Origin of the sequence: Streptomyces sp. NPDC006923 (genome assembly GCF_040635655.1) — a bacterium.
Classification (GTDB): domain Bacteria; phylum Actinomycetota; class Actinomycetes; order Streptomycetales; family Streptomycetaceae; genus Streptomyces.
The window spans coordinates 120,258-581,630 of the sequence record NZ_JBEYIF010000002.1; the positions used below are offsets into that span (position 1 = coordinate 120,258).

The 461,373-nt window shown below is 70.8% G+C and carries 372 protein-coding genes, 1 tRNA gene and 6 pseudogenes (1 of these 379 cut by a window edge); 175 read left to right on the forward strand and 204 right to left on the reverse strand.

The genetic code is table 11. From position 1 onward, the window contains the following. The 5 genes and pseudogenes from ABZ707_RS03960 to ABZ707_RS03980 form a co-directional block, all read right to left on the reverse strand. On the reverse strand, nt 1-1,527 hold a 1,527-nt coding region (locus ABZ707_RS03960), incomplete at its 3' end, for an Ig-like domain repeat protein (protein WP_360167295.1). Nucleotides 1,528-2,363: 836 nt separating this feature from the next. After that, nucleotides 2,364-3,689, reverse strand: a complete 1,326-nt coding sequence (locus ABZ707_RS03965; RefSeq protein WP_360167298.1) for a YncE family protein — start codon at nt 3,687-3,689, stop codon at nt 2,364-2,366. Nucleotides 3,690-4,033: 344 nt separating this feature from the next. Further along, nucleotides 4,034-5,176, reverse strand: a complete 1,143-nt coding sequence (locus ABZ707_RS03970; RefSeq protein ID WP_360167301.1) for a ThiF family adenylyltransferase — start codon at nt 5,174-5,176, stop codon at nt 4,034-4,036. Next, entirely contained in the window at nt 5,176-6,489 is a 1,314-nt protein-coding gene (locus ABZ707_RS03975; protein ID WP_360167304.1) for a M14 family zinc carboxypeptidase, read from the reverse strand. Before ABZ707_RS03975 ends, ABZ707_RS03970 begins: the two co-directional genes overlap by 1 nt. Before the next feature lie 366 nt (nt 6,490-6,855). Next, nucleotides 6,856-7,002 (reverse strand): annotated as a pseudogene (locus ABZ707_RS03980) (DUF3626 domain-containing protein); the annotation flags it as partial. 208 nt (nt 7,003-7,210) lie between these two features. On the opposite strand from ABZ707_RS03980, the gene ABZ707_RS03985 reads away from it, so the two are divergent. Further along, complete coding sequence (locus ABZ707_RS03985) at nt 7,211-7,453, forward strand: thiamine pyrophosphate-dependent enzyme (protein WP_360167307.1); 243 nt, start codon at nt 7,211-7,213, stop codon at nt 7,451-7,453. A 31-nt stretch (nt 7,454-7,484) separates the two neighbouring features. Next, nucleotides 7,485-8,297, forward strand: coding sequence for an acetolactate decarboxylase (gene budA / locus ABZ707_RS03990; RefSeq protein WP_360167310.1), 813 nt, complete (start codon nt 7,485-7,487; stop codon nt 8,295-8,297). 57 nt (nt 8,298-8,354) lie between these two features. On the opposite strand, the gene ABZ707_RS03995 is transcribed toward budA, so the two are convergent. Next, a complete protein-coding gene (locus tag ABZ707_RS03995) occupies nt 8,355-10,691 on the reverse strand; it encodes an FUSC family protein (protein ID WP_360167313.1) in 2,337 nt (778 codons plus the stop codon). A gap of 317 nt (nt 10,692-11,008) precedes the next feature. On the opposite strand from ABZ707_RS03995, the gene ABZ707_RS04000 reads away from it, so the two are divergent. Together ABZ707_RS04000 and ABZ707_RS04005 are read left to right on the forward strand one after the other, a co-directional pair. Then, nucleotides 11,009-11,587 (forward strand): dihydrofolate reductase family protein, encoded by a 579-nt coding sequence (locus tag ABZ707_RS04000; RefSeq protein WP_360167316.1) that lies wholly within the window; start codon nt 11,009-11,011, stop codon nt 11,585-11,587. 928 nt (nt 11,588-12,515) lie between these two features. Then, nucleotides 12,516-13,049 carry an ATP-binding protein gene (locus ABZ707_RS04005; protein WP_360167319.1) on the forward strand — a complete coding sequence of 178 codons (534 nt, stop codon included), beginning with the start codon at nt 12,516-12,518 and terminating at the stop codon, nt 13,047-13,049. 884 nt (nt 13,050-13,933) lie between these two features. On the opposite strand, the gene ABZ707_RS04010 is transcribed toward ABZ707_RS04005, so the two are convergent. Beyond that, a complete protein-coding gene (locus ABZ707_RS04010; RefSeq protein WP_360167322.1) occupies nt 13,934-15,031 on the reverse strand; it encodes an IPT/TIG domain-containing protein in 1,098 nt (365 codons plus the stop codon). A 1,552-nt stretch (nt 15,032-16,583) separates the two neighbouring features. On the opposite strand from ABZ707_RS04010, the gene ABZ707_RS04015 reads away from it, so the two are divergent. From ABZ707_RS04015 to ABZ707_RS04065, 11 genes are all read left to right on the forward strand, one after another. Further along, complete coding sequence (locus tag ABZ707_RS04015; protein WP_360167325.1) at nt 16,584-16,793, forward strand: DUF5988 family protein; 210 nt, start codon at nt 16,584-16,586, stop codon at nt 16,791-16,793. Between the two features lie 179 nt (nt 16,794-16,972). Then, complete coding sequence (locus ABZ707_RS04020) at nt 16,973-18,259, forward strand: beta-ketoacyl synthase N-terminal-like domain-containing protein (protein ID WP_360167328.1); 1,287 nt, start codon at nt 16,973-16,975, stop codon at nt 18,257-18,259. 131 nt (nt 18,260-18,390) lie between these two features. After that, the gene (locus tag ABZ707_RS04025) at nt 18,391-24,756 is read left to right on the forward strand and encodes a type I polyketide synthase (RefSeq protein ID WP_360167331.1); all 6,366 of its coding nucleotides are present in this window, start codon (nt 18,391-18,393) and stop codon (nt 24,754-24,756) included. 373 nt (nt 24,757-25,129) lie between these two features. Further along, a complete protein-coding gene (locus tag ABZ707_RS04030; RefSeq protein ID WP_360167334.1) occupies nt 25,130-28,570 on the forward strand; it encodes a CARDB domain-containing protein in 3,441 nt (1,146 codons plus the stop codon). Between the two features lie 814 nt (nt 28,571-29,384). Beyond that, nucleotides 29,385-30,959, forward strand: a complete 1,575-nt coding sequence (locus ABZ707_RS04035; protein WP_360167337.1) for an ABC transporter substrate-binding protein — start codon at nt 29,385-29,387, stop codon at nt 30,957-30,959. 33 nt (nt 30,960-30,992) lie between these two features. Further along, nucleotides 30,993-32,021, forward strand: coding sequence for an ABC transporter permease (locus tag ABZ707_RS04040; RefSeq protein ID WP_360167340.1), 1,029 nt, complete (start codon nt 30,993-30,995; stop codon nt 32,019-32,021). Nucleotides 32,022-32,023: 2 nt separating this feature from the next. Further along, nucleotides 32,024-32,911, forward strand: coding sequence for an ABC transporter permease (locus ABZ707_RS04045; protein ID WP_360167343.1), 888 nt, complete (start codon nt 32,024-32,026; stop codon nt 32,909-32,911). Further along, nucleotides 32,911-33,801, forward strand: a complete 891-nt coding sequence (locus tag ABZ707_RS04050) for an ABC transporter ATP-binding protein (protein ID WP_360167346.1) — start codon at nt 32,911-32,913, stop codon at nt 33,799-33,801. The genes ABZ707_RS04045 and ABZ707_RS04050 overlap by 1 nt, the downstream gene beginning before the upstream one ends. Beyond that, on the forward strand, nt 33,798-34,667 hold the full coding sequence (locus tag ABZ707_RS04055; protein WP_360167349.1) for an ATP-binding cassette domain-containing protein: 870 nt from the start codon (nt 33,798-33,800) through the stop codon (nt 34,665-34,667). The genes ABZ707_RS04050 and ABZ707_RS04055 overlap by 4 nt, the downstream gene beginning before the upstream one ends. Nucleotides 34,668-34,690: 23 nt before the next feature. Further along, nucleotides 34,691-36,031, forward strand: a complete 1,341-nt coding sequence (locus ABZ707_RS04060; RefSeq protein WP_360167352.1) for an LLM class flavin-dependent oxidoreductase — start codon at nt 34,691-34,693, stop codon at nt 36,029-36,031. A gap of 241 nt (nt 36,032-36,272) precedes the next feature. Then, on the forward strand, nt 36,273-37,301 hold the full coding sequence (locus tag ABZ707_RS04065; protein ID WP_360167355.1) for an LLM class flavin-dependent oxidoreductase: 1,029 nt from the start codon (nt 36,273-36,275) through the stop codon (nt 37,299-37,301). Nucleotides 37,302-37,345: 44 nt separating this feature from the next. Here the strand turns inward: ABZ707_RS04065 and ABZ707_RS04070 are convergent, their stop codons facing one another. Further along, nucleotides 37,346-37,957 (reverse strand): TetR/AcrR family transcriptional regulator, encoded by a 612-nt coding sequence (locus ABZ707_RS04070; protein WP_360167358.1) that lies wholly within the window; start codon nt 37,955-37,957, stop codon nt 37,346-37,348. Between the two features lie 362 nt (nt 37,958-38,319). Between ABZ707_RS04070 and ABZ707_RS04075 the strand changes: the two genes are divergently transcribed. The 3 genes and pseudogenes from ABZ707_RS04075 to ABZ707_RS04085 all read left to right on the forward strand — a co-directional run bounded on the left by ABZ707_RS04075 (nt 38,320) and on the right by ABZ707_RS04085 (nt 40,249). Next, nucleotides 38,320-39,759 carry an aldehyde dehydrogenase gene (locus ABZ707_RS04075; protein WP_360167361.1) on the forward strand — a complete coding sequence of 480 codons (1,440 nt, stop codon included), beginning with the start codon at nt 38,320-38,322 and terminating at the stop codon, nt 39,757-39,759. A gap of 78 nt (nt 39,760-39,837) precedes the next feature. After that, nucleotides 39,838-39,966: pseudogene (locus tag ABZ707_RS04080) on the forward strand (NAD(P)-binding protein); the annotation flags it as partial. Nucleotides 39,967-40,099: 133 nt separating this feature from the next. After that, complete coding sequence (locus ABZ707_RS04085) at nt 40,100-40,249, forward strand: GMC oxidoreductase (RefSeq protein ID WP_360167364.1); 150 nt, start codon at nt 40,100-40,102, stop codon at nt 40,247-40,249. Nucleotides 40,250-40,347: 98 nt separating this feature from the next. Here ABZ707_RS04085 and ABZ707_RS04090 read toward each other — a convergent pair whose 3' ends face one another. Beyond that, complete coding sequence (locus ABZ707_RS04090) at nt 40,348-42,639, reverse strand: glycoside hydrolase family 3 N-terminal domain-containing protein (protein ID WP_360167367.1); 2,292 nt, start codon at nt 42,637-42,639, stop codon at nt 40,348-40,350. 230 nt (nt 42,640-42,869) lie between these two features. Between ABZ707_RS04090 and ABZ707_RS04095 the strand changes: the two genes are divergently transcribed. Next, nucleotides 42,870-43,469, forward strand: coding sequence for a TetR/AcrR family transcriptional regulator (locus tag ABZ707_RS04095; protein ID WP_360167370.1), 600 nt, complete (start codon nt 42,870-42,872; stop codon nt 43,467-43,469). A gap of 171 nt (nt 43,470-43,640) precedes the next feature. On the opposite strand, the gene ABZ707_RS04100 is transcribed toward ABZ707_RS04095, so the two are convergent. From ABZ707_RS04100 to ABZ707_RS04140, 9 genes are all read right to left on the reverse strand, one after another. Continuing rightward, the gene (locus ABZ707_RS04100) at nt 43,641-45,269 is read right to left on the reverse strand and encodes an AMP-binding protein (RefSeq protein WP_360167373.1); all 1,629 of its coding nucleotides are present in this window, start codon (nt 45,267-45,269) and stop codon (nt 43,641-43,643) included. 7 nt (nt 45,270-45,276) lie between these two features. After that, nucleotides 45,277-46,191, reverse strand: a complete 915-nt coding sequence (locus ABZ707_RS04105) for an alpha/beta fold hydrolase (protein ID WP_360167376.1) — start codon at nt 46,189-46,191, stop codon at nt 45,277-45,279. Between the two features lie 28 nt (nt 46,192-46,219). After that, a complete protein-coding gene (locus tag ABZ707_RS04110) occupies nt 46,220-46,651 on the reverse strand; it encodes an acyl-CoA thioesterase (protein WP_360167379.1) in 432 nt (143 codons plus the stop codon). After that, complete coding sequence (locus ABZ707_RS04115) at nt 46,605-47,090, reverse strand: 4'-phosphopantetheinyl transferase superfamily protein (RefSeq protein WP_360167382.1); 486 nt, start codon at nt 47,088-47,090, stop codon at nt 46,605-46,607. The genes ABZ707_RS04110 and ABZ707_RS04115 overlap by 47 nt, the downstream gene beginning before the upstream one ends. Beyond that, on the reverse strand, nt 47,066-48,013 hold the full coding sequence (locus ABZ707_RS04120; protein ID WP_360167385.1) for a ferritin-like domain-containing protein: 948 nt from the start codon (nt 48,011-48,013) through the stop codon (nt 47,066-47,068). The genes ABZ707_RS04115 and ABZ707_RS04120 overlap by 25 nt, the downstream gene beginning before the upstream one ends. Continuing rightward, nucleotides 48,010-48,306: a hypothetical protein gene (locus ABZ707_RS04125; protein WP_360167388.1), complete on the reverse strand. Its 297-nt coding sequence runs from the start codon at nt 48,304-48,306 to the stop codon at nt 48,010-48,012. Before ABZ707_RS04125 ends, ABZ707_RS04120 begins: the two co-directional genes overlap by 4 nt. A 147-nt stretch (nt 48,307-48,453) precedes the next feature. After that, a complete protein-coding gene (locus ABZ707_RS04130) occupies nt 48,454-49,851 on the reverse strand; it encodes a DHA2 family efflux MFS transporter permease subunit (RefSeq protein ID WP_360167391.1) in 1,398 nt (465 codons plus the stop codon). A gap of 46 nt (nt 49,852-49,897) precedes the next feature. Continuing rightward, nucleotides 49,898-50,770 carry an alpha/beta hydrolase gene (locus ABZ707_RS04135; RefSeq protein ID WP_360167394.1) on the reverse strand — a complete coding sequence of 291 codons (873 nt, stop codon included), beginning with the start codon at nt 50,768-50,770 and terminating at the stop codon, nt 49,898-49,900. 174 nt (nt 50,771-50,944) lie between these two features. Then, nucleotides 50,945-51,181, reverse strand: coding sequence for a ferredoxin (locus tag ABZ707_RS04140; RefSeq protein WP_360167397.1), 237 nt, complete (start codon nt 51,179-51,181; stop codon nt 50,945-50,947). A 281-nt stretch (nt 51,182-51,462) separates the two neighbouring features. Here ABZ707_RS04140 and ABZ707_RS04145 point away from each other — a divergent pair, with 281 nt between their 5' ends. The 3 genes from ABZ707_RS04145 (at nt 51,463) to ABZ707_RS04155 (ending at nt 53,100) form a co-directional block, all read left to right on the forward strand. After that, on the forward strand, nt 51,463-51,633 hold the full coding sequence (locus ABZ707_RS04145; RefSeq protein ID WP_360167400.1) for a hypothetical protein: 171 nt from the start codon (nt 51,463-51,465) through the stop codon (nt 51,631-51,633). 71 nt (nt 51,634-51,704) lie between these two features. Then, a complete protein-coding gene (locus tag ABZ707_RS04150; protein ID WP_360167403.1) occupies nt 51,705-52,400 on the forward strand; it encodes a LysR family transcriptional regulator in 696 nt (231 codons plus the stop codon). Continuing rightward, nucleotides 52,393-53,100 (forward strand): 4'-phosphopantetheinyl transferase superfamily protein, encoded by a 708-nt coding sequence (locus tag ABZ707_RS04155; RefSeq protein ID WP_360167406.1) that lies wholly within the window; start codon nt 52,393-52,395, stop codon nt 53,098-53,100. The genes ABZ707_RS04150 and ABZ707_RS04155 overlap by 8 nt, the downstream gene beginning before the upstream one ends. Before the next feature lie 48 nt (nt 53,101-53,148). Here ABZ707_RS04155 and ABZ707_RS04160 read toward each other — a convergent pair whose 3' ends face one another. The 12 genes from ABZ707_RS04160 to ABZ707_RS04215 all read right to left on the reverse strand — a co-directional run bounded on the left by ABZ707_RS04160 (nt 53,149) and on the right by ABZ707_RS04215 (nt 74,141). Further along, nucleotides 53,149-53,388, reverse strand: a complete 240-nt coding sequence (locus ABZ707_RS04160) for an acyl carrier protein (RefSeq protein WP_360167409.1) — start codon at nt 53,386-53,388, stop codon at nt 53,149-53,151. Beyond that, entirely contained in the window at nt 53,385-54,401 is a 1,017-nt protein-coding gene (locus ABZ707_RS04165) for a beta-ketoacyl-ACP synthase III (RefSeq protein WP_360167412.1), read from the reverse strand. The genes ABZ707_RS04160 and ABZ707_RS04165 overlap by 4 nt, the downstream gene beginning before the upstream one ends. Continuing rightward, the gene (locus ABZ707_RS04170) at nt 54,398-58,555 is read right to left on the reverse strand and encodes an amino acid adenylation domain-containing protein (RefSeq protein WP_360167414.1); all 4,158 of its coding nucleotides are present in this window, start codon (nt 58,553-58,555) and stop codon (nt 54,398-54,400) included. Before ABZ707_RS04170 ends, ABZ707_RS04165 begins: the two co-directional genes overlap by 4 nt. Beyond that, complete coding sequence (locus ABZ707_RS04175; protein ID WP_360167417.1) at nt 58,552-59,346, reverse strand: alpha/beta fold hydrolase; 795 nt, start codon at nt 59,344-59,346, stop codon at nt 58,552-58,554. The genes ABZ707_RS04170 and ABZ707_RS04175 overlap by 4 nt, the downstream gene beginning before the upstream one ends. A 60-nt stretch (nt 59,347-59,406) precedes the next feature. Continuing rightward, nucleotides 59,407-60,966 carry a long-chain-fatty-acid--CoA ligase gene (locus ABZ707_RS04180; RefSeq protein WP_360167420.1) on the reverse strand — a complete coding sequence of 520 codons (1,560 nt, stop codon included), beginning with the start codon at nt 60,964-60,966 and terminating at the stop codon, nt 59,407-59,409. Between the two features lie 23 nt (nt 60,967-60,989). Further along, a complete protein-coding gene (locus tag ABZ707_RS04185; RefSeq protein ID WP_360167423.1) occupies nt 60,990-63,128 on the reverse strand; it encodes a beta-ketoacyl synthase N-terminal-like domain-containing protein in 2,139 nt (712 codons plus the stop codon). Between the two features lie 16 nt (nt 63,129-63,144). Further along, nucleotides 63,145-69,615 (reverse strand): SDR family NAD(P)-dependent oxidoreductase, encoded by a 6,471-nt coding sequence (locus ABZ707_RS04190; RefSeq protein ID WP_360167426.1) that lies wholly within the window; start codon nt 69,613-69,615, stop codon nt 63,145-63,147. A gap of 159 nt (nt 69,616-69,774) precedes the next feature. Continuing rightward, on the reverse strand, nt 69,775-70,185 hold the full coding sequence (locus ABZ707_RS04195; protein ID WP_360167429.1) for an acyl carrier protein: 411 nt from the start codon (nt 70,183-70,185) through the stop codon (nt 69,775-69,777). Further along, nucleotides 70,175-70,762, reverse strand: a complete 588-nt coding sequence (locus tag ABZ707_RS04200) for an FcoT family thioesterase (RefSeq protein ID WP_360167432.1) — start codon at nt 70,760-70,762, stop codon at nt 70,175-70,177. Before ABZ707_RS04200 ends, ABZ707_RS04195 begins: the two co-directional genes overlap by 11 nt. Before the next feature lie 15 nt (nt 70,763-70,777). Then, nucleotides 70,778-71,995 carry a cytochrome P450 gene (locus tag ABZ707_RS04205; RefSeq protein ID WP_360167435.1) on the reverse strand — a complete coding sequence of 406 codons (1,218 nt, stop codon included), beginning with the start codon at nt 71,993-71,995 and terminating at the stop codon, nt 70,778-70,780. Continuing rightward, entirely contained in the window at nt 71,988-73,226 is a 1,239-nt protein-coding gene (locus ABZ707_RS04210; protein WP_360167438.1) for a cytochrome P450, read from the reverse strand. Before ABZ707_RS04210 ends, ABZ707_RS04205 begins: the two co-directional genes overlap by 8 nt. A 27-nt stretch (nt 73,227-73,253) precedes the next feature. After that, nucleotides 73,254-74,141 carry a TauD/TfdA family dioxygenase gene (locus tag ABZ707_RS04215; protein WP_360167441.1) on the reverse strand — a complete coding sequence of 296 codons (888 nt, stop codon included), beginning with the start codon at nt 74,139-74,141 and terminating at the stop codon, nt 73,254-73,256. Between the two features lie 196 nt (nt 74,142-74,337). Here ABZ707_RS04215 and ABZ707_RS04220 point away from each other — a divergent pair, with 196 nt between their 5' ends. The 7 genes and pseudogenes from ABZ707_RS04220 to ABZ707_RS04250 all read left to right on the forward strand — a co-directional run bounded on the left by ABZ707_RS04220 (nt 74,338) and on the right by ABZ707_RS04250 (nt 79,917). After that, on the forward strand, nt 74,338-75,393 hold the full coding sequence (locus ABZ707_RS04220; RefSeq protein WP_360168420.1) for a helix-turn-helix domain-containing protein: 1,056 nt from the start codon (nt 74,338-74,340) through the stop codon (nt 75,391-75,393). 66 nt (nt 75,394-75,459) lie between these two features. Next, nucleotides 75,460-76,131, forward strand: coding sequence for a TetR/AcrR family transcriptional regulator (locus ABZ707_RS04225; protein WP_360167444.1), 672 nt, complete (start codon nt 75,460-75,462; stop codon nt 76,129-76,131). A gap of 437 nt (nt 76,132-76,568) precedes the next feature. Next, nucleotides 76,569-76,811, forward strand: coding sequence for a DUF6879 family protein (locus tag ABZ707_RS04230; RefSeq protein WP_360167447.1), 243 nt, complete (start codon nt 76,569-76,571; stop codon nt 76,809-76,811). Continuing rightward, a complete protein-coding gene (locus ABZ707_RS04235; protein ID WP_360167450.1) occupies nt 76,808-77,638 on the forward strand; it encodes a helix-turn-helix transcriptional regulator in 831 nt (276 codons plus the stop codon). The genes ABZ707_RS04230 and ABZ707_RS04235 overlap by 4 nt, the downstream gene beginning before the upstream one ends. A 255-nt stretch (nt 77,639-77,893) precedes the next feature. Then, nucleotides 77,894-78,160 (forward strand): annotated as a pseudogene (locus ABZ707_RS04240) (hypothetical protein); the annotation flags it as partial. A 76-nt stretch (nt 78,161-78,236) separates the two neighbouring features. Then, nucleotides 78,237-78,821, forward strand: a pseudogene (locus tag ABZ707_RS04245) (class I SAM-dependent methyltransferase); the annotation flags it as partial. A 241-nt stretch (nt 78,822-79,062) separates the two neighbouring features. Next, nucleotides 79,063-79,917 (forward strand): hypothetical protein, encoded by an 855-nt coding sequence (locus tag ABZ707_RS04250; RefSeq protein WP_360167453.1) that lies wholly within the window; start codon nt 79,063-79,065, stop codon nt 79,915-79,917. A 23-nt stretch (nt 79,918-79,940) separates the two neighbouring features. On the opposite strand, the gene ABZ707_RS04255 is transcribed toward ABZ707_RS04250, so the two are convergent. After that, nucleotides 79,941-80,777 carry a recombinase family protein gene (locus ABZ707_RS04255; RefSeq protein ID WP_360167456.1) on the reverse strand — a complete coding sequence of 279 codons (837 nt, stop codon included), beginning with the start codon at nt 80,775-80,777 and terminating at the stop codon, nt 79,941-79,943. Between the two features lie 153 nt (nt 80,778-80,930). On the opposite strand from ABZ707_RS04255, the gene ABZ707_RS04260 reads away from it, so the two are divergent. After that, nucleotides 80,931-81,701 carry a tyrosine-type recombinase/integrase gene (locus ABZ707_RS04260; protein ID WP_360167459.1) on the forward strand — a complete coding sequence of 257 codons (771 nt, stop codon included), beginning with the start codon at nt 80,931-80,933 and terminating at the stop codon, nt 81,699-81,701. 93 nt (nt 81,702-81,794) lie between these two features. Here the strand turns inward: ABZ707_RS04260 and ABZ707_RS04265 are convergent. From ABZ707_RS04265 to sucC, 4 genes are all read right to left on the reverse strand, one after another. Then, nucleotides 81,795-81,882, reverse strand: a tRNA-Leu gene (locus ABZ707_RS04265). A 283-nt stretch (nt 81,883-82,165) separates the two neighbouring features. Beyond that, nucleotides 82,166-83,719 carry an aldehyde dehydrogenase family protein gene (locus ABZ707_RS04270; RefSeq protein ID WP_360167462.1) on the reverse strand — a complete coding sequence of 518 codons (1,554 nt, stop codon included), beginning with the start codon at nt 83,717-83,719 and terminating at the stop codon, nt 82,166-82,168. Nucleotides 83,720-83,857: 138 nt separating this feature from the next. Beyond that, nucleotides 83,858-84,760, reverse strand: a complete 903-nt coding sequence (gene sucD, locus ABZ707_RS04275; protein ID WP_360167465.1) for a succinate--CoA ligase subunit alpha — start codon at nt 84,758-84,760, stop codon at nt 83,858-83,860. Between the two features lie 16 nt (nt 84,761-84,776). Next, nucleotides 84,777-85,907 (reverse strand): ADP-forming succinate--CoA ligase subunit beta, encoded by a 1,131-nt coding sequence (gene sucC, locus ABZ707_RS04280; protein ID WP_360167468.1) that lies wholly within the window; start codon nt 85,905-85,907, stop codon nt 84,777-84,779. 148 nt (nt 85,908-86,055) lie between these two features. On the opposite strand from sucC, the gene ABZ707_RS04285 reads away from it, so the two are divergent. The 5 genes from ABZ707_RS04285 to ABZ707_RS04305 all read left to right on the forward strand — a co-directional run bounded on the left by ABZ707_RS04285 (nt 86,056) and on the right by ABZ707_RS04305 (nt 94,083). Continuing rightward, nucleotides 86,056-87,738, forward strand: a complete 1,683-nt coding sequence (locus tag ABZ707_RS04285) for a thiamine pyrophosphate-binding protein (protein WP_360167471.1) — start codon at nt 86,056-86,058, stop codon at nt 87,736-87,738. A 12-nt stretch (nt 87,739-87,750) separates the two neighbouring features. Beyond that, nucleotides 87,751-89,007: a formyl-CoA transferase gene (gene frc, locus ABZ707_RS04290; RefSeq protein WP_360167474.1), complete on the forward strand. Its 1,257-nt coding sequence runs from the start codon at nt 87,751-87,753 to the stop codon at nt 89,005-89,007. 2 nt (nt 89,008-89,009) lie between these two features. Then, nucleotides 89,010-91,148 carry an acetate--CoA ligase family protein gene (locus ABZ707_RS04295; protein WP_360167477.1) on the forward strand — a complete coding sequence of 713 codons (2,139 nt, stop codon included), beginning with the start codon at nt 89,010-89,012 and terminating at the stop codon, nt 91,146-91,148. A 144-nt stretch (nt 91,149-91,292) separates the two neighbouring features. Further along, entirely contained in the window at nt 91,293-92,681 is a 1,389-nt protein-coding gene (locus ABZ707_RS04300) for an OFA family MFS transporter (RefSeq protein WP_360167480.1), read from the forward strand. A gap of 1 nt (nt 92,682) precedes the next feature. Beyond that, nucleotides 92,683-94,083 carry an OFA family MFS transporter gene (locus ABZ707_RS04305; RefSeq protein ID WP_360167483.1) on the forward strand — a complete coding sequence of 467 codons (1,401 nt, stop codon included), beginning with the start codon at nt 92,683-92,685 and terminating at the stop codon, nt 94,081-94,083. Between the two features lie 129 nt (nt 94,084-94,212). Here the strand turns inward: ABZ707_RS04305 and ABZ707_RS04310 are convergent, their stop codons facing one another. The 19 genes from ABZ707_RS04310 to ABZ707_RS04400 all read right to left on the reverse strand — a co-directional run bounded on the left by ABZ707_RS04310 (nt 94,213) and on the right by ABZ707_RS04400 (nt 117,675). Further along, the gene (locus tag ABZ707_RS04310) at nt 94,213-95,283 is read right to left on the reverse strand and encodes a sugar phosphate isomerase/epimerase (RefSeq protein WP_360167486.1); all 1,071 of its coding nucleotides are present in this window, start codon (nt 95,281-95,283) and stop codon (nt 94,213-94,215) included. A 17-nt stretch (nt 95,284-95,300) separates the two neighbouring features. Next, nucleotides 95,301-96,683: a nucleotide pyrophosphatase/phosphodiesterase family protein gene (locus ABZ707_RS04315; protein ID WP_360167489.1), complete on the reverse strand. Its 1,383-nt coding sequence runs from the start codon at nt 96,681-96,683 to the stop codon at nt 95,301-95,303. Beyond that, nucleotides 96,680-97,849 carry a metabolite traffic protein EboE gene (gene eboE, locus ABZ707_RS04320; RefSeq protein WP_360167492.1) on the reverse strand — a complete coding sequence of 390 codons (1,170 nt, stop codon included), beginning with the start codon at nt 97,847-97,849 and terminating at the stop codon, nt 96,680-96,682. Before eboE ends, ABZ707_RS04315 begins: the two co-directional genes overlap by 4 nt. Nucleotides 97,850-97,853: 4 nt before the next feature. Then, the gene (locus ABZ707_RS04325) at nt 97,854-98,702 is read right to left on the reverse strand and encodes a TatD family hydrolase (RefSeq protein ID WP_360167495.1); all 849 of its coding nucleotides are present in this window, start codon (nt 98,700-98,702) and stop codon (nt 97,854-97,856) included. Beyond that, complete coding sequence (locus ABZ707_RS04330; protein ID WP_360167498.1) at nt 98,702-99,307, reverse strand: EboA domain-containing protein; 606 nt, start codon at nt 99,305-99,307, stop codon at nt 98,702-98,704. The genes ABZ707_RS04325 and ABZ707_RS04330 overlap by 1 nt, the downstream gene beginning before the upstream one ends. Beyond that, on the reverse strand, nt 99,304-100,149 hold the full coding sequence (locus ABZ707_RS04335) for a sugar phosphate isomerase/epimerase family protein (protein WP_360167501.1): 846 nt from the start codon (nt 100,147-100,149) through the stop codon (nt 99,304-99,306). The genes ABZ707_RS04330 and ABZ707_RS04335 overlap by 4 nt, the downstream gene beginning before the upstream one ends. After that, nucleotides 100,146-101,108, reverse strand: coding sequence for an SCO3242 family prenyltransferase (locus tag ABZ707_RS04340; RefSeq protein ID WP_360167504.1), 963 nt, complete (start codon nt 101,106-101,108; stop codon nt 100,146-100,148). Before ABZ707_RS04340 ends, ABZ707_RS04335 begins: the two co-directional genes overlap by 4 nt. Continuing rightward, on the reverse strand, nt 101,105-102,238 hold the full coding sequence (locus ABZ707_RS04345) for an inositol-3-phosphate synthase (protein WP_360167507.1): 1,134 nt from the start codon (nt 102,236-102,238) through the stop codon (nt 101,105-101,107). Before ABZ707_RS04345 ends, ABZ707_RS04340 begins: the two co-directional genes overlap by 4 nt. A gap of 100 nt (nt 102,239-102,338) precedes the next feature. Then, complete coding sequence (locus tag ABZ707_RS04350) at nt 102,339-106,022, reverse strand: ThuA domain-containing protein (protein ID WP_360167510.1); 3,684 nt, start codon at nt 106,020-106,022, stop codon at nt 102,339-102,341. Between the two features lie 375 nt (nt 106,023-106,397). Then, a complete protein-coding gene (locus ABZ707_RS04355) occupies nt 106,398-107,402 on the reverse strand; it encodes a sugar phosphate isomerase/epimerase family protein (RefSeq protein WP_360167513.1) in 1,005 nt (334 codons plus the stop codon). Between the two features lie 15 nt (nt 107,403-107,417). Further along, a complete protein-coding gene (locus ABZ707_RS04360) occupies nt 107,418-108,653 on the reverse strand; it encodes a Gfo/Idh/MocA family oxidoreductase (RefSeq protein ID WP_360167516.1) in 1,236 nt (411 codons plus the stop codon). Nucleotides 108,654-108,704: 51 nt separating this feature from the next. Continuing rightward, on the reverse strand, nt 108,705-109,745 hold the full coding sequence (locus ABZ707_RS04365; RefSeq protein ID WP_360167519.1) for a substrate-binding domain-containing protein: 1,041 nt from the start codon (nt 109,743-109,745) through the stop codon (nt 108,705-108,707). A 58-nt stretch (nt 109,746-109,803) separates the two neighbouring features. Beyond that, nucleotides 109,804-110,880: an ABC transporter permease gene (locus ABZ707_RS04370; protein WP_360167522.1), complete on the reverse strand. Its 1,077-nt coding sequence runs from the start codon at nt 110,878-110,880 to the stop codon at nt 109,804-109,806. Continuing rightward, nucleotides 110,877-112,412, reverse strand: a complete 1,536-nt coding sequence (locus ABZ707_RS04375; protein WP_360167525.1) for a sugar ABC transporter ATP-binding protein — start codon at nt 112,410-112,412, stop codon at nt 110,877-110,879. Before ABZ707_RS04375 ends, ABZ707_RS04370 begins: the two co-directional genes overlap by 4 nt. A 400-nt stretch (nt 112,413-112,812) precedes the next feature. Then, on the reverse strand, nt 112,813-113,994 hold the full coding sequence (locus ABZ707_RS04380) for an ROK family transcriptional regulator (protein ID WP_360167528.1): 1,182 nt from the start codon (nt 113,992-113,994) through the stop codon (nt 112,813-112,815). A 371-nt stretch (nt 113,995-114,365) separates the two neighbouring features. Next, a complete protein-coding gene (locus ABZ707_RS04385; protein WP_360167531.1) occupies nt 114,366-115,043 on the reverse strand; it encodes a GntR family transcriptional regulator in 678 nt (225 codons plus the stop codon). Between the two features lie 93 nt (nt 115,044-115,136). Then, nucleotides 115,137-116,084: a beta-ketoacyl-ACP synthase III gene (locus tag ABZ707_RS04390; RefSeq protein ID WP_360167534.1), complete on the reverse strand. Its 948-nt coding sequence runs from the start codon at nt 116,082-116,084 to the stop codon at nt 115,137-115,139. A gap of 114 nt (nt 116,085-116,198) precedes the next feature. Continuing rightward, nucleotides 116,199-116,345, reverse strand: a complete 147-nt coding sequence (locus ABZ707_RS04395) for a hypothetical protein (RefSeq protein ID WP_360167537.1) — start codon at nt 116,343-116,345, stop codon at nt 116,199-116,201. Further along, nucleotides 116,308-117,675 (reverse strand): OFA family MFS transporter, encoded by a 1,368-nt coding sequence (locus ABZ707_RS04400; RefSeq protein ID WP_360167540.1) that lies wholly within the window; start codon nt 117,673-117,675, stop codon nt 116,308-116,310. Before ABZ707_RS04400 ends, ABZ707_RS04395 begins: the two co-directional genes overlap by 38 nt. A 191-nt stretch (nt 117,676-117,866) precedes the next feature. Here ABZ707_RS04400 and ABZ707_RS04405 point away from each other — a divergent pair, with 191 nt between their 5' ends. From ABZ707_RS04405 to ABZ707_RS04430, 6 genes are all read left to right on the forward strand, one after another. After that, on the forward strand, nt 117,867-118,838 hold the full coding sequence (locus ABZ707_RS04405; protein WP_360167543.1) for a 2-dehydropantoate 2-reductase: 972 nt from the start codon (nt 117,867-117,869) through the stop codon (nt 118,836-118,838). A 125-nt stretch (nt 118,839-118,963) separates the two neighbouring features. Continuing rightward, nucleotides 118,964-120,889, forward strand: a complete 1,926-nt coding sequence (locus ABZ707_RS04410; protein ID WP_360167546.1) for a molybdopterin-dependent oxidoreductase — start codon at nt 118,964-118,966, stop codon at nt 120,887-120,889. Nucleotides 120,890-120,895: 6 nt separating this feature from the next. Further along, nucleotides 120,896-122,806, forward strand: a complete 1,911-nt coding sequence (locus tag ABZ707_RS04415) for an NAD(P)H-dependent oxidoreductase subunit E (RefSeq protein ID WP_360167549.1) — start codon at nt 120,896-120,898, stop codon at nt 122,804-122,806. Then, nucleotides 122,803-123,660, forward strand: a complete 858-nt coding sequence (locus ABZ707_RS04420) for a 2Fe-2S iron-sulfur cluster-binding protein (protein ID WP_360167552.1) — start codon at nt 122,803-122,805, stop codon at nt 123,658-123,660. Before ABZ707_RS04415 ends, ABZ707_RS04420 begins: the two co-directional genes overlap by 4 nt. A gap of 43 nt (nt 123,661-123,703) precedes the next feature. Next, complete coding sequence (fdhD, locus tag ABZ707_RS04425) at nt 123,704-124,543, forward strand: formate dehydrogenase accessory sulfurtransferase FdhD (protein ID WP_360167555.1); 840 nt, start codon at nt 123,704-123,706, stop codon at nt 124,541-124,543. 228 nt (nt 124,544-124,771) lie between these two features. Next, nucleotides 124,772-125,473, forward strand: a complete 702-nt coding sequence (locus ABZ707_RS04430; RefSeq protein ID WP_360167558.1) for an alpha/beta hydrolase — start codon at nt 124,772-124,774, stop codon at nt 125,471-125,473. Between the two features lie 100 nt (nt 125,474-125,573). Here ABZ707_RS04430 and ABZ707_RS04435 read toward each other — a convergent pair whose 3' ends face one another. Continuing rightward, entirely contained in the window at nt 125,574-126,635 is a 1,062-nt protein-coding gene (locus ABZ707_RS04435) for a bile acid:sodium symporter family protein (protein ID WP_360167561.1), read from the reverse strand. Nucleotides 126,636-126,761: 126 nt separating this feature from the next. Here ABZ707_RS04435 and ABZ707_RS04440 point away from each other — a divergent pair, with 126 nt between their 5' ends. From ABZ707_RS04440 to ABZ707_RS04450, 3 genes are all read left to right on the forward strand, one after another. Beyond that, entirely contained in the window at nt 126,762-127,643 is an 882-nt protein-coding gene (locus ABZ707_RS04440; protein ID WP_360167564.1) for a LysR substrate-binding domain-containing protein, read from the forward strand. Nucleotides 127,644-127,904: 261 nt separating this feature from the next. Further along, complete coding sequence (locus ABZ707_RS04445; RefSeq protein ID WP_360168423.1) at nt 127,905-129,704, forward strand: AMP-binding protein; 1,800 nt, start codon at nt 127,905-127,907, stop codon at nt 129,702-129,704. Nucleotides 129,705-129,805: 101 nt separating this feature from the next. After that, nucleotides 129,806-130,636, forward strand: a complete 831-nt coding sequence (locus ABZ707_RS04450; RefSeq protein WP_360167567.1) for an aldo/keto reductase — start codon at nt 129,806-129,808, stop codon at nt 130,634-130,636. 92 nt (nt 130,637-130,728) lie between these two features. Here ABZ707_RS04450 and ABZ707_RS04455 read toward each other — a convergent pair whose 3' ends face one another. The 4 genes from ABZ707_RS04455 to ABZ707_RS04470 all read right to left on the reverse strand — a co-directional run bounded on the left by ABZ707_RS04455 (nt 130,729) and on the right by ABZ707_RS04470 (nt 137,312). Beyond that, nucleotides 130,729-131,709 (reverse strand): AraC family transcriptional regulator, encoded by a 981-nt coding sequence (locus ABZ707_RS04455; RefSeq protein ID WP_360167570.1) that lies wholly within the window; start codon nt 131,707-131,709, stop codon nt 130,729-130,731. A gap of 47 nt (nt 131,710-131,756) precedes the next feature. Then, nucleotides 131,757-132,062, reverse strand: a complete 306-nt coding sequence (locus tag ABZ707_RS04460) for a 4a-hydroxytetrahydrobiopterin dehydratase (RefSeq protein WP_360167573.1) — start codon at nt 132,060-132,062, stop codon at nt 131,757-131,759. Nucleotides 132,063-132,187: 125 nt separating this feature from the next. Then, nucleotides 132,188-135,286 (reverse strand): glycoside hydrolase family 38 C-terminal domain-containing protein, encoded by a 3,099-nt coding sequence (locus tag ABZ707_RS04465; protein WP_360167576.1) that lies wholly within the window; start codon nt 135,284-135,286, stop codon nt 132,188-132,190. Beyond that, complete coding sequence (locus ABZ707_RS04470) at nt 135,279-137,312, reverse strand: DUF2264 domain-containing protein (protein WP_360167579.1); 2,034 nt, start codon at nt 137,310-137,312, stop codon at nt 135,279-135,281. The genes ABZ707_RS04465 and ABZ707_RS04470 overlap by 8 nt, the downstream gene beginning before the upstream one ends. Before the next feature lie 316 nt (nt 137,313-137,628). Here ABZ707_RS04470 and ABZ707_RS04475 point away from each other — a divergent pair, with 316 nt between their 5' ends. Both ABZ707_RS04475 and ABZ707_RS04480 read left to right on the forward strand, forming a co-directional pair. Further along, nucleotides 137,629-138,522 (forward strand): RNA polymerase sigma factor SigF, encoded by an 894-nt coding sequence (locus tag ABZ707_RS04475; RefSeq protein WP_360167582.1) that lies wholly within the window; start codon nt 137,629-137,631, stop codon nt 138,520-138,522. A gap of 103 nt (nt 138,523-138,625) precedes the next feature. Further along, nucleotides 138,626-138,883: a hypothetical protein gene (locus tag ABZ707_RS04480; protein ID WP_360167585.1), complete on the forward strand. Its 258-nt coding sequence runs from the start codon at nt 138,626-138,628 to the stop codon at nt 138,881-138,883. 116 nt (nt 138,884-138,999) lie between these two features. Here the strand turns inward: ABZ707_RS04480 and ABZ707_RS04485 are convergent, their stop codons facing one another. The 6 genes from ABZ707_RS04485 to ABZ707_RS04510 form a co-directional block, all read right to left on the reverse strand. Beyond that, entirely contained in the window at nt 139,000-142,029 is a 3,030-nt protein-coding gene (locus ABZ707_RS04485; RefSeq protein ID WP_360167588.1) for a glycoside hydrolase family 38 C-terminal domain-containing protein, read from the reverse strand. 34 nt (nt 142,030-142,063) lie between these two features. Further along, nucleotides 142,064-144,178 carry an endo-beta-N-acetylglucosaminidase gene (locus ABZ707_RS04490; RefSeq protein WP_360167591.1) on the reverse strand — a complete coding sequence of 705 codons (2,115 nt, stop codon included), beginning with the start codon at nt 144,176-144,178 and terminating at the stop codon, nt 142,064-142,066. A gap of 83 nt (nt 144,179-144,261) precedes the next feature. Further along, on the reverse strand, nt 144,262-145,515 hold the full coding sequence (locus tag ABZ707_RS04495; protein ID WP_360167594.1) for a glycosyl hydrolase: 1,254 nt from the start codon (nt 145,513-145,515) through the stop codon (nt 144,262-144,264). Nucleotides 145,516-145,584: 69 nt separating this feature from the next. Then, complete coding sequence (locus ABZ707_RS04500) at nt 145,585-146,445, reverse strand: carbohydrate ABC transporter permease (protein WP_360167597.1); 861 nt, start codon at nt 146,443-146,445, stop codon at nt 145,585-145,587. Then, nucleotides 146,442-147,311, reverse strand: coding sequence for a sugar ABC transporter permease (locus ABZ707_RS04505; RefSeq protein WP_360167600.1), 870 nt, complete (start codon nt 147,309-147,311; stop codon nt 146,442-146,444). Before ABZ707_RS04505 ends, ABZ707_RS04500 begins: the two co-directional genes overlap by 4 nt. A gap of 114 nt (nt 147,312-147,425) precedes the next feature. After that, complete coding sequence (locus tag ABZ707_RS04510) at nt 147,426-148,712, reverse strand: sugar ABC transporter substrate-binding protein (protein ID WP_360167603.1); 1,287 nt, start codon at nt 148,710-148,712, stop codon at nt 147,426-147,428. 393 nt (nt 148,713-149,105) lie between these two features. Between ABZ707_RS04510 and ABZ707_RS04515 the strand changes: the two genes are divergently transcribed. The 5 genes from ABZ707_RS04515 to ABZ707_RS04535 all read left to right on the forward strand — a co-directional run bounded on the left by ABZ707_RS04515 (nt 149,106) and on the right by ABZ707_RS04535 (nt 154,803). Continuing rightward, entirely contained in the window at nt 149,106-150,161 is a 1,056-nt protein-coding gene (locus ABZ707_RS04515) for a LacI family DNA-binding transcriptional regulator (protein ID WP_360168426.1), read from the forward strand. A gap of 12 nt (nt 150,162-150,173) precedes the next feature. Continuing rightward, nucleotides 150,174-150,863 (forward strand): FCD domain-containing protein, encoded by a 690-nt coding sequence (locus ABZ707_RS04520; protein WP_360167606.1) that lies wholly within the window; start codon nt 150,174-150,176, stop codon nt 150,861-150,863. Beyond that, nucleotides 150,860-151,672 (forward strand): creatininase family protein, encoded by an 813-nt coding sequence (locus ABZ707_RS04525; protein WP_360167609.1) that lies wholly within the window; start codon nt 150,860-150,862, stop codon nt 151,670-151,672. The genes ABZ707_RS04520 and ABZ707_RS04525 overlap by 4 nt, the downstream gene beginning before the upstream one ends. Nucleotides 151,673-152,015: 343 nt before the next feature. After that, the gene (locus ABZ707_RS04530; protein WP_360167612.1) at nt 152,016-153,017 is read left to right on the forward strand and encodes a ferulic acid esterase; all 1,002 of its coding nucleotides are present in this window, start codon (nt 152,016-152,018) and stop codon (nt 153,015-153,017) included. A 199-nt stretch (nt 153,018-153,216) separates the two neighbouring features. Beyond that, nucleotides 153,217-154,803 (forward strand): AbgT family transporter, encoded by a 1,587-nt coding sequence (locus ABZ707_RS04535; RefSeq protein ID WP_360167615.1) that lies wholly within the window; start codon nt 153,217-153,219, stop codon nt 154,801-154,803. A 97-nt stretch (nt 154,804-154,900) separates the two neighbouring features. On the opposite strand, the gene ABZ707_RS04540 is transcribed toward ABZ707_RS04535, so the two are convergent. The 4 genes from ABZ707_RS04540 to ABZ707_RS04555 form a co-directional block, all read right to left on the reverse strand. Beyond that, a complete protein-coding gene (locus ABZ707_RS04540; RefSeq protein ID WP_360167618.1) occupies nt 154,901-155,122 on the reverse strand; it encodes a hypothetical protein in 222 nt (73 codons plus the stop codon). A 73-nt stretch (nt 155,123-155,195) separates the two neighbouring features. After that, nucleotides 155,196-155,579, reverse strand: a complete 384-nt coding sequence (locus tag ABZ707_RS04545; protein WP_360167621.1) for a hypothetical protein — start codon at nt 155,577-155,579, stop codon at nt 155,196-155,198. 91 nt (nt 155,580-155,670) lie between these two features. Further along, on the reverse strand, nt 155,671-157,803 hold the full coding sequence (locus ABZ707_RS04550) for a phage holin family protein (RefSeq protein WP_360167624.1): 2,133 nt from the start codon (nt 157,801-157,803) through the stop codon (nt 155,671-155,673). A gap of 222 nt (nt 157,804-158,025) precedes the next feature. After that, nucleotides 158,026-158,430: a hypothetical protein gene (locus ABZ707_RS04555; RefSeq protein WP_360167627.1), complete on the reverse strand. Its 405-nt coding sequence runs from the start codon at nt 158,428-158,430 to the stop codon at nt 158,026-158,028. Nucleotides 158,431-158,704: 274 nt separating this feature from the next. On the opposite strand from ABZ707_RS04555, the gene ABZ707_RS04560 reads away from it, so the two are divergent. Then, nucleotides 158,705-159,496, forward strand: coding sequence for an MBL fold metallo-hydrolase (locus ABZ707_RS04560; RefSeq protein ID WP_360167630.1), 792 nt, complete (start codon nt 158,705-158,707; stop codon nt 159,494-159,496). Further along, nucleotides 159,493-160,137 (forward strand): VTT domain-containing protein, encoded by a 645-nt coding sequence (locus tag ABZ707_RS04565; protein ID WP_360167633.1) that lies wholly within the window; start codon nt 159,493-159,495, stop codon nt 160,135-160,137. Before ABZ707_RS04560 ends, ABZ707_RS04565 begins: the two co-directional genes overlap by 4 nt. Here the strand turns inward: ABZ707_RS04565 and ABZ707_RS04570 are convergent. Both ABZ707_RS04570 and ABZ707_RS04575 read right to left on the reverse strand, forming a co-directional pair. Beyond that, nucleotides 160,117-161,235, reverse strand: coding sequence for an MBL fold metallo-hydrolase (locus tag ABZ707_RS04570; protein ID WP_360167636.1), 1,119 nt, complete (start codon nt 161,233-161,235; stop codon nt 160,117-160,119). The genes ABZ707_RS04565 and ABZ707_RS04570 overlap by 21 nt on opposite strands. Before the next feature lie 11 nt (nt 161,236-161,246). Continuing rightward, nucleotides 161,247-162,464 carry an aminotransferase class I/II-fold pyridoxal phosphate-dependent enzyme gene (locus ABZ707_RS04575; protein ID WP_360167639.1) on the reverse strand — a complete coding sequence of 406 codons (1,218 nt, stop codon included), beginning with the start codon at nt 162,462-162,464 and terminating at the stop codon, nt 161,247-161,249. A gap of 264 nt (nt 162,465-162,728) precedes the next feature. Between ABZ707_RS04575 and ABZ707_RS04580 the strand changes: the two genes are divergently transcribed. The 3 genes from ABZ707_RS04580 to ABZ707_RS04590 all read left to right on the forward strand — a co-directional run bounded on the left by ABZ707_RS04580 (nt 162,729) and on the right by ABZ707_RS04590 (nt 165,595). Beyond that, nucleotides 162,729-164,237 carry a phosphatase PAP2 family protein gene (locus ABZ707_RS04580; RefSeq protein ID WP_360167642.1) on the forward strand — a complete coding sequence of 503 codons (1,509 nt, stop codon included), beginning with the start codon at nt 162,729-162,731 and terminating at the stop codon, nt 164,235-164,237. A 128-nt stretch (nt 164,238-164,365) separates the two neighbouring features. Continuing rightward, entirely contained in the window at nt 164,366-165,175 is an 810-nt protein-coding gene (locus ABZ707_RS04585; protein ID WP_360167645.1) for a methyltransferase domain-containing protein, read from the forward strand. 60 nt (nt 165,176-165,235) lie between these two features. Beyond that, nucleotides 165,236-165,595, forward strand: coding sequence for a VOC family protein (locus ABZ707_RS04590; RefSeq protein WP_360167648.1), 360 nt, complete (start codon nt 165,236-165,238; stop codon nt 165,593-165,595). A gap of 69 nt (nt 165,596-165,664) precedes the next feature. Here the strand turns inward: ABZ707_RS04590 and ABZ707_RS04595 are convergent, their stop codons facing one another. Beyond that, nucleotides 165,665-166,582, reverse strand: coding sequence for an arginase family protein (locus ABZ707_RS04595; RefSeq protein WP_360167651.1), 918 nt, complete (start codon nt 166,580-166,582; stop codon nt 165,665-165,667). A 74-nt stretch (nt 166,583-166,656) separates the two neighbouring features. Between ABZ707_RS04595 and ABZ707_RS04600 the strand changes: the two genes are divergently transcribed. Beyond that, nucleotides 166,657-166,992 (forward strand): DUF6204 family protein, encoded by a 336-nt coding sequence (locus tag ABZ707_RS04600; protein WP_360167654.1) that lies wholly within the window; start codon nt 166,657-166,659, stop codon nt 166,990-166,992. Here the strand turns inward: ABZ707_RS04600 and ABZ707_RS04605 are convergent. From ABZ707_RS04605 to ABZ707_RS04675, 15 genes are all read right to left on the reverse strand, one after another. Continuing rightward, entirely contained in the window at nt 166,973-167,560 is a 588-nt protein-coding gene (locus ABZ707_RS04605; protein WP_360167657.1) for a GNAT family protein, read from the reverse strand. The two genes, ABZ707_RS04600 and ABZ707_RS04605, sit on opposite strands and share 20 nt — an antisense overlap. 23 nt (nt 167,561-167,583) lie before the next feature. Then, nucleotides 167,584-168,516 carry an LD-carboxypeptidase gene (locus ABZ707_RS04610; protein WP_360167660.1) on the reverse strand — a complete coding sequence of 311 codons (933 nt, stop codon included), beginning with the start codon at nt 168,514-168,516 and terminating at the stop codon, nt 167,584-167,586. Next, complete coding sequence (locus ABZ707_RS04615) at nt 168,513-170,513, reverse strand: prolyl oligopeptidase family serine peptidase (protein ID WP_360167663.1); 2,001 nt, start codon at nt 170,511-170,513, stop codon at nt 168,513-168,515. Before ABZ707_RS04615 ends, ABZ707_RS04610 begins: the two co-directional genes overlap by 4 nt. Nucleotides 170,514-170,524: 11 nt before the next feature. After that, nucleotides 170,525-171,874, reverse strand: coding sequence for a M20/M25/M40 family metallo-hydrolase (locus ABZ707_RS04620; RefSeq protein WP_360167666.1), 1,350 nt, complete (start codon nt 171,872-171,874; stop codon nt 170,525-170,527). Continuing rightward, nucleotides 171,867-172,700, reverse strand: coding sequence for a M55 family metallopeptidase (locus ABZ707_RS04625; RefSeq protein ID WP_360168429.1), 834 nt, complete (start codon nt 172,698-172,700; stop codon nt 171,867-171,869). The genes ABZ707_RS04620 and ABZ707_RS04625 overlap by 8 nt, the downstream gene beginning before the upstream one ends. 240 nt (nt 172,701-172,940) lie before the next feature. Next, entirely contained in the window at nt 172,941-174,176 is a 1,236-nt protein-coding gene (locus tag ABZ707_RS04630; RefSeq protein ID WP_360167669.1) for an ATP-grasp domain-containing protein, read from the reverse strand. Then, nucleotides 174,173-176,965 carry an amino acid adenylation domain-containing protein gene (locus ABZ707_RS04635; protein WP_360167672.1) on the reverse strand — a complete coding sequence of 931 codons (2,793 nt, stop codon included), beginning with the start codon at nt 176,963-176,965 and terminating at the stop codon, nt 174,173-174,175. Before ABZ707_RS04635 ends, ABZ707_RS04630 begins: the two co-directional genes overlap by 4 nt. Before the next feature lie 23 nt (nt 176,966-176,988). After that, nucleotides 176,989-177,858: an SDR family oxidoreductase gene (locus ABZ707_RS04640; protein ID WP_360167675.1), complete on the reverse strand. Its 870-nt coding sequence runs from the start codon at nt 177,856-177,858 to the stop codon at nt 176,989-176,991. Continuing rightward, the gene (locus tag ABZ707_RS04645) at nt 177,855-178,571 is read right to left on the reverse strand and encodes an alpha/beta fold hydrolase (RefSeq protein WP_360167678.1); all 717 of its coding nucleotides are present in this window, start codon (nt 178,569-178,571) and stop codon (nt 177,855-177,857) included. The genes ABZ707_RS04640 and ABZ707_RS04645 overlap by 4 nt, the downstream gene beginning before the upstream one ends. Before the next feature lies 1 nt (nt 178,572). Next, complete coding sequence (locus ABZ707_RS04650; protein WP_360167681.1) at nt 178,573-183,579, reverse strand: amino acid adenylation domain-containing protein; 5,007 nt, start codon at nt 183,577-183,579, stop codon at nt 178,573-178,575. A gap of 86 nt (nt 183,580-183,665) precedes the next feature. After that, nucleotides 183,666-187,415, reverse strand: coding sequence for an amino acid adenylation domain-containing protein (locus ABZ707_RS04655; protein WP_360167684.1), 3,750 nt, complete (start codon nt 187,413-187,415; stop codon nt 183,666-183,668). After that, the gene (locus ABZ707_RS04660) at nt 187,381-188,643 is read right to left on the reverse strand and encodes an MFS transporter (RefSeq protein WP_360167687.1); all 1,263 of its coding nucleotides are present in this window, start codon (nt 188,641-188,643) and stop codon (nt 187,381-187,383) included. The genes ABZ707_RS04655 and ABZ707_RS04660 overlap by 35 nt, the downstream gene beginning before the upstream one ends. Nucleotides 188,644-189,401: 758 nt before the next feature. Next, nucleotides 189,402-191,828 carry a SpoIIE family protein phosphatase gene (locus ABZ707_RS04665; protein WP_360167690.1) on the reverse strand — a complete coding sequence of 809 codons (2,427 nt, stop codon included), beginning with the start codon at nt 191,826-191,828 and terminating at the stop codon, nt 189,402-189,404. 135 nt (nt 191,829-191,963) lie between these two features. Next, nucleotides 191,964-194,396: an MFS transporter gene (locus ABZ707_RS04670; protein WP_360167693.1), complete on the reverse strand. Its 2,433-nt coding sequence runs from the start codon at nt 194,394-194,396 to the stop codon at nt 191,964-191,966. Between the two features lie 232 nt (nt 194,397-194,628). Further along, nucleotides 194,629-195,108 carry an SRPBCC family protein gene (locus tag ABZ707_RS04675; RefSeq protein WP_360167696.1) on the reverse strand — a complete coding sequence of 160 codons (480 nt, stop codon included), beginning with the start codon at nt 195,106-195,108 and terminating at the stop codon, nt 194,629-194,631. Nucleotides 195,109-195,245: 137 nt separating this feature from the next. On the opposite strand from ABZ707_RS04675, the gene ABZ707_RS04680 reads away from it, so the two are divergent. The 3 genes from ABZ707_RS04680 to ABZ707_RS04690 are packed head-to-tail and all read left to right on the forward strand — an operon-like array spanning nt 195,246 to nt 197,038. Continuing rightward, nucleotides 195,246-196,310 carry an Rv2578c family radical SAM protein gene (locus ABZ707_RS04680; RefSeq protein ID WP_360167699.1) on the forward strand — a complete coding sequence of 355 codons (1,065 nt, stop codon included), beginning with the start codon at nt 195,246-195,248 and terminating at the stop codon, nt 196,308-196,310. 54 nt (nt 196,311-196,364) lie between these two features. Continuing rightward, entirely contained in the window at nt 196,365-196,490 is a 126-nt protein-coding gene (locus tag ABZ707_RS04685) for a hypothetical protein (protein WP_360167702.1), read from the forward strand. Then, nucleotides 196,487-197,038 carry a GNAT family N-acetyltransferase gene (locus ABZ707_RS04690; protein ID WP_360167705.1) on the forward strand — a complete coding sequence of 184 codons (552 nt, stop codon included), beginning with the start codon at nt 196,487-196,489 and terminating at the stop codon, nt 197,036-197,038. The genes ABZ707_RS04685 and ABZ707_RS04690 overlap by 4 nt, the downstream gene beginning before the upstream one ends. Here the strand turns inward: ABZ707_RS04690 and ABZ707_RS04695 are convergent. Continuing rightward, nucleotides 196,987-197,553, reverse strand: a complete 567-nt coding sequence (locus ABZ707_RS04695; protein ID WP_360167708.1) for an adenylosuccinate lyase — start codon at nt 197,551-197,553, stop codon at nt 196,987-196,989. The two genes, ABZ707_RS04690 and ABZ707_RS04695, sit on opposite strands and share 52 nt — an antisense overlap. A gap of 357 nt (nt 197,554-197,910) precedes the next feature. Between ABZ707_RS04695 and ABZ707_RS04700 the strand changes: the two genes are divergently transcribed. The 9 genes from ABZ707_RS04700 to pssA all read left to right on the forward strand — a co-directional run bounded on the left by ABZ707_RS04700 (nt 197,911) and on the right by pssA (nt 208,936). Continuing rightward, the gene (locus ABZ707_RS04700; RefSeq protein WP_360167711.1) at nt 197,911-199,692 is read left to right on the forward strand and encodes a 3-hydroxybutyryl-CoA dehydrogenase; all 1,782 of its coding nucleotides are present in this window, start codon (nt 197,911-197,913) and stop codon (nt 199,690-199,692) included. A 92-nt stretch (nt 199,693-199,784) separates the two neighbouring features. Continuing rightward, nucleotides 199,785-200,594 (forward strand): TetR family transcriptional regulator, encoded by an 810-nt coding sequence (locus ABZ707_RS04705; RefSeq protein ID WP_360167714.1) that lies wholly within the window; start codon nt 199,785-199,787, stop codon nt 200,592-200,594. Nucleotides 200,595-201,016: 422 nt separating this feature from the next. Then, nucleotides 201,017-202,498, forward strand: a complete 1,482-nt coding sequence (ccrA, locus tag ABZ707_RS04710; protein ID WP_360167717.1) for a crotonyl-CoA carboxylase/reductase — start codon at nt 201,017-201,019, stop codon at nt 202,496-202,498. A gap of 8 nt (nt 202,499-202,506) precedes the next feature. After that, a complete protein-coding gene (locus tag ABZ707_RS04715) occupies nt 202,507-204,543 on the forward strand; it encodes a protein meaA (protein ID WP_360167720.1) in 2,037 nt (678 codons plus the stop codon). After that, on the forward strand, nt 204,540-205,523 hold the full coding sequence (locus ABZ707_RS04720) for a CoA ester lyase (RefSeq protein WP_360167723.1): 984 nt from the start codon (nt 204,540-204,542) through the stop codon (nt 205,521-205,523). The genes ABZ707_RS04715 and ABZ707_RS04720 overlap by 4 nt, the downstream gene beginning before the upstream one ends. Before the next feature lie 3 nt (nt 205,524-205,526). Beyond that, nucleotides 205,527-206,054, forward strand: a complete 528-nt coding sequence (locus tag ABZ707_RS04725) for a MaoC family dehydratase (RefSeq protein ID WP_360167726.1) — start codon at nt 205,527-205,529, stop codon at nt 206,052-206,054. 1 nt (nt 206,055) lies between these two features. Then, nucleotides 206,056-207,261: an acyl-CoA dehydrogenase family protein gene (locus tag ABZ707_RS04730; protein WP_360167729.1), complete on the forward strand. Its 1,206-nt coding sequence runs from the start codon at nt 206,056-206,058 to the stop codon at nt 207,259-207,261. Between the two features lie 180 nt (nt 207,262-207,441). Continuing rightward, nucleotides 207,442-208,089: a phosphatidylserine decarboxylase gene (locus ABZ707_RS04735; protein ID WP_360167732.1), complete on the forward strand. Its 648-nt coding sequence runs from the start codon at nt 207,442-207,444 to the stop codon at nt 208,087-208,089. Continuing rightward, complete coding sequence (pssA, locus tag ABZ707_RS04740; RefSeq protein WP_360167735.1) at nt 208,082-208,936, forward strand: CDP-diacylglycerol--serine O-phosphatidyltransferase; 855 nt, start codon at nt 208,082-208,084, stop codon at nt 208,934-208,936. The genes ABZ707_RS04735 and pssA overlap by 8 nt, the downstream gene beginning before the upstream one ends. A gap of 80 nt (nt 208,937-209,016) precedes the next feature. Here pssA and ABZ707_RS04745 read toward each other — a convergent pair whose 3' ends face one another. Together ABZ707_RS04745 and ABZ707_RS04750 are read right to left on the reverse strand one after the other, a co-directional pair. Further along, nucleotides 209,017-210,171, reverse strand: a complete 1,155-nt coding sequence (locus ABZ707_RS04745; protein WP_360167738.1) for a glycerate kinase — start codon at nt 210,169-210,171, stop codon at nt 209,017-209,019. 115 nt (nt 210,172-210,286) lie between these two features. Beyond that, entirely contained in the window at nt 210,287-210,517 is a 231-nt protein-coding gene (locus ABZ707_RS04750) for a hypothetical protein (protein ID WP_360167741.1), read from the reverse strand. 98 nt (nt 210,518-210,615) lie between these two features. Here ABZ707_RS04750 and ABZ707_RS04755 point away from each other — a divergent pair, with 98 nt between their 5' ends. The 3 genes from ABZ707_RS04755 (at nt 210,616) to ABZ707_RS04765 (ending at nt 213,347) form a co-directional block, all read left to right on the forward strand. Further along, nucleotides 210,616-211,107 carry an NUDIX hydrolase gene (locus ABZ707_RS04755; protein ID WP_360167744.1) on the forward strand — a complete coding sequence of 164 codons (492 nt, stop codon included), beginning with the start codon at nt 210,616-210,618 and terminating at the stop codon, nt 211,105-211,107. Nucleotides 211,108-211,408: 301 nt separating this feature from the next. Then, a complete protein-coding gene (locus tag ABZ707_RS04760; protein ID WP_360167747.1) occupies nt 211,409-212,584 on the forward strand; it encodes a hypothetical protein in 1,176 nt (391 codons plus the stop codon). Nucleotides 212,585-212,624: 40 nt separating this feature from the next. After that, nucleotides 212,625-213,347, forward strand: coding sequence for a Sir2 family NAD-dependent protein deacetylase (locus ABZ707_RS04765; RefSeq protein ID WP_360167750.1), 723 nt, complete (start codon nt 212,625-212,627; stop codon nt 213,345-213,347). 43 nt (nt 213,348-213,390) lie between these two features. On the opposite strand, the gene ABZ707_RS04770 is transcribed toward ABZ707_RS04765, so the two are convergent. The 8 genes from ABZ707_RS04770 to ABZ707_RS04805 all read right to left on the reverse strand — a co-directional run bounded on the left by ABZ707_RS04770 (nt 213,391) and on the right by ABZ707_RS04805 (nt 223,215). Then, nucleotides 213,391-213,897: a methylated-DNA--[protein]-cysteine S-methyltransferase gene (locus ABZ707_RS04770; protein WP_360167753.1), complete on the reverse strand. Its 507-nt coding sequence runs from the start codon at nt 213,895-213,897 to the stop codon at nt 213,391-213,393. Between the two features lie 11 nt (nt 213,898-213,908). After that, nucleotides 213,909-215,390, reverse strand: coding sequence for an AlkA N-terminal domain-containing protein (locus ABZ707_RS04775; RefSeq protein ID WP_360168432.1), 1,482 nt, complete (start codon nt 215,388-215,390; stop codon nt 213,909-213,911). 137 nt (nt 215,391-215,527) lie between these two features. Beyond that, nucleotides 215,528-216,943 (reverse strand): NAD(P)/FAD-dependent oxidoreductase, encoded by a 1,416-nt coding sequence (locus ABZ707_RS04780; RefSeq protein WP_360167756.1) that lies wholly within the window; start codon nt 216,941-216,943, stop codon nt 215,528-215,530. A gap of 126 nt (nt 216,944-217,069) precedes the next feature. Continuing rightward, complete coding sequence (locus tag ABZ707_RS04785) at nt 217,070-217,930, reverse strand: inositol monophosphatase family protein (protein ID WP_360167759.1); 861 nt, start codon at nt 217,928-217,930, stop codon at nt 217,070-217,072. 63 nt (nt 217,931-217,993) lie between these two features. Then, nucleotides 217,994-219,799, reverse strand: a complete 1,806-nt coding sequence (locus tag ABZ707_RS04790; protein ID WP_360167762.1) for a gamma-glutamyltransferase — start codon at nt 219,797-219,799, stop codon at nt 217,994-217,996. Nucleotides 219,800-220,195: 396 nt separating this feature from the next. Next, a complete protein-coding gene (locus ABZ707_RS04795) occupies nt 220,196-221,107 on the reverse strand; it encodes a TIGR03619 family F420-dependent LLM class oxidoreductase (protein ID WP_360167765.1) in 912 nt (303 codons plus the stop codon). 106 nt (nt 221,108-221,213) lie between these two features. Beyond that, nucleotides 221,214-222,062, reverse strand: coding sequence for a hemerythrin domain-containing protein (locus ABZ707_RS04800; protein WP_360167768.1), 849 nt, complete (start codon nt 222,060-222,062; stop codon nt 221,214-221,216). 10 nt (nt 222,063-222,072) lie between these two features. After that, a complete protein-coding gene (locus tag ABZ707_RS04805) occupies nt 222,073-223,215 on the reverse strand; it encodes an epoxide hydrolase (protein WP_360167771.1) in 1,143 nt (380 codons plus the stop codon). A 112-nt stretch (nt 223,216-223,327) separates the two neighbouring features. Between ABZ707_RS04805 and ABZ707_RS04810 the strand changes: the two genes are divergently transcribed. The 3 genes from ABZ707_RS04810 (at nt 223,328) to ABZ707_RS04820 (ending at nt 228,227) form a co-directional block, all read left to right on the forward strand. After that, on the forward strand, nt 223,328-223,864 hold the full coding sequence (locus ABZ707_RS04810) for a CGNR zinc finger domain-containing protein (RefSeq protein WP_360167774.1): 537 nt from the start codon (nt 223,328-223,330) through the stop codon (nt 223,862-223,864). Between the two features lie 357 nt (nt 223,865-224,221). Then, nucleotides 224,222-226,588, forward strand: coding sequence for a glycoside hydrolase N-terminal domain-containing protein (locus ABZ707_RS04815; protein ID WP_360167777.1), 2,367 nt, complete (start codon nt 224,222-224,224; stop codon nt 226,586-226,588). 907 nt (nt 226,589-227,495) lie between these two features. Continuing rightward, entirely contained in the window at nt 227,496-228,227 is a 732-nt protein-coding gene (locus tag ABZ707_RS04820) for an SDR family oxidoreductase (protein WP_360167780.1), read from the forward strand. 94 nt (nt 228,228-228,321) lie between these two features. Here the strand turns inward: ABZ707_RS04820 and ABZ707_RS04825 are convergent, their stop codons facing one another. Beyond that, nucleotides 228,322-229,299, reverse strand: coding sequence for a class I SAM-dependent methyltransferase (locus ABZ707_RS04825; protein WP_360167783.1), 978 nt, complete (start codon nt 229,297-229,299; stop codon nt 228,322-228,324). A 366-nt stretch (nt 229,300-229,665) separates the two neighbouring features. Between ABZ707_RS04825 and ABZ707_RS04830 the strand changes: the two genes are divergently transcribed. Beyond that, complete coding sequence (locus ABZ707_RS04830; RefSeq protein ID WP_360167786.1) at nt 229,666-230,562, forward strand: LysR family transcriptional regulator; 897 nt, start codon at nt 229,666-229,668, stop codon at nt 230,560-230,562. A gap of 83 nt (nt 230,563-230,645) precedes the next feature. Then, the gene (locus ABZ707_RS04835) at nt 230,646-231,347 is read left to right on the forward strand and encodes an alpha/beta hydrolase (protein ID WP_360167789.1); all 702 of its coding nucleotides are present in this window, start codon (nt 230,646-230,648) and stop codon (nt 231,345-231,347) included. Here the strand turns inward: ABZ707_RS04835 and ABZ707_RS04840 are convergent. The 11 genes from ABZ707_RS04840 to ABZ707_RS04890 all read right to left on the reverse strand — a co-directional run bounded on the left by ABZ707_RS04840 (nt 231,327) and on the right by ABZ707_RS04890 (nt 253,504). Continuing rightward, nucleotides 231,327-242,174, reverse strand: a complete 10,848-nt coding sequence (locus ABZ707_RS04840; RefSeq protein WP_360167792.1) for a hypothetical protein — start codon at nt 242,172-242,174, stop codon at nt 231,327-231,329. The genes ABZ707_RS04835 and ABZ707_RS04840 overlap by 21 nt on opposite strands. Next, nucleotides 242,175-242,561, reverse strand: coding sequence for a hypothetical protein (locus ABZ707_RS04845; RefSeq protein WP_360167795.1), 387 nt, complete (start codon nt 242,559-242,561; stop codon nt 242,175-242,177). It lies immediately after the preceding gene. A 257-nt stretch (nt 242,562-242,818) separates the two neighbouring features. Beyond that, nucleotides 242,819-244,108 carry a sulfite oxidase gene (locus ABZ707_RS04850; protein WP_360167798.1) on the reverse strand — a complete coding sequence of 430 codons (1,290 nt, stop codon included), beginning with the start codon at nt 244,106-244,108 and terminating at the stop codon, nt 242,819-242,821. A 362-nt stretch (nt 244,109-244,470) separates the two neighbouring features. Continuing rightward, the gene (locus ABZ707_RS04855; protein ID WP_360168435.1) at nt 244,471-245,460 is read right to left on the reverse strand and encodes an oligopeptide/dipeptide ABC transporter ATP-binding protein; all 990 of its coding nucleotides are present in this window, start codon (nt 245,458-245,460) and stop codon (nt 244,471-244,473) included. A gap of 47 nt (nt 245,461-245,507) precedes the next feature. Next, nucleotides 245,508-246,608 (reverse strand): ABC transporter ATP-binding protein, encoded by a 1,101-nt coding sequence (locus ABZ707_RS04860; protein WP_360167801.1) that lies wholly within the window; start codon nt 246,606-246,608, stop codon nt 245,508-245,510. Continuing rightward, nucleotides 246,605-247,465 (reverse strand): ABC transporter permease, encoded by an 861-nt coding sequence (locus ABZ707_RS04865; protein ID WP_360168438.1) that lies wholly within the window; start codon nt 247,463-247,465, stop codon nt 246,605-246,607. Before ABZ707_RS04865 ends, ABZ707_RS04860 begins: the two co-directional genes overlap by 4 nt. 20 nt (nt 247,466-247,485) lie before the next feature. Further along, nucleotides 247,486-248,439 (reverse strand): ABC transporter permease, encoded by a 954-nt coding sequence (locus ABZ707_RS04870; protein ID WP_360167804.1) that lies wholly within the window; start codon nt 248,437-248,439, stop codon nt 247,486-247,488. Further along, complete coding sequence (locus ABZ707_RS04875; protein WP_360167807.1) at nt 248,436-250,043, reverse strand: ABC transporter substrate-binding protein; 1,608 nt, start codon at nt 250,041-250,043, stop codon at nt 248,436-248,438. Before ABZ707_RS04875 ends, ABZ707_RS04870 begins: the two co-directional genes overlap by 4 nt. A gap of 280 nt (nt 250,044-250,323) precedes the next feature. Further along, a complete protein-coding gene (locus ABZ707_RS04880; RefSeq protein WP_360167810.1) occupies nt 250,324-251,226 on the reverse strand; it encodes an RNA polymerase sigma factor SigF in 903 nt (300 codons plus the stop codon). Between the two features lie 269 nt (nt 251,227-251,495). After that, a complete protein-coding gene (locus tag ABZ707_RS04885; protein ID WP_360167813.1) occupies nt 251,496-252,641 on the reverse strand; it encodes an alpha/beta hydrolase in 1,146 nt (381 codons plus the stop codon). 149 nt (nt 252,642-252,790) lie between these two features. Next, nucleotides 252,791-253,504, reverse strand: coding sequence for an SDR family oxidoreductase (locus tag ABZ707_RS04890; protein WP_360167816.1), 714 nt, complete (start codon nt 253,502-253,504; stop codon nt 252,791-252,793). An 80-nt stretch (nt 253,505-253,584) separates the two neighbouring features. On the opposite strand from ABZ707_RS04890, the gene ABZ707_RS04895 reads away from it, so the two are divergent. Further along, a complete protein-coding gene (locus ABZ707_RS04895; protein ID WP_360167819.1) occupies nt 253,585-254,055 on the forward strand; it encodes a helix-turn-helix domain-containing protein in 471 nt (156 codons plus the stop codon). Nucleotides 254,056-254,200: 145 nt separating this feature from the next. On the opposite strand, the gene ABZ707_RS04900 is transcribed toward ABZ707_RS04895, so the two are convergent. The 8 genes from ABZ707_RS04900 to ABZ707_RS04935 all read right to left on the reverse strand — a co-directional run bounded on the left by ABZ707_RS04900 (nt 254,201) and on the right by ABZ707_RS04935 (nt 263,085). After that, on the reverse strand, nt 254,201-255,748 hold the full coding sequence (locus tag ABZ707_RS04900; protein ID WP_360167822.1) for an NCS1 family nucleobase:cation symporter-1: 1,548 nt from the start codon (nt 255,746-255,748) through the stop codon (nt 254,201-254,203). A gap of 129 nt (nt 255,749-255,877) precedes the next feature. Continuing rightward, the gene (locus ABZ707_RS04905; protein ID WP_360167825.1) at nt 255,878-256,879 is read right to left on the reverse strand and encodes a TIGR03842 family LLM class F420-dependent oxidoreductase; all 1,002 of its coding nucleotides are present in this window, start codon (nt 256,877-256,879) and stop codon (nt 255,878-255,880) included. 21 nt (nt 256,880-256,900) lie between these two features. Next, nucleotides 256,901-258,304, reverse strand: a complete 1,404-nt coding sequence (gene hydA / locus ABZ707_RS04910; RefSeq protein ID WP_360167828.1) for a dihydropyrimidinase — start codon at nt 258,302-258,304, stop codon at nt 256,901-256,903. 83 nt (nt 258,305-258,387) lie between these two features. Beyond that, nucleotides 258,388-259,683 carry an aspartate aminotransferase family protein gene (locus ABZ707_RS04915; protein ID WP_360167831.1) on the reverse strand — a complete coding sequence of 432 codons (1,296 nt, stop codon included), beginning with the start codon at nt 259,681-259,683 and terminating at the stop codon, nt 258,388-258,390. Then, the gene (locus tag ABZ707_RS04920; protein ID WP_360167834.1) at nt 259,680-260,522 is read right to left on the reverse strand and encodes a nitrilase-related carbon-nitrogen hydrolase; all 843 of its coding nucleotides are present in this window, start codon (nt 260,520-260,522) and stop codon (nt 259,680-259,682) included. Before ABZ707_RS04920 ends, ABZ707_RS04915 begins: the two co-directional genes overlap by 4 nt. A 191-nt stretch (nt 260,523-260,713) precedes the next feature. Beyond that, the gene (locus tag ABZ707_RS04925; protein WP_360167837.1) at nt 260,714-262,255 is read right to left on the reverse strand and encodes a hypothetical protein; all 1,542 of its coding nucleotides are present in this window, start codon (nt 262,253-262,255) and stop codon (nt 260,714-260,716) included. Between the two features lie 128 nt (nt 262,256-262,383). Continuing rightward, the gene (locus ABZ707_RS04930) at nt 262,384-262,767 is read right to left on the reverse strand and encodes a PPOX class F420-dependent oxidoreductase (protein WP_360167840.1); all 384 of its coding nucleotides are present in this window, start codon (nt 262,765-262,767) and stop codon (nt 262,384-262,386) included. A gap of 66 nt (nt 262,768-262,833) precedes the next feature. Further along, complete coding sequence (locus ABZ707_RS04935) at nt 262,834-263,085, reverse strand: helix-turn-helix transcriptional regulator (RefSeq protein WP_360167843.1); 252 nt, start codon at nt 263,083-263,085, stop codon at nt 262,834-262,836. Between the two features lie 236 nt (nt 263,086-263,321). On the opposite strand from ABZ707_RS04935, the gene map reads away from it, so the two are divergent. Then, on the forward strand, nt 263,322-264,089 hold the full coding sequence (gene map, locus ABZ707_RS04940) for a type I methionyl aminopeptidase (protein ID WP_360167846.1): 768 nt from the start codon (nt 263,322-263,324) through the stop codon (nt 264,087-264,089). Nucleotides 264,090-264,150: 61 nt separating this feature from the next. Here map and ggt read toward each other — a convergent pair whose 3' ends face one another. Further along, nucleotides 264,151-265,971, reverse strand: coding sequence for a gamma-glutamyltransferase (gene ggt / locus ABZ707_RS04945; protein ID WP_360167849.1), 1,821 nt, complete (start codon nt 265,969-265,971; stop codon nt 264,151-264,153). 513 nt (nt 265,972-266,484) lie between these two features. Here ggt and ABZ707_RS04950 point away from each other — a divergent pair. Further along, a complete protein-coding gene (locus tag ABZ707_RS04950; RefSeq protein ID WP_360167851.1) occupies nt 266,485-267,732 on the forward strand; it encodes a ricin-type beta-trefoil lectin domain protein in 1,248 nt (415 codons plus the stop codon). Between the two features lie 660 nt (nt 267,733-268,392). Here the strand turns inward: ABZ707_RS04950 and ABZ707_RS04955 are convergent. The 4 genes from ABZ707_RS04955 to pcaC all read right to left on the reverse strand — a co-directional run bounded on the left by ABZ707_RS04955 (nt 268,393) and on the right by pcaC (nt 271,787). Continuing rightward, nucleotides 268,393-268,827 carry a DUF6278 family protein gene (locus tag ABZ707_RS04955; RefSeq protein ID WP_360167853.1) on the reverse strand — a complete coding sequence of 145 codons (435 nt, stop codon included), beginning with the start codon at nt 268,825-268,827 and terminating at the stop codon, nt 268,393-268,395. Between the two features lie 83 nt (nt 268,828-268,910). Beyond that, nucleotides 268,911-269,690: an exodeoxyribonuclease III gene (locus ABZ707_RS04960; RefSeq protein WP_360167856.1), complete on the reverse strand. Its 780-nt coding sequence runs from the start codon at nt 269,688-269,690 to the stop codon at nt 268,911-268,913. An 80-nt stretch (nt 269,691-269,770) separates the two neighbouring features. Further along, a complete protein-coding gene (locus ABZ707_RS04965) occupies nt 269,771-270,403 on the reverse strand; it encodes an MBL fold metallo-hydrolase (RefSeq protein ID WP_360168441.1) in 633 nt (210 codons plus the stop codon). Between the two features lie 91 nt (nt 270,404-270,494). Continuing rightward, complete coding sequence (pcaC, locus tag ABZ707_RS04970) at nt 270,495-271,787, reverse strand: 4-carboxymuconolactone decarboxylase (protein ID WP_360167859.1); 1,293 nt, start codon at nt 271,785-271,787, stop codon at nt 270,495-270,497. Nucleotides 271,788-271,927: 140 nt separating this feature from the next. Between pcaC and ABZ707_RS04975 the strand changes: the two genes are divergently transcribed. Together ABZ707_RS04975 and ABZ707_RS04980 are read left to right on the forward strand one after the other, a co-directional pair. Further along, nucleotides 271,928-272,071, forward strand: a complete 144-nt coding sequence (locus ABZ707_RS04975; RefSeq protein ID WP_360167862.1) for a hypothetical protein — start codon at nt 271,928-271,930, stop codon at nt 272,069-272,071. Nucleotides 272,072-272,201: 130 nt separating this feature from the next. Then, nucleotides 272,202-272,603, forward strand: coding sequence for a transposase family protein (locus tag ABZ707_RS04980; RefSeq protein WP_360167865.1), 402 nt, complete (start codon nt 272,202-272,204; stop codon nt 272,601-272,603). A 16-nt stretch (nt 272,604-272,619) separates the two neighbouring features. Here the strand turns inward: ABZ707_RS04980 and ABZ707_RS04985 are convergent, their stop codons facing one another. Next, on the reverse strand, nt 272,620-273,729 hold the full coding sequence (locus ABZ707_RS04985) for an FAD-dependent monooxygenase (protein WP_360167868.1): 1,110 nt from the start codon (nt 273,727-273,729) through the stop codon (nt 272,620-272,622). Nucleotides 273,730-273,925: 196 nt separating this feature from the next. Here ABZ707_RS04985 and ABZ707_RS04990 point away from each other — a divergent pair, with 196 nt between their 5' ends. Next, complete coding sequence (locus ABZ707_RS04990; RefSeq protein ID WP_360168444.1) at nt 273,926-274,513, forward strand: TetR/AcrR family transcriptional regulator; 588 nt, start codon at nt 273,926-273,928, stop codon at nt 274,511-274,513. Nucleotides 274,514-274,678: 165 nt separating this feature from the next. Here ABZ707_RS04990 and ABZ707_RS04995 read toward each other — a convergent pair whose 3' ends face one another. After that, entirely contained in the window at nt 274,679-275,227 is a 549-nt protein-coding gene (locus ABZ707_RS04995; RefSeq protein WP_360167871.1) for a GNAT family N-acetyltransferase, read from the reverse strand. A 217-nt stretch (nt 275,228-275,444) separates the two neighbouring features. Here ABZ707_RS04995 and ABZ707_RS05000 point away from each other — a divergent pair, with 217 nt between their 5' ends. After that, the gene (locus ABZ707_RS05000; protein ID WP_360167874.1) at nt 275,445-276,566 is read left to right on the forward strand and encodes a pentapeptide repeat-containing protein; all 1,122 of its coding nucleotides are present in this window, start codon (nt 275,445-275,447) and stop codon (nt 276,564-276,566) included. Nucleotides 276,567-277,035: 469 nt separating this feature from the next. On the opposite strand, the gene ABZ707_RS05005 is transcribed toward ABZ707_RS05000, so the two are convergent. After that, nucleotides 277,036-277,746, reverse strand: a complete 711-nt coding sequence (locus ABZ707_RS05005; RefSeq protein ID WP_360167877.1) for a helix-turn-helix domain-containing protein — start codon at nt 277,744-277,746, stop codon at nt 277,036-277,038. A gap of 369 nt (nt 277,747-278,115) precedes the next feature. Here ABZ707_RS05005 and ABZ707_RS05010 point away from each other — a divergent pair, with 369 nt between their 5' ends. From ABZ707_RS05010 to ABZ707_RS05030, 5 genes are all read left to right on the forward strand, one after another. Then, entirely contained in the window at nt 278,116-278,466 is a 351-nt protein-coding gene (locus ABZ707_RS05010) for a VOC family protein (protein ID WP_360167880.1), read from the forward strand. Between the two features lie 219 nt (nt 278,467-278,685). Next, nucleotides 278,686-279,585: an NmrA family NAD(P)-binding protein gene (locus ABZ707_RS05015; RefSeq protein ID WP_360167883.1), complete on the forward strand. Its 900-nt coding sequence runs from the start codon at nt 278,686-278,688 to the stop codon at nt 279,583-279,585. A gap of 163 nt (nt 279,586-279,748) precedes the next feature. Then, nucleotides 279,749-280,468, forward strand: a complete 720-nt coding sequence (locus ABZ707_RS05020) for a hypothetical protein (protein WP_360167886.1) — start codon at nt 279,749-279,751, stop codon at nt 280,466-280,468. An 81-nt stretch (nt 280,469-280,549) separates the two neighbouring features. Further along, nucleotides 280,550-281,065: a carbonic anhydrase gene (locus tag ABZ707_RS05025; RefSeq protein ID WP_360167889.1), complete on the forward strand. Its 516-nt coding sequence runs from the start codon at nt 280,550-280,552 to the stop codon at nt 281,063-281,065. A 136-nt stretch (nt 281,066-281,201) separates the two neighbouring features. After that, nucleotides 281,202-281,684 carry a nuclear transport factor 2 family protein gene (locus ABZ707_RS05030; protein ID WP_360167892.1) on the forward strand — a complete coding sequence of 161 codons (483 nt, stop codon included), beginning with the start codon at nt 281,202-281,204 and terminating at the stop codon, nt 281,682-281,684. Between the two features lie 96 nt (nt 281,685-281,780). Here the strand turns inward: ABZ707_RS05030 and ABZ707_RS05035 are convergent, their stop codons facing one another. Continuing rightward, a complete protein-coding gene (locus ABZ707_RS05035; protein ID WP_360167895.1) occupies nt 281,781-282,506 on the reverse strand; it encodes an alpha/beta fold hydrolase in 726 nt (241 codons plus the stop codon). 386 nt (nt 282,507-282,892) lie between these two features. Here ABZ707_RS05035 and ABZ707_RS05040 point away from each other — a divergent pair, with 386 nt between their 5' ends. The 4 genes from ABZ707_RS05040 (at nt 282,893) to ABZ707_RS05055 (ending at nt 286,566) form a co-directional block, all read left to right on the forward strand. Beyond that, the gene (locus ABZ707_RS05040) at nt 282,893-283,804 is read left to right on the forward strand and encodes a helix-turn-helix transcriptional regulator (protein WP_360167898.1); all 912 of its coding nucleotides are present in this window, start codon (nt 282,893-282,895) and stop codon (nt 283,802-283,804) included. A 125-nt stretch (nt 283,805-283,929) separates the two neighbouring features. Then, nucleotides 283,930-284,364 carry an Hsp20/alpha crystallin family protein gene (locus ABZ707_RS05045; protein WP_360167901.1) on the forward strand — a complete coding sequence of 145 codons (435 nt, stop codon included), beginning with the start codon at nt 283,930-283,932 and terminating at the stop codon, nt 284,362-284,364. A 326-nt stretch (nt 284,365-284,690) separates the two neighbouring features. Then, nucleotides 284,691-285,086, forward strand: coding sequence for a DUF2267 domain-containing protein (locus ABZ707_RS05050; protein WP_360167904.1), 396 nt, complete (start codon nt 284,691-284,693; stop codon nt 285,084-285,086). A 508-nt stretch (nt 285,087-285,594) separates the two neighbouring features. Next, nucleotides 285,595-286,566 (forward strand): SMI1/KNR4 family protein, encoded by a 972-nt coding sequence (locus tag ABZ707_RS05055; RefSeq protein ID WP_360167907.1) that lies wholly within the window; start codon nt 285,595-285,597, stop codon nt 286,564-286,566. Between the two features lie 61 nt (nt 286,567-286,627). On the opposite strand, the gene ABZ707_RS05060 is transcribed toward ABZ707_RS05055, so the two are convergent. Next, the gene (locus ABZ707_RS05060) at nt 286,628-287,641 is read right to left on the reverse strand and encodes an NAD(P)-dependent oxidoreductase (RefSeq protein WP_360167909.1); all 1,014 of its coding nucleotides are present in this window, start codon (nt 287,639-287,641) and stop codon (nt 286,628-286,630) included. Between the two features lie 151 nt (nt 287,642-287,792). Continuing rightward, entirely contained in the window at nt 287,793-288,806 is a 1,014-nt protein-coding gene (locus ABZ707_RS05065; RefSeq protein ID WP_360167912.1) for a YafY family protein, read from the reverse strand. Nucleotides 288,807-288,912: 106 nt separating this feature from the next. On the opposite strand from ABZ707_RS05065, the gene ABZ707_RS05070 reads away from it, so the two are divergent. Continuing rightward, nucleotides 288,913-289,311, forward strand: a complete 399-nt coding sequence (locus ABZ707_RS05070) for a VOC family protein (RefSeq protein ID WP_360167915.1) — start codon at nt 288,913-288,915, stop codon at nt 289,309-289,311. Between the two features lie 194 nt (nt 289,312-289,505). Here the strand turns inward: ABZ707_RS05070 and ABZ707_RS05075 are convergent, their stop codons facing one another. After that, nucleotides 289,506-289,640 (reverse strand): hypothetical protein, encoded by a 135-nt coding sequence (locus tag ABZ707_RS05075; RefSeq protein ID WP_360167918.1) that lies wholly within the window; start codon nt 289,638-289,640, stop codon nt 289,506-289,508. A 343-nt stretch (nt 289,641-289,983) separates the two neighbouring features. Between ABZ707_RS05075 and ABZ707_RS05080 the strand changes: the two genes are divergently transcribed. Further along, entirely contained in the window at nt 289,984-290,691 is a 708-nt protein-coding gene (locus ABZ707_RS05080) for a response regulator transcription factor (protein ID WP_360167921.1), read from the forward strand. Between the two features lie 54 nt (nt 290,692-290,745). On the opposite strand, the gene ABZ707_RS05085 is transcribed toward ABZ707_RS05080, so the two are convergent. Together ABZ707_RS05085 and ABZ707_RS05090 are read right to left on the reverse strand one after the other, a co-directional pair. Then, nucleotides 290,746-291,612, reverse strand: a complete 867-nt coding sequence (locus ABZ707_RS05085; RefSeq protein WP_360167924.1) for an alpha/beta hydrolase — start codon at nt 291,610-291,612, stop codon at nt 290,746-290,748. A gap of 366 nt (nt 291,613-291,978) precedes the next feature. Next, on the reverse strand, nt 291,979-292,860 hold the full coding sequence (locus tag ABZ707_RS05090) for an aldo/keto reductase (protein ID WP_360167927.1): 882 nt from the start codon (nt 292,858-292,860) through the stop codon (nt 291,979-291,981). A gap of 180 nt (nt 292,861-293,040) precedes the next feature. On the opposite strand from ABZ707_RS05090, the gene ABZ707_RS05095 reads away from it, so the two are divergent. Together ABZ707_RS05095 and ABZ707_RS05100 are read left to right on the forward strand one after the other, a co-directional pair. Beyond that, on the forward strand, nt 293,041-293,937 hold the full coding sequence (locus ABZ707_RS05095) for a helix-turn-helix transcriptional regulator (RefSeq protein ID WP_360167929.1): 897 nt from the start codon (nt 293,041-293,043) through the stop codon (nt 293,935-293,937). Nucleotides 293,938-294,051: 114 nt separating this feature from the next. Continuing rightward, nucleotides 294,052-294,291, forward strand: a complete 240-nt coding sequence (locus ABZ707_RS05100) for a hypothetical protein (protein WP_360167932.1) — start codon at nt 294,052-294,054, stop codon at nt 294,289-294,291. A 100-nt stretch (nt 294,292-294,391) separates the two neighbouring features. Here ABZ707_RS05100 and ABZ707_RS05105 read toward each other — a convergent pair whose 3' ends face one another. Next, on the reverse strand, nt 294,392-294,985 hold the full coding sequence (locus ABZ707_RS05105; RefSeq protein ID WP_360167934.1) for a TetR/AcrR family transcriptional regulator: 594 nt from the start codon (nt 294,983-294,985) through the stop codon (nt 294,392-294,394). Between the two features lie 291 nt (nt 294,986-295,276). On the opposite strand from ABZ707_RS05105, the gene ABZ707_RS05110 reads away from it, so the two are divergent. Together ABZ707_RS05110 and ABZ707_RS05115 are read left to right on the forward strand one after the other, a co-directional pair. Next, entirely contained in the window at nt 295,277-296,041 is a 765-nt protein-coding gene (locus ABZ707_RS05110; RefSeq protein ID WP_360167937.1) for an SDR family oxidoreductase, read from the forward strand. A 43-nt stretch (nt 296,042-296,084) separates the two neighbouring features. Continuing rightward, the gene (locus ABZ707_RS05115) at nt 296,085-297,047 is read left to right on the forward strand and encodes an NADP-dependent oxidoreductase (protein WP_360167940.1); all 963 of its coding nucleotides are present in this window, start codon (nt 296,085-296,087) and stop codon (nt 297,045-297,047) included. A 30-nt stretch (nt 297,048-297,077) separates the two neighbouring features. On the opposite strand, the gene ABZ707_RS05120 is transcribed toward ABZ707_RS05115, so the two are convergent. The 6 genes from ABZ707_RS05120 to ABZ707_RS05145 form a co-directional block, all read right to left on the reverse strand. Next, entirely contained in the window at nt 297,078-297,656 is a 579-nt protein-coding gene (locus ABZ707_RS05120; RefSeq protein ID WP_360167943.1) for a hypothetical protein, read from the reverse strand. After that, nucleotides 297,653-298,810, reverse strand: coding sequence for an ROK family glucokinase (locus ABZ707_RS05125; protein ID WP_319681890.1), 1,158 nt, complete (start codon nt 298,808-298,810; stop codon nt 297,653-297,655). Before ABZ707_RS05125 ends, ABZ707_RS05120 begins: the two co-directional genes overlap by 4 nt. Before the next feature lie 242 nt (nt 298,811-299,052). Then, nucleotides 299,053-299,868, reverse strand: coding sequence for an ATP-binding cassette domain-containing protein (locus ABZ707_RS05130; protein ID WP_360167946.1), 816 nt, complete (start codon nt 299,866-299,868; stop codon nt 299,053-299,055). After that, the gene (locus ABZ707_RS05135; protein ID WP_360167949.1) at nt 299,865-300,932 is read right to left on the reverse strand and encodes an ABC transporter permease; all 1,068 of its coding nucleotides are present in this window, start codon (nt 300,930-300,932) and stop codon (nt 299,865-299,867) included. Before ABZ707_RS05135 ends, ABZ707_RS05130 begins: the two co-directional genes overlap by 4 nt. Beyond that, entirely contained in the window at nt 300,929-301,945 is a 1,017-nt protein-coding gene (locus tag ABZ707_RS05140; protein ID WP_360167952.1) for a sugar ABC transporter substrate-binding protein, read from the reverse strand. Before ABZ707_RS05140 ends, ABZ707_RS05135 begins: the two co-directional genes overlap by 4 nt. A gap of 191 nt (nt 301,946-302,136) precedes the next feature. Then, on the reverse strand, nt 302,137-302,925 hold the full coding sequence (locus ABZ707_RS05145; protein ID WP_360167955.1) for a GntR family transcriptional regulator: 789 nt from the start codon (nt 302,923-302,925) through the stop codon (nt 302,137-302,139). A gap of 100 nt (nt 302,926-303,025) precedes the next feature. Here ABZ707_RS05145 and ABZ707_RS05150 point away from each other — a divergent pair, with 100 nt between their 5' ends. Both ABZ707_RS05150 and ABZ707_RS05155 read left to right on the forward strand, forming a co-directional pair. Further along, entirely contained in the window at nt 303,026-304,042 is a 1,017-nt protein-coding gene (locus tag ABZ707_RS05150; RefSeq protein ID WP_360167958.1) for a Gfo/Idh/MocA family oxidoreductase, read from the forward strand. A 149-nt stretch (nt 304,043-304,191) separates the two neighbouring features. Continuing rightward, nucleotides 304,192-305,556 (forward strand): GAF domain-containing SpoIIE family protein phosphatase, encoded by a 1,365-nt coding sequence (locus tag ABZ707_RS05155; protein WP_360167961.1) that lies wholly within the window; start codon nt 304,192-304,194, stop codon nt 305,554-305,556. 49 nt (nt 305,557-305,605) lie between these two features. On the opposite strand, the gene ABZ707_RS05160 is transcribed toward ABZ707_RS05155, so the two are convergent. From ABZ707_RS05160 to allB, 3 genes are all read right to left on the reverse strand, one after another. Then, entirely contained in the window at nt 305,606-306,799 is a 1,194-nt protein-coding gene (locus ABZ707_RS05160; protein WP_360167964.1) for a cytochrome P450, read from the reverse strand. 149 nt (nt 306,800-306,948) lie between these two features. After that, nucleotides 306,949-308,064: an allantoicase gene (gene alc / locus ABZ707_RS05165; protein ID WP_360168447.1), complete on the reverse strand. Its 1,116-nt coding sequence runs from the start codon at nt 308,062-308,064 to the stop codon at nt 306,949-306,951. Nucleotides 308,065-308,102: 38 nt separating this feature from the next. Continuing rightward, nucleotides 308,103-309,440 (reverse strand): allantoinase AllB, encoded by a 1,338-nt coding sequence (gene allB, locus ABZ707_RS05170; protein ID WP_360167967.1) that lies wholly within the window; start codon nt 309,438-309,440, stop codon nt 308,103-308,105. A gap of 413 nt (nt 309,441-309,853) precedes the next feature. Between allB and ABZ707_RS05175 the strand changes: the two genes are divergently transcribed. Then, a complete protein-coding gene (locus tag ABZ707_RS05175) occupies nt 309,854-310,657 on the forward strand; it encodes an IclR family transcriptional regulator (RefSeq protein WP_360167970.1) in 804 nt (267 codons plus the stop codon). Nucleotides 310,658-310,733: 76 nt separating this feature from the next. Here ABZ707_RS05175 and ABZ707_RS05180 read toward each other — a convergent pair whose 3' ends face one another. Then, nucleotides 310,734-311,054, reverse strand: coding sequence for a DUF5955 family protein (locus ABZ707_RS05180; RefSeq protein ID WP_360167973.1), 321 nt, complete (start codon nt 311,052-311,054; stop codon nt 310,734-310,736). 221 nt (nt 311,055-311,275) lie between these two features. Between ABZ707_RS05180 and ABZ707_RS05185 the strand changes: the two genes are divergently transcribed. From ABZ707_RS05185 to ABZ707_RS05220, 8 genes are all read left to right on the forward strand, one after another. Further along, the gene (locus ABZ707_RS05185) at nt 311,276-311,908 is read left to right on the forward strand and encodes a nucleotidyltransferase family protein (protein ID WP_360167976.1); all 633 of its coding nucleotides are present in this window, start codon (nt 311,276-311,278) and stop codon (nt 311,906-311,908) included. Between the two features lie 335 nt (nt 311,909-312,243). Further along, nucleotides 312,244-313,875: a malate synthase A gene (aceB, locus tag ABZ707_RS05190; RefSeq protein WP_360167979.1), complete on the forward strand. Its 1,632-nt coding sequence runs from the start codon at nt 312,244-312,246 to the stop codon at nt 313,873-313,875. Between the two features lie 539 nt (nt 313,876-314,414). Further along, nucleotides 314,415-314,828 (forward strand): hypothetical protein, encoded by a 414-nt coding sequence (locus ABZ707_RS05195; protein ID WP_360167982.1) that lies wholly within the window; start codon nt 314,415-314,417, stop codon nt 314,826-314,828. Next, a complete protein-coding gene (locus ABZ707_RS05200; RefSeq protein ID WP_360167985.1) occupies nt 314,825-316,615 on the forward strand; it encodes an alpha/beta hydrolase in 1,791 nt (596 codons plus the stop codon). The genes ABZ707_RS05195 and ABZ707_RS05200 overlap by 4 nt, the downstream gene beginning before the upstream one ends. A gap of 23 nt (nt 316,616-316,638) precedes the next feature. Then, on the forward strand, nt 316,639-317,178 hold the full coding sequence (locus ABZ707_RS05205) for a hypothetical protein (RefSeq protein ID WP_360167988.1): 540 nt from the start codon (nt 316,639-316,641) through the stop codon (nt 317,176-317,178). A 525-nt stretch (nt 317,179-317,703) separates the two neighbouring features. After that, the gene (locus tag ABZ707_RS05210) at nt 317,704-318,186 is read left to right on the forward strand and encodes a hypothetical protein (RefSeq protein WP_360167991.1); all 483 of its coding nucleotides are present in this window, start codon (nt 317,704-317,706) and stop codon (nt 318,184-318,186) included. 130 nt (nt 318,187-318,316) lie between these two features. After that, on the forward strand, nt 318,317-318,955 hold the full coding sequence (locus tag ABZ707_RS05215; RefSeq protein ID WP_360167994.1) for a TIGR03086 family metal-binding protein: 639 nt from the start codon (nt 318,317-318,319) through the stop codon (nt 318,953-318,955). 792 nt (nt 318,956-319,747) lie between these two features. Next, entirely contained in the window at nt 319,748-323,014 is a 3,267-nt protein-coding gene (locus ABZ707_RS05220; protein WP_360168450.1) for a GH92 family glycosyl hydrolase, read from the forward strand. An 86-nt stretch (nt 323,015-323,100) separates the two neighbouring features. Here ABZ707_RS05220 and ABZ707_RS05225 read toward each other — a convergent pair whose 3' ends face one another. From ABZ707_RS05225 to ABZ707_RS05255, 7 genes are all read right to left on the reverse strand, one after another. Continuing rightward, on the reverse strand, nt 323,101-324,504 hold the full coding sequence (locus ABZ707_RS05225; RefSeq protein ID WP_360168453.1) for a nucleobase:cation symporter-2 family protein: 1,404 nt from the start codon (nt 324,502-324,504) through the stop codon (nt 323,101-323,103). A gap of 159 nt (nt 324,505-324,663) precedes the next feature. After that, nucleotides 324,664-326,040, reverse strand: a complete 1,377-nt coding sequence (locus tag ABZ707_RS05230) for an 8-oxoguanine deaminase (protein ID WP_360167997.1) — start codon at nt 326,038-326,040, stop codon at nt 324,664-324,666. An 81-nt stretch (nt 326,041-326,121) separates the two neighbouring features. Beyond that, entirely contained in the window at nt 326,122-327,051 is a 930-nt protein-coding gene (gene pucL, locus ABZ707_RS05235; protein ID WP_360168000.1) for a factor-independent urate hydroxylase, read from the reverse strand. 80 nt (nt 327,052-327,131) lie between these two features. Continuing rightward, nucleotides 327,132-327,551 carry a hydroxyisourate hydrolase gene (gene uraH, locus ABZ707_RS05240; RefSeq protein ID WP_360168003.1) on the reverse strand — a complete coding sequence of 140 codons (420 nt, stop codon included), beginning with the start codon at nt 327,549-327,551 and terminating at the stop codon, nt 327,132-327,134. Further along, nucleotides 327,548-328,120 (reverse strand): 2-oxo-4-hydroxy-4-carboxy-5-ureidoimidazoline decarboxylase, encoded by a 573-nt coding sequence (uraD, locus tag ABZ707_RS05245; RefSeq protein ID WP_360168006.1) that lies wholly within the window; start codon nt 328,118-328,120, stop codon nt 327,548-327,550. The genes uraH and uraD overlap by 4 nt, the downstream gene beginning before the upstream one ends. 199 nt (nt 328,121-328,319) lie before the next feature. Beyond that, on the reverse strand, nt 328,320-328,697 hold the full coding sequence (locus tag ABZ707_RS05250; protein ID WP_360168009.1) for a helix-turn-helix domain-containing protein: 378 nt from the start codon (nt 328,695-328,697) through the stop codon (nt 328,320-328,322). After that, the gene (locus tag ABZ707_RS05255) at nt 328,694-328,951 is read right to left on the reverse strand and encodes a hypothetical protein (protein ID WP_360168012.1); all 258 of its coding nucleotides are present in this window, start codon (nt 328,949-328,951) and stop codon (nt 328,694-328,696) included. Before ABZ707_RS05255 ends, ABZ707_RS05250 begins: the two co-directional genes overlap by 4 nt. A gap of 257 nt (nt 328,952-329,208) precedes the next feature. Between ABZ707_RS05255 and ABZ707_RS05260 the strand changes: the two genes are divergently transcribed. Together ABZ707_RS05260 and ABZ707_RS05265 are read left to right on the forward strand one after the other, a co-directional pair. Beyond that, nucleotides 329,209-330,051, forward strand: coding sequence for a TIM barrel protein (locus ABZ707_RS05260; RefSeq protein WP_360168015.1), 843 nt, complete (start codon nt 329,209-329,211; stop codon nt 330,049-330,051). 34 nt (nt 330,052-330,085) lie between these two features. Continuing rightward, the gene (locus tag ABZ707_RS05265; RefSeq protein WP_360168018.1) at nt 330,086-330,976 is read left to right on the forward strand and encodes a 2-hydroxy-3-oxopropionate reductase; all 891 of its coding nucleotides are present in this window, start codon (nt 330,086-330,088) and stop codon (nt 330,974-330,976) included. A 309-nt stretch (nt 330,977-331,285) separates the two neighbouring features. Here the strand turns inward: ABZ707_RS05265 and gcl are convergent, their stop codons facing one another. Continuing rightward, complete coding sequence (gene gcl / locus ABZ707_RS05270; protein ID WP_360168021.1) at nt 331,286-333,064, reverse strand: glyoxylate carboligase; 1,779 nt, start codon at nt 333,062-333,064, stop codon at nt 331,286-331,288. A gap of 200 nt (nt 333,065-333,264) precedes the next feature. Between gcl and ABZ707_RS05275 the strand changes: the two genes are divergently transcribed. Next, nucleotides 333,265-333,993, forward strand: coding sequence for a hypothetical protein (locus tag ABZ707_RS05275; protein WP_360168024.1), 729 nt, complete (start codon nt 333,265-333,267; stop codon nt 333,991-333,993). A 41-nt stretch (nt 333,994-334,034) separates the two neighbouring features. On the opposite strand, the gene ABZ707_RS05280 is transcribed toward ABZ707_RS05275, so the two are convergent. Next, nucleotides 334,035-334,199, reverse strand: a complete 165-nt coding sequence (locus tag ABZ707_RS05280) for a hypothetical protein (RefSeq protein ID WP_360168474.1) — start codon at nt 334,197-334,199, stop codon at nt 334,035-334,037. A 22-nt stretch (nt 334,200-334,221) separates the two neighbouring features. After that, nucleotides 334,222-335,931, reverse strand: coding sequence for an AMP-binding protein (locus tag ABZ707_RS05285; protein ID WP_360168027.1), 1,710 nt, complete (start codon nt 335,929-335,931; stop codon nt 334,222-334,224). A gap of 159 nt (nt 335,932-336,090) precedes the next feature. Between ABZ707_RS05285 and ABZ707_RS05290 the strand changes: the two genes are divergently transcribed. The 4 genes from ABZ707_RS05290 (at nt 336,091) to lysA (ending at nt 339,620) form a co-directional block, all read left to right on the forward strand. Then, nucleotides 336,091-336,927, forward strand: coding sequence for a helix-turn-helix transcriptional regulator (locus ABZ707_RS05290; RefSeq protein WP_360168030.1), 837 nt, complete (start codon nt 336,091-336,093; stop codon nt 336,925-336,927). Between the two features lie 111 nt (nt 336,928-337,038). Continuing rightward, nucleotides 337,039-337,683, forward strand: coding sequence for a LysE family translocator (locus tag ABZ707_RS05295; RefSeq protein WP_360168033.1), 645 nt, complete (start codon nt 337,039-337,041; stop codon nt 337,681-337,683). A 165-nt stretch (nt 337,684-337,848) separates the two neighbouring features. Beyond that, the gene (locus ABZ707_RS05300) at nt 337,849-338,292 is read left to right on the forward strand and encodes an SAV_915 family protein (protein ID WP_360168036.1); all 444 of its coding nucleotides are present in this window, start codon (nt 337,849-337,851) and stop codon (nt 338,290-338,292) included. Beyond that, nucleotides 338,289-339,620: a diaminopimelate decarboxylase gene (gene lysA / locus ABZ707_RS05305; protein WP_360168039.1), complete on the forward strand. Its 1,332-nt coding sequence runs from the start codon at nt 338,289-338,291 to the stop codon at nt 339,618-339,620. The genes ABZ707_RS05300 and lysA overlap by 4 nt, the downstream gene beginning before the upstream one ends. Before the next feature lie 83 nt (nt 339,621-339,703). On the opposite strand, the gene ABZ707_RS05310 is transcribed toward lysA, so the two are convergent. The 3 genes from ABZ707_RS05310 to ABZ707_RS05320 all read right to left on the reverse strand — a co-directional run bounded on the left by ABZ707_RS05310 (nt 339,704) and on the right by ABZ707_RS05320 (nt 342,535). Continuing rightward, nucleotides 339,704-340,273: a TetR family transcriptional regulator gene (locus tag ABZ707_RS05310; protein WP_360168042.1), complete on the reverse strand. Its 570-nt coding sequence runs from the start codon at nt 340,271-340,273 to the stop codon at nt 339,704-339,706. A gap of 157 nt (nt 340,274-340,430) precedes the next feature. After that, nucleotides 340,431-341,264, reverse strand: a complete 834-nt coding sequence (locus ABZ707_RS05315) for a hypothetical protein (protein ID WP_360168045.1) — start codon at nt 341,262-341,264, stop codon at nt 340,431-340,433. Then, nucleotides 341,264-342,535, reverse strand: coding sequence for a VWA domain-containing protein (locus ABZ707_RS05320; protein ID WP_360168048.1), 1,272 nt, complete (start codon nt 342,533-342,535; stop codon nt 341,264-341,266). The genes ABZ707_RS05315 and ABZ707_RS05320 overlap by 1 nt, the downstream gene beginning before the upstream one ends. 202 nt (nt 342,536-342,737) lie before the next feature. On the opposite strand from ABZ707_RS05320, the gene ABZ707_RS05325 reads away from it, so the two are divergent. Further along, nucleotides 342,738-343,967, forward strand: coding sequence for a lactonase family protein (locus ABZ707_RS05325; RefSeq protein WP_360168051.1), 1,230 nt, complete (start codon nt 342,738-342,740; stop codon nt 343,965-343,967). A gap of 39 nt (nt 343,968-344,006) precedes the next feature. Here the strand turns inward: ABZ707_RS05325 and ABZ707_RS05330 are convergent, their stop codons facing one another. The 6 genes from ABZ707_RS05330 to ABZ707_RS05355 all read right to left on the reverse strand — a co-directional run bounded on the left by ABZ707_RS05330 (nt 344,007) and on the right by ABZ707_RS05355 (nt 350,927). Then, complete coding sequence (locus ABZ707_RS05330) at nt 344,007-344,744, reverse strand: SDR family oxidoreductase (RefSeq protein WP_360168054.1); 738 nt, start codon at nt 344,742-344,744, stop codon at nt 344,007-344,009. A gap of 310 nt (nt 344,745-345,054) precedes the next feature. Then, nucleotides 345,055-345,519, reverse strand: coding sequence for a lamin tail domain-containing protein (locus ABZ707_RS05335; RefSeq protein ID WP_360168057.1), 465 nt, complete (start codon nt 345,517-345,519; stop codon nt 345,055-345,057). 336 nt (nt 345,520-345,855) lie between these two features. Continuing rightward, complete coding sequence (locus ABZ707_RS05340) at nt 345,856-347,007, reverse strand: XdhC/CoxI family protein (protein ID WP_360168060.1); 1,152 nt, start codon at nt 347,005-347,007, stop codon at nt 345,856-345,858. Between the two features lie 55 nt (nt 347,008-347,062). After that, complete coding sequence (locus tag ABZ707_RS05345) at nt 347,063-349,447, reverse strand: molybdopterin cofactor-binding domain-containing protein (RefSeq protein WP_360168063.1); 2,385 nt, start codon at nt 349,445-349,447, stop codon at nt 347,063-347,065. Nucleotides 349,448-349,449: 2 nt separating this feature from the next. Continuing rightward, nucleotides 349,450-350,031 carry a (2Fe-2S)-binding protein gene (locus ABZ707_RS05350; RefSeq protein ID WP_360168066.1) on the reverse strand — a complete coding sequence of 194 codons (582 nt, stop codon included), beginning with the start codon at nt 350,029-350,031 and terminating at the stop codon, nt 349,450-349,452. Continuing rightward, the gene (locus ABZ707_RS05355) at nt 350,028-350,927 is read right to left on the reverse strand and encodes a xanthine dehydrogenase family protein subunit M (protein WP_360168069.1); all 900 of its coding nucleotides are present in this window, start codon (nt 350,925-350,927) and stop codon (nt 350,028-350,030) included. Before ABZ707_RS05355 ends, ABZ707_RS05350 begins: the two co-directional genes overlap by 4 nt. A 450-nt stretch (nt 350,928-351,377) precedes the next feature. Between ABZ707_RS05355 and ABZ707_RS05360 the strand changes: the two genes are divergently transcribed. Together ABZ707_RS05360 and ABZ707_RS05365 are read left to right on the forward strand one after the other, a co-directional pair. Continuing rightward, nucleotides 351,378-353,096 (forward strand): PucR family transcriptional regulator ligand-binding domain-containing protein, encoded by a 1,719-nt coding sequence (locus ABZ707_RS05360; RefSeq protein WP_360168072.1) that lies wholly within the window; start codon nt 351,378-351,380, stop codon nt 353,094-353,096. Nucleotides 353,097-353,490: 394 nt separating this feature from the next. Further along, entirely contained in the window at nt 353,491-354,255 is a 765-nt protein-coding gene (locus tag ABZ707_RS05365) for a hypothetical protein (protein WP_360168074.1), read from the forward strand. 62 nt (nt 354,256-354,317) lie between these two features. Here ABZ707_RS05365 and ABZ707_RS05370 read toward each other — a convergent pair whose 3' ends face one another. Then, a complete protein-coding gene (locus tag ABZ707_RS05370) occupies nt 354,318-355,070 on the reverse strand; it encodes a GntR family transcriptional regulator (protein WP_360168077.1) in 753 nt (250 codons plus the stop codon). A gap of 153 nt (nt 355,071-355,223) precedes the next feature. Between ABZ707_RS05370 and ABZ707_RS05375 the strand changes: the two genes are divergently transcribed. Together ABZ707_RS05375 and ABZ707_RS05380 are read left to right on the forward strand one after the other, a co-directional pair. Then, nucleotides 355,224-356,072, forward strand: coding sequence for a (2Fe-2S)-binding protein (locus ABZ707_RS05375; protein WP_360168080.1), 849 nt, complete (start codon nt 355,224-355,226; stop codon nt 356,070-356,072). Between the two features lie 210 nt (nt 356,073-356,282). Beyond that, the gene (locus ABZ707_RS05380; RefSeq protein ID WP_360168083.1) at nt 356,283-357,332 is read left to right on the forward strand and encodes a DUF2637 domain-containing protein; all 1,050 of its coding nucleotides are present in this window, start codon (nt 356,283-356,285) and stop codon (nt 357,330-357,332) included. Between the two features lie 167 nt (nt 357,333-357,499). Here ABZ707_RS05380 and ABZ707_RS05385 read toward each other — a convergent pair whose 3' ends face one another. From ABZ707_RS05385 to ABZ707_RS05395, 3 genes are all read right to left on the reverse strand, one after another. After that, the gene (locus ABZ707_RS05385) at nt 357,500-357,892 is read right to left on the reverse strand and encodes an ATP-binding protein (protein ID WP_360168086.1); all 393 of its coding nucleotides are present in this window, start codon (nt 357,890-357,892) and stop codon (nt 357,500-357,502) included. Nucleotides 357,893-358,034: 142 nt separating this feature from the next. Then, a complete protein-coding gene (locus ABZ707_RS05390; protein WP_360168089.1) occupies nt 358,035-359,777 on the reverse strand; it encodes a pyruvate dehydrogenase in 1,743 nt (580 codons plus the stop codon). A 108-nt stretch (nt 359,778-359,885) separates the two neighbouring features. Further along, the gene (locus ABZ707_RS05395; RefSeq protein ID WP_360168092.1) at nt 359,886-361,814 is read right to left on the reverse strand and encodes a protein phosphatase 2C domain-containing protein; all 1,929 of its coding nucleotides are present in this window, start codon (nt 361,812-361,814) and stop codon (nt 359,886-359,888) included. A gap of 362 nt (nt 361,815-362,176) precedes the next feature. Between ABZ707_RS05395 and ABZ707_RS05400 the strand changes: the two genes are divergently transcribed. Both ABZ707_RS05400 and ABZ707_RS05405 read left to right on the forward strand, forming a co-directional pair. Further along, nucleotides 362,177-363,169: a helix-turn-helix domain-containing protein gene (locus ABZ707_RS05400; protein WP_360168095.1), complete on the forward strand. Its 993-nt coding sequence runs from the start codon at nt 362,177-362,179 to the stop codon at nt 363,167-363,169. Between the two features lie 23 nt (nt 363,170-363,192). Next, nucleotides 363,193-363,678 carry a DUF456 domain-containing protein gene (locus ABZ707_RS05405; protein WP_360168098.1) on the forward strand — a complete coding sequence of 162 codons (486 nt, stop codon included), beginning with the start codon at nt 363,193-363,195 and terminating at the stop codon, nt 363,676-363,678. A 137-nt stretch (nt 363,679-363,815) separates the two neighbouring features. On the opposite strand, the gene rsgA is transcribed toward ABZ707_RS05405, so the two are convergent. Both rsgA and ABZ707_RS05415 read right to left on the reverse strand, forming a co-directional pair. Further along, the gene (gene rsgA / locus ABZ707_RS05410; protein WP_360168101.1) at nt 363,816-364,928 is read right to left on the reverse strand and encodes a ribosome small subunit-dependent GTPase A; all 1,113 of its coding nucleotides are present in this window, start codon (nt 364,926-364,928) and stop codon (nt 363,816-363,818) included. A gap of 384 nt (nt 364,929-365,312) precedes the next feature. Then, nucleotides 365,313-365,741: a PPOX class F420-dependent oxidoreductase gene (locus tag ABZ707_RS05415; RefSeq protein WP_360168104.1), complete on the reverse strand. Its 429-nt coding sequence runs from the start codon at nt 365,739-365,741 to the stop codon at nt 365,313-365,315. A 333-nt stretch (nt 365,742-366,074) separates the two neighbouring features. On the opposite strand from ABZ707_RS05415, the gene ABZ707_RS05420 reads away from it, so the two are divergent. The 3 genes from ABZ707_RS05420 to ABZ707_RS05430 are packed head-to-tail and all read left to right on the forward strand — an operon-like array spanning nt 366,075 to nt 368,615. Further along, nucleotides 366,075-366,368 (forward strand): polyprenyl synthetase, encoded by a 294-nt coding sequence (locus ABZ707_RS05420; RefSeq protein ID WP_360168107.1) that lies wholly within the window; start codon nt 366,075-366,077, stop codon nt 366,366-366,368. Continuing rightward, a complete protein-coding gene (locus ABZ707_RS05425; protein ID WP_360168110.1) occupies nt 366,361-367,416 on the forward strand; it encodes a polyprenyl synthetase family protein in 1,056 nt (351 codons plus the stop codon). The genes ABZ707_RS05420 and ABZ707_RS05425 overlap by 8 nt, the downstream gene beginning before the upstream one ends. 20 nt (nt 367,417-367,436) lie before the next feature. Further along, the gene (locus ABZ707_RS05430; RefSeq protein ID WP_360168113.1) at nt 367,437-368,615 is read left to right on the forward strand and encodes an oxygenase MpaB family protein; all 1,179 of its coding nucleotides are present in this window, start codon (nt 367,437-367,439) and stop codon (nt 368,613-368,615) included. An 87-nt stretch (nt 368,616-368,702) separates the two neighbouring features. On the opposite strand, the gene ABZ707_RS05435 is transcribed toward ABZ707_RS05430, so the two are convergent. Then, complete coding sequence (locus tag ABZ707_RS05435; protein WP_360168116.1) at nt 368,703-369,293, reverse strand: XRE family transcriptional regulator; 591 nt, start codon at nt 369,291-369,293, stop codon at nt 368,703-368,705. 165 nt (nt 369,294-369,458) lie between these two features. Here ABZ707_RS05435 and ABZ707_RS05440 point away from each other — a divergent pair, with 165 nt between their 5' ends. Continuing rightward, nucleotides 369,459-370,094, forward strand: a complete 636-nt coding sequence (locus ABZ707_RS05440) for a methyltransferase domain-containing protein (protein ID WP_360168119.1) — start codon at nt 369,459-369,461, stop codon at nt 370,092-370,094. A gap of 72 nt (nt 370,095-370,166) precedes the next feature. On the opposite strand, the gene ABZ707_RS05445 is transcribed toward ABZ707_RS05440, so the two are convergent. The 3 genes from ABZ707_RS05445 to ABZ707_RS05455 form a co-directional block, all read right to left on the reverse strand. Further along, complete coding sequence (locus ABZ707_RS05445; RefSeq protein ID WP_360168456.1) at nt 370,167-371,792, reverse strand: alpha-amylase family glycosyl hydrolase; 1,626 nt, start codon at nt 371,790-371,792, stop codon at nt 370,167-370,169. A gap of 370 nt (nt 371,793-372,162) precedes the next feature. Then, nucleotides 372,163-372,486 (reverse strand): YkvA family protein, encoded by a 324-nt coding sequence (locus ABZ707_RS05450; protein ID WP_360168122.1) that lies wholly within the window; start codon nt 372,484-372,486, stop codon nt 372,163-372,165. 402 nt (nt 372,487-372,888) lie between these two features. After that, on the reverse strand, nt 372,889-373,212 hold the full coding sequence (locus ABZ707_RS05455) for a plasmid stabilization protein (protein ID WP_360168125.1): 324 nt from the start codon (nt 373,210-373,212) through the stop codon (nt 372,889-372,891). A 269-nt stretch (nt 373,213-373,481) separates the two neighbouring features. Here ABZ707_RS05455 and ABZ707_RS05460 point away from each other — a divergent pair, with 269 nt between their 5' ends. Then, nucleotides 373,482-373,970, forward strand: a complete 489-nt coding sequence (locus tag ABZ707_RS05460) for a MarR family transcriptional regulator (protein ID WP_360168128.1) — start codon at nt 373,482-373,484, stop codon at nt 373,968-373,970. Between the two features lie 149 nt (nt 373,971-374,119). On the opposite strand, the gene wrbA is transcribed toward ABZ707_RS05460, so the two are convergent. Then, nucleotides 374,120-374,737 (reverse strand): NAD(P)H:quinone oxidoreductase, encoded by a 618-nt coding sequence (gene wrbA / locus ABZ707_RS05465; RefSeq protein WP_360168131.1) that lies wholly within the window; start codon nt 374,735-374,737, stop codon nt 374,120-374,122. Between the two features lie 769 nt (nt 374,738-375,506). On the opposite strand from wrbA, the gene ABZ707_RS05470 reads away from it, so the two are divergent. Together ABZ707_RS05470 and ABZ707_RS05475 are read left to right on the forward strand one after the other, a co-directional pair. After that, nucleotides 375,507-376,397 carry a S1 family peptidase gene (locus ABZ707_RS05470; RefSeq protein ID WP_360168134.1) on the forward strand — a complete coding sequence of 297 codons (891 nt, stop codon included), beginning with the start codon at nt 375,507-375,509 and terminating at the stop codon, nt 376,395-376,397. A gap of 204 nt (nt 376,398-376,601) precedes the next feature. Beyond that, entirely contained in the window at nt 376,602-376,994 is a 393-nt protein-coding gene (locus tag ABZ707_RS05475) for a VOC family protein (RefSeq protein WP_360168137.1), read from the forward strand. Here the strand turns inward: ABZ707_RS05475 and ABZ707_RS05480 are convergent. Then, complete coding sequence (locus ABZ707_RS05480) at nt 376,934-377,674, reverse strand: helix-turn-helix domain-containing protein (protein ID WP_360168140.1); 741 nt, start codon at nt 377,672-377,674, stop codon at nt 376,934-376,936. The genes ABZ707_RS05475 and ABZ707_RS05480 overlap by 61 nt on opposite strands. A 34-nt stretch (nt 377,675-377,708) precedes the next feature. Then, nucleotides 377,709-378,923 (reverse strand): YihY/virulence factor BrkB family protein, encoded by a 1,215-nt coding sequence (locus tag ABZ707_RS05485; RefSeq protein ID WP_360168143.1) that lies wholly within the window; start codon nt 378,921-378,923, stop codon nt 377,709-377,711. Nucleotides 378,924-378,940: 17 nt separating this feature from the next. Here ABZ707_RS05485 and ABZ707_RS05490 point away from each other — a divergent pair, with 17 nt between their 5' ends. The 14 genes from ABZ707_RS05490 to ABZ707_RS05555 all read left to right on the forward strand — a co-directional run bounded on the left by ABZ707_RS05490 (nt 378,941) and on the right by ABZ707_RS05555 (nt 392,475). Beyond that, nucleotides 378,941-380,590 (forward strand): acyl-CoA dehydrogenase family protein, encoded by a 1,650-nt coding sequence (locus ABZ707_RS05490; RefSeq protein WP_360168146.1) that lies wholly within the window; start codon nt 378,941-378,943, stop codon nt 380,588-380,590. A 313-nt stretch (nt 380,591-380,903) separates the two neighbouring features. After that, the gene (locus ABZ707_RS05495) at nt 380,904-382,193 is read left to right on the forward strand and encodes a GAF domain-containing protein (protein ID WP_360168459.1); all 1,290 of its coding nucleotides are present in this window, start codon (nt 380,904-380,906) and stop codon (nt 382,191-382,193) included. A gap of 76 nt (nt 382,194-382,269) precedes the next feature. Next, complete coding sequence (locus ABZ707_RS05500) at nt 382,270-382,836, forward strand: GNAT family N-acetyltransferase (protein ID WP_360168149.1); 567 nt, start codon at nt 382,270-382,272, stop codon at nt 382,834-382,836. Nucleotides 382,837-382,925: 89 nt separating this feature from the next. Further along, nucleotides 382,926-383,000: a putative leader peptide gene (locus ABZ707_RS05505; RefSeq protein ID WP_360168462.1), complete on the forward strand. Its 75-nt coding sequence runs from the start codon at nt 382,926-382,928 to the stop codon at nt 382,998-383,000. A 119-nt stretch (nt 383,001-383,119) separates the two neighbouring features. Next, on the forward strand, nt 383,120-384,817 hold the full coding sequence (locus tag ABZ707_RS05510) for a nitrite/sulfite reductase (RefSeq protein ID WP_360168152.1): 1,698 nt from the start codon (nt 383,120-383,122) through the stop codon (nt 384,815-384,817). Nucleotides 384,818-384,848: 31 nt separating this feature from the next. After that, nucleotides 384,849-385,025 carry a hypothetical protein gene (locus ABZ707_RS05515; protein ID WP_360168155.1) on the forward strand — a complete coding sequence of 59 codons (177 nt, stop codon included), beginning with the start codon at nt 384,849-384,851 and terminating at the stop codon, nt 385,023-385,025. Further along, nucleotides 385,022-385,723 carry a phosphoadenylyl-sulfate reductase gene (locus tag ABZ707_RS05520; protein ID WP_360168158.1) on the forward strand — a complete coding sequence of 234 codons (702 nt, stop codon included), beginning with the start codon at nt 385,022-385,024 and terminating at the stop codon, nt 385,721-385,723. Before ABZ707_RS05515 ends, ABZ707_RS05520 begins: the two co-directional genes overlap by 4 nt. Then, nucleotides 385,720-386,301: an adenylyl-sulfate kinase gene (gene cysC / locus ABZ707_RS05525; RefSeq protein ID WP_360168161.1), complete on the forward strand. Its 582-nt coding sequence runs from the start codon at nt 385,720-385,722 to the stop codon at nt 386,299-386,301. The genes ABZ707_RS05520 and cysC overlap by 4 nt, the downstream gene beginning before the upstream one ends. After that, complete coding sequence (gene cysD, locus ABZ707_RS05530; protein WP_360168164.1) at nt 386,298-387,236, forward strand: sulfate adenylyltransferase subunit CysD; 939 nt, start codon at nt 386,298-386,300, stop codon at nt 387,234-387,236. The genes cysC and cysD overlap by 4 nt, the downstream gene beginning before the upstream one ends. 2 nt (nt 387,237-387,238) lie before the next feature. After that, a complete protein-coding gene (locus ABZ707_RS05535) occupies nt 387,239-388,618 on the forward strand; it encodes a GTP-binding protein (protein ID WP_360168167.1) in 1,380 nt (459 codons plus the stop codon). 233 nt (nt 388,619-388,851) lie between these two features. Beyond that, nucleotides 388,852-389,973, forward strand: coding sequence for an aliphatic sulfonate ABC transporter substrate-binding protein (locus tag ABZ707_RS05540; protein ID WP_360168170.1), 1,122 nt, complete (start codon nt 388,852-388,854; stop codon nt 389,971-389,973). Nucleotides 389,974-390,008: 35 nt separating this feature from the next. After that, nucleotides 390,009-390,800: an ABC transporter ATP-binding protein gene (locus tag ABZ707_RS05545; protein WP_360168173.1), complete on the forward strand. Its 792-nt coding sequence runs from the start codon at nt 390,009-390,011 to the stop codon at nt 390,798-390,800. Continuing rightward, nucleotides 390,787-391,704, forward strand: a complete 918-nt coding sequence (locus ABZ707_RS05550) for an ABC transporter permease (RefSeq protein ID WP_360168176.1) — start codon at nt 390,787-390,789, stop codon at nt 391,702-391,704. Before ABZ707_RS05545 ends, ABZ707_RS05550 begins: the two co-directional genes overlap by 14 nt. A gap of 6 nt (nt 391,705-391,710) precedes the next feature. Next, nucleotides 391,711-392,475 carry a sirohydrochlorin chelatase gene (locus ABZ707_RS05555; RefSeq protein ID WP_360168179.1) on the forward strand — a complete coding sequence of 255 codons (765 nt, stop codon included), beginning with the start codon at nt 391,711-391,713 and terminating at the stop codon, nt 392,473-392,475. A 48-nt stretch (nt 392,476-392,523) separates the two neighbouring features. Here the strand turns inward: ABZ707_RS05555 and ABZ707_RS05560 are convergent, their stop codons facing one another. The 4 genes from ABZ707_RS05560 to mgt form a co-directional block, all read right to left on the reverse strand. Further along, entirely contained in the window at nt 392,524-393,519 is a 996-nt protein-coding gene (locus ABZ707_RS05560; protein ID WP_360168182.1) for a 2-dehydropantoate 2-reductase N-terminal domain-containing protein, read from the reverse strand. Between the two features lie 88 nt (nt 393,520-393,607). Beyond that, entirely contained in the window at nt 393,608-393,997 is a 390-nt protein-coding gene (locus tag ABZ707_RS05565; RefSeq protein WP_360168185.1) for a nuclear transport factor 2 family protein, read from the reverse strand. After that, nucleotides 393,990-394,538, reverse strand: a complete 549-nt coding sequence (locus ABZ707_RS05570; RefSeq protein ID WP_360168188.1) for a DUF1697 domain-containing protein — start codon at nt 394,536-394,538, stop codon at nt 393,990-393,992. Before ABZ707_RS05570 ends, ABZ707_RS05565 begins: the two co-directional genes overlap by 8 nt. 100 nt (nt 394,539-394,638) lie before the next feature. Next, nucleotides 394,639-395,838 carry a macrolide-inactivating glycosyltransferase gene (gene mgt, locus ABZ707_RS05575; RefSeq protein ID WP_360168191.1) on the reverse strand — a complete coding sequence of 400 codons (1,200 nt, stop codon included), beginning with the start codon at nt 395,836-395,838 and terminating at the stop codon, nt 394,639-394,641. 208 nt (nt 395,839-396,046) lie between these two features. Here mgt and ABZ707_RS05580 point away from each other — a divergent pair, with 208 nt between their 5' ends. Further along, complete coding sequence (locus ABZ707_RS05580; protein ID WP_360168194.1) at nt 396,047-396,232, forward strand: CsbD family protein; 186 nt, start codon at nt 396,047-396,049, stop codon at nt 396,230-396,232. Nucleotides 396,233-396,461: 229 nt separating this feature from the next. Beyond that, the gene (locus ABZ707_RS05585; RefSeq protein WP_360168197.1) at nt 396,462-397,325 is read left to right on the forward strand and encodes an aminoglycoside phosphotransferase family protein; all 864 of its coding nucleotides are present in this window, start codon (nt 396,462-396,464) and stop codon (nt 397,323-397,325) included. 28 nt (nt 397,326-397,353) lie between these two features. On the opposite strand, the pseudogene ABZ707_RS05590 reads toward ABZ707_RS05585, so the two are convergent. Further along, nucleotides 397,354-397,755 (reverse strand): annotated as a pseudogene (locus ABZ707_RS05590) (3'-5' exonuclease); the annotation flags it as partial. Between the two features lie 67 nt (nt 397,756-397,822). Between ABZ707_RS05590 and ABZ707_RS05595 the strand changes: the two are divergent. From ABZ707_RS05595 to ABZ707_RS05610, 4 genes are all read left to right on the forward strand, one after another. After that, a complete protein-coding gene (locus ABZ707_RS05595; protein WP_319679533.1) occupies nt 397,823-399,301 on the forward strand; it encodes a site-specific integrase in 1,479 nt (492 codons plus the stop codon). A gap of 446 nt (nt 399,302-399,747) precedes the next feature. After that, nucleotides 399,748-401,109, forward strand: coding sequence for a hypothetical protein (locus ABZ707_RS05600; protein ID WP_360168201.1), 1,362 nt, complete (start codon nt 399,748-399,750; stop codon nt 401,107-401,109). After that, the gene (locus tag ABZ707_RS05605; RefSeq protein WP_360168204.1) at nt 401,109-403,142 is read left to right on the forward strand and encodes a hypothetical protein; all 2,034 of its coding nucleotides are present in this window, start codon (nt 401,109-401,111) and stop codon (nt 403,140-403,142) included. The genes ABZ707_RS05600 and ABZ707_RS05605 overlap by 1 nt, the downstream gene beginning before the upstream one ends. Before the next feature lie 562 nt (nt 403,143-403,704). Continuing rightward, nucleotides 403,705-405,204, forward strand: coding sequence for a S1 RNA-binding domain-containing protein (locus ABZ707_RS05610; RefSeq protein ID WP_360168207.1), 1,500 nt, complete (start codon nt 403,705-403,707; stop codon nt 405,202-405,204). Nucleotides 405,205-405,213: 9 nt separating this feature from the next. Here ABZ707_RS05610 and ABZ707_RS05615 read toward each other — a convergent pair whose 3' ends face one another. The 3 genes and pseudogenes from ABZ707_RS05615 to ABZ707_RS05625 form a co-directional block, all read right to left on the reverse strand. After that, the gene (locus ABZ707_RS05615; protein ID WP_360168210.1) at nt 405,214-405,927 is read right to left on the reverse strand and encodes a 3'-5' exonuclease; all 714 of its coding nucleotides are present in this window, start codon (nt 405,925-405,927) and stop codon (nt 405,214-405,216) included. Nucleotides 405,928-406,019: 92 nt separating this feature from the next. Then, nucleotides 406,020-406,319: pseudogene (locus ABZ707_RS05620) on the reverse strand (exonuclease domain-containing protein); the annotation flags it as partial. 134 nt (nt 406,320-406,453) lie between these two features. Then, nucleotides 406,454-407,683, reverse strand: a complete 1,230-nt coding sequence (locus tag ABZ707_RS05625) for an SAV2148 family HEPN domain-containing protein (protein ID WP_360168213.1) — start codon at nt 407,681-407,683, stop codon at nt 406,454-406,456. Nucleotides 407,684-408,081: 398 nt separating this feature from the next. On the opposite strand from ABZ707_RS05625, the gene glgX reads away from it, so the two are divergent. The 3 genes from glgX (at nt 408,082) to treY (ending at nt 413,492) form a co-directional block, all read left to right on the forward strand. Next, nucleotides 408,082-410,202: a glycogen debranching protein GlgX gene (glgX, locus tag ABZ707_RS05630; RefSeq protein ID WP_360168216.1), complete on the forward strand. Its 2,121-nt coding sequence runs from the start codon at nt 408,082-408,084 to the stop codon at nt 410,200-410,202. A 74-nt stretch (nt 410,203-410,276) separates the two neighbouring features. Next, a complete protein-coding gene (locus ABZ707_RS05635) occupies nt 410,277-411,053 on the forward strand; it encodes a GNAT family N-acetyltransferase (RefSeq protein ID WP_360168219.1) in 777 nt (258 codons plus the stop codon). Nucleotides 411,054-411,137: 84 nt separating this feature from the next. Next, a complete protein-coding gene (gene treY, locus ABZ707_RS05640; RefSeq protein ID WP_360168222.1) occupies nt 411,138-413,492 on the forward strand; it encodes a malto-oligosyltrehalose synthase in 2,355 nt (784 codons plus the stop codon). Between the two features lie 82 nt (nt 413,493-413,574). Here treY and ABZ707_RS05645 read toward each other — a convergent pair whose 3' ends face one another. After that, nucleotides 413,575-414,123, reverse strand: coding sequence for an FHA domain-containing protein (locus tag ABZ707_RS05645; protein WP_360168225.1), 549 nt, complete (start codon nt 414,121-414,123; stop codon nt 413,575-413,577). A gap of 272 nt (nt 414,124-414,395) precedes the next feature. Between ABZ707_RS05645 and treZ the strand changes: the two genes are divergently transcribed. Further along, a complete protein-coding gene (gene treZ / locus ABZ707_RS05650) occupies nt 414,396-416,141 on the forward strand; it encodes a malto-oligosyltrehalose trehalohydrolase (protein ID WP_360168228.1) in 1,746 nt (581 codons plus the stop codon). A gap of 48 nt (nt 416,142-416,189) precedes the next feature. On the opposite strand, the gene ABZ707_RS05655 is transcribed toward treZ, so the two are convergent. Next, complete coding sequence (locus ABZ707_RS05655; RefSeq protein WP_360168231.1) at nt 416,190-417,314, reverse strand: aminopeptidase P family protein; 1,125 nt, start codon at nt 417,312-417,314, stop codon at nt 416,190-416,192. A 290-nt stretch (nt 417,315-417,604) separates the two neighbouring features. Between ABZ707_RS05655 and ABZ707_RS05660 the strand changes: the two genes are divergently transcribed. Next, nucleotides 417,605-417,946 (forward strand): hypothetical protein, encoded by a 342-nt coding sequence (locus tag ABZ707_RS05660; protein ID WP_360168234.1) that lies wholly within the window; start codon nt 417,605-417,607, stop codon nt 417,944-417,946. A gap of 202 nt (nt 417,947-418,148) precedes the next feature. On the opposite strand, the gene ABZ707_RS05665 is transcribed toward ABZ707_RS05660, so the two are convergent. Both ABZ707_RS05665 and ABZ707_RS05670 read right to left on the reverse strand, forming a co-directional pair. Next, nucleotides 418,149-419,105, reverse strand: a complete 957-nt coding sequence (locus ABZ707_RS05665; protein ID WP_360168237.1) for a hypothetical protein — start codon at nt 419,103-419,105, stop codon at nt 418,149-418,151. 93 nt (nt 419,106-419,198) lie between these two features. Continuing rightward, nucleotides 419,199-419,840: a nucleoside/nucleotide kinase family protein gene (locus ABZ707_RS05670; RefSeq protein ID WP_360168240.1), complete on the reverse strand. Its 642-nt coding sequence runs from the start codon at nt 419,838-419,840 to the stop codon at nt 419,199-419,201. 46 nt (nt 419,841-419,886) lie between these two features. On the opposite strand from ABZ707_RS05670, the gene ABZ707_RS05675 reads away from it, so the two are divergent. Both ABZ707_RS05675 and ABZ707_RS05680 read left to right on the forward strand, forming a co-directional pair. Then, nucleotides 419,887-420,282, forward strand: coding sequence for a VOC family protein (locus tag ABZ707_RS05675; RefSeq protein ID WP_360168243.1), 396 nt, complete (start codon nt 419,887-419,889; stop codon nt 420,280-420,282). 251 nt (nt 420,283-420,533) lie between these two features. After that, nucleotides 420,534-422,984, forward strand: coding sequence for a GTPase-associated protein 1-related protein (locus ABZ707_RS05680; RefSeq protein WP_360168246.1), 2,451 nt, complete (start codon nt 420,534-420,536; stop codon nt 422,982-422,984). 100 nt (nt 422,985-423,084) lie between these two features. On the opposite strand, the gene msrB is transcribed toward ABZ707_RS05680, so the two are convergent. From msrB to ABZ707_RS05700, 4 genes are all read right to left on the reverse strand, one after another. Next, a complete protein-coding gene (msrB, locus tag ABZ707_RS05685; protein WP_360168249.1) occupies nt 423,085-423,492 on the reverse strand; it encodes a peptide-methionine (R)-S-oxide reductase MsrB in 408 nt (135 codons plus the stop codon). Between the two features lie 10 nt (nt 423,493-423,502). Further along, the gene (murC, locus tag ABZ707_RS05690; RefSeq protein WP_360168252.1) at nt 423,503-424,900 is read right to left on the reverse strand and encodes a UDP-N-acetylmuramate--L-alanine ligase; all 1,398 of its coding nucleotides are present in this window, start codon (nt 424,898-424,900) and stop codon (nt 423,503-423,505) included. A 56-nt stretch (nt 424,901-424,956) separates the two neighbouring features. Further along, entirely contained in the window at nt 424,957-425,427 is a 471-nt protein-coding gene (locus tag ABZ707_RS05695) for an indole-3-glycerol phosphate synthase (protein ID WP_360168255.1), read from the reverse strand. A gap of 128 nt (nt 425,428-425,555) precedes the next feature. After that, nucleotides 425,556-426,326 carry a pyrimidine reductase family protein gene (locus ABZ707_RS05700; RefSeq protein WP_360168258.1) on the reverse strand — a complete coding sequence of 257 codons (771 nt, stop codon included), beginning with the start codon at nt 426,324-426,326 and terminating at the stop codon, nt 425,556-425,558. 37 nt (nt 426,327-426,363) lie between these two features. Between ABZ707_RS05700 and zapE the strand changes: the two genes are divergently transcribed. The 5 genes from zapE (at nt 426,364) to ABZ707_RS05725 (ending at nt 431,473) form a co-directional block, all read left to right on the forward strand. Continuing rightward, nucleotides 426,364-427,461, forward strand: coding sequence for a cell division protein ZapE (gene zapE / locus ABZ707_RS05705; protein ID WP_360168261.1), 1,098 nt, complete (start codon nt 426,364-426,366; stop codon nt 427,459-427,461). 149 nt (nt 427,462-427,610) lie between these two features. After that, a complete protein-coding gene (locus ABZ707_RS05710) occupies nt 427,611-428,036 on the forward strand; it encodes an OsmC family protein (protein WP_360168264.1) in 426 nt (141 codons plus the stop codon). A gap of 176 nt (nt 428,037-428,212) precedes the next feature. Then, a complete protein-coding gene (locus tag ABZ707_RS05715; protein ID WP_360168267.1) occupies nt 428,213-429,589 on the forward strand; it encodes an alkaline phosphatase PhoX in 1,377 nt (458 codons plus the stop codon). Between the two features lie 82 nt (nt 429,590-429,671). Continuing rightward, entirely contained in the window at nt 429,672-430,571 is a 900-nt protein-coding gene (locus ABZ707_RS05720; RefSeq protein WP_360168270.1) for a PPK2 family polyphosphate kinase, read from the forward strand. A 71-nt stretch (nt 430,572-430,642) separates the two neighbouring features. Then, nucleotides 430,643-431,473 carry a polysaccharide deacetylase family protein gene (locus ABZ707_RS05725; protein ID WP_360168273.1) on the forward strand — a complete coding sequence of 277 codons (831 nt, stop codon included), beginning with the start codon at nt 430,643-430,645 and terminating at the stop codon, nt 431,471-431,473. 36 nt (nt 431,474-431,509) lie between these two features. Here the strand turns inward: ABZ707_RS05725 and ABZ707_RS05730 are convergent, their stop codons facing one another. Both ABZ707_RS05730 and ABZ707_RS05735 read right to left on the reverse strand, forming a co-directional pair. Next, the gene (locus ABZ707_RS05730; RefSeq protein ID WP_360168276.1) at nt 431,510-431,689 is read right to left on the reverse strand and encodes a hypothetical protein; all 180 of its coding nucleotides are present in this window, start codon (nt 431,687-431,689) and stop codon (nt 431,510-431,512) included. A gap of 127 nt (nt 431,690-431,816) precedes the next feature. Next, nucleotides 431,817-432,494 (reverse strand): AIM24 family protein, encoded by a 678-nt coding sequence (locus ABZ707_RS05735; protein ID WP_360168279.1) that lies wholly within the window; start codon nt 432,492-432,494, stop codon nt 431,817-431,819. Between the two features lie 84 nt (nt 432,495-432,578). Between ABZ707_RS05735 and ABZ707_RS05740 the strand changes: the two genes are divergently transcribed. From ABZ707_RS05740 to ABZ707_RS05755, 4 genes are all read left to right on the forward strand, one after another. Continuing rightward, on the forward strand, nt 432,579-433,346 hold the full coding sequence (locus ABZ707_RS05740; RefSeq protein ID WP_360168282.1) for a peptidyl-tRNA hydrolase: 768 nt from the start codon (nt 432,579-432,581) through the stop codon (nt 433,344-433,346). A 112-nt stretch (nt 433,347-433,458) separates the two neighbouring features. After that, nucleotides 433,459-434,283: a DUF4142 domain-containing protein gene (locus tag ABZ707_RS05745; RefSeq protein WP_360168285.1), complete on the forward strand. Its 825-nt coding sequence runs from the start codon at nt 433,459-433,461 to the stop codon at nt 434,281-434,283. A gap of 151 nt (nt 434,284-434,434) precedes the next feature. Then, nucleotides 434,435-435,769 carry a DUF692 domain-containing protein gene (locus ABZ707_RS05750; protein WP_360168288.1) on the forward strand — a complete coding sequence of 445 codons (1,335 nt, stop codon included), beginning with the start codon at nt 434,435-434,437 and terminating at the stop codon, nt 435,767-435,769. A gap of 228 nt (nt 435,770-435,997) precedes the next feature. Continuing rightward, nucleotides 435,998-437,617 carry an alpha/beta hydrolase gene (locus ABZ707_RS05755; protein ID WP_360168291.1) on the forward strand — a complete coding sequence of 540 codons (1,620 nt, stop codon included), beginning with the start codon at nt 435,998-436,000 and terminating at the stop codon, nt 437,615-437,617. 94 nt (nt 437,618-437,711) lie between these two features. Here ABZ707_RS05755 and hemQ read toward each other — a convergent pair whose 3' ends face one another. Together hemQ and hemG are read right to left on the reverse strand one after the other, a co-directional pair. After that, complete coding sequence (gene hemQ / locus ABZ707_RS05760) at nt 437,712-438,428, reverse strand: hydrogen peroxide-dependent heme synthase (RefSeq protein WP_360168294.1); 717 nt, start codon at nt 438,426-438,428, stop codon at nt 437,712-437,714. A 4-nt stretch (nt 438,429-438,432) separates the two neighbouring features. After that, on the reverse strand, nt 438,433-439,890 hold the full coding sequence (hemG, locus tag ABZ707_RS05765; protein ID WP_360168297.1) for a protoporphyrinogen oxidase: 1,458 nt from the start codon (nt 439,888-439,890) through the stop codon (nt 438,433-438,435). A gap of 128 nt (nt 439,891-440,018) precedes the next feature. On the opposite strand from hemG, the gene ABZ707_RS05770 reads away from it, so the two are divergent. Together ABZ707_RS05770 and ABZ707_RS05775 are read left to right on the forward strand one after the other, a co-directional pair. Further along, nucleotides 440,019-441,005, forward strand: a complete 987-nt coding sequence (locus tag ABZ707_RS05770) for a DUF4349 domain-containing protein (protein ID WP_360168300.1) — start codon at nt 440,019-440,021, stop codon at nt 441,003-441,005. 53 nt (nt 441,006-441,058) lie between these two features. Continuing rightward, a complete protein-coding gene (locus tag ABZ707_RS05775) occupies nt 441,059-442,438 on the forward strand; it encodes an FAD-dependent oxidoreductase (RefSeq protein ID WP_360168303.1) in 1,380 nt (459 codons plus the stop codon). A gap of 10 nt (nt 442,439-442,448) precedes the next feature. Here ABZ707_RS05775 and hemE read toward each other — a convergent pair whose 3' ends face one another. Beyond that, nucleotides 442,449-443,513 (reverse strand): uroporphyrinogen decarboxylase, encoded by a 1,065-nt coding sequence (gene hemE / locus ABZ707_RS05780; RefSeq protein WP_360168306.1) that lies wholly within the window; start codon nt 443,511-443,513, stop codon nt 442,449-442,451. 91 nt (nt 443,514-443,604) lie between these two features. On the opposite strand from hemE, the gene ABZ707_RS05785 reads away from it, so the two are divergent. The 5 genes from ABZ707_RS05785 (at nt 443,605) to ABZ707_RS05805 (ending at nt 450,213) form a co-directional block, all read left to right on the forward strand. Next, nucleotides 443,605-444,294: a DUF3000 domain-containing protein gene (locus ABZ707_RS05785; protein WP_360168309.1), complete on the forward strand. Its 690-nt coding sequence runs from the start codon at nt 443,605-443,607 to the stop codon at nt 444,292-444,294. 378 nt (nt 444,295-444,672) lie between these two features. After that, complete coding sequence (locus ABZ707_RS05790) at nt 444,673-445,332, forward strand: response regulator transcription factor (protein WP_360168312.1); 660 nt, start codon at nt 444,673-444,675, stop codon at nt 445,330-445,332. 77 nt (nt 445,333-445,409) lie between these two features. Continuing rightward, entirely contained in the window at nt 445,410-446,684 is a 1,275-nt protein-coding gene (locus tag ABZ707_RS05795) for a ribonuclease D (protein ID WP_360168315.1), read from the forward strand. A gap of 185 nt (nt 446,685-446,869) precedes the next feature. After that, the gene (locus ABZ707_RS05800; protein ID WP_360168318.1) at nt 446,870-448,090 is read left to right on the forward strand and encodes an acetyl-CoA C-acyltransferase; all 1,221 of its coding nucleotides are present in this window, start codon (nt 446,870-446,872) and stop codon (nt 448,088-448,090) included. Then, complete coding sequence (locus ABZ707_RS05805) at nt 448,087-450,213, forward strand: 3-hydroxyacyl-CoA dehydrogenase NAD-binding domain-containing protein (protein ID WP_360168321.1); 2,127 nt, start codon at nt 448,087-448,089, stop codon at nt 450,211-450,213. Before ABZ707_RS05800 ends, ABZ707_RS05805 begins: the two co-directional genes overlap by 4 nt. A 90-nt stretch (nt 450,214-450,303) precedes the next feature. Here the strand turns inward: ABZ707_RS05805 and ABZ707_RS05810 are convergent, their stop codons facing one another. Further along, nucleotides 450,304-451,464, reverse strand: a complete 1,161-nt coding sequence (locus ABZ707_RS05810) for a hypothetical protein (protein WP_360168323.1) — start codon at nt 451,462-451,464, stop codon at nt 450,304-450,306. Nucleotides 451,465-451,575: 111 nt separating this feature from the next. Here ABZ707_RS05810 and ABZ707_RS05815 point away from each other — a divergent pair, with 111 nt between their 5' ends. Next, nucleotides 451,576-451,968 carry an NTP pyrophosphohydrolase gene (locus ABZ707_RS05815; RefSeq protein ID WP_360168325.1) on the forward strand — a complete coding sequence of 131 codons (393 nt, stop codon included), beginning with the start codon at nt 451,576-451,578 and terminating at the stop codon, nt 451,966-451,968. Here the strand turns inward: ABZ707_RS05815 and ABZ707_RS05820 are convergent. From ABZ707_RS05820 to ABZ707_RS05850, 7 genes are all read right to left on the reverse strand, one after another. Then, a complete protein-coding gene (locus ABZ707_RS05820) occupies nt 451,944-453,482 on the reverse strand; it encodes a glycosyltransferase family 39 protein (protein WP_360168327.1) in 1,539 nt (512 codons plus the stop codon). The genes ABZ707_RS05815 and ABZ707_RS05820 overlap by 25 nt on opposite strands. Nucleotides 453,483-453,587: 105 nt before the next feature. After that, nucleotides 453,588-455,087, reverse strand: coding sequence for an amino acid permease (locus ABZ707_RS05825; RefSeq protein WP_360168329.1), 1,500 nt, complete (start codon nt 455,085-455,087; stop codon nt 453,588-453,590). Between the two features lie 248 nt (nt 455,088-455,335). Next, nucleotides 455,336-457,249, reverse strand: a complete 1,914-nt coding sequence (gene dxs / locus ABZ707_RS05830) for a 1-deoxy-D-xylulose-5-phosphate synthase (RefSeq protein WP_360168332.1) — start codon at nt 457,247-457,249, stop codon at nt 455,336-455,338. A gap of 195 nt (nt 457,250-457,444) precedes the next feature. Further along, nucleotides 457,445-458,737 carry a sugar ABC transporter permease gene (locus ABZ707_RS05835; protein WP_360168465.1) on the reverse strand — a complete coding sequence of 431 codons (1,293 nt, stop codon included), beginning with the start codon at nt 458,735-458,737 and terminating at the stop codon, nt 457,445-457,447. Nucleotides 458,738-458,739: 2 nt separating this feature from the next. Beyond that, on the reverse strand, nt 458,740-459,528 hold the full coding sequence (locus ABZ707_RS05840) for an ATP-binding cassette domain-containing protein (RefSeq protein WP_360168335.1): 789 nt from the start codon (nt 459,526-459,528) through the stop codon (nt 458,740-458,742). A gap of 238 nt (nt 459,529-459,766) precedes the next feature. Continuing rightward, entirely contained in the window at nt 459,767-460,870 is a 1,104-nt protein-coding gene (locus tag ABZ707_RS05845) for a substrate-binding domain-containing protein (protein WP_360168468.1), read from the reverse strand. A gap of 133 nt (nt 460,871-461,003) precedes the next feature. Continuing rightward, a protein-coding gene (locus ABZ707_RS05850; RefSeq protein ID WP_360168338.1) for an ROK family transcriptional regulator crosses the window boundary here: on the reverse strand, nt 461,004-461,373 show its final stretch. Its footprint extends 830 nt past the window's final position; 370 of the gene's 1,200 nt are visible here — the last part of the coding sequence; the start codon falls outside the window, past its right edge; its stop codon occupies nt 461,004-461,006.

A 461,373-nucleotide genomic window follows, 5' to 3' on the forward strand; every position in this document is an offset into this window, starting at 1 on the left:
CGCCGGCGGCACCGGAGCCACCGTCGCCGTCAACGTCACCGCCTGACCAAAGAACGACGGATCAGGCGCCGACGTCAACGTCGTCGTCGTACCAGCACCCACAACCGTCTGGGTATCCACCGGTGACGTCGAACCACCAAAGTTGACGTCACCGCTGTACACCGCCGTCAGACTGTGCACGCCCACACTGAGGGTCGACACCGACAGCGTCGCCACACCGGCGACAAGCGGACTCGTACCCAATAGCGTCGCACCGTCGAAGAAGCTGACCGTCCCGGTCGGAGTCCCACTCCCCGGAGGCACCGGGGCCACCGTCGCCGTCAGAGTCACCGCCTGCCCAAACGATGAAGGATCAGGCGCCGACGTCAGAGTCGTCGTCGTACCAGCAGCCGTCACGGTCTGGATATCCACCGGTGACGTCGAACCGTCGAAGGTGGCGTCACCGCTGTAGACCGCGGTCAGACTGTGCACGCCCACACTGAGGGTCGACACCGACAGCGTCGCCACACCGGCGACGAGCGGACTCGTACCGAGGAGTGTCGCACCGTCGAAGAAGTCGACTGTCCCGGTCGGAGTGCCGGCGGCGGAGCTGACGGTGGCGGTCAGGATCTTCGTCTGACCGAACACCGACGGGTCCGGCGCCGAGGTCAGGGTCGTCGTGGTGGTGAGGGCAGCGATCGCGACAACGGTGACGGTGTTGTCCCCGTTGTTCACCACATAGGCGTTCAGGCCGTCCGGGGTGATCGCCAGTCCGATCGGCGTCGCACCGACCGGACTGGTGGAGATCACGGTGTTCGTCGTGGTGCTGATGAAACTGATCGTGTCGTCGTTCTCGTTGCTCACCACGACCCGGAGGCCGTCAGGGGAAATGCCCACGCCGAACGGTGTGGTACCGACCGGGATGGTGGTCGTGACCGTGTTGGTCGCGGTACTGATGACACTGACGGTGTCGTCACCGGAGTTGGCCACATAGGCGAAGAGCCCGTTCGGGGTGACCGCCACATCGAGCGGCGCGGTACCAACCGGGATGGTGGCGGTGACCGTGTTCGTCGCGGTGCTGATGACACTGACCGTGCTGTCACCGGAGTTCGTCACATAGGCGACGAGGCCGTCCGGACTGATCCCGGTGCCGAAGGGGGTCGCGCCGACGGGGATGGTTGCGGTGACCGTGTTCGTGGCGGTGCTGATGACACTGACCGTGTTGCCACCGGAGTTCGCCACATAGGCGACGAGGCCGTCCGGGGTGATCGTCACTTCGAGGGGGACCGATCCCACGGGGATGGTGGCGGTGACCGTGTTGGTGACGGTGCTGATGACACTGACCGTGTCGTCACCGCTGTTCGTCACATAGACCCGCAGCCCGTCCGGAGTGGCCGCGACGCCGAACGGCGCACTGCCCACGGGGATGGTGGCGGTGACCGTGTTCGTGGCGGTGTCGATGACGCTGACCGTGTTGTCGCCGGAGTTGGCCACATAGGCCCGAAGGCCGTCCGGCGTGATCGCGACATCGGTCGGGAAATTTCCCACCGGTACGGTCGTATCCAGCAAGGCGACCGCATTCGCGCGAGTTTTCCCGCGCCATGCAAGGCCGAGTAGCTGACGCCACTTCGGCTGAAAACTCTGGTCCATGAGGTACCCCTCGCGATCTAGATCCATCCGGTCTAGACGGGAGCTGCTGGGAAATCGGCCGTACCCGGTGCGGCCAACGCACACGAAACATGGGGAACTTGCCGGAATTCCAAGGAGAGCGCCCATCAGGTATTGCCGCTGACCACTACGGGTCAGCGGGCAATCGTCAGTCCCCAGCGGAGGATGGGCGCCTCGTCAGGTCCAGTACCACGATTAACCCACCCTCACCGAATCCAGCACAGCGGAAGGACGTGAATATCACCCGAATGGATTCATCGCACCGAAAGTTTGATTCATGGCCCCGCGTCGTTACGAGAGGCAGGGCCACCAGGGAATGCCGGCGCCGCCCCGGTGCCCCGGGCGTCGGCGCGTCGGCGGAGCCCTCCGCACCAAGGGCACCACGGGCAGGGGCACCGCATGAGGGGCCCTCAGGCGCCCCGCACGTCCGCACCCGGATCAGCCACTTCACAGCACTCCGCCCCGCCGATCCAGTGATCGGCGGGGCGGAGTCGGACCCGGATTGACCAACAGCGTCCTGGTGAACGGTGGCCGGGGCACTTGTGTGAAGGAGCCGCCTCAGCGGGCGGGCCGCTGTCGGCCCGGGATCCCCCCTGTCCGGCGGGCCTGTCCTGCGACCGCCGGCCTCAGCACGGGGCCGACGGAATGTCCTGGGCCCTGATGGCAACGGGCCCGGTCCTGCTGGTGGTTGCGAACCGGTCTACGGCTGTCGCCGGTCAGCGCTGAGCTGCTCCGGCCTGCGCCTCGCCGGCCGCGAGCGGCGCCGGGGCGGAAGCCGCGGCGGACGGCGCCTGCACCGGGGCGGCCGCTGCCGCGGACGGCGCCTGGACCGGAGCGGCCGCCGCGGACTGCCCTTGGGCCGGGGTGGCGGCGAGCTGCGACTCGGCGACGTCGTCACCACTGCTGCGGTTGACCGCGGAGCACGGCCCGCAGTCGATCGCCACTCCGGCCGGGCCGATGCCCACGCGAGGTGTGGCGACCACCCGGTTCCTGACCGTATTGATCACTGACACATTGTTGGAGAGAAGGTTGGACACATAGGCGCGCTCGCTCCTTTCGTCCACGGCGACTCCGACAGGGGCGGTGCCGACGCGCACGGTGCCCGTCACCCTGTTGGTGGACGTCCTGATCACCGAGACACTGGCCGAGCCCTGGTTGGCGACATAGGCGCGGTGGCGCCGGGTGTCGATCGCCACCCCGAACGGAGACCTGCCGACCGGGATGGTGGCGAACACGAGGTTCCTGGCCGTATTGATCACGGACACGTTGTTGGAGCCCTGGTTGGTCACGTACGCCCGGCCCCGGTCCACGGCCACTCCGACGGGAGTGCTGCCGACGGGGATGGTGCCCGTCACCGTATTGGTATTGGTCGCGATCACCGACACCGTGCCGGACTGGATGTTGGTGACATAGGCGCGGTTGCGTGCGTGGTCCACGGCGACCGCGAACGGGTTGCCGCCGACGGCGACGGTGGCGGTCACCCGGTTGGTGGCGGTATTGATCACCGACACGGTCCCGGAGACCTCGTTCGTCACATAGGCACGGTTACGGCGGGTGTCGACGGCGATTCCGAACGGACCGTTGCCGACCGGGATGGTGGCGGCGACGGCGTTCCTGTGCCTGCCGGTATTGATCACGGACACACTGTTGGCGCCGTGATTGACCACGTACGCACGTCGGTGACGACTGTCGATGGCGATTCCGAACGGGCTCCTTCCGACAGGGATGTTCCTGGTCACGACGTTTCTGCGGGCATTGAGCACCGACACGTTGTTCGATCCCTGATTGACCACGAAGATCGGGTGTCTGAATTTGCCGTCGTCCCCGAACTTGCTTCGACCGGCCTCTTGCAGCAGCTCCGTCGAATCACTCGTGGGTGCGGCCGATTCGGCCCAGGCGGGCGAAGCGGTGCCGAGCAGAGGACCGGCGAACAGCACCGCCGCGAGTCCCACCGCCCATGTTCCCCGTCGTCGGCCCCGTGCCTTGTGGAGCCTCCACTCCGGGGTTTTGGACTCCTGCGGCACGTTTTGGGCGAGAGGCATACCGTCTCCTGACAGGCTGTGATGTGGCTCCTGGTGGGAGCCGCGGGCAAGGATGCGAAACGGCGCAGCGAGCCGCCTTCGTCCTGGCGGCTCGATCCGTCGTCAGCAGCCATCCTGTGATCATCTTTCGGCGCTCGCCACGGATGTTCGGCCAGAAGGACGCACGTTCCGCCCCGGGTTGTGCCACGCTTCCCCGGGTCGTCGGAGGCGAGGGACGCTTTCTGCCGCTGGGGGCCCACCCCGGCCGGTGCCGGCCTAACGTGCGCAAGTGACCTGCGGTACCTCAGTGTTGGACGGTGGGTGCGCGGTGGCACCGGCGCCGGAATCATGCGCCCGGGGGCGCGCTATCCCGGCGGCGTACCGCACGCGGGACAGTCCGCCCGGCGGCCGTAGCGCTCCTCCACGGGCTCGGCGAGCGTCATCAGGTTGAGGCCGAAGCGGAAACCGGGCTCCATCCGGGGTACGCCCGTCAGCAGCGCGAGCGCCGCATGGGTGAGCAGATGGCCGGAGAGCCCGGCGGTCACCGCGTTGACGGGGTTCCAGTCCATCCGGGGTGAGGCGACCTCCTCGTCCTGGCCCGCGGCGAGGCGCAGATCGCGCCGGTCGACATCGCCGGCGCGGTGGCACTCCCAGCACGCCCCCCGCCCGGGGACGTGTACTCCGACCGTGACCAGCGGGCCGCGGTAGCCGGCGTCGAGCCAGGGCGTCCCGGTGGCCAGGCAGACCCGGTTCGCCCAGCGGCGTACCTCCGGCGGGCGGTCGGCGCAGAGCAGCAGCAGGTCGTACCCGGGTGCGAGCAGTGCCGCGAGGTCGTCGGCGCCGCGCACCTCGCGGCGTTCCGTGGTCAGCGCCGCCCGCGAGTCGAGCGCGCGCAGGGCCTCGGCCGCCGCCTCCGCCTTGGGCCGGCCGATGTCGCTCTCCCGGTAGAGCGGCTGCCGGTTGAGATTGGACAGCTCCACGACATCGCCGTCCACACAGTGCATGCGTCCCACGCCCGACGCCACCAGCCCCTGCGCGGCGAATCCGCCGGTGCCGCCGAGCCCGAGCAGCAGGACCCGGGCCGATCGCAGCCGCGCCTGGAGTTCCCATGTCGTCGGGCGCGGCGACAGGTCCATCCAGCGCAGCAGTGTCACACCGCGGCTGTACCGTACGTGGTCCTCTCCGGTGAGCCCCTCAGGCAGTTCGGCTCCCGCGTCCTCCAGGAATCCGGCCTCGTACAGATCGCGCATGGCCTGCGTGACCAGGCCCTGTTCCAGACCGGGGTGCCGGGTGAGCACCTCGGTGACCGCGTCGAGCGGGCCGCGCGTACCGTCGAGGGTCTCGGTCAGGGTCCAGATCCAGCCGTCGGGGTCGGCGACCTCGGCACCGATGCCGTACACCACGCTTCCGATCCGCACATTGCCGTCCACGGTGCGATAGGCCCGGTGTTCGGGCTTCACCCGTGGGAGCCGTAATCCGGACAGCGGCACCTCAGGTCCCTCGGGCATCACGCCCGTACCACCTTCGCCCCACTGAGCCGGCCGGTCAGTTCCGCGGCGGCCAGCACCACTCTGAACTGATGTTCTACCTGGTCATGGACCGGGATCCAGCGGACACGGCAGTCGGCCTCGAAGGCGTCGCACCGCTGTACGAGGAACCGGTCGAGGGTCTCCCTGACCGTGTCCACCGGCGCGAAATCCTGACGGACATACGGAGCGTCCGGTGCGAGCAGTTGGCTCAGCAACCCCGCCGTGCGCACGACAAGCCGCCGGGCGGCGATCCGGAGCGACATGACGCGCGCCCGGTTCAACGGCGGCAGGGTGCCGGCCGTGCCCGGAGCCCATTCCTCCGCCAGTCCCGGACACACGGCGAGATACTCGTCGACCGGGGCGAGCAGCGGCGCGGCGGCGGCGAGCAGCCCCGGACGAATCCGCTCGACCAGTCCGTCGAGCAGCAGCGCGTCCTGTCGGAGGCCCCGGCTGATGGCCTCCAGGGCGGCCCCCGGGTCGGGATGCGGGGCCGTGTCACCGACCTCGTCGGCGCCCCACATCGGGGCTTCGACGACGGCGGTGAACGTGCCGTAGCGATGCGGATGGAACCAGGTGGACGCGGCGGCGGACGCGGGCAGTGAGTCGAACTGATCGGTCTCCTCCGGCTGCGGCATGTCATAAACACCCGGGCCGGGACTCGGCCAGAAGAAGGCGTCGTACGGCCCCAGCTCGACCGGTATCCGGAGGTCACCGGCGGACCGCACCAGCTCGTCGGCCATACCCGGCAGACCACGGGTGAGCTGGACGAAGCTGCCGCCCACGTCGACTCCGTGCAGCGAGCACTGCAGAAACGGACGCAGCTCGTCCTGGAGGTCGAGGAGGGCGCGGGTCTCCGGCATCGGCACCGCCCCGGACTCCCCGGGCAGCCACTCGGGCTGCCCGGCGAAACCGGGACGGTAGAAGTGCCGGTAGTGGTGGACGAAGGTCATCGGTCCCTTGAGCCACCGCTCGTTGCGGCGGGCCCCATCAGGGTCGAGACAGAGAACGAAGTGCCAGGTCGTATCGGCCGTGTAGCTGAACCCGTCCGGTCGTCCGGCCCGCGCCAGATAGCGTGCCAGTCGCAGCGCCGTGACACCGCCGACCGGCTCGTTGGCGTGCGGACCCGCGACCACCAGCACGTGCCGGCTCCCCCGCCCGACGGAGAGCGACCGGATGGGCTCCCCGGCCCGTGACACCCCGATCCGGCGCAGCACCACCCGGTCCGGCTGCGTGGCCGCCAGGCGCTCGGCACGTGAGGTCAGTTCGTCGACGGTGAGATAACGGCCCGGCACAACGCCCGCTCAGGAACCGGTGGAGTTGCTGTCGCCTGTGGTCTCTCTCCGATCAAGACGCCGCATCTTGATCGCCGCAAGCTTGGGGTGTGATGCGCTGTCGTTCTTGGCCGCTCCGCTCATGAACCGCTCCTTCGACATCACGGGGCCCAACTCTCCTGCTGTGCACCCATTGTGATGGTCCGTCACACACTTGAAGTGCGTCAACACTGCGGACGGGCGACGGCACAGTTGGCGAGAACCGGCCCAGAGCTTCCGTCCGTGCGGCGACGCGAGATACGGTGCGGCCGGCCGCGACAGGTCGCCCCCTGACATGCCTCTCCGGCCGGGACCAGCCCTTCAATGAGGGCCATCGAGTACGGCCTCGTCCAGGATCGGCTTGCCGTGCAGCGGACGGTCGGGGTGGAAGTTGAGGGTCACTCGCAGCGCCGGGTCCATCGAGGGGCCCGACGCCAGTGTGGCGACATGACGAAGGGCCCGTTCCTGCGGTGTCTGGGAGGCTTCGGAGCTCATTCGCGCAGTCTTCCCCAAGCCGATCAACAGGTGCACACGCATTCCGGCGCAGATGAGGGACCGCCGCCGAGCACTGAGCCGGTGCCGAGTGCAGGGCCGATCTCCTCTCCACCAGGCGAGGTCGGCTCAGAGCTGGGAGACTTGATGGCGAAAACTTACCGAATGGTCAATATGTACATATTTCTCAGCCGCCTCCCGCTGCCACCTGGTGGGCTTCCAGGAGGTGCTCACGTACGGGCGGAAGTCGGGCGTGCAACTCGGCGACCACGACACCGTCGCATACGCCGAGACCTTCGGAGCCCACGGCTGTCGTGTCGGGGCGGAGGACGAGTTCGGCGCGGCGCTGCGCCAGGCGCTGTCCGAGGACGGCTCCTCCCTCATCAATGTGCCGGTCGACTACCGCCACACCACCGACCCCGCGGCCGACCTGCACCAGGACCCGTTCGAATGAACCGGCTCCGACAGGGAGGAGGCAGAAGGACATGACCGCATCCGAGACCGCCACCGACCGGTTCCGGCACTGGGCCGGAAACATGATCGCCCGTCGTCTCGGCGGCAGCGGGTCCGGCTACAGCGCGGAAAAGGCCCGGGAGGTCTATCAGTCCTCGACCATGGGGGCGCTGCTCGACGGTGTCTACGACGGAGATGTCACGATCGCCGAGATACTCACCCACGGCGACTTCGGCCTCGGCACGTTCAATCACCTCGACGGCGAGATGGTCGTCCTCGACGGCACCTGCTACCACCTGCGGGCCGACGGCAGCGCGACCGTCGCCGCCGCGTCCGACCGCACACCGTTCGCCGCCGTCACCCACTTCTGGCCCGACACCACCCTCCCGGTCACGCACGGCGGCAGCCGTGCCGACGCCCTCGCGCTCATCGACGAGTCGATCCTCAGCGAGAACCTCGTCTACGCCGTCCGGATCACCGGGACATTCAGCACGATGCGTACGCGTACCGTCATGGCGCAGACCCCGCCGTACGAGCCGCTGACCGAGGCGACCAAGGGGCAGGCGGAGACCGATTTCACCGATGTGACGGGGACCCTGGCCGGGTTCCGCATGCCCGACTACGAACAGGGCGTCTCGGTGGCCGGCTATCACCTGCACTTCCTCAACAGCGACCACACACGAGGCGGGCACTCCCTCGACTTCCGGATGGACCGGGGTGACATCACCATCAGCACCGCCTCCGAGCTCCATCTGAGCCTTCCCCGGTCCGGGAAGTTCCTCGACGCCAGCCTGTCGGTGGGCGATATCGCGGACCAGATCCGTCAGGCGGAAGGCGGCGGCTGAGGGATCTCCGAGCGCGGTCGGGGCGCAGTCGCTCGGGGCGCACCCACGCCGCTCGTCCTATTCGGACATGGCTGATGGTGACCGGGACAGGCCGCCCCGCCGTGTCCGCGCCCTGCGCAGGCTCTGCATGGCGGCAGCCGCTCGCGCGGGCGCGAGGATCCCCGCCTGCAGCCGCCGGGCCGCGTCGATGTGATCGGCGGTCCAGATCATCTTGACCGCCGTCGCGGTGCCCCGCCCGTCCTCGCCGCTGAGGTCGCGCCGGACGGCATCGACCAGACGGCGGTCCGCCGCCGTGTCGTGCGGGAGCCGGTCGGGCACGGAGCCGGAGCCCGCCAGTGCCCAGGCCGTCTCCTCGTACCAGGCGACGAGCAGTGTGCCGGCCGCGAGGATCTCGGCGCGTGCCGCGGTCCGGTCGCCCGTCGGCGCGCCGCTGTCGCGTCTCCAGAGATCGAGGATGGCGTCGGCGGTGAGCTGGAGCACCGCGACCGCGTTGACCAGGGAGGTCACATCCGCGAGGGGCACGTGCTTGGTGCCGCGCTCGGCGAGGAATCCGCGGAAGGCGTCGTCGAGCCTCCGGGACGCCGCCGCCGCGCGCCGGCCTTCCTCGCGCGGTGTGGGAGCGGCGGGTACGAGTGCGTCGCACCGGGTCACCCCGTACGCGATCGCGGCGCGCAGGCGGTGAGCGCTCTCGTAGAAGGCCTCGGCGAGCGCCTGGCCCAATGCCGATCCCGCTCCGCGCGGCCAGAACAGCGCGCCGGCCAGTAGGCTCACCGCGCAGCCGATCGCGACGTCCTCCAGCCGGACGAGCCCGATCCCCCAGCCCGCCGGCTCGATGATGTTGTAAAGGATCAGCAGGGTGGCGGTGAAACCGGCCTGCCCGGCGGCGAAGGAGATGACGGCCGGCGCGAGGCCCGCGAAGAGGACGGCCGGCGGGAGCAGCAGCCACAGCGCTGTGGTGTTCGCGCCGATGAGATAGACCAGGCCACCACCGATGACAAAGCCGGCCACGCTTCCGAACAGCCCGCGCACCGCGTTCTGGCCGGTCATCAGGGCGTTGGAGCGCAGTACGGCCAGCGTGCCGAACACCACCCAGAACGAATGCTGCACACCGGTCAGCCCGGCCACCAGCACCGCGAGCCCGAGCGCGGTCGCGCCGCGCACACTGTTGTGCAGCCAGACCGAATGACGCTCGACATGGGCGCCCGCGCTCTCCTGCGCGAACGACAGCCGGGACGAGACGCCCGCCGGTTCGCGGCCCAGGGCGCGCTGCCACCAGGTCCGGCGCCGTGCCGCGACGACGAGGTCGACGTGCGCGGCGATGGCGGAGGCCACGAAGCTCATCTCCTGAGCCCGAAAACTCGGCTCCAGCGAGCTGACGAACCCGGCGACCGCGGCCTCCGGGGTCTCTTCGCCGGGGACGGGAGCGTGACGGGCGGGGAGGGCGGTGGTCACCGTACGCTCCATGGTCTCGCGTGCGTCGCGCAGCCGGCGCGTCCCGGCGTCCAGCTCGGTGGGGTCTCCGGCGGCCGAGCGGAGTTGGTCGGCGCTCCGCTCAAGCAGGTCCGCGGCGGCCGTTTTCACATCGCACACCGCTGGCTCGGTCCGTCCCGGCCGCTGGTCGACCGGTGTCCGTTCGAGGATCGCGTCGAGCTGCAACACCTGGTCGATCAGACGTACGAGTGTGCGTGTGCCGGTTGTCAGCCCCGTGGGGCGGTAGGGCGTGCCGAAGAACGACTCGCGCAGCGCCGCGACCGAGGCGGCGGCCTCTTCGACCCCCACGCCGAGGGCCGCGCGACGGTCCGGACCGAAGCCACCGAGTGTGCACTCCGCCTCCGCGCGCAGCCGCCGCGCGAGCAGCTCACAGGTCCTGGCCGTGGCCACGCGCAGCGGCTCGCGGGTGGGCGCGGGCCACAGGACACCAATGGCCACCATGGACACCGCGCCGGCCAGCAGCCAGCCCAGGACACGCTCCGGGATCGAACCGACCGGTCCCGGCAGGGTCACCGGGAGTACAAAACTGACCAGCAGCGCGGTCGCTGAGCTCGCCAGCACCGAACTGACAACGCCGGAGAACAGCACCAGGAAGGAGACGAAGAGGGTGACCACCGCGGCCAGCCACACCGTCTGCGAGGCCAGGGTGCCGAGACAGACCAGCACCGCACCGGCGAGCACCAGCCAGGCCTGCGCCGCCAGCCTTTCCCGCATCGAGCCGCCGAAGTCGACGAAGAGCAGTGTGGCGAGCGCACCGAACGCCGAGAAGATGGCGAGCGTCGGATCGCCGATGAGCTCCCCGGCCAGGGCGAAGACGCCGGGCATGACGATCGCGGCGCGCCCGGCCCGGCGCAGCGCGGTGAGATCGGCGTCCCGCGTGCGCAGCCACCGCAGGAGGGTCATGAGGCGGCTCCTCGCGACCGGTACGGGCTCAGCCGGTCAGGCTGGTTCGTTCTGGCGGGGCGGGCCACGCCGGTGAGCCGGAACGGCCGGCTCGCGCGGCACGCGGCCAGTGGTGGACATCATCGGGATTTACGTATGGAAATACCTGCGGCACTGAAAATCCAGCACATTCATAGAATGGCATCACGTCGCGTGCTCCGCCCCAGGGCGTCGTCCCGATGGCCGAAGACCGGGCCGCCCTCATACTTTCGGGGATCAGGGCCACGCCCCCGCGATACGGTGAAATCCCGACGCCGCGACTTCGCTGAGGATCGCCCATGAGGAAGATCGTCCTGTCCCTGTCGGTGTCTCTTGACGGCTTTGTCGAGGGACCCCAGCGCCAGATCGACTGGCATATGGTCGACAACGAGTTGCACAGCCACTTCAACGAGCAGCTCAAACCGATGGGAGCCTTCCTGAGCGGGCGTGTCACTCATGAGCTGATGGCCCAGTTCTGGCCGACGGCCGACTCCGACCCGTCAAACGCGGGTCCGGTGGCCGAGTTCGCCGAGATCTGGCGGAACATGCCGAAGATCGTCTTCTCCAGGACCCTGGTGCGCGCCGACTGGAACACCACTCTCATGCGGGATGTCGTCGTCGAGGAGATCCTGGCGCTCAAGGCGCGGCCGGGTGGAGACCTGGCGCTGGGCGGCGCCGACCTCGCCGCGTCCTTCATGCGGCACGACCTGATCGACGAGTACCGTCTCTACGTCAATCCCATCCTCCTCGGCCGAGGCAAACGCCTGTTCAGGGACTCGGACTCTCCGGTCGGGCTCCGGCTCGCCGAGAGCCGGACCTTCGGCAACGGTGTCGTGCTCCTCCGTTACCAGCGCAGGACGGCCGACTCGCAGCCCTGACGACTGCGGCAACTGCCGTGCCACCGTTCGCCGTTGTGGTGTCCGCCGGGACGACCGGGACAGGCGCCGCCCACCGCGGGCCGGGGACCAGGGACGGTTCAGCGCGCCGGTAGAGGCCACGCCATGAGCCGACTCATCGACAGAACACCCCGCCGAGAACGCCGTTCGCGTGAATATCAGGCAATAGCGTTGGCAGCAATGATGGATAAATTGCGACAACTGCGCCATTCGGGTGGTGTACCCGTGATTTTGTTGCTGTCATATGCGCACCAGAGGATAACTGTCATTATCCAAACCGGTGGGCCGCCCACCCTCTCCGGGGGAGTGGCAGCGTACATATCCCGCACCTATCAGGCGAAATCCTGCAATAGGCGCGGGTTGGTCCCTGTCACGATGGGCACTCCCGTGGGAGGGGTTTGGATTGCCAGTCGGCGCCGGTAAAACGGTGCCGACTGGTACGGCGGCTCATGTGACCTCTTATTGGGGACACCATGCGAGCTTCCCGCACCTCCCGATCCGCCGTCGCCGCTGCCCCTGCTCCCGGGCCGGCGATCGCGAGCCCGCGAGGCGAGGACAGCCGAGGCACCGGATCCGGCGCCCCTCGCCGCACCGCTTCATCTTCCGGGGCCGGCGGTGGCCCCTCCCCGGCCCCTCTCCCGCAGGCGGCCTCCACCGCCACGGCCCCGCCTCACGCTCCGCGCACGCCGGACTGCCCTCTCCGTACCGCTGTCGACCGCGGCGGAGCCCGTCGCGGGCAGTGGCCGCACCACCTCGTACCTGTCGCAGCGCCTGCCCACCCGGAGCCTCACACGGTGATCCTCGGCGTGCGAGCGCGCCTGTGTGACACGCCGGGCTGTCCCGCGTCACGTCCGGGAGCCGACACCCGCTTCCCGTCATCCGCGTACGACCCACGACGAGAGGAAGAGCCATGCTGCCCACCACACGGGCGAGAGTGCAGATCACACTGTCCCCGAGAGAGGTCGAGCGGTGGCCCGACACGGCCGCTCGCGCCCTGGCCCACGACTGGCCCAAGGGACGTCCGGCGTCGTTCAGCGTGCCGACGCTGGAGCGGGTGGTGCCGATCTGCCGCCATCTCGCCGGCTCATGGATGGATTCCCAGGACATCACGGACGAAGGCGTCCGGTACGCGGTCTCGCTCGTACTCTCGGAGCTGATGACCAACGCCATCCTCCACACGAACAGCGTCTGGATCACCGGCCATTTACGGAAGACCGGTGACCGGCTCCTCGTGGAAGTACACGACGAAGGCGGCGCGTCGGTGGCCGCGCACCCGCATCGCGCCCGGCACGCGAACGAGCACGGCCGTGGCCTGGCGCTGGTCGCACAATCCGTGCAGGAGTTGGGAATGCGGCTGGAGGCCGACGGCGGCCGCACGGTCTGGGCCTGTGTACAAGTGACCGCTCAGGCCCCGCGACAGCGGACAGCGAGCACCTCGCGGTGAACTGCCCCCGGTCGGGGGGCGGTCAGGCCCGCCGCGCATAAGGGCGGGGCCACGTCCTCACCGTTCGGGCCCGCCGGGGCCCTGAGCCGAGACCGTCGAGTTGATCCCCCGCGCCTCCGGCGGCACATGTCGCCATCATCTTCGGCCCGGCACGCACCCCGGTACGGGGTCCGCGCCGCCGGATCCGTCCAGCGGGTCACCGAAGTAATGATTCTCCGGGCCCTTTCCTCAGGGCCCGTTTTTTTTCAAGCTCCCCTGCCGCAGCGCTCGCTGTCGCAACGGCCGGTGTCACGACGGCCGGTGTCACGACGACCGGTGTCACGACGACCGGTGTCACGACGGCCGGTGTCACGACGGCCGGTGTCACGACGGCCGGTGTCACGACGGCCGGTGTCGCAACGGCCTTACGGAGCCCTCGCACCCGGGTCCGATGCCTGAGGCAGGCCGCCCGGTGACCGGCCCTCTCCCCCGCCGGGCCCCCCCGTACCCGCTTCACTCCTGCCGTGCCTCCCGGCGAGGCCGCAGGTACGCACCGCCCATCCGTTCGCGACGGCACGGTACGGGTCAACAGACCGCAGCCACAACGGCGGCCGGTCACGCGCATACGGCCGGAGTCGCCGCGTTCCCCGTATGCGCCGCGTTCCCCGTAGGCGCCGTGCGGGACAAGCACTCCGCCGCGTTGCCGTCGGCCACCAGGGCTCCGTCAGGGCTCGGTCGGGTGGCCGGGGAGGCTGGCAACGCCCGCCGGTCGCCGCCGCGTTGTACACCGGACACGCACGCACGCCACCGGCCTGCGGAGGATTCCGCAGGCCGGCGGCGGTGATCACAGCTCTTGCTCACCGGCGTGGCGACGCGGGCGGCAGCGGAGCGGTGACGGGGATGGATCAGACGAAGGTGTACCCGCCCGCGACGGTCGCGGCACCTGCGGGTGTCGTCACGACGACCGCGGCGTTTCCGAGCACACCGGCCGGCGCGACACCGAACAGCTGGGTGCCGCTCGGGTCAATCGCCAGCACCGTGGCCGGAACGCCGCCCACGGTGACCGTGGCACCGGTCAGGTTGGTACCAGTGATCACGAACGCGCCACCGCCGGCGACCGGGCCGGTGGCCGGGACGATACTGACGGCGGTGGGCAGGAGCGCACCCGTGTAGGTGAACCCACCCGGGACAGTCGCGGCACCCGCGGGTGTCGTCACGACGACCGCGGCGTTTCCGGCCACACCGGCCGGAGTCACACCGAACAACTGGGTCCCGCCCGCGTTGACGCCCAGCACCGTGGCCGGAGCGCCACCCACGGTGACCGTGGCACCGGTCAGGTTGGTACCAGTGATCACGAACGCGGTACCACCGGCGACCGGGCCGGTGGCCGGCACGATGGTGGTGGCGGTGGGAGGCACAGCCGCGCCCGTGTAGGTGAACCCACCCGGGACAGTCGCGGTACCCGACGCCGTCGTCACGACGACCGGAGCGTTTCCGGCCACACCGGCCGGAGTCACACCGAACAGCTGGGTCCCGGTCGCGTCAACGCCCAGCACCGTGGCGGGAACACCGCCCACCGTGACCGTGGCACCGGTCAGGTTGGTACCAGTGATCACGAAGGTGGTACCGCCGGCCGTCGGGCCGGTGGCCGGCGCGATGGTGGCGGCGGTGGGGGGAGTGGGCGGCGGGGTCGGGCCCACATAGATGTAGGACACCGGGTTACTGGTGCCCCTGCTGCCGGTCGCGGTGACCGGCACCACGCCCGGGGCGTGCGGCGGGGCAAGGACCGTGACGGTCAGGCCCAGCGGGTCCGCCGCGATGATGGTGGCCGGTGTGGTGCCGAACAGGACGCTGGTCGTGCCGTTGAGGCCCACCCCGAAGAGCTGTACCGGGTTCCCGCCCGTCGTCGGTCCCGAGTTCGGCGTCAGCACGAGCAGCAACGGTCCGAAGGGGAACGGGAAGAGCGAGCGTGACTGGTCGAAGTTGAGCACGGGTGTTGCCATGATGGGTCCTCCTGCGAGAGTGACTCTGAACGCCGGACCGTGCGGTCCGTGCGTGGGCTGGCCGCGATCAGTGATGCGCCGCCCGGGCGAAGGCCATGTCTTCGACCCACGGGGGTCGGGCACGGCAGAGGGCAGGGCGGGCCCTCTTGGGCGGGGAATCCGGCCGGGTCAGAGCCGTGTGGTGATACGGCCTGCCGTACCGGGAGGGATTCGACTGAGGACAGTGGCCGACGGGCTCGGCCTCATTGTGCGCACCATCGTGCGGCTTTGAGCAGGCGGGCCGCTTCACCGGCCGGTGCCGCAAGCGAACACCGGCTGATGGGGCCTGATTCCCGGGGATCCCACCGCGGTGCAGTGGTCTGCTCGCCGAAGCCCTGCTTGCTGTGGGGAGGGCCGAAACGGGCGGGCCGACTGCTGAGCTCCCCGGAGAGGGACGGGCGGCCCACCGGTTCAACGCTCTCCAGTAACACCGAACAACGCGGCAACATCAACCCCCATGACGGTTAGTCACCCGATTGGCGCAACCAGGAGCCGGCTCCCCCGGGTTGTCCCCCCGCCAGGTGCCCGCCCCTGCTCACGGCGGCCCTCGGGTGGCCCGGCCGCGGCGCGGGCCGAGTGTCCGCCAGGAGCCCGGCCCGAGCCGATGCTCTGGGACACACCGGCGGCGGAAAAGGCGGCCCCGGCGAGCCGTCGCTCCGCCCCGGGCCGACCGCGCGAGTTTCTTCGTCCCGTCGGCTGCCCGGGACGGCGGAAATATCCGAGGCGTAAGCCGACCTTGATCAGATCGGATTTTCGAAATTTGCAGAATCCGGGGCACGAATTTGCCAATTCGGCGAATTGCGCCATCCGGGTGAATACGCTACGGATCCATTGCGGCCCGGACTACTCCGTGGGACAACGGTACTTAATCCAAACCGGTGGGCTGCCCTCCTCTCCGGGGGGCGACGGCAACCGACGATCCATCGTAGAGCTGCCCAGTCGAATTGCGAGCAGCAGCATTGAGATCGCCCTGTCGCCATCGGCGGCCCCTCGGTGAGGAAGCGGTAGCTCGCATCACCCGTCAAGGGGCATCATGCGAGCTTCCCCTATCACCCAATCCCTCATCGGGTTCTGGTTTCCGGCAGCAGAAGCGGCCGCAGGCCCCACAGCCGCCAGGACGTCACGCCGCCACCCCGTACAAAAGCGCTGGTCGACAGGCTCACCGCGACGGACACCGCCGCCGGAAGCGTCCCAGTACTCGCGCCGCTCCGGACTCGCTCACGCGTCGGAGTCCACGACAGCGGCGGGGCCGGCCCCCGAGACCCTTGCGCCGCGGAGCCTCGCCACCGGACTTCCGGGGTCCGCGACCGGCGTCGTCCGGAGCTCCCGCGCACCGGCTCCGGCCGGATCACGCAAGCGCCTCAGGCCCGGCCGGGGCAGCGAACCGTCCGCCGGGGAATTCTCCGAATTTTCGATTGATTCCCCGCCACCGCAAGTGGGAACAGGGGCGGCGATTCAGCTCCGCACCGCGACCCTTTCCGCTTCGAATACCGATTCAATGAGGGAGAGTGTCATGAATCAACGGATGCGAGTAATGCTCAGCGAAGGCCCGAAGGGCACTCCGTTGACCTGGGAAGCGGAATCGCTGAACAACGGCGAGAAGGTCAAGATTCTCAGCGGAAACGGATATGAGCATTTCGAGTTCGCACATCGCTACGCCGAATTCGACGGAGAAGTGCTCCCCGTCTACCGCTGGTGCTACCGCACGTACATCGCCGAATAGGCACGGCTCGCAAGCCGCCCGCCCCGGCTGATTTTCCGCCTCGGCACACACGGCGGGCTCACGAGCCGGCGCAACCGACTGATCCGGAAAGGATCAACAATGATGACTCCTCTGTCGCACGCAGGTGTGTCGTGACCACCGCCGGCGGCCCCCGAGCAGGCTCGCGGGGCAGGGATGCCGTGGTCACCGGTATCGGGTTCTGTCTTCCCGGCCAGGGCGGCCGCCCCGTCTTCACCGCGGACGACCTGTGGAACGTCGCCTCCCGGGGCGCGTCCTGCCTCATGAAGGACGATGTCTACTTCGGCTCCGTGGACCTCTCGGACGCGATGTTCGACGAACGCCTCCCCGGCATCCCGCCGTTCTTCTCCCGGCACTACACCGCGGCGCACCGGTTCGGACTGGTGTCCCTGGTGGAAGCGTGCGCGGACGCCGAGTTGGACCCCCGCTCGGGGGATCTGGGCGACGCGGCGATCCTGGTCGGGCGCGGCGGTGTCGACGCCAACATCGACAGCTATCTCTCCGTGCTGCGGGCCGATCCCGAGACCATCCGGGCGGCGGAGGCGATGGAACTCTTCATCGCCGCGGAACAGGCCATCACCCCGTCCGACGTCGCACTGGTGCAGGGAGCGCTGACCTGCTCGAAGGGCCCCAACTTCACGGTGTCGTGCGGTTGCGCGTCGTCCGCCGTGCAGATCGGTATCGCCCGGCGGATGATCGCCGCCGGCGAGGTCGACATCGCCGTTGTGACCGGCGTCGACGTCTTCAGCGTCAAGCTGATCCGCAACATCCAGAATCTGCTGCGCGGCGCGCAGAACACCTACGAGGCCATCAGGTCCGACGACATGCCCTCGCTGCTGCCGTCCTTCGACTCCCTGATGCGGCCGTACGACCGTCGTGCCGACTGCATCAACCACGGCGAGGGCTCGGTGACCATCGTCATGGAGAGCCGGGAGCACGCGGCCCGGCGCGGCGCCCACCTGTACGGCCAGGTGCTCAACCAGGCCACCACCCGGGACGGCCTGGCCAATCCGCTGGCCTGTGAGGAGACGGGCAGCGAGCTGGTGGCCGCCGTCCGCCGCTGTCTCGGCGACCGGGTGGGGATCGACCAGGTGCCCTACGTGCACGGCGGCAGCGACGGCAATGTGGTGGTCACCGCCTTCGAGGAGAACGCCGTGACGGAACTGTACGGATCCGGCGCACGCGACCTGCTGATGTCCTCCCAGGAAGGCTGCTTCGGCCACAACGGCGCACCGGCCGGCTGTCTCGGGGTGGCTCTGACGCTGCTCATGATGGAGCACGGCGAGGTGTGTCCCACCGCGAACTGCGAGGAGCCGGCGGACAACCTGACCTTCGACCCCGTTCCCGGGGTGCGCACCCGGCCTCTCGACTTCGACTACGCGCTGAGTTTCAACTATCAGGTCGGCGGGGTGAAGAGCGCCATTCTCCTGGGCAGCCCGGACGTCTGAGCCCCGGCTCCACGACTCTCAGCCCACCTCAGCGGCCGCCCTGCTGCCCGTACGGACCATCCCCGTCCGTACGGGCGCCCGTACCTGGGCCTCTCGCTCCTGTGTGTATTCAACCGACAAGGAGAACTCCCATGGGCAAACACAGGAATCCCACCGGCAAGACAACCGCGTCGCTCGCCGTGATCGGCATGGGCTGCAGGCTTCCCGGCGACGTCGATTCTCCGGCCGCTCTGTGGCGGCTGCTGGCGGAGGGACGAGAAGCGGTGGGCGCGCCCCCGCCGGCGCGCGAGGCGCTGTGGGCGCGGGACAGCGAGGCGCAGACCCCCGGCCGGCATACGCCGCTCCCCCGGGGCGGATACCTGAGTGATGTGTCGAGTTTCGACGCGGACTTCTTCGGAGTCTCCGGCCGCGAGGCCGATGTCCTCGATCCCCAGCACCGGTTGCTGCTGGAGGTGGCCTGGGAGGCGCTGGAACACGCCGGGCTGCCGCCGGACCGGCTGGCCGGCTCCGCGACGGGCGTCTTCACCGGCCTCAGCTACAACGACTACATGGACCGGCTCGCCGGGCAGCCGCAGGAGCTGGAGGGCTCGATTCTGACGAACGGGCACTGTGTCGCCGCGGGCCGTATCTCCTATCTGCTGGGGCTGAGCGGGCCCGCCGTGGCGCTCGACACAGCCTGCTCGTCCTCGCTCGTCGCGTTCCATCTGGCGTGCCAGGCCCTGCTCCAGAAGGAGTGCGACGTGGCTCTGGCCGCCGGCGTGACGCTCATGCTGCGGCCCAGGACGACCCGGTCCTTCGACAGGATGGGCATGCTGTCGCCCACAGGCCGGTGCCACACCTTCGACGCCGCGGCGGACGGCTTCGTCCGCGGTGAGGGCTGTGGCGCCGTCGTCCTCAAGCGCCTGGCCGACGCCGTGGAGGACGGCGACCGCGTCCTCGCCGTCGTCCGGGGCTCGGCGGTGAACCAGGACGGCAGGACCGACGGTCTGGCCGCTCCCTCCCCCACCGCCCAGCGGGCGCTGTTCCAACAGGCGCTCGCACGCGCCGGAGTCGACCCGCGGGACCTCGGGATGATCGAGGCCCACGGCACGGGAACACCGATTGGTGACCCGATCGAGTTCGCCAGCCTCGCGCAGGTGTACGGCACCGGCAACGGTCGGTGCGCCCTCGGGTCGGTCAAGACCAACCTGGGCCATCTCGAACCCGCCGCCGGGATCACCGGGCTGATCAAGACCGTCCTCTGTCTCCAGCACGGGCTCGTCCCGCCCAATCCGCACTTCACCCGCTGGAACCCGGCGATCGACGCGGAGAACACCCGCTTCTTCGTGCCCACCGAGCTGACCCCGTGGCCCGTGGAGACGGCCACACGACTGGCCGCCGTCTCCTCCTTCGGATTCTCCGGCACCAACGCCCATGTCCTCCTGGAACAGGCGCCGGTGAGCGGTGGCCGCACCGTCGTGCCACGGCCGCGGCGGGCCTCGCCCGCCACCTCCGAGGTGGTCCTGGTGCCGGCCGGATCCCCGGATGTGCTGCCCGCCTCGGCACTGCGCCTCGCGGACTGGCTGGAGGGCGAAGGAGCGGACGTGCCGCTGCGCGATGTCGCGCACACGCTGGCCCTGCGGCGCAGCGCCGGGCGGGGACGCCTCGGTGTGGTCGCCCGTACCCGGGGCGAGACGGTCGACGCGCTGCGGTCCTTCGCGGTGGGCCGGGCACACCCGGCCGTGGTGTCCGGAGCGTCCAGTGTCACCGTCTCCCGGCGGCCGGTGTGGGTGTTCTCGGGCCAGGGCTCACAGTGGCCCGGCATGGGGCGCGGCCTGCTGGAGCGCGAACCGGCGTTCGCGGCGGCGCTCGCGGAGGCCGACCCGCTCATCTCCGCCGAGGCCGGATTCTCGGTGCTGGAGGTCGTGCGGGCCGGTGAACCGGTCACCGGATGCGCCAGGGTGCAGCCGGTGCTGTTCGCCCTGCAGATCGCCCTGGCCGCCACCTGGCGCGCCCATGGCGTCGAACCGGCGGGCGTCATCGGCCACTCCATGGGAGAGGTCGCGGCCGCGGTCGTGGCCGGCGCGCTGTCCCTGGAGGACGGCGCCCGGGTCATCTGCCGGCGTTCCGCGCTGCTCACCCGGATCGCCGGTGCCGGTGTCATGGCGACCGTGGGACTGGACCGGAGCGCGGTGGAGGCCGAACTCGCGGCGAGCGGGGCCGACTCCGTCTCGGTGGCGGTACTGGCCGCGCCGGGCTCCACCGTGGTGGCCGGCGAACCGGCGCAGGTGGCCCGGCTCGTCGCCGCCTGGGAGGCGCGCGGTGTCCCGGCGCTGCCGGTCGCGGTGGACGTCGCGTCGCACAGTCCGCAGGTGGAGCCGCTGCTGCCGGAACTCCGCGTGGCGCTGGCGGATCTGACGCCAGGTCACCCTGAGGTGCCCTTCTACTCGACCGTGCTGGCGGACCCGCACGAGGCGCCGGCCTTCGACGCCGCCTACTGGTGCGCCAATCTGCGCAACCCGGTCCGTTTCTTCTCCGCGGTGGCCGCTGCCGCCGCCGACCGCAACGTCATATACGTCGAAGTGTCTCCACACCCGGTCGTCACGCACGCCATCGGCCAGAGTCTGCGCGATCTGGTGGACGAGCCGGTCGTGCTCCCGACACTGCGCCGCGAAGAGGACGAGTCCACCACCTTCCGTACCCAGCTCGCCGCGCTGCACTGCGCGGGAGCGAACGTCGACTGGTCTCCGCTGTACGCGGGGGCCGGTCTCGCGGACGTTCCGACCATCGCCTTCGACCGCAAGCGGCACTGGGTGGACCTTGTGCCGTCGGCCGCTCCCGACGCGGAGAGCAGCGATGGCTCGGCCACCGGACTGCCGGGCCGCCATACGGAGGTCCCCGGTGAGCGGGTGCGTCACCACTGGCGGGCCGACACCGGAACCGCCGTGCTGCCCTGGCTGAGCGACCATCGCGTGCACGGGGCACCGGTACTGCCCGGTGCCGCCTACTACACCGTCGCGCTGACGACCGCCTGCCAGGTGTTCGGGGCCGGTCCCACCGAAGTGGAGGTCACCGACGTCTCGTTCAAGGAGATGCTGCGGCTGGCCGAACACACCGACCTCACCACGACCGTGACCATGGTCGCCCCGGACCATGCCCTGTGCGAGATCTTCGGACGCGACGACGAGGGCCAGTGGGTGACACACGCCGGGGCCGTACTGCGCCGCCTCTCCACCTCGCCGCGCGCCCGCGCGGCGTCCGTCGCCGCTCTGGCCCACAGACACCCGGTCGCCGTTGATCCCGCCACCCTCTACACGAATCTGCGTGCCCGGGGGCTTGAGCACGGTCCGGCATTCGCCGGGATCACGGATCTGCACACCTCCCAGAACGGTGAGAGCTACTGGGGCCGCGTCAGGATTCCGCCGCCCGCGCCGGCCGGCGAGCACTCCCTGCTGGTCCACCCCGTCCTGGTCGACCTCTGTCTGCAACTCCTGGTCGCGGGAGCGGTCCAGGACGCCGGCCAGGGGCTGGTCCTGCCCGTCCGGATGCGCACGGTGCGCGTGCTGGGCGATCCCGCGACCGCCGTGTACTGCCACGCGCGGATCACCGAGACCACGGCCGACAGCGCCACGGGGCATGTCCGCCTCCTCGACGAAGCGGGCAAGGCGGTGATGGCCGTCGACGGTGTGGAGTTCGCGCGCCGGAGCCCGGAGAAGGACGACAGGGTCGATCAGTGGTTCCTGGAGGCCGGCTGGCACCAGGTCCCCCGGCCGCACAACGCGGAGCGGGTCCCTGCCGGGAAATGGCTCATCGTCGGAGAGGGAGACGGCGAGGCCCGCGCGCTGGCCGCCCTCCTGCACAAGGCGGGGGCCCGGGCCGAGGTCTGGGACCTGCCACTGGGCGACGAGCGGCTCGAAGAGCTCAGCGACTCCGTCGGCGCGTACCTGGCGCCCGGCCAGGATCCGTCCCACGCCGTGGTGATGCTGTGCGGCGGCTCCGCCGGGGCCCCGGACGACCCCACCGTGGGCGGCCGGCGGCGAGCCCGGCGCATGCTCAGCATCGCCCAGGCGATCGCCCAGAGTGCCGGTCCGCCGCGTCTGTACGCGGTCACCCGCGGCGCCCGCGCCGTGGTGGCCGGCGAGACCGTCGACCTGGAACAGGGCGCCCTGCGCGGAGTGGTGCGCGTCCTGGCGTTCGAGCAGCCGGGGATGCGCGCCACGCTGGTGGACACCGAGAGAGGACGCACCGGCCTGCGGCATCTGGCCGAGGAACTGCTCACCGGCGGAAGTGAGGACGAGGTCGCGCTGCGCGGTTCCACGCGTCACATCGCACGGCTCGATCACGCTCCGCTGGCCGCCTCCGAACAGGCCAGAGCCACCACCCGCACCGTGCGCTACGGGGTGGACGGATTCCGGCTCCGCGCGGGCCGCCTCGGCGACCTGGACAGTCTGGAACTCACCGCGACCGGACGGCGGACACCGGGCCCCGGCGAGGTGGAGCTGCGGGTCCGGGCCGCGGGCGTCAACTTCCGTGATGTCCTTACGACCATGGGCCTGCTCCCCGGTGAGCAGGACGTCCGGTACCGGATCGGCTTCGAGTGCGCGGGAGTGGTGACCGAGGTCGGGCCCGGGGTGGAGGGTCTTCGGGCCGGGGACCAGGTGCTCGCCGTCCATCTCGAAGGAGGCGCCTTCGCCTCGTTCGTCACCGTTCCCGCCACCGCGGTCGCCCCGATTCCGGCCGGCATCGATCCCGTCACGGCCGCGGGGCTGCCGACGGCCTTCCTCACCGCCTGGTACGCGCTGCGGCATGTCGCCCGGCTCAGCGCCGGGGAGCGGGTCCTGATCCACTCTGCCAGCGGAGGCACCGGACTGGCGGCGGTCGCCGTGGCCAGGCTGCTCGGCGCCGAGGTGCTGGCGACGGCCGGCAGTGAGAAGAAGCGGCAGTATCTGCGCGGCAGCGGAATCGGCCGGGTGATGGACTCCCGTTCGCTGGACTTCGCCGAGCAGACCCGCGCGGCCACCGGCGGCGAGGGCGTCGATGTCGTCCTCAACTCCCTGTCGGGGGCGGCGATCCGCGCGGGGCTGGAGACCCTGCGGCCCTTCGGCCGCTTTGTCGAGCTGGGCGTGCGCGACATCCTGTCCGACGCGCCCGTGGGGCTGGGCCCGTTCCGCCACAACATCACCATGAGCACCGTCGACCTGATCGAGCTTCAGCGGACCCGCCCCGAGGCGTTCGCGGCCATGCTGCGTGAGGTCCTCGCCGCATTCGAGGAAGGGCGTCTGAAGCCACTGCTCTGCACCACGTTCCCGCTCTCCGAGGCCACCGAGGCGTTCCGCCTGATGGCCCGCGCGGGACACACCGGCAAGCTGGTCCTGACCGTCCCCGACGACGGCGAGACCACCGCCGTGCTCCCCGACGGACCGCCCGTCGTGCACGCCGACGGCTCCTATGTCGTCACCGGCGGTCTGCGCGGCCTCGGTCTGGCGACCGCGCGCTGGCTGGCCGATCAGGGCGCCGGCCATATCGTCCTCAACGGCCGCACGCCGCCCTCCCTCAGCGCCGCGCGTGAGATCAGGGAGCTGTCCGCCCGCGGTACGCGGACCACGGTCGTCCTGGGCGACATCGCCAAGGACGGTACGGCCGAACGGCTCGTGGCCGCCGCGACCGAGGACGGGGCGCCGCTGCGCGGTGTCGTGCACTGCGCCATGGTGCTCGAAGACGCCGCGATCACCCATGTCCGCCACCACCAGCTCAATCGGGTGTGGGCGCCCAAGGTGACGGGCGCCTGGAGACTGCACAACGCCGCGGCCGGGCACACCCCGGACTGGTTCGTCGTCTTCTCCTCCATGGCGTCGTTGCTGGGCAACCCGGGACAGGCGGTGTACGCCGCCGCCAACTCCTGGCTCGACACGTTCGCCGCGTGGCGGACCGCCGAGGGTCTGCCCACTCTCGCGGTCAACTGGGGCCCGTGGGGCGAGACCGGTGTCGCCACCGATTTCAGCAGCAGGGGGTACCGGACGATCCCGACCGACAAGGGACTGCTGGCGCTGCACGCGCTCCTGGGTCACGGACGCGTCCAGACCGGCGTGATCCCCGGAGAGCCGGACACCTGGATCCTTCCCCCGGGGCGGCGGGCGTCCTTCTTCAGCCTCTTCGCGCCGGGCGACCAACCCGCCGGTGCGGAGCCGGACGACTCCCCGGACATCCAGGCCCGCCTCAGGGCCCTGGCTCCCGGCATCGCCCGGCGTACCGCCCTGGAGGGCTATCTGGGCGAGCACATCCGCGCGATTCTCCGGCTGGGCAGCACCACCCTCGATCCCGGGACACCGCTCAAGGCGCTGGGTTTCGATTCGCTGCTGTCGACGGAGCTGCGGGTCCGCCTCGAATCCGATCTCGGGGTCAAGCTGCCCGGCAACTTCGTCTGGCAGCACCCGACCCTGTCCGCGCTCGCCGCCGGCCTCGCCGACCGCATGGGCCTGGAACTGGAGGACACCGGCCAGTCCGCCGCGAGCAGGTGACGCTCCGGCCCTGTGAATGATCTTTCCGCGACGGAACGGACCGGCTGGGAGAACCCAGCCGGTCCGTTCCGCGTGTGGAAACTGTTGACAAACCGATGACATGATTGTTACCTGTGACTCGCAAAAAAATAGGCAACTGGCTCAATTTTTTTAGAGTCCGCCTGCAACTACATGGCAGGAGCCCGAGCCGCCTGCTGCAGTCCCACCGCTCTGCTTCACGACCCCAACGGCCGTCCGTCATCCCCGGTCCGGCGCACCGACAACGCACGTCCCGCCGTCGCGCACCCGCGAGACGGCGATTCCGGCGCGTCGAGCGGGGCCGGCCCGGTCCTGAGGGCCAGCACTCTCTCGTTCCGACCGAACAGAGGACACCATGAAACGGAAGCAGCTCAGCCGGCGGCTGATCACCGGCATAGTCATGGCCTGCTTAATGGCCGTCGGGCTTTTGCCCTTGTCCGCCGCCTCCGCCGCCGACCGCCCGAACCTCGCCCTGAGCCGGCCGGCCTCGGCGAGCGGATCCGAGGGCAGTCATCCCGCGGTCAATGTCAGCGACGGCAACCAGCAGACCTACTGGGAAGGGCCGTCCAACGGCTTCCCCGGCTGGGTCCAGATCGACCTCGGCAGAAGTGTCGGGGTCGACCAGGTGGTACTCAGACTGCCGACGACCTGGGAAGCCCGCACGCAGGCCATCAGCGTGCAGGGCAGCACCGACGGCACCAGCTTCAGCACCCTGTCCGCGTCGCAGGGGCGGACGTTCAACCCCAGCACGGCCAACACCGTCACCATCGACTTCACCTCCGCGAGCGTCCGGTACGTACGGCTGAACATCACCGGCAACACGGGCTGGCCCGCCGCGCAGATCTCCGAGTTCGGGATCTTCGGTACGGACGACGGCGACGGCGGTGGGGACGACGGCGGGAACGGCGGTGAGGACGAGGGCTCCGACCTGGCCCGGGGCAAGCCGATCGACGCGTCCTCCTCGGTCTTCTCGTTCGTCGCGCCCAACGCCAACGACGGCCAGATCAACACCTACTGGGAGTCCGCGGGACACCCGTCGACGCTGACCGCGAAGCTCGGCGCCGACGCCGACCTCAGCTCGGTCGTGGTCAAGCTCAACCCCGACGCGGCGTGGGGGACCCGGACGCAGAACATCCAGGTGCTCGGCCGCGCCCAGGGCGCCACCGGCTTCACCTCGCTGGCGGCCCGTGCCAACTACACCTTCAACCCCTCGACGAACCAGAACTCGGTGCGCATTCCGGTCACCGGGCGGGCCTCCGACGTACAGCTCCAGATCTTCAGCAACACCGGCGCGACCGGCGGCCAGGTGGCCGAACTCCAGGTCTTCGGAGTCCCGGCGCCCAACCCCGACCTCACCGTCACGGCCCTGTCCTGGACCCCGGCCGCTCCGGTCGAGACCGACTCGACCACGGTGAGCGCGACCGTACGCAATGTGGGTACGGCGCCCTCCGGACCGACCACGGTCAATGTCAGCGTGGGAGGCGCGGTCGCGGGCAGCGCTCCGGTCGGCGCGCTCACCGCGGGAGCCTCGACCACGGTCCAGGTCGCCATCGGCAAGCGCGCGGAGGGCAGCTACCGGGTCACCTCCGTGGTGGACCCGACCGACACCGTCGTCGAGCAGGACAACGACAACAACAGCTTCACCGCGACCGGGCAACTGGTCGTCGGCCAGAGCCCCGGTCCCGACCTCCAGGTGCTCGGCATCGAGTCCACCCCGCAGAACCCGGCCGCCGGGGCGGCCGTCCAGTTCACCGTGGCGGTGAAGAACCGCGGCACCACCGCGTCGGGCGCCACCACGGTCACCCGCCTGACGGTGGGCGGCACCACCCTCAACACCAACACCCCGTCGGTCGCCGCCGGCGCGACCACCCAAGTGAGTGTCAACGGCAGTTGGACCGCCACAAACGGCGGCGCCACCCTCGTCGCCACGGCCGACGCCACCAATGTCGTCACCGAGACCAACGAGACCAACAACGCGTTCTCCCGTGCGATCGTGGTCGGACGCGGTGCGGCGGTCCCGTACGTCGAGTACGAGGCCGAGGCCGGCCGGTACCAGGGCACCCTGCTGGAGACCGACGCCGAGCGCACCTTCGGCCACACCAACTTCGCCACCGAGTCCTCCGGCCGTAAGTCGGTACGGCTCAACAGCACCGGCCAGTTCGTCGAGTTCACCTCGACCAACCCGACCAACTCGATCGTGGTGCGCAACTCCATCCCCGACGCGCCGAACGGCGGCGGCATCGAGGCCACCATCAGCCTCTACGCCAATGACACCTTCGTCCGGAAGCTGAACCTCTCCTCGAAGCACAGTTGGCTGTACGGCGACACGGACGGTCCCGAGGCACTGACGAACACGCCTCAGGCCGACGCCCGCCGCCTCTTCGACGAATCGAACGCGCTGCTGTCGACCACGTATCCGGCCGGCACCACGTTCAAGCTCCAGCGCGACGCGAGTGACACCGCCTCCTTCTACATCATCGACCTGATCGACCTCGAACAGGTGGCACCGCCGGCCAGCAAGCCGGCCGAGTGCACATCGATCACCGCCTACGGCGCCGTGCCCGACGACGGCATCGACGACACGGCGGCCATCCAGCGGGCGGTGACGGACAACCAGACCGATGTCATCGACTGTGTCTGGATCCCGGCGGGGCAGTGGCGGCAGGAGAAGAAGATCCTGACCGACGACCCGCTGAACCGGGGTCAGTACAACCAGGTCGGCATCAGCAATGTCACGATCCGCGGCGCCGGGATGTGGCACTCACAGCTCTACACTCTGACCGAGCCGCACCTCGCCGTGGGCAGCATCAACCACCCGCACGAGGGCAACTTCGGCTTCGACATCGACAACAACACCCAGATCTCCGACATCGCGATCTTCGGATCCGGCCGGATCCGCGGCGGCCCCGGCGGCGCCGAGGGCGGAGTGGCCCTGAACGGCCGGTTCGGCAAAAACACCAAGATCGCCAACGTGTGGATCGAGCACGCCAACGTGGGCGTCTGGGTGGGTCGTGACTACGACAACATCCCGGAGCTGTGGGGCCCCGCCGACGGGCTGGAGTTCACCGGCATGCGCATCCGCGACACCTACGCCGACGGCATCAACTTCACCAACGGCACGCGGAACTCACGGGTCTTCAACTCCTCGTTCCGCACCACCGGCGACGACTCGCTGGCGGTCTGGGCCAACCGGTACGTCAAGGACACGTCCGTCGACGTCGCGCACGACAACCAGTTCACCAACAACACCATCCAGCTTCCCTGGCGTGCCACCGGCATCGCGGTGTACGGCGGCTACGGCAACAAAATCGAGAACAACCTGGTCTACGACACCGCGAACTACCCGGGCATCATGCTGGCGACCGACCACGACCCGCTGCCCTTCTCCGGGCAGACACTGATCGCCAACAACGCCCTCCACCGCACCGGTGGCGCCTTCTGGAACGAGGATCAGGAGTTCGGCGCCATCACACTCTTCGCACAGAGCAGAGACATCCCCGGAGTCACGATCCGCGACACCGAGATCCACGACTCCACCTTCGACGGCATCCAGTTCAAGACGGGTGGCGGCAACGTACCAGGGGTCGTGATCAACAATGTGAAGATCGACAAGTCCAACAACGGTGCCGGCATCCTCGCGATGAGCGGCGCTCGTGGCAGCGCCACGCTGACCAATGTGACGATCACCAACTCGGCGGACGGCAATATCGTCACCCAACCGGGGTCGAGCTTCGTGATCACGGGCGGCGCGGCGGCGGCCAGGGAACAGGACCGGCTCCCCGGCGTACGGCGGTGAGATCCACACCGGCGTCGGCCGGCTCCGCACGGACGTCGCGGAGCCGGAGCTGATCCGGGACGTTCAGGTCCTGGGCCGGCGTGGCCCTGACCGCTGAACCACAGTGAAACAACAGATCGGGCCGGGGAAGAGGCGCATCTCTTCCCCGGCCCGATCAAGGACCTTGCCTACTCCACGGACGCCGACGACTACATCGCCACCCGCGGCTGACACCCGGCTCGCGACCACTCCCCCTCGTTGACGGCACCGGCGGTGCGCGCCTCCGCGCGTACCACCGGTGCCGTCGGCGGTTCCTCGGCCCGGCAGGACTCCACGCGTCCGGCCGGGCCGCCTTCCCGTCCCGCGAGCCCCTGATCTGCGGCCGAGTCCGTCCCGCCCAATGAGACACCAATAGGTGTCCATTGACAGTCGCTGACCGCCGCCACCAAGATGTGCAGCATGTTTACGACGCACCCCGGTGTGGTGTGCCGCTACGTGGATCTGCGGCGCACCTGCAGCGCTCTCTGTCGCTGACCGCCGGCCGCCCACGGCCCGCAGGCGCCTGACGCCCGCCGTCCGGCTGAACCGCGCCCGACGTACCGCGCCCCCACTTCCGCGCTGCGTCGCCTTCTCTCCCTCGCCTCCTGGTCCGCCCCCGCGAACCCGTCGACGCCACCCACCCGAGCGTGGTGTGCCCGGCGTGTGCACCGAGGCCCCTTCGGCATACCCACCGACGTACGGGCCGACCGTCCCGCGCGGGCTACGAGTCAGCCCTCGTGTCCCGACCCGCTGCCCTGACACGGATCGGGACCAACAAGGAAAGAAGAAACAAGAGATGTCCGGACGACCCATGCCCCGCCGCCGCAGACTGGACCTCCGATCCGCCCGCCGGACCGGCCGCCCGCGCCCCGCCGTCCTCGGCACCGCGCTCTTCGCCCTGCTCGTCCCCGCGCTCAGCGCCTGCGGCGGCGACGCCGTCTCCTCGGGCGGCAGCGCCACACTCAAGTGGACCTCGTCCTACTTCCCGGCCCACTGGGACCCGGTGGTCGGGGGCAGCGGCGCCCAGTTCCGCGAACTCTCGCTGGTGTACGCCTCGTTGACCCGCACCGACGAGACCGGCAAGGCCGTTCCGGACCTGGCCAGGAGCTGGGAGTACAACGCCAAGGGGGACCGGATCACCTTCCATCTGCGCCCCAACCTGAAGTTCAGCGACGGTGAGCCGGTCGACGGAGCGGCCGTCAAGGCCGCCATCGAGCGGGCCAAGAAGCAGCGGAACTCGGCCCTCTTCGGTGACCTGACCTCGATCAAGTCGGTGGAGGCCAACGGCCTGGACGCGGTCCTGCGGCTCAGCCAGGTCGACTACCAGATCCCGCAGTTGCTCGGCGAACGCGTCCTGCAGATCGCCAGCCCCAAGGCGGCGGCCGCCCCGGAGAAGCTGGACCAGCATCCGGTCGGCGCCGGGCCGTTCACCGTGACACAGCTGATACCGGGCACCAAAGCGGTCCTCAAGAAGAACCCGGACTACTGGGACGCCGAGAACATCCACATCAGCGATGTCGAGCTGACCTCCGCTCCCGACGCCTCCACGGTGGTCTCCGGCCTGGAGACCGGCGTCTACAACTTCGCTGACATCGAACCCAGTCAGGCGGACGCCGCCAAGAAGGCCGGCCTGGACGTCTTCGTACAGCCGGGTTTCAACGCCTCGAACATCAGCCTGAACATCAACAAGGCGCCGTTCGACAATGACAAGGTCGTCGACGCCGTACGCCATGCGATCAACCGTCAGGAGTTCGTCGACAAACTGACCTTCGGCTACGGCGAGGTGACCGACCAGCCGTTCCCGAAGGGCTATGTCGCCTACGACCCGGAGTCGGAGAACGCCTACCCGTACGACCCGGCGACGTCGAAGAAGCTCCTCGCCGAGGCGGGCCACCGGGCCGGGGACATCAAGCTCGACCTGGTCATCCCCTCGGAGGACCCGCAGGCCGAGATCGTCCAGTCGCAGTTGGCCAAGGTCGGCATCACCGTCCGCATCAAAATCGACAAGAACTGGGCCACGCCGTTCTTCGCCAAGGACCTGACGCTCTCGCTCTACGGCACCACGGGCCGTGACTCCGCGGCGCAGACCCTCACCGCCCACTTCGGCCCCAACGGCCCGCTGAACCTCAGCACGCCCTACGAACCGGCCGGTTTCGAGGCGGCCATCGCCAAGGTGCGCCAGACCCCGCTGGACGATCCGGACTACGCGAAGGTCTTGCAGGCGGCGACCCGGGCCGGCCTCCAGAGCAAGGCGCTGGTCTTCACGTACTCCTCGCCGAACCTCATCGCCAAGAGCACGTCGATCTCGAAGCTGCCGGCGAACCCGGCCCACATCGACTGGACCGGCGTGACCATCTCCGGCGCCAACTGACCGTCCACCACGGAACAGAGAGGAGGCAATCTCATGACGACGACCGAGGTACCGGCTCCGCCCGCCCGCCGTCGCGGGGTCGCGGTGGCCAGGACACACCACATGCTGGGCCGCGTCCTCGCCACCCTCGCCAGGTCGGTCGCGATCTTCGTGCCTGTCTTTCTGGTCGCGACGTTCGTGACGTTCGCGCTGCGCTCGCTGAGCGGGCTCAGTCCGGCGCGGATCCAACTGGGCGAGGAGGCGACTCCCGAGGCGATCGCGCGTGTCGAATCCCAGTGGGGTCTCGACAGGCCCTTCCTGGTCCAGTACTGGGACTGGTTCAGCGGTGTCCTGCACGGACAGCTCGGCGCGAGCTGGACCAATGGCGCCGACATCTCCACACTCATCGGTCTCGGCCTGGGTGTGAGCCTCTCCGTCGCGACCTTCGCACTGGTCATCGGTGTGGTCGTCGGCTTCGCCCTCGGTACGGTGGCCGCGCTGCGGCGCACCACCTGGATCGACCGGGCGATCACGGGCTTTGTCACCCTGATCTCCGTGATGCCCGCGTTTGTCGTCGGCATTGTCCTGGCCGCCGTCTTCGCCGTCGGACTCCATCTCTTCCCCGCCGCCGGATACGTTCCGGCACGGCAGGGGATCGGTCCCTGGCTCGCGCACATCACCCTCCCGGCCGTCGCGCTGAGCTTCGACGTCATCGCCGACGTCGCCCGTCAACTGCGTACGAGTCTCATCGGCGCCTACCGCGAGAACTATGTGACGGGCGCGATCGTGCGAGGGCTGAGCCCCCGACGGATCTTCTTCGCCCATGTGCTGCGCAACGGCCTCGGACCGGCGCTTGCCACGCTCGGCCTGAAGTTCCCCTCGCTGGTGGGCGCTTCGGTCGTGACGGAATGGATCTTCGGCCTCCAGGGCTTCGGCAGATTCGCCAACGACTCGGCCCAGGCCGGTGACGTACCCGCTGTACAGGGCGTCCTCGTGGTGTCGATCGTCCTGGTCGTCGTCTTCAACCTGATCGTCAACCTGGTGCTGGCGCGTGTGACGCCGGCCTCCCAGAGGGGAGTATGACCATGGTCCGCCGCATCCTCGCCCTCACCTCCGGCCGGATCGCCGTCGCGATTCTCACCGTGATCGCCCTGCTCGCGGTCTTCGGCCCGCTGCTCGCTCCGTACAATCCGCTCGCCACCGGCGACAACACGCTCGCCGCCGCGTCTGGCGCCCACTGGCTGGGCACGGACCACCTCGGCCGCGACGTGCTGAGCCGGCTGCTGGACGGGTCCCGGGTCAGTGTGCTCGGCTCGCTCGAAGTGGCACTGATGGCACTGGTCGTGGGAGCGATTCCGGGCATCCTGTCCGTCTATCTGGGCCGCGCCTTCGAATGGCTCACCCTCCGGCTGGCCGACACACTGGTCGCGCTGCCCTTCCTGCTCTTCGCCGTCGCCGTGATCGCGCTGCTCGGCAATGGCCTCACCCAGGCGATGCTTGTCACCGGCGCGCTGGTCTCCCCGCTCTTCTACCGGGTGGCCCGCGCCGCCACACTCGGCGTGGCCCGCTCACCGTACGTGGAAGCCTCGCTCATCTCCGGCGCCTCCATCGGCTGGATCGTACGGCGCCATGTCTGGGTCAAGGTGCTCCCGCCGATCGCGGTCGCGCTCGCGCAGACCATCGGTGTCGGCTTCATCATCGTCTCCAGCCTGACGTTCCTCGGCATCGGCGTCGAACCTCCCGCGCCGACCTGGGGCGGACTGCTCGCCTCGGACCTGGGCTATCTGAGCCACCGGCCCTGGGCGCCGCTCGCCCCGGCACTGCTGATCACGGTCACCGTCTGGGCCGGCAACCTGCTCGCCGACGCGATCCGGGACGTCTCCGGTGAGGCGGGCCGCGCACTGGTCAACAACCGCAGGGCCCGCGCCCACCGACTCGACAAGGCCGATGCCGCTCCCACCGGAGGTGCGTGATGACAACACTGTCCAAGAACATCGCCCCGGAGGAACCCCGGAGCGTCCTGCCCCGAGCCGACGCCCCCTCCGTGACCTCACCGGTGCTCGCCGTCCGCGATGTGCGCATCACCGACCGGGTTAATGACCGCGAGATCGTCCATGGAGTGAGCTTCGAACTCACCCCGGGCAAGGTCGTCGGCATCGTCGGCGAGTCGGGCAGCGGCAAGACTCTCACCTGCCGCGCCGCGCTGGGCATCCTGCCCCCGCACTTCGAGATCGCCGGCGGCTCGGTCGAGATCGACGGCACCGACATCGCGGAGCTGACCGGGCCGCAGTGGACGGCCCTGCGCGGCGCCGTGATCAGCGCCGTCTTCCAGGATCCCGCGTCGTACCTCAATCCCTCGATCCGTATCGGTCCGCAGATCGTCGAGGTCATCCGGAGCAAAAAGGGACTGAAACGACGCCCGGCACGCCATCGCGCCCTCGAACTGCTGCGGGCGGTGCGCCTGCGTGACCCGGAGCTGGTCTACAGCCAGTACACCTACGAGCTTTCGGGAGGCATGCTCCAGCGCGTCCTGATCGCGGCGGCGATCGCCGCCGGCCCGAGGATCCTCATCGCCGACGAGGCCACGACGGCACTCGACGTCACCGTCCAGGCCGAGATCCTCGACCTCCTGGCGGACCTGCGCGAACGCACCGGCCTCGCCCTGGTCGTCGTCTCCCACGACCTGGCCGTCGTCGCCCAGTTGTGCGACGAGGTCCTGGTGATGCGGCAGGGCCAGGTCGTGGAGCACGGCCCGACGCGTGCGGTGCTCCACACCCCGCGGCACGAGTACACCCGGCTCCTCATCGCCGAGCACGAGCAGTACGGCCTGGAGAAGTTCCGCACACTGAAGGGGGCGTCGTGACCACCGAGCAGCCGGACAAGAAGCCGGCCGGCACCGGGGAGCCTCCCGGCCCGGTCCTCGACGTCACCGGCCTCGACGTCCACTACGGCCTGCGCCGGCGGCGGCGCCGCGCCCTGCGCGGAGTCTCACTGAGCGTCGCGCCCGGCGAGACCGTCGGGGTGATCGGCGAGACGGGATCGGGCAAGTCCACCTTCGCCCGCGCCACCCTCGGCCTGGTGCGCGCCTCGACGGGCTCGATCGTCATCGGCGGCGAGGACGTGAGCGCCTACGGAAACCGTCAGTGGCGCGACCTGCGCCGCCGCGGCGTGATCCAGTACGTCTTCCAGGACCCGCTGCGCAGCCTCGACCCCGACCTCACCATCGAGGACTCCCTGACCGATCCGCTGCTCATCCAGGGCGTCCCGCGGGAGGAAGCGGCCCGGCGGGTCCGCTCGTTCCTCGCCCGCGTCCGGCTCCCGGAGGACCTCCTGGACCGGCTGCCCGGTGAACTGTCCGGCGGACAGCGCCAGCGGGCCGCGGTGGCGCGGGCGCTGGTCACCCGACCGAGGCTCATCATCCTCGACGAGCCGGTCAGCGCCCTGGACTCCGCCAACCGGGTCCAGGTGCTGGAGATCCTCAAGGAGCTCCGCGCCGACGGGGTGGCCCTCGTCTTCATCTCCCACGACCTCGGGTCCGTCGCCGGGATCGCCGACCGCATCGCCGTGCTGTACCAGGGCGAACTGGTCGAGGCAGGCGCCGCCGAAGACATCATCAACCGGCCCCAGCATGTCTACACACGCCTGCTCGTCAGCTCCGCGCCCACACTGCGCAGCGCTCCGGCCGACCGCGCGGAGCGCGAGGCGCTGCGCGCACTGCTGCACACCTGAACCCACCACGAACAGGGAGAGCCATGTCCCGCACGATCCACCTCGCGCTCCATCCGTACGGCGTCGGGGGCCCCGGCCAGCACGGCCTCTGGAGAGACCCGCGTGTCGCGAAGAACGCCAGCATCGACATCAACTACTACATCCGGCAGGCCCAGGCGGCCGAACACGCGCTCTTCGACGCCCTCTTCATCGTCGACAGCCAGTTCATCAACGCCACCTACCCCGCGCACTACCTCAACCGGCTGGAGCCGCTGACCCTGCTCTCCGCGGTCGCCACCCACACCCAGCACATCGGCCTGGTCGGCACGGCCAGCTCGACATACAACTCGCCGTTCAACCTCGCCCGCCGGTTCGCCTCGCTCGACCACATCAGCGGTGGCCGCGCCGGCTGGAACGTGGTGACCAGTTTCGACACCGGCACCTCCAGGAACTACGGGCTCGACGAACACCTCGACTACGCCACCCGCTACGGCCGCGCCCTGGAGTTCGTCCAGGTCGCCCGCGGCCTGTGGGACTCGTACGAGGACGACGCGTTCCCGGCCGACGTGGCCCGCGATGTCTTCCTCGACCCGGCCAAGCTGCACGAACTCAACCATGAGGGCGAGCACTTCAGGATCGCCGGGCCGCTCAACCTCTCCCGCTCGCCACAGGGCCAGCCGGTGATCTTCCAGGCCGGGGTCTCCGAGGAGGGCCGCGAACTCGCCGCGCAGGTCGCCGAGGGCATCTACGCGCCGGGTGGCACCCTGGAGCAGGCGCGGGACTACTACGCGGACATCAAGCGGCGCACCGCCGCCCACGGCCGCGATCCCGAACACATCAAGATCTTCATCCATGGCGGCCCGGTCGTCGCCGCCACCGACGAGAACGCCAGGCGCCGTGAGCGGGAGATCTTCGAGGAGGACAACGACTTCGACCGCAACCTCGCCCTGCTCGGCCGTTCCTTCGGCGCGTACGACTTCAGCCGGCACGACCTGGACGCGCCGTTCCCGGATGTCGCCCACCTCGCCGAGAAGGGCGGCCGGACGGGAGCCGCCAAGATCATCGACCGGGCCAGGACCGAAGGGCTGACGCTACGTCAAGTAGCGGAATCCATCAGCCAGTTCCGCCGTTCGCCGTTCGTCGGGGCGCCGGAGACAGTCGCCGACACCATCGAGCAGTGGTTCGACGCCGGCACCTTCGACGGCATCAACCTCGCCTTCCGCACCGACGACGACCTCAATCTCTTCGTCGACGGCGTCGTCCCGATCCTCCAGAAGCGCGGACTGTTCCGCACCGAGTACGCCGGCGACACCCTGCGCGCCAACCTCGGCCTGCCCGTCCCGGCCAACCGCCACACCGTCGGGCCCCGGCTCGTGAACGGCTGAGGACCGGCGGCGCAGGAGACCTCACCGCCCGCGGCGTCCGCGCCGCCGCCGTGGACCCGGTCCGCACCGCGACACCGGTGCGGCCGGGGCGACGGAACACTCACCGCGCGTACGGAAACACATCACCGCGGACGTGCGACCGGCGAACAGCCACCGGTACCGCCCCCGCTGTGCGGTGTGCGGTGTGCTTACTCCCGCCACGACTCCGGCGTGGCGCCGACCCCCGAAAGGCAGTCACACCATGACCACCGGGACACCGCGCTTCAGACTCGGCTTCCTCACCCATGTCCAGGGCCACGGCGACGACATGGCCCGGACCTACCGCAACGCCCAGGAGCTCTTCGTGGCCGCCGACGAACTCGGCTTCGACGTCGGCTGGGTCGCGCAGCACCATGTCTCCCTCGGCGGTGGCGGCCTCTCCTCACCCTGGACGTTCCTCGCCCACGCCGCCGCCAGGACCACCCGGATCCGGCTCGGCACCGCCATCACGGTCCTCCCCCTGGAGGACCCTGTCCGCCTCGCCGAGGATGTCGCGGCCGTCGACACCCTCAGCGGCGGACGCGTCGAGATCGGTGTGGGCAGCGGCTCCAGCGAGGTGGAGTACGCCGCGTTCGGCCGGGACATCGCCCGTAAACGGGAGCTGACCAGCGAGAATCTGGAGGTGCTGCGACGGGCCCTGGCGAACGAGGAAGTGCGCACGCCCGGCTTCCGCATCCAGCCCGCGGCCGGTGACTTCACCGACCGGATCTGGCAGGGCGTCTTCAGCGGACACGGCGCCAGATACGCCGCGGCCGGCGGCTCGAACCTCCTGCTCAACCGTGCCGCGTACGGCTTCGACGCCCCCACCGACGAGGTGCAGCGCCCCTGGGCGGACGCCTTCCTCGGCGCCTGGGACCAGCCGCGCCGCCCGCGGGTGGGGCTGTCCCGGTTCGTGTTCCCGGCGAAGGACAAGGACACGGCGCTCCGGCAGATCGGCGACGACGTCCACCGGGCGGCGCTCCGCTTCGCGGCGAACGGCGCCTTCCCCAAGGGCCTGGACAGGGCCGAGGCGCTGCGCCGCTTCCACTCCTTCTACGGGCCGCCCGAGGAGATCGTCACAGCGCTCCGGCAGGAGAAGGTCCTGCCGGTCGCGACCGACCTGATCACCCAGTTCAATCCCGCCGTACCCGACCACGACGCCGCGATCCGCGCCCTTGAGCTCATCGCGACCGAGGTCGCACCCGCCCTGGGCTGGAAGCCCGCGGCCAGGCCCGTAGCCACAGGAGGGTAAGACGGCCGAACACACCGACGCCGGACCCGGCCGCTCCAGCGGTCTCATGGTGTCCGGGCGGTGTGTTCTGACACGGCTTCGAAGAGAAGCAGCGCCTGGTCCGCCAGGTCCTCACCGGAGATGCGCAGGGATCCATTGCCCCAGTTCAGCAGCAGCTCACCGACCCCGCCGACAACGGCCACGGACATGGCGGCCGTGTCGACCCGGGGGTCGAGAGGCCCCTCTCTCAGCAGCGACGCCACCAGGCCCGTCATGCGCTCCATGCCCCGCCGCCGCTCCTGGGCGGTCAAGGGGCCGGCCCCCAGGGACTCGACGAGTTTGACCCGCCCCTTTCGCGGGTCTGCCACGGGCATCGCGACGAGTACGCCGATCATGTCGCGAGCCCGCTCGTGCCGCGTCCGGCCCGTTCCGATCGCCTCGGCGCACCGGGTGACCTGCTCCTCGTAGATGTCCTTCACCAGCGCGGCCATGACGTCGTCCAGCGACGAGAAACTCTCCGTGAAGTACCTGTCCTTCAGGCCCGCGTGGCGGAGCACCGAGCGGATGGAGGTGCGGGCGTACCCCTGGCTGGAGAAGAGTTCGAGGGCGCTCTCCATGAGGCGCCGACGCCGCAGCGAGGTGCGCTGCTCCGCCGTCATGCCTCCATAGGTCCTCATGACGGGCCACCTCTCCGGATGCGCTGTGTCCACTCGGTGTCCATGCGATGCGATGTCTCAGATATCCGGCTCCCTTACGCATTTTACCTATCTGGCAGCATTTGACCCCAGATAGGTGTAAAGTCGGCCTTATCTGGTAGCAAACTGCATAAGCGCCCCTCCTGAGGTCGTCCCGTGCCGAGAGGGGTTTCGTGGTGGCGGCGGCTCGGTCCAGAGGGCCGCGCGAATGGCCTACGCGAGGGTGCTTGCCGGTACCGGCCCGTGTGCCCCACTGAGTGGCCGCCCGCACCTCGCCGCCCCCGCCCGGACATGCCCGGGGGTGCCGTGCCCGTCCGGGACCACCCGCGAGAGAAGAACTCATCATGGATACGCATCAGTTGTTCATCGGGGGACACTGGATACCCCCATCCAGCCGCCGTGTCATCACTGCTGTCTCCGCCAGCACCGGCGAGCCTCTCGGGGTGGTTCCTGAGGGCACCGCGGACGACATCGACCGCGCTGTCAGGGCCGCCCGTGCCGCGTTCGACGCGCCCGGCGGCTGGTCCGCCTGGGAGCCCGGGCGCCGCGCCGCGGCCATGATCCGGCTCGCTGACGCCCTCGACACGAGGAAGGAGGTGACAGCGAACGCCGTCAGTGCGCAGAACGGCATGCCGATCTCCGTCTCCGGTTTCTTCGAGGGCACGGTCCCGGCGGCCCTGCTGCGTTATTACGCGCATCTGATCGGCACCACGCCCGAGGAGGAACTCCGTACCGGGCTGCCGCGCGGCAAGACGCTGGTCCGCCGCGAACCCGTGGGAGTGGTGGCCGCCGTCGTGCCCTGGAACTTCCCCCAGACGATCGCCTTCTTCAAGATCGCTCCGGCCCTGGCGGCGGGTTGCGCCGTTGTGCTCAAGCCCGCGCCGGAGACGGTGCTCGACTCCGTGCTGTTGGCGGAAGCGGTCGACGCGGCCGGCCTTCCCGACGGCGTGATCAACATCGTGCCCGGTGGGCGCGAGGTGGGCTCCTATCTGGTCGCCCATCCCGGCGTCGACAAGGTGTCGTTCACCGGATCGACCGCGGCGGGCCGCGAAGTGGCCGCCGAGTGCGGGAGGTTGCTGCGGCCGGTCACCCTGGAGCTGGGAGGCAAGTCGGCCGCGGTCGTGCTCGAAGACGCGGACCTCGCCTCGCACCGTGAGCAGTTCTTCATGGCCGGCCTGCTCAACAACGGCCAGGCCTGTTACGCCAGTACCAGGATTCTGGCCCCGCGCGGCAGGTACCGCGAAGTGGTCGAGTTCTGTACGGCCCTGGCGAGGGACGCTGTGGTGGGTGACGCGCTCGACCCGGCCACGCGGATCGGCCCGCTCGTCAGCGCCCGGCAACGAGAGCGGGTGCGTGGCTTCATCGGCAGGGGGCTCGGCGAAGGTGCCACACTCACCACGGGAGGAGGAGGCAGGCCGGCCGGTCTTGACCGGGGCTGGTTCATGGAGCCCACCGTTTTCGCGGACGTCGACAACTCCTCCGCCCTCGCACAGGAAGAGATCTTCGGCCCGGTCCTCACGATCACGCCCTATGACGGGGAGGACGAGGCCGTGCGCCTCGCGAACGACTCGGCGTACGGGCTCGCCGGCACCGTCTGGTCCGCCGACACGGACCACGGTGACCGGGTGGCCCGCCGTATCCGGACCGGCACCGTCGGGCTCAATGGCTATCTGCCCGACCTCACCTCCCCCTACGGCGGCAGAAAGGCCAGCGGACTCGGCCGGGAAATGGGGCCCGAAGGACTTGGGGCCTACCAGCAGTTCCAGTCGATCTACCACCCCTGACACAACACCCGGCAGCCGATCGCTCCGCGCCGGAGAGAACCGGACGGGGACGGTCGGCCGCCCGGCGACGGGCTCCCCATGACTTCCACCGCGACCGAAGGATTCGACTACGTCATCGTCGGTGCCGGCAGCGCCGGCTGTGTGCTCGCGGACCGTCTGAGCCGCGACCGGTCCGCGCATGTGCTCCTGCTCGAAGCGGGCGGCCCCGACACCGACGAGGCCATCCGGGCGCCGGGCGCTTTCGGCACGTTGTTCGGGTCGGACGTGGACTGGGATTACCGGACGTCCGCGCAGACCCGTACCGGCCGCACCTTCTCCTGGCCTCGGGGCAAGACGCTGGGTGGACCCGGAACTCAGGGTGCGCGGGGTGGAGCGGCTCCGTGTTGTCGACGTCTCCGTCATGCCGACCGTCACCAGCACAAACACCAACGCACCGACGATCATGATCGCCGAGAGGGCGGCCGCGTGCATCCGGGCGCGGCAGAGCTGACCACCGCCCCGCGCCACCACCCCCTGTCTCCCGCCCGGAGCCGGGCCCCTCACACCGGTGCCGCTGTCCCCCTGGGCGGGGGACAGCGGCGCGGTGCCTCAGTTCTTCACGGTGAAGCCCGCGCGCAGCAGCGACTCGTCGCGGGAGGACGGGCCGACGAGCAGTTCGAAGTCGCCCGGTTCGACCAGCCGGTTCCCGGCGGCGTCCACGATCGTGCACTCCGCGACCGGCAGCTCGACGGAGACCTCCCGCGACTCGCCGGGAGCGAGGCTCACCTGCCGGTAGGTCTTCAGCTCCTTCTCGGCCCAGGTCACCGAGGTGACGGAGTCGCTGATGTACACCTGCACGGTCTCCAGCGCCGGCCGGGTGCCGGTGTTGTGGAGGGTGAGCCGCGCACGCACGGTGCCGCCCGTCCCGACCACAGGGGCGAGCACCTCCAGGTCGCTGTAGTCGACCGTGGTGTAGCTCAGACCTTCCCCGAAGGCGAAGGCGGGGCTCTGCGTGAGGTCGGCATAGCGGCTGCCGTGCTGGCCACGCACCTGGTTGTAGTACGTCGGCTGCTGGCCCGCGTGCCGGGCGAAGGAGATCGGCAGCCGGCCGGTGGGCTCGATCAGGCCCAGCAGCAGTTCGGCGACGGCCCGGCCGCCGGTCATCCCCGGGTTGAAGGCGTGCACGATCGCCGCCGCGCCAAGCGCGGAGGGCGGCAGCACAAGGGGCTTGGAGCTGATGACCACGACAACGAGCGGCGTGCCCGTCGCGGCGAGGGCGTCCAGCAGGGCGACCTGACCGCCGACCAGCTCCAGGGTCGCGGTCGACCGTCCCTCACCGACGAGTTCGATGCGGTCACCGACGACGGCGACGGCGTAGTCGGCGTCCCGGGCGGCGGCGACGGCCTCGGCGATCAGGGCGTCGTCGGGCTCGGCCGGGACAACGACCTCGGGGCGGGGCTGGCCGTCGGGGAAGAACGCGCCCTCCGGGTCGGGGCCCACGGTCAGGATGTCGGCGCCCCGCGCGTGGGTGACGGTCCAGTCCGCGGGAACGTGCTCGCGGAAGCCGTCGAGCACGGTCCGGATCATGGCGCGCGGGTGGCCGTCGGGCAGCCAGTCGGCCTGGCCCGAGGAACCGGCCCAGTCACCGAGCTGATTCTGCGCGTCGTCGGCGTTGGGACCGATGACGGCGACGGTACGGGGCGCGGCGGAGGGCCCGGCGAGGGCGCGGCCGTCGTCGCCGGCCTCGAAGCCGCCGGCGAGCGGCAGGGTGCCGTCATTGGTGAGCAGGACCAGCGAGCGGCGGGCCGCTTCGAGGTTCAGCTCGGCGTGTTCGGCGCTGCCGATGACGAGCGCCTGACGCTCGGTGTCGGGGCGGCGCGGATTCTCGAAGAGGCCCAGCTCGAACTTGAGGGTGAGGATCCGGCGGACCGCCGCGTCGATCTCCGCCTCGTCGAGGGTGCCCTGGGCGACCGCCTCCTGGGCGCCCGCGAAGAACTGCGGTGTCGTCATCACCATGTCATTGCCCGCGTGCACGGCCGCGGCGGCCGCCTGTGCGTGGTCGGCGAAGATGTGCTGCTCCCACACCATCCGGCCGACGTTGTCCCAGTCGGTGACGAGGGTGCCGGTGTACCCCCACTCGCCGCGCAGCACCTCGTTGAGCAGCCAGTCGTTCACCGTGATGGGCACACCGTCCATCGACTGGTAGCCCAGCATGAACGTACGGCAGCCCTCGCGGGCCACACGCTCGAAGGGAGGCAGGAACCAGGAGCGGAGCTTGCGCCGCGAGATGTCCGCCTCGCTGGCGTCCCGGCCGCCCTGGGTCTCGGAGTAACCCGCGAAGTGCTTGGCACAGGCCAGGATCGCGGTCGGATCGTCCAGCCCCTCGCCCTGGTAGCCGCGCACCATCGCCGAGGCCAGCTCACCGATGAGGAACGGGTCCTCACCGAAGGTCTCGCTCACCCGGCCCCAGCGCAGGTCGCGCGTGATGCAGAGCACCGGGGAGAACGTCCAGTGCACCCCGGTCGCCGCGACCTCGACGGCCGTGGCGCGGGCGATGCGCTCCACGAGTCCGGGATCCCAGGTCGCGGCCATGCCGAGCTGGGTGGGATAGATCGTCGCGCCCTCCCAGAAGGAATGGCCGTGGATGCAGTCCTCCGCGACGAGCAGCGGGATGCGCAGGCGGGTCCGCTCGGTGAGCTCGGCCGCTTCTAGGACCCGCTCGGGGGCGGCGTGCAGGATCGAACCGGCGTGGAAGTCCTCGACGAGGGGCCGTACGCCGTCCTTCGCGTTGAGCTGGAGCATCTGGCCGACCTTCTCGGGCAGCGTCATACGGCCGAGAAGGTCGCTGACCCGCTCTGCCACGGGCAGCGAGGGGTCGCGGTAGGGCGGGAAGGGGCCCACAGGGGTTCCTTTCACAACGTCGGTGACGTTCGGCGGGGCACGTGGATCGGGTGGCGCGGTGGTGCTGTCGGACGTGGAGCGCTCCCCTGCGCGGCTCCGCCGGCGGGAACCGCTCCACGGCATACCGTACGCCCAATGCCGACCACGTGGTAGGTATGTTTGTCTGTACGCGGGTGATCGCGGGTGCGTGCGGTGGTGACCCCGACCGACAGAACCGGGAGTGTGACGCGATGTCCGTCGAAGCACGGCGCGGCTACGCGAAAGGCCGCGCGAAGCGGAGCGAGATCCTCGGCCAGGCCATGTCGATGTTCGGCGAGGCCGGCTACCGGGGCGCGTCGCTCCGTACGATCGCGACCCGCTGCGGCCTCTCGCACCCCGGACTGCTGCATCACTTCCCGACCAAGGAATCACTGCTGCTCGCGGTGCTGGAGCACCGGGACGAGATGGACGAGGCATGGCTTTCGCTGGGTGATCCGGCCGGCGTCGGCCGGCTGCGGCGCCTGGTCGATCTGGCCGCGCTGAACGCCACGCGGCGCGGCATCGTGGAGCTCTTCTCGGTCCTCGCGGCGGAGGCGACCGCCGCCGACCATCCCGCCCACGCGTATTTCGTACGGCGGTACCTGGCCTCGGTCGCGGACGCCAGAAGCGCCTACCAACAGGCCCGCGACGAGGGCGCGTTGCGCGCCGGCATCGATCCGGGCGCGGCGGCCCAGCAACTGATCGCCCTGATGGACGGACTCCAGGTGCAGTGGCTTCTCAGTGACTGCGCGACGGACATGGCGGGTGTGCTGCACGCGCACGTCCAGTCACAGCTCACCGTCCCGCTCTGAGCGGCCGGCCGCACCCCGTGGGGGGGCGGCCCGCCGGCCGGCGGGGGGCGCAGGGGGGGCGGCGCGGCGCCCTGGGGGGGCTGCCCCCGCGCGCCGCCCCGCCCCCCCCGCGCCCCCCCCGGGGGGGCCCCCCCCCCCCCCGGGGGGGGCGCGGCCGCCCGGCCGGCGGGCTCAGCAGGGGGTGCGGCCCTGCTCCTTGTCCTCGTCCGCCGGGGCGAGCGGCACCTGGCCGCCGGGCCCCTGCCGGAACGCCGTCACGGCGTCGTGCCGGCGCAGCTTGCCACTGCTGGTGCGGGGCAGTTGTCCGGAGCGCAGGAGGTGCACGTCCTGGGGCCGTACCGCCACTCCGAAGGCACGGACCAGGCGCTCGACCACCTGGCTGCGGGTGCCCTCGACGTCTTGCCGCGCGGTCCGGTCGGCTTCGGCGAGGACGAGGATGCGCCCGTCGCGCTGGGCGACGACGGTGCGGCCCGATCGGACAAACGGCAAGGTCTCCACGGCTTGTTCGAAGTCGACGGCGAAGAGACTCTGTCCGTTGACCTTGATGCGGTCGCCGTCGCGACCGGTGACGAACAGCTCGCCGCCGTCGAGGAAGCCGATGTCGCCGGTGGCGTAGAAACCGTCCTGGGCCGCGAGCGGCCGGGACCGGTCGAAGTAGCTGGGGGCCAGGCTGCCGCCGGCCAGCTCGATCTGCCCCAGTTCGTTCTCCGCGCAGACGTGCCCGTTCTCGTCCCGGACACGGACGGTGAACTCCGGCATCGGCCGGCCCACGGAGACGGCTGGGACGCCCGCGGGGGACGCCACGGTCCTGATGCCGCTGCCGGGCAGGCGGCTGGAGACCAGCAGGACGGCCTCGGCCATGCCGTAGCACGGCATGAACGCGGTCTGCCGCAGCCCCGAGGGCGCCATCAGCTCGGTGAACGCGTAAAGGTGTGGCAGGTTGATGGGCTCGCTGCCGAGGTAGATCGCGCGCAGTCCTGACAGGTCCATGGCGGCGCACTCGTCGGGCTCCAGGTTCCGCATCAGCCGGAGCGAGTAGTCGACGGCGAAGTTGGGGATCACCGTCCCCATGACCCGTTCCCGGGCCATGTGCTCCCACCAGCCCCGGGCGTCGAAGAGGAACGTCGAGGGGTCCGCCAGCAGCAGGTCGCAGCCCACCGCGAAGCAGGAGAGCATCCCTCCGACGAGTCCCATGTCGTGGTACAGGGGCAGCCAGCTACTCACCCGGTCCGCGGGTCCGCGGCCGTCGGTGCGGGTGATCATCGCCAGGTTCGCCCGGAGCCGGCCGTGCCGGATCGGGATTCCCTTGGGGAACGCCGTGGACCCGGACGAGAACTGGACGAAGGCCACCTCGTCGTCCCCGGGGGTCCGCAGCCGTGCGCCCGGGACCCGGATCTCCGCGGGCGGCACCGCGAGAGCGGGGCCCGGCAGATCGATCGGGGCCAGGCTCGGGACCCGCAGGACGCTGTCCGCGCGGAAGTCCCGCGCGACGCGCTCCAGAAACTCCTGGTACGCCTGGCGCGGCGTGCTCAGGGCGAACGGTTTCACGGAGAGCGGTACGGCGCCGATCTCCATGAGCCCGAGGAAGGAGACGACCGTCTCGACGGAGGTCTCGAAGGGGAACAGCACCCGCGTGCCCTCGCGGACCCCCTGGTCGCGGAAGAAGCCGGCGTACGCGGCGATCCGCTCGGGGAACTCGCGGTAGTCGACGAACTTGGACGGCTCGTCGAACCTGTCGTACAGATGCAGTCCGCGGCCGGGGGAACGGCGGTGGAGGGCGTGGAAGGCTTCGAGCACCATGGTCCGTCTACTCCCCGCCCGGGGAGACACCGCGCATCCACGCCACCAGGCGGGGCAGTACCTCCGTCTCGGCCCGCGCGCCGCGGATCACGTCGACGTGTCCCGGGTCCCAGCTGAGCCCCGTCTCGCGCCCCAGGACGGTGAACTCGGCCCGCCCACCGAGGTGGTCGGCCAGTTTCCGGGCCCGCCGGGGAGAGGCGTGGAACGTGTCGGCGGCGCCCACTCCGACCAGCACCGGCAGGGTCACACCGGCGAGCGCGCTCCAGTAGTCGGTGCGTCCGTCGGCGCTGCGGAAGGCGCCGCTCGGCGCCCAGTCGGCGAACTGCCGCATCAGTCCGGCCGGTTCGTCGCAGCGCCCCTGGCGCAGCGCCCGCGCGGGGAAGCGGCCGACCAGCCGGGAGAGCGTCGCGGCGAAGGTCACCTGAACACGCTTGGCGATCCCGCCGTCGCTGTAGTCGTTGACCGCCGAGGAGAGGGTGATGACCCCGGCGAGCTCCTTCTGCAGGTCCGGTTCGACCGCCAGCGCGGCCAGCGCGGCGTATCCGGCCATGCTGTGGGCGAGGAGGAACAGCGGTCCCGGGTGGAGCGCGGCGACGGCGCGCACGAGGTCGGGGATGTCGTGGCGGACGTAGGTGTCGAAGTTCCAGTCCCGCGGCCCGCCGGTGCCCCGGCGGCGACTGGGTCCGTGCCCGCGCAGCGAGGCCGGGTAGCAGACATGGCCCTCGGCGAGGAGACCGATGGCCGGTCCCCTGCCCGACGCGCTGAGAAAGAACGATGCGTCCGAGAACAGCCCGGGCAGCAGGAGCACCCCCGGAGCGCCCGTCCCCGCGGAGTCCGGTCGCACCTGTCGCACGTGCAGTTCATGGCCGTCGGACGTCGGCACCCAGTGTTCCGTCACGTCCGGCAGTCTGGCCGCGCTCATGGCGATCTCCTTGTCCAGCTCATCGGTTTCAGCGGGCCGTTCGGTCGGTGAGGACGGCCGAGAGGTAGTCCTGCAGGGGGATCAGATGGCGCTGCCCGGCGTCCAGGAAGGCGACCGTGACGAGGGCTTCGACGGCCGGGCCGGGCGCGCCGGGACGGTGCACGCTCTGCCGGAACACGGCCCGGAAGGTGACGTCGTCCTCGTCGAAGTCCGCCGCCGAGGGAGTGTGCAGCACGGTGCGGACCTCCACGGCCCCGTACGCGATCTCCGCCAGGTAGTCGACCTCGGCACGGGACACCACCGCCACGGCCCCGGCGGCGTCGACGGCGCCCCGGCTCTCCAGCCAGTGGCGCCTGCCCGCCTCCAGGTACGCGAGCACGACGGCGTTGTTGACGTGGCCGAGCGCGTCCAGGTCATCGGGCCGCACCGGCAGATCGAGTCGCGATTCGTCGAAGAACACGCAGTACCGTCCGTCCCGTCCGGGTGAGCGTCGAGTGGAGCCCGTGCCCGGCCGCCCGGCCGCCGGTGACAAGGACCACGGAGGACACGTATCCGCCGCTGTGCGAGAGGGAGACGTTCACCCTCATCCGCCGGCGGGCCAGGTGGTCCGCCAGCGATCCGTGGGCACGGAACAGCGGCGCGCCGTGGCGGTCGTGGACCAGTTCCGCATCCGTCCAGAACCAGGGAATCCGCGCCGCCGGCAGGGCCTTGAAAAGCGCCTCCTTCGCCGCGAAACCCGCCGCCATGCTTTCGGACGGATTCACCGCGGACGCGAAGCGGCGGATTTCGGCGGAGGTGAAGAAGACACCGGGCGTACGGAGAGCAACGGCGTTCCGCAGTTCGTCGACCGACTGGAAATCGTGCCCCAGACCGATCAGCTGTCGAGAAGATCCATCCACGTGTCCTCGACCTCTTCACGGGAGTTCACGGCGATTCCGGTGATCTTCTTCAGCGCACCGCAGATGAGCTGTTCCTTCTTCTCGATCGCCTCCGGCCGGAAATCGCTGTCGCTCGTGTCCAGATGGTCCCACCAGTTCACGTGCGTACCGCGGCTCTCGCGCTGTTCGCGAGCGCTTCCCTGGAGTTCCCCGTCCTCGCGGAGGAACAGGTGCGCCACGGCGAAGGCGTCCTTGGCGTGGTACTCGCCGCTGTCCACCAGAGCCTTCGCGAACGACACGAAGTAGTTGCGGTGCTGGATCTCGTCGGCGGCGACCTGCTTGAAGATGCGGCGCAGCCCGCCGTCCTCGACGACATGCTGGCACTGGCCGTAGTTGACGGCGGCGGTGATCTCCGAGATCGCCAGCAGCACCAGGGTGCGCAGCATGTCGTCGTCGGGGAACACCTGGCGGAACTGGATGAAGGTCTCGTCGGAGATCGGCTCCATCCCGGTGGCCTCGGCCAGCCGGATGAAGACGGTCTCGTGGTGCGCCTCCTCCTCGTTCCAGTACCTGCTCCAGGTGCCGCAGGCCTCCATCACGGCCGCCACCGCGGGGTTCTTGGCGCCCCAGCGGCGGCACTCGGCCTCGGCCTGCCGCTCCAGCCGGTCCGCGCCCGGCTTGGTCGTGAGTTCGGCCCGGCCGGCGTTCCAGACGAGGACGCGGTCACGCGGGGTGAGCCGGTCCAGGTCGACCGCCGCCAGCATGTCGACGACGCTCCAGCGGCGGGACTCGTGGAGCCGGTGCTGTTCCCAGGTGACATCGACGAGCGACATGCCCCGCACAGTCAGCGCGTCGTAGAGGTCGGTGATGATGGCGGGCTGCTTCTCGGAGGCGCCGGGGCGCCGGGCGCCGGAGGGTGCGGTGTCCGTCAGGCCGGTGCTCATGTCACGGCCTCCCGCTGCTGCCGCTCGCATTCCTCAAGGAAAAGGGCCACCACATTCGATATCGGCGTGTCGAGCGGGAGCGCGGGCAGGCGCACCCGAATTCCGTGGTCCTTACGCAGAGAATTCGCGGTCCGGGCGAACGACTCCATCAGGTCAATGCTGTTGGTCATGCGCGGGCTTCTGCTGACCACATCGGCCAAGGTCACCCCGGAGGCGAAGAGTTCCTCCTCGGGAAGTTCGGCATGCTCGGAGAATTTCCGGCGGATATAATAATCCAGTTCAGACGTTTTCATGGTTCGAAAGCCTACAGTCAACTCGACGGGAAAAGCCGTCCACAATAATTCGTTTTGTTTATCGCCCGGCCCGGACGCCGAAAACCGGACAGGCCCGGGCCCGCGTCGGTGCCGGCGGTCGCGGGGCCGGGCCTCGGTCTGTCCCCGTCAGTCGCGGCGCCGCATCGCCACCGCGCTGACACCGGCGAGTACGGCCGTCACACCGCACCACAGGAAGCCGGTGAGGAAGCCGTCCGGCGATCCCAGTCCCTCGGACTCCAGGATCACCGCCAGCCCGGCGACCCCCACCGCACCGCCGACCTGACGGGACGTCATCAGCATTCCGCTGCCCGCGGCGAAGCGGTCGGCGGGCAGTGCGGCGGAGGCGATGGAGGAGAGACCGGTGAGGACACAGCCGATGCCCAGCCCGCCCAGCAGGCCGGGCGGCAGCCAGAGCGCCGCGTAGGAGGGCGAGCTGTCGAGGGTCAGCCCCATGACGGCGAACGACGCCCCCGCGAGTACGCCACCGAACACAACGGCCTTCCACTGCTGTTCGACCGGCATCCGGCGGCCGACGATCACCGCGCCGACCGCGGCGAGGAAGGCCCCCGGGGTCACGCCCAGACCGGACTTGAGGACCGAGTAGTGCCAGATGGACGCCAGGAAGAGGGGGCAGGCCAGCAGCCACGCGTACATGGCCGCGCCGAACAGCGCGGAGGTGACATTGGCGGCCGTGAACACCGGACTGCGCCACAGGTCGGTCTCGAACGCGGGGGCCGGGTGCCGGCGGGAGCGCAGGGCCACCACCGCACCGAAGACGACACCCGCCGCGAACAGCAGAAGCACCTCCGGGCTGGTCCAGCCCCAGTCGGCGCCCTGGCTCAGCGCGGTGACCGGGCCGCCGATGGCCAGCACCATCGCCACCATGCCGAGCAGATCCGGAAGCCGCTTGCCCGAGGGCTTGTCCGCGGTCAGCCGGGAGGTGCCGTAGCCGATGAGGAGCCCGAGCGGCACGTTGATGAGGAAGATGCCGCGCCAGTTCCAGCTGTCCACGAGCAGACCGCCCAGGCTCGGCCCGACGGCCGCGGCGATACCGCCCGCGGCTCCCCAGGCACCCAGGGCGGCGGCCCGCCTGGCCGGCGGGGTGTGGGCCAGCAGCAGCCCGAGGGCGGCCGGGATCATGCCCGCCGCGGTGGCACCCTGTACGGCGCGGGCGGCGATCAGCCAGGCGGCGCTCGGAGCCGCCCCCGCCGCGAGCGAGGTGGCGGTGAAGCCGAGCACCGAGATGAGGAACAGGCGCCTGCGGCCCACCACGTCCGCGAGCCGTCCCGCGGCGGCGAGCAGCCCCGCGAAGACCACGGCGTAGGCGGTGATGACCCAGCTGAGCCGGGACACGGAGACGTCGGGGAAGCTGCTGTGCAGGTCCGGGAAGGCGACGTTGACGACCGTGGCGTCCAGCAGGGCGAGGAAGGTGGCCCCCGAGGCGAGGAGCAGCGCCGCGCCCGCGTGGGCCGACCCTCCTTCCTCCTGCGGGACGGCTCCGGGCCGGGCCGGGACTGTTGTCATCGGGTTACCACTTCCATGAGAGGTTGCCGGGAGAAGGAGTGCCGCGTCAGGACGCGGAGGACGGGCCGCGCGGCTCGTCGAGGAAGTCGGCCACACGGGCGACGACCTCCGGGGCGGTGATGACGCGGTGGTGCCCGAGGCCCTGGGTGAGGAAGAGTTCGGCGCGGGTCCCGTACGCCTCGGCCGTCTCGTGGGCCTGATGGATCCGCGCCCTGCGGTCGTCCTCGTCGTGGACGAGCAGGATCCGCTCCACGGCGATCTCCTCCGGGGCGAGCGGGACCGCGAAGCGGCGCCAGATGTCGGGTTCGTGCGGGAAGAGTTCCTTTTCCACACGCGCGCGCAGTTCGGTCTCCAGGCGTGCGCGCAGGCCGAGTTCCCCGATGAAGCCGGACACCAGGTGGTCGAAGCGGCTGACACCGGCGATGCCGACCAGGGCCTCCGTCTTGACGCCTTCCCGTACGGCGAAGAAGGAGGACAGCGAGCCGAAGGAGTACCCCACCATCGCGCCGAACACACCGTGTCTGTCCTGCAGTTCACGGATGATGTCGCGGTACTCCAGGATCGTGGTGCTCTTACCGCCGGAGTCGCCGTGTCCGGGCGCGTCGAAGGCGATCACACTGTGGCCGCGGTCGCGCAGCGCGGAGACGAGGGCCCCGAAGCGCAGGGCACGCGACCCCCATCCGTGCGCGAGGAGTACCGGCCGGGGCCCGTCCCCCCAGTGGTAGGTGGTCACGCTCTTGCCGGCCACGGTGAGCCGCCCCCGCTCGGCCCGCTGGGCCACCGGCCCGTCCACGGACCGGATTTTGGCCCGGCCGAGAGGCCGCCGGAAGAGCGCGAAGGCGCCCTTCCCCGCGAGCCCCGGGGCAACCCTCGCCGTGGAGTTCAGGACCGTACTCAGCACTGCAACGGTCGGGTCCATCGTCTGGCCTCCCTGGAGCCGCATCACAAAGATGAGGATAGTAGCACGATCGTTCGCACTCTTTTAGGTCCCGGAGGACCCGTACAGGACCGGTGGCGAAGGCGCACACCGGAAGCGCGGAGTCCACCCCTCGCCCCGGCCGAGGCGGCCCGGGGGCCGCGCGGGGCGCCGCCTTCAGTCGTCCACCGGGAACAGCCGCTCGCCGGTCGCGTCGACCTCGACGGAGATCGCCTCCAGCGGACAGAGTTCGGCGGCACGCATCACCCGCTCGTCCGCCGGCAGCACCGCGCGCTCGGCCCGGGACTGACCATCGCTTTCGAGCGCGAACTCGCCCGGAGCAGTGGAAACACAGATCGTCGATCCCACACAGCGCGAACGGTCCACCGTCAAACGCCAGTTGTCCGGCATCATTTCCCCCTGACTTCACTTATGGATTGCCCGGGACCTCGCCCCGGGAAAAACACTTGATCGCTACTGGCGAGTTTCACCGGCCGACACCCCGAGGTCGGCGCACCCGCCCCCCGCCGAGGCGCCGCCCGGCTAGGATCACCCTTTGGGCGCCACCCTCGAACCACGACCGGAAACGACCCGAATCGGACGCCGACGGCAATGCCTTGACGCCAAGAGGCGCGAAGAACATTATTAGCACGAACGTTCGCACACTACAGGGGGTGGTGTCAGTGTTCCGATTCGTGGGGCGGATCGCAGCAACCGGCGGGGAATCGGAGGAGGACGACGTCCAGAGCGGCGTCGAGCGTTTCCACCGAATCCGCTTGGGCGCGTACGCGTCGGGGCCGAACGGCGGCTTCAAAAGCGAACTCGACCGGAAGATCGACACGGAACTCGATTCTCCGAACAACTGATTCCGTTTATGGAGCCGGTTCGCATTCGCCGCAGGCCACGACGCTTTCATCACCACATACGGGGGGTCCATATGTCGATCGCGGAGACAGTACGAGAGAGAACACCGGCCGGGGAGCAGCGGGCCGCGGACCTCGGTCTGAGCCGCTTGCGCTCCTTCATCTGCCTGGCCGAGGAACTGCACTTCGGCCGCGCGGCCCAGCGCCTGCACATCAGCCAGCCCGCGCTCAGCCAGCAGATCGTGCGTCTGGAGAAGGAGGTCGCCACACCCCTGCTGCGCCGCACCAACCGCAGCGTCTGGCTGACACCGGCCGGCCGGGAGTTCCTGAGAGGGGCACGCGCGGCCGTGCGGGCACTGGACGAGACCACCGACGCCACGCGTCGCCGGGCGGGCAGCCGGACACCCCTGGTGCTCAGCCATGTCCCGCATCCTTCCGTCGATCTCGGCACGTTCGTCGAGGAGTTCTGTGCCGCTCTCAAGGAGCAGCTCTTCCGGACGACGGTGAACATCGTCCGGCACAGCCCGGAGGAGCACCGGCACGCCCTGCGGGACGGCCGGGCGGTCCTGGGGATCTGTCCGGCCGACAACGACTTCGACCTGCACGGCCTGGGCAGCGCGGACATCACGATCCGACCGGCCGCGCGCCACGGTGCGGACCACGGCTCCCACCGGATGCGTCTCAGCTGGCCGGAGTGGGCCAGTCCGGCCGAGGTCGACCGTCTGGTCTCGCTCGCCCAGGCCCTCGCCCCCGCTCGCACCGGTGGCTGACGGTCTCCTCGCACGGCTGCTGCCCTCCCCCTGCCGTACCGCCGAGACCACCGGCCACCGCGACGCGGCCGACCTCGGCGCCCTCCATCCGGAGGAGAGGCGGGCGGCGGCGGGGTTCCGGCCCCGCCGGGCACGCGAGTTCGCCGCGGTGCGGGCCTGTGCCCGCACCGCGCTCCTCGCGCTCGGCGAGGCCCCCGCTCCACTGCCGCCCGGCCCGAAGGGCGCTCCCCGGTGGCCGGGCGGGGTGGTGGGCAGCATGACGCACTGCGACGGGTTCCGGGGCGCCGCCGTCGCCCTGTCCCGTGATCTGCTCACGGTCGGCATCGACGCCGAGCCGGCGGTCCCGCTGCGCCCCGGACTGCTGGAGCACATCTGCTCCGGTGACCGTGAACTCCTCTCGGTGCGCGCCCTGTCGGCCCGCGTTCCTCACGTCCCATGGGACAAGGTCCTCTTCTCCGCGAAGGAATCCGTCTACAAGGCGTGGTTCCCGTTGACGTCCCGCTGGCTGGGTTTCGAGCACGCCGACGTCGACCTGCGCCCGGCGGCAGGCACCGGCACGCACGGCACCTTCCATGCCCGTCTGCTGGGCGAGCGGGCGGTGCTCGGCGGCCGGTGCCTGACCGGTTTCGACGGCCGCTGGGCCGTCGGGGACGGACTCGTCGTCACGGCCGTGGCCGTGCCGGCCGCCGGCCCCGGGTGAACGCCTGGCCGGGACGGGAGTGACCCGGCCAGGCGCGCTGTGGGCCCGTCAGTTGGGCGACGGGCAGGACTCGACCATCCGGACCAGGTCGCCGACCGTTTCCACGTCGGCCAGCGCCTCGTCGTCGACCGTGGCCCGGAACTCCCGCTCCAGCCCGAAACCGATCTCCATCATGGTCAGCGAATCCAGGTCGAGTGAGGCGAGAGAGGTCTCCGCGCCGATTCCCTGCGGCGGCAGCTCGCAGAGCTGGGCCAGTACCTTCTGCACGCGCTCGATGTTGGTGCTCACGGTGCCTTCTCTCCCTCGTTCAGCAGGATCTTGGGCCATTCGAGTACGGCCGAACCCCAGGTGAGTCCGGCCCCGAAAGCGGTGAGCAGGACGGTCGCGCCCTCCGTCACCGTGCCGGCGGCCACCCCGTCGGCGAGTGCCAGCGGGATGGAGGCGGCTGAGGTGTTGCCCACCCGGTCGATATTGCTGACCAGGCGGTCCTCGGGCAGATCGAGCCGGCCGGCCACGGCCCGCAGGATGCGGATGTTGGCCTGGTGCCCGACGACGCGGTCCACCGTCGCCACGTCCCGGCCGGCCTGGGCCAGGACCGTCCGGGACGAATCGGCCATGTGGTGCACGGCGTTGCGGAAGACCTCACGGCCCCGCATGGTCATGTAGGAGTCGGCGGGGTCGGTGGCCACTCCCCCGGAGCGCTGCCGCGAACCGCCGCCCGGGACGATGATGAGGTCTTCCCGGAGCCCGTCACTGCCCAGGTCGAAGGCGTTCAGGGCGCCCTGCTCCTCGGGGGCGCCGGCCCGCAGGACGACCGCTCCGGCACCGTCGCCGAAGAGCGGGCGCACGACCTGGTCGGCCGGGTCCACCACCGTCGAGAACGTGTCGGCGCCGATCACCAGCACGCTCGCGGCGAGCCCGCCGCGGATGAGCGCGGCGCCGGTGGCCAGTGCGTAGACGAAGCCCGTACACACCGCGTTGACGTCGAAGGCGATCGCCCCGGTCATGCCCAGCCGGGCGGCGACTGCGGGGGCGGTGCCCGGTATCTGGTGGTCGGGGGTGGCGGTGGCCAGTACGACAGCGTCCGTCGCGGCGACGCCCGCCGAGCGGAGCGCCCGGGCGCCGGCCTCCACCGCGAGGTCGGAGGTGGCGGTGCCGGGGTCGCAGACATGCCGCTGCCGGATACCGGTCCGGCTGCGGATCCATTCTTCGGTGACGCCGAGTTCCCGGCCCACCTGCTCGTTGGTGACGACGCGCGGTGGCAGCCATCCCCCGAGTCCGCTCAGTACTGCGGCGGTCATTGTCCTCCTCGTTTCCGGTCGTCTCCTGGTGCCGTGTGGCTGCCGTCCGGGCCGCCGGGCCGGGGCAGGGCCCCGCCGAGCAGACAGAAGACGGCATGGCGGGCATCGCCGAGTGCGAACAGCGTCCGCACCTCGTCCTGCGCGGCGCCGGCCACCGGGCACAGGCCCAGACCGTGCGCCGGTGCCACGGTGGCGAGCAGTTGGGTCTGACAGCCCGCCTCGATGAGGGCGAGGTCACGGGCCTGCTCGCCGTACAGCGGTTCGAGCGCCGCCCGGTCCATGACCAGGTGCAGCGAGAACGCCGCCGTGCCGGCGGTGGCCCTGTTGGCGGGCCAGTGCGCCCCGTCCGGCAGGCCGCCGCCGCTTCCCGTGGGGAGCAGCGCGTGGTCGCCGGGGTGGTAGTAGTAGGTGCCGCCCGGGATCCCCGCGACCCGTCCCGGGCGGATCTCGACATACGTCTGTACGGAGTGCACGGCGCCGGCCGACGGGTAACGGGCTCGTACCCCGTCGTCCCCGGCCGACTGCCGCAGCGCGCCGAGGAGCCCGGCGAGCGCCCCGGCCGGCACCGCGTCCGGTGCGAAGCGGCGGGCGGTGCGCCGCTTCGCGGACGGTGTCTCCCGCACCGGCACGTCCGGCAGGGGCAGCGCGCCGGCGCCGCCGGGCCGGAGCGCGGGCCGGGAGGCCGTGTGCAGGGAGCGCGCCGCGGGGTCGGTGAGCACCGTGAAGGCACCGGCGGACGCGGGCCCGTCCTCCGCCTCCCCACCGGGTGCCTGCCGGCGCGCGCACCAGGTGGCGATGGCCCGGGGGCTGCCCAGGCGGAACAGCTCCTCCACCGGCGGCCGTCGGCCGAACTCCTCACCCAGCGCGAGCGCGAGCCGCACCAGGCCCAGGGAGTCGGCGCCCGCCGCCAGCAGGGACATGTCCGGGTCGGGGAGGTCCAGATCGAGCACCCGGGTCGCCGTCGCCATGACGCCGGCCAGCACCGAGCCTTCCGTGTCCGTCGGGTCCGGCGGGTCCGGCGGGTCCATCGGGTCCGTCGCGTCCGTCGCGTCCGTCGCGTTTGTCTCCCTCGTGCGGCCCGCGGACACGGCGGTCGGCCGTTCGGCGGCCAGCCGGGCCCGGTCGATCTTGCCGTTGGCGGTGAGGGGAAGCGCGGAGACGAACGCGAGGGTCCGCGGCACCATCACCTCAGGCAGCCGGGCGGCGAGATGGGCCAGCAGCTCCTCCTCGTCCGCGGCTGCGGAGTCCCCGCCCGCACGCGGCACCGCGTAGGCGGCGAGATGGCGGCGGTGCCCGTCCCCCCGGACCGTGACGGCGGCGGCGGTCACGGCCGGATGGCCGAGCAACGCGCTCTCGATCTCCTCCAGTTCGATGCGGTGGCCGTTCAGCTTGACCTGCTGGTCCTCGCGGCCCAGGAACTCGATCCAGCCCTCGGGCCGGAACCGCCCCAGGTCTCCCGTCCGGTAGATCCTCTCCCCGGTGGAGGGACGGACGACGAACGACCTCGCGGTCTGTTCGGGGGCGCCCAGATACCCGGTGGCCAGCCCCGCGCCGCCGATACAGATCTCGCCCACCACCCAGTCCGGGCGCTCGTCGAGCCGCTCGTCCAGCACATACACGCGCTGGCCGCGCAGCGGGGCTCCGTACGGGATGCTGTGCCACTCGGCGTCGACCTTGTCGACCCTGTGGTGAATGGACCAGATCGCCCCCTCCGTGGCTCCGCCGAGTGCCACCACCCGGGCGCCGGGGGCGAGGGTACGGACCCGGTCCGGCAGGGTCACCGGGATCCAGTCGCCACTGAGCAGGACCAGCCGCAGGGGGGTTCTCAGGCGGCGCTCGCCGAGGGCGTCGGTGAGCAGGCGCAGAAGGGCGGGCGCGGAGTTCCAGACGGTGACGCCATGGCGTTCCATCAGTTCGGCCCAGGCCAGCGGGTCGCGCCGGGCCTCGGGGCCGGGCAGGACGAGGGCACCGCCGGCGGCCAGGGTCCCGAAGACGTCCCACACCGACAGGTCGAAGGTGAGGGCGGAGACCCCGAGCACGCGGTCGCCGCGTGTCACCCCGAAGCGCTGGTTGACATCGAGGACGGTGTTGGCCGCGGCGTGGTGCGTGATCGCCACGCCCTTGGGCCGGCCGGTGGAGCCGGAGGTGAAAATGGTGTACGCGAGGTCTTCGGGGTTGTGCGGGTGGTCCTCGTACGGCGTGCCGGAGCCCTCGGGGGCCTCCTCCTCGATCACCGCGACGTCCAGGCCGGCCGGCCACGGTCCCTCGGTCCAGGGCTGGATGAGGAGGTGGCGCACGCCCGCGTCGGCCAGCAGGCCGTCCCGTCGGGCGGCCGGCCAGTGCGGGTCGAGGGGGAGGTAGGCGGCGCCCGCGCGCAGGACGGCCAGTACCGCGACGACCTGCTCCCACCCCTTCTCCGTCGCCACGCCGACCAGGTCCCCGGGCCGCACCCCGCGCTCCCGCAGGAGGCGGGCGACGGCGCGGGAGCGGTCGTCCACGTCGCGGTAGGTCAGCACGCGTTCCCCGGTGATGACGGCGGGCGCGTCCGGTGCGGCGGCGGCCGCCGCGCTGAACAGCCCGTGCAGGGTGTGGCCTTCGTACGGGTCGCCGGTGGCGTTGTACCGGTCGCGGGCGGCGCGCACCGCGGGCGCGAGGCTGACCGGCCTGGCCGAGCGCCAGGGCTCGTCGTCCCGGGCCAGCCGGTCCAGCAGGCCCTGGTAGGCGTCGAACATCGACTCGGGCACCTGGTCCGCGAAGAGTCCCTCGACCAGGTCCCAGGTGATGACGAGGGCGCCGTCCTCCTCGTAGAGCTGCTGATCGAGCCGGACCTGGGGGGTCTGGCTGACGCCGTGGACCTGCCGTCCGAGCCAGGCGAACGCGTCCATGGCCTGGCCCCGGCTGCTGAGGATGCTGGTGAAGACGACCGGGGCCGAGGCGGGTTCGTGTCCGCCCCGCTGCCGGGTGGCCTCGCGCAGGATCCGCACGCCGCTGACCGAACTGTGCGTCAGGTGCTCGAAGAGCTGGTCGCGCAGGGCCCTGGCGTGGTCCGCGAAGGGCAGGCCGCTGCCGCAGTCCACGTCGAGCAGGGTGAAGTTGGTGAAGTCCCCCACGACGTCACCGATTCCGGGGTGCAGCGGACGCCGGTCGAAGAGGGTCTGGTTGAGGCAGAACCTGCGGTTCTTGCTCCACTCGGCGATGACCACCGAGTAGGCGGCGAGCAGGACGGTGGACGGCGTGAGATTCTCCCGCGCGCCGCGTTTTCTGAGCCGTTCCCACACGGCGGGCGGCAGCGCCCCGGTGAGCCGGGTGAACCTCGGCCGGTCGGTCGCCGTGTGGCCGCCGGCCAGGGGCAGTTCCGGGGGCGGGGGCAGGGTGGCCGCCTTCTCGCGCCAGTACGCGAGGTCGGCCGCCGGTACGGGCTGCCGCCGCCCGGCCAGGACGTAGTCGCGGAACGTGGCCTGGAGCGGCGGCAGTTCGGCGTCCGGGTCCTGATAGCAGGCGCCGAGGTCCCGCGCCAGGATCTGCCAGCTCCACGCGTCGGCGGCCACCAGGTCGCCGCTGAGGTGGGTGCGGCAGCGGCCGTCCAGCAGGGACAGCTCGATCTTGAACGGCGGCCAGCTACCGGGGGCCTCGGCGCGGTGGGAGAGCCGCTGCCGGACGGCGGCGAGGCGCCGGCCGCTCTCCGGTGCGGGCAGCCCGCGCAGGTCGTGCACCGGCAGGGAGTGGGCCGGTGCCTCCGGGAGGACCCGCTGGCGCCCGTCCTCGTCGACCACCGCCCGGAGCATCGGGTGTCTGCGCAGCAGCAGCGACCAGGCCCGTTCCAGGCGGGCCGGGTCCAGGGCCTCGTCCCGGTCGTACTCGGCGTAGGAGTGGGCGGCGACCCCGACGTCGAAGCCGTTGCCGCGTCCGATCCAGTAGGCCTGCTGGATGTCGCCGAGCGGGAACGGCTCATGGGCATGGGCCGGATCGGGCACCAGCCGGTCCGTGTCGCCCTCCCGCAGCAGCGCCAGCAGGTCCTGCTTGTTCGCGGTGATGCGCTCGCGCAGCCGGTCGGTCAGCGCGCCTTCCGGGGCCAGGCAGCGCAGCCGGTCGCCCTCGGCACGGAGGTCGACCCCACGGGCGGCGAGTTCGCCGAGCAGGTCAACAGCGTTCATCGGGTGTCTTCTCCCGTCGGCTGCCGGAGGGAGGCCGCCTGGGGCCGCAGTCGGCTCTGGAGGATGCCGCAGACGACGTGCTGCAGCTCGAACAGGTAGAAGTGGCCCCCGGGCAGCACCGCGCTGTGGAACGGCCCGGTGGTGTGAGTGCTCCACGCCGTCAGGGTCCGCTGCGGCACGAGCGGGTCGTCCGTGCCGCCCAGCGCGGTGACGGGGATGTCCAGCGGGGTACGGGGCAGGTGCCGGTAGCGGGCGCACAGATTCAGGTCGGCGCGCAGGACGGGGCGTACCGCCAACGCCAGGTCCGGCTCGTCGGCGCCCGGGCCTTCGAGGAGTCTGAGCATGCCGGCGGCCTCCTGCTCGGACACGGTGTCGCCGGTGTATCCGGGCCAGCGCAGATGGGGGGCGCGGTGCCCGGAGACGATCAGTTGGACCGGTCCGTTCGGCGCCCGGGTGTCCCGCAGGTGGCGGGCCATTTCGTAGGCGAGCAGAGCGCCCATGCTGTGGCCGAGGAAGGCGTACGGCGCCTCGTCCAGCCAGGGGCGGAGCGCCCGCGCGGTGTCCCCCACGAGCGCCGCCATGTCCTGGTGCGGCGGTTCGCCGAGACGGGTACCGCGACCGGGCAGTTGCACGGGCAGGACGTCGATGTCCCGCCCGAGGCCGCCGCGCCAGTCGCGGAAGGCGGCGGCTCCGGCGCCCGCGTGCGGGAAGCAGAAGAGCCGGAGCCCCGCCGTCCGGCGCGGCGGCCCGTACGGAAGCCACACCTGGGGGTCGTGCGTCGCTGTCGTCACTGCCGTCGCTTCCTGTCGCCGTCCTGGTCGTTCCCGTCACCGTCCGCGCCCGGCCGGACGTCAGTTGACCTGCCGTTCGCGGCCGGCCCAGTACGTTTCGCGCAGGGTGCGGCGCAGGGTCTTGCCGCTCGGGTTGCGGGGCACCCGGTCGATGAACTCGTAGGCGGTGGGGATCTTGAAGTCGGCGATACGGCTCTTGAGGGAGAGCATCAGCTCCCGTGCCGTCGCCTTCTGTCCGGGGCGCAGGACCACAAAGGCGTGCACGGACTCGCCCCAGCGCTCGTGCGGCACGCCGATGACGGCGGCCTCCGCGACGGCCGGGTGCTTGCACAGGGCGTTCTCGACCTCGGCCGGGTAGACGTTCTCCCCGGCCACGATGACGGTGTCCTTGATGCGGTCACAGATGAAGACATAGCCGTCCGGGTCGAGGTATCCGGCGTCTCCCGTGTGGATCCAGCCGTCCACCAGGGTGCGGTCGGTGGCCTCCTTCAGCTCCCAGTACTCCAGCATGGCCGCCGGAGTTCGAAGCAGGACCTCCCCGATCTCGCCCGGGGGCAGGGCCGTCCCGTCGTCGTCGACGACCTTGGCCTCGACACCGGGGTACGGGCGGCCCGCGGCCTTCAGCCGGGGGCTGCCGACGACATGGTCCTCCGGGGGCAGGCACACGGCGGTGTTGCCGGTCTCGGTGAGGCCGTAGATCTGGGCGAAGTCGCAGCCGAGCATCTCGATCCCCCGGGTGAGCAGGCTCTCGGAGATCGGGGAGCCCCCGTAGACGGTCTTGCGCAGCGTGCGGAAGTCGTCGGGGCCGATGCCGGGTTCGGCCAGCACCATCTGGAGCATCGCGGGGACCACGCAGGCGGTGGTGACGCCGCCCCGGCGGATGAGGTGTACGGCGTCGTGGCTGGTGAACATGCGCATCGCCACATTGGTGACTCCGGCGTTGAAGCCCTGCATCGCCCACCACAGGCCGCCCACGTGGAAGCCGGGGATGCCGATGAGGCTGCGGTCGCCCGGCTGCCAGTCGATCCAGTCCAGGCCCCGCGAGGCAAGGGCGTCACGGATGCGGAAGAAGCTGCGGTGGGCGAGGACGACGCCCTTGGGGAGTCCGGTCGTCCCGCTGGTGTAGAGCTGCGCGATGGGGCTGTCGGGGCCGGTGCCGGGTACGGGAGAGCTCTCGGGGTGGCCGGCCTTCCAGGCCCGGTATCCGGTGTCCTGCGGGCCCTGGGCCTCGGTCTCCACCACGGCGCGCAGGGCGGTGCGGTCGGCGACGGCGGCGAGGAACTCGGGTTCCACGAAGAGGATCTCGGTCCGCGAGTCACGCAGGATGTGGTCGACCTCGGTCCCGGTCAGCCGCCAGTTGATGGGGACGAGAACGGTCCCGCTCTTCGCGCAGGCGAAGAGGATCTCGTAGTAGAGCTCGGACTCCTTGCCCAGGTAGCCCACCCGGGAGCCGGTGCCCAGGCCCGCGGCGAGCAGGGCGTGGGCGGCCCGGCTGCTCTCCTGGTCGAGCAGTCGGTAGCTGACGGTGCGGCCCTCGCACTCCACGGCTGTGGCGTCGGGGGTCCGCTGGGCGTGGAAGGCCACGGTGTCCGTGACGGTCTGCAGCTCGGCGAAATACATCGGGGTGTCCTGTCCGGTTGCGTTCAGCGCCAGATGTTGATGTCGGTCCAGTAGCGGCTGCCCAGCAGCGCCGGTCCCGGCAGGCGGCTCAGGGGTGGCCGGGCGCCGGGTGCGAGGGTGCCGGTGCCCGGCCGCTCTCCCGCCCGGTAGGCCGAGGCGAGCAGGCCGTACCAGCCGGCCTCGTCGAGTGCGGCGGGGTCGGTCGGGGGGAGGTGGCCGGCGCCGGCCCGCCGCAGCACCACGGCTCCCCGGGAGTCGTGCCGCTCCCAGCCGCGCGGCAGGGCGGTCCCGTCCGCGGCGCCGGTGAGCGCGGGGATCAGCGGCCCGGCGTCCTGGGGGTCGCACACCACCCCGGCGAGCGGGACACCTGCCGCGCGCAGGCGCCCGAGCCAGTCGGGCGCCCAGGATCCGCTCGTGCCGTCCCCCGGGGTCCCTTCCGGCGCGGCGAAGGCGGGCGGGCGCCGGTGGCCGAGGTCCCTGAGGTCCAGGAGGATCCCCGGCCGCTCCTCGGGGGCGTCCGCGCCGCCGGTGACCCGGTCCAGCTCGGCCAGGAGTTCCGCGTCCGACCGCACCACGGCGCCATGACGGTGCGTCAGATGGTCGCGGCACTCCGCGAGCGTGCGGCACACGGAGGCGTACGACCAGTCCGTGCGCTCCGCCAGGTGCGCGCGCAGCCGGCGTGCCGTGGCCACCAGCGCCTCGGGAGTGTGTCCTGACAGCAGCAGCACGGCCGGTCCCGCGGGCCCGCCCGCGGGTGGCGCGGCCTGTTCCGGCACGGCCTCCATCACCAGGTGCGCGGCGGTTCCGGTGAAGCCGGTCGCGCTCACCGCGGCCAGCCTGCGCGGTCCGGGCGGCCACGGCTCGGGGGCGGTGGCCATCCGCAGCCCGGTACGGTCCCAGCCGATGCCCGGGTCGGGGTCTTCGGCCCCGGGCTGCGGCGGGATCTCGCCGTGCGCCAGGGCCAGCGCGGTCTTCATCAGGCTCGCGGCACCCGAGGCGGTCTCCATGTAGCCGAGATTGGCCTTGGACGACCCCAGATAGAGGCCGGGGGTGTCCGGCGTCTGGCGCCGGTACGCCTCCGCCAGGGTCTCGGCCTCGACGATCCCGCCCACCCGGGAGCCGTTGGCCTGGGCCTCGACGTACCGTACGTCGTGCGCGTCCGCGCCGGAGCGTTCGAGCGCGAGACCGACGACGGTGCGCTGGCCGTCCGCGGAGAAGGCGGCCAGGCCGCCCCGGTCGCCGTTCTGGTGCACCGCGCTGCCCCGGACGACCGCGTAGGGACGGCGGCCCTCCTTGGCGGCGTCGCGGTACCGCTCCAGGACGAGGACTCCGCAGCCCTCCGCCCGTACGTACCCGTCGGCGTCCGCCGTGAAGGGCCGGCACCGCCCGGTCGGCGAGACCATGCCCGCCTTGGCGAACACCTCGCTGGTGAACGGCGACAGCAGCAGATGACTGACCCCGACCAGGGCCACGTCGCACTCGCCGCCGCGCAGCGCGGTGGCGGCGAGGTGCACCGCGGTGAGGGCCGAGGAGCACGCGGTGTCCAGGGTGAGGACGGGCCCCTGCACCCCGAGGGCCAGCGCGATCCGCCCGGAGGCGGCGCTCAGCGCCGTACCGGTGCCCATGTACGGGGACAGGTCGTCCTTGCCCAGGCCGTTGCGCAGTCCGGCGAAGTTGTACTCCGCCGTGCTGAGCCCGACGTAGACGCCGACCCGGCGGCGGCGCAGTGCCTCCAGGCCGAGGTTGGCGTCGGCCACCGCCTGGACCGTGACATCCAGCAGCAGCCGCTGCTGGGGGTCGAGATGGACCGCCTCCTCGGGGGTGAGCCCGAAGTAGCCGGCGTCGAACAGGTCGACGTCGTCGAGGTAGGCGCCGGCCTCCAGCGTGGCGGCCAGCGGAGCCAGGTCGGCCGCGGTGGTGTCCCAGCGCGGCCGGCCCAGGCTGTCGGTGGGAGGGAGCGGTGACGCGCCGGGTACGACGCGCCCGCCGCGCAGGGCGGCCCACAGGGCGTCGGGTGTGTCGATGCCGCCGGGGAATCGGCACCCCATCCCGCTGACCGCGATCGGCTGGGTCCGCTCCTGGTGCTGGCGGGCCAGCATCACCATGAGCTGCTTCCTGGACAACTCGCTGAGCTGGTCGATGTAGTCGGTGTAGTCGGTCACCGTGTCCCTCCCCCGGTCAGAACGTGTACTCGCGCAGTTCGGCGAGCTCCGCGTCCGCTTCCTCGTCGCTCAGCCCGCTCGGCTCCGCGGGGCCGGCCCCGTCCGTTCCCTCCGTCGGGGCGTCCGCGGGCGCCAGCCGCTCGGCGAGGTGGGCCGCCAGGTCGCCGACCGTCGGGTGGTCGAAGAGCGCCGATGTCGGCAGGGCCGTGCGGAAGGCCGCCTCCAGGGCGTTCTTCAGCTCGACAGCGGCCAGTGAGTCCAGGCCCAGTTCGAGGAACTTCGCTCCGGAGTCGATGTCGTCCGGGGACTCGAAGTGCAGGACGGTGGCCACCTTGGCGCGCAGGACGTCCTCGACCGCCACCGTGCGTTCGGCGGCCGGGCGGGCCACCAGCTCGTCGAGGTCGAACGCGGCCTCCTCCGCCGCGGCGCGCGGCCGGACGGCGGTGAAGAAGGCGTCCGCGCCGGCCGGTCCCGTCAGGAGCCGCTCGAAGTCGAACTCCCCGATCACGGCCTGGGCCTGCGGCCGGCTCCAGGCCCGCGTGAGCTGCCGCATGCCGTCGGCCGGGTCGAGGAACTTGATACCGCGGCCCTCGATGGCCCGGATCTGCTGCGCGGTCAGGTCGGCGGCCATCCCGACCTCGGCCCACGGACCCCAGTTGACGCTCAGACCGGGCAGTGTCCGCGCGGAGCGCTCGTGCATGAGGGCGTCGAGGAAGGCGTTGCCAGCGGCGTAGTTGCTCTGGCCCATGGACCCGATCACGGAGGCCACCGACGAGTAGGCGACGAAGAACCGCAGTCCCGGGAGGCCCGCGGTGGCCCGGTGCAGCAGCCAACCGCCGTACATCTTGGGCCGCAGGACGGTGTCGATGCTCTCCCAGGTCTGCTTGGCGACCGGGGCGTCTGCCAGGACGCCGGCCGCGTGCAGCACACCGCCGAGCGGCGCTCCGGAGCTGTTCAGCTCCGCCACGATCCGCGTCACGTCGGCGGGTTCGGCCACGTCCCCGGTGAGGACCCTGAGCCGGACGTCGGGTCCCAGTCCCTCCGCGATCGCGCGGATCTCGTCCTCGGCGACGCTCCGCCGGCTGACCAGCGCGAGATGCCGCGCGCCGTCCCGGACGAGCCTGCGGGCGGCGACCAGGCCGAGGGCGCCGAGTCCGCCCGTGATCAGGTACGTCTCCCCGGGCGAGAGCCGCACCGGCTCGGGCGCTTCGGCCGGGACCGGGAACTCCAGGACCAGCTTGCCGATGTTGGCGCCCCGGCTGAGGACCGCGAATGCCTCCTCCGTCTCGTCCAGCGTGTAGCCGGCCGTGGGCAGAGGGCCCAGGTCGCCGCTCTCGATCAGGCCGACGACGGTCTCCAGGATCGACTTGTTGAGCTGGTTGAGCCGCTGTTCGGGAAGCTCGCTGAGGTCGAAGTTGTGGTAATCGACGTCGGGGCGCTCCTCGCCCATGCGCTCGGCCGACCAGATGCCGATCTTGCCGAGTTCCACGAACCGGCCGTCGCGGGCCAGGCATCCGACGCTCGCCGGGATGTGGTCCTTGTTGAGACTGTTGAGGACGATGTCGACGCCCTGTCCCCCGGTCGCCTCCAGGATCTCGTCGGAGAAGGCGAGAGTGCGGGAGTTCATCACGTGCCGCACGCCCTGCTCCCGCAGTAGCGGCCACTTGCGCGGGCTGGCGGTGGCGTACACCTCGGCGCCCGCGAGCCGGGCGAGCTGGACGGCGGCCTGTCCGACACCGCCCGCCGCCGCGTGGATGAGGACCTTGTCACCGGCCTTGATCCCGGCCAGGTCGTGCAGGGCGTAGTAGGCGGTGACATAGGCCGTGGGGAGGGCGGCGGCCTCGGTGAAGCCGACGGACGAGGGCTTGCGGACGGCGACGGCCGAGGAGACGGTGACCCGGGTCCGCATGCACCCGAGGTGGCTGAGCAGGACCTCGTCGCCCGGTGCGAACTCCGCGTCGGGACCGGCCGTGAGGACCGTGCCGGCCGCCTCGAAGCCGAGCGGCAGCGGGACGTACTCCGTGCCGGTGTCCAGGGCGTGCTGCCGGAGCATGCCGAGCGCATTGAGAACGTCCTTGAAGTTGAGACCGGCCGCGTGGACGCGCACCTCGATCTCGTCGCCCTCGGGAGACCGGTCGGCGACCGGTACCGGCTTGATGTTCGAGAACTGGCCGTACTCGACGACCGACAGCTCGACGTTCCCGGTGCCGTCACCGGCCCCGGCGCCGCTGCCTCCGGCCGGGTGCAGCCGCTGTACATGGCGGGCGCCGGCGCGCAGCGCGATCCGGTGGTCCCCGGTGTCGCCGGCCGCGCACTCGTCCAGCAGCGCGGTCAGATCGGCCTCACCGGCGTCGGCCGGCAGGTCGACGAGGCTCACCTTGAGCGCCGGGTACTCGTTGTGCAGCACCGGCCCAAAGCCCCAGAGCGAGGCCGCGGCCAGGCCGTCCGGGCGGACGGTGTCGCCGGCCGGGTCCCTCGGCAGCCGCTGCGCACCGCGCGTGACCAGCAGAAGGCGCGGGGCGCGGTCCTGGAGTGCCGTGACAAGGGCGAGCAGCTCGGTGTAGTTGCGGCGGCTCTCCTCGCGCAGCAGGGCGGCCTCGGCGGCCGGGTCCCCGTCACCGCCGGGGCCGGTGGGCTCGGGGGTCCAGAACCAGCAGACGTCGGTGATGCCGGGCCGCTCCGCCAGGAGGGAGACCGCCTGGGCCGTGCCGGCGGCCAGGCTGATCCGGGGGCCGTCCGGCCCGGCGGACAGCTCCGGCAGGTCCGGGGCGACCACGAGGATCTCCCGGTCCTGCGCGGGGCGCGCCGCGGGCAGCGACTTCCTGGTCCAGCGCGGTTCGTGCACCAACTGCCGCTCCACGGCGGTGTTGGCCACCCGCTTCAGCCGCAGCCCGCGGGCCTCGAAGACAAGCCGCTCCCCCTCCAGGGCGAAGATGTCGGCGGCCAGTTCGCCGTCACCGTCCCGCGGCAGGAGCCGGAGCACGGTACGCAGGGTGCCGCGGGGCTTCTTGTACAGGGCGACGCGGTCGAATCCGACCGGCAGGAAGGTCTGTCCCGACGGGGCGACCACCGCGAGGGTCTGCATGGCGCAGTCCAGGACCGCCGGGTGCAGTTGGCCGGCGTCGCCCGTGTCCGGGCCTCGCAGATCGGCGGTCGCGACGGCGCCGGAGTGGGACCGGGCGCGCTGGATCCGCCGGAACTCGGCTCCGTAGGCGAGGCCGACCTCGGCGAAGTCCGCGTACAGGTCGTCCGACGGGTGGTCGGCGAGGTGGTCGCCGGCCTCCGCGAGGAGCGCCAGTGCCTCCCCGGCCGTCTCGGCGCGGCTCCGGTCGTCCAGTGGCGCCGCGACGAAAACAGCGGTGGCGTGCAGGCGTTCGATGGACCCGTCGACGCCGGGGACGACGCTGAGGATCTCCACCGCGGCCTCGCTGTCCGGGCCGGGGGTCAGCCGGGTGCGCACCTCGGTGGCGGTTCCCTCGGGCAGGAACAGCGGCTCGTGGATGCGCAGGTCGCGCACGGGCAGCAGGGTCTCGCCGAACACGGCGTCCTGCAGTTCGAAGAGCATCGCGGCGTAGCCGGCGCCGGGGAAGACGACCTGACCCATGACGACGTGGTCCGCCAGGTAGGCGGGGTTCTCCGGACCGAGCAGGCTGCGAAACTCCTGGACGGCCTCGGCACGCTGCTCGTCCGTGGTGCACTCGGTGCCCAGCAGGGTCACGGTGCTCTCCGGCGCGGCGGGGGCGCCGAGCCGGCGGCGGCCGGTGCCGGGCAGCCAGTACCGCTTGGTGTCGAAGACGTATGCCGGCAGGTCCAGCAGGCGTCCGGGGCGGCCCCGGTGGTGGCCGGCCCAGTCGACGGGGAGCCCGGCGCCGTAGCAGCGGGCCAGCGCCGAGCGGAGGGTCGAGTCGTCGGTGTCGGCGGGCAGCAGGCTGGGCAGCCAGAGGTGGGCGGCGGCGTCGGCGCTCTGCCTGCCCATGCCGGTGAGCGCGCCGGACGGGCCGACCTCGACGAAGACGTGCCGCCCGCGTGCCTGGACGCACCGCACTCCTGCGGCGAAGGCGACCGGCTCACCGATGTGGCGCACCCAGTAGTCGGGGGTGGCGACGTCGGCGAAGTCCGCGATCTCGCCGGTGAGGTTGGAGACAAAGCTGATGGTGGGCTCGCGGAAGGTGATGTCCCTGATCTCCTCGCGGAACGCCTCGAACACCTCCGTCATCAGGGGTGAGTGGAAGGCGTGGGACACCGGCAGTCCCTTGACGCCGAAGCCGCGCTCCCGCAGCAGGTCTTCGAGCGCGTCGAGGGACTGCCGGCCGCCTGAGACGACACACTGCTCGGGCGCGTTGACCGCCGCGAAGCTGACGTCGTCGTAGTCCGCCAGGAAGGGTTCGACCTGTGCGGCCGCCGCGCGCACGGCCACCATCCGGCCGGGTGCCGTCACCGACTGCATCAGCCGCGAGCGCGCGGCGACCAGCTTCACCGCGTCCTCCAGGGTGAACAGGCCGGCGACCGTGGCGGCGACGATCTCACCGATGCTGTGCCCGAGCAGGACGCCGGGGCGCACGCCCCAGTCCATCCACAGCCGGGCCAGGGCGTACTCCAGGGTGAACAGGGCGCACTGCGTGTACCTGGTCTGGTGGATGTCCTGTTCGGCGTGCTCCGCCTCACCGAACATCAGCTCCCTGACGGACCGGCCGAGGTGAGGGGCGAAGAGTGCGTCGAGGTGGTCGATCTGCTCGCGGAAGAAGGGGTACCGGTCGTAGAGCTGCCTGCCCATGCCCGTGTACTGCGCGCCCTGGCCGGTGAAGAGGAAGGCGACCGAGGCGCCGCGCATGTCCGCGTCCCTGGTGCGCGCCGCCCGGTCCTCGGGGGCGTCCAGCACCTTGTCCAGGAGGGCACGGGCCTCGTCCAGCCCGGCGACGGGCGCCGCGACGCGTACGGGGAAGTGGGTGCGGCCGAGGTTGGACGTGCGGCAGAAGTCCGCGAGGTCCTGCTCGGCAAGCGTGTCCAGCGCCGTGCGCCAGGCCCCGGCCTGGAGACGGAGGGCGGAGGGGCTCTTGGCCGAGAGGGTGAGGAGCGGCCCGGCCGGGGTGGTGGTCCCGGTGGCCGGGGCGGTGCCGACCCCGGCGGCCGGGGCGGTGGTGGCCGGCGGCTGCTCCAGAACGATGGAGGCGATGGTGCCCGCGAAGCCGAAGGAGTTCACGACGGCACGGCGCGGGGCGTCGCGCCAGGGGGCGCGCTCACCGGGCACGGTGACGTGGTAGTCGTCCCAGGGGATGTGCTTGTTGGGGACGGTGACGTTCAGGTGCGGGTAGATGGTCGCGTCCCGGAGCTGGAGGATCGCCTTGATCACACCGCCGGCGCCGGCCGCGGCCTCCATGTGGCCGATGTTGGTCTTCACCGAACCGACCACCAGCGGGTCGCCCGCCGCCCGTGAGTCGCCGAAGACGGACTCGATGGCCCCCATCTCGATCGGGTCGCCGAGAGAGGTGCCGGTGCCGTGTGCCTCGATGTAGCCGATGTCCTTGGGTTCGAGCATCGCGTCGGTGAGCGCGGCGCGGATGACGGCCGCCTGCGCGATGCCGTTGGGCACGGTCAGGCCGCCGCTCTCACCGTCCTGGCGGACCGCGGAACCGCGCAGCAGCGCGAGGATCCGGTCGCCGTCGCGCTTGGCGTCCGACAGCCTCTTGAGGACCATCACGCCCACGCCCTCGCTGCGGCTGTACCCGTCGGCGCTCTCGTCGAAGGTCTTGCACCGGCCGTCGGGGGCGAGCATGTTCGCCTGCGAGAAGACGATGTGGTTGCGCGGGTGGTGGATCGCGTTGACACCGCCGGCCAGCGCGATGTCGCACTCCCCCTGGCGCAGGCCCTTGGCCGCGAGGTGCAGGGCGACGAGCGAGGACGAGCAGGCGGTGTCGATGCTCATGCACGGGCCGCGCCAGCCCAGGAAGTAGGAGAGCCGACCGGACACGGCGCTGTGCGCGGTGCCGGTGCCGATGGGGGCCTCCAGCTCCTCGGCCGCCAGCGCGTCGATCTCGATGGTGTAGTCGACCGAGCTGACGCCCATGTACACGGCGCCGTTGCCGCCGCGCAGGGCGCCCGGGTCGATGTTCGCCGACTCCAGCGCGTGCCAGGACGCCTCCAGCACCAGGCGCTGCTGGGGATCGATGTAGGCGGCTTCCTTCGGCGCGATATTGAAGAACTGCGGGTCGAACTGGTCGATCCCCGAGACGAACCCGCCGCCGGCCGTGGCGATCTTTCCCCTGGTGCCGCGCTCCTCGGCGTGCAGCGCGCCGGTGTCCCAGCGGTCCGGGGGCACGGGCCCGATCGCGTCCCGCCCCTCCGCAAGGAACTCCGCGAACCCGTCCGGAGTCGTGTTGTCACCGGGCAGCTTCAGCCCGACTCCCACCACGGCGATGGGTTCGTACTTCTCCAGCAGCAACTGCCGCAGGAGCTGGTCCTTGTCCGAGGCCGGAACCGAGTCTGTCATTGCGTCTCTCCCGCTGGTACTGCGCGTGGATAGGGATCAGCTGTCGAGCCGGGGCATGGCGAAGCGGCCCGGACGGATGTACGCCGAAGGGTCGGGGGCGGCCTGGGCAGGGGAGGGAACCGGTGTTCCGCCACCCCGCGGGGCGGCGGAACACCGCTCTCAGGAGGCGTAGAGGGACTTCATCATGTCGTCCACCAGCGCCCGGGTCGTCGCCTGCGGGCCGGAGGGCTCGGCGGGCCCCTGCGGCTCCCGCCCGGCCACCGGGAAGTGGTCAGCGAGCACATCGGTCCGCAGGTGGGTGAGCAGGTGGTCGATCGTGGGGTTGTTCAGCAGGCTGGCCGCGTCGATGGGACGCCCCAGGACCGCCTCCAGCCGCTGCTCGATCTCGGTGGCGCCGAGCGAGGTGAGCCCGTGCGCGAAGTAGCTCTCGTCACGCGGGAGTTCGTCGTCGTCCCCCATGAGCAGGGCGGTACGGAACTCGGTGACGACCAGCTCCTCCAGGAGGGTCCCCCGTTCGGAGAGTGGCGTCGCGGCCAGCCGGCTTGTCCAGGCGGTGGGTTCAGGCGACATCGCCGGCACCTCCGCCGGGCCGCCGCTGCGGCGGGTTGGTGATCACCAGGCGTACCTCTCCCTCGCAGTGGCCGCCGTCGTCGTCCCAGTAGCGGCACGAGGTGTTGGCGACGATCACCGGCTGCCGGGGCCGGCCGCCGCTGTAGCGCCGCGCCCGGGTGAAGGTGATCTCACCGTGGAAATGGTGCGCCTTCATCCCCTTGGCGAACGAGCTGTGGAAGTCGACGATGAGGAAGTCCGGCAACTGGCGTTGCCAGTACTCCTCCATGCTCCAGTCGGCGAAGGGCGGCATAAGACCTTCCTTCACGCTCTTCGCCACCGCGTAATACATCATCTGGTTGTAGCAGAGGTTGAATTCCACGGCGTTGAAGTGACCGGTGTCGTCGATGTAGAACGGCGCCGGGATCGCGAAGGTACAGCGGGCGCGGGTCAGCCCGTCGTCGGTCACGTCGACGGTGGCCGTCTTCAGGTACTGGCAGCTTGGCCGGTACACCCGCAGCACCCGGGCGAGCAGCTCGTCGTCGGTGGGGAACCCGGCCGGTGCCGTCCCGGACGGAAGGAGAGGTGCGGTGGTCATCGGTCTCTCTCCTTTCTAGAACGTGACGGGGAGCGTGGAGAGTTCACGGAAGGTGAAGCCCGGCCGGTAGCGCAGGGAGTCGTCGGCCGGCGCCAGCTCCGGGAACCGGGCGATGAGCTTCTGCAGGGAGACCGCCACCTCCATGCGGCCGAGCTGTGCCCCGGGGCAGAAGTGCGGCCCGAAGCCGAAGCTGACGTGCGTGGTCTCCTGCCGCTCGAAGTCAAGCTGGGCCGGGCACTCGTACTGCCGGGGGTCACGGCCCGCGGAGCCGATCGACAGCACGACCGCGCTGCCCGCCGGGATGTCCACTCCCCCGATGACCAGGTCCTCGGTCGCGAACCGGCGGATGGCGTTCTGCACGGGGGCCTCGAAGCGCAGCAGTTCCTCGACGGCGGCCGTCATCCGCTCCGGGTGGGAGCGCAGCTCCGCCATCCGGTCGGGGTCGCGCAGGAGGGCCAGCGCACCGGAGCTGATCATGCTCAGCGTGGTGTCGTAGCCGCCGATCAGGATCATGAACCCCATGCCGACCATTTCACTCTCGGTCAGCCGGTCGTCCTGGTCGCGGGCTTCGATCAGGCCGGTGATGAGCGCGTCGTCCGGCTCCGTGCGCTTGAGGGCGATCATCCGCTTGAGGAAGGCGACCATGTCGCGGCAGCCCTGCGCGGAGCGCTCGGCGTCCGTACCGACAATGGCGTCCGTGTAGCTGCGGAAGGTGCCGCGCTCCGTCTCGGGGATCCCCAGCAGGTCGCAGATGATGGTGATGGGCAAGGGCGCGGCCAGCGCGGTGACCAGGTCGGCACGGCCGTCACCGGCGGCCATGTCGTCCAGCAGCCCGTCGACGACCTCGTTCACCCGGGACCGCAGCGACTCGATGCGGCGGCGGGTGAAGGCCGCGTTGATCAGGGACCGGAGCCTGGTGTGGTGCGGCGGGTCGGTGGTCGCCAGCATCACCCGGAGGTCGTCGGGCAGCGGGATCCCCGTGTAGCCGTCCCGGTTGTACTTGGGGTGCCGGGCGAGCCGCTGGTCGGCCAGGCCCTGGCGTACGTCGGCGTAGCGGGTGACGAGCCAGACGGTGGAGCCGTCGGGAGCGGTCACCTTGTGCGCGGGGCCCTCCTCGCGCAGCCGGTCGTAGAGGGGGTACGGATTCGCGAAGTAGCCCTCGTCGAAGAGCTGCTCGGTGGGCTGGTGCGCCACCGGGCACCGGCCGGCCGGTGCCTGTGCCGTCTCAGTCATCCTCGCCCCCCTCGTGGGTGGTCAGCGTGACGGGCAGTCGCAACGGGATACGGATGAAGTAGGCGCGGCGCCAGGGGATCTCGTCCGGCTCGACGGTGAGCCGAAGGCCCTTCATACGGCGCAGCAGGGTCTCGACGGCGATCGAGATCTCCATCCGCGCCAGTTCGTTGCCGGGGCACACATGGGGTCCCATGCCGAAGGCGAGGTGGGCGCGGTTGGAGGGCCGGCCGAAGTCGACGGCGTCGGGGGCGGGGTAGCGCTCCGGATCGCGGTCGGCCGCGGCGATCGACAGCAGAACCGTGTCGCCCTGGGCGATCTCCTGGCCGGCCAGGGTGATCGGTTCCGTGGCGAACCGCCGCACCCCGGTGTGGACCGTTCCGTAGAGCCGCAGGAACTCCTCGACCACGTCCGGCAGGAGCGACGGGTCGTCCATGAGCTCGGCGAACTTCTCCTGGTCCGCGAGGAGCCCCAGCAGGGTCGCGGCGATCATGCCCACGGAGGTGTCGTAGCCGCCGACGAGCATCACCATGGCCAGGCCGATGACCTCCTTCGGCTCCAGCAGTCCGCCGTCCTCGTCCCGCGTGGAGATCCAGTACGACAGCATGTCGTCGCCGGGCTCGGCGGCCTTGGCCCGGATCAGCTCGGTCAGGAAGGCCAGCATCGCCGCCCCGGACTCCGCCTGCTCCTCGGGGACCAGGCTGAGCATGCCGTCGCCCCAGCGGCGGAACTCGGCCCGGCGGTCCAGCGGCACGCCGAGGAGTTCGGCGATGACCGTGATGGGCAGCGGGACGGCCAGGTCGGCGACGAGGTCGGCCGAGCCGTCCCGCTCGATGTTTTCGGAAATCCGGTCGACCAATTCCTCGGCGAGCTTCTCGATCCGCGGCCGGAGCGTGCGGATCGAGCGCGGCGAGAAGGCCTGATTCAGCATGCGCCGCAGCCGGGTGTGCTCCGGCGGGTCCTCGGTCACCACGGAATTCGCGAGGAATTCCACGGGATAGGGCGCCCTGCGGTATTCGGGACCGGCATGGGCGAGACGACGTGAGAGCCGCTGGTCCTTCAAGCCGGAACGCACAGCCTCGTGCTCGGTGACGAACCAGGCGGGAACACCTTCCGGAGTCTCCACCCGCCGAACGGGACAACCCTCCGCGTGGATTTTTGCGTACTGCTTGTACGGGTCGGCGAAGAAGTCCTCGTCGAATATCCGCTCGCCCGCCGTGCGTTCACTTGTCATGTCGACTCGATTCGCTCGTCTCGGGTGTCAGACCGCAATACCCTCGTAGAAGGGGTACTCGTCGTGGACCGTGACACGGAACGACGCGGTCGGCTCGGGCTTGGTGGTGTGCAGGGCACGGTGGATCAGCGAGCGGTTGTCCCAGACCAGGAGGTCGCCCTCGTCGTAGGTCTGCAGGTGGATATGGGGGTGCTGGAACGTTTCGTCCAACTGCCCCGTGGCCTCCAGGACGCGGCGCAGCAGCTCGTCGTCCAGGTCGTTGCCCTTGTCGTCGGCCAGGGAGAGGCCGAAGCCCTCGCTCAGGTAGAGGATCCGCTCACCGGTGACCGGGTGGACCGTGACCGTGGGGTGCGTGACGGTGGGGGTCTCCGCCTCGACATCGGCGAGGATGTCGACGATGGGGCGGTAGACGTCGGTCGGACGGATCTTGAAGTAGCGCTGCACGCTGTGCCGGCAGAGGGTGCCCTCCACGGCGTCCTTCAGGTCCTGGGGCAGTGCCTCGTAGGCCCGGCCCATGTCGATGAAGTACGTCCCGCGGTTGGCCTTCGGGATGACCTGCGGGTAGATCAGCGTCAGACCGAACGGGTTCGGCATGAACTCGTAGTCCGCGTGCCAGAACTTGCCCGTGCGGGGAACGCCGATCTGCTCACCGTTGCGCGGGACGTTCGACGAGACGAAGATGTCCGGCTCCTCGGGGTGCCAGTACATCTGCTGGTAATAGCGCTCGACCTGACCGAGATTGCGGCCCAGTTCGACGAACTGCGCCGGGGAGAGGTCCTGTCCCTTGAGGACGGCGATCTTCTCCGTGTAGACAAGCTTCTTCAGGGCGCCGAAATCCGCGGCGGAAGCGGTCGAGGCGTCGAATTCCGAGATCGTGACACCCAGCGTCTTGCCGGGCTGCTTCGCGACAATCATGGTTCCCCTCCCATGAAGAAAAGAAGCCGAAAGAAATGCAGGCGCTGATACCGGGTCGTCGAATCACCGGATTGCACTCTCCGTCGCCTGCTTCGGCTGGCTTGACACTACGAGAGGGATCAGACCAGAGGCCAATCACATCTTCTTATCGCTGGTGCCGCCCGGTGGGGACTTCTGTGTGCCAGACTCCGGCGCCATGCAGCAGGTGGTGGTTCTGGCCCTGGACGGTGTCAAACCCTTCGAACTCGGCATCGCGGGCGGCGTCTTCGGTGCCGCGCTCGACGGCGACGGCGACCCGCTCTACTCCGTGACGACCTGTTCGCTGGACGGCCGCCCGGTCCGCACGGGGCTGGACTTCACCCTGGCGGTCGACCAGGACGCGAGCGCCCTGACCACCGCGGACGCCGTCGTCATCCCCCCGCAGGACTTCGCCGGCCGACGCCGTACGCCGAGTGCCCTGGTGGACGCCCTCGCCGACGCCCTCGGCAGGACCAGGCGCGGGGCACGCGTGCTGTCCCTGTGCACCGCCGCGTTCCCCCTGGCGGAGACGGGGCTGCTCGACGGCCGGCCCGCCACCACCCACTGGGCCTTCGCCGCCGAGTTCACCCGGCGCTTCCCCGCCGTCGACCTCGATCCGGACGTGCTGTTCGTCGACGACGGCGACCTGCTCACGGCGGCCGGCGGGGCGGCCGGCATCGACCTGTGCCTCCATGTCGTACGGCAGGACCACGGGGCCGCGGTCGCGCACGAGGCCGCCTGCCACTGCGTCGTGGCGCCGCACCGCGAGGGCGGGCAGCGCCCGTTCAACCGGGACCCGTTGCCCGGCCCGCCGTCCACGAGCACGGCACCGGCCCGCGCCTGGGCCCTGGAGCGGCTGGCGTACCCGCTGAGCGTCGACGATCTGGCCGCGCACGCCGGGATGAGCCGGCGCACCTTCACCCGGCGGTTCCGCGCCGAGACGGCGGAGAGTCCGGCCCGCTGGCTCACCCGGCAGCGCCTGGCGCGCGCGAGGGCGCTGCTGGAGCAGAGCGATCTCTCCGTGAACGCGATCGCGGCGCGCACGGGATTCGGGAACGGCGCCTCCCTGCGCCAGCACTTCCAGGCGGCCATGGGCGTGGCGCCCGGCACCTACCGCCGGAGCTTCGGGGCACCTCCGGCAGAGGCCGACGTATGCGAACCCCGTCGCGAACCCCGTCGCGAACCCCGTCGCGAACCCCTTGACAGGAAACTTTCCGCACGGTCGTTTTCTTAGTACGCTGGCCCCTCTCACTGGTGTGCGGCTCGGATCGTCGGGCCTGGTGGAGCGAGGAGTACCGACGTGACGGAGAGGCGCCTCGACGGGCGGGTCGAACGAGGGAACCAGACCCGCCGGCTTGTCCTGCAGCGCACCGTCCAGGTCGGCTCGACGGAAGGTCTCGAAGCCCTGTCACTGGGGCGGCTGGCCACCGAGCTGAAGCTGAGCAAGAGCGGGGTGTTCGCTCTCTTCGGGTCGAAGGAGGAGCTCCAGCTCGCGACGATCAGGGCGGCGTCCAAGATCTACGTGGACAACGTGGTCAGGCCCGCCCTGGCGCACCCCCCGGGGCTGCGCAGGATCTGGGAGCTCAGCGAGTCCTGGATACGCTATTCGAGCGAACGCGTTTTCCCCGGCGGATGCTTCTTCCAGAAGGTCAGCGCGGAGTACAGCTCGCGCGTCGGCCCGGTCCCGGACGCCATCCGGTCCGCCGACAGCGGGTGGCGCGGCTTTATCCGGCAGACGATCGTCGAGGCACAGGACGCCGGGGACCTCACCTCCGACAGGACGGCGGAGCAGCTCACCTTCGAGCTCACCGCGTTCTGGGAGTCCTCCAACACCCAATCCGTCCTGATGGACTCCGAGGCGCCCTACGTCCAGGCCCGCACGGCGGTCCGCGCCCTCCTGCGGGCAGCGTCGACCATGGAGGCCGATTTCCTGCGCGAACCGGTACTGAGCCGGTCGGCCGGGTCGCGCTGAACGGCGGGCCCGGAGCGCCCGATCCCAGCCGCGCCTTCTCGCTTCCGTATCGGCAAGGGCGCTCTTGGTCACCCGTTGATCACTCGATGCCACAACAGCCGGACTGGTGAACCTCATCCGTCCCGGCCTGTCGCGCGCAGCCGCCGCCCTGCTGGCCGCCGACTCGTCCCCTGCCCTCGATATCGTCCTCACATCCGCGAGCACCCGTGAACGCTGGACGTCTGTACAGGGTGACGACCGGACCGACGGCGAGTGGGCCTTCGAGGCGGAAGCCCTCGACTACATCGCGCAACCCGTGGTGTCTCCGGACCGATCCGATCGACCACGCCCAGGGGTTCTCCGACGCAAGGAGTTCATGAGGTCGCCGGAGGTCGGCCCGGTGTGTGGCGTGGGATGGTCAGTCCGAGGCAGTTTCCGGTAACGGAAACTCGCCCCCCTTGCCCGGCGAGGAGTTCTTCATCCTGGATACGACCGACCAGGAGAACCCGATTCCGGACGCCCCCGACTTCTGGCTCTTTGATGATCGAATTGTCGGAGCCATGAATTACGACGGAGAGGGCAGGTACCTGGGGGCAGAGTTCCCCGGAGATGAGGAGTTGTCCAGGTTCATGGCCTACAGGGATACGGCGATGAACCAGGCCGTGCCCTTTGCCGGCTGGTGGGCGAAGTACGGCAAGTGAACAAGTCCGGCCTCGGTGCGGCGCTGCGAGAACTGCGTGAGTCTTCCGGATTGGAGGCGAAGGCGGTTGCTCGTGGCGCTGCCATGTCTCGCTCCAAGCTTTCGAAGATCGAGAACGGGAACGCGACTCCGAGCGTTACTGACGTCGACTGCATCCTCAGGGCTGTAGGCGTGTCGGACGAGGTGAAGCTCGAGTACATGGCTGCCGCCAGACAGGCGGCCACCGAGGTCACGGCCTGGCGGCTCATTCGGCGTCTGGGGTACAGCAGAAAACAACAACAAGTGCAGGCACTGGAATCGCAGACCACCCTGCTTTGCTTGTTTCAGCCCTCGCTCATTCCTGGCCTGCTTCAGACTCCCGAGTATGTGCGGGCGGTTTTCGCGCGAAGAAACTTGACGGACGTACAACTGGAGCGCGCTGTCGGCGCCAGGCTGGCGAGGCAAACCGTCCTGTATTCGGAAGGCAAGCAATTCCGTTTCATCATCACGGAGTCAGTACTCCGATGGCTGGTCGTTCCACCCCTGGTGATGGTAGGACAGCTTGACCGGCTGATTTCGGTATCGCGACTGCCGAACGTGGACATCCGAGTCGTGGCGCTTTCTACACCTCAGGTTGATTTCCCGGGTCACTCATTCTCCATCAAGGACGTACGTACGGTGACCGTTGAGACGGTCCATGCGGAAACCGTGGTACCTGACCCCCGAGACGTGGCGCTGTACGTATCGAAGTTCGATGGGTTCAGCCGGACAGCCCTCGTGGGTGACGAGATGCGGGCCGCGATTGAATGTGTCCGAGACGAGCTTTTGCGCAAACAGGAAACCGGATAGGCTCGGCGCGTTGCGGACTGCAAGATGTCGTTCGGAAGCGGACGAGTCGGCGGAGGCGCATGGACGTGAGCGACGCACGGACGACGATGGCGGGACCGGTTCACCTTTCGCCGCCAGGCGCTTCTCCTGAACCGGCGCCCGGGTGCGATGTGTGCGGGGCGTTGGCAAAGCAACGTCAGGCGGCGCGGGACCGGGGGGACCTGTCGGCGGCGACCGACTCTGATGTGGAGATCAACAGTCACCGCCCCGGTAGAGGATGTGCATCTGGGGGTTGGCAAGATCGTGGACATCGGCGTACACCAGCTCATCCTCGACACGCCTGTCTGGTTCGCCATCCGCGCGGCCTATAACGGCGGCAGGTACAAGCACCACGCGCCCTTCATCGAGCGGCGGCGGGACGGTCTGTGCCTGCGCACGGAGGACTTCATCCGCTCCCTCGGCTTCACGCCCGACGAGGAACTGTGGGCGATCGACGGGGCAGAGTGCTCCCCATGTGACAACAAGGTCCCCGACTCCCACTGAACAGCCGTGCCCACCGTGCCCCTCTCCGGCTCACCACTGACCGGAGGGGGGCGCACCTCTTACGAGAAGAGCCACCGTGCCAGCACGCCACAACCACGATGACGAACGCGACCTCTGGGACACGTACGCAACCAGCGTCACTCAGGAGATCGGTGCTCCGGTCATGAACTGGACGCAGTATTCCGGGCACGGCCCCGGCATCGAATTGCTTGAAAACCCCAGCACCGTTTTGGAGATCGGGTGCGGCACCGGTCGGGCTCTCGCCTACCTCGCGGAACAGGGAGTAAAGGCGACGGGGGTCGACATGTCGCCGGTCATGGTGGATGCCGTGCGAGAACGGTGGGGGGACCGGGTGTCGTTCCACTGCGCGGAAGTGCTCGACTTCCTGGGTGATCACCGGGAGCAGTACGACGCGGTGTTCTCGATCTTCGGCGCGGTCTGGTTCACCGACCCCAGCAAACTCCTGCCACTGGTGGTCAAGGTGCTCAGGCCGGGCGGGACTCTTGTCTTCGCGCACCCGCCGGCCATCCCCGGGGCCTACGGCCCGCAGGGCATGTACAAGGGTGGATTCACCGGCCGGGCACAGTTCACATACCGCTACAGCCACACCCCCAGGAAGTGGGAAAGTCTCCTGCTGGGGGCCGGTTTCTCGAAGGCGGAGGTGGCTGATCACGTTCGGCTCCGCTCCGCTGCACGGGGGCGAACTCCTCGACGCCATGACACCCGAACTGTGAACCTCATCCGCCCCGGCCTGTCGGCCGCAGCCGCTGCCCTGCTGGCCGCTGGCTCGTGCCCCGGCCTCGATGTAGTCCTCACCTCCGCGAGCACCCGCGAGCACTGGGACGATGTGGCCAAGGCTCTGGCTGCGCCACTGAAGGCCCAGGAACTCAGGAGGGTGACGGATGAACTCACCGGTGAATGAGGAGGTACAGGCCCTGATGGAGGCCGCCCACGACCGGGCGGCCAAGGCACTGGGCCTTACCTGCACGGGGCCGCTGGCGTGGGGCTTCCTCGGTGTCACCCTCGGACGCCGAGCGGGGGACCGGTGGCTACGGGTCAGCCGGACGGCGAAGAGGAACGCGGGCAGGAAGGCGGGGGAAGGCGTCGTCGGCGCCTCGGAGCTGGTGCCTGACGGCGTGCCCCGCCCCCACCTGTATGCGGTGCATGACTGGACTGACGGCGAGTGGGCCTTCGAGTCGGAAGTCCTGGACTACCTCACGCAACCCATCGTGTCCCCGGACCGGGCCGACATCGACCACGACCCGGGGTTGCCTGACGAGTGGTGGGCGGACCTTCGCCAAGCCCTGGCCCTCCTCGCTGAAGCGGAGGGAGTGAAGGCAACCGTGCGGGACGGGTGGATCGAACGAGCCTTCCCCCAGTTCCTCGGCATCCCTGCCCCCGCCAAGGTGGAGCGGGTGACCGGTCACGGCGACCTGCACTGGGGCAACCTCAGCGCCGCGCCCCTGTGCCTGCTGGACTGGGAGCGGTGGGGCCTGGTGCCCTTCGGCTATGACGCGGGGCTTCTCCACGCCAACAGCCTGCTTGTGCCCGACGTAGCCGCCCGCATCCGCAAGGAGTTCGCGGCGGTCCTCGACACCCCGGCCGGCCGAATTGGGGAACTCGCGGCCCTGGCCGAGATGTTGCAAGCCGTAGCCCGTGGCTGGTACCCCGACCTTGCACCCCACCTCGTGGCCCGTGCAGAGGCGCTCTCCGGAGTGCGCCCGCCCCTCCCGGTGCACTCCGAGGTGAGCGCCTGACTGCGCGCCCCTGCGCGCCCATCTCAGGCGCTCTCACCGATGTGCCGGTACAAGGTGGCCCGGGAGATTCCCAGCGCCTTGGCAATGGCGGTGACGCTTTCTCCCTTGGCGTGCCGGGCACGGGCTACGGCTAGCTTGTCGTCGTCCACGACGGAGGGGCGTCCACCGTGGTTGCCCTTGCGGGCCGCAGTGTCCAGCCCCTCCAACGTCTTCTCCCGGATGCCTTCCCGCTCCACCTCTGCGGCCACGGCCAGGACGGCGAACACGATGGCTCCCGCCCCGTTCGGGTCGTACACGCCCTGCAAGGGACCGGAGAGGAGTTCCAGTTGGATGCCGTCCTTCTGGAGCGTGGACGAGAGGGTCATGAGTTCTGCCGCGTTGCGGGCAAGACGCTTCATCTCCACCACGGCGAGGATCACCGGTTGGTTCGGGGCTGCGGCCTTGAACTCCCGTGCGAGAGTGAGCGCCTTTTCCAGTTCCGGCCGCTCCTTCACGCGGGTACTGATCTTCTCGGAGAAGACGCGAGTGCAGTCGGCACGGGCCAGCATGTCCAACTGGCTCTGTAGTTCCTGCCCAACCGTGCTGCACCTGGCATAGCCCAGTCGTATCGCTGCGCCCGGTATCGCTTCGGACACCACGGGGACCATCTCACCAGCCACCCACGGCTTACCGGGGCTGCGGTCGACCGGAGTCTTCACGGCGAGTTCCGCTTTGAGTGCAGGCACGAGGGCGAAGCGGCCCGTGTGGTAGTTGGCCGCAACCTTGCCCGTGGTCGTACGGCAGGAGCTACCGGCGGGGGCTTCGCACTTCGGGCATGGGTGACGCTCGACCTGATCGGCCGACGTGGTGTTCGTGCTCATGACCAGACTGTCTCATAAACGTGTCTCGAAAGACAGTCGCGAGACCGATCTTTTGAGACGGGTTTCGAGACGCGAGGGTGAAGGCGAAACGGACACGGTCCGATGCTGCGCCGAGCGTCTCACTATCGGAAGGTTGGTTGGTTGGTTGGTTGGTTGGTTATTGAGACGACTGGTGCACGTCTCGCCGCCACCGCCCGGCAGATCCGGGCGCAGGAGTCGAGGTATCCGACGCTGGACGACGGTCAGACGACCCGGTTCCTGGGGACGGTGTGGGAGCCGTGCGGCAACCGGGCCTGTGACGGGGGCCTGACCCACCACTGCCTTCGGGACGCCCCGCTGTGGACCGTGTACGCCGCTACCGGCGTGCGCCGCAGTGAGGCGCTCGGCATGAAGTGGTCCCTCATCAACTGGGATGCGGGGTCCATCGAACTCGGTTGGGTCGTGGTCGAGGAGGGCAACACCTACCGGCTGCGCAAGCTCACCAAGGACGGCGACGACAACGCAGTCATCTACGTGGACCAGTCCGTGATGAACGTCCTGACGTGGCAGAGGGAACCCCAGAACGCGGAGCGGGAACGGCTCGGCTCCTCGTGGGCGGACAACGATCTCGTCTTCGCCCGCGACGGCTTCAAGCTGTACCGGGGCGAGGCGGGCGGACCACAGGACCCCGAGAAGGTGTCGGCACGGTGGCGCACCCTGCGCACCCGGCTCCACCTGCCCGAGGACTTCCGCATCCACGACTGGCGGCACAGCAAGGTCACGAACGACCTGGAGGCCGGGGAGAACCCCGTCGAGGTCTCCGCCAACGTCCGGCACCACTCGCCGGGCTACACCATGGCCCGGTACGGGCACTCACGTAAGGACGGAGCACGGCGGCTGGCCGCTTCCGGAGCGGGCCGACTCGGCCTGTCATCCCTGGTCTGACCAGGAGATTCGCCCGGCTGTTGGTCACGTGGTTGGTCACGCCACAGTCGGAGAAACAGAAAGACCCCAGATCAACTGGGGTCTCTGCCGGTCTGGTGTCCGAGGGGGGACTTGAACCCCCACGCCCGATAAAGGGCACTAGCACCTCAAGCTAGCGCGTCTGCCATTCCGCCACCCGGACGAGTGGTCGAACCGCGGTGTTTGCTCGCGGCGACATGCACAACGATACCAGGGGATCGATGCCGTCCTCGCCCGTATATCCGGTGGTCAGCGATCCGCGGCGGCCACCCGCGCGGCAGCCTCGGCGGCCGTGTGCTCCGGCCGCCGCGCGCACGGGAAGCCCGCCCGGGCAGCGCGTAGAGCCCGGACAGCCCGACAGCCCGGCGAGCCCGGACAGCGCGGTTGCCCGCCGGCGCGGACCGGCGGGCAACCGCGCCACCTGTACAGCGGCCGGGGTCCGCCGGCTACGGCATCAGGTGGTAGTCCGGGAAGTTCCCCGGGGGCCGCTCCCCCGGCGGCCCGTCCGTCACCGCCCGTACGAGCAGCTCGCCGCCCACGAACGCGCCCCGCCAGGAGTGGCCGAAGCCGCCGAAGAGCTCGTCCCGGTCACCGCGCGAGCGCGGCTTTCCGTGGCCGACCTTGAAGGCGCGGATCTGCGGCGAGAGCCGCTCGTAGGTCGCCGGGTCGTCGGTGGACAGGGTCGCGACCAGCGCGCCGTTCGACGCGTTCATCGCGGCCAGCAGTTCCGCCTCGGTGTCGACCAGGACGATCGTGTCGACCGGCCCGAACGGTTCCGCGTGGTGCAGCGGTGAGGACGGCGGCGGGCCCAGCAGGGTGACGGGCGGCAGATAGGCGCTCGTGTCCTGGCCCGGCAGAAAGCGCCCGTCGCCGAGTGCTCCCTGGTGCAGGGGGACGGCGCCGCGGTCGATCGCCTCGGCCACATGGTCGCCCAGTTCCTTGGCCTTGGCCGCGTTGATCAGAGGTCCGAAGTCCAGTTCGGGCAGCGGATCCTCCGGGTGCTCGACCGCCAGGGGGTGGCCCAGCCGGATGGAGCGCACGGCGGGGAGATACGCCTCCAGGAAGTCCGCGAAGAGCGAGCGCTGCACGACAAAGCGCGGATACGCCGTGCAGCGCTGCTTTCCGTAGTCGAACAGCTTGGGGATGACGGCGGTCAGCGAGGGCCAGTCGCTGTAGTTCCAGATGCCCCAGGTGTTCAGCCCCTCCTGTTCGAGGATGTGGCGCTTGCCGAGGTCGGCGAGCGCGGTGGCGATACCGGCGCCGGTGTCCCGGCCGCCGACGAAGGACACACAACCGATCTCCGGCGACCGCACGAGCGCCTCGGAGAGTTCGCCGCCGCTGCCGCTGACCAGTGTGACGGGGATGCCCTCGCGCGCGGCGAGGGCAGAGGCCAGGGTCAGACAGGCCACGCCGCCGTCGGTCGGCGCCTTGGCGATCACCGCGTTGCCCGCCAGCGCCTGGACGAGCATGGCGTGGACCAGGACGGACATCGGGTAGTTCCAGCTCGCGATGTTGGAGACGGGCCCCGGCAGCGGGGTCCGGCCCGCCAGCATCGGCTCGACGCCCTCGATGTACCAGCGCACGCCGTCGATCGCACGGTCGACGTCGGCCTGGGCGAGCCGCCACGGCTTTCCGATCTCCCAGACGAGGAGGAGGGCGAGCAGCTCCCGGTGCTCGGTCAGCGCGTCGAGCGTCGCCGCGACGCGTGCCCTGCGTTCCGGCAGCGGGACGTGCCGCCAGGCGCGGTGCTCGTCCAGACAGGCGCGCACCGCCCGCTGGGCGGTGGCGGCGTCCAGCCGAGGCGGCCCCGCGATGGGACTGCCGTCGACCGGGCTGGTGGCGGGCAGGGCGCGCCCGTCGGACCGCCAGGAGGACGCCCACAGATTGCGCACGCGGTCGTCCTGGAATGCCTCGGGAGCGACGGCGAGACAGCGCTGCCACGCGTCCTGCCAGGCCGTGCCCGGTTTGAGAGTGAGGTGGTGGGTGAGGGTGGGTGCCATTGAGGGTCTCCGCTCTGAGGAGGCGGGAGGTGCATGGCTGAGCCCGGATACCCCGGGCGGATCACGGGACTGCCACTACCGCCGCGGTGCCGTTACCGGGCGGTAGTGAGCCGGGTGGTGGGTGGCACGCACCAAATGTCAATTATGAGCGACATCACGCGATGCCGCGAGGCGGTCGAGGACCAGCCGCGCGGTCTCCGAGGGGGTCGAGCCGACACGTACGCCGACCGCCTCCAGGGCCTTCTTCTTGGCCTCCGCCGTGCCGGAGGAGCCGGAGACGATCGCGCCCGCGTGTCCCATCGTCTTGCCCTCGGGTGCGGTGAATCCGGCGATGTAGCCGATGACCGGCTTGGTCACGTGCCCGGCGATGTAGGCCGCGGCGCGTTCTTCCGCGTCGCCGCCGATCTCCCCGATGAGCACGATCAGCTCGGTGTCCTGGTCGTCCTCGAAGGCGGCGAGGCAGTCGATGTGGGTGGTGCCCACGACGGGGTCGCCGCCGATGCCGACCGCCGAGGAGAAGCCGATCTCCCGCAGCTCGTACATGAGCTGGTAGGTCAGGGTGCCGGACTTGGAGACCAGGCCGATGCGGCCGGGCTTGGCGGCGATGTCCGCCGGGATGATGCCGGCGTTGGACTGCCCGGGACTGATCAGCCCGGGGCAGTTGGGGCCGACGATACGGGTGCCCCGCTCCTTGGCGTACGCCTGGAAGGCGACGGCGTCATGGACGGGGATGCCCTCGGTGATGACGACCGCGAGCCCGATACCGGCGTCCGCCGCCTCGATGACGGCGGCCTTGGCGAACGGCGGCGGGACGAAGACGACGGTGACGTCCGCCCCGGTCGCCGCGATGCCCTCGCGCACCGAGCCGAAGACGGGCACGGCACGGTCGTCGAAGTCGACCGTGCGGCCCGCCTTGCGCGGGTTGACGCCACCGACGATGTCGGTGCCCGCGGCGAGCATCCGCCGGGTGTGCTTCATGCCCTCGCCACCGGTCATGCCCTGGACGAGGACCTTGCTCTCCTTGGTCAGGAAAATAGCCATGGTGTCCTTCTCCTTGTCAGGCGTTCGCCAGTGCGGCGGCCTGCCGGGCCGCCCCGTCCATGGTGGTGACCTGCTCTACGAGCGGGTGGGCGCGGGCCGCGAGGATCGCGCGGCCGCGGGCGGCGTTGTTGCCGTCGAGCCGGACCACGAGCGGCTTGGTCAGCCGTACGGATTCCAGCGCCTGGACGATGCCCTCGGCGACGGCGTCGCAGGCCGTGATGCCGCCGAAGACATTGACGAAGACGGAGTTCACGGCGGGGTCGGAGAGGATGACGGACAGACCGTCAGCCATCACCTGGGCCGACGCCCCTCCCCCGATGTCGAGGAAGTTGGCGGGGCGGGCTCCGCAGCCGGCGACCACGTCGAGGGTGGACATGACGAGCCCGGCGCCATTGCCGATGATGCCGACCTCGCCGTCGAGCTTGACGTAGTTGAGGCCCTTGGCGGCCGCGGCGGCCTCCAGCGGATCGCCGGCCGCGTCGTGCTCTCCGTCGCCCCAACGCACTTGCCTGAAGCGGGCGTTGTCGTCAAGGGTGACCTTGCCGTCGAGGGCGAGAATCAGCCCTTCCGTGGTGCGGACCAAAGGGTTCACTTCGACCAGCAGAGCGTCCTCGCGCACCAGAACCTGCCAGAGCGCCTGGAGCACGGGCACGGTCGTCGGCGGCAGTCCGGCCGCCGCGGCGATCTCCGCGGCCTTCGCCTCGGTGACCCCTTCCGAGGGGTCGACGGGGATCCGGGCGACCGCCTCGGGACGGGTGGCCGCGACCTCCTCGATCTCCATCCCGCCCTCGGCCGAGGCGATGGCCAGGAAGGTCCCGGCCGCCCGGTCGAGGACGTACGAGACGTAGAACTCGTCCTCGATTTCCACTGGTTGAGCGAGCATCACCTTCCTGACGGTGTGGCCCTTGATATCCATGCCGAGAATCTGACGCGCGGTCAGTTCGGCTGACGCCGGGTCGGCCGCGAGCTTCACTCCGCCCGCCTTGCCGCGCCCCCCGGTCTTCACCTGTGCCTTGACGACCACGCGTCCACCGAGCCGTTCGGCGGCGAGTTTGGCCTCTCTGGGCAGCTCCACCACCTCGGCCTCCGGCACCACGATGCCGTAGTCCGCGAAGAGTTCCCTTGCTTGGTGCTCGTACAGATCCATGCCGGCTCCCTTTTGACGAAAGTGCCGCACGCCCTCTGGACACCACCCACCGGATGCGGGATAACAAGTTTCATACAGTATTCGTCGACTGTATGCAATGTACCGGGAGGGCGAACGCCCTCCCCTACGAAGGGACAGGGACTTCCTCATGCCCGACGACAGCCAGGAACTCATCTCCGGTGGTCATCTGGTCGCCAAGGCGCTCAAAGCAGAGGGTGTCGAGGTCATTTACACACTCTGCGGCGGTCACATCATCGACATCTACGACGGCTGCGTCGACGAAGGCATTGAAGTCGTCGACGTACGTCATGAGCAGGTGGCCGCGCACGCCGCCGACGGGTACGCCCGTATCACCGGAAAGCCGGGCTGCGCGGTGGTCACCGCGGGTCCCGGCACCACCGACGCCGTCACCGGTGTCGCCAACGCCTTCCGCGCCGAGTCCCCGATGCTGCTGATCGGCGGTCAGGGAGCACTCACCCAGCACAAGATGGGCTCACTCCAGGACCTCCCGCACGTCGACATGATGACCCCGATCACCAAGTTCGCCGCCACCGTGCCGGACACGGCGCGCGCGGCCGACATGGTGTCGATGGCGTTCCGTGAGTGCTACCACGGTGCCCCCGGACCGTCATTCCTGGAGATTCCGCGCGATGTGCTCGATGCCAAGGTGCCGGTGTCGAAGGCCCGGGTCCCCGAGGCCGGCCAGTACCGGGCCTCGACCCGCTCGGCCGGAGACCCCGAGGCCATTGAGAAGCTCGCCGACCTTCTCGTCCGGGCGGAGAAGCCGGCCATCCTGCTCGGCAGCCAGGTCTGGACGACCAGGGGTTCGGACTCCGCCATCGAACTGGTGCGGACGCTCAACATCCCCGCGTACATGAACGGCGCGGCGCGCGGCACACTGGCGCCGGGCGACCCGCACCACTTCCAGCTCTCCCGGCGGTACGCGTTCTCCAACGCGGACCTCATCGTCATCGTCGGTACGCCGTTCGACTTCCGGATGGGTTACGGCAAGCGCCTCTCGCCCGACGCGACGGTCGTCCAGATCGACCTCGACTACCGCACGGTCGGCAAGAACCGCGACATCGACCTGGGCATCGTGGGCGACGCGGGACTCGTCCTGGCGGCGGTCACCCAGGCCGCGAGCGGCCGGATCAACGGAGGCTCCGTCAAGCGCAAGGCCTGGCTGGACGAGCTGCGCGCCGCCGAACAGACGGCGATCGAGAAGCGGCTTCCGCAGCTCAGGTCGGACGCCTCGCCGATCCACCCGTACCGGCTGGTCAGCGAGATCAACGACTTCCTCACCGAGGACTCGATCTACATCGGCGACGGCGGCGACATCGTCACCTTCTCCGGTCAGGTCGTCCAGCCCAAGTCGCCGGGCCACTGGATGGACCCGGGCCCGCTCGGCACGCTGGGCGTCGGCATCCCGTTCGTCCTCGCGGCCAAGAAGGCGCGGCCCGACAAGGAGGTCGTGGCGCTCTTCGGCGACGGCGCCTTCTCCCTGACGGGCTGGGACTTCGAGACGCTCGTCCGTTACAACCTGCCGTTCGTCGGCATCGTCGGCAACAACTCCTCGATGAACCAGATCCGTTACGGCCAGAAGGCCAAGTACGGCGACGAGCGCGAGCGCGTCGGCAACACCCTCGGCGACGTCCACTACGACAAGTTCGCCCAGATGCTGGGCGGTTACGGCGAGGAGGTCCGCGACCCCGCGGACATCGCGCCCGCGCTCCAGCGCGCCCGTGAGTCCGGACTGCCGTCGCTGATCAACGTCTGGGTCGACCCCGACGCGTACGCCCCCGGAACCATGAACCAGACCATGTACAAGTAGAGGAGCCCTCCCATGACCCAGGCTCTTGAGACCCCGCAGGGCACAAAAGCGCTGTCGGGCTGCCGCGTACTCGACATGACGCACGTCCAGTCCGGCCCGTCCGCGACCCAGTTGCTCGGCTGGCTCGGCGCGGACGTGGTGAAGCTGGAGGCGCCGACCGGCGACATCACCCGCAAGCAGCTCCGCGACATCCCGGATGTCGACTCGCTGTACTTCACGATGCTCAACTGCAACAAGCGGTCCATCACCCTCAACACCAAGACGGAGCGCGGCAAGGAGATCCTCACCGAACTCATCCGCCGCTCGGACGTCATGGTGGAGAACTTCGGCCCGGGCGCCGTGGACCGTATGGGTTTCACCTGGGAACGCATCCAGGAGATCAACCCGCGGATCGTCTACGCCTCGATCAAGGGCTTCGGCGAGGGCCCGTACACCAACTTCAAGGCGTACGAGGTCGTCGCGCAGGCGATGGGCGGCTCGATGGCCACCACCGGCTTCGAGGACGGACCGCCGCTCGCCACGGGCGCCCAGATCGGCGACTCCGGCACCGGCATCCACGCCGTCGCCGGGATCCTCGCCGCGCTCTTCCAGCGGGAGCACACCGGCCGCGGCCAGCGGGTCAATGTGGCCATGCAGCACGCCGTGCTCAATCTGTGCCGGGTGAAGCTGCGCGACCAGCAGCGCCTGTCCCACGGTCCGCTCGCCGAGTACCCCAACGAGGACTTCGGCGACGAGGTCCCGCGCAGCGGCAACGCGAGCGGCGGCGGACAGCCCGGCTGGGCGGTCAAGTGCGCGCCGGGCGGCCCCAACGACTATGTGTATGTCATCGTGCAGCCGGTGGGCTGGCGTCCGGTCACCGAGCTGATCGGCCGGCCGGAGCTGGCGGAGGACCCGGAGTGGGCGACCCCGGAGGCGCGGCTCCCCAAGCTGGGCAAGATGTTCCAGCTCATCGAGGAGTGGACGGCCACCCTCCCCAAGTGGGAGGTGCTGGAGAAGCTCAACGCCCACAACATCCCGTGCGGCCCGATCCTCTCCACCAAGGAGATCATCGAGGACGCGTCGCTGGCCGCGAACGAGATGGTGGTCGAGGTCCCGCATCCCCAGCGCGGCTCGTTCACCACGGTCGGCAGCCCGCTGAAGCTCTCCGACTCCCCTGTGGACGTGGTCACTTCACCGCTGCTCGGCGAACACAACGAAGAGGTGTACGTCGGCGAGCTCGGCCTGGGCGCCGAGGAACTGCGCCTGCTCAAGACGAACGGAGTCATTTAGCAGTGGACACGACAGAACCGAATCTCGCGGCCGTACGCGCCGTCCTGGACACCGCGCTCGCCGAGGGCCGTACGGCGCTGACGGCGCCCGAAGGCAAGGCGCTCACGGACGCGTACGGCATCCCGACCCCGGCCGAGGCGCTCGCCGAGTCCGCCGACGAGGCCGTGGCGCTCGCGGACCGGATCGGCTTCCCGGTCGCCATGAAGATCGTCTCCCCGGAGATCCTGCACAAGACGGACGCGGGCGGTGTCCGGATCGGGCTCAAGTCGGCCGCCGAGGTGCGGGGTGCGTTCACCTCGATCGTCACCAACGCCAAGGCGTACGACCCGGACGCCCGGATCCTCGGCGTCCAGGTGCAGCAGATGGTGCCGGCCGGCACCGAGGTCCTGATCGGCACGGTCACCGACCCGACCTTCGGCAAGATCGTGGCCTTCGGTCTCGGCGGTGTCCTGGTGGAGGTCCTCAAGGACGTCACCTTCCGGCTGGCGCCCGCGACCAAGGACGACGCGCTGTCGATGCTCGACGGGATCCGCGCCGCGGAGATACTCCGCGGTGTCCGGGGCGGCGCCGCCGTCGACCGCGACGCGCTGGCCGACCTGGTGGTCAAGGTGTCCCGGCTCGCGGCCGACTTCCCGGAGATCGCCGAGGTCGACCTCAATCCGGTGTTCGCCTCGGAGAACGGTGTGATGGCCGCCGATGTGCGGGTCCTGCTCACCACCGAGACCCCGGTCAAGCGGCGGACGTACGGCCGCGAGGAGATCCTCGTCTCGATGCGCCGGCTGATGAAGCCCAGTTCGGTGACCGTGATCGGGGCCTCCAACGAACAGGGCAAAATCGGTAATTCGGTCATGCGGAACCTGATCGACGGAGGTTTCCCGGGCGATATCCATCCGGTGAACCCCAAGGCCGATGACATACTCGGCCGCAAGGCGTACAAGAGCGTGATGGATGTTCCGGGCGAGCCCGATGTGGCGGTCTTCGCGATCCCCGCGAAGTTCGTTCCCGCCGCGCTCGAAGAGGTCGGCCGCAAGGGCATTCCCAACGCCGTCCTGATCCCGTCCGGCTTCGCCGAAACCGGCGAGCACGAGCTCCAGGCACGGATCGTGTCGATCGCCGAGGAGTACGGCGTCCGTCTGCTGGGGCCGAACATCTATGGCTACTACTCCACCTGGCAGGACCTCTGCGCGACCTTCTGCACCCCGTACGACGTCAAGGGCGGTGTGGCGCTGACCTCGCAGTCCGGCGGTATCGGGATGGCGATCCTCGGCTTCGCCAGGACCACCAAGACGGGTGTCTCGGCCATCGTCGGTCTGGGCAACAAGTCGGACCTCGACGAGGACGATCTGCTCACCTGGTTCGGCGAGGACCCCAACACCGAGTGCATCGCGATGCATCTGGAGGACCTCAAGGACGGCCGGGCCTTCGTCGAGGCGGCCCGCGCCACCGTGCCGAAGAAGCCGGTGGTGGTCCTCAAGGCCGGGCGCACGGCGGCCGGTGCCAAGGCGGCCGGCTCCCACACCGGTGCGCTCGCCGGTGACGACGCGGTGTACGACGATGTCCTGCGGCAGGCCGGCGTCATCCGGGCGCCCGGTCTCAACGAGATGCTGGAGTACGCGCGGGCGCTTCCCGTGCTGCCCACCCCGCAGGGCGACAATGTCGTCATCATCACCGGCGCCGGCGGCTCGGGCGTGCTGCTCTCCGACGCCATCGTCGACAACGGCCTGTCGCTGATGGAGATCCCGCCGGACCTGGACGAGGCGTTCCGGAAGTTCATTCCGCCCTTCGGCGCGGCGGGCAACCCGGTGGACATCACCGGCGGCGAACCCCCGTCCACGTACGAGGCGACGATCAGGCTCGGCCTGGAGGACCCGCGGATCCACTCGCTCGTCCTGGGCTACTGGCACACCATCGTCACACCGCCGATGGTCTTCGCCGAACTGACGGCGCGGGTCGTGGCCGAATTCCGGGCGCGCGGCATCCAGAAGCCCGTCGTGGCCTCCCTCGCGGGCGATGTCGAGGTCGAGGAGGCGTGCCAGTACCTCTTCGAGCACGGCGTCGTGGCCTACCCGTACACCACCGAGAGGCCGGTGGAGGTGCTCGGCGCGAAGTACCGCTGGGCGCGGGCGGCGGGGCTGCTGTGACCCGTATATATGACGCACCGTCAGTCGGTGGCGGTGGCCGGTGTGTTGGGGGGCGGTCGATGACCTGATCTGCCCGTGCGAGCACGAAAGGTATTGGACAGGGGGCGCTGGCCAGGCTCTTTCGATGCAAGGGGTGCGACACACATGTCAACGACACAACTTCCCACCTCCGTACCGTTCAAGGAGGTGTCGGACCGCAACGGCCGCGTGTACCGGATCGGAGAGACCGACCGGGACATCATGGGCCGTCCACGATGGACGATGGTGCTCTTCCCCTGGATGGGCATGCTCGGCATCAGTTCGTCGGAGTACGCGTTCACCTCGGCGGAGGACACTCTGCACGAGGCCCATCTCTGGAACAGCGGACACATCTTCTGGCTGATGGGCGTCTGGATCTTCTTCCAGGCGGCCGTCGCCTTCCCCGCCGGGCAGCTCCGTGAGAGCGGCAGGCTGCCCGCCCGCTACGCCATGATGCTCGGCGCGCTCGGCACACTGCTGGGCTATGTCTCGCTCGCCTACGCGCCACATGTGATCGTGGCGTACATCGGCTTCGGGATGTTCAGCGGTATCGGCGCGGGTCTGGTGTACGCCACCTGCGTCAACATGGTCGGCAAGTGGTATCCGGAGCGCAAGGGAGGCAAGACCGGCCTCGTCAACGGCGGTTTCGCCTACGGGTCCGTGCCGTTCGTCTTCCTCTTCACCTCGTACATGGACCTCAGCAACTACCAGGGCGTGCTGGTGCTCGTCGGTGTGATCTGCTGCGCCGTCGTCGCGTTCGCCGGGTGGTTCTTCAAGGACCCGCCGAAGTACTGGTGGCCCACGGGCGCCGACCCGCTGAAGGTGTCCGAGGACCCGAGGGTCCGGCGGGCGCTGGAGAAGAACCCGCCGGCGGTCAAGCAGTACACACCCAGGGAAGCGGCACGCACACCGGTGCTGTGGATGATGTGGTTCTGTCTGCTCTGCACGGCCGGCATCAACATCTTCGGAATCGCCTTCCAGGTGCCCTTCGGCAAGGACATGGGATTCGCGGGCGGGATCGTGGCCACCGCGATGTCCCTCAAGGCGATCGTGAACGGCACGGGGCGTGGTGTCATCGGCTGGATATCCGACCGGTACGGGCGCCGTAACACACTGATCATCGTCTGTCTGGTCCTGGGCAGCGCGCAGTTCGGCGTGCTGATCTCCGGGTCCATGGGCAGCATGCCGTTCTTCCTGTTCTGCTCGATGGTCTCCGGCTTCGGCGGCGGGGCGATCTTCCCGCTGTTCGCGGCGATGACCGCGGACTACTTCGGCGAGAACAACAACGCTTCCAACTACGGCATGGTCTACAGCTCCAAGCTCATCTCGGGGCTGGTCGGCTCCGGTATGGGAGCCGTGGTGGTGGGCGCCTGGGACTACGAGGGCGCGTTCATCATCGCCGGCGGTATCGGCCTCGCCTCAGCGGTGCTGGCCCTGTTCCTGAAGGCGCCCGGCAGGCCGGACGCCAAGAAGATCGAACCCAATCCGAACCCCATCGGCCGGGAGATCGCCTGATATGACAGCGGAACCTCTTTCCGGTACGTCCGCGTCGGCCTCGGCCGGCGCGGGCTACCGCGAGATCACTGACGCACGTGGCCGGGTCTACCGGGTCGGCGAGACGGACCGGCAGATCCTGGGACACTCCCGGAAACTCATGGTGTATCTGCCGTGGGTCGCCATGATGGCCATCAGCGTCTTCGAGTACGCGTACGGATCGGCGGAGGACGTCCTCTCGGCCGCGCACGGCTGGACCCAGAGCAACACCTTCTGGATCCTGAGCGTCTGGGTGTTCTTCCAGGCGGGTGTCGCCTTTCCCGCGGGCTGGTTACGGGAGAAGGGGATACTGACGGCGCGTGGCGCCACGATGGCCGGGGCCGTGCTCTCCTTCGCGGGCTTCCTGTCCATCTCCCACTTCCACAATGTGTCGGCGGCCGTGCTGGGATTCGGTCTGCTCGGCGGTGTGGGCTCCGGGCTGGTCTACGCCACCTGCATCAATATGGTGGCCAAGTGGTTCCCGGAGCGGCGCGGCGGAAAGACCGGCTTCGTCAACGGCGGATTCGCCTACGGCGCGGTCCCGTTCATCTTCATCTTCAACTACGCGTTCGACACCAGTAACTACCAGGCGGTGCTGGATCTGATCGGGGTCTACATCCTGGTCGTCGTGGCCGTCTGCGCCTGGTTCTTCAAGGACCCGCCGCAGAACTGGTGGCCCGCCGACGTCGATCCGCTGAAGGTGGAGGCGGGCAGCAAGAACGCGATCACCCTGGCCAAGAACCCGCCCGCGTCCAAGCAGTACCGGCCCAAGGAGGCCATCAGGACCGGCATGCTCCCACTGATCTGGGTACTGCTGGTGATCACGGCCGGGGTGTCCATCTTCGGTATCTCCTTCCAGGTGCCGTTCGCCAAGGACGTCGGCTTCGGACCACTGGTCGCCGCCTCGTCGGCCGGTGTGCTCTCCGTGGTCAACGGCATCGGGCGAGGGGTCGTCGGCTGGCTCTCCGACCTCTGGGGACGCAAGATCACACTGATCTTCGTGATCACGGTGCTCGGCCTGGCGCAGTTCGGAATCCTGTGGGCGGGCAACAGCAGGAACGAGGTCCTGTTCCTTGTGTTCGCCTTTGTCTCCGGCTTCGGCGGCGGGGCGTTCTATCCGCTGTTCGCGGCGCTCACCCCGGACTACTTCGGGGAGAACTACAACGCCACCAACTACGGTCTCGCCTACAGCGGCAAGCTGGTCAGCGGATTGTTCGGCGGCGGACTCGGTGCGATGGCGATCGACTCCTGGGGCTACGACGGGGCGTACATCCTCGCCGGCGGGCTCTCCCTGGTGGCCGCGGCCATGGCCATGCTGCTGCGCAACCCCGGGCAGCCACGGGGCAGGACGAGCGTGCCCACTCCACAGCCCGCGGGCGGGTGAGCGACCCGTTCCACACAGCCGGGTGAGGCCGGATCCGGCCCGGCACACCGACAGGCGGCCCTCCCCGCGGCTTCGATCGAGCCGCGCGGAGGGCCGCCGTCATGGATCCCGGTGGCGGGGCCGGTCCGTTCAGCGGCGCTCGCGCAGCGAGTGCAGGTGGTCGGCCGACTTCCGGGCGAAGGCGACCGAGTCGACCGGGTTGTCGTGCTCGACCTGCCAGTGGTGGTTCGGCCGGCCGCCGCGGGTCTTGTTCACCGCCGAGATGAACCTCTTGTAGTCGATGTCCCCGTCGCCGACGTCGACCATGTCGTATCCGTCGCGGGCGGCGTCGTTGTGCGTGCCGTCCTTGACGTGGAAGAGCGGATAGCGGTCGGGCTGCTTCAGCACGTAGTCCAGCGGCTCGAAGGGACGGGGCTTGCCCTCGACGGTCTTGCTGTAACGGAACTGGCCGGTGTACGCCCAGTAGATGTCCATCTCCAGATAGACCAGGTGGGGGTCGGTCTCGGCCAGCAGCACGTCGTACAGGCGGACGTCCGGCCGGTCGGTGGCGAAGGAGAACTCCTCACCGTGGTTGTGCTGGTAGAACTTCATGCCGCGCTTCCTCGCCGCGGCTCCATAGGTGTTGAAGTCGTCGGCCGCCCGCTTCCAGGCGTCGACGGTGGAGCCGTAGCGGAACGGCCCCGAGGCGGTGCCGATGTGCTTCAGACCGAGCGTCTGCGCATCGTCGAGGACCTTTTCGAGGTTCTGCGCGAAGCTGTAGGCGTCGGGGTTGTTGTCGTCGTAGTAGTTGACGTGGCTGCCGATGCCGTTGAGGCCGTGGTCGCGCGCCAGCCGCCGCAACTGGGGCAGGGTGATCGCCCCGGTGCCCTGGGTGTAGCCGGCGTACTCGACCTCGTCGTAGCCGAAGCGCTCCAGCTCCTCGAAGACCTTGGCGAAGCCGAGTTCGGAGACCTTGTCGCGCAGCGAGTAGAGCTGGATGCCGAGGCGGCCGGGCGTCAGGACGGGCTCGGTCCTGCCGTGTCCGTGCCCGTGGTCGTGTCCGTGGCCGTGGCCCTTCCCGTGGCCCTTGCCGGTGGCCGCGGCGGGGACGGCGGACAGACCCAGCAGTGCGGCGGCGCCGGTGCCGGCGGCGACACCGAGCATGTTGCGCCTGCTGAGCCTGTGGGCCAGCTCGGCGTCGACGGACTTCTTGCGGCTCATGTACGGAACTCCTTTTGTCAGTGCAGTCCTGCAAGCTGGAGGAGCAGGGATTTCACATCGGTGGCCGCTACGCGGTCACCGACGGCGCGGGGGGTGGAACACAGGATGAGCGGACCTTCTTCGTCGCTCGCGGGAAGGCGGCCATGGCTGCCGCGAATGGGTGAGGGGTCGAGCGGGACGACCGCGAGGCGGTAGCGCATACCGAGCTTCTTGCGGGCGATCGCCTTGGCCGCCTTGAGGCGTACATACGGGTCGAGGGGGTCCATGAACAGCTCGACGGGGTCGTAGCCCGGTTTGCGGTGGATCTCGACGAGCTGGGCGAAGTCGGGAGCCCGTTCGTCGTCGAGCCAGTAGTAGTAGGTGAACCAGGCGTCCGGTTCGGCGACGGCCACCAGTTCGCCGGAGCGCGGATGGTCCAGGCCGTGGCTCTTCTTGCCCTCGTCGTCCAGGATCTCGTCGATGCCAGGAAGGTCCGCGAGTGCCTCGCGGGTGGCGTCGAGATCCTCCGGACGCCGCACATACACATGGGCGAGCTGGTGGTCCGAGACCGCGAAGGCGCGGGAGGCCATCGGGTCGAGATACTCCATGCCGTCCTGGGTGTGGACCTCCAGCAGCCCGGCCCGGCGCAGCGCCCGGTTGATGTCGACCGGGCGTGAGACCCGGGTGATGCCGTACTCGGAGAGCGCGACGACAGTGCGGCCCTCGGCCTCGGCGTCGTCGAGCAGCGGGGCCACGGCCGTGTCGAGTTCGGCGGCGGCCCGGTGGGAGCGCGGGTCGTCGGGGCCGTAACGCTGGAGGTCGTAGTCGAGATGCGGCAGGTAGCACAGGGCCAGATCGGGCCGGCGGGTGTCGATGATGTGGCGGGTGGCGTCGATGATCCACTGCGAGGAGACGATGTCGGCGCCGGGGCCCCAGAAGTGGAAGAGCGGGAACGTACCGAATTTCTCGGTGAGTTCGTCGTGCAGCGACGGCGGCCGGGTGTAGCAGTCGGGTTCCTTGCGTCCGTCGGCGTAGTAGACGGGGCGGGGGGTGACGGTGAAGTCGGTGTCCGCGCCCATCGCGTACCACCAGCAGACATTGGCGACGGTGTAGCCGGGATGGACCCGGCGGGCCGCGTCCCACAGCTTGTCGCCGGAGACCAGGCCGTTGTGCTGGCGCCACAGCAGTACGTCGCCCAGCTCGCGGAAGTACCAGCCGTTGCCGACGATCCCGTGTTCGGCGGGGAGCGTCCCGGTGAGAAAGGTGGACTGCGCGCTGCATGTGACGGCGGGCAGCACGGTGCTCAGCGGGGCCTGGGAGCCGGCTCCCGCCAGCTTCCTGAGGTTCGGCATATGGGCGAGGAGCCGGGGCGTGAGTCCGACGACGTCGAGGACCAGCAGCGGGGTCGGGCTCGCGGTCATGGCAGCTCCTTCAGGCCGAGGTCGACCAGCAGGTCGCGGGCCAGGGTGAGTTCGGCGGCGATCCCGTCGGCGAGCTGTCCGCGTGAGCGGGGGCGCAGCTCCGGCGGCAGGGCCTGCCAGGTGTATGTCTCGACCTCCAGATGACGGGTCCGCGGTTCGGCCCGGCCGACGAGCCGGGTCAGCGCGTCCTGGAGTACGGGGAGGGTGGAGGTCAGCGGTGGTGCGGGCGGGGCGTGCAGCGGGACGTGGAAGTGTGAGCGCCAGGGTGTGTCGTCGGGCAGCGCGCCGCCGCCGAGGGCCTCGTCCAGGTCGTCGGTGCCCTGGAGCCCGGCGGCGGTGCGGGCGCGGGTCTGGTGGAGGAAGCGGGGCTCGGCGAAGGCGGCGAGGGCGGCGCGTACCTCGGGCCGGTGCGGCTGCTCGGCGTGCAGCGCGGCGGAGAGCTGGGCCTTGGGGATGGGGATGCGGGCCGCTTCCAGCGCGTCCAGGGCGGTGGCCGGGTCCTCGAAGGAGGTCGCGAGATGGCAGGTGTCGACGCAGATGCCGATGCGGTCGCTGGCGATGTCGGTGAGCGGCCGGATCGCGTCGGCGGTGGTCTCGACGGTGCAGCCCGGTTCCGGTTCCAGGGCGATCCGGATGGACTTCCCGGTCAGCTCCTCCAGTGCGTCGAGCCGCTCGGCGAGCGCGGTCAGCGCCGCCCGGGCGGTGCGGGCCGAGGCGTCGTCGAACTCGGTGCGCCAGGCGAGCGGAAGGGTGGAGACGGAGCCCTCGGTGACATCGTCGGGCAGCAGCGCGGCCAGCAGCCTGGCCAGGTCACTGGTGTGGGCGAGCCGCTCGGGGTCGGCCCAGTCGGGTTTGTAGACGCGGTACTTGACCTCTTCGGCGCCGAAGCCCTCGTAGGGGAAGCCGTTGAGGGTGACGACCTCAAGACCTCGCCGGTCCAGTTCGGCGCGCAGCCCGCGCAGCACCGAGGGGTCGTTGATCAGGGTCCTGGCGGCGTTCTTGGCGAGCCACAGCCCGATGCCGAGGCGGTCCCGGCCGAGTCGTCGGCGTACCGGCTCGCAGTGGTCGCGAAGCTGGGCGAGGACACCGTCGAGGTTCTCGGCGGGGTGGACATTGGTGCAGTACGAGAGGTGGACGGTGGAGCCGTCGGGGTGGCGGAAGCGCATGGCCTCACTCCCCGCCGCGGAGGATGGAGTTGCCCTCGTGGAGGGCCTCCGGGGCGGGGACGTCGAGCTGGAGTCTGCCGCTGAGCCCGTAGAAGGCGACGGGGTTGCGCCACAGGACCTGGTCGACGTCGTCCTCGCTGAAGCCGGCGGCGAGCATCGCGTCCCCGACCTTGCGGGTCTTGAGCGGGTCGCTCTTGCCCCAGTCGGCCGCCGAGTTCACCAGCACCTTCTCGGTGCCGTACGCCTTGAGGACGGCGACCATGCGGTCCTCGTCCATCTTGGTGTCCGGATAGATGGAGAAGCCGAGCCAGCTTCCGCTCTCCGCGGCGTCCTTGACGGTCGTCTCGTTGAGATGGTCGAGCACGACCCGGTCGGGGGCGAGCGCGGATTCGCGTACGACGTCGACGGTGCGGCGCAGGCCGGACAGTTTGTCGCGGTGCGGGGTGTGGACGAGCGCGGGCAGGCCGTGGTCGGCGGCGAGCTGGAGCTGGGCAGCGAGCGCGGTGTCCTCGGCCGGGGTCATGGAGTCGTAGCCGATCTCGCCGACCGCGACGACGGAGTCCTTGACGAGATAGCGGGGCAGCTCGTCGAGGACCGGCGTGCAGCGCGGGTCGTTCGCCTCCTTGGGGTTGAGGGCGAGCGTGCAGTGGTGGGCGATGCCGTACTGGGCGGCGCGGAACTGCTCCCAGCCGAGCAGCGCGTCGAAGTAGTCGAAGAAACTCTCGGGCGAGGTGCGCGGCTGGCCGAGCCAGAAGGAGGGCTCGACGAGGGCGCGGACTCCGGAGGCGTACATCGCCTGGTAGTCGTCCGTGGTGCGGGAGGTCATATGGATGTGGGGGTCGAAGATGCGCATCAGGACTCCTCGCCGGTCAGGTTCAGTGCGTGGTGCAGGTCGGCGGGTACGGTGCGGCCGGCCGCGGTGCGTTCGGCCGCGAAGTCGGCCAGCATCCGGGCCAGTTCGGCATCTCCGCGGGCACGCTCCGGCAGGCCGTCGACGGCGTCGAGCGGCACTCCGGTGAAGAGGCATTTGAGGATGGCGTGCCGCCAGGCGTGCGCGTCGAGGTGGGCCGCCGCGTAGGGGCCCACGGCGGCGGCGACCAGCCGGGTGTCATTGGTCCGCAGGGCGTCCTCGGTCAGCGGCAGCGCGTCGGGGCCCGGGACGAGGCGGGGCAGGGCGAGCAGGACGGCGCGGCGTTCGGCGGCGGTGCCCCGGTGGTAGAGCCGGGTGAGGGTGGCGAGGTCGGCGCGTGCCTCCTGGAGCAACAGGACGCGTACGGAGTCGACCGTGTCGGCGGACGGCCCGCAGTGGCGTCCGGCGGCGGCGAAGCTCAGCTCCCAGGGGGCGAAGGCAACGTTGTCGGCTCCTTCGCCGGCCCTGGCCCCGGCGAGGGCGGTGTCGAGCCAGGATCTGGCGGCCGGGTCGAGCCGTGCGGAAAGCTCCTCGCGGGTGGGGGTCATGCCGGTGCTCCCTTCGTACGGAGGAAGTCCAGGGAGGTGCGGGCCAGTTCGGGCCCGGCGTGCGAGTGGCGCGGCAGCTCGACCACGGTCAGTCCCTGGTATCCGGTGGCGGCCAGCGCGTCGAGCACGGGCGGGAAGTCGATCTCGCCCTCCCCGAACGGGAGGTGCTCGTGGACACCGCGCCGCATGTCCTCGATCTGCACATGCCGCAGCCAGGGCGCGGCCTCCCGGACGCAGTCGGCGGGCGGGGCCGGCTCCAGGCACTGGCAGTGGCCGATGTCGAGGGTGAGGCCGAGCGGTCCCGGGTCGCCGAGGCGCTCTCTGAGCTGGTGGAAGCCGGCCAGGTCGGAGACGAGGTGGCCCGGCTCAGGCTCGACCGCGAGCGGCACGCCGGCGGCTTCCGCGGCGTCGAGGACCGGGCTGAGCGCCTCTTCGAGCCGCTTCCAGGCGGTCTCGGTGTCGGTGCCCGCCGGAGTGATGCCGCTGAAGCAGTGCACGGCGTACGCGCCCAGGTCCGCGGCGACCCGGACGGCCGTGATCAGCAGCCGGGTGCGGGCAGCGCGGCCCTCGGGGTCCGGGTCGAGCAGCGAGGGCCCGTGTTTGCGGCGCGGGTCGAGTACATACCGCGCGCCGGTCTCGACGGTGACGCCGAGTCCCAGCTCCGCCAGCAGCGTCGCGACCCGCCCGGTGCGCGCGGCGAGTTCGGGGGCCATGGGGTCGAGATGCATATGGTCGAGCGTCAGTCCGACCCCGTCGTAACCGAGGTCGGCGAGCAGCCGGAGCGCGTCGTCGAGCCGCAGATCGGTGAGCCCGTTGGTGCCGTAGCCGAAACGCAGGCTCATGTCGGGCTCACTTTCCTGGCGAGTGCGCGGGCGAGGGGTACGAGCGCCATGACGCCGAGTGCGACACCGGCCGCCCCGCCGCGCGCGGCGAGCGCCGCCTGGAGCGGGATCATCGCGCGGATCCCGCCGCCGACGGCGCGCTGGGTGAGCGGCGGGGACGGATTGAGCGCCGCGTGCAGCAGGGGCCGTGCGGCGGTCCCCACATAGACGGCGGCGAGCGCCCCCGCGACGGCCGGGGCGCCTGGCCCGGTGCGCCGGTGCGCGGCGGGGACCGGGGACGCGGGCCGGCGGCCGGCCGCGACGCCCAGTGCGGCGGTGGCCGCGAGCGCGGCGAGCGGCGCGGCCGTCGATCCGCCCTGCGCCTCGTGACGGGAGACGGTGGTGACGGCGACGGTGTGCGCCCCGAGCAGCGACGCCGAGGGCAGCGCGGTGCGCGCACCGCTCCACCGGTCCGGGCCGCGCCCGGCCACGGCCGGGTGCCGCGCACCGCCCGGCCGCGCGGTGTCTCCCCGGCCCGATGTGGCGGTCGCGCCCAGGAGCAGGTCCAGTGACCGGGCCGCGCCCATGGCGAGCGGGCCCGCCGGGGTGTGCTTGAGGTGGATGTCGTACGCCCAGACGGTGGCGGCCAGCGCCGTGCCCACCGCCAGTGCGGGGCGGCCCGCCAGCGCCGCGAGGCCGAGGCCCGCGGCGGTCAGGGCGCCCGCCGCCGTGAGCGCCGCCGGCGGGGAGACACGGCCCGAAGGGATCGGGCGGTGCGGGCGGTCGACGGCGTCCTCTTCCCGGTCCGCCCAGTCGTTGAGCGCCATGCCCGCCTCGTAGAGGCAGAGCGAGGCGCCCATCGCGAGCGCGGTGCCGCGATTGGGGCGCGCCCCGAGGGCGGCCGCCCCGGCCAGGGCGTCGCCCGGGACCGTGAACAGGGCGGACACCCGCAGCAGTTCGGCCCAGGCGCGCAGCGTCACCGGGTCTCCTTCAGCCGGTCGGCGAAGGTGAGCAGCACGTCGAACTGTTCGGCGAGCGCGGCCGGGCCGCCGTCCGGATCCTTGAAGTAGAAGCCCAGTTCGGGCAGGGGCCCGCTCAGCCCGGCCTCATGGGCGCGGGCCACCAGCCGGGCCAGGTCGAGGACGAGCGGCGCGGCGAGCGCCGAGTCACAGCCCTGCCAGATCGTCTGGAGGATCATCCGGGAGCCGAGGAAACCGTCGAAGGCGATGTGGTCCCACGCGGTCTTCCAGTCGCCGAGCGCGGGGACGTCGTCGATGTGGACCTCGCCCTCGGGGGCGCTGCCCAGGGTGTCGGCGAGGACGCGTTCCTTGCCCGCGTTCTTGGCCGCCGCGGCGGCCGGGTCGGCCAGCGCCGCTCCGTCCCCGCCGCCCAGCAGGTTCGTACCCGACCAGGCGCGTACGGTCAGGGCCCGCTGGACGAACATGGGAGCGAGCACGGAACGGAGCAGCGTCTGGCCTGTCTTGCCGTCGCGGCCGGCGTGGGGAAGTCCGGCGGCCTCGGCGGCGGCGGTGAGGGCTGCGGTGCGCAGCCCGGTGGACGGGGTGAAGTTGACGTAGGGGCAGCCGGCCCTGACGGCGGCGGCCGCGTACAGCGAGCTGGCGGGCAGCCGTGGGTCGTCCGGCGCCGGCTGGGCCTCGGTGGAGGAGACATTGACGACGACCACGCGCGCGACCCCGGTGCGGCGCGCGAAGTCCCTGATGTCGCCGGCGAAGGCGGCGATGAGTTCCTCGTCGCTCCTGGTGTCGCCCTGCTGCGGGCCGCCGGTCCGTATCTCCTGGTCGGCGGCGGTCAGTTCGGCGCCGATCGCCGGGGCCAGGCCGTGCGGCAGCACACCGGCCGCGGTCAGTTCCTCGGCCCGTTTGGGCAGGGGGCAGCTCGCCGTGTCGTGTCCGCCGAAGACGAGTGAGGAGAGAGCGGGGAGGCCCGACTCCGCGAAGGGCGCGGTCTCGGTGACCATGCCCGTCGCGGGGTGGAGCCCGGCGGTGACCGCCGCGCATCCCGCGACGGCCGTGGTGGCGACGGAGCCACGCGCTCCGACGAACCAGACTCCGGTGCGTACTGCAGTCGATTCTTTGGTGACCGTCGTCACGGGCTGCCTCCCTGCCGGTGATGGGGTGGTGGACGGCGGGCGGGGGGTACGGCGCCTCCCCGCCCGCCGTCGTCTGACGGGCCGCCCCTCCTAGTGGTTTCTAGGAGGCGGGCAGCTCCTTGAGCTGGATGTTGCGGTAGGACACCTGGTCGTCGGCACCATGGTTCTGGATGCCGATGTACCCGTCGGCCAGGCTGCGCGCCGGGTCGCTGTTGGTGAAGTCGTTGATCTTCACGCCGTTCAGGAAGATCTGGAGACGTTCACCCTGGACCCGGATCTCGTAGTTGTTCCACTGCCCCGGGGGCCGCAGAACCTGGTCCCTGGCCTTGATGTTGGCCGACTTGAAGGTGTAGACGGAGCCAGTGGTGCGGTCCGCCGCGTCGGTGGCGTCGATCTGCACCTCGTACCCCTTGTCCACCGCCGACCACGGGTCGTCCGAGGCCGGGAAGCCCACGAACACACCGGTGTTGTCGTCCCCGGCCAGCTTCCAGTCGAGCTTCAGCGAGTAGGACTTCAGCTCCTTGGCCTGGTACCAGAGCAGACCCATACCGCCCTCGGAGCGCAGCTCGCCGTCGACGACGTTGAACTTGCCCGGTCCTGCCTGCTTCCACCCGGCCAGGCTCTTCCCGTTGAAGATGTCCCGGTAGCCGGTGTCGGGCTTGCAGTCGGCCTTGACCTGGCCGGCCGCGTAGCGCAGCCCGCCGAGCAGGTGCTCCCGGAAGGGCGCGTCCGCGTAGGACTCCTTGGTGTGGCCGCCTCCGGTGTAGAAGGAGCGACCGCCGCCGTAGGTCTGGCACCAGGCGATCGGGTGATCGCCCTTCATGTTGCCGCCCTGGTAGGTGGTCTCGTCCAGAGTGGCGAGGACCTTGGCCTGCGTACGGGGGTTGGTGCGGTAGTTGTACCACTCGTCAGTGCGCTGCCACTCGTCGCCGAGGTGGGCGGTGGCCGGGTGGTCGTGGTCCTCGACCCGCACGGTGGCGGACTGGATCGCCGGGTGGGAGTCGAAGTAGGCGCCCACCAGACCACCGTAGAAGGACCAGTCGTACTCGGTGTCCGCGGCGGCGTGCACACCCATGTACCCGCCGCCGGTGGCGACGTAGTTCTCGAACGCCTTCTGCTGGTCGGCGTTGAGGACGTCACCGGTGGTGGAGAGGAAGACCACCGCGTCGTACCGGGCCAGGTTGTTGGTGGTGAACTGGCCGGCCTCCTCGGTGGAGTCGACGGTGATCCCGGTGGTCTTGCCCAGCTCCTTGAGCGCGGCGGTGCCCTGCGGGATCGAGTCGTGGCGGAAGCCGGCGGTCTTCGAGAAGACCAGGACCCGCTTCTCGGTCCTGCCCGGCACGGCCGTGGAGATCTGGAAGTCGTCCAGGTCGTACAGAGCGCCGTCGCCGCCCTTGAAGACCAGGAACAGCTCGGTGGTCTTCGCCGGGACGGACCGCAGCGGTATGTCGATGTCCTGGAAGACGTCCCAGCTACCGGTGACCGGGATCGGCGCGGAGCCCAGCAGGTTGCCGGTGGCGGAGCCCGTGCGCACCTCCAGGAATCCTCCCGCGCCGCCGGAGGAGACCCGGGCGGTGAGCGTCTTGGATCCCTTCAGGTTGTACGGCGAGAAGGAGATCCAGTCGTCGTTGTTGATGTCGCCGACGGTCTTGCCGCCGTTGGCGCTCGCCTTGTCGTAGGTCCTGATGCCGGAGGAGTTGTTGAAGTGCTCGGCCTGCCGGTGACGGGGCTGCAACTGCGCCTGGTCGTGGCTGGTGAGCGCCGCCTGGCCGCCGCCTCCGCCATCGGTGTACTCGGCGTCGATGACACCGAAGATATTGGCGTTGGGGTCGTGCTCGGCGTCGGCGGGAGCGGTGATGGTGCCTTCGCAGCCGCTCGCCGAGGTGATCGGGTGGCCGTGGTTGTCATGGCCCAGGATGTAACGGACGACGACCTTGGAGCAGTCGATCGCACCGTCCTCGGGGTCGGTGACCGTGACCTTGAAGGGCAGCGTGTCACCGAAGTTGAAGAGCGTGCCCTCCGCGGGCAGTTCCAGTGTCACCTTCGGCGCGGTGTTGCCGACGACCACGTGCACGGACGCGGATCCCGTGCGGCCCGTCCCGTCGGAGACGGTGAGGTTCGCGGTGTAGGTGCCGTTCTTCTTGTACGTGTGGACGGGGTTGGCCTCGGTCGACGAGGTGCCGTCGCCGAAGTCCCACTCATAGGTGACGGGGTCGCCGTCCGGGTCCTGGGTGCCCGCCGAGGAGAAGGTCACCTTCAGCGGCGACTTGCCGGAGGTCTTGTTCGCGGCCGCCGCGGCGACCGGTGACCGTCCGCCGGTGATGTTCTCGATGCGGTAGACCGCGGAGTGCTCGTCACCGCCGAACCAGGAGAGGCCGTAGTCGAGCACATAGAGCGCGCCGTCGGGGCCGAACTCCATGTCCATGACCTGGGTGCCGGACCACGGGAAGTCATTGATCTTGCTGACGGTGCCGTCCTCGCCCTGCTCGATCCGCTTGATCCACTGGCGGCCGAACTCGCCGGCGAAGAAGTCGCCGTCGTAGGACTCCGGGAACTTCACCGGGGAGTCCAGGTCGGCGTCGTAACGGTAGACCGGGCCGCCCGTCGGGGACTCGGAGCCGGAGCCGAACTCGGGCACGCTGCCACCGTCGTACGGGATCCACGCGGGCTGCGCGGGCGGCAGGTCGACCAGACCGGTGTTGTGCGGGGAGGTGTTCTTGGGCGCGTCGCAGTCGAACGCCGCACCGGAGGTGCCGGTCGCGAAGTCGTAGTCCACGAAGGCGTCGTTGTTCCCGGTGCAGTACGGCCAGCCGAAGTTGCCGGCCTCCGTCACCCGGGCGAACTCGACCTGGCCGCCAGGCCCCCGGGGCGGCGAGGCCGAGCCCGCGTCGGGGCCGTAGTCGCCCACGTAGACGACACCGGTCTTCTGGTCGACCGAGATACGGAACGGGTTGCGGAAGCCCATCGCGTAGATCTCGGGCCGGGTCTTCTCGGTGCCCGGCGCGAAGAGGTTGCCCTCGGGAATGGTGTACGAGCCGTCCTCGGCGACCTTGACGCGCAGGATCTTGCCGCGCAGGTCATTGGTGCTGCCCGAGGTGCGCCGGGCGTCGAACGCCGGGTTGCGGTCGGGACGCTCGTCGATCGGCGTGTAGCCGTCGGAGGCGAACGGGTTGGTGTCGTCGCCGGTCGACAGATACAGGTTGCCGTCGGCGTCGAAGGCGATGTCGCCGCCGACATGGCAGCAGGTGCCACGGGACGTGGCGACGTCGAGGACCTTCTTCTCGCTCGCCTTGTCGAGTGTGCCGTCCTCGTTCAGCGTGAAGCGCGAGAGCCGGTTGTAACCGTCGAACGGCGCGAAGTCGGCCGCGGAGCCGTTCTCCGGGGCGTCGCCGGCGGGGGTGTTGAGCTTGGGCGCGTAGTAGAGGTAGATCGCCCGGTTCTCGGCGAAGTCGGGGTCGACTCCGACGCCCTGCAGGCCCTCCTCGTCGTGGCTGTAGACCTCCAGCGTGCCGGACACCTTGGTGGCGCCGGCGGCGTCGGTGATGCGCAGCGTGCCGTCACGCGAGGTGTGCAGCACCTGCCGGTCCGGCAGGACGGCGAGCGACATCGGCTCGCCCACCTCGTCGGCGCCCTTCGCGAGGGTCACCTGCTGAAAGCTCTCCTCCGCGGCCGGTGTCTCGGGGTCATGAGCGGCTGCGGGTACGGCGCTGAGGCTCGCTCCGGCGAGCAGCGCGCCCGTCAGGAGTGCGAGGAGGGATCTGGCTCTGGGGCGTTTTCTGTGCACGAAAGTCCTCCACAATGGGCTGTTCGTACGTGCGGGTTGCCATGGAGCGCGGAGTGCCGCGCTCGCCTCCCGGGTGGTGCTCGTCCCGCACCGGCCCGGGGAAGGTGGCTGCGTCACCGACGTGCGCCGTCACATCGGTGACCACCTATGACCTGTACATCTCAATGGACGGTAGCTCGGTTCGTCCGGGACCGAAAGACCTTGCGCACTGAGGAAGTTGAACTTTTTCCTGCCCCAGGACAAAGCGGGGGTCCCTATCTTGGTGGCGGTCGGCGGGGGGGCGGACGTGGCGGCAGGGGGCGGGCGTGGCGGCGCGGGGAAGGGGGTGCGGGGCCCCCGGCGCCCGCACCCCACTCCGCTCCCGGCCGCCGGGGCCTACTCCCCGCCCCCGAACGCCGCGTCGAAGGACGCCGTCGGCGCGTCGAAGTCGAAGCGCTTCAGGTCTGCCAGGGCCTCGGGCGCTCCCGCCAGGCGGTCCATGCCGGCGTCCTCCCACTCGACCGAGATGGGTCCCTCGTACTTGATCGACCGCAGCATCCGGAAGACGTCCTCCCACGGCACGTCCCCATGGCCCGCCGACACGAAGTCCCAGCCCCGCCGCGGGTCGCCCCACGGCAGATGCGAGCCGAGCCGGCCGTTGCGGCCGTCGAGGCGCTTGCGCGCCTCCTTGCAGTCGACGTGGTAGATCCGGTCCTGGAAGTCGTACAGGAAGTTGACCGGGTCCAGGTCCTGCCAGACGAAGTGACTCGGGTCGAAGTTCAGCCCGAACGCGGACCTGTTGTCGACCGCGTCCAGCGCCCGCCGCGTGGTCCAGTAGTCGTACGCGATCTCACTGGGATGGACCTCGTGCGCGAAACGCACACCCTCGGCGTCGAAGACGTCCAGGATCGGGTTCCAGCGCTCCGCGAAGTCCTCGTACCCGCGGTCGATCATGCCCGGCGGCACCGGCGGGAACATCGCGACGAGATGCCAGATCGAGGAGCCGGTGAACCCGATGACCGTGTTGACACCGAACGCGGCGGCGGCCCTCGCGGTGTCCTTGATCTCGGCGGCGGCGCGCTGCCTGACGCCCTCGGGCTCCCCGTCGCCCCAGATCCGGGACGGCAGGATCCCCTGGTGGCGCTCGTCGATGGGGTTGTCGCAGACGGCCTGTCCCACCAGGTGGTTGGAGATCGCCCAGCACTTCAGCCCGTACTTGTCGAGCAGTTGGTGCCGGCTGTCCAGATATCCCGGGTCGGAGAGCGCCTTGTCTACCTCGAAGTGGTCGCCCCAGCAGGCGAGTTCCAGACCGTCGTAACCGAAGTCACGAGCGAGCCGGCACACCTCCTCCAGGGGCAGATCGGCCCACTGGCCGGTGAACAGCGTGAACGGACGTGGCATTCGGACCTCCTGAGCTCAAATTCCTGAAGCGTGAATTCCGGACGGCGGCGGCACGGGCGTGTACACGGAATTCTTCGCGGCGCTGTCCTCCACCGCGGCCAGCACCCGCTGCACCTGGAGCCCGTCGGCGAAGGACGGCGCCGGGTCGGTCCCGGCGGCGACCGCCTCGACCAGGTCGCGGGCCTGGTGGACGAAGGTGTGCTCGTAACCGAGCGCGTGACCCGGCGGCCACCACGCCTCCAGATAGGGATGCTCCGGCTCCGTCACCAGGATCCGGCGGAAGCCGGACGACGGGGCGGGCTCGGTGTGGTCGTGGTACGACAGCTCGTTGAGGCGCTCCAGATCGAAGGCGAGCGAGCCGCGCTCGCCGTTGATCTCCAGATGGAGCGCATTCTTACGGCCCGAGGCCATCCGGGTGGCCTCGAAGGAGGCCAGCGCGCCCGAGGCGAGCCGGCCGCTGAAGAGCGCCGCGTCGTCCACGGTCACCGGGCCCGACTCGCCGCCGCCGGTCGCCGAGAGCCCGGCCGACGCCCCGCTCAGCACCGGCCGTTCCTTGACGAAGGTCTCGGCGAGCGCGGAGACCCCGGTCAGCGGCTCCCCCGTCAGGAACTGCGCGAGATCGATGATGTGCGCCCCCAGGTCGCCCAGCGCTCCCGAGCCCGCGTGCTCACGCTTGAGCCGCCAGGTGAGCGGGAACTCCGGGTCGACCAGCCAGTCCTGGAGATAGCTGACCCGCACGTGCCGCAGTGTGCCGAGCCTGCCCTCCTCGATCAGCTTGCGGGCGTACGCGATGGCCGGCACCCGGCGGTAGTTGAAGCCGACCATGGCGAGCTGGCCGCGTGATCTGGCCTCCTCGGCCGCTCTGACCATGGCCTCGGCCTCGGCCACCGAATTGGCGAGGGGCTTCTCGCACAGGACGTGCTTGCCCGCCTCCAGCGCGGCGATGGCGATCTCCGCATGGCTGTCCCCGGGTGTGCAGATGTCGACCACCTGCACATCGTCGCGAGCGATGAGCGCCCGCCAGTCGGTCTCGGCGGCGGCCCAGCCGTGTTTGTCCGCCGCGGCGCGGACAGCGTCCGCGTCACGGCCGCAGACAGCGGCGAGTACGGGCCGCATCGGCAGGTCGAAGACACGTCCCGCCGTGCGCCACCCCTGTGAGTGGGCGGCGCCCATGAACGCGTATCCGACCATGCCGATGCCGAGTGTCGGCGGTGCACCGGCCTCTTTCTCCGACGCTTCCCTGGGGGTCATACGGAGTACTCCTCGTCTCTCGCTCGGTGGGGGCGGACGCGACAGGGCCGGTCAGTTGAAGCCCGTGGGGAGGTACTGGTCGATGTTCTCCTTGTCGACCACGGCGGAGAACACGGTGACCTGGGTCGGGATCTCCGCTTCGGCGATCCCGCTGATGCCCTTGGCCTGGCCCAGCGCACGCGCCAGGTCGATGGCTGAGGCGGCCATGGTCGGCGGGTAGAGGACGGTGGCCTTGAGGACGCTGTTGTCGGCCTTGATCGCGTCCATCGCGGACTTGGCCCCGGCGCCGCCCACCATCAGGAAGCCGTCCCGGCCCGCCTGGTCGATGGCGCGCAGCGCGCCCACGCCCTGGTCGTCGTCGTGGTTCCAGATCGCGTCGAAGTTGGGCTGCGCCTGGAGGAGCTGCGCCATCTTCGCCTGACCCGATTCGACGGTGAAGTCGGCGGCCTGGCGGGCGACCTTCCTGATGTTCGGGAAGTTCTTCAGGGCGTCGTCGAAGCCCCTGGTCCGCTGCCGGGTCAGCTCCAGGTTGTCGATCCCCGCCAGCTCGATGACCCTGGCGTTGGGCTTGTCCTTGAGCTTCTCGCCGATGTAGTTGCCGGCGTTGAGACCCATGCCGTAGTTGTCGCCGCCGATCCAGCAGCGGTACGCCTGCGGAGTGGCGAAGATCCGGTCCAGGTTGATGACGGGGATCCCGGCGCGCATCGCCTTGAGACCGGCCTGGGTGAGCGCCTTGCCGTCGGCCGGCAGGATCACCAGGACATCGACCTTCTTGTTGATCAGCGTGTCGACCTGGCCGATCTGAGCAGCGGTGTCGTTGGAGCCCTCCGTGACCTCCAGCGTCACCTCGGAGTATGTCCCGGCCCGCGCCTTGGCCTGCTCGTTGATGGCGTTCAGCCAGCCGTGGTCGGCCTGGGGACCCGCGAAACCGATGGTGACGGGCTTGCCCGGCTTGGCGTCGTCGGCCGCCGGCTGGGAGTTGGCCGCGGTCTCCTTCGTGTCGGGCTCATTGCTGGTACAGGCGGTGAGGAAGGCACCCGCGGAGATGGCGGCGGTGCCGAAGAGCAGTCCTCTGCGGCTGGTTTCTGGCATGACGGTTCAACCCTTCAGTTAGGGCGGTACAACGGATGGCGGTGCGGGTGGTGCGAGGTCAGGCCTCGCCGTTGCGCGCGGTGCGGCGCTGGACCAGTACGGCGGCGACGATGATCGCGCCCTTGGCGATCTGCTGGACGTCGCTCTGCAGGTTGTTGAGCGCGAAGATATTGGTGATGGTGGTGAAGACCAGCACACCGAGTACGGAGCCGACGATGGTGCCCCGGCCGCCGCTGAGCAGCGTGCCGCCGATGATGGCCGCGGCGATCGCGTCGAGTTCGTACAGGTTGCCGTTGGTGTTCTGTCCCGAGCCGGCCAGCACGACCAGCAGGAAGGCCGCGATACCGCAGCAGAGACCCGAGAGGAGGTACAAGTAGAGCCGCTGCCTGCGGACATCGATACCGGCGAGGCGGGTGGCCTCCGCGTTGCCGCCGACCGCGACGGTGCGGCGGCCGAAGGTGGTGCGGTTGAGCACCAGCCAGCCGATGACCGTGACGGCCGCGAAGACCAGCACCAGCGGCGGGATCCCCAGGATGTACGAGTCGCGTACACCGAGGTCGAGGACCGACTGCACGGTGACGATCTGGGTCTGGCCGTCGGTGATCAGGAGGGCCAGGCCCCGGGCGGAGGCGAGCATCGCGAGTGTCGCGATGAACGGCACCATCCCGCCGTACGCGATCAGCAGCCCGTTGACCAGACCGCAGCCCAGACCCACGAGGACGGCCGTGAAGAGAATGCCGGCGAAGCCGAACTCCTGGGTGGCCAGTGTGGTCGCCCACACCGAGGACAGTGCCACGATCGCGCCGACCGAGAGGTCGATACCGCCGCTGGTGATGACGAACGTCATGCCGACGGTGACCACACCGATGACCGACGCCTGGGTGAGGATGAGCTGGAGGTTGTTCGTGTCCAGGAACTGATCGGGCTTGGTGATTCCACCGACGACGGCCAGAGCGAGGAGCACACCCAGCAGGGAGAGGTTACGGACGTCCAGACGTAGCCCGAGGGGTCGCCGGCCGCCCTTCCCGTCCTGGGACTTGTCGGCCGTGCCGGACTGCGCGGGCGGCGTGTGCGGCTCGGCGGCGGCTGCCGCGTCGGGCCCGCCCTGCTGTGCCTCGGAGGCAGGCTGTTTCATGGCGTCGGGCTCCCTTCCATCACAAGGTCGAGTACACGGTGCTCGTCGAGCTCCTGGGCCGGCGCCCGGTGGACGACCTGGCCCTCGCGGAGCACCAGCACCCGGTCGGCGAGGCCCAGGACTTCGGGGACCTCACTGGAGACGAGAAGTACGGCCAGGCCCTCGTCGGCCAGCCTGCGGATCACGGCGTACAGCTCGGCGCGCGCGCCGACGTCGACACCGCGAGTCGGTTCGTCGAGCAGCAGGACCCGGCAGCCGCGCAGCAGCCAGCGGGCGAGGACCGCCTTCTGCTGGTTGCCTCCGGAGAGGGTGCGGATGCGCGCCTCCGGATTGTCGGGCCGCAGCGAGAGCTCCCGGGTGGCCGTCCGGGCCGCCTTCCGCTCCGCCGCGTGGTCCAGCCAGCCGGCCCGTGAGAAGCGGGAAAGGGTCGACACCGACACATTGCGGGTGACCGATTCGAGCATCAGCAGGCCCTGCGCCTTGCGTTCCTCAGGGGCGAGCCCGAGGCCCGCGCGGACGGCGGCGCGGACGCTGCCGGGCCGCAGCGGGGTGCCGTCGACCAGCACACGGCCGGCGGTGGGCCTGCGCGCACCGTAGATCGTCTCCAGGATCTCGGAGCGCCCGGAGCCGACGAGCCCCGCGAGACCGACGATCTCGCCGGGCCGCAGTTCGAGGTCGACCGGGGCGAACTCCCCTTCCCTGGCGAGTCCTTCGACCCGGAGCACGGGCTCGGCGCGGGCGGCGCCGGTGTCGGCGGCGGGCCGCTCGGGGAAGACGTACTCGACGTTCCTGCCGGTCATCAGGGCGACGACCTCGCGGGTCGGCGTCTCCTTCGCGGGCAGCGCGACGGCCACGGTGCGTCCGTCCTTGATGACGGTGACACGGTCGCCGATGCGCCGGATCTCCTCAAGCCGGTGGGAGATGTAGATGACGGCCACACCGTCGGCGGTGAGTGTGCCGACGACACGGAAGAGGTTGTCGACCTCGTCGGGGTCGAGGGCCGCGGACGGTTCGTCCATCACGATGAGCCGCACGTCGTGGGAGAGGGCGCGGGCCATGGAGACGATCTGCTGCTGGGCGGCGGACAGCGATCCGACGGGCCGGTGTGCCTGGATCTCGGGGTGGCCGAGCCGCTTGAGCAGCGCGGTCGCCTCCGACCTGGCCTCCCGGCCCTTGACCACGAAGCCCGCGGTGGTCGGCTCGTGTCCGAGGAAGATGTTCTCGGCGACCGACAGGCCCTCGACCAGGTCGAGTTCCTGGTAGATGGTCGCGATACCGAGCCGCATGGCGGCGATGGGCGACTTGAGCGTGACCGCTTCGCCGCGCCAGGTGATCACACCGCCGTCGGGCTGGTGGGCCCCGGCGAGCACCTTGATGAGGGTGGACTTGCCGGCACCGTTCTGGCCGAGCAGGCAGTGGACCTCGCCCGCCTGGACCTCCAGGTCCACACCGTCGAGGGCGCGGACACCGGGGAATGTCTTGGTGATACCGGACATGGTGAGCAGAAGGGTTTCGGGTGGTGCTGGTGCCATGGCGTATCCCCTCGGCGGATGCGGCCGTTGAGCGGGCAGGGCAGAACAGGGCAGGGTGGACGGATGCAGGGCGGGACCAGGTGCGGCGGAGCTGTCGTACGCGTGCGGGTGACGCGGTCGTACGGGTGCGGTGATGCGGCTCGTGCAGGTGGTGCGGCTCGTGCAGGTGGTGCGGCTCGTGCAGGTGGTGCGGCTCGTGCAGGTGGTGCGGCTCGTGCAGGTGGTGCGGCTCGTGCGCGTAAGGCGTTGTGATGGTGGTGCGTTGGTGCGGGTGGTGCGGCTCGTGCGGGCGGTGCGTTCGGAGCGTTCTCACAGGTGGTGCGTTGGTGCGGTGGTGCGGTTCTCACAGGTGATGCGTTGGTGCGGTGGTGCGGCTCGTGCGCGTGGTGCGCCACCGGCGTCAGGCCGGCGAGAACAAGTGGTCGCTGATGAGCCGGGCGGCGCCGGTGACCCCGGCGGCCGGTCCCAACTCGCCCAGGACGATGGGCAGATTGCCGGTGGCCAGCGGCAGGGACTGCCGGTAGACCTGGGTACGGACGCTGGCGAGCAGTGTGTGGCCGAGGCCCGTGACCCCGCCGCCGATCACCACAAGCCCCGGGTTGAAGAAGCTGACCAGTCCGGCGATGACCTGGCCGACCCGGTTTCCGCCCTCGCGGATCAGGTCGAGCGCGGTCTCGTCACCGGCGGCCGCGGCTGCGGCGACATCCACCGCGCTGAGCCGGCCGGCCGTCTCCAGCCGGCCCGCCAGCTCGGGTGAGCGTCCGGTACGGGCGGCGTCCTCGGCGTCGCGGGCCAGCGCGGCGCCGCTGAAGTACGCCTCAAGACAGCCTCTGTTGCCACAGGCGCAGGCGCGGCCGTCCGACTCGACCTGGATATGGCCGATGTCACCGGCGCTGCCGGTCGTGCCCCGGTACACCTCACCGCCCACGACGATCCCGCAGCCGATGCCGGTGCCGATCTTGATGCAGAGGAAGTCGCCCACGGAGCGTGCGACGCCCGCGTGCTGCTCGCCCATCGCCATCAGATTCACATCGTTGTCGACCATGACCGGGCAGCCGAGCTCCTGGCTGAGCGCCTCCCGTACCGGGAAGCCGTCCCAGCCCGGCATGATCGGCGGCGCGACCGGGACGCCTTCGGGGAACCGGACGGGTCCCGGCACCCCGATCCCGGCACCGTCGAACTCGTCCGCGAGACCGGAGACCTTGAGCTTGGCCGCCATCGCGAGCACCTGCTCGAAGATGGCGACGGGCCCCTCCCGGACGTCCATCGGATGGTTGAGGTGCCCCAGCACCTCCAACTCCGCGTTGGTCACGGCCACATCGATGGAGGTGGCGCCGATGTCGACACCGAGGAAGCGCAGGGCCGGCGCCAGCCGGATGTTGTGGGAGCGGCGCCCGCCACGTGAGGCGGCGAGTCCGTCGGCGACCACCAGGCCGGTCTCCAGCAGCCGGTCGACCTCGACGGCGAGCTTGGAGCGGGAGAGATCGACCTGATCGCCGAGCTGCGCGCGGGAGTTGGGGCCGCCGTCGCGCAACAGACGGAGCAGCCGCGCCTGGTGCGCGTTCGCGGGTCGTGCCGTCATACGTCTCACGCGCCCCTCCCCGCCTTCTCGGCTCTGTTGTCGGGCTTTCGAGGGGAACGTAGCAGCGCTTGACCGCAGTGGGAAGAAGTTGCGCGGGAATCTGTCCCAACTTTCTCCACACCCAGGACAAAGAAGAGCCGAGGGTCCCCCCATGGGCGACGGGAGGCGGAGCCGGACAGGACGGCCGGGCGCCGAGGGGGGCGCCGGGGCCGGTGGCGGGAGGCCGGAGCCGGACAGGACAGCCGGGCGCGGAGGGGGGGCGCCGGCGCCCGTGAGGGGAGGGGGCGCGGCCGGCCGCACCGGAGATCACCGGACGGCCGCCGCGCGCTGTGCGGTGACGGGCCCAGGAGCGCCCCGGTCACCGCCGGGGGTCAGGACTTTTCGCGCTGGTGATAGGTCGTGCGGGTGTGCTCGGTGTGCGCCTTCATGACCTCGGTGGCGCGCCGCTCGTCCCGTGCGGAGATCGCGGCGATCAGCTCCCGGTGCTCGATCCAGGACTGCTTGCCGCGCTGGCGGGCGACCGGCGTGTAGTACCAGCGGACCCGGCGGTCCACCTGGGCGGCCAGCTCCGCCAGTACGACATTGCCCGCCAGCTCCATCACCTTGGCATGGAAGGCGGCGTTGGTGGCGACCGTCAGATCCACGTCGTCGTCCGCCACCGACTGCTCGCCCTGCGCGCACAGCGCCTCCAGCGCGGCGATTCCCGCCGTGCCGGAATTGGCGGCGGCGAGCCTCGCGGCCTCCGCCTCCAGGAGCGTACGGACCGACAGGAGCTGGTCCGCCTCGTCCTCGGTCGGCTCATGGACGAAGGCGCCCTGGGCCGGACGCAGATCGACCCAGCCCTCCGTGTTCAGGCGCTGGAGGGCCTCGCGCACGGGCTGCCGGGACACGCCGAGATGACCCGCGAGCTCACTCTCGACCAGATGCTGGCCCGGCTGCAGCGCCCGGGTCGTGATCAGTTCGAGCAGGGCCTCGTAGACACGCTCACGCAGAGGCCCTGGTCGTTCGAGCTTGGGCACGGCTCCCTGTGCCAATTTTGCGGACAACATCGTCGGTCCCCCTCGTGGCCGGCAGTGCCAATGACTGTATCGATCGGATCAAGACATTGGCTATCGTCTACAGTCTACCGAGAGCTAGGGCTTTCATGGGCAACGGATGACCTGCCCCGCGTAGGAGAGGTTGCCTCCGAAGCCGAAGAGCAGGGTGGGCGCGCCCGACTCGACCTCTCCGCGGTCCACGAGTTTGGACAGGGCCATCGGAATCGACGCGGCGGACGTATTACCCGATTCCACCACATCTCGGGCGATTACCGCATTCACGGCGCCAATCTTCTGTGCGACCGGCTCGATGATGCGCAGATTCGCCTGGTGGAGCACGACGGCCGCGAGCTCCTCGGGCGTGACACCGGCGCGCTCGCAGACCTTGCGCGCGATGGGCGGGAGCTGGGTCGTCGCCCAGCGGTAGACGGACTGCCCCTCCTGGGCGAAACGCGGCGGGGTGCCCTCGATCCGTACGGCGTGCCCCATCTCCGGCACCGAGCCCCAGAGCACCGGGCCGATCCCCGGCTCCTCCTCGGCGCCGGTCGCCACGACAACCGCCGCGCCCGCGCCGTCGCCGACGAGCACACAGGTCGAGCGGTCGGTCCAGTCGGCCACCCCGGCCATCTTGTCGGCCCCGATGACCAGCACCCGGGAGGCGGAGCCCGCCCGGACGGCGTGGTCGGCGGTGGCGAGGGCGTGGGTGAAGCCCGCGCACACGACATTGAGGTCCATCACCGCGGGCGAGCCCATGGAGAGCCGGGCCGCGACCCGGGCGGCCGTGTTCGGCGAGCGGTCGATCGCGGTGGAGGTGGCGACCAGGACGAGATCGATGTCCGCCGGGGTGAGGCCGGCCGCGGCGAGCGCCTTGGCGCCCGCGTGCGCGGCCAGCTCGTCCACGGGCTCGTCCGGGCCGGCCACATGACGGGTCCTGATCCCGACCCGGCTGCTGATCCACTCGTCGCTGGTGTCCACCATGGCCGCCAGATCGTGGTTGGTGAGCACCTTCGCGGGCTGATAGTGCCCGAGCGCGGCGATACGAGTGCCGGTCATGCCCGGGACCCCCTCTGCTGTCGACGTCAGGAGTCCTCCAGTCTCGTCAGCGACCCACCGGTACGGAGACAGGTGAACCGACAGGATTCGTCGGCGCCGCTTGGAGACTCCGCATCATCTGGTGAACAGCTGTGCGGCCTTGAGGACCAGCTCATACACACCGTACGCGAGCGGGGCCCCCACCCAGAGCCAGGCGAAGACGATCAGAGGGGTGCGCCGGGACTCAGGCGTGGTGCCGCTGCTCGCTGGTGACGTGGTCATCTGCTGCCTCCCTCGGGGCGGGAACGTGATGGCGCGGGTTGACGGGCCTGACGAGCTCATTGGCGACAAAGCCGACGACCAGCAGCCCGATCATGATAGTGAACGAGAGTCCGTAGAGACCTGACCCGCTCTTGCCGGCCTCTTCCTGGCTGTCCGCGACCCAGTTGACGATGAGCGGGCCGAGGACTCCCGCGGTGGACCAGGCGGTGAGCAGCCGGCCGTGGATGGCGCCGACCTGGTAGGTGCCGAAGAGGTCCTTGAGATAAGCCGGAATGGTGGCGAAGCCGCCTCCGTAGAAGGACAGGATCACCAGGGCGCAGATGACGAACAGCGGCTTGGAGGAGTCACCGAACCGCGCTATCAGCAGATACATCACGGCGCCGACGCCGAGATAGACCCGGTAGACGTTCTTGCGGCCGATCAGGTCCGAGGTGGAGGACCAGCCGATCCGGCCCGCCATGTTCGCCGCGGAGAGCAGGGCGACAAAGCCGGCCGCCGCGGACACGGAGACGGGGGTGTCCGTGTCGGCGAAGAAGTCGGTGATCATCGGAGCGGCCTTCTCCAGCACGCCGATGCCCGCGGTGACGTTCATGCACAGCACCACCCACAGGCACCAGAACTGCGGGGTGCGCACGGCGGACCTGGCCGAGACCTGGGCGGTGGAGATCAGTGAGCCGGCCGGGGGCGTCGCCGCCGGGGCCTTCTCCCGCCGGTCCTCCGGCCTGGGAACCCTGGGAACGCGGACCAGCAGGACGCCGAGCGACATGAACACCGCGTAGACCAGTCCGTGCACCAGGAAGGCGAGGGCGATGCCCTCGCTGTCGGAGCCGAACGACTCCAGCATCTGGGCGGACCACGGCGAGGCGATGAGCGCACCGCCGCCGAACCCCATGATGGCGATGCCGGTGGCCATGCCGGGCCGGTCCGGGAACCACTTGATCAGCGTGGAGACGGGCGAGATGTAGCCGATGCCGAGGCCGATCCCGCCGACGAATCCGTAGCCGAACACGATCAGCCAGTACTGCTCGGTGGCGGCGCCGAGCGCCGCGAGCAGGAATCCGGAGGAGAAGCAGCAGAGGGCGACGGTCATGGCCCAGCGGGGCCCGTTGCGTTCGACGAGCGTGCCGCCGAAGGCGGCCGACAGGCCGAGCATCACGATGCCCAACTGGAAGGGGAGGGCGCTCTGTGTGCCCGAGAGGCCGAGCGCGGATTCGAGCGGGGGCTTGAACACGCTCCAGGCGTAGGCCTGGCCGATCGAGAGGTGCACCGACAGCGCGGCGGGGGGCACCAGCCAGCGACTCCAGCCGGCGGGGGCGATTGGTGGGGTCATGGTCTCGAACTCTAAGAAGCCGACCGACCGGTTGGGAAGATCTTCAACCGAGTTTGCCGACTGCATACCGAACGGAAGCCTTGTCGGGCAGAACTCCATACTGTAGACAATATATCGTCGACACAGAGCGTGACCCTTCCCTCCCTCCTCGGTACGGCCTCGGACCCTCAAACCGAACGGAGAGTCCCACAGTGAAAGTCGCAGTTGTCGGCGCCGGTGCGATCGGTGCCTATGTCGGAGCAGCTCTCGACCGAGCGGGCGCCGACGTCCATCTCATCGCCCGTGGACCGCACCTGACGGCCATGAGGCAGCACGGAGTCCGGGTGTACAGCCCGCGGGGCGATTTCACCGCGCATGTGCACGCCACCGACCGGCCGGAGGACATCGGACCGGTCGACTATGTGTTCCTGGGGCTGAAGGCGAACTCCTACGCGGCGTGCGGGCCGCTGATCGCGCCGCTGCTCCAGGACAAGACGGCGGTCATCGCCGCCCAGAACGGCATCCCCTGGTGGTATTTCCACGGCCACGGCGGTCCGCATGACGGCCAGCGCGTCGAGAGCGTGGATCCCGGCGGCTCGGTCAGCGCCGTACTGCCGCCCGAGCGTGCGATCGGGTGCGTGGTCTACGCGGCGACGGAGCTTGAGGGGCCGGGGGTCGTACGGCACCTCGAAGGCACCCGCTTCTCCATCGGCGAGCCGGACCGCTCGATCTCCGAGCGGTGTCTGGAATTCAGCGATGCCATGCGGACGGGTGGCCTGAAATGCCCCGTCGAAGCCGAGTTGCGCAATGACATCTGGATCAAGCTCCTCGGCAATATCTCCTTCAACCCGATCAGCGCCCTGACCCGCGCGACCATGCGGGAGATGTGTCTGCACCGCACCACGCGCGAGGTCATCGAGCTGATGATGACGGAGACCCTGCGGGTGGCCGAGGCACTGGGCTGCCGGCCCGACATCTCCGTCGAGCGGCGGCTGGCCGGCGCAGAACGGGTCGGCGACCACCGGACCTCCACACTCCAGGACCTGGAGAAGGGCAAGCCCCTGGAGCTGGACGTCCTGCTCGCCGCCGTCGTGGAACTCGCCGGGATCACCGGGGTGCCGGTGCCCACGCTCCGCACGGTGGACGCCATCTCGGACCTGCTGGCCCGGGGCGCCGCCGCCTGACACTCCGTCCGACAGGCGGGCACCAGCCAATCCCGTTCACGGGGTTCCGCTGCGTGCCCGCCTACAGAATACTGTATGCAATGGGCGCGGGCGCAGCAGGCCATCACCCCTGAGGAGAACGCACCGTGAAGAAGCGAGACCGCACGCCGAAGACCTATGCCCGTATCACCCATCCGATGGTGCGGGACGAGAAGGGCGGCCCGTTCCGCAGGGCGACCTGGGACGAGGCGCTGGACCGGGCAGCCGAGGGCCTGCGCGCCGCGCGCGGCGCGTTCGGGATGTTCTCCTGCGCCAGGGCCACCAACGAGATGAACTATGTGGCGCAGAAGTTCGCGCGGGTGGTGATGGGCACCAACAACGTGGACTCCTGCAACAGGACCTGTCACGCGCCGAGTGTGGCCGGCCTCTCCGCGGTCTTCGGATCCGGCGGCGGCACCTCCTCGTACGGGGAGGTCGACCACACGGACCTGATCGTGATGTGGGGCTCCAACGCGCGTTTCGCGCACCCGATCTTCTTCCAGCATGTGCTGCGGGGCATCAGGAACGGCGCGCGGATGTACGCCGTCGACCCGCGCCGCACCTCCACCGCCGAATGGGCGGAGAGCTGGCTCGGGCTGAACGTCGGCACCGACATCCCGCTGGCCCACGCGGTCGGCCGCGAGATCATCCACGCGGGCCTGCACAATGTCTCCTTCATCGAGCGCGCGACCTCCGGCTTCGAGGAGTACGCCGCCGAGGTCGAGCCGTGGACCCTGGCGGTGGCCGAGAAGGTGACCGGCGTGCCGGCCGAGGCGATCCGCGAGCTGGCCCACGCCTACGCGCGGGCCGAACGGGCCCAGCTCTGCTGGACACTGGGCATCACCGAACACCACAACGGCACCGACAACGTACGGGCGCTGATCAATCTCTCGCTGCTCACCGGGCACGTCGGGCGCTATGGCTCCGGTGTGCAGCCGCTGCGCGGCCAGAACAACGTGCAGGGCGGCGGCGACATGGGCGCCATCCCCAACCGGCTGCCCGGCTTCCAGGACATCCTGGAGCCCGCGATCCGGCAGAAGTTCGAGACCGCGTGGGACACCGTCATCCAGCCCCACTACGGGATGACCCTGACGGAGATGTTCGAGGCGATGGAGACCGGCGACCTCAGGGCCGTCTACTGCATCGGTGAGAACCCGGCCCAGTCGGAGGCGGACAGCGAGCAGGCCGTCCAGCGGCTGCGCGAGCTCGACTTCCTCGTGGTGCAGGACATCTTCCTCACCAAGACCGCGGAGCTCGCCGACGTGGTGCTGCCCGCCACCGCCGCGTGGGCGGAGACGGACGGCACCACCACCAACAGCGAACGCCGGGTCCAGCGGGTGCGCAAGGCCGTCGAGCCGCCGGGCGAGGCCCGCGAGGACATCGACATCATCTGCGATCTCGCGGGCCGCCTCGGCCATCCCTGGAAGTACGCCGACGCCGAATCGGTCTGGAACGAGCTGCGTTCGGTCTCGCCCGACCACTACGGCATGACGTACGAGCGGCTGGCGGAGCACCAGGGAATCCAGTGGCCCTGCCCCGACACCGAGAAGCTCGAACCCACCTATCTGCACGGCCGGCTGTGGGACCCGGATCCCGCCAGGCGCGGCAGGCTCGCGCCGTTCGGCATCGTCAAGCACGATCCGCCGGTCGATCTGACGGACGATCAGTACCCGATCAGGCTCACCACGGGACGCCGGCTGGACTCGTACAACACCGGTGTGCAGAGCGGGAGTTTCGCCTCCCCGCTGCGCCGCGGCGAGTATGTCGAACTGTGCCCGGAGGACGCCGAGCGGTACGGCGTGTCGGTGGGCGAGGAGGTACGCGTCAGCTCGCGGCGGGGCACCGTCCTGGCGCCCGTCTGGGTCGACCCCGGACTCCGTCCCGGCCTGGCCTTCATGACCATGCACTTCCCGGACGAGGTGGACACCAACCAGCTCACCATCGAGGCCAATTGCCCGATCGCGGGCACGGCGGAGTTCAAGGCGTCCGCGATCCGGATCGAGAAGCTGCCCGTGGCAGCCGTGAGGAGCTGAGACTCTGTGGACCTGCACTTCGGCGACAGCAAGCCGACGGACGAGGAGCGGGCGGCGGTCGACGCGCTGCTCGGCCCGCCCGAGTCGGCCTGGGAAGGCGCGGACGACCGTACGGACACGGATCTGCGCTGGGCACGGGGCGGCCGCGAGGCACGCGAGCGGCGCGACCTGCTGTTGCCGGGGCTGCACGCGGTCAACGACCGGGTCGGCTGGATCAGCGAGGGCGCGCTGGACTACCTCTGCCGGCGGCTGACGGTGCCGCCGGCGGAGGCGTACGGCGTCGCCACCTTCTACGCGATGTTCGCCGTCAAGCCGCGCCCCGCGAAGGTCCTGCACGTCTGTACCGACCTCGCCTGCGCGAGCCGCGGCGCCACGGCGCTCCGCGCGGGCCTGGAGGAGCGCCTGGGAGCGGCGGGTTCGGCCGCGGGCGGCGTCGTGTGGCAGCCGAGCCCCTGTCTCGGCCTGTGCGAACGCGCTCCGGCCGCGCTCGTCATCCAGGCGGGCACGGGCGACCCGGCCGGCACGGCGCCACCGAAGACCCCGCCCGGGGAGCCCGGAGCGCGGCCCTACGCCACGGCCGTCATCGCCCCCGCGACCGCCGAGGCGCTCGTCCTCGCGGCGTCCGCGCCCGAGGCCGCCCCAGCGGAACCGGCCGCCGTGATGGCCGTGCCGCAGGCCGGACAGCCCGGACTGACCCTGCTCGGCCGGGTCGGCGTCGTCGATCCGGCCAGCATCGACGACTACCGCGCCCACGGCGGCTACACCGCCCTCAGGAACGCCTTCGCCCTCGGGCCCGCCGGGGTGATCCGCGAGGTCACCGACGCCGGTCTGGTCGGGCGCGGCGGCGCGGCGTTCCCCACCGGGCGCAAATGGCAGGCCACCGCGGCGGCGCCGGAGCGCCCGCACTATCTCGTCTGCAACGCCGACGAGTCCGAGCCCGGCACCTTCAAGGACCGGGTGATCATGGAGGGCGACCCGTACGCGCTGATCGAGGCGATGACCGTCGCCGGATACGCGGTCGGCGCCCGGCGGGGGTTCCTCTATCTGCGCGGCGAATACCCGCGTGCCCTGCGGCTGCTCCGGCACGCCATCGACCAGGCACGCGCCCGGGGACTGCTCGGTGACGACATCCTCGGCCAGGGCTACGCCTTCGACATCGAGATCCGGCGCGGCGCCGGCGCCTACATCTGCGGCGAGGAGACCGCGCTGTTCAACTCCATCGAGGGCTATCGCGGGGAGCCGCGCTCCAAGCCGCCCTTCCCGGTGGAGAAGGGGCTCTTCGGCAAGCCGACGGCCGAGAACAACGTCGAGACCCTGATCAATGTGCTGCCCATCCTGACCGGCGGCGCGCAGGCGTACGCGGCGATCGGGACAGCCCAGTCGACCGGTCCCAAGCTGTTCTGTGTCTCCGGGAATGTGGAACGTCCCGGAATCTACGAGCTGCCGTTCGGCGCCACCCTCGGCGAGCTGCTCGATCTCGCGGGAACACCCGGCGAGGTGCGGGCGATCCTGCTCGGCGGCGCCGCGGGCGGCTTCGTACGGCCCGACGAGCGGGACATCCCGCTCACCTTCGAGGGGACCAGGGCGGCCGGCACCACGCTCGGATCCGGAGTGGTGCTGGTCCTCGACGACAGCGTCGAGCTGCCGCGGATCCTGCTCCGGATCGCCGAGTTCTTCCGCGACGAGTCCTGCGGGCAGTGCGTGCCCTGCCGGGTGGGCACGGTCCGCCAGGAGGAGGCCCTGCACCGGATCGTGGACCGCACCGGCGCGGCGGCCGCCGGTGACATCGCCCTGCTGCGTGAGGTCGGGCGGGCGATGAAGGACGCCTCGATCTGCGGTCTGGGACAGACCGCGTGGAACGCCGTCGAATCCGCCATCGACCGTCTCGGTGTCTATGAATCAGGGAGTGCCACGTGACCGCCGTACCTCTGGGGCCACCGCGCCGGCTCGTCGAGTTCACGCTCGACGGCCAGGAGACGCGGGTGCCGGAAGGCTCAACGATCCTCGACGCCTGCCGGGCGGCGGGCAAGGACATCCCGACGCTCTGCGAGGGCGACACGCTGACGCCGAAGAACGCCTGCCGGGTGTGTGTCGTCGAGGTCGAGGGTGCCCGCACGCTCGCACCGGCCTGCTCCCGCCGCGCGGAGGCGGGCATGGACGTCCGTACGGACACCGAGCGGGCCCGGCACAGCCGGAAGATCGTCCTGGAACTCCTCGCCTCGTCGACGGATCTCTCGACCACGCCGGGGGCCGCCGAGTGGATCAAGGAGTACGAGGCGGAGCCTGCCCGCTTCGGCCCGGACGCCGCCCGGCTGAACGAAGAGCCCAAGATCGACAATGATCTGTACGTCCGCGACTACGACAAGTGCATCCAGTGCTACAAGTGCGTCGACGCGTGCGGCGAGCAGTGGCAGAACTCCTTCGCGATCTCCGTGGCGGGCCGTGGCTTCGACGCCCGTATCTCCACCGAGCACGACGCGCCGCTCACCGATTCGGCCTGTGTGTACTGCGGGAACTGCATCGAGGTCTGCCCGACAGGGGCGCTCAGTTTCAAGTCCGAGTTCGACATGCGCGAGGCGGGTACGTGGGACGAGTCGGCCCAGACGGAGACGACCACGATCTGCGCGTACTGCGGCGTCGGGTGCAACCTGACACTGCACGTACAGGACAATGAGATCGTGAAGGTCACCTCTCCGCACGACAACCCAGTGACACACGGCAACCTCTGCATCAAGGGCCGTTTCGGCTACCAGCACGTACAGCAGCGCTGACCGGGCCGGTCGCGCTGTATCGAGACGAGTAGGACTGATCACCATGGGACGGGTCACCGAGCGCCGCCGCACCATCCGTATCCGGGACGGAGCCATTACGACCCGTCCCGACACCCTGGTGGCCGAGGAGCCACTGGAAATCCGGCTGAACGGCAAGCCGCTCGCCATCACGATGCGCACACCGGGAGACGACTTCGCGCTCGCTGCGGGCTTCCTGGTGAGCGAGGGAGTGCTCGCGCACGGCGCCGACGTGCAGTCCATCGTGTACTGCGCCGGGGCGAAGGACGACGGCTCGAACACCTACAACGTGGTCGATGTACGGCTCGCGCCCGGGGTCCCCGTCCCGGACATCACGCTGGAGCGCAATGTCTACACGACCTCGTCGTGCGGACTGTGCGGCAAGGCCAGCCTGGACGCCGTGCGGACCACCGCCCGCTTCCCGATCGACGACACTCCCCCGGTCCGGGTGGAGCCCGCTCTGCTCGCCGGCCTCCCCGACCGGCTGCGGGCGGCACAGCAGGTCTTCGACCGGACCGGGGGCCTTCACGCGGCGGCCCTGTTCTCGGAGGACGGCGAGATGCTGGACATCCGGGAGGACGTCGGCCGGCACAACGCGGTCGACAAGCTCGTGGGCCGCGCGCTGCGGCAGGACCTGCTGCCGCTGTCCCGGGCGATCCTGCTGGTCTCCGGCCGGGCCTCGTTCGAACTGGCGCAGAAGGCCGTGATGGCGGGCATCCCGGTGCTGGCGGCGGTCTCGGCCCCCTCGTCCCTCGCCGTAGATCTCGCCGCGGAGACCGGGCTGACGCTGGTCGGCTTCCTCCGGGGCCCTTCCATGAACGTGTATGCGGGCGACGAGCGCATCGCCTTGCACACCGGGGTGTGACCGTCCCCGCTGCACGGGAAAAGGGACCCGGCCGGCGGGGAGCGCCCCCTGCGCCGGCCGGGTTTCTCCGGGCAGCCACACCCGCCCCTCACCGGTGAGGGGGAGGCCGCGACGGCCTCCCCCGGCCGGCCCCCGGGGCCACCGGCGCTTTGCCTGATTCGAGCCCGCCGGGTCCCGGCCCGCAGTCCCGGGCCGTGCGCTGTCAGACCGCAGCGCTACGTTCCCACCATGACTGAATTCGTACTGGTGGCGGGCGCGTGGCTCGGGTCGTCGGCGTGGGACGAGGTGGTGCCCGAGCTGCGTGCGGCCGGACACGGCGCCCACCCGCTGACGCTCTCCGGCCTCGCCGACAAGCGACAGGTGACGGCCGGGCAGCAGACCCATGTCCAGGACATCGTGGGCGAGGTCGAGCGCCTCGGTCTGCGTGAGGTCGTCCTGGTCGGGCACAGCTACTCGGGCATCCCGGTCGGTCAGGCCGCCGAGCGGATCGGCGACCGGCTGGCCCGCGTGGTGTTCGTGGACTCCAATGTCCCGGTCGACGGCGAGTCGTTCCTCTCCGGCTGGCCGGAGGGCCGGGCGGCGGTGGAGGCTTCGATCGCCGAGCACGGCGGCTTCTGGGCCCCGCTGACCGCGGCCGACTACGAGGGCCAGGGTCTCACCGACGCGCAGATCGAACGGATCGTGGCCGGCTCGACCCCGCATCCGGGCGCCACGCTGACCGAGCCCGCCGTGCTGACGCGCCCGCTCGGCGAGCTTCCCGCGACCTACGTCAAATGCCTCCTCGACGGCGCCGAGCCGAGCGCCGAGGTGGCCGAGCTGCTGAAGAGCGAGCGCTGGCGGCTGGTCGAGATGGACACCGGCCACTGGCCGATGTTCTCGCGCCCTCGCGAGCTGGCGCGGATCCTGCGCCGCTCGGTCGGGGACACCTGACACCCGGCCCGTCGGCGGCCCCGGTCAAAGGCGCGTACCGCCCTGACCTGGCCGCCACCGGGCCACCGGAGGTTACGGACCCGTGGTGTCGCGCGCGGAGTCAGCGCAGCGCGGCGGACCGGGCTTCGGGCCTGTCCCGTGCCCTCTCGCCGCGGACCGGTTCGTCGGCGGCCGTCCCGCCCGGCAGCGGATCGCGCGAGCGGCGCTTCGCGATCACCGCGCACACCATGAGCTGCATCTGGTGGAAGAGCATCAGCGGCAGCACGGCCAGGCCCGCCTGCGCGCCGAAGAGCACGCTCGCCATGGGCAGCCCCGCCGCCAGGCTCTTCTTCGACCCGGCGAACTGGAGCGCGATACGGTCCTCCCGGACGAAGCCCAGGCGTTTGCCGCCGTACCAGCTCAGCGTCAGCATCACCGCGAGCAGCACCCCCTCGACGCCCAGCAGCGCCGCCAGCCGGGCCGGGGTCACCTGGTGCCAGATGCCCGCGACCATGCCCTCGCTGAACGCGGTGTAGACGACCAGCAGGATCGAACCGCGGTCGACCACACTCAGCATCCTCTTGTTCCGGCCGAGGAATCCGCCCACCCAGCGGCGGAGCGCCTGCCCCGCCGCGAAAGGCAGCAGGAGCTGCGCCCCGATCTTGACCAGCGAGTCACCGGAGACCCCGGCCTGACCGCCGCCGATCAGCAGCGCCGCCAGCAGCGGCGTGATCACGATGCCCGCGAGGCTGGAGAAGGACCCCGCGCAGATCGCGGCGGGCACATTGCCGCGCGCCATCGACGTGAAGGCGATCGACGACTGAATCGTCGACGGCACCAGACACAGGAAGAGCAGCCCGTCGTAGAGCCGCGGTGTCACGACGACCGGCACCAGCCCCCTGGCGGCGAGGCCCAGCAGCGGGAAGACCACGAAGGTGCAGGCGAGAACGGCCGTGTGAAGCCGCCAGTGCTTCAGCCCGTCGAGCGCCTCACGCGTGGAGAGCCGGACTCCGTACAGGAAGAACAGCAGCGCCACCGCGCCGGTCGACGCTCCCCCCGCCACCTCGGCGGCAGCGCCGGAGGCCGGCAGCAGCGCCGCGATCGCCACGGTCCCTGTCAGCGCCAGCAGGTACGGGTCGACGGGCAGCCAGGACGGCGGACGTGGCGTACGGCGGCGGTTCATGTGCTCCACTACTGGTTCTCGGTACAGGACGTGCCTCCCCATCGTCCACCGGAACCCCTTGATCGGGAATCCCGCACACCGCGCTGACTGTTATCGCGTACCCCGATAACGCCGTAACCTGCCGTTGTGTACGACCCCGGACAGCTACGCACCTTCCTGGCCGTCGCCCAGACCCTGAGTTTCACTCAGGCGGCCCGCCGGCTCGGGCTGCGCCAGTCCACGGTGAGCCAGCACGTACGGCGGCTGGAGGAGGCGACGGGCCGTCTTCTCTTCACCCGGGACACCCATGGCGTGGAGCTGACCGAGGACGGTGAGGCCATGCTCGGTTTCGCCCGCACCATCCTGGCGGCCCACGACCGCGCGGCGGCCTTCTTCACCGGCACCCGGCTGCGTGGCCGGCTCCGTTTCGGCGCCTCCGAGGACTTCGTCCTGACCCGGCTTCCGGAGATCCTGGAGACCTTCCGGCGCGACCATCCGGAGGTCGATCTGGAGCTGACCGTCGGGCTCTCCGGTCTTCTGCACGAACAGCTCGCGGCCGGCCGGCTCGATCTGGTGCTGGCCAAGCGCCGTCCCGGCGACATCCATGGCGAGCCGGTCTGGCAGTCCACCCTCGTCTGGATCGGGGCGCCGAAGCTGCGCCTCGACCCCGACCGGCCCGTCCCGCTGATCCTCTTCCCGCCGCCCGGCATCACCCGCGCCCGCGCGCTGGAGGTGCTGGAGGCGCACGGACGGCCCTGGCGCATCGCCTGTACGAGCGCCAGCCTGAGCGGACTGATCGCGGCGGCGCGCGCGGGCCTGGGCGTGATGGCCCACACCCGGGGGCTGATCCCGCCCGGCCTCACCCCGGTCTCCGCGCGGGCGGGCCTGCCCGACCTGGGCGAGGTGGAGTTCGTCCTGCTGCACGGGCGGGGCCGGGGGCACACGGCGGCCCAGGAGGCCGCGGACGCCCTGGCCGCGGCGATCCTGGCGGGCGGCGACCGGCTGCACCGGCCGGCCGCCGGAGGCTGAAGGACCCTCCGGGTGGCGGGGCCCGCGTGACCGCGGCGTACGGATTCGGTGGAGATTCCCCCGCCACCTCCTTACTCTTCGGTCAGAAGAGTGAGCGGTCCCCGCTGGTCCGGCCCTGTTTGCCGCTCTGACCTGTGGAAACACGCCTCAGCACCGGTTCCGCCCAGGCCCTCCCGCCGGGCCGCGCGGTGGGGTACCGTCACCGGCGCTGTGCGGAGCACCACAAGGAGCAAGTCATTGCGCGAGTTCACCGTCCCGCCCCTGGAGGCCGCGCCCCACATCGGTGGGCTCGCGGATGCCGTGTTCGATCACGCCCTCGACGATCCGCACCGGGTCGCGCTGGGCCGCAAGGACGAGCAGGGCCAATGGCGGGACGTGACCTCCGCGCGGTTCCGTGACGAGGTGCTCGGGCTGGCCAAGGGGCTGCTGGCGCACGGCGTCCGGTTCGGCGACCGGATCGCGATCATGTCCCGTACGCGTTACGAGTGGACGCTCTTCGACTTCGCGCTCTGGTCCCTCGGCGCCCAGCCCGTCCCCGTCTATCCCACCTCGTCGGCCGAACAGGTCTACTGGATGCTGCACGACGCCGAGGTCTCGGCATGCGTGGTCGAGCACGAGGACCACGCGATGACCGTCGGCTCCGTGATCGACCGGCTGCCACGGCTCAAGCGGCTGTGGCAGCTCGACGCGGGCGCCGTCGAGGAGCTGCTCGCGGCGGGCGCGGACATCGACGAGGAGATGGTGCACCGGCACCGCAAGGCGATCACGCCGGACTCGGTGGCCACGGTGATCTACACCTCGGGTACCACCGGCCGCCCCAAGGGCTGTGTGCTCACACACGCCCACTTCATGTACGAGACCGACACGGTCATCAACCGCTGGGAGCCGGTCTTCCACTCGCGGCGCGGCGACGAGGCGTCGACGCTGCTCTTCCTGCCGCTCGCCCATGTCTTCGGGCGGATGGTCGAGATCGCGGCGATCCGGGGCCGGGTGAAGCTGGGCCATCAGCCGGAGCTGCGCGCGAGCGCCCTGCTGCCCGATCTGGCCGCGTTCCGGCCGTCGTTCATCCTCGCCGTGCCGTACATCTTCGAGAAGGTCTACCACGCGGCGCGGCGCAAGGCGGAACGCGACGGCAGGGCCGGGCCCTTCGACAAGGCCGTGGAGGTGGCGGTGCGGTACGCGGAGGCGATGGAGCACCGCGCGTTCGGGCTCGGTCCCGGACCGTCCGCCGCCCTGCGGATGCAGCACCAGTTCTTCGAGAAGGCCGTCTACAGCAAGGTGCGCGAGGCGATGGGCGGCCGGGTGCGGCACGCCTTCTCCGGCGGCTCCGCGATGGACCGGCGGCTCGGACTCTTCTTCGAGGGCGCCGGTGTCACGATCTTCGAGGGGTACGGCCTCACCGAGTCGTGCGCGGCGGCCACGGTCAACCCGCCCGAGCGCACCCGCTTCGGCACGGTGGGGCTGCCGATCCCGGGCACCACGGTCCATATCGGTGCGGACGGTGAGATCTGGCTGCGCGGCGGCCTGGTGTTCTCCGGGTACCTCAACGACACGAAGTCCACGGACGCCGTGCTGCACGACGGCTGGCTGGCCACCGGCGATCTGGGGGCGCTCGACGAGGACGGGTATCTCACCATCACCGGGCGGAAGAAGGAGATCCTGGTGACCTCCGGCGGCAAGAGCGTCTCGCCCGGCGCCCTGGAGGAGCGGGTGCGGGCGCATCCGCTGGTGGCCCAGTGCATCGTGGTCGGCAACGACCGGCCGTACATCGCGGCGCTGATCACGGTGGACCAGGAGGCCGTCGACCACTGGCTGTCCGTGCAGGGCAAACCCCCGCTGAAAGCCTCCGAGTTGGTCCGTGACCCGGATCTGGAGACGGAGGTCAGGCGCGCGGTGGTGGCGGCCAACACGGCGGTGTCCCAGGCCGAGTCCATCCGTACGTTCCGGATTCTGGCGCGTCCGTTCAGCGAGGAGCACGGACTGCTCACGCCCTCGCTGAAACTCAAGCGCAAAGCCATCGAGTCGGCGTACGCCGTCGAGGTCGACGCGCTCTACCGTTGAGATGCCACCGGCCACCGCCGGGGCACGACGGCGGGAATCCACCAGCCCTCGTGCTCGTTGTACGACCGAGAAACAACCGACGACGTTAGGATCGAATGCTCGTGAGCAAGGTCCCCACCCTCACTCTCAACAACGGCATCGAGATGCCCCAGCTCGGCTTCGGTGTCTGGCAGGTGCCGGACGACGAGGCGGCGCGGGCCGTGGGCACGGCGCTGGAGGCCGGCTACCGCAGCATCGACACCGCCGCCATCTACGGCAACGAAGAGGGCACGGGCAAGGCCATCGCGGCCTCCGGGACACCCCGTGAGGACCTCTTCGTCACCACGAAGCTGTGGAACCGCGATCAGGGGTACGACTCGACCTTGCGGGCCTTCGACACCTCGCTGAAGAAGCTCGGCCTGGACTATGTCGACCTCTACCTCATCCACTGGCCGATGCCGGAAGCCGGCACCTACACCGACACGTACAAGGCGTTCGAGAAGATCTACGCGGACGGCCGTGCCAGGGCCATCGGTGTCTCCAACTTCCACCCGGAGTATCTGGAGCGGCTGACCGGCGAGACCTCGGTGGTGCCTGCGGTCAACCAGATCGAGCTGCACCCGCAGCTCCAGCAGGCCGGGGTGCGTGCCTTCCACGCGGAGCACGGCATCGCCACCGAGGCATGGTCGCCGCTGGGCCAGGGCAAGGGTCTGCTCGATGTCCCGACCGTGGTGGCCGTCGCACACAAGCACGGCAAGACCCCTGCCCAGGTCGTACTGCGCTGGCACCTCCAGATCGGCAACGTGGTCATCCCCAAGTCGGTGACCCCGTCGCGGATCCGCGAGAACATCGACGTGTTCGGGTTCGAGCTGGACGCGGACGACCTGGCCGCGTTCGCCGCGCTCGACGAGGGCAAGCGGCTCGGATCGGACCCGGCGAACGTCAACCGCTGAACCGGTCGCGGAGAGCCGTGGCGCCGTCGGTCCGGCCGGCCGGCGGCGCCCACGACCACTGATGGGTGCGACGGCCCGTCAGCGGGCGCGGCTCATGGTCGGGGCGCGCTGCGCCCCGGCTCCGGTACCCCGGCCGGCTGGGCGCCGCGTGCCCGGTACTCCTGCGGGCTGACGCCCCGTACCCGCTTGAAGGCCGCGCTGAGCGCGAACGAACCGCTGTAGCCAACCTTCCGTGCCACCGACTCGACCGTCGCGTCCGTGCCTCGCAGCAGGTCGGCGGCCGTCGCGAGCCGCCAGCCGGTGAGATACGCCATCGGGGGCTCGCCGACGAGTTCGGTGAAGCGACGGGCGAGCCCGGCCCGGGAGATCCCGCAGGCGGCGGCGAGCGAGGCGACCGTCCAGGGGCGGGCCGGTTCGTCGTGCAGCAGCCGCAGGGCGCTGCCGACCGCCGGATCCGCCATGGCCCGGTACCAGCCGGGTGTCTCGGCGTCGGGACGCGAGAACCACGCTCTGAGAACGGCGATCAGCATCAGATCGAGGACCCGGTCGAGGACGACGCTCTGGCCTGGCTCGTCCCGCGAGATCTCGTCGTCGAGGACCGGCATCAGCGGCCCGTTCCACGCGTCGGCCGGCAACCGGAGCAGGGTGGGCAGGGCGTCCAGCAGCCGCCTGCTGACCTCGCCGTCCATCTGGTACGTGCCGATGAGCACGGTCGTACCGCCGTCCGGGGCGTTCCCCCAGGTCCGTACGCCCAGCCGCATGGACTGGGCGAGCGGCTCGCCCTCCAGGGTGTGGCAGACACCGCCGGGACCGATCAGGGCGCGCGGGCTGGTGGTCGGGCTGTCGGCGGTGATGTACGGCTCGGGGCCCCGGGCGATCGCGACGTCCCCCGGACGCAGCAGCACCGGTTCCCCGGTGTCGGGGACGATCCACACCTCGCCCCGGGTGACACACATCAGACAGAGCGGGGCGCGGTCCTCGATCCGCACGGACCACGGCGGCTCCATCACCATACGCAGCAGGAAAGCCCCCCGGGCCCGCGGTCCGTCAAGGAGTCCGGCGAGTACGTCCATGGTCACCAGCGTAAATGCAGCGGCGGGGCCGTCCGCCGCCCCACCGGTCAGTTCGCGCCGTGTGCCCCGGCGATCTCCTCGACGCGCCGCGCGAGCGTGAAGTCCCGTTCCGTGACGGCGTGTCCGGCGTCGTGGGTGTGGACGGCGAGCGACACCGTGTTGTAGCCCAGGGTCAGATCGGAGTGGTGATTCAGCTCCTCCTGGATCTGGGCGACATGGACGACCATGGCGGTCGCCGCGAAGTGCGTCCCGAGCCGGTAGGTACGGTGGATGCGACCGTCCTTCAGGGACCAGCCGGGAAGTCTCCGCAGCCGGTCCTCGGTCTCGCTCTGCGACAGCGGCTCGGTGGCCATGGTCTGGGCTCCTTCCGGGGCGGCACTGGTGCCGCCGACGATACGTCGTCCCCGGCGGCGCGCCGGGGCCGCCGTGCCGCCGGCGTCGCTCGTACCGGCCCGCGCCGCCGGACCACGGCGGGATCTCACCGGCCGGGGCGCAGCCGCAGTGTGCGGATCTGGAAGGGCCGCAGCCGCAGCTCCACCGACGCTCCGTCACCCCCGCGCACCAGTTCGCGCTCCGGCTGCTCCAGCAGATCGCAGTCCTGGGCCCCGGTCAGCGGGAAGGACGCCGAGAGCGTGGCGGAGGCCGCGCCGCCGCCCGCCTCGTAGAGCCGTACGACCACATCGCCGCCGCGGTCGTCGGCCAGCTTCACCGACTCGACCACCACGTCGGGGTTGTCGACGGAGACGAGCGGGACACCGCCCGACATCGCGGGCCGCAGCGGCAAGTTGAGCGCGTAGCCGCCGGCGACGGCCTCGTCGGTCCCGGCGCCCGCGAGCAGCGCGTAGCCGAAGGTGTGCCGGCCCCGGTCGGCCGCCGGGTCGGGGCTGTGCGGGGCGCGCAGCAGCGAGAGCCGTACGGTCGTGGTGGTGCCGCCGTCCGGCCGGGTGTCGCGGCGGATGTCGTGTCCGTAGGTGGAGTCGTTGAGCACGGCCGCGCCCCAGTGGCGCTCACCGACATGGATCCAGCGGTGTGCCCACAGCTCGAAGCGGGCCGCGTCCCAGCTGGTGTTCTCGTGGGTGGGCCGCTGCACATGACCGAACTGGATCTCCGCGCTCTCCCGCTCGGCATGGATGTCCAGCGGCCAGGCTGCCTTCAGCACGGCGTCCCGCTCCTGCCAGTCGATGTCCGTACGGACCGTCAGCAGCTTGCTCTCGGCGGCGAGTTCGAGACGCTGGACGATCCGCGAGCCGCCGAAGGCACGCTCGACGCGTACGGAGGCGAGCAGCGGCCCCGGCTCGGCCAGGACCACCGACCGCGCGTCGGTGAGGTCCCGGACGGTGTCACGGTAGGAGCGGTCGATGTTCCAGGCGCTCCAGAGATTCGGGTCGTCCCGGTGGAGCTGGAGGAGGTTGCCGGCGCCGCCGGGAGCGATCGTCTCGCGTCGCGCGGTGTGGTCGTACACCGATCTGATCAGGCCGTTGTGGTCGATCCTCACGGTCAGCAGCCCGTTGTCCAGCACGATGGCGTCCGCCTCGGTCCTGGCGGTGACCGGCGTGGCTGGAGGGCCCGCGGGGGAGCCCGCGCCCAGGGCCGGGGCGTCGGCGAGGACGGCGCGCCGGCCGTCGGAGAGCCGCTGCGCGTTTGGCACCGGGGGCCCCGCCGCGGGCAGGACCACCACCTCACGGCGGTGGTGGGGGCCCGCGTTCAGGAACCGCTGGCCGGCCGTGGCGGCCGGCGCGCCGACCGCCGCCGAGATGATCGCCTCCAGCTCCGCGTGCACCTGTCCGTAGACCTTCTCGGCCTCCTGGTGCACCCAGGCGATGGAGGAGCCGGGGAGGATGTCGTGGAACTGGTTGAGCAGCACCCGCCGCCAGATGCTCTCCAGTTGTGCGTACGGATAGCCGGCGCCGCTCTGGACGGCGGCGGTGGCGGCCCACAACTCGGCCTCGCGCAGCAGCGATTCGCTTCGGCGGTTGCCGCGCTTGGTACGGGCCTGGCTGGTGTAGGTGCCGCGGTGGTTCTCCAGGTACAGCTCGCCGCGCCAGACCGGGGGGTTCTCGTACTCGGCACGCGCGGCGGCGAAGAACTCCGCAGGCCGGGTGATCTCCACCCGGGGTGAGCCTTCGAGGTCGCGCAGCCGCCGGGCCTTCTCCAGCATCGAGCGGGTGGGTCCGCCGCCGCCGTCACCGAAGCCGAAGGGTGCCAGGGAGCGGGTGGCAGCGCCCTTGTCCGCGAAGTTCTGCTCGGCGTGCGCGAGTTCCCGGGCCGTCAGCTCGGCGTTGTAGCTGTCGACGGGCGGGAAGTGGGTGAAGATCCGGCTGCCGTCGATGCCCTCCCACGCGAAGGTGTGGTGCGGCAGCCGGTTGGTCTCGTTCCAGGAGAGCTTCTGGGTGAGGAACCACTTCGCTCCGGCGAGCTTCGCGAGCTGCGGGTACGCGGCGGTGTAGCCGAAGGAGTCGGGCAGCCACACGCCGTCCTGCTCGACACCGAACTCCTCGGCGAAGAACCGCCGTCCGTAGGCCAGTTGCCGCGCCAGCGCCTCGCCGCCCGGCAGATTGCCGTCGGCCTCCACCCACATCCCGCCGACCGGGACCCAGTTGCCGGCCGCCGCAGCCTCGCGTATCCGGGCGTAGATCTCCGGGTGCCGCTCCTTCATCCAGGCGTACTGCTGCGCGGAGGAACAGGCGAAGACCAGTTCCGGGTACTCCTGGGCGAGGGCGGTCATATTGGTAAAGGTCCGTGCGCATTTGCGCACGGTTTCCCGTACGGGCCAGAGCCAGGCGGAGTCGATATGGGCATGGCCCACGGCGGCGACGGTGTGCGCGGAGGCGTGTGCCGGGCGGGACAGTACGCCGGTCAGCCGGTCGCGGCCGGCCTGGGCGGTGCCGGCCACATCGCCCGGGTCGACCGCGTCGGCCGCGCGCCGCAGGGCGTGCAGGATCTCATGGCGGCGGGACGAGCCCTCGGGAAGCCCGCGCATCAGCTCGTCGAGCACCTCGACATCGTGGAGGAGCTGCCAGACGGCCTCTTCCCGGACGGCGATCTCGGCCGTACGCAGGACGTAGAGGTGCTCCTCGCCCGCGGTCTCCCGGGATCCGAAGTGGGTGCCGTGTCCCCGGCTGCCGACGATATTCGGGTTGGCGGCCAGCTCCACCAGGAGGTCCACCGCCTCACCGCCGGTGGCGGCGCGGGTCAGCAGGGCGCTGCGGCTGTACGGGTGCAGTCCCTGGAGCGGGGAGCCATGGGCGTCATGCACCAGGCCCTCGGCCTGTCCGCCGGGCCCCCGGTCCGGGTCGAAGCCCAGGTCGAAGACGGCTTCGACGCGCCGTCCCGTCCACCGGGCGGGGATCTCGGCGGTGGCCCGCAGCCAGGTGGTGGACCAGGGACGGCCCCAGCTCTCGCCGAGCCGCATCGGGCGGTACGACGCGGTCAGTGCCTCGGCGACGGGAACGGGCTCGCCCGGCACCTCCCAGGCGGCGAGGGCGAGCGGCCGGACCTCGCCATACAGGGCGGGGCGCAGACTCCGCTCCAGGAACGCGCTGATCCGGTCCTCGACGATCCGGCGGTCGTCATGCACGGTGCGCGTCCTTCCACCGGTCGGCGGCCGGAGGCGGCGCGGGAAGCCGTACGGTGTCGGTGGTGCCGTCAGGCCAGGCCACCTCGGCCTCGACAGCAGCGCCGGGCCCCGGCTCCTCGCCGGTCTCCTCGAAGCGGACGGTCAGGCGCGGGAGTTGGGCCGCCGTGAGGCGGTCGCCGCCGAGATGGACGGCCGCGGCGAGCGGGACACCGTACGGCACGGGGCCCTCCGTCCACAGCACAGGTGTCGCGGACATGGCGCCCAGGGCGTTGCTGTCGGTGCCGCGGTGGGTCTCCGCCGTGGAGAAGCCGCGCAGCGCGACAACGGTGGACCACAGACCGCCGGCGCCGGTGACGGCGGCGCTCGCGCGTTCGTCCCGGGAGGTGTTCTCGCCGCTCTCCCCGGCGCGGACGGCCAGCGCCCAGCCGCCGAGCCGCAGCCGCCAGGGCCCGGGACGGTCGTCGCTCGGATCGGGGTCGACCCGGACGAGCCGGATCTCGACCGGGCCGCGCAGCACGGAGGCGACGGTGATCCAGGGGCCGACGCGGTACTCCGTGTCGGGGCCGCCGAAGGGGTCCCAGCGTTCCTCGGCGGGCCAGTGGGCGCGGCTGCGGGAGACGCCGGTCGCGCCCTCGACCGTGATCCGTTCCAGCGGGCGGCGGTGGGCGGCGCACCCTTCGGCGTCCACCAGCGTGACGGTGGAGTCGACCGGTCCGCCCGCCGGGTCCGCCGGCATTTCCGGCGCGGTGTGGGTGGAGTACGCCAGCCGGGCGTAGGCGGGGTCGTCCGAGTGCGGGCGCGCGGGATCGGTGTGGTCGGCGCCGTGGTTGACGACCCGTACGACGCCGTCCGAGGCCGTTCCCGAGACCAGCCAGCCGGGGGCCCGCAGCGTACGGGTGACGTCGCCCCGCTCTACGGCGAGCGGGCTCTCCTGCTCGGTCCATACGGCGTGGCCGGGCGGCAGGAGCAGTCCGATGAAGCCCTTGCTCGCCCAGTACGGGGAGGCCGGGCCCGAGTAACCCTGGAGGAGGGGACGGAAGGGCCGGTGCCAGCCGAGGGTGAGCAGCCCCTCGTCGTTGACCGCGCCGTGGGAGGTGAAGTGGTGGAGCATTCTGGAGGCCAGCGCCCGGGTCTCGCCGGGAGCGAGCGGAGTGGCGTCGAACAGCGCGCCGGTCCACACCGGGGCGAGCGCGGCGAACCGGTAGGTGAGCGAGCGGCCCTGGATCAGCGGGGAGCCGTGGGCGCCGACGAGCAGCCGCTGGTCCGCCAGGAAGCGGCGCAGCCGGGCGCGGTAGCGGTCGAGCAGGCCCGGCGGTGCCGCGTCGCCCAGTATCCGGCAGAACCAGAGGGGGTAGAGGTGCATGGCCCAGCCGTTGTAGTGGTCGAAGTTCCGGTGCAGGCCGCCGGTGAGCCCGTCGGAGTACCAGCCGTCGCCCGCGTACCACTCGTCGGTGAGCGCGACGGTGCGGTCCAGGTCCTCCTGGCGCCAGTCGCCGCCGGCGCCCCGGGCGAACGCCTCGGTGACGGCCTGGAACCAGATCCAGTTGTTCTGCGGCATGTCGGTGCCGACCATGGCGCCCAGCCAGTCCAGTGCCTGTTCCTGTACGCGCCCGGGCAGCCGGTCCCAGATCCAGGGCCGGGTCTCGTGCAGGGCGAGCGCGACGGAAGCAGCCTCCACCTTGGCCTGGTTGCTCTCCTTGAAGGAGGGCCAGCGTTCCGGGCTCGCCGGGTCGACCCCGGCGGCGAGTCCCGCCGCGTACCACTCGGCGAGGCCGCCCGGGTCCGCGCCGCCGGCGCCGCGCAGCCGGAACGCGGCGAGCAGGAAGGAGCGGGCGAAGCCCTCCAGGCCGTCGCTCCAGGCGCCGTTGTGGCTGGCGGGTCCCGGCAGCCGGACCAGGGCGTGGCCGGGCGTGGCGTACGGGCGCAGGGCCGAGAGCAGGTGGTCGGCGGTCCGCTCCCAGTGGGCGCGGCCGGCGGCGGGGGTCCCCGGCGGGACGGGGCCGCTCGCGGCGGAGGTGGGCGTCATCGGTGCAGGCTCTCCCGTACGTCGTGTACTCACCGCGGACCGTGCCGTCCGCGTCCGGCGGCGCTGCCGGTCGGTACCGGCCCCAGCCTGAGAAAGCCCTTTCCCGGCAATGCCGTATGCCTCGCTGGTGGCCGACGGTGCCATGTAAGTCCAGTCGATTGCCCGCGTCAACGCCTGACAGAAAGCGCGTTCTACGGATGCGCCGAACCGGTGACTTTGACGCTTCCGGAAGGATTCTCGCCGGGCCCCGGCATGAGTCGGCCGGTCGGGGGCAGAAGCGCAAACCTGAAGGTCCGGCGCCGTTGGAGGGTGAGTGATGACGACCAGAACTGTGCGAGCTGCCGAGGTGGAGCGGACGGAGGGTGCCGTCCTGGCACCCGGGACGGACGCTCCCGCCGGACTGCCCCGGATCGCGGACCCGGGCAAGGTCGCCCCGAAGGACGCGCGGGCGCTGTCGAAGCTGTTCTTCGACCAGCTCCAGGTCCTCGAAGAGGGCACGCCCGAGTACCAGTACGCGCGCAACACGCTGATCGAGATGAACCAGTCGCTGGTGAAGTTCGCGGCCGGCCGCTTCCGCAACCGGGGCAGTGGCGAGATGGAGGACATCCTCCAGGTCGGCATGATCGGGCTGATCAAGGCGATCGACCGGTTCGACCTGTCCCGCGAGGTCGAGTTCACCTCCTTCGCGGTCCCCTACATCGTCGGTGAGATCAAGCGTTTCTTCCGCGACACGAGCTGGGCCGTCCATGTCCCGCGCCGGCTCCAGGAGCTGCGGGTCGAGCTGGCCAAGGCCAAGGAGCACCTCGCCACCAGCCTGGACCGTGACCCGACCGTCAAGGAACTCGCCGAGCTGCTCGGGATCAGCGAGGAAGAGGTCATCGAGGGACTCGTCGCGACCAACGGCTACACGGCCGGCTCCCTGGACATGCCCGCCGCCGAGGAGGGTGAGCCCAACGCCTCCGGACGGACCTTCGCCGATGTGCTGGGCGACACGGACCCCGGCATGGAGAAGATCGAGAATCTGCACGCGCTGGCCCCGCTGCTGGAGCAGCTCGACGAGCGCGAGCGGAGCATCGTGGAGATGCGCTTCGGCCGGGAGATGACCCAGTCCCAGATCGGCGCGGAGCTGGGCGTCTCCCAGATGCATGTGTCCAGGCTGCTGAACCGGATCATCAGCCGGCTCCGCGCGGGGATGCTGGTCGAGGAGTGAGCCGCCGCCCGCGGCGACGGGCGGCCGGGCGGTGCGATACGGCGGATTGTCAGACCCGTGAATCAGACTTGGAGTCCGACTGATTCACGGGGAGGAAGCCGATATGACCACCACCATGCCCAGTGAGCGCGCCGCCGCGCGCGCGTACCTGCGACTCCTGGCCGCCGCGCGGGCCGTGCTGGACGACCCGCGCCGGCGGCCGTCGGCCGCACCGCTGCTGGCGGCGCCGCTCGCCGAGGCGGACGAAGCGCTCCTGGCGGCCGGCCTGGCGGGAAACGAGCGGGAGTTTCTGCGCCTGGTCGCCGCCCAGGCCCTGGGCACGGCCCCGGCGGACCGGGGCGCCGCCGATCCGGCCCGCTGACGGGGTGCGGCCGGCGCTCGGACGGCGCCGCTCACGCACGCGAAGGCCCGCACCGGACGGGGCGCCCCTGAGAGGCGTCCGCCCGGTGCGGGCCCGGTCATCGGCGGCCGGGCCGGTCAGCGGCGGGTCAGGCGCAGCGTGACCAGCTCGAACGGACGCAGCGACAGACGCACCGCCCCGTCGGTGAGTTCCGGCTGTTCGGCGTCTGCCAGCGGACGCTCCAGAAGGTCGGTCGCGGCGACCGCCGTGGCGTCGAAGTCCGTGCCGATCCGGACGCGGGCACGGCCGCCGGCCGACTCGTAGAGGCGTACGACCAGGTCGCCGCTCTCGTCGTCGGCCAGCTTCAGCGCGCTGACCACGACGGCGTCGTTGTCGACGGTCACCAGAGGAGCGACCGCGCCGGATCCGGTGAGCCGGCGTTCCGGCAGATTGACGCGGTAGCCCTCCCGCACCGCATCCGCGATCGTCGCGCCCGGCGCCAGCGCGTGCCGGAAGCGGTGCACGCCCTGGTCGGTCTCCGGGTCGGGGAAGCGCGGGGCGCGCAGCAGCGAGACCCGGACGGTGGTGGTCGTACCGGCGTCCGCGTCGCGGACCGTACGGGTCACGTCGTGGCCGTAGGTCGAGTCATTGACGAGCGCGACGCCCCAGCCCGGTTCCTCCAGATGGACGAAGCGGTGGTTGCACGCCTCGAACTTGGCCGCCTCCCAGCTCGTGTTGGTGTGCGTGGCCCGGTAGACATGGCCGAACTGCGTCTCGGAGGCGTACCGCTCGGCGTGCACGTCCAGCGGGAACGCGGCCTTGAGGAACTTCTCGGTCTCGTGCCAGTCGACCTCGGTGTCGATGTCGAGCCGCTTGACCCCGGGGGTGAGGGTCAGCGACTGGGTGACCTTCGACGAGCCGAAGCTGCGCACCACGCGGACGCCGGTGGTGTCGCCGTCCTCCACCGGGACGAGTTCGTCGAGGTCCGTCAGATCCGTGACGGTGTTCCGGTAGAACTCGTCCACGTCCCACGCGTCCCACTGGTTCGGGAAATCGGGGTGGATCTGAAGCAGGTTCGCCGCCTCGCCCGGGGCGACGGTCTCCCGCTCGGCGCCGAGGTCGTAGGCCGAGACCACCAGACCGCGCGCGTCGATCTCGACCCTCAGCAGGTCGTTGCTGAGCACATAGCCGCCGCCGTCGCGCGGCTGGAGCCGGGCGGCACCGGCACCGGCCACCGGCCCCGCCGCGCCCGCCGCGACGCCGCCGCGGGTGTGCGGCGCGGAGTTGAAGAGCAGTTCCTCACCGCCGGACGCGTCCCCGGCGAGGGCGCGCTGGGCCGCGTCGATGATGCCGTTCAGCTCCTCGGCGAGGCCCGCGTAGGTCTTCTCGGCCTCGCGGTGCACCCAGGCGATGGACGAGCCGGGCAGGATGTCGTGGAACTGGTGCAGCAGCACCGTCTTCCAGATCCGGTCGAGCTGCTCGTACGGATACGGCGAGCCGGCCCGTACGGCCGCGGTGGCTGCCCACAGTTCGGCCTCCCGCAGGAGGTGTTCGCTGCGCCGGTTGCCCTGCTTGGTCTTCGCCTGGCTGGTGAGGGTGGCGCGGTGCAGCTCCAGGTAGAGCTCGCCGACCCAGACCGGCGGATTCGGGTATTCCGCCTCGGCCTTGGCGAAGAAGTCGCCGGGGGCCTCCCACTCGACCGTGGCGGACCCTTCCAGGCTGCGCATCCGGGCCGCCTTGGCGATCATCTCCCGGGTGGTGCCGCCACCGCCGTCGCCCCAGCCGGTCGGCGCGAGGGAGTGCCTGGCGACCCCCTTCTCCTTGAAGTTGCGCGCCGCGTGGGCGATCTGCTCGCCGGTCATCGAGCAGTTGTAGGAGTCGACGGGCGGGAAGTGGGTGAAGATCCGGGTGCCGTCGATGCCCTCCCAGCGGAAGGTGTGGTGCGGGAACTTATTGATCTTGCTCCACGAGATCTTCTGGGTGAGCAGCCACTTGGATCCGGCGGCCTTGATGATCTGCGGCAGCCCGGCGGCGAAGCCGAAGGTGTCCGGCAGCCACGCCTCGTCGTTCTCGATGCCGAACTCGTCGAGGAAGAAGCGCTTGCCGTGGACGAACTGCCGGGCCATGGCCTCCGAGCCCGGCATATTGGTGTCGGACTCGACCCACATGCCGCCGGCCGGTACGAACCGCCCCTCCGCCACGGCCTTCTTCACCTTGGCGTAGACCTCGGGCCGGTGCTCCTTGATCCAGGCGAACTGCTGCGCCTGCGACATCGCGAAGACGAATTCGGGCTCGTCCTCCAGCAGCGCGGTCATATTGGCCGTCGTGCGGGCGACCTTGCGGACCGTCTCGCGCAGCGGCCACAGCCAGGCCGAGTCGATATGGGCATGGCCGACCGCGCTGATCCGGTGCGCGGTCGACGGAGCGGGCGTCGCCAGGACGTCGGCGAGCTGTGCCCGCGCCGCCGCCGCGGTGCCGTTCACATCCTGGAGGTCCACCGCGTCCAGCGCGCGGCTGATCGCGCGCAGGATCTCCCAGCGGCGGGCGCCGTCGACGGGCAGCTCCGCCATCAGCTCCCCGAGCACCTCCAGATCGAGCACGAGCTGCCAGACGGTCTCGTCGAAGACCGCGAGATCCATCCGGGCCAGGGTGTACTGCGGCTCGCTGCCCGCGGTCTCCTTGTCACCCAGCCGGGTCGGCAGGAAGGGGTGGTAGTCGAGGATGACCGGGTTGGAAGCCGCCTCGACATGCAGCAGCACCTCTTCGCCGCCGGCGGCGGGCGCCGCCACACGCACCCACTGGTTGCGCGGGTTGAGGCCCTTCACGGGCGAGCCGTCCGGCCGGTAGACCAGCCCCTCGCACTGGAACCCCGGCATGTTCTCGTCGAAGCCGAGGTCGAGGATCGCCTCGACGGTCCGGCCGGCCCATGTCTCGGGGACGGTCCCCGAGACCCGGAACCAGCTCGTGCCCCAGGGGGCACCCCACCGGTCGCCGACCGCGACCGGCTCGGCGGGACCGGCGAGGCCCTCCGCCACCGGCACGGGCTCGCCCGGCGCGTTCCAGACCGCTACGTCCAGCGGTATCGATTCGGGATATACGGCCGGCCGGATGCGCTCGTCGAGGACGCGCTTGAGGCGGGCTTCGACCAGGCTGCGGTCGTCGTGCATGAGGGGAGGCTCCTGAGCTGCTTAAGGGTGCGGGTTACCAGGGACGGCCGGTGCCGGTGGCGCCGGAGACGGAATAGACCTCTCCGACACTACGCACTTCGAAACGGGCGGTGTCCTCACCCTGCTCCGGCCGCAGGGACGAAACATAAAAGGCCGCGCCGCAGGTGGCGCCGAGGAAGCGGCGCGATCCGTCGGGCAGGACGCGGTGCAGCTCGTAGTGGCGGATCTGGCCGGGGGCCCGGTCCCAGGCGAAGCGGAACGCGGTGCCGGTGCCGTCGGGCGCCGTGCCGGTGATCCGCAGCGCGCCGGGCGCCGCGGGCGCGGTGGTGGCGTTGTGCACGGACAGGGCGCCGAGCCGGAACCGTACGGAGGTGGCGCCCGAGGCCGCCGTGAGCCGGATGCCCAGCGCGTGGACCGTGCCCGTGGGCCGTCCGCCGAGCAGCGCCGAGAGCCGCAGGGTGGCGGTGGCCCAGCCGGAACCGGGCCGGAGGGTGCCGGCCGGAAGGTAGCTGTACGGGAGGGCCGCACCCGGGGTCGCGGGCTCGGCGGTGGCCACCGCGAGCTCGACGGTGACCGGTCCCGCGTCGGCGCGGTAGGTGAGGTCGACGACGGTGTCGGCGGTCAGCGGCAGCCGGGTGCTGTACAGGTCGACGGTCGCGGGGGCGCTGAGCGCGCCGTCCACCAGCAGACTGCTGCCGCCGTGCCAGGCGTCGGCGAAGTCGAAGGTGACGGCCGGTCTCACACCGGTGGTGCGCACGACCCAGCGGCGGTTGGGCAGCCGGTCCTGGAGGCCGAGGTGGTTCCAGGCGGTGTCGGAGGTGACGGCGCCGTTGTCGTACCAGCGCAGGCCGTGGCCGGTGTTGAAGGTCGTGCCGAAGGGCAGGGCGGCCACGGCCGACCGGTCGGCGACGGAGACGGCCGGGGCGCGCCAGGTGCCCGCCGTGTCCGGCGTGGACGGGTCGAGGGACTGGCCCGTCCAGAAGCGGTCGTCGGCCGCGTGGAACTGTCCGGGGGTGCGGCCTGCCGGGAGCTGGTTGCGGGTCCACTCGGGCCGGTAGAAGCCGAAGGAGACGACATGCGGACCGCCGGTGGGGACGATGGCGTTCCAGTTGACGGACTTGTTCCAGCCGTTCGCCTCGACGTCCACGCCCGCCCACAGCTCGTAGCGGTCCCGGCCGAGCGTGCCCGCCAGGGTGCCGGAGGAGGCGAGGGTCGACGCGCTCCAGCGGAAGTCCAGGAACATGGAGTCGCTGACCTTGCCGCCCGCGTCCTGGAAGAACGTCTGGTTGCGGGAGTTAAGGGCGCCCTGCCAGGAGATCCTGCCGTCGGTCGTCATCGCGTCGTACCAGGTCACCTTGAGCCCCCGGGCCTGGCTCAGGGAGTGCAGGCGGCGCAGGAAGCCCAGCATGTCGGCGGCGAGCGCCGCGTCTCCGCCGTCGGTCTCGGCGTTGATGAACCAGCCGTCGAATCCGTAGGCCACGGCCACCTCGACCAGCTTGTCCGCGAGCGGGTAGCCGCCCGCGGCGTCGCGCTGGACCAGGTCGCGGGTCCACCGGAGCTGGCCGCCGTACGCGGCGGGCGGCAGGAAGACATTGCCGAGCACGGGTACGCCGTTGCGGTGGGCCGCGTCCACGATCGGCGCGTTGGGCGCGAGGATCAGTCCTTCGCCGGAGGAGCCGCCCCAGAAGACCAGTTCGTCGATGTACTGCCAGTGGGCGAGGGCGTAGTAGTCGGCGGTGGCGGAGCCCTGGGAGGGGTTCTGGGCGGTGGGACCGAAGGAGACGAGCGAGGCGACTCGGGCCTGTCCGGCACGGGCCGTGGTGTTCACGGCCACCGGTGTGAAGCGCGGGGCCAGCGGTATGGACGCCTGGTTGAACGCGAGGTCGGGGTCGTCCTCGGCGCGCCAGGTCTTCAGCCCGCGCCAGGTGATGCCCGCGCCGGGGGCGCCGGAGGGAAGGGAGTCCGGGTACCAGTACGAGGCGTACGGCTGCCCGGCCGCCGCCGCTTCGGCTCCGGCGGCGGGCGCGGTGGCCGCCGCCGCGTTGCCGGTGAGGGAGGTGCCGAGGACGGCGGCCGCCGTGGCGGCGCCGGCGAGCACGACCGTACGCCGGGCGGGCAGCGCGGACGGCTGGGGTTCTGTGTGGTTCACGGGGCTCTCCGTATCGTTGGGGGGCGATTCCGGTGCTGAGCTGAACTGGGCGGCGGCGGGGGTGCGTTGAGAGCGCGGGCCGGTCATCGGACGTCGTGCGGGTGGAGGACCTCGGTGATCCCGCGAGCCGCCAGATGCATCGTGTCCGCGGCGAGGCTCGACAGAACCACCGCGGGCCTGTGACCTTCCGCCGTGAGCCGGGCGAACGCCTCGAAGAACGCTCCGCCGGGAGCGCAGGTGGCACGGTGGGGCGAGGTCTCGTCGTCCCCGGTATCGACGGCGAGGGCGGTGGTGCGGGGCGCGGGCCGGTGGTCCCGGCCGCGCACTTCACGGACCAGCCGGGCGATGGACCTCCCGGCCGGTTTGACCTGGCGGTCGTTGGTCAACAGGCCGAGCCCGTACTCCAGTTCCGGGAAGTCGGCGAGTTCGCGCGACACGTCGTGGGAGCACCACCAGGTGACCCCCCAGACGTCCTCGCAGTCCAGCGCGTTGGCCACGGTCGCCTCGGTGAACTCGGCGGCGTGCTCGGGCGGGATCAGTGGCGCCGGGGCGCCGACCTCCTGGAGCCAGACCGGCCGGTGCGGTTCGAGCGCCCATGCCTTGGACAGCTCGATCATGTACGCGGCGTGGTGTTCCGTGGCGGTGCCGGTACGGCCGTGGCGCTGCGCGGTGCCGTTGAACACCCAGGAGTGCACGGCGGTGACGGCGCCGATCCTGGCCGCGTGGGCGGGGGTGAAGGCGTGCCCGTCCTGGTACCAGGCGGCGTCGTACTCGGCGTGCAGATGGAGCCTGCCGGGTGCGCCTTCCTCGCAGGCGTCCAGCAGCCGCCGGAGCCACTCGCCCGCCCGGTCCGGTGTGACGGGGTCCGGGTCGGGGTGCGGCGGCCCGGAGAACTGGTTGATCTCGTTGCCGATGGTCATGCCGATGAAGTTGGGCCGGTCGGCGAGGGCGGCGGCGAGTGTGCGCAGGTACTCGGCCTGGCCGGAGACCACATCGGGGTCGGTGAACATGTTCCGCCGGTGCCAGGTCCGGGTCCAGGCGGGCAGGAAGTCGAAGCTCGACAGATGGCCCTGGAGTCCGTCGACATTGACGTCGAGGCCGCGTTCGGCGGCGGCGTCGGCGAGCTGGACGAGCTGTTCGACGGCCCGGGGCCTGATCAGGGTGCGGTTGGGCTGGAAGAGCGGCCAGAGCGGGAAGACCCGGATGTGGTCGAGGCCGAGTCCCGCGATCGAGTCCAGGTCCCCGCGTACGGCGTCGAGATCGAAGTCCAGCCAGTGGTGGAACCAGCCCTGGCTGGGTGTGTAGTTGACGCCGAAGCGCGGCGCGGAAGAGCTCATACGGGAAACCGTGTCCTGATTCTGTGGTGCGGGCGGCTGCGGTCGGGGCATGGGCCGGGGCGGGGCGGGTCAGCCCTTCACAGCCCCTTCGCCGACGCCCCGGAAGAAGAAGCGCTGGAGAGAGGCGAAGAGCACGATGAGGGGCAGCACCGCGATGATCGTGCCCGCGGCGACCAGCCGTTCGTCATTGGCGAAGGTGCCGTGCAGATAGTTCAGTCCGATGGTCAGGGTGAAGTTCTCGGGGTCGCTGAGGACGATCAGCGGCCAGAGGAAGTCGTCCCACGCGGCCATGAACGCGAAGATCGCGACCACCGCGAGGGTGCCCCTGACTGCCGGCAGCGCGATCCTGAGGAACCTCTGCCAGACATTGGCGCCGTCGACGAAGGCCGCCTCCTCCACCTCCTGCGGCAGGTTCAGAAAGGCGTTGCGCATCAGCAGGACGTTCATCGCGTTGACCGATCCGGGCAGCAGGACACCGATCAGGGTGTTGTTCAGACCGAGGTCACGCATGGTGGTGAACTGGGCGATGATGATGCCTTCGACGGGCACGAGCATCGCGAGGATGAACGCGAGGGTCGCGGCCCGGCGGCCGCGGTAGCGCATCCGTGCCAGCGCGTAGCCGGCCAGGGCCGCGCCGACGCAGTTGGTGACGACGTTGGCGGCGGCGACCTTCAGGGAGTTGAGCGCGTAGTCCCAGACCGGGATGGTGTCCGCGACCCGGCCGTAGTTGGCCAGCGTCGGGTCGCCGGGGAAGAACTTCGGCGGTGAGCTGAAGATGTCCTCGTGCGGGCCCTTGAGCGAGGTGGAGAGCTGCCAGAGGAACGGCCCGACGGTCAGGGCCAGTACGGCGAGCAGCAGGACATAGCGCAGGACGAGCGACCAGGGCGCGATGCGCCGGCCGTCGGCGTCGGTGGGCTTCAGGAAGCTCACGCGTCCTCCTTGCGGTCGGCGCGCAGCACCAGCAGCATCAGCGCGACGGTGACGACGAAGACGACGACGGAGATGGCGGAGGCGTAGCCGACGCGGCCGCTCAGTCCGGTGCCGACGCGCTGGACGAGCATCACCAGGGTGGTGTCCTCGCCGGCCGGGCCGCCGTTGGGTCCCGCCATCAGATAGACCTCGGAGAAGACCTTGAAGGCGGCGACCGAGGAGAGCGCGCCGACCAGGACCATGGTGGAGCGGACCGCCGGCACGGTGACGGTGAGGAACCGGCGTACCGCTCCGGCGCCGTCGACGGCGGCGGCCTCGTGCAGTTCGCGCGGCACATTGGCGAGGGCCGCCAAGTAAATGATCATGTAGTAGCCGAGGCCCTTCCAGACCGTGACGGCCATCGCGCTGAACAGCAGCAGCCACTGGTCGCTGAGAAAGCCCACCTTGCCGACCCCGACGGTCTCCAGCAGCGAGTTGATCAGCCCGCGGTCGTCCAGCATCCACACCCAGATCAGCCCGACGACGACGATCGACGCGACGACCGGCGTGTAGAAGGCGGAGCGGAAGAAGGCGATGCCGGGGATGTGCCGCTGGACGAGCATGGCGAGCAGCAGCGGCAGCAGGACCAGGGCGGGGACGACACCGAGGACGTACAGCGCGCTGTTGCGCAGCCCGATCCAGAACATGTCGTCGTGGATCAGTTCCTGGAAGTTGGCGAACCCGACGAAGTGTCCGGGGACCAGGGTCCGCCGGTCGGTGAAGGCGTTGACCAGGGTGCTGAAGAAGGGATACAGGCTGAATACGGCGACGATCAGCAGGCCGGGCGCCGCGAACAGCCAGGGGCTGAACGGCAGATGCCGTCGCATGCCGCGGGCGGCCCCGCGGCCGCCGGAGCGGGAACTCCGGGGCGCGGGACCCGCCGGGGCGAGCTCCGGAGAGGTCGCCCGGCGTGCGGTGGGGGTCTTCATGGCGGACCCGGCTCAGCTCTGCTGGAGCAGGCGGTCACACGCCTTGACAGCGTTGTCGAGCGCTTCCTTGGGGCTCTGCTTTCCTTGCAGCGCCTTGGCCACCTCGTTGCCCAGCTCGGTCTTCATCTGGTCGCTGAACTGGACGGGTGTGTAGTTGACCGCGTTCTTCAGCGACTTGGCGGCGGCGATCCGCACCCGGGTCTCGTCCGTACCGTCCTCCTTGGTGAAGTACGGGTCGTCCAGGGAGCCCGCGGTGCTCGGGAAGATGGCGACCTGCTTGGCGAACGCCATCTGGCGGGTCGCGTCGGTGACGAAGTGGGCGAACGCCACGGCGGCCGGCTTCTGCTTCGTCCGAGCGTTCACCATCACGCCCATGACATACATGTTGACCTTGCCCGTGTTGGTGACCTGGTCGGTGATCCCGATGTTCTTGTAGAGGTTCGGGGCCTGCTTCTTGAAGTTGGTCAGGTCCAGCGCGCTGCCGGGGTTCATCGCCACGGACTCGGTGAGGAACTTGTGGCCGGAGGACTCCGGGGTGGCCGTCAGCGCCTGCGGGTCGAGCGCCTTGGCGTCGTACAGCTCCTTGTACTTGGTGAGGAGCTCGACGCCCTTGGCGTCATTGAAGGCGAAGCCGGTGCCGTCCTTGGTGGTCAGCTCGGCGCCGTAGCGGCCGAAGTCCTCGATGGTCGGCACATTGGCGAGGGTCGCGATCTTGCCCTTGGACCGCTCGGCCAGCTTCAGACCGGCGGCGAAGACGTCGTCGTAGGTCGTCGGCGGCTTCTCCGGGTCGAGCCCGGCCTCCTTGAAGAGCCGCTTGTTGTAGAACATCGGCCCGGTGTTCAGGTACCAGGGGAAGGCGTATGTGCCTTCCAGGCCCGGCACCTGATCGCTCTGCCAGGCACCGGGAAGGTACTCGTCGCGGTACTGGGACGCGGACGTGTCGAGGTCGAGCGCGAGCCCGGCCTTCGCCAGCGGAGCCAGCAGGTCCGGAGAGACATTGACGACGTCGGGCAGGGTGCCGCCGGCCGCGTCGGCGCTGATCTTGTCGGCGTACCCCTCGGCGGGCCGGTCGACCCACTTCACGTCCGTGCCCGGGTACTTCTTCTCGAAGTCCGCGATGACCCCGTTGAAGTAGTCCTTGAAGTTGGCCTGCAGGTTCCAGGTCTGGAAAGTGATCTTTCCTTCGACCTTGCCGGAGGCGTCGGACGAGCCGCTGTCGGCTCCACCGCCACAGGCGCTGAGCGGCAGGACGGTGGCGAGAACGGCGGCAGCGACGACTGCTCTACGGGATATACGCACGGTGAACGGCTCCTTTGCTCGGACCAGGCGCGCGACGGCGAGCCGAGGTCACTGGCCACCGGCTGCTTACGCTCAGCAGACCTTGCAATGCGTCCGGATGAAAGTCAACAGATTCATCCGAGAAAGGCGTCCAGCGCTGGCATACCAGCAGGCCAGAGCGTTGTTACGGAGAGATCACGGCAAGTTGCTAATGCGCTTTAGCGGCGATCAGCTCAAGCGCATTAGTGTGGGGGCGCATCCACTCGCCCGATACGGCGGGAGGGCATACGATGCGCAGGTCGAGCAGCGCGGGAACGCGGGAACGATAGAAATGGGGCGCATACGGTGGCAGCGAACAGGCCGTCGGCCGGGGGGACTTCAGCGAGCAGACGCACCCCGGCCCGCCGCCCCACCATGAAGGACATCGCCCAGCGCGCCGGAGTGTCGGAGAGCGCCGTCTCGTTCGCGCTCAACAACCGCCCCGGCGTCTCCGAGGTGACGCGCGACCGCGTCCGCCGGGTCGCCGAGCAGCTCGGCTGGCGGCCCAGCACCGCGGCGCGCGCCCTGTCGGGCGAAGGCTCGGCGACGGTGGGTCTGGTGCTCGCCCGGCCGGCCGCCACCCTCGGTGTGGACTCGTTCTTCCTCCAGCTCATCTCCGGTATCCAGGAGATCCTGGCGGAGCGTCAACTGGGCCTGCTCTTCCAGGTGGTGGAGGATGTGAGCGCCGAATGCGCGGTCTACCGGCGCTGGTGGGCGGAGCACCGGGTGGACGGCGTCCTGGTGGTGGATCCCAGGACCGACGACCCCCGGCCCGGCCTGCTGGACGAACTGGGGCTGCCCGGTGTGGTCATCGGCGCGCTGCCCGGCGACACGGGACCGCACCCCGGCCTGTCCCAGGTACGGGCGGACGACGCCGGAGCCATGGCCTCGATCGTCGGCCGGCTGCACGAGCTGGGACACCGGCGGATCGTGCATATCGCGGGCCTGCCGTCACTCGCCCACACCGAGCGGCGCATCCGTTCGCTGCGGATCGAGGCCGACCGGCGCGGTCTCGCCGAGGTCCGCTCGCTGACCACGGACTACTCCGACACCCAGGGCGCCGCGGTCACCCGCCGGGTGCTGGAGGAGGATCTCCCGCCGACCGCCCTGATCTACGACAACGACGTGATGGCGGCGGCCGGATCGGCCGTCACGGCCGGGCTCGGTCTCGCCGTGCCGCAGGACGTCTCGGTCGTCTCGTGGGAGGACTCGGCGCTGTGCCGGCTGATGCATCCCTGGCTGACGGCGCTCTCCCGGGACACGATCGCCTTCGGCCGGCTCGCCGCGCGGGAGCTTGCCGCGCTGCTGGACGGCGGCGCGGCCCGCACCGTACAGGTGCCGCTGCCCCGGCTCATCGAGCGGGAGAGCACGGCTCGGGCACGGGTGGAACCCACCGTGTCACGACCATTGACACCCGAAGAGATCAAGTGATCTATTCACTTTATGAGTCGCAGTGAACTGTCGCTGTCCGAGCATCTCGCGGACAGCATTGTCGAGATCATCCGTGCCGAACGGCTGGTCCCCGGAGACGCGTTGGCGTCCTCCCGGGACCTCGCCAAACGGTTCGACGTCACCACGCCCACGGTCCGCGAGGCGCTGCGCAGACTTGAGGCCACCGGCGTGGTGGAGTTCCGGCACGGCTCGGGCACCTATGTCGGCCCCGGCAGTGAACGGCGGCTGCTCGCCAATCCGCATCTCCCCCGCGGCAGCCGGGAGTCGGTGCTCGAACTCGTCGAGGCCCGGCTGGTCCTGGAGCCCGCCGTGGCAGCCGCCGCGGCGCGCACCCGCGCTCCCGAGGCGGTGGGACAACTGGAGGCGGCGGCGGCCAACGCGCTCCATCCGCCGGAGGAATCGCTCCGGCAGTCGGTGCACTTCCATGTGGCGCTCGCGGCCACCAGCGGAAACGCGCTGCTGCGCGAGGCGGTCGAGGCACTGCTCCAGGTCAGGGCGCGGGAACAGGTCGAGATCCGGCATCGCTACAACGACCGCGCCCGGGACCACGCAGAACACGTGGAGATCTTCGAGGCGGTACGGGACGGCGACGCGGCCGCGGCCGAGCGGCTGACCCGGGCACACCTGGGGTCCATCCGTGAAGCGGTCCTCGCCGCCGACTTCCCCGGGGCCGGCCGATGAGCGCCCGGCCCCCGCTGCGGCTCGCCGGGCCGCCGGAGGACGATCAACCGCCGCTGCGGCTGGCCGAGATGACCACCGAGGAGGCCGCCGCCGCCGTCACGGCGAGTCCCGTGGTGATCATCCCGGCCGGCGCGTTCGAACAGCACGGCCCCGGAATGCCACTCGCCACGGACACCATCCGGGCCGAGGGCGTGGCCGAACGCGTGGCGGCCGAACTGGCCGGGGGCGCGGTGATCGGCCCTCAGTTGCCGGTCGGTGTCTCGCCGCACCATCTCGCGTTCGCCGGCACGGTCACCCTGACCACCACCACACTGGCCTCGGTGATCCGTGAGTATGTGGAGAGTCTTCACCGGCACGGCTGGCGGAAGGTACTCGTGGTGACCGGTCACGGCGGCAACAACGCCACCCTGGCCACGGTGGCGCAGGACCTGCTCACCACCCACCCCGATCTGCAGTTCGCGTGGACACCGGTCACCGCGCTCGCCTCCGACGTCGTGTCCGGCCTGGGGGTCAGTGAGGTGCACGGCCACAGCGGCGAGGCCGAGACCGCCCAGATGCTCCATCTCGCCCCTCATCTGGTGCGCACCGGCCGGCTCGCCGCCGGTACGACGCACACCTCCCAACTCGACCCGCTCTCCCGGCTCGCACGGCAGAGCAGCCATCCGGCGCTCGCCGTGCGCTACGACCGGCTCAGCCCCAATGGCGTCCTGGGCGACCCGCGCCGGGCGACCGCCGAGGACGGACAGGCGGTCGTCGACGCCGTCGTGGTCCGGATCGTCGCCTTCGTCAAGGAGTGGCTGAAGGTCTGACACCGGCCCCGGGCCGGAAGCCCCGCACTCGGCACCACGCCCGCCCCGTCGCGGGGTGTGGTGCCGAGGGCCCGACGTGCCCCGGCGCCGGGCCACCCCCGCACCACCCCGACCACAACACAACACACCACACACGTCCGTGGCACGCGCCGAGACCGCGCGCCACGGGTCGCACCTCCGCACAGCGCGCGCACCACACATCCGTACGCCGGTCCCCGCCCGCGACGCGGAGCGCCCCCGCACCCACACCACTGAGCCGTAAGCCTCCCGGAGGCGACTACACCATGGCCGCGCGACGGCCGGGGTGTCTCTCCTCCCCGGCGTCCGGCAGAAGGAGCCTGCCATGAACGACATCCCGCGAAGCCACCGCCGCAGCCGCGCCCGCCGCTTCCTCCGGCGGACGGCGACGGCCACCGCCTGCCTCGTCCTGGGCGCCACGGCGGCCGGAGCCGTCCCCGCCACCGCCGCCCCGGCCGGTACGGCGAAAGCCGCGGCCTGCCGCCTGCCCGCTCCGCAACAGCCCGGCACCAGCGAGCAGCACACTCTCACCAGCGGCGGCCGGGAGCGGACCTACCAGCTCCACCTGCCGGCCGGTTACACCGGGAAACGCGACTGGCCGGTGGTCCTGGCCTTCCACGGACGCGGCAACACCGGGGCCGGTACCGAGGAGTTCTCCAAGCTGTCGACCCTGCCGGCCGTCGTCGTCTATCCCAATGGCGTGATCGGCACCGGGGACGGCGACCGCCAGGCCTGGCAGGGCGCTCCCTACGCGGCGGCCGGCGTCGACGACGTCCGGTTCACCGGGGACCTCCTCGACCGGATCGAGGACACGCTGTGTGTCGACGAACGGCGGGTCTACGCGACCGGAAAGTCCAACGGCGCGGGCTTCGTCGGGACCCTGCTCGCCTGCCGGATGGCCGACCGGATCGCCGCGATCGCGCCCGTGGCCGCCGCCCTGTATCCCACCGGTGAGACGTGTGAGCCCTCCCGTCCCGTCCCCGTCATCGAGTTCCACGGCACCGGCGACGCGACCATCCCCTACACCGGGGACGCCGACCGCGGACTGCCCGCCGTCCAGGACTGGGTGGCGGGCTGGGCCGAGCTGGACGGCTGCGGGCCGCGCGTCCGGCAGCGGGTGATCCAGCCCGACATCACCGTCTCCCGGTGGAGCGGCTGCGACCGCGGGGCCGAGGTCCGGCATGTCGCGGTGACGGACGGCGGACACACCTGGCCCGGCGCCGACATCTACAGCGGCGGCGGCATCACCACACAGACCATCGAGGCGCACGAGGTGCTGTGGCAGTTCCTGCGCCAGTTCCGTACCCCTCCGTCCCACCACCGCTGATCCGCCGGGACCTGAGCCGGGGCCGCCCGTTCGGATCGTGCCGGGCTCGCGTGCCCCGGCACCGCGCCTCGCGGCGTCGTTGGCGCGGGAGGGAGCCGGCGCCCCGCGCCGGCTCCCTCCTCCGCCTCACGATCCACGACACCAGACCCCGCTCACCAACCCAGCCAGATCCCACCGAAAGACCCGAGGAGCCGCTCCCATGACCACGCCGACGTCCGGCCCACCCGGTACACCGCACCCACCCGGCGCGCCCTCCGCACCGACCGACGGCACCCGGCTGCCACGTGTCGTCCGCGCGATGGCCGTCATCGAACGGGCCGGCAACGCGCTCCCGCATCCGTTCTGGCTGTTCTGGATCCTGTCCGCCGTGCTCGCGGTCGTGAGCGCGGTGCTGGCCGCCGCCGATGTCTCCGTCGTCTCGCCGAGCGACCACAAGACGGTCGCGGTACAGAATCTGCTCAGCGGTGACGGACTGGCCATGGCCGTCTCGACGATGATCGAGAATTTCGCCACCTTCCCGCCGATGGCCACGATCGTGGTGGTGATCATGGGCGTCGCGGTGGCGGAGCGCACCGGTTTCCTCGCGGCGCTGATGCGGGTCAGCGTCTCGCGGGTGCCCGCCTCGTGGGTGGTGTTCGCCGTCGCCTTCGCCGGCACCGTGGCGCATGTCGCCTCGGCCGCCGCGTACATCATCCTCGTACCGCTGGGCGGTCTGGCGTTCCGGGCCGTGGGGCGCTCCCCCGTACTCGGCATAGTCGTCGCCTACACGGCCATCGCCTCCGGCTACGACGCCAGCCCGGTCCCGACGCCCAACGACGCCATCTTCGCGGGCATCACCACCGCCGCCGCGCGGATCGTCGGCGGGGACGACGCCTATGTCTCGCCGTTGAGCAACTGGTTCTTCAACATCGCCTCGTCGGTGCTGCTCGCGGTCGTCATCACGCTGGTGACCAAGTTCGTCCTGAGCAGGCGGCCCGATCTCGACTCCGATCCCGACGCGGAACTGGAAGACCTCGGCACCCTCACGCTCAGCACCCGGGAGCGCTCGGCGCTGCGCGCCGCCGTACTCACCCTGCTGGCGATGCTCGTGGTGCTGGTCGCGGTGCTGCTGCCGCAGTCGTCGCCCCTGCGCGGCGAGGGCGGCGGGATCGTCGAGTCGCCGTTCCTCGACGGCATCGCGGCGGTCGTCGCCGTGGCCTTCGGCCTGGTGGGCATCGTGTACGGATACCGCTCCGGCTCGATCACCTCTCCCGGCGACGTACCGAAGCTGATGGGACAGGGCGTCCGGCAGATGGCACCGGTGCTGGTGCTGTTCTTCGCGATCGCCCAGTTCCTCGCTTACTTCGACTGGACGCACATCGGCGATGTGCTGGCCGTCAGGGCGGCGGAGGCGCTGCAACAGAGCGGCATGCCGATCGTCCTGGTGTTCCTGCTGATCCTCACGCTGCTGACCCTGGTCAATGTCATGGTGACCAGCGGGTCCGCGATGTGGGCCCTGGCCGCGCCCGTCCTGGTGCCGACGCTGATGCTGGTCAGCGTCCCGGCCGAGACGACTCAGGCGCTGTTCCGCATCGCGGACTCCGGGTCGACGGCCATCACGCCGATGAGCCCCTACTTCGTGATGGCGCTGGGATTCCTCCAGCGATACCGCAAGAACGCCGGCATCGGCACGCTGGCCTCATACACGCTGCCGCTGGCCGTCGCGATGACGGTCGCGTGGACGGCGCTGTTCCTCCTCTGGTGGGCGCTGGGCATCCCGCTCGGACCGGGTGCGCCGGTGCGCTGAACGGACCGGCGCGCGCGGCGGTTTCCGCCGGCGGCCGGGCACGGACCGGTCGCGCCGCCCCGGGGGCGCCCGCGACCGGTCCGTGTTCAGCGGGGCGTTACGGCTGCGCGACGACCTCGGCCGGTTCCGCGTCCGGGGTCAGACGCTCGACGGCCACAACGGGCTTGGCGTCCCGCCCCAGTCCTCCGGAGCCTCCGGAACCTCCCGAGCTGCCCGAGCCGCCCGCACCGGAGGCGCGACGACGGGACTCGGACTGCTCGGCGCGCGCGGCCTCGGCACGCAGGATGGCGTTGAGTGCCGCGTAGGGGTCAATGGGCATGGCTGTGTCCTCACTGTGAGACGGAGCTGAATCAACTGCTGGGGGTCGAAGGGCACTTCGGGTGCCTGACCTGTCAGCAGCGCAGCACCACACAGCACGTGTCGCCCGGCGCTCGCGGTGGCCGCGCCGAGGCGGCACGCCCGGTACGCGCGTCCTGTCCCCGGCCCGCGGAGGATCCCGGGCCGGTCAGCGGCTTGACGCGCTGCGCCCTGCCGGCCCGCTCGGTCCTGCCGGCGGGGGACTGTTCGCTCTCGGACGTGTCCTGCTGTCCCTCACCCGCGGGATCGGGGATCGCCGAGGCGGGCGGCGGGGGCTCCACGCCCCGCGCCGGGCGCGCGTCGAGCGACATTCCCAGGAGGGCGGTCAGCACCAGCAGTGTCACCAGCACGGCCCGGCGCGCGGCGACGGCAGCGCGGACTGCTGCGGCACTGGGCGCGGCGGGTGCGGCGTGGCACATGGTCACTACCTCCTGGACAAGCCCTCTCTGCCCATATGCGGAGGCGTTGCGTCCTCTTACCCCTGGAAATCACTCGCACGGGGGACGGAGGTCAGGCCGACCTCATCTCGTCCTCGGCGGCCACCGGTTCGTGATGCGCACCCGCGGCACGGCTCCGACGTGCCGGAATGGGCTGTCCGAGTGGCACCTGGGGTCCGCTGCCCTCGCGCAGCCAGCGCGCGAGGACCCGGTGCACCTGCTCGGCGCCGACGAGTTCACCGCCGCCGGGGACCGGCGCGGACAGCACCAGCGGCGAGAGCAGGAACGCGCGCGACTGTTCGCCGCCGAGCCCGCCGTGCGAGCCGATCTGCTCCTCGAAGGCGTGCACCCGGCCCGTCGCCGGGTCGTACATCGAGTTGACCATGATGTCGGCGACATGCGGGAAGGTGTCGGTGCGGCGCACGGCGTCGGCGGCGCCGGGTCCGAGACCGGCGAGCGGGCCGTCGTCGCGGAGTTCGGCGAGCGGGACCTCCGCGCCGTCCGGGCCGAGCACCACCGAGCCGTGCCGCTCGCTCCGTACGAGCAGGAAGCCGATCCCGGGATGGTTGGCGAGGGTCCGCAGCAGCGCGGGATGACGCCGGTCGATCCGCTCCCGGCTCATCCGTCCCGGTACGTCGGGGAAGGAGATCAGCGCGAGATTGCCGGAGGCGAGCACGATCGGTTCCCTGCCGCGCGCGGGCGTGTCCTCCCCGCCCTCCCGCTCCGGCCTGTGCAGCGCGCCACGGACGGCGTGACGCCCGGCGTCGCGTGCCTCCGCACCGCTCTTGGTCCGCTCCGCCCTGCGGGACACGGGCAGTCCGCAGCCCGCTCTGACCAGGTCCCTGAGCGTCAGTCCGTAGGCCCCCTCGAAGGTCTCACCGGGACTCTGGCCATGGTCGGAGAGCAGCACGATCCGGTAGGTACGCGGCGCGTGCTCGGCGACCTTGGCGATCAGGCCGACCGAGCGGTCAAGACGTTCGAGGACCCGCGCGGCGTCCCTGCTGTGCGGTCCCGAGTGATGGGCCACCTCGTCGTAGGCGACGAGGTCGGCGTAGACGGCGGTGCGCCCGGCCAGCATGTCCCCCATCACGGCCGCGACCACCACATCGCGCTCCACGACGGTCGCGAAGGCCCGGATGAACGGATAGAGCCCGCCCCGGCCGACCCTCGGCCGGTCGTCGCGCATCCGCGCCCGCGTCGACTGCCCGATCTCGCGGGCCACGTCGGCGACGAAGGAGACCACCGTACGGACGGCGTTGGCCGGATCGGAGAAGTAGGCGAAGTAACCGGCGCGGGAGCGGTTGGCCCTGCCGCGTCTGGCGGCGATCGACAGCACCAGGGCGAGCTGGTCGGCGCCGCCGCTGAAGAGGTTGCCGCGGCTGGCGCCGTCGAGGGTGAGAAGGCCGCCGTCGCCGGTGTACTCGATGGCCCGGCGCTGGAGTTCGGCGGCGCTCGCGGGCCGGTTGCTCACCATGATCCGCCCGGTGTCCTTCTCGTACCAGCGGAAGGCGGGGACATCGTGGTTGGTGCCGTGCAGGATGCCGAGCTGGCTGGCGCCGGTCTGACTGGACCAGTCGGTGCGCCACGCCGTCAGCCGGTGGGTCGGCCGCTCGCCCAGCCAGTCCGCGACATGGGGCATCAGCCCGCCGGCCACGGCGTCCACCAGCACCTGGTGCCCCACTCCGTCGAGCTGGAGGAAGACCGTGCCGGGCAGCCCTCCGTGGCCGCCGTCCTCGCCGTTCCTGCGCCGCCGCCGGTCGGCGAGACGCGAGAGCCTGCGCCGGTAGGCGTCGTCGTCACCGACCGCGAGCGCCGTGGAGGTCGCGGAGGCGACGGCGGACATCACCGCGGCGACCACCACCGCGGTCTCCGGGTTGGCCGCGCCCCGGCCGTCGGGGATGAGCCAGAGCGCGATCAGCAGCAGGGAGCCGTTGAGGAAGAACACCAGCATGCCGAGGATCAGCGCCGGGACGAGCAGCAGCGCCCGCACGAGCAGCGGCCAGACCAGCGCGCTGAGCAGTCCGAACGCGCCCGCGCCCCAGCCCGCGGTGACCGCGGTCCGGGTGGCGCTGTCCCCGTCGTCGGACTGGAGCTGGAACTCCGGCAGGATCCCGGCGAGCACCAGCAGCGTCAGGGTGGACACCGCCCACACGACGATCACCCGCAGCAGGGCTCTGCCCGTCGTCCGCCATCGCCCCTGCAGCACTGCGCTTCCACCTCACGTCCGGGCCCGCGCACACACGGGGCTCGTCCCAGCCTGACACAGCGCGCCGAGGACTCCGGACGGCGCCGGGGGCGCCGCGGAGGGGCCGGCCCGGACGAGGGCCAGGACGGGCCTCGAAGCGCGACTCCGCCGGGACAGCGGACGATCTTGTCGCGAGCATGCCCGGCGGCTACGGCGAGCGCGTCGCGGGCCGGGCCGGGCCGGTCAGCAGCCGTCGTAGCCGGCCGTCGGCATCGACAGCCGCCGGTGGACGTCGGCCTTCATCGCCGCGTCGTAGGAGGGTTCGTCCAGTCCCACGGTCTCCAGTCGGACACCTCGGCGCTCGCACTCCGCGGAGAAGGCCGGCGCCGAGGAGAAGGCGCGGTCGAGCACGCGCTCGTTCGCGGCGACGAACAGGTCGACCAGTCCTTCCTCGACATCCACCCATAACGCGCTGTGGTCGGGGCGCAGTCCGTAGAAGAGGAGCTGCCGGGTGACGACATAGCCCTGGTCCTCGGCCCAGCGCGCGCACATCGCGTGCTGGCCGCGGGTGTCCACGAGGAACGGCACGTGGTGGAGCTCCTCCAGTGGGGTCAGGCTGGCGATCGCGGCCACTCGTACCTCACCCATGTCCTGTCCCCCACGCTCGATCACTCGCTCGACCACTCGCTCGACGGCTCGGCGGACCTGTGCCCCCGCACCCGTCTCGGACCGCAGACCCTACTGTGCCCGCGCCCCCGCGGGGGAGGCGCGCGGTCGGCGTGCGAAAGCGCGCGAACACGCCGGTGCGGCGTGTGACCTGGCGCATTCGTGGGCCCCCGGCGGGTACCCGCCGTACTCTGAGTACGGAAATCGTGCCGGGACGGGAGTGGAACGTCCCCGGGCGGACGGAGTTGAGGTCGGGTTGGGAACTGTCATCACCTGGTGGGGTCACGCCACCTGCACCGTCGAGGACTCCGGCGTCCGGGTGCTGACGGATCCGCTGTTCGTCCGCCGGCTGGCCCACCTGCGGCGCCGTCTCGGACCGGTGCCGCCGCCGGAGGCCGCGGTCGCCGACGCCGTGCTGGTCTCCCATCTGCACTCCGACCACCTTCACACCCGCTCACTGGCACGGCTCTCTCCGGGCACCCGGCTGATCGTGCCGCGCGGTGCCCCGCGGTCCGTCCCCCTGCTCAGAAGGCTCGACTCCCGCAGGAACCCGACGGGGCTGCGGATCACGGAGGTCGACGCCGGTGACGAGGTGGTGATCGGGGCGCTGCGCGTACGGGCCGTGCCCGCGCGGCACGACGGACGCCGGCTGCCGGTCGGACCGCAGCGCTCGCCCGCGCTCGGCTATGTGATCACCGGCGAGTCGCGGACCTACTTCGCCGGTGACACCGGACTCTTCGACGGGATGGCCGAGGCCGTGGGACAGGTGGATGTGGCGCTGCTGCCGGTCGGCGGCTGGGGGCCCCATCTGGGGCCCGAGCATCTCGACGCGGAACGGGCGGCGCGGGCGCTCGTCCAGCTCGAACCGGGCGCGGCGGTGCCGGTGCACTTCGGTACGTACTGGCCGATCGGCCTGGACGGGGTCCGGCCGCACGAGTTCTACTCGCCCGGCGGCGATTTCGTACGGGAGGCGGCGCGCCTCGCACCGAAGGTGGCCGTGCATCTGCTGCGGCACGGCGAGAGTGTGCGGCCGGAGGCCGCGCGGTGATCGACCAGATAGTCTCGCAGTTTCCGGCCGAGTCGACACAGCAGGCCGTCGGCTATCCGTCGATCTTCCTCCTGGTGGCCCTGGGAGCGCTGGTGCCGGTGGTGCCGACGGGCGCCGTGGTGAGTTCGGCCGCGGTGGTCGCCTATCACCAGACCGCCCCGCTCGCCATGGTCTATGTCTTCCTGGTGGCGGCCTCGGCGGCCTTCCTCGGTGACACCGCGCTCTACTGGCTCGGGCGGCGCGGGGTGGGCTCGAAGAGCGGTTCGCGCTGGCTCGCCGCGCTGCGCAGGCACGCCCCGCCCGACCGTCTTGAGCAGGCACAGCGGAAGCTGCGTGAGAACGGTGTGACGGTGCTGGTGCTGTCGCGGCTGGTACCCGCCGGACGGATCCCGGTGATGCTGGCCTGTCTGCTCGCGGAGTGGCCGATGCGCCGCTTCGCCCGGGGGGATGTGCCCGCCTGTCTGGCCTGGGCCGCGACGTATCAGCTCATAGGGGTGCTCGGTGGCTCGCTCTTCGACAAGCCCTGGGAGGGGGTGCTCGCCGCGGTGGTGCTGACGGTGGTGCTCAGCGGAGCGCCCGCTCTGTGGCGCCGGCTGCGCCGGCCCGGCTCGGAGGGCCGTTCAGAGGGCCAGGAGACGTGAGGCGCCGACCGGCAGGTCCCAGAGCTGCTCGCGGGGGCGTCCCGTCTCCTGCCAGGCGGCCCTGACCCGGGCGAGAGGTTCCAGGACCGGTTCGGCGGAGAGCACGAATGTCGCCCAGTGCATGGGGGCCATGTTCCTGGCTCCCACGTCCTGGCAGGCCCGTACGGCCTCCTCCGGGTTGGTGTGGACGTCACTGAGCCACCAGCGCGGTTCGTACGCGCCGATCGGCAGCAGCGCCAGGTCGATGTCCGGATGGCGGTGGCCGATCTCCTTGAACCACCGGCCGTATCCGGTGTCCCCGGCGAAGTAGACGCGATGCCCGTGGCTGTCGCTCAGCACCCAGCCGCCCCAGAGCGAGTGGCAGGTGTCGGTGAGCGTCCGCTTGGACCAGTGGTGGGCGGGCACGAAGTCGAAGCGCACGGTCCCCCCGTCGGCGCCGGGCAGCTCGGCGGCCTCCCACCAGTCCAGCTCGGTGACCCGGCTGAACCGGCGCCGCCTGCACCAGCCCGCCAGGCCCGCGGGGACGAACAGCGGGGTGTCGCGCGGCAGTCGCCTGAGGGTCGGTGCGTCGAGGTGGTCGTAGTGGTTGTGGCTGATGACGACCGCGTCGACGGGCGGCAGATCGTTCCAGCGGACACCGACGGGGGTGATCCTGGCCGGTGTGCCGAAGATCCGGTGGGACCAGACGGGGTCGGTGAGGACCGTGAGCCCGCCGACCCGGATCACCCAACTGGCGTGCCCCGCCCAGGTGACGGCGACGGTGGCGGCGTCCACCAGGGGCAGCGGACCGGGGGCGAACGGGAGCGCGGGGACATCGCGCAGCCCCTCGGCGCCCGGACGTACGGCGCCCTCCTTGGCGAGCCTGGCCATCGCCCGGACTCCGGGCAGCGGGGCGGTCAGCCGGTCGGCGAAGGTCCGGGGCCAGTGGCGGGTCTCGCCGAGCGGGCGCACGGCATCGCGCGGTCCTGTGGCGGTGGGCGCGGTCCTGTGCCCCGTCACGGGGCGGTCCTGCAACGGCCCCGCGCCGCCGCCCGGTCCGGCCGGACCGGCCTCCTCCGCCGGTTCCGCCGGATCCGTCTGTTCGCTCCGCTCCGTCATCGGGGCTCCGTTCAGCACAGTTCGTCGAAGGCAGATCCGAGAATGCTGAGCGCTCGCGCGACATGCGGCAGTTCCAGTGGCGCCGGCGCGGTGAGGGACTCCAGGCGCTGCTCCGGCGTCGACCCGAGCAGCGGCCCGGTCGACAGGCGCACGCGCAGCGCGCCCAGTTCGTCCCCGAACCGGTGGCCGCCCGGCACGGGCATCCCCAGCCGTTCGCTCAGGTAGTTCTCCAGCTCCAGGGAGTCGGTGACTCCCCGGCCTGCCAGGCGCGCGCGCAGCGGCCCGAGGTCGGCGTAGAGATGACGGCCCGCCTGCGGCGGACGGGCGAGGGCGCCGGAGACCAGGACCGCCCGGTGCGCCGCCGCGGCCACCCGCGCGTGCAGCGCGGCGGCGGCGGCCACCCGGGCCCGCACCGGCTCCGGTTCGTCGAGCGCCGCGGCGGCGGCCGCCGCGACCGGACCCGCGACCAGGGCGCCGAGGGCGGTGAGGACGTCCAGCGTCCTGGCCCGCAGCGCGGTGCCCGCGGCGGTGGCGGGGAACCGCGCGACGGCCGCCGGCCAGGCGGCCGGGGTGAGCGCGCCCGCCAGGTCGGAGACGATGACGACCTCCTCGGGCCACATCTCGGCCGGGCTGAGCAGCACCGTCTCGCGCGGCCTGTGCAGTGTGTCGCGCCAGGTCTCGTCGCTGATGATGTGCAGCCCCTCGTCGATCGCGGCCTCGCACGCCTCGCGGAGCAGCTCGGGCGGCGCGACGGTGGCGGTGGGGTCGTCGACGAGGGAAAGCAGCAGCACCCTGGGCGCGCCGCCCTCGCCGCGCACCCGGCGGACCGTCTCCAGCAGGGCGTACGGATCGGGGACACCGCCCGCCTCCGCCGGGGTCGGCACCAGGTAGGCGGGCCGGCCCAGCAGCCTGGCCTGCGGTGTCCACCAGGCGGGGCAGGGCCGGGGCATCAGGACATCGCCGTCGTACGCCGCGAGCAGCGCGAACAGCAGGGGCTGCGCGCCGGGCGCGGCGGCCACCTCGTCCTCACCGGTGTGCAGTCCGCGCCGCCGCCAGTAGCCCCCGGCGGCGGCGCGCAGGGCCTCTCCCCCGCCGGACGGTTCGGGCGTGGTGCGGCCGGCGGCGGCCGCGCACACCTCGACCAGCTCCGGCAGCGCGGGCAGTCCCGCCTCGGGAGCGGGCGGGCCGAACCGCACGGGGCCACGTCCCTCGGAGACCGTCCGCCGCATCCCGCCACCTCCCGCCCAGCCGTCCGCCGGGCGCCCGGCCCCTGTGCCCGTTCTACGGGCCTTGACCCCTTTATACGGAGGTTTGGCACTCCCTGCTCCCCGGGCCTCGCTCCACCTGCTACCCCGGGCGGCCCCCTCCGTACCCCCGCGCCGCGCGGCGGCTCCGCCCGCTTTCGCGTGCGCGCACGACCGGCGATGAGACGGATCTGGTCCGGATGCCGTACAGGCTGCTTGGAGCCGCCGCCACCGGGGTACCCGCGTTGCATGTTCGAGACCTTCGCGGGCCAAGGCCAGGTGACTCCGGGGACCCGTGCCCGGGTCGCCGCACTCCTCAAGTCCTGGGACGAGCGCGCCTTCCGCTCCGTCGCCGCCGTGCACTGGCCGGCCGCTGAGCCGGTGCTGCCCCGGCTGAGCCGCAGCGCCAATCACGGCCTTCTCTGGTTCGGAGCCGCCGCGGGGATGGTCGCGCTCGGGCGGAGCGCGCGCACGCGCCGGGCCGCGGTGCGCGGCATGGTGTCGCTGGGGCTCGCCTCGGCCGCCATCAACACCGTCGGGAAGCGCGCGGTACGCCGTCAGCGGCCACTGCTCGACGCGGTGCCGATGATCCGGCAGCTCAAGCGGCAGCCGTTCACGACCTCCTTCCCGTCCGGGCACGCGGCCTCGGCCGCCGCCTTCGCCGCCGGGGTGGCACTGGAGTCCAAGAGCTGGGGCGCGCTGGTGGCGCCCGTGGCCGCCTCCGTGGCCTTCTCCCGTGTCTACACGGGGGTGCACTATCCGAGCGATGTGCTGGTGGGCGCGGCGCTCGGCGTGGGCGCGGCCTACGCGGTGAGGGGGGTGGTGCCGACACGTTCCCAGATGCCCTCGCCGGGCCGCCCGTACGCCGAGGCTCCCGCGCTGCCCGGCGGCCGGGATCTGGTCGTCGTGGTGAACCGGGCCTCCGGTTCTTCGGACACCGCCACGCTGGTGCGTGACGCGCTGCCGTTCGCCGAGGTCGTGGAGTGCGAACCGGAGGACGTGGAGACCGAACTGGAGAAGGCCGCGAAGCGCTGCCGGGCCCTCGGTGTCCTCGGCGGGGACGGGACGGTCAACCGGGCCGCCGGCGCCGCCGTACGGCACGGTCTGCCGCTGGCCGTCTTTCCCGGCGGCACCCTCAACCACTTCGCGTACGACCTCGGGGTCGAGAGCGTCCACGACACCTGCCGGGCGCTGACGGCGGGCGACGCCGTCCGGGTTGACCTGGGGCGCTTCACCCCCGGGCCGGACGGCACGGAGGCCGGCCATTTCCTGAACACCTTCAGCCTGGGCGTCTATCCGGAGCTGGTGCGGGTGCGCGAGCACTGGGCACCGCGGATCGGCGGCTGGCCCGCGGGGGTCCTGGCGGCGCTGAAGGTGCTGCGCGACGGCCACCAGTTGGAGGCCGAGTTCGACGGCAGGCAGCGGTCGTTGTGGCTGCTGTTCGCGGGAAACAACATCTATCAGCGCATGGGGCCGACGCCCGGCCGGCGGCATGATCTCGCCGACGGCCTGCTGGACGTGCGGATCGTGCACGGCGGCCGCGCCCCGGGACTGCGGCTGCTCGCCGCCGCGCTGGCCGGACCGCTCAGCCGCTCACCCGTCCACGCCGCGGAGCGGATGCGGCGGGTACGTATCGCGGGCATCGCGCCCGGCACGCCGCTGGCGTTCGACGGCGAAGTCGAGGAGGCCCCGGCGGAGTTGATACTGGACAAGGCGATCGAGGCACTGACGGTCTACCGGCCCATGGCCCTGCTGTAGGGCGTCGCCGGAGTCCCGAGGGCTTCCGGCGACGACCAGGATGCCCACAGAGCGAGACGCAGGTCTCATCATACGACATGGCGGCGTACGGTGGCGGGGACCGTCCAGCCATGAGAGGGAGCCTGGTCATGCCGAAGGAGACCGCCGTCTACACCCACGGGCACCACGAGTCGGTGCTGCGCTCGCACCGCTGGCGGACCGCCGCCAACTCGGCGGCGTATCTCCTTCCGGAACTGCGGCCGGGGCTGGAGGTGCTGGACGTGGGATGCGGGCCCGGCACCATCACCGCCGACCTGGCCGCGCTGGTCGCCCCGGGCACTGTGACCGCCGTCGACGCCGCGGAGAGCGTCCTCGCCACCGCGCGGGAGACCGCCGCCGCGGCCGGTCTGGACAATGTCCGCTTCGCGGTCGCGGATGTCCACGCGCTGGACTTCCCCGACGACTCCTTCGACATCGTCCACGCCCATCAGGTCCTTCAGCATGTCGGCGATCCGGTGCGGGCCCTGAGCGAGATGCGCCGGGTGTGCAGGCCGGGCGGTGTGGTCGCGGCGCGTGACGCGGACTACGGCGCCTTCACCTGGTTTCCCGCCGTGCCGGGGCTGGACGACTGGCAGGAGCTGTACCGGCGGGTGGCGCGCGCCAACGGCGGTGAGCCGGACGCCGGGCGCAGGCTGCTGTCCTGGGCACGACGGGCCGGGTTCACCGGCCTCACCGCGACGGCCACGAACTGGTGCTTCGCCACCCCCGAGGAGCGCGCCTGGTGGAGCGGCCTGTGGGCGGACCGCACCACCGCGTCCGGCTACGCCGATCAGGCCACCGGCGGCGGCCACACCACAGCCGGGCGGCTGGCGGAGATCGCCGAAGCCTGGCGGGAGTGGGGCCGCGACGAGGACGCGTGGTTCATGGTCCCGCACGGCGAGATCCTCTGCCGGGTGTGATCCCGGCCCGGCCGGCGGAATCGATCTCGCGCACCGCCACCGCCAACTAACCTGACTCCTATGGAAATCCTGGGAACCACGTTGCGCATCTGCGTCGACGACCTGGAGACCTCGGTGACGTTCTACGAACGTCTCACCGGAAGCCGCGCGCTCCGTTTCGAGCGCGGTGGGGTCTCGGTCGCCGCCGTCGGCTGCTTCCTCCTGATGAGCGGCCCCGCCTCGGAGATCGATGTCCTGCGCCGGGTGACGGCGACCATCGCCGTCAAGGACGTCGACGAGGCGCTCACGACCCTCACCGAGGTCGGCGCCCAGGTCCTGGCGGGACCGGTGCCGACCCCGGTGGGCCGCAATCTGATCGCCGTGCACCCCGACGGTTCCGTCTTCGAGTACGTCGACCGCAGAGCCCTCCAGGACGGCTGAGGCCCCCCGGACACGGACACCGAGACGGTCGCGGGGGCCGGGCCACGGCCCGGCCCCGCACCCGCCGCCCTACCGTCCCGCGTCCGGCGTCCCCCCACCGGTGAAGGCGCCCACGATCAGATCCGTGAGCAGCGCGCCCGCGGTCCCCTCCGGGTCGAGGTCCGGATCGTAGATGGTCACATTGAGACCCACGCAGCGCTCGGAGCGCACCAAAATCCGCAGCAGCACGGCGAGTTCGTCCGGCAGCAGTCCGCCCGGGTCGGGGCTGTCGACGGCCGGCATCACCTCCGGATCGAGTACGTCCGCGTCCAGATGGACCCAGAAGCCGTCGGTGGCGGGCGTCTCCAGCGTCCGGAGCACGGCTCCGGCCGACTCGGCCGCCCCCTTCGCGCGGAGTTCACCGACTGTCACGACCGGGATCCCCAGCCGGGCCAGTTCCTCGCGGTCCTCGTCGTAGTCCCTGATCCCGAACAGCCGGATGTCCTCGTCCCGCAGATACGGCCGCAGTCCCTCCAGATCGGTCAGATCCCGCTGGCCGCGCCCGGTGGACAGGGCGAGTTCCTCACCGCCGGCCGCGCCGACCGCCGTGGAGTTGCCGGGATGCCGGAAGTCGGCCGAGCCGTCGAGGGCGGCCATCCCGTACCGGCCGAGGCGGCGCAGCGCGAGCGAGGCACCGAGCTGGATCGAGCAGTCGCCGCCCAGCACCAGGGGGAAGTCCCCGGCCCTCACATGGCGCTCGACGCGGTCGGCGAGGCGCGGGGTGTAGGCGGCGATGGCCGCCGCGTTGAAGACCCCGTCGCCCTCCCGCCAGCCACCGCGGTCGTAGCGCGGTGGGACGACGACCCCGCCCTCGTACGCTCCGAGCCTTGGCACGATGCCCTGTTCACGCAGCGCCCCGGCGAGTTTGTGGCAGCCCGGCACGGTGCCGGGAGCGGGCGGCCGCAGCCCCAGATTGGAGGGCGCGTCGATCACCACGATATTCCGCATGGGGACCATCCTGATCGCCGTACGCTGCGTCCTCCATCGGTTTCACGGACAGGCGGGAAGAGAGCGGGAACGGAATGACGACTCAGCACACATACCGGGTGATCGTGCGCGGGACATGGCACGGGCTGACGGACGAGACCCGGGCCCGGCTGCTCGCGGAGGCGGACCAGCACGGGCTGGCGGGGATGCGGTTCACTCCGGAGGGCTCGCTCACCTACGATCCGGCGCTGCAGCATTTCAGCTACCGCTATGTGGTGGTCACGGACGCCGCGGACGGCGAGGAGATGGCCGCCGCGCTGGCCGAGGACCGGGCGGAGACGGCCCTGAGGGCGCTCGGCTGCGGCCATCGGGAGCTGCGCTCCACCGTGACCGACATGGACACCATGAAGGTCAACCGCAAGGGCCGCTGACGGCCTCTCCGGCGGCGGCCCGGTCGCGCCGCACCATCTCCGTGGTGACCGCCCAGCGTTCGTGGTCCCGCCAGGCGCCGTCGATGAGGAGGAAGTCCGGCGAGAAACCCTCCAGCCGGAAGCCCGCGCGCCGTAGGAGCGCGACCGATCCGGTGTTGGCCGGCTGGACATTGGCCTCCAGCCGGTGCAGGCCGAGCGGTCCGAAGGCATGGTCCAGGACCAGTGCGAGCCCCTCCGTCATCAGGCCGCGCCCCGCGGCGTGCGCGAAGGCGCCGTAACCGATCGCGCCGCTCAGGAAGCCTCCCAGCACGATGTTGTGAAAGTTGAAGAAGCCGGCGATCCGGCCGTCCTCACGCGTGCAGACCAGGAAGCCCGCCTTCGTGGGGTCCGCGATGAGCGCACCCGCGTACGCGGCGTACGCCCGGGCGTCCTGGGGCGGGAAGAGCCAGGGCCGGTGCAGTGTCCTGCTCTCGCGGGCCAGCGCGGTGAACTCGGCCGCGTCCTCGTGGCGGTAGGGACGGATGAGTGTGCGCGAGCCCTCGGCGAGCGGGGTCGGGATGGCGGGCATCGCGTCAGCTTAAGGGGGCCCGGTCAGCTCAGTGCGGGCAGGTCGAGGGTGAGAGTGGCGCTCTCGCCGTCCAGGACCGCCGGCACACCGAGCGGCATGGTGAGTGTTGTCTCGCCGTGTCCGAAGCCGAGTTCCTCGACGACGGGTACGCCCAGTCCGCCGAGCCGGTCGAGCAGCAGCGTCCGTACGTCCTCGTAGGGCCCGCACTCCGCCCAGGAGCCGAGGCCGATCCCGGCGACTCCGTTCAGCCATCCGGAGCGCAGAAGCTGGGTGAGGATGCGGTCGAGACGGTACGGCTCCTCGCCGACGTCCTCGATCAGCAGCAGCCCGCCCTCGGCCGAGGGACGTGCGTACGGTGTGCCGAGGTCGGCGGCGAGCAGGCTGACACAGCCGCCGAGCGTGACGCCCCTGGCGCGCCCCGGCACCAGCGGGCGGGCGGTGTCCAGGCCGAGGACACGTACCGACTCGGGTTCGAACAGCGTGGCGCGCAGCGACTCCTGCGTTCTCGCGTCCTTGAGGAAGGTGACGGCCGCGGTCATCGGACCGTGCAGTGTGGCGAGCCCCATGCGTACGGCGAACGCCTCGTGCAGGGCGGTGATGTCGCTGTAGCCGACAAAGACCTTGGGTCCCGCTGCCCGCATCGCGGTCCAGTCGAGCAGGTCGACCATGCGCTGGACCCCGTAACCGCCCCGAGCGCAGAGAACGGCGGACACGGAGGGATCGCACCACGCCTCCTGGAAGTCGCGGGCGCGGTCCTGGTCGGTGCCGGCGAGATAACGGAACCCGGGGTGGCGGTCGAGGACATGCGGGGCGACGACGGGGTCCAGGTCCCAGCCGCGCAGAATGTCCAGGCCGGTCTCCAGCCGTTCCTCGGGCAGGGGCCCGCTGGGCGCCACGACGGCGACTCTGGCCCCCGGTCGCAGGCGCGCCGGCCGGGTCAGCGGCGTGACGGTCATTTCCTGAGCTCCAGCCGCGGGACATCGGTTCTGTCGATGCCGAAGGTCTGCGCGTAGAGGGAGAGTTCGGCCTCCAGCGCGCGGATCAGGGTGTCCGCCCGGCGGAAGCCGTGGCCCTCGCCCTCGAAGGCGATGTAGGCGTGCGGAATCTCGCGGTCCGCGACCCGCGCCAGGAAGCGCTCGCACTGCGCGGGCGGACAGATCACATCGTCCAGCCCCTGGAGAAGGAGGAACGGGGCGGTGATCCCGTCGACCTGGTTCAGCGGCGAACGGTCGTGGTAGCGGGCCGGGACCTCGGCGAGCGGGCCGATCAGCGATTCCAGGTACTGGGACTCGAAGTCGTGTGTCTCGTCGGTGGCCCAGCCCAGCAGGTCGAGGATCGGATAGCTGATGGTGCCGCAGGCGTAGACGTCGGTGGTGGTGAGGGAGGCCGCGGTGGTCCAGCCGCCGGCGCTGCCACCGCGCACGGCGAGCCGGGAGCCGTCCGCCGTGCCCTCGTCGGCCAGTGCCCGGGCGACGGCCGCGCAGTCCTCGACGTCCACGACACCCCACTGCTCGCGCAGCCGCTCGCGGTAGGCCCTGCCGTAACCGGTGGAGCCGCCGTAGTTGACCTCGGCGACACCGATACCGCGCGAGGTGAAGTAGGCGATCTCCAGATCGAGGACGAACGGCGCGTGCCCGGTGGGCCCGCCATGGGCCCACACCACATAGGGCGGCAGTTCGTCGTCGGGCGCGGCACGGTCGGGGCTGTGCGGCGGATAGAGATGGGCGTGGATCTCACGGCCGCCGGGACCGGTGAAGGTACGCTCCAGCGGCTCGGGGTAGTACGCCGGGTCCACCGGGTCCCGGTGCGCCGCGCCGATCACCCGGGCGCGGCCCGTGACGGTGTCCAGCTCCACGACCTCGTACCCGCTGCGGGGACTGGCCGCGACACCGATCACCCGGGTGCCCTGCACGGCGAGGGTGGCGGCCCAGTCGGTCCAGGGCCCGGCGGCGTCCACCAGATCCCCGGTCTCCGGGTCGAGTATGCCGAGGGCGGTGGTGCCCTTGCCGTGGATGACGGCGATCAGCCCGTTCTCCAGCGGGAGGAACCACTGGACGCCGATCTTCCAGAGCGGCCCGCCGAACTCCTCCCGCCGGCCGGGGCAGAGCGCGGTGCTCACGGCGGCGCCGCCCGCGAGCGCGTCGGGGCGGACGCGCCGCGGCTCCCACCAGCCGCCGGCGTCGGAGACGAAGAGCAGCGAGCCGTCCGGCGCCCACTCGACCTGCGGGACCGATTCGCCGGTGTCTCCGACGAGGGCCCTGATGCCGGTGAAGGGCCCCGTCTCCCCGACCTCGCCGACCATCACCACGGTGCCGTCCCAGGGCATGTGGGGGTGGTCCCAGGCGATCCAGGCGGCATGGCGGCCGTCCGGTGAGAGCCGGGGCCCGGTGACAAAGCGGTGCCGGTCGTCGGTGAGTTCCCGTACGGCCGCGCGGTCCCCGGCGGCCGATCCGTCGAGCGGTACCGCCGCGATCACCCGCCGTACATCGGTGGGGCGCTCGCCGGTGAACTCTTCGAGGACGCACCAGACCTCGCCGCGCTCCAGGTGGATCCGGGGGTCGGCCCAGCGCAGTCCGCCGCCGGTCGCGGAGACCGGTGTGAGCGGGCGGGGCTCGCCGCCGCCGTCCGGTTCGTACGCGTACAGCCGCTGGTCGGGGAAGTGCACGAACACGACGAGCGGGCCGCCCCGGGGGCGCTCGGCGCCGGCCCAGGGCACACCGCCGTACTCGATCACCCGGCTGCGGACGTTCCAGGGCGCCGGCAGCACCGATTCCTCGCTGCCGTCGGCCCTGCGGCGCACCAGGGCGCGCCGCCCGGCCTCGGCGGGACGGGGCTCGGTCCACCACACCTCCTCACCGACCGTCCCGGCGTATTCGGGACGGCCGTCGTGCGAGGCGGCGAGCGTGGCGTCGATCGGCGACGGCCACGTGCCGTAGGGCGCGGTGGGCAGCATGGACGATTCTCCTAAGCCGACTGCAGGTAGTGGTCGAGGACGCGGACCCCGAAGTGCAGTGCCTCGACGGGCACCCGCTCGTCCACGCCGTGGAAGATCGCCTGGTAGTCGAAGCCGGGAGGCAGCTTCAGCGGCGAGAAGCCGTAGCCGGTGATGCCGAGCCGGGAGAACTGTTTGGCGTCCGTACCGCCCGACATGCAGAAGGGCACGGCGTGCGCCCCCGGGTCGAAGCGCTCGACGGCCGCGCGCAGCTTGGCGAAGGTCGGCGAGTCGACCGGCGCCTGGAGGGCGATCTCCCGGTGGTGGAACTCCCACTCCACATCGGCTCCGGTGAGCTGGTCGAGAGTGGTACGGAACTCCTCGTCGCCGCCGGGCACCGTCCGCCCGTCGACATAGGCGGTCGCCTGACCCGGAATCACATTGACCTTGTAACCGGCTTCCAGGACGGTCGGGTTGGCGCTGTTGCGGACCGTCGCCTCGACCAGCGCGGCGGCCGGTCCGAGCTTGCCGAGCAGGCCGTCCACGTCGAAGTCCTCGGCGTCGACGTCCGTCTCGATGCCCTGGAGCGCGGCGAGTTCGGTGAGGGCGGCCCGTACGGTCGGAGTGAGCCGGGCGGGCCAGCGGTGATCGCCGATCCTGGCGATGGCGGCGGCGAGCCTGCTGACCGCGTTGGCGCGGTTGACCTTGGAGCCGTGGCCGGCCCTGCCGTGGGCGGTGAGCTTCAGCCAGTTGGTGCCGCGCTCACCGGCGCCGATCGGGTAGAGCACCATGCCGGGGCCCGCGTGGAAGGAGTACGCCCCGGACTCGCTAATGCCTTCCGTGCACCCCTCGAACAGCTCGGGATGGTGGTCGGTGAGGAAACCGGCACCGTCGGCGGCGCTGGCCTCCTCGTCCGCGGTGTAGGCGATCACGATGTCGCGGCGCGGCCTGATCCCGGCCCTGGCCCAGGCCCGTACGACCGACAGGACCATCGCGTCCATGTTCTTCATGTCGACCGCGCCGCGCCCCCACACCACACCGTCCCTCACCTCGCCGGAGAACGGGTGCAGGGTCCAGTCGGCGGGCTCGGCGGGGACCACGTCGAGATGGCCGTGGACCAGGAGCGCGTCGGCCGACGGGTCGGTGCCCTCGATCCTGGCCACCACATTGGTGCGGCCCTCGGTGCGTTCCAGGAGGGTGGGCTCGATCCCCGCGTCGGCGAGGCGTTCCGCGACGTACTCGGCCGCGGGCCGCTCCCGGCAGTCCCCGCTCCCCCGGTTGGTGGTGTCGATACGGATGAGCTCGGAGGTGAAGGTGACCACCTCGTCCAGCGCCGCCGTATCGAGCGCGTCAGTCGTTTCGCTGGGCGTCATGTCAGCCATACTGCTCCTCCACTGCGGACGAGACGATCGTGGTGACCGCCTTGAAGGTGCGAATGGCCTCATACATCGTCCCGCTGGTGTAAGCGACACGCCGCTCTCCGCTGGGGGCCGTCCCGGGGACGACCGTGGCCGCGGCGGAGAGATGGTCCGCGTCGAATTCCAGCTCGACGGTGAAGGGGCCACCGCTGACCGGTGGGTACCGCCGGGCGAGCGCCGTGGCCTCCTTGGCGGCGGCGCGGATGCCGGCGGCGGTACGGGCCGGGGTGCGGCAGACCGCCGCGTAGCGCGAGACATGGTCCTTGACCGCGAAGGTGCGGGCGTCCGGCGCGTAGCCTTCCGCGTCCAGGCAGGTCAGGTCGTCGCCGGTGACCAGCACCACGGGCACGCCGTACTCCGCGACGACATGGGCGTTCAGCAGTCCCTCGCTCGCCCGCACGCCGTTCAGCCACACTCCGGTGATGGAGTTGGCGAGATAGGTGTGCGCCAGGACGCCCTCCGTGCCGGCGCCGGTGTGATAGCCGACAAAGGCGACGCCGTCGATGTCGCCGTGCTGCACGCCCTCGACCATGGACAGCGACTTGTGGCGGCCCGTGAGCATCTCGGCGCGCTCGTCGAGCCGCTCCAGCAGCAGATTCCGCATGGACCAGTGCGCCTCGTTGATGAGGACCTCGTCGGCTCCGCCGTCGAAGAAACCGAGGACGGCGGCGTTCACGTCGGAGGTGAACAGGGCGCGGCAGCGTTCCCACTGCGGCGTGCCCGGCAGCACGTCGGCCGGCCAGGTCACACCGGTGGCGCCCTCCATGTCGGCGCTGATGAGGATCTTCACGGACATCCCCCTCCTTCCTGGTCGGAGCTCCTCGTCGGGCCGCCGCGGCGGCGCTTCCTGACATCCGTACTCGACATTTGTCACGGCAAACCCCGAGCAGATCCCCCACCTTATCCAGGGCTCCGGAAAGAGATCCATTCCCGTTTCCGGGGCCGCCGGGCGACGCGGAGGAGGGGACTCGGCGGCCGTCCGGTTCGCGACGCCCGCCGGGTCCCCTCCTCCGGGATCCCCACTCCCGCCTCAGAGCGGGCGCAGCACCTCCAGGCGTACGGCCCCGGCGGCCTTCGCCAGGTCGGCCAGACAGGCTTCCCGGGAGTCGGCGACGGTGGTGATCAGGGCGTACCGGCCGGAGACATGGCCCCGGGGCGGCAGCCGCAGTTCCTGACCCGGCAGGGCGAGGGCGAGCGCGGTGTCCACCGAGGCGGGCAGGGCCTTCTCGTCGATCACCACGTCCCTGGCGACGCAGTCCGCCTCCGGATAGAGAAACCGCACCGCGGCGACCCGCCGGTGGGCGGGCCGCAGCTCGGGACTCTCCCCGCAGGCGACCCGCGCGGCGATCAGCGCCGCGTCGACACCGAGCGCGAGACGGCCCACGTCGGGGACGCGGTCGCCGCCGATCCTGGCGTTGATCTCGACGACCTTGGGGCCGCCGGAGGTGAGCCGCAGCTCGGTGTGCGTCCAGCCGGTGGTGAAGCCGACCGCGGCATGGGCCCGGCCGAGCACATCGGCGATCACCGGGTCCCGCAGCAGCGGATCGCCGCCGTCGACGAGATGGCTGATCTCCTCGAAGTACGGCGGGAAGCCGCACTCCTTGCGGGCGACGAAGCCCAGCGACATCCGCCCGTCGTACCAGGCGGCGTCCACACTGATCTCGGGGCCGTCCAGATACTCCTCGACCAGGACATCACCGGGCGCCACCTCCACCGCGCCCGGGGCCGTGGCCCCCCGCGCCACCCGGAACCGGGCGGCGAGCTGGTCCGCCGACTCGACCTTGACCACACCGGCACTGGCGTTGAGCGCGCGGGGCTTGAGGACCAGGGGATAGCCGGTCGCCGCCGCCGCGGCGCGCGCCTGGCGCAGGGAGGTCACCAGGATCGACGTGGCTTGCGGCACCCCGGCCCGGTCCAGCGCCGCCCGGGTGGCCCGCTTGTCGCGGCAGGCCAGCACCGCTTCCGGCGGGCTGCCCGGGAGACCGAGCAGCCGGGCCAGCCGCGCGGTCTGGACGACCCGGGTGTCGTCCCAGGTGAGCACGCCGTCGTAGGGCGCGCCGCCCTTGCCGGGGCCGGCCGCCGCCGCCATGGCCTCGGGATCGGTGGTGTCGAGCACGGTGTGCCCGGTGAGGTACGGGCCCTCCCAGTCGGGCTCCCGGTCGGTGAAGAGCCAGAGGTCGTACGCCTCGGCGACCGGCCTGAGCATGTACTCCCGGTAGGCCCGGGAGCCCGCTCCGACCAGCAGCAGCCGTCTTCGGCCCGTCATGTCCGCTCCTTCGCGCCGTCGAGTGTCGCGGCCAGCGTGCGCACGGTGCGATGGAGGTAGAGCCCGCTCAGCGGGAACGCGGGCAGACCCGCGGCCCGGACCGCCGCCGACAGCCGCACCCCGAGCAGGGAGTTGCCGCCCAGGTCGAAGAAGTCGTCGTCCAGCCCGATACGGAAGCCGAACACCTTCTCCCACACCGACTTCAGCCGGGACTCCACATCGGCGCCCTCCCCCGTGCCGTCACCGGTGTCGTCGCCGGGCGCCGGCAGCAGCGGCTCGGGCAGCCGGGCCGTGTCGACCTTGCCGTTGGGCGTGAGCGGCAGCGCGGGCAGCACGGTGACCGTCGACGGCACCATGTGCTCGGGCAGGAAGCGGGCGGCGTGCTTGCGCACCTCCTCGGCGTCGCCGCTTCCCGGAGTGAGGACGACATAGCCGTCGAGCCGGGCACCGGCGGCGTCGGCCGGGTCCTGGCGCAGCACGACCGCCGCCGAGACCACCGAGGGAGCGTCCAGCAACCGGGCCCGGATCTCGCCCAGTTCGATACGGAAGCCGCGCAGCTTCACCTGGTTGTCCAGCCGGCCCAGGTGTTCCAGCCGCCCGTCGGGCAGCAGCCGGCCCCGGTCGCCGCTGCGGTACATCGGTCCCGGTGCGAACGGATCGGGCAGGAAACGCTCCTCCGTCAGCTCGGGCCGGTTGAGGTACTGGCCGGCCACGCCGACCCCGCCCACATAAATCTCCCCGGCCACACCCGGTGGCAGTGGCCGCCCCGCGCCGTCGAGTACGTACACGTGCCAGCCGGGCAGCGCGGGTCCCACGGAGCGGGAGCCGGACAGCGCCTCGCGCCGGGTGACGGTCTGCGCGGTGACATGCACGGTGGTCTCGGTGATGCCGAACATATTGACCAGCCGGCATTCCCAGTCCGGGTGCCGGTCCTGCCAGAGCCGCAGCGGCCCGGTGTCCAGCGGCTCGCCGCCGAAGACGACCAGCCGCACGGAACCACTCACCCGCTTCTCCTGGTCGACGGCCATGAGCTGGGAGAACGCGCTGGGGGTCTGATTCAGCACGGTCACCTGCTCGGTGTCGAGCAGCGCGGCGAACTGCTCGGGATCGCGGGACGCCCAGTAGGGCACCACGACCAGCCGCCCGCCCGTCATCAGGCAGCCCCAGATCTCCCAGACCGAGAAGTCGAACGCGCTGGAGTGGAAGAGCGTCCACACGTCACGCTCGCCGAGCCCGAAGTCGTCCTTCGTCGCCGCCAGCAGGCCCGCCACATTGCGGTGCGGTACCACCACGCCCTTGGGCCGGCCGGTGGAGCCCGAGGTGTAGATGACATACGCGGCGGAGCCGGAGTCACCGGCCGGCTCCAGCGGCAGGGCGGGCCGCTCCCCCGCCGTCAGCGAGCCGGGCGGGACGGTCAGTACGCCGTCCAGCGCCGGGAAGTCCGCGGAGTCGGTGACGACGACGGACAGTCCGGCGTCCTCGGCCGTGTACGCGAGCCGGTCGGCCGGATAGGCCGGGTCCATCGGCACGTACGCGGCACCGGACATGAGCACCGCGAGCAGGACGACGACCAGGTCGGTCGAGCGGTCGAGGCTCACGCCCACCCGGTCGCCCGCGCCGACACCCAGCGCGCGCAGCGCGTGCGCGGCGTGACCGGCGCGCTCGTTCAGCTCGCGGTAGGTCAGCCGGGTGTCCTCGAAGGAGACCGCCGTGGCGTCCGGGGTGCGCTCGGCCCAGGACCGGACCACCTGGTCGATACGGTCCTCCGGGATGTCCGGGGTGCGTCCGAGACCGCCGATGACGGCGAGCCGGTGGAGCTGGTCCCGGTCGAACAGGTCCAGCGAACCGAGCGGCGCGTCCGGGCCGGCCGCCGTCAGCGCGCCGTGCGCGGTGACGAGCATCCCGGTGAGCCACCGCACCACCTCGTCGTCGAAGACGCTGTGCCGGTACCGGCTCGTGCCGGCGAGCCCGGCTGCGCCGTCGACGGCGACATGGATCGACAGCGGATGGACGGGCGCGAGGAACGGCCTGTGTTCCAGGACCTCCGCCTTCACTCCCGTACCGGTGAGCACCTCGGCCGGCTCGGTGACGACCAGTCCCACGACCGGTTCGAGACCGGACACCGGCTCGGCCGTGGCCCGCCGCACCCCGTCCAGATAGGCGGCCACGGTCAGCCGCTCGTCGGCGCTGAAGGCCAGGCTGTGTTCGGCGTCCACGCCCAGCACCACCTCGGCCGCGCCGGTGCAGCGGGCCAGCACCAGGCCCAGGGCCGCCGCCGAGGTGATCTGCGCGCGGCCCTCGGGCGCGGCCGGGGCGGTGAAGTCGTACCGGCCCTCGGTGGAGCGGCCCGGCTCCCCCAGCCCCCAGTCCGGCGCCGCCGTCCGCTCCAGCCGGTCCAGCCCGGCCCGCAGCCGTTCACCGGTCTCGGCCGGCTCCGTACCGAGCGGCCGGGGTTCGATGAGCAGCGCGCCCAGCAGCGTGTGCGGATCCGGCACCGACGCGCGGTGCACGACCGTGATCAGGTCGGCGGCGCCGTCGCGGTAGCGCAGCAGCACCACCCGCAGTCCCGGTCCGGTCTCCGGGTCGACCGGCCGGGACAGTTCCCGCGCCCGCCGTCGCGCGGCGGTCGCGGAGTCGGGGCCCTCGGCGACGTCCTCGACCCAGAGCCGGGTTCCGGCGTTCGGGCTCCCGGCAGTGGCGCGGTCGAGATGGCGGCGGAGCCGTTCCGGATCGGCGCCGGTGTGCACCCGCACCGCGAGCGCCTGGCACAGCAGGCCGGCCTCATTCATCGGTGTCCCCTCCTCGATGTCCCTCACCGGCTGGTGAACCCTCCGTCGACGGTGACCGTGCTGCCGGTCACCTGGCGGGATCCGTCCGAACCGAGCCAGACCGCCGCCCCCGCGACATCCTCGGGCTCGATCAGCCGGTTCATGGGCTGGGCCGCCACAAAGGTCTCCTCGTGCTCCTCGACGGGGACGGCGAGCGAGCGGGCGATCTCGGTCAGCATCCGTCCCTCGGCGGCCTCGTCGTCCCGTACGGATCCCGGGCACAGCGCGTTGACCCGTACCTGGTACGGCGCGAGGTCCAGCGCCGCCGCCTTGGTCAGCCCCACCAGCGCGTGCTTCGCGGTGACATAGCCCGCGAAGTGCCGGTAACCGACCAGCCCGGCGGTGGACGCCACATTGATGATGCTGCCGGAGCGCTGATGGGTCATCACCCGGCCCACGGCCTTGATCATCCGCCAGGCCCCGGACACGTCGACGTCGAGCATCAGATCCCATTCGCCGGGATCGATGTCGTGCACCGTCTTGCCCGAGGGCGCGGCGATGCCCGCGCTGCTGAGCAGGATGTCGATCCGGCCGAACCGGTCGACGGCGGTCCTGACCACCTGGTGCACGGCCTCCAGGTCCCGTACGTCGGCCTCGGCGGTCACCACCGTGATCCGGTCGTTCTCCTCCCGGCACAGCCGGGCGGTGTGGGCGAGCTGGCCTGGCGTGCCCAGCGGGTACGGCACGCCGTCCAGGTCGTGGCCGATGTCGGTGAGCAGGAGGTCGGCCCCGGCACGGGCGTACGCGAGGGCGCACGCCCGGCCGATGCCCCGCGCGGCGCCCGTGATCAGCGCCGCCTTCCCGGTCAGCCCGGTGGTGTCCGCGGCCCGGTCCGCGGCGATGAGGGGGCTCAACGCCCCGCCCCCTGTGCCGCCAGTTCCTCGTCCATCAGCCGCACCAGTTCGCCGGGCGAGTCGGTGACGTACATGTGCCCTCCCGGCACCTCCACCTGCCGGCAGCCGGCCGAGGTGGCGCCGTCCCACTCGGCCGCCTGGGCCCGGGAGACCAGCTCGTCGTCGGCGCCGCGGATGGAGACGATCGGCACCGGCAGCGGCTTCTCGGACGGCGCCCGGTAGTTCTCGTGCATCTCCACGTCCGCCCGCAGGGTGGGCAGCAGCATCTCCCGCAGCTCCGGGTGTTCCAGCGCCGGGTGGGTGTATCCGGCGAACTCCCTGACCTGCGCCAGGAAGCCGTCGTCGGTCAGGCCGGTGGCGCGGGACTCGCGCTGGGTCCACGGTCCCGGTGAGCCGCTGACGAACAGTCTGACCACCTGCGGCATGCCGAGCCCGTTGACGCGGTGCGCCATCTCGTACGCCATGACGGCGCCGAGGCTGTGTCCGAAGAGGGCCACGACCGGGCTGCCCGCGATCTGGTCGAGCACGGTCGGCAGCAGATCGTCCACGGCGGCGGTCACATCGGTGTACAGCGGCTCGCCGAACCGCTCCTCACGGCCGGGGAGCTGGACGGGGCTGATGAGCACGGTGTCGCTGCCGTACTCCTGGCACCTGCGGAACGCCGAGGCTCCGGCGCCCGCGAACGGGAAGCACAGCACGGGAATCTGTCGCATGTCAGCTCTCCAGCTCGTCCGCGGACGCCCAGGCCCGCTCGATCAGTTCACCGGTGGTGGCGGGGTTGCCCCGCACGAAGTAGTGGCCACCGCTGTCCAGTTGGTGGAAGCGGACGTCCGCGGCGACCATGTCCCAGGCCCGGTACTCGTCGACGGCGTCCGCCAGGCCCTTGTCGTCGGCCGCCACCACGGCCGTGAAGGGCGCCTCGATCTTCCAGTCGGGCCGCTCCTGGGACAGCTCGATGAAGTAGCGGTAGCCGTTGCAGACGTCGTGCCGGAAGATGTCGCCCATGAACGACGTGTGCTGGCTGTCCATCCCCTCCAGCTCCGTGTAGCCGGTCTCCTCGACCATGTAGTCGATGATCTGCTGGTCGTTCCAGCCGTCGATCAGCTCGATACTCTCCCGCATGTCCTCGACGGGCACCAGCAGCTTGGAACCGATGAACACGTGCCGCAGGTCGAAGCCCTGTTTCTCCAGTACACGGGCCAGTTCCACGGTCACCGCGGCTCCGCCGCAGTGGCCCCAGAGGATCAGCGGCAGATCGGCCTTCCGCTCGATCTCCTCGACCACGCGGAGCACCGTCTCGGCGACACCGGCGAACGCGCCGGGCCGGCTGGGGTTGTGCCCCGGCTGCTCGACGCCGTAGACGACGAGGTCGGTGGTGAGCTTCTCCAGCTCGTCGGCGAGCGGCTTGAAGTTGACCGGGTGCCCGCACGGATAGGGCACGCAGATGACGGCGGCGCGGGCGCCGGAGGCACTGCTGGACAGCAACTGCAGCACCTCCTCCCGCTCCTCGGTCCCCCGCTGCTGCTGCTCCACCAGTACGGCGAGTTCGTCCAGGCGGGGCTTGCGGGTCAGATCGCTGAGGGTGACCAGACCGTCGAGCTCCAGGACGACCCGCAGCGCGGAGAGGGAGTTGCCGCCGAGCGCGAAGAAGTCTCCCGTCGCGCCGATCTCCTCGGCCGGCAGCCCCAGCACCCGTGCCCATGCCCCGGTGATCCGGTCGACGGTGGACTGCGAAGCCGTCACCCGCGTACCGGCCGGCGCGGCCGTCGCGGTCTCCGGCAGCGGGCCGGTGGCGGCGGCGCGCAGCAGCGTCAGATCCTCCTCGGCCAGCAGTCCCCGCGCCTCGTGGAGGGCGTTCGTCTCGCTGGTCATGAGTTCCAGCACCTGGACGAAGTAGCCACCGATCCGGTCGATCTGGGCCTCGTCATACAGATGCGTGTGGTAGTGCAGGCAGAGCTGGATCTCGTCGTCGGAGAAGTGCCGGGAGAACTCCGTACGGAACGGGAACTCCGTCTCCGAGTCGACCCGCATGTCCATCATCGAGAACTCGGGGAGCTGCTTGAGGTTCTTCAGCAGGTAGAAGTGCGTGAAGTTGAAGGTGGTCTCGAACAGCGTCCGCTGTGTGCCGAGGTCCTGCTTCATCCGCGCCATCGGATAGCGGCGGTGCGGCAGCAGATCGTGCTCCGCGCCGTACACCCGCTTGATCAGATCGCCCCAGGTGCCGCCCGCCAGGTCCACCTGGAAGGGCACCGAGTTGAGGTGCAGGCCGAGGGTGGTCTCCGCGCCGGGCAGTTCCGGCCGGCCGCTGTGCTCGTAGCCGGTCATCACCGTACGCTGCCCCGACACCAGGCCGAGGACCTTCATATGGGCGGCCAGCAGGACGTCCTTGAAGGGGACGGAGAGCGCGTCCGCGGTCGCCTCGATGCGCTCGGTGAGCCCGGCCGGCAGGGGCACGTCCCGCAGGACGACCGTGAAGTCGCCGGTGGGCCGGGCGCCCGCCTTCGGCGGCACATTGGCCGGCTGGGCGTCCTCCATCACCTTCAGCCAGAAGTCCCTCGACTGCGGTGAGCGCAGGGCCTCGCCCTCCAGGCCGACGAAGTTCCTGAGGTGGTTGTCCACCGGCTCGGCAGTGGTGTCCCGTCCCTCACGGACCTGGTGGTACAGCTCGAAGAGCTGGGTGTGCAGCAGGCTGATGCTCCAGCCGTCCAGCGCGGAGTTGTGCTGGCTGACGGTGTACCGGTACAGGTCGTCGGTCAGCACCTGCACATGCAGGGTGACCAGCTCGCCCCGCTCCCAGACGAACCGCCTGGCCTTCTCCCCGGCCAGCCATTCCTCGTGCCAGAGCCGCTGGTCCCGGTCGTCGAGATGCCGCAGGTCCGCGACTGTCAGCGGAGGCCGCACCTCACGGTGGACGATCTGGAGGAACTCGCTGAATCCGGTGAGGTGATAGGTGGTGCGCAGCATCGGATGCCGCAGGGTCAGCAGCCGTACGGCCTCGGTGAACGCCTCCGTGTCGAAGGTGCCGCTGATCGAGTAGCTGAGCACGTCGTGGTACTGGCCGAGGCCGCCGGTGATCTCCGTCTGGAAGATCAGTCCGGCCTGGAGCATGGACAGCGGATAGGCGTCCTCCGCGTCCTCGGGCAGCAGCGCCCGGTCCTCGGCCGAGATCAGCTCGAACGGCTGGAATCCTCCGCGTGCGGCGACATCGGCCTCCGCCGGAGCGGTCTGCTCGCCGAGGCTCTCGGTGAGCAGCGCGACGGTCTGGTGCTTGAAGAGCTGCTGGAAGGTGAAGTCCAGCCCGGCGGCGCGGGACTTCGCCAGGACGGAGACGAAGTGGATCGAGTTGCCGCCGAGCGCGAAGAAGTTGTCGTGGACGCCGATCCTGTCGCGGCCCAGCACCTCCCGCCAGATCGTCGCCAGCGTCCGCTCCCGCTCGTTGCGCGGCTCGACGTGCGAGGGCGCCTTCTTGCGCAGCGCGTCGGGACCGCGCAGCGCGGCGCGGTCCAGTTTGCCGTTGGGAGTGAGCGGCAGGGCGTCGAGCGGCAGGATCCTGCCGGGCACCATGTACTCGGGCAGGGATTCCCGCAGATGGTTCTTGAGGTCGGCCTCGCGCACGCCGTCGCTCTCCCCGGCGGGCACGACGAATCCGCGCAGCGAGGTCTGCCAGCCGTCGTCCACGGCGACGACCGCGGCGTCCCGCACGCCGGCGTGGGAGCGCAGCCGCTCCTCGATCTCGCCGGGCTCGACACGGAAGCCGCGGACCTTGACCTGGAGGTCGGTCCGGCCGAGGTAGTCCAGCGTCCCGTCGGGCAGCCAGCGGGCGAGGTCGCCGGTCCGGTAGAGCCGCTCCTCGCCGACGGACGCGCCGTCCACGAACTTCTCCGCGGTCAGCTCCGGACGGCCCAGATAGCCGCGGGCCACGCCGACGCCCGCGATCCGGAGCTCTCCGGGGACACCGACCGGGGTCTGGTGTCCCGCGTCGTCCGTCACATACAGCCGGATGTTGTCGATCGGCCGGCCGATCGGCAGCCGGGCCGAGCCGCCGAGGCCCCGCACGGGCTGGTGGGTGACATCGACGGTGCCCTCGGTGGGTCCGTACAGGTTGATCAGCCGGGCGTCCGGGAGGAGTTGCTCGAACTTCGCCGCCTGGCCCGGTGCGAGGGCCTCGCCGCTGGCGAAGACCTGCCGCAGGGTGCCGGTCTCCCCGCCGCTCGCGAACCGGTCGAGGTGGCCCAGGAACATAGTGAGCATGGACGGCACGAAATGCAGTGTGGAGACGCCGTGCCGCCCGACGGCGGCGAGCAGCGCGTGCGGGTCCTTCTCGCCGCCGGGCTCCAGCAGGGCCAGGGCCGCACCGGTGAAGGACCACCAGAACAGCTCCCAGACCGAGACGTCGAAGGAGATGGAGGTCTTCTGGAGGATCACGTCGCCGGGGCCGATCGGATAGCTGTTCTGCATCCAGGCCAGCCGGTTGACCACACTGCGGTGCTCCACCAGAACGCCCTTGGGACGGCCGGTCGAGCCCGAGGTGTAGATGACGTACGCGAGGTCCCCGGCACCGCCGACCGGTTCCAGCGGTCCGCTGTCCTCGGCGTAGGAGGCCGGGTCGTCCAGGTCGAGTCCCGGAGTGTCCCCGAGCAGCGCGCCGAACTTCGCCTGGGTCAGGGCCAGTCGGGCCCCGCTGTCGGCGAGCAGATAGTCCACCCGGGCCTGGGGGTAGGACGGGTCGATGGGCAGATAGGCGCCGCCGGCCTTCAGTACGGCGAAGAGGCCCACCATCATCTCGGGCGACCGCTCGGCCACCAGCGCGACCACCGTGTCCGGCCCGACGCCGCGTCCCCGCAGGACACGGGCGAGCTGGTTGGAGCGCGCGTCGAGCTCGCCATAGCTCATGGTCCGGTCGCCGGCGAGTACGGCCGGCGCGTCCGGCCGCTCGGCGGCTCTGGCGGCGAAGAGGCCATGGAGGGTGGCGTCCCGGTCGAAGTCCCTGGTGGTGGAGTTGGCGGCCGAGATGATCCGCTCGTCCTCGTCGGTACGCAGATCGATGGTGGACACGTCACGGTCCGGCGCGTCCACCGCGCCCGCGAGCAGCAGCGCGTAGTGCGCGCCGATCCGTTCCACGGAAGCCGCCGAGAAACGGGCCGCGTCGTAGGCGAGGGTGACGGTGAGGGCTTCGCCCTCGCGGGAGACGCTGAACCTGGTGCCGGCCGGTGTTGTGTATCCGGGGTCGTGCAGCCCCGGCAGTTCGACGCACACGTCGAAGGCGTCGGTGCGGCCCAGCTCCTCGGCGAGCCGCGCCACCAGGAAGTCCTGGTGCCGCTCGGCCTCCTGGACGGCCCTGGCCACCCGGGCGAGCAGTTCCCGCAGTGTGCCCGTGGGCTCCACACGCAGCAGCAGGGGTCCGCCGGCGTGCTCCGCGGACGCGCCCCGGGTCGGCTGGGCGAGTACCACCTCCTCCTGGCGGGTGTAGCGGCCGAGCAGTGCGGCCAGTGCGGCGGTGAGGACCACATGGAGCATCTCGGGCCGGCCGCGGCTGATCTCGTCGAGCCGCTTTGTCAGTGCCGGTGGAAGGGGGACGAGGTGGGTGTCCGTGACCGGCGCGGAACCGGCCGGGGCCCTGAAGTCGGAAAGGAATCCGGATCCCTCCGCGAGCGTGGCCAACTGGGCACGCCAGTGAGCGGCTTGCGGCGATTCTGATGCCGCATGGTCAAGCTGATGCATGGTTCTCTCCTGCATAGCGTTGCATGGCAAAGACAGATCAGAGATCAGTGATGTGAGAGACGAGAGGGTGAATCGGCGGCTGGGGATCAGAGATTGAAGTCGAAGCCGGACGACGCGGTTTCGGGCGCGGCGTCGGGCGCGGGAGCGGGTCCGTGGGCCGCGATCAGGGCACCCACCTGGGCGGACGGGTCCGCAGCCACCGCGTCGAGCAGTGCCACAAAGGCGTCACGCCAGGACTCGGCCGTCGTACGGAGCAGCAGCCCGGCGGCGTACTGCCAGCTCACCCGCAGGGTGCCGGCGACCTCGTAGATCTGCGCGTTCAGGTCGAACACGGCCTGTCCGTTGGGTTCCAGGCGCAGCGGCACCCGGCTGCCGCCGAGGTCCACCGACAGATAGCGTCCGCTGTGCAGCGCGATCAGCGCGTCGAAGAGCGGGGTCCGGCTGTAGTCCCGGTCGGGGGCGGCCAGCGCCACCAGTTCCTCGAACGGGAAGTCCTGGTGGGCGAAGGCGTTCTCGGCGTTCCTGCCCACCTCCCGCAGCAGCTCGCTGAAGGACGCGCGCGGGTCCACGGTGGTGCGCAGACAGACAGTGTTGGCGAACATCCCCAGCGTCCGGTGCACACCGGAGGCGGTCCGCCCGGACACCGGGGTACCGACGGTGACATCGGTGGTGCCCTTCAGGGCGGACAGCAGTACGTGGTACACCGCCGCCAGGACCGCGAAGAGTGTGACGTCCTGGCCGCGGGCGAGCCGCCGCAGCGCCTCGGTACGGGCCGGCCCCAGGTCGAACTCCACGGTGGCGCCGTCCAGTGCGCGCATCGCGGGCCGCTCGGCGTCGGTCGGCAGATCGGCCGGGGCGACCGGCGCCGCGAACGCCTCGCGCCAGTGGGCCGCCTGTCCGTCCCGCAGTGCCTGTCCCGCCGGGCCGGTGAGCCACACCGCGTAGTCGCGGTACTGGACGGGGGGCGGCTCCGGAGAGTGACCCGCGTAGAGTTCCGCGAGATCCTCGAACAGTGTGACGAGCGAGAAGCCGTCGGCGATGATGTGGTGCAGATCCAAGCGGAGCCGCCGGCCGGTCGCGGTGCGGTGCAGTTCCGCGCGCCACAGCGGAGCCCGTGCCAGGTCGAACGGCCTGACGAACTCCTCGACGGGCGGCGGCGGTCCGTCCAGGACACGCAGCGGCAGCGGCACCTCCGGCTCGATGAGCTGCCGGACCTCGGCGCCCTCGATCACAAAGCGGGTGCGCAGCGCGTCATGGCGCGCGGTGAGTTCGCCGAGGGCCTTCGCGAGCCGTCGCGGGTCGGTGTCGGCGGGCAGGTCGAGCGTGACCGGCACGTTGTAGTGCACGGCCTTCTCGTCCTTGAGCTGCTCGAAGTAGACCTGGCGTTGTTGTGGTGTGAGCGGATAGCTGGGCAGTTCGGGAGCGGCATCGATCCCGGGTCCCGTGCCGGGGCCGAGGGTGTCCAGCAGTCGCGCCAGCTCTTCCAGGGTGCCGGCGCGCAGTACGGCGCTGACGGGGCAGCGCCGGCCGAGCCGTGTCTCCACGCCCGCCGCGATCAGGGTCGCGGTGAGCGAGTCGGCCCCCAGGTCGCGCAGGTCGTGCCGGACCCCGATACCGGTCATACCCAGGGCCCGCTCGGTCAGTTCGACCAGGACCCGCTCGGCCTCGCCGGTGGGCGCCCGGAACTCCGCTCCGGCGGCCGGCCGGGCACCGTCGGGGTCGGGCAGCCGGCCGCGGTCGACCTTGCCGTTGTGATTGAGCGGAAGCTCCGGCAGCGCGGTCAGATAGGACGGGATCATATGGCCGGGCAGGGTGAGCGCCAGCCGGGAGCGCAGCTCGTCGGCGGTCACCTCCCGCCTGGACACGTAGTAGCCGCACAGGAATTTGTCGGCGCGGCCGGGCCGGGAGCGCGCCATGACCAGGGCCTCGGTGATGTCCGGGTGGCCGAGCATGGCCTTCTCGATCTCGGCGGGCTCCACCCGGAAGCCGCGCACCTTGACCTGGTGGTCGCGCCGTCCGAGGAATTCGATGACACCGTCCGGCCGCCAGCGCGCGAGGTCGCCGCTGCGGTACATGCGTCCGCCCGGTACGAACGGGTCGGCCGCGAACCGTTCCGCGGTGAGATCGGGCCGGCCCAGATAGCCGCGCGCCACACCGGCGCCGCCCAGGCAGAGTTCGCCGGGCACACCGATCGGGCTCAGCCGGTCGTCCTCGTCGAGGATGTACGCGCGGGAGTTGGAGATGGGTCTGCCGATCGGAATGCGGTCGAGATCGGCGCCGGTGAGGCGGTGGGTGACGGAGAAGGTGGTGTTCTCCGTCGGGCCGTACCCGTTGACCAGTGTCAGTCCGGGGCAGGCGGCCATCACCTTGGCCACGTGCGGGGAGGACAGCGCGTCCCCTCCGACGAGAAGCCGGCGCAGCGGACGGAACGTACCGGCGTCCTGTTCGGCCAGTTGGTTGAAGAGCGCCGAGGTCAGCCACATCGTGGTGACGCGGTGCTCGGTGAGTTCCGCGCCGAGCCCGCGAGCGCTGAGGACGGTGTCGTTGTCCACCAGCCGCAGGCTCCCGCCGTTGAGCAGCGCTCCCCACATCTCGAAGGTGTTGGCGTCGAAGACGATGGAGCCGGTCGGCAGGATCGTGGTGTCGGGACCCAGGTCGGCGTAGTCGGCGCCCTTCACCAGGCGCACCACATTGCGGTGTGTGACCTCGACGCCCTTGGGCTTGCCGGTCGTTCCCGAGGTGTAGCAGACATACGCGAGATCGTCGGCGGAGCCGGCGGACGCGGGCGGCGCTCCGGTGATCCGCGTATCGGGGGCCGGTGTGTCCGTGGCCGGTGTGTCGGTGGGCACGACCGTGCCGTCGAAGGTGAAGTCGGCGGGCAGTCCGGGGGCCGTGACCAGGACCTTGACTCCGGAGTCGGCCAGCAGCAGCTCGGTGCGTTCGCGCGGATAGCCCGGTTCCACCGGCAGATAGCCGCCGCCCGCCGTGAGGACGGCGATCGCTCCGACGACGAAGTCCGGTGTCCGTTCGGTGCGCAGTGCCACCCGGTCGCCGGTCCGCACACCGGCGGCGCACAGCGCCGCCGCCAGCCGGTCGGCCCGCTCGGCGAGCTGACGGTACGTCATAACGGTGTGACGCCAGCTCAGCGCGGTGGCATCGGGCGTACGGCGTACCTGATCGGCGAAGAGCCGATGGATCGGTGTGCTGTCCGGATACGGGCGGGCCGTGTCATTGAACGGGCCCAGGACGAGGGCGCGTTCGTCCTCGCCGAGCAGCTCGACCGCGCGCACCGGCCGGTCCGGACGGCCGGCCAGGAAGCGCAGCGCCCGGAGCAGATGGGCCCCGAACCGCTCGACGGTCTCCCGGTCGAAGAGCGAACTGCGATAGCCCAGGTGAAGCATGCCACCGTCGACCGTGAGAGCGATCTCGGCGGCCGGATCCGGCAGCTCTCCCGGGCCGGTCCTGTGATCGGCGTACCGTACGGCGGTTCCGGCCCCGGGACGGTCGGCGACGGCCCGGTCCGCCCGGTCGAGCAGCGCGGCGATCGGCTCGTCCGGATCGACGGTGAGGGTCAGGGCGCCGTCACCGCTCCCGGCCAGGCGGGCGTCGAGCGGCAGTTCTCGCTGGCCGGTGTACCGGTGCAGCACCACCGCGAAGGCGGCCAGGGCCAGTCGGCCCTCCCGTAACCGCTCCGCGAGGTCCTCGGGCGGGGCGAGGGTGATGCCGGACGCTTCGCCGGTGTTCAGCGAACGGGGCCGGTCGGTGACCAGAAGGAGGGCGTCAGGTTCGGCAGCTCGCACATCAGGACGTGGCAGGGACGGAATCCTGCTGCTCACCGGCTGTCACCCCCAATCTGAACGCGGTGTTGCGGAAGAGCACCACGGTGAGGACACCGGGGGCGGCCGCGAGCGCGGCGACACCGAGCACCAGCCCGGTGTAGTGGCTGCCGCTGAGCAGCACACCGCCGACGGCGGAGCCCGCCGGGAGCGCGCCGGCCATCAGGGTGCGCATGAGTGTCATGGCCCGGCCGCGCATCTGGTTCGGGACGCGGGTCATCCGGACCACACCGCCGAGCACGGTCATCGGCGCGGAGAGGATGCCGTTGAGCGCGAGTCCGAGCAGGATCCAGGGCAGGCTGGTGGGTACGAGCAGGAACAGCACGGCGCCGGACAGGAGTTGCAGCACACCGATGCGGAGCATCTGCTTCTCCGAGGTCTGGACCGCGCCCGAGACCAGCGAGCCGATCAGTTCACCGGCCGCCATGACGGCGAGCATCAGACCCAGCACACCGGGTCCGCTGTCGAATTCGAATTTGGCGAGCCAGGGCAGGGCCACCACCAGGGCGCCGGCCGACACATTGAAGGCCGCGAACGACAGGGTGAGGACCAGCAGGAAGCGGTCCCGCACGATCAGCTTGAACACCGGTGTCCAGCCGGGCTTCCGCCGTGTCCCGGTCTCGCCGGTCGGTTCGGGCCGGCCCATCGGCGCCTTGATCCGGCTGATCAGCAGAGCGAAGATCAGATAGGTGACCGCGTCGAGCACCAGCACACTGGGAGCGTCGAAGGCCGCGATCAGCAGCGCGCCCAGCGCCGGACCAACCACATTGGCCGCGCCCATCGCCGTGGCCTCCAGCCCCGAGGCGGCCTGGAGCTTCTCGCCCGGCACCAGTTCGGGCAGTACCGCCGGGGTGCCCGCCAGCGGGATGATCTTCAGCAGGCCGTAGACCACCGCGACCGAGTACAGGTGCCACTGTTCCAGCGCTCCCAGCCAGGCCAGGAGCGGGATGAGGGCGACCACGGCGCCGCGGAAGACCGAGTCGTAGATGAACAGCTTGCGCCGGGAGAACCGGTCGAGCAGCGGGCCCACCACGGCTCCGCCCAGGATCACCGGAAGAGTGAGACAGACACCGAGGACACCCAGGCCGGCGGCTCCCGCACGTTCCACGGTGATCCAGGCCAGAGCGGCGTAGGTCGCGCCGTCGCCGAGCAGATTGAGTACGAGCGCCGACCAGAGCAGCCGGTAGTCGCCGATACGGAGCAGGTCAAGATATGCTTTCACGTTCACGGACCGTTCGTTAGCAGGCGAAATGGCAGGCGGAGCTAGCGATCCGGGACCGCGTGAGAGCCCGTTTCGCTGCGGCGCGTGAAGTAAGGAATCGGCTGGCCGAAGGGCTCACCGAAGAGGCGGCCCCTGATCGGCGCGACATGTTCCGAGTTGATGAACTCTGTATGTGCAGCCGAGATCTGCGAACATTTTTCCCCCCGTTCGACGTCATTTTCTAACAGTCAAGACAAGCCGCGTCAAGGAATTACCTGACGGTCCGTTTTGGCCATCTGGCACATTCAGCGGAGCGATCCCGTGCCCGTCTTTGGGTAGATTTAGTAACGGCGGAGCGACTCTCCGCATCGGAACAAACACCTCATGGATCACCAATACCGGCCATACCTTCGGCGGCCTGAACGCCTCCTTGACCCAGTTGTCCTTAATTCGCCACTTGGCGCCGGGGGCGCCGACGGGGTGCATGAGTGCATTTACGCACACGAAGGGCGAACGACTGATTCCCGTGGAGTTTTACCCGAGTGATTTTCTAATTCCGGTTGCCGTTAGCAAACCGGAATCACTCTGCCCCGGTACCGCATAGCGGTGCGTGGCCGGATCCCGCCGTCCTACCGGAGCGAAAGAAACGCGCCGCCCGGTCGCGGCGGGGCCTTTCCGCCGGGGGTGACGTGAAACACGCGTGACATGATCGCGTGCCGAACGAGCGGCACAAAGGTCAAGGCAGGGTCAAAAAACCGGGGCCCCGGTCAAACACGGGGCCCCGGTCAGCCGCGGCCCCGCGGCAAGCGGGTGCGCGGCGTCAGCGCCTGTTCGAACCAGACCGTCTTGCCGGATGGCGTCCTGCTGGTGCCCCAGTCCCTGGCCAGGCCGCTCACCACGCGCAGTCCCCGGCCGGACTCGTCGTCCGGGCCGGCGTCCAGCAGCGTGGCGGGGGCGGGTTCGTCGTCGCCGACCTCGCACAGCAGCGTGTCCGTGCGGACCAGGCGCAGCCAGACCCGGCCGGGCCCGGCATGACGGACGGCGTTGGTGACCAGTTCGCTGACCATCAGTTCCGCCGGCTCCACCGCGTCCGGCAGCCCCCAGTCGAGCAGCCGGCCACGGACCAGTCGGCGGGCCCTGGCCACCTCGGCCGGGTCGGGGGCCAGTTGATACCGGGCCACGTCGTCGTCCGGGATGCCATTGAGCCTGGCCATCAGCAGGGCCATGTCGTCCGTGCGGCCGTCACGGGTGTTCAGCGCGCGGACCATGGCATCACAGGCGTCGTCCATCGAAGCGGCCGGGTGCGCGGCGGACGCGCAGAGCGCCGCCAGCCCCTCCGCGATGTCCCCGCGCGCCTCGATCAGCCCGTCGGTGCACAGCACCAGCCGGTCGCCGGGCGCCACCCGTACGGTCACCGTCCCGAATGCCACTCCGCCCACGCCCAGGGGCGCGCCCGTCGGCAGGTCGAGCACCTCGGCGCCACCGTCCTCGGCGCGGACGAGCACCGGCGGTACATGTCCGGCGTTGGCGATCCGGAGTTCGGAACGGATGGGGTCGTACACCACGTACAGACAGGTGGCCAGATAGGTCTCGCCGAGCCGCCGCGCCAGGTCGTCGAGACCGCGGAGCAGTTGGGCGGGGTGCGTCTCCGTGGTCGCCATGGCCTGTACGGCGGTACGGAACTGGCCCATCATCGCGGCCGAGTCGGGCCCGTGGCCCAGCACACCGCCGACGACGAACGCGGTACGTGGTCCGGGCAGCTTGACGGCGTCGAACCAGTCGCCGCCGGCCCGGGCGAGCCGGGTGCCCGGCAGCCGGCGGGTGGCGATGTCACAGCCGGCCATGCGCGGGGCGAGCCTCGGCAGCAGGCTGTCCCGCAGGGTCTCCGCGGCGTTCTCCCGGTAGGTGCGCATACGCGCGTTGTCGAGGACCAGACCGGCCCGCGCGGCGAGTTCGGCGCCGGTCGTGCGGTCCAGGTCGTCGAACGGCTCCCGGTCCTGTCTTCGCATCAGCACCATGAAACCGAGCACGGCATCGCGTGCCTTCAGCGGCACGATCAGCAGAGAGCGGTTGTTGATCAGCGGCCGGGGATCCCACTTCTCGAACTCCCCGGCGATCCGGTCGCAGTCCAGAGCGTCGAGCCGGGGAATGAGTACCGGCTCGCCGGTGACCACGCACTGGAAGAACGACGTGTGCTCGGGGTGGGGCATGGCCTCGCCGACCGGCACCATGTCGTCCCAGCGGCCCCGTTCGTCAGTGTGCTCGACCCGGACGCGGTGCCAGACGGTGGTCGCCTCGGGCGGCCCGTCCGGGAATCCCTCGCCGGCGAGCACCGCGGCCCGCAGATGGACACTGGCGAAGTCGCTGAAGCGGGGCACGGCGGCGCCGGTGACCTCACGGACGGTGCGCGCCAGGTCGAGGGAGGTGCCGATACGGCCGCTGACCTCGGCCAGGAAGTCCAGCCGCTCCCGCGCCGCGGCGTATTCGAGGCCCGGCCCAGGAGGGGCCGCGACGCCCCGTTCGGGCCGCTCGGTCATGGACGGGGGACCGCCGTACCGTCCGGCCACCCGCCCCGGCACGCCCTGGTCCGGAGTGACGGGCACCCGGTCGTAACGGCTGAACTCCAGCACCGGGTAGCCCAGTTCCCGCACCTGCGCGACGATGCGGCCGGTCTCGGCGGGGCTCAGGCCCGGCAGGATCTCCGGCAGCCGCCGGACCAGCGCGTCCGAGTCCGGGAATTCCGTGTGGAGGGCGAAGCCCGGGGCGATCCGGGGCATGTCCGCGCGCTCGCCCCCGCCAGCGGGCCGGAGCCGGGCCGCGTCCACCGCGAGGACGAGATGACGTCCCGGCCCGGGCCCGGCCAGGGGGTAGGCCCACCACAGCACATCGAGCCGGCCGTGTCCCGAGCCGGAGACCTTCGCGCGGCCGGCGGTGGCGTAGGAGCCACGCGCGTGCAGCTCCGGCCCCAGCTCGTCGTACGGATCCTCCATACCGTGGGCCACTCCGCGTTCGCCCCGGGCGAGCGCGCCGGCGACCGGCATCAGATCACTCGCGGGCTGACCGACCGCGTCCCGCCTCGCATGGCCGAACAGCCGGCGCGCGCCGCTCGACCAGTGCGACACAAGACCGTCACCGTCCACGACGACCACGGCGAGCGGAACGCTGCCGGCCGCGGCGAGCCGCGGCAGTCCCGGCGGAATACCACTGTCCATGGGTGGGAGGCTCCTTCCCCGCCGCCAGGATCCGCGGCTCCGCCCACCACGGTACGGCCCCCGCGGTGGATACGGGGGGCAATGAACCAATAGGTAGTGCGCCCGCGCACTACCTATTGACCGGCTGACATTCGGTCAGTCCTCGTGCCCCAGCAGCAGGTCCCGTTCGGTCCGCCCCCCGCCCGCCATCCGGAGCACCGTGGCGACCGGCGGATAGCCCGCGGCGATCACCGTGTACTCGCCGGACGAGAGGTCGACGAACCGGAAGGTGCCGTCGGATCCCGTGGTGAGCGTGTCCACCACATTGCCCGCCGCGTCGAGCAGGGTGACACGCGCGTCCTCGACGGGCCGACCGCCGCCGGCGCGTACGGTGCCGCGCAGCACGGCCCCGCCGGCCAGTTCGATGTCCTGCCGGGTCTCGCGGGACGCCTGCACGCTGACCGGGAGCGCCGCGGGCCGGAAGGCCGGTGCGCTCGCGGCGAGGGTGTACTCCCCCGCCACCAGCTCCGAGATCACATAACTGCCCTCGCGGCCACTGCGGGTGGATGCCACGACCTCCCCCCGTACATCGGTGAGGGTCACGGCGGCGTCGCGCACCGGGGTGCCGTCGGCGGTGAGCACGGACCCGGCGAGGCGTCCGGCGCCGCCGAGGACCACATCGAGTTCGACGGGGCGTTCGCCGACGGTGACGGTGACGGCCTGCGGCTGGTGTCCGCCCGCCGCCGCGATCATCACATACGAACCGGAGCAGGGCACGCTCAGCGCGTACCGTCCGTCGCCGCCGCTCGCGCCTCGCCCGATCTGCTGTCCATGGACGTCGATGAGGGTCAGGGCGGCGTGCGGGACGATGGTGCCGTCGTGGTGCTGCACGGTGCCGCAGACGGCCACGCCGGGAGCGTAAGCCGCGCCAGGAGCGGCGGGCGGAGCGCTGGGAGTCGCGGAGCGCGCGGCGGGGATCGCGGCGGAATCGGCGGCTGAGGTGTTCTGGGACACCAGCGGTTTCTCCTTGAGGAAGAAGGCGATCAACAGGCCGAGCACAAGCACCGGCACGAGATAGAGGAAGATCCGCGGCATCGCGTCCGCGTACGCCTGGATGTAGCTGTCGCGCAGCGCGGGCGGCAGGGCGTGGACCGTCTGCGGGGTGATGGACTCGGCGCTGGGCAGGCCGGCCCCGGCGGGGATGCGGTCGGCGAGCGCGTCGGTCAGCCGGTTGGCGAAGAGGGTGCCGAAGACGGCGGCGCCCACACTGCCGCCGATCTGGCGGAAGTAGTTGTTGGCGCTGGTCGCGGTGCCGAGGTCGGCGGCCGGTACGGCGTTCTGCACGGCGAGGATGAGCACCGGCATCACCAGGCCGATCCCGAGGCCGAGTACCGCCTGCGCGATGCCGCATTCGAGCCGTGAGGTGTCGGTCTCCAGCCGTGACAGCAGCCACATGCCCACCACCGAGATGGCGCTGCCGAGCACCGGGTAGACCCTGTAGTGCCCGGTACGGCTGATGAGGTGGCCGGAGACGACGGAGGCGACGACGATGCCGCCCATCATGGGCAGCATGAGCAGACCGGACTCGGTGGCGCTCGCCCCGTCGACCATCTGGAGAAACGTCGGCAGATAGCTGGCGGCGCCGAACAGCGCCACGCCGATGACGGCGCCGACCAGGCCGGTGATGTTGAAGACCGAGTCGCGGAACAGCCGCAGCGGGATGATCGGTTCCGGTGCGAAACGCTCAACGACCAGGAAGAGGACGGTCGTTCCGGCCGCGCCCGCCGCCAGGCCCAGGATGACGCGCGAGCCCCACGCGTACTCCGTGCCGCCCCAACTGGTCAGCAGGACCAGGCAGGTGGAGGCGGCGGCGAGCATCAGCGCGCCCAGGATGTCCAGCCGGCCCCGGACCGCCGGCGTGGGCAGCTTGAGCACAACGGTGATGACGGCGAGGGTGACCAGGCCGAAGGGCACATTGAAGTAGAAGCACCAGCGCCAGGAGGCGTGGTCGGTGAAGAAGCCGCCGAGCAGCGGGCCCGCCACGGAGGCCAGCCCGAAGGCGGCGCCGATGAGGCCCATGAACCGGCCGCGCTCCCGGGGCGGCACGATGTCCGCGATGATCGCCTGCACGCCGATCATGAGTCCGCCGGCGCCGATGCCCTGGATGGCGCGGAAGGCGATCAACTGGTCCATGGTGCGGGACCAGCCCGCGAGCGCGGACCCGATGACAAAGACGATGATCGCGAACTGGAAGACGCCCTTGCGGCCGAAGAGGTCGCCGAGCTTGCCGTAGATCGGCAGGCCGATCGTCGAGGTGAGCAGATAGGCGGTGATCGCCCAGGACATCCGGTCGAGCCCGTGCAGTTCGCCGACGATCTTCGGCAGGGCGGTGGCCACGATCATCTGTTCCAGCGCGGCCAGCAGCAGGGCGAGCATCAGCCCGACGAAGACCAGCCGCACCCGGCGCGGGCTGAGGGCTTCGGCGGGGTCCGGGCCGCCGGTGAGCGGCGGTGGCGGCGGGCCGGCCGCTGTCGGAGCGGGCGGTACAGCGACCTGCTCGACGTGTTTCACCAGAGTGATCCCGCCCACGTACTGCTCCCCTCGTCACACCTGCGCGGCGTCATTCTTCGCATTACACGCCAAGGGGGAGCAAGCGCAATACGTACCGCCGAACAGCGTTGGGACGGGGGCGGGTTGGGCTTTGGCGCGGGTGTCGAGCCGCTCATCAGGGCCTTTCCCGCGACGCGTCGCGCGGGGAGCACGCGATGACGCCGCGGGGAAAACCACTCGAAACGGTGACGTCGGCGGGGATCCGCCGCGGTTACTTGCCGGGCTCGGTTCCCGCGTCCGACCCGGGCTTGCTCTCGGTCTCCGCCGCCAGCTTCTCGAGCACGGCGTCGTAGATGCGTCCCAGGCCCTTGGGGGCGAAGGTCCGCTCGAAGAAGCCGCCGACACCTCCCGCGCCGTCCCAGACGGTGGTGACGACGGCCTTCGAACGGCCTTCACCGGCCGGGGTGACGGTCCAGGTGGTGACCATCGAGGAATTGCGGTCCTTCTCCACCAGCCGGCCGTCGGTCGGCTCGGTGACCTCCAGCAGACAGTCACGCACGCGCTTGCTGGTGGCCTGGAGCTTCCAGTGGACGAGGGTGCCCTCGCCGTCGCCGCCCTCCCGCACCTCGTACTCGCTGAAGTGCGACGGCAGGAGCTTCGAACGGGTGTGTTCGTAGTCGGCCAGCGCATCGAACACCGTCTCCGCGTCCGCCGCGATGACCCGCTCCGTAGTGGCTTCGACCTGCGCCATGACTCTTCCTCCAGCACTCGTTCATCAGTGGGGTGCGGCCACCCAACCACCCTCCGGCGCGCCCGCCCAAATCCACGCGGAGGCGATCAAGGGAACATGTGTTCTATTATGGCGGGAGCACTACCGAGGAGGTATCCATGCGCTGGGACAATCTGGTCGAAAACCCTCCGACATCGAGGACGACAGGGGACATCGCGCTCTTCGGTACGGACGCGGTGACCACACGCACCTTCGACACCCCCGAATTCCGCGGCATCACCTTCCACGAGATCCGCGCCCGCTCGATCGTGAACCGGGTGCCGGGTGCGTCCCGTATGCCGTTCGAATGGACGGTGAACCCGTACCGGGGTTGCTCACACGCCTGCGTCTACTGTTTCGCCCGCAAGACCCACAGCTATCTGGATCTCGACACCGGTCTCGGATTCGACTCCCAGATCGTCGTCAAGATCAACGCGCCGGAGCTGGTGCGCCGCCATCTCGGCTCCCGGAGCTGGCACGGCGCCCATATCGCGATGGGGACCAATGTCGACTGCTACCAGCGGGCGGAGGGCCGCTACCGGCTGATGCCGGGCATCATCACCGCGCTGCGCGACCGCGCGAACCCCTTCTCCATCCTTACCAAGGGCACGCTGATCCTGCGCGATCTGGAGCTGATCCGGCAGGCGGCCTCCGTCACCGAGGTCGGCGTCTCCGTCTCGGTCGGCTTCACCGACCGGGAGCTGTGGCGCACGGTGGAACCGGGCACCCCCTCGCCCGAGCGCCGTCTCGATGTCGTACGCGCGATGGCCGACAGCGGCATCGGCTGCGGGGTGCTGATGGCGCCCGTCATCCCGTTCCTCGGCGACGATCCCGAGGAGCTGCGCGCGACGGTGCGGGCGATAGCCGCCGCCGGGGCGACGTCCGTGACGCCGCTGGTCCTGCATCTGCGGCCCGGCGCGCGCGAGTGGTTCATGGCCTGGCTGGAGCAGCACCATCCGCGTCTGGTGGCGCGCTACGAGCAGATGTACGCCGGGAGCGCCTACGCGCCGAAGTGGTATCAGCGCCAGGTGACCCGCCAGGTGCACGAGCTGGCCAACGAGTACGGGATCGGCCCCGCGAGCCGGGGAGCGGCCCGGCGGATCGAGGAACCGCGCAAGCCGGAGCCGCGACGGCCGGGAACGCCGGACCCGGGACCGGGCGCCACGCAGCTCACACTGCTCTGACGGCGGCGCGGAAACCCATTGGCCGCGATCACCGGCGGGGAGAAGGATGGAGCCATGACTCGACTCACCCGCCCCCGCCCGCCCGGCGACGGCTACAGCCGGGCCGTCCGGGGCCCCGGCCAATTCGTCGTGGCGATCGAGGCGTTCGCGACGACCGGCGAGACGGACGGGGCCCGATGACCCTCCTGGTCCGCGAGATGACCGCCGACGACTGCGAGGCCGTCGCCAGAGTGCGGGTCCGGAGCTGGCAGCACACATACCCCGGGGCGGTGCCGCAGTCGTATCTGGACGCGATGAGTGTCGAGGAGGACACGGCCCGCCGCCGCGAGCATCTGGTCGAGGGCGGTGGCGGCCGGGTGGTCCATCTCGTGGCGGAGCGCGCCCGCCGGGTGGTCGGGTGGGGCTGTTACGGTCCGGCCCGCGACGAGGACGCCTCCCAGGGGGCCGCGGAGCTGTACGCGCTCTACGCGCTGCCCGAGCAGCTCGCCACCGGGGTCGGACGGGCGCTGATGGACGCGCTGGCAAAGCGCGCCGCGGCGGATTCCTGCCCGCTGCTGCTCCTCTGGGTCCTCACCGCGAACACGCGTGCCCGCCGCTTCTACACGAAGGCGGGCTTCGCGGCGGACGGGGCCGAGCAGTCGTTCACCGTGGACGGGGTGGCCGTGCCCGAGGTGCGTTACGCGAGAGCCCTGAGCGCCTCTCCGGCGGCGGCGCCCAGCCTCGGGTGATCCCGGGCGGCTTCGAGGACGGTCCGCGCCCTGCCGTCCCCCAGCAGCCCCAGGCCCTCGACACAGGCGAGCGCCACCCGCCAGTGCGGCTCGTCCGGTGCCAGCAGCCCGCGCAGCGTGGTGATCAGGGCCGGTACGGACTCGGGGGCGCGCAGCGCCGTGAGCAGGCGCACGGGATGGAGCGCGTAGGCCGTGCGCAGCCCGTTGGTGGCGAGCGCGGCGGCGGCCCTGGGGGTGCGCGGATCCGCGAGCCGGGTCAGCGCGTACGAGGCGGAGACACAGCGCTCCGGATCGCGGTGGTTCAGCAGCAGGACCAGCGCCTCGAAGGACCGCCGGTCACCGGCGCAGCCGAGCCGGAACGCGGCGATCTCCCGCGCCCACAAGGGCCGTTCACGCGCCACGAGGACCTCGGCCAGCTCTTCCGGGTCCTCGGTGGCGATGAGCCGCTCGCAGGCCGCCGAGCCCCCGGACTCGTCCCGCACCCGGTCCGCGAGCGAGCGGAAGTCCTCGTCCATGACGGCCAGGGTATCGGCGGCCGGCGGCCTCCGTACGGCTCTCGGCAGACCGGCGTCCCAGCCGCGCCGTGGCGCACCGGGCACCGGCGGTCCCGCTATGGCGCGCTCGTTACTCGTCGGTTACTCTCAGATGAGCGGGAAACCCCCGCGACTCCGGTGGCCTGGTGACGCAGCCACCGCGAGTGCTGTCGGTTCAGCAGAACCGCGGTCCGGCCGTCCGGACCGCGTGGCGCGACTCCGGAACAGAGTCCGTCCTCCCGCACCGCGACCGCACCGCCGTGCGCCGCGCTCCGTATGCCTGTCGGAGCCGCCCGCGCGCCCCTCTTCAGTCGTCACTCATCCCCCTGGAGTCCCCTGATGGACATCCCCCTCCCGACCATCGCCGTCGTCGGCCTCGGCACGATGGGGACCGGCATCGCCGAGGTCCTCGCCCGCGCCGGCCGTGAGGTCATCGGCATCGACATCAGTGACGCGGCCACCGCCCAGGCCGTCGCCGCGCTCGAAGCGTCCACCGCGCGGGCCGTGGAGCGCGGGCGGCTCACCGGGGAGGAGCGGCGCACGGTCCTCGCGCGCTTCCGCACCTTCCCCGATCTGCGTGCCGCCGCCCAGGCCGGGCTGGTGATCGAGGTGGTGCCGGAGTCGTACGAGACCAAACAGCAGGTCTTCCGGGCCCTGGACGAGATCGTCAGGCCCACGGCGATCCTGGCCACCGGCACCAACGCCCTGTCGGTGACCCGGCTGGCGGCCGACTCGGCGCATCCCGAGCGCGTCCTCGGTCTGCACTTCTTCAACCCGGCTCCGGCGATGAAGCTGGTCGAGGTGGTCTCCTCCGTCCTCACCTCGCCCGCGGCCGTCGCCGCGGTCACCGAGCTCGCCCGGGAGCTGGGCAAGGAGCCGGTGGCGGTGGGAGACCGGCCCGGTTTTGTCGCGGACGGACTGCTCTTCGGCTATCTCAACCAGGCCGCCGCGATGTACGAGGCCAAGTACGCCTCCCGCGAGGACATCGACGCCGCGATGCGGCTGGGCTGCGGTCTGCCGATGGGCCCGCTCGCCCTGCTCGATCTGATCGGTGTCGACACCGCTCGTACCGTGCTGAACGCGATGTACGCGGCGTCGCACGACCGGCTGCACGCTCCCGCGCCGATCCTCAGGCAGCTCAGCGACGCCGGGCTGACCGGCCGGAAGTCCGGGCGGGGCTTCTACACATACGACGCGCCGGGCAGCGGGACCGTGGTGCCTGACGCTCTCGGCCCGTCGGCCGGCGCGGCGAGCGTCCCCGGCAGGCCCGTCCGCTCGGTCGGTGTCGCGGGCTCCGGCACGATGGCGATGGGCATCGCGGAGATCTTCGCCACGGCGGGATTCGACGTGGTGCTCGCGGCCCGGGGCACGGAGAAGGCGGAGAGCGCCAGGGCCCGGGTGGCGAAGTCCCTCGCGCGCTCCGTCGACAAGGGCCGGCTCACCGCGGAGGCCCGGGACGGGGCTCTGGCGAGGATCGTGCCGGCCGGTTCGCCCGACGCGTTCGCCGACGTCGATCTCGTCGTCGAGGCGGTGGCCGAGGACCTGGAGATCAAGCAGCAGCTCTTCGGTGTGCTCGACAAGGTCTGCCGGCCGGGAGCCGTGCTGGCCACCACGACCTCGTCGCTCCCCGTGATCGCGTGCGCCCGGGCGACCTCACGTCCGGCGGACGTCGTCGGTATGCACTTCTTCAACCCGGCACCAGTGATGAAACTGGTCGAGGTGGTCCGTACGGTCCTCACGGCGGACGATGTCCACGCCACCGTCCGCGAGCTGGCCACGGCCGTCCGCAAACACCCGGTGGACTGTGCCGACCGGGCCGGCTTCATCGTCAACGCGCTGCTCTTCCCGTATCTGAACAACGCGATCAAGATGGTCGAGGAGCACTACGCGACCCTCGACGACATAGACGCCGCGATGAGGCTGGGCGGCGGATATCCGATGGGGCCTTTCGAACTGCTCGATGTGGTCGGCCTCGATGTCTCGCTCGCCATCGAGCGGGTCCTGCACCGCGAGTTCCGCGATCCCGGGCTGGCCCCGGCGCCGCTGCTGGAGCATCTTGTGGCGGCGGGCTGCCTCGGCCGCAAGACGGGACGCGGCTTTCGCGAATACGCCAAGCGCTGACACCGGCGCGGATCGCGGCGCCTGTGGGGGGGGAGCCGGACGGCCGGGCCCCGCAGGCGCGCTCTCCTGCGCCGATGCAGTACGTTCACCTCATGTCGCAGTCCCCCAAATCCTCCCGCACGGACACCAGGCCCGGTGTTCCGGAGAGTGCCGCGGGCACCCGCGCGGCCGCCCAGCGCCTGAAGATGCGCCGCGAGCTGGCGGCGGCGGCCATGGAACTCTTCGCGACCAAGGGGTACGAGGCGACAACCGTCGACGAGATCGCCGCCGCGGCCGGGGTCGCGCGCCGCACCTTCTTCCGGCACTTCCGCTCCAAGGAAGAGGCGATCTTCCCGGATCACGACGACACGCTCGTACGGGCGGAGGCGGTGCTCAACGCCGCTCCTGCCCATGAGCACCCGCTGGACACGGTCTGCCGGGGCATCAAGGAAGTCATGCGGATGTACGCGGCCTCGCCCGCCGTCTCCGTGGAGCGCTACCGCCTCACCCGCGAGGTGCCCACGCTCCGCGAGCGCGAGATCGCCTCGGTCGCCCGCTACGAGCGGCTGTTCACCCGCTATCTGCTGGGCCACTTCGACGAGCGCGACCACACCGACGGCAACGACGACCCGCTGCTGGCGGAGGTGGCCGCGTCCGCCGTCGTCACCGCGCACAACCATGTACTGCGCCGCTGGCTGCGGGTGGGCGGCCAGGGCGATGTGGAGGCGCAGCTCGACCGCGCCTTCGCGATCGTCCGTGAGACCTTCGGCTCGGGCATCGGCGCCGGCCGGACCGCAGGTAACCAGCCGCGGCCGGCGGCCACCACCCGTACCAGCGGGGACGTCCTGGTCGCGGTGGCGCGTACGGACGCTCCGCTGGACGAGGTCATGCGGACGATCAAGCAGGCCCTCAAGAACACCTGAGCACCCGGGCCCTCTCCCGGACGGCGGCGACGAGTCTCCGCGTCCGCCCCGCGTTCCCCCGGGCATTCGGGCCGTCCGATCCGGCCCGGCGATACGCCGTGCGCACCCGTCGCGACCTAAAGTGATATTTGCTGCTTTTTGGGCGGTAGATATTGCTCATGCGTGCCGCGCGAGTGACAAGTGAGAAAGATTTCTGGCACCCAGTGCCTTGCGAGGTGTCACGCCGTGCCATACCTTGGCGTTGTCCGGCAGTTCCCGCAAGCCCTCTCGCTTGTGCGTCCGGACGCCTGCGTCACAGGCACCTCCGCGCCCACCCGGCGCCGCCGATCCGCACGATCAGCAGCATCCGCCGAACCGACGGCACACCTCCTCAGCAGCAGCACGCACGCCGACGCACCCCCAGCTTCGCCGGAGGCAACACCGTGAAGGAAATCCTGGACGCGATCCAGTCGCCGGACACCACGGCCGCCGACTTCGCCGCACTGCCCATGCCCGATTCGTACCGCGCGGTGACCGTGCACAAGGACGAGACGGAGATGTTCGCCGGTCTCCCCACCGCGGAGAAGGACCCGCGCAAGTCCCTGCATCTCGACGATGTGCCCGTGCCCGAACTCGGCCCGGGCGAGGCCCTGGTGGCCGTCATGGCCAGCTCGGTGAATTACAACTCCGTCTGGACCTCGATCTTCGAACCCCTGCCGACCTTCGGGTTTCTGGAGCGGTACGGGAAGCTCAGCGAACTCACCAGGCGCCATGACCTGCCGTACCACGTCATCGGCTCGGACCTGTCGGGTGTCGTGCTGCGCACCGGGCCCGGAGTGAATGTCTGGCAGCCGGGCGACGAGGTCGTCGCGCACTGTCTCTCGGTCGAGCTGGAGAGCTCCGACGGCCACAACGACACGATGCTCGACCCGGAGCAGCGCATCTGGGGCTTCGAGACCAACTTCGGCGGGCTGGCGGAGCTCGCCCTGGTGAAGTCCAATCAGCTCATGCCCAAGCCACAGCATCTGAGCTGGGAGGAGGCGGCGGCTCCGGGGCTGGTGAACTCCACCGCCTACCGCCAGCTCGTCTCCCGGAACGGCGCCGGGATGAAGCAGGGCGACAATGTCCTCATCTGGGGCGCCAGCGGCGGACTCGGCTCGTACGCGACTCAGTTGGCGCTCGCCGGCGGGGCCACCCCGGTCTGTGTGGTCTCCAGCGACCAGAAGGCGGACATCTGCCGGCGGATGGGCGCCGAGGCGATCATCGACCGCACCGCCGAGGGCTACGCGTTCTGGCGGGACGAGCACCACCAGGATCCGCGCGAGTGGAAGCGCTTCGGCAAGCGCATCCGCGAGCTGACCGGTGGCGAGGACGTGGACATCGTCTTCGAACACCCGGGGCGCGAGACCTTTGGCGCGAGTGTGTACGTCACACGCAAGGGCGGCACGATCGTCACCTGCGCCTCGACCTCGGGATACACCCATGAGTACGACAACCGCTATCTGTGGATGTCCCTCAAGCGGATCGTCGGCTCGCACTTCGCCAACTACCGCGAGGCGTGGGAGGCCAATCGCCTGGTCGCCAAGGGCCGGATCCATCCGACCCTGTCGAAGGTGTACGCGCTGGAGGACACCGGCCAGGCGGCGTACGACGTCCACCGCAACCGCCACCAGGGCAAGGTCGGCGTGCTGGCACTGGCGCCACGGGAGGGACTGGGCGTGCGCGACCACACGCTGCGGGCCCGCCACCTGGACGCCATTAATCTGTTCCGTGACGCGTCAGCGGAACGGACCGACAAGCACAGCCGTGACGCGTCAGCGGAGCGGACCAACAACCCCGACAGGGGCACGGCAGCGGAACGCACCGACAGCCCCGACAGGGGCACGGCAGCCGAACGCGCCGACGCGCCCAGCGGGAATGTGTGAGGTCCCACATGACCGATCGTCAGAAGGACCGGCCCTGGCTCATGCGGACGTACGCCGGTCACTCGACCGCCGAGGCGTCCAACGAGCTGTACCGGCGCAATCTCGCCAAGGGCCAGACGGGACTCTCGGTCGCGTTCGATCTGCCGACCCAGACCGGCTACGACCCCGATCACGTCCTGGCCCGCGGCGAGGTGGGCCGGGTCGGGGTCCCGGTCTCGCACCTCGGTGACATGCGGCGGCTGTTCCAGGACATCCCGCTGGAACGTACGAACACCTCGATGACCATCAACGCCACCGCGATGTGGCTGCTGGCGCTCTATCAGGTGGTGGCGGAGGAGCAGGGCGCGGACATCGCCGCGCTCCAGGGGACGACGCAGAACGACATCGTCAAGGAGTACCTCTCGCGAGGGACGCATGTCTTCCCGCCGGTGCCGAGCCTGCGGCTGACGACGGACATGATCACCTACACGGTGCACCACATCCCCCGGTGGAATCCCATCAACATCTGCAGCTACCACCTCCAGGAGGCGGGCGCGACGCCGGTGCAGGAGATCGCCTACGCGATGTCCACCGCGATCGCCGTGCTCGACGCGGTGTTCGCGTCCGGTCAGATCGCGGAGGACCGCAGGGGCGAGGTCGTCGCCCGTATCTCCTTCTTCGTCAACGCGGGCGTCCGCTTTGTCGAGGAGATGTGCAAGATGCGGGCGTTCTCGCGGATCTGGGACCAGGTCACCCGGGAGCGGTACGGCATCGAGAACGCCGGGCAGCGCCGGTTCCGCTATGGCGTCCAGGTCAATTCTCTGGGGCTGACCGAGGCGCAGCCGGAGAACAACGTCCAGCGGATCGTCCTCGAAATGCTGGCCGTGACGCTCTCCAGGGACGCCCGCGCCCGTGCCGTGCAGCTTCCGGCGTGGAACGAGGCGCTGGGTCTGCCCCGGCCGTGGGACCAGCAGTGGTCGCTGCGCATCCAGCAGGTCCTGGCCCATGAGAGCGATCTGCTGGAGTATCCGGACATCTTCGAGGGCTCCCATGTCATCGAGGCCAAGGTGGCCTCCCTGGCCGGCGAGTCGCTCGCCGAGATCGACCGGATCCAGGAGATGGGCGGGGTGATGGCGGCCGTGGAGTCGGGCTATCTGAAGTCCCGGCTGGTCTCCTCGCACGCGGAGCGCCGGGCCCGGATCGAGTCGGGCGAGGACAGGGTCGTCGGCGTCAACTGCTACGAGTCCACCGAGCCGAACCCGCTCACCGCCGATCTCGACACCGCGATCATGACGGTCGATCCGGCGAACGAGGCGCGGGTCGTGGCGGCGCTGCACCGCTGGCGGGAGGACCGCGACGAGGCCGGTGCCACGGAGGCGCTGGCCGCCCTGAAGAAGGCCGCCGCGGGCACGGCCAATCTGATGGCCGCCACCGTGGAGTGCGCGCGGGCCGGGGTGACGACCGGCGAATGGGCCTGGGCCCTGCGCGATGTGTTCGGTGAGTACCGTGCGCCGACGGGGGTGAGCGGCGCGCCGGTCGCGGTGGCCGCCGGGGCGGGCACCGCGCTCGCCGCCGTACGGGAGAAGGTCGCACGGACCGCAGAGGAGCTGACGTCGGTGGCCGGCGGCGCGGGACGCCCGGGGCGGCTGCGGCTGCTGGTCGGCAAGCCCGGCCTGGACGGCCACTCCAATGGCGCGGAGCAGATCGCCGTGCGCGCCCGCGACGCCGGCTTCGAGGTGATCTACCAGGGCATCAGGCTGACGCCGGAGCAGATCGTCGGCGCGGCGCTCGCCGAGGACGTGCACTGTGTGGGGCTTTCGATCCTGTCGGGCTCGCACGCCGCGCTGGTGCCGGACGTACTGACAAGGCTGCGCGAGGCGGGCGCCGGGGACATCCCGGTGATCGTCGGCGGGATCATCCCGAACGCGGACGCCGAGGAGCTGCGCGCGGCCGGGGTGGCCGCGATCTTCACACCGAAGGACTTCGGGATCACCGGGATCATCGGCCGTATCGTCGACGAGATCCGGAAAGCGAACAAGCTCGACCCATGGGAGGTCTCCGCATGACCGCTCTCACCGCTGAGAGTCACCTGAACCGGCTGCGTCCGCGCCGCTCCTGTCTGGCCGTGCCGGGCTCGAACCCGCGTTTTCTGGAGAAGGCGCAGGGGCTCCCCGCCGATCAGGTCTTCCTGGATCTGGAGGACGCCTGCGCGCCGCTCGCCAAGGAGGGCGCCCGGCACACCATCGTCGACGCGCTGAACAAGGGCGACTGGACGGGCAAGACACGGGTCGTACGGGTCAACGACTGGACGACGCACTGGACGTACCGCGATGTCATCACGGTCGTGGAGGGCGCGGGCCACAATCTCGACTGCGTCATGCTGCCGAAGGTCCAGGACGCCCAGCAGGTCGTCGCTCTCGATCTGCTGCTGACCCAGATCGAGAAGACGATGGGCTTCGAGGTCGGCAGGATCGGTATCGAGGCGCAGATCGAGAACGCCAAGGGGCTGGTGAACGTCGACGAGATCGCCGCCGCCTCGCCGCGGCTGGAGACCATCGTCTTCGGGCCGGCCGATTTCATGGCCTCCATCAATATGAAGTCCCTGGTCGTCGGTCAGCAGCCGCCCGGCTACGGCGCGGACGCCTATCACTACATCCTGATGCGCATCCTGATGGCGGCCCGTACGCACGATCTCCAGGCGATCGACGGGCCCTATCTCCAGATCCGCGACGTGGCGGGATACCGCGAGGTGGCGGGCCGCGCCGCCGCGCTCGGCTTCGACGGCAAATGGGTGCTGCACCCGGGTCAGATCGAGGCGTCGAACGAGATCTTCTCGCCGTCGCAGGAGGACTACGACCACGCGGAGCTCATCCTCGACGCGTACGCGTACTACACCTCGGAGGCGGGCGGCAAGAAGGGCTCCGCGATGCTCGGTGACGAGATGATCGACGAGGCCAGCCGCAAGATGGCACTGGTCGTCTCGGGCAAGGGCCGGGCCGCCGGAATGCGGCGCACCACCACCTTCGAGGCACCGGAAGGGGCCTGAGCGATGCGGTTCGGACGCACCTTTGAGGAGTTCGAGGTCGGCGCCGTCTACAAGCACTGGCCCGGCAAGACGGTCACGGAGTACGACGACCACCTCTTCTGTCTGCTCACCATGAACCACCACCCGCTGCACCTGGACAGCAACTACGCGGAGCGGACGACGGACTTCGGCAGGAACGTGGTGGTGGGCAATTACGTGTACTCGCTGCTGCTGGGCATGTCGGTGCCGGACGTCTCCGGGAAGGCCATCGCCAATCTGGAGGTGGAGTCGCTGAGGCATGTCGCGCCGACCTTCCACGGCGACACGCTCTACGGCGAGTCGGTCGTGCTGGACAAGACACCGTCGAGGTCCAGGAGCGACCGCGGAGTCGTCCAGGTGGAGACGAAGGGCTACAACCAGGACGGCACGCTGGTCTGCGTGTTCCGCCGCAAGGTGATGGTCCCCACCGCCGCGTACATCAAGGAGCGCGGCGGCGAGCAGCCCGGCCGCCCGGAGTTGTCGGACACACCGAAGAACCAGCGGGAGAAGTGAGATGGGCCGACTCGCCCGGACAGCCGGACTGACCGACATCCAGCAGGAGATCCTGACGACCGTCAGGGACTTCGTCGACAAGGAGATCCTCCCCGTCGCCACCGGGCTGGAGCACCGCGACGAGTATCCGACGCAGATCGTCGAGGGCCTCAAGGAACTCGGTCTGTTCGGGCTGATGATTCCGGAGGAGTACGGCGGCCTGGGCGAGTCGCTGCTCACCTACGCGCTCTGTGTGGAGGAGATCGCCCGGGGCTGGATGTCCGTGTCGGGCATCATCAACACCCACTTCATCGTCGCCTACATGCTCAGACAGCACGGCACCGAGGAGCAGAAGGACACCTTTCTGCCCCGGATGGCCGCCGGTGAGGTGCGCGGCGCGTTCTCGATGTCGGAGCCGGGCCTCGGCTCGGACGTCTCGGCCATCACGTCCAAGGGGACCAGGGACGGCGACTCGTACGTACTGAACGGCCAGAAGATGTGGCTGACCAACGGCGCGACGTCCACCCTGGTGGCGGTGTTGTGCCGCAGCGACGAGGGCCATCCGGAGGGCACGGCCCGGCACAAGTCGATGACCACGTTCCTGGTCGAGAAGGAGCCCGGCTTCGGGGAGGTCCGCCCGGGCCTGACCATCCCCGGAAAGATCGACAAGATGGGCTACAAGGGCGTCGACACCACCGAACTCATCATGGACGGACTACGCATTCCGGCCAATCGGGTCCTGGGTGGCGCCACCGGCCGAGGGTTTTACCAAATGATGGACGGTGTCGAGGTCGGACGGGTGAACGTCGCCGCGCGTGGCTGCGGGGTCGCGCAGCGCGCCTTCGAGTTGGGCGTGGCGTATGCCCAGCAACGTCATACATTCGGCAAGCCGATCGCGGAGCACCAGGCGATCCAGTTCAAGCTGGCCGAAATGGCCACCAAGGTCGAGGCCGCCCATGCAATGATGGTGAACGCGGCACGCAAAAAGGACTCCGGTGAACGAAACGACCTGGAGGCAGGGATGGCGAAGTACCTCGCCTCCGAATACTGCAAGGAAGTCGTCGAGGACGCCTTCCGGATCCACGGTGGGTACGGCTTCTCCAAGGAGTACGAGATCGAGCGTCTCTACCGGGAGGCGCCGATGCTGCTGATCGGCGAAGGCACCGCCGAGATCCAGAAAATGATCATTGGCCGCCGACTGCTGGAGGAGTACCGATTCCAGGGTTGATTATCGCTTTTGGTCCGATTTTGGCGCGAAGAAGATCACACCCTGTCGTCATCTGACGCTTGCTTCCAGCCGGTCGACTCGGCTGCTGGCTTGCTCAGTTGCGGCTCGCAACCGATACCATCGAATGAAAGCCGCCGTCCCCCGTTGCCAGCGCGGCATCACCCGCTACGAAGGTCATCCATGCCCCACAGCCAAACCTCTGCACCACGCGGCCGGGTCCGCCTCGCGCGCGGAGCATCGCCGTGGCTTCTGCCCACCGTCGCCACCGCGGCGATCGGCCTGGCCCGTGCGCGCCGGTCCAAGCGCGCCGCCGTCCTCGCCGTGCCCGCCACCGCGCTCGCGGCGGGCATGCTGTGGTTCTTCCGCGACCCGGAGCGTGAGATCACCCAGGGCCGGGTCATCTCCCCGGCCGACGGTGTGGTGCAGAGCATCATGCCGTGGAAAGACGGGCGCACCCGGGTCGCCATCTTCATGAGCCCGCTGAACGTCCATGTCAACCGCGCCCCGCTCGCGGGAACCGTGACCTCCGTCGAGCACATCCCCGGTGGGTTCGTTCCGGCGTTCAACAAGGAGAGCGAGAACAACGAGCGCGTTGTCTGGCACTTCGAGACCGAGCTCGGCGACATCGAGATGGTGCAGATCGCCGGGGCGGTTGCCCGGCGCATTGTCCCGTACCTGCCTCAAGGGACCAAAGTGGAACAGGGCGAGCGCATCGGCCTGATCCGTTTCGGCTCGCGCGTCGACATCTACCTTCCGGAAGGTGTCGATGTCGCTGTCGAGGTCGGTCAGACCACGACCGCAGGGGTGACTCGAATTGACCGTGATTGATCCTGAGACGCAGGCCGGCTGGGCCGTGGAGGCCGAGGCCGAAGCGGAGGAAGACGCGGAAGACATGCCGCTCTCACTGCGGTTGTCGATAGCGGACACTCTGACGCTCGGTAACGCCACCTGCGGCTTCATGGCGGTGTACTTCACCACCACCGGCATCCTCATTCCCCACCTCACCGGCAGCGACGAGAGCGGCATGGCGCGGCACTCCGCCGCGACGGCCGTGATCCTGATGCTGTGCGCGGCGATCTTCGACCTGTTCGACGGGCTGGTGGCGCGCAAGCTGCGCAGCTCGCCGATGGGCGCGGAGCTGGACAACCTCTCCGACCTGATCAGCTTCGGACTGGCCCCGGCGTACTTCGTGCTCGTCTATGGCATGGTCGCGGACGACGCCCATCAGCGGGTCTCCGCGCTGGCGGCGATCGTGGTACTGCTCGCCGTCGTCCTACGGCTGGCCAGATTCTCCTGTGTGACGATGAAGGACGGCATGTTCCAGGGCATGCCGAGCCCCTTCGGCGCGCTGACGGTCATCTCGATCGTGCTGCTGGAGCTTCCCTTCGTACCGACGCTCCTCGCGATCGTCGGCGTGGCGTGGCTGATGGTGAGCCGGGTCGAATACCCCAAGCCGCGAGGTGTGCTCGCGGTGGCGATGCTGAGCTGGATCGTGGCCGCGATGGGGCTGCTGGCGGCCTGGGCGTTCGACGCGCCCGGCGGTCAGCTTCTGCTGCAGACCGGCTGTGCGCTCCAGGTCGTGACGGGCGCGGTGATTCCGCTCTTCGCCACGGCGCGCCGGGTGAACACGTTCCGCGACAACCGCCGTGAGGCCCGGGCGGCTCAGCTTCCGTAGCGGCGACAGGCATGGCGCGATCATGAAGGGCCCGGGTGCTGACCGCACCCGGGCCCTTCTCGTGATCTTCTTGTCCTGGCTCAGAGCAGGAAGTCCCGCGCGATGTGTGTCGCGAGGCGTTCCAGCAGCGGGCCCGCCTCCGCCATGCAGACGGCCGGGTCCGGTTCCAGCGCGGTCAGCGCGTAGGCGCGGCGGATGCCCGCCTTGTTCAGGGCCTCGGCGGACAGGGCCAGCCGGCCGCAGACGGCGACGACCTCGATCCGCTCGGCGCGGGCCGCCGCCGCGACGCCGGCCGGGGCCTTGCCGTGGAGGGTCTGCTCGTCCAGTGAACCCTCGCCCGTGATGACGAGGGTCGCCCGGGACAGGGCCGGGGCGAAGCCGAGCACATCGAGCATGACCTCGATGCCGGGGCGGAAGACGGCGCCCAGACCGACCAGCGCGCCGTAGCCGATGCCGCCGGCCGCGCCCGCGCCGGGCGAACCGGCCAGGCGGGCGGCCCGGGGACCGATGGCCGTTTCGAGCACCCTGGCGTAATGGGTGAGCGCGGCGTCGAGGACGGCGACGTCCCCGGGGCCCGCGCCCTTCTGCGGTCCGTACACGGCGGCGGCGCCCTGGGGGCCGCTCAGCGGGTTGTCGACATCGCTGGCGAGGACGATGTCCGTCTTGGCGAGCCGGGCGTCCAGGCCGGAGAGATCGGCGGTGGCCAGCTCCCGCAGTCCGCCGCCGCCGGGGCCGACCGGCCGACCGTCCGCGTCCAGGAAGCGTGCGCCGAGGGCGGCGAGCATCCCCGCGCCACCGTCGGTCGTGGCACTTCCGCCGACGCCGAAGACGATGTGCCGCGCGCCCGCGTCGAGTGCGGCGCGCAGCAGCTCTCCGGAGCCGAAGGTCGTCGCGGTCAGCGGTGCGAAGACCCCGGGAGGCAGGTGCTGAAGGCCCGATGCCTCCGCCATCTCCACGACGGCGGTGGCGCCCCGCAGGGCGTAGGCGGCGCGCAGCTCTTCACCGCGCGGCCCGGTGACCGGTACCTCGCGCCGCTCGAAACCGGCCGCCACGGCGGCCGCCACGGTGCCGTCGCCGCCGTCCGCGACCGGGACCGCCTCGACCGGCACGCCGGGAGCGGCCTCGCGCAGCCCGGCCGTCACCCGCTCCGCGACCTGCGCCGCTGTGAGTGACCCCTTGAACTTGTCCGCCGCGACAAGCACACGTGCGGCTTCGGTTGCTGCTCCGTTCGGCATCTGAATCCTTCGCTTTCGAACAGGCAGTCGCGCCGAACCGACCCTATCCGCACCGTGGCCCTGTGCCCATGGCCACGGTGCGGTGGGCTCGCGGCGGAACGCGTGTCCTCCCGCGTCAGTTGCCGGCCACAGCCTCCAGTTCTCTGAGCCGCTGCACGACCCGGTCACTCTCGTCGAGCGGCTGCGTGATCTCCTCCAGGGCGTCCTCCACCACGTCGAGATCGTCGGCCCGCACCAGCGAACCGGCGGCCGGCGCGACGTCCACCGCTCCCGCGACCGGTGCGCCCACCGTCATGACCGCACCCACCAGCAGTGCCGTCGTCCACGCACGCGTACAGCGCTTCATCCGTACTCAGCCTCCTTGGCAAGATCCGACAAACGATATGAATGTCGCACAATCACAGAATGAAATCGGGCAGCGCCAGGCCCCGTTAGGCTTCCCGTGTGACGGATACCGACTACGCCGCGTACATCGCCGGCCTCCCCCGTGTCCTGGCCGGTGCGGCCATGCTCTTCCGCGACAGCGAGGGGCGCGTCCTGATTGTCGAGCCCAACTACCGGTCCGGCTGGGCGCTGCCGGGCGGGACCATCGAGTCCGACCACGGCGAGACCCCGCGCCAGGGCGCCCGGCGGGAGACGCTGGAGGAGATCGGCCTGGACATCGAACCGGGACGGCTGCTCGCCATCGACTGGGTGCCGGGCGCCGGACGGCCGCCCATCGCCGCGTATCTGTACGACGGCGGGGTGCTGAGCGAGGAGGAGCTCGCGGCGATCCGCCTCCAGGAGGAGGAACTGCTGTCCTGGCGGCTGCTGGACCGTGCCGACATCGGCTCGTATCTGCTGGGCTCGCTCGGATCGCGGGTACTGGCGGCACTCGAAGCGCTGGACTCCGGCGCGGGCACGGTGGAACTGGAGAACGGCCGGCGGCCCCGGTAGGACGTCCGCCCCGCCGCGCCCGGGGGTCCTGACCCCTGCCCCGCAGCGTCCCCGGCCGGTCGTGTGCGCTCCGCCGACCAGGGCGGATTCACCACCCTGGTCATGCCGATCAGCCTCGTGTCCGCCGGCCGAGCGGGCGCCCGCACGACACGCACAACGCGTGTCGGCGGAGGTTAACAACTTACAGTCATATAAGCCGAGTTAACGGTCGATACGGTCTGTTCAACGTATTCATTCCGTATTGGTTCCGCCACGGACCGTTGCCTGACATCATCCAAAGGTCCCAGACTTTGGAGGAAATATGCGAAATCGGACTCGCGTACGACTGGCGTCCCTGATCACATCGTTAGCCGTCGTGGCCGGCGGTGGTGCCGCTCACGCCGAGGGCGCCGCCGGCCGGTCGCTGCCGACGGCGCCGACGACTGTCGACGGCGGCGCCTGGCGGTCCGGACATCTCCAGGGCATGGCTGTCGACCGCCGCAAGGGCCATATGTACTTCTCCTTCACGGACCTGCTCGTGAAGACGGATCTGCGCGGCAAACCCATCGGCTCCGTCACCGGTGTCCCCGGCCACCTCGGTGACCTGGACTTCAACGAACAGGACGGCAGGGTCTACGGCTCCCTCGAACACAAGGCGGCCAAGGCGTTCTACGTCGCGATCTTCAACGGGGCCCGCATCACCCGGATGAATATGCCCGCCGAGTCGGCGGGGGTGGTCTCGGCCGTTCATCTCAAGGAGGTCGGCAAGGACTACTCCGCCGACGTGAACCGCGACGGCGTCTTCGACGGCGACACCGCGAACACCCCCGACCACCGCTACGGATGCAGCGGCATCGACGGCGTCGCGTTCGGCCCCTCGTTCGACCGGAAGGGCGGCCAGAAACTCACCGTCGCCTACGGGACCTACGCCAACGCCACCCGCCGCGACAACGACCACCAGGTCCTGCTCCAGTACGACGTGCGGCAGTGGAAGAAGTACGAACGGCCGCTGTCCCGGAACACCGCGCACCGGAGCGGCCCCGCCTCCCCCGACGGCAAATACTTCGCGTACACCGGCAACACCACCTACGGCGTGCAGAACCTGGAATACGACGCGCACAGCCGCAACTGGCTGCTGGCCGTGTACCGGGGCACCAAGACGCAGTTCCCCAACTACTCCCTCTTCGTCCTCGACGGCTCGAAGCGCCCCGTCCGGGGCGTCATCCGCGGCCAGGGGCGTTCGGAGCGCGGCTCGCTGCTGCCGCTCCTCCCCCGCGGGCTGAACGACAAGGCGACGGGCCTGTACGGCTGGCAGTCGGGCGGGCAGTACGGGCTGATCTCGCTCGACGACGGCCGCTTCTACGTCGCCAGGACCGGCACCGCCCAGCAGGGCGGGACCACCCGGCAGAGCGGGCGCGCGGTCCTGCACCGCTGGACGGGTCTCACGCCGAACCCCTTCGCCCAGGTCTCCGCCGCTTCCGCGGGCCGTAAGCCGTAATCCGTTCGCCGCTCCCGGCGCCGCTGCGTACGCTCGCGGCATGACTCTCGTCGCGATCCTGAGCGGCGCCGGGATATCCACGGACTCCGGCATCCCCGACTACCGCGGGCCGAACGGTCTCTGGCGGCGCGACCCGGGGGCCGAGAAGCTCGTCACCTACGACTCGTACATGACGGACGCGGACATCCGCCGCCGCTCGTGGCGCATGCGCGGCGAGAGCCGGACCCTGCGCGCCCGGCCCAACGCCGCGCACGAGGCGGTGACGGAGCTGGAGCGGTCCGGGACGGCGGTCCGGGTGATCACCCAGAATGTCGACGGACTTCATCAGCTCGCCGGGATGCCGGCCCGTAAGGTTCTCGAACTGCACGGCACGGCGCGGGCGATCGCGTGCACCCGGTGCCGTGCGCGGTCCTCCATGAAAGAGGCGCTGGACCGGGTCGCGGCGGGCGAGGACGACCCGCGATGCCGAGTGTGCGGCGGGATCCTCAAGTCGGCGACGGTGATGTTCGGCGAGCGGCTCGACCCCGAGGTGCTGGCCGCCGCGCTGGCGATCACCAAGGCGTGCGAGGTGTTCATCGCGGTCGGCACGACCCTCCAGGTGCAGCCGGCCGCCGCGCTGGCGGGCCTCGCCGCCGATCACGGGGCGCGGCTCATCGTGGTCAACGCCGAGCCGACGCCCTACGACGACCGGGCCGACGAGATCGTCCGCGAACCCATCGGCACGGCGCTCCCGGCGCTGCTGAAGCGGTACCACCGGAACTGACCCCGCGCGGCCGGGGCCGTCGCGGCGGCCGCGGCCCGCACGGTCAGAAAAGCGTGGCGACGGGCGGCGCCTCGGCCGCCGCGCCCTCGAAGACCAGCAGCCGCTGCTTGCGGTCGAGCCCGCCGCCATAACCGGTGAGGCCGCCGGTCGAGCCGATGACCCGGTGGCAGGGCACGATGATGCCGATCGGGTTCTTGCCGTTGGCCAGCCCGACCGCCCGCGAGGCACCGGGCTTCCCGAGGGCCAGGGCGAGTTCGCCGTACGAACGCGTCTCGCCGTACGGGATCTCCCGGAGCTGCTCCCAGACGGCCCGCTGGAACGGAGTACCGTCCAGCCGCAGCGGCAGATCGAACTCCGACAGCTCGCCTTCGAAGTACGCGCCGAGCTGCCCGCGGACCTCACCGAACGGCCGGCTGTCCGGGTCTCCGAAGGTCTCCTGCCCCGGGCGGTGGCGCTGGTCGACCATGTAGAGGCCGCTCAGTACCCCGTCCGTGGCCACCAGGGTCAGCGGCCCATAGGGGCTGTCGATCACGGTGTGCTGTCTGAACACTGCGGATTTCCTTACTCGGGAAGGCTGTTGATGGCGTGGTCGTCGGTGGCCCACAGATACTGCACGGCGTACGCGCGCCAGGGCCGCCAGGCGGAGGCGCGCGCGGTGAGCGCGGCCGGAGTGGACGGCAGACCGAGCGACCGCGCCGCGCGGCGCACACCGAGATCGGTGGGCAGGAACGCGTCCGGATCGCCGAGCGCGCGCATCGCGATCACCTCGACCGTCCACGGCCCGAACCCGGGCAGCGCGCCGAGCTGGGCCCGCGCCCGGTCCCAGTCGCTGTCGGCCCCGAGCCGGAGGGAGCCGTCGGCGAGTGCCGCGACAAGCGTGGTGAGGGTGGTACGGCGGCTGCGCGGCAGCGCCAGGGCCTCCGGGTCGAGCCCGGCGAGTGCCTCCGGGCGCGGGAAGAGATGAGTGAGTCCGCCCTCGGGATCGTCGACCGGTTCCCCGTGCGCGACGACCAGCCGGCCCGCGTGCGTCCGGGCCGCCGCCGTGGAGACCTGCTGGCCGAGGACGGCCCGTACGGCGAACTCCGCGGCGTCGGCGGTACGGGGCACACGCCGGCCCGGTGCCTTGTCGACGAGCGGCGCCAGCGACGGGTCCGCGCGGAGCTGCTCGTCCACGGCGACCGGATCGGCGTCCAGATCGAGCATGCGGCGGCAGCTACTGATGGCGAGGGTGAGATCGCGGGGGTCGGTGAGGGAGAGCCGGCAGGCGATGTGGTCGGGGCGCGGACCGAGGGCGACGATGCCGTGCCCGTACGGCAGAGTGAGCGTGCGCCGGTACGCGCCGTCCCGCCACTCCTCGACGCCGGGGACCGCGGTCGCGGCGAGATGGCCGAAGAGATTGTCCGGGTTGAGGGGCGCGCGGAACGGCAGCCGCAGCGAGATCACCCCCGGGGCGCCGGACCGCTCCGCCCCGCGTCCGCCGCGCGCGCTCCGGGAGCGCAGCTCGCTCGGTGAGAGCGCGAAGACCTCACGGACGGTGTTGTTGAACGACCGGATCGAGGAGAAGCCCGCCGCGAAGGCGACCTCGGCCATCGGCAGCGCGGTGGTCTCGATGAGTACGCGTGCTGTCTGCGCCCGCTGGGCGCGGGCCAGGGCGAGCGGGCCCGCGCCCAGCTCGGCCAGGAGCTGGCGCTCGATCTGCCGGTCCGAGTAGCCGAGGCGCCGGGCGAGGCCGGGAACGCCCTCGCGGTCGACGACCCCGTCCTGGATGAGCCGCATGGCCCGGGCGACGGTGTCGGCGCGGGCGTTCCACTCCGGTGAGCCGGGGCTGGTGTCGGGACGGCACCGCTTGCAGGCGCGGAACCCGGCCTGCTGGCAGGCGGCCGCGCTCGGATAGAACGTCATGTTCTCGGCCTTGGGCGGCACGACCGGACAGCTCGGGCGGCAGTAGATGCGCGTGGTCAGCACGGCCGTGAAGAACCAGCCGTCGAACCGTGCGTCCTTGGACCTGACGGCCCGTACGCAGCGCTCGGTGTCGGTGTGCATGGGGGCGTGCATGGGTCAAGCATCGGCCACCGGAAGCACCGGAGCTGGCAGGAAAACGACATGGCGTTCCGGCCCGCGCGCTCTCCCGCCGGCCCGCTTCCGCCGGGCCCGCTCACGCCGGGCCCCGCGGTGCCGGCTCAGACCCCGCGCAGCCTTCGCCACACGGCCTTCGCCGCGTTGTGCCCCGACATCCCGTGCACCCCCGGTCCCGGCGGGGTCGCGGAGGAGCAGAGGAAGACGGCCGGATGGGCAGTGGTGTAGGGGAAGAGCGAGGTCTTGGGACGCAGCAGGAGCTGAAGCCCCGAGGCGGCGCCACAGGCGATGTCTCCGCCCACGTAGTTGGCGTTCCGGGTCGCCAGCTCGGGCGGTCCCGCCGTGGCCCGGGCCAGCACCCGGTCGCGGAAGCCGGGCGCGAAGCGCTCGATCTGCCGCTCGATCGCCTCCGTGAGGTCGCCGTCCCAGCCGTTCGGGACATGGCCGTAGGCCCAGAAGACGTGTTTGCCCTCGGGGGCGCGCGACGGGTCCACCAGGCTGGGCTGGGCGGTGATCAGGAACGGTGTCTCGGGCGGCTGCCCGGCGGCGACCCGGCGCAGCGCGGTACCGATGTCCCCGCTGGTGGGGCCGATCTGGACGGTGCCGGCCCGCCGTGGTTCCCCGGCCGTCCAGGGCACCGGGCCGTCCAGCGCGTAGTCGATCTTGAAGACGCTCGCCCCGTAGCGGTAGCCGTCGTACGCCCGGCCCAGGCCCGCGATGCGGGCGAGCGCGGTCGGTGAGGTGTCGAAGACATAGGCGCGCGCGGGAGGCAGGTCGTCCAGGCGCTTGACCTCGAATCCGGTGTGGACCGTGCCCCCGAGGTCCTGGAGATACGCGGTCAGGGCGTCGGAGAGCGACTGGGAGCCGCCGCGCGGCAGCGGCCAGCCGCCCTCGTGCGCGGCGAGCGCGAAGAGCAGGCCCACGGCGCCGGTGGCGAGACCGCTGAGCGGAGCGATGACATGGGCGACAAGACCCGCGAACACGGCCCGCGCCCGCTCGTCGCGGAAGCGGCGCGTCAGCCAGGTCGAGGGGGGCAGCCCGACGAGTCCGAAGCGGGCGAGGGTGACGGGGTCCCGTGGCAGCGCGGTGAGCGGCAGGGACATGAAGTCCCGCGCGAGGGTGTCCCACTTGCCCAGGAACGGGGCGACCAGCCGGCGGTACGCCCCGGCGTCGCGCGCGCCGAACGACGCGGCCGTCTCGGCGACCGAGCGGGACAGCACGGCGGCCGTGCCGTCGTCGAAGGGGTGTGCCATCGGCAGTTCGGGATGGAGCCAGTCCAGGCCGTACCGGTCGAGGGGCATCGTCTTGAAGACGGGCGAGCCGACGCCCAGCGGGTGCACCGCGGAGCAGGGGTCGTGCCGGAATCCGGGGAGCGTCAGCTCTTCCGTCCTGGCGCCTCCGCCCACGGTGTCCCGGGCCTCGAACACGGCCACGGAGAAGCCGCGCCGGGCGAGCTCGACCGCGGCGGTCAGCCCGTTGGGTCCCGCCCCCACGACGACGGCATCGAGCAACGACGTCACCTTCGGACTCCTTTGTCAGCCGATGGCCAGAGGGCTCAGGATATTCCTGGGCACGGACAGCCCGAGCGCCGGTACGGTCCGCGACGGCGGGCAGCCGGCCCCGGGCGCCGCCGCGGACGCGCCCGCTCAGGCCCCGGCCAGCAGTCGCTCCCGCACCCGCCGGGCCGTCGCCTCGTCCCTGGCGGCGGTGAACGGAAGGGCGTTGTCCCCCGTGATGCGGTACGGCTCGCCCGTGAGTGTCGTCTGGGCGCCGCCCGCCTCCGTCACCAGCAGCAGACCCGCCGCGTGGTCCCAGGCCAGCTCCCAGTTGAAGGCCACCGCGTCGAGCGCGCCGCGCGCGACATCCAGATATTCGAGTCCCGCCGCTCCGCAGGCGCGGGCTTCCACGCCCTCGGCTCGCAGGCCGAGCAGCGCTCGCTTCTGCTCGTCCGTGGTGTAGTCCGGGTGCGACATGGCGACCGCCAGCGCCGCTCCGGGCGCGGGCGCGCCGGAGCGCAGCCGGACGCCGTTGAGCCAGGCCCCGCCGCCCCGTACCGCGATGGCCATCTCGTCCAGGGCCGGCGCATAGGTCCAGGACGCCAGCACCTCGCCGCCCTGGGCGAGGGCGACGAGCGTACAGAAGCCCGCCTCGCCGCGGACGAACTGCCGGGTGCCGTCGACCGGGTCGACGATCCACACCGGCGCGTCGCCGCGCAGCGCGCCGTACACCGCGGGGTCCGCGTGCACCGCCTCCTCGCCGACCACCACGGAACCGGGCAGCAGCGCGGTGAGGGCGGCGGTCAGATGCTCCTCGGCGCGCCGGTCCGCGGTGGTCACCAGATCGTGCGGACCGCTCTTCTCGACGATCTCGTGCGCGGCGAGCTGCCGGTGGCGCGGCATGATCTCGGCGGCGGCTGCGGCGCGGACCGCCGCCTCGACGGCGGCCACGCTCGGTCCATGGGCCGTCCCCGGCAGGGGAACCGTTTCGTACAGGGCGTCATCGATCATGCGTCCAGCCAACCACGCCGCGGTGACGGGCCGGAGGACAGGTGGGGACACGTCGGCCGACGGTCAGCGGCCGACGGCGTAACCCTGCATGCCCCTCGGGTTGGCCGCGGCCGACAGGACGCCGGTCTCCGGATCCCTGGCGACCGCGCACAGCCGCCCCTCCGACCAGGCGTCACCGACGGTCACGTCATGGCCCCGGCGGCGCAGTTCCTCGATGACGTCCGGGGCGACACGCGCCTCCACGGTCACGCTGCCCGGCCGCATCCCGCGCGGGAAGAAGGAGCCGGGGAAGCTGTCGTTGTGCCAGTTGGGCGCGTCGATGGCGCCCTGGAGGTCGAGGCCGCCACGGACCGGGGCCCGCAGGGCGAGCGCCAGGAAGAAGTGGAGCTGCCACTGGTCCTGCTGGTCGCCGCCGGGCGTACCGAACGCGAGGACCGGCACTCCGTCGCGCAGGGCCAGGGACGGGGTGAGAGTCGTCCGGGGCCGACGGCCGGGGGTGAGGGAGTTCGGCAGGCCGTCGTCGAGCCAGGCCATCTGCAGCCGGGTGCCCAGCGGAAAGCCCAGCTCGGGCACGACCGGATTGGACTGGAGCCAGCCGCCGCTCGGGGTGGCGGCGATCATGTTGCCCCAGCGGTCGACTATGTCGAGGTGGCAGGTGTCGCCGCGGGTGGCGCCGTCCCTGGCCACGGTCGGCTCGCCCGCGCCGGGCACGCCCAGCACGTCGAAGCCGGGGTCGCCCGCGGCGACGGCGCCGGCGTGGCCGCTGAGGACGGGCTCGCGTCCCTCGGGGCTGCCGGGGCGCAGTTCGTACGACGCCTTGTCACCGATGAGCGCGCGGCGCGCGGTGTTGTAGGGCTCCGAGAGCAGCGCGGCGAGGGGGACGTCGGCGGCGTCGCCGTACCAGGCTTCCCGGTCGGCCATGGCCAGCTTGGAGCCCTCGACCAGCAGATGGACGTACTCCGCGGAGCCGTACTCGGGCAGCTCGGCCGGGTCGCGCGGCAGCAGGGCGAGCTGCTGGAGGAAGGCGGGGCCCTGGCTCCAGGGGCCCGCCTTGCAGAGGGTCCAGCCGTCCCAGTCGTAGGTGGCGGGCGCCTCGTACGTCGCGGACCAGCCGGCGAGGTCGGCGGCGGTCAGCGTGCCGGTGTGGTGGGAGCCGCTGGTGTCCATGGTGGGTCGCGCCGACTGCCGGAGGACGGCCTCGGCGATAAAGCCCTCGCGCCACACGGCGCGGGCGGCCTCGATCTGGGTCACCCGGTCCTCGCCCGCCGCCTCGGCCTCGGTGATCAGACGGCGCCAGGTCGCGGCGAGCGCCGGGTTGCGGAACAGCTCTCCGGGCACCGGTGCCTTGCCGTCGCGGAGATAGACGTCGGCGGACGAGGTCCACTCCGTCTCGAAGAGTTCGCGGACGGTCTCCACGGTCTGCCCGATCCGCTCGACGGGCGCGTGGCCGTCCTCGGCGTAGCCGATGGCATAGCGCAGGACCTCGGCCAGAGTCTTGGTGCCGTGATCGCGCAGCAGCACCATCCAGGCGTCGAACGCGCCGGGTACGGCGGCGGCCAGCGGGCCGGTGCCGGGGACCAGTTCGAGGCCCAGCGAGCGGTAGTGGGCTATGGTCGCGCCCTCGGGCGCCGGGCCCTGCCCGCAGAGCACGGTGACGTCGCCTCCGGCGGGCGCGAGGATGATCGGCACCTCGCCGCCGGGGCCGTTGAGGTGCGGTTCGACGACATGCAGCACAAAACCGGCGGCGACCGCGGCGTCATAGGCGTTGCCGTTGTCCTCCAGGACGGCCATCGCGGACTGCGAGGCCAGCCAGTGGGTGGAGGACACCATGCCGAACGTGCCCTGGAGCGTGGGGCGGGTAGTGAACACAGGGCCTCTCACTTCGCTGTTGACGGGCACCGGCCCGGATGACGGGCGCTCGGGACGGTTCCCGGGGAGAATCCGGGGAGTCGCGCCAGGGGCAACCCCCTCCTGCTCGCCCAGAAGACTATCGACCGCCCCGCGCCCCCTCCTCCCCGCCTCCGGCATGAAGGGGGCGCCTTGTCCAGGTGATGGTCGGCGACGAGTGCCCCGGCCATGCGGCGAGGGTGGCAACCGGCTCTCCCGCCGGGACGCGTGGAACCCGTCCTTCGGCGCGGGTTGCCCCTGCCACGGCTTCGCGCCCCTGGCCTGCGGCAGGACATTGCCACCCTCCGGCCACAGCGGGCATACGAAGAGTTTCAGCGAGTGGAACACCCAGAGGTGGGTGATACCCGGCCGGATCGGTCAGGTGTTTCGCGAGCGATTCAGGACAAGGCTGGCCAATTCGAGCGCGTGGTCGATATCCTGGGCGACTTCCATGAGGTCGACAAACGCGTGCTCCACGGGGGTGTGCCGCTCCGCGCCGGTGAGGGCATCGACGATCTGGTCCACGGTGGCTTCCTCGGTCGGGTAGACGCGAAGGACGAGGTCGAGTTGGGAGGGGTCCCGGCCGTGTTCCACCGCCCTGCTCCTGAGCTGGTCGACCGGGCCGTTGATCTGGGCGGCGTTGAACTCCCAGGGTGTGCCGTACCCCGGCCTCACCACCGGCAGCCAGCCGTCCGCGCGCCGGGCCGCCCGGCCCATCGCCGCCGGGGAGTATCCGCCCAGATAGATCGGCGGCCGGGGACGCTGTACGGGCTTGAGGTCCGCGTACGTCGCCGGAACGGTCCAGTGCCTGCCCCGGTATTCGACCGGATTCTGAGACCAGTAGGCGTCCAGGGCGTCCAGGCACTCGTCCAGACGTGCGCCGCGCTCCGCCATGGGAACGCCGGCGGCGACGTATTCCTCCGGCGACCAGCCCACCCCGAACCCCAGGACCAGTCTGCCGCCGCTGACCAGGTCGATACTGGTCAGGGAGCGGGCCAGCAGAGCCGGCGGATACCAGGGGGCGTTGAGGACGTTCGTACCGATCTGGACACGCTCGGTGGAGACCGCCGCGATCGACAGGAGGACGAACGGGTCCAGGACCGCGTGGAAGGCGGCAGGGATGGTGTCACCGCCGCCGTATCCCACGGTCGGGTTGACCGGGGCCAGCAGTCGGTCGCCCACCCACAGGCTGTCCGCGCCCAGTTGCTCGGCCTGTTGAGCGAATCGCGCGACCTCGCGCGGGTAATGAGCCAGATCTCCGATCTGCGGGAGCGTGAATCCGATGCGCACCGTGTTCTCCGTTTCGTGCAAGGTTGATCAGTTCGCGAACGGCGCCCCTGCGCCGCACGGTCCGGGCGGGTAATGGTCCGGGCGGGAAATAGTCCGGACGCGTCTGTCAGTCCCAGGGTCCCAGCGGGGCGCTGCGGCGGGGAGCGGAAGTCCCGTGAACACGTTCGGAATACATCGCGAAATCATGGGCCCCCTGCTCCTGCAACAGGGTGCGTACCTCCGACGGCAGCGACGAGAGGGTGTTCTCGATCACCTCGGGGTCAGCTTCGTACAAGGTCATGCCGAAGACCAGTGGCTTTTTGTCCGGTGGCAGGCCCGCGCCGCTGGTGCCTGCCATGGCACGCCATTCCGCAGCCGTTACATATTTCTCCGCCAGCGGCAGGATGCTCTGCTCCTCCAGGGCCATGTGCTCGTAGAGCACTTCGGCCAGGCGTCGCAGAACACGCGCCAGCGCTTCAGCCTGCTCCGTCGTCGCACGCTCACGCCACCCGGCCAGCGCCGCGGCCACCTGGGTCACGAGATCTTCGATCCGTTCGTGGTGCCCCTCCATCACCTGGACGAGGGGAGCGATCTCCTCGGTCCCGCGGTTCAGGAGTTTGGGCCACAAGTGAATGTCTTCAGCGCGGTGATGAGCCTCCAGCACACCGGACAGGAAGCTGATGTGATCAGCCACCACAGCCCGGCGTTCCGCGTCTTCGGCCGCTACACCGCGCACCAGCGCCGGCAATGCCGCGAACTCGCGCCGGAACATGGTGTGCACCATATACATGTCGCGGGTGTCGGCCGGCGCCTCCCGCGCCCCGGAGCCCGTTGCCGCGGATATCGGGACCGCCTGCTCGGCTTCCCCGCTCTTGCCTACAACTTCATTGTCCATGGTTTTATTACTTTCTTGAATGCAGAGCAGCACAATAAGGGCTTGTTTTGTTTTCAGTATGGAACACCTGCCGGTGTCCACCGGCCGCGCCTCAGGAGCGCGGCCCTTCACCCGGGCTGTCGCGCGCCCACCGTCTGCTGGAAGAGGCGGTGATGTCGTCGGCCAGCAGTTCGGGTTCTTCGTGCGCCGGGAAGTGTCCGCCGCGCGGCAGGTGCGTGTACCGGGTGAGGTGGTATTTGCGTTCCACGAAGCTGCGGGGGGCGACGACGCCGAGGTTGGCGGGGAACAGGGCGAGCGCGGTCGGCACTTCGACACGTTCGAGCCTGGGCACGAGCCCCTGGCCGCGTTCGTAGTAGGGCACGAATGATGTCGAGATCGTGTTGGTGAACCAGTACAGCGAGGCCTGGGTGAGCAGGAAGTCGTCGCTGAACCGGGTGGCGAGGTCTCCGTCGCAGTCGCTCCAGGCCCGGTATTTCTCCAGTATCCAGGCGAGCAGGCCCGAGGGGGAGTCGCTCAGCCCGTGGGCCAGGGTGAGCGGGCGGGTGCGCTGCTGGTGGGCGAACGCGCCTTCCTCCTGCGCCCAGGCGCCGAAGGCGTTCAGGTAGGCGCGTTCCTCGTCGGTCAGTTCGGCGCCGGCGTCGGGCGGTGTGCTCACGACGTCCAACAGGTGGATGCCGACGACGGACTCGGGATGGGCCTGGGCCAGCAGGGCGGTGATTCCCGCACCGAGATCGCCGCCGTGGGCGCCGTAACGGGCGAAGCCGAGTTCGTCTCGCATGAGCCGGTGCCAGAGTTCGTGTGTGGGAAGCGTCTGGTCCAGGGTCGGGAGCTGGGGGGAGAAGGTGAATCCGGGGAGGGACGGCACGATGACCGTGAAGGCGTCCCCCGGGTCACCGCCGTACCGCGAGGGCGTCGAGAGCCTTCGTGCCAGCTCGACCAGCTCGTAGAACGTGCTCGGCCAGCCATTGGTCAGGACGATGGGCAGGGCTCCCTCGCACTCGGCGTCGAAGCGCAGGTAGTGCAGGAGTGTGCCGTCGATGTCGGCGAACCGGGACGGCAGCGCGTTGATGGCGGCCTCGTGCCTGCGCCAGTCGTAGCCGGAGGCCCAGTAGTCGACCAGGCGCCTCAACTCCTCGCCGTCGGTGCCCGCCTCCCATCCGGCGACCGGCCACGGCTTCGCCCACCTCGTCCCGCGCAGTCGGGTTCGTAGCTCGTCGAGGTCCGCGTCGGGCACCGCCAACAGGGGGCCGGGACTTGTCTGTGGGGTCTTCTGTGAGATCGACACCACTGAAAGCTATAGCCGGTGTCGGAAGTCGTCAACACCAGCTTTTCGTTACAGTGGTGTCATGACTGGGGCTGTCGTGGATCTGGATGTGGTCGAGCGGTTCCTCAACACGCTCGACGAGAGGACCTTCAGCTGGCACGGGGAGAAGTTCGTCCCCGGCGACCGGCTCACCTCGGTCGAGGCCCTGTCCGCCTGGCTCGTGGAGCACGACCTGGCCACCGAGGGGCAGGAACTGCGCCCGTCCGACCTGGCCTCCGCCGTTGCCCTGCGCGACAGCCTGCGAGAAGCGCTCACCGATGGCACCGACAGCGCGAAAGCCGCGCAGGCACTCGCCGCGTTTCCGCTGTGCCTGGCACCGGACCCGTCCGGGCGGCTACGCATCGCCGCCGCCAGTGGCGTGGCCGGCCTCGACGCCATCATCGAGACGGTGGCGACGAGCGTGGCCGGCGGTGGCTGGAAGCGGATGAAGCTGTGCTCCTCGGCCGACTGCCGCCGGGCCTTCTACGACACCTCACGCAACGGCGGCGGCCGCTGGTGCCGGATGGAGGTGTGCGGCAACCGGCACAAGACCCGCGCCTACCGTCGCCGTCAGCAGTAGGGGTCGGTCCCGGTATCGCGTGACGCGACAGACCCATCCCCGGGGCCTTCGTGCCGAGCTTGTGTGTTGTACGAGAAGCCGCGCCGGTCAGGGCCCGGCAGTCCCCCGGCCCTGCGCACCGGCGGCCGGGCGCAGGCCGCTTTGAGCAGCAGGCATCCGATCTCACACGTTCCCACGGAAACACAAGACAGGATTCAGGCCGCATAAAAGCCTGAAAGGACGCAAACACGGCGCACACCCGAAAGGGAGAGCGTGAGAGATCGGATGACTGTGTGCGCCGACCGTTGACGCGGTCGAAAAATTAGTAATAGTTGAGGACGACATCCTGCGCGCTCCCCCTGGAAGGGATCCCTCGTCGTGCCCGCTTCCTCGCGTCGCGATTTTCTCCGCCTCACCGGTGCCGCCGGCGGCGGTCTCGCGCTGACCGGCGGACTCCCCCCGTTCGCCGCACACGCAGCGCCGGTCCGCCCGCCCGGCGTGGACATCGTCCCCCAGGACGAGGCCACCACAATCTGGTACCGCACGCCCGCCGTTGAGGCGCGCATCATTCAAGAGGCCCTGCCCGTGGGCAACGGCCGTCTGGGCGCACTCGTCGGATGCGACCCGGAGGACGACTTCCTCTATCTCACCGACGGCGCGTTCTGGACCGGTGGCACCAACGACACCGTGACCGAGGACGGGCAATTGCCCTACGGCAAGGACGACTTCGGAAGCTTCGGACTGCTGGCCAAGCTCCGTGTCGCGCTGCCCGGCCACTCGGGCGACCGGTTGACCGACTACCGCCGCCAGCTCGACCTGAGCAACGGCGTGGTGTCCGCCACCTACCGGCTCCGTGGCGTCCGCCACCGTCGCGAGATCTATGCCAGCCACCCGGACGACGTGGTCGTGATCCGGCTCAGCGGCGACGGCCCGCACACGGGCAGCATCACGCTCGCCGGTACACACGGCGAGACCACGTCCGGCGACCGGGCACAGCTCTCGTTCACCGGGACGCTGGGCAACGGCCTGGACTACGCCGCCGCGGTGACCGCCGTCGGCACCGGTGGCCGGGTCAGGGTGGACAGCGGCAAGATAACCTTCGACGGCTGCCGCGAGGTACTGATCACGGTGTGCGGTGGCACCAACTACAGCCCCGACGCCGCCCAGCACTACCGGGATCCGGACACGGTCCCCCTCGCTGTGGCGCGCGCCAAGGTGACCACCGCCGCGAAGGTGCCGGCCGACACGTTGCTGCGCACTCATGTGGCCGACTACCAGCGGCTCTACAACCGGTTTTCGATCGACCTGGGCACGTCGTCGCAGGTGCAGCGGTCGCTGGACTCGTGGTCACGCATCGCGGTCCGGCACACCGACAGCTCCACGCCGGACCCGGAGCTGGAGGCCGTCTACGTCCAGTACGGCCGGTACCTGACCATCACCGGCTCGCGCGACTGGCTCCCCATGAACCTCCAGGGGATCTGGGTGCACAACAACGAACCGGACTGGTACGCGGATTACCACACCGACATCAACATCCAGATGAACTACTGGCTGGCCGACCCGGCGGGCCTGGGCGCCAACTCCCTGGCCCTGGCCACGTACTGCGTGTCGCAGCTCCCTGTCTGGACCGATGTCACCAAGAGACTGTTCAACAACGAGCACAACCGCTTCCGCAACAGTTCGGGGAAGATCGCCGGCTGGGCGATCGCGTTCTCCACCAACATCCACGGCGGCAGCGGCTGGGTGTGGCACCCGTCCGGCAACGCCTGGCTCTGCAACTCGCTCTGGCGCCACTACGAGTACAGCCAGGACCGCTCGTACCTGGAGCTCATCTACCCCGTCCTCAAGGGCGCGGCCGAATTCTGGCAGGCGCGCCTGATCCCCACGACGGTCACCGACCCGGACGGGACGACCCGCGAGGTGCTCATCGACGACACCGCCTGGTCACCGGAGCACGGAGGAGACAGCAAGGGCATCACCTACGCGCAGGAACTGGCGTGGGAACTCTTCGAAGAATTCACGACCGCCTCCCGCGTGCTCGGCCGGGACGCGGAGCTGGCCTCCGCGCTCGCCGCGACACAGGCCAAGCTCTACCTGCCCCGGGTCAGCCCCAAGACCGGGTGGCTCGAAGAGTGGATGAGCCCGGACAACCTCGGCGAGACCACGCACCGGCACCTGTCTCCGCTGATCGGCTTCTATCCCGGCGACAGGATCGCCGCCGACACCAGTCCGGCCGCGCTGCTCGAAGGCGTCCGCGCGCTGCTCACCGCACGGGGCATGGACAGTTACGGCTGGGCGTGCGCGTGGCGGTCCCTGTGCTGGTCCCGTCTGAAGGAGGCCGAGAAGGCGTACCAGCTCTATCTGACCATCCTGCGGCCGTCGATGAACAACGGGAACGGCACCTCAGCCAACTGGTTCGACATGTACAGCCAGGGCAGTTACACGATCTTCCAGATCGACGCGAACCTGGGTGGCGCCACCGCCGCTCTGGAGATGATCCTCTACTCCCGGCCGGGAGTGATCGAACTCCTGCCCGCTCTCCCCGCCGCCTGGGCCGACAAGGGATCGGTGACCGGAGTCGGTGCCCGCGGCGGCTTCGAGGTGGACCTGTCCTGGCGCGACGGAAAGGCCAAGCTGGCGACCATTCGCAGCGTGGGCGGGACGACGACGGAGCTGCACGCCGGTGACTTCCGCAAGAAGATCTCCCTGAAGCCCCATGAGTCCGTGACCGTGCGCATTCCCTGAGCCTGTCGGGCCTTGTGAGCCGGCCGCGGCACCGGCACCGGCGGCCGACTCCGACCGGAGCGGCCCGCCCGGTGTCTGTGTCGTCCGCTCCGGCGCCCGGTGTCTGTGTCGTCCGCTCCGGGTCCTGAACATCTCAGCGGGTCGAGTGACCACCGAGGCTGACCAGCGAGCCGGCCCACCCGGTCGTGGCGGACGCGGGTGGGCCGGCCTCATGGATCAGCGCGGTCAGGATCCCCGGCCGGTCGCCGGAATCGGATGTCGCGCCCCAGCGATGACGTGCCGATCTCCGGGTATTGACCGCCCGATGCCACCGGTGGACCCCGCGACCGGCGCCGTCCTTCCCCAAAAGCCCCGGCAGCATCTCGCAGGCGCCGATGTCCGCGTATACGCCCGCCTCCCGCGAAGCACCGGAAACGTCATGCCCGACGCCGGGCGGGAGAAATTCGATCCCCACGCATTCCACCGGCACCCGGATTCAGCGAAAGAAATGAATACCTCTCGCAAAAAAGACCGACGGTTCGGGGCGCCGGGGCACGAGCAGCACATCACGATCCACCCAGAAGCGCAGCTTGCAGAGGGTATAAGGAATCGGACGTCCCGTGGAGAGGTTCAGGGGCTTCCGCCGTGTTCCAATGGAACTACGGGCGTCGGGCGCCCGGCTCCCCCACGCCCGTCAGGGATTATGGGGCAGCCCTTATGGAAGCACACATGATGAAACGCGACCACGCGGCCACCTTTTCTGTGTCTCGACGGTGGACCGGCACTTCCGACCGCTCCAGTGATGCCCGCCCACAAAGCGAGCGGTACGCGGCATATCGAAATCCCACCGACTTCCCACCAATATCCCACCGATCGAGCACTCTGAAAAATATGTGCGGCCTCGGCCACGCTACTGAAGGAACACATCATGGAACTCAAGGATCAGGTCGCACTCATCACCGGTGGCACCGCCGGTATTGGTCTGGAGACCGCCAGGCTGTTCGTCCGTGAGGGCGCGTCTGTCGTCATCGCGGGCCGGAACCCCGAGCGCGGCGCGAAGGCTGTCGCCGAACTCGCGGACGGTCCTGGCTCGGCGCGGTTCGCCGCGGCGGACCTGGGTGACCTCGAAGATGTCAGAAGGCTCGCCGAGGACGCCGGGCCCGTCGACATCCTGGTCAACAACGCCTCGCTGTTCCCCGTCGCGACCACCGTCGACCAGGATGTCGAGACCTTCCAGAGGCTGTTCGACACGAATGTCCGCGGCACGTTCTTCCTCACCGCGGCGCTCGCCCCGGCGATGCTCGCCAAGGGCGCGGGAAGCATTGTCAATGTCTCCACCATGGCCGCCGTGATGGGTGTCCCGGGGGCTTCCGTCTACAGCGCGACCAAGGCGGCCCTGGCCTCGTTCACCCGCACCTGGGCGGCCGAATTCAGCCCCAGCGGCGTCCGTGTCAACTCGGTGGCTCCCGGTCCGACCCTCACCGACGGCGTTGTTGTCGAATGGGGCGACGGTGTCGCCGAACTCGGCAAAAGCATCCCGCTGCGCCGCACCGCCGGACCGGCCGAGATCGCCGAGTCCATTCTCTTCCTCGCCTCGGCCCGCTCCAGTTTCGTCACCGGCGCCAACCTCGCGGCCGACGGCGGTGCCACCGCCATCTGACCCGGCCCCGGCAGGATGTGGCGGCGCGGATCGACCGCCCCCCTCACCGTGCCGTGCCCCGTACCCCTGGACAGGTACGAGGCACGAGGACCAGTCAGCCAGTGCGGCGGGCCGCGACGAGCACGGGGCCACCGGGGACGGTCGGGAAGCGCCGCACGTCCTCCATGCCCGCGTCCGTCAGCGTCGCCGCCATATGGTCCGTGTCGAAGGAATTGCCTCCGCTCCGGACGGCGTTCCACCGCCCGACGGCCTGCCGCAACGGCTGGGCGGGGGCCGGGTTGGTCCCCGCCACAAGCCACCCGCCCGGTCGCAGGGCATCGATCAGCCGGGGAAGAGCCACCGTCAGCGTCGATTCCGCGACGAACGGCGCCGGCAGCCAGATCAGGTCGTAGCGGGACCGGTCGGAGACCTCGGCGACATCCAGTCGGCGCAGGGACACCCGGTCGGCGCCGGCGGGCGCCGACGCCAGCTCTTTCCGGGCCAGGTCCAGTGCCCGATCCAGGATGTCGATGCCCACGATCTCGGCATGGGGGAACTCTCCCGCCAGGGCGAGGGCCAGGGCCGCCACACCGGTCCCGACATCGAGGACGCGACCGCCGTCGCGGCCCAGCCGTTCGGCGAGACCGGACAGCCGCGGGACGACCTTGGTGGCGAGCGCCCGGCCGGTCGCGGCCGAGGCGCGCCCCTGGCTGAGCAGGACCTCGTCGGACTGGCCCGCCCAGCCGCCTTCGGCGCTGGTCTCGTCGTGCGTCGCGGCCGACAGAGCCTGCCGCAGCGAGCTCAGCCGGGCCTCCACCGCACTGCGCGCCGTCGGCTCGTCGGCAGGGACCAGCGCCGGGTGGGGAACAAGGTCGTCCCCGTCCCTGCGTACCAGTCCGGCGGCCTCCAGGACGGCGGTGCGCTGCGGGTCTGCGGCCAGCACCTGGGCAAGGGGTGAGGTCAACGCGTCGCGCATGGTGCCGATCATGGCGGCCAGCGCCCACGAAGCGGCTTCCAGGGTGGCCGCCGGGTCGTCGTGGAGGCGGAGAACGGGGCCGTCCGAGGGGCCGGTGGGCATCGCTTGAGTGGACATGGAGCTCTTCCGATGGAGAAGAATGGAGAAGATTCGACGTGCGTGGCAAGCGACTCCACCCGAAGCGGAGAGCGATGGGTGCCGGAGGAACCCGCCGCACCACCGTGGCTCCGCCGCGGAGGACGAGCGCGGGCCGCCGAAAAGGCCGGGACGCGTCGGGTGTTTTTCACCGCACACCAACCGCTCGCGCGCTGGGGTGCGCGGCAACTGTACAGCGTACGAAGCGGGTGAACCACGCGCCGTCTTCCGCCGGCCCTCACAACGGCGTGCAGGACAGGGGCAGGCGGGCCCGGACCGTACCGCGAGCACGGGCTCCTGGCCCGTTACGCTCGGCACCGTCTCCGCCAGGAAAGGGGCGTCCACGCGATGGAGATCCGCGAGATGCGCGCCTTCGTGACGGTCGTCGACGAAGGCGGACTGTCGGCGGCGGCGCGCGCCATGCACATCAGCCAGTCGGCCCTCTCGCAGACGGTCCGCTCACTCGAACGCCAGGTCGGCGGACAGCTCCTCGTCCGCGACCACAACGGAGCCCGCCCGACCGAGCTGGGCGCGACCCTCCTCGACCGGGCCCGGGCCCTCCTCGAACAGCACGACGACCTCATGGCCACGCTCACCCGCCCGGCCGCCCCCGTGGGACGGCTGCGCGTGGGGGTTCCGCTGGAACTCCCCACAGACCTCCTGCCCATGGCGATCGCGGAGGTCAGTGCCGCACACCCCGACACGTCCGTGGAGCTCCGGCACGCGCGGAGCACCGCGCAACTCGCGGCCCTGCGGGCCGGGGAGATCGAACTCGCCCTGGTGCGCGACCGTCCGACGGACCCGCGCCTCGACAGCGTTCTGGCGGTGGAGGAGGCCATGGGCGTCGTTCTCACCGCCTCGCGCGCGGACGAGCTGGCCGGCCCGGGTGGCGTACGGCTGCATCGTGTGAGCGGCATGTCCTGGGTCGGTTTCGCCCGCTCCGACGCTCCGGTGTGGCACGACCAGGTCGTCGCCATTCTGCGCAGCCACGGTGTCACGGACATCGACAGCGCGGGGGCCGACGACCGGCCGGTCCCACGGGAGGTGAAGTTCGCGGCCGTCGGCACCGGACGCTCCTTCGCCCTCGCCTCCGCGGGCTGGGTACACCCCCTGCCCGAAGGGCTGGTGTGGCATCCCCTGATCAGCGATCCCGTGGTCCGGCTCACCTGGGCCGTCTGGCGGTCCGATTCCCGGCAACGGGAACTCGCCACCCTCGTCGCGGCGCTGAGTGTGTCCGGGTACTGAGCTTCGCGCCGCTCCCCCGTACTCGCCGAGCCGGTGCCGCGGTGGCCCGCCGACCCTACGCAAGGCAGGGCAGGACACCACGCGTGGGTCCCGGTCAGCCGGGAGCGGGCCACTACCCGTGGCTCGACGACCCCGACCGCATCGGAGCACTGGGTATCTGCGCCTCTGGCGGATATGTGCTCCCCGCCGCCGCGGGCGACCATCGCATCAAGGCCGTCGGCACCGTCAGCGCCGCCGACATCTCCCGGCAGTTCCGGCTGGGCGCCGACGGCGCCCAGGACCCCGCCGTCATCCAGGGCATGCTCGACACGGCCGCCGAGGCGCGTACCGCCGAGGCCCGCGGTGACGGCGTTCAGCGCGTCCAGCTCTTCCCCGACACCGCCGAACAGGCGCGGGCCCTGGGCGGCCGGCATGGCTTCGAGGGCTTCGAGTACTACTGCACCGACCGCGCTCAGCACCCGCGCTCGGCGAAGTTCCTGACCTGGTCCAGCATCGACCGCATGGTCTCCTTCGACGCCTTCCGCTTCGCCGGTCTGATCGCGCCACGCCCGCTGCTGATGGTCGTCGGACGCGAAGCGGTGACCTCCTGGATGAGCGTCGAGGCGTACCAGAACGCTCGCGGACCGAAGGAACTGCACTGGATCGACGGCGCCGGCCATGTCGACCTCTACGACAAGCCGCAGTACGTCGGCCCCGCGACCACGAAGCTGACCGACTTCTTCCGTACCCACCTGGCCGAGCGCCCGGCCTCGGGTCCCGTGCGCTCAGCCAGTGGCCACGGGTGAGGGGCGCGGCCTCGGTGATCGCACGCCCCCGAGATCCAGCGTGATCCGGGGGACGCCCGGGCCGTCGGAGCCGAACCGGACGCTGCCCCCGGCCGGGTCGGTCAGCACGATGATCAGGCCCAGCCGCCGGGCCGCGACCTCGGCCAGGGTCCGTATGTAGGCCTCACCGTCCGCGTCCGGACGGGTCAGCAGGAGCAGCCGGAACGCGTTGTGTCCGCTCAGTGCGAGATCACGGGCCGCGAGACGGCCCGACTGGAGCACGGCCTGGGTCTGCTGATCCACCGTCAGCGGGATCCCGGCCCGCCGGAGTTCCTCCTCGCTGAAGACGGCATCGGGCGCGATCATGGGCCCGTGGGAGAGGTCGGGCGGCTGCCCGGCGGGGGTGTCGGCCAGCAGATCTCGTACGGCCTCGGGGTTCGGCGCGGCGGAGGGCCCCCCGGGGCCCAACAGGGCGAGTGTGTCGCTCAGTTGCTGGAGGAAGTCCTCACCACTCGTCTCCTCCAGAACCAGGGGGTCGATGGGCGCGCCGCCGTCGAGTGAGGTGTCGGTCGCGGGGTCCGGGGCGGGGACGGTCGCCATCCAGTGGTCGGACCTGCTGATGTACCGGTCCTGCCGCACCAGCGGGACCTGCGGGCCGACGCCCTGCCCCACCGGATAGACCCCGGTGTGGTTGATCACCAGCGCCGAGAAGCCGTAGACGAGGGTGGCCAGGGGCAGTGTGATGTCGCCTCCGGCGTTGTCATAGTTGCCGGGCGTGGCGATGTTGTCCGCGATCCGTGCGAGTTCCCGGTCGTCCAGACCGTGGACCAGCATCGTCGCCAGCTCCGTGTCGATCCTGCTCCGCCGTTCCGCCGCCAGGTCCGCGGCGTCCTCCGGCTGCCCGGGCCAGTCCCCCATCGCCGCGCGCACACGGTCCTCCGCCGCCCCGGCCAGCAACTGGTACCCGAGGGTGGTGATCAGCGGCTGGAGGTGCGGGGGACGCCCGATCTCGGCGCGGAAGGCGGTGGCGAGACGGCGCCGGACGGCCGCCGGGCCGGGCACCTGCCCGTCGGCACCGCGGAAGACATCCGGCGCGGTCGCCAGCAGGGAGTGCAGCAGACAGTCGCCGTCCAGCGGCACCTCAAGGACATGCCGGTCCTCGTCGCGCAGCGCCGTCCGCTGCCTCTCGCTCAACACGCCCACCACAGCAGGGTCGTCGGGGCCCAGAATCCGGCCCGAGCCCCGGGGCGGCGGCGCCTTGTGCTTGCCCTTGTCCCGGCCGCCCGTCGTGTCCTTGCTCTTGCTGTCTCTGCTCTTGCTGTCCTTCTTCTGGCTGTCTCTGCTCTTGCTGTCCTTGGCGCTGGTCTTCGCCCCGGTGGGCCGCAGCGCGCTGCCGGTCCCGTCCTTCGTCCGCCGCCTGCGCACCCCGCTCTCCGGGCCGCCCATGCCGAGCCCGGCCCGAGCGGTCAGGGAGCTGACCGGTACTTCCACATCGTGGCCGGCGGCCCCCCGGCCCCGGTCGTAGAGCTGGGTGCCGGCCCGGCCGAAGCTCACAGCGGCCAGCCGCTGTATGTCGGCGTGCTCCCTCTGCTGGGCCCGGACGCCGTCCAGGGCGTCCTGTGCCTCTCCGAGGGCGGTACGGGCGTTGTCGAGACGGGTGCGGGTGGTTTCCAGGCTGTCGCGCGCGTCCTTCCACTCGGCCGTGGCCCTGTCGAGCAGCCTGCTCGCCCGCTCCGGACCGGCCGCGGCGGCACGCGCCCGTTCGTCGGCGTCCGGCACGAGCGGTGCCAGCGCCCGGTCCGCCGCCGCCCTGGCGGCCTCGGCCTCCGTCAGGGCGATGTCCGCGCCGTCCCGCTTCCGCCGGGCGGCTTCGAGTTCGCGGTCCGCCTCCTCAAGCGTCTCGTTGGCCTTCGTCAACGGCTCCAGGGCCTTCCGCATGGCCGTGTCCGCCCGCAGTTCGGCGGTGCGCCCGATCCGTTCCGCGTTCTGCGCGTCGGTCACCGCCGCGGCGTCGGCCGCCGCGGCCAGACGTGTTCTGGCCGCGCGCACCTCGGCCCGGGCCTCGTCCCGCAGCCGCTCGGCCTCGTTGTAGCGCTCTTGGGCCGTCCGCTGAGTGTCGGCGGCCTTCCGCTGCGCCTTCTGCCACTGGTCGAAGCGGAGGTGCGCGGTGTCCCGCCGCTGCTCGGCCCCGGCCCGGTCCGACTCGGCGACGGCCAGTGTCTCCTCCGCCGTGCGCCGGACCACAAGCTGTTCCGCCGTCGTCAGCGCGGCGGTGTCCTTTTTCAGCGCTTCGGTCAGACCGTCGTGGTGGGCGGCGGCCTCCTCGTAGCGGACGGTCAGCCTGCCGTCCTCGTCCTGCTTGAGCGAGGACTGCAGCAGCGCCGCCACCGAATGCCGGTTGAGCGCGCCGGCGAACACCGTCCACACCCGCCGGGTGCCGGGATCCGCGCCGCTCAGCTCGCCGTCCGCGTCGAACAGCCAGCGCTGGTGCCCCTGTTCGGTACGGAGCATCAGCTCCACCGGCCGCTGGGAGAGCTGCGCGGTCCTGGCCGCCGTGTAGAGCGCGCGGGCGACCTCCGGCAGGCCGTCCGGGTCGGTGCGGTTGCCGGGACCGACCGCCAGCCAGAGCTGCACGCGGGTGTCGTCGGGATGCAGTCCCGCGGCGATGACACCGGGCAGGTCCGCGAGGGGGTGGGTGGTCCAGTCCCGGTCGGCGGGATCGGCCTGGTCACGAAGGATCGAGCGGAGGTCGTAGATCCCCGGGTCGGTACGGGGCGGGGTCACACCGTGGCCCAGCAGGTCCCGCTCCGTGAGCCGCGCCGTCGTACGGCCCGCCACATACCGGCGCTTCGTACCCCGGCCCAGCTCGATCACGACGTCGACCTCGGCGACATAGCTCCGCACCCCGCGTTCACCGGCGGACACACTGGTGATGCCGACCTTCAGCCATTCGCGGACGGTGCTGCTGATCGCGGCGGACTGGGCGGAGCCGACGGGGCGGGCCGCGCTCAGCGGGATACCGAGGCCCAGCCGCTGTCCGGTGCCACCGGGGGCGGGCAGACCCACGGTGACGGAGACCGTGGGCAGTTGGGCGGTGGAGGTCGAGGAGGAAACACTGACGCCGCCGTGCCTGACCCGGTCCATGGTGACGTCGCCACTGCTGTTGACCGGGCGCGGGTTGTACAGGCGGGTGATCCTGACCGCCTCGCGGTCCGTACGGGAGCCCGGGTAGGCGGAAGCGGTGCTCCTGCCGTAGTGGATGTACTCGCCGAGCTGGACCGCCGCGTTCTCCTCGGTGGTGACGCCGGATTGTTCCGACGCCAGGCCCAGCTCCCTGATGGCCCGGTGCAGCGACTCGTGGCCGGGGAACTCGTGGGCCACCAGCGCCTCGGTGAGGACGAGCTGCGGACCGCCGTACGGAGTGGAGGCGTCGGCGGTGCGGGCCGGGTCGGTGGTGTGCAGGGTGAACTCGATGGGCCCGGTCAGCGCGGCCGGATCGGTGACCGGGTCGTCGTCCGTCCCCGGCAGCGCGTCGGGGGCCGCCGGGGACTCGCCCGCGACAAAGCGCAGCGTGGCCCGGTACGGCGTGTCCACCGGCACCGGCGCCCGGCCGTAGAAGGTCTTCGCCAGCCAGGACGGCCAGTCGGAGCCGGCCCACCAGGTGGCGAGGTCCGCGCTGTCCCGCCAGGAGGCGAGGCCGCTCGCGATCACACCGCCGGGGAGGTTGAGCGGCCACTCGGCGAGCGGCGCCGAACGCAGCGCGCTGGTGACGACGTAGTCGACGTCGAAGTCCGCCACATGGTCGTTGCGCAGCCAGAAGCGGTCGTCCCAGGCGCTTGTCCTGGTGATGCCCCGGCTCTGCTTGCGGCCCGCCCCCATGGCGGGGCCGGTGCGGTCACCGGTCATCGCGTCGGCGGCGTCCGGCTTGCGGGTGAGCAGTGTCAGGGTGGTGGACTGGGCACGCGAGGTGGTGTCGTTGTGTGTGATGCCCTTCGGGGCGTGCACAGTGGCGTTCTCCAGCCCGGTCCCCGCCGTGGTCTTGCGTCCGCGCAGGGTGCGCAGGTCCTGGGCGGCGTCCCTGGGGCGGGCGGACAGGGCGATCTCCACCAACCGGGCACCACCGTCCGCGACATGGACGAAATGGAGTGTTCTCGGGTTGTTGGGGCCCCGGGCGGGCAGCGACCGCAGTGCGCCGACGGAGGTGAGGTAGGCGATACGGGAGTGCAGGCCCGGCAGATAGGAGGCGTTGCCGGGGGTGAGCACCCCGGGGGCCTCCCGCTCCACCTGGCGGACCAGGCTCTCGTAGAGCGGGTTGCGGGTGCCGACGGCAGTGTTTTCGGCGCCGGTGGTGGTGTCGGCCGGGGCGGTGGTTTTGGCGACGGTGGTGGTGTCGGCGGGAGCAGTGGTGTTGGCGACGGCCGTGGAGCCGGCGGGGGCGGTGGTGGGCGTGGCCGCCGGGGCGGTGGGGATGAGGTCGAGCACCGTGCCCACGCCGATCCGCTTGCTGCGCACGAACCGTTCGGGAAGCCCGGGGCGCGGGCCTTCGAGCGCCGGGTCGGATTCCCCGAGAATCGCCTCCAGGCCGTCCATGCCCTCGAACCAGGGCGCGTTGGCGCGGATCTGGCGTGCGGTGGCCAGCATCTGCAGGGCCTGTGGGAGGTCGACGGCGAGCACCACGGTCTCCCCGGGGCCGAGGCCGACAAGGTTCACCAGCACATTGCGCCGCCCGTGCCGGATCGTCATAAGGACGGTGACATCGGCGATCAGCCGGTACTGGCGGTTGCTCTCGGTGGCGACACGGCTCTGGTTGGTGCTGGAGCGGATTGCGTCGGCCTCCTCGGTGTGCCCCTGGAAGCTCTGCGCGAGATTGGGCGCGACGGTGAAGGAGTCCGGGTGGGAGCCGGGGTCGTTGGCGCGTCCGCTGAAGGCGCCCACGACCCGGTGGCCGGAGACGGTCCGTGTCTCACTCGCGTTCGCGGTGAGCGAGGTGGTCGCGGACTCCTGGTACTGGTTGAGTGCGACGGGCCCGGCGGTGGGCACGTCCGTGCCGGACGAGGGGCCGGCCTGGGACTCCTGGTGCTGGTTCAGGTCGACCGCCAGGGCGGGGCGGCGCGCGTACGCCGTCAGCTCCACCGAGAAGTCGTGGTCGAGGCCCATGCCGGGCAGCGTCATGCCTTCCAGCACATAGCTGCCGCCGAGGATCTGGTGCCCGTGCGCGAGCAACTGCCCCGGCGAGTGGCCCACCCGCAGCGTCTCGGAGGCCAGCGATCCCTGGTCCCCCGGGGCCGGGCCGATCACCAGCGTGGTGGTGCCGCGCAGGACGGCCGCCGCCAGGCCGATGACCCCGCCCTCCGTCCTGCCGAAGCCGGTGTTCCTCGGGTCGGGTATCCGGTTGGGCAGGCCGGCGATGATCCGGTCCCACACACCGATCAGCGCGCCGGACCCGGCGAAGAGGTCGATCACGGCATCGCCCGGGACACGGAAGACGTCCGGGCGGGGTACGCCGGCCGCCGTGAGCCGCATCCTGAGATGGTCCTCGGCGGTCGCCCTGCGTACGACGGGGGCCGGTACGGGCTTCACGTTCATCCGGGCGTGCAGTGTGCGGTGTTCGGGCACGGCGATCCGCAGTACTCCCGGCACACCCGGGCTGTCGGTGGGCGCGGCCACGGGAGCGGGCGCCGGGTTCTCCTCGTCGGAGGCGGGCCCGCCCGGATGCGGCCGTTCGCGGGCGAACCGGTCCAGGGGGACCAGGGGGTCGCTGCCGTACACGTCCAGGTCGAGGAGCAGCGGCACCTCGAAGACCTCGGCGGCCTGTCCGCCGCTGCTCAGGGTCAACTGGTCGTGGCTGATGCCGTCCTCGGTCGTGCTGGTCCGGGTCCGGTTCCAGTCGAACAGCCAGTCGGCGCCGCCACCGAGCCAGCCCCTGGCCTTGTCGATGAGCCCACTGCCGGAACCACCGAACCCCAGGGACCAGCCCCAGGTGTGCGACTGCTGTTCGGCTCCCGGCACGGCCAGGCCGACCGAGTTGATGAGCTGGACCGCCGGGAGGCTTCTGGTGTGCCGGGGCTCGCGCGCGGGGTCCCGGCGGCCGGAGAGCCGCAACTGGATCCGCTGGCCACCGATCATGGACGGGTCGTCGAGCCAGAGGGCGTAGCCGCCGTCGATGATCGAGTCGGCCGCGGCCCGGCGGCCGATGGAGGACCTGGCCTGCTGGACACGGCGCAGGTTCACCAACTGGGCATGGGCACGGGGCTCGTTGATCCCCGGTATCCAGTCGTTGGTCCGCCGTGGCGGCGGCAGGAAACCGTGCTCGCGCAGCCAGTCCTCCGCGCGGTCGAACATCACGTCCGTACCGGTGACGGCCAGGGGGCTGGCCGACACTCCGATGCTGCGCGCGTCGGCCAGTTCGGCCGGCAGCCGGCGCACCTTGGCACCGGTGGGCTTCGTGCCGCGCGCGTCGGCGGCGCGCAGAATCCGCATCCGGCCCAGGTGGGGCCTTCCGCCGCCGCCGAAGACCCGCGGGCCGCTGGTGCCGCCCCGGGCCGCCACGAACTCGACGGTGTAGGTGAGCCGCGCGTCCGTGAGCAGGTGCGAGGCGTTGCTCCGTACGGAGTGCTGGAGCACGGAACCGGCTCCCGACCCCAGACTCCGGGCGCCTCGGTACACCAGACCACCGCGGCCGGTGGGACCGCCGCTGGCGGTCGCCGACTTGCCGGGCTCCGGCTTCTGGCCGGTCATCGGGAAGGTGACGGAGCCGTCCAGGGCCACGCCGCTGGTCACCTTCGACGAGATGTTCACCTTCTGGGAGTGCGCGAGATGGCTCTCCATGTTGATCTTGCCCTTGACACTGCTGCGCAGAGGTCTGCCGGTCTCGACGGCCACGGTCACCTTGAGCATGCCGAGGGCGTTGCCGTCCTTGTCCAGCAGCACCGGGGAGTACATGCCGTCGCGCATCAACGGCGCGTTGCCCCGCTGGCTGGCCTCCGCCAGCATGGTGTCGACCTCGCCCAGCGAGTCCTTGCCGATGTTGCGCAGTTCCCGCTCGAAGTCGCGCTTGACCTCGCGGGCCAGCCGCCCCGGGTCGGCCAGCGAGTCGATGGTCCACAGCGGCAGGTCGTCAGGATCCGCCGGTGTGTTCGCCTCGTCCCGCGGGTCCGGCACATTGCCCTCGTCCACCACCATGTGCTGGGGGAACCACACGGCGACCGTGCCCTGTGCGGGCGCGTCCGGACCGGGTTCCTGCCAGTCGCCGAAGCCCTCCCCGCCGTCCGTGCGCCGGAGTTCGATGTCCTGGCCCTGCTGCCCCGGTTCGGCTTGGAGCACCGGAGAGGTGTTCGGCACCTGGAAGCGGAGGCTCCAGGAGGTGTCGTACTCGAAGGCTTCCGACTGCTCGTTGCTCCGCTGCGAAGAAACGACCTGGACGCTGTCGGTGATCGTCGTCGAGTTCGAGAGCTGATTGTGGGTGAGTGCGAGCTGCACGGAGGCCCGGACGGCGGTCAGCGGCAGGAGGGAGGCGGTGGGAAAGGCGCCGCTCCACCCGATCGGGATGGTGCGTGTGGTGTTGGAGCCCGAGGTGTCCGCGGTGCTCTGGGCGCCCATCGCCCGCCGCTCCACCCGGCGTTCGGGGTCCTTCTGGGTGTTCACTCCGAAGCGCTTGGACCGTCCGGCGTAGTTCAGCGCGAGCCGTACGTCGACGGTGTGCTCGGTGCCGTTCACGCCGAACGTCATCCGGTGGCCGTTCTCACTGAGCAGCGCCGCGGTGTGTTCGGCCAGCGACTCCGCGTTGACCTGATCGTCCAGGGCCGCGAGGTCGGCGGGGCGCGTGATCCGCAGGGCGGTCACCAGCCGGCTCCGCAGTGCGGCGATCGACCGCTTGGACAGTGGCCCGATGGAGACGAGTCCGGGGGCACCGTCGCGGGCGGATCCGAAACTGGTGACGAACACCGAGGGTTCCGGGTCCACGACGACGGTGCCTTCGGGGCTGGTGACGGTCACCGTCGCGGGCGGGTCGTACGGGGCGGTGCCCGGCACGGAGCGCGTCCGTGACCCTTCGGGGGGCGTGCTGGAGCGGCCCTCCCCTTCGGGTGCCTCGATCGCCCGGCCGACGTCCTTGCGAGGAAGGCCCGGCTCCGGGGAAGTCGTCGACGACGTCTTCGGCCGCCTGCCGGAGGTGGACGACGAGGTGCCGGAACTCTTCGAGCTCTTCCCGTGTTTGCCGTCCTTGCTGTCCTTGCCGTTTTTCTTGGGCGCGTGCGAGGGCTGATGACGGGGCGGCGCGTCGGCGGGCGCGAGCCAGTCCCGCGGGTTCACGGGGTTGCCGGAGACGGTGACGACGCGAGGCGTGGGCGCGGTGCCGTTGGCCGCCGGGGCGGAGGAGGTCGTGGCGGTGGACGCGGGAACGGTGGGCGTCGGCGCGGAGGACGTTGTCGCCGTGGGAGTCGGCGCGGCGGGACCGGGGGCGGTGGGGCCGGTGGATGTGGTGGCGGTGGGGCCGGTCGTGGTCCGGGTGGCGGCGGCCGGAACAGAGGTGTCGGAGGGGACGACACCGGGGACGGCGGCGGTGGGTGCGGGCGCCTGGTCCGGCCGCGGGTCCACAGTGTCGGTATCGGTGTCGGTGTCGGTGTCGGTGTCGGTGTCAGCCCTGTCGGTCCCGGAGGTCGCGGGCGTGGTGTCCGGACGGGTGCGGGAGTGCGGCGCGGTGGGCTCGGTCGGCCGGTCCTGACCGGTGTCCGGTGCCCGACCGGCGTCGGGAAGACGCTCCGTATCGGTCGTCAGCTCCGAATCGGCGGTCCGCACCGGGTGGGCCGTCGGGTCCGGCGCCGGGCGCACCGGAGCGGCCTGCGGCGTCCGCCCCGGCTCATTGCGCTGCTCGGTCCCGCCGGGTGCGCGGGTGTCCCCGGCGGTGGCCGGGAGCGCGGGGCGTTCGCCGGTCGCGGTCCCCGCCGGAGGCGCGGTGAGTGCCGTGTCCGTGGCCCCGTCGAGCACGCGCGCGCTCAGTGGGAAGTCCCGGACCACGGGGCCCGAGTCCGTGACGTTCTCGATGGTCCGCAGATAGTCGAGCGGCACACCGGCGGCGGGCAGGTGCGAGGCGTCCGCCATCAGTCCGTACGCGTCCGCCTGGGAGGCCAGCCGCCGGAACAGCGTCTCGGCGTCGTGCCCCCGGTCCCCGAGCCCGGCGTAGTGCAGCACCTCGTGCAGCGCGGTCGCGTCGTCCTCCTCGCGCGTCTGGTCCGTGACGCCGTCGCCGTCCTGCGGGTGGAGGCGGAAGTGGGTCTGGTCCGAGCGGCCCGGGTCCGCGGTCCGGGTGAGGTGGACGGCCTCGGGATGGTCGGCGGCCGGAGTGAGGGTGAGGTCGATGTTCAGTTGGTCGCCGGACCCGGGCAGCAGCAGGCCGTTGTTGAAGTGGGTGTCCAGCAGACCCTGGATACGGCTCTGGAACGCGGGCAGCTCCGCCGGGTCGAAGCCGGTGCCGAAACTGACCGGCAGATGGATGGAGAGGTTGCGCACCCACTGGCCCGGGGTGACCTCGATCCGCTGGATCCAGGTGCGGATCAGGGTGGATTCACCGCTCAGTGTGCTGGAGTCGCCGGGGAGCGGGCCGGGATCGCGGGCGGGGTCGAAGCGTTCGGTCCACAGCGCGGAGGCCGGCGCGTACGTCAGCCAGTCCTGCCACTGCGCGCGTGTCACGGGCCCTGGCGAGGGCGTGGCCAGGAGCGGGGCGGGCGGGGTGGCCACCGGCGGCGGCGTGAAGGCGGGGGCGGGTGTGACCGTGGGGACGGGGGCGCCGGAACGGTCGCCGCCGCCGGACTTCTCCGTACCGTCGAACGGCGATGACTGGTTGATCCCGCCGCCGCCCCCGGTCAGGTCGGAGTCGAAGGTGAGACGGAGGGCCTGGCCGCCGGCGGTCAGGCCGGAACTCGCACCGTGGTCGAAGATGCCACTGGTGCCGCTGCCGACCAGGGTCTCCCATTTGAAGGCCCAGTTGTTGTCGAACGCACCGTTGATGACGACTTCGGCCGCCGCCTCGCTGACACCCGTGACGACAAAGGACGACGGAACGTCGAACACGTGGTTGGTGAACTTCTGGAAGTTGCCCCCGAAGGGCAGGCCGCTCTTGAACGGGTTGTCGTTGAACAGCTTGATGTTGAGCAGCTTCTTGAGGTAATCACCCGCGCCGCCGAGCCACTGGGTGAAGAGCCCGGTGAGACCGCCGAAGGCCGCCGCCTTCAACACCGCCGCGCCGTCGATCCCGCCCGGTTTGCGCCGCCCCGTGTTGAGGCCGATCTGGGCGAGCCGGACGGCGAGGGTCTGGAACGCCTCCTCCAGCGCGCCGGACAGGGTCGGCGCGAGATGGCTCATGCGGAGCAGCCGCTGGAGGATCAGCAGCACCGCCAGCCTGCTGCGCGCCCTGGCCAGGAACATGCTGGTCAGCGAGGTGCCGCCGGTGAAGAAGGCGAGAGCGGCCAGCATCGCCAGCTCCGCGAGGAGCATGATGATTTCGGAGATGATCTCCCATTTGGCGGCCTGGATGTTGATCGAGTGGTCGATCTGTCCCGAGGCGATGCTCTCCAGTTGATCGACCATCTGCTGGAGATGGTCCACACCGCCGTCGTCCGTGAGCAGCGAAAGGCCCTGGATATAGGACTCGGAGACCCGCGAGGGCAGTCCGGCACCGGCATCGGTGACGGACTGCTCGACGGCGGCCCGCAGTTCGAGGAGATCCGCGCCGAATTCCGTGTACAGCTTCTGGCTTTCGTAGGCCAGATTCTCCCTGGCCTGCAACGGCATTTCGCCGATGAGGATCCAGAGCATGGTGCGGACTTCCGGAGGGAAGTTGATTTCCTCCACTCAGTGCTTCCCGGTGTTGCCCGGTCCGGGGCCGCCGCCGAATCCGGTGTCCGACGTGCGGCGGAAGCTTTCGATCTTGTCCGTGGAGTCCTGCTGGGTGTCCTCGATCTCCTTGAGGTTGGCCTGGGTGGCGACGACAAGCCCGTTCAGGGCCTGCTCCAGGCCGTCCGCGACCTCCAGGCAGTACCGGTTGTTCTCCTCGTAGCCGGGCCGGGCCTGGTGAGCGAAGTCGTCGGTCCAGCCGGGCCATTCGGTGAAGTCGCGTTCCCGCGCGAGAAAGCGCTGACGCATGCGCTCGGCGATCTCGGGGAGCGCCTCCATGCTCGCGATGGCCCGCCGGAGCGCGGCGGGACTGGCCTCGTACGTACCGTCCGTACCGGAACTCATGCCCCTCGCCCTCTCTGCGGGACAGTGGCCCTCACCGTGCTGCCCCCGGCCGCCACACACTGACGCGTCCGCGCAACGCCCGTTGCCGGAGGGGCTGTTGATGCTACCAGCAGGTGTATGTCATGCGTCTATCAGATGTATGTCATCTGAATTCCGATCACATGTCACGAGCGGTGCCGGCCGGGGACGGGACGTCCTCCTGCCCCGCGCCGTCGCCGGGGCCGGTGGCCCCGGCGACGGCGTCTCCTGAGGAGCGGTCAGACCACGGTCACCGGGTGCCGTACCACCGCGTCGAAGAGATACCCCTGTGTGTTGGGTACGGCCACCTCCGGCTGCCTCCGCCCCGAGCTGTCCGTCGCGCGTGCCAGCAGTACGGCAGGGCCGCGATCGCGCGGCACCCACTCCGCCGACCAGCGGACCCAGCTCCCGCGCAGCGGCGCGTCGCGCAGTCGCGCCCGCCGCCAGTGGACGCCGCCGTCGGTGCTGATGTCGACGGACGTCACCGGCGCACCGCCCGACCACGACCGGCCCGTCAGCACCTCGCGCCGGTGCGCGGTGAGGGTCGCGCCGGGCTCCAGCTCGAAGGCGCTCTTGAGGCTCTGCCGGGTGAGCGGCGCGCTGCCCCCGGCCGGATAGTCCGTACCGAACAGCCGGTAGAGGTCGGTGTTCCACGCGCTGTACAGCGGTACGTCGCTGACCTCGATGTCCCCCAGCCACTTGATGTTCGACACGCCCACCCAGGACGGCACGATCAGCCGGACCGGGAAGCCGTGGTCGGGCGGCAGCGGCTCACCGTTCATCTCGTAGGCGAGCAGCACGTCGTCCAGCGCCTTGGCCACGGGCAGCGGCCTGCGGACGCGGCCCAGGTTCACTCCTTCGCTGATGACCTCGTCGTCGAGACCGCGCGGCATCACGTCGACGGCGTGGCGGGAGATGCCCGCGCGGCGCAGTACGTCGGCGAGGCGTACCCCGCGCCAGCGCCCGACACCGATGGCGCCCAGTGTCCACGCGGTGCCGGTCACCTGCTGGTTCTGCTGGGTGGTGTAGAAGCTGCGCCCGTTGCCCGCGCACTCGACGAAGGCGGTGCGGGTGACGGACGGCAGTGCGCGCAGTTCGTCGTAGCCGAGGCTCAGTGGCTCGCCCGTCAGTCCGCTCCCCCAGACGGTCAGTCGCCACTCGTCCGCGTCGATGCGCGGTGTCGTCGTGTGGTTGCGGACGAAGAAGTGGTCGGCGGGGGTGTGCAGTCCGGTCGAGCGCAGGGAGGCGAAGGTGGTTTCGGCGTTGGTGCCGCGCACGGTGAAGACGTCGGACGGCAGCGGCTTCACAATGCCGGGGGCGGGCGCGGCGCCCGGCGCGCCGGTCCTCGCGGTGGGTTCCGCCGCCCCGGCGGTGGGTGTGTGAGCCGCGACGGGCAGCGTGACCGACGCCGAGGCGAGCAGCCGCAGCAGGGCCCGGCGCTCGATTCCCGCGGACCGGGCGCGGCCGCGATACCACTGCGTCAGGCGGGTCCTGTCGTACCGGGACTCGTCTGATGGATGAGAGGACATCAGTGCTCCGAGAGTGAGAATACGGGGGTTACCGGTGGGTCGGGTGAGCGTGGCAACGGTGCCCGACCCCGTCAACTCCCCCTCCCAGCCGCCGCATCGCGCGCGTACCGGGCGCGCTTCGCGAGCCGCGCTCCGTGCGCCGCGCGCCGCGAGGTCCGGCACACCGCCTCCCACCTGTGCCGTCGTGGCGAAGGCGGGGCCGGAGGGGCGAAGGAACCGGTCCCGCGCCCACTCCGGCCCCACCCTTCGGACGGGTGGCCGATTTCATCCGGCCGTAATGATCGGACAGGCCGGTGACGGCCGGCCGCCCGCCGCCGCCCGGCCGCCCGCCGACCCGGGTGACCGCCCGCTCCGGGCGCGAATCAGGCGGCCGCGTCCGGTGCCGTGCCGTCCTCGGTGACGAGATGGCAGGAGACCTGGCGGTCGTCGCCCGCCGCCGGAATCGACCGCAGCGCGGGGATCTCGCCCCGGCAGCGGTCGACGGCGACGGGACAGCGGGTGTGGAAGCGGCAGCCCGGCGGCGGGGCGAGCGGGCTGGGCAGCTCTCCGCTGAGCACGATGCGCCGCCGGGAACGCTGCTCGACCGGGTCGGGCACGGGCGCCGCCGAGAGCAGCGCCTGGGTGTAGGGATGCTTGGGGTCGGCGAACAGCTCGGCGGTCGGGGCCTGCTCGACGATCTGCCCCAGGTACATCACCGCGATCCGGTCCGCGAGGAATTCCACCGCCGCCAGGTCGTGGGTGATGAAGAGACAGCCGAAGCCCCGGTCGCGCTGCAGATCGGCGAGGAGATTGAGGACGGACGCCTGCACGGAGACATCGAGCGCCGAGGTCGGCTCGTCCGCGATCAGCAGACCGGGGTCGACGGACAGCGCCCGCGCGAGGGAGATGCGCTGACGCTGGCCGCCGGACAGCTCGTGCGGATGCCGGTCGATGTGTTCGGGCCGCAGGCCCACCTGACGCAGCAGTTCCGCCACGCGTTGCCGGGCGGCCGCACCGCGTGCGATGCCGTGGAGCCGCAGCGGTTCCGCGATGATCCGGCCGACGGTCATCCGGGGGTCGAGCGAGGACGACGGGTCCTGGAAGACCAGGTGGAAGTCCTTGCGCAGCGGCCGGAGTGCCCGGGGCGTCAGGCGTGTGATGTCGGTGCCGTTGATCCGTACGGTCCCGGAGGTCGGCTCGTCGAGCCGTACAGCACATCGTCCGACGGTCGACTTCCCGCTCCCCGACTCGCCGACGAGACCGAGCACCTCGCCGCGCGCGACGGTGAGGCTTACGCCGTCGACAGCGCGGACGGTTCCCTTGGACGCGGCGAAGTGCCTGGTGAGGGAGGTGATTTCCAGGACCGGCGGGATGTCCGCGCGGGGCGTGCCGGCCGCGTCGGAGCGCACGGGGGCGGTGGTCACTGTCCGTCCTCCTTGGTGGTGTCGCCAGGCAGGTCCGGACCGGCGGTGGCCGGCGCGGCCGGGACCGGTACCGGATGCCAGCAGGCGGCGAGATGGGCGGTGTCGCCGTCCGGGGTCCCGGTCGGCGCTTCCAAGGGCGGCCCGGCCGCCAGGCACCGCTCGTCCGCGTTGGCACAGCGCGGTGCGAAGGTGCAGGCGTCGGGCTGTTCGTCGAGGCTGGGCACCAGGCCGGGGATCTCCGGCAGCCGTCGTTTCCCCTCGGCGCCGGGGCGGAGGACCGCGCCCAGCAGGCCCGCGGTGTACGGATGACGGGGCGCCGCGAACAGTTCGTGGACCGGGGCCTGTTCGACCGCCCGGCCCGCGTACATCACCAGGACCCGGTCGGCGGTGTCGGCGACGACGCCGAGGTCATGGGTGATCAGCACGATGCCTGTGCCGAGGCGCTCCCGCAGGGACTGGAGGACCTCCAGAATGCCCGCCTGGACCGTGACATCGAGCGCCGTGGTGGGCTCGTCGGCGATCAGTACGGCGGGGTCGCACGCGACCGCGATCGCGATCATCACGCGCTGCCGCATTCCGCCACTGAGCTGGTGCGGGTATTCGTCGACGCGCTGACGCGGCGCCGGGATGCCGACCAGTCCGAGCAGTTCGACCGCGCGCTCCCTGGCCTCGCGGCGCCCCAGTCCGCGGTGCCCGCGCAGCACCTCAGCGATCTGCCGGCCGATCGTCAGGACCGGGTTCAGCGAGGTCATCGGCTCCTGGAAGATCATCGCGATGTCTTTGCCACGGACCTTCCCGAGTTCCTTGTCCGTCGCTCCGGCGAGCTCGCGGCCGTTCAGTCTGATCGACCCCGTGACGGTCGCGCTGGGCGGCAGCAGTCCCATCGCCGCCATCGAGGTGACGGACTTGCCGCACCCCGACTCCCCCACCACGGCGAGGACTTCACCCGGTGCGAGGTCGAAGGAGACGGCGTCGACGGCGTGTACGGTCCGGGTGTCCGAGCGGAACGAGACGGACAGATCGCGGACGCTCAGCACGGCCCGGGGGCCGTCCGGTTCACCCACCGCGAGTCCGGTGGCCACGGATGCCGCGCTCATCGGGTGCCTCCACGGGGGTCGAGGACATCACGCAGTCCGTCGCCGAGCAGATTGAAGGCCAGCGTCGCGGCGACGATCGCCAGGCCGGGGAAGACCGCCATCCAGGGCGCGGGGGCGAGGAACGACTGCGCGCCGGAGAGCATCACGCCGAGCGACGGATCCGGTGGCTGCACGCCCAGACCCAGAAAGCTCAGCAGCGCCTCGCCGATGATCGCGGTGGGGATGCCGACCGTGGCTTGGACGATCAGCGCCGAGGCCGCGTTGGGCAGGATGTGCCGTCCGAGTACGGTTCCGTCGCCGCCGCCGTTGGCGATCGCAGCCGCCACATAGTCGGCGTGCTTGAGCCGCAGTGTCTCGGCCCGGGCGATCCTGATGACGGCGGGGATCTGGGAGATCCCGATGGCGATCGTGGCGTTGGTCAGTGAGGGTCCGAGGACCGCCGCCAGGCCGACCGCCAGTACCAGGAACGGGAAGGCCAGCATCGTGTCGGTCAGCCGGGACACGGCGCTGTCGGCGAACTTCCCGTAGTACCCGGCCAGCAGTCCGAGCGGTACGCCGACCACAAAGGCCAGCGCCACCGCGACCACGCCGACCTGCAGGGACGCCCGGGCGCCGTACACGATGCGGGAGAGCTGGTCGCGCCCCAGATCGTCGGTGCCCAGCCAGTGGGCCGCGCCGGGCGGCGCGAGCGCGTCGGAGAAGTCCGGCCGCGCCGGGTCGTACGGTGTGAGCAGGGGCGCGAACAGCGCGGCCAGGACAAACACCGCCGCGATGACGGCCCCGGTGAGGGCGAGCCGGTTCTTGCGCAGTGCGCGGAGTCCGGGGCTGCCCGCCGTCCGTGTCCCGGCCGCCCGGATCGCTGTGAGTACGGCTGTGGTCACCGGGCACCTCCGAGCCGGATGCGCGGGTCGATCACCGAATACACCACGTCGACCAGCAGATTGATGAGGATGTACGCGGCTGAGGTGCACAACACCACGGCCTGCAGCATCGCGTAGTCACGGGTGAAGACGGCGTCGATGGTGAGCTTGCCGAAGCCGGGCAGCACAAAGATCTGCTCGGTGACGACCGCACCGGAGATCAGATGGCCGAGTTGCAGGCCCAGGACGGTCACCACCGTCACCAGGGAGTTGCGCAGCGCGTGGCCACCGATGACCTGACGCCGGGTCAGGCCCTTGGCGCGGGCCGTGCGGACATAGTCGGCGGAGAGTGAGTCGAGCATCGCGGCTCTGGTCTGGCGCATCACGACCGCCGCGAGCCCGGAGCCCAGGACGATCGAAGGCAGCACCATACGGCGCAGATTGTCGAGCGGATCGGTGCCGAAGGGCACATATCCGGAGGCCGCGAAGACCGGTACGGCGATGGCGAAGGCCAGGACCAGCACGATACCGAGCCAGAAGGTCGGCACCGAGAGGCCCACCAGGGCGACGGCATTGGCCAGCCACTCCTCGGGCTTCCCGCGGCGGACGGCGGCGACCACACCGGCTCCGATACCGAGGACGACCGCCAGGAGCATGGACAGCGCCGCCAGTTCGAGGGTGACGGGCAGCGCCGCCGCGATGGCGTCGGCGACGGGCAGGCCAGTGCGGGAGGAGGTGCCGAGGTCGCCCGTGACGGCGTGCCCCAGGTAACGCCCGTACTGGACCACGAGGTTGTCGTTCAGCCCGTAGCTCTCCCGGACGGCGGCGAGCGCCTCGGGGCTGCGTTCCTCACCGGCCAGGGCGAGTGCCGGGTCGCCCGGCAGGGCCCTGATGCCGGCGAAGACCACGACACTGACCAGAAGGAGGGTGATCAGGGACTGCCGCAACCGCTTCAGCAGGTATGTCGTCATCGGGTGTACCCCGCAGTCGTGACCCGGACCAGTCCGTCGCCGTAGATACGGACACCGGCGACCGAGGTCGTGGCGACGGCGTAGTTCTTCTGCCGGTAGACATAGATCAGTGCGTGTTCGGCGCTGACGCGCCGCGTGAGTTCGCCGTAGATCCGGGCGCGCCGCTCCGGGTCGGCCTCGGTGCGGCCGTCGGCGACGAGCCGGTCGATCGCCGGGTCGGAGAGCCCGTACGCGTTCATCGCCCCTCGCGTCTGGAGGAAGCTCGCGATATTGCCGTCCGGGTCGAGCCGTCCGGACCAGCCGCTGGCGAACGCGTCGTACTTCCCGGCGTCGGTCTCCTCCAGCAGCGTGGCGTATTCGGTGGGCCGCAGTGTGATCGCGAAGCCCGCCTCCTTGGCCATGGCCTGGACGACCTGGCCGAACCGGCTCGACTCGGGGGTGGTGGAGACCTTCAGCTCCATTCGTACCGGGGTCTTCACTCCGGCGTCCCCGAGCAGCTTTTTCGCCCGCGCCACATCGCGCTTGGGGCACCGCGCGGCCCGCACGCCAGGCGCGATGGCCGATCCGGGGGAAATGGGCCCGCAGGCCGGCTCGTACATGTCCTGGAAGACGACCTTGTTGATCAGTTCCCGGTCGATGGAGAGTTCGAACGCCTCGCGGACCCGGACGTCCCGCGCGAGGGGAGTGTCGATCTTCCCGGGCTTCGCGCCGAGCCCTTTCACATTGCCGACGTTGAGGCCGATGCTCTGGTAGCCGAGGGACGGCGAGTTGAAGACCTGGAGCCTGGGCTCGGTGAGGGCGCTGCGCACGTCGACGGGGGCCATCTGGTCGCCGACCTGGATGTCGCCGGAGCGCAGATTGGCGAGGCGGACATTGCCGTCCGGGATGGGCTTGTAGATCACGCCGTCGAGATGGACCCTCCCGGCGTCGTAGTAGTCCGGGTCCTTCTCCAGCACGATCCGGTCACCGCCGACCCGCTCGGCGAAGCGGAAGGGACCGACGCAGGAGGGATGGTTGGTGAAGTCCTTGCCGTACTTCTTCAGCGCGGCCGGTGACATCACCATCCCGGAGCGGTCGGCGAGCACTCCGACGAGCGGGACGTACGGCTGTTTGAGGGTGAGTCTGACGGTGTACGGGCCGGTGGCCTCGACGGTGCGCAGCGGGGCGAGTTCGGTGGCGCGCGCCGAGGCCGGCAGATCACGGTGGCGCAGCAGCGAGGTGACGACGGCCTCGGCGTCAAGACGGGTGCCGTCGCTGAACTTCGCGTCGCGGCGGACCGGGAAGGTGACGGTGCGGCCGTCGGCCGAGACGGTGGGAAGCGCGGTGGCGAGCTGCGGAACGATCGTCCCGTGCTGGTCGATGTCGTACAGCTTCTCGCACATCCCGGCGAAGACCGTCCGGCCGACAAGGGTCTGGGCAAGGCTCGGATCGAGTTTGTCGGGGTCCGCGTTGAGCGCGACGGTGAGCGTACCGCCGTCACGTACGGGGCGTTCGTCGGTCATCCGCACTCCGCCGACTTCGGTGGCGGAGGACTGGAGCGACACACAGCCCGAGATGAGGAATGTCAACGCGGCGGCGACGGGGCCGATGGTTGTCCGGCGCACGGGGTACTGCCTCCCGCCATGAGCTGATCAAGGAATACCGCCGACCGTATTTCGCATACAGAGCCTCCGACAAGGGTCTTTTCATGACGCTGGACGGTTTTCGATGAAGATCGGGTAACCCGGCGCGGCAAATCGGTCGTGAACAGCTCAAGTACGGAGGTCGCACCCGAGCCCGGCGATACCTCCGCTCGCGCGGCCGGCCCGGCCGCCGCTGGTACGGACCCGCGCGTGGCGGTCGTGACCAGGGTGGACCGGGCCGGGGAACGTGAAGCCGCCGGGATCAGCTCTCGGTGAGCATGCCCGTACGGAGCTTGGCGAGAGTGCGGGAGAGCAGACGCGAGACATGCATCTGGGAGATGCCGAGCCGCTCGCCGATCTGGGCCTGCGTCAGTTCCTGGCCGAAGCGGAGTTCCAGGATCTGCCGTTCGCGGTCGTCCAGGGTGCTGAGGAGCGGCGCGAGCGCGTGCAGGTCCTCGACCAGCTCCATCGCGGGATCGCAGGACCCGATGAAGTCGGCGACGGACGCCGCGCCCTTGCCCGGCCCCTGCGCGTCGGCACCGTCGGTGGGCAGGTCGAGCGAGTCGCTGTTGTAGCCGTTGGCCGCGATCAGCCCTTCCACCACCTCTTCCTCGCTCAGCTTGAGATGCTCGGCGAGTTCCCTGACGGTCGGGTCCCGGTCGAGGGCCGCGGCAAGCTGGTCCTTGGCCTGGGCGAGTTCGATACGCAGTTCCTGGAGCCGTCGGGGCACATGCACGGCCCAACTGGTGTCCCGGAAGAAGCGCTTGATCTCGCCCACGATGTACGGGACGGCGAAGGAGGTGAACTCGACTTCGCGCGAGAGGTCGAAGCGGTCGATGGCCTTGATCAGGCCGATGGTGCCGACCTGGATGATGTCTTCGAGCTGGTCACTGCGGTTGCGGAAGCGGTGCGCCGCGAACTTGACCAGGGACAGGTTCATCTCGATCAGCGTGTTGCGGGCGTACTGGTACTCGGTGGTGCCCTCTTCGAGGACCTGGAGCCGGTCGAAGAACAGCTTCGACAGGTCCCGGGCGTCCTTCGGCGCGATCTTCCCGGCGTCCTCGATCCTGGGCAGGTCACCGGTCCGGGCGGGAGCACCGCCTTGGACCACCGGTTCCGTCTCCAGCACTGCGAGGTGCCTCGTGGACGGTGCGGATATCGACATGGCGTTCATCCCCTCCCGGAGTAGCGGTTCGGCGACCCGCCGTCTTCCCCCTCAGCCCGCGCTCACACCCGTGACGGAAAGAAATTTTCCCCTTCTTGCGAACGGTGCCCGGCTCGGTGAGGGGCCGCCGGTGGAGCGGGCCGCCGGCCGGGAGATCGGCCCGCCCGCACACCGAACCGGCCGTCCGGCGCCTCCTCCACGGGTGGCGCCGAACGGCCGGCGGACCAGCGGGCCCGGTCGGCCGGGCCCGCTGTTTCACCTCGACCGGCTCACTGCTTCGCGTACAGCGCGTCACGGAGGGCCTTGTTGGTCTCCGCCACGGCTTCCTTGTCGGACTTGGTGCCCGACAGGGCGTTGAGCATCATGAAGTCGTGGGTGATGTTCGGGTAGTGGGTGTAGGTGACCGGGACCCCGGCGCTGCGCAGCTTGTCCGCGTAGGCCTTGGCGGCGTCGAGCAGGACGTCGGAGTCGGTGATCACCAACGCCTTGGGCAGGCCCCGGAGTTGGTCGACGGTGGCCAGCAGGGGCGAGGCGAGGATCTTCTGGCGGTCGGCGCGGTTGGGGGCGTAGGCGTCCCAGAACCACTCCATCGCCGGGCGGGTGAGCCAGCAGCCCTCGGCGAACCGCTTGTACGAGGGGGTGTCGAAGCGGGCGTCGGTGACCGGGTAGAGCAGGACCTGCTGACGGAAGCGCGGCCCGCCGCGTTCCTTGGCCATCAGGGTCACCGCCGTGGCCATGTTGCCGCCGACCGAGTCCCCGGCGATGGCGAGCCGGGAGGTGTCGACGTTGATGTCGCTGCCGTGATCGGCGACCCACTTCGCCACGGTGTACGCCTGCTCCAGCGGCACCGGGAACTGTGCCTCGGGGGACGGCGTGTAGTTGACGAAGATCACCGTGGCGCGGGCGCCGTTGGCGATCTGGCGCACGAGCCGGTCATGGGTCTGCGCGTTGCCCAGGATCCAGCCACCGCCGTGGATGTAGACGATGCCGGGCAGGGGACCCTTCACCCCGGGAGGGCGGACGACCCGGATGGACACCGGACCGGTCGGACCACCGGGCACGGTCCGCTCGCTGATGTCCGCGGGCAGTTTGGCCACCGGGCCCGACTGGAGTTTGTTGAGGACCTCACGAGCCGCCGCGTACGACATCTCGTACAGCGGGGGCCCGCCCTCGGCGGCGAGCTGGTTCAGGAACGCCTGGTTCTGCGGTTCCAGCTTCACCGGCGGATTGCCGCACGGAGCGTACTTCGGCGTGGCCGAGGCCACGGCGAGACCGGGCTGTCCGGCGCCTGACGACGCCGACTGGGGGTCCTGCGGACCAGCACAGCCGCCGATCGCGGCCGCAGCGGCGGTGATCGTCGCCACCAGGCCGTACCGCACCCGGCGCCGCGAACCCGCGGGTATGAATGAAGCCATGGCACTTCCCTTCGGAAAGCAATGGGGCCTCGTTCATCAGCATGCGGTGAGGGCGTCGCGCCGGGCTCGCCGGACTAGCCCGGAAGTGTCGGACCGCGCCCGGGACAAGGGCTGCCGGGGCCTGCCCGGGACCTCCGGCCGGGTCGCCGTCAGCGCCGCACCGGCAGACCGGGGTAGAGCTGACCGGGATCGTCGGCGAGCGCCGCCTTGGTACGCAGGCTCTTGTCGTCGGCGATCACTTCGAGGGCGCGCGCCTGAACGCCGTCCAGTGCCGCGACGGCCACCTTGGCGGGGTCCACCTTGTCCGAACTCTCGACGTAGTCGGCCATGTCGGTGTCCATGTAGCCGACGTGAAGGGCCGTCACATCGATGCCGGTCGGTGCGAGTTCCTGCCGGATCACATCGGTCATCGCCCATTCGGCGGCCTTGGCGGAGCTGTAGCCGCCGTACGCCGGATAGTGCGCCCAGGACAGGACGGACAGCACATTGAGGACGGCCGCGCCGCCGTTGGCCGTCAGTACCGGCGCGAAGGCTCTGGTGACATTCAGGGAGCCGAAGAAGTGTGTCTCCATCTCCAGCCTGATGTCCGCCATGTCCCCGCTGACCAGCCCGGCGTGGGTGCTGATCCCGGCGTTGTTGATCAACAGCGTCACATCCGGCGCCGCCTGCGCGGCGCTCGCGACGGAATCGGAATCCGTGATGTCGAGCCGCAGCGGTACGACGCCGGGGAGGTCGACCGCCGCGGGGTTCCGCGCGGCGGCGTAGACCTTGGCGGCCCCTCGGCTGAGCAGCTCGGCGGCGAGATGCCGGCCGAAACCGCGATTGGCGCCGGTCACCAGCGCGACCGCGTTCTGGATGTCCATGAGTGCTCCCCTGGCTGAGTAGGTTTTTACAACTTAGAACACCTGGGTAGGTGGGTGCAACTCAGGGGTAGACTGGGTGCATGAAGAGGGCACACGACGACGACAGGACGGAAACGCCCTGCTCGATCGCGAGGACACTGGAAGTCGTCGGAGACAAGTGGACTCTGCTGATCCTGCGGGAGGCCGCTGTTGAGGGCATGACGCGATTCGCCGAGTTCAAGGAGCGGCTCGGCATCGCGCCGGACCTCCTCAGTACGCGCCTGGGCGCGCTGGTGGACTCGGGCGTCATGGTGAAGCAGCCGTACCGCGAGCCCGGCTCGCGCACCCGGTTCAGCTATCACCTCACCCCGGCCGGGGAGGAACTGCGTCTGATCCTCGCCGCGCTCCAGCAGTGGGGTGACGAGAACCGTCCCCGCGCGGTGGGCCCCAGCATGGTGCGGCGTTCGGTGGACCAGGGCCGTCCGATCCGGGTCGCGTTTGTCGACGACACCGGCACCGCCGTCCCGATGGACTCCGTGAAATTCCTCAGGACAGCCTCGTACCCCTCCTGACCACAGCCTCCTGACCACCGCCTTTTGGCCACCGCCTCCTGGCCACCGCGGACCGACGGCGGCAAGGCCGCCCGGACCTCCCGGACGGCCGTACCCGCTCACGCCCCGCGCCGTCCCGCACCGCGACGGCCGGACGAGCGCTCGGTCATACCGTCCTGACGCGCCCGCCCGGCAATGTCAGCACCACATACAGCAGCAGCGAGGCGGCGAGACCGACCGCCCAGCCGTAGTCCGCGAGCGGCCGCAGGAACGGAATCAGACCGTCCTGGGGAAACGGCCCGGCGCCCGGCGCCGAGTGGGAGCCCCCCACGGCCAGCACACCGCCGACGGCGAAGGCGAGCACCGCCCGGGGATTCCACCCGTTCGTGTACCAGTAGCGGCCGCCGGGACGGTACAGGTCGCCGAGGTCGAGGACCGTCCGGCGGACGATCCAGTAGTCCGCGATCAGGATGCCCGCGACCGTGCCCAGCAGACCGCCCACCAGCCCGAGCCAGGTGAAGATGTACAGCTCGGGCGTGGCCGTGAGCTTCCACGGCATGATCACGACACCGACGACCCCGGTGATCAGCGCGCCGGTCCGGAAGTTGATCAGCTTCGGCGCCAGATTGGCGAGGTCGTACGCGGGCGAGACGACATTGGCGGCGATGTTCACCGAGATCGTCGCGACCAGCACGGTCACCAGCGCGAAGAGCAGTCCGAAGACATTGTCGGTCTTGGCCGCGAGGGCGACCGGGTCCCAGACGGGGGCGCCGTACACCGCCTGCGAGCCGGACGTGACGAACACCGACAGCAGCGCGAAGAGCGTCATGGTCGTGGGCAGCCCCAGCGACTGTCCCCAGATCTGGGCCCGCTGTCCCGCGCCGAATCGGGTGAAGTCAGGGATGTTCAGGGACAGGGTGGACCAGAAGGCGATCATCCCCATGAGGGACGGGAAGAAGACCGGCCAGAAGTCCGCGCCCCAGCCGAGCCTGGACGGCTGGTCGAGCAGCGGCCCGAGACCGCCCGCCTTGACGGAGATCCAGACGAGCAGGACCAGCGCGCCGACGATCACAAAGGGCGCGGCCCAGCTCTCGAAACGCCGCAGTGTGTCCATGCCCCGGTAGATGATGGCGAGTTCGAGCGCCCAGAAGAGGACGAAGCAGAGCCAGAGCGTCCAGGGCTGCCCGCCGATCCTCGATGCCTCCGTCCAGCCGCCGAAGATCTTTCCGAGCAGGACGAAGATGCCCTGGCCGCCGATCCAGGTCTGGATCCCGAACCACGCACAGGCGACGGCCGCCCTGATCAGCGCCGGCAGATTGGCGCCGCGCAGCCCGAAGGACGCACGGGCGAGGACGGGGAACGGTATGCCGTACTTCGGTCCCGCGTGCCCGGTCAGCAGCATCGGGAAGAGCACGATCAGATTGGCCAGCGCGATGGTGAGGACGGCCTGCTTCCAGTCCATGCCCAGGGTGACCAGCCCCGAGGCGAGCAGCCAGGAGGGGATGTTGTGCGCCATGCCGATCCAGAGCGCGGCGAAGTTGTAGGTCGTCCAGCGGCGCCGGGCGACGGGCACGGGCAGCAGGTCGTCATTGACGAAACGGCTGTCGTCGGGGGCGGCGCCGGGCGCGAGCTCCACCCGTCCCCGGGAGTCGGTCCTGGCCGGTGGACCGGGTATCGGTCCTTCGGAAGGAGCTGGCGGTACGGTCGCGGTCATGGCGGCGGGACCCTTCGTTCGAGAGCGGTGGTCAGGGACGTCGAACGAGGCCGTGCGGGGCGGGTGCGGTGGCGGGTGATCCGGCGCGGGCAGGGCGAGCACCCGGGCCGCGCGTCGTGTCGCTCCCGCTCAGTCCTGGAGCGCGGGGATGATCTGTTCGCCGTACGCGTCGATGGTCGCTTCCTTCGCGTCGTGCATGTTGTAGACGGCGAACTGGTCGACGCCCAGCGCGCGCAGCGCCGTCAGCTTCTCGATGTGCGCCTCGGCCGGCCCCAGCAGGCAGAACCGGTCCACGATCTCGTCCGGCACGAAGTCCGCCGAGGGATTCCCGGCCCGGCCGTGGTGGCTGTAGTCGTATCCCTCGCGCCGCTTGATGTAGTCGGTCAGGGCCTCGGGCACCAGCCCGGAGCGCTCGCCGTACCGGGAGACCAGATCGGCGACGTGATTGCCGACCATCCCGCCGAACCACCGGCACTGCTCGCGGGCGTGCGCGAGGTCGTCACCCACATAGGCGGGCGCCGCGACACAGATCGTGACGGAGTCCGGATCGCGCCCGGCGTCCGACGCGGCCGTGCGGACGGCCTTGACCATCCACTCGGTGAGAAACGGGTCCGCGAGCTGGAGGATGAAGCCGTCGGCCTTCTGTCCCGCCATGGCCAGGGCCTTGGGCCCGTACGCCGCCATCCACACCGGCAGTCTGCCGTCCCGCACCCACGGCAGCCGCAGCGGCTGTCCGTCGATCACCGCCTCCCGGCCCTCCGCCAGATCACGGATGACACCGATCGACTCACCCAGCCGGGCCAGTGTGTTCGGTTTCCGGCCGGCCACCCGCATCGCCGAGTCGCCGCGCCCGATGCCGCACACCGTGCGGTTGCCGTACATCTCGTTCAGGGTGGCGAAGGTGGAGGCGGTCACCTCCCAGGTCCTGGTGGACGGGTTGGTGACCATGGGTCCCACGGTCAGTGTGGTGGTGTGCTCCAGGATGCGGCTGTGGATGACGAAGGGCTCCTGCCAGAGCACGGCCGAGTCGAAGGTCCAGCCGTACCGGAAGCCGTTGCGCTCCGCGCGCCGCATGAGTCCGACGACCGCCGAGGCCGGCGGGTCGGTCTGGAGGACGAGTCCGAAGTCCATGGCCTTGTCCGCTCCTGTGTCCTAGGTGAGGTACTGACAGGTCGAGCGAGGGGTGTACTGCCCGTGCCCCGCCCGGCCGGTGTACGTCCGGCGGTCGATGACGAGCTCGCCGCGGGACAGGACCGTCTCCACCTGGCCGGTGATCCGCTTGCCCTCGTACGCGGAGTAGTCGACATCCATGTGGTGCGTCCGCGCGGAGACGGTCTGCTCGGCGCGCGGGTCGTAGATCACGACATCGGCGTCGGCGCCGGGCGCGATGGTGCCCTTGCGCGGATAGAGGCCGAACATCCTGGCCGGTGCGGCGCAGGCGATGTCGATCCAGCGGCGCCGGGTGATGTGCCCCTCGACCACGGCCTGATGGAGCAGGTCCATCCGGTTCTCCACCCCGGGCAGGCCGTTGGGGATCTTGGAGAAGTCACCCCGGCCCATTTCCTTCTGTCCCGTGAAGCAGAACGGACAGTGGTCCGTGGACACCACCTGGAGGTCGTCGGTGCGCAGTCCGCGCCAGAGCGCGGCCTGGTGCTCCTTGGGCCGCAGCGGGGTGGAGCAGACGTACTTGGCGCCCTCGAAGTCCGGCTCGGCCAGATTGTCGGTGGAGAGGAAGAGATACTGCGGGCAGGTCTCGCCGAAGACCGGCAGGCCCTTGTCCCGGGCGGCGGCCAGCTCGGCGACGGCCTCCTCCGCCGATACGTGCACGACATACAGCGGCGCGTCCGCGACCCGCGCGAGCTGGATCGCCCGGTGGGTGGCCTCCGCCTCCAGCAGGACCTTGCGCACCTCACCGTGGTGGCGCGGGTCGGTACGGCCCTCGGCCAGCGCCTGCTCGACCAGGACGTCGATGGCGATGCCGTTCTCGGCGTGCATCATGATCAGCCCGCCGTTGCCCGACGCCCGCTGCATGGCCCGCAGGATCCGGCCGTCGTCGCTGTAGAAGACGCCGGGATAGGCCATGAAGAGCTTGAAGGAGGTGACGCCCTCCTGGACGAGCAGGTCCATCTCCTTCAGGGAGCTCTCATTGACATCGGCCATGATCATGTGGAAGCCGTAGTCGATGGCGCACACGCCGTCGGCCTTGGCGAACCACGCGTCCAGCCCTTCGCGCAGGCTCTGGCCCGGGGCCTGGATGGCGAAGTCCACCACCGTGGTCGTGCCGCCCCAGGCGGCGGCCCTGGTGCCGCTCTCGAAGGTGTCGGCGGCGAAGGTGCCGCCGAAGGGCATCTCCATATGGGTGTGGGCGTCCACACCGCCCGGGATGACGTACTTGCCGGTGGCGTCGATCGTACGGCCGGCGGTCCAGCCCTCGGCCGCGCCGGAGCCGTGCGCCGCGAGGGCCACGATCCGGCTGTCCTCGATCAGTACGTCGGCATGGGTCTCGTCGGCGGCGGTGACGACGAGTCCGCCGCGGATCAGGGTGCGGGTACTCATGGTGGTGGCGCTCCCTTTCATACGGTCGGACGAGCCGTGGGCCGGCCGCTTCGGCGGGACAGCCGGCCCCACGGTCCGGCCGGCTAGAGGCTCTGCAGGGCCCGTTCGAGGATCGCCGCGCCCTCTTCGGCCTCGGCCACGGTCAGCGAGAGGGGCGGCGCGATCCGCAGCACACTGGTGTGGTGACCGCCGCCCTTGCCGATCAGCAGCCCGCCCTCGCGCGCCGCTTCCAGCACGGCCGCCGCCGCCTCCGGTGACGCCTCGTCGGTGCCGGGCCTGACCAGTTCGACGCCGATCATCAGCCCCCGGCCGCGTACCTCCCGTACGAAGTCCGAGCCGGCGGCGACGGCGCGCAGTCTCTCGGTCAGGAGACCGCCGACGCGACGGGCATTGCCCTGAAGGTCATGCTCCAGCAGATACGAGAGATTGGCGAGTCCGGCGGCCATCGTGACCGGGCTGCCGCCGAAGGTGGAAATGGAATGGGCGTCAAGGCAGTTCATGATCTCGGCGCGGGCGACGACACCGCCGATGGACATGCCGTTCCCGATGCCCTTGGCGAAGGTGAGGATGTCCGGCGGACCGTTCTCCGCGTGTGCCTGCCAGCCCCAGAAGTGGTCGCCGGTGCGGCCCCAGCCCGTCTGCACCTCGTCGCTGATCCACAGGATGCCGTGCCGGTCGAGGACTTCGCGGAACGCGGCGTACAGCCCGTCCGGCGGGATGGTGAAGCCGCCGACACCCTGCACCGGCTCGGCGATCAGCGCGGCGGGCGACCTGGTGTGCCCGAGCAGATCCTCCAGATCGGCGACACACGCCTCGATGAACCGCGCGTCGGTCAGACCGGCGTACGGCCCCCGGGTCCGGACACCGCCGTGCACGTACAGCGTCTGGAGCGGAGAGAGACCGGTCGGCGACCAGCTTCGGTTGCCGGTGACGGAGACGGTGGAGAAGGACCGGCCGTGATAGCTGTTGCGCATCGCCAGGATCTGGTTCGACCCGCGGTACGCGGTCGCCAGCAGCAGTGCCGTGTCATTGGCCTCGGTGCCCGAGGTGGTGAAGAAGACCCGGGCGTCCGGGATGCCGGACAGGGTGGCGACCCGCTCGGCCAGGTCGACCATCGGGCGGTTGAGATAGAGCGTGGACGAGTGGATGATCCGCCCGGCCTGTTCGCTCACCGCCTTGGTGACCTCGGGCAGGGCATGGGCGGTCATCGTGGTGAGGATGCCGCCGAAAAAGTCGAGGTAGCGGTTGCCGTCGGCGTCCCACACATGGCGGCCCTCGCCATGGGTGATCTCGATCGGCTGCGCGTAGTACAGCGCCAGCCAGTCGGGCAGCACGGCGCGATGACGGTCGTGGAGATGTTTGGCGCCCTGGTGGGTCACGGCTGCACCAGTCCTTCGTACGCGTCGGGGCGGCGGTCCCGGTAGAACGCCCACTGCTGCCTGACCTCGTCGATCAAGCCGAAGTCCAGGTCGCGCACGAGGAGTTCCTCCGCCTTGTCACTGGCGGTCTCGCCGACGAACTGGCCGCGCGGGTCGACGAAGTAGCTCGTCCCGTAGAAGTCGTTGTCGCCGTACTCCTCCTGGCCGACCCGGTTGATCGCCGCGATGAAGTACTCGTTGGCCACGGCCGCGGCCGGCTGTTCGAGCTGCCAGAGATGGCTGGACAGACCGCGCGAGGTGGCGGAGGGGTTGTAGACCAGTTCGGCGCCGCCCAGCCCGAGCTGGCGCCAGCCCTCCGGGAAGTGGCGGTCGTAGCAGATGTAGACGCCGACCCGGCCCACCGCGGTGTCGAAGACGGGCCAGCCCGCGTTGCCCGGCTTGAAGTAGTACTTCTCCCAGAAGCCGTTGATCTGCGGGATGTGGTGCTTGCGGTACTTGCCGAGATACGAGCCGTCGGCGTCGATCACCGCGGCGGTGTTGTAGTAGAAGCCGGACTGCTCGATCTCGAAGACGGGGACGACGATCACCATCCCGGTCTCCCTGGCCAGTTCCCGCATCCTGGTGACCGTCGGCCCGTCCGGGACGGGCTCGGCCCATCGGTAGTGCTCCGGCTCCTGCACCTGGCAGAAGTACGGCGCGTTGAACACTTCCTGGAACCCGATGACTCGCGCGCCCTGCCGGGCCGCCTCGCGGGCGTGTTCCTCATGCTTGGCGATCATGGACTCGGTGTCGCCGGTCCAGGTCGCCTGGACGAGTGCGGCGCGTACGACTCTGGCCACGAGCTGCTCCTTCGGCCGGGGGCGTCGATGAGCTTCTACGCACGTAGATAATTCGCGTAGGAAGAGAAGGTAAGCCCCGTCACACACAGGGGCAAGACCATCGTCGTTAACCCGCAGAGTCGATCAAGTTTCACACCCGAGCGGTCGACTCCAGGCTGTTCGAGTCAACGGCACGTCCGAACCGGGCAGGGTCAGGCGCCCGCGATTCCGGCCATCCGGAGGGCGTGGACAAGGTCGCGCTCGCGGGACGCCGAGACGGCGCGGGCCGCGTCCAGAAGCTGCGGGACAAGACGGCGCGGGTCGGGCGCGGCGACAAGCGCCGCGTCCTCGGGCGCCCGGGCCTGTACGAAGGCGCTGAGTAGCGCCCGCGCCTCGGGCGCCCGGCCCGCCTCTCCGAGGGCGACAACGGCGTCGGCGATCTCCCCGGCGGGACGCGACACCCCCTGGCGCAGCAGTTGTCCGCAGTCGTCGTCGCGGCCCGCCGCGGCGAGCGCGCCGGCGGCAGCGGCGAGCTGTACGGGCGGCAGAAAGGCCGCCTCCCACAGCAGCTCGGCCCAGTCGGCGCCGAGGCCGGCGCGGTGCAGCTCGGCGGCGAGCAGCGGAAGCTGCCCGGGAGGCCGGCCCGCCGCCTCGCAGAGCACGACATGCGCCTCTCCGCTGCGCCCGTCCGCGCGCAGTCTGATGAGGGACTCGACGATCTCCACGGCGGCCCGCCGGTCCTCGGGCGAGTGCGCGGGCGCCGCTTCCCTGGCGGGAGCGGCGGGCGCGCCACCGAACCGTGCGCCACGGGGCGTGGCGGGTGCGGCGGGAGGCGGTGCGGGCACCACGGGCGTCGGCGCCGCCTCTTCGGCCTCGTCCATCTCCAGCCCGGCGAAGCGTGCGCCGCGCGGCTTGCGCCGAGGCGCGGACGCGCGCTTCTTCTCCCGTGACCGGCCGGCCGGAGCGGGCCCGGCGGCCGGACCGCCGTCCTGGCCCGCCCACTGAGGAACGTCCGTCCCGTCGAGGTCATATGACGGTGCGTCAGACAACCGCCGGTCCCCGAGCGCGCCGGGACCCTCGTCACGTCCGCCGCCTCCGGACCGTCCCGAGAGCCCGCGCGCGCCCGGCCCGCCGGCCCGGCCCGTCGCGGGCGCCGAGAAGACCGACCGGTCCTCCGGCTGCGGGGCCTCGGCACGGAACCAGCCCTCCGGCGCCACCGGCCGTGCGACCGTGGTGACGCGGCCCGGTGTGGTCAGCGACGTCAGCCTGGCGCGGAGTTCGGCGCAGCGCGCGGAGGCGCGGGCATGGTCGTCACGGACCCAGGCGAGCTCATGGCCGAGCTGTTCCGCGTCGGGTGTGCCCGCCGGGATCGTACGGAGGAGGCGGACCAGTTCCTCGGCCCGGTCCGCCGCGTACGCCTGCTCGCGGAGCATCAGCCGCAGCCGCTCGGAAAGGGCCTCGGTCCCCCCGGGGAGCCGGTCGTACGCGGCGGCGGCCGCCGCGTGAAGCCGGCGCGCCCGTACGCTCTCGCCCGCCGCCGCGTGCTCGTCGTGTCCGGCCGCGAAGTCCTGGAGCAGCGACTCCACCACGTCCCAGGGCGGGATCTCGACGCCGTCGCAGCAGGCGCGCAGACCGTCGGGGTCGCGATGGGTGAAGACCCCGTACCAGCCGTCCCCCGGATCGAGGAGTGACGTCAGATCCCGTAAGTAACGGGCGAACGCCCCTATCTCCTCCGGGAGTTGATGCACCGCCATCGCTGCCCCGTCCCCTGCCCCGCCGCGCCGGAGAGAGCCCTCCGGTCCGCAGGCATTCGACCTCAGTCGGGTTACGGGGCGGCTACGTACAGTTTTCCGCGGCGGTGCGGTGCTCTTGGCCGACGGGTTCAGAAGGTGATGGCGATGCCGATCTGCGGGCGTGCGCCACGCCGTACGATCCTGGCCGGCCAGTCGATGGCCCAGAACTGCCAGGTGTACTTGCGGGAGAGCAGCTTGCGGACGGCGTCCGTCGCCGCCGGGTCGAGCAGCCGCGCCGTACCCTCGGCACGCGGCGCTCCTTCCGCGATCCGTCCGCGCACGTCGCACCTTGTCACGACGACGCGGTTATTGTGGCGGATCCGTTTGACCTTCCAGGCGTCCGCCCTGGTCCAGATGAATAACTCGCCTCCGTCGACCGCGTGCCAGACGGGGGTGTCGACACCCGTACCGTCCTTGCGATACGTGGTGAGGCTGACATAACGGCTGCGTCCGAGCTCGTCCAGGGTCGTCACGGACGGGAGACTACGCCGTCCCCGGGCTCCTGACAGGAGTTCGATCGCAAGGAGACGGAAGAGCCGTCAGACGGGCACCGGCACGCAGTTCGCCACGATCTCGTCCATCGACAGGCCGAGCGCTCCGGCCAGCGCCGCCACGGTGAAGAAGGCGGGCGTCGGAGCGCGGCCGGTCTCGATCTTGCGCAGGGTCTCGGCCGACAGCCCTGCCACGGCGGCGATCTCCACCATGCTGCGCGCACCGCGCGCCTCACGGAGCAGCCGGCCCAGCCGCTCGCCTCGCTCGTGCTCTTCCGGGGTGAGGGGGCTCCGTACCATGCCGTCATTCTAGGGCGTGGTGTGCGAGTGGCGTCGTCCGTAGCCGTACACGGGGCGGGGCTCTCGGCACACCGGACCCGGTAGGCCCTCACCGGCCTCCGGAGCCTCGGGCGCCGGAGGCACGCGAGAGCGGCAGCACGTCCCGGGCCCGGGACGAAGACCGAGGGCACCGGCCCGTCGCGGACACGGCGCCCCCATGATTCCTCCCCCACCCCTCGACCGGTATAGTTATTGGAATGGTGGAGATCAAAACCGATGCGTCCCTGGATTCCATGCGCGCCGCCGGACGGGTTGTCGCACAGGCACTGGCGGCGGTGCGTGAAGCGGCGGCCGTGGGAGTCACCCTGCGCGCTCTCGACGACGTCGCCCGCGCCGTCCTGCGTGACGCCGGGGCCGGCTCACCCTTCCTCGACTATCACCCCGACTGGGCTCCGACGCCCTTCCCGGCGGTGATCTGCGCCTCCGTCAACGACGCGATCGTGCACGGCATCCCGGACTCGTACCGCCTGCACGACGGGGATCTGGTGAGCATCGACTGCGGCGCGGTGCTCGACGGCTGGGTCGGCGACTCGGCGGTCAGCTTCACCGTCGGCCGCGCCCGCCGTGACGACCTCCGGCTCATCGACACGGCCAACGAGGCGCTGGAAGCGGGCATCGCGGCGGCCGTCGTCGGCAATCGGATCGGCGACATCGCCCATGCCGTCGGCCGGGTCTGCCGCGCGGCGGGCTACGGCATCCCGGACGGCTTCGGCGGACACGGGGTGGGCCGGAGCATGCACGAGGACCCGGGCGTGCCCAACGAGGGCCGCCCCGGCCGCGGTCTGCCACTGCGCCACGGCATGGTCCTGGCGATTGAGCCAATGCTGATCAGCAGTGGTACGGACCGGCACTACACGGCCCGCGACGGCTGGACGGTCCGCACACTGGACACCAGCCGCGCGTCCCACGCGGAACACACTGTCGCGATCACCGACGAGGGACCGCGCGTCCTGACACTGCTCTGACCCGGCTCCGGGTCCTGTCCAACCGGAGAACCGGCCGGACAGGACCCGGAAGACCGCGCCGCTATCGCCGGCCGGCCGGATGGACCACCATCGCCGAGCCGCCGCCCCTGCGGACCTTCTCCGCCGCCGCGACCCACCGGCCGTCCGGCAGGCGCTGTACGCCGGTCGCCGCGCCGATCTCCGGGTTCTGCGTGAACACATGCCCCAGTGACTCCAGTTGCTGGCGTACCGGGCTGTTCCACAGCGCCGGTTCCAGCTCTGTCGTCGGCGAGTTGCGCTGGCTCGCGCGCGGCGCGGCGATCGCCTCGACCAGCGGCAGCCCCCGGTCGAGCCGGCCGGTCAGCGTCTGGAGCACCGTCGTGATGATGGTCGCGCCGCCCGGCGAGCCCACCGCCAGGACCGGCCGGCTGTGCGAGTCGAGGACGATCGTCGGCGAGATGGACGACCTCGGCCGCTTGCCGGGACCGGGCAGATTGGGGTCATGGACCGCCGGGTTGGCCGGTGCGAAGGAGAAGTCCGTCAGCTCGTTGTTGAGCAGGAAGCCGCGGCGCGGAACGGTGATGGCGCTGCCGCCCGTCGACTCGATGGTCAGTGTGTAGGCGACGACATTGCCCCACTTGTCGGCCGCCGTGAGATGTGTGGTGTTCTCGCCCTCGAAGGTGGTCGGCGCGGCGGTCCCGCCGGTCGCGCACGGGGTGGGATCGCTCGGGTCGCCGGGCGCCAGCGGGCTCTTCAGCACCGCGTCGTCCTTGATCAGACAGGCGCGTGCATCCGCGAAGCGCTGCGACAGCAGCCCCTTCGTCGGTACGTCCTCGAAGGCGGGATCGCCCACCCAGCGGCCCCGGTCCGCGAAGGCTATCCGGCTGGCCTCGATGAAGTGGTGCAGATACTGCGTCTGGGAGGCCCGCGACAGATTCGTGCGCTCAAGGATGTTGAGCGCCTCGCCGACGCTCGTACCGCCCGACGAGGACGGCGCGATGCTGTACACGTCGAGGCCGCGGTAGGAGACCTTCGTCGGCGCCTGACGCTTCGTCCGGTAGGCGGAGAGGTCCTGGGTGGTGAGATCGCCGGACCGTACCGTACGGTCGGCGTCCGGGCCGACGGGCGGTGTGCGCACTGTACGGACGATGTCGCGGGCCAGCTCGCCCCGGTACAGGGCGTCGACGCCCTTGCGTCCCAACTCCTCGTACGTACGCGCCAGATCGGCGTTCTTGAAGACCGATCCGACCACCGGCAGCTTCCCGCCGGGCAGGAAGAGCTTCGCGCTGTCCGGGAAGTCCGCGAACCGCTCCTGGTTGGACTGGGTCTGGGAACGGAATGTGTCGTCGACGGTGAAGCCGTCCTTCGCCAGCCGCTCCGCGGGCTTCAGCAACTGTCCCAGGGACCGGCTGCCCCAGGCGTCGAGCGCCGTGTCCCAGGTGGCCGCGGTACCGGGCGTACCGACGCTGAGGCCGCTGGTCACCGCGTCCGCGAACGGCAGCGGCTTGCCGTCCTCCAGGAAGAGCGAGCTGTCCGCGGACTTCGGCGCGGTCTCGCGGCCGTCGATGGTGTGGACCTTACGGGAGGCGGCGTCGTAGTAGACGAAGTAACCGCCACCGCCGATCCCGGCGGAGTACGGCTCGGTGACGCCGAGCGCGGCTGCGGTGGCGACGGCCGCGTCCACGGCGTTGCCGCCGTGCTTGAGCACCTCGATCCCGGCGGCCGTCGCGTCCGCGTCGACGCTCGCGACCGCTCCCCCGTACCCCGCCGCCTCGGGCGTCTTCACCGGCGTCTTGGCCCGGGGCGCCGAGTGCGGCGCCAGGGGCGGGGCGGCGGCACCGACCGAGAACATGGCCGCGGCAACGACCACGGCCGACACATTGCGTGCAGCGGAGCGACGCATCCGTACCTCCAGTCAAGAGCAGTCCGCGCAGCGTAACTTCACCGCACCTGCCCCGCCAGGACCCGTCCCGAACCATGCTGCGGCATCCCGTCGGCGCCCACCAGTCCAGCAGGGCCACTCGCGCTCACGGTCCGGGCCGCCGACGTCTCCGCTCTGCCGGCGCCGGTCGCCATGATCAAGGACCGCGGCGCGCACGTCCGGACACTCCAGCACGACACGGCGCGGCGGGGTTGTGGCGAACGTACGGAGAACCGAGCGGGAACGGATGGAAAACGGTGGTCAACCACGTCGCCGGCCGTACCCGTACAGGCTGGCGCACCGTCGGCCGAAGGGCTCCTTCATACTTACCCCAGCCGCCCACGTGCTGGAGCACGACGTCCTTGTGACGTTGGTGCCTCGGCCCAGCCCGCCGTTCAAGCCCGCGTGTTGCCGGCAAGCGGCCGTACACAGTGACTGCGGGCAGCCGTCGACCAACGGCTTCCCCAGCCCTCACCTCGTATCGGAAAGATGTCAATGGCCAACCCCGAACCCGAGAGCGCAGAGAACAAGCCGAACCCCCCAACGGCACACACCGAGACCGACGTCGCGCCTCCCGAGGCACCGTCCGAGAACAAGGAAGCGGACGAGAACGAGGACGGCACCGCGCCGCTGCCTCGCTGGGAGACGCTGACGGCCGCCACTCCGGGCCCCGGAGGTGAGACGCCTTCCAGTCCCTCACAGGTGATCGAGCCGTCGTCAGCGCGGCCGGCCATCGAAGCGACCCCCGGCAGGGAACCGTCTCCGGAGGCGTCGAAAGACGCCGGCGGCGGACCCGATGCCAAAAAGCAGTCTCGCCCGCCCAAGGACGTGCCCACCGAGGTCGCCCCAGCGTCCGTACCTTCCGTGGACATATCGGTCTCCGGTGACCCGGCCGCCTCGCAGCCACACGCCCTGACAGCTCCGGCCGGGAAGCCCACCCGCGCTTCTCACAAAAAGTTTCTGGCGGCAGCCGCTCTCACCGCGGCCGTGGCAAGTGCGATCGCGTTGATGACCGGCGGCGGTGACGGCGACCGCACAACGGACGCCAAGCCCGCTTCAGACGCCTCGCTCCCGGACGCTTCGACAGGGTTGGTCGTTCCCGGCGCTCTCGACAAGGCGTCCTCCGCCACCCAGCCGACGTCAGGCAAGGCGAAAGAGCCGCACCTGTCTGCCGGCCAGCCCAGCACGTCCTCAAAACCGCCGTCGAAAAGCAAGTCTTCCGCCGACACGAGTGGCGCCGGACCGGAGCACGTAACCGCTGACGGCACCAAGACGCCGCCCAAGTCCGCTACCGGCCAGGGATCCGGCTCGGGTGCGGGCAGTCACCACAACGTGAAGCCCCCGCCTCCCGTGGACAGCGGCGTGGCCATCTGGAGCCACGCCTCCGGCCGCTGCATCGATGTCGCGGGCGGCAGTGGCGCCCCCAGCGGTTCGCCACTCCAGATCCGCGACTGCGACGGCTCCGCCAGTCAGAAATGGAAGACCATGCCGGACGGCACCGTACGTTCACAGGGCATGTGCATGAACGTCGGCGGCGGATCCACTGAAAATGGCGCCGGAATCAGTCGAACCACCTGCAACGGCACCCCAGCCCAGCAATTCGTCCTCAACAGCGCCCACGACCTGGTAAACACCCACGCCGACAAATGCGCGGACGTCAAGGACGAGCAGACCTCAAACGGCACATCCCTCCAGATCTGGGCATGCGGGGGCACGGACAATCAGAAATGGAGCACCCGTTGACGCTCCCTCAGAAGCGATCGGCTGATCCCGCAGCACTGGAATAACGGGGACAGGCGTGTTGGAACGCTCGGGGCGTTGGCCGTTCCGGGCGCTCCTGCCGCGCCCGTGCGTCGTCGGCCTGTCATCCGGTCCTGGCAGGCTCTGAGGCATCCGCACCTCTCCCCGGGGCTGCGATCTCCCGAAAAGAAAGGTGGGTACGGGGTTCGAAGCCCAAAGACGGGCCGAGAGCCTCCGCACCGGCCGTCGGGGCCCGCCCTGCCGCCAAGCGGTGCCGGCAGGGGCACAGGGCGAGAGCAGCCCGACCGGCGCACAGCTGACCTTCTCCCCGTCCGAGGCCGGACCGCCGTATCCGCCGGTACCGCCGAACGAGAACTGATCACCGGCTGCTGCCGGGCGGGCCATCGCCCCTGACCCACTGCACGCTCGGCAGTGGTCTCCCTGGGCGGGCCGGGGCCGAAGCGCCCGGCCTCTGCCCAAGTCACGCCGCTGACGCCGGGCCTTCCGGTTGGTGGACCAGAGGTGCAGCATGCGCGTACCGAGGCAGATCGGTGAGATCACCATCACCACAGGGATGAACGGCAAAGCCTAGTCGAGATCCGCGCGGGCGTGACAGCCGCCCGCCGATGAGAAGTGTTCACCTCCGGCGCCGGACCGGAGACGTCAGGCCTCGGCCGCCTCCGCGTACACCTGGGACAGCTCGGGCGCGCCGGTCACCGCCCAGTCCAGGCCCGCCTCGACCACCCGGATCTCCCGTCCCGAGACCAGGCGCACCACGGGATGCCCGCCCGGCCAGATGTGCCAGGCCGCACCCGGGACCGTACGGACGATCACCGTGCCCAGATAGAGTCCGGCGTCATTGCCCAGCCAGGGCAGCTCCTCCGGGTCGTCGCGCCAGCGCGGCGGGAGCTGGTCGAGTGCCTCCAAGGAGGCCGGTGAGTCGTCGAGTTGGAGACCGCCCTGCCCCGCCCGGACACGCAGCAGCGCGCATTCGGAGAGCAGTTCGGCCACACCCTCCGGGTCGCTGCCGGCGGCGGAGGCGAGCGGCGCGCTCTGTCCGCCGCCGTGCCGCTTGCGCCAGTTGTCCAAGATGTTCATACCACTCAGCGTGCCACTCACCCGGCCGGGGCACCATAGGGCGCGCGGGCGGCCCGGCGCGGGCCGGTTTGGGTGGCGCGGCCTCAGACGTCGAGATCGACCACGACAGGCGCGTGGTCCGAGGCGCCCTTGCCCTTGCGCTGCTCGCGGTCGACATAGCTGTCCGTGACGGCCCCGGCGAACGGGCCGTTGCCGTAGACCAGGTCGATGCGCATGCCCCTGTTCTTGGGGAAGCCCAGCTCGCGGTAGTCCCAATAGGTGTACGGGCGGTCGTACTTGAGCGGGCGGGGCAGCACGTCGGAGAGGCCCTCCTGGCGCAGCGCGGCGAGCGCGGCGCGCTCCGCCGGGGTGACATGGGTGGCGCCCTCGAAGAGCGACAGGTCCCAGACGTCCTCGTCCGTCGGAGCGACATTGAAGTCGCCGAGGACGGCGAACGGACGGGAGCCCGCCGCGTCCTCGGCCACGGCCTTCCGCAGCGCCTCCAGCCAGCGCAGCTTGTAGGCGTAGTGGTCGTGGGCGACCTCGCGGCCGTTGGGTACGTAGACCGACCACAGCCGGACCGGACCGCAGGTCGCGGAGACCGCCCGCGGCTCGGTGACGCCCTCGTACTCCGGGCCGCCCGGGAGGCCCCTGACGACGTCCTCCAGGCCGACCCGGGAGATCAGCGCCACGCCGTTCCACCTGCCGGTCGCGTTGACCGCGGACTCATAGCCCAGCTCACGCAACTGCTCCGCCGGGAACTGCTCCTCGGTGCACTTGGTCTCCTGGACGCACAGCACGTCCGTACCACTGCTCTCCAGCCAGGCCAGCAGCCGGGGAAGCCGAGCGGTGATCGAATTGACGTTCCAGGTGGCGATACGCATACAGGACAGCCTATCGGCGGGGTCCGACAGTCAGGGACCGACGGTGTCCGGACCGCACGGCCGGTCCGGACGGCCCCGCGTCACACGTCGATGGATTCCCCGGAGGCGAGCCTGCCGTGGTCCGCTCCGCCCAGGGAGCCGATCTGGGTGTCGTAGACCGGCCGGGCCAGCTCGGTGAGCATCGCGTCATGGATGTCGTAGGCGCGACGCGGCTTGACCTCGCGCACGTAGTCGATCACCTCGGAGATCTTGTTCCAGGGCGCGTGCACCGGCAGCATCAGCGTGTCGACCGGCTCGCCCGGCAGGGTCAGCGCGTCGCCCGGGTGGAAGACCGAGCCGTCCACGAGATAGCCGACGTTGGTGAGCCGGGGGATGTCCGGGTGGATCACGGCATGCAGTTCCCCGTGTACCTGGACATCGAATCCGGCCGCGCTGAAGGTGTCACCGTGCCCCACCGTGTGGACGCGGCCGGGAAAGGCGGCGGAGACCTGCTCGGCCACGCTGCGCAGCGTCCACAGCTCGGCGCCCGGATTGCCCTCCAGACCGGCCCGCAGCCGGCCCTCGTCGAAATGGTCGGCGTGCTCGTGGGTCACAAGGATGGCGTCCGCGCCCACCGCGGCGTCCTCCTCGCTGTAGGCGCCGGGATCGATGACGAGGGTCCGCCCGTCCTTCTCCAGCCGGATACAGGCATGGGTCTTCTTGGTCAGCTTCACCATGAACCGCCCTTCTCGTGCCGTCACACGCGCTTCCGGTCCGCGCACTGCCCACCCGCGCTCGCCGGGCCCCTCTCTCCATCATCACTCGCTACGCCTCGGGTGTCGTCTCCTCCTGGATCACCGCCCCGGCCACCCGGAACGCCGTGTTCGCCGCCGGGACACCGCAGTAGACGGCCGTCTGGATCAGCACTTCCTTGATCTCGTCCGGTGTGAGGCCGTTGCGCAGCGCGGCCCGGGTGTGGAAGGCCAGCTCCTCCAGATGCCCGCCCGCGACCAGCGCGGTCAGCGTCACGGCGCTGCGGGTGCGGCGGTCCAGTCCCGGCCTGGTCCACACCTCGCCCCAGGCGTAGCGGGTGATCAGATCCTGGAAGTCGCCGGTGAAGTCGTCAGCGGCGGCCATGGCGCGGTCGACATGGGCGTCCCCGAGGACCTGTCGGCGGACCCGCATCCCGGCCTCGTACGGGTCGGGACGTCCGGCGGTCACGGCCTCCGGCTGCTCGGCGGGCGCGATCTCGGCGACGGGACCGACCGTCGCGGACAGCGCGGGTGCCGTCGCCCGGTCGGGCAGGACGGTCAGGCCGGTCGAGGTGTCGGACGGGTTGTACCAGGCGGTGGAGAAATGGTGGACGAGCAGGTCCGTGACGGCGCCGGGCTGTTCGACGGGCGCCAGATGCGAGGCGCCCGGGACCAGCGCGAGCCGCGCGTCCGGTATCCCCGCCACCAGGGTGCGCGCCTCCGCCGGTCCGGTGACCTGGTCCTCGGCGCCGACCAGGACAAGCGTCGGCACCGCGATACGGCCCAGCTCCGCCCGGATGTCGAAGGCGGCGAGCGCCTCGCAGCCGGCGATGTAACAGCCGGGATCCGTTGTACGGACCATCTGTACGGCCCATTCGACGATGGCGGGCTGAGCGGCCGCGAAGGCCGGCGTGAACCAGCGCTCGGGCGCGGTGCGCGCCACCGGATCCAGCCCGTTGGCCCGGACGATCACGCCGCGCTGACGGAATTCGTCGGCCGAGCCGAACCGGGGCGACGCGGCGACCACCGCGAGCGAGGCGATCCGGTCCGGGCGGCGCAGCGCCAGCTCGCAGCCGATGGCGCCGCCGATGGAGCAGCCCACGTAACCGAAGCGCTGGACCCCGAGCCCGTCGAGTGTGGCCAACAGCCGTTCGGCCAGTTCGGGAACGCTGGTGGCGGGGTGCGCGGGCGCACCGCCGTGGCCGGGCAGATCGAAGCGGAACACCCGCCACTGGCGGGCCAGTTCCGGTACCTGCCGGTCCCACATGTGCCATGTGGTACCCAGGGAGGGACCCAGGATCAGGGCCGGGGCGTCTTCTCGCCCGTCAATGCGGTACTGCAGGGCCTTCGGTGGTGTCTCAATCACCCGCTCACGCTCCCACATCTCACCTTCGCCTCGTGAGCTGGGGCCGGGGCGCTCGCCAGTTCTCCCCGCGTATCCGCGGCCGGCCGCAGATCCTCCACATCCGGCTTCACGTACCAGCGCTTGGTCGTGCGGACGTCGGTGTGCCAGGCCCGCTGCCCGCCCCGGTCCTCGCCCGAACTCTCGGCATCGACATCACCGTCGCCGTCAAGTGGCAGCGAGCCACAGCCGGCGACTGGGTAACCTACGCGGCCGACGTCAGCCAACGGCTCTCACCGCAGAACTGACCACGACAGAAAGGACTTACAAGATGGGCGTTTACGTGTCGGTCAGAGGATGGCTGGAGTGCGATAACACGCAACTCGCCACCGTCCAGAAGATCATCTCGTCCCACGCGGACGACCATTACTCCGGCGGATGGAGCGCACCGCGACCCGGCGCCGCACCGGCAAGGCCGACCGGCGGAACTGCTCCGGCAAGCACCGCAGCCATGGCCTGCACTTCCTCGCCCTGACCGATGAGAACGGGCGCGTGATCTGGATATCCGCCGCCCGGCCCGGCCGTACCCACGACAACACCGCCGCCCGCCACGACCACATCCTGGCCCACCTGCGCGCCGCCGGCCTTGGGGCACTGGCCGACCTCGGCTTCCGTGGCCTGGACAACGACATCCACGACCCGGTGATCGTCACCGGCTACGCCGCCACCCGCACCCACAAGCTCACCCCAGGCCAGAAGGAAGCCAACCGAGTCCCCGCCGTCGGACGCGCACCGGTCGAGCACGGCTTCGCTCACCTTTTAGTCGGCGTGCCCCGATGACCACTCCGGGGCCGCGCTACCGCCGCGCCATGCGGCGCAGCCGCTCGTTGCGGGCGTCAAGATCGTGCTGAGTGGCGGGGACGACGAGGTCGCCGCCGGGTCCGGCGCTGTCCTGGGCGCGGGTGGCGTAGGGGCGCTGCGCCGTCTCGTACTCCTGACAGGCGGCCTCCAGGTCGCCGGGGTGGTTGTGCAGTGCCTGGGCGAGGAACCAGGTGCCGGTGATCGCGAGGGAGGTGCCGCGGCCAGAGAGGCCGGAGGCACAGTGGGCGGCGTCTCCGACCAGGACGACGCGGCCCTTGGACCAGGTGGGCATGTGGATCTGACTGACCGAGTCGAAGTAGAGCTCGGGATCGTCACGGACGGCCTCAAGGATCTCGGGGACGCGCCATTCCTCATGGGAGCCGAAGGCGTCGATGAGTATCTGCTTCTGTTCGTCGAGGTCGTGGTAGTCGTAGTCGATCCATTCGGAGCGGAAGTTCATCACGCCCAGGACGGTGTCGTTGTAGCGGGTGATGCCGATCATGTGCCCGGGCCAGTTGAGGAAAGAGTTGGCGCGGTCGGTGCTGCGCTCCGTGGGCAGCTCGGTCAGGGCTACATAGAAGCCGAGGTGCTTGAGGTAGTCCTTTTCGGGGCCGAAGGTGAGCCGACGGGTCAGGGAGTGCATGCCGTCGGCGCCGACGACGATGTCGAAGCGGTCCTGCTTGCCGGAGATGAAGCGAACGTCGACGCCGTCCCCATCGTCGTGGAGTTCGTTGATCGACTCTCCGAAGACGAGCGAGGCAGAAGGGGGCAGAGCGTCGTGGAGGATGCGGGCGAGGTCCTCGCGGGGAATTTCGATGTCGTCCGCGGAGTCGCTGACCTCGTCACCGGGAAGCTCCGCGACAACGTTGCCGTCGGCGTCGACGAACTGCGCCCTGTCGGTCATGGTGACCTGGCGTGCCTTGATCGCGTCGAGGATGCCCATCTGCTGTGCGATGTCGAGGGCGTCGCCGCGGATATCAATCGGGGACCCGTTGGTACGCAGATGGTGAGCGCGCTCCACCAGTGTCACCTCGTGGCCACTGGCGCCGAGGGTGATACCTGCGCTGAGGCCGGCCATGCCGGCTCCGGAGATGAGAATACGCATGGGGTTCTCCCTTGTCCGCGCCGACGATCGTGGGGTCGAAGACCACCGCCGGCGCTCCTACGACGACCGCGATGGCCGTACACGTCGGTACAGGGTCGGCCTTGTCTTCCCCAGCCGTCCGACCCCAGTAAGAAACTACGAGTATCCTAAGCGGAGTGGGGGCGGAGCGCAAAATTTAAGAAACTCGGAGGTTCTTATGGAGGAGGCGTTGGTGAAGCACCGTCGACGCGGAGCAGCCCTCGAAGCCGCCGTCCTGGATGCGGCCTGGGCGGAGATAAGGGAGCACGGATACGCGGCCTTGACGGTCGACGCCGTCGCACAGCGGGCCGGGACCAGTAAGCCCGTGCTGTACCGGCGATGGCCCGGGAAGGCGGAGCTGGCCCGGGCAGCGGTCGAGCACGCACTGCGCCAGGACCCGATCCCGACGCCGGACACGGGATCCCTCCGCGGTGATGTGATCGAGCTTCTCCATCTGGCCAATCAGCGCCGAGTGGGTCTCGCCGCACACCTGATGGCTCACCTCGGCGACTTCTTTCGCGAGACCGGGACCAGCATCGCCAGCCTTCGTGAAACTGCCGCGGCGGGCCAGGAGGACATCATGGGCAAGATCGTCGAGCGTGCCGTGGAACGCGGTGAGATCAACCCCGACAAGCTTTCCGACCGCATCGCCCGTCTGCCGGTCGACCTGTTTCGCCTCGAACTGCTCATGACGTCACATCCGGTCGCCGAAGAGACCATCATCGAGATCGTCGACACGATCTACCTGCCGCTCATCACGCGGTGACCCGGCCCGCGGCCGGTTCGCCAGATCCGCCTGGCCGGCGTCAGTGAGGCCATCGGACGCGACCTTGTATGTGCCGGTGGCGTACGCCGTGGAGTCGTCCTCGCACACGGGCGTCGCGGTACTGGAGGGTCACGACCATCCGGTACGCCGGTCCGAAGGGACCCCTCAGACCTCGGGAAGGGAAAGATCGGGCGTCCAGGGAGATGGTGCGTTGATGGACCACCGTTCGTGGTCGCGCCAGGCCCCGTCGATATAGAGATAGGCGGCCGACAGACCTTCGTAACGAAAGCCCAGGCGCTGGACCAGGGCCAGAGACGGCTTGTTTGCCGGCTGAATATTCGCCTCCAGCCGGTGGAGCCGCAAGTCGTTGAAGGCGTGCCGCAGGGCGACGGTGAGTCCTTCGGTCATGTAACCCCGCCCCGCAGACGGGGCGAAAGCCGCATAGCCGAGGGATGCGCCCTGGTAACGGCCCCGGATGATCGAGTTGATGTTGACCATTCCGGCGGCCGCACCGGTCTCCCGCACACGGATCACATAGCCCCGGTTGGCACCGTCGCCAAAGCGGCGCATCCAGTCCTGGAACCCCTCCGCGGTCGCGGGTAGCTGCATCCACGGCGCATGGAGCTCGGTGCTGGCTCTCACGAGCGAGCAGAACTCATCCTGGTCGGCGAGGGTGAGCGGGCACAGTTCGACCCGTGACGGCATAGGGGACATGAAGCAATGTTAGGGCGTGCGCCAAAAGCCCCGTCTGGCGCACGGCGTCCGGCACGCACACGCGCGGCATTGCCGGATTCGTTCCGGTACTCGTCGTCAGTGTGTTCGATGCTATGGGCAGTGACCTCCCGTCTCCCGAGTCCATCGCGAGCGGCGGGCGACGCGCCCGAATTGCTGACCGCGCAACCGTAGGTATGCGCGCACAGTCCTGTGGTGTGTGACCCCCAACTCCCGCCCGCGCGGCGGCTTACGTCTCTGGCCGGTCGGCACGGTTCTGGTTCTCACCTTCATCACAGCGACAGCCGTGGCCGGCATGGTGTTCTTCGCCGGGTGGGATCTGCTGGGTGCCCGGTCCCTCAGGCCCGAGCGGCAGCTCACATCATCGACACTGTTCGACCTGGTGAAACTGGCCTTCGGCGTTGTCGCCGGAGCCGGGGCACTGGTCGCCCTGGTCGTGGCCTACCGGCGTCAGCGAGTCGACGAGGACGGCGCGCTGCGTGAGGCGACTCGCCTGCACACCGAACGCTTCACCACCGCTGTCTCCCAGCTCGGAGAGGAATCGGCCGCCATACGCTTGGGCGGAGTGCACGCCCTGGCCGGCCTCGCCGATGACGCGCCCACGCGCGCGCTCCGCCAGACCTGTATCGACGTGCTCTGCGCCTACCTCCGCCTCCCGTACACCGCCGAGACCGACCTTCCTCAGAACGACTCCGCGGCCCATCACGCGTACCTGTCTGCCCGGGAGGTGCGCCACACCGTCATCCGCCTCATCCGCGACCACCTCCGCCCGGGCATCGGCCACCCGGACTCCTGGCACGGCCATGACTTCGACTTCACCAACGCGGTCTTCGACGGTGGCGACTTCACTCACGCGGCGTTCAGCGGCGGCACCTTCAACTTCGCGGGTGCGAGGTTCAGCGGGGGCGTCTTCTTCACCCACGCGAAATTCAATGGCGGCAACCTGTTTTTTACCGGCGCAGAATTCACCAACAGCTCACCCCTCTTCGTGGAGGCGGACTTCAGCGGAGGAGAAGTCGACTTCAGCGGTGCGAAGTTCACCCATTGTCCACTGTTCTTCGTCAACGCCAATTTCAGAGGCGGCTCGGTCGATTTCACCGAGGCGAAGCTCTCCGAATGCCAACTCCACTTCAACGCAGCGACATTCACCGACGGTCTGATCAACTTCGCCGGGGCACAGTTCGATCGCGTCACGATCAACGTCGACGGTGCACGGTTCGAAGAAGGAACGATCGACTTCAGGACCACGCGGGGAGCGCCGCCGGCCGGCCTCCGGCTCCCCCCACCGACCGGGCTCCTCCTGCCTGCTGAATGGACCTGATGCCGTTGATCCCGGAGGCGCAGCCCAGGCCCCACTGGGACGCTCTCCTCCCGACCCGGCTCGGGGAGGACAGTTCAAAGGTCGCTGACCAGAAGATGTACTTCACCATCTTCATCCGGTCATGGATCACGTCGGTCTCCCTACGTGGTTCTCGTACTGTGAACTGTTGTTCTCGTGCTGTGAACTGAGGATGAGCGGGCGATAAACCGGCCGGCTTCACCGTGGCCACCCGTCTTCAGCGACCCCGAGCGAGTGCATTCAGCCAATGACATTCAGCGCTTTTGACGTCGGAATTGTTTCGCGGTCGCTGCTCTCGCTTGCCACTGGGTCCGGACATCGGGAGTTCGGGGAACGCTGATTCCGCCGTCAGGCGTGCGGCCGCGGCAGGGCTGTCTGCCCCCAGACCTCGGCGGCCGGCCGGACCGCGCATTCCCTGAGTCGTGAACCACCGTTCGACAACGGGCCGCCGTCAGACGGTGCCGTCCGCCGTCGCGCCCATCGGCGGGGTACGGGAGGTCTCCACCTGCGCGTCCTGTGGTGGGGCGAACACGCGCAGGAATGTGTCGAGGAGGGTGCGCCGCCCCTCGACCTTCACCAGCCCGCACTTGATGGCCCGGATGAGCGACCGATAGGAGGGCAGGTCGTCCGGCTCCGGCTCGAAGGTGATGACGAGATCGGGGTCGACCGGCGCCGGGCCGACGCCGGCTTCGAGCCTCCCGTCGGTGACGGCGGCGTACAGCACCATGTCGGCGGCGTGGATCTCCCACGTCGCGGTCAGCCCTGCCGCGGCCTCGGCGTCGAACACGGCGCGCAGCGTCATCGTCACCGACGCCGGTGGGAGGACGTCCCCGGGCCGGGGCTTCGCGTCGAGCAGCCCGGCCCCCCAGCGTCCGAGGGCGATGATGGCCGGTTCGAGGCTGTGCCCTGCCGGTGTCAGGTCGTACAGGACACCGCGTTGCGGCGCCGGCGCGATGCGGCGCTCCACGAGGCCCGCCTGCTCCAACTCCTTGAGCCGGGTGGAGAGCATGTTCGTGGGTATGCCCGGCAATCCCTCGAACAGGTCGGTGTACCGCTGCGGCCGTCCCGCGAGATCGCGAATGATCAGCAGGGCCCACCGCTCACCCACCAGCTCCAGAGCACGGGCGAGGCCGCAGTACTGGCCAAAGTCGCGACGCTTCATGCCCTGATTCTAGCAAGCTCCCAAAATTGCCGTACAGGCCCTACTGACAACCGAGCTTGTAAAAATGAAGTAGTTCATTTACGGTCGCTGTCATGACCCCACAGAGCCAGATGACTGCCCCGGCTCATGCAGCCGGGCCGGTGAACGCGCGCAGTTCTCGTGCGATCACGGCATCTGGTCCGCTGTCGCCGGTTTCGTCGCGGCGGCCGGCCTGACCGCGACCGACGGCTACAGGACCCGGGCCGTCGTCACGCTCACCGCCGCCGGGACTGCCGGGGTCACCCGTCCGGCGCCGCCCTCCCGGGGGCCGCTGCCGGGGCCCGTCACCGGGACGTACACGTCGCTCTCCGATCGAGAAAGCAGAACACCATGTCCAACGCCCTGTTCGCCATCACTTTCGACGCCCGTGACGCCAAAGCGGTCGCGACCTTCTGGGCCGAGACCCTCGGCCGCACAGTCGCCGACGGCGCCACGGAGGCTGCCGCCACCGTCGTGCCCGACCCGGCCGTTCCGAGCCTGCCCATCGGCTTCCGCCAGGTCCCCGAGGACAAGACGGTCAAGAACCGCATGCACTTCGATCTCGTCACCGGTGACTTCGACGCCGAGGTGGCCCGGCTGACCCGCCTGGGCGCCAAGAAGGTCAACGAAGTCACCGACCCGTTCCACTACGCCACGCTCGCCGACCCCGAGGGCAACGAGTTTGACCTGATCGCCCGCTGACCCCCGCCCCGCTGCCGGCCGTCCCGCCCCACGCGGCCGGCTGCGGCCCGGGCCCCACCGGGCGGGACTGCCGGGCGGGAAAAAGGACCGATGCCGGAGCTGCTCGCCCTGGCCCCGCACCGGCGGACCGCTCCTCGGTTCGCTCGACTTGCGCGGTCTCTCGGGCTGACCCGGGCCGTACGCCGAGACCCGCACCCCTCACAGTGGAGAAAGAAACCCATGTCCTCTTTGGCCGGCACCAAGACCGTTCTCGTCACGGGCGCGACCGGTGACACCGGGCGCGCCGCGGTCCGGGAGTCCCTCGCGCTGGGCCTCAACGTAAGAGCCTTCGTGCGTACCGTCGACGAACGTTCCCAGGCCCTCGCCGACCAGGGAGCCGAGGTCGTCGTCGGGGACTTCCTCGACATCAACACCGTCCGCCCCGCTGTGGAGGGCGTGGAAGCGGCCTACCTCTGCTATCCGATCCGGCCCGGACTCGTCGAGGCGGCCGTGAACTTCGCCCAGGCCGCGAAGGAGGCCGGCGTCAAGGCCGTTCTCCACCTCTCCCAGAGGTCCGCGAACCGCGAGTCCACGAGCAACTCGTGCCGCGACACCTTCCTCGCCGAGCAGGTTCTCAACTGGTCCGGCGTGCACGTCATCCACCTGCGTCCGACCATGTTCCTGGAGTGGTTCACATACCCGTGGATGCTGCCCTACCTGCAGAAGGGCTTTCTGCGCATGCCCGTCGGCAAGGGCACCAGTTCTCCCGTCGCCGCGGCCGACCAGGGGCGCGCCGTCGCCGCGCTGCTCCTGAAGCCCGAGGAACACATCGGCACGACCATCAACCTCTCCGGCCCCGTCGAGATGGACCACGAACAGATGGCGGCGGAACTCTCCGAGGCCCTGGGCAGGGAGATCGTCTACCAGAACCCGCCCGTGGCGGAGTACGTCGCGTCTCTTGAGGAGATGGGCGTTTACCCGTATGGCCTCAACCACATCGGCGGCGCCATGATCGACTTCCAGAACGGTCGTATGTCGGGCGCAGACGACAACATCGAGAGGCTCACCGGCCGGCGCTCGATGACCGTCGGCGAGTACGCCCGCGCGCACGCCGACCTGCTCAACGGCACCGGCAACTGAGCCGGCACACCGCCTGCCGCTCCGGCTGATCGTGGGAGCGGCGGCCTCGTCCGACGACGGGTTCCGGGGGCAGCCGGATGCCGGGCCGCCGTGACGGAAACCGCCCCCTCGACCCCGGCAGCACGACCGGCCCCGGCCGGCCACCACCGAAAGGCGCAAGGCAATGCCCGATCTCCTCGGCCTCGTCCAGCAGGCCCACGGCGGACTCGACCGCTGGCAACGACTCACGCGGCTCCGCTTCACGGGCTCGGCCGGCGGGACGCTCCCGTGGCCCCGTCCTGACTTCCTTGCCAACACGACCGCCACGCTCCTCACGCGGTCCCAGCACACTGTCATCGAGCCCTTCGGCGCGCCGGGACACCGCGGTGTGTTCACGCCGGAGCGCGTCGAGATCCTCGACGCCGACGGCACCGTGCTCGCCGAACGGGACGAGCCCAGGCGCGCGTTCGAGGGTCATCCGCAGGACCGGCTCTGGGACGGGCTCCAGACGGCGTATTTCGCCGGCTACGCCTTCTGGACCTATCTGACCGTCCCGTTCCTTCTCTCCTGGGACGGTGTCCGGGCCACCGAGCTCGAACCATGGCAGGAGAACGGCGAGACCTGGCTCCGGCTTCAGGTCGAGTTCCCCGACCACATCGCCACGCACAACTCCGTGCAGACCCTTTACTTCGGCGCCGACGACCACCTGCTGCGTCGGCACGACTACAGCGCCGACGTCGTCGCCGGCACCCCGCTGACAGCTCACTACACCGCGGGCTACAAGACGTTCGACGGGTTCGGCTTCCCCACCCGGCGGTGGGTCGTGCGGCGCAAGCCCGACGGCACAACGCTCGCGGCCCCGGTCATCGTCTCGCTCGACATCCACTCCGTGTCCGTGTCCTGAACCGATGGTCTGCGCACACACGGCACCCACCCGTGTCTCCGGCGTCAGGCCGGACCCCCAGCGAAGGATTGGCACCACATCATGGGAACCGTTGAGAAACTCGTCGACCGCAACAGGACGTTCGCCGCGACGCGGTTCAACGACCGGCTGCGCATGAGGCCGGACCTCGCGACCATCGTCATCGGCTGCCTGGACTCACGAGTCGACCCGGCCGTCGTCCTCGGCGCGGAGCACGGCGAGATCCAAGTGATCCGCAACGTCGGCGGCCGGGTCACCCCGCACATCCTGGAGGAGCTCGTCACGCTCCGCGAGGTGGCCCGGGCCGCCACTTCCGACATCGGAGCCGGGTGGGAGGTCATCGTGCTGCATCACACGCAGTGCGGCATCACACTGATCAAGGACCGGCCGGACCTGCTGGGCCCGTACTTCCAGCTCGACGGGAAGGACCTCCCCGGCCTGTCCGTGGGCGACCCGTGGGCCGCAGTCGCCCACGACGTCGGCGCCCTTCGCTCCGAGACCCGCCTCCCCGGCATCCGCGTCTCGGGTCTTGTCTACGACGTGACGACCGGGCTCGTGGAGACCGTCGTGCAGCCCTGATCACCACGCCGCCGACCGCCTCAGAACCCGTTCAACGCGGCAGCGAACGGGGCGGCGAGGGTGAACCACGCCCGCCTGGTGCTCGTGTGCTCTTCCAGGAGCCATTGCGTACACACACACCGAAACGGAGGTTATCGTGACAACCGAGACTCGGGATCACATCGACGTGGTGAACGTGGTCCACCAGCACTTCCGGCGCTGTGACGACAAGGACTTCGCCGGAGCCCGGTCGCTGTGGGCCGACGAAGTGACGATCGACTTCGGCGGTGTGAATCCGGACGCCGAAGGAGTGACCAGCGCCGAGACAGTACTGCGCTCGCTGGAGGGTCTGCTCGGCCCGATGGAGTTCGTGCAGCACATGCTCACCACCCAGGTGGTCACCGTCGACGGCGACGAGGCCACGGTGGAATACCACCTTGAGGCGCTGCATCACCACTCGGCTCTCGGCGAGAGCCAGGATGTGAACACCTGGACGCACTACGGGCGAGGGTCGCACGGCCTGCGCCGCGTCGACGGAGGCTGGAAGATCGTCTCCGTGCGACTCATCGTCCTGCACCACACCGGAAACGCGAACATGCCCGCCGACATCAAGGCGGCCAAGGCGTCAGCGGGCGAGTGAGTGTCGCGGCGGGCGCCCGTGCCGGACCGGCCCGGCGCCTCCCCCGAGGGCGATGCGTGTGGGTGAGCGCCGGTGCGGTGGGCGCCGGGCAGCGGGTCAGCCGAGCTTGAGCAGGAGGTCGGCGAGCTCGACCGGCATGGTGATCATGCAGTCGTGGCCGGTCGCCAATTCCCACACGCGCGCCGGGGCACCGTTGGGCTGTACCGCGGGGACGGGGCGCCGGGCAAAGCCTTCCGGCACGCCGACAACGCAGTGGATATGGGTTCGCGGGATCGTGTTCACGGCGGGGTTGTCCAGCCGTACGGGTTGCTGGAGGCACCGCACCGACTGGTCCGACAGCAACGTGCGCAGCCAAGCGGTGTCCGCCGGGTCGGTGACGCCGAACAGACCTGACGGCGGCGGCATCTCGGGCGGCGGCGGAACCCGCCAGCCAGGGTCGGACTTCGCGGCGAGGTCGATCAGGGCCTGCGTTACGGGCATGACATCGGCCGCGCTCTCGCCGTCCTCCGGGACCATCGCGTCGAGGTAGACCAAATCCGCGATCCGGTCCGGGACTTGGTTGGCCGCGGCGGAGATGACCAGCCCGGCGTAGCTGTGTCCCACGAGTACCACCTCCGTGAGGTCTTCCTCGATGATCAGCCCGACGATGTCGTCGACGTGTGTGTCAAGTCCCACCTCTCGGGTGAGCAGATGCGCCTTGTCGCCGTGGCCCGTCAGCGACGGCGCGACCACTCGATGTCCGGCTGACGCCAGCAACGGCGCCACCCGTTCCCAGCACTGTCCGTTGTGCCAGGCACCGTGCACCAGCAGATAGGTCGTCATGCGTTCGCTCCTTGATGTGCTTGGGCGGGTGGGGACGCGAAGGACGAGCCACCGGCCGGGTTCGCCGGTCTCCGGCCGGCCGGTGCCGGCGGGGCCGTCCGTGCCGATGACGGCCGTGGGGACGACGACCTGTGCGCGGCCGGGGATTACGGGAGGGCCCGGAGAACGAGCCGTGACCACCGCACAGCTCTCCGGACCTGCGCGGCCGAAGCCACTCTTCGTCTCGGTGACGGATGTGCCGGCCATGCGCGTTCCCTTCGCGGACATGCCCGCTCGGCGGGCCACCGACCACGCTGCCGCCGCGGGCTCCGGCGCAGCCAGGGCCCCCGCGATCCTGGGGGTGACAGGGACAGGCACGTGCGCCTTCGGAAAATTAGAGTAGAAAAATGACCGACGAACCCAATCTGCTGGGCGATTACGTGCGCGCCCGGCGTAATCTCGTCACCCCTGAGCAGGTCGGTATCCCGGTTGTGGGGATACGGCGCGTGCCGGGCCTGCGCCGGGAAGAAATCGCGATGCTCGCCGGCATCAGCGCCGATTACTACTTGCGCCTGGAACAAGGCCGCGACCGCAACCCCTCCGTGCAAGTCCTTGAGTCCCTCGCCCGCGCGCTGCGACTCGACGACGACGCAACGGCGCACCTGCTGCGCCTGGGCGCCGACAAACCCCGGCGGCGCCGGCGGCGGTCCCGCGAAGAGACCATCCCTCCGGGCATCGCGAAGCTCGTCGCCACGCTCCCGCTACCCGCCTACGTCGAGGGCCGCTACTTCGACGTCCTCGCCGCCAACGCCTTGGCAACGACTCTGTCACCGCGCCTGGCGGCGGGAGCCAACCGCCTGCGCGACCTGTTCCTCGACCCCGCCGAGCAGGCCCTCTACCCGGACTGGGAGAACGCCGGGGCGGGTCTGGTCGCCGGCTTCCGCGAGTCGGTCGGCACCGACACCGACGATCCCCGGGTCATCGAACTCGTTGGTGAGCTGTCCCTGGCCAGCCCTCGCTTCAGACAGCTCTGGGCCCGCCACGACGTAGACGCGTGCGAAGGCGCGGCCAAGCGCATCGAGCACCCTCAGGTCGGCGGCCTGCAGCTGAACCGGGAGAGGCTGGGCATCGGTGGCACGGCAGGCCAGATGCTCGTCGTCTACCACCCGGACCCCGGCACTGACAGCGCCGACAAGCTGGCACTCCTCGCCTTCGCCATGCGCACACCGGCTGCGCCGCACAGCGCAACCACCGATGCGCGGACAGCGGATGCCGACCGCGGTGAGTCCGGTCGGCGGCCGGCGGCCGATGCCCGGTAGGAGCACCCTCCACGGTTGTCGCCCTGTGGACGACACTTCACTTGTCATCGTTCGGATGACATGTTACAACGGTGTCAGACCGAACGCATTGGCAGTTCCTGCCAGACCTGTGGAGGTGTATCGCGATGTTGATGCGCACTGACCCGTTCCGTGAACTCGACCGGCTCGCCCAGCAGCTCACAGGAGTCAGCGGCACCTGGTCCAGGCCCTCGGCCATGCCGATGGACGCCTACCGCGAAGGCGAGCACTACGTCATCGCCCTCGACCTGCCCGGCGTCACCAAGGACGCGATCGACATCGACGTCGAGCGGAACATGCTCACCGTCAAGGCCGAACGCCGCCCCACCGCCAAGGCCGACGACGTACAGATCGAACTCACCGAACGACCCCTGGGCGTCTTCTCCCGCCAGCTCGTCCTGGCCGACACCCTCGACACCGAACGCATCACCGCCGACTACGACGCGGGAGTACTCACCCTGCGCATCCCCATCGCCGAACGCGCCAAGCCCCGCAAGATCACCATCGGCGGACAGACCGAACACAAGCAGCTCAACCGCTGACACACCCGCACCCCGCACCACACCCACCGCGGAGGACGGGACACCCCCTCACACCCCGTCCTCCGCACCACCCCCCGACACACCGAACACCCACCGACCGCCTGGGGGGGCACCGTCGGAACGTTTCCCCCCGGCGAACGCGGGCAGAGGCTGATCAGCCACCGACCACACACCGTGCCCCGGGACCTCAGCACCGCACCGAGCGAAACCGCCAGCACGGCGGACCACACCCGCCCGGCCCGAACCACCCCCGGCGCCACCCCGACGAGAAAGGCAACGACACTCCCATGCTTCCACGGCGTGAACCGGCCTCCACCCGACCGGGCATGACGTACCACCACATGCTGGAAAAGATCCGGTACGAAGGCGCCTACCCCACCCGGGAACGCGCCGAGGAAGTCACCCAAGCCGTCCTCGGAGCCCTCGGCCGACAACTCACCCCCGAGGACCGCACCGCCCTCGCCACCCGCCTCCCCGCACAAGCCGCCCTCCTCCTCACCCACCAGACCCCCGACCAACACCCCCTCACCGGCTGGGCCTTCGTCAAAGACCTCGCCGCCCGCACCGGCGGGACCCCCGCCACCACCCGCTGGGACACCGGAGCCGTCCTCACCACCATCGCCCACCTCGCCGGCCCCGACCTCCTCGACCGCATCCTCACCCACCTCCCCACCGGCTACGCCCTCCTCTTCGGCCGCGCCGAACTCACCCAAGCCGCCTGACCACCCCGGACAACGCCCGGCAGTGACAGCGGGATACAGCCGGAGACAGACAGGGTGGACTCGCAGTCCAACAGCAGGCGGCCCACACGTGGGGGCAGCAGGGTCTTGCGGTCGGCGCGCCGGACCGCCACCTCATGTGCGACCAGAGTCGGCGGACGTCGCGCTCGCGGCCAGCAGCCGGTCGACGAGTCCGGCGACGGCACGGGCAGCCGGGCCGGTGAACCAGCGGTGCCCGCACTCGCGAGCGGCTGGCCGAGGCGCTGCCCGCGATGGGGCTGAACCTCTCCCCGGAGGACCTCGCCGCATCGAGAAGGCGGTGCCGCCGGGCGCGGCGACCGGCACCGGTCGGCGTTTATGCCGGGACTCGGCGCGGTGAACTGAGCCGCACTCTCCGGTTGTCGGTGTGCCCCCGGCTCCGGAGCCGTTGGAAGTGGCTTCGGAGCCGGGGTCGGTGAACACTGCGCGTGAGGGCACCGCCCTCCGTCCGACCAGCAAGGAGCACCGCGCCGTGAACGTCGAAATCCCCCCACGCATACGCGACACCGCCAGCCGGCTCGGGACCGGTGTCCCCTACGCCCTGAAGGTCTTGGTCGGCCGGCTGGCCGACAGCCCGGACATGGGCCGGCCCTCAGGTCTGTCCGGCATCCTCACCGTGACGGTCGACGGTGACCTCTTCGAGGACTGCCCCACGCTGACCATCGGTTACATTCGCGAGCCGAACCGGATCGAGGTCCGGTATGTGAACCCAACACCCTCCGACAAGCCCGCCGCGAACGCCCAGGACCAGGAAGACCAGGACCAGTCCCCCGACTCTGCTGCCGACGCGGTCACCGAACGAGAGATCGCCGACGCCTGGCAACGCATCATCCGTTGGCTTGAACAGCACGCCCCCGAGTCCCACGCCGCGGTCCGCGTCGGCGTGAGTTCCGACGCCATCACCGCCCTGGAACACGGCCTCGGCACCCGGATACCCGTCGCCCTGCGCGCCCTGTGGTTACTGACCGCAGGCGACGACGGGGTCCATGGCCAGGGATGGCTGCCCGGCAATGAGGCCCTGATGCCCCTCGACGCCGTAGCCGACTTCTACCGGGAGCGGATGGCCGCCCAGGCTTATGAGGACACTGTCCACGCCCGCCACCCCGAGCGCGACCGATTCACGGTGTGGAAGGAAGCCTGGATTCCGGTTGCATCCTTCGGCGTGGCCGATCGCACCTCGGGGCTGTACCTGGACGCCGCGACCGGATACCTGGGCCGATGGTCCCGCTACAACGAAGAGCCCGGCGAAGAACTCGACACCCTGGTCACCTACCTGGAAGAGGCCGCCGACATGCTCGAAGCCCCGGCCCTGGCCACGCGGGACAGGCCCGGTCTGATCGGCGGGACGCTGGTGTGGGGCAGCATGCTCCACCCCGCGCAGGCGGACCACTGGCAGCCCCTGACGATGTCCAGCAGGCTGAGTCCGCGCGGGGTGAGCACGTAGTCGACGCGCGGAGGCCCGGTGTGGTGGGAAGCGGTATGTGCGAGGCCCGGCCGGGCCGGGATCATTCGTGCGGCGGCGGTCCGGAACGCAGCCTGGTCCCGGCCGCCTCCTCCAGCAGCGCGACGACCAGGAGTTCGCCGTCCACGGCGCCGAAGCGGTCCAGGGCCCGCCGGTGGAGGCGCTCGACGGTGTCCGCCATCTCGTGGGGCGTGCCAAGGTGGCGAGCGGCGGCGGTGATCGCCGTCAACTGTTCGTGGATGCGGTCGAGGCCGTAGGAGGCGAGGTAGTCGCCGGTGAACACCGACGGCAGGTCCCGCCGTATGAGGTCGCTGCCGATCGCGCTGTCCGCCAGGGCGTCGCACAGAACACGGAGGTCAATGCCCGCTCGGGATCCGAGCAGCAGGGCCTCGGCGGTCGCCGCCGCCTGGCCGAACCAGAGCAGATTGACCAGCAGTTTGGCCGTGTAGCCGGTGCCGGGGCCGCCCATGTGGGCGATCCGGTCGGGGGCCGCCACGGACTCCAGCAGCGGCCTGCACCGGTCAAGGGTGTCGGCGACGCCGCCCACGAAAAGACGGAGCCGCCCCTGTGCGGCGTCGCCGGGGCTGCCTCCGATAGGTGCTTCGAGAACAGCGACGCCGTGCGCCCGGGCCCGCTCCCGCAGTGGCGCGGCGGCCGCGGGGGCATTGCTCGTCATGTCGATCCACACCGCACCGGGGGCCAGGGCGGCGAACACGGCGTCACCCAGGGCCGCTTCGGCCTCGGCGGGGCCGGGGAGCACCGTGATCAGAACGTCCGCCGTCGTGGCGACCGCGACGGCGGAGCGTCCCCACTCCGCACCCACCGAGCGCACGGCGTGTTCACGCTCGGGCCGCGGGTCGAAAGCGGCCACGCGGTGGCCGGCCCGGACGAGGCGCCCGCACACCGGAGTCCCCATGCGTCCGGCGCCGAGGAGCGCGACACGTGACAGCGCCGGGGCCTGCCGTACGGCATCCGCGGCGCCCACTGCCCCGGCGTTCCCCGGCACCGCGGCCTCCGGGGCCCCCGTGTCCCCTGGGCACGACGGGTCGACATCCATGGCTTTCTCCCGGGTCCGAACGATGACGCGCGGCGTCTCACTGCTGTGACGGAACGAGTAAAAACGAGTAAAACGAGTAACCAACGAGCCGGTCGCCGCGTCAGCAAAGCTCCGACCCGCAGAGATCGCGCGATCCTCGGGGTGCCCCATGTCATAACAGTGGTGCCCCAGGGTCGTCAGCCTGGCGGGCGTAGGACGCGAGGCGATCGGCGAGCGCGACGACGAGGTCGCGCAGTTCATCGGGGCGCTCGATGACAAACGGCCGGTCGAGTGAGGCGAGTACCGGAGGCAGCCAGTCGAGCCGCTCCGCCCGTAGTTCGACGCGCCGCCAGCGCTCGGTCGCCGGGTCCTCGCCCGCCGTGGGCGCCGGCTCCTCCAGGCTCGCGACGCCGGCGGGAAGGTGGGCGCGGATCTGCTCAACGGTCCCGTGGATCCGCAAGGTCACCTCATGCCGGTACGCAGCCGTGGCGAACCCTGACAGCACGCGCTGCGCCGGATCGGGACTCACGGGCGCCTCGAATGAGCCGGGCAGGGTCCTCGCGTCTGCGATGCGATCGAGCCGGAAGGTTCGGGCCTCGCCGACCCCGGGGTCCGTGCCCGTGACGTACCACCGGCCCGAATGGGCGACGATCCCGTACGCGTGCAGTGTGCGTTCGCTGCGCCGGCCGTCGCGGTCGGTGTATCTGATCGAGACCGGCCGGCGGTGGCGTACCGCATCGGCGACGGTGAGCAGGACCCCGGCGTCCGGGGTGGCGAACTCACCGGGCTGATCCGTGAAGGCGAGAGATTCCAGGAGCGTGTCGAGCCGGCGGGCGACGTGCTTGGGCAGCACCCGCCGGATCTTGGCCGACACCGTCTCGCTCGCCGTGCGCTCCGCCGTCATCAACCCTGTCCGGCGGCCGGCGATCAAGCCGAGCAGCACGGCCAGCGCCTCGTCGTCGCTGAGCATGAGCGGGGGCAAACGGTACCCGGGGGCGAGCCGGTAGCCGCCGTAACGGCCGCGCACCGACTCCACGGGCACGTCGAGGTCGATCAGATGACCCACATACCGCCGCACGGTGCGCCCGTCGACGCCGAGCCGGTCGGCGAGTTCGGCCACCGTCCGGGTGCCGCCCGACTGCAGCAGTTCCAGGAGTGTCAGCACGCGGCCAGTGGGGCGAGGCATGTGTACAGCCTAATGCAAATACAGGGCCGATTCTGTCCGCTATTTCTCCTAGCCTGCGAGGTGCGGCGACCCCATCAGCCGCACCTCACCAGCCAAGGAGATCACCATGGACTTTGTCTCGATCCGCATCATCACCGGTGACGTCGCGCGCCTCGTCGAGTTCTACGAGCGGGCCACGGGGGTGCGAGCGACGTGGGCCACTGAGGACTTCGCCGAGCTCAAGACCCCCCACGCCACCCTCGCGATCGCCGGTACCCGCACCGTCGCGCTGTTCGCCCCGGGCTCTGCCCGCCCGGCGGACAACCACAGTGTGATCACCGAGTTCCGCGTCGACGACGTGGACCGCGTTCACCAGAGCCTGACCGGTTTCGTCACCGACTTTGTCAACGAGCCCACCACGATGCCCTGGGGCAACCGGTCGCTGCTGTTCCGCGACCCTGACGGCAACCTCGTCAACTTCTTCACCCCCGTCACCCCGGCGGCCATCGAGAAATTCGCACGTTGACGCCAGACACCGTCGCTCACGCGGGAGCCCGGAATCGCAAGGGCTCCCAGGCAATCGAAAAGCTCGGGGAACCAACCTCATGCGCCATCACATTCAGCCCTGGCCGCTGTTCGCGATGGCCGGGACAAAAATACCTCCCTGAGGGAGGCGATTTCTTTTCCTTGTCCGCGACCGGTGTCCCCGGGACGCTTCCGTCACATGTCCTGCACGGTCGGGCGCACGACGATCTCGTTTACCGCGACGTCAGCGGGCTGTTCCACCGCAAAGACGATACCGCCCGCGCCGCCCAGGACCAGAACCACTTTGCCCGCGATTTCACTATTCACCATTCGCTCCTCCTCTCCCCCGTCAGTGACGGTCAGCGAGGCCCCCCGCGAACCGACAGAACGGGTAGGCGTCGGCCCGCGTTGCCGGAACACCCCCATACGCCCGGCATGAGGACGCCCCTCCGCCTTGCGGCGCACCGCAACCGGCGCCGCTCGCCGATCCACCACGGATGACGGGACAGCCTTTGGGCCGCCGCGCACGACGGGTGGTGTCACAAGAACGATGGCCTCCCGGTCTACGTTGTCGAGCCGACCGGAGGGAGAGGACGTTGTGGCATCACATGGGAACGGCCGAGGCCCTCACCCTTCTTCACCATGTGCCCGAAGACGACAGAGCAAGGTACTGATGTCAATTCAGGACGCCTATGAAAGCGGAATACCCTGCCGGGGGCCGAGGGCGGCCGGTCCCGGAACACCCACCCCGTCCGCGAGACACACGGCCGTACCGATCAGCGTCGCCGTGTACGCGGAGGATGTGATCCTGCGCGCCGGGACGGTTCACCTGCTGCGGCAGCGACCGGAGGTGAAGCTGGTGCCTGACGAGGAGGCGGCCAACGCCCGGATTTCGCTCGTCGTGACGGACTGTGTGAACGAGTCCACCATGCGGCGGCTGCAGCGGCTCCAGCGCAACCCCGCCACCCGCACTGGCCTGGTGGTGGGGTTCTTCGAGGTCGGCGCCATACGGACGATGCTTGAGTGCGGCGTGGCCGCCGTGCTGCGCCGGGCCGACGCCGACCAGGACGAGCTGATGCATCTGATAACCGAGCTGGCCCGGGGAGAAGGCGCCCTGTCGGGCGAACTGCTCGGCAAACTCATTTACCACGTCGGCCGCTCCCACCGCGCCTCCCCCGATCCCAGGAGCCTGACACTGTCCGTACGCGAAGCCGACATGCTCAGCCTGGTGGCGGAGGGTTTCAAAACAGCCGAGATCGCAGAGAAGACCTCCTATTCGGAACGCACCGTCAAAAACGTGCTGCACGGGCTCATCACCCGGCTCGACGTGCGTAATCGGACACAGGCGGTCGCCTTCGCCACCCGGCACGGATTGATCTGAACGGCCCCCAACGGTGTCGGTACAGAACGTAGACCCCGCGGCTCCGTTCTCGGATCACACCAGTGTCCGGCCGAGAAACCCATGCATATAGCCGCTGATGGTGTCCAGTTGGCTCTCCAGGGCGAAGTGTCCGGCCGGCAGGAGGTGAATCTCCGCCTCGGGAAGGTCGCGGGCGAAAGACCGCGCGCCGTCGGGACCGAAGATCTCGTCTCCCTCGCCCCACACTGCCAGCAGTGGCACCTGGCTGGTGCGGAAGTACTCCTGAAGCTCCGGGTAGCCCTCGACATTGGTCGGATAGTCGCGGAACAGCGCGAGTTGAACCTGGTCGTTGCCGGGCCGCTCAAGCAGGACCTGGTCGTGCTCCCAGGCTTCCGGGTCAACGAGAGTGCGGTCCGGGACGCCGTTCTCGTACTGCCAGCGCGTGGTCTCCGGTTTGAATTTCTCCCGCGCGCCCGGCTCCGTATCGGGCCCGGGTGCCGACGCGTAGGCGAACAGCGAGTCCCAGAACGGCTGGGCGAAGCCCTCCATATACGCGTTGCCGCTCTGTGACGTGATCGTGGTGACGTCATAGGACGGGTTGAGAGCCAGCCGCCAGCCGATGGGCGCGCCGTAGTCGTGCACGTAAAGGGAGAAACGACTGATGTCGAGGTGGTCCAACAGCCCCGCGGTTACCGCGGCGAGATTGTCGAAGGTGTAGTCGAACTCGTCCACCGAGGGCATCGCGGACTTTCCGTAACCGATGTGGTCCGGGGCTATGACGCGGTACCGGTCCGCCAGTGCGGGAATCAGGGTGCGGAACATGCGCGAGCTGCTGGGAAACCCGTGCAGCAGCAGCACGACCGGAGCGTCGCTGGGGCCCGCCTCGCGGTAGAAGACCTTCTGGCCATGGATCGTCGCCGTCTTGTGATGGGTGGGGAGCACATCAACCTCCACGGGCTACGCCCTGGGGCGGGTCTGCTCGGACCCGCCCCAGGAGACATGGTCGGGCGCCTCCCAGGGCATCACGGACGACGCACGTCATTCGCTCTCAACCAGAAATGTAATCCTGGCGGCAAATGCGGGCAACATGTGTGATGCGGGCCGTGCTGTGAAATTGGATTAATTGTACGACGCATTCTCGCTTTCCGCCGCAGCACGCTTGACGCCTTCCCTCGCGCCACATTCAACGACCCATCGACTTTGTCATATCGCAAGCTTTGATCCGCGTCGCATCACATTCGATACGGCCCGGAAAAGCTGGCGTGCCCGCCTCGGCGGACCGCACGGGACGAGGTGCCCGGAGGCGGCTCAGCTGAAGTCGCCGGCCCCCACAGTGTCGGGGTCGGGACCGCCGCGCACACCGGTGTCGATCGCGTCGATCGCCGCGACCTCGTCGGCCGTGAGGGCGAAGTCGAAGACATCGAAGTTCTCCGCGATGCGGTGCGGGCGCACGGACTTCGGGATCGCGGACAGACCGTTCTCCAGGTGCCAGCGCAGGACGACCTGAGCCGGCGTCTTGCCGTACCGGGCGGCGATCCCGGTGACGGTGGGGTGAGCGAGCGGGTTCTTGGCCGCGTTGCGCCCGTCCTCCCAGTACTGGTTCACCCCGCCCAGCGGGGACCACGCCTGGGTGACGACGCCCAGTCCGGCGGCGGCCCCGCGCAGCGCGCGCTGCGCGAAGTACGGGTGGAGTTCGACCTGGTTGACCGCGGGCACCACACCGGTGCGGTCGATGAGGCGGTGCAGATGGTCGGCGTTGTGGTTACTGACGCCGATGGCGCGCACCCGGCCGTCGGCGAGCAGCTTCTCCGCCGCCCGATAGGAGGCCACCGTCTTGTCGAACGAGGCGGGAACCGGCCAGTGAAGCAGGTAGAGGTCCAGGTATTCCACACCGAGGTTGGCCAGGCTGGTGTCGAAGGCGCGCAGGGTGGTGTCGTAGCCGTAGTCGGTCAGCCACAGCTTGGTGGTGACGAAGACGTCCTCGCGGTCGATGCCCGAGCGGATGATGCCCTCGCCGACCTCCTTCTCGTTGAAGTACGCGGCGGCGGTGTCGATCAGGCGGTAGCCCTCCCGCAACGCGGTCGCGACCGCCTCGGCGGTTTCCTGAGGGGTGCTCTGGTAGACGCCGAGGCCCAGGGCGGGCATCTGGACGCCGTTGTTCAGCGTGATCGTCGGGCTCTTGCCGGTCATGGTGGTCCTCGCTCGGGTGAGAGTCGGCCGACCGGGGCGCGTACGTCTCCGCACCGGTCGTGCCCCGGTGTTTCGGGACAGGCACCATGCAAGGGGAGACGGCCGTGACGGGGGAGCCTCTGCTGTGCGGGGTACTGGCAGGGACCCCCTCCTCGCGCGCGGCCCGCCTACTCTTTCCCCATGGACAACCGGGACGCAGTCAGCGCATTCCTCCGCTCCCGCCGCGACAAGATCACACCCGAGCAGGCGGGTCTGCCGGTGTACGGCCAGCGGCGGGTATCCGGGCTGCGCCGGGGTGAGGTCGCGTCGCTCGCCGGGGTGAGCGTCGAGTACTACACGCGCCTGGAGCGCGGCAATCTCAGAGGTGTCTCCGACAGCGTGCTGGACGCCCTCGCCCACGCCCTGCGGCTCGACGACACCGAGCGCGTGTACCTGTACGACCTGGCCCGCGCGGCGGGGCAGACGCCTGCGGCGCGGACCCGGCGGACGGTTCGTCCGACGGTGCGGCCGAGTGTGACGCGGATCGTCGAGGGGATGCCGGGGCTTCCGGCGTATGTGATGAACAACCGCCTCGACACACTGGCCGCCAACCCGCTGGGCCGGGCCCTGTACTCGGAGATGTATGCCGACCCGACCTGCGGTGGGAACGTCGCCAGGTTCGCGTTCTTCAACCCGGCGGCCAGGCGGTTCTACGCCGACTGGGAACGGATGGCCCGCTTCGCCGTGGGCGCGCTGCGCGGCGAGGCGGGGAAGAGCCCGTACGACCGCGAACTGTCGAACCTGATAGGTGAACTGTCCACCCGCAGCGATGCCTTCCGCGTGATGTGGGGATCCCACGACGTGTATGCCTTCCGCGACACCACGAAGCGCCTCAATCATCCGCTGGTCGGCGACTTGGTACTCGATCAGGAGACCATGAGTCTGCCGGACGAGAGCGGCCTGAGCGTGGTCGTCTACAGCGCGCCTCCTGGAACCGCCGCCGAGGACGGCCTGACGCTGCTGGCGAGCTGGTCCGCCACACCCGCGCGGGAGCAGGACGCGGAATCCGCGGGCGAAACCCCGCCCCGGAGGCCCTGACGGACAACGCGGTGGCAGGACCGGACTAGCCAGGGGCGCGGGCGCTGCGGACTTCCGTCGCCATGGCCCGGTACACCGACCGTTTTACTTTCGCGTTCCCAGAGGAAGCACTTCATGCAGTACACGACCTTCGGCCGCACCACCGGACTCCGCGTGTCCGAGGTGGCACTCGGTACGGGCACCTTCGGTACCCGCGCCGCCGCCGGTACCTTGGACGCCGGACAGTACCGGCGCCTCGACGAGGTCAGCCGCGTTCCCCTGGGCCGGCCCCACGAGGTGATCGCCTCCGAGCGCTCCGGGCTTCTGGGCGGCGACGCCGCGCGCTTCCACACTCCGGCCCCGCCCGTCGCCTGATCGCCCCGCCGACGGCGCCCCGGACGACATGGACGCGTTCGCCGTGGCGGCGGCAACGGCCCGTGGGCGCTCGGGAGCGGGCCCCTTCGAACGGCCGCCGTCAGGAGGAGGGCCAGCCGAGGGCGTCGAGAGCGGTCTCGGCGACCGCCATGAGTGATGCGCGATCGGGGCTGATGGCGCCCATGACCCGCAGGCCGTGCATCGTCACCACGAGATACCGGGCCAGGTCCCGCGCGTCTCGCTTGCCGGACAGTTGGCCGTCCGCCTGCGCCTCCGCGATGACCTGGTGCAGCGCGTCCTCCAGCAGGTCCGTCGTGGACTGCACATGGGCGGCGACCTGCGGGTCGTGCGCGATCCGGCCCACGGCGGCGCCGACTATCAGGCATGCCCGGCGGCTGCCGTCGCGCACGACCTCGTCCACCACCGCGACCAGGACGTAACGCAGCAGTTCCTGGCCCGGGGCCCCCTGGCGAAGCATGTCGACCAGCGGCAGGGCGTAGTACTCCCGATAGCGGTCCATGGCCGCCAGGTAGAGACCTTCCTTGTTGCCGAAGGCCGCGTACAGCGAGCCACGGCCCACGCCAGTGACGTCGACCAGATCCTGGATCGATGTGCCGTCATAGCCGTTGAGGCGGAAGGCGTTCATCGCCGCCTCCACGGCTTTTTCCGTGTCGAACTCCCGGGCACGTGCCATAGCCCGCGAGTATACGCACGTCAGAACGAACGGTACAGATTCCCCCAGCCCGGCAGAAGACACCCGCCGCCGACCGCTCCGGGGTTCTCACACGGGCCCGCACGTGTGGTCACCGCGACACCATAACTTTACTGACCGATCGTTCCTGATTGTGTTAGCGTCCCGGAGAGCGGGGCGCCGGACAGACGGCGCCCGGCGGATCGGCGCCCCGCGCTCCGATCCGCCCGACCGCGATCACACACCCCCGGCATGTCGTGGCGCTGACCGTGCCGGGCAATGAACGGAGCAGTCATGTCCAACCGTCTGGATTCCAAGGTCATCATCGTCACCGGAGGCACCTCCGGCATGGGCTCGGCCCTCGCGAAGCGTGCCGCCTCCGAGGGCGCGACCGTGCTCATCGGGGCACGGGACAAGGAGCGCGGCGAGGCGACCGCGGCGGAGATCGCCCGGGACGGCGGGACGGCACTCTTCGTCCCGACGGATGTCACCGCCGAGGAGGACATCGCCCGCCTGGTCGAGGTCGCGGTCAGCGAGTTCGGCGGTCTGCACGGCGCCTTCAACAACGCGGGCGGCGGAAACAGCCAGGGAGCGCTCCGGAACATGGAAGCGTCCTTCTGGGACAGCGTCATCGCCCTCAACCTGACCAGTGTCTTCTACAGCCTCAAGTACGAGATTCCGGCGATCGCGGCCAGTGGCGGCGGCTCCGTCGTCAACAACGCCTCCGTGGTCGGGGTGGTGGGCGACCCGGCGGCCGTCGCCTACTCGGCCGCCAAGCACGGTGTCCTGGGCCTCACCCGCTCCACGGCGCTGGACACGGCCAAGGAGGGCGTACGGGTCAACGCCCTGGTGACGGGCCTGGTCGACACCCCGCTGTGGCGCGGCGTCGTCGAGAACCACCCGGAGGTCGCGAACGGCCACCTCGGCAAGCAGCCGACCGGCCGGGCCGCCGACGAGGCGGAGATCGCCGCGTTCGCCACCTTCCTGCTCAGCGACGAGAGCCCGTTCATCACCGGCGCGGCCCTCGCGATCGACGGCGCGCTGACCGCCGGCTACTGAGCCTCCCCGAACGCACGGCCCCCGGAAAGAGAGAAGAAGCGAGATGAAGGCTGTAGAAGTGTTCCGCTACGGCGAGCCCGACGCACTTGAGGTCGTCGAGATCCCCGTCCCTGTGGCCGGCCCCGGGCAGATCCGGGTGCGGGTGCACGCGGCGGCGGTGAACCCCTCGGACGTCCTGCTGCGCAGGGGGCACATCGACCAGAAGCTCGCGGGCCGCCTGACCCCGCCGTACCGGCCCGGCATGGACGCGGCGGGTGTGGTGGACGACATCGGGCCGGACACCGTGACCGGCCTGCGGGCCGGCGACCGTGTGATGGCGATGGTCATCCCCATCGATGACTCCGGCGGCGCCTACGCGGAGTACATCGTGCTCGACGCCCGGCAGGTCGTCAGGGCCCCGGCCGGGACCACACACGCCGAGGCGGCCACTCTTCCGATGAACGGGCTGACCGCACGCCGCGCCCTCGACGTGCTCGGCCTGTCCCCCGGCGACTGGATCGCCGTGACCGGCGCCGCCGGCGCCGTGGGCGGATACACCGTGCAACTGGCCAAGGCGGACGGGCTGCGCGTCGTGGCGGACGCGGTTCCGGCCGACGAGGCACTGGTGCGCTCGCTGGGCGCCGACCGGATCGTCGGCCGGGGTCCGGGCGTCGGGGACCGCGTCCGCGAGGTCGTTCCCGGCGGTGTGAAGGCCCTCGTGGACGCCGCGCTCATGGGCCCCGAGGCGCTCCCCGCCGTCCGGCCCGGCGGTCAGATCGCCCTGGTACGCGGCGAAGGGGAACCGGGCACCTCTCCGCTGGGCGCGCACCAGGACGTGACGGTCAGGAGCGTGTTCGTGCCCGAGTACCGCTATGCCGACGACAAGCTGGACGCGCTGCGTGTGCTCGCGGAGGAGGGCCGGATCTCGCTGCGGGTCGCGGACGAGTTCCCCGCCGACCGGGCAGCCGAGGCACATCGCCGTTTCGAGGCAGGCGGTGTGCGCGGCAGGCTCGTCCTCACCTTCTGAGCGCCGCGCCCACTCTCGTGGGACCGTCCGTCACGGCGTCGTGGTGGAGACGACGTACACCCGTGGAAAACCGGGCTCGGTCAGGTCCACGACGATGTCCTGACTGGGCCGCGGGTCCTGTTGCCGGTGGCTGGTGCCCACCCAGTCGTGGCCCGGGATGTCGAAGTTCCAGCCGACGGTGCGCCGGTCGCGGGGCGTGATGGTGATGGCACCGTCCTTGAGCGCGGAACGGGTGGTCCCCAGCTCGGTCAGGAAGGTGTCGAGCCGCCCCGAGGTGACGTCGAACTGGACGTACAGCCGGCTGGACTTCCAGTTGCTCGTCTCGTAGTAGCGCACCCGGGTGGCTCCGACCGGGACCGGCACCTCGAAGATACGGAGCTTCATCTTGGAGGGCCGCAGCCGCTGGAGATGGGTGGCCGATGCCTCGGCCTCCTTGTTCCGGCCGCTGTCCCTGCTCTGTTCGGCCGAGATCACCAGATAGCCGGCCGGGATGCCGATGAGCAGCACGATGACAATGGCGGTCAGCCAGCGGCGGCGGATGCGGTGGCCGCGGTCCTCGGGCGGCTTGACGCCCTCTTCCGTGGCCGGCGGCATGGGGTGCAGGCTCATGAGGGCGGTTCCTGGGTCGTCCGGGCGGTACGGATGGCCTGGGCGTAGCGTTCGTACCGCTCATGGCGTTCGACGCGGCGGCGGTTGGCCCGGCGGAAGCGGCGGGCCACCAGTCTGGCGAGATCGGCCGCGCCGACCATGCCCGCCTCGGGGCCGAGCTGCGCCTTGACGATCCGGGCCTCGGGCCGGTAGCCCCGGCCGGTGAGATGGCGGCGGAAGGCGTCCCTGGCCGGGCCGATCAGCAGATCGTCGGCGGCGCTGACTCCGCCGCCGATGACAAAGCAGGACGGGTCGAGGGCCGCGGCCAGATTCGCGATGCCGACGCCGAGCCACTGTCCGATGTCCTGGAACAGCTCGACACACATGGCGTCGCCCTCCCGGGCGAGCTCGGTGATCAGCGGTCCGGTGATCTCGTGGACGTTGCCCTTGACGCGGTCGATGATGTTGTACGCGACCGGGGAGTCGGCCACGGCCAGCTCACGCGCCTCCCGGACCAGCGCGTTGCCGGAGCTGTACTGCTCCCAGCAGCCGCGGTTGCCGCACGGGCAGCGATGACCGCCGGGCACGACCTGCATATGGCCGAATTCGCCCGCCACCCCGAACTTGCCGCGCTTGACGAGGCCGTCCTCCAGGATGGCGCCGCCGATGCCGGTGCCGAGGGTGATCATCACCAGATGGTCCTCGCCGCGGCCGGCCCCGAAGCGCCACTCCGCCCAGGCGGCGGTGTTGGCGTCGTTGTCGACCATCACCGGCACCGCGAGCCGGGCGGAGATCGCGTCCCTGAGGGGCTCGTCACGCCAGGCGAGATGCGGGGCGAACAGCACCTTGGAGCGGTCGGCGTCCACCCAGCCGGCCGCGCCGATGCCGACGGCGTGCACATCGTGGCGGTCGGAGAGGTCGAGCACCAGCTCGACGATGGTGTCCTCGACGACCCGGGGGCTCTTGGACTTGTCGGGGGTCTCGGTGCGCAGCTTCTCCAGGATGTTGCCGTCCGGGTCGACGACCCCGGCCATCACCTTCGTGCCGCCGATGTCGATGCCGACGGTCGGTACCCGGGGTGCGGTGAGCAGGGAGCGGCGCTCACGGGTGCCGACGGTCCGCAGGACGGTGGCACGGGCGGAGCCTCGGTGCGCGAAGTCGCGGTAGGTGCTCATCGGCCCGGCCCCCTGGTGTCCGTCGGCTCAGGCTTGCCGTGCCGGGTGGGCCGGCGGCTGGGTGCTCGCACGAGTCGTGTCGTCCCTGCGGGGTCGGGGGCCGGCCGGCCCGGGGGCCGGCGGCGGCGGACGGCGTCCGCCATGGCCGATTCTGCCATCCGGCACGGACCGCTTCGCCGTGCGGCCCGGCGGGGGACGCCCGGGGCCGCGGCTTCGCCGGGACCGGCGGGCGTCCGCCGGGATCAGATCGCTTCTGCCGGAGGGCCGCCGAGGCGGCCGGGAGCGGGGGCGCGCTCCAGTTCGTGGCTGAGTTCGTCCAGTTCGGATCCGCCCGCCATCTGCCGGGTCAGCTCGTCCAGAGTGATCGAGTCCCTGGTGTGGCTGCCCGCCATGACTCCACGCTTCAGCAGCACGAACCGGTCGCCGACCAGGAAGGCGTGGTGCGGGTTGTGGGTGATGAGCACAACGCCGAGCCCCGCGTCACGTGCGGCGGCAACGTATTTGAGGACCACACCGGACTGCTTGACGCCGAGCGCCGCCGTCGGCTCGTCGAGGACGAGGACCTTCGCGCCGAAGTGGACGGCGCGCGCGATGGCCACACACTGGCGTTCGCCGCCGGAGAGCGTGCCGATGGGCTGGTCGACATCGCGCAGGTCGATGCCCATCCGCAGCAGTTCACTGCGGGTGGTCTCGCGCATCAGCTCGACGTCGAGCCGTTTGAAGGGGCCGCTGCCCCGCGTCGGCTCCGAACCGAGGAAGAAATTCCGCCAGACCGGCATCAGCGGTACGACGGCCAGGTCCTGGTAGACCGTGGCGATGCCCAGGTCCAGGGCCTCGCGCGGTGAGCCGAGGCTGGTCTGCTCGCCCTCGATCAGGAAGTCGCCCGCGTCGTGCCGGTGCAGCCCCGCGATGATCTTGATCAAGGTGGACTTGCCGGCGCCGTTGTCGCCGAGCACACAGCTGATCTCGCCGGGATGGACCTCCAGCGAGACCCCTTCCAGCGCCCGGACATTGCCGTAGTACTTGCTGACGTTGTCGAGTTGGACCAGTGCCGTCATCGGGAAGCCTCCGCGCGCTTGCGCACCCACGCGTTGAGCAGGGTGGCCAGAAGGAGCATCGCTCCGAGAAAGAACTTGAACCAGTCCGGGTTCCACTCCGCGTAGACGATGCCCTTGCTGGTCATGCCGAAGATGAACGCGCCGACGGCGGAGCCGATCGCGGAGCCGTAGCCACCGGTGATCAGACAGCCGCCGATGACGGCCGCGATGATGTAGATCAGCTCATTGCCCACGCCCTCGCCGGACTGGACGACATCGAACGAGAAGAGCAGATGCTGTCCCGAGACCCAGGCGCAGAAGGCCACCCCCATATACAGCGCGATCTTGGTCTTCCGCACCGGGACGCCGACCGCGCGGGCGGCGTCGGCGTTGCCGCCTGCCGCGAAGATCCAGTTGCCGAAGCGGGTACGCAGCAGGATCCAGGTGGCCAGCGCGACCAGCGCGGCCCACCACAGGATGGTGACCTTCAGATCGACGTCACCGATGGTGAGCTGCGACGCGAAGAGCTTTCTGGCGGAGGAGAAGCCCTCCATGTCACCGATGGTCTTGGTCGACACCGTGCCGCTGATCAGCTTGGTCAGGCCGAGATTGAGTCCGGTGAGCATCAGGAACGTGCCCAGCGTGATGATGAAGCTCGGCAGTTTCGTACGGGTCAGCATCACGCCGTTGAAGGCGCCGAGAGCGAGTGTGACCAGCAGGGACACCAGGACGCCGACCCAGACGTTCGCCGTCATCTGGTAGCTGAACATCGAGGAGATCAGCGCGGAGCTGGTCACCATCACACCGGCGGAGAGATCGAACTCGCCGCCGATCATCAGCAGCGCCACCGGGACCGCCATGATCCCGATCGTCGAGGCGGCGTACAGGACGGTGCCGAAGCTGGACGCCCGCAGGAAGGAGTCCGCCACGACGGCGAAGAAGAGGAACACGGCGAGGGCGCCGACGACCGCTCCCAGCTCGGGCCTGCCGAGCAGCTTGCGCAGCGGCGAGCTGCCGAGCAGGCGCTCGTCGCCCGCCGGGGCCCGGTCGGGCCGGTCGTTCACCGGTGGCGCGGTGGCGGTCATCGGGTCCCCCGCTCCGTGTAGCCCTCCAGCGCCCCGGCGTCCTTCGCCGTGATGATCTGCGGGCCGGTGAGCACCGGGCGTCCACCGCCGAGCACATCGGCGTTGTACCGGTAGAGCCAGAGCAGGTCCACGGCCTCATAGCCCTGGAGGTAGGGCTGCTGGTCGACGGCGAAGCCGAGTGTGCCGCCCTTGAGCAGGGAGGCCACCTTGGCGTTCAGGTCGAAGGTGTCGATCTCCGCCTTGCTGTCGGCGGACCGCTTCGCCTGGACCGCGGCGTCCGCGAAGGGCGCGCCCAGGGTGACGACGGCGTCGATGCTCCGGTCGGTCTGCAGCTTCGCCTCGATGGACGCCTGCACGTCGGGCATGTTCGTACCGTCGACATAGAGGTTTTCGAGCCGGCCGCCGAAGGTCTTCTTCGCTCCGGCGCAGCGCTGTTCATGGCCGACGTTGCCCTGCTCGTGGATGACACAGAGGGCCTTCTTCTTGCCGCGCTTGTCCAGTTCCTCGCCGACGGCCTCGCCGGCTATGGACTCGTCCTGGCCGATATGGCTGAGCGCGCCGAACGCCTTGGACTGCTCGGTGCCGGAGTTCACGGTGATCACCGGGATACCGGCCCTGACCGCCTTGGCGACGACGTCCTTCATCGCGTCGGGCTTGGCGAGCGTGACGATCAGCCCGTCGACCTTCTTGTCGATGTAGGACTGGACGAGCTGCGCCTGCTGCTGGCCCTCGTCGCTGTTCGCGTAGAGGAATTTGATGTTGTCCTTGACGGCCGCCTGCTTGGCGCCCTTCTGGACGATGTCCCAGAAGGTGTCACCGTCGCCGGAATGCGTGACCATGGCCACGGTCCACTCGGGTGTGTTCACCGCGGCCCGTCCCTGGGCGGCGGCCCGCTGGGCCCGTTCCTCGGCGCGTTTGCCGCCCGTGCTGCTGCACCCGGCGAGGGCCGACGCCCCGAGCGCCACCGCCAGCACCGCGCCGATCGCGCGTACCCCTGTCCGAACCGTTGCCACGACGCCGTGCCCTTCCTGCAGTGCTTCTCGGTGCGGCCGGCGCCACCTCGAAGCCGGGCCCGGCCGCCCAAGTATCGGTCATGCCGGCACGACGGGTACCCATCGGGTACGTGTTCTCTCGCTACCTTCTCGTGGGGAAGGGCGGGAGAACGGCGGGCCACCGGAGGATGACGGGGCGAACTACGGGCGCGCTACGGGCGGACGAGAAGCTGGAACTCGAAGGAGTACCGCGACGCGCGGTAGACGTGCGAACCGAACTCGACGGCCCGTCCGGTGTCGTCGAAGGTGGTCCGCTCCATCGTGAGCAGCGGGGCGCCGGGCTGCTCGGCCAGCCACCCGGCCTCCTCGGCCGTGGCCGCCCGCGCCCCCACCGTCTGGCGGGCGCTGTGCAGGGTGATTCCGGCGGACCGCATCATCCGGTAGAGGCCGGTGGCCCCGAGGCGTTCGGTGTCGCAGTCGAACAGCCCGAGGGGCAGATGGTTGCGCAGATACGCCATGGGCTCGTCGTGCGCGTACCGCAGCCGCTCGACGAGCAGCACCTCCGTGCCCTCCGGCACTCCGAGCGCGGCGGCGGCCACCGCGGTGGCCGGCTCGACGGTGTTGCGCAGCACACGGGTGGCCGGGCGCTGGCCGGCCGCCTCCAGATCGTCGTAGAGACTGCTCAGCTCCAGCGGGCGCTTGACCTGGCTGTGCACGACCTGGGTGCCGACGCCCCGGCGGCGCACCAGCAGACCCTTGTCGACGAGGGTCTGGATGGCCTGCCGGACGGTGGGCCGGGAGAGGCCGAGCCGGCCGGCCAGCTCGATCTCATTGCCGAGCAGGCTGCCCGGTGCGAGCCGGCCCCTTTCGATCGCCGCTTCGAGCTGCTGGGAGAGCTGGAAGTAGAGCGGGACCGGGCTGGTGCGGTCCACGCCGAGCTGAAGCGGCAGAGCGTGATCCGGCTCCTGTCCGGGCTGCGCTGATCTCGGCTGATTGGGCACGGGTCGAGGGTAGTCGCATGGAATGTTGACGGGAAGTCGTGAAGTTCGATTGTCAGGACAAATGCTTGACATGGTGAGGGCGTGCGGCCACCTTGGGGCCATGCGCATCGGACTCATCGGCACGGGCCGCATCGGCACCTTCCACGCGGACGTGCTCAGCCGCCATCGCGATGTCGGCTCCCTGGTCGTCGCGGACACCGACTCGGCGCGGGCTGCCTGGGTCGCCGACCGTACGGGATCGACCGCCGCTCCCTCCGTCGACGAGGTCTTCGCCTGGGGCGTGGACGCCGTGGTGATCGCGTCGGCCACCTCGGCCCACGCCGAATTGATCAGCCGCACCGCGCGGGCCGGTCTGCCCGCCTTCTGCGAGAAGCCGATCGCGCTGGATCTGCCGGGCACGCTGAGTGCGCTGCGCGAGGTCGAGGCCGCGGGAACGGTCCTCCAGCTCGGGTTTATGCGCCGTTTCGACGCGGGATACGGCGCGGCGCGCGAACTCGTCCAGTCGGGCCGGCTCGGCCGGCTGCACACCGTACGGGCGATCACTTCGGACCCGGCGCCGCCGCCCGCCGCCTATCTGCCGCTGTCCGGCGGGCTGTACCGGGACTGCCTGGTCCATGACTTCGACATCATGCGGTGGGTCACCGGGCGCGAGGTGGTGGAGGTGTACGCGACGGGCTCGGACGCCGGGCCCGCGATGTTCCGCGAGGCGGGGGACATCGACACCGCCGCCGCGGTGCTCACTCTGGACGACGGGACGCTGGCGACCGCGACGGCGACCCGCTGCAACGGGGCGGGCTACGACGTACGGATGGAACTGGCCGGTGAGCTGGACCAGTTCGCGGTCGGCCTCGACGACCGTACGCCGATCACCTCGACCGAGCCCAAGGGTCCGCCGCCCTGCGACAATCCGTGGCCCGGCTTTCTGGAGCGGTTCGCGCCGGCGTACGAGGCCGAACTGGACGCGTTCGTCGGGGTCGTGAGCGGCGAGCTGGACAATCCGTGCGACGGGTGGGAGGCGCTGCACGCGCTGCGGATCGCGGAGGCGTGCGAGCGGTCCCGGCGCGAGCGGCGCCCGGTGGCCCTGGCCGAGATCCCCGGCCGCCACGACGGCTTGTAGGCCCGGTCCCGTTCCGCCCTCGCCACGGGCGCGTGCGCTTCGGCCCGAGGGGCTCCCCGGACCGGGATACGCTGGAGTCAGGTGCCGATGAGCCGGGCACGCTCCCCCGTGACCGGCCGAGGGCGCCTTGGGCCGAGGGAAGAAGCAATGTGATCACGCAGCCGCCCGAGGACGATCCCTTCGATGTGGACCGGGCCGTGCAGGACGCCCTGGACCGGCTGACCCTGATGGCCAATGCCTCGGAGGCGCTGTCCAGCACTCTGGAGCTGGAAACGGGGCTGCGCCGGCTGTGCCGGGTGCTCGTTCCCGCGCTGGCGGACTGGTGCGCGATCGACCTGGTCGAGCAGGAGGCCGGGGGACGGCTGCGCCGGGTCGTGGTGGAGCACCGGGAAGCCGACGCGTTCCCCTCCCGTTTCCTGGAGGCGCTGCTGCCCCCGGCGGACGACGACTCGCAGGCCCCGCTGGCCCGGGCCCTGCGCGGCGCCGGGCCCCTGCTGCTGTCGGACTTCTCCGCGCCCGAGGAGGAGGCGGGCGCCGACGCCCTGCACCTCCTTGAACTCCAGACCTTCCGACAGCTCGGCGCGAACCACGCGGTGCTCGTTCCGCTGCGTGCGCGTCGCCAGGTGCTGGGTGTGCTGACCCTGGTGCGCAACGGCCCCGACTGCCCCGACACCATGGACAGCCAGGAACAGCCGGCGCTGGTCGAGGAACTGGCCCATCGCGTCGCCATGGCCGTGGACAACGCCCATCTGCACGCGCAGATCGCGCACACCGCCGAACGTCTTCAGCGTTCCCTGCTGCCCGACCTGCCCCGGGACGGGCCCCTGGACATCGCGGCGCGGTACGACCCGGCGCGGGCGAGCGCCGAGATCGGCGGCGACTGGTACGACGCGTTTCTGCTGCCGGACGGCGCGCTCGCCCTGATCATCGGCGATGTCACCGGCCATGACCTCAAGGCCGCGGTGTCCATGAGCCAGATGCGCAATATGCTGCGCGGCATCGCGTGCGACCGCAAGGAGCCCCCCGGCAAGATCCTCGCCCGGCTGGACGCGGCCAACGAGATCCTCTATCCCGCGCAGACTCTGACCTGCCTCTATGCCCTGGTCACCAAGCCCGAGGCCGAGGGAGAGTGGCTTCTGCACTATGCCGCGGCCGGCCATCCCGCCCCACTGCTGGTCACCCGGACGGGCGACACCCGCTTTCTGACCGCCGGCCGGAGTCTCCTCCTCGGCGCCGCACCCGACACGATCCGCCCCGACGGCGTGGAGTCCCTGCCGCCCGGCTCCACCGTGCTGCTCTACACCGACGGGCTCATCGAGCGCCGCAGCGAAACCCTCGACGACGGCATGACGCGGCTGCGCCAGCACGCCGCCGCGCTGGCCCGCGCGCCGCTGGAGACATTCTGCGACGAGCTGATGACCGGCCTCGGCGAGACGAGTACGGACGACATCGCGCTGATCGCCGTACGTATCCCGCCGGCCGGCTCCGCCCCGTACACGGCGACCGCCGAATAGGGCCCGGCTCGCCTCGTCGTACAGACGCGGCCGGGCGGCCGGATCCGTCCTACCAGCGCACCGGCAGCCGCCGCACGCCGCGGATCAGCAGGCCGGGCAGCCACTCGAAGGAGCCCGCGGCCGGGTCGAGCGCCAGCTCCGGGCAGCGTTCCAGCAGCGTACGAATGACGACCCGGGCCTCCAGCCGCGCGAGCGGGGCGCCCAGACAGAAGTGGATGCCATGGCCGAAGGCCAGATGGCCGTGGCCCCTGCCCTCCGTCGTGGACCGCCGGATGTCGAAGGTGTCGGGGTCGGGGAAGCGGGCCGGGTCGCGGTCCGCCGAGGCCAGCCCGACAAGGACCATCTCCCGTGCGGGAACCACCGTGTCGCCGTACGCCACCGGCTCCCGGGTGAACCGCAGGGTGCTGGTCTCCACCGGGCCCTCGTATCGCAGCGTCTCCTCGATCGCGCCGTCGAGAAGCGTGAAGTCGGCGCGCAGCGCCGCGAGTTGGCCCGGGTGCGCGAGCAGTGTCCGTACCGCGTTGGAGATCAGGTTGACGGTCGTCTCATGACCGGCGATCAGCAGCACATAGGCCCAGGCGCGCAGCTCGGCGGCGGACAGCCGGTCGCCGTCCTCCGCCCTGGTGCGCAGCAGCGTGGAGAGCAGGTCGTCGGCGGGCGGGGAGACGCGTTTGTCCTCGATGAGCGCGTCGAGATAGGCGCACAGCTCGATGGTGCAGTCGCGGGCACCGGTCGGCCGGGTGGGTGCGACGATCTCATTGGTCCAGGCCCGGAAGGTGTCACGGTCCTGGTGCGGGACTCCGAGCAGTTCGCTGATAACGATGATGGGCAGCGGAAAGGCCAGCTCGTCGACCAGATCGCCGCGGCCGGCCGGGAGCATGGCGTCAAGCAGTCCGTCGGTGATCCGCTGGATGCGCGAGCGGAGCTGCTCCACCCGGCGCACGGTGAACTCCGGCGCGACGAGCTTGCGCAGCCTGGTGTGGTCGGGTGGGTCGAGGGTCAGCACATGCGGGCCCATGATCGCCTCGTCGCCCGCCGGATGGCCGACGACGGAGGGGGACTTGGAGAGGCGCGGATCGGCCAGCGTGGCGCGTCCCTCCTCGTATCCGACGACCAGCCAGAAGCGTTCGCCCTGCGTGCCCCGCACCTCGTGGACGGGTCCCGCCTCGCGCAGCTTGGCGTAGTACGGATAGGGGTCGACGTTGAAGTCCGGACCGTATTCTTTCAAATCGATGACCGCCATCGGCTCAGCGTACGTCTCCGCTCTGTCCGTCGCCGTCTCCGATGACCGGATTCGCGCCATGGACAAGCGGGGTGATCCGGACATGAACGCCGAGCCTTCGGGGCGGTGGACAGGGGCGTGTTCGCCCCCGCTCGCGCGGACCTCGCCGGTCAGGGAAGGAGTTCCTGGTGGCGGGCGGCCAGCCGGGCGGCGCCGCGCTCCGTGAGGGAGCCGAAGAGGCGGAGCCGGGAGATTCCGCCGTCCGGGTAGATGTCGATCCGCGCGTCCGTCGCCACCGTGACCGCCGGCAGCACAAAGCGGTGGTTGGTGTCGGGCTGGAGCCGGGTCCTGGGCAGGATCTCGGTCCACTCGCCGGTCGCGCCGTCACGGGCGGACAGCGTGGCCCAGCCGGCCGAATTGCCCAGCAGACACGCCGTGTCGATCTCGGCCGCGCGGATCTCGGCCTGCTCCACCAGCCGGTAACTGATCCAGTCATTGCCCTGGTCGCGCCGCCGCCGGGTCTCCCAGCCCTCGTCCATCGTCCGGGAGCGGCCCGGCTGGATCGTGTGGGTGGCGGGAGAGTAGAAGAGGTCGGACGCGTCCTCGACCCGGCCGCCGTTCTCCAGCGCGACCAGGTCGAACGTACCCAGGACGCCGAGCCACGCCGGGTCGGGTGCGACCTCGCCGTAGACCCGCAGCCGGGCGATCCCGCCGTCGGGATGCTGATTGACCCGAAGATGCGTGAAGCGCTGCTCAGCGTGGATCCGGAAGCCGTTGGCCGCGTGGCCGCCGATCGCCGTACGCGCCACCAGCGTCGTCCACTTCACCTCGTCGGCGAGGAGCTGCGACTGGGAGGGCGCACCCGGCAGCGAGGTGGCCTCGACCGAGACCGCCGCCGGGTGGTTGCCGCGGAAATGGGCGGTGTCGACGACGATCCCGCGGATCACACCGGGGACGCCGAGCCGCACCAGCGCCCAGTCGTGGTCGTCCTCCGCGGGATGCGGCCGTTCGGCGCCGGTGCCGCGCCTGCGCCGGGTCTCCCAGCCGTCCATGATCTTGCCTTTGTGTCCGAAGCGCCCGGGCTCGAACTCGGCGGCACCGGGATTCAGCAGGTTCTCCCGGTCCGCGAAAAACTCGTCGTTGGCGGCGATGACACCGGCGCCGAGCCGCCGGTCGGCGAGGTCGGTGAGGTGGCCGAAGGGAAACTCGGCGGTGCGGTAGTCGGCGTACGGATCGCCGCCCCGGTACGGACCGGCGTCGCCGGTGAACGACGGCACGGACGGCACGGGCGGCACGGACGCTGGCGACGGGGCTCGGGACACGGTCAGTTGTTCCTTTCGAGCAGACGGCCGGTGGGCTCGGTGAGGGCGCCGTCCCGTGCGATCCGGGTGCCACGCAGCCAGGTCGACCTCACCACGCCGTACAGCGTCCTGCCCGCGTAGGCCGTCACCTGATTGCGGTGGTGCAGCCCGGCCGGGTCCACGGTGAAGGTCTCGTCGGGCGCGAGGACCGCGAAGTCGGCGTCGCGGCCGGCCTCGACGGCGCCCTTGTGGGCCAGTCCGGCGAGCGCGGCCGGGGCCGTCGACATCCAGCGGGCGACGTCCTCCAGCGAGCGGCCGCGCCGGCGCGCCTCCGTCCAGATCACGGGCAGACCGAGCTGGAGGGAGGAGATACCACCCCAGGCCGAGGCGAAGTCCGGTGTCTTGAGATCGGCGGTGCACGGCGAGTGGTCGGAGACCACACAGTCGATGGTGCCGTCGATCAGTCCCTGCCAGAGCGCGTCCTGGTTCGCGGCCTCGCGGATGGGCGGGCAGCACTTGAACTCCGTTGCCCCGTTGGGGACTTCCTCGGCCGTGAGGGTGAGGAAGTGCGGACAGGACTCGACGGTGATCCGGACGCCCTCTCGCCTGGCCGCGGCGATCAGCGGCAGCGCGTCCGACGACGACAGATGCAGCACATGCACCCGGGCGTCGAGCCGCTTCGCCTGGGCGATCAGGCTCCGGACCGCCGCGTTCTCGGCGTCCCGGGGCCGGGACGCCAGAAAGTCGGCGTAGGCGGCGCCACCCCGCCGGGGAGCCGAGGCGAGCTCGTGCGGGTCCTCGGCGTGCACGATCAGCAGCCCGCCGAAGCCCGTGATCTCGGCCAGCGAGAGGCCGAGCCGCTCCTGGTCGAGCTCCGGGAATTCGTCCACCCCGGAAGGCGACAGGAAGCATTTGAAGCCGAACACCCCGGCGTCATGGAGCGGCCGGAGGTCCTTGATGTTGTCCGGGACCGCGCCGCCCCAGAAGCCGACATCGACATGGGCCCTGGTACGGGCCACCTCCCGCTTGGTACGGAGATGAGCGACCGTCGTGGTGGGCGGCAGGGAGTTGAGCGGCATGTCGAGCAGGGTGGTGACGCCGCCGGCCGCGGCGGCGCGGGTGGCGGTCCAGAAGCCCTCCCACTCGGTGCGGCCGGGGTCGTTCACATGGACGTGGGTGTCGACGAGCCCGGGGAGGACGGCATCGTCCCCGACGTCCTCCAGGCGGGCGCCGGGCGGCACCCGCGCGTCATACGGCAGGACGGCCGCGATCCTTCCGCCGGCGACGGCGATCGAGGCGGCCCGTGTGCCTTCGGGGGTGATGACACGCGTCGAACGCAGCACCAGAGTCACATCGGACACCCGCGCTCCTCACTTCACAGAGCTGACAGAACGCTGACAGGGAGCTGACGGCGAGCTTCGCGAGGCTGCCGGGCGGGCCGCCACCGAGCGTGCGCCGGGCGCGCGCCAAGAGTTCAACGAACTGTTGACGGAGTCTTCACTCCGGCTTCCGGCCCGTCAAGACCACCCTGGGAGGGGGCCGGCCACCATCGGCGCCGCCGCCGTACACTGAATCCCTTCCGTAAAGCGGAATCGCTATTCCACCAAGCAGAACATATTGTTCCCCATAGACAGCGTAAATAGATCACCAGTGTCGCCTCCGGACACGGACAAACACACCCTGACCGGCTCGGACGCCCCAGCGCCCGGCCATGCCCACGGCAGCCCGGCCGGTAGGCTGCGTGCCTGCCCGCCCGCCTCGAAAGGACCGTGACGTGCCGTCGTCCAGCACCAGCGCCACCGACGCCACCAGATCCGCCTCCGCCAGCGGCGGGGTCCAGTCCCTTGAGCGCGCTTTCGACCTGCTCGAACGCATGGCGGACGCGGGTGGCGAGGTCGGGCTGAGCGAGCTGTCCGCCAGCAGCGGCCTGCCGCTGCCGACCATCCACCGGCTGATGCGCACGCTGGTCGTCTGCGGCTATGTGCGCCAGCAGTCCAATCGGCGGTACGCGCTCGGTCCGCGCCTGATCCGCCTGGGCGAATCGGCGTCCCGGCTGCTCGGTACCTGGGCGCGGCCGTATCTCGCCCGCCTGGTCGAGGAGACCGGCGAGACCGCGAACATGGCGCTGCTCGACGGCGACGAGGTCGTGTACGTCGCGCAGGTGCCCTCCAAACACTCGATGCGGATGTTCACCGAGGTGGGCCGACGCGTGCTGCCCCATTCCACGGGCGTGGGCAAGGCACTGCTCGCGGGCGCCCCACCGGAGGACGTCCGCGCGCTGCTCGCCCGTACCGGTATGCCCGCCGCCACCGAAAAGACGATCACCACACCCGAGGGCTTTCTGGAGGCCCTGGAGGTGGTGCGCCGGTCGGGGTACGCGGTCGACGACAACGAGCAGGAGATCGGAGTCCGCTGCCTGGCGGTGCCGGTGCCCAACTCCCCCACGGCCGCGGCCATTTCCATCTCGGGCCCGGCGGGCCGGGTGACGGAGGAGGCCACGGAGCGGATCGTCCCGGTGCTCCAGGAGGTCGCGCGCGATCTCTCCGAGGCGCTGGCGAATACGGCGGCACAGGGCTGACGGCCCGCGCCGGACACGCGCGAGGGGCGCGGCCCCGAAGAGCCGCGCCCCGGCGGTCCGGCCGGACCGGAGGTTCTCAACTGTGCCGGCGGGGCACGTCTCCGAAGAGGTCGACCGCGTTCCGTACGGCCATCAGGGCCGCCGCGAGCGCGCTCACCGAGCCGATCGAACCCACGATCAGCAGCAGCGAACGGCGCATACGGGGGATCTCGGGATCGCCGCCCGCCACCATCGAGGCGAGCGCGGCCAGTTCGTCCTCGGCGATGGCCCGGTCCCTGAACTCGGCCGGATGCGCGGCCAGTTCGCGCCGGAGCCGGGAGACGGCGGCTTGCAGCCCCGCCACCCTCGGGTCCTCGTTCTTCTCTGTCACCGGCGTCTGCCGCACGCTCCGCAACAAAGCTCTCCCCCTTGCCCTCGCCCAGGCACGTCCTTGTGCCGGGCATGCCTCAGTGCTGGTCTGTGTTCCTGAACGGTGGTCAAGCGTCAGGTTCGCGGGCAAGTTAACGCCATTACGAGCGGTTCGCGCCACTCGGTCGGCCGAATAGGGCGGGAATGGGGACGGAATACCCGGTGACCACGCTCCCGCCGCAGCGCCCGTGGATGAGGTATGCAGGGCCCATGGCAGGAACACGCAACGACACACATCCACCGCCCGTCGCCGGGCTGCTGCTCGCGGCGGGTGGCGGACGCAGACTCGGCGGACGCCCGAAGGCACTGCTGGAACACCGGGGACGCCCGTTGGTCGAGAGCGCGGCACGGGCGCTGCGCGAGGGCGGCTGCGGGCCGGTGCACGTGGTGCTGGGGGCGGCCTCGAAAGAGGTACGGGACCGGGCCGAGCTGCCGGACTGCGTCCTGGTCGACAACCCCTCGTGGAAGGAGGGGATGGGGTCCTCCCTCCGCGCGGGCCTCGCCTCGCTCGCCGGCACCGACGCGCGCGCGGCACTGGTGCTGCTGGTGGACCAGCCGGGGATCGGCGCGCCGGCGGTGGCCCGGGTCGTGGCCGCGTACCGCTCCCCCGGCTCCCTCGCCGCGGCCTCCTACGACGGCAGGCGCGGGCATCCCGTGCTGTTCGGCGCCTGCCGCTGGGTGGAGATCGCCGCTGACGCGGAGGGCGACCGCGGCGCACGCGACTATCTGAAAACCCATGAGAGCGACATCGTCCTCGTCGAATGCGGGGATGTCGCGCGGGCATACGACATCGACACGGAGGAGGATCTGTCGCATCTGGAGGAGGGGCCGCGTTCCGGATAGGGCGCGTCCGGCCGGTCTTCGCGGATCAGCCCGGGGAAAGCGGCGTCGTCCGTCCGGCCGAGGCGGCGGCACTCGGCGCCACGGCCTCCGGCCCGGGGAGCCCCGACATCGTCACACCATTGAACTTCCACCATGAGAAAACTAGTATCCACAGGTCAGAAGCACCCGACCCCCGGCGCGGAGCCCGCGGCTGTATCCCGACGCCCTGGCACCGCGTGCCGTCCGGCGCCGCGCGAGTGTGTACCGGCCGCCGCCGCGGACCGGGCGGGGCTTCCGCGACCCGCCCCAGGGACCCCGGCGGCCGCCGGGTACCGCCCGCGAAGGAGTGACAGCTCATGTCCGCACCAGCGCCCTCCCCGCTGGCCATCGTCGAAGCCGACCCCCTGCCACGGCAGGAGGAGGTTCTCACCGAGGCAGCCCTCACGTTCGTGGCCGAGCTGCACCGGCGCTTCACACCCCGCCGTGACGAACTGCTCGCCCGCCGCGCCGAACGCCGTGCCGAGATCGCCCGCACGTCCAGCCTGGACTTCCTGCCGGAGACGGCGTCCATCCGCGAGGACGAGAGCTGGCGGGTCGCGCCGTCACCGGCCGCGCTGAACGACCGCCGGGTGGAGATCACCGGGCCGACCGACCGCAAGATGACCATCAACGCGCTCAACTCGGGCGCGCGGATCTGGCTCGCGGACTTCGAGGACGCCTCGGCCCCCACCTGGGAGAACGTAATCCTCGGACAGCTCAATCTGATCGACGCCTATGAACGCCGCATCGACTTCACCGACCCGGCCTCCGGCAAGTCGTACGCGCTGAAGGACGAGGACCAGCTCGCGACCGTCGTGACGCGGCCACGCGGCTGGCACCTGACGGAGCGTCACCTCCAATTGAACGGCGATCCCGTGCCCGGTGCGCTGGTCGACTTCGGGCTGTACTTCTTCCACAATGCCAAGCGGCTGATCGAACGGGGCAAGGGGCCGTACTTCTACCTTCCGAAGACGGAGTCGCACCTGGAGGCACGCCTCTGGAACGACATCTTCGTCTTCGCCCAGGAGTATCTGGGCGTGGCGCAGGGGACCGTCCGGGCGACCGTGCTGATCGAGACGATCACGGCGGCGTACGAGATGGAGGAGATCCTCTACGAGCTGCGCGACCATGCCTCCGGACTGAACGCGGGCCGCTGGGACTATCTTTTCTCGATCGTCAAGAACTTCCGGGACGGCGGCGCCAAGTTCGTCCTGCCTGACCGCAACGCCGTCACAATGACCGCGCCCTTCATGCGTGCCTACACCGAACTGCTCGTCCACACCTGCCACAAGCGCGGCGCACACGCCATCGGCGGCATGGCGGCCTTCATCCCCTCACGGCGCGACGCCGAGGTCAACAAGGTCGCCTTCGAGAAGGTCAAGGCCGACAAGGACCGCGAGGCGGCCGACGGCTTCGACGGCTCCTGGGTCGCCCATCCGGACCTGGTGCCGATCGCCATGGCGTCCTTCGACGCGGTCCTCGGAGACAAGCCCAACCAGAAGGACCGCCTGCGCGAGGACGTCTCCGTCGCCGCGGGTGATCTGATCGCCGTCGACTCCCTTGACGCCAGGCCCACTTACGAGGGGCTGCGCAACGCCGTCCAGGTCGGCATCCGCTACATCGAGGCGTGGCTGCGCGGCCACGGCGCCGTCGCCATCTTCAACCTCATGGAGGACGCCGCGACCGCGGAGATCTCCCGCTCGCAGATCTGGCAGTGGATCAACGCGGGCGTCGAATTCGAGCACGACGGCCGGACCGTACGGGCCACACCGGAACTGGCCCGCCGACTCGCCGCGGACGAACTCGCCGCCGTCCGGCAGGAGATCGGCGAGGAAGCCTTCGCGTCCGGCGCCTGGCAGCAGGCCCATGACCTGCTCCTGAAGGTCGCGCTGGACGAGACGTACGCGGACTTCCTCACCCTGCCGGCCTACGAGCAGCTCCGCGACTGACCCGTCCAGGCGCTCCCGCCCCCTCCGGGGGGACAGCACAACCGCCCCCGGCCGCCCACGGCGCCGGGGGCGGCGCGCTCCCTGCGGTAGCGACCGACACACCGGCGGCCCGCGCGACGCCCCTCCCGGGCGTGTCCGGAAACAGCCCCTGAGCCCCGCGTGTCCCAACTGCCCCTGCGGGCCCCGCTTACGGCGGCGAAGGGGGATCGGCTAGGGTCTCTCGTTTGGATCTGGCTGGGTCGGGGAGCGGGCTCTGGTGCCGTGGATCGCAAGGCGGAGGAGGGAGCCGACGCGGAGCGTCGGAGACCGACAACAACACGGCGAGACACGGTGCCGGGGCACGCGAGCCCAGCAAGATCCAAACGAGAGACCCCAAGGTCTCTCGTTTGGATCTGGCTGGGTCGGGGAGCGGGGGACGTGAGCCCAGCGAGATTCGAACGAAAGGCCCTTTTGGATCCGGCTGGACTCCTGGGGTCACTGAAGCACGGCATCCAATCACGCGGGTAACGCACACGGACGGAAGTCACGGGGGAACAAACATGGCGCTCAATGGGAAATGGGCAGATCTGCTCGGTGACGAGAGCTCCGGGGCGAGGACCGTCCTGGCCTCGGCCGGGACGCGGGGCGGCGGCGCAGACGACGGCGGTGGCCCGGACCTCAAGGCCGGCCAGGGCCCCTGGACCGCAGCCTCCGCCGTCGCCGGCGAACTGGGCACCTCGTCCGCCGCCTGCCTGACCGAACTTGGCACCGCGTCGGAGGGCGTCAGCAGCGGGGCACGCGGTTTCGCGGGCACGGCCGCGCTGGAGGAAGTACGTACGTCGTGGGCGGAGCGCCTCACCTCCGTACGCGACGAATGCTCACGCCTCGAAGGGGCGCTCAGAAGCGCCGGGAAGGAATTCGGCGAGCAGGAGGCACAGACCAAGCAGCGGTTCACGGGCGGGGGTCCGCGGTGACCACCTGGCAGCAGTTACGTGATGTGCGGCTCTCCGAGTACGAGGACGCGGCGGACGGCTGGGGCAAGATCTCGGGGCGCGCCAACGCCGCCAAGGACCGGGTCGACAACGAGATGCTCGGCACCCTCCGCGAGACCCAGGTCGGCGAGACCGCCACCAGGGCCACCGGCGACCTGTCCCGGCTCAGCCGCAACTACCAGTACATCCACACCGAGTGCGGACTGATCCGTACCGCCCTGAACGGGCTGGCCGCCGAACTCGCCGCGCCGCAGAAAAAGCTCAAGCAGGCACTGGAGGACGCCGAGAGCCGCAAGTTCACGGTGCGTCCGGACGGCTCCGTCGAGTATCCCGTCTCCGTCGTCGTCCCGCTCGCGCCCGGCAACGGCACCGCCACACCCGGAGCGCCCGTCCCGCTGCTGCCCGGCAGGGCTGAAGGCGGAGGCGACCCCAGCAGGGCCGACGCCGAGGACATCGCGGAACGCATCGCAGGCGCGGTCAGTGAGGCCGCCGAGATCGACGGCCGGTACGCGGGCGTCCTGCGCGCGCTGAAGACCACCGGTGGCCTGGATGTCACGGACGCCATGCTCGCGGACGCGGCCCAGGACACCAGGGCGCTGCGGGAGGCGGCCGGGAAGTACGCGGCGGAATCGGCCATCCCCAAGGGAAAGTCCGCCGCTGAGAATGCCAGTTGGTGGAACGGGCTCACCCAGGAGCAGCGCGACGAGTACGCGACTCTCTACCCGGCCGAAGTGGGCGCCCTCGACGGCGTTCCCAGCGCTGTCCGGGACGACGCCAACCGTATGGTGCTGGCCGAAACGCGCGCCCAGGCCCGGCTGAGCCTGGACGGACTGGGGCCGGAGCCGCCCAAGATGCTCAAGGACCCGAACGGTGGCCCGTACGGGATCTCCATGGTCAACCCGGCGTGGAGCACCTGGGACAAAACCCGCTCGCGGCTCCAGGCCCAGATCAAAGGGATGGACGCGATCCAGAAGCGATTCGACGCGCCGCCTTCGTCCGGTCTCCCGCCGGCGTTCCTGCTGGGCTTCGACACCAGGGGCAATGGCCATGCGATCGTCGCCAACGGCAACCCGGACACGTCGGATCACACGGCAGTGTACGTACCGGGCACGACATCGAAGCTCGGAGGCATCGGTGGTGACATCGACCGGATGACCGAGTTGTGGAAAGAGGCCCATTCCCAAGCCCCCGATAAGTCACTCTCGACCATCACCTGGCTGGGTTACGACGCGCCGCAGTCCATTGTTCCCGAGGCCATGCAGAAACAGTGGGCGTACGACGGATCGCCGAAGCTGAACTCCTTCATGGACGGACTGGAGACCACGCAAGGCGGCCCCGACGGCAGCCACACCACCGTCATCGGCCACAGCTACGGTTCCACCGTCGTCGGCGACGCCTCCAACAGGGGTGATCTCTCCGCCGACGACATCGTGGTCGCGGGGAGTCCCGGCATGATGACCGCCGAGGCCGGCGACCTCGACGCCGGCAAGAATCATGTCTGGTCCGAGGCCGCCGGCGACGACCTGGTCCCCCTCGGCGGAAAGGCCGCCGGGCTGGGCGGCCTCAAGTGGGGCGTACAGACCTGGAACGGCATCCCGTACGCCGCCGGCCCGATCCAGACCGTGCCCTCCGACGAGGCATTCGGCGCCCACCGGATGGACGTCGACACCAGCGGCCACAGCGACTACTGGAAGCGGGACTCCTTGAGTCTGAAGAACCAGGCTGCTGTCGTCGTGGGTCACTACGCAGACGTGAAAGAGGACGATTGATGCCGCCCCTTGGTACTGGCAAATTGCGACGGCCCTCACTCGGTGTGCTCACCTCCGCCCTTGCCCTGGCAACCCTCACGACAGGATGCTCGAAGAACGTGGACGACCTCGGCTATACCCCCGTCACACTCGGTGTCGAAGAGGCCCGGGCCAGGACGAAGAACATCTCCAGCCAGATCTTCGACATGATCGGCATCAAGCAGGGCAAGACGACCGAGCCCGGCCCCGGCGTCTCCACCTGCGATGAGGACTCCGAGCATCTCTTCATGTCACGTCACCCGTGGTCGCTCTACGGCGTTTCTCCCGACGAACTGACACAAGGTTTCCAGCGACTCAAGGAGGCCCTGCCCAAACGCGGCTGGAAGATCGTCGAATACGGACCCAATTCAAGCGCCAACAAGAACCTCGAACTCACGGCGGACTCCGAGACAGACCACTACGCGGTCAACGCCGAACTGCGCGTCACAGGAGAATCCGGCAAGGAGCAGCCCCTAATCCTGGTCAACGTCGTCTCCGGGTGCTTCCGCGCCCCCGAGGGCACCGACCTCAACGGCATCTACTGAGACGGCGACAGCCTACGGACCGCCGGTCGTGACGCGGGACAGACGCCAGGCTGTTCACCTACGAGTGCCGAGTGCCCCCGTGGCTGTTGCAGACGAAGGCGTACACACGGGCGGTGTGCCGCTGTCTCCTGTGACGAGGCATTCGGCGCCCACCGGATGGATGTCGACACCAGCGGCCACAGCGACTTCTGAAAATCGGGACTCCTTGAGTCTGAAGAACCAGGCCTACGTTGTCACCGGCACGTACTCCCGCGTGGAAGAGGACCGGGGCCTCTCGTTTGGTTCTCGCTGGGCTCGCGTGCCCCGGCACCGCGCCTCGCAGCGTTGTTGTCGGTCTCCGACGCTCTGCGTCGGCTCCCTCCTCCGCCTTGCGATCCACAGCACCGGACCTCGCTCCCTGACCCAGCCAGACCCAAACGAAAGACCCTAGTGGCGCCCAACACCAAGAGGAGCCAGAGTCGCCCGCTCGGCGTACTTCTCTCCGCTCTCGCTCTCGCCACCATCACGATGGGATGCTCCAAGAACATGGACGATCTCGGATACACGCCCACCACGCTCGGCGTCGAGGAGGCCCGGTCCAAAACGAAGGACGTCTCCAGCCAGATTTTCGACATGATCGGCATCAAGCAGGGCAAGACCACCGAGCCCGGTCCAAGTATCTCCCCCTGTGAACAGGACCCCGAGCGGCTCTTCCTCTCCCGCCACCCGTGGTCGCTCTATGGCGTGTCCGAAGAGGAATTGAAGCAGGGCTTCGCCCGCCTCAGGGAAAACCTTCCCAAGCGCGGCTGGAAGATCGTCGAGTACGGCCCGAACAAGAGCGCCGCTAGAACCCTCGAACTCACCGCAGACTTCGAGAAGGAGCGCTTCTCCGTCAACGCTGAGCTCAATATCGGTGGTGAGCCGGAGAAGGACCACGTGTCCGCGGACGATGAACCCCTGATCCTGGTCAACGTCGTCTCCGGGTGCTTCCGCGCCCCCGAGGGCACCGACCTCAACGGCATCTACTGAGACGGCGACAGCCTACGGCCCGCCGGTCGCGATGCTCGGCAGACGTCCGCGCGGGCACCACAGGAGGGCAGCCCAGTGAACAGGCCACGCCGCAGCGATGAGTTTTGACGGCGGTCCCGGTCTGCCCTGTATGGAAACGAAACCGGAGACGAACGACACGACCGACGCGGGCACCGGCCTGCCCGATCTCGCGCCCGTGTGCCGCGGGGTGGCCGGGCTGCTCCACGCGATCACCGACGACCAGCTCGGCGGGCCGACGCCCTGTCCCGAATACACGGTGGGAGACATCCTCGCGCATCTGATCGGACTGACGGTCGGCTTCCGGGACGCCGCCCACAAGAAGCTGGGCCCGACGACCGATACGCCTCCCGGCTCGGGGCCGGCGCCCGCGCTGGCGGACGACTGGCGTGACATCCTGCCCAGGCAGCTCGACGAGTTCGCGACCGCCTGGCGCTCCCCCGCGGCGTGGCGGGGGGACACCCGGATCGGCGGTGTCGATCTGCCGGGTGCGGTGACGGGGCTCGTGGGGCTGAACGAGGTGCTCGTCCACGGCTGGGACCTGGCGCGGAGTACCGGCCAGCCCTACGCCCCCGACGAGGCGAGCCTCCAAGCGCTGTACACGATGCCGGCCCTCGGGTCGGGGCCGGAACAGGACCGCCCCGCCGACGGTCCCTTCGGGCCCCCGGTCGAGGTCCCCGAGGACGCCCCGCTGCTGGACCGGGTGGTGGGTCTGACCGGCCGACGCCCGGACTGGAAGCCGGGGGCATAAGGGGGAAGGCAGCGCAACGGGGCCCGCCCGGCTCACCACCACCCGTTGCCTCGCCTCCGCCAAGCCGGACTGACCGTCCAAGGGCCGGGGGGCCCTGTGGCCGGTCGGTCCGGGCCTGACGCCTCGGTCAGGAACCGGCCGGGCGGCCGGTCTCCGGGGCGTCAGGTCGCCATGGGCGAGGCATGGACGATGCGATGCGCCGGCCGGCACTGCGCGCAGGAGGGCTCTGGCCGCCCCTGAGGCCGGGAGTCCGCAGGAACGATCTCTCCTTCCGTGCCCGGGTCGATGTCCTGTCCCAGACAGGTGAGAAGCAGGTCGGCTCCGGACGGGTGAGAAGCAGGTCGGGTCCGGACAGGTGAGGAGCAGGCCGGCCAGATCGGTGCCCGACCGGCCCGCTTCAGCGGCCCGTGCGGGTCCGTGCCCTTCGCACCCCGGACGCGCACCGGCGGTTTCCTCCCGTAGCGGCGATTCCTGGCTCCCCATCAGGCCCCACGGCGCGCCGGCGAGCCGCCCACTCGACAGCCGAATGTCGTATTCCGGAAACCCTTGACACTTCCTGATCGCTCGGAGGAGCATCCTGTCCGTTCACTGACAACGTTGTCGGCAGGCCACTTCCGGGTGGAGAACGGCGCGCCCGCTTCCGGCGCGCCCACCTTCCGTCACACATGAAGGGCAGGAACGGTGTCAGACTCACTCGGTCGGCGTGTGCGCCGGACCCATCCGAACGGCCGGGCTCTCCCGAGACCCCGGCTTCTCGGCTCCGTCGCGGCGGTCGCCGTGGCGGCCCTGGCGATGGCCACGGCCGTCGCACCCGCCTCGGCCGCGTCCGGACGCGGCGAAGTCAAGAACCCGGTCTCGTACGTCGATCCGCTGATCGGCTCGTCGAACGCGGGCAACACCTATCCGGGCGCGGTGACGCCGTTCGGCATGCTGGCATGGAGTCCGCAGAACTCCCGCGGCAACCAGGTCTCGACACCCGCTCCGGGCGGCTACCAGTACGACGCGACAAAGATCCGGGGCTTCAGCCTCACGCATCTCAACGGTGTCGGCTGCTCCGGGGCCAACGGTGACATCCCGGTCATGCCGTACGTGGGGGAAGTCGACTCCTCGCCCACGGCCGACACCACCGACGCCACGTACGCGAGCACCTTCTCCCACAGCAACGAGACGGCGCGGCCCGGCTACTACAAGGTCGGCCTGGACAGCGGCGCGTCCGCGGAGCTGACCGCGACCTCCCGGACCGGTTCAGGACGGTTCGGTTTCCCGGCCGACAAGCCGGCCAGCATGCTGTTCCGCACATCCAACTCCGAGAGCGGCAGCACCGACGCCACCGTACGGGTGGACGCCGCCGCCAGGACCGTGACCGGTTCGGTGAGCGCGGGCAACTTCTGCGGCCCGCAGAGCGCGAACAACCGCAAGGACCTGTACACGCTGTACTTCACCGCCCACTTCGACCGGCCGTTCGCCAAGGTCGGCACCTGGACGGACGGGACGGTGCGGCCCGGCTCCACCTCGGCCACCGGGGGTACGGGCTTCAGCTCGTCCGGCAACCCGGTGGCGGGCAAGGGCTCGGGCGCGTACGTCACCTTCGGCAAGGGGACGCGCGAGGTCGGCGCGAAGGTGGCGATCTCCTATGTGAGCCCGGAGAACGCCGAGGCCAACCTCCGCGCCGAGAACCCGCCGCACAAGAGCTTCGACGGTGTCGCCTCGGCGGCGGCCGGAGCGTGGCAGGACGAGCTGAACAAGATCAAGGTGAGCGGCGGCACCGACGCACAGCGCACCACGTTCTACACGGCGCTCTACCACTCGATGCTCGAACCCACCCTGACCAGCGATGTCGACGGCCGGTATCTCGGCGCCGACCGCAAGCCGCACAAGCTGGCCAAGGGGCAGAAGGCGCAGTACGGCACGTTCTCCGGCTGGGACCAGTACCGCGCGCAGGTGCAGTTGATGACCCTGCTCAACCCGAAGGCCGGCAGCGACTACGCGCAGTCCCTGTTCAACTATGCCGGGCAGCGCGACGGCGAATGGGACCGCTGGCTGCTGCAGAACGGCAAGACAAGCGTGATGTCCGGCGACCCGTCGGACGCGGCGCTGGCCGGCATCTATGCCTTCGGCGGCCATGACTTCGACGTCAAGGGCGCCCTGCGGTCGCTGATCAAGGCCGCGACCGTGCCGACGGCGAACGACTCCGACAGCGCGGGCTGCAATGTGGAGTGTGTGGGCCAGCGCCCGGCGCTCGACAAGTACCTGGCCCTCGGGTACGTACCGGCCGACGGCTGCCACTGCTGGGGCGGAGCGGCGGAGACCCTGGAGGACGCGGCGGCCGACTACGGCCTGTCCGAACTCGCCCGTCACACCGGCGACCGGGCAAACCAGAAGAAGTTCCTGGAGCGCTCCGGGAACTGGATGAACGTCTTCGACCCGAACGCCACCCCCGGCGCCGGCTACATGCGTGACCGCAAGTCCGACGGGACATGGGCCGGCGGATCGTTCAGCCCCGGCACCGAGAGCGGATTCGTCGAAGGCAGCAGCGCCCGCTACACCTGGATGGTCTACTCCGACGTGGCCGGCCTCGCCCGCGCCATGGGTGGTCCCGAGGCGGCGGAGGCGCGGCTCGACGCGTTCTTCCGTACCCCGGACGGCGCCTTCGACTTCTCGGCCAAGGACCCCACCCGGTACGACCCGACCAATGAGCCCGACATCAACACGCCGTATCTCTACAACTACCTGGGCTCGCCCTGGAAGACACAGGAGACGGTCCGCGCGGAGATGGACACGCTGTGGACCGACGCGCCGGGCGGCATCCCGGGCAATGACGACGCGGGGACGATGTCGTCCTGGTACGTCTTCTCCGCACTGGGCATGTATCCGCAGGTCCCCAGCCGCGCCGACCTGGTGCTGTCCGCGCCGCTCTTCCCGCACGCCGTGATCCGTACCGGCCACGGCAAGACGATCACGGTCAACGCCCCCCAGGCCTCCGCGGACAACAAGTACATCCAGTCGCTGCGGACCAACGGCAAGAAGTCCGGCAAGCCGTGGGTCCCGGCGTCCTTCGTCACTCGCGGCGGCACCCTGGACTACACCCTGGGGAGCAAGCCGAACACCTCCTGGGGCAGCGCGCCCGCCGATGTCCCGCCGTCCTTCCGCGAGGGCGGAGTGCCGTTCTTCACGGGGACCAGCCCGGGACTGGTGAAGGCCGAGCCCGGCGGCGCGGCGGCGGACTCGACCGTCAAGGTGCAGTCGTTGCAGGACGCGGCCACCACGGTGCACTGGGAGGCCACCGCGCCTGCCGGTGTCACGGTGACCCCGTCCGAAGGTGACTTCGCGGTACCGGGCGGCGGTCTGGGCAGCGCCAAGATCTCCGTCACGGCCTCGGCCGGCACCCGGCCGGGCTTCTACTCCGTCCCGGTGACCTTCACCTCCTCCTCCGGCGCCGCGCTGCCGAAGGGATCGCTGGCGGTGACGGTCGCCGCACGGAACAGCGTGCTGTGGAATCTCAACAACAACGGCATCTCCGCCGACGACACGAACCCCGGGGCCAACTTCGACGGTGGCGGCTGGAGTTACTCGGCCGCGTCGCTCGCCGCCGCGGGAGCCAAGCCCGGTGGCACCGTCTCCGCCGCCGGGTTCGACTTCCTCTGGCCGGAGGTCAACGCCGGTGAGCCGGACAACATCGAGGTCGTCGGGGGAGGCCAGGTGCTGGATGTCCCGGCGTCCGCCGACGCCACGAAGCTGAGTCTGCTGGGCAGCGCCGCCAATGGCGCCACCACCGGGACCGTGACGCTGACGTACACCGACGGTACGACCCAGCGGGCGGAGATCGGTTTCAGCGACTGGACGCTGAACGGCGGTTCCGGACAGCCTCAGTTCGGCAACACGGTGGCCGTGCACACCACGTACCGCGATGTCTCGGGCGGCGGTACGGACCCGGTGGGCACGGATGTCTTCGCCACGGCGCCGATCGAACTGGCCGCCGGTAAGACGCTGGCGAGCGTGACCCTGCCGGACACGACCTCCGGTGGCACGATCCACGTGTTCGCGGTGGCGACCGCCTGACCGGACCCGTTGAACGCCGACGGCCCGCACCGCCACAAGCGGTGCGGGCCGTCGGCGTTCACGCTCCGGGCGCTCTCGGCGCGGTGTCAGGGCGCGGTGACGGACGGCGCCGGAGCGGGCTCGGCGGGTTCCGTCTCCGGGCGGCGCTTCCGGCCGAGGTGGTTGAAGACCAGGTTGAGGACGACGGCCACCACGCATCCGGTGCTGATGCCCGAGTCGAGCACCACCATCAGGTCCTCAGGAAAGGCGCGGTAGAAGTCAGGTGCGGCGATCGGGATCAGCCCGATACCGACGGCCGCCGCGACGATCAGCGCGTTCTCGCCCTTCTCCAGCGCGGCGGTGGCCAGGGTCTGGATGCCGCTCGCGGCGACGGAGCCGAAGAGGACGATGCCGGCGCCGCCGAGGACCGGCAGCGGGACGAGTGCGATCACGGAGGCCAGGACCGGGCAGAGGCCCAGCAGGACCAGGATGCCGCCGCCGGCCGCGACAACGAAGCGGCTGCGGACCCCGGTCATGGCGACCAGACCGATGTTCTGTGCGAAGGCGCTGCACATGAAGCCGTTGAACAGCGGGCTGACGGCGCTGCCGAGGGTGTCGGCGCGCAGTCCGGCCCTGATGGTCCGCTCGTCCGCCGGCCGCTCCACGATCCTGCCGAGGGCGAGCATGTCGGCGGTGGACTCGGTCATACAGACGAGCATCACGACGCACATGGAGATGACGGCCGCGACCTCGAACTGCGGAGCACCGAAGTGGAACGGCGCCGGGAAGCCGATCAGGGCGGCGTCCTCGATGGCGTCGGTGCTGGTCATCCCGAGCGGGATCGCGACGACCGTGCCCGCGACAAGGCCGAGCAGGATGGCGATCTGCTGGAGGAAGCCGCGCAGCAGTTTACGCAGTGCCAGCACCACGACCAGGGTGAGTGCGGCCATCGCGATGTTCCGGATCGAGCCGTGGTCCGCGGCGGAGGTATCGCCACCGCCCGCCCAGGTGAAGGCCACGGGAAGCAGCGAGACACCTATCAGGGTGATGACGGTGCCGGTGACCACGGGCGGGAAGAAGCGGACGAGCTTCGAGAAGTACGGAGTAAGGACAAAGCCCAGCAGACCGGCGACGATGATCGCGCCGAAGATAACGGGGAGTCCGTCGGCGCCGCGCTCCTTGCCGATGGCGATCATCGGGGTCACACCGGCGAAGGAGACCCCGTTCACAAACGGCAGCCGCGCGCCAACCTTCCAGAGGCCGAGGGTCTGGAGGAGGGTGGCCATTCCCGCGGTGAAGAGGCTCGCGCCCATCAGGAACGCGGTGTCCCGGGCGTCGAGGCCCACGGCAGGGCCCACGATCATGGGTGGCGCCACCACACCGGCGTACATGGCGGCCACATGCTGGAGGCCGCCGGTGAATGTTTTACCGGCCGGGAGCCTCTCGTCGACCGGATGCCTCCGGCCGGCGGCGGTGCCGGTTTCCCCGCCCGTTTCGCTGCCGGCGGCTATGCAGGGGTCGGTATCGGCGGCGCGCGTGTCCTCCTCACCGCGTCCCGTTCGAAGCTTGCCGGTCCTGGGCCGACTGGCCACGGCTGTTCCTCCGGTCGGTTGCGCGTCGTGGCGACGCGGTTGTCAGGGAGGTGGTCCCGGTGCTGGGGCGGCGCCGCGTCAGTCCCCCGCGGCGATCCGCGCGAGGCGTCGGGCCTCGCTCCGTGTGGCGCGGGCGATCTCGTCCTCGTCCACCGTGGTCAGGCGGTTGTCCTCGACGACGGTCCGTCCGCCGACGAGGGAGAGCGTCACCGGGGCCGCCGCTCCGAAGACCAGTGCGACGACCGGGTCCGCGATGGAGGCATGGGCCAGCGTGTCCAGTTTCCACAGCACGAGGTCGGCGAGCTTGCCTGGCTCGATCGATCCTGTCTGGTGCGCGCGGCCGAGCACCCGCGCGCCACCGTGGGTACCGAGACGCAGCGCCTGACGGGCGGTCAGCGCGGCCTCGCGATGGGCGCCGAGCCGGTTGATCAGAAGCGCGTTGCGCAGCTCGGTGTGGAGTTCGCCCGACTCGTTGGAGGCGGTGCCGTCAACGCCGAGGCCGACCGGCACACCGGCCTTGAGCATGTCGGGGACCCGGGCGATACCGGCGCCCAGCCGGGCGTTCGAGGACGGGCAGTGCGCGACGCCGGTGCCGGTGCGGGCGAAGGCCGCGATGTCGGAATCGTTCATATGGACGCAGTGGGCCATCCACACATCGGGGCCGAGCCAGCCGGCCGACTCGAAGTAGTCGGTCGGTCCCATGCCGAACCGCTCCTTGCAGAACTGCTCCTCCTCCACGGTCTCGCTGCCATGGGTGTGCAGCCGCACGCTCTTGCCGCGAGCCAGCTCCGCCCCCTGCTTGAGGAGTTCGGTGGAGACGGAGAACGGCGAGCACGGCGCGACCGCGATCTGGGTCATCGCGTCGAAGGAGGTGTCGTGGTACGTGTCGATGGTCTCCTCGGTCGCGGCGAGCGCGTCTTCGAGGGACTCCACCGCGAAGTCCGGCGGCAGACCGCCGTCCGACGTCCCCCGGTCCATGGAGCCGCGGGCGAGGGTGAAGCGTACGCCCGTCTCGGCGGCGGCCCCGATGATCGCCCCGGACAGATCGCCCGAGCCACGCGGATAGACGTAGTGGTGGTCCATCGCGGTGGTGACTCCGCCGCGCGCCATCATCGCGAGAGAGCCCCGCGCGGCCGCGCGGACCATCGGCTCGTCGATACGCGCCCAGACCGGATACAGCGCGACCAGCCAGTCGAACAGATTCTGGTCGGTGGCGAGTCCACGGGTGATCCACTGGTAGAAGTGGTGGTGCGTATTGATCAGGCCCGGTGTGACGAGGTGGCCGGTGCCGTCGATACGGCGGACCACATTCTCCAGACCGGCCGGGGCCCGGCCCGCGCCGACCGACTCGATCCGGCTGTCCGCGACGACGACATGACCCGAGGCGTACTCGGTGTCCCGTGCGTCCACGGTCGCGATGGCGCAGTTCTCGATGACGATGCGCGAGGCCGCCATGGTGATCCCTCTTCCTGACGTCGGGCTTCCGGTGACTTCCGGGTGACCGCGGGCTGCCGGTGACTTCCGGTGAGGCGGAGCTCAGAGATTGGTCATGTCGTGCGGGATCCGCGGCTCGGTCCCGTCGCGCAGGACCGTGGCCTCGATCAGCCCGTACGGACGGTCGGCCGCGAAGTAGACAGCGCCGTCGGCGGTCTCGTTCGTGAGCCCGAACGGCTCAAGATCAACAAGGAAGTGATGTTTGTTCGGCAGCGAGAACCGGATCTCGTCGATCTCGTCGCGGCTTTCGATGATCCCCGAGCCCATCTGGTAGAGGGTCTGCTGGAGCGAGAGGGAGTACGTCCGCGCGAAGGCCCCGAGCAGTTGCCTCCTGGCCTGCTCGTAGGAGTCGTCCCAGTCCGGCATCGTCTCGTCCCCGCCCGACCAGCCGTAACGCCATCTGGCGGACACCTCGGTCGCGAGGACGCGGTCATGCGTCTCCTGGAGCGTTGTGTACGTGTCCCTGACGAAGCCCCAGAACTCCGAATCCGTCGTATTCATCACGGTCAGATCCTTCAGACCGGAGATGACCTCCCATTTCTCCCCGTCGAAGGTGATCTGGGCGACCCGGGTCTCCTGGCCCTTGCGGACGAAGGAGTGCCCGGTCTCGTCCGCGCCGGTCCCGGAGTCGCCGCCGGAGGTGCCGATGCGCTCCCAGGCGTACTCCTCGATCCGTATGCGCGCCCGGTGTATCGGCTCCTGGCTGGTCACGAAGTGCCGGGCCAGCCGTATGCCGAACTGCTCCGCCGACTCGATGCCGTGCTCCTTGGCGAACGCGTACACCGTGTTCTTGGTGGTGTCGGTCGGCAGGACATGGGCGTTCGAGCCGGAGTAGTGCACCTCGTCGAGATCGCCGGAGAGCGCGACCGAGACATTCAGGTCCTTGATGTGATGCGTCCGGCCGTGCCGCGTGATCCTGACGACGCGGGTCTCCGCCTTGCCGTACTGGTTCTGACCGAGAATCGTGGGCATGTCTGGTGGAACCTCCCTTACGGATCCTGCCGGGCGCCGCACCTCACGGCGTCGTCCCGCCCCGTCTGCCGGGACAGCGCTCAGCTCCCCCGGTAGACGGAATAGCCGAACGGACTGAGCAGCAGCGGTACGTGGTAGTGCTCGCCGGGGCTGACGGTGAAGGTGACCGTGACCTCGGGGAAGAACGGCGATTCGCCGTCCCCCGGCCGAGGAGCCGCCTGGCCCGCCCCGGCTCTTTCCGAGGCTTCGGATGCTTCGGATGCTTCGGAGGCGAGGTACCCCTCCGTCTCGAACGCGAGACGCACCTGCGTGGTGCCCTCCGGCAGCGTCGGCAGGTCCTTGCAGCGCCCGTCCGCTCCGGTCCGCGAACCCCCGAGCGCTGACCAGTCCTCGTACGGGCCGCCCCGGGCGGCGAGGGTGACGGCGACGCCCACGGCGGGGCGCCCGGCGCTGGTGTCCAGGATGTGCGTGGACACCGAGGTGGTGGTGTCGGTGTTCATGACCGCCGGTCTCCCTCCTCGTGTGCCTCCGGCTCTCCCCCGGATCCTTCCCGCGATTCCGCCGCGAGCCCTTCGGCCAGACGGGTCAGCCGGATCCGGTTGATCTTGCCCAGTTCGGTGCGTACGTTCGCGCGCTCCCGCTCGGGTGTGTTGCCGATCCGGGCCTTCAGCGCGTCACGCATCTCCTCCGCCGTCGCGCCGGTCGCGCAGATCAGAAAGACATGGCCGAACCTGTCCTGGTAGGCGAGGTTCAGTTCGAGCATCTCAGCCCTGAGCTCCGCCGGGGCCCCGGACATCCCGCGCTGCTCGCGGGAGGAGACCGGGTCTCCGGGGGCGGGCCGGCCGATCGGCGGATGGCCGGCCATCGCCTCGGTCAGATCGTCCGTCCCCAGCGCGCCCGTCGCCGCGTCACTCGCGGCCAGAAGGGCGTCCAGGGTGGCGTACGGGCGCCGGCTGAGCAGCTTGCCGCTCCACGCCGGACTGGCGCACACCTCGTGCAGTGCGGCCAGGGCCGCGCTGTCCGTAAGGGCGTTGAACCGGGCCAGTCCCGGTGTCGGTGTCGACGTCACGACAGCCTCCGTGGCTCTGCTGGGCGGGCTTCGCACAGCTAGGGCCTCTCGTTTGGGTCTTGCTGGGCCGGCGTGCCCCGGCACCGCGACCCCGCTCCCTGAACCAGCCAGATCCAAACGAAAGACGCTAACGCCCTCGGCCACATCACGTCAACAATTTGTTGAAATCCTGTATACGGCAGCCGCCGCCGGGGCGCGGCTACTCACTCTGGGCGGCGCTCTCGCGGTTGAGGTAGTTGTAGACGGTGAAGCGACTGACGCCGAGCGCGCTCGCCACCGTCTCCACGCCATGGCGTACCGCGAAGGCACCCCTGGCCTCCAGCACCCGGACGACCGACTGCTTGGACTTGCGGTCCAGTTGGGCCAGCGGCACACCGTGCCCGCGCTCCAGGGCCGCCAAGATGCGGTCGAGGGACTCCGAAAGCTGGGGCAGCCGCACGGCCAGCAGGTCCTCGCCCTCCCAGGCGAGGACGACATCGTCCGGCCGGGCCTCCTGGGGTGCCATCAGTTCGCCGCCCATGGCATCGACCAGCGGCCTGACCGCCTCGACGAACGGATGGTCCCGGGGTCCTGTCACCGCCCGCCCTCCCCGGCACCGATCACATTGACCTGGAGCGAGATCCGCGTCGCACCGGCGGCCAGCGACCGGCGCAGCAGGGTGTCCACCGTGCCCAGCACCGCTTCCGCGCCGCCTTCCGCCGTATTGCCGAACGGGCCGACGTCGACGGAGTCCAGCTCGGCGTCCTGGACGACCTCGCGGGCCACCACCGCGTGGGCGGGCACCTCGTCGAGGTCGAAGGGTTCGGTCGTGAACTCCACTCGCAATCGCACCGAACCTCCACTGAAACACTGGGACATTCAGGGTCGTCGCGGCGTCCGTGTGCCCCAGGAACCCGCACCCGACCCTAACGGACACCCCGGCCGCGCCGGGAGGCACCGCACAATCGGCCGCTCCATCGCCCGCGCCTCTCCCCGCGCAAGGCGTCGGCAAAATGGCCGGTCCCACTTGACAGTCATGAACCACACAGGCAGGCTTTCCATCAAGCAGAATAATACTTCCGCCATACGGAAGGAGCGCCTGACCTCTCATGGCCCCTCACCCCACGGACAGGCGCGGCGCCGACCAGCGCTTCGATGTGAACCTGTCCATCCTCTTCACCGAGCTCCCGCTTCTGGAACGCCCCGCGGCGGCGGCCGCCGCGGGCTTCACCGCGGTGGAGCTGTGGTGGCCCTGGACCGACACGCCCACCCCGCCCCGGGCCGAGCTCGACGCGCTGAAGAAGGCGCTCGACGACGCCGGCACCAGGCTGGTGGGGCTGAATCTCTACGCCGGGCGGTTGCCGGGGCCCGACCGCGGCGCGCTCTCCGTGCCCGGTGAGGAGTCCGACCGCTTCCGCGCCAATATCGAGGTCGCGGCCGAATTCGCCGCCTCCGTGGGCTGCACGGCGCTCAACGCGCTGTACGGCAACCGCGTCGAGGGGGTCGACCCGGCGGCCCAGGACGCACTCGCCCTGGAGAATCTCGTACTCGCGGCGCGCGCGGCCGGCCGGATCGGCGCGACCCTGCTGATCGAGGCGCTCAACAAGCCGGAATCGCCGCGCTATCCGCTGGTGAGCGCGGAGTCCGCGATCGCGGTGGTGGACCGGGTCAACGCGGCGACGGGGCTGGGCAACGCCGCGTTCCTGCTCGACCTCTACCACCTGTCGATGAACGGCGAGGACCTCAACGAGGTCATCGACCGGTACACCGCCAGGACCGGCCACGTACAGATCGCGGACAACCCCGGCCGGGGCGCACCGGGCACCGGATCGCTGCCGCTCCAGGAGTTGCTGGACCGCCTGGACAAGGCCGGTTACGAGGGCTGGGTGGGCCTGGAGTACAAGCCGGGCTCCCGCCCGAGCGCCGAGGCATTCGGCTGGATCGCCAACTGACCGTTCCGACGCGTGCGTTGAGAGAGGGACCTCGATGAGCAATCTCCCCAAGGTCGCATGGATAGGTCTCGGGATCATGGGGTCGCCCATGTCCGAGAACCTCATCAAGGCCGGTTACCCGGTGACCGGCTTCACCCTGGAGCAGGACAAGCTGGAGCGGCTGGCGGCGGCCGGCGGGACGGTCGCGGGCTCGGTCGCGGACGCCGTGCGCGACGCCGATGTGATCGTGACGATGGTCCCGGCCTCCCCCCAGGTCGAGGCGGTCGCGTACGGCGAGGGCGGCATCCTGGCGAACGCCCGGCGCGGAGCGCTGCTGATCGACATGTCCTCGATCACCCCGGTGACATCCGTGGACCTCGCGAAGAACGCGGCGGAACGGGGCATCCGGGTCCTGGACGCGCCGGTCTCCGGCGGCGAGGCCGGGGCGGTCGAGGCGGTCCTCTCCATCATGGTCGGCGGTGAGGAGGCCGACTTCGAGGAGGCCCGGCCACTGCTGGACGCCCTCGGCAAGACCATCGTGCGGTGCGGCCCGCACGGAGCGGGACAGACGGTGAAGGCCGCCAACCAGCTCATCGTGGCGGTCAATATCCAGGCGTGCGCGGAGGCGGTGGTCTTCCTGGAGAAGTCGGGCGTGGATCTGACCGCCGCGCTGGACGTCCTCAACGGCGGCCTGGCCGGCTCGACCGTGCTCACCCGTAAGAGGGACAACTTCCTGAACCGGGACTTCAAGCCCGGCTTCCGGATCGATCTGCACCACAAGGACCTGGGCATCGTCACCGACGCCGCCCGCGAGGTCGGTGCCGCGCTCCCGGTCGGTGCCGTGGTCGCCCAACTGGTCGCCTCCCTGCGCGCCCAGGGCGACGGCGGTCTGGACCACTCGGCGCTGCTGCGCTCCGTCGAGCGCCTCTCCGGCGGGCAGGTCTGACCCGACCACCCTGACGGTCGGTCCGCCCGGAACCGCGTACCGGCCCCCAGAACCCGGGCAGCGGCAGCGCTGACACCTGTCCTTGTCGCGCCCAGGCGCTGCCGCCGCCCGGACCCACTGCTCCGCCTGAGCACCGCCGGACCCGCCCGGACACCGCCGGAACGCCGGCGCTTCGCCCGGTACCGCCTCCGTCCCGCCGGCGCGTCTCCGGCGGCTGAACACAACGGCCGGCCCCGCACCCGATCTCCCGGTGCGGGGCCGGCCTTCCCCCCTCAGTGGACCTGCCTCCGCGGCGGACCCGGTCGCCGGTCAGGCCAGCGGCAGAATCTCCGTGGGCGCGTGCCACGGCTCCGTGGCGAGATCCTCGAACTCGTTCACGCTCGCGATGTCGCTGCCGCTCATCGAGATATTGGTGACGCGCTCCAGGATCGCCTCGACGACCACCGGTACGCGGTACTCGGCGGCCAGCTTCTTGGCCTCCTCGAACGCGGGCAGCAGCCGGTCCGGCTCGGTGACCCGGATCGCCTTGCAGCCCAGGCCCTCGGCGACCTTCACATGGTCGACGCCGTAGACGCCCAGTTCCGGCGAGTTGAGGTTCTCGAACTCCAGATTGACCTCGAAGTCGATGTCGAAGGCGCGCTGCGCCTGGCGGATCAGTCCCAGATACGAGTTGTTCACCAGCACATGGACATAGGGGATGCGGTGCTGGGCGCCGACGGCCAGTTCTTCGAGCATGAACTGGAAGTCGTAGTCGCCGGAGAGCGCCACCACCGTCGCCCCGGGATCGGCGGTGGCGACTCCCAGCGCGGCCGGAATGGTCCAGCCGAGCGGACCCGCCTGGCCGCAGTTGATCCAGTGGCGCGGCCGGTAGACGTGCAGCATCTGCGCGCCCGCGATCTGGGAGAGGCCGATGGTGGTGACATAGCGGGTCTCGGGGCCGAAGGCGCGGTTCATCTCCTCGTACACACGCTGCGGTTTGAGCGGCACGTCGTCGAAGTGCGTACGGCGGTGCAGGGTGGCCTTGCGCTCGCGCGCGGAGGCGGCCCACGCGCCGCGGTCGCGCAGTTCGCCGGCCGCCTTCAGCTCCCTGGCCACCTCGATGAAGAGCTCCAGCGCCACCCCGGCGTCGGAGGCGATGCCGTAGTCCGGCGCGAAGATCTTGCCGAGCTGGGTGGGCTCGATGTCGACATGGACGAACTTCCGGCCCCGCGTGTACACATCGAGCTTGCCGGTGTGGCGGTTGGCCCAGCGGTTGCCGATGCCGAGGACGAAGTCCGACTCCAGGAAGGTCGCGTTGCCGTAGCGGTGCGAGGTCTGCAGGCCCACCATGCCGGCGTTCAGCTCGTGGTCGTCCGCGATGGCCCCCCAGCCCATCAGGGTGGGAACGACCGGGACACCGGTCAGTTCGGCGAACTCGACCAGCGCGCCGGCCGCGTCGGCGTTGATGACGCCGCCGCCGGCGACGATCAGCGGACGCTCGGACTCGTTCAGCAGCCTGACGGCCTTCTCGGCCTGCGCGCGGCTGGCGACGGGCCGGTAGACCGGCAGCGGCTCGTATGTCTCCGGGTCGAACTCGATCTCGGTGAGCTGTACGTCGACCGGCAGATCGATGAGAACCGGACCAGGACGGCCCGAGCGCATCAGATGGAACGCCTGCTGGAAGACGCCGGGGACCTGGGCGGCCTCCAGGACGGTCGTCGCGGCCTTGGTGACGGGCCTGGCGATTGAGGCGATGTCGACGGCCTGGAAGTCCTCCTTGTGGATCACCGCTGTCGGCGCCTGACCGGTGATGCAGAGGATCGGGATCGAGTCGCCGAGCGCCGAGTACAGGCCGGTGATCATGTCGGTCCCGGCGGGCCCTGACGTACCGACACAGACGCCGATGTTGCCCGGATGCGTACGGGTGTAGCCCTCGGCCATGTGCGAAGCGCCCTCGACATGGCGGGCGAGCGTGTGATGGACACCTCCGGACGCCTTCAGGGCCGCGTAGAAGGGGTTGATCGCGGCGCCCGGCACACCGAACGCGTGTGACACACCTTCGCGCTTGAGGATCTCAACTGCCGCTCGGGCAGCGGTCATTCGAGGCATGGAGTGCTCCTGCTCCGGTCGGGATTCGGGCTCTGTCGCGCCACCTGAGAGTCGATTCCGTATTGCGGAAGTTTAGTTCTGCTATATGGAATTAATCTAGGACGCCGGTGATGCGGCGTCAAGGGATGGCCGAAGACGCCCCTGGGGCCTCGCCGTTGCCGGACGATAGGGACCACGGAGCACGGCCTGAGGAGGTCCTCGTGGGAGAGCTCGTCCCGGTGCACTGCCCGTCGTGCGGGCGCCGCCACGCCTTCACGGCGTCGGCCTACCCGTGCGCCTGCGGCGCTCCGGTCGCACCGCCGCTGGTCACGGGCGCGGCCGTGAAGCCGATCACGCACCGCACCTGGGCGGAGGAGTGGGTGCCGGTCCGCTGCGGGGCATGCGGGCGGGAGGACCACTGGCCACAGCCGGAGCTGGGCTGTCCGTGCGGCTCCGTGCTGCGGATTCCGGTGCGTCCTTCGCGGGCGGGCGCGGCGCCGCCGCTCGTGCCGGGCGCCGCGGCGCCGGACTCCGCCGGACGGCCGCCGCAGGAGCCGCCGGAACGCCCGCCGTTCAGCCCGCTCACCATCCGTACGGCCCACGACGCCGTCACCGCCGCGGCGCTCTACCTCCGCTGGCTGGGCTTTACGAGCGTCGTCCAGGCCGAGGAGCCGTCGCCCTCCGGCATCGACCTGCGCGGCCCCGACCTGGTCGCCCAGGTCGACCCGACCACCAGCGCGACCTCACCGCGCTCGGTCGAGTGCCTCTGGCTCAACGGCCTGACCGCCTCCGCCACGAGTGTCTTCTTCTCGCTGGCCGGTTACACGGACGACGCCCTCGCCCGCGCGGACGACGTCGGCCTGCCGCTCTTCACCCTGGACCTCACCGGCACGCCGCAGCCGGTCAACGGACCGGCGGAGGAACTGGTCGCCTCCGGCGCCGGGCGCTGACCGCCGGAGAGGCCCCACCGGCCAAGGGCCGTCCCGGCGCCCTACGCCGCGAACCGTTCCCGCAGCTCGATCTTCCTGACCTTCCCGCTGACCGTCATCGGAAAGGCTTCCACGATCTCCAACCGGCGCGGGATCACACAGGCCAGGATCTCCTCGCCGTACTTCGCGTCCGGCACCCCCACCACCGAGAGGGTTTCTCCCTTCACGAACCCGCCGCCGGCTTCGCCGTCACCGCAGATCCCCCTCGTCGTACTCGGCCTCCGAACCGGCGGCCGTCCGCTCGCGCAGCTCGATCCGGCGGATCTTCCCGGACACGGTCTTGGGCAGCTCGGCGAATTCGAGGCGGCGCACGCGTTTGTACGGAGCGAGGACCGCGCGCGAGTGGGCGAAGATCACCTTCGCGGTGTCGGGCCCCGGCTCCCAGCCCTCGGCGAGCACGACATACGCCTTGGGCACCGCCAGCCTCAGCGGATCGGGCGCGGGCACGACTGCGGCCTCCGCGACCGCCTCGTGCTCCAGCAGCGCGCTCTCCAGCTCGAAGGGCGAGATCTTGTAGTCCGATGCCTTGAAGACGTCGTCGGAACGGCCGATGTAGGTGATGTAGCCGTCGGCGTCGCGCGAGCCGATGTCCCCGGTGCGGTAGTACCCGCCGGCCATCGCCTCCGCGGACCGGTCGGGCTCTCCGTGGTAACCGGTCATCAGGCCGACAGGACATGCGGAGAGATCGAGGCAGATCTCGCCCTCCTCCGCGCCGGGCGCTCCCGTCACCGGGTCGAGCAGCTCGACCTTGTAGCCGGGTGTGGGACGGCCCATGGAACCGGCCTTGAGGAGCTGACCGGGCGAGTTGGCGACCTGGACGGCGGTCTCGGTCTGCCCGAAGCCGTCCCGGATCGTGACGCCCCACTCGCGGCGGACCGTCTCGATCACCTCCGGGTTCAGCGGTTCACCGGCCGCGACGGCCTCGCGCGGAGGTGTGCGCAGTTGTGACAGGTCGGCCTGGATCAGCATCCGCCACACCGTGGGCGGTGCGCAGAAGCTGGTGACCCCGGCCCGGTCCATCTCCTCCATCAGCCGGGCCGCGTCAAAACGCGTGTAGTTGTGGATGAAGACGGTGGCCTCTGCGTTCCAGGGGGCGAAGAGGTTCGACCAGGCGTGCTTGGCCCAGCCGGGCGAGGCGATGTTCATATGGACATCGCCGGGCCTGAGCCCGATCCAGTACATCGTGGCCAGATGGCCGACCGGATACGACACATGGGTGTGCTCGACGAGCTTGGGACGGTCGGTCGTGCCGGAGGTGAAGTACAGCATCAGCGGATCATCCGCACGAGTGACGCCGTCGGGCTCGAAGGTCGCCGGCCGCCCGTACGCCTCCCGGTACGAAAGCCAGCCGGCGCCGCCTCGGGACGCGTCCCCGGATCCGTCTCCGCCCACCACGATCCGGGTGAAGTCACCCGGCACGTCGGCGAACTTCGCGGTGTCCTCGGCACGCGCGATCACATGGCCGGCCCGGCCGCGCTCGACACGGTCGCGCAGATCGGCGGGGCCGAGGAGCGGTGTGGCGGGGATGACGACGGCCCGCAGCTTCATGGCGGCGAGCGCCGTCTCCCACAGCTCGACCTGGTTGCCCAGCATGACGACGATCCGGTCCTCGGCCCGTACGCCCTGCTCACGCAGCCAGTTGGCGGCCCGGTTGGAGCGCGCGGACATCTCGGCGAAGGTGACACGGGTGCGGCTGCCGTCCTCCTCGACGATGTGCAGGGCGAGGCCGTCGTTGCCCTCCGCGATCCGGTCGAACCAGTCCAGCGCCCAGTTGAAACGCTCGGGACGCGGCCAGGCGAAGCCGTCGTACGCCGCGGTGTAGTCCTCCCGGTGCGCCAGGAGGAAGTCCCGGGCCGCCCTGAACCGTTCGGTCGGACTGCTCTCCGGCCCTGCCGTCATATGTCCTCCTCGTTCGCCTGGCTGCCGCGCGCTCCGCGTGCCCCGCCCTCCGGGCGGACAGCGCCACTTTGCAACACGCCCTGGCATCGTGTAACCAGTGACGCGGGTCTCACCACCCCCGGACGGGGGTGGCGGCGGACCCGGCGGGAGGATACGGACGTGGCCGAAGCGGTGGAGGCGGTGGAGATACGGGCTGCGCTGCTGCGGCTGCGCAGGACGACCGGACTGCCGGTGGCCTTCGGCGGACTGCTGCACGATGCCGGACAGCTCCGCATCGCCGAGCTGAACGGCGCCTCGACCGGCGCGCTGCGCGGCCTCGCGATCTCCTCGGGCAATGGGCTCGGCGGCAAGTCCATCGCCCTGTCCCGGCCGTGCGCGGTCACCGACTACCGCGTGGCGCGGCACATCAGCCACGAGTACGACGCGGCGGTGGCCGCCGAGGGCCTGCGCTCGGTGCTCGCGGTGCCCGTGGTCGTACGGCGTACGGTGCGCGGGGTGCTGTACGGCGCGCTGCGCAGCGCGCTGCCGATCGGCGAGCGGACCTTCGACGCGGCGGTCGCCGCCGCCCGGGACGTGGAGCAGGCCCTGGTCGTGCGGGACGAGGTGGAACGGCTGCTGGCCCTGAGCCGTGAGCCGGCGGCGGGCCCCGTCGCGTGGGAGGAGGTACGCGCGGCCCACAGCGAGCTGCGCGCGCTGGCGCCGCGGATCGTGGACCCCGCCCTGCGCGGCGAGCTGCTGGCGGTCTGCGGCCGGCTGGCGGGCGCCGCCGTACCGGCGGGGCCCCCGCCGCGTGTGCTGCCGGTGGCCCTCGCACCGCGCGAGGTGGACGTCCTGGCCTGCGTCGCCTCGGGCTCGACGAACGCGGCGGCGGCGGAGCTGCTGGGACTGCGCCCGGAGACCGTGAAGGGCTATCTGCGCTCGGCGATGCGCAAGCTGGGCACCCACACCCGGCTGGAAGCGGTGGTGGCGGCCCGGCGGGCGGGCCTGCTGCCCTGAACACCCCGGAAGGCCGCCCGGGCCCCCGCCCCGCCCTATGCTGACCACGCCCTGGGGCGTATCGCGACAGTGGCTGTCCGCCCCGGCGGCGGGGGCCGGAGGAGGTAACGCATGGTGTCCACGGAACGTCTGCTGGCATTCGCCGCCGTGTCCTTGCTGGTAATCGCCGTCCCGGGACCGAGCGTGCTCTTTGTGATCGGCCGCGCCCTGGCCCATGGGCGGCGGACGGCGCTGGCGACCGTGGTCGGCAATGTGATCGGCTCGTACGCCCTGGTGGTCGCGGTCGCCCTGGGTGTCGGCGCGCTGGTGGAGCGGTCGGTGACCGTCTTCCTCGCGGTAAAGCTCGCGGGCGCGTTGTATCTGGTCTTCCTGGGCGTGCAGGCCTTCCGGCACCGCAAGGACATGCGGGCCTCGGACATGTCCGCGCCGGCGGGGCCCGCACGCGGTGATCTGCGGACCGTCGGGGACGGTTTCGTGGTGGGGATCACCAACCCGAAGGGTGTGGTGTTCTTCGCGGCGGTGCTGCCGCAGTTCGTCGACCACTCGCTGGGCCGTCTGCCGGCGCAGATGCTGCTGCTCGGGCTGGTACCGATCACGATCGGCCTGATCACCGACACCCTCTGGGGCCTGGGCGCGGCCGCCGCCCGTACCTGGTTCGCCCGCTCGGAACGCCGGCTGTCGATGGTGGGCGGCGCGGGCGGCTTCGCGATGATCGGGCTGGGTGTGACGGTCGCGGCCACCGGTCGCGCGGACTGAGCCGCGGTCCGGCGCGCGGCCCGCCGCCGAGCGACCGACCCGTGCCAGGAGTGCGTCAAGAAGCGGCTCCAGCAGGTCAACGCTCCGTCATGGCCGCCGCGATCCCCTGCCCGGCGGGCATAGCTTCCAGGAGTCAGAAAGCGATCGACTCCCTGGGAGGGCACCATGAAGCGCCTCACATCCGAGGACGCGGACGAGGGTTCGGACCCCGACCCGGCCTCCACCACGGCCGCCGGGCCGCGTCCGGAACAGGCCCCGGAGGCGGACTCCGACGCCGACCCCGACAGACCCCGCGCGGCGAAGCCGCTCTACGTCCCCGTACGGACCGGCTCGGCCGGCGGGTGGTGCCTGCGCCTCGCCCGTACGCCGCTCGGCGCGCGTACCGCGATCGGCTTCACCAGCGCGCATCGGCTCACCGCCGTCCTCGGTGCGCAGCAGCGGTGGATCAGGCTGGCGGAACCGGCGCTGCGCGCGCTCGCCGCACCGCTCGGCGCGACGACGGTCACGGTGGACCCTCAGCTCACCGCGCCGGCGATCGGCGGCCGGCCCGCGCCGGACCCGGTCCGCGCGCGCCGTGACAGGGGTCTTTCGGAGGCGATGCCGGTATGACCACCGAACCCCTGCTGAAGGTCAGCAAGTTGGACGCTCCGGCGGTCTGGCCCGCGTCCGCCGTCGTCGCACCCGGTGGGGACATCGCCGTGGGCGGGGTCTCCCTCGCGGAACTGGCCGAGCGCTACGGCACCCCGGCGTATGTCCTCGACGAGGACGAGGTGCGTGCCCGCGCCCGCGCCTGGCGCCAGGCGCTGCCCGGCGGCGAGGTGGTGTACGCCGCCAAGGCGTTTCTGTGCCGGGCGGTCGTGGACTGGATGGAGCAGGAGGGTCTCGGCCTCGACGTCTGCTCCGCGGGCGAGCTCGAACTGGCGGCGACCCGTGGTTTTCCGGCCGACCGGATCGTGCTGCACGGCAACGCGAAGTCCCCGCGGGATCTGCGGACCGCGCTGCGTCTCGGCGTCGGCACCATCGTCATCGACTCGGGCCCGGAGACAACGCGGCTCGCGGCGCAGGTGCCGGGGCCCGGCGCGCAGCGGGTGATGGTCCGTGTGCTGCCCGGCATCGAGGCGGGCGGGCACCGCAAGATCCGTACGGGCGCGGAGGGGCAGAAGTTCGGTCTCTCGATCGCGGACGGCGACGCGGCCGAGGCCGTCGCCCGGATCCTCGGCCAGCCCCGGCTCGAACTCGTCGGCCTGCACTGCCATCTGGGCTCGCAGATCGCCGGGGCCGAGCCGTACGCGGAAGCGGTACGGCGGGTCGTGGCCTTTATGGCCGGGATCCGGGACCGGCACGGTGTGACCCTGCCCGAGCTGGACATGGGCGGTGGTTTCGCGGTGGCGTATCTGCCCGGTGATCCGGCGCCCGCACCCTCGGTGTACGCCCGGCTGATCAGCGAGACGCTGGCGAGCGCCTGCGCCGAGCACGGTCTGCCGGTGCCCCGGCTGACCGTGGAGCCGGGCCGCTCGATCATGGCACCGGCCGGGATCGCGCTCTACCGGGTGCTGTCGGTGAAGCGGACCGGTGGCCGCGTCTTCGTCGCCGTCGACGGCGGGATGAGTGACAATCCCCGGCCCGCGCTGTACGGCGCGCGCTACACCGTGCGCAGGGTGGGCCGCGCCTCGACGGCTCCGATGCGGACGGCGACGGTCGTGGGGCGGCACTGCGAGGCGGGCGATGTGCTCGCGGAGGCGGTGGAGCTGCCGGACGACGTACGGCCAGGAGACGTGCTGGCGGTCCCGGCCGCCGGTGCCTACCACGTGTCGATGGCGTCGGGCTACAACATGACGGGCCGTCCGCCGGTGGTGGCGGTCTCCGGCGGGCGGTCGCGGACGCTGGTGCGCCGGGAGAGCTTCGAGGACCTGCGCAGCCGGGACGTCGGCCTCTGAACGGACCGGAGGGCGCCCGGGCCGGCCGGAAACACGACGGCGGGCGGATCCCGGTCCGGGTCGCGTCCGGATCCCTGTCCGGGTCAGGGAGCGAACGCGCGGCGCACGGTTTCGGCGAGGGCGTGCTTGCGGCGTTCATGCTCGGCATCGGCGTCGTCCCCGGAGGCGGCGATGGTGACGCTCGCCGGCGACCAGGCCATGGACATCGCGGTGACGAGTGACAGCACGTCGGTCGGAGCGAGCGCGGGGTTGACGTGGCCGCTGCGCTGCGCGTCCGCGATCGATTGGAGTTTCAGTGTGTCGTGGTCCGGCATGTTGGTGATCAGGTCGCCCGCGGGAACGCGCTCCAGCCTGGACCAGGTCGCCAGCCGGACCAGCTCCGGGTGGACGAGATACGCGTCGTACAGGCCGGTGGCGTAGCCGGGCAGGTCCTCGGCGTCCAGCGGGACCGTGTTGACGATCATGTCGAGGTGCTCGCCGAAGACCGCGTCGAAGAGGCCCTCCTTGTTCCCGAAGTAGGCGTAGAGCTGCGCCTTGTTCGCGCGGGCGTTGGCCGAGATCCGGTCCACCCGTGCGCCGGCGATGCCGTACGTGGCGAACTCGGCGGTGGCGGCGTCCAGCAAGCGGCGCTTCGTGGCCTCTCCAGCGTTCATGCCACCACTGTAAACGAACTAGTTTGTTGACTCCCGGGCGGCGCCGGGCCGTGCGGCGTCCCCGGACCGGTCCGGCGAGCCGGCCGGCGGGGGCGACAGCACCTGCGGCACGGCGGCCCGGGGTGTCCCGGGCCGCCGCGTCCATCGCACCCGCAGGTCAGGCGCCCGGCGGCAGCCCCGCCCGACGCCGGGAGGGACGCGCCAGGGAGTAGCCGGCGATGCCGGCGAGCGCGCAGATCACACCGCCGGCCGCCGTCCAGATCCACCGGTCGGTCCACCAGCCCGAGGACCAGCCGTCCTCCGGCTCGGCGCCGGCCGGTGACGTCCGGCTGACGCTCACTCCCGCCTCGTCCTTCGAGGTGGTGGCGCCGGGCGTCAGCGGCGCGGCGAGCCGGCCGCCGACCGCGTGGGCCCCGCCCATGTCCGTGGTGGCGGCCTCGATCTCCGCCCGTACGGGCAGACCCAGGTCCGACTGCGGAGCGTTCAGGACGGTCAGGCGTACGTAGTAGCTGCCGGGCAGCGGATCGTTGGCCCAGGGCTCGGCCCAGGCCCGTACGGTACGGAGCGTGCAGCGCAGCTCGACCGTGCCCGCGCCGGGCGCGATCGCCCTGGTCTGCGCGCCCTGGACGCAGGGCTGGCGGCGGCGCAGCCCGTCGTACACGTCCACCTGCCAGGTGGCCGCGCCCTGCCTGGCGGTGGATCCGGGCAGGGTGACCTTGGCGGTCACGGTGGCGCGCTGTCCCGCGTCGACGGGAAACACCCAGTAGAGGTAGTCGCCCGTGGAGCCGTCGGCGGTGGCCCGGCGGCCCGGCTGGAAGGCCGCCGCCGTACCGAAGGACGTGCCCGCCTCGGTCGGTCCCCCGGCGCTGCCGGCCGTGTCGCTGGACGTGGCCGAGGGGCTCGGGGCGTCGTCGGCGGCGGCGCCGCCGGCCGTACCGAGGAGCAGCACACCGGCCAGCAGGGTTCCCGTGAACATACCGGTGAAACGCATCAGTTGGTCCTCCAGACAGCGACACGCCAGCGCGAGACCCAGCCCCACAGCAGTCCGGCGATCAGACCGGCGAGCGCCAGCAGGCCGAGCAGCCACCAGCCCCGGCCGAGGCCGAACGCCGCGGCGTCCGAGGGATCGTCGGGCGCGTCGACCAGGCCGATGGTCAGCTCAACCGGCATGCCCGGTGTGGTCTTCACGGAGTCGGGCGCCGAGAAGGAGTTGCTGACCTGGAGACAGACCCTCTCCGGCGCCGGTCCCACCTCGTCGACGTCGTCGACCGGCGGCTTCGGATAGCGCAGACCGGTCGAGATCACATCCGTCCGCCCGTCACCCGCTTCCGAACCCCGGACGATCTCCCGGCCGTGCGCCGTCACGGCACGCAGCAGGACGCCGTAGTCGTTGTCGACGGCGCGGTCGGAGGCGATGCTCACCGAGGCCCGCAGCTCCTGGCCGGGCAGCACGTCCACGCGGTACCAGCGGTGCTCGGAGAACTTCTCGCGGTCGCTGTAGAGACCGGGCTTGAGCTGGGGTGCGTCGGCGCAGCGCGCGGCGCCCTCGGTGGCCACCGGGACGGCGACCGGGTCGGCGGCGCGGTCCACGAGCTGGGACACCCGGCCGGAGAGTTCGTCGGTGTGGCGCACCGAGGTGTAGGTGCCGCCGGTGGCCTCGGCGATGCACATGAGCTGCCGCTGGGTCTTGGCGTCGGGCACCAGGCCGAGGGTGTCGATGACGAGATGGATGCCCTTGGCCGCGATCTCCCGGGCGACCTCGCACGGGTCGAGCGGGGCGCAGGTGTCCTCGCCGTCGGTGATGAGGACGATACGGCGGGTGGCGTCACCGCCTTCGAGGTCCTCGGCCGCGCCGAGGAGGGCGGGGCCGATCGGTGTCCAGCCGGTGGGGGCGAGCGTGGCGACCGCGGTCTTCGCCTCGGTGCGGTCCAGCGGGCCCACGGGATAGAGCTGCCGGGTGTCCTTGCAGCCGACCTTGGTGTCCTTGCCGGGGTAGTTCGCGCCGAGGGTGCGGATGCCCAGTTCCACTTCCTGCGGCACCGCGTCCAGCACCTCGTTGAACGCCTGTTTCGCCGCCGACATCCGGGACTGGCCGTCGATGTCGCGGGTCCGCATCGAGCCGCTGACGTCGAGGACGAGATCGACCTTGGGGGCCGGTTTCCCGCTGGGTTCGTCGGCGGCGGCAGCGGGAGGGAAGAGCCCTACGGCCAGGGTGGCCACCAGACCGCACACGGCGGCCGCTGACCGTTTACTTATGATCATCGCCGGATGATAGTGAGAATAATCCCGGGATCCAAACGGGACTTGACGGCCCGTCATTTCATATCCGGCGGGTGAATGGCGAGGGTCCCCTTGTCGTCGGGGCAGGAACGGGCCACTGTATTTGTCACAGGGATCCCGTCTGTCACATGGGATGCGTCCCCTCCCCGCACTCCCCCCACAATTCACATCCGAGGTGACGGGCATGAGCCGCACGAACAGCGGAGCGGTACCGCCGGCAGGATCGACGGACGGGGTGACCCGCCGCCGCTTCCTGGGGGTGCTCGCCGGGGCCTCCGCGGTCGCCGCGGGGGCCGCCACGGCGGGCGCGGCGCCCGGGCCCGCCCGGGCGCAAGCAGTCGGGGGCCCGCACGAGGCGGTCCTGCCACGCGCCGCCACCCGGTCGCTGTTCCTCGGGACGTACACGTCGGAAGCGGGCGGCGGCACCGGGGTCGGCCTGGCGACATACGACTCCGGGACGGGCGGGATCTCGGCCACCGGCACCCTCACCGGGGTGGACAACCCGTCGTATCTCGCCGCGCACCCGGACGGCCGGACGCTCTACACCGTCAATGAGCAGCGGGCCGGAGGGGTCACGGCGATCGCCCTGTCCGAGGGCGGCGCTCACACCGTCCTCGGCACGCGCGCCACCGGTGGAGCGGGACCCACCCATCTCTCGGTGCATCCGGGCGGACGGTGGCTGCTGAGCGCCAACTACACCTCGGGCAGTGTGGCCGTGCATCCCATCGGCGCCACGGGCGCACTGGGCGAGCGCACGGATCTTGTCACGCACTCCGCGCCGCCTCCCGGCCCCGGCCAGGACGGCCCGCACGCCCACCAGATCATCACCAGCCCCGACGGCGGCCATGTCCTCGCCGTCGACCTGGGCAACGACACCGTCTACACCTACCGGCTGGACACGACGGCGGGCACGCTCGCCCGGGTCTCGTACGCCACCGTCCGGGCCGGCGCGGGCCCCCGCCATCTCACCTTCCACCCCTCCGGCGCGTTCGCCTATCTGGCCAACGAACTGGACAACACCGTCGTCGTCTGCGCCTACGACGCCGCGACCGGGAAACTCACACCGGGCCAACCGCAGTCCACCGGCGCGGGCGGGGCGGGCAGCAGCTTTCCGGCCCAGCTCGTCGTCACCCCCGACGGCGGCTTCGCCTATCTGGCCAACCGGGGTCACAACAGCCTGACCCGCTACGCCGTCGAGGCGGACGGCGCGCGGCTGCGCCTGCTGGACACCGTCCCGGTCGGCGGCGACTTCCCCCGGCAGCTCGCGCTGTCACCCACCGGAGAGCTGCTGTTCGCCGCGAACCAGCGGTCGAACTCCGTGACGGTCTTCCATGTCGACCCGAGCGGGGGCGAACTGCGCCCCGCGGGCCGGCCGTTCATGTTCCCGGTCGCGGTCTGCGCCCTGCCGCTCTGACGCCGGTCCGGCCGGGCCGCGCACGGACCGGGCCGCCGCTCAGGCCCAGACCCCGGAATCCCAGTCCGCCTGCTGAGCCGAATAGATCAGGGTGAGGTCGTCCGGGAGCGACGCCTTGACGGTGCGGGTGAAGTCGTCGGTCAGGACCTCTTCCCGCCCTGCCTCAATGCCCGAGACCACCTGCTCGGCGACGCTTTCCGGAGTGATCTTCGATGCCGAAGCCGACGCCAACGCCGCCATATCCGTGTCGATGAAGCCCGCGAATACCCCGGTGACCAGAGTCCCCTGATGGCGGAGCTCCACCCGGGCCGCGTTCGTCAATGCCCAGGCCGCCGACTTCGAAGCGCCGTAAGAGCTGTTGAACGGATTCGCGAACCACGACACCACCGAGAGCATATTCACCAGCGCTCCGCCGCCATTGCGGGCCAGGACGGGGGCGAATGCCCGGCACATCGCGGCCGTGCCGAAATAGTTGGTCTCCATCTCCTGACGCGCGTCGTCCAGCGTCGGAGCCGACAGCAGCGGAGCTTTGCGCATGACGGCCGCGTTGTTGATGAGAATATCGACGTCCCCGCACATCGCGGCCGCTTCGGCCACTTCACCGGGCTTTGTCACATCCAGACGTACGGGCACGACCCCGGGTTCGTCGACCTTGGTCTCGTCGCGTGCGGCGCCGTACACGACAGCGGCGCCGTGTTCGACCATGGTCTTCGCGAAAACACGGCCGAGGCCGCGCCCCGCGCCTGTGATGAATACGCTCGCCCCGTCAACTGTCACTGGCATCGCTGGGAACCTCCGCCGTTGACCCTCGACGCGAAATCACTCCCGAGCAGTGCGGCGCGATTCCCGCAGGTCGCGAAATGGCCGCCGCGCATGACCGCGCAATGTGATGCGTCAAGGATATCAAGGTTCCGACGGGGCGGCCCGGCCCCGCCCGGACCGGAACGGCGGCTCGGCATGTCCGGGCGGCGGATCATTCGCGCACGGCACATCGAGGGCACGGCACATCGAGGAAAGAGAAATGGCGGTGCGCCACAGGCCGGACGGCCTGTGGCGCACACGGAACTACCGATCAGCGAACGCGGGCTCAGCGATACCTGTGGCCCCAGCGCTGGGAATCGACCACACGCCCACGGTCGTTGCGCAGGGTCACGGAGTCGCGGTTGTCCCACACATACCTGCGGCTGTCCTGGTAGACGTCGCGCGAGGTGTCGCGGCCGATGCCGGTGCGCACACGCACCGACTGCTTTCCGGCCAGCCGGAGGTTCTTGAAGCGGTAGACGCGACGGTTGTTGTCCGAGAGGGTCCATCCCCTGAGGTTCACCGCGTTCCAGCCGGTGTTCCTGACCGTCACCCACTCCCCGTTCAGGCTCCGGTTGGAGCCGTCCTCACGCCCCGGGCTGTCGTATTGGACATGCCCCAGGACCACGGGAGACCGATGCGGGTGAGGAGTCGACGACTGGCCGGCGGCGCTCGCCGGAAGGATGGCGGTGGCCACCAGAGCTGCGGAGCCGAGGGCGACAGCAGTGGCGCGGGATGCCGAACTGAACATAGAAAACCTCCTGCTGCGACACCTTGTGAGAGGTGCCGGTGGTGCCTGTGTCCGGTCGATCGACGGACGCTCACACTGTGGCTCCGCGTCGCACACTGCCGTAGAAAATCCCGCCACAGGTTACAAAACACGGACATTTACGCACCCGTCGCGCACCCGGCGCACGCTCCCCCGCGCTCGCTCTCCGAAAGCGCCTCCCCGCTCCGGGAGCGGGCCGATCGCCCCGGATTCTCGGCACTTTCGGCCCTCTTGACAGAAGGCGGCGGACTTCGACACGCGAATGGGAGCGCTCCCCAGCGCCCGGTCCCTGGAGGACGCCGAGGGTCCGGGACGCGTTCAGGCGACGGAGCTGATCCGCCCGCCCGCCGCCCGGGGCCCGTCGTGATGGATCGGTGTGTGCGCTCCCGTCAGTGGCACACCGCTGCCGCCCCGTCGCGCGGCGACCAGCTCCGCCGCGATCGACAGCGCCGTCTCCTCCGGTGTACGGGCGCCGAGGTCCAGCCCGATCGGTGAGCGCAGCCCGGCCAGTTCGCGGTCGGTCAGACCGGCCTCCCGCAGCCGTCTCTCGCGGTCCTCATGCGTGCGCCGCGAGCCCATGGCGCCGACAAAGGCGACCGGGAGGCGCAGCGCCAGGCACAGCAGAGGGACATCGAACTTGGCGTCGTGCGTGAGCACACAGAGCGCCGTACGGCAGTCCACCTCGGCCGATTCCAGATACCGGTGCGGCCAGTCGACGACGATCTCGTCGGCGCCGGGGAAGCGGGCCTCGGTGGCGAAGACGGGACGCGCGTCGCAGACCGTGACGTGGTAGCCGAGGAATTTGCCCACTGTCACCAGCGCCGAGGCGAAGTCGACGGCGCCGAAGACGATCAGGCGCGGCGGCGGGACACTCGACTCGACCAGAAGAGTCAGCGGCCGGCCGCAGCGCGATCCTCTCGCGCCGATCACGACCGTACCGGTGCGGCCGGCGTCCAGCATGGCCCGGGCCTCGGCGGCCGCCGTACGGTCCAGCTCGGGATGTCCGCCCAGGCCCCCCTCGTACGATCCGCTGGGGCGCACCAGCAGTGCCCGGCCCAGCATCCCGTCCGGGCCCCCGGCGATCCGCGCGACCGCCGCCGTGTCCCGGCGGGCCGCGGCGGACAGGGCCGCCGTGTACACCGCTCTCCCGGCGGAGTCCGCGCGCACCGGTGTCACCAGGATGTCGATGGTCCCGCCGCAGGTCAGACCGATGGCGAAGGCGTCCGTGTCGCTGTAGCCGAAGCGTTCCAGGACGGTGGTGCCGTCCATCAGCACCTGCCGGCACAGTTCGTAGACCGCGCCCTCGACACATCCGCCGGAGACCGAGCCGATCGCCGTGCCCGCGCTGTCGACGGCGAGCGCGGCGCCCGGCGGGCGGGGCGCGCTGCCGCCGACCGCCACGACCGTGGCGACGGCGAAGTCACGCCCCTGCTCGACCCACCGGTTCAGCTCTTCGGCGATGTCCAGCATGTCGGTCTCCTCAGGTGTCTCGTTCCCTGCTCGCGCACCGGCGGCCCGGCCCGCCTCAGGTGCCGGTGAGATGCTCCGGCCGCACCGGGGTCCTGTTCAGTTCCAGGCCCGTCGCGTTCCTGATGGCCGCGAGGACCGCCGGGGTGGACGACAGGGTCGGTGCCTCGCCGACGCCGCGCAGGCCGTACGGCGCGTGGTCGTCGGCCAGTTCGAGTACATCGACGGGGATGGTCGGCGTGTCGAGGATGGTGGGGATCAGATAGTCCGTGAAGGACGGGTTCCGTACCTTCGCGGTCACGGGGTCGACGATGATCTCCTCCATCACCGCCACCCCCAGGCCCTGCGTGGTACCGCCCTGGATCTGGCCGTGGACGGACTGCGGGTTGAGCGCCTTGCCGACGTCCTGCGCGACGGCGAGTTCGATGACCTTGACCAGACCGAGTTCCGTATCCACCTCGACAACCGCGCGGTGCGCGGCGAAGGAGTACTGGACATGGCCGTTGCCCTGTCCCGTACGGAGGTCGAAGGGCTGGGTCGGGCGGTGCCGCCACTCCAGCTCCAGGTCCACCGCCTCGTCCTCCAGGACGTCCACCAGATCGGCGAGGACCTCGCCGCCGTCGGTGACGACCTTGCCGCCTTCGAGCAGCAACTCCGCGGTGGCCCAGGCGGGATGGTACGTACCGAACTTGCGCCGGCCCAGCTCCAGCACCGTGTCCCGGACGTGCTCACAGGTGTTCTTCACAGCACCGCCGGTGACATAGGTCTGGCGGGAGGCGGAGGTGGAGCCCGCCGAGCCGACCCGGGTGTCCGCCGGCAGGATGGTGACCTGCGCGACGCCCAGCTCGGTCCGGGCGATCTGCGCGTGGACGGTGACACCGCCCTGGCCGACCTCGGCCATCGCGGTGTGCACGGTCGCCACCGGCACACCGCCCAGCACCTCCATCCGCACCCGGGCGGTGGAGTAGTCGTCGAAGCCCTCGGAGAAGCCGACGTTCTTGATCCCGACCGCGTAGCCGACGCCCCGTACGACACCCTCGCCGTGGGTGGTGTTGGAGAGCCCGCCGGGCAGGGCCCGTACATCCGCGTCCTCGCCGGCCGTGAGCCACTGCCGCTCGGGCGGGAGCGGCCTGGCCTTGACGCGGCGCAGCAGTTCGGCGACCGGCGCGGGTGAGTCGACGCGCTGTCCCGTCGGCAGAAGTGTGCCCTGTTCCATGGCGTTGAGCTGACGGAACTCGACCGGGTCGAGCCCCAGCTTCGCGGCCAGCCTGTCCATCTGCGCCTCGTATGCGAAACACGCCTGGACCGCGCCGAAGCCGCGCATCGCCCCGCAGGGAGGGTTGTTGGTGTAGAGCGCGAGCGCCTCGATGTCGACATGTTCGATGGCATACGGGCCGGCGGAGAGGGAGGAGGCGTTGCCGACGACGGCCGGGGAGGAGGAGGCGTAGGCGCCGCCGTCCAGCACGATCCGGCACCTCATGTGGGTGATCCGGCCGTCGCGGGTCGCTCCGTGCTCGTACCAGAGCTTCGCGGGATGCCGGTGCACATGGCCGAAGAAGGATTCGAACCGGTTGTAGACCATCTTCACCGGTCTGCCGACGCGCAGCGCCAGCAGACAGGCATGGATCTGCATCGACAGGTCCTCCCGGCCGCCGAAGGCGCCGCCGACGCCGGACAGCGTCATCCGGACCTTGTCCTCGGGCAGGCCGAGGACGGGGGCGATCTGGCGGAGGTCGGAGTGCAGCCACTGGGTGGCGACATAGAGATCGACGCCGCCGTCCTCGCCGGGCACCGCGAGGCCGGACTCCGGGCCCAGGAAGGCCTGGTCCTGCATGCCGAAGACATACTCGCCCGAGACGATCACATCGGCGCGTGCGGCGGCCTTGTCGGCGTCGCCCCGCACGATGGGCTGGCGGTGCACCACATTGGGGTGCGGGACATGGCCGATGTAGCGGTCGGCGCGGTTCTCGTGGATCAGCGGCGCTCCGGGCGCGGTGGCCGTGGCCTCGTCGGTGACGACCGGCAGTTCGGCGTAGTCGACCCGGATCTTGGCGGCGGCGCGGCGCGCGGTCTCCGGGTGGTCGGCGGCGACCAGGGCCACCGGCTCGCCGTGGTGGCGGACCCGGCCGTGGGCGAGTACCGGCGTGTCCTGGATCTCCAGTCCGTAGTGGGTCACCTCGGTCGGGAGGTCGTCGTAGGTCAGCACGGCATGGACGCCGGGTGTGGCGAGCGCCTCGGTGATGTCGATGGAGATGATCTCGGCGTGCGCCACGGTGGAACGCAATGTGTGGCCCCACACCATGTCTTCGTGCCACATGTCTGAGGAGTACGCGAACTCGCCGGTGACCTTGAGGACACCGTCCGGGCGGAGCGTCGACTCGCCGATGCCGCCCTTTGTCCGGGAGCCCTGGGTGAGGCTGCCCGGCGTGCCGGTGGTGGCCATGGTCAGACCGCGCCTTCCTGGAGTCCGCGGCGCTCCTGCCGGGCGGCCGCCAGCCGGACCGCGTCGAGGATCTTCTCGTAGCCGGTGCAGCGGCAGAGGTTGCCGGAGAGCGCCTCGCGGATGTCCGCGTCGGTCGGTGAGGGGTTGCGCTCCAGCATCTCGTCGGCGGTGACCAGCAGGCCCGGTGTGCAGAACCCGCACTGGACGGCGCCCGCGTCGATGAACGCCCGCTGGACCGGCGAGAGTCCGGCGTCCTCGCCGGCCCCGGCGCCGTCCGCCCGCCAGTGCTGGGCGTCCCGGAGGCTGGTGCCCGCGGCCCCCGCGCCCTCGCGCTGTCCGGCGTAGTCGGCGAGGCCCTCGACCGTCATGACGTCGCGGCCTTCGGCCTGCCCGGCCGCGACCAGGCAGGAGCAGACCGGGACGCCGTCGAGCCGTACCGTGCAGGAGCCGCACTCGCCCTGTTCACAGGCGTTCTTGGAGCCGGGGAGGCCCATCCGTTCGCGCAGCACGTGGAGAAGGCTCTCGCCCTCCCAGACATCGTCGGCCTCCTGCGGGCGCCCGTTCACCCTGAAGCTCACTCTCATGGCCGTTCCACTCCTTCACCCGAACGGCCGCCGTGGCCGCGGTACTGGTCCCAGGTCCAGCCGAGCTGACGGCGTGCCAGGACGCCGACGGCGTGGCGGCGGTAGGCCGCGGTGCCCCGCACATCGTCGATGGGGTTGCAGGCGGCCGATACGAGATTCGCGAACTGTTTGACCACCGAGGGCGTGATCGCCGCGCCGCTCTCCCAGAAGCCGCCCTCGTCGAGCGCCGCGTTCAGGAACAGCTCCGCGTCACGGGCCCGTACGGGCGTGGGGGCGGCGGAGCCGATACCGGTGCGCACCGTACGGGTCCGGGGGTGCAGGGCCAGACCGAAGGCGCACACGGCGATGACCATCGCGTTGCGGGTGCCGACCTTGGAGTACTGCTGGGGGCCGTCCGCCTTCCTGATGTGCACCGCCCTGATGAGCTCGTCGGCGGCGAGCGCGTTGCGCTTCACCCCCGTGTAGAACGCGTCGATCGGGATGAGACGGCTGCCGCGTACGGATTCCGCCTCGACCTCGGCGCCCGCGGCGAGCAGCGCGGGATGCGCGTCGCCGGCCGGGGAGGCGGTGCCGAGGTTGCCTCCGACGCCGCCGCGGTTGCGGATCTGCGGCGAGGCGACGGTGTGGGACGCGAGCGCGAGGCCCGGCAGCTCGGCCCGGAGATGCTCCATGATGTGCGTGTAGGGGACACCGGCACCCAACCGGACGGTCTCCTCGCCGACCACCCATTCGCGCAGCTCGCCGACGCGGTTCAGATCCAGCAGATATTCCGGCCGCCGGTGATCGAAGTTGATCTCGACCATGACATCCGTGCCACCCGCGATGGGCACAGCCGTGGGGTGTTCGGCCTTGGCGGCGAGCGCGTCCTCCCAGGTGGCGGGGCGAAGGAAGTCCATATTGGCTCTCTTCTTGATCGTTTGCGATCGGGGTCGTCATGCGGGTGATCGGGTCGTTTCAGGCGACGGGACCCGGGACGGTCCGGCCTCGACGGGCTGTTCACGGCTGATGACGGCGGCCTGTCACCAGTACACAAGCCGGGTCCGGCCCCGGTGCAGTCACCGAAACCATGAAGGAATTGGCTGGTCGCCCATCCAGTCTTGTAGATTCGAACGAAAGGCGGGGCCGGGTAACCGAAAGGTCTTCCTCCCGAAACGTGCGGCGTTCTCTGTCCGGACGGCGACGGAGCCGGCCGCGCTGAACACCGTCCGTCCCGGGCTGTCAGAACTCTGTCCCCGAAAGCGTGAGCCGCCGAAACCCGGGACACCCGGGAGAATCCGGAAATCCGGAGGCCCGGGGACTCCGGCACCCGGGATCCCCGCACTACGAGAAGGATCGGCGGCGACACGATGCGGCTGCGCGCCCTGCTGGAAAACGATGCGCTGGGTCTGCGGCTGCTCGGGGGCGAGGACGAACTGGACCGGACGGTGCGCGGGGTGATGACCACCGACCTGCGTGACCCCAGCCGCTATCTCTCGGGCGGCGAGCTGGTCCTGACCGGCCTCGCCTGGCGGCGCTCCGCCGAGGACGCGGAGTCGTTCGTCCGTATCCTCGCGGCCGCCGGGATCGCCGGGCTCGCCGCGGGAGAGGCAGAGCAGGGCGACATCCCTGACGACCTGGTCGCCGCGTGCGCGCGGCACAAGCTGCCGCTCTTCGCCGTGAACGAGGACGTGGCGTTCGCGACCATCACCGAGTACGTGGTCCGCCAGGTGTCCGGGGAGCGCGCCGGGGATCTGGCCGCGGTCGTCGACCGGCACCGCAGGCTGATGACGTCGGGGCCCGCGGGTGGCGGCCCCGACGCCGTCCTCGATCTTCTGGGCTCCGATCTCGATCTGCGCGCCTGGGTGCTCTCCCCCACCGGCCGGCAGATCGCGGACGCCGGTGAGCCGCTGCCCGCCGCACGGGCCGCCGCGCTCGCCGGGGACTATCTGGCCGCAGCGCGGAGCGACCGGCGGGCACCGCACCGAGTGGCCGTCGAGGGGACGCCGTACTCCCTGTTTCCGGTCGGCTCGGCCGCCCGGGACATGCCGGGCGCCGCGTTCTCCGACTGGGTGCTGGCGGTCGAGGCCGACGCGGGCGACTGGCCCCCGGCCCGGCTCGACCTGCTCCACGGGGTCACCCAGCTCATCGCCGTGGAACGGGAACGGCGCGACGCGGCCCGTACGGTACGGCGGCGGCTCGCCCTGGAGATCCTGGAACTGGTCCAGACGGGCGCGGCACCCGGCGAGATCGCCGCGCGGCTGCGGGTCGCCGCGCCGGTGCTGCTGCCGGGACTGGGCACGGCGCCCCACTGGCAGATCGTGGTGGCGCGGCTGGACTGGGCGCGGGACGGTACGGACGCCGTGACCGCCGACGGTCCGGTGGCGCGGTCGCTGCTGGAGGAGATCCTGGTGGATCCCGCGACGGCGGGCGCCGACTCGGCCGACCGGATCGCGGTGGCCCACACGGGTGATGAGGCGATCGCGCTGGTGCCGCTGCCGGGCACCACGTCCGACGGCGGGACGCTCCCGGACGGGCCGGACGGCCCGGACGGCTCCGATCCGGGCTCGGGCGAACGGAGCGGGGCGGACCGGGGACTGCACGCGGACGCGCTGCTGGCCTCCGTACGCGCCCCGCTGTCCTCGGGGCTGGGGGACGACGGGCGGCTGACGCTGGGGGTGAGCGCGGCCGTGCACTCGGCGGAGGGGCTGCGCGGCGCGCTGGAGGAGGCCCGCCACGCACGCCGCGTGGCGGCGGCCCGCCCCGGCCGGGTGTGCGCGGCGGGCCATCACGAACTGGCGTCGCACGTACTGCTGCTGCCGTTCGTCCCCGACGACGTCCGCCGGGCCTTCACCGCGCGGCTGCTGGATCCGCTGCGGGACTACGACCGCCGCCACCGCGCGGAGCTGATTCCCACCCTGGAGGCGTTCCTGGACTGCGACGGCTCCTGGACACGGTGCGCCGCCAGGCTTCATCTCCATGTGAACACACTGCGCTACCGCGTGGGCAGAATCGAACAGTTGACGGGCCGTGACCTGTCCCGTCTGGAGGACAAGCTGGACTTCTTCCTGGCGCTGCGCATGAGTTGAGGAGGCCCGCCACCGGGAGGGACGCGTCGCGCGACCGCCGAAGCGCGGACCGGGCGTCATGGCGGCGTCGACTTTCGTTGACCGCATCACCCGAAAAGGTGGCGGCGGGAACGGACTCCCGCCGGGCGCGTGTCCGCCCGGGTCGACCACCCCTGGTAATTCTGGCATCACCCCAGGTGAGGGCCCTTCCGGAGGACTCTCCCCCGCTTCCGGCCGGCCGCCCGGCCGCTCCCGCCGGGCCCCGCGCGCGGGCCACGGGACAGGCATGGACGGCCCAGCGATTGTGAAATTTTTCACCTGCCCTATTGGCCCGGCGTACCGATCCATGCTGAGATGCGTCCACACTCAACAGCACAACGGCGCGCTAGGGGAGGGCAATGTGGCGCATACCGCCATGTCTGGTTCCGGAACCACTGCCGGTGACGACCCTCTCCAGACCGCGGTATGGCGGCTGCGCTCGCGAGGCTGTTGGACCGACGCCGCGGCTCTCCTGACACCGCACGCCACCGCCCCGGCGCCGGCGCTCCAGCGGGCCTCACTGCTCGTCGAGCGCTGCCTGTTCACCGGTGGCGGCTGGCCGGACGCGGAGGACGCGCTGCGCTCGGCGGAGGCCACGGCCCGCGAGGACGACGAACGCGGCGCCGCCGCCTGCGAACGCGGGCACCTGGCCTACGCGTCGACCGTGCTCGGCGTACGGGACCGCGCCGACGAGGCGCGCGCCGCGCTGGGCCGGGCGGCGGCCCTGCTGGGCCCGGCGGCTCCCGGCCGCGCCCTGCTCGATTTCCGTCGCGGTCTGATCGCCGAACACCTCTCGGACTCCCCGCAGTCGGCCCGTGCCGCCTACCGCCGTGCCCACGCCGCCGCCACGGCGAACGGCGAGACGCTCCTGCTCTCGTTCACCTGGCGCCATCTCGCCGGACTGGCCCTGCGGGAGGGCGAGTTGGCGGAGGCCAGGCACGGCTTCGCCGAATCCCTGCGGATCCGGGAGGAGTTGGGCTACCTCGTCGGTACGGCACCGGCCCTCGCCGCCCTGGCGGACGCCGAGCCCGAACCGGAGGCGACACGGCTGCGCGCGGAGGCGGGGCGCCTGTTCCGGCTGCTGGGCGGCGTACCGACCTGGCTGGCGGCTCAGCTCGCGCCGCCGGCTCCCGCCGCCTGAGTCTCCGCCCGGGCGGCCGCCGTTTTACGGCAGGACCGCCCGGGGCCGGTCACCGCACCCGGTCACGGGCCCGGTACCGCCGCCCCGCCGGCGAAGTGTTCCCGTATCAGCGACCGCACCACCGGCAGGTCCTGTGCGATCAGCGCGTCCAGCAGCGCCGAGTGTTCGGCCGCGTCGGCGATCAGGTCCGCGCGGCGGACGGCCGGGGCGCCGGCCGTCGGCCACTGGGACCGCAGGCGCACGTCGTCCGCGACCATGACCAGGTGGCGATTGCCCGAGAGCGCGAGCACCGCGCGGTGGAAGGCGCGGTCACACTCCGCGTAGGCGGCCCGGTCCCCGTCGGCGGCGGCGGCGCCGGCCGCCTCCGCCAGCGGGCGCAGCTCCTCCCAGCGTTCGGCCGGTACGGAACGGGCCAGCCGCAGCATGACGGGCACCTCGATCAGGGCCCGTACCTCGGCCAGTTCGGCCAGGTCACCGGCGCCGCGCTCGACGACGCGAAAGCCGCGGTTCGGGACGACCTCGACGGCCCCCTCCAGCGTGAGCTGCTGCATGGCCTCGCGCACCGGAGTGGCCGACACCCCGAAACGTTCTCCCAGCGCCGGAGCCGAATAGACCTCACCCGGGGCCAGGTCGCCGGTGACCAGTGCGTCCCGCAGCGCGGCGAGGACCTGCCCGCGCACCGAGTGCCGGCGCACCGGCGGGGCCGGGGACGTCCCGCCGCGCGTCTGCTCCCCACGCGCCTGTTCCGGCAGCGGCCCCTGCCGGGGCGAGTGCGGCCGCGCGGCCTCGGATTCACTGGCTCCGCCCTGCTCCACCCGGCTCCACCTCCACGCTCCGGTCCGGTCGGGCCCCGCTCATGGGGCCGGGTCTCCTGTGCACGATAAGCGGACGGCGGAGCAGTTCACACATCACGGGCATCGGGTAAGGTAAGGCTTACCTGCAATCGCGCCCGATTCGGTGGTCCCTGCATGACCGTGACAGCTCCGCTGCCCAGCCTTCTCACCTCTCCCATGACGGACGCGTACACGCGGCTGACCGAGGTGTTCCCCACGCTGCGCGTCGACGAGCTCACCGAGGGCGGCCGGCTCCCGGAGGGCGGCGGCTGGGTGGGCGCGGCCGAACTCGCCGCCGGCGGCGCCGCCCTCGACGGTTTTCTCGCCTGGGACGAGGAGCAGGTGCGGCGGGACTACGGACAGGAGGCCCGCCCCGATGTGGTCGCCAGCTTCGCCCTGCACCGCTACGCCTGGCCCGCCTGCCTGCTGATCACCGTGCCGTGGTTCCTGAGCCGCCGGGTGCCGCGCGTGCCCGTCGAGAGCGTCTCCGTCCACCGTTCGCTGGGCCGGATGACGGTGAGGACCGGGGACTTCGCCTGTCTGCCGGACGACCCGGCGGCCACCGCTCCGGGCGCCCGTGTCGTACCGGACGAGGAGGCCCTGCGCGCCGAGGTGCGGTCGGCCGTCGCCGAGCATCTGGAGCCGGTCCTCGAACGGTTCGGCCCGCGGATGCGGCGCCGTGGCAGGGCGCTCTGGGGCATGGCGACCGACGAGCTCGTCGAGGGCCTCTGGTACGTCGCGGAACTGCTGGGCGAGGAGCGCCGCGCGATGGCGGAGCTGGAGAAGCTGCTGCCGGGCACGGCCAAGCCGTACGTCGGTACGGCGGGTTTCCGTGAACTGACCGGGCCGAAGGGCGAGTCGCTGCCCACCCGGGACCGGGCCAGTTGCTGTCTTTTCTACACACTGCGCCCCGAGGACACCTGTGCGAGCTGTCCGCGTACGTGCGACGCCGACCGGATCCGGAAGCTGAGCGCGAGCACCTGACCCCGCGTCACCACCGAGGCCACACCACCCGCTAGGGTGATATTAATCGAACATGACAGCCGCCTCTCGTGCGGCCGTTCTAGTCGATCGCGCCGATTTGTGCGCCACACCGCTTCGTTGGTGTTGTCTTGACCCAAAACCCCCTGAGGGGAACCGCATTTCCGCCATTATGGCGCCCCAAACGCCCTACTGCGATGCAAGGATCACCGCATGCAACTGACGGACATATCGCTGAACTGGCTACTCCCCGGCGGCGTGCTGCTCGTCGGAATCCTGGTGGCGGTGGCAGTGCTTGCGCGTGGCAAGCGCGCTGGTGAGAAATCCGCCACTGAGGACTCCTGGGAACGCAGTGAAGAACGCCGCAGGCGCAAGGAAGCGATCTATGGCACCGCCTCCTACGCTCTGCTCTTCTGCTGTGCCGCCGTGGCCGCGGCTCTCTCGTTCCACGGCCTCGTCGGCTTCGGCCAGGAGAATCTCAGCCTGAGCGGCGGCTGGGAGTATCTCGTACCGTTCGGTCTCGACGGTGCGGCGATGTTCTGCTCCGTTCTCGCGGTACGCGAGGCCAGCCACGGCGACGCCGCCCTCGGTTCGCGACTGCTCGTGTGGACCTTCGCCGGTGCCGCCGCCTGGTTCAACTGGGTGCACGCGCCCAGGGGTCTGGGACACGACGGCGCTCCGCACTTCTTCGCCGGTATGTCGCTCTCGGCGGCGGTCCTGTTCGACCGCGCGCTGAAGCAGACCCGCCGGGCGGCGCTTCGCGAGCAGGGGCTTGTCCCCCGCCCGCTGCCGCAGATCCGGATCGTACGGTGGCTGCGTGCGCCCCGCGAGACCTTCGGCGCCTGGTCGCTGATGCTGCTCGAAGGCGTACGCACCCTGGACGAAGCGGTCGACGAGGTACGCGAGGACCGGCGGCAGAAGGAACAGACCCGACACCGCAGGCGTGAGCAGGGGAAGCTGGACCGGGCGCAGATCAAGGCGCTCAACCGCCAGCACCGTGCCTGGGGACGCGGCCGCGGTGGCCGCCAGGTCGCCCTGCCCGCGGTCGGCGGAGGCGGCGCTTCAGCCGTCGAGGCCGCCGCGGAGCCTGCTATAGCGGAGCCGGGTCAGCTACCCAGCCGGTCCCGGCTCTCCCTTCAGGCCGTGAAGGCTGGTGAGGCCCCCCGCACGGTGGACCTCACCGCGGAGGACGACACTCAGGCCCTGCCGCGTCTCGACTCCCTTGAGCGCAAGCTCAAGGATCTTGAGCAGCAGTTCGGCTGAGCCCCAGCAGGAAGCACACCCGGACCGGCGTGACGGACAACCGTCACGCCGGTTTCGTGTCCGCCCCGCCGTGCCACCTCCGCCCGGCGCTCCGGGGAGCCCGGGGACCCGGCCGGGCATGGTCACCCGAGCCTTCGCTCCCGACCGGCCCCGGTGGGCGCCTCGCCTCAGGCCGCCTCGCCGTTCAGCTCGAACCAGACGGTCTTGCCCGGCGGCCGGGTCCTGATCCCCCAGTCGTCCGCCAGGCTCCGTACCAGCGCCAGTCCCCTGCCGTGCGTCGCGTCGTCGGCGGCGCGCCTGGGCGGCTCGGGCAACGCCGGCAGCTCGGCGACGAAGTCCCGCACCTCGACCCTCAGCCGTGAGTCCGCGACCGTCGCCGTGACCACCGCTCCGCTCTCCGTGTGCACCAGCGCGTTGGTGACCAGCTCGCTCATGAGCAGCTCCGCCACCGCCGCCGAGTCCCGCTCCCGCCAGTGCCGCAGCATTTCGCGCAACGCGTGCCGCACTTCCGGGACCGCCGCCAGGTCGGCACCGCCCACTCTGCGCCGTAGCCCTGCCATTACTTCCGCCCCCCCGTCCGTACCGGTGACGACTCCTGTTCTCGAACCCGTACTCGACATGCATGCCCCGCTCCGCATACGCCACGCGTGCCGTGCGTCACCTCGCCGTGGCACGAGCGGCGCACGGGTAGGCGCACGGGGCTCAGGGGCGGGGCACGTTCCGGAGGTTGGAGCGGGCCATCTGCACCATGCGCCCCACCCCGCCGTCCAGGACGATCTTGCTGGCCGAGAGCGCGAAGCCGGTCACCATGTCCGCGCGGATCTTCGGCGGGATGGAGAGCGCGTTCGGGTCGGTGACCACATCCACCAGGGCCGGGCCCTTGTGCCGGAAAGCGTCCTTGAGCGCGCCTTCGAGCTGCCGGGGCTTCTCCACCCGCACCCCGTGGGCGCCGGCCGCACGCGCGATACCGGCGAAGTCCGGGTTGTGGTTGGTCGTGCCGTACGCCGGCAGACCGGCCACCATCATCTCCAGCTCCACCATGCCCAGCGCGGAGTTGTTGAAGAGGACGATCTTCACGGGCAGGTCGTACTGGACGAGGGTGAGGAAGTCGCCCATGAGCATGGAGAATCCGCCGTCCCCGGACATCGAGACGACCTGGCGGTTCCGGTCGGTGAACTGGGCTCCGATGGCCTGCGGCAGCGCGTTGGCCATCGAGCCGTGGCTGAACGAGCCGATGACACGACGGCGTCCGTTCGGCGACAGATAGCGGGCGGCCCAGACATTGCACATGCCGGTGTCCACGGTGAACACCGCGTCGTCGTCGGCGAGTTCGTCCAGGACGGCGGCGACGTACTCGGGATGGATCGGGGTGTGTTTCTCGACCTTGCGGGTGTACGCCCTGACCACGCCCTCCAGCGCGTCGGCGTGCTTCTTCAGCATCTTGTCGAGGAACCCGCGGTCCGTCTTGGCCCGCACCCGCGGCGTCAGACAGGTCAGTGTCTCGCGGACATCGCCCCAGACGGCGAGGTCCAGCTTGGAGCGGCGGCCGAGGTGCTCCGGCCTGACATCGACCTGGACGATCTTGACGTCGTCGGGCAGAAAGGCGTTGTACGGGAAGTCCGTGCCCAGCAGGATGAGCAGATCGCACTCGTGGGTGGCCTCATAGGCGGCGCCGTAGCCGAGCAGTCCGCTCATGCCGACGTCGTACGGATTGTCGTACTGGATCCATTCCTTGCCGCGCAGGGCATGCCCGACCGGGGACTTGACGCGCTCGGCGAACTCCATGACCTCACGGTGCGCGCCGGCGGTGCCGCTGCCGCAGAAGAGGGTGACCCGGTCCGCCTCGTCGATCATACGGGCGAGCTTCTCGATCTCGGCGTCGCCGGGGCGTACGGACGGGCGTGAGGTGACGAGCGCGTGCTCCACCGCCCGCTCCGGGGCCGGGGCGGAGGCGATGTCGCCGGGCAGTGTGACCACACTGACGCCGCCGCGGCCGATGGCGTGCTGAATCGCCGTCTGGAGCAGCCGGGGCATCTGCTTCGGATGGGAGATCATCTCGCTGTAGTGGCTGCACTCGCGGAAAAGCTGATCCGGATGGGTCTCCTGGAAGTAACCGAGACCGATCTCGCCGGACGGGATGTGGGAGGCGAGCGCGAGCACGGGGGCCATCGAACGGTGGGCGTCGTACAGGCCGTTGATGAGATGCAGATTGCCCGGGCCGCAGGAGCCCGCGCAGGCGGCGAGTTTGCCGGTGACCTGGGCTTCGGCCCCGGCCGCGAAGGCGGCGGTCTCCTCGTGTCTGACCTGGACCCAGTCGATGGCGGCAGTGCGGCGGATCGCGTCGACGACGGGGTTCAGGCTGTCGCCGACGACTCCGTACAGACGCTGGACGCCCGCCCTGACGAGGATGTCGACGAACTGTTCCGCCACATTCTGCTTGGCCATGGAAGAGCACCCTTTCTGGTCTCCGGCGGGGCCTCGGGCGGCGGGCCGGGGCCGGCGTGAGCCGTCCCGGTCCGGCCTCCGGTGTCCATCAACCCACGCCGGGCGCGGTTACGCCTCCCAGACGGCGACCGCCGTACGGTCGTCGGCGTACCCCTTCACTCTGAGCTGGGTGTCCGCCAGGTAGCCGGCCAGACCCGGCGGATCCACGGGGCCCCAGCGGTCGGCGAGTTCCTTGGCGAGCGCGGGCTCGCCGCGCAGGGGTTCGGCGAAGCCGGTGCCGCACAGCAGCAGCGTGTCACCCGGCCGGGCCACCGAGGCCCGGAACCGGAACGGCTCGGACGGCGGCGGAAGGGGCCCCTCGATGTAGGGGGCCTGCGGGGTCGGGATCCCCAGGTCCATGGTCAGCCGGTCGCCCTCCGGTGTCTCGGTGGGCTGGGAGCCGAAGCCGACGACCGGGTCGCCCGTCATGGCGGCCGGCTCCGGGAGGTCCGGCTCCAGGTCCTGCCAGACGCCGTCCCTGAGCCGGAACAGACCGCCGTCACCGACCCCGAAGAACACCCGGGTCCGGCAGCGCGGATCGGCGGAGAGCAGCAGACAGCGCAGACTCGCGGTGTACTCCCGAGGCTCGACCCCCAGCTCGGCGGCGCGGGCGCGGAGCCTGCCGTAACCACGGTCGGTGAGCCGCTGGAGCCCCGATTTCAGCTCGCTCCTGCGGCCGGCTCTGATGTCCTCGGAGAGCCGGTCGTGGCTGCGCCCCACGGCGTCTCCGATCCACCGGCACGCCTCGGCCGCGGCCCGGTGGGCGGTCCCGGTGGCAGGGGCCCCCTGGGCGACGACGACCAGCACCAGGGCCTCGGCGCCCTGGCCGAAGCGGACGGTGAGCAGGGCGTCCCGCCGTGGTTCGCCACGGTGCCGGGCGGAATCCCCCCGCATGGAGACGGCCCTCAGCGCGTACGTGCCGTACCGGGCTCCGTCCAGGACGGTGTCGGCGACGGTCTCGCCCAGCCGGTCGGCGGGGGCCGGTGGCAGCGTGGTGGGCTCGGGGTCGTAGACGGGCGGTTCGTCTCCGAGACGGGCGGCCACGGGCGGTGGCAGCGGGCCACGGTGCCGCCCGGAGTGCCGTGCCCCGCGCGGAGACGCGGACCCCGCTCCGTCGTCCGGGGAGCCGGTGGCTCCCCGCGCCGGTACGGAGGGCGGCCTGGGGCCGCCACCGCTGCCGGACTCACCGCCGGACGGCCCCGGCCCGGCCGGAGGCGAGGCGCCGAACGGCCCGGCGGAGCCTGCGGGTCCAACAGGTCCGGCGGGTCCAACAGGTCCGGCGGCGGGAGGCGGCCCCGGGAGGCGGTGGGGCCCGTCAGCGGCGGGCTCCGGCACACGGCGTCCGGCCGACGGCGGCCCCGAGGGCCAGGGACCGGCACCGGCCGGGGGCGCGGAACCGAAAAGTCCCGGTGCCGGGGGGCCACCGAAACCGGGCCATGGCTGCGCGGGACGCTGCTCGGCGCCGACGGGCTCCCGCTCACCGCGCCCGGCCGGGGGAGGCCCCGGGGGCCAGGGGCCCGCACCCGCCGGGGGCGCGGAATCAAAACGGCGGGCGGGCGCCGGGGAGCCGGACTCGGCCCCGGGGGATCCCCCGGGAGGCGCGGGCGGCGCGGGTATTCGGGGGTGGCGCTCCTCCACGGGTCCGGGCAGCGGCTTCGCGTCGCCGGGAGGGTACGCACCGGGCGCCTCCCAGGGCGCCCGCCGGCGCGGTGGGAGGGCCGCCGACGGCGGCTGCTCCCACCAGCCCCCCGGCCGACGCGCCGGACCCGCCGGGCCGGGGTCCTCGGGTGTGGCGCTTCCGGCGGCACCGGTCCCGTTCTCCGCGGTGGTCTCGCGGGCGTCCGCCGCGTCCACCGCGCCCAGTGCGTCCGCCGCCGAATCGAAGCGGTCGTCGACCGTGTCCCCGGCCGCCGCGGCGGGACCGGTGTCCGGCACGGACTCCTCGTACAGCCGGTGCCACCAGTCGTCGTCGGTGGGCCTCTCCCCCTGCTGGCTCATGACCCTATTGTCGACCGCGCCGGGGGTGCGAAAACGGCGCGTCGAACAAAAATTCACGTGCGCCGGGCGACCCCACCCCCCCACGGGAAGGACGCCCGGCGAACGCTCACAGGTGCGGCGGGCGGGTGCTCCGGCGCGGAGCCGGACACTTCACTCTCCCGAGCAAATCCGGGCCCAGACACCCCGAAAGGCATATGACCGGCTTTGTTGCCGCTGTGATGGCGCCACCTTGGCAGAGTGAACGGGCGTACAGGGATGATGTGGGCGGCGGGTTTACGCCGTGGCCGGTTTCCGCCAGGGCCGTCCGGCGAGACCGGTGCGTCCGGCGAGGGCGCGTGAAGCGTCCGGGGAGGGGTGCAGGGGTGCTGGGAGCGATAGGTCTTGACGAGCGGCAGGAGTCCGCGTACCGCGCGCTGGTGGCGATCGGCGCCGCGGAGGTGGCGGCGCTGGCCCACCGGCTGGCTCTCCCGGAGCCGGACACCGAACGGATCCTGCGCACGCTGGAGCAGCACGGCCTGGCCGCGCAGTCGTCGTCCCGTACCGGACGGTGGGTCGCCGCGCCGCCCGCCGTCGCACTCGGCGCGCTGCTCACCCAGCACCGCCATGAGCTGGAGAAGGCCGAACTGGCCGCGGTGATCCTCGCCGAGGAGTACCGGGCGGAGGCCGCGGAACCGGCCGTCCACGATCTCGTCGAGGTGGTGACGGGCGCGGGCGCGGTCGCGCACCGCTTTCTGCAGTTGCAGCTCGGCGCCACCGAAGAGGTCTGCGCCCTGGTCACCGGGCGGCCCGTCGCGGTGACGGGGAGGGACAACGAGGCGGAGGAACGGGCCGCGGGCCGGGGAGTCGGCTACCGGGTGGTGATCGAGCGCGAGGTCCTCTCGCTGCCCGAGGGGGTCACCGAGCTCACCGCCGCGCTCGGCCGCGACGAGCGGGTCCGGGTGACGGAGCGGGTGCCCACCAAGCTGGTCATCGCGGACCGCGCCCTGGCGATGGTGCCGCTGACCGGGCCCGGGGCCGAGCCCGCGGCTCTCGTCGTGCACGCCAGCGGGCTGCTGGAGTCTCTGACGGGACTGTTCGAAGCGGTGTGGCGGGAGGGACTGCCGCTGCGGCTGAGTGCGGACGGCACCGTGGTCCGGGCGGACCTTCCCGGTCCGGACGGGACGGACCTGCGGATTCTGTCGCTGCTGCTCGCCGGGATGACCGACGCGAGTGTCGCCAAACAGCTCGATCTGGGACTGCGGACCGTGCAGCGCCGGGTGCGGGGGCTGATGGAGCTGAGCGGTGTGACGACCCGGCTTCAGCTCGGGTGGCATGCCTATGAGAAGGGCTGGGTGACGCGCGGCCTGCGGGACTGAGCCCGTTCCTGCACAGTTGGCAGATGGACGTGTGGCAGCTCGTGCTGGTGGGCCTGGTCATGCTGCTCGGTCTGTTCGGCGTGCTCGTCCCGGGCGTACCGGGCCAGGCGATCGTCTGGGCCTCGGTGCTCTGGTGGTCGCTGTCGGAGACGAGCCGGGTGGCCTGGGCCGTACTGATCGGGGCGACGGCGCTGCTGCTGCTGAACCAGGCGCTCAGACCTCTGCTGCCGTCCCGCAGGACCAGCAGGACAGGGGCGCCGCGGCAGACGCTGCTGACGGCCGGGGTCAGCGGGATCGCGGGCTTCTTCGTGGTGCCGGTGCTGGGCGGGATCCTGGGGTTCGTCGGGGGCGTCTACTGCGCGGAGCGGAGCAGACTCGGCAGCCACCGGGCCGGCTGGGCGTCGACGCGTATGTTCATGCGCACGGCGGGCTATTCGCTGCTGGTGGAGCTGTTCGCGTGCCTGCTGGTGGTGGGCGCGTGGCTGGGCGCGGTGATCTCCACGCGATGATCCGGGCGCCGGGTCGATACACCTGGACGGACCGTCAGCGGGCCGGGGCCGTACCGGAACGTGCCGGTACGCCCCCGGGTGGCCCGCCCCGCGCCCGGCGGAGTCGCGGGGCGGGCCGCACTCGTCGTCCTGACGGCCTACCGGAATCTGCCCCGCTTGGCTTCCATGGCCGCACGGCCCTCGGCGCCCTTGCGCTTCCAGTCACGCAGGATCTCGCCCCGCAGCCGGGCGTCGGTCTTGGCGACGATGCGCTGGTTCTCCCGCAGCAGCTTGCGGTAGCTCTCCAGCCTGCGCACGGGCAGCGAACCGTCCTCCACGGCGGCGAGCACGGCACATCCCGGCTCCGACACATGGGCGCAGTCGTGGAAGCGGCACTCCTCGGCGAGCGCCTCGATCTCCGAGAAGACCTGCCCGACACCCACTTCCGCGTCCCACAGCCCGACGCCCCGCAGCCCCGGCGTGTCAATCAGCACACCGCCGCCGGGCATCGCGAGAAGGTTGCGCGTCGTGGTGGTGTGCCGGCCCTTTCCGTCCGCGTCGCGGGTGGCCCGCACCTCCATCACCTCGTCCCCCAGCAGCGCGTTGGCGAGGGTCGACTTCCCCGCGCCGGAGACCCCCAGCAGCACGCTCGTACCGCCCGACAGCACGGCGGAGAGCACCTCGATCCCCTCCCCCGTCGCCGAACTGACGGTCAGTACCCGCACACCGGGAGCGGTGGTCCTGACATCGTCGACCAGATGGGTGAGCACCCCGGTGTCCGCCACGAGATCGGCCTTGGTGAGCACAACGAGGGGGAGGGCGCCGCTCTCCCACCCCAGTGCGAGGAAGCGTTCGACGCGGCCCAGGTCGAGTTCGACGGCGAGTGAGACCGCGATGACCGCGTGGTCGACATTGGCCGCGAGGATCTGCCCCTCGGACCGGGAGGAGGAGGTGGAGCGTACGAACGCGGTGCGCCGCGGCAGATACTCGCGTACGAACCGCGGATCGCCCTCCGCGTCCACGGCGGCCCAGTCCCCGGTGCAGATCACCCGCAGCGGATCGTGCGGTGTGACAAAGGCGGTGTCGGCACGGACGACACCACCGGCGGTGACGACATCACACTGCCCGCGGTCCACACGCACAACGCGGCCGGGCAGCAGACCGCGCTGGGCGTACGGAGCGAACTCGGCCTCCCACCCCTGGTCCCAGCCGTACGGGGCGAGAGGGTACGAAGCAGAGGATGCCTCAGCGGAGGAAAACGAGAAAGACAAGGGAAACCCTTCGAAGGGCGGCCCCGGCGGCGCGCTCGGCGCGGAAGTGGTGCAGGTGTCAGCCGGAGGCCACAGGGATGGGGACGATGAACTTCTGATCGCGGGCAGCGCCCGTCACCGTGACAGTCATCAATGTCCTCACCTCCTGCTTCCTCAACGAGCAACAACGCTCCGGCGGGGCCCTGTTACGGCACCGCTCCGGACGAGGCCAACCCTAGCCGGACCGCGCCACGCGACGCGACGTATTTATCCGGCCCGCCCCCGGCCTCCGATCCCGCCTGCCGCACCGCTCCCCCGGCGTGCGATCCCCGCCACCGGCCTCCGACAGCTCGGGCCGAACGCCGGTGGCTGACCGGACCACCCGGCCGGGGCCGGATCGTCCGGTCAGCCGCCGGTCCCGCCGCCGTAGAGGCGTTCCACACGCAGCCGGATGACCAGCCGCCGGTCGCGGATCATGGCGGCGCGATAGTCGTCCCAGTCGGGATGCTCGCCGGCCAGCCCCCGGTACATCTCGACCAGTTCCTCCACGGTGGCGTCGTCCGGTTCCGCCGCCACCGGCGTGACGTCGGCGGTCCCCTCGGCGACGACATAAGTACCGAAGTCCGGGGAGGTGACATGCAGACTGGCCCGCGGGTCCCGGCGGAGGTTGACACTCTTCGCCCGGTCCGCGGTGGCCGACACCCGGATCAGGCGGTTGGCCGGATCGGCGAGGTAGAGAACGTTGGAGAGCTGTGGCCGGCCGTTGGACTTGACGGTCGTCAGGACACCGCGCCGGGTGTCGGCCAGCAGGGTCTCAAAAGCGTCATTGGTCATCGATCGCCCTTTCCTGGTGCGGATGCCGGCCGGCGCCGGACCCGCGGTGGATCCGCCGCCACGACACCGACACCGATACCGCCGGGACGGGACCGCTCCTTCATGGCCGCCATACTGCCCCACGGTCGCACCGGCGCAGATCGCCTGATGGCCTTTAGCAGCAAGAAGGCCCACTGTCAGCCTTTTCCTTTACTGATCACTCAATAGAGGATTTATCTCCCCTGTTCGGTCGCCGTCCGCCCGTGGTTGGGCAGGCTTCGTGCGGGCCGCGGGGCGGCGCGGTCGACGGCCGCGCGGTGTGCGGGCGGGTGGGAATCGGGGAGGCGATGTCTGATGTCTGTCAGTGACAGTGGTTCGCGAAGCGACCGGGGGACGGAGGCGGCGTATCTGGCCGCCGGGCTGGCCGATCTCGCGGTCAGCGGTGCGGTGTCCGTGCTGCGGGGCCTGCGAGGGATTCTGGGAAGGTCGGACCTGACCGAGCTGACTCAGGACAGCGGAGAGGATCTCAAGGCGCGGGGCCGGCTGGCCCTCCAGCGGTACACGGCCATACCCGAGCCGCATCTTGAGCTGCTGGCCCGGCGCGTGGCCGCCCGGCCGGGACCGGCCCCGGGTGCGCGCGATGACTGACGAGTGGCCTGAGCGCGGTGCTCTCAAAGACCGGGTCGACCTGGAGCTGAAGGAGTTCGTGGACCAGGAGATCACCGAACTCATAGCTGTCGACAAGGAGTTGGCGCCGCTGGCCGAGCAGCTCCGCACAGCCACCGAGCAGGGCAAACGCCTGCGGGCCGCCTTCTGTTACTGGGGCTGGCGCGCGGCCGGGCAGCCCGACAGCGACGCGATGATCAGGGCCGCCACCGCCATGGAACTCGTCCATGCCGCCGCCGTGGTCCATGACGACATCATTGACAACAGCCCCGTGCGGCGTGGAGCGCCCACCGCTCATGTCGCCCTGCGGGAGACGCTGAGCGGGCTCGCGGACCGCACGGCGGGCGGCCGGGCCCTGGCGATGCTCGCCGGCGATCTGCTGATGTCGTGGGCCGGGCAGCTTTTCACCTCGTGCGGTCTGCCGGCCGCCTACCTGGCGCGGGCCCGGTCGATGTGGGCCACTCTGGCCCGTGAGCTCGTCGCCGGCGAAGCCCTGGAGATCCTGCGCACCGGATCCCCGCCGCACGCCGGCAGTTCCCTTCAGGTCATCCGCTACAAGACGGCGAAGTACACGGTGGAGCACCCACTGCACATCGGTGGCCGCCTGGCCGGAGCCGGTCCTTCGCTGCTGGAGACCTTCAGCTCCTACGGGCTCCCGCTGGGCGAGGCGTTCCAGCTCCGGGACGACCTGCTTGGCGTCTTCGGCTCCCCTCACATCACGGGCAAGTCGAATCTGGACGATCTCACCGGCCACAAACCCACGGCGCTGCTGGCGATGACCTGGCCCGCCGCCACCCCGGCCGAGCGGAAGGTCCTGCGGGGTCTGCTCGGCAGCCGCTCTCTCGACCAGCAGGGCTTGGAGCAGGTGCGGGACATCATGCGGCGCACCGGATCCGTCACCCGGATCGAGGCTCTGATCGCCGAACGGGTACGGGCGGCCACCTCTGCGGTGACCCGGGCAGGTCTGCCGCCCCCCGCCGCCCGGGCCCTCACAGGGCTGATCGACTCGGCCGTCAGCCGTCACTCATGACCACGCGAGGAGAAGCGTCCGTGCCGTACACACACCGGTCCATGGAATCTCTGCGGCAGGTCGGCGACGAACTCGCCGACGCGACGGTGGCCACGCTGTTCGAGCGGGGTGAAACGGGCAAGTTCAACACGCTCATGCGGTGGTTCTCCCGGGCCGGCCAGGACCTGCCCGAGGGGCTGCCCGACGTGGCCCGCGAGTATCTGCACGCCACCAGCAAACCTCCGGCCTGGGTGGACTGGGACGAGATGGAGAAGGCCCGCCTGTTCTTCATCGACAACAACGTGCACATCTCGACCGCGCTGTCCTTCGCGGCGATGCCCGCCTGCTACGCCGTCCCCCATGCCGCCAAACTCCTCAGCGCCACCCATGGCCTGGAATACCCCTCCCGGCGCATGGCCGAGACCGGCCAGTTCACCGTCTATCTGATGCGTCCGGACGCCTTCGAGGACGGCAGCCGCTTCATCCCCGCCGCACAGAAGGTCCGCCTGCTGCACGCGTCCATCCGGCACCATCTGCGCCGTGAGGGCCGCTGGGACGTGGCCGAACTGGGCGTGCCGATCTGTCAGGAGGACATGATCGGCGCCCAGATGAACTTCTCCATCCAGGTGCTGGACGCCCTGCACCGGCTCGGTATCCATATGTCGGAGGACGGCGCCCGGTCCTACTACTACGCCTGGCGCGTCGTCGGGGCCATGCTCGGAATCGACGTCGACGCCGCGCCGGCCGACCTGGAGAGCGCACGCCTCTTCTCCGACCTGTACATGACCCGGCACATGGGTCCCTCCGAGGAGGGCATCCGGCTCACCCGTCAACTGATCGACCTCTACGAAGAGGTCGTGCCCGGCACCGCGTTCGACCCGGTGGTCTCCGCCCTGATCCGTTTCCTGATCGGCGACACGGCCGCCGACTGGCTGGCCGTGCCGCGCTCGGCCTGGGACTCCGCCGTCAAGGCCGGCCCCGTACTGCTGGGCCTCCTGGAACGCGTCGAGGACAACTCCCCCTTGGCGGCCTGGGCCCTGGACCACCTCGGCGGGCTCACCAGCAATCTGGAACTCAGCTCTCTGACCCGCGGCCGTGTCATGCAGTACGCCATCCCCGAGCAGCTCAAGAGCGAGTACGGGGTCGCCTCCGCCGCGTCACGCACCGCCCGCTGGACCCCGCCGCCGCTGTCCGCGCCCGCGCTGGAGGACACCGTCTGACACCGCGCCGGCGCCTTTTCCCCCGGGCCCGTTCACGCGGGCACCGGGCCGGTCCGGCGGTGCCACAGGAGATGCCCAATGCCCGCCTCATCTGCCGACGGGGCGGGCCCGGACATGCATACGCTCGCCCTGCTGCCCGAACAGGCTGAGAATCTCCACCGGCTCCGGGCCCGCGCAGGCGAACGCGTGCGGAGTGCGGGTGTCGAACTCGGCGGCCTCGCCCGCGGTCAGGACGAGATCACGTTCGCCGAGGACCAGCCGCAGCCGTCCGGCCAGTACGTAGAGCCACTCGTAGCCCTCATGCACCCGCTGCTCCAGCTCCCCGCCTCCGCCGTGTCCGGCGGGGATGATCTGTTTGTAGGCGTACAGGCCGTCGAGATGGCGGGTCAGCGGCACAAACGTTATGCCGTGGCGGACGAAGGAGCGGGAGTGGATCCGCGGATCGCCGGTCTCGGGGGCGCCGACAAGCTCGTCCAGCGGCACACGGTGGGCATGGGCCAGTGGCAGCAGCAGTTCCAGGGTGGGTTTGCGCTGCCCGGACTCCAGGCGCGAGAGGGTGCTGAGGGAGATCCCGGTCGTTTCGCTCAACTGGGCCAGAGTGATGCCTCGTTGACGGCGCAGGGCGCGCAGACGCGGGCCCACCGCGGTGAGGACGGTCGTGAAGTCGCTGTCGGCCATACCTCCATTTGCCGTCTCGGCAAGAAGATTTGTCAAGCGACGGAGGTGGGCGCACCATCTCCTCCGGGTCCGGACGCCTCGTGCGACGCCGGCCCGACCAGTGGCTGCCCCGCCCCCGCACGGGGGCACCGGCACACCGACGCGCGGACAGTGAGGACACGGCCCATGGCAGACGACAACATCTCGTACGAGGAGCTCTGGGACGCCCGTTACAGCGAGAGCGAGCGGATCTGGAGCGGAGAGCCCAACACCGTCCTGGTCCGGGAGATCACCGGCCTGGAGCCGGGCCGGGCCCTCGATCTGGGCTGCGGTGAGGGAGGGGACGCGATCTGGCTGGCACAGCGGGGATGGCGTGTTACTGCCACGGACATCTCCGGTGTCGCCCTGGAGCGCGCGGCCCGGCACGCGGCGGAGGCCGGCGTCGGGGACCTCGTCGACTGGCAGCGGCACGATCTCGGAGCGTCCTTTCCCGCAGGCGTCTTCGATCTTGTCTCGGCCCACTTCCTGCACTCGCCCGGCGACATGCCGCGCGAGAAGATCCTGCGGACCGCCGCCTCGGCCGTCGCGCCCGGCGGAGTGCTCCTGGTCGTCGGGCACTCCGGGTTTCCCGCCTGGGAGCGGCATCCCCATCCCGAGGTGCACTTCCCCACGCCGGACGAGGTGCTCGCATCCCTCGAACTCCCGGACGGGCAGTGGGAAGTGCAGCTCAGCGACGAACACGAGCGGATTCAGAACGGCCCCGACGGACAGCCGACCGTCCGGATGGACAACGCTCTCAAGGTGCGCAGGCTGGCCGACTGAGCCACCGCGCCGCACCGGGGCGGAGCCGCGTACCCGGGGCGCAAGCGCTCGCGCCCCGGGTACGGGCACAGGTCAGGCGCCCCCGAAGTCCAGCCAGACCGCCGTGTCCGGCGGCAGCAGGAGACAGGGCGCGGGACCGCCGTCGGCCGCTTCGCCGAGGGCCAGCTCCCCGCTGGCGAGAAGCGGCTCGGCCGCCCCGGGGAGCGGGAGCGGCTCGCCGGAGAGGTTCACGCGGCACACCAGGCCGGCGCCCTTGCGGAAGGCCAGTTCGCCCTCGGCCGAGGGCAGCCAGGCGAAGCTCTCGTCGCCGAGGAAGCGGCGGCGCAGGGTCAGCGCCGTACGGTACAGCTCAAGGAACGAGTCCGGCCGGCCGGTCTGCGCCTCGACCGACCACTCGCCCCAGCCGGCCGGCTGCGGCAGCCAGCTACCGCCCGCGCCGAAGCCGTACGAGGATCCGCTCCTGGTCCACGGCAGCGGCACACGGCATCCGTCCCGGCCCTTGTGGGTGTGTCCGGTGCGCTCCCACATCGGGTCGCGCAGCGCGTCCGGCGGCAGGTCGGCCACCTCGGGCAGGCCCAGTTCCTCGCCCTGGTAGAGGTAGGTCGTCCCGGGCAGCGCGAGGGTCAGCAGCGCGGCGGCCCTGGCGCGCCGGTGGCCACGGGCGTCGTCGACGGCGGGATCGAGACCGTCGGTCAGCAGCCAGGCGCGGAGGCCGGTGCCCTCGGGCAGTCCGTAACGGGTGCGGTGGCGCATCACATCGTGGTTGGACAGCACCCAGGTCGGCAGGGCACCGACGGACGCCGCGCCGGAGAGCGAGGTGTCGATGACGTCCCGGAAGGAGCCGGCGTCCCAGGGGCAGCGCAGATGGAAGAAGTTGAACGCCTGGTGGAGTTCGTCGGGCCGGGTGTAGAGCGGCAGCCTCGCCGCGCTGACACCCGCCTCGGCGACCATGATCCGGGGCGGTGCGTAGGAATCGGTGATCTTCCGCCAGGCGCGGTAGATGTCATGGACCTCGTCCCGGTCCCAGAAGGGATGGTCCTCGCCGCTGGGCGGGGAGTTGAGGGACGCGGAGTCTCCGCCGCGGGTGTCGCGCAGCGGCGCGGTGAGGTCCTTGCGGAGTCCATGGGCCACATCGACACGGAAGCCGTCCACGCCCAGGTCCAGCCAGAAGCGGAGAGTGCGCTCGAAGTCGGCGGCGACATCGGGGTTGTCCCAGTTCAGGTCGGGCTGTTCGGCGGCGAAGATATGCATGTACCACTGCCCGTCGGGGACCCTGGTCCAGGCGGCGCCGCCGAACTTGGACTGCCAGTCGGCGGGTGGTTCGGCTCCGCCGGGGCCCCTTCCGTCGCGGAAGACAAAACGGTCGCGCGCCGCCGAACCAGGTGCCGAGGCGAGTGCCTCGGCGAACCAGGGGTGCTGGTCGGAGCAGTGATTGGGCACGATGTCGACGATGGTGCGGAGACCGAGCGCGCGGGCCCGGTCCAGCAGCGCGCGGAAGTCGTCGAGGCCCCCGTGACGGGGGTCGACATCCCGGTAGTCGGCGACGTCATAGCCGCCGTCGGCCAGCGGCGAGCGGTAGAAGGGGGTGAGCCAGACGGCGTCCGCGCCCAGCTCCGCGACATGGCCGAGCCGGTCGGTGATCCCCCGGAGGTCACCCATCCCGTCACCGTCGGCGTCGGCGAAGCTGGGAACGTAGATCTGGTAGACGACGGACTCCCGCCACCAGTCGTGATCGCTGCCGGGACCGTCGCCGCCGGTGCCGGGTGCGGCGCCGTCGTGGCCGGCGCCGCTGCCGTCCAGGAACGCGTGCTGTGTCACTGGTACCTCTCGCGCTGAGATGAAGCTCGTGCCGTGATGAAACACGCCGGAAACCGAAGTGTTCCGGTGCGATCATCCCTTGAACACCATGACCGTCGGCCCGGCAGAGACCCGGCGGCGGATCCGGCCGGCGCACGGGCGGCGGAGGCCGGCCGGTCGCCCGCTGGTCGGGGCGTTGTGACGGCGGTGACGTGACGCGACAGCCGGTGCGATATGTGACGAAGGTCGCTCTCGGACGTGAGCCCGGGACTCAGGGGACCGGGCGGTGGACGTCCTTGCTCCGGCCGAGCCGGGCGGCGTGCGGGATCTTGGCCTCGGCCGAGCGCAAGGAGCGCAGCGCCAGCAGCAGAACGCCGATGTCGTCGACGAACACCGGGTCGGGCAGCAGATCGGTGGGGAGCACCAGATAGATCATGGCTCCCCAGAACGCCCAACGGTTCCGGACGGGGACGCCGGCCCTGCGGAGGGTGCGGCGGGCCCGGACGAGCCTGACGGCCAGGGTGATCGCGACCCCCAGGGCGACCGCCGCCAGGATCGCGGCCACGGCGATGAGGAGCTGGAGTTCGCTGCTCATAAGGTCTCCTCCTGGTCGGCTTCCCCTCTCTGTTACCCCCGGGGCGGCCGCTCACCGGAGTCTGTCTCCAGTCGGGGAAGGCGCCCCGGCGGTCCGGGCGCGGTGCCGGCGCTCTGCCGGGCGCCGGCAGGGAGGCCCGGGGTGCCGGTCGTGACGGGGGCGCCGCGCACGGCGCGACGGCTGCCGGAGACCGGCCCGACGCGTCGAGCCGGTCCGGCACCTCGATCCAGGAGTTCGTGTCGCCGCCGAGTTCAAAGGGGCGTGCGTCGGCGGCGGATGTGTGATGAGACGGCGCTGGAGGAAGCCGGGGGCGGAGCCCTGGTGACCGGCGGCAACGCGGCGAGGCGCGGTGGCGGGGCACGCGGGCCCGGCGGGATCGGGACGAGAGGCCCCTGGGTGGGGTCAGCGGCCCAGCTTGCGCTGGAGCTCCGCCTTGTTCATGGAAGAGCGGCCCTGGATGTTGCGGCGCTGCGCCTCGGCGTAGAGCTGGTCGTACGTCGGCCCCTGGGCACCGCTGTGCGAGCGCTGCCCGCCGCGCTTGCCGGACGACATGTCCTGCGTGGACGTCTTGCTCGCCGTGCGGGACTCGCCGGACCGGGCGCGTTCCTTGTTCACCGTCCGTGCGGCGATCTCCTCGGCCCGGCCCATGCTTTCCCCGCGCTCGCGGGCGCTCTCCTTGATGTGTTCGTACTGGCGCTCACGCTTGGGGGATGAACCTCGGGGCATTCTGATCACTCCTCGCTACGTGCTGCTGGGGTCTTGACTTCACCCTGCTACCCGCGTTCGCGCCCGGCAACTGGATGCCGCCGGTCGATACCCCGGCCGGTACGTCCCCTCGTTCGCCGCCCCGATCACCGCCGCCACCGCGCGGAGCGCGGGCGCGTACAGAGGCCGTCCGCCGCCCCGCCGGACGCCCCGGGCCAGGCCACGAAGACCGGCCGGACAGCACCCGGCACCGATGGGTGACGCGTCAACATAACGCTAGGATCGGGGTCATGACAGAACCGCGATGGCTCGACGGGACGGAGGCCCGCGTCTGGCGGGCCCATCTGCGGGTCCAGCGCGAGCTGATGGGGACGCTGTCCCGCATGCTGGCGCGGGATTCCGGGCTCAGCGGCGCGGAGTACGAAGTGCTGGTACCGCTCTCGGAGGCACCGGACGGTCTGCTGCGCGCGCGGGAGCTCAGCGAGGAGGTCGACTGGGAACGCAGTCGGCTGTCGCACCAGATCAGCCGGATGGAGAAGCGCGGACTGGTGGCCCGTGAGGAGTGTCCCGACGACGCCCGGGGGGCGATGGTCCGGCTGACCGGGGCGGGCCGCGCCGCCATCGAAGGGGCGGCGCCGGGGCATGTCGAGGCGGTACGGAGGTATTTCTTCGACGCGCTCTCGCAGGAAGACGTCGACGTCCTGGACGCGTTGCTGGGGAAGCTGCTCGCGGGGCTGCCCAACGCCCGGTCCCGCGCGGGCGAACGGCTCCGGCCGTAGCTCAAGGGTCCTGTCACGCACGGCGGTTGCGGCCGGTGAGTATCGAAGCTGCGTGCCCGGGAAGCGGCGTGTCCGGAGAGCCCTGACACTCCCCGGACACGCCGCTTGTCACAGGTGCCGCGACACCGGCGCCGCGGCCCGTCGCGACCTCAGGCTCCGGCGCCGGCCTTGAGCGTCCGCGCGATGCGGACCACACGCTCGGCCTGGACGCGCGCGGCCACGCGGGTCTCGTCGCCGACCGGGTTGTTGCCCTGCGCGTCGATGTGCGAGGTGCCGTACGGGTTGCCGTCGGCGAACTTCGCCGGGTCGGTGTAGCCCGGGGCCACCACGATGCCACCGAAGTGGTGGAAGGAGTTGTACAGCGCGAGCAGCGTGGACTCCTGGCCGCCGTGACGGGTCGCGCTGGACGCGAAGCCGCTGTACACCTTGTCGGCCAGCTTGCCCTGCGCCCACAGCCCGCCGAGGGTGTCGATGAACTGCTTGAGCTGCGAGGCGACATTGCCGAACCGGGTGGGGGTACCGAAGATCACGGCATCGGCCCACTCGATGTCATCCGGAGTGGCCACGGCGACATCCGCGGTGGCCGCGTGGTTGGCCGCCCACGCCGGGTTCGCGTCGATGGCCTCCTGGGGAGCCAGCTCGGCCACGCGCCGCAGACGCACCTCGGCGCCGGCCTTCTCGGCGGCCTCGGTCAGCGCCTTGGCCACCTCGGTGTTGGTGCCGGTGGACGAGTAGTACACAACGGCGAGCTTTACGGGGTCACTCATGGCGGAGCCTCCTTGCGTCGCACGCGCGCGGGACACGCGCACGTCGATGACGTATCAACATCTTGGTTCAACACTAAACCATATCTCCGGGACCCCTGGGCCGGGGGTGACACCCGCGGCGGCCGTGGCGACGCCGGGACACCGGGGGACATCACCCCCAGCCCCACACGCAGCACACGTCGCAGAGGTACGCAAGAGCGCCCCTCCGGCCGAATCCAGGGGCGGCTCACGGCCGTTCCCACCCTGGACCGGCCAGATCCGGCCATGATCAACACGAGAGCAATTCGGTGGTACGCCGCACAAACTGGCGACCGCCACCCAGGGAAACCGGGCCGCCTCGCAGCCGCACACGGGCCCCACGGATTCCTTGCGTCATACACTCACCACCCACAGTGAGACATGTGTGTGTGCGACGCTCCGCCGCATGGCCGGATGACGTCACGATTCAACTCACGTGCTCGGCAGGGGTTCGGGTGGTCACGCGCCGGCCAATCTCCCGTCGCCGCGGGCTTTGCGGCAATTCACTTCCGGCCACGGCGACTCCGCCCCGGACGGCGGCCAATGACACGGCGCGGCAACGGACTTCGGGCCCCGACAGCCGGGCCCCGACACCGGTCCAGAAGTGGGCCTTGCCCGGAAGTCGAACGCCGTCAACGATTCGGTCGTGCGGTTGACAGGTTCACGGCCAAAACCGAATGGCCGTGGACGACCGCGCGCAGCGGCCCGCTACCCAACGGGCCCCGCTTTTCCCCCACTTATGGAGGATGTTGTGACCATCAAGCGCTTTTCCCCCCTCGGCGCGGTGTCCAGACGTGTACGGCTCCTCGCCGTCGCATCCGGTCTGGTGACCGTCGCCGCGCTTGCGGCCCCGTCTGCCATCGCGGCCCCGGCTCCGGCCCCCAAGGCCACCGCGGCCCAGCTCGCCGAGGCCGGCTCCGCCGTCCGCGGTGCCGACGTCGCCGGTACGGCCTGGTACACGGACACGGCCTCCGGCAAGGTCGTCGTCACCGTCGACAGCACCGTCTCGGACGCCGAGATTGCCGAGATCAAGAACTCCGTGGGTGACACCGCGGGCCTCACGATCAAGCACACCCCCGGCAAGTTCAACAAGCTCATCGCCGGCGGCGAGGCCATCACCACCGGCGGCAGCCGCTGCTCCCTCGGCTTCAACGTCCGCAGCGGCTCGACGTACTACGCGCTGACCGCCGGACACTGCACCAACATCAGCAGCTCCTGGAGCATCGGCACCCGTGCCGGCACGAGCTTCCCGACCAACGACTACGGCATCATCCGCCACTCGAACTCCGCCAACGCGGACGGCCGGGTCTACCTGTACAACGGCTCGTACCAGGACATCACCAGCGCCGCCAACCCGTCGGTCGGCCAGCGCGTGACGCGCAGCGGCTCCACCACGGGCGTGCACACCGGTACGGTCTCCGGCCTCAACGCGACCGTCAACTACGGTGGCGGTGACATCGTCTCCGGCCTCATCCAGACCAACGTCTGCGCCGAGCCCGGCGACAGCGGCGGCTCGCTCTTCGCCGGCAGCACGGCGCTGGGCCTGACCTCGGGCGGCAGCGGCAACTGCTCCTCCGGCGGCACCACGTTCTTCCAGCCGGTCGTGGAGGCCCTGAACGCCTACGGCGTCAGCGTCTTCTAGGGCATGCCGCGACGGGCGGGGCTCTCCCGCTCCACCGGCGGTACCGGTTTCACCGCATGATCCTCCTCGGACGACCGACGGGCCGCGCACACGCGCGGCCCGCCGTGTCCGTTCCCCCCTCGCGCGGCGCCCGGTACCCCGCGCGGCACCATGACGTCCGATTCGTTCAAGACCCGCGCGGGCCGTCACTTCTACGGTGGGCCCATGACTCCACGACTCGACGCGATCGGCCTGGTCGTCTCCGACATGGCGGCCTCGCTGTCCTTCTACCGCCGGCTCGGCCTCGACCTGCCGGCCGACGCGGACTCCGCGCCTCATGCGGAGGCGCTCCTGCCCGGCGGAACGCGGATCCTCTGGGACACCGAGGAGACCGTCCGCTCCTACCACCCCGGCTGGACCCGGCCCGACGGCGGCGAGCGCGTCGGCCTGGCCTTTCTCTGTGACAGCGCGGCCGAGGTGGACGCCACCTACGACTCCCTGGTCGCGGCCGGGTACCGGGGGCATCTGAAGCCCTGGGACGCGGTCTGGGGACAGCGTTACGCCGTGGTCCTGGACCCGGACGGCATCGAGGTCTCGCTGTTCGCCAGCGCCACGTAGGCGCCGAGCGTGAGCCCGGCCAGCGCACGGGTCTCGCGGGCGAGATGCGCCTGATCGGCACAGCCCGCGGCGAGCGCCGCCTCCGCGTACGGCTTTCCCGCCCGTACGAGCGCCAGCGCGCGCTGGAGCCGCAGCACCCGGGCCAGCGTCTTGGGCCCGTAGCCGAAGGCGTCCAGGGAGCGGCGGTGGAGCTGCCGGGCACCGAGGCCCACCGCGTCGGCGGTCGCGGCGACCGTACGGCCCGCGTTCAGACCGTCGACGACGGCTCCCGGCAGGGAGTCGGGCGGGCCGGTCTCGGCGGCCGTGCGCAGCGCCACGGCCTCCAGCGCCCGCGCGGGGTCCTCGGCTGACGCCAGTCGCCCGGTGAGCCGGCGCACCTCGGCCGGTGACCAGAGATCGGCCAGTTCCACCCGCCGGTCGCGCAGCTCGTGCGCCGGTACGCCGAGGAACGTGGGCGCGGTGCCGGGCGCGAAGCGCACTCCGGCGCAGTACAGCCCGTTGATGCCCTCAGGTGCGTACGCGTGGGTGTCGGGCCCCGCGACCAGAAGCCTGCCGCCGATCCACAGCAGGTCCATACAGCCGTCCGGCAGCACCGGATACGGCGCGGATCCCCGGCCGGCCGTCACGGTCCGCGTCCAGACGACCGCGCCGTCCAGTCGCGACGCCCGTTCCTGGTACATGGGACAAGAGGCTAGGGTCTGTCCGCTTCCGCCGTCACTCCGGGCCGCCGCGGCCCGGGTCTCCCCTGTCGCCCTTCTGGTCCCTGCCGTCCTTCTCGCTCTTCCGGTCCTGGTGGCGCTTGACGCGGCCTGTGAGGCGGGACCTCAGAACGCGCGACTTCAGATCGTCCAGCGGCAGGAATCTGGACCACCGCTCGGGGAACTCCGACGGCATGTCGGGTTCGGCCGTGTCGTCGTCCCGGCTGTCCGCGGAGGAGGCCGCCGCGCGCGCCACCAGCACCGCCGCCTGGGCCGCCCGCAGCCGTTCGTTGGCGGCACGCGCCGCGGCCGTGGCGACCGACGGCCAGACCCGGTCGATGGCCGCGTTGACGGCCGCGCCGACCAGCACCGCGAACGCGGAGATGCCGATCCAGAGCAGCACCGCGATGGGCGCGGCGAGCGAGCCGTAGATGGTGGGGCCCTCGACCGTGCTGGTCAGATAGATCCGCAGCAGGAAGCTGCCCAGCACCCACATGCCGAGGGCGACCAGCGCTCCCGGCACGTCCTCTATCCAGCGGCGGGAACGGGCCGGTACGGACACGTGGTAGAGCGTGGTGAGGAAGGCGACGGACAGCAGGATCACCACCGGCCAGTAGAGGACGGCGACGACCTCCGTGCCCCACGGGATGAGGTCCACGACCCGGTCGGGCCCGACCACCGCGAGCGGCAGCACCACCGCGCCGATCAGCAGCGCGACGATATAGAGGAGGAAGGCGAGAAGCCGGGTCGCGACGATGCCGCGCCGGCCGTCGAGTCCGTACATCACGGTGATGGTGTCGACGAAGACATTGACCGCCCGGGAGCCCGACCAGAGCGCGATCGCGAAGCCCAGGGAGATCACATCGGGGCGTCCGCCCTGGGTGATGTCCGCGAGCAGAGGTCTGGCGATCTCGTTCACGCCCCGGTCGGAGAGCACCGTGCCGGCCGCCGCGAGGATGTTCTTCTCGATCGACGCGACCGTGGTGGTGCTGGTCCAGTCGTCCATATAGCCGAGCAGCCCGATCAGGCCGAGCAGCAGCGGCGGCAGCGAGAGCAGGGTGAAGAACGCCGCCTCGGCCGCCAGGCCCAGGATGCGGTACTCGATGCACGAGTTGACCGTGTCCTTCAGAAGCAGCCAGACCATCTTCCGCTTGGAGACGTTGCGGTAGAGGACTCGGGCCCGGTGGAGTCGACCCGCTGGCCGCTCGGGTGTTTCATTTGCTGGCTGCACGTCCTTACCGTATCGGCATGGCAGCCACCACCCACACAGTGACCAACCAGGCCCCGCCCCTGGTGGGATACGACGTCTTCAACGCCGACCGGGTCCTCACGGAGGGCGTGGAACGGCACAGCGCGCCCGGCCTTCTCGACGAGACCCGCGCGGAGCTGACGGCGCTCGGCCGCACCGCCGGTTCCGCCGAGGCCCAGGAGTGGGGTGTGCTGGCCAATGAGAACCCTCCGGTTCTGCGCACCCACGACCGCTACGGAAACCGGATCGACGAGGTCGACTTCCATCCCGCCTGGCACCAACTCCTCGGGCAGGCGGTCTCCGCGGGACTGACCGACGCCTGGGGCAGGCCGGGCGGGCATCTCCGCCGCGCCGCCGGATTCCTGGTCTGGACGCAGGCGGAGGCCGGAAACGGCTGTCCCGTCTCGATGACGCACGCCGCCGTGCCCGCGCTGCGGGTGGATCCGGCGCTCGCGGCCGAGTGGGAGCCGAGGCTGACCTCCCACCGGTACGAACCAGGGCTGCGGCCGGCCGCGGAGAAGGCCGGCGCGCTCTTCGGGATGGGGATGACCGAGAAGCAGGGCGGCAGCGACGTGCGCGCCAACACGACGAGCGCCACACCACTGGACGCGGAGGGCGAGTATCTGCTCACCGGTCACAAATGGTTCTGTTCCGCGCCCATGTGTGACGGCTTCCTGGTGCTGGCGCAGGCGCCCGGCGGACTCACCTGCTTCCTGGTGCCCCGGGTGCTGGCGGACGGGACGCGCAATGTGTTCCGCCTCCAGCGTCTCAAGGACAAGCTGGGCAACCGTTCCAACGCGTCCAGTGAGGTCGAGTTCGACTCCACCTGGGCCCGCCGGGTGGGCGAGGAGGGCCGGGGCGTGCGCACCATCATCGAGATGGTGGCGGCGACCCGGCTCGACTGCGTGGCCGGATCGGCCGCGCTGATGCGGCAGTCCGTGGCGCAGGCGGTGCATCACACCACGTATCGCGGCGCGTTCGGCGGCATGCTGATCGACAAGCCGCTGATGCGGAACGTACTGGCCGATCTGGCGCTGGAGTCGGAGGCGGCGACCACGCTGGCGCTGCGGCTGGCGTCGGCGTACGACGCGGTCCAGAACGGCGGCGCGGACGAGGAGCGGGCCTTTCTGCGGCTCGCGGTCCCGGCCGCCAAGTACTGGGTGACCAAACGGTGTGTGCCGGTGGCGGCGGAGGCGCTGGAATGCCTGGGCGGCAACGGCTATGTGGAGGAATCCGGGATGCCGCGGCTGCTGCGCGAGTCGCCGCTCAATTCGATCTGGGAGGGCTCGGGAAACGTCCAGGCGCTCGATGTGCTGCGGGCCCTCCAGCGTGAGCCCGAGGCGCTGAACGCCTTCCTCCAGGAGGTCGGCAGGGCGCGCGGCGCCGACCACCGGCTGGACGCCGCGATCAAGGATCTGCTGACCGAGCTGGCCGATCTGAGCGGGATCGAGGCCCGGGGCCGCCGGCTGGTGGAGCGGATGGCCCTGGTGCTCCAGGGCTCGCTGCTGGTGCGCTGGGCACCGCCGGAGGTGGCGGACGCGTTCTGCGCCTCACGGCTCGGCGGGGACTGGGGCACGGCCTTCGGCACACTGCCGCACAGCCTGGGGCTGGCGTCGATCGTGGACCGGGCGCGGCCCGTCGCGCCGTAGGAGCCGTACGGGCAAGAGCTGTGGCCGTGACGGATGGGGCCGTGGCGGTTGCGGTCGCGGCGGATGGGGTCGTGCGGCGCGCGGGACCGCGAAAAGCCAGAGGTGGTGCTGCGCCGACACGGCACCACCTCTGGCTTGCAGTCACTTTTATGCACCTGCCTGCGGTTTGCCAGAGTTGCAAGCCGTTGCAGCGGACATCCGAGCCGCGGCTCCGTACGGTTACCGGAGTGGCGCGACCGGTGAACGGGCGGCGCGCGAACGAGGAAAGAGAGTGCAGAACCGATACGGCACCACTGACGGCAGGGGGACCGCGATGAGGGACGTACCGCTCGACCTGGCACGACTCATGGCCCTGGACGGCACTCAGGCCGCCCGGCTGCTCCATCAGGTGCGCGAGGCCGCTCTCGCCGGCGAGCGGCCACCGGTCGCTCCCCGGCCGGTGATCGACGCGTCCTGGCGGCGGATGCTCCGGCTGGGACTCGATCCCGACCAGTCCGCCGGAGGCGTGCCGCTGGAGCGCGAGGAGCTGGAGCACCGCAGGCGCACCTCGCCGCTGGGCGGGGCGATGCGCACGCTCAGCGAGTCGCTCGGCGAGACCGCCGACGCCTCGCAGCAGATCATGGTGGTCACCGACGACGAGGGGCGGGTGCTCTGGCGGGAGGGCTCCCTCAGCGTGCTGCGCCAGGCCAACGGTGTCTGTCTCGAAGAGGGCGCCGCCTGGTCCGAGGACGCCACGGGGACCAACGCCATCGGTACGGCGCTGGCCGTGGGCGGTCCGGTGCAGGTCCACGGGGCGGAGCACTTCGTGCACGCGCTGCACGCCTGGACCTGCGCCGCGGCCCCGGTGCGCGATCCCAGGGACGGGCGCCTGCTGGGTGTTGTCAATGTGAGCGGCCCCGCCGCCGGTTTCCATCCGACCACCGTGGCCCTGGTCAGTTCGATCGCCCGGCTCGCCGAGAGCGAGACGCGTGAGCGGCACCGGCGGGCCGTCGAGCGGCTCCGCTCGGTGGCGGCGCCGGTCCTGTACCGTCTCGGCGGCCGGGCGCTGGTGGTCGACCCGTACGGCTGGACGGCGGCGGTCACCGGGATGCCGCCGGTGGACCGGCTGTCGCTGCCGAAGTCGTTCCGGGCGGGCCGGGTCTGGCTGCCGTCGCTGGGCATGTGCGCGGTCGAGCCGCTGCCCGGCGGCTGGCTGGTCCAGGTGGACGGGGAACGGCCGGTGGCCCAGACGCCCAGCCGGGTCGTGCTGGACCTGAGCCGGCCCAGACGCTGGTCGGTCGCCGTGTCCGGCTCGGCGGGAAGCTGGACGCAGAGGCTGACCCCGCGCCACGCCGAACTGCTGTACGTCCTGGCCGTGCACCGGGAGGGCCGGAGCGCGGCGGAGCTGGCCGGCGACGTCTTCGGCGACTCCGCCCGCACGGTGACCGTACGGGCGGAGATGTCGCGGGTCCGGCGTCATCTGTCGGGTGTGCTGGCGCACCGTCCGTACCGGTTCAGCGAGGAGGTCGACGTCGAGGTGGTCGGCCCGGACGACCCGGCGGATCTGCTGCCGCACTCGACGGCGCCCGCCGTACTGAGCGCGCGCCGGCCGCCGGGGCCCTGACGGGCGGGGGCCGGCCGCGCCCCGGTGACCAGGGGCGCCACCCTGCCGGGCCCGGACGCGTGGTTTTCTGGCGCGCATGAGCATCACTGTGACGACCTGGTCCCTGGAACAGACCTCGCCCGCCGATCTGCGGCCCGCGGCGGAGCCGCCCGGCGGCATCGGCATCGTGCGGGCGGAGGTGCCCTCCCCTGAGTTCAGCCGCTTCCTGTATACGGCCGTCGGCGGGGACGTCCGCTGGACCGACCGGCTCGCCCTGACCTACGCGCAGTGGCAGGAGTCCCTCTCCCGGCCGGGCACCGAGACCTGGGTCGCGTACGAGCGGGGCACGCCGGCCGGCTATCTGGAGCTGGAGGCGCAGGACGACTCCGTGGTCGAGATCGTGTACTTCGGGCTGATCCCCGCCTTCCGCGGCCGCCGCATCGGCGGCCATCTCCTGTCGTACGGCACTGCGCGGGCCTGGGATCTCGCCGAGCGGTGGCCCGGCGTGGCGCCGACCAAGCGGGTCTGGCTGCACACCTGCTCCAAGGACGGCCCGTACGCCATGGACAACTATCTGCGGCGCGGCTTCACGCTCTTCCACACCGGGACCGCCGAGGAACCCGAGGTGCCCGCGCCCGGTCCGTGGCCCGGCGCCCAGCGTTGACGTCTCGTGGAGTGGGACACTCCAGTCCGGATAATGGATAGTGGTGGACTCTCCGAAGACCCCCGTGACACGCTTCCGTCATGGATCGCATGGGAATCGCCTTGGTGAGTCGGCGGCACGTCGATCTCGGCCGCATGTCCAGCGCCATCTGTCGGGCGAGCTGAGAGCTTCCAGCACAGCAGCATCCCCGTTTCCCCAGCTCCACCGGCGCGCATCGGCGCGCCCGCCGCGCGAGTGTGCGGCTCAGAGCCGCCCTCCCGCAGTCTCGAAGGACGTACCCGCCATGGCCGCCACCCCGGAAAAGCCGTCCACCGCCACGCCACGCCGCAAGGTGAGCCGTCACCGCGGCGAGGGCCAGTGGGCCGTGGGTCACTTCACTCCGCTCAACGGCAATGAGCAGTTCAAGAAGGACGACGACGGTCTCAATGTGCGGACGCGCATTGAGACCATCTACTCCAAGGCCGGGTTCGACTCGATCGACCCCAATGATCTGCGCGGCCGTATGCGCTGGTGGGGGCTGTACACACAGCGCAGGCCCGGGATCGACGGCGGCAAGACCGCGATCCTGGAGCCGGAGGAGCTGGACGACAAGTACTTCATGCTGCGGGTCCGCATCGACGGCGGCAGGCTGACCACGGAGCAGCTCAGGACCATCGGCGGGATCTCGCAGGAGTTCGCGCGCGGGACGGCGGACATCACCGACCGGCAGAACATCCAGCTCCACTGGATCCGGATCGAGGACGTGCCGGAGATCTGGCGGCGCCTGGAGGGCGTCGGCCTGTCGACCACCGAGGCCTGCGGTGACACACCGCGGGTGATCCTCGGTTCGCCGGTCGCCGGGGTCGCCGAGGACGAGATCATCGACGGCACCTGGGCCATCGACGAGATCAACGCCCGCTTCATCGGGACCAAGGAGTTCTCCAACCTCCCGCGCAAGTTCAAGACGGCGATCTCCGGATCACCGCTGCTGGACGTGGCGCACGAGATCAACGACATCGCGTTCGTCGGCGTGGACCACCCCGAGCACGGGCCCGGCTTCGACCTGTGGGTCGGCGGCGGCCTGTCGACCAACCCGAAGATCGGGCAGCGGCTCGGCGCCTGGGTCCCGCTCGACGAGGTGCCGGACGTATGGGCCGGAGTCATCGGGATCTTCCGTGACTACGGCTACCGCAGGCTGCGCACCCGCGCCCGGCTGAAGTTCCTGGTCGCCGACTGGGGGACGGAGAAGTTCCGCCAGATCCTCCAGGACGAGTACCTCAAGCGCGAGCTGATCGACGGCCCCGCGCCGGCCCAGCCCGTACAGCAGTGGCGCGACCACGTCGGTGTGCACCGCCAGCGGGACGGGCGCTTCTACGTCGGGTTCGCGCCGCGTGTCGGCAGGGTGGACGGCGCGACCCTGACCAAGATCGCCGAGCTGGTCGCGGCGCACGGCTCCGACCGGCTGCGTACCACTGTCGAGCAGAAGATGATCGTCCTCGATGTGGCGGAGGACCGGGTCGACTCGCTGGTCGCCGGCCTCGAAGCGCTGGACCTGCGGGTCAAGCCCTCTCCGTTCCGGCGCGGCACCATGGCGTGCACCGGTATCGAGTTCTGCAAGCTGGCGATCGTCGAGACCAAGCAGCGCGGCGCCACGCTGATCGAGGAACTGGAGCGCCGCCTCCCGGACTTCGACCAGCCGATCACCATCAATGTCAATGGCTGCCCCAACGCCTGCGCCCGGATCCAGGTGGCGGACATCGGCCTCAAGGGCCAGCTCGTCCTGGACAAGCACGGCGACCAGGTCGAGGGCTTCCAGGTGCATCTGGGCGGCGCGCTGGGTCTGGAGGCCGGCTTCGGCCGCAAGGTCCGCGGGCTGAAGGTCACCTCCGAGGAGCTGCCCGAGTACGTCGAGCGGGTGCTCGGCCGCTTCCAGAAGGAGCGCGAGGACGGCGAGCGCTTCGCCACCTGGGCGGCGCGGGCGTCGGAGGAGGCACTGTCGTGAACGTCGGCGGACCACGGCGGAAGGAGCGGGCGTGAGCGAGCGGGCCGCACCCTTCTACTGCCCCTACTGCGGTGACGAGGACCTGCGGCCCAGCGAGCAGGGCCACGGCGCCTGGGAGTGCGCCGCGTGCAACCGGGCCTTCCAGCTCAAGTTCCTCGGGCTGCTGTCGCGTGGCCTCCAGCGGAGCGACGGAGGGGAAGAGATATGACGGCACTGACGGAGACCGACGATCTGAAGGACCTCGCCGAGCGGGCCGGACGGGAGTTCGAGGACGCCTCGGCCCCGGAGATCCTCAGGTGGGCCACGGACACCTTCGGCGGGCGTTTCTGTGTCACGTCCTCGATGGAGGACGCGGTCGTCGCCCATCTCGCCTCCCGTGTGCTGCCCGGCGTCGACGTGGTCTTCCTCGACACCGGCTACCACTTCCCCGAGACCATCGGCACCCGTGACGCGGTGGAAGCCGTGATGGACGTCCGGCTCATCACGCTCACCCCGCGCCAGAGCGTCGCCGAGCAGGACGCGGAGTACGGCCCCCGGCTGCACGACCGCGACCCCGATCTCTGCTGCGCGCTGCGGAAGGTCAAGCCCCTCGAAGAGGGCCTGATCGGATACGACGCCTGGGCCACCGGTCTGCGCCGCGACGAATCACCGACCCGCGCGAACACACCGGTCGTCGGCTGGGACGAGAAGCGCCGCAAGGTGAAGGTCTCGCCCATCGCCCGCTGGACGCAGGACGACGTCGACGCGTATGTCACCGAGCACGGCGTCCTCACCAACCCGCTGCTGACGGACGGCTACGCCTCCGTGGGCTGCGCGCCCTGCACCCGCAGGGTCCTCGCGGGCGAGGACGCGCGCGCCGGACGCTGGGCCGGACGCGCCAAGACCGAGTGCGGACTGCACGGATGACGGGCCATCAGCGCGAGCGCGAGGAGCGGCGGTTGAGCGTGACGGAGCAGGGCGCGACAGTCTGGCTCACCGGTCTGCCGAGCGCCGGCAAGACCACCATCGCCAACGAGCTGGCCGGCCGGCTCCGCGCCGAGGGCCATCGGGTGGAGGTCCTCGACGGCGACGAGATCAGGGAGTTCCTCTCCGCGGGCCTCGGCTTCGGCCGCGAGGACCGGTACACCAATGTGCAGCGCGTCGGCTTTGTCGCCGAGCTGCTGGCGTCGAACGGCGTGAAGGCGCTGGTGCCGGTGATCGCGCCGTACGCCGACAGCCGTGAGGCGGTGCGCAAGCGCCACCAGAGCGAGGGCACCGGATATCTGGAGGTGCATGTGGCCACGCCGGTCGAGGTCTGCTCCGTCCGCGATGTGAAGGGGCTGTACGCCAAGCAGGCGGCCGGCGAGATATCGGGGCTGACCGGGGTGGACGACCCCTACGAGGCGCCGGACTCACCGGACCTGCGGATCGAGTCGCACACCCAGTCCGTCGAGGAGTCCGCCGCCGCGCTGTACGCGCTGCTCACCGAGAGGGGTCTCGTGTGACCACGACCGTCGCCACCGTCGGCGAGGGCACGGACGCCCCGTACGCGCTCAGCCACCTCGACGCCCTGGAGTCCGAGGCCGTCCATATCTTCCGCGAGGTGGCCGGTGAGTTCGAGCGGCCGGTGATCCTCTTCTCCGGCGGCAAGGACTCGATCGTCATGCTGCATCTGGCGCTGAAGGCGTTCGCGCCGGCGCCGGTGCCGTTCTCGCTGCTGCACGTGGACACCGGGCACAACTTCCCCGAGGTGCTGGAGTACCGCGACCGGACCGTCGCCGAGCACGGGCTGCGGCTGCATGTCGCCTCCGTACAGGAGTACATCGACGCGGGAAAGCTGCGCGAACGCCCCGACGGCACCCGCAATCCGCTGCAGACCGTGCCGCTCACCGAGAAGATCCAGGCCGAGCGGTTCGACGCGGTCTTCGGCGGCGGGCGGCGCGACGAGGAGAAGGCGCGCGCCAAGGAGCGGGTGTTCTCCCTGCGCGACGAGTTCTCGCAGTGGGACCCGCGCCGTCAGCGGCCGGAGCTGTGGCAGCTCTACAACGGCCGGCACGCCCCCGGAGAGCATGTGCGGGTCTTCCCGCTGTCCAACTGGACCGAGCTGGACGTCTGGCAGTACATCGCCCGGGAGGGGATCGACCTCCCCGGGATCTACTTCGCGCACGAGCGTGAGGTCTTCCTGCGGGCCGGCATGTGGCTGACCGCCGGCGCGTGGGGCGGTGCCGGGGAGAGCGAGACCGTCGAGAAGCGCCTGGTGCGCTACCGCACGGTCGGCGACATGTCGTGCACGGGCGCCGTCGACTCCGACGCCACCACGCTCGACGCGGTCATCGCCGAGATCGCGGCCTCCCGGCTCACCGAGCGCGGCGCGACCCGCGCCGACGACAAGATGTCCGAGGCCGCGATGGAAGACCGCAAGCGCGAAGGGTACTTCTAGCCATGACGAGCACCACCGAGCGGTTCGCGGAGGAGTTGTCCGCGACCACGCTGCTGCGCTTCGCCACCGCGGGCTCCGTCGACGACGGGAAGTCCACCCTGGTCGGCCGGCTGCTGCACGACTCCAAGTCGGTGCTGACCGACCAGTTGGAGGCCGTCGAGCACGCCTCGCGCAACCGCGGCCAGGAGGCGCCGGACCTGGCACTGCTCACCGACGGACTGCGCGCCGAGCGCGAGCAGGGCATCACGATCGATGTGGCGTACCGTTACTTCGCCACACCCCGGCGGCGGTTCATCCTCGCGGACACCCCCGGGCATGTGCAGTACACCCGGAACATGGTGACCGGCGCGTCGACCGCCGAGCTGGCCGTCGTCCTCGTCGACGCGCGCAACGGCGTGGTCGAGCAGACCCGCCGGCATGCCGCGGTCGCCGCCCTGCTGCGTGTCCCGCACGTGGTCCTCGCCGTCAACAAGATGGATCTGGCCGGATACGCGGAACCGGTGTTCGCGGCCATCGCCGAGGAGTTCACGGCGTACGCGGCCTCCCTCGGGGTGCCGGAGATCACCGCGATCCCGATCTCCGCGCTGGCCGGTGACAATGTCGTGGAGCCGTCCGCGCACATGGACTGGTACGGCGGCCCGACCGTGCTGGAGCATCTGGAAACCGTGCCCGTCACCGATGAACCGGCCGGCCGCCCGGCGCGTTTCCCCGTCCAGTACGTGATCCGCCCGGGGAACGCCGCGCACCCGGACTACCGCGGTTACGCCGGGCAGATCGCCTCCGGAGTGCTGCGGGTCGGCGACGCGGTGACCGTGCTGCCGTCCGGGCGTACGAGCACCATCGAGGCCATCGACGCGCTCGGCACCGGGCTCGGTTCGGGGACGACCGTGGACGTCGCGTGGGCGCCGCAGTCCGTGACCCTCCGGCTCGCCGACGACATCGACATCTCACGCGGCGATCTGATCGCTCCCACCGCGCACGCGCCCGCCACCACCCAGGACGTCGAGGCGACCGTCTGCCATGTCGCCGACCGGCCGCTGACCGTGGGCCAGCGGGTGCTGCTGAAGCACACGACCCGCACGGTCAAGGCGATCGTGAAGGACATCCCGTCCCGGCTGACGCTGACGGCGCCCGACGGCGGAAACGGCCTGTCCCAGCACGCCGCCCCCGGCGAGCTGGTCGCCAATGACATCGGCCGGGTCACCATCCGTACGGCCGAGCCGCTCGCGCTCGACGCCTACGCGGACTCCCGCCGCACCGGGTCGTTCCTGCTCATCGACCCCGCGGACGGCACCACGCTGACCGCCGGCATGGCCGGCGAGTCCTTCGCCGCCGGGGCCGCCCCGGCGCCGGCGGCCGAGGACGAGGGATGGGACTTCTGATGGCCATGGACGTCTACGCGACCTTCGCGAAGGAAGGCGGTCGCGTCGGCAGCGGCGCCCTCGGCGCGGGAACGGGCGGGGTGGCGCGATGTGCGCGATGACGTCCGCGCACCGCTCGCGCGCCCGCACCCCCCACGTGCCGTACCCGTACCGCCGAAGATCTGCCGACTTCCCGGCCGCGTCCCCGTGAACCGAGGGGCGCGAGTACCGGGCCAACGAGGGGAAAACCTCCCGTGCCTGCCTCCCGTACCATCTCGCGCCGCCGCCTCGCCGCGGTGGCCGCACTGCCTCTTCTCGCCGTCGTCGTCACCTCCTGCGGTTACGGCTCGGACGCAGAACAGGCCGATCAGAAAGACGACAAGGCCGCTCCCGCCGCTGCGGGCAAGGCGCTGTCGGCCGACACCGTGAAGATCGGCTACTTCCCGAACCTCACGCATGCGACGGCCCTGGTGGGCATCGAGGAGGGCCTGTTCCAGAAGGAGCTGGGCGGCACCAAGGTGGCGCCCTCGACCTTCAACGCGGGCCCCTCCGAGATCGAGGCCCTCAACGCGGGCAGCATCGACATCGGCTTCATCGGCCCCTCCCCCGCGATCAACGGCTACACCCAGACCAAGGGCCAGAGCCTGCGCATCATCGGCGGCTCCGCGTCCGGCGGCGTGAAGCTCGTGGTCAACCCGGCGAAGATCAAGACCCTGGACGACCTCAAGGGCAAGAAGATCGCCACCCCGCAGCTCGGCAACACCCAGGACGTGGCGTTCCTCAACTGGATCGCCGAGAAGGGCTGGAAGGTCGACGCCCAGTCCGGCAAGGGCGATGTCTCGGTGGTCCGCACCGACAACAAGATCACCCCGGACGCCTACAAGTCCGGCTCCATCGACGGCGCCTGGGTGCCCGAGCCCACGGCGTCCAAGCTGGTCTCCGAGGGCGCCAAGGAGCTGCTCAACGAGTCCGACCTGTGGCCGGACAAGCAGTTCGTGATCACGAACATCATCGTGTCGCAGAAGTTCCTCGGTGAGCACCCGGACGTGGTCGAGGCCGTCCTCCGCGGTTCGGTGAAGACCAACGAGTGGATCAACGCCAATGAGGACCAGGCGAAGGCGTCCGCGAACGAGGCGCTGAAGAAGCTCTCCGGCAAGGCGCTGCCGCCCGAGATCCTCGACCCGGCGTGGCAGTCGATCCAGATCATCAACGACCCGCTGGCCGCCACGCTCCAGGCGGAGGCCGACCACGCGGTCAAGGCGGGTCTGCTGGAGAAGCCCGACCTGAAGGGCATCTACGACCTGAGGCCCCTCAACAAGGTACTCAGGGCCGCCGGCCGGCCCGAGGTCGCCGACGCCGGTCTCGGCGTCAAGTAAGCCCGCGCCCGCGCCGTTCCCAGGAGGTGACGACCATGGCATCGACACTCGCCAAGCCCGCCGACAGCACCCCGGCGGTGGATCACGCCGCCCGTATCGCGGGCGTCTCGAAGTCCTTCGCGACGCCCGCGGGGCAGCAGCTCGTGCTGGACGACATCACGCTCGATGTCGCACCGGGTGAGTTCGTCACCCTCCTGGGCGCCTCGGGATGCGGCAAGTCCACTCTGCTCAATCTGGTCGCCGGGCTCGACCGGCCGTCCGCCGGGTCCATCGAGACACCCGGCGGCCGGCCGGCCCTGATGTTCCAGGAGCACGCCCTGTTCCCGTGGCTGACCGCGGGCAAGAACATCGAGCTGGCGCTGCGGCTGCGGGGCGTTCCCAAGCAGGCGCGGCGGGGCGAGGCCGAGCGGCTGCTGGAGCTGGTGCGGCTCCAGGACGCGCACGGCAAGCGGGTGCACGAGCTGTCCGGCGGTATGCGGCAGCGTGTGGCGCTGGCCCGCGCGCTGGCCCAGGACAGCCAACTGCTGCTGATGGACGAGCCGTTCGCGGCGCTCGACGCCATCACCCGGGATGTGCTGCACGACGAGCTGACCCGGATCTGGCGCGACACGAGCCTCTCGGTCCTGTTCGTCACGCACAATGTGCGGGAGGCCGTACGGCTCGCCGAGCGGGTGGTGCTGCTGTCGTCGCGGCCGGGCCGGGTGGCCCGGGAGTGGCGGGTGGACATCCCGCAGCCGCGCCGGATCGAGGACACCGCCGTCGCCGAGCTGTCCGTCGAGATCACCGAAGAACTGCGTGGGGAGATCCGCCGCCATGGCCAGCACTGACACGACGGCGCAGAAGGACGCGCGGGCGCCGGGAGAGGCTGTTCCGCAGCAGGATCTGGCCGGGCTGGAGGCCGGGCTCGACGCGCTGGAGACCGTACAGACCGGGCGTACGCCGCTGTCCAGGACCCTGGTCCAGAAGGTCCTGCCGCCCGTCGTCGCCGTCGTCCTGGTGCTGGTGGTGTGGCAGATCCTCGTCTGGGCGAAGGTCACCGACGACTACAAGCTGCCGTCGCCGTCGGCCGTGTGGGACGAGGTGGCGGACGCCTGGGCGCAGGGCACCCTGCTCGGCTACATCTGGACCAGCGTCTCGCGCGGACTGCTGGGGTTCCTGCTGGCGCTGGTGATCGGCACCCCGCTCGGGCTGCTGGTGGCGCGGGTGACGTTCGTCCGTGCCGCGCTGGGGCCGATCCTGTCCGGACTCCAGTCGCTGCCCTCGGTGGCCTGGGTGCCGCCGGCCGTGATCTGGCTGGGCCTGAACGACTCGATGATGTACGCCGTCATCCTGCTCGGCGCGGTCCCTTCGATCGCCAACGGCCTGGTCTCCGGCGTCGACCAGGTGCCGCCGCTGTTCCTGCGCGCCGGGCGCACGCTGGGCGCCACCGGGCTCAGGGGCACCTGGCACATCGTGATGCCGGCGGCGCTGCCGGGCTATCTCGCCGGGCTGAAGCAGGGCTGGGCGTTCTCCTGGCGTTCGCTGATGGCCGCCGAGATCATCGCGTCCTCGCCCGATCTCGGCGTGGGGCTCGGCCAGTTGCTGGAGAACGGCCGCACCGTCGGCAGCATGCCCATGGTGTTCCTCGCCATCTTCCTGATCCTGATCGTCGGTATCGCCATCGACCTGCTGATCTTCAGTCCGCTGGAGCGGTGGGTCCTGCGCAACCGCGGCCTCCTCGTGAAGAGCTGATCCACCGTGCACCACCCTCCTGTTCTGCTGGTCATCGCCCATGGCAGCCGCGACCCCCGGCATGCCGCGACCGTGCACGCCCTCAGCGGGCGCGTACGGTCGCTGCGGCCGGGGCTGCGGGTCGAGACCGGCTTCCTGGACTTCAACGCCCCCTCCGTGCCGCAGCTCCTCGACCGGCTGGCGCTGGAGGGTGCCCGGGACGTGGTGGCCCTGCCGCTGCTGCTCAGCCGGGCCTTCCACGCCAAGACCGACATCCCGGCCGTGCTGCACGAGGCGTCGGCCCGCCATCCGCTGCTGCGGATCCGGCAGGCTGACGTGCTGGGGCCCTCGCCGCTGCTGACCGGCGCGCTGGAGCGGCGGCTGCACGAGGCCGGGCTCAGGCCCGGTGACAGGCCCTCGACCGGCGTCGTGCTGGCCTCGGCCGGCTCCTCGGACCCGGAGGCGATCGCGGTGATCGCTGACATCGCGCGGGAGTGGCGGCACACCGGCTGGTGCGCCGTGCGGCCCGCGTTCGCCTCCGCTTCTCTGCCGCGCACCGAGGACGCGGTGCGCGAGCTGCGTGCGGAGGGGGTGCGGCGGATCGCGGTGGCCCCGTATGTCATCGCCCCCGGCTTCCTCCCGGACCGTATCGCGGCCGGGGCCCGGGAGGGCGGCGCCGACGTACTGGCCGGCGTACTGGGCGCGGCGCCCGAGCTGGCCCGGCTGCTGCTGCGCCGTTACGACCGGGCAGCGGCCGTGCGGCGGTTGACGTCCCTGGCCCGGCCCGCGTAGCGGGACCGTCCGGCCCGGAAAGTCCGGACGGAGGGCCGGGGCCGCCGCTCAGTCCCGCCGGCCGTCGACGAGCGCGGTCAGCTCGGCCACCGTCATGGAACCGGCGGGCCGGCGCTCGCGGGCGAAGACACCGGCGAGGCGCTGGAGGGTGGCATTGACCGGGGTGGGCACCTCGTGGAGCCGGCCCAGCAGAGCGATCTCGCCATTGAGGTAGTCCGTCTCGATCGTGCCCGTGCCCCGGCTGAGGCTCTGCCAGGACGAGCCGCCGCCGCGGCCGGAGGGATCGAGGGTGACCTTGTCGCCACGGGCCTCCGCCGCCTCCTCCTGGCCCGCGAATGCGATGCCCGCGGCGGTGAGCGCGGACCGGCCCTCGGCCAGGGCGCGCCGGAGGATCTCCCGCCCGCCGTCACCGCTGACCGGGCCGGTCAGGGCCTCGATCGCGTTGGCGAGGTTGGCCAGCAGCTTGGCGTACTTCCAGCGCATCACGTCCGGCCGCACCGGGGCCAGCAGCCTGCCCTGCTCCAGGCCCGCGGCGATCCGGCGGACGGTCTCGTCGGTGCCCGACGGATAGCGGCCGATGTGCAGCATGCCGGTGTACGGCGTGCCGCCGGCGATGATCTCGCCCGGGTCGACATAGGTGGCGGGCAGCCATACGCACATGGCGTACACCTGCCGGAACCGCCGCAGCGCCAGCCGTTCGCTCTCCACGCCGTTCTGCGCGCAGACCAGCGGCAGCAGTTCGCCTGCCGTGCCGCCCCCGGTGACCGGGCGGCCGGCCCAGGCGTCCAGCGCCGCCGTGCTGTCCTGTGTCTTCACGGAGAGCAGCAGCACGTCGTCGGGGGCCAGCTCAAGATCCTCGGGCCGGTCCACGACGGGGATCTTGTGCACCTGGGTGCCGTCGGGCGTGACGAGCCGCAGACCGTGGTCGCGCAGCGCCTCGTAGTGCGCGCCCCTCGCGACAAGCACCACGTCCTGTCCCGCCTCTGCCAGTCGGCCGCCGATGCTGCCGCCGACGGCTCCCGCCCCGATGATGATGTAGCGCATGGCTCCGACCCTGGCACATCCGGCTACGGTCCGGAAATGGCCGGCGGACTTTTTCACCCGGTGCGGCCGGGGGTGACGGGGCCGGGGCTCAGCCCGCGTCGTCCTCCGAGGTGAAGGGGGTGCCCTGGTGGAAGTAGAGCAGCCAGCCCTTTTCGGTCAGCCGCCACAGCGAACTGCGGTGGGCGCGGCGGCCGTTGGAGTCGGTGTCGAAGGTCAGATGCACCAGGTCCGGGGCGAGCTGGACCCCCTTCATCTTGGAGGTGGTGATCGGCCGGGGCCCGGGAGCGCCCTTCGCGGTGAGCGCGGCGACAATCGAATCGCGGTCCCACTCGCGGCCCGAGGAGCCGAACTCTCTGAAGCCGGGGTGCAGCAGCTCCGCCATGAGGGCCGGGGCGGAGCGGACCGCCGGGTCGAGGAGGCGCAGCTCGGCCTCCATGGCGGCGGAGACGGCGGAGAGCAGGTGCGTACGGTCACCCATGGGTCAGCTCCACCAGCTTGGTGACCGTGTTCCAGTTGCGGGTGGTGGCGGTGACGCCGTTGAACAGCGCGGGCCTGGCGAGCGCTCCGGCGAGCCTGGACCGGCCGAGGCCGTCCGGTGCGTAGAGATACAGCGCCCGGTCTCCGAGTCTGAACTCCTCGGGCAGATAGCCGGCCTGGTCGAGCCGGGCGAGCCGGCCGGGATCCACCGGTGCGGAGAAGTACGTGACATGGAGCTGCCTGGCCTCCAGGGAGGCGGCGGGAAACGGGCACGCCTCGGCCACGGCCCGCAGATAATCGCCCCCGCGCACCAGGCACTCCACAGAGAATCCGAAGCGCTGTTCGATGGCGCGTTCGAGAGCGGTGGTGAGGGCCTTCTCGTCGTCCGACTCACTGGTGAAGACGGCGTTGCCGCTCTGCAGATAGGTACGGACAGCACCGTGGCCCTGTTCCGAGAGCAGCGCGCGAAGCTCTCCCATCGGGATCCGTTTATGGCCGCTCACATTGATTCCGCGCAGCAGCACGGCGTATGTCGTGGTCATGAGCTCACGATAGGTCGGGGGGCTCCGCGATGCCCCCCGCGAGCGAGGCGGCCCGCCCCGCTCCGCGAGGGAGAACACGACTGCCGCCGGTACGGCTGGATCACTTCCCCGGCAGCGCCGCCTCGACCAGGTCCGCCGCCCGCCGCGTACCGCCTTCCCCGGCCATGTCGCGCTGGATCTCCGCGAGCCTGTGGGCCACGCCGGGATCGGAGGCCAGCGCGAGAACCGCCTCACGCAGCGCTTCGGGGGTCGCCTTCTCGGTGTCGAGGCGGCGGGCCACACCCAGCGAGACCAGCAGGTCCGCGTTGCCGAACTGGTCGACGGCCTGCGGGACGGCGACCATCGGGGTGGCCGTCGCCAGCCCCTCCTGACTGCCACCGGCGCCCGCGTGGGTGACGAAGACATCCGCCTCACGGAGGACGGCGAGCTGCGGCACCCAGCGGCGCACCTCGATATGGGCCGGTACGTCACCCAGCTCCGCCACGTCGACATGCGCGCCGATCTGGAGCACGACGTACCAGCCGGGCAGATCGCCGAACGCCTCGACGCACGCCCGGTAGAACGCGGGCTGTCTGGTGAAGGTCGAGCCCAGCGACACCAGCAGCACCTTCTCCGCGCCGGACGGCCGCCGCCACTCCTCCTCCTTCCGGTCGCCCTGGCAGGCGCCGACGAAGGTGTAGACGGACTCGTCCACCCGGTCGGCGTTCGGCTGGAGCGCTCTGGGGATCAGGACGAGACAGCGGTCGGGCCGGCCCATGAAGCGATCGACGTCGAGGGTCATGCCGTTCCCGGCGATCCACTCGGCGAAGGTGTCGTAGAACACCTTGCCGCGCGCAGTCCGCTTCAGCGGTTCGAACAACGGCTGAGCGACCTCCTCCTCGTATCCCTCCCAGGCCACGAGGTTCGGCGAGAACTGGATGATCGGGACGCCCCAGCGGTGGGCGAGGATCCGCGCGGGATAGGACGTGATGTCGTACAGCACGAGGTCGGGCTCGTCGCCCTCGAACGCCGCCGCGAGCTGCGGCAGGGCCTGGATCGCGTCCGCGAGGAACGGTTCGATGTGGTCGATCAGCTCCGTGCCCCAGGCTTCGGGACCGGCGTCGGCGGACGGCAGGACAGAGGTGTAGATCACCGGCTCCGCGCCGGTCTCGGCGACCTTGTCCGCGAACGCCGCGGGGATCGCGTAACTGACGCGGTGGCCCCGTGCGACAAGCTCCCGGACGATGTCGAGGCTCGGATTCACATGCCCGTGGGCGGCGATCGAGAACATGGCGAGATGGGCGCGCTTCGGTGCGGTCATGGACTCAATCTATGCGAGACGATACGTCTCGTGCAATCGACTTCCGGTGCCGCGCCCCTCCGGGGGACGGCGCTGTCACAGACCTGGATCGGCCGGGGACCGGCACCGCCGGAGCGGACCGGTCGGGGCGCATATCCCTATATCAGGCGGTTCGCACCGTTCCGTCTTACGTTGGCCCCGTAAGGAGCACATCGAACAAGGAGCCTCAATGACCGACAACAGCGCCATGGACAAGGCGAAGGGCAAGGCCAAGGAGATGACCGGCAAGGTCACCGGCGACCGCCGCAAGGAGACCGAGGGCAAGACCGACCAGGCCAAGGGCAAGGCCAAGGGCGCCATGGACGACGCCGCCGACCGTGCCAAGGGCGTGAAGGACTCTCTGAGCGACGACTGACCGGACGACACGACTGACCATAAGGACACCGAGCCCCCGCCCGCCTCACTTCGGAAGGCCGGCGGGGGCTCGGGCACGCGGGGATTCCGCACGACCGCCGCCCGGCCGCGCCCGGTCATCGGGGCGGACGGACCCCGGGCCTCTGGGGCGAACCCGCCGGGATGGGAGACTGCGGCGGATTCGCGCGACACGCTGAATCGCGGAACGACCGGAAGTAAGTGAGCGGACGATGGACGAGGCGCGGGCGCGGGCGGTACTGGCCGCGGCGGGACTGCCGCAGGGCGCGGAACTGCTGGCTCTGGGTGAGAACGCGGTGTTCCGGACGGGCGAGCTGGTGGTCAAGGTCGGCCGGGACGCGACGGCCCACACCGAGCTGCTGGACCGCGCGCGGCGCGAGGTCTCCCTGGCCCACTGGCTCGCGGAGTCCGGCATTCCGGCCGTCCGGGCGGCGGAGGCCGAGGCACGGTCGGTCGACGGGCATCCGGTGACCCTCTGGCACCGGCTGCCGGACGGCGGCCGGCCGGCCGGTCCCGGCGATCTGGCCTCGCTGCTGCGTCTGGTCCACGCGCTGCCCGCCCCCTCCTTCGCACTGCCCCGCCGGGAGCTGCTCGGAGGCGTCGAACGGTGGCTGCGGATCGCCGGCGACGCGATCGACCCGGCCGACGCCGACTATCTGCGGCGGCGCCGGGACGGCTTCGCCGAGGCCGCCGCCGCGCTCGTCCCGCATCTGCCGCCGGGCCCGATCCATGGCGACGCGCTGCCGCGTAATGTCCATGTCGGCCCGGACGGCCCGGTCCTCGTCGATCTGGAGACCTTCTCCCTGGACCTCCGCGAGCACGATCTGGTGGTCATGGCCCTGTCCCGGGACCGGTACGGCCTGTCCGCCGAGGAGTACGACACCTTCACCGCGGCCTACGGCTGGGACGTCACCGAATGGGACGGCTGCGCCGTCCTGCGCGGCGCCCGGGAGACGGCGAGCTGCGCGTGGGTGGCCCAGCACGCCCCGACCAACCCCAGGGCGCTCGCCGAATTCCGCCGCCGGGTCGCCTCGTTGCGCGACAACGACCCGGAGGTCCGCTGGTACCCGTTCTGAGGGCGGACGGCGCGGCCTCCGCGACGCCTCAGGACACCGGCACCACCGGCTCGCGCAGCGGCCACACCGGGTCGACCACCGCGTCCGCGTTGCCCTTCTGGCGCAGGAAGCGCTGAAAGTCCGTCGCCCAGTCGGCGTACCACCGGATCTGACGCTCATGCAGCGCCGCCGGGGTCATGGCCGCGACCGAGGGGTGGCGTTCGGCTATCGCGGTGGCCACCCGGACCGCCGCCAGCGCGTCGGCTCCCGCTTCATGGGCGGTGCCGAGCACCACCCCGTACTCCGCGCAGACCGCCTCCAGCGTGCGCTTGCCACGGCGGAAGCGGTCGACGGCGCGGTCGATCGTGTACGGGTCGACGACCGGCCCGATCGGATCGAGCGGCGGCAGGCTGTGCCGGTTCAGCTCCGCGGCGAGCAGCGTCAGATCGAACGGCTTATCCACGCACGACCGTGTCTCACGATCTCCCCCGTCGTTGATTGACCGGGGGTGCGATCAGATGGAGATCTTCTTCACGGACCCGGACGCGCTGGAAGCGGCCGGGGTAAGTGATGCTCGAAGGACACTTGAACGACATGGCTTGCACGCTGGCGCGCCGTTCATCCTCAGCCACGACGGCAGCTACGACGTCCAGCTCAACCGCTTCCTGTGGTCCCTTCCGACCCTCGGGGTGAGGTCGGTTCACTCCTGGCGCGCGTACGCTCTCGATCTGCTGACCTGGGGGCGGTTCCTCCAGGAACATCGCGGCAAGACCGTGTGGCACGCGGACCGTGACGACGTCACGGTGTTCCACCGAGCCCGGCGTGTCTCTCCCGATCCGACGCAGGTCGTCTCGGCTTCAACCTGGAACCGGGCGGTCGCAGCCTTGGACAAGTTCTACACGTGGGCGGTGGACGAGGCTCTGATCGAGCGGACACCATTCAAGTACTACGAGAGTTCACGCCACTCGCACTTCGGACAGCAGGTACGCGTCCGCAGCAACCGCGCCGTCGAGAAGGCCGCCAAGCGCAGCAACGTGAAGTTCCTCTCCGTAGACCGCTATGCGGCCTTTCGTGACATCGGCCTACGAGGTCAGTTCCGGACGGGCACCACCGATTCTGCCTTCCGAGGCCGTAATGCGGAGCGAAATGCCCTCATGGCAGAGCTGTTGGTCACCACTGGCTTACGCATCGAGGAGGCCGCTTCGCTCTGCTGGCCGGAGCTCCCGGACCTGGGCGGCCAGAGAGACGTGAAGAGCGTGCCGTTCGACCTGGCGCCGCCGACCGCCAAACGGGACAAGGGGCGCAGGATCCTCTTGCCCAAGCGAGTCCTTCGTGCCGTGGCCGATTACGTGGAGATCGAGCGTTCCCTGATGCTCGACCGCTGGCGCGCCCGCGACTGTCCGCTGCCGACCGGCGCGGTAGTGGGGAGCCAGGCCGACCGGCGAGGTGTACGGATTCCCATGCAAGATGGACGACTCCGGAAACTCCCCTGGTCACGCGTGACACCGGCAGTCCGGGCTCGGCTGTACCTCGTTGACGAGCAGGGCCGTCCTCTAGGCCCCGCGTGCGTCTGGCTGGGCCAGGAAGCTCGTCCCGTGACCCTGTCGGCCTGGGAGTCGGTCTTCGTGCGGGCCTCGGAGAGATGCCGTACGTACGGGATCGACGTCGCCGCCACACCCCACGTCCTCAGGCATACCTTCGCCGTGCATCTGTTGTCTGCACTGATTCAGGAGCAGATCGGCTCGGTGGAGAAGGACGAGATGGGTGACGGCGTGTACCGACGCATCATCGGCGATCCACTCGATCACCTGCGCCGTCTGTTGGGGCACTCCTCGATCACGACGACGTACATCTACCTCGACTGCACCGATCAAGCCCAAGCCCTGATCGACGACGCGGTGGATGCCTGGACGTCCGAGGTCGTGGACACGGCACATCGCGTGTCGCAGGAGATCGACAACTCCTCTGCTCAGGCGCAGGGAGCAGCCCCGTGGTAGGCCGGGGGCGGCGCAGCGCCCGGTTGAACGCACCCGCACTCCAGCCGGTCGACCCGACTCCAGCCATGCTCGGAGTTTTGAGGATCGAGGTCACCTTCCCGGATAACCGGCCGGCCGTCGTGGACTGGACGCGGGAGCCTCAGCAGCGGCTGCTGGGGGCACTGGGAGCCGAGTTGGCGGCCTCGTGTGACGTGGGACAAGGAACTGGTTCACCGCATACGCTCCGCAATCGCGCACGCTCCTGCCTGCTCTGGGCTCGGTGGCTCGACTCTACGGAAGTGATGGACATACGCGTAAGCGACCTCCTTCCGCGTCATCTCGACGGATTCGAGAGCCACCTTCGAGAGAGCCACCCGGAGTTCTCCCGGACGCCCTACGCGCGAATCGCTGACGTCGTGTGGATCTTGCGCCGACTCGGTGAGAAGGAGCACGAACTGTCCCCACCGATGGCCCGACGGCTCTCCTACACATCCGCTGGTCCGGTCGGCTCGTACTACCCTCGCGACGCCTACTCGCCTCACATCGTCAACCAGTTGCGCGCTGCCGCGCGAGCCGACGTCGACGATGCAGTCCGACGACTGACGCTACAAGGGCCCGCCCTTCTGGCGCAGGGACAGGACCCGCGAACATCAGGCTGGGACTCCGATGCCAACGTGCTCTGGGAAATCCGTCACCAGAACGGACAATTCACCAGGCAAATGCTGGCACAGACGGTCGGTAATCAACTGGCGAACGCACACACTCCCGGCCGCCTTGCACCTCTGCTGTACCCGACCAGCCGGGACGTGTTCGCCCTGCTCCTGTTGTTCTGCCTGGAGAGCGGCATGGAGCTGGAGGCAGCCAGAGAACTGACTTCCGACTGCCTGAAGAATCCGAATCGCGGCTACGTACAGATCGAGTACCTCAAACGGCGGCGGCACGGGCAGGAGTGGAACGCGATCCGGGTGCGGGACGGCTCTCCCAACTCACCCGGCGGGCTGATTCGGTTGGCACTACGCCTTACCTCGTCTGTCAGAGAAGCCACCGGCGCCCCCGCGCTGTGGCAGTTTCGGACAAAGGACGGCCCTCTGTCCGCAGAATTCAGTGCCGGTGCAGCGAGCCACATGGCCCGGAGCTTCGTCTCGCTACATCAGCTGACCGAAGAAGGACGCCCCGTCGACCTCCGCCTGTCCCGGCTCCGCAAGACGTACAAGGCAGCCGTGTACAAGACGACCGGGGGGAAGATGTCGGCGTTCGTCCAGGGCCATTCCCCAGACATCGCCGCCGCACACTACGCGGACATCCCCTCACTACGCGGCCTCCACGAGCAGGCCGTGGCAGACGGCCTGCAGGACGCGCTGGCGGACGCACAGGCGCCCACCATCCTTACGCCTGAGGAAGAAGAGGCATTCAGGCAGCCGCCGTCGAATGGAACTGAGTCGCCAGGCCCTGCCGACCTGGCGCTGCCGCAATTTCTGACCGGCGAGTCCGATCTGTGGTTGTCGTCCTGCAGCAGCTTCTTCGACTCGCCCTTCGGTACGAAAGGGAATCCCTGCCCGGTGTCCTTCTTCGCCTGTCTCGGATGCAGCAATGCAGTGATCACCCGAGGGAAGCTCCCAGCCATTCTGTCGTTTCTCAACCACATCGAATCCGAACGCACAAAGACGCCGGCAGAGGAGTGGGCGGCGCGTTTCGGCAGAGCCCGCCAGCAGATCTTGGAACTGATCATCCCGAGGTTCAGTGAGGAAGACGTGCTGCACGCCAGGGCAGTCGCCGAGTCTGACGCGTCCCTGATCTTCCTGCCCCAAACCCTGCTGGGAGGCCACTGATGTCGGCGCAGCCCCTGTCAACCAGTGAGGGCAGCATCCGCCCTGTCGGCACGACACCCGTTCTCTCCGGGCGTCCTCTCGCCGACGATCCTGCCACCGTGCCCCAATTCGCGGACCACGTCTGGAACCTTGCGGTCGCAGGTCACGCAGGAAACCGCTACGCCAGCGAGTTCCTCATCGACTTCCACTCACTCAGCAATGCCGCACGGCGCGAGGCCGCTCGCGAATTCCTCTTCTGGAGGCTCAACACCCGTCCGGTTCGTGGCCCGCTGCCCTCCATCTCGACAGTAGCGGCGGAGTGGTGGAATCTGCGGTGCTTCCTCCGGTTCCTCGACACTGAGCACGATGGGATTCGCCTGCGCGCGGTGACGCAGCCAGTCCTGGACTCCTACCTGGCCAGCTGCCGCGGGGAAGGCCTGGTGCAGAGCAGCTTGCGTCAACGGCTCCAGGTGATTCCGCGTCTTCACCTCGCTGCAGAAGCCATGCCGACGGACGCGCTGGAGCTGAATCCGTGGAACGGGCGCCCTCTCTCTCGCGTCATCGGAGGTCCGATGGTGCGCAAACACGAGAACCAGACTCCCCGTATCCCACCGCAGGTCATCGCCCCGCTGGTCCAGGCTGCCCTGTTCTACGTCCACACTGCGGCACCCGACATCATCCACGCACGAGCCGAGCTGACGGCGTTGGAGGCCTCCGTGGAGGAGATCCACGGGCTGTCTCTCACCCGGCTGAACCGCTATCTCGACAGCCTCGCGGCCGACGGACGGGGCGTCCCGGTGCTGGACGGAACCGGTCGCCAACCCCACCTGGCCGGTTCGCCCGCGTACACGTACATCATGCGGAAGTCAGGAGCCGGCCAGGCGATCGCCGGTAGCTCGTACAACGACCGCATCGACCGCGCTTTGCAACAGCTGGGGCCTGAGATCGGCGGCATGGACACACCCATCACGCTCCACCCGCAGAGCGGGCAGCCTTGGCGTGAGAGATTCAGCCCTCCCGCGATCCCCCACGAGGAACGTCTCCTGCGAGCCGCCTGCTACATCCTCATCGCCTATCTGTCAGGCATGCGCGACTCCGAAGTCAAAGAACTCCGTAACGGTTGCCACTACACCGAGCGTAGTGCTGACGGCGTCGTCGTCCGGCACAAGGTGCGCTCGCAGCTCGTCAAAGGCGGGCGGGGCACATCAGAGAGCTGGATCGTCATCGAACCCGTCACACACGCCATCAATGTCCTGGAACACCTGCCCCACCGTGACCTGCTGTTCTGCCGGCCGGTAGCTGGCCGTCCGCATTCGACGATCTCCGCCAACCGCATGAATGACAACCTCAACGAGTTCCTGACGCACTGCGCGGACGTCGACTACCCGGTACCCGATGTCGATGGGGAACCGTGGAATCTCACGACCCGCCAGTTCCGCAGGACCGTGGCCTGGCACATCGCACACCGTCCGTTCGGCACCGTGGCCGGGATGATTCAGTACAAGCATCTCTCCGTGGCCATGTTCGAGGGGTACGCGGGCACTTCCTCCTCCGGTTTTCGCGCGGAGGTAGCTACTGAGGAGGCGCTGGCCCGCTTGGCCGATGTCGTCGAGCGCTACGAGGATTTCAAGGCAGGCGTACGCTCGACATCCCCAGGCGGACCACGGACCGACAACGAGTTCGCACGTGTCCAGAAGGAGCTCCGGGACTTCCCGGGCAGGTTGGTCGATGAGCGCCGCCTGCACGCCATGCTCAAGGCTTCCGCTCGCACCCTGCATGTCGGCACGCTCAACGACTGCTACTACCAGCCCGAGACCGCCCTTTGCCGCACACCGAGCGGCGAGGACCGGCCTCTACTCAACAGCTGCCGTCCCGATCGCTGTGGGAACTCGACCATCACGACCCGGCATCGCAGCGGTTGGGAAGCAGCACGCGGAGACACCGAGCGCGCGCTGGCCTTCGTCGGTCTCTCCGATCTCCAGCGAACGGCTCTGCGAGGGCACCTCAACGACGTCACCAAAGTGATCGAGGGTATCGACTGTGCCAACGACTGACGCAACCGAATCAGCCCTCCGAGCGGCTTCCGAACGCCTACTCCGAGGAGAGCCCACCCGTAGCGACGGTTCCCTGACCGTGGCCTCACTCGCCGTTGAAGCCAGCGTCAGCAGAGCCAGCGCCTACCGCTACCCCCATGTTCTGGCAGAGTTCCGAAACCTCGTAGCCGATCGAGAAGCAGCAGCCGCACCTTCAACTTCCCTCCGGCAGGAGGTCCAGGCTCTGAAGGGTGCCGAGCGCCGGCTCCGCCAAGAGCATGCGCGCGAGGTGCGGGAGCTACGCTCCTCGATCAACGTCCTCGCACAACAGGTTCAGCTCCTCACCCTGGAGAATCAACGTCTCTCCAGGGCGGCCGACCGAAGCGATCGCGTCACTCGCATCGATCGTCGCTGATCTACTCGGCCCGATGCGGCACGATATCTCGCTTGCAGAAGGTGATCCCGATGGCCATCCTCGCAGGTGACGAGGCAGATCGGGCGGAGCTGCGCTGGACCCCGCACTACGCTCCCGATCACGAGATCGGCCGCTGAGCAAGCATCGTCGACAACCACGGGGAGCAACGTGCCGCCTTTCGTCTACCGGATCACCAAGTACGACCCTGCCGACCGCGACGAGCACGGCAGCTACATCGGCGCTGAGGACACGACCAACGACCACGGACCGGTCGAGGCTGCATATCTGCAAGCGGTTGCCGCCTTCGCCGAGGACACCGGCATCATCCGCCTGGCCATTCGTGAGCCGGGGATCTCCGGCCTTGCCCACTTCGGCCTGGAGCCGGCGGTCGACGATCACGGCCTTGCCGAGCTCTTCCCACCCGACCTCAGCGGGTTCCACGACGGTGCGGAGGTGCCCCTCTCCGTCGGTCTGGAGCTGGTCCGTGTCATGCTCCGCGAAAACGGTGCCTGGTGCCGTCTGGCGGTGGAGGACAAGTTCGACGTGCAGGTCGGCTGGGACCAGTACGTCTACGTCAGCAGCAACAAGCCCTGCGAGCGCGCCGTTGCCCACACTCGGGCTCTCGGTCTCTTCCCGGAGCGGCTGGAGGCCTCGCCCTACGACGCGGACTTTGACGAGCCCGGCGTGCAGCGGCCCGCCGACGAGGACTTCTGGGCCCGTCTGCGCTGGTCCATCGCCATGCGGCACGCAGCGATATTGGAGGAGGGGTATCTCCACAATGCCTCCCGCTGGCACCGCCTCACCGAAGACACACTCGATGCGGTACGCGCCCGACTCACCCCGCGTGCCCAGTTGACCGTCTGGCCTGACTTGTCCACCGATGTCGACGTGGTCCTCGCCTCGCTTCCCGACGAAGGTCCGGTCGAGTTCGTATGGGAGGACGAGAGCGGGGCTCTCTCCAGCACGGTGGTCGACGAGTCCGACTACCAGGAGCTGGCCGCCCGGATGGCAGGCGCCCGTGCTGCCACGGCTCTGTCTTTGACCGTCGACGAACGCCACCCACTGTTCAGTGCGGTCCTGCCCGATATCGACGGCGTCTTGCGAGCCCGGTGGAGGACCGAGCCGACCCCGAGCGATCGGAACTGGGCCTTCCTGAAGACTCTCCACCGCGGGCAGATCTGCACCGGCACGGTCACCGAGATCGCTAGCTTCGGTGTGACCTTTGTGGACATCGGCGGCTTCATCGCGATGATCAACATCCCCGAACTGTCCTGGCGCCGCTTCGAGCACCCCTCTGACGTCGTCACTGTCGGCCAGGAAATCTCGGCCGAGATCCTCGACGTCGACCTGGTGCGCGAGCGTGTGCCGTTGTCCCTGAAGGCATTGCAAGAGGACCCGATGCCGCCGTTCGTACGGCAGGTCGGCCAGACGGTGACCGGCGTCGTGACCAAACTCGTGCCGTTCGGCGTTTTCGTCCGAATCGAAGACAGAGGGGACGGCCTCGAAGGCCTGGTGCACCTCACCGAGCTGGCCGAAGGACCCGTCGTTCAGCCCGAGGACGTGGTCCAGGTCGGAGACACCCTCACCGTGAAGATTGTGAACGTCGACCTTCCACGGCGTCGGATCACCCTCTCCCACCTCCAGGCTCTCGCCCCCGGGGAGGGCTGACCCGCGTGGTCATCGCCTCCGGGGAATGAGCGGCCAGGCCGGCTCGACGACTGCCTTTGAATCCGCAGTCCGCCGCAGATAGGCCTGCAAAGAGACCGACTGTTCAGCCGCCGCGCGCACCTGAAGGTCATGCAGAGCCGCCAACGGCATCAGGCCGACGGGCTGGTGCTTCTCACCCATGCGTCGCACCACGCGGGCAGCGGCCACGGCATCGGCCCTCGCGTTGTGCGCGTCATCGAGCGACACACCGTAGTGAGCACACAAGGCGTGGAGGGCCCGCTTGCCTCTCCGGTACTTGTCGACGTGCTTGTCGATCACCAGCGGATCGATGACGGGCGCAGGCACACTGCCCAGCCGCTCGCTGACCGACGCGACCTCGTAGCGCCGACACTCGCGATCCAGCAGTGACAGGTCGTAGCGTGCGTTCATCACCACCAGCGGCGTCCCAAGACGCAGCCCTTCGGCGACGGCCTGCGCGATCTCCTCAATGGCGGAGGCGGCAGGTGCCCCGTGCTCGCGAGCATGGGCCGTCGAGATGCCATGGATCGCCGATGCCTGTTCTGGTATCGCCACTCCTGGATTGAGCAGCCAGGTCCGTTCCTCTGCGACGGCTCCGTCCGGACCCAACTGCACGACTGCCGCCGTCACAATGCGGTCGGTCTCGACGTCAGTGCCCGTGGTCTCCAGGTCGAAGGCCATCAACGGCCCACTGATCCAGCTCATCACGCGGCCCTCATTCCGGCGTGGACTGCCGGCTGGCGTCGCACTTCACCATGAGACGCCTGAGACGTGTCTGGCGTGCGGGGATAAAACGGCGCGTTGTACGCCACGACGGGCACCCCGCGCGCCCAGTACCCGGCGAGGACGTGGGCGATCTCGCCGGCCACCTCGCGCGCCGGGCGTCCCTCCGAGGCCGCCCGCTCGCTGCTGATGCCATGGACCGCGGACGCCTGGGCGGGGATACGGATGCCCGGATCGGCGAGCCAGGTCCGCTGCCCCCTCACCTCGCCGCCCCGGACCTCGACGACCGCGGCCGTCACGATCCGGGCCTCCAGCGGCTCCGTGCCGGTCGTCTCCAGATCAAAACCGACCAGCGGCTCTCCGTGCCAAGTCATCGTGGCCCTCCCTCACAATGCGGTGGTGCTTCCCCCGTTGGTGCTTCCCCCGTCGGACAGTCACCCTGCCACGCGGCACTGACAGCGCCCCGCGACGGGTCGCCCCTGCCGGGTCCGGCGCCGGGCCACGCGGCTCAGGAGACCGGGCGTGAATCCGTCCAGACCGACTCGAACTCCTCGCGATAGGTCTGGAAGAGACCGTGCTCCGGCTCGTACCCGGAGCGCACCACCTCGCGCCCGCCGCCCCGCAGGACGAGCACCGGCGCCTCCATGCCGCGTGCCCGGCGCAGATAGGACTGCACGACGGCGAGACCGTCGGGACCGTCACCGTCGACCAGATACGCGGTGAAGCGCGGTGTCTCGTCGAAGACATGGATCTCGAAGGCTCCCGGGTCGCGCAGCCGGGAGCGCACCCGCCGCATATGGAGGATGTTCATCTCCACCGAACGGCTCAGTTCGCCCTTCTTGAGGGCCAGCTCGCGCTCACGGCGCTTGACCGCGCTGCTCGCCGGGTTCAGGAAGACCAGCCGTATCCGGCAGCCCGATTCGGCGAGCCGGACCAGCCGGCGTCCCGAGAAGTTCTGGACCAGCAGATTCAGCCCGATGCCGATCGCGTCGACACGCCGGGCCCCGCCGAAGAGATCCTCCGCCGGAATCTGGCGTTGCAGTCTGACCCGGTCGGGGTGGACGGAGACCACATCCGCGTACCGGTCGCCGACCAGGTCCTCGACCGCGTCGACCCGGAGCCGCGAGGCGGACGGCACCCCGCCGCCTCCCAGGATCTCCAGCAGCCGGGCCGACGCCCGCTCGGCCTGGGCCAGGACCGTCTCGGAGAGCGCGCGATTGCGCGACACGACGTTCCGCGCGACTTCCAGCTCGTCGAGTGCCAGCTCCACATCACGACGGTCGTCGAAATAAGGTTCGAAGCAGGGCCAGTGCTGGACCATCAGCTCCCGGAGCTGCGGCAGGGTGAGAAAGCTCAGGACATTGTCGTCGGCCGGGTCGAGCAGATAGCCCTTGCGGCGCGAGACCTCCCGTACGGCGACGGCACGCTGGACCCACTCCTGACCGGCGGGCCCGGCGGCGGCGACCACCCACTCCTCGCCGTGGACCGGCTCGTAGATGGGCCGCAGGACCGCGGTGACAACCGCGCGCAGCCGCTGTTCCACAAGATTCAGCCAGATATAGGCCCGGCCGGCCCGCTGCGCGCGGGTGCGGACCTCGCCCCAGGCCTCCGCGCCCCAGTCCAGTTCCGCCCCGATCTCCATCGGCCGCGCGAGGGAGACCGCTCCGGGCGGGATGTCGCCGGATTCCCCCTCGTGACCTGCGTCACCGGGGGGTAGCTCCAGCCCTCCCGAGCTCACCCGCGCACCGCCTTCCCTCCCCCTTCAACGATCAAGGAAGGGTACTCCGCCGACCCGAGGCGGTGCAGCCGGTTGCACAGGCTCCTCACTCAACTGCCCGGTTCGGGAGGCGCGTTCCGTACGGCGGCATCGAAGGGAATGTGCTGGTTGGCGGCGATTTGGGACGGTCGGGACCTCGGCTCCCTGGGACGGGCGGGACCATGGAGACCGGCCAGGAACCGGGGCGACGGCGGGGAACACAAAGTTGACTCCGGCCCCGCCCCGGCGGTCGCCCGGGAACAAGAACCGGCAAGAACCGGCAAGAACCCATCGGGTTCCTAGGTGGAGACGGCACTTTCGGGGAAGATCTGGCTCAAGAGCCCCGCAGCACCCGGATCAGAAATGGAAGAGTCATATCTATGCAGGTCTGGCCGGGACAGGCGTATCCCCTCGGCGCCACCTACGACGGCGCCGGTACCAACTTCGCGGTCTATTCGGAGGCCGCCGACCGGATCGAGTTGTGCCTCCTGCACGACGACGGTTCAGAAACGGCGGTGGAACTGCGCGAGAGCGACGCGTTCGTACGCCACGCGTATCTGCCGGGCATCATGCCCGGCCAGCGCTACGGCTTCCGGGTCCACGGGCCCTACGAACCGGAGCGGGGGCAGCGGTGCAACTCCGCCAAGCTGCTCCTCGATCCGTACGCGCGTGCGATCAGCGGCAGCATCGAGTGGGGCGAGGCGGTGTACGGCTACCACTTCGGCAAGCCGGACTCGCGCAACGACATGGACTCCGCGCCCCACACGATGTCCTCGGTCGTCGTCAATCCCTACTTCGACTGGGGTGACGACCGGCTGCCGCGTACCGACTACCACCGCACCGTGCTCTACGAGGCCCATGTGAAGGGCCTGACCATGCTCCACCCGGAACTGCCGGACGAGCTGCGCGGCACCTACGCGGGCCTCGCCCATCCGGCGGTCATCGAACACCTGACGGAACTGGGTGTCACCGCGCTGGAACTGATGCCGGTGCACCAGTTCGTCAACGACCACCGGCTGGTGGACGCCGGCCTCAGTAACTACTGGGGCTACAACACCATCGGTTTCTTCGCCCCGCACAACGCCTACGCGTCCTGGGGGGACCGGGGCGAGCAGGTCCTGGAGTTCAAGCAGGCCGTCCGCGCCCTGCACCGGGCCGGGATCGAGGTCATCCTCGACGTCGTCTACAACCACACGGCGGAGGGCAACCACCTCGGTCCGACGCTCTCGTTCCGCGGCCTGGACAACACCCAGTACTACCGGCTCGCCGACAACGCCCGGTACTACACGGACACCACGGGGACTGGGAACTCGCTGCTGATGCGCAGCCCGCACGTGCTTCAGCTCATCATGGACTCGCTGCGGTACTGGGTGACGGAGATGCACGTCGACGGTTTCCGCTTCGATCTCGCGGCGACGCTGGCCCGCCAGTTCCACGAGGTGGACCGGCTCTCGTCCTTCTTCGACCTGGTGCAGCAGGACCCGGTGGTCAGCCAGGTGAAACTGATCGCGGAGCCCTGGGACGTGGGCGAGGGCGGCTATCAGGTGGGGAACTTCCCGCCGCTGTGGACCGAGTGGAACGGAAAGTACCGGGACACCGTGCGGGACCTGTGGCGGGGCGAGCCCAGGACCCTGGCGGAGTTCGCGTCCCGGCTCACCGGCTCCTCCGATCTCTACCAGGACGACGGCCGCCGGCCGCTGGCCTCCATCAACTTCACCACCTGCCACGACGGCTTCACCCTGCACGACCTGGTCTCGTACAACGACAAGCACAATGAGGCCAACTGCGAGGGCAACCGGGACGGCGAGAGCCACAACCGGTCGTGGAACTGCGGGGTGGAGGGGGACACGGACGATCCCGAGATCCTGGAGCTGCGGAATCGTCAGATGCGCAATTTCATCGCGACGCTGATGCTCTCGCAGGGCGTGCCGATGCTCAGCCACGGCGACGAGTTCGCCCGTACGCAGGGCGGCAACAACAACGCGTACTGCCAGGACAACGAGGTCTCCTGGGTGCACTGGCCCGAGCAGGACGAAAAGGCCGACACCGGCATGCTGGCCTTCACCCAGGCGATGGTGTGGCTGCGGCGCGACCATCCCGTGTTCCGGCGCCGGCGCTTCTTCCACGGGCGTCCGGTCGAGGGGACGCACGACGACCTGTCGGACATCTCGTGGTTCACCCCCGAGGGCGAGGAGATGACACAGCGGGACTGGCAGGCGGCGCACGCGCAGGCCATGACCGTCTTTCTGAACGGTCACGCGATCTCCGAGCCAGGACCGCGCGGTGAGCGGATCTCGGACGACTCGTTCCTGCTGATGTTCAACGCGAGCGCCGAGGAGCTGGAATTCGTGGTGCCGGTGAACCACGGCCGGCAGTGGCAGATCATCGTGGACACGGCTCGCCCGGAGGGCGTGGCGCCGGGCCAGGGAGAGAAGGTCGACGGTGGCGAGCGGATCACCATGATCGGCCGCAGCATGACGGTACTGATGCGGCCCGCGTAGGGCGTCGCACGGCGGGCGGGGCGGCGCGGGGAAATCCGGTTGCCGCACCGCCCGGCCGGTGCTCCAATCGCCGGATGGATCACCAAGCGGTACTGGCCCAGTTCGACCGGGAGACCCGCGAGCAGGCGCGGGCCGACTCCCCCGGGGCCCGGGTCGAACGCGTCGGCGGAGTCGTACGCCAGGTCGGCGCCGCCGACGACTGGAACGGAATCCTCTGGTCGGACCTGGACGGGACGACGGCGGCGGCGGCGATCGCGGCCCAGGTGGAGTACTTCACCGCACTCGGACGCGAGTTCGAGTGGAAGCTGTACGCCCATGACCGGCCGGGCGACCTCGCCGGGCGGCTGCTGTCCGCCGGATTCACCTCCGGACCCACGGAGGCCCTCATGGTCGCCGACATCGGGGAGCTGCGGCCCGCCGGTGAGCCGCCGGGCGGGGTGCGGCTGCTGCCCGTGACCGACGCGGCGGGCGTGGATCTCGTCGTGGACGTCCATGAGCAGGCGTTCGGCACGGACGGCGGCCGGCTCAGACAACGGCTGCTGAACCAGCTCTCCGGAGCGCCGGACACCTTCTCGGCGGTGGTCGCCATGGCGGGCGAGCGGCCGGTGAGCGCGGCCCGGATGGAGCTGGTGCCGGGCACGCCGTTCGCCGGGCTGTGGGGCGGAGGCACGGTGCGGGACTGGCGCGGCCGGGGCGTCTACCGGGCCCTGATCGCCCATCGCGCCCGGATCGCCGCCGCCCACGGCTGTCGCTTCCTCCAGGTCGACGCCTCGGACGAGAGCCGCCCGATCCTGCGGCGGCTGGGGTTCGCGTCGCTGAGCACGACCACGCCGTATCTGTACGAGCCGTAGATCAGGCGCGGGCGCGCCCGCGCCTTCCGGCCGTCCGCATGAGCCGATGACACAGAAGCCGCAGAGCTGGGTACGTTCGATCGCATGACGCCCACCGCGACCTACCGGCTGCAGCTCCAGCCGGACTTCCCCTTCTCGGCCGCCGAGAAAGCGGTGCCGTATCTCGCCGCGCTCGGGGTCTCGCATCTGCATCTGTCCCCGGTACTGGAGGCCGTTCCGGGCTCGACGCACGGCTATGACGTCGTCGACCACGCGTCCGTACGGGCCGAGCTGGGCGGTGAGGCGGGGCTGCGGCAGCTCGCCCGCACGGCCCGTGAACACGGGCTCGGACTCGTCCTCGACATCGTGCCCAACCACATGGCCGCGGCCCCCCGCCACAACCACGCCCTGTGGGAGGTCCTGCGGGAGGGCCGGGACTCCGCCTACGCCCGCTGGTTCGACATCGACTGGACGGCGGGCGACGGCAAGCTGCTGCTGCCCGTGCTGCCGGGCCCGATCGGGGACGAACTGAGCGAGCTGCGCGTCGAGAACGGCGTGCTGCACCACGGCGAGCAGCGCTTTCCGCTCGCGCCCGGCACCGAGGGGCTCCCCCTGCCAGCGCTGCTGGACGCCCAGCACTACCGGCTCGCCTGGTGGCGGCTGGCCCGCACCGAGCTCAATTACCGCCGCTTCTTCACCATCTCCGAGCTGATCGGAGTCCGGGTGGAGGATCCGGAGGTCTTCGCCGCCACCCATGCCAAGATCCTGGAGCTGGTACGGGACGGAGTCGTCGAAGGGCTGCGCATCGACCACCCGGACGGCCTCGCCGACCCGGAGGACTATCTGCGCCGGCTGAACGAGGCGACGGGCGGCGACTGCTGGACGGTCGTGGAGAAGATCCTCACCGGCGACGAAACGCTGCCCGCCGGCTGGCCGGTCGCCGGCACCACCGGCTACGACGCGCTGCGCCATGTCGACGGTCTGTTCACCGACCCGGCGGGCGCCGCCGAGCTCGAACGGAGCTACCGCGACATCACCGGCCCCGCCGGGGACCGCGGCGGCTACTGGGAAGGGACGGTGCGCCGGGCCGCGTACAAGGTGGTCGTCCATGAACTGGCCGCCGAGACCGCTTTCCTGACCCGGACGGCCCAGCGCGTCTGCGCCGCCGATCCCGCACTGCGCGACCACGCGCCCTGGGCACTGGCCACGGCCATCAGGGAACTGCTGGTACGCGTGCCGGTCTACCGCCCGTACACCACGGCCGGCGGCCCCAGCCCCGAGGCCGCGGAGGCGGCGGTCCCGGAGGAGGCGGTGCGCCAGGCGAAGGCCGCGTTCACGGTCGAGCGGGAGGCGACGGCCGTGGACGTGGTGCGGGAGCTGGCGCTCGGCAGGCTCGGTACGGGCCCGGACCAGACCGCGTTCTGCGCGCGCTTCGCCCAGACCTCGTCCGCGCTGCGCGCCAAGTCCGTGGAGGACACCGCCTTCTACCGCTATGTGCCGCTGATCTCCGCGAACGAGGTGGGTGGCGATCCGGGCGGTCCTGCGGTGAGCCCGGAACGGTTCCACGCGTACTGCGCCAGGCTGGCGCGCGACTGGCCGGCCACCGGGACGGTGCTGACCACGCACGACACCAAGCGCAGCGCGGATGTACGCGCGGGGATCGCCGTGCTGTCCGAATGCCCGGAACGGTGGGCGGAGCTGCTGAAGCGGCTGGCCGGGGTGCCGGCCCCGGATCCGCTGCTGGCGTGGCAGGCATGGCAGACGGCGGTGGGCTTCACCCCGGCGGCGGACTCCGGTGTCCCGGACGCCTCGCGCATGGTGCCCGCGCTGCTGAAGTCCGTGCGGGAGGCCGGGCTGCACACGAGCTGGACGGAGACCGATCCGCTGTACGAGCAGGCCGTGACCGACTTCGTGGAGGCGGGCCCGGCCGGGCCCGGCCGCCGGACGGTCGCGCGGTTCACCCGGGCCCTCGCCCCGTATGTACGGACCAGTGCGCTGGGCGCGGCGCTGGTGCAGCTCACCATGCCGGGTGTGCCCGACCTCTACCAGGGCACGGAGCGCGAGTACTTCGCGCTGGTGGACCCCGACAACCGTGAGCGGTTCCGGACCGGACCGCCCGACGAGAAGACGGTGGTCACGACGGCGGCGCTGCGGCTGCGCCGGGACCGGCCCGGGGTGTTCGCCGAGTCCGGTACCTACGCCCCGCTGCACGCGACCGGTCCGGCCGCCGCGCACTGTCTGGCCTTCTGCCGCTCGGGCGAGGTGGTCACGGCCGTCACCCGGCTCCCGCTGCGGCTCGCGGAGGCGGGCGGCTGGGCCGGGACGGAGCTGGTGCTGCCCCCGGGACGGTGGTCGGATCTGCTCACGTCCCCGGAAAGGGAATTCGAGGGCGGCGCTCCGGTGGATCTGGCCGAGCTGTTCTCCGACCGGCCCGTGGCACTGCTCAGCCGCCGGAGCTGACGGCGGCGGCACAGCGGCGCCGCCGTGCCGCTGTGTTGTCGCGGGGCCGGGCGCCCGGCCCCGCGCCGGCGCCGGCGGACGGTCAGTGGGAGGCGAGCCGGAAACTCATCTGCCCGAAGCTGACCATGTCACCGTCGCGCACGACGACCGTCGAGGTCACCCGCCGTCCGTTGACGGTGGTGCCATTGGTCGAGCCGAGGTCGCGCAGGACCCACAGCCCGCCCTGCATGCTGAGTTCGGCGTGCAGCCGGGAGACCGTGTCATGGCTGAGCCGCAGCCCGTTCGCCGGGTCACGGCCGATGCGCAGCGGATACGGACTCGGCTGTGGCATCAGGAGTTTCGGCAGCCGTTCGACCTGCCAGGCCCTGCGCAGCCGCAGCGAGAACGCGGACACCCGGCCCACCGTCCCGAACAGCCTTCGTGACCAGCGGCCTTCGGACTCCAGATCCGCGGTGAGCATCTTCAGTTCGTCCGCCCTGCGGGCGGCCAGCGCGAGATCCATCCGGTGCAGGAAGGTGTCGTGCGACAGCTTGCCCTGCGCCGCTCCCTCCCTGAGCACCGCGAGGACACGGTCGCGCTCGGCGTCGGAGAGCCGCGCGGGATACGTGTGGAACTCGGAGGACGACGTCACAGAAATGATTGTCTGTCCGGCGGCCCTGGGGTGTCCAGACGCTCAGGGGTTTCCACCGCTCCCGGCGCCTCGCTGACCTGCACCGGAACGGACGGCTCCGGAGACCGCGCGCGGAGGGCGGCGGCGGGACGCGGGCCTCCGTACCGGACGGGCCGCGCCCTGGGTGGTGTGCACCCGATTCGCGGCGATCGCCGGGCCCCAGTCACTCTCTCTTGTCACCATGGAGGAACATCGAAGACGAGAAAACGCTGACGACAAAGGGGGAACCGCCAGTGCAGTTCGAGGTGTGGGCACCGCAGGCGCGGGACAGGGTCGTTCTCCGGGTGGAGGGCGAGGACCTGCTCATGGCGCGTGATCCGGAGCGGTCGGGCTGGTGGACCGCCGAGGCGCCCGCCGCCGACGGTACGCGCTACGGCTTCGCGCTCGACGACGGCCTCGTACTGCCCGATCCGCGTTCGCGCCGCCAGCCGGACGGTCCGGACGGCACGAGCGCCGTGGTGGACCAGAGCGCGTACGACTGGCGCAGCCCGTGGCCGGGCCGGGGACTGTCCGGCGCCGTCCTGTACGAACTGCACATCGGGACCTTCACCCGCGAGGGCACCTTCGACGCGGCCGCCGCGCGGCTCGCCGCGCTGGCCGAGCTGGGGATCACCCATGTCGAGCTGATGCCGGTGTGCCCGTTCCCCGGTACGCACGGCTGGGGGTACGAGGGGGTGTCGCTCTGGGCGGTGCACGAGCCGTACGGCGGCCCCGAGGCGTTGAAGCGCTTTGTCGACACGGCCCACGGTCTGGGCCTCGGTGTCGTACTCGACGTGGTCCACAACCATCTCGGCCCCGCCGGCAACTACCTGCCGCAGTTCGGCCCGTACTTCACCGAGACGCATCACACTCCGTGGGGCGCCGCGGTCAATCTCGACGCCCCCGGCTCGGACGAGGTCCGCGCCTATCTGCTGGGCAGCGCGCTCGGCTGGCTGCGGGACTTCCGGCTCGACGGGCTGCGGCTGGACGCCGTGCACGCACTCGCCGACCACCGGGCGCTGACCTTCCTCGAAGAGCTGTCCACCGCCGTCGACGCCCTCGCCACGGAGCTGGGCCGTCCGCTCTTCCTGATCGCCGAGTCCGATCTCAACGATCCCCGCACCACCACCCCCCGCGAGCGCGGCGGTCTCGGGCTGCACGCTCAGTGGAGCGACGATTTCCATCACTCCCTGCACACCGCGCTCACCGGCGAATCCCAGGGCTATTACGCGGACTTCGCCCGTCAGCCGCTCGCCGCGCTCGCCAAGACGCTGACCCGTGTCTTCTTCCACGACGGTACGTATTCGAGCTTCCGCGGCCGGGTGCACGGCCGTCCCGTCGAGCGGACGAGGACGCCGGCGAACCGCTTCCTCGGCTATGCGCAGACCCATGACCAGATCGGCAACCGGGCGCTCGGCGACCGGCTCTCCGCGACCCTCTCCCCCGGTCTGCTGGCCTGCGCCGCCGCACTGGTGCTGACGGGACCGCACACCCCGATGCTCTTCATGGGGGAGGAGTGGGGCGCGGGCACCCCCTGGCAGTTCTTCACCGATCATCCGGACCCGATACTCGCGGAGGCCGTACGCACCGGACGGCGAAGGGAGTTCGCGGCGCACGGCTGGGCGGAGGAGGACATCCCGGATCCGCAGGATCCCGGGACGCGCGAGCGGTCCTGCCTCGACTGGTCCGAGACCGGAAAGGAGCCGCACGCGCGCCTGCTGGCCTGGCACCGGGAGCTGATCGCCCTGCGGCGGGGCCAGCCGGATCTCGCCGACCCCGATCTGGCGGCGATAAAAACGGCGTACGCCGAAGGCGCGCGCTGGCTTGCGTACCGAAGGGGCGATCTGCGGATCGCCGTGAACCTCTCCCGGCAGGCCGTGGAGATCCCGCTGGGCCGCGGCGGCCGGGTGCTGGCCGCCTGGGAGCCGGTCCGGCCGCCGGGCCCGGACGGTGTGCTGAGGCTGCCGGCCGAGTCCTGTGTGATCCTCGCCGACGACTGACCGCGGGCAACCGGACACCGGCGACCGGACTCCCGGGCCGGGCCGGTGCTACTCGACGATGGCCATCGCGTGGGACGTGTTGTTGAAGCGGCGCCCGCCGTCCTCCGTGACCGTGACGATGTCCTCGATCCGGACCCCGAAGCGTCCCGGCAGATAGATGCCCGGCTCGACGGAGAAGCACATGCCCGGCACCAGTGGCCGCTCCTCGCCCTCGATCATGTAGGGCGGCTCATGGGTGGTGACGCCGATCCCGTGGCCGGTGCGGTGGATGAAGTAGTCGCCGTACCCCGCCGCCGTGATGACCGCCCGCGCCGCCCGGTCGACGTCCTGGCAGGCGGCGCCGGGACGGACGGCTTCGAAACCGGCCTGCTGCGCTTCGCGGACGACCTCGTGGACACGGCGCTCCTCGGCGCCGGGCTCCCCGACATGGACGGTACGCGTGGTGTCGGAGCCGTAACCGTGCTTGAGGCCGCCGAAGTCGAGGACGACCATGTCACCGTCTTCGATGACACGGTCACCGGCCTCGTGGTGCGGATCGGCTCCGTTGGGTCCCGAGCCGACCACGGTGAAGTCCACCTGGGAATGGCCGTGCCGCAGCAGGAGCGCGGCGAGGTCTGCGGCCACCTCCTGCTCCCGGCGCCCGGCGAAGCGGACCCGCAGGATCTCGCCGTACGCGGCGTCGGCCGCCGCACCCGCCGCCTCGACCCTGGCCAGCTCCCGCGCGTCCTTGACGGCGCGCAGCATCGGCAGCGCCTCGGTCAGCGCCACATACGAGGTGCCGGGCAGGGCCCGCTGCAACGCGAGCAGATGCAGCGCCCAGGCGTTGTCGCTGACGCCGAAGCGCCCGGCGGGATCCAGCAGCGCGGCGGTGACGGCGTACGGATCCTTGCCGTCGGTCCAGTCGCGGAGCGTGAAAGCGGGCGCGCCCGCGGCCCGCGCGGCGTCCGCGGCCTCCAGCGTGGGCACCACCAGCACGGGATCGTGGCCCTGGGCCAGGACGAGCAGGGTGAGCCGCTCGGTGTCGGCGGTCGGCCGGTAGCCGGTGAGATGGACCAGGTCGGGGCCCGGCGCGACCAGCACCCCCGCGAGACCGGCAGCGGCGGCGGACTCGGCCGCGCGGGCCATCCGGGCGCGGTAGTCGTCAGCGGTGAAGGGCACGGGGGCGGTGGTCATGGTCTCCTCCTCGGCGGCGAACCTCGTGGCCGCACCGCGAACGTACGGGCCGCCGGGCGGACGATGCCGCCGGCCCTCCGATCCTCCCACCACCGGCACGCGCCCGACAGGCCCGTCCCCGGCGGGCGCGGCGGCAAGGCCCCGGGCTGCGGGCTCCGGCAACTTCATCGCCTGTGACCTGGCGATTCAAGGTTTGCCGCAGGTTCTCACAAGACGGCGCGGGCAGAGTGGCGCCCGTTCAACCGCTGCCAACGATTCAGCTTCCGTGGAGGTACCACACCGTGAAATCAATGTCGAAGTCGGTCGTCGCGGGGCTCGCGGGGGCCGTCGTGGCTCTGGGGCTCGCGGTGGTACCCGCACAGGCGCAGTCCGCTCCGACCGCGAGCGAACTCTGCGGCTGGGCGCCCAGGGAAAGCCTCACGGCCATCGGCACCATCGTGAAGTCCAAGGCGGCGGTGCACACCGGCCCCGGCCAGGAGTGCCTGGTCACGGAGCACCGCGCACTCAACAGCCCGGTCGAGATCTTCTGCAAGTACCGGAACTCGGCCCAAAATATCTGGTACAACACCACGTTCGGCTGGATCTACAGCCCCTACATCGACATCGACAGGGGCACCGTCGCCACCTGCTGACCGCTGGACGGTCCCCCCGGCCGGGCCCTCCCGCGGCTCGGGGCCCGTTGAAGCGGCCATGGTGGCGTCGACCGGCTGGTCACCGGTCGACGCCACCGTCGTGGATCGTCGCGAGCCCGCCGGGGATGCCGGACAGCCCTTGGGGCCTGTTGCGAAAGCGTCGCCCGGCCTGCGGGCGGACGGCGCCGCTTCGCAACACGCCCTAATCCGGAGGATCCTCCGCGACCAGCCGTTCCAGCAGTTCCTGGAAGCCGTCGTCGACGACGATCCGGGGCCCGTCGCCGTCCGTGTCCCGCTCACTGAGCTGGGTGAGCGCGCCGCCGCGCCACCAGTACACACAGGGGCTGATGGCGCCCGGGGTGTCCTCGTATCCGGAGGCGGCGAAGGAGGCCATCGCGTTGAGGGACGGGATCATGGTCGTGTCGCGGATGACATGGAAGGCGAGCTGATGCCGGAAGGGCATGGCGACCAGCGCCCCGTCCCCGGTGATCCGCTGCCCGGTGACCTGCCGTACGACCGTCTCCAGCGCCAGGACCCGGCTGGCCGTGTAGAACGAGTCGCCGACGACGACCTCGAAGCGCATTCCGCCGGCGTCCTTGACGGTCTCCGAACCCTCGACCGGCAGCTCCCGCAGGTTGCGCAGGGCCTGGTCACGCAGGTGCCGGACCTCGCCGAGCGGCTCCAGCGCCTCGTCGGTGAGCATCATGACGCTCTCCGGGAGATCGAGGGCGAGCACCTCGTACAGCCCGGGAGCGACGGACCGCGCGTAGCCGAAGCTCTGCGGATCGAGGCCCTCCCGGCTGATCACGCGAGGATAGAGCTGGGCCCGGATCTGCTCGGGCGGCAGGGTGTCCAGGGCCGAGGGAGCGTCCAGGGTGCGCAGCACCGTACCGGCGTGCCGGCGTGTCAGTTCGCCCCAGACTCGGGGGCCCCGGCCGTCGTTGTGGCAGACGGCGGCGAGATTGCCGAGGCCGAACTGACGGCCGCCGCTGTCGGTGACCACATCGGCGTACACCGTGACTTCCAGGCCGTGCTCCGCGAACGCCTGGCGCACCTGGCCGCGGAACCGCGCGCCCTCGTCGGCCGAGAAGAAGGAGAACGCGGGGTCCCGGGGCACATCACGTCCGTCACGTTTCGGCCCCCGCCGGAACATTCCCACGCCGCCATCGCCTCCGCCTGTGTCCGTCCGTACACGCTCACCGTCCAGGCTATGCGCCGGACCGGGCCCGGGTGACCGTCTCGGCGATCGTGCTCAGGGGCCGTCGAGGGTGATCACGAGGTCCGCCCGGTCCCGGCCCGCCGCCACCAGCCGGGCATTGGCCTCGTCGGACTCCCGCACCCAGCGCTCGGCGTCCGCGCGGTCCTTGCCGAAGGCGACATGCCGGTCGATGAGCCGGCGCACCCGCGTCAGCGGGTCGAGTTCCAGGTACCACACCTCGTCGAGGAGCGGCCGGACGGGCGCCCAGGGGCCGTCGTCGTGCAGCAGATAGTTGCCCTCCGTGATGACCAGAGGGGTGCCGGGACCGACCGGGATGCTGCCGGCCACCGGCTCCTCCAGCGTCCGGTCGAAGGCCGGGGCGTAGACCACCGCTCCGGCCGTGGGAGCGCGCAGCCGGGCAAGCAGCGCCGCGTAACCGGTGGCGTCGAAGGTGTCGGGGGCGCCCTTGCGGCCGGCGCGGCCGAGGCGGTTCAGCTCGGCCTGGGCCAGATGGAAGCCGTCCATGGGAACGAGTGCCGCGAGCCCGGCGAGTTCGTCAGCGAGCCGTGCGGCGAGGGTCGACTTGCCCGCTCCCGGCGCGCCCGCGATGCCGAGGATGCTCCGGCGGCCGGAGGCGGCGAGCACGCGGGCGCGACTGCTGAGCCGGGCGATCTGCTGCGCGTCCATGGGGGGCATTGTTCCATCCTTGCCCGGACTCCCGTCATACGTATAACGTACGACCATGTCGCATATCGCCCTGGTCACCCTTGTCGTCGACGATTACGACAGGGCCATCGCCTTCTATACGGACGCCCTCGGTTTCCGGCTGGCCGAGGACACCGACCGGGGCGACGGCTCCCGCTGGGTGGTGGTGAGTCCGCCCGGTTCCGGCCACGGGTCCACGGGCCTGCTGCTGGCCCGCGCCAAGGACGACACCCAGCGGGCCAGGATCGGTGCGCAGACCGGCGGCCGGGTCGGATTCTTCCTGCACACCGAGGACTTCGCCCGCGACCACGCCAGGATGCTGGCCGCCGGGGTCCGCTTCCTGGAGGAGCCCCGCCATGAGCCCTACGGCTCGGTCGCGGTCTTCGAGGACCTCTACGGGAACCGCTGGGACCTGCTTCAGCCCGCCAAATAGGGCGCCGGTCGGCGCGGCGCACCGGTGTCCGTTGACACCCCGTCCACGCCCCGAACTCGCCGCGCGTTTCCTCCCTTTGGCCCGCGCCGGGCCGCACCGCCGGGTCAGCGGCGCCGCCACAACGACACCGCGCGGTGCCGAGTGGTGCCGAACGGCGTCCCGCCGGTACGGTCGGGCGCCAGGGTGACAGGCCCGAGACCGGTCCTGCCGCCCTCCGAGCACGGCACGTCGGGCACGAAGGGGGCCGGGGCATGAGCCTGGCGCAGTTGCACTACACCTCCGCACCGCCGGGACCCGACGGATCCGGCTTCCGGTTCACCGCGGTCTCCCCCGGCATACCCGGCGAACTGCTCAAGGAGGTCGAGCAGCTCATCGGCTACGAGCCGCCGCACGACGCGCCCCCGCACCCCACGGATGCCGAACTCGCCGCGCTGCCCCGGGCGTTCAGCCACAGCGTGCTCTCCGACGGGAGCCGCCTGCTGGCCAGGACCGTCCCCACGGCCGACGGTCACAGCGGGCGCCGGGGCACCTTCCACGCCCATGCCGTCCATCTGCCCGCGAGCAGCGCGCCGTCCACCGGGGCCGCTCCCATCAGCGCCTGGAACTCGCCGCAGTGGGCCGCGGGCACCCCGGCCGGCGGCGTGCCCGCGCCGCTGGAGGCGCCTCCGGCGGGACGGAGCTTCGACCGGCGGGAGCTGGTCACGTTCGCCGCCTCCCGGGCGCCCTGGCTCGCGGTGTTCCTCGCCGGTCTGCGCGAGCTGACCGAGGAGGCGGCGGCGCCGCGGATCGTGCTCGTCGAGCGGGACAGCGAGGACGTGGCACGGTGGATCGCACTGGCCAGCGCGGTGCTGCCGGGCGCGGCCGTCCACCGGCTGACCTTCACCACATACACCCGGCGTCCGCGGCTCGCCGGGCAGCAGATCCTCGGCGTCCTGCCGGACGACGCGCGGGAGCTGGCCGGACAGGAGCATCTCTGCCGCGTACTCGATCCGGCCGGTGCCGGGCCGGCGGATCCGGTGGCGGACGCCTGGGCCCTGATCGCCGCGCGCGTCTGGCTGGCCAGGGCTCCCGAGCTGTTCGCGGAGGCGTCCGCGCTGCCGGGCGGCCCGCTCACCGCAGGACCTCTCGCCGTCGCCGCCCTGTGCGCGGGAATCGCGCCGGGAGCGACCGGCCGCGCGGCGGCGGCCGACTGGGCGCGGGAGCACACGGACGCGCTGGACGATCAGCGGCTGCGGCAGCTCGTCGACGCCCTGTGCGCACCCGCCGAGGACGACCGGACGCCGGGCGAAACGGCGGCCCTCGCCGGGCTGCTCGCGGCGCTCGACGGCAGGGCTCCGGCCGCCACGGTGGCGCCGCTCGCCGCGCTCGTACTGACCGAGGCGGTCCGCGCTCCGCGGCTCGGGGCACCGGCCGGGACCGGGCTGTCCGGTCAGTGGCTGCCGGCGCTCCCCGAGGAGCTCAAGCGGCGGCTCGCCGCCGAGCTGGCTCCTGAACTGCGCGCCGGCATCGTGGGCAGGCCCGGGGACGAGCCCGGCGGCACGGACACCTCCCGGCCGGTCGAGCTGCTGCGCGTCGCCGAACTGCTCGGCATGGACCCCGCGGAGCTGCTGCCCGGCCTCGCGCAGCGGCTGGCCCACGCGCTGATCGCCGGTCCCGAGTCGGCCTACACCCCCGCCCTGCGGACCGCGCTCGACGAGCACTTCGATCTGCGGACGGCACTGCTCGGCAGGCTGGACGCGCTCGCCGCGGACGACCCGCCCGCCGCCGCCCGGCTGCTCGCCCGCACGTCGTTTCCGTTCGACGGGATCCAGACGCTGCCGCATCTGCGGATGTGCGCCGAGGCTCCCGCGCCCGCGCCGCACGGCGCCGACCGGATCGCCGTCCTGCACTCCGTGCTGCGTGCCGCCGGCGCCTCACCGCTCGCCGATCCGCTGGTGCTGCGCACCGCTGTCCGGCTGGTGTGGGACGGCGGTACGCCGACCGCGTCCGAGGCCCGCCTGATGCTCACCGAAAGCGGCTCGGACGCCCACCGCGCGGCGGGCACCTGGTCCGCCCTGGTGAGGGCGGCGCTCGACGGGCCCGGGGACCGGTCCGACGCCCCGGACCTCGCCCACGCTCTGCTGCGCTCCTTCCCAGAGGAGCTCGAACCGCGCGTACGAGGAGCCCTGCAACTCCTTGAGTTCGCCGGGGAGCTGCGGGCGGGGCGGACCGGCTCTGGCTGGACCGCGAGGGCGCTGGCGCTGCGGTCCGCCGCGGAACCGGTGGAACCGGGCGTGCTGGTGGAGGTGTTCGGGACCCTCGCCCGCGCCCTGCTCACCGAGGAGCGGCCGGAGGGCGAGCTGTACGCGCTCGTGCACTGCGGCGACACCGACCTGACCTCGGCGTACCGGCGGGCCGCCCACGAGGAGTGGGTACGCGACCGGCTGCGTACCGTCCCCGGTCACGCGGCCGACTGCTTTGTCGCGTGGACCTCGCTGCCGGGAGCCAACCGGACCTGGGACGAGATCCGCACGACCCTGCTCGACAAGGTGCTGCGTCCTGTTGTGCGCGCGCTGCCGGCCGAGGACCTCGCCGCCGTGGAGCGGTGCCTGGAGCGTACGGGCGGCCGGAGGGCCGAGGAGTTCCGCGCCTGGAACCGGCCGGGCGCCCTGGGCAGACTCGGCCTGCGTCTCGGTGGCCGCGGCCGGCGTCAGGGCGGCTGACACGATACGGCCGGCCGCCGGCCCTCATGGGGCTCGGCGGCCGGCCGTGGATCCTGCGTCCGGTGGTCACCGGACGCGGTGGCCAGCGGGCGTCGCGCCGTCAGCTCGCGTCGGGCGTGAGCTGGAGCGAGATGCTGTTGATGCAGTACCGCTGGTCCGTCGGGGTCGGATAGCCCTCGCCCTCGAAGACATGGCCCAGGTGCGAGCCGCAGCGTGCGCAGCGGACCTCGACGCGGACCATGCCGTGCGAGCGGTCCTCGATCAGCTCGACCGCGTCCGTGTCCTTCGGGTCGTAGAAGGACGGCCAGCCGCAGTGCGACTCGAACTTGGTGTCGGAGCGGAACAGCTCCGCGCCGCACGCGCGACAGGAGTACACGCCGGCCGTCTTGGTGTCGGTGTATTCGCCGGTGAAGGCGGGTTCGGTGCCGGCCTTGCGGAGTACCTGGTACTCCGCGGCGGACAGCTCCGCGCGCCACTGCTCGTCCGGCTTGTCGATGTCGTACGACATGCGCTCTCCCTCAGTCGGTCAGGCGGGCCAGGATGTGCGGACCGAGGTCCGTGACGTCGCCCGCGCCCATAGTGAGAACGAGATCCCCCGGTCCGGCCATTCCCGCGACGACCTCGGGAACCGCGCTCTTGTCGTGGACGGCGGTGACCTCGGCGCCCGCCGCCTTCGCGGCATCGATGATCAGCGCACTGGTGACACCCGGGACCGGGTCCTCACGGGCCGGGTAGATGTCCAGGACCACCGAGGCGTCCGCGAGCGCGAGCGCCTGGCCCATCTCCGTGGCCAGCTCCTGTGTGCGGGAGAAGAGGTGCGGCTGGAAGACGACCAGCAGCCGCGAGCCGGGCGCCGCGGCGGCGCGCATCGCCTCCAGGTCGGCGGTCATCTCGGTGGGGTGGTGCGCGTACGAGTCGATGACCTGGACGCCCGCCGCCTCGCCCTTGAGCTGGAGACGGCGCTTGACGCCGGTGTACTTGCCGAGGGCCGAGGCCAGATTGTGCGCCGGGATGCCCAGCGCCACGCCCGCGGCCAGGGCCGCGACCGCGTTGAGCGCGTAGTGCCGGCCGGGCACCGAGACCGTGAAGGTGAGGAAGCGGCCGTCGAGCAGGACCGTGACCTCGCTGGTCAGCCCGCGCGCGGTGACCTTGTGGACGCATACGTCGGCGGTGGCGTCCGCCCCGTAGGTGACGATGGTGAGCGCGGACCGGCCGCTCAGCCGGGAGGCCAGCTCGACGGCGCCCGGCTGGTCGGCGGAGATCACCAGCGTCCCGCCGGGGACGACCTTGCCGACGAAGGTCTCGAAGGACTCGTAGATCTCCTCCATCGAGGAGTAGTTGGCGTGGTGGTCCAGCTCGGCGTTGAGGACGATCGCGACCTCGGGGTCGTACTTCTGGAAGCTGCGGTCGCTCTCGTCGGCCTCCGCGACGAAGATGTCACCCGCTCCGTGCTGGGCGTTCGTACCCGGCCCCGCCAGATCGCCGCCGATCGCGTACGAGGGGTCGAGGCCCAGCTCGGTGAGGGCGACGGCCAGCATGGAGGTCGTGGTCGTCTTGCCGTGGGTGCCCGCGACGGCGATCGACCGCAGGCCGCCCATCAGCGAGGCCAGCGCGTCGGAGCGGTGCACCACGGGCACGGACAGCTCCGCCGCGCGGGCCAGCTCGGGGTTGTCGGCCCGGATGGCACTGGAGACCACCACACACGACGCGTCGTCCGCGAGATGGGTCGCGGCATGGCCGATGTGCACGGTGGCCCCCAGGGCCCGCAGCGCCTGCGCGGTCTCCGACTCCTTGGCGTCACTGCCCGCGACCTTGGCGCCGCGCTGGGTGAGGATCTTCGCGATACCTGACATTCCGGCGCCGCCGATGCCGATGAAGTGCGGCCGTTCCATGGCGGTGGGGATACCGGGTGCCATAGGTGTTTCTCCCAGGGTGCAGGCGGTGCAGCGTCACGCTGTGTCGGGGCTCCAGCCTATTCGCTGTGCGCGAAGAGCTTGAGCACCGGGACGCCGACCTTGTGGCGCGCCCGGGACGCCCAGTCGCGGTGGAAGAACTCCTCCACGTAGTGCGGCTCGGTCAGCACGATCACCTCGTCCGCCCCCGACTCGTCCACCACTCCCTTGAGCAGGTCCAGCGGATGCTCCTCGACGACCTGGCCCACGGCCTCGGACCCCTGGGCGCGCAGCGCCGTCAGGGAATGCGCGAGCGCCAGTTCGGCGGGTTGTCTGGCCTGCCTGCCCTCCGGCTCCTCGCCCTCCCTGGCGGCTTCACCCAGTTCCCCGAGCGCGACATCGTCGATGGCGCGCAGCAGCACATCGGCCTGGTCCCCGCGAGGCTGCATGAGGACGACGAAAGAAACCGTCTCGTCGCCGTGCAGGGTCGTGACGAACTCCACGTCCTCGGGCGTCAGAGGTTTCTCGATCATCAATACGCTTGTGAACACGGCAGGCACCCTTCGTCTTCCCAGGCCGTTCGACCCACTGCGGAAACCATCCTTCCCCGTGCCCGCACGGGGTTTCCGAGTAAGTCTGCCCAGCGGAAGCTAACCGGAACGATAAATTCCATTGACTGTCAAATGCGACAATATCGACCGAAAAGAAAGCCGTCCTCCTCCAGTAGCGACGCCAGCGCGAACCGTTCGGGGACGGCGAGACCCGGCCCGCCCGCGATGCGCTGCGCGTACCCCGAAGTGAGCGCCGGAGACACCGTCAGGCACAGTTCGTCCAGAACGCCGGCCGTCACGAACTGACCGAGCAGCCGGGGGCCGCCCTCGGTGAGCAGCCGTACGAGGCCGCGTTCCGCGAGAGCGCCCACGGCCCTGGCGGGATCCACCCCGGGGCCGTCGCCCGCGATCACCACCCGGGCCCCGGCCTTCTCCGCCGCCCGGATCCGCTCCGGGGGCGCCGCCGCGCCGGTGAGTACGAGCGTCTGGACAAGAGGCGCGGTGAACAGCGGCAGCGAGAAGTCCAGGGCGAGGCTCGCGCTGACCACGGCGATCACCGGCGCGGGCCCCTGGCCGGCCGCCGCGCGGCGCTCGGCGAAGGCGTCCCGGGCGCGGGCCGGCCGGTACCCCTCCGAGCGAACCGTTTCAGCACCGACCACCACCGCGTCGGCGAGCCCGCGCAGTGCCCCGAAGATCCGCATGTCGGCGGCGGAGGAGAGGGGCGCAGAGCGGCCGTCGTGCTGGGCGGCGCCGTCCAGCGTGGACACCATGTTGGCCCGCAGCCAGGGGCCGCCGCCCATGTCCGCCGGGTACCCGTACGCCTCCGCCAGTTCGCCGGGGGTCCACTCACGGTCCGCGGCGGAGACTGTCTGATCGGTCACAGGGAACAGGCGTCGCATGCGGAGCAGTCTGGCACGGCGCATAGAGTGGAGAGCTGTGTCGTCCTCCCCCGCCGCCTCCGGCCGCGCCCCGACCGCCGACGTGGCCCCGCTCTCGCTCCGCGCACGTGAGCCGCGCGTCCCCGCCGACCGGCTGGTCGCGGAGATGGTCCCGCCGCCGCGCTTCGATTCCGTACGTTTCGACACGTACGTGCCCGATCCGAACCAGCCCAGCCAGACCGAGGCGGTCGCCGTACTGAGCGCCTTCGCGGCGGGACTGGACGGAGCGCGGGAGTCCGGGGGCGGTACCGGACGGCGCCGCTGGTTCGCCAGAAAGCCCGCTGTGCCCACGGGGCCGCGCGGGATCTATCTGGACGGCGGCTACGGCGTCGGCAAGACCCATCTGCTGGCGTCCCTGTGGCACGCCACCCCGGCCGCGCCGGAACAGAAGGCGTTCGGGACCTTCGTGGAGCTGACGAATCTGGTCGGCGCGCTGGGTTTCCAGCAGACGGTCCAGACGCTCGGCGGCCACCGGCTCCTCTGCATCGACGAGTTCGAACTGGACGATCCGGGCGACACCGTCCTGGTGTCCACCCTGCTGGGCAAGCTGGTGGACTCGGGGGTGGCGCTTGCCGCCACCTCCAACACGCTGCCCGGAAAGCTCGGCGAGGGCCGGTTCGCCGCCGCCGACTTCCTCCGGGAGATCCAGGGGCTGTCGGCGCGCTTCCGCCCCCTGCGCATCGACGGTGAGGACTACCGCCACCGCGGACTGCCCGAGGCGCCCGCGCCGTTCTCCGACGAACAGGTGACCAAGGCCGCCCACGCGACCCCGGGCGCCAGCCTGGACGACTTCCCCGGGCTGCTCGACCACCTCTCCCGGGTCCATCCGAGCCGGTACGGGGCGCTCACGGAAGGGCTGCGGGCCGTCTGCCTCACGGATGTCCGGGCCGTGCCCGACCAGTCGACGGCGCTGCGGCTCGTCGTCCTGGCGGACCGGCTCTACGACCGGGAGATCCCGGTCCTCGCCTCCGGTCTTCCCTTTGACCGGCTGTTCAGCGACGAGATGCTGAACGGCGGCTACCGAAAGAAGTACTTCCGGGCGATCTCCCGGCTGACGGCCCTGGCCCGGGACGCGAAAGGGCTGGTCGCCCGGTAGGTTCGGTGTCGCGGCAACACGCGTCGGCGTACGGGGCTTTGTCACACGGGGCGCCGTCACTCGCTCGTCCCCGCACGGGCGCCCCCGGGCATCCGCACGCGGGGCGTCTTCACACAGGTATCACCAGAACCAACCAGAAGGGTTCCACCATGGCCACCACGCGCCAGGCGCACACGGTCTGGGAGGGCAACCTCCTCCAGGGCACGGGCACCGTCACCTTCGACTCCTCCGGCATCCCCGACCAGGGGGTCTCCTGGCCCTCCCGCGCGGAGAAGGCCAACGGCAAGACCAGCCCGGAAGAGCTGATAGCGGCCGCCCACTCCAGCTGCTTCTCGATGGCGCTCTCGAACGGCCTGGCCCAGGGCGGCACCCCGCCGACCAGGCTGACCACCCAGGCCGAGGTCACCTTCCAGCCCGGCACCGGCATCACCGGCATCCACCTCACCGTGCAGGGCGATGTCCCGGGCCTGGACGAGGCGGGCTTCGTCAAGGCCGCCGAGGACGCCAAGGCGAACTGCCCCGTCAGCCAGGCGCTCTCGGCCACGCCGATCACGCTGAGCGCCTCGCTGGCCTGACGCGGGTCCGGTGCTCCCGCCCGGCCCTCCGGTGCCCTTGAATCCGGGGCACCGTCCGGCGCGGGAGCCCCGTGGCACACACGAGGCTCACGGTGACCCGCATGGTTCACGTGCCTGCTGACACGTGGTACACACATGCGGGTCACGTCTCCTGTCCGCCAGCAGGGAGTTGCCTCATGTCCGCAACACGACGTCAGATCCTGTCCCGCACCGCGACGGCCGCCGCGGGAATCGCCTTCAGCGGAGCCGTGCCGGAGCTGTTCACCGGCACCGCGACCGCGCGGGGCATGGGCCGCGGCGGCTACGGGCCGCTCGAGCCCGACCCGCGCGGACTGCTCGATCTCCCGCGGGGCTTCCGCTACAGGGTGCTCTCCCGGGAGGGCGACCCGCTCCGCTCGGGCGAGGGCCGCGTGCCCGGCAACCACGACGGCATGGCCGCCTTCGCCGGCCGCCACGGCCGGGTCCATCTCGTACGCAATCACGAGAACCGCGCCGACGGCCGGATCCCCGTGCCGACCGTCCCCGGCCTCACCTATGACCCGATGGGCAGGGGCGGCTGTACGGCGCTCGAACTGGACGCGCGCGGCGATGTCACCGGCGAACGCGTCGCCATCGCCGGCACCGCCGTCAACTGCGCGGGCGGGCCCACCCCCTGGGGCACCTGGCTCACCTGCGAGGAGACCGAGGACCGGGCCGGCACCAATGGATACACCAAGGACCACGGCTTCGTCTTCGAGGTCGACGGCGCCGATCCGCGCCGTACCGGAGCGGTGCCGCTGACCGCCATGGGCCGCTTCCAGCACGAGGCCGTCGCGGTCGACCCGGGCAGCGGTGTCGTGTACGAGACCGAGGACGCGTTCGAGAAGCCGTTCGGTCTCTTCTACCGCTTCCTGCCGGAGAAACCGCGCGGCGGCGCCGGGTCGCTGCGCGCGGGCGGCGCCCTGGACGCCATGCGGGTGCCGGGGGTGCCGGACCTCTCGACCGTCCAGGAGACGGGATCGAGCTTCGACGGCGTGGAGTGGGTCCCGGTACCTGACCCGCTGGCGAAACAGACTCCGATCCGGCTCCAGGACTTCGGCCCCCGGGGCATCACTCACGCGCAGAAGCTGGAGGGCTGTTACTGGGGCGGCCGTTCGGTCTATTTCGTCTCCAGCTTCGCGCACCGGACGGAGGGCTCGGCGGCGGACCACTTCGGACAGGTCTGGAAGTACGAGCCGGAGCGGCGCCGGCTCACGCTGGTGATCGTCTTCGGCCCGGACACGGACATCCAGCTTCCCGGCGAGGCCCCCGACAACATCTGCCTGGCCCCGAGCGGCGGCCTGATGGTGTGCGAGGACGGCGGCGGCGCGCAGCACGTGTTCGGAGTGACCCGGCGGGGCGAGGTCTACGCGGTGGCGCGCAACGCCCAGGAGATCACGCCCGCCGCGGCCGGCGGCGCGGCCCCGGAGTGGGGCGAGTTCGCCGGGGTCACCTTCTCTCCGGACGGCGGCACGATGTATCTGAACTGCTACACCCCCGGCACCACCTTCGCGGTGACCGGCCCCTGGGGCTGAGCCGCCGCACCGGCGGTCCGGTCGCAGAGCGGCGCCGTCCGACGCACGCTCGGAGGTACTGACCGGGCGGAAGGGGCGCGCAGTGGCCAAGAAGGGCTCGAAGAAGGACGCGGGCAAGAAGCCGGAGCAGCCTCCGCCCGCCCTCCGTGAGCTGCTGCGTGTCCCGGCGGGCGAGCGCGCCGAGCTGGCCTCCTACGACGCGGGGGCGACGCCGGGAGGCCCCCGGAACAAGAAGGACGCCCAGGAGTCCCTCACCCGTATGGCGGAACGCCTCGCCGGTCTCCAGGACCGCCTGTTCGCGTCCAGTACGGCCGGCGACCGGCGCCGGCTGCTGCTGGTCCTCCAGGGCATGGACACCAGCGGCAAGGGCGGCACGATGAAACGCGTGATCCGCCTGTTCAACCCGGCGGGCTGCCGGATCAGGGCGTTCAAGACGCCGACCCCGGAGGAGCGGAGCCATCCCTTCCTGTGGCGGGTCAGGCGCGCGCTCCCCGAGCCGGGCGAGATCGGCATCTTCGACCGCTCGCACTACGAGGACGTCCTGGCCGCCCGGGTGCGTGAGCTGGCCTCGTCGCACGCCCTGGCCCAGCGGTACGGCCAGATCAACCGCTTCGAACAGGCGCTCGCCGACGACGGCGTAACCCTCGTCAAGGTCTTCCTCCACATCAGCTATGAGGAACAGCGCGACCGTCTCCTGGCCCGGCTCGACAACCCGGACAAACACTGGAAGTTCAGCCCGTCCGACATCGAGGACCGCGCCCTGTGGCCCGCCTATCAGGACGCCTATGAGCTCGCCCTGCACCGCTGCTCGACACCGGCGGCGCCCTGGTACCTGATCCCGGCCGACCACAAGTGGTACCGCGACTGGGCGATCAGCACGCTGCTGCTGGAGCATCTGGAGGCGCTCGGCCCGGTGTATCCGAAGGGCGACTTCGACGTCGAGAAGTGCCGCGAGCTGCTGCTGGCCGGGGCCCGGGGCTGATCGCGGGGCGAGTTCGGCGCGGAGGGGTGCCGTACAACCATTACAGGCAGATGATCATATATTTTCCGTGAGTGACCACATTTGTACGCATTCTCGCCACTGTCACTGTCCTGAGCGCTGCCCTCGCCGGCTGCGACGGCGCCACCTCCGAGACCTCCGGCGCCCGCTCCTCGGCGGCTCTCCGCCCGGCCGGGGCCAACGGTCCGCCGACCATCGCGCCCGGCCCCGGCGGCCGGACGCCGGTCTTCAAACACGGCACCCCGGCCGCCGGGAAGACCGTGGCACTCACCTTCGACGCCGATATGACGGCCGAGCAGGGGCCGCGCGCGGCGCGCGGCGAGCGCTTCGACAACCCCGGCCTGATCGCCCTGCTGCGCCGCCTCGAAGTCCCGTCGACGGTCTTCATGACGGGCCGGTGGGCCGAGGAGTATCCGACCCAGGCGAAGGCGATCGGCAACGATCCGCTCTTCGAGATCGCCAACCACTCCTACAGCCACCACGCCTTCAAGGCCGACTGCTACGGCCTGCCGGAGATCGGCGCGGAGAAGATGGCGGCCGACGTACGGCGGGCCTTCGGCTCGTTCCGTACGGCGGGGGCCAAGAACGTGGTGCCGTACTTCCGCTTTCCCGGTGGGTGCTACGACGACGCGTCGCTCCAGGCCCTCACCCCGGCCAAGGTGACCGCCGTCCAGTGGGACGTCGTCAGCGGCGACGCCTTCGCCACCGACGCGGACGCCGTGGCGGAACAAGTGCTGGAGGGTGTGAAGCCGGGCTCGGTGGTGGTGATGCACTGCACCCGCAGCGCCGCGCCGGTGACGGAGGAGGCGGTCGCCAGGATCGTCCCCGAACTGCGAAAGCGCGGCTTCCGCTTCGCCAAGGTCTCCGAGCTGATGAAGTCCTGACCGGGAAGGCGCGAAGGGGGCCGGGCGGAGGCGGCGTCAGCCCGAGCACGCCATCCGCTGGGCCTCCTGCCACTCGCAGACGGGACAGAGCGTCGCGCCCCTGACCGTCTCCGGGTGCTCGGTGGGCTCTCCGCACAGCACACAGTCCGCGTAGGCGGTCTCTTCCGCCGTGACAGCCGTGACGGCCGTGACAGCCGGGACCGTCTCTTCCGTCATACGGGAGAGCGTACCCATCCGCGCGGCTCAGCCTCGCGGCGGGCCACCGCTGCCCACCGCCGCGAACGACGGCCGGTCCCCGCGTGGCGCGGATCCGGGCCGGCCGGGCGGCGGTGGCCGGACCGGTTCAGTGCGCGGTGGTCTTCTGCGGAGTGACCTCGCTCGGCCGGACGATCACAAACCCCTCGCCCTGGAGCATGAGCTGGACGGCCTCGCCGGAGCCGCCGCGGATCATCGAGCCGACGGACTGCGAACGGTGCAGCGAGGTGCGGAGCTGCGCGCTCCAGCCGACGACAGCGTCGGTGTCGACATACACCGGGGTCTGCCCCGTGACCGGGATCACGATGGGGTCGCCCTCGCAGATGAGGCCGAGCTTCCCGTAGCCGGTGAACACACTGTTGAAGAGCCCGCCGCCGGTCATGCCGGCGCCCTTCACGGTCTTGATCTCGTACGAGAGGGTCGGGTCGAAACACAGCACATTGCGGCCGTTGATGGTGAGCGCGTCACCCTGCTCGATCTCGACGATGAAGCAGTTGGCCGCCTCGTGCGCGAACCACGCCTCGCCCTGGCCGCGCACGGCCATCAGCGCGAGTCCCTCACCCGTGACGGCCCGCTTGAGCATCCCACCGAGGCCCTGGCCCTTGCGCTCGAACTGGAGGTCGCCGCGGAAGGCGACCATGGATCCCTGCCGCGCGTGCATCTCGCCGTTCAGGGCGTATTTGATCGATTTGCTGTTCTGCAGCGTCATCCCGGGGACGGTCGCCGCCTGCGCCATGTGCTCCGTGGCAAAGAGATCGCTCTTCATGCCGCGCATCGTCCCCCGGACGTGCTCGTTCCGCCAAGAAGGACGGACCGGAAGGACGGCGGAGGCGGCTGGCAGACTGGACCCGTGAGCAGCTACAGCACCCCCGCCGACGACACCCCGGAGAGCCCCGGCGGCGCCGACGACCCGTTCCGTGACGAACTGCCCGACCGCGACGCGGCGCCGCAGTTCGTCCTGCCGCTGGTGGTACGGATCGAGAAGGCCGCGCCTCCGACGCGTACCGATGCCCTGGAGACGGCGGCCCGCGCGGTGCTGGTCATGCTCTCCGACGAACGGTCGCTGGGGGACGGCGAGTGGGCCCGCGCCATGCGGGACTGGCAGGACGCCCGGATCCGCAAGGTGGTGCGGCGAGCACGCGGCGCGGAATGGCGGCGCGCCGCGGAGCTTCCCGGTATCACGGTCACCGGCGCCACGGCCGGAGAGCCGGTGCCGGCCGCCGAGGTACGGGTCTTCCCGCCCGTGCCGCTCGACGGCTGGCCCAAGGAGCTGGCCAAACTCCAGGTGTCCGGCACCGACCTGGACGACCCGGGGCCGCCGCCCGCGCCGGACCCGGCACAGCCCGTGCTGTGGCTGAGCCCGGACCTGGACATGTCGGCGGGCAAGGCCATGGCGCAGGTCGGCCACGCCGCCCAACTCGCCTGGTGGGAGCTGTCGGACACGGACCGCAAGGTCTGGCGCGAGGCCGGCTTCCCGCTCGCCGCGCGTACCGCGGACGCCGAGCGCTGGCGGCAACTGCTCACCAGTGGGCTGCCGTTGGTACGGGACGCCGGTTTCACCGAGATCGCGCCGGGATCCTGCACCGTGTGCGCCGATCATCCGGCGCTGCGGAGCTGAACACTCCGCCGCCGGTCTACGTACCTCCCTGTACCGCCGACCAGGTTGAACGGCCCGCCGGACGGCGGTTGAGTCTGCGGTGTCACCAATCGCCCCGGGAGGCAGCACAGTGTTGCGACGCATCAACGGTACGGCGCTCATCATCGCGGCGCTGGTCGCCACGGTCGGTGCGCTGGCCTTTCCGGTCTGGTCGTACGCCGACCGGTCCGGGACCGGCCAGGCCAATCTCAACGCGTCGACCGTGGCCACCCAGTGGGGCCCGCTGTCCGCGACCGACCGCGACTTCCTGATCAGGGTACGGCTGGCCGGGCTCTGGGAGCTGCCGGCCGGGCAGCAGGCCGTCGAACGCGCGCCGAGCCAGGCCATCAGGGACTGTGGCGACCACCTTGTCGTCGGGCACACCGATCTCGACAAGCGCGCCCGTGACGTGGCGGCGAAGCTCGGTGTCGAGCTGCCGAACCAGCCGAACGAACAGCAGCAGGGCTGGCTCAGAGAGCTGTCCGCGGCCCAGGGCCAGGAATACGAGCGGAAGTTCGCCAATCTGCTGCGCAACGCCCATGGCAAGGTCTTCGCGCTGGTCGCGCAGGTCCGGCACACCACCAGGAACACCCTGATACGGCAGCTCGCCACCGACGCCAACCAGACCGTGCTCGACCACATCACGATGCTGGAGGCCACCGGCTTCGTCGACTTCGACGCCCTGGCGAACGAGGCCGCGGGCACAGCGACCGCCAGCCCGACCGGGCCGGTGCCGCCGGACGGGAATCTGCCGCCCGCCCCGGCGCCCGCCGCGCCGACCGGTGACCAGTCCTTCACCTCGCGGCCCTCGACCCAGCCCGGCGCCCCCACCGCGATCAACACCGACCGGCCGGAGCCACAGAGCGACCGGACGACGCCCATGGACATGTCGACGCACCTGCCGCAGGACGGCCGGTGAACACGCGGGGGCGGTAACGGGACACGCGGGACCGGAGTGGGTGGGGAACCTCAAATCCACCTCTGAACGTCCTCCTTCGCGGATTCACCGCCGCCCGCCGGGGTCATCAACCCGGCACCGCGGCGTATGCCGCGGCACCGAAGGGGGAGCCATGAACGACACACCGGAGCTGGGCATCGGCATCGGCTGGCGCCCGGAGATCGCCGGCACGGTGGAGGAACTGTCCGGCGTCGACTGGGTCGAGGCCGTCGCCGAGAACATCTGCCCCGGCCATCTGCCCGACTCGCTGGTACGCCTGCGCGAGCGCGGTGTCACCGTCGTCCCGCACGGCGTCTCCCTCGGCCTGGGAGGCGCGGACCGGCCCGACGCGCGGCGGCTGGCGGACCTCGCGGCCCGCGCCGAGGCGCTCGGCTCGCCCCTGGTGACCGAGCACATCGCGTTCGTACGGGCCGGCGGCCCGCTCGCCGGGACGCCCGTGCTCGAAGCCGGTCATCTGCTGCCCGTCCCCCGGACCCGGGACGCCCTGCGCGTGCTCTGCGAGAACATCCGGATCGCCCAGGACTCGCTGCCCGTGCCGCTCGCCGTGGAGAACATCGCGGCGCTGATCTCCTGGCCCCACGAGGAGATGAGCGAGGGTCAGTTCCTCGCGGAGCTGGTCGGACGCACCGGGGTCCGGCTGCTGATCGATGTCGCCAACCTGCACACCAACCACGTCAATCGCGGCGAGGACCCGGCGACCGCGCTGGACGAACTGCCCGTCGAGGCGATCGCGTACGTCCATGTCGCCGGGGGGACGGAGCGCGACGGCGTCTGGCACGACACCCATGCCCATCCGGTCACCCGGCCGGTGCTCGACGTACTGGCCGAGCTGCGTTCCCGGGTCGCGCCGCCGGGCGTACTCCTGGAGCGCGACGACGACTTCCCGCCCGCGCCGGAACTGGCGGGCGAACTCACCGTGATACGCGAGACGATCGAGGCGGCGGCAGCGGCGCCGCGCCGTGCGCGGACCACCGCGACGGCCGGCCGGCCCGGGGGATCCGCCGCCGCGCCCGGGGAGGACGGCGGGACGGACGGTGCCCCCGCCCGTGAGCGGCTCGCCCGCCGCGAGACGGCGCTCCTCTCCGCGCTGGTCGCCGGTGCGCCCGCGCCCGAGGGGTTCGACACGGGGCGGCTGCGTGTGCAGAGCCGGGCCCTCGCCGCGAAGCGCGCCGGTGTGATCGCCAAGGTCGCCCCGGAACTGCCGGAGATCCTCGGCAGCGGCTTCCGTCCCGCGTTTCTCGCCTACGCCGCGGACCGCCCCCTGCACGACGGATACCGCCGCGACGCGCTCGAATTCGCCGAACACCTGCTGGACGGGGGCGGGCCCGAGGACCCCGCCGCCCGGCGCCGGCTGACCCTGTGGTGGAAGGACCGGGCCGGCGCGCGCCCGCCCCGCCGCGCCACCCGCCTGGTCCGGGCCGCCCGCGCCGCGCTGACCGGGAGGTGACCTGACGGGGTGCCCCTGAGCACGGGGTGCCCCCGAGAGGCCCCGCACCGGGCGCGGCCCGCGTACACATCTCCGCCGGTCCCGCACGCCGGAAGCCCTTCAGGAGTGGCCCTCCGGCGCAACGGGGTCATCGCACCCGACACCGCGCACCAGTCCTTGTCCCGCTCCCCCGCTCTGCCGACCCTCGGTGCCGCGGCTGATCCCCAGCCGCACGCAGAAGGGAACTCGATGAGAGCAGTAGCGAAGTACGGGGCGCTGGCAAGCCTCGGCTCCCTGGTCCTGACGGCCCTCGTCGCCGCCCCGGCGGACGGCGCGGACACCGGCGGCCCGGCGGCCGGCGACGACGCCGCCACGCGTGGGGTCGTCCGTGCCGCCGAGCGCGCCGCCACCGCCGGTGTCGTCTTCGGCCGCTGCCCCGAGACCGAGAGGCTGCCCGCTCCCCTCACCTGCGGCACGGTCGACGTACCGCTCGACTACGCCGCTCCCGACGGCAGGAAGATCCGTCTCACCGTCAGCCGGGTCCGCGCGAGCGGAAAGCCGTCCCGGCGGCAGGGCGCCCTCGTCTTCAACCCCGGCGGTCCCGGCGCCTCGGGCATGTACTTCCCGATGGCCGCGCGGCTGCCGGAATGGAGGCGGATCGCCGAGGCGTACGACATCGTCGGCTACGCCCCGCGCGGCGTGGGCCGCTCCGCCCCGCTCTCCTGCGGCGCTCCGGCGGACTTCGGCAAGGCCCCCACGCAGGCCCCCACGCTTCCCTCGGAGTCGTACAAGCGGCAGCGGATCGCCGCGGCCAAGGCGTACGCGCGAGGCTGCGCCCGCGGCGCCGGCACCGCGCTGCCCCGCTACAACTCGCTGAACAACGCCCGCGATCTGGAGGTGCTGCGCGCGGCCCTCGGCGAGCGGAAACTGACCTTCCTGGGCGCCTCGTACGGCACGTACTTCGGCGCGCTCTACGCGACCCTCTTCCCCTCGCACGTGCGCCGGATGGTCTTCGACTCCGCGGTCGACCCGGATCCCCGGCAGATCTGGTACCGCAACAACCTCGATCAGTCACTCGCGTTCGAGCACCGCTGGCGGGACTTCCGCGACTGGGTCGCCCGGCACGACACGACGTACCACCTGGGCGTCACCGCCGAGCAGGTGCACAGGAGTTACGAGAGGGTGCGGGCCGGGATCACCCGCCGGCCGGCCGGCGGAAAGGTCGGTCCTGGCCAGCTCCAGGCGGCGATGCTGGGAGCCGGCTACTACGACGGCTCCTGGCCGTCGCGCGCGACGGCGCTCGCCGAGTACCTCAAGGGCAATCCGAAGCCGCTGATCGCGCAGGCCGCGCCGAGGCCCGAGACCGCCGCCCGCCGCGAGAACGGCAACGCCGTCTACACGGCCGTCGAGTGCAATGACGCGCCCTGGCCGACGGACTGGAAGGTGTGGGACCGGGACAACACGGGCGTGGCGCGCCTCGCGCCGTTCGAGACCTGGGACAACGCCTGGATGAATCTGCCGTGTGCCTACTGGCCCGTGCGCCCGCCGGAGCCCGTCGATGTCCGCACGCGGCCCGGCGTGCTGCCGCCGACACTGATCCTGGCCGCCGAACGGGACGCCGCGACACCGTACTCGGGGGCGCTGGAGCTCCAGCGGCGGCTGGCCGGATCCGTGCTGGTGACGGAGCGGAACGCCGGTACGCACGGGATCGCCGGTGGCGGCAACGCCTGCGTCAACGCCTATCTGGAGGACTATCTGCTGCGGGGCAGGACACCGGTGCGGCGCGCGGAGTGCGCGCCGCACGCGGAGCCGGACCCGGTGTCGCTGGACGAACGGTCGAGCGGCCGGAAGCTGCCGCCGGTCGTCTGATCTTCCGGGCGGGGTGGCCCGGGCCGTGTGGACACGGCCCCGGCCACCAGGTCCGGTCCTGCCGAGCCGGAGCCCGTGCGGGACCCGTGCGGGCCTACGCCAGCCCGGCCACCAGGTCCGCGACCGACTTGCGGCGGCCCGTGAAGAACGGGACCTCCTCGCGGACATGCATCCGGGCCTCCGAGGCGCGGAGATGACGCATCAGGTCGACGATGCGGTACAGCTCGTCGGCCTCGAACGCCAGCACCCATTCGTAGTCGCCGAGCGAGAACGACGCCACGGTGTTGGCGCGCACGTCCGGATAGCCGCGGGCCATCTTGCCGTGATCCGCGAGCATCCGGCGGCGGTCCTCGTCAGGCAGCAGATACCAGTCGTAGGAGCGCACAAAGGGGTAGACGCTCACATAGTCGCGGGGCGTCTCGTCGGCCAGGAAGGCCGGTACGTGCGACTTGTTGAACTCGGCGGGGCGGTGCAGCGCCATGTTCGACCAGACCGGCTCCAGCCCCCGGCCCAGCCTGGTGCGGCGGAAGCGGTTGTACGCGTCCTGGAGCTCGTCCGCGGTCTCGGCGTGCCACCAGATCATGACGTCCGCGTCGGCCCGCAGCCCGGACACGTCGTACGTCCCGCGCACGGTGACGTCCTTGGCGCCGAGCTGGTCGAACAGCTCCTGGACCTCGTCGGCGTAGCCGGAGCGGTCCTCGGGAAGCACATCACGCAGCTTGAAGACGGACCACAGCGTGTAGCGGATGACCTCGTTGAGGTCCTTTGCCTTCTTGCCCGCGTTGGGGGCCTTGTCTGGAGCAGCAGTCATACGGCTATTCTCCCGCGCCACGACCGGCGCCCCGCGCCGGGGTCGACATGGCGATGATCTCGTCGGCGGCCCGCCGGGCACTCGCGACGCAGGCCGGAATGCCCACGCCGTCGTACGCCGCGCCACAGACCCGCAGGCCCGGCAGCTTGGCCACCGCCTCCCGGACGCGGACCACCCAGGCCTGGTGTCCCACGGGATACTGCGGCAGGCCGGCGGTCCACCGGGTCACCTCGCTCGCCACCGGCTTCGCGGCGAGTCCCGTCGCCTCGGCGAGGTCGCGCAGTGACATCTCGACGAGTTCCGCGTCGTCGCGGTCCAGGTGTTCCTCCTCGCCGTATCGCCCGATGGAGGTACGGAGGACGAAGAGGCCGGGCGCGGCGTCCGCGAGCCAGCCCCATTTGCGGGTGGAGAAGGTGGACGCCTTGATGGTGTGGCCGTCGACCGGCGGCACGAGAAATCCGCTGGCCGCGGGCAGGACGCCCGTGTCGCTCCGCCGGAAGGCCATTGTCACCAGCGCCATCGAGGCGTATTCGACCGCGGAGAGTTCGGCGGCGGCGGCCGGGGACTCCTCGGCCAGCAGTGCCGAGGCGGACCGGGCGGGCGTCGCCAGGACCACGGCGTCCGCGGCCAGGGTCCGCCGTCCGGTGCGGATCCGCCAGCCGCCGGTGTCCGTCAGGCCCTGCGGGCGGGTCAGGCCGAGCACGGGCGTCCCCAGCAGGATCTCGCCGCCACCGGCCCGTACGGCGTCCGCGACGGCCTCGGGCAGCCGGCCCACTCCGCCGTCGATGCCGGTGAAGACCGCACCGCCCGGCTGCCGCGCGGCGGCCTTGGCCTGGATGTCGCGCACGCCCGCGAGCAGTGAGTCATGTCTTCTGATCGCCTCGAAGAGATTCGGGACGGCCGCCTTCATGGAGATCCGGTACGCGTCACCCGCGTAGACCCCGCCGAGCAGCGGCTCGACCAGCCGGTCGACGACCTCGCGGCCGAGGCGGGCCGCGACATACTCGCCGACGGCCACGTCGTCGCCGACCTCGGTGGGCGCCAGCTCCGGCTCCCGGGCGATCCTGGCGAGCCCTTCGTCCGACAGGAGGCCCGCGAGGGCTGCGGGATCACCGGGCACGCCCATCACATGGCCCTTCGGCATGGGCCGCAGCTCCCCGCGCGTCCAGACCGCCGCGTTGGCGGTGGCGGGCGGCTGGAGCAGCTCCCCGAGCCCGACCGCCCTGGCCAGCTCGACTGCCTCGGGGCGGCGCGCGAGCATCGACTCCGCGCCGAGGTCGACCGGTACCCCCGCGATCTCGCCCGTGCGCAGCTTTCCGCCGAGCCGGCCGGTGGCTTCCAGCAGGGTCACCGCGACCCCGGCGCCCAGCAGCCGGTGCGCGGCGGCGAGGCCGGCGATCCCGCCACCGATGACGACGACATGCCCGGTACGCGTATCCGCATGATCTGTGCTCGGCTCCATGCTCCCACTCTCTCAAACGCCGTTCCGAGTCCCGACCGTGACCGCTTCGGAACCGCGGGAGGGCAACCCGGGCGCGGGGCTCGTACGTCGAACGGACACCAGCGACAAGCCGTTTCAGGGGGGCCGATATGCGCGCGACATCCGCGTTCGCGGCAGCACTACTCACCGTCTCGCTCGCTCTCGCCGGATGCGGCGGTGCCCATGACTCCAAGGACTCCGGGGAAATGGCGCGGAGCGCCGCGAAACCGGCGGCGGAGAAAGAGCGGGGCGCCGGGGCCGGCGATGCCGCCGCCCCGCAGGAGGGCGGCCGCCCGCAGGCACGGACCCCGGCACAGCGCGACACCCAGGTGATCCGTACGGCCACGCTCACCGTGCGCGTCAAGGATGCCCAGCAGGCACTCGCCACGGCGCGCCGCGCGGCCGAGAACGCGGGCGGGCTCGTCGAGAACGAGTCCACCGAGCGGGACGCGGACGACGGTGTGACCTCTCACATCGTGCTGCGTGTCCCGCAGGACGCCTACGACGCCGTGCTGGACGAACTGGCGGGCACCGGGACGCTGGTGGCGCGCAGGGCCGACGCCAAGGACGTCACCGACCAGGTGGTCGATGTGAAGAGCAGGATCGCCTCGCAGCGGGTGAGCGTGGCGCGGGTGCGGGAGTTGATGGACCGGGCCACCGGGCTCAGCGACGTCGTGGCGCTGGAGGGCGAACTGAGCAGCCGTCAGGCGGCGCTGGAGTCGCTCCTCGCCCAGCAGGCGTCCCTTGAGGACCGCACGACTCTCGCGACCATCACGCTCGATCTCTCCGAGCCCCCGGTCGCGGACAAGGAAGAGAGGCGGGAGGAGGCCCCGGGGTTCCTGGACGCGCTGGGCGGCGGCTGGGACGCGTTCACCGCCACGCTCCGGTGGATCGCCGTGGTGATCGGCGCGGTGGCCCCGTTCGCCGCCGCGCTCGCCGCGCTCTGGCTGCTGTGGCGGCTGATGCGCGGTCTGCGGGACCGGCGGCCGGCGGGTGCCCATCTGGGAGCCGCACCGGCCCCGGCGCCGCGCACGGCGCCCGCGCCGGACGGCCCGGCCGCCGCTCCGGCCGCGAAAGAGGCACGCGAGGAGAGCTGATCCAGGGGCCCCGCGTAGCGTTCCGTCGCGGAGACGTACCGAAAGGACACGCAATGGCAGCGGAACGCATGGTGGTCATCGGCGGCGACGCGGCGGGCATGTCCGCCGCGTCGGCGGCCCGGCGGATGAGGGGGCCGGAGGAGCTGGAGATCATCGCCTTCGAGCGCGGCCACTTCTCCTCGTACTCCGCGTGCGGCATTCCGTACTGGGTCAGCGGTGATGTGACGGAGCGCGACGACCTGATCGCCCGTACGCCGGAGGAGCACCGGGCACGCGCCATCGACCTGCGGATGCGCAGCGAGGTCAACAGGATCGATGTGGCCGGGCAGCGGGTCCGGGTCCGGGATCTGACCGACGGCACGGAGAGCTGGACGGGCTTCGACAAACTGGTCGTCGCGACCGGCGCGCGCCCGGTGCGGCCCGCGCTGCCCGGGATCGACGCGCCGGGCGTGCACGGCGTACAGACCCTCGGCGACGGCCAGGCGCTGCTGGACACGCTCGGCGCCACCGGGGGCAGACGCGCGGTGGTCGTGGGCGCGGGCTACATCGGCGTCGAGATGGCCGAGGCGCTGCTGAAGCACGGCTTCGAGGTCACCGTGATCCACCGCGGCGACCAGCCGATGGCCACGCTCGACCCCGACATGGGCCGGCTGGTCGGCGCGGCGATGCGCGGGATGGGCATCGAAACCGTCGGCGGTACGGCGGTCTCCGCGATCCTCACCGGCGACGACGGCCGGGTGCGCGCCGTGACCGCCGGGGACAACGAGTACCCGGCGGATGTCGTGGTGCTCGGCATGGGTGTCCAGCCGGAGACGGGCCTCGCCCGCGCCGCCGGGCTGCCCCTCGGACCGCACGGCGGGCTGCTCACGGATCTGTCGATGCGGGTGCGCGGCCACGAGAACATCTGGGCGGGCGGCGACTGTGTGGAGGTCCTCGATCTGGTCTCGGGATCGACCCGCCACATCGCCCTCGGCACGCACGCCAACAAGCACGGCCAGATCATCGGCGCGAACGCGGGCGGCGGCTACGCCACCTTCCCCGGTGTGGTCGGCACCGCCGTCAGCAAGGTCTGTGAGCTGGAGATCGCGCGCACCGGCCTGCGGGAGAAGGACGCCCACAGGGCGGGGCTCCAGTTCGTCACCGCGACCATAGAGTCCACCAACAGCGCCGGTTACTACCCGGGCGCCGCCCTGATGACGGTGAAGATGCTCGCGGAGCGCCGTACCGGCCGGCTGCTGGGCGTCCAGATCGTCGGCCGTGAGGGCGCGGCGAAGCGCGTGGACATCGCGGCGGTCGCGCTGACCGCCGGGATGACGGTGGAGCGCATGACGAGTCTGGACCTCGGCTACGCCCCGCCGTTCTCTCCCGTCTGGGACCCGGTCCTGGTCGCGGCCCGCAAGGCGACGGCGAAGGTGCGCGAGGCGGGCATGTGACGCCTCCCGCTCAGCGGGCGGTTCGGGTGTGTACGTACTCCACGAGGCGGGTCAGGGCGTCCGGGTCCATGTTCGGCAGCACGCCGTGGCCCAGGTTGAAGACATGGCCCTCCAGACCGGCCGCCGCGTCGAGCACCTCGCGGGTCTTGGCCTCCACCGCCTCGGTCGGCGCGAAGAGGACGGCCGGGTCGAGATTGCCCTGGAGCGCCTTGCCGGGGCCGACGCGGCGGGCGGCCTCGTCGAGCGGGACGCGCCAGTCGACGCCGACGACATCGGCGCCGGCCTCCCCCATCAGCCCGAGCAGTTCGCCGGTGCCGACGCCGAAGTGGATGCGCGGCACGCCCGGCGTGGCGACCGCGTCGAAGACCTTCGCCGAGGCGGGCAGCACGGAGCGGCGGTAGTCGGCGGGGGCCAGGGCGCCCACCCAGGAGTCGAAGAGCTGCACGGCGCTCACGCCCGCCTCGATCTGGACCTTGAGGAAGACGGAGGTGATGTCCGCGAGCCGGTCGAGCAGGTCCGCCCACAGTTCTGGTTCGCCGTACATCATCGCCTTGGTGCGCTCGTGGTTGCGGGACGGGCCGCCCTCCACGAGATAGCTGGCGAGCGTGAAGGGCGCGCCGGCGAACCCGATCAGCGGAGTCGGCCCCAGCTCGTCCGTCAGCATGCCGATCGCCTCGGTGACGTAGGAGACGTCGTCCGGGGTGAGAGCGCGCAGCCGGGCGAGATCGGCGCGGGTGCGGATCGGGTCGGCGATGACGGGACCGACGCCCGGCTTGATGTCCAGGTCGAGTCCGATGGCCTTGAGCGGGACGACGATGTCGCTGAAGTAGATCGCGGCGTCGACCTTGTGGCGCCGCACGGGCTGGAGCGTGATCTCGGTGACCAGTTCCGGCCGCATGCAGGACTCCAGCATCGGAATCCCCTCGCGCACCTTCAGGTATTCCGGCAGCGAGCGCCCGGCCTGCCGCATGAACCAGACCGGCGTGTGCGGTACGGGCTCGCTTCTGCACGCCTTCAGGAAGGCCGATTCGTACGTCTTCTTCTGCTGGCCCGAGGGGCGGTCAGTGGCACTCACGCCCAGAATCTTCGCATGTACGGGGAAGCGCTTGCCCCGGCCCGGGTGTCCCTCCCTGCGCGAAGCGCGCGTTCCGCCTACTCTTCCCCGCATGGCTGCGGCGCAGGGACAGTTTTCCGATCATTCCAACGGCACCGAGGAAACGGACGGTACGGAGGGGGACTCCGTCCCGTCCGCTTTCCGGCTGGCGGTCGAAGCGCTGCGGACGTCGCGGCCGCGTCCCGAGATCGAGATCGACCCGACGCCGCCGCCGAAGCGGCTCGCGCCGTACGCGTACGCCCTGGAGGCCGCCGTCGTCGACGGTGAGGACGACCTGGCGGACGGCCGCCTCGTCCTGCTGCACGACCCGGCCGGGCACGACACCTGGCAGGGCACCTTCCGGCTGGTGACGCTCGTACGGGCCGAGCTGGAGCCGGAAATGGCCGCCGATCCGCTGCTGCCTGAGGTGTGCTGGTCGTGGCTGACGGGCGCGCTGGAGGCGCGCGGCCTGTCGTACGGCGAGGCGAGCGGCACCGTCACCCGGGCCGGGTCGCACTACTTCGGCGGTCTCGCGGAGCGCCGGCCCGCCACCCAGATCGAGATCCGGGCGTCCTGGACACCGCGCGAGAATCTGGGCGGGGTGCCGGACTCGGCGGCGCACCTCACGGCATGGTGCGATCTGCTCTGCCAGGTCGCCGGTCTGCCGCCGCTCCCGCCGGGAGCTGTGCCCGGCACGGCCGACACCGCGACGGGCGCGGGCGTGGTGTCGCTGCCGCAGCGGCGCGGCCCGCAGGTGTCCTGATTTCGCCCCTCGGCCCGGGCACCGCCGGAGCCCGCCGTTCCGCGCCGGCCCCACGGTTCCGCCCGCCCCACCGGCCCGGCGGATGTCCTGAAACTTCCGTGTCTTTCCGGATCATGGCGTCCTGACACCCCTTCACGGCGCCCGGACCCGCGTTACCGCAGCGTGCCCGGGTCTTCCCGGCCTGCCCACGGAGCGGGTCCGGGCCGTAGGATGATCGAGCACCCGTCCGAATTGCCCGAATTGTTACTCACCAAATCGTGATCTTTCCCTAAAGGCGGGCGCGATTGCTGCCGAAGAGGTCAATGACCCTTCAAGCACGGTTCGCCCCGGCTTCATCCCCCAGAGCCGGCGCTGTCCCGCACCTTCCCAGGAGGCCTGGTGTCCGTTCTCCTCGAGCAGCCCGCAAGCCTGGTCGCCTACCGCCCGAACAAGCCGACGGCCATGGTCGTCGTGGCCGACCCACGCGTCCGCTCCACCGTCACCCGCCACTTGTGGGCCCTTGGAGTACGTGACGTCATCGAGGCGTCGTCCATCGCGGAGGCCCGCCCCCGCGTCGGCAACCCACGTGACATCTGCGTTGCCGACGTCCACCTGCCCGACGGTTCCGGGCTGACCCTGCTGTCCGAAACCCGAGCCGCGGGCTGGCCCAACGGCCTCGCCCTCTCCGCCGCCGACGACATCGGCGCCGTGCGCAACGCACTCGCGGGCGGCGTCAAGGGCTATGTCGTGACCGGTACACGTACGAACATCGGCCACCCCACCCGCCCCGGCGCCGCTCCCATCGGTGCCGGACCCCGTATGCACCGCCGTCCGCCGGGCGCCCCGAACCACCCCGGCGGCTACCGCGAGCTCTCCGGCCGTGAGGTCGAGGTGCTCAGGCTGGTCGCCGAGGGACAGTCCAACAAGGCCATCGGCGTGTCGATGGGGCTGTCCGCGCTGACCGTCAAGAGCCACCTCGCCCGGATCGCGCGCAAGCTCGGCACCGGTGACCGGGCCGGAATGGTGGCCGTGGCGCTCCGTACCGGCATCATCCACTGACCGCTTCTCATCCCTCACCGCCCGTCGACGGAACGTTCCGTCGACGGGCGCCGTCCGTTCACAGATACCCTTGACAGGTGACCGACGCCCAAGAGACCGCAGCAGAGCCAGCACTGCGAACCACCGGGGGCGCTCCCCCGGCCGACGTCGAACCGGCGCCGATCCCCTTGCTGGAGCCCCGCGAGGGCATTCCGCCGGTGGTCGCCACCGAGGAAGCACTCGCCGAAGTGATCGCCGCCTTCGCCGCCGGCACCGGCCCCGTGGCCGTCGACGCCGAGCGGGCCTCCGGCTACCGGTACGGCCAGCGGGCCTACCTCGTCCAGCTCCGCCGCCAGGGCGCGGGCACGGCCCTGGTCGACCCGGTCGGCTGCCCCGACCTCTCCGGCCTCGGCGAGGTCCTCGCCGACACGGAGTGGATCCTGCACGCCGCCACCCAGGATCTTCCGTGCCTGCGCGAAATAGGCATGATGCCCACCCGGCTGTTCGACACCGAGCTGGCCGGCCGGCTGGCGGGCTTCCCACGGGTCGGCCTCGGGGCGATGGTCGAGAGCGTCCTCGGATTCGCCCTGGAGAAGGGCCACTCCGCGGTCGACTGGTCGACCCGTCCGCTCCCCGAGCCCTGGCTGCGCTATGCCGCGCTCGATGTCGAGCTGCTCGTCGATCTGCGGGACGCGCTGGAGAAGGAACTGGAACGCCAGGGCAAACTCGACTGGGCGCACCAGGAGTTCGACGCCATCGCCTCGGCCCCGCCGCCGCCGCCCCGCAAGGACCCGTGGCGCCGTACGTCCGGCATGCACAAGGTGCGCAGGCGCCGCCAGATGGCGGTCGTACGGGAGCTGTGGACCACGCGGGACACCGTCGCGCAGCGGCGTGACGTGTCGCCCGGCAAGGTGCTGGGCGACACGGCGATCGTCGAGGCGGCGCTGGCCCTGCCGGCGAACGTCCACGCGCTCACGGCGCTGCCCGGCTTCGGCCACCGCATGGGGCGGCGCCAGCTCGAACAGTGGCAGGCGGCGGTCGACCGGGCCAGGACCCTGCCCGACTCGGAGCTGCCGCAGCCCGGCCAGCCGATCTCCGGCCCGCCGCCGCCGCGTTCCTGGGCGGACAAGGACCCCAGGGCCGCGGCCAGGCTCTCGGCTGCCCGCGCGGCGGTCTCGGCGCTCGCCGAGCGGCTGCACATGCCGCAGGAGAACCTGATCACACCGGACACGGTCCGCCGGGTCTGCTGGGAGCCGCCGCACGAGCCGACGGTGGAGAACGTCGAGGCGGCGCTCACCGCGCTGGGCGCTCGCGCGTGGCAGGTCGAGCAGGTGGCTCCGCTGCTGACGGGGGCGCTGTCGGCGACGGTCTGACCGGGTGGTCGGGGTGGGGGGTTGTGGCGCGCTGCCGCGGGCAGCCGACAGCAGAGCCGCTGGACACGCATTGAAGGCGGTCAGGGGTGGGCATGCTGGTTACCCGCAAGTAGCATGGGAGGGGAAGCGCGTCGGCAGGCGCGCGCCCGCAGCAGTGCCACCCCGCACCCTGGAGGAGAGCCATCGTGCCTCGTACCGTCAGGGATGTCGTCTTCGTCGACGGCGTCCGCACCCCGTTCGGCAAGGCGGGCCCGAAGGGCATCTACCACGAGACCCGCGCCGACGATCTCGTCGTGAAGGCGATCCGGGAGCTGCTGCGCCGCAACCCGGACCTCGACCCGGCCCGTATCGACGAGGTCGCCATCGCCGCGACCACGCAGATCGGTGACCAGGGCCTCACCCTCGGCCGGACCGCCGGAATCCTGGCCGGGCTGCCGCAGTCCGTCCCCGGTTATTCCATCGACCGCATGTGCGCGGGCGCGCTGACGGCCGTGACGACGACCGCCGGCTCCATCGCCTTCGGCGCGTACGACATCGTCGTCGCCGGCGGTGTCGAGCACATGGGCCGCCACCCGATGGGCGAGGGCGTCGACCCGAACCCGCGCTTCGTGTCCGAGAAGCTCGTCGACGACTCCGCCCTCTTCATGGGGATGACGGCCGAGAATCTGCACGACCGCTTCCCCCACCTCACCAAGCTCCGGGCCGACGAGTACGCGGTCCGCTCGCAGGAGAAGGCCGCCAAGGCGTACGCCAACGGGAAGATCCAGCAGGATCTGGTGCCGATCTCCGTCCGCCGTACGACCCCGGAGACCGGCGAGACCGGCTGGGGTCTGGCCACCGCCGACGAGCCGATGCGGCCCGGGACCACGCTGGAGATGCTGGCGGGTCTGAAGACACCGTTCCGTCCGCACGGCCGGGTCACCGCGGGCAACGCCGCCGGGCTCAACGACGGCGCCACCGCCTCGCTGATCGCCGCCGAGGACTTCGCGCGCGAGATGGGCCTGCCGGTCCGGATGCGGCTCGTCTCGTACGCCTTCGCGGGCGTCGAGCCCGAGGTCATGGGGTACGGCCCGATCCCGGCGACGGAGAAGGCACTGGCCAAGGCGGGGCTGTCGATCTCCGACATCGGCCTGTTCGAGATCAACGAGGCCTTCGCCGTCCAGGTGCTGGCCCTGCTCGACCACTACGGCATCGCGGACGACGACGAGCGGGTCAACCAGTACGGCGGGGCCATCGCGTTCGGCCACCCGCTCGCCTCCTCCGGGGTGCGTCTGATGACGCAGCTCGCGCGGCAGTTCGAGGAGCAGCCCCATGTCCGCTACGGCCTGACCACCATGTGTGTCGGCTTCGGCATGGGCGCGTCGGTCATCTGGGAGAACCCGCACTTCGACGGAGGCGCCAAGTGAGCACCGCAGAACTCCTGAAGAGCGCGGCCGAGCTGTTCCCCGACGAGGTCGTGACCCAGGCGCATGTACGCCATCTCGACCTGCCCGGAGGTGCCGGGCGCTTCGCGCTCATCACTCTGGACAACGGTCTGGACCACACCAAGCCGACCACGTTCGGCCCCCAGTCGCTGGCCCTGCTCGACGCCGCCCTCGACCAGGTCGAGAAGGAGGCGTCCGAGGGGACGATCGTCGGCGTCGGAGTCACCGGCAAGCCGTTCATCTTCGCGGTGGGCGCCGACCTCAAGGGCATGGAGCTGCTGAAGCGCCACGAGGACGCCCTCGCCATCGGCAAGGGCGGCCACGATGTCTTCAAGCGGCTCGCCACGCTGGCCGTCCCGGCGTTCGCGTACTACAACGGCGCCGCGATGGGCGGTGGTGTCGAGATCGGTCTGCACTGCCAGTACCGCACCGTCTCCGCCGCGCTGCCCGCGTTCTCGCTGCCCGAGGTCTTCCTGGGCCTGGTCCCCGGCTGGGGCGGCTGCACGCTCCTGCCGAACCTGATCGGGGCGGAGCGCGCGGTCTCGGTCGTCATCGAGAACTCGCTCAACCAGAACAAGCAGCTCAAGGGCGACCAGGTCTACGAGCTGGGCATCGCCGACGCGATCTTCGACGGCGCGGACTTCCTGGAGCAGTCACTGCTCTGGACCGCCGCCGTGCTGAAGGGCGAGATCCAGGTCCTGCGGCCCCAGGTCGACCGCGGCGACGCCTGGGACCAGGCCGTGGCGCGGGGCCGGTTCATCGCCGACTCCAAGGTGCACGGCGCCGCTCCGGCCGCGTACCGCGCGCTGGACATCATCGCCGCCGCCAAGGACGGCGATCTCCAGGCGGGCTTCGACGCCGAGGACCGGGCCCTGGCGGATCTGATCATGGGCGGGGAGGTGCGCGCCGGCATCTACGCCTTCAATCTGGTGCAGAGGCGCGCCAAGCGACCGGCCGGTGCCCCCGACACATCACTGGCGCGGCCCGTCACCAAAGTGGGGGTCGTCGGCGCCGGTCTGATGGCCTCCCAGCTCGCCCTGCTCTTCCTGCGCCGTCTGGAGGTCCCGGTCGTCCTCACCGACATCGACCAGGAGCGGGTCGACAAGGGCGTCGCGTACGTCCACGGTGAGATCGACAAGCTGCTGCTGAAGTCCCGGATCACGCCGGACAGGGCCAACCGTCTCCGGGGCCTGGTCTCCGGTGTGCTGGACAAGGCGGAGGGCTTCGCGGACGCGGACTTCGTCATCGAGGCCGTCTTCGAGGAGATGAGCGTCAAGCAGCAGGTGTTCGCGGAGGTCGAGGCGGTCGCTCCGGCGCACGCGATCCTCGCCACCAACACCTCCTCGCTGTCGGTCTCCGAGATGGCGTCGAAGCTGAAGAACCCGGAGCGGGTCGTCGGTTTCCACTTCTTCAACCCGGTGGCCGTCCTTCCGCTGCTGGAGATCGTGCGCGGTGAGCGGACCGACGACGCCTCCCTGGCCACGGCGTTCGGTGTGGCGAAGAAGCTGCGGAAGACGGCGGTGCTGGTGAAGGACGCCCCGGCGTTCGTCGTCAACCGCGTCCTCACCCGCTTCATGGGCGAGATCCAGAACGTCATCGACGAGGGCACCCCGGTCGCGGTCGCCGAGCGGGCCGTCGAGCCGCTCGGTCTGCCGATGTCACCGCTGGTGCTGCTGGAGCTGGTCGGCCCTGCCATCGGCCTGCATGTCTCGCAGACCCTGCACCGGGCGTTCCCGGACCGTTTCACGGTCTCCGAGAATCTCGCGGCGGTCGTGAACGCGGGCAAGCGCGGCTTCTACGTGTACGACAGCGGGCAGCCGGAGCTGGACCCGGAGGTCGCGGCGCTGCTCACCCAGGGGGATGTCGTCCTCACCGAGGAGCAGACCCGGGACCGCGTCCTGGCGGCGGTGGCGCAGGAGATCGGTCTGATGCTGGAAGAGGGCGTCGTGGCCGAGGCCCAGGACATCGACCTCTGTCTGATCACGGGCGCGGGCTGGCCCTTCCACCTCGGCGGCATCACGCCGTACCTGGACCGGGAGGGTGTCTCGGAGCGGGTGAACGGGAGGCCGTTCCTGGCGCCGGGGGTGGCGAGCGTCCCCGTGTGACCACGCGCGTGCGGGACGGCGGGGCCGGTACGGAAGCTGCTTCCGTACCGGCCCCGCCGTGTGCCGTACGGACCCGCGCGGCGGGGCCGGTCAGATCCGCCGCCACGCCTCCAGCGCCAGCCCCGGCTCGGCCTTCTGCCGGGCCACCCGCAGCGACCCGTCCGGGCCGACGGCCGCCAGCACCACCCGGCCCTGCCCGTCCAGGGCCAGGGCAGGCGCGCCCGCGCACGGTTCGCCGGTCGGGGTCCAGTGCAGACCGGCCGCCTCGTCCTCGGTCGGATAGGCGGCGATGGCGGGCCGGCCGTCGGCGCCGCGCTGGGCCAGGATGGTGCAGTCGTGGCCGTCGACCGGCGTGCGCAGCAGGGCGAGCGGGCCGGTGCCGGGGCCGCCCAGCGGTACAGGTGCTGTCCCCGGGCGCCAGGCGCGGACGGTGGAGTCCGTGGCGTCGCGCCAGTAGAACGTCAGCCGTCCTCCGCCGGTGAGCGCGGCGGTGACCGTGCCCGGTGAGACCGTCGCCGACGGCTCGTCACCGGCCCGCTCCAGCCCGGCGTCGGGCTTCTCGCGGCGCCAGCGCACCACGGTGTCGCCCGCCGGGGCCAGGATGTCGATCGCCCCCTGGCCGGTGACGGCGGCGGCCGTCTCGCCGGTCAGCAGCGTCCCTTCCGCGTCGGCCCCGCCCCAGGGTCCCCAACGGCCGGCCGGCGACTGGTTCTTGGCGGAGAGGCCGCCGTTCGCGTTCCGCAGGAACAGATGCACCGAGCCGGTGCTGTCCAGGACCGCCGACGGCAGGCCGATGTCCTGCCCGCGCTCGCGGTCCTTGCCGTGCGGATTGCCCAGCGACTGCCAGTCCCTGATCGGACGGCCCGTCTGGAACTGGACGGCGTGCACGAGATCCGTGTCGTCCGGCCCGTCCGCGCGCGGGCGCTTCCGCACACCCAGCAGATGGACGAAGCCCTCGGCGCTCCGGGCGACGGACAGGTACGGCAGGAGTCCGCGCGCGGCCAGCGGCTCGGGGCCCGCCCAGTCGGGGCCGCCCGGCCGGGTCTCCGTCCAGCGGAGCACCCGGTCACCGGTCGCCGCGTACGCCGTGAGCCTGCCGTCCTTGCCGCGCAGCAGCCAGCCGGTGGTCGCGGGGAGGGCGCTGTCCGGGGCGGGCGCGAGATGCCCGGGCCCTGGCTTCCCGCCCGTGTCCCGTGCCTCGCCCGCGCTCTCTCCCTGCCCCCTCGACGTCCGTCCGGACCGCGGTCTCATGGCCCACTGCCACCTTCCCGAGCGCAGGAAACTCAGAGGCCGATGATACGCGGCGGGGCTCGGCGGAGCCGGGGAGCTGCCCCGGGGCCCGCGCCGTGCCACGCTGTCCGGATGCGCACTGTGCTGATCGTGGACGCGGCGAACGTGGTGGGGTCAGTCCCCGACGGCTGGTGGCGCGACCGGCGCGGGGCCACCGAGCGGTTGCGCGACACCCTGGCGCCGTACGGCGACCGCGGAGTGGCGGGGCACCCGGGCCCGTTCGAGGTCGTCCTGGTGGTCGAAGGTGCCGCGCGGGGCGTGGAGTCCGTGCCCGGTGTCCGGGTCGAGCCCGCGTCCGGCAGTGGTGACGACCGGATCGTGGAACTGGCCGGGCGGGCCGCGGCGGACGGCCTCGGCTGTGTCGTCGTCACGGCGGACCGGGAGCTGCGCCGGCGGGTGGCCGCCCATGGCGCGGAGTGCGTCGGCCCCGGGGCCGTCCGTCAGTCCCCGGGCGAGCGTACGTAGAGCACCGCTCCGTCGACGGTCTGCGTCAGCGGCTCGTAGTGCCGGGCCAGCAGCTTGCGCAGCGTGGGCAGCCGCTCCGGGGCGAAGGGTTTCCCCCGGGAGTCGTCGACGATCAGAGCCGGCGGGCGGGCGCGCAGTTCGGAGACGAGCACGGGCCAGGTGCCGGCCACGCCGTATTTCTCGCCGACCTCGGGGCCGTCCCGGCCGCCGCTGTAGTTGGTGAGCAGACCGGCCGTCAGATAGCGGCTGGCGGGGGTCCGGTCCGCGAGCCAGTAGGTCTCCGGGTGTATGCCCCAGACCAGGACCCGGTCTGTGGGCGCTGTACGGGCCCGTACGGCGTCGGCGAGGCGCTGTACATGGCCCAGCTCCGGACGGGGCGCCAGAACGCCCCAGGAGAGGAACAGCGCGCAGATGCAGGCCGAGGTCAGCAGCGCGGACGCGAGCCGGTCGCGGGGCAGCAGCCGCAGCGCCGCCGTCGCCAGCAGTACGAGCGGCGGCAGGAGTTGCAGGAAGTAGTGGCCGAAGAAGTGGAAGCCGAGCAGGACGGCGGCGGCCGAGACGGCCAGCCACAGCCACAGATCGGCGGTGCCCGTCCCGGCGGAGGCCCGCGCGCCCGCGCCCGGTCCTTCCGTGCCCCTCCCGCCGCCGCGCAGGGTGCGCAGCAGCGGCGGGAGCAGCCCCGCGCAGGCGAGGCAGAGCAGGGCGGTGTTCGCCATGCCCCGGGAGAGCACATGGAGTTCGGAGCCGGTGAAGGTGGCGTACGCGCCGGAACCCGTCACCGTCCAGAAGAGAAAACCGGCCGGGGTGGTGACCAGCGCGACGGCCAGCACGGGCAGGACGAGCCCGGCGGAGAGGCGGGACAGACCGGCGCGGGCGGGCGACGCGCGCCACAGCAGCCACAGGACGGGGACGAGCACGGCGCCGCCCGTCTGCTTGGTCAGCAGCGCTCCGGCGACCGCCAGACCGGCGGCGCCCCAGCGGCCCCGGCCCGCGCACCACACCGCCGTGGCCGTGAACGGCAGCATGAAGACCTCGAAGGTGGCGGCCTGGGTGTCCTCGGGGTTGAGACCGATGGAGACAAGCAGATGGAGGACCCCGGCGGTGCGGCCCGCCCGGTCGCCCCAGCGGTCCCGGGCGGTGGCGGCGAGCAGCGCCGCGGTGCAGAGCTGGGCGAGGACCGCGAGGGCCTTCACGGCGCCCGCCGATTCGTCGCCGAAGAGCGCGAAGGTGGCCTCGTAGAGCCAGGGCAGGAGGGGCGGCTTCCGGTCGACGACCGTGTCGTACAGCGCTCCCCCGTCGGCCAGTATCCGTGCCTGGACGGCCAGATAGCCCTCGTCGGGGCTCCACAGCGGGTGGAGGAAGGACGGCAGGCGGGTGACCAGGGCCAGCAGCGCGAGGGCGGGGAGCAGCCGGCGCCAGTAGCCGGCGGCGCGGTCGGTCCGCCGGGTCCGGCGCGGAGCGGTGCGTCGTGGGGAGGATGCGTACCGAAGGGCGGACAGCGGCTCGACGAGCATGCCGCACAGTAACCGGCCCCGCTGTCCGCGCCGGAGCAGGACATACGGGGCCGGGGGGATGAGCCGCGTAACAATTCGCCGTCAGCGGGAGGCGCCCGCCCGGGATCACGGGGCAGCGCTCAGCCTGCTGTGCCCCCGTCCGTACGCGAAATACACCACGATGCCGACGACCATCCAGACGCCGAAGCGCAGCCAGGTCTCGGCGGGCAGGTTGAGCATCAGCCACAGCGAGGCGAGCACCGAGACGACGGGCAGATACGGCACCAGCGGGGTGCGGAACGCGCGCGGCAGGTCGGGGCGCTGCCCGCGCAGGATGATGACGCCGAGCGCCACCACGACAAAGGCGAAGAGCGTGCCGATGTTGACCAGTTCGGCGAGTTCCGAGATGGAGGTGAAGCCCGCGACGACGGCGACGATCAGCCCGAGGAGGACGGTCGAGCGGTACGGGGTGCCGAACCGGGGATGGACTCGGGAGAAGGTCCTGGGCAGCAGCCCGTCGCGGCTCATCGCGAAGAACACCCGGGTCTGGCCGAGCAGCAGGATCATGCTGACCGAGGTGAGTCCGACCGCCGCGCCGAAGCTGATCAGGCCGGCCCAGAAGGGATGGCCGACCGATTTGAAGGCGTCGGCGAGCGGGGCGTCCACCGACAGCTCGGAGTAGTGCTGCATCCCGGTCACGACGATCGAGACGGCGACGTAGAGCACGGTGCAGATGAAGAGCGAGCCGAAGATGCCCCGGGGCACGTCGCGCTGCGGGGAGCGGGTCTCCTCGGCGGCGGTGGCGACGATGTCGAAGCCGATGAAGGCGAAGAAGACCACGGCGGCTGCGGTGAAGATCCCCATGACGCCGAAGTTCGCCGGGGTGAAACCGAAGATGAGCTGGACCAGCGGGGCGGTCAGTCCGTCGCCGGCCGGGCTGGGCTTGGACGGCGGGACGAACGGCGTGTAGTTGGCGCTGTTGACGAGGAAGGCTCCGACGACGATGACCAGCAGCACGACGGTGACCTTGATCGCGACGATGACCGTGGTGACCCGCGAGGACAGCTTCACCCCGACGATGAGGACGCAGGTCAGGGCGATTACCAGGAGAAAGGCGAGCAGGTCGAAGCCGAACTTCCCGTCATGGGTGCCGGAGAGGAAGTCCGGCAGCCCGGCCCCGGCGGTCTCCAGCAGCGAGCGCACATAGCCGGACCAGCCGACGGCGACGACCGCGCAGCCGAGCGCGAGCTCCAGCACCAGGTCCCAGCCGATGATCCAGGCGGGCAGCTCGCCGAGCGAGGCGTACGAGAAGGTGTAGGCGGATCCGGCGACCGGCACCGTCGAGGCGAACTCGGCATAGCAGAGGGCGGCCAGACCGCAGACGATCCCGGAGACGACGAAGGCGATGGCGGTGGCCGGTCCGGCATTGTCCCTGGCCACCACACCGGTCAGGACGAAGATGCCCGTCCCGATGATCACGCCGACGCCGAAGACCGTCAGATCGAGCGCGGAGAGGGTCTTCCTGAGCTGGAACTCGGGCTCCTCGGTGTCGCGGATCGACTGCTCGACGTTCTTGGTCCGGAACAAGCCGTTCCCGGCTGGTCCGGGATCCTGCTGCGTACTCACCGGCGTACCTCCGTGTGCGCGTCGTTCCGGCCATGATCGAGAGGCGTCACGGGCCCCGAACACCGGAAACTGCTTATTTCACACGGATGGGCCGGTCGGACCACCCTTGGAGGGCGCGCGGACAGGTGGGGGGTGTCCCCACCCGTCGCGCGGCCTCTCGCGGGCGGACCGGCCGGCCCGTCAGCACATCGGCGGATCGGCGAGTCGCCGGGTCGTCTGGTCGGCGGGTCGTCTGGTCGGCGGCGGGATCAGTCGCGGGCGGCCTCGGCCGGCGCGTCCATCAGCCGGCCGTCGAGCTTCGAGACCAGGCCGGTGACCTGGCGCGCGATGTCCGGTGCGGTCAGCCCGATCTCGGCCATGACCTCCTTGCGGGAGGCGTGGTCGAGGAAACGCGGCGGGATGCCGAAGTCCCGCAGCGGTACGTCGACCCCGGCGTCGCGCAGCGCCTGGGCGATCGCGGAACCGACGCCGCCGACACGGCTGTTGTCCTCGACGGTGACAACCACGCGGTGCTGCTCGGCGAGCGGTACGAGCGCCTCGTCGACCGGCTTGACCCAGCGCGGGTCGACGACCGTCGTCGAGATGCCCTGCTTGTCGAGGAGGTCGGCGATCTCCAGGCACATCGGAGCGAGCGCGCCGACGGAGACCAGCAGGACGTCCGCGGCGCCCTCCTCCGCCTTGCGCAGCACATCGACACCGCCGACGCAGCCGACGGCGGCGACCGCCGGGCCGACCGCGCCCTTGGAGAAGCGGACCACGGTCGGGGCGTCGTCGATCTCCACCGCCTCGCGGAGCTGGGCACGGACCTGGTCGGCGTCGCGCGGCGCCGCGATCCGCAGGCCGGGCACGCACTGGAGGACGGACATGTCCCACATGCCGTTGTGCGAGGCGCCGTCCGTGCCGGTGATACCGGCACGGTCGAGGACGAACGTCACACCGCAGCGGTGCAGCGCGACATCCATCAGGACCTGGTCGAAGGCGCGGTTGAGGAAGGTGGCGTACACGGCGAAGACCGGGTGCAGACCGCCGGTGGCGAGGCCCGCCGCCGAGACCGCGCCGTGCTGCTCCGCGATCCCGACGTCGTACACCCGGTCGGGGAACGCCTTGGCGAACTTGTCGAGACCGACCGGCTGGAGCATGGCCGCCGTGATCGCGACGATGTCCGGGCGCTCCGTCCCGAGCTTGACCATCTCCTCGCCGAAGACGGAGGTCCAGTCGACGCCCGAGGAGGCGATGGGCAGCCCGGTGTCGGGATGGATCTTGCCGACGGCGTGGAAACGATCCGCCTCGTCCAGCAGGGCGGGCTGGTAGCCGCGGCCCTTCTCGGTGAGGCAGTGCACGATGACGGGACCGCCGAAGCGCTTGGCGCGCAGCAGCGCGGACTCCAGGGCCTCGATGTCATGGCCGTCGATCGGGCCGACGTACTTCAGACCGAGGTCCTCGAACATGCCCTGCGGGGCGATGAAGTCCTTGAGGCCCTTCTTGGCGCCGTGCAGGGTGCCGTAGAGGGGCCTGCCGACGACCGGGGTGCGCTCCAGGAGGTCCTTGCCGCGGGCCAGGAACCGCTCATAGCCGTCGGTGGTCCGCAGGGTGGCGAGATGGTTGGCGAGCCCGCCGATGGTCGGCGCGTACGAACGCTCGTTGTCGTTGACGACGATGACGAGCGGGCGGTCCTTGGCGGCGGCGATGTTGTTCAGCGCCTCCCAGGCCATCCCTCCGGTCAGCGCGCCGTCACCGATCACCGCGACCACGTGGTCGTCCTTCTTCAGGACCTGGTTGGCCTTGGCGAAGCCGTCGGCCCAGCCCAGCACGGTGGAGGCGTGCGAGTTCTCGATGATGTCGTGGTCGGACTCGGCACGGGACGGATAGCCGGACAGGCCGCCCCTGCTCTTCAGCTTGGAGAAGTCCTGACGGCCGGTGAGCAGTTTGTGTACGTACGACTGGTGGCCCGTGTCGAAGAGGACCTTGTCCTTCGGGGAGTCGAAGACACGGTGCAGGGCGATGGTCAGCTCGACGACACCGAGATTGGGTCCGAGGTGGCCGCCGGTCTTGGAGACCGCGTCGACGAGAAATGACCGGATTTCTCCGGCCAACTGCTCAAGCTGCTCCGGGCCGAGCCGGTCCAGATCGCGTGGTCCCCTGATGTGGGTCAGCAACGCCACCCGTGCCTCCTTGCGTTTGAGCTCGTCGAGCCTGCCGATCCGCAGAGTCTAATGTTCTGTTCGCGTGCCCCGTCAGGGGGCGGTGCGTTGTACGTCACCCGATCGGCTGTAGGTACGTCATATTGACGTCACCCGGAACGCAGCCGTGCCCGGCACCCCAGGGTCGGGTGCCGGGCACGGCCCGCGGAACCGCGGTCAGGCGCGACCCGCGGTCTTCTGGGTTTTCCGGCTGACGGAGTCGATGACGACCGTGGCGAGCAGCACACCACCGGTGATCATGTACACCACGGGGGTGCCGACGCCCTCCAGGGCCAGTCCGTACTGGATCGAGACGATGACCATGACACCGAGAAGCGCGTTCCAGGTGCGGCCCCGGCCGCCGAAGAGGCTGGTGCCACCGATGACGGCCGCCGCGATGGCGTTCATCAGCAGGTCGCCGGTGCCGGCGCCCTGGTTGGCGGCGGCGATCTTGGAGGCCAGGAAGAGACCGCCGATGGCGGCGAACGTACCGGCGATCGCGTAGACCGAGATCCGGATCATCGTGACATTGATACCGGCGCGGCGGGACGCCTCGACGCTGCCACCGAGCGCGAAGACCTTGCGGCCGTACGTGGTGCGGCGCAGCACGAAGTCGGTCAGCACCAGCACCACGAGGAAGATGAGCAGTGCCAGCGGCAGGCCCTTGTACTGGTTGAACATGAACGCCGCGGCGAGGGCCACGACCGCGAGGACGGCGGTGCGCAGCACGATCTCGCTGAGCGGACGGGACGGCACACCGGCCGCCTCGCGGCGGCGGTTCTCCAGGAAGGACGTGGCGAAGAACACCACGACCGCGACGACGGCGACGCCGTAGGCGACCGCGACGTCCGAGAAGTAGTAGGTGGTCAGCTTGGCGACCACGCCTTCGGAGTCCAGGTTGATGGTGCCGTTGTCACCGAGGATCTGGAGCATGAAGCCGAGCCAGAAGAGCAGACCCGCCAGGGTGACGGCGAACGCGGGCGCGCCGACCCGGGCGAAGAAGAAGCCGTGGACCGCGCCGATCACCGCGCCGCTGACGATGGCGATCACCAGGGCCAGCCACTCGTTCATGCCGTGGCTGACGCTCAGTACGGCGACGAGCGCCCCGGACACACCGCTGACCGAGCCGACCGACAGGTCGATCTCGCCGAGCAGCAGCACGAAGACGATGCCGACGGCGATCATGCCCGTACCGACCATGGCGACGGAGATGTTGCTGATGTTCCCCGCGGTCAGGAAGTTCGAGTTGAGGCTCTGGAAGACCACGCAGATGATGATCAGGCCGATGATGACCGGTATGGAGCCCAGGTCACCGGCGCGGATCTTGCGCTTGAACTCCGAGATGTAACCGGCGAATCCCTGCTCACGCACGAGCAGCCGGGGGTCGACCACGGTGACCGCGCCGTCCGCCGCGGCCGGGGCGTCGACCGGGGCCGCACCCTGGTCGACGGGCGTGGAGGCCTTGTCGATACTCACTTCTGAACCTCCGCGTTGCGCGACGCACGGCGGGTCACGGCGTTGTCCGTGGCACCGGTGATGGCGGCGATGATCTCTTCCTGCGAGGTGGACGCGACATCGAAGACACCGTTGTTGCTGCCCAGCCTGAGGACGGCCACCTTGTCCGCGACGGCCTTGACGTCCGCCATGTTGTGGCTGATGAGAAGCACGGCGAGGCCGCGCTCCCGGAGCCGCTCGACGAGGTCGAGCACCTGGGCGGTCTGTTCGACACCCAGGGCCGCGGTCGGTTCGTCGAGGATGACGAGCTTGGGCTCGCCGAGCATGGACCGGGCGATCGCCACGGTCTGGCGCTGACCGCCGGAGAGCGAGGCGATCGGGATACGGACACTCGGGATACGGATCGACAGCGTCGTGAGCAGCTCGCGCGAGCGGCGCTCCATCTCGACCTCGTTGAGCACACCCCAGCTACGGAGTTCACGGCCCAGGTAGAGATTGCCGACGACGTCGATGTTGTCGCACAGCGCGAGGTCCTGGTAGACGGTCGCGACACCCAGGCTCTGGGCGTCGTGCGGCTTGTTGATCGAGACGGGCTTGCCTTCCCACTCGATGACACCGTCATCGATGGGGTGCACACCGGCGATGGTCTTCACCAGCGTTGATTTACCGGCGCCGTTGTCGCCCACCAGGGCGAGCACTTCACCGGCGTGGACCTCAAGCTCTACGTCGGTGAGCGCCTGGACGGCACCGAATCGCTTGGAGACCCCTCGCAACGCCAACACGGGCGTAGCGGTCACATGAACCATCTCCTTCGCCGCCTGACCGGCGGGGATGCCGCGCCAGGGGGAGAGGCGCGGAGGTTGAGCAGAAGAGAACGGGGGCGCCGGCCGCGTGACACACGCGGTCCGGCTGCCGAGGTGACGCGTTCCGTCCGGCACCCCGCCCCGGCTGCGGGGCTGTTGATGGGCGAGGTGCCGGACAGGCTTCACGGTGCCCGGGTCGCCGGGCGGACCCGGCTCTCCGGGCGGACCCGGGAGAGGAGACCTACTTCACACCGGCCGCGTCACAGGCGGCCTTGTACTGCGGGGTGCAGATCTCGTCGACCGTGTAGATGCCGTCCTTGAGGACGGTGTCGTTGATGTTGGCCTTCGTCAGCGAGACGACGGGCACGATCACCGACGGGACACCCTTGGTCGTCGGGCTGTCGACGCTGTCCTTGGCGATGGAGTCGAGCTTCTCACCCTTGGCGAGCGCGACGGCCATCTCGCCGGCGACGCTGGCCTCCTGCGGGTAGGACTTGTAGACGCTCATGAACTGCTCGCCCGAGACGATGCGCTGCACACCGGCGAGCTCGGCGTCCTGGCCGGTGACCGGCGGGAGCTTGGTGAAGCCGGCGGCCTTGAGGGCGGTGATGATACCGCCGGCCATGCCGTCATTGGCGGAGTAGACGCCGATGATCTTGTCCTTGCCCAGGGCGGAGATCGCGCCCTCCATGTTGGCGTTGGCGTTCTCCGGCTTCCACTCCTTGGTGTCGTAGCGCTTGCCGATGTTCACCTTGCCCTCGAGGACGGAGAGCGCGCCCTTCTTGAACAGCGCGGCGTTCGGGTCGGTGATGGCGCCGTTCATCATGACGATGTCGCCGCTCTTGGCCTTCGAGCCCAGCGCCTCAAGGAGGGCCGTGCCCTGGGCCTTGCCGACCGCTTCGTTGTCGAAGGAGGTGTAGGCGTCGATCGGGCCCTCGGCGAGACGGTCGTACGCGACGACGGGTATGCCGGCGTCCTTGGCCCGCTTGATCGAGCCGGCGATCGCCTTGGAGTCCACCGCGTCCACGACCAGCACGTCGACCTTGTTGGTGATCATCGTGTCGACCTGCTGGCTCTGGGTGGTCGCGTCCTGCTTGGCGTTGGCGTAAATCACCTTCGCCTTGCCGTCGGTGAGCTCGCTGACCTTCTTCTCGAAGAGCGGCTTGTCGAGCTTCTCGTACCGGGCGGTCTGGTTCTCCGGAAGGAGCAGACCGATGCTGATGTCACCGGAGGAGTTGTCCTTCTTCGGCCCGTCGGCCTTGTCGCCCGACTCCTTGGCGCTCCCACAGGCGGCGAGAGAGACAGCCATCGCGGTGGCGGCGGCGGCCACGGCAGCACGACGCATGCTTGCGTTCACTTCAAAAACCTCCCTGACGAGGCCGCGTCGTTGCGGCCGAGGTGGCTGGAAGTCAACTCGGCTCCGGGGTCAGCGTCAAGGAGTAAATCCTTAACGAGATGACAACGGTGCCATTCGTTATCTAAGTGAAGGCGGGTGTCGCGGCTGGAATGACACCATCCAAAAGGGTCGAATCGCCCATTTCGCTCAGCACCAGGGCGAGCGCCCCAAGCACTTCGGCGCGCCCGCCGAGCGCTCCGGGAAGGACCGAGAGCTGCCGTGCCGCGCTCGGGATCGCGTACCGGGAGACAGACTCCCGTATCGGCGCGAGCACCAGCTCACCAGCCTCCGCCAAATCCCCGCCCAGCACCACCCGGCTGGGGTTCAAGAGGTTGCACAGATTCGCCACGCCGCTGCCGATGTGCCGGCCGACATCGGCGACGACCCTGCGGCAGCCCGGGTCGCCGTCCCTGGCGAGCTGCACGACCCGCTCCATGGAGAGATCGGCGCCG

Bases quoted from the DNA above. Each gene is read 5' to 3' on its own strand.
- ABZ707_RS03965 (WP_360167298.1), bottom strand. From the start codon at position 3,689: ATGCCTCTCGCCCAAAACGTGCCGCAGGAGTCCAAAACCCCGGAGTGG.
- ABZ707_RS03970 (WP_360167301.1), bottom strand. From the start codon at position 5,176: ATGCCCGAGGGACCTGAGGTGCCGCTGTCCGGATTACGGCTCCCACGG.
- budA (WP_360167310.1), top strand. From the start codon at position 7,485: ATGACCGCATCCGAGACCGCCACCGACCGGTTCCGGCACTGGGCCGGA.
- ABZ707_RS03995 (WP_360167313.1), bottom strand. From the start codon at position 10,691: ATGACCCTCCTGCGGTGGCTGCGCACGCGGGACGCCGATCTCACCGCG.
- ABZ707_RS04000 (WP_360167316.1), top strand. From the start codon at position 11,009: ATGAGGAAGATCGTCCTGTCCCTGTCGGTGTCTCTTGACGGCTTTGTC.
- ABZ707_RS04005 (WP_360167319.1), top strand. From the start codon at position 12,516: ATGCTGCCCACCACACGGGCGAGAGTGCAGATCACACTGTCCCCGAGA.
- ABZ707_RS04010 (WP_360167322.1), bottom strand. From the start codon at position 15,031: ATGGCAACACCCGTGCTCAACTTCGACCAGTCACGCTCGCTCTTCCCG.
- ABZ707_RS04015 (WP_360167325.1), top strand. From the start codon at position 16,584: ATGAATCAACGGATGCGAGTAATGCTCAGCGAAGGCCCGAAGGGCACT.
- ABZ707_RS04025 (WP_360167331.1), top strand. From the start codon at position 18,391: ATGGGCAAACACAGGAATCCCACCGGCAAGACAACCGCGTCGCTCGCC.
- ABZ707_RS04030 (WP_360167334.1), top strand. From the start codon at position 25,130: ATGAAACGGAAGCAGCTCAGCCGGCGGCTGATCACCGGCATAGTCATG.
- ABZ707_RS04035 (WP_360167337.1), top strand. From the start codon at position 29,385: ATGTCCGGACGACCCATGCCCCGCCGCCGCAGACTGGACCTCCGATCC.
- ABZ707_RS04040 (WP_360167340.1), top strand. From the start codon at position 30,993: ATGACGACGACCGAGGTACCGGCTCCGCCCGCCCGCCGTCGCGGGGTC.
- ABZ707_RS04045 (WP_360167343.1), top strand. From the start codon at position 32,024: ATGGTCCGCCGCATCCTCGCCCTCACCTCCGGCCGGATCGCCGTCGCG.
- ABZ707_RS04050 (WP_360167346.1), top strand. From the start codon at position 32,911: ATGACAACACTGTCCAAGAACATCGCCCCGGAGGAACCCCGGAGCGTC.
- ABZ707_RS04060 (WP_360167352.1), top strand. From the start codon at position 34,691: ATGTCCCGCACGATCCACCTCGCGCTCCATCCGTACGGCGTCGGGGGC.
- ABZ707_RS04065 (WP_360167355.1), top strand. From the start codon at position 36,273: ATGACCACCGGGACACCGCGCTTCAGACTCGGCTTCCTCACCCATGTC.
- ABZ707_RS04070 (WP_360167358.1), bottom strand. From the start codon at position 37,957: ATGAGGACCTATGGAGGCATGACGGCGGAGCAGCGCACCTCGCTGCGG.
- ABZ707_RS04075 (WP_360167361.1), top strand. From the start codon at position 38,320: ATGGATACGCATCAGTTGTTCATCGGGGGACACTGGATACCCCCATCC.
- ABZ707_RS04095 (WP_360167370.1), top strand. From the start codon at position 42,870: ATGTCCGTCGAAGCACGGCGCGGCTACGCGAAAGGCCGCGCGAAGCGG.
- ABZ707_RS04100 (WP_360167373.1), bottom strand. From the start codon at position 45,269: ATGGTGCTCGAAGCCTTCCACGCCCTCCACCGCCGTTCCCCCGGCCGC.
- ABZ707_RS04105 (WP_360167376.1), bottom strand. From the start codon at position 46,191: ATGAGCGCGGCCAGACTGCCGGACGTGACGGAACACTGGGTGCCGACG.
- ABZ707_RS04120 (WP_360167385.1), bottom strand. From the start codon at position 48,013: ATGAGCACCGGCCTGACGGACACCGCACCCTCCGGCGCCCGGCGCCCC.
- ABZ707_RS04125 (WP_360167388.1), bottom strand. From the start codon at position 48,306: ATGAAAACGTCTGAACTGGATTATTATATCCGCCGGAAATTCTCCGAG.
- ABZ707_RS04130 (WP_360167391.1), bottom strand. From the start codon at position 49,851: ATGACAACAGTCCCGGCCCGGCCCGGAGCCGTCCCGCAGGAGGAAGGA.
- ABZ707_RS04135 (WP_360167394.1), bottom strand. From the start codon at position 50,770: ATGGACCCGACCGTTGCAGTGCTGAGTACGGTCCTGAACTCCACGGCG.
- ABZ707_RS04140 (WP_360167397.1), bottom strand. From the start codon at position 51,181: ATGATGCCGGACAACTGGCGTTTGACGGTGGACCGTTCGCGCTGTGTG.
- ABZ707_RS04150 (WP_360167403.1), top strand. From the start codon at position 51,705: ATGTCGATCGCGGAGACAGTACGAGAGAGAACACCGGCCGGGGAGCAG.
- ABZ707_RS04165 (WP_360167412.1), bottom strand. From the start codon at position 54,401: ATGACCGCCGCAGTACTGAGCGGACTCGGGGGATGGCTGCCACCGCGC.
- ABZ707_RS04170 (WP_360167414.1), bottom strand. From the start codon at position 58,555: ATGAACGCTGTTGACCTGCTCGGCGAACTCGCCGCCCGTGGGGTCGAC.
- ABZ707_RS04180 (WP_360167420.1), bottom strand. From the start codon at position 60,966: ATGTATTTCGCCGAGCTGCAGACCGTCACGGACACCGTGGCCTTCCAC.
- ABZ707_RS04190 (WP_360167426.1), bottom strand. From the start codon at position 69,615: ATGACAGACTCGGTTCCGGCCTCGGACAAGGACCAGCTCCTGCGGCAG.
- ABZ707_RS04195 (WP_360167429.1), bottom strand. From the start codon at position 70,185: ATGTCGCCTGAACCCACCGCCTGGACAAGCCGGCTGGCCGCGACGCCA.
- ABZ707_RS04200 (WP_360167432.1), bottom strand. From the start codon at position 70,762: ATGACCACCGCACCTCTCCTTCCGTCCGGGACGGCACCGGCCGGGTTC.
- ABZ707_RS04205 (WP_360167435.1), bottom strand. From the start codon at position 71,995: ATGACTGAGACGGCACAGGCACCGGCCGGCCGGTGCCCGGTGGCGCAC.
- ABZ707_RS04210 (WP_360167438.1), bottom strand. From the start codon at position 73,226: ATGACAAGTGAACGCACGGCGGGCGAGCGGATATTCGACGAGGACTTC.
- ABZ707_RS04215 (WP_360167441.1), bottom strand. From the start codon at position 74,141: ATGATTGTCGCGAAGCAGCCCGGCAAGACGCTGGGTGTCACGATCTCG.
- ABZ707_RS04220 (WP_360168420.1), top strand. From the start codon at position 74,338: ATGCAGCAGGTGGTGGTTCTGGCCCTGGACGGTGTCAAACCCTTCGAA.
- ABZ707_RS04250 (WP_360167453.1), top strand. From the start codon at position 79,063: ATGAACTCACCGGTGAATGAGGAGGTACAGGCCCTGATGGAGGCCGCC.
- ABZ707_RS04255 (WP_360167456.1), bottom strand. From the start codon at position 80,777: ATGAGCACGAACACCACGTCGGCCGATCAGGTCGAGCGTCACCCATGC.
- ABZ707_RS04270 (WP_360167462.1), bottom strand. From the start codon at position 83,719: ATGGCACCCACCCTCACCCACCACCTCACTCTCAAACCGGGCACGGCC.
- sucD (WP_360167465.1), bottom strand. From the start codon at position 84,760: ATGGCTATTTTCCTGACCAAGGAGAGCAAGGTCCTCGTCCAGGGCATG.
- sucC (WP_360167468.1), bottom strand. From the start codon at position 85,907: ATGGATCTGTACGAGCACCAAGCAAGGGAACTCTTCGCGGACTACGGC.
- ABZ707_RS04285 (WP_360167471.1), top strand. From the start codon at position 86,056: ATGCCCGACGACAGCCAGGAACTCATCTCCGGTGGTCATCTGGTCGCC.
- frc (WP_360167474.1), top strand. From the start codon at position 87,751: ATGACCCAGGCTCTTGAGACCCCGCAGGGCACAAAAGCGCTGTCGGGC.
- ABZ707_RS04300 (WP_360167480.1), top strand. From the start codon at position 91,293: ATGTCAACGACACAACTTCCCACCTCCGTACCGTTCAAGGAGGTGTCG.
- ABZ707_RS04305 (WP_360167483.1), top strand. From the start codon at position 92,683: ATGACAGCGGAACCTCTTTCCGGTACGTCCGCGTCGGCCTCGGCCGGC.
- ABZ707_RS04310 (WP_360167486.1), bottom strand. From the start codon at position 95,283: ATGAGCCGCAAGAAGTCCGTCGACGCCGAGCTGGCCCACAGGCTCAGC.
- ABZ707_RS04315 (WP_360167489.1), bottom strand. From the start codon at position 96,683: ATGACCGCGAGCCCGACCCCGCTGCTGGTCCTCGACGTCGTCGGACTC.
- eboE (WP_360167492.1), bottom strand. From the start codon at position 97,849: ATGCGCTTCCGCCACCCCGACGGCTCCACCGTCCACCTCTCGTACTGC.
- ABZ707_RS04325 (WP_360167495.1), bottom strand. From the start codon at position 98,702: ATGCGCATCTTCGACCCCCACATCCATATGACCTCCCGCACCACGGAC.
- ABZ707_RS04330 (WP_360167498.1), bottom strand. From the start codon at position 99,307: ATGACCCCCACCCGCGAGGAGCTTTCCGCACGGCTCGACCCGGCCGCC.
- ABZ707_RS04335 (WP_360167501.1), bottom strand. From the start codon at position 100,149: ATGAGCCTGCGTTTCGGCTACGGCACCAACGGGCTCACCGATCTGCGG.
- ABZ707_RS04355 (WP_360167513.1), bottom strand. From the start codon at position 107,402: ATGCCACGTCCGTTCACGCTGTTCACCGGCCAGTGGGCCGATCTGCCC.
- ABZ707_RS04360 (WP_360167516.1), bottom strand. From the start codon at position 108,653: ATGACCCCCAGGGAAGCGTCGGAGAAAGAGGCCGGTGCACCGCCGACA.
- ABZ707_RS04365 (WP_360167519.1), bottom strand. From the start codon at position 109,745: ATGCCAGAAACCAGCCGCAGAGGACTGCTCTTCGGCACCGCCGCCATC.
- ABZ707_RS04370 (WP_360167522.1), bottom strand. From the start codon at position 110,880: ATGAAACAGCCTGCCTCCGAGGCACAGCAGGGCGGGCCCGACGCGGCA.
- ABZ707_RS04375 (WP_360167525.1), bottom strand. From the start codon at position 112,412: ATGGCACCAGCACCACCCGAAACCCTTCTGCTCACCATGTCCGGTATC.
- ABZ707_RS04380 (WP_360167528.1), bottom strand. From the start codon at position 113,994: ATGACGGCACGACCCGCGAACGCGCACCAGGCGCGGCTGCTCCGTCTG.
- ABZ707_RS04385 (WP_360167531.1), bottom strand. From the start codon at position 115,043: ATGTTGTCCGCAAAATTGGCACAGGGAGCCGTGCCCAAGCTCGAACGA.
- ABZ707_RS04390 (WP_360167534.1), bottom strand. From the start codon at position 116,084: ATGACCGGCACTCGTATCGCCGCGCTCGGGCACTATCAGCCCGCGAAG.
- ABZ707_RS04395 (WP_360167537.1), bottom strand. From the start codon at position 116,345: ATGACCACGTCACCAGCGAGCAGCGGCACCACGCCTGAGTCCCGGCGC.
- ABZ707_RS04400 (WP_360167540.1), bottom strand. From the start codon at position 117,675: ATGACCCCACCAATCGCCCCCGCCGGCTGGAGTCGCTGGCTGGTGCCC.
- fdhD (WP_360167555.1), top strand. From the start codon at position 123,704: ATGGGACGGGTCACCGAGCGCCGCCGCACCATCCGTATCCGGGACGGA.
- ABZ707_RS04430 (WP_360167558.1), top strand. From the start codon at position 124,772: ATGACTGAATTCGTACTGGTGGCGGGCGCGTGGCTCGGGTCGTCGGCG.
- ABZ707_RS04435 (WP_360167561.1), bottom strand. From the start codon at position 126,635: ATGAACCGCCGCCGTACGCCACGTCCGCCGTCCTGGCTGCCCGTCGAC.
- ABZ707_RS04455 (WP_360167570.1), bottom strand. From the start codon at position 131,709: ATGGACGTACTCGCCGGACTCCTTGACGGACCGCGGGCCCGGGGGGCT.
- ABZ707_RS04460 (WP_360167573.1), bottom strand. From the start codon at position 132,062: ATGGCCACCGAGCCGCTGTCGCAGAGCGAGACCGAGGACCGGCTGCGG.
- ABZ707_RS04470 (WP_360167579.1), bottom strand. From the start codon at position 137,312: ATGACGCCCACCTCCGCCGCGAGCGGCCCCGTCCCGCCGGGGACCCCC.
- ABZ707_RS04475 (WP_360167582.1), top strand. From the start codon at position 137,629: ATGACGACCAGAACTGTGCGAGCTGCCGAGGTGGAGCGGACGGAGGGT.
- ABZ707_RS04480 (WP_360167585.1), top strand. From the start codon at position 138,626: ATGACCACCACCATGCCCAGTGAGCGCGCCGCCGCGCGCGCGTACCTG.
- ABZ707_RS04485 (WP_360167588.1), bottom strand. From the start codon at position 142,029: ATGCACGACGACCGCAGCCTGGTCGAAGCCCGCCTCAAGCGCGTCCTC.
- ABZ707_RS04495 (WP_360167594.1), bottom strand. From the start codon at position 145,515: ATGAGCTCTTCCGCGCCGCGCTTCGGCGTCAACTACACACCCAGCCAG.
- ABZ707_RS04505 (WP_360167600.1), bottom strand. From the start codon at position 147,311: ATGCGACGGCATCTGCCGTTCAGCCCCTGGCTGTTCGCGGCGCCCGGC.
- ABZ707_RS04515 (WP_360168426.1), top strand. From the start codon at position 149,106: ATGAAGGACATCGCCCAGCGCGCCGGAGTGTCGGAGAGCGCCGTCTCG.
- ABZ707_RS04520 (WP_360167606.1), top strand. From the start codon at position 150,174: ATGAGTCGCAGTGAACTGTCGCTGTCCGAGCATCTCGCGGACAGCATT.
- ABZ707_RS04525 (WP_360167609.1), top strand. From the start codon at position 150,860: ATGAGCGCCCGGCCCCCGCTGCGGCTCGCCGGGCCGCCGGAGGACGAT.
- ABZ707_RS04530 (WP_360167612.1), top strand. From the start codon at position 152,016: ATGAACGACATCCCGCGAAGCCACCGCCGCAGCCGCGCCCGCCGCTTC.
- ABZ707_RS04535 (WP_360167615.1), top strand. From the start codon at position 153,217: ATGACCACGCCGACGTCCGGCCCACCCGGTACACCGCACCCACCCGGC.
- ABZ707_RS04540 (WP_360167618.1), bottom strand. From the start codon at position 155,122: ATGCCCATTGACCCCTACGCGGCACTCAACGCCATCCTGCGTGCCGAG.
- ABZ707_RS04545 (WP_360167621.1), bottom strand. From the start codon at position 155,579: ATGTGCCACGCCGCACCCGCCGCGCCCAGTGCCGCAGCAGTCCGCGCT.
- ABZ707_RS04555 (WP_360167627.1), bottom strand. From the start codon at position 158,430: ATGGGTGAGGTACGAGTGGCCGCGATCGCCAGCCTGACCCCACTGGAG.
- ABZ707_RS04570 (WP_360167636.1), bottom strand. From the start codon at position 161,235: ATGACGGAGCGGAGCGAACAGACGGATCCGGCGGAACCGGCGGAGGAG.
- ABZ707_RS04575 (WP_360167639.1), bottom strand. From the start codon at position 162,464: ATGCGGCGGACGGTCTCCGAGGGACGTGGCCCCGTGCGGTTCGGCCCG.
- ABZ707_RS04580 (WP_360167642.1), top strand. From the start codon at position 162,729: ATGTTCGAGACCTTCGCGGGCCAAGGCCAGGTGACTCCGGGGACCCGT.
- ABZ707_RS04585 (WP_360167645.1), top strand. From the start codon at position 164,366: ATGCCGAAGGAGACCGCCGTCTACACCCACGGGCACCACGAGTCGGTG.
- ABZ707_RS04590 (WP_360167648.1), top strand. From the start codon at position 165,236: ATGGAAATCCTGGGAACCACGTTGCGCATCTGCGTCGACGACCTGGAG.
- ABZ707_RS04595 (WP_360167651.1), bottom strand. From the start codon at position 166,582: ATGCGGAATATCGTGGTGATCGACGCGCCCTCCAATCTGGGGCTGCGG.
- ABZ707_RS04600 (WP_360167654.1), top strand. From the start codon at position 166,657: ATGACGACTCAGCACACATACCGGGTGATCGTGCGCGGGACATGGCAC.
- ABZ707_RS04605 (WP_360167657.1), bottom strand. From the start codon at position 167,560: ATGCCCGCCATCCCGACCCCGCTCGCCGAGGGCTCGCGCACACTCATC.
- ABZ707_RS04610 (WP_360167660.1), bottom strand. From the start codon at position 168,516: ATGACCGTCACGCCGCTGACCCGGCCGGCGCGCCTGCGACCGGGGGCC.
- ABZ707_RS04615 (WP_360167663.1), bottom strand. From the start codon at position 170,513: ATGCTGCCCACCGCGCCCTACGGCACGTGGCCGTCGCCGATCGACGCC.
- ABZ707_RS04620 (WP_360167666.1), bottom strand. From the start codon at position 171,874: ATGGCTGACATGACGCCCAGCGAAACGACTGACGCGCTCGATACGGCG.
- ABZ707_RS04630 (WP_360167669.1), bottom strand. From the start codon at position 174,176: ATGACGGGCCGAAGACGGCTGCTGCTGGTCGGAGCGGGCTCCCGGGCC.
- ABZ707_RS04635 (WP_360167672.1), bottom strand. From the start codon at position 176,965: ATGAATGAGGCCGGCCTGCTGTGCCAGGCGCTCGCGGTGCGGGTGCAC.
- ABZ707_RS04645 (WP_360167678.1), bottom strand. From the start codon at position 178,571: ATGCGACAGATTCCCGTGCTGTGCTTCCCGTTCGCGGGCGCCGGAGCC.
- ABZ707_RS04650 (WP_360167681.1), bottom strand. From the start codon at position 183,579: ATGCATCAGCTTGACCATGCGGCATCAGAATCGCCGCAAGCCGCTCAC.
- ABZ707_RS04665 (WP_360167690.1), bottom strand. From the start codon at position 191,828: ATGGACAGTGGTATTCCGCCGGGACTGCCGCGGCTCGCCGCGGCCGGC.
- ABZ707_RS04675 (WP_360167696.1), bottom strand. From the start codon at position 195,108: ATGGCGCAGGTCGAAGCCACTACGGAGCGGGTCATCGCGGCGGACGCG.
- ABZ707_RS04680 (WP_360167699.1), top strand. From the start codon at position 195,246: ATGCGCTGGGACAATCTGGTCGAAAACCCTCCGACATCGAGGACGACA.
- ABZ707_RS04685 (WP_360167702.1), top strand. From the start codon at position 196,365: ATGACTCGACTCACCCGCCCCCGCCCGCCCGGCGACGGCTACAGCCGG.
- ABZ707_RS04690 (WP_360167705.1), top strand. From the start codon at position 196,487: ATGACCCTCCTGGTCCGCGAGATGACCGCCGACGACTGCGAGGCCGTC.
- ABZ707_RS04695 (WP_360167708.1), bottom strand. From the start codon at position 197,553: ATGGACGAGGACTTCCGCTCGCTCGCGGACCGGGTGCGGGACGAGTCC.
- ABZ707_RS04700 (WP_360167711.1), top strand. From the start codon at position 197,911: ATGGACATCCCCCTCCCGACCATCGCCGTCGTCGGCCTCGGCACGATG.
- ABZ707_RS04705 (WP_360167714.1), top strand. From the start codon at position 199,785: ATGTCGCAGTCCCCCAAATCCTCCCGCACGGACACCAGGCCCGGTGTT.
- ABZ707_RS04715 (WP_360167720.1), top strand. From the start codon at position 202,507: ATGACCGATCGTCAGAAGGACCGGCCCTGGCTCATGCGGACGTACGCC.
- ABZ707_RS04720 (WP_360167723.1), top strand. From the start codon at position 204,540: ATGACCGCTCTCACCGCTGAGAGTCACCTGAACCGGCTGCGTCCGCGC.
- ABZ707_RS04725 (WP_360167726.1), top strand. From the start codon at position 205,527: ATGCGGTTCGGACGCACCTTTGAGGAGTTCGAGGTCGGCGCCGTCTAC.
- ABZ707_RS04730 (WP_360167729.1), top strand. From the start codon at position 206,056: ATGGGCCGACTCGCCCGGACAGCCGGACTGACCGACATCCAGCAGGAG.
- ABZ707_RS04735 (WP_360167732.1), top strand. From the start codon at position 207,442: ATGCCCCACAGCCAAACCTCTGCACCACGCGGCCGGGTCCGCCTCGCG.
- ABZ707_RS04745 (WP_360167738.1), bottom strand. From the start codon at position 210,171: ATGCCGAACGGAGCAGCAACCGAAGCCGCACGTGTGCTTGTCGCGGCG.
- ABZ707_RS04750 (WP_360167741.1), bottom strand. From the start codon at position 210,517: ATGAAGCGCTGTACGCGTGCGTGGACGACGGCACTGCTGGTGGGTGCG.
- ABZ707_RS04760 (WP_360167747.1), top strand. From the start codon at position 211,409: ATGCGAAATCGGACTCGCGTACGACTGGCGTCCCTGATCACATCGTTA.
- ABZ707_RS04765 (WP_360167750.1), top strand. From the start codon at position 212,625: ATGACTCTCGTCGCGATCCTGAGCGGCGCCGGGATATCCACGGACTCC.
- ABZ707_RS04775 (WP_360168432.1), bottom strand. From the start codon at position 215,390: ATGCACACCGACACCGAGCGCTGCGTACGGGCCGTCAGGTCCAAGGAC.
- ABZ707_RS04785 (WP_360167759.1), bottom strand. From the start codon at position 217,930: ATGATCGATGACGCCCTGTACGAAACGGTTCCCCTGCCGGGGACGGCC.
- ABZ707_RS04810 (WP_360167774.1), top strand. From the start codon at position 223,328: ATGACTGGGGCTGTCGTGGATCTGGATGTGGTCGAGCGGTTCCTCAAC.
- ABZ707_RS04820 (WP_360167780.1), top strand. From the start codon at position 227,496: ATGGAACTCAAGGATCAGGTCGCACTCATCACCGGTGGCACCGCCGGT.
- ABZ707_RS04825 (WP_360167783.1), bottom strand. From the start codon at position 229,299: ATGTCCACTCAAGCGATGCCCACCGGCCCCTCGGACGGCCCCGTTCTC.
- ABZ707_RS04830 (WP_360167786.1), top strand. From the start codon at position 229,666: ATGGAGATCCGCGAGATGCGCGCCTTCGTGACGGTCGTCGACGAAGGC.
- ABZ707_RS04845 (WP_360167795.1), bottom strand. From the start codon at position 242,561: ATGAGTTCCGGTACGGACGGTACGTACGAGGCCAGTCCCGCCGCGCTC.
- ABZ707_RS04850 (WP_360167798.1), bottom strand. From the start codon at position 244,108: ATGTCCTCTCATCCATCAGACGAGTCCCGGTACGACAGGACCCGCCTG.
- ABZ707_RS04860 (WP_360167801.1), bottom strand. From the start codon at position 246,608: ATGAGCGCGGCATCCGTGGCCACCGGACTCGCGGTGGGTGAACCGGAC.
- ABZ707_RS04870 (WP_360167804.1), bottom strand. From the start codon at position 248,439: ATGACGACATACCTGCTGAAGCGGTTGCGGCAGTCCCTGATCACCCTC.
- ABZ707_RS04880 (WP_360167810.1), bottom strand. From the start codon at position 251,226: ATGTCGATATCCGCACCGTCCACGAGGCACCTCGCAGTGCTGGAGACG.
- ABZ707_RS04885 (WP_360167813.1), bottom strand. From the start codon at position 252,641: ATGGCTTCATTCATACCCGCGGGTTCGCGGCGCCGGGTGCGGTACGGC.
- ABZ707_RS04890 (WP_360167816.1), bottom strand. From the start codon at position 253,504: ATGGACATCCAGAACGCGGTCGCGCTGGTGACCGGCGCCAATCGCGGT.
- ABZ707_RS04895 (WP_360167819.1), top strand. From the start codon at position 253,585: ATGAAGAGGGCACACGACGACGACAGGACGGAAACGCCCTGCTCGATC.
- ABZ707_RS04900 (WP_360167822.1), bottom strand. From the start codon at position 255,748: ATGACCGCGACCGTACCGCCAGCTCCTTCCGAAGGACCGATACCCGGT.
- ABZ707_RS04905 (WP_360167825.1), bottom strand. From the start codon at position 256,879: ATGGACTTCGGACTCGTCCTCCAGACCGACCCGCCGGCCTCGGCGGTC.
- hydA (WP_360167828.1), bottom strand. From the start codon at position 258,304: ATGAGTACCCGCACCCTGATCCGCGGCGGACTCGTCGTCACCGCCGCC.
- ABZ707_RS04925 (WP_360167837.1), bottom strand. From the start codon at position 262,255: ATGGCGGTGCATCAACTCCCGGAGGAGATAGGGGCGTTCGCCCGTTAC.
- ABZ707_RS04935 (WP_360167843.1), bottom strand. From the start codon at position 263,085: ATGGTACGGAGCCCCCTCACCCCGGAAGAGCACGAGCGAGGCGAGCGG.
- map (WP_360167846.1), top strand. From the start codon at position 263,322: ATGGTGGAGATCAAAACCGATGCGTCCCTGGATTCCATGCGCGCCGCC.
- ggt (WP_360167849.1), bottom strand. From the start codon at position 265,971: ATGCGTCGCTCCGCTGCACGCAATGTGTCGGCCGTGGTCGTTGCCGCG.
- ABZ707_RS04950 (WP_360167851.1), top strand. From the start codon at position 266,485: ATGGCCAACCCCGAACCCGAGAGCGCAGAGAACAAGCCGAACCCCCCA.
- ABZ707_RS04955 (WP_360167853.1), bottom strand. From the start codon at position 268,827: ATGAACATCTTGGACAACTGGCGCAAGCGGCACGGCGGCGGACAGAGC.
- ABZ707_RS04960 (WP_360167856.1), bottom strand. From the start codon at position 269,690: ATGCGTATCGCCACCTGGAACGTCAATTCGATCACCGCTCGGCTTCCC.
- ABZ707_RS04980 (WP_360167865.1), top strand. From the start codon at position 272,202: ATGGAGCGCACCGCGACCCGGCGCCGCACCGGCAAGGCCGACCGGCGG.
- ABZ707_RS04985 (WP_360167868.1), bottom strand. From the start codon at position 273,729: ATGCGTATTCTCATCTCCGGAGCCGGCATGGCCGGCCTCAGCGCAGGT.
- ABZ707_RS04990 (WP_360168444.1), top strand. From the start codon at position 273,926: ATGGAGGAGGCGTTGGTGAAGCACCGTCGACGCGGAGCAGCCCTCGAA.
- ABZ707_RS04995 (WP_360167871.1), bottom strand. From the start codon at position 275,227: ATGTCCCCTATGCCGTCACGGGTCGAACTGTGCCCGCTCACCCTCGCC.
- ABZ707_RS05005 (WP_360167877.1), bottom strand. From the start codon at position 277,746: ATGAAGCGTCGCGACTTTGGCCAGTACTGCGGCCTCGCCCGTGCTCTG.
- ABZ707_RS05010 (WP_360167880.1), top strand. From the start codon at position 278,116: ATGTCCAACGCCCTGTTCGCCATCACTTTCGACGCCCGTGACGCCAAA.
- ABZ707_RS05015 (WP_360167883.1), top strand. From the start codon at position 278,686: ATGTCCTCTTTGGCCGGCACCAAGACCGTTCTCGTCACGGGCGCGACC.
- ABZ707_RS05020 (WP_360167886.1), top strand. From the start codon at position 279,749: ATGCCCGATCTCCTCGGCCTCGTCCAGCAGGCCCACGGCGGACTCGAC.
- ABZ707_RS05025 (WP_360167889.1), top strand. From the start codon at position 280,550: ATGGGAACCGTTGAGAAACTCGTCGACCGCAACAGGACGTTCGCCGCG.
- ABZ707_RS05035 (WP_360167895.1), bottom strand. From the start codon at position 282,506: ATGACGACCTATCTGCTGGTGCACGGTGCCTGGCACAACGGACAGTGC.
- ABZ707_RS05040 (WP_360167898.1), top strand. From the start codon at position 282,893: ATGACCGACGAACCCAATCTGCTGGGCGATTACGTGCGCGCCCGGCGT.
- ABZ707_RS05045 (WP_360167901.1), top strand. From the start codon at position 283,930: ATGTTGATGCGCACTGACCCGTTCCGTGAACTCGACCGGCTCGCCCAG.
- ABZ707_RS05050 (WP_360167904.1), top strand. From the start codon at position 284,691: ATGACGTACCACCACATGCTGGAAAAGATCCGGTACGAAGGCGCCTAC.
- ABZ707_RS05060 (WP_360167909.1), bottom strand. From the start codon at position 287,641: ATGGATGTCGACCCGTCGTGCCCAGGGGACACGGGGGCCCCGGAGGCC.
- ABZ707_RS05065 (WP_360167912.1), bottom strand. From the start codon at position 288,806: ATGCCTCGCCCCACTGGCCGCGTGCTGACACTCCTGGAACTGCTGCAG.
- ABZ707_RS05070 (WP_360167915.1), top strand. From the start codon at position 288,913: ATGGACTTTGTCTCGATCCGCATCATCACCGGTGACGTCGCGCGCCTC.
- ABZ707_RS05075 (WP_360167918.1), bottom strand. From the start codon at position 289,640: ATGGTGAATAGTGAAATCGCGGGCAAAGTGGTTCTGGTCCTGGGCGGC.
- ABZ707_RS05080 (WP_360167921.1), top strand. From the start codon at position 289,984: ATGTCAATTCAGGACGCCTATGAAAGCGGAATACCCTGCCGGGGGCCG.
- ABZ707_RS05090 (WP_360167927.1), bottom strand. From the start codon at position 292,860: ATGACCGGCAAGAGCCCGACGATCACGCTGAACAACGGCGTCCAGATG.
- ABZ707_RS05095 (WP_360167929.1), top strand. From the start codon at position 293,041: ATGGACAACCGGGACGCAGTCAGCGCATTCCTCCGCTCCCGCCGCGAC.
- ABZ707_RS05100 (WP_360167932.1), top strand. From the start codon at position 294,052: ATGCAGTACACGACCTTCGGCCGCACCACCGGACTCCGCGTGTCCGAG.
- ABZ707_RS05105 (WP_360167934.1), bottom strand. From the start codon at position 294,985: ATGGCACGTGCCCGGGAGTTCGACACGGAAAAAGCCGTGGAGGCGGCG.
- ABZ707_RS05110 (WP_360167937.1), top strand. From the start codon at position 295,277: ATGTCCAACCGTCTGGATTCCAAGGTCATCATCGTCACCGGAGGCACC.
- ABZ707_RS05115 (WP_360167940.1), top strand. From the start codon at position 296,085: ATGAAGGCTGTAGAAGTGTTCCGCTACGGCGAGCCCGACGCACTTGAG.
- ABZ707_RS05120 (WP_360167943.1), bottom strand. From the start codon at position 297,656: ATGAGCCTGCACCCCATGCCGCCGGCCACGGAAGAGGGCGTCAAGCCG.
- ABZ707_RS05125 (WP_319681890.1), bottom strand. From the start codon at position 298,810: ATGAGCACCTACCGCGACTTCGCGCACCGAGGCTCCGCCCGTGCCACC.
- ABZ707_RS05130 (WP_360167946.1), bottom strand. From the start codon at position 299,868: ATGACGGCACTGGTCCAACTCGACAACGTCAGCAAGTACTACGGCAAT.
- ABZ707_RS05135 (WP_360167949.1), bottom strand. From the start codon at position 300,932: ATGACCGCCACCGCGCCACCGGTGAACGACCGGCCCGACCGGGCCCCG.
- ABZ707_RS05150 (WP_360167958.1), top strand. From the start codon at position 303,026: ATGCGCATCGGACTCATCGGCACGGGCCGCATCGGCACCTTCCACGCG.
- ABZ707_RS05160 (WP_360167964.1), bottom strand. From the start codon at position 306,799: ATGGCGGTCATCGATTTGAAAGAATACGGTCCGGACTTCAACGTCGAC.
- ABZ707_RS05185 (WP_360167976.1), top strand. From the start codon at position 311,276: ATGGCAGGAACACGCAACGACACACATCCACCGCCCGTCGCCGGGCTG.
- aceB (WP_360167979.1), top strand. From the start codon at position 312,244: ATGTCCGCACCAGCGCCCTCCCCGCTGGCCATCGTCGAAGCCGACCCC.
- ABZ707_RS05195 (WP_360167982.1), top strand. From the start codon at position 314,415: ATGGCGCTCAATGGGAAATGGGCAGATCTGCTCGGTGACGAGAGCTCC.
- ABZ707_RS05210 (WP_360167991.1), top strand. From the start codon at position 317,704: ATGGACGATCTCGGATACACGCCCACCACGCTCGGCGTCGAGGAGGCC.
- ABZ707_RS05215 (WP_360167994.1), top strand. From the start codon at position 318,317: ATGGAAACGAAACCGGAGACGAACGACACGACCGACGCGGGCACCGGC.
- ABZ707_RS05220 (WP_360168450.1), top strand. From the start codon at position 319,748: ATGGCCACGGCCGTCGCACCCGCCTCGGCCGCGTCCGGACGCGGCGAA.
- ABZ707_RS05230 (WP_360167997.1), bottom strand. From the start codon at position 326,040: ATGGCGGCCTCGCGCATCGTCATCGAGAACTGCGCCATCGCGACCGTG.
- pucL (WP_360168000.1), bottom strand. From the start codon at position 327,051: ATGCCCACGATTCTCGGTCAGAACCAGTACGGCAAGGCGGAGACCCGC.
- uraH (WP_360168003.1), bottom strand. From the start codon at position 327,551: ATGAACACCGACACCACCACCTCGGTGTCCACGCACATCCTGGACACC.
- ABZ707_RS05260 (WP_360168015.1), top strand. From the start codon at position 329,209: ATGGCCCCTCACCCCACGGACAGGCGCGGCGCCGACCAGCGCTTCGAT.
- ABZ707_RS05265 (WP_360168018.1), top strand. From the start codon at position 330,086: ATGAGCAATCTCCCCAAGGTCGCATGGATAGGTCTCGGGATCATGGGG.
- gcl (WP_360168021.1), bottom strand. From the start codon at position 333,064: ATGCCTCGAATGACCGCTGCCCGAGCGGCAGTTGAGATCCTCAAGCGC.
- ABZ707_RS05285 (WP_360168027.1), bottom strand. From the start codon at position 335,931: ATGACGGCAGGGCCGGAGAGCAGTCCGACCGAACGGTTCAGGGCGGCC.
- ABZ707_RS05295 (WP_360168033.1), top strand. From the start codon at position 337,039: ATGGTGTCCACGGAACGTCTGCTGGCATTCGCCGCCGTGTCCTTGCTG.
- ABZ707_RS05300 (WP_360168036.1), top strand. From the start codon at position 337,849: ATGAAGCGCCTCACATCCGAGGACGCGGACGAGGGTTCGGACCCCGAC.
- lysA (WP_360168039.1), top strand. From the start codon at position 338,289: ATGACCACCGAACCCCTGCTGAAGGTCAGCAAGTTGGACGCTCCGGCG.
- ABZ707_RS05310 (WP_360168042.1), bottom strand. From the start codon at position 340,273: ATGAACGCTGGAGAGGCCACGAAGCGCCGCTTGCTGGACGCCGCCACC.
- ABZ707_RS05315 (WP_360168045.1), bottom strand. From the start codon at position 341,264: ATGCGTTTCACCGGTATGTTCACGGGAACCCTGCTGGCCGGTGTGCTG.
- ABZ707_RS05320 (WP_360168048.1), bottom strand. From the start codon at position 342,535: ATGATCATAAGTAAACGGTCAGCGGCCGCCGTGTGCGGTCTGGTGGCC.
- ABZ707_RS05325 (WP_360168051.1), top strand. From the start codon at position 342,738: ATGAGCCGCACGAACAGCGGAGCGGTACCGCCGGCAGGATCGACGGAC.
- ABZ707_RS05335 (WP_360168057.1), bottom strand. From the start codon at position 345,519: ATGTTCAGTTCGGCATCCCGCGCCACTGCTGTCGCCCTCGGCTCCGCA.
- ABZ707_RS05340 (WP_360168060.1), bottom strand. From the start codon at position 347,007: ATGCTGGACATCGCCGAAGAGCTGAACCGGTGGGTCGAGCAGGGGCGT.
- ABZ707_RS05345 (WP_360168063.1), bottom strand. From the start codon at position 349,447: ATGGCCACCACCGGCACGCCGGGCAGCCTCACCCAGGGCTCCCGGACA.
- ABZ707_RS05350 (WP_360168066.1), bottom strand. From the start codon at position 350,031: ATGAGAGTGAGCTTCAGGGTGAACGGGCGCCCGCAGGAGGCCGACGAT.
- ABZ707_RS05355 (WP_360168069.1), bottom strand. From the start codon at position 350,927: ATGGACTTCCTTCGCCCCGCCACCTGGGAGGACGCGCTCGCCGCCAAG.
- ABZ707_RS05360 (WP_360168072.1), top strand. From the start codon at position 351,378: ATGCGGCTGCGCGCCCTGCTGGAAAACGATGCGCTGGGTCTGCGGCTG.
- ABZ707_RS05365 (WP_360168074.1), top strand. From the start codon at position 353,491: ATGTCTGGTTCCGGAACCACTGCCGGTGACGACCCTCTCCAGACCGCG.
- ABZ707_RS05375 (WP_360168080.1), top strand. From the start codon at position 355,224: ATGACCGTGACAGCTCCGCTGCCCAGCCTTCTCACCTCTCCCATGACG.
- ABZ707_RS05380 (WP_360168083.1), top strand. From the start codon at position 356,283: ATGCAACTGACGGACATATCGCTGAACTGGCTACTCCCCGGCGGCGTG.
- ABZ707_RS05385 (WP_360168086.1), bottom strand. From the start codon at position 357,892: ATGGCAGGGCTACGGCGCAGAGTGGGCGGTGCCGACCTGGCGGCGGTC.
- ABZ707_RS05390 (WP_360168089.1), bottom strand. From the start codon at position 359,777: ATGGCCAAGCAGAATGTGGCGGAACAGTTCGTCGACATCCTCGTCAGG.
- ABZ707_RS05395 (WP_360168092.1), bottom strand. From the start codon at position 361,814: ATGAGCCAGCAGGGGGAGAGGCCCACCGACGACGACTGGTGGCACCGG.
- ABZ707_RS05405 (WP_360168098.1), top strand. From the start codon at position 363,193: ATGGACGTGTGGCAGCTCGTGCTGGTGGGCCTGGTCATGCTGCTCGGT.
- ABZ707_RS05415 (WP_360168104.1), bottom strand. From the start codon at position 365,741: ATGACCAATGACGCTTTTGAGACCCTGCTGGCCGACACCCGGCGCGGT.
- ABZ707_RS05420 (WP_360168107.1), top strand. From the start codon at position 366,075: ATGTCTGTCAGTGACAGTGGTTCGCGAAGCGACCGGGGGACGGAGGCG.
- ABZ707_RS05425 (WP_360168110.1), top strand. From the start codon at position 366,361: ATGACTGACGAGTGGCCTGAGCGCGGTGCTCTCAAAGACCGGGTCGAC.
- ABZ707_RS05435 (WP_360168116.1), bottom strand. From the start codon at position 369,293: ATGGCCGACAGCGACTTCACGACCGTCCTCACCGCGGTGGGCCCGCGT.
- ABZ707_RS05440 (WP_360168119.1), top strand. From the start codon at position 369,459: ATGGCAGACGACAACATCTCGTACGAGGAGCTCTGGGACGCCCGTTAC.
- ABZ707_RS05450 (WP_360168122.1), bottom strand. From the start codon at position 372,486: ATGAGCAGCGAACTCCAGCTCCTCATCGCCGTGGCCGCGATCCTGGCG.
- ABZ707_RS05455 (WP_360168125.1), bottom strand. From the start codon at position 373,212: ATGCCCCGAGGTTCATCCCCCAAGCGTGAGCGCCAGTACGAACACATC.
- ABZ707_RS05460 (WP_360168128.1), top strand. From the start codon at position 373,482: ATGACAGAACCGCGATGGCTCGACGGGACGGAGGCCCGCGTCTGGCGG.
- wrbA (WP_360168131.1), bottom strand. From the start codon at position 374,737: ATGAGTGACCCCGTAAAGCTCGCCGTTGTGTACTACTCGTCCACCGGC.
- ABZ707_RS05475 (WP_360168137.1), top strand. From the start codon at position 376,602: ATGACTCCACGACTCGACGCGATCGGCCTGGTCGTCTCCGACATGGCG.
- ABZ707_RS05480 (WP_360168140.1), bottom strand. From the start codon at position 377,674: ATGTACCAGGAACGGGCGTCGCGACTGGACGGCGCGGTCGTCTGGACG.
- ABZ707_RS05490 (WP_360168146.1), top strand. From the start codon at position 378,941: ATGGCAGCCACCACCCACACAGTGACCAACCAGGCCCCGCCCCTGGTG.
- ABZ707_RS05495 (WP_360168459.1), top strand. From the start codon at position 380,904: ATGAGGGACGTACCGCTCGACCTGGCACGACTCATGGCCCTGGACGGC.
- ABZ707_RS05500 (WP_360168149.1), top strand. From the start codon at position 382,270: ATGAGCATCACTGTGACGACCTGGTCCCTGGAACAGACCTCGCCCGCC.
- ABZ707_RS05510 (WP_360168152.1), top strand. From the start codon at position 383,120: ATGGCCGCCACCCCGGAAAAGCCGTCCACCGCCACGCCACGCCGCAAG.
- ABZ707_RS05520 (WP_360168158.1), top strand. From the start codon at position 385,022: ATGACGGCACTGACGGAGACCGACGATCTGAAGGACCTCGCCGAGCGG.
- cysC (WP_360168161.1), top strand. From the start codon at position 385,720: ATGACGGGCCATCAGCGCGAGCGCGAGGAGCGGCGGTTGAGCGTGACG.
- ABZ707_RS05535 (WP_360168167.1), top strand. From the start codon at position 387,239: ATGACGAGCACCACCGAGCGGTTCGCGGAGGAGTTGTCCGCGACCACG.
- ABZ707_RS05545 (WP_360168173.1), top strand. From the start codon at position 390,009: ATGGCATCGACACTCGCCAAGCCCGCCGACAGCACCCCGGCGGTGGAT.
- ABZ707_RS05550 (WP_360168176.1), top strand. From the start codon at position 390,787: ATGGCCAGCACTGACACGACGGCGCAGAAGGACGCGCGGGCGCCGGGA.
- ABZ707_RS05560 (WP_360168182.1), bottom strand. From the start codon at position 393,519: ATGCGCTACATCATCATCGGGGCGGGAGCCGTCGGCGGCAGCATCGGC.
- ABZ707_RS05565 (WP_360168185.1), bottom strand. From the start codon at position 393,997: ATGGGTGACCGTACGCACCTGCTCTCCGCCGTCTCCGCCGCCATGGAG.
- ABZ707_RS05570 (WP_360168188.1), bottom strand. From the start codon at position 394,538: ATGACCACGACATACGCCGTGCTGCTGCGCGGAATCAATGTGAGCGGC.
- mgt (WP_360168191.1), bottom strand. From the start codon at position 395,838: ATGACCGCACCGAAGCGCGCCCATCTCGCCATGTTCTCGATCGCCGCC.
- ABZ707_RS05580 (WP_360168194.1), top strand. From the start codon at position 396,047: ATGACCGACAACAGCGCCATGGACAAGGCGAAGGGCAAGGCCAAGGAG.
- ABZ707_RS05585 (WP_360168197.1), top strand. From the start codon at position 396,462: ATGGACGAGGCGCGGGCGCGGGCGGTACTGGCCGCGGCGGGACTGCCG.
- ABZ707_RS05595 (WP_319679533.1), top strand. From the start codon at position 397,823: ATGGAGATCTTCTTCACGGACCCGGACGCGCTGGAAGCGGCCGGGGTA.
- ABZ707_RS05600 (WP_360168201.1), top strand. From the start codon at position 399,748: ATGGCCCGACGGCTCTCCTACACATCCGCTGGTCCGGTCGGCTCGTAC.
- ABZ707_RS05605 (WP_360168204.1), top strand. From the start codon at position 401,109: ATGTCGGCGCAGCCCCTGTCAACCAGTGAGGGCAGCATCCGCCCTGTC.
- ABZ707_RS05615 (WP_360168210.1), bottom strand. From the start codon at position 405,927: ATGAGCTGGATCAGTGGGCCGTTGATGGCCTTCGACCTGGAGACCACG.
- glgX (WP_360168216.1), top strand. From the start codon at position 408,082: ATGCAGGTCTGGCCGGGACAGGCGTATCCCCTCGGCGCCACCTACGAC.
- ABZ707_RS05635 (WP_360168219.1), top strand. From the start codon at position 410,277: ATGGATCACCAAGCGGTACTGGCCCAGTTCGACCGGGAGACCCGCGAG.
- treY (WP_360168222.1), top strand. From the start codon at position 411,138: ATGACGCCCACCGCGACCTACCGGCTGCAGCTCCAGCCGGACTTCCCC.
- ABZ707_RS05655 (WP_360168231.1), bottom strand. From the start codon at position 417,314: ATGACCACCGCCCCCGTGCCCTTCACCGCTGACGACTACCGCGCCCGG.
- ABZ707_RS05660 (WP_360168234.1), top strand. From the start codon at position 417,605: ATGTCGAAGTCGGTCGTCGCGGGGCTCGCGGGGGCCGTCGTGGCTCTG.
- ABZ707_RS05670 (WP_360168240.1), bottom strand. From the start codon at position 419,840: ATGCCCCCCATGGACGCGCAGCAGATCGCCCGGCTCAGCAGTCGCGCC.
- ABZ707_RS05675 (WP_360168243.1), top strand. From the start codon at position 419,887: ATGTCGCATATCGCCCTGGTCACCCTTGTCGTCGACGATTACGACAGG.
- ABZ707_RS05680 (WP_360168246.1), top strand. From the start codon at position 420,534: ATGAGCCTGGCGCAGTTGCACTACACCTCCGCACCGCCGGGACCCGAC.
- msrB (WP_360168249.1), bottom strand. From the start codon at position 423,492: ATGTCGTACGACATCGACAAGCCGGACGAGCAGTGGCGCGCGGAGCTG.
- murC (WP_360168252.1), bottom strand. From the start codon at position 424,900: ATGGCACCCGGTATCCCCACCGCCATGGAACGGCCGCACTTCATCGGC.
- ABZ707_RS05700 (WP_360168258.1), bottom strand. From the start codon at position 426,326: ATGCGACGCCTGTTCCCTGTGACCGATCAGACAGTCTCCGCCGCGGAC.
- ABZ707_RS05710 (WP_360168264.1), top strand. From the start codon at position 427,611: ATGGCCACCACGCGCCAGGCGCACACGGTCTGGGAGGGCAACCTCCTC.
- ABZ707_RS05715 (WP_360168267.1), top strand. From the start codon at position 428,213: ATGTCCGCAACACGACGTCAGATCCTGTCCCGCACCGCGACGGCCGCC.
- ABZ707_RS05730 (WP_360168276.1), bottom strand. From the start codon at position 431,689: ATGACGGAAGAGACGGTCCCGGCTGTCACGGCCGTCACGGCTGTCACG.
- ABZ707_RS05735 (WP_360168279.1), bottom strand. From the start codon at position 432,494: ATGAAGAGCGATCTCTTTGCCACGGAGCACATGGCGCAGGCGGCGACC.
- ABZ707_RS05750 (WP_360168288.1), top strand. From the start codon at position 434,435: ATGAACGACACACCGGAGCTGGGCATCGGCATCGGCTGGCGCCCGGAG.
- ABZ707_RS05755 (WP_360168291.1), top strand. From the start codon at position 435,998: ATGAGAGCAGTAGCGAAGTACGGGGCGCTGGCAAGCCTCGGCTCCCTG.
- hemQ (WP_360168294.1), bottom strand. From the start codon at position 438,428: ATGACTGCTGCTCCAGACAAGGCCCCCAACGCGGGCAAGAAGGCAAAG.
- hemG (WP_360168297.1), bottom strand. From the start codon at position 439,890: ATGGAGCCGAGCACAGATCATGCGGATACGCGTACCGGGCATGTCGTC.
- ABZ707_RS05770 (WP_360168300.1), top strand. From the start codon at position 440,019: ATGCGCGCGACATCCGCGTTCGCGGCAGCACTACTCACCGTCTCGCTC.
- ABZ707_RS05775 (WP_360168303.1), top strand. From the start codon at position 441,059: ATGGCAGCGGAACGCATGGTGGTCATCGGCGGCGACGCGGCGGGCATG.
- ABZ707_RS05785 (WP_360168309.1), top strand. From the start codon at position 443,605: ATGGCTGCGGCGCAGGGACAGTTTTCCGATCATTCCAACGGCACCGAG.
- ABZ707_RS05810 (WP_360168323.1), bottom strand. From the start codon at position 451,464: ATGAGACCGCGGTCCGGACGGACGTCGAGGGGGCAGGGAGAGAGCGCG.
- ABZ707_RS05815 (WP_360168325.1), top strand. From the start codon at position 451,576: ATGCGCACTGTGCTGATCGTGGACGCGGCGAACGTGGTGGGGTCAGTC.
- ABZ707_RS05820 (WP_360168327.1), bottom strand. From the start codon at position 453,482: ATGCTCGTCGAGCCGCTGTCCGCCCTTCGGTACGCATCCTCCCCACGA.
- ABZ707_RS05840 (WP_360168335.1), bottom strand. From the start codon at position 459,528: ATGGTTCATGTGACCGCTACGCCCGTGTTGGCGTTGCGAGGGGTCTCC.
- ABZ707_RS05845 (WP_360168468.1), bottom strand. From the start codon at position 460,870: ATGCGTCGTGCTGCCGTGGCCGCCGCCGCCACCGCGATGGCTGTCTCT.